This window comes from Devosia sp. LjRoot16, assembly GCF_964252795.1.
Classification (GTDB): Bacteria; Pseudomonadota; Alphaproteobacteria; order Rhizobiales; family Devosiaceae; genus Devosia_A.
Genome location: NZ_CAXUPH020000001.1, coordinates 1,688,974 through 2,141,358 on the forward strand (window position 1 = coordinate 1,688,974; position 452,385 = coordinate 2,141,358).

Annotated in this window: 427 protein-coding genes, 4 tRNA genes, 3 pseudogenes and 3 riboswitches (2 of these 437 cut by a window edge); of the genes and pseudogenes, 248 read left to right on the plus strand and 186 right to left on the minus strand. The window is 65.9% G+C overall.

Features of this window, described 5'->3' with window-relative positions:
* The 5 genes from ACSQ23_RS08000 to ACSQ23_RS08020 all read left to right on the plus strand — a co-directional run.
* Positions 1-167, plus strand: the 3' end of a protein-coding gene (locus ACSQ23_RS08000; protein ID WP_055875020.1) for a pyrroloquinoline quinone-dependent dehydrogenase. Its footprint begins 1,582 nt before the window's first position; only the last 167 of its 1,749 coding nucleotides appear in the window; the start codon falls outside the window, past its left edge; it ends in the stop codon at positions 165-167.
* 86 nt (positions 168-253) lie between these two features.
* Positions 254-862: a c-type cytochrome gene (locus ACSQ23_RS08005; protein WP_055993980.1), complete on the plus strand. Its 609-nt coding sequence runs from the start codon at positions 254-256 to the stop codon at positions 860-862.
* Positions 863-865: 3 nt separating this feature from the next.
* Entirely contained in the window at positions 866-1,618 is a 753-nt protein-coding gene (locus tag ACSQ23_RS08010; RefSeq protein WP_436090277.1) for a hypothetical protein, read from the plus strand.
* 11 nt (positions 1,619-1,629) lie between these two features.
* Positions 1,630-2,385 carry a pentapeptide repeat-containing protein gene (locus tag ACSQ23_RS08015; protein WP_055875030.1) on the plus strand — a complete coding sequence of 252 codons (756 nt, stop codon included), beginning with the start codon at positions 1,630-1,632 and terminating at the stop codon, positions 2,383-2,385.
* The gene (locus tag ACSQ23_RS08020) at positions 2,385-2,885 is read left to right on the plus strand and encodes a thermonuclease family protein (RefSeq protein ID WP_436090278.1); all 501 of its coding nucleotides are present in this window, start codon (positions 2,385-2,387) and stop codon (positions 2,883-2,885) included. Before ACSQ23_RS08015 ends, ACSQ23_RS08020 begins: the two co-directional genes overlap by 1 nt.
* Positions 2,886-2,993: 108 nt before the next feature.
* On the opposite strand, the pseudogene ACSQ23_RS08025 reads toward ACSQ23_RS08020, so the two are convergent.
* The 4 genes and pseudogenes from ACSQ23_RS08025 to ACSQ23_RS08040 form a co-directional block, all read right to left on the minus strand.
* Positions 2,994-3,671 (minus strand): annotated as a pseudogene (locus ACSQ23_RS08025) (ATP-binding cassette domain-containing protein); the annotation flags it as partial.
* A gap of 68 nt (positions 3,672-3,739) precedes the next feature.
* Entirely contained in the window at positions 3,740-4,477 is a 738-nt protein-coding gene (locus tag ACSQ23_RS08030) for an ABC transporter ATP-binding protein (RefSeq protein WP_436090279.1), read from the minus strand.
* Positions 4,474-5,181 carry an ABC transporter permease gene (locus ACSQ23_RS08035; protein ID WP_200940396.1) on the minus strand — a complete coding sequence of 236 codons (708 nt, stop codon included), beginning with the start codon at positions 5,179-5,181 and terminating at the stop codon, positions 4,474-4,476. Before ACSQ23_RS08035 ends, ACSQ23_RS08030 begins: the two co-directional genes overlap by 4 nt.
* Before the next feature lie 104 nt (positions 5,182-5,285).
* Positions 5,286-6,281, minus strand: coding sequence for an ABC transporter substrate-binding protein (locus tag ACSQ23_RS08040; protein ID WP_436090280.1), 996 nt, complete (start codon positions 6,279-6,281; stop codon positions 5,286-5,288).
* 170 nt (positions 6,282-6,451) lie between these two features.
* On the opposite strand from ACSQ23_RS08040, the gene ACSQ23_RS08045 reads away from it, so the two are divergent.
* From ACSQ23_RS08045 to ACSQ23_RS08080, 8 genes are all read left to right on the plus strand, one after another.
* Complete coding sequence (locus tag ACSQ23_RS08045) at positions 6,452-6,865, plus strand: hypothetical protein (RefSeq protein WP_436090281.1); 414 nt, start codon at positions 6,452-6,454, stop codon at positions 6,863-6,865.
* The gene (locus tag ACSQ23_RS08050) at positions 6,862-7,851 is read left to right on the plus strand and encodes a PQQ-dependent catabolism-associated beta-propeller protein (protein ID WP_436090282.1); all 990 of its coding nucleotides are present in this window, start codon (positions 6,862-6,864) and stop codon (positions 7,849-7,851) included. The genes ACSQ23_RS08045 and ACSQ23_RS08050 overlap by 4 nt, the downstream gene beginning before the upstream one ends.
* Before the next feature lie 154 nt (positions 7,852-8,005).
* Positions 8,006-9,178 carry an amino acid ABC transporter substrate-binding protein gene (locus ACSQ23_RS08055; RefSeq protein ID WP_436090283.1) on the plus strand — a complete coding sequence of 391 codons (1,173 nt, stop codon included), beginning with the start codon at positions 8,006-8,008 and terminating at the stop codon, positions 9,176-9,178.
* Positions 9,169-9,981 (plus strand): ABC transporter permease, encoded by an 813-nt coding sequence (locus ACSQ23_RS08060; RefSeq protein ID WP_055993965.1) that lies wholly within the window; start codon positions 9,169-9,171, stop codon positions 9,979-9,981. Before ACSQ23_RS08055 ends, ACSQ23_RS08060 begins: the two co-directional genes overlap by 10 nt.
* Positions 9,982-10,338: 357 nt before the next feature.
* Complete coding sequence (locus tag ACSQ23_RS08065; protein ID WP_055875054.1) at positions 10,339-11,328, plus strand: BMP family protein; 990 nt, start codon at positions 10,339-10,341, stop codon at positions 11,326-11,328.
* Between the two features lie 7 nt (positions 11,329-11,335).
* Positions 11,336-12,859: an ABC transporter ATP-binding protein gene (locus tag ACSQ23_RS08070; protein ID WP_436090284.1), complete on the plus strand. Its 1,524-nt coding sequence runs from the start codon at positions 11,336-11,338 to the stop codon at positions 12,857-12,859.
* On the plus strand, positions 12,856-13,935 hold the full coding sequence (locus ACSQ23_RS08075) for an ABC transporter permease (protein ID WP_436090285.1): 1,080 nt from the start codon (positions 12,856-12,858) through the stop codon (positions 13,933-13,935). Before ACSQ23_RS08070 ends, ACSQ23_RS08075 begins: the two co-directional genes overlap by 4 nt.
* Positions 13,936-13,938: 3 nt before the next feature.
* Entirely contained in the window at positions 13,939-14,877 is a 939-nt protein-coding gene (locus tag ACSQ23_RS08080; RefSeq protein WP_436090286.1) for an ABC transporter permease, read from the plus strand.
* Here ACSQ23_RS08080 and ACSQ23_RS08085 read toward each other — a convergent pair.
* Positions 14,856-15,593 carry a LicD family protein gene (locus tag ACSQ23_RS08085; RefSeq protein ID WP_436090287.1) on the minus strand — a complete coding sequence of 246 codons (738 nt, stop codon included), beginning with the start codon at positions 15,591-15,593 and terminating at the stop codon, positions 14,856-14,858. The two genes, ACSQ23_RS08080 and ACSQ23_RS08085, sit on opposite strands and share 22 nt — an antisense overlap.
* 5 nt (positions 15,594-15,598) lie before the next feature.
* Positions 15,599-16,360, minus strand: a complete 762-nt coding sequence (locus ACSQ23_RS08090) for a sugar phosphate nucleotidyltransferase (RefSeq protein ID WP_436090288.1) — start codon at positions 16,358-16,360, stop codon at positions 15,599-15,601.
* Positions 16,361-16,542: 182 nt separating this feature from the next.
* Here ACSQ23_RS08090 and ACSQ23_RS08095 point away from each other — a divergent pair, with 182 nt between their 5' ends.
* Both ACSQ23_RS08095 and ACSQ23_RS08100 read left to right on the plus strand, forming a co-directional pair.
* Complete coding sequence (locus ACSQ23_RS08095) at positions 16,543-17,529, plus strand: SDR family oxidoreductase (protein ID WP_436090289.1); 987 nt, start codon at positions 16,543-16,545, stop codon at positions 17,527-17,529.
* A 171-nt stretch (positions 17,530-17,700) separates the two neighbouring features.
* Positions 17,701-17,874: a hypothetical protein gene (locus ACSQ23_RS08100; RefSeq protein ID WP_156384448.1), complete on the plus strand. Its 174-nt coding sequence runs from the start codon at positions 17,701-17,703 to the stop codon at positions 17,872-17,874.
* A 77-nt stretch (positions 17,875-17,951) separates the two neighbouring features.
* Here ACSQ23_RS08100 and ACSQ23_RS08105 read toward each other — a convergent pair whose 3' ends face one another.
* Positions 17,952-19,655, minus strand: coding sequence for an AfsR/SARP family transcriptional regulator (locus ACSQ23_RS08105; protein WP_436090290.1), 1,704 nt, complete (start codon positions 19,653-19,655; stop codon positions 17,952-17,954).
* A gap of 135 nt (positions 19,656-19,790) precedes the next feature.
* Here ACSQ23_RS08105 and ACSQ23_RS08110 point away from each other — a divergent pair, with 135 nt between their 5' ends.
* The 3 genes from ACSQ23_RS08110 (at position 19,791) to ACSQ23_RS08120 (ending at position 22,548) form a co-directional block, all read left to right on the plus strand.
* Positions 19,791-20,456 carry a peroxiredoxin gene (locus tag ACSQ23_RS08110; RefSeq protein ID WP_436090291.1) on the plus strand — a complete coding sequence of 222 codons (666 nt, stop codon included), beginning with the start codon at positions 19,791-19,793 and terminating at the stop codon, positions 20,454-20,456.
* A 66-nt stretch (positions 20,457-20,522) separates the two neighbouring features.
* Complete coding sequence (locus ACSQ23_RS08115; protein WP_055993945.1) at positions 20,523-21,659, plus strand: NAD(P)/FAD-dependent oxidoreductase; 1,137 nt, start codon at positions 20,523-20,525, stop codon at positions 21,657-21,659.
* A 61-nt stretch (positions 21,660-21,720) separates the two neighbouring features.
* The gene (locus tag ACSQ23_RS08120; protein WP_244488369.1) at positions 21,721-22,548 is read left to right on the plus strand and encodes a C40 family peptidase; all 828 of its coding nucleotides are present in this window, start codon (positions 21,721-21,723) and stop codon (positions 22,546-22,548) included.
* Between the two features lie 173 nt (positions 22,549-22,721).
* On the opposite strand, the gene ACSQ23_RS08125 is transcribed toward ACSQ23_RS08120, so the two are convergent.
* The 7 genes from ACSQ23_RS08125 to ACSQ23_RS08155 form a co-directional block, all read right to left on the minus strand.
* Positions 22,722-23,633 (minus strand): ABC transporter ATP-binding protein, encoded by a 912-nt coding sequence (locus ACSQ23_RS08125; RefSeq protein WP_436090292.1) that lies wholly within the window; start codon positions 23,631-23,633, stop codon positions 22,722-22,724.
* On the minus strand, positions 23,630-24,445 hold the full coding sequence (locus tag ACSQ23_RS08130; RefSeq protein WP_436090293.1) for an ABC transporter ATP-binding protein: 816 nt from the start codon (positions 24,443-24,445) through the stop codon (positions 23,630-23,632). The genes ACSQ23_RS08125 and ACSQ23_RS08130 overlap by 4 nt, the downstream gene beginning before the upstream one ends.
* On the minus strand, positions 24,442-25,329 hold the full coding sequence (locus tag ACSQ23_RS08135; protein WP_055875098.1) for an ABC transporter permease: 888 nt from the start codon (positions 25,327-25,329) through the stop codon (positions 24,442-24,444). Before ACSQ23_RS08135 ends, ACSQ23_RS08130 begins: the two co-directional genes overlap by 4 nt.
* 3 nt (positions 25,330-25,332) lie before the next feature.
* On the minus strand, positions 25,333-26,310 hold the full coding sequence (locus ACSQ23_RS08140) for an ABC transporter permease (protein ID WP_055875101.1): 978 nt from the start codon (positions 26,308-26,310) through the stop codon (positions 25,333-25,335).
* Between the two features lie 59 nt (positions 26,311-26,369).
* Positions 26,370-27,980, minus strand: coding sequence for an ABC transporter substrate-binding protein (locus tag ACSQ23_RS08145; protein WP_156387257.1), 1,611 nt, complete (start codon positions 27,978-27,980; stop codon positions 26,370-26,372).
* Between the two features lie 75 nt (positions 27,981-28,055).
* Positions 28,056-29,084 (minus strand): beta-N-acetylhexosaminidase, encoded by a 1,029-nt coding sequence (nagZ, locus tag ACSQ23_RS08150; RefSeq protein WP_436090294.1) that lies wholly within the window; start codon positions 29,082-29,084, stop codon positions 28,056-28,058.
* Positions 29,081-29,941, minus strand: coding sequence for a MurR/RpiR family transcriptional regulator (locus tag ACSQ23_RS08155; RefSeq protein WP_055994873.1), 861 nt, complete (start codon positions 29,939-29,941; stop codon positions 29,081-29,083). Before ACSQ23_RS08155 ends, nagZ begins: the two co-directional genes overlap by 4 nt.
* A 159-nt stretch (positions 29,942-30,100) precedes the next feature.
* Here ACSQ23_RS08155 and murQ point away from each other — a divergent pair, with 159 nt between their 5' ends.
* From murQ to ACSQ23_RS08190, 7 genes are all read left to right on the plus strand, one after another.
* A complete protein-coding gene (murQ, locus tag ACSQ23_RS08160) occupies positions 30,101-31,036 on the plus strand; it encodes an N-acetylmuramic acid 6-phosphate etherase (RefSeq protein ID WP_436090295.1) in 936 nt (311 codons plus the stop codon).
* Between the two features lie 79 nt (positions 31,037-31,115).
* A complete protein-coding gene (locus tag ACSQ23_RS08165) occupies positions 31,116-32,636 on the plus strand; it encodes an ABC transporter substrate-binding protein (protein ID WP_436090296.1) in 1,521 nt (506 codons plus the stop codon).
* Positions 32,637-32,749: 113 nt separating this feature from the next.
* Positions 32,750-33,709, plus strand: a complete 960-nt coding sequence (locus tag ACSQ23_RS08170) for an ABC transporter permease (RefSeq protein WP_055875114.1) — start codon at positions 32,750-32,752, stop codon at positions 33,707-33,709.
* Entirely contained in the window at positions 33,709-34,548 is an 840-nt protein-coding gene (locus ACSQ23_RS08175; RefSeq protein WP_055875117.1) for an ABC transporter permease, read from the plus strand. Before ACSQ23_RS08170 ends, ACSQ23_RS08175 begins: the two co-directional genes overlap by 1 nt.
* A complete protein-coding gene (locus tag ACSQ23_RS08180; protein ID WP_055993932.1) occupies positions 34,545-36,272 on the plus strand; it encodes an ABC transporter ATP-binding protein in 1,728 nt (575 codons plus the stop codon). Before ACSQ23_RS08175 ends, ACSQ23_RS08180 begins: the two co-directional genes overlap by 4 nt.
* Positions 36,269-37,273 (plus strand): serine hydrolase domain-containing protein, encoded by a 1,005-nt coding sequence (locus ACSQ23_RS08185; protein ID WP_055875123.1) that lies wholly within the window; start codon positions 36,269-36,271, stop codon positions 37,271-37,273. The genes ACSQ23_RS08180 and ACSQ23_RS08185 overlap by 4 nt, the downstream gene beginning before the upstream one ends.
* A gap of 11 nt (positions 37,274-37,284) precedes the next feature.
* Positions 37,285-38,403, plus strand: a complete 1,119-nt coding sequence (locus tag ACSQ23_RS08190; protein ID WP_055993930.1) for an anhydro-N-acetylmuramic acid kinase — start codon at positions 37,285-37,287, stop codon at positions 38,401-38,403.
* 160 nt (positions 38,404-38,563) lie between these two features.
* On the opposite strand, the gene ACSQ23_RS08195 is transcribed toward ACSQ23_RS08190, so the two are convergent.
* The 5 genes from ACSQ23_RS08195 to ACSQ23_RS08215 all read right to left on the minus strand — a co-directional run bounded on the left by ACSQ23_RS08195 (position 38,564) and on the right by ACSQ23_RS08215 (position 42,254).
* Entirely contained in the window at positions 38,564-38,986 is a 423-nt protein-coding gene (locus ACSQ23_RS08195) for a GNAT family N-acetyltransferase (RefSeq protein WP_055993928.1), read from the minus strand.
* Positions 38,983-39,591, minus strand: coding sequence for a DUF6969 family protein (locus ACSQ23_RS08200; protein ID WP_436090297.1), 609 nt, complete (start codon positions 39,589-39,591; stop codon positions 38,983-38,985). The genes ACSQ23_RS08195 and ACSQ23_RS08200 overlap by 4 nt, the downstream gene beginning before the upstream one ends.
* Positions 39,591-39,857: a hypothetical protein gene (locus ACSQ23_RS08205; protein ID WP_436090298.1), complete on the minus strand. Its 267-nt coding sequence runs from the start codon at positions 39,855-39,857 to the stop codon at positions 39,591-39,593. Before ACSQ23_RS08205 ends, ACSQ23_RS08200 begins: the two co-directional genes overlap by 1 nt.
* Positions 39,854-41,065 (minus strand): YeeE/YedE family protein, encoded by a 1,212-nt coding sequence (locus tag ACSQ23_RS08210; protein WP_436090299.1) that lies wholly within the window; start codon positions 41,063-41,065, stop codon positions 39,854-39,856. Before ACSQ23_RS08210 ends, ACSQ23_RS08205 begins: the two co-directional genes overlap by 4 nt.
* A 265-nt stretch (positions 41,066-41,330) precedes the next feature.
* Positions 41,331-42,254 carry a sulfurtransferase gene (locus ACSQ23_RS08215; RefSeq protein WP_436090300.1) on the minus strand — a complete coding sequence of 308 codons (924 nt, stop codon included), beginning with the start codon at positions 42,252-42,254 and terminating at the stop codon, positions 41,331-41,333.
* A 222-nt stretch (positions 42,255-42,476) separates the two neighbouring features.
* Here ACSQ23_RS08215 and ACSQ23_RS08220 point away from each other — a divergent pair, with 222 nt between their 5' ends.
* Both ACSQ23_RS08220 and ACSQ23_RS08225 read left to right on the plus strand, forming a co-directional pair.
* Positions 42,477-42,893 carry a TlpA family protein disulfide reductase gene (locus ACSQ23_RS08220; protein WP_436090301.1) on the plus strand — a complete coding sequence of 139 codons (417 nt, stop codon included), beginning with the start codon at positions 42,477-42,479 and terminating at the stop codon, positions 42,891-42,893.
* A gap of 6 nt (positions 42,894-42,899) precedes the next feature.
* A complete protein-coding gene (locus tag ACSQ23_RS08225; RefSeq protein WP_436090302.1) occupies positions 42,900-43,622 on the plus strand; it encodes a cytochrome c biogenesis CcdA family protein in 723 nt (240 codons plus the stop codon).
* Positions 43,623-43,791: 169 nt separating this feature from the next.
* On the opposite strand, the gene ACSQ23_RS08230 is transcribed toward ACSQ23_RS08225, so the two are convergent.
* Positions 43,792-44,823: a LacI family DNA-binding transcriptional regulator gene (locus tag ACSQ23_RS08230; RefSeq protein WP_436090303.1), complete on the minus strand. Its 1,032-nt coding sequence runs from the start codon at positions 44,821-44,823 to the stop codon at positions 43,792-43,794.
* 203 nt (positions 44,824-45,026) lie between these two features.
* On the opposite strand from ACSQ23_RS08230, the gene ACSQ23_RS08235 reads away from it, so the two are divergent.
* From ACSQ23_RS08235 to ACSQ23_RS08255, 5 genes are all read left to right on the plus strand, one after another.
* The gene (locus tag ACSQ23_RS08235) at positions 45,027-46,568 is read left to right on the plus strand and encodes a sugar ABC transporter ATP-binding protein (RefSeq protein ID WP_436090304.1); all 1,542 of its coding nucleotides are present in this window, start codon (positions 45,027-45,029) and stop codon (positions 46,566-46,568) included.
* Positions 46,549-47,553 (plus strand): ABC transporter permease, encoded by a 1,005-nt coding sequence (locus ACSQ23_RS08240; protein ID WP_197421079.1) that lies wholly within the window; start codon positions 46,549-46,551, stop codon positions 47,551-47,553. The genes ACSQ23_RS08235 and ACSQ23_RS08240 overlap by 20 nt, the downstream gene beginning before the upstream one ends.
* A 53-nt stretch (positions 47,554-47,606) precedes the next feature.
* Entirely contained in the window at positions 47,607-48,557 is a 951-nt protein-coding gene (locus tag ACSQ23_RS08245; protein WP_436090305.1) for a substrate-binding domain-containing protein, read from the plus strand.
* A 208-nt stretch (positions 48,558-48,765) separates the two neighbouring features.
* Positions 48,766-49,011 carry a hypothetical protein gene (locus ACSQ23_RS08250; protein ID WP_436090306.1) on the plus strand — a complete coding sequence of 82 codons (246 nt, stop codon included), beginning with the start codon at positions 48,766-48,768 and terminating at the stop codon, positions 49,009-49,011.
* The gene (locus ACSQ23_RS08255; RefSeq protein WP_436090307.1) at positions 49,008-49,190 is read left to right on the plus strand and encodes a hypothetical protein; all 183 of its coding nucleotides are present in this window, start codon (positions 49,008-49,010) and stop codon (positions 49,188-49,190) included. The genes ACSQ23_RS08250 and ACSQ23_RS08255 overlap by 4 nt, the downstream gene beginning before the upstream one ends.
* Positions 49,191-49,210: 20 nt before the next feature.
* Here the strand turns inward: ACSQ23_RS08255 and ACSQ23_RS08260 are convergent, their stop codons facing one another.
* The 6 genes from ACSQ23_RS08260 to ACSQ23_RS08285 form a co-directional block, all read right to left on the minus strand.
* Positions 49,211-49,978, minus strand: coding sequence for a response regulator transcription factor (locus tag ACSQ23_RS08260; protein ID WP_436090308.1), 768 nt, complete (start codon positions 49,976-49,978; stop codon positions 49,211-49,213).
* A 188-nt stretch (positions 49,979-50,166) separates the two neighbouring features.
* Positions 50,167-51,342: a histidine decarboxylase gene (locus tag ACSQ23_RS08265; RefSeq protein ID WP_436090309.1), complete on the minus strand. Its 1,176-nt coding sequence runs from the start codon at positions 51,340-51,342 to the stop codon at positions 50,167-50,169.
* Positions 51,343-51,548: 206 nt separating this feature from the next.
* Positions 51,549-51,869, minus strand: coding sequence for a hypothetical protein (locus ACSQ23_RS08270; protein WP_436090310.1), 321 nt, complete (start codon positions 51,867-51,869; stop codon positions 51,549-51,551).
* A gap of 59 nt (positions 51,870-51,928) precedes the next feature.
* Positions 51,929-52,237, minus strand: a complete 309-nt coding sequence (locus ACSQ23_RS08275; RefSeq protein ID WP_436090311.1) for a hypothetical protein — start codon at positions 52,235-52,237, stop codon at positions 51,929-51,931.
* A gap of 173 nt (positions 52,238-52,410) precedes the next feature.
* A complete protein-coding gene (locus ACSQ23_RS08280; protein WP_436090312.1) occupies positions 52,411-55,089 on the minus strand; it encodes an ATP-binding protein in 2,679 nt (892 codons plus the stop codon).
* A 189-nt stretch (positions 55,090-55,278) separates the two neighbouring features.
* Positions 55,279-55,353: transfer RNA gene (locus tag ACSQ23_RS08285), tRNA-Gly, on the minus strand.
* A 212-nt stretch (positions 55,354-55,565) separates the two neighbouring features.
* Here ACSQ23_RS08285 and ACSQ23_RS08290 point away from each other — a divergent pair.
* The 8 genes from ACSQ23_RS08290 to ACSQ23_RS08325 all read left to right on the plus strand — a co-directional run bounded on the left by ACSQ23_RS08290 (position 55,566) and on the right by ACSQ23_RS08325 (position 62,007).
* A complete protein-coding gene (locus tag ACSQ23_RS08290) occupies positions 55,566-56,513 on the plus strand; it encodes a tetratricopeptide repeat protein (protein WP_436090313.1) in 948 nt (315 codons plus the stop codon).
* A gap of 143 nt (positions 56,514-56,656) precedes the next feature.
* The gene (locus ACSQ23_RS08295; protein WP_069910998.1) at positions 56,657-57,322 is read left to right on the plus strand and encodes an LON peptidase substrate-binding domain-containing protein; all 666 of its coding nucleotides are present in this window, start codon (positions 56,657-56,659) and stop codon (positions 57,320-57,322) included.
* A 41-nt stretch (positions 57,323-57,363) separates the two neighbouring features.
* Positions 57,364-57,567 (plus strand): Trm112 family protein, encoded by a 204-nt coding sequence (locus ACSQ23_RS08300; RefSeq protein ID WP_055993896.1) that lies wholly within the window; start codon positions 57,364-57,366, stop codon positions 57,565-57,567.
* 370 nt (positions 57,568-57,937) lie between these two features.
* Positions 57,938-58,543 (plus strand): 3-isopropylmalate dehydratase small subunit, encoded by a 606-nt coding sequence (gene leuD / locus ACSQ23_RS08305; RefSeq protein WP_055993893.1) that lies wholly within the window; start codon positions 57,938-57,940, stop codon positions 58,541-58,543.
* Between the two features lie 10 nt (positions 58,544-58,553).
* Entirely contained in the window at positions 58,554-58,943 is a 390-nt protein-coding gene (locus tag ACSQ23_RS08310; protein ID WP_055875184.1) for a RidA family protein, read from the plus strand.
* 4 nt (positions 58,944-58,947) lie between these two features.
* Entirely contained in the window at positions 58,948-59,379 is a 432-nt protein-coding gene (locus ACSQ23_RS08315; RefSeq protein WP_436090314.1) for a GNAT family N-acetyltransferase, read from the plus strand.
* A gap of 18 nt (positions 59,380-59,397) precedes the next feature.
* The gene (gene leuB, locus ACSQ23_RS08320) at positions 59,398-60,495 is read left to right on the plus strand and encodes a 3-isopropylmalate dehydrogenase (protein ID WP_055875189.1); all 1,098 of its coding nucleotides are present in this window, start codon (positions 59,398-59,400) and stop codon (positions 60,493-60,495) included.
* 108 nt (positions 60,496-60,603) lie between these two features.
* Positions 60,604-62,007 (plus strand): pyridoxal phosphate-dependent decarboxylase family protein, encoded by a 1,404-nt coding sequence (locus tag ACSQ23_RS08325; RefSeq protein ID WP_436090315.1) that lies wholly within the window; start codon positions 60,604-60,606, stop codon positions 62,005-62,007.
* Here ACSQ23_RS08325 and ACSQ23_RS08330 read toward each other — a convergent pair.
* A complete protein-coding gene (locus ACSQ23_RS08330; protein ID WP_436090316.1) occupies positions 62,004-62,252 on the minus strand; it encodes a DUF1127 domain-containing protein in 249 nt (82 codons plus the stop codon). The genes ACSQ23_RS08325 and ACSQ23_RS08330 overlap by 4 nt on opposite strands.
* A 211-nt stretch (positions 62,253-62,463) precedes the next feature.
* Here ACSQ23_RS08330 and ACSQ23_RS08335 point away from each other — a divergent pair, with 211 nt between their 5' ends.
* Positions 62,464-63,111: a TetR/AcrR family transcriptional regulator gene (locus ACSQ23_RS08335; protein ID WP_436090317.1), complete on the plus strand. Its 648-nt coding sequence runs from the start codon at positions 62,464-62,466 to the stop codon at positions 63,109-63,111.
* A gap of 130 nt (positions 63,112-63,241) precedes the next feature.
* Here ACSQ23_RS08335 and ACSQ23_RS08340 read toward each other — a convergent pair whose 3' ends face one another.
* Entirely contained in the window at positions 63,242-64,240 is a 999-nt protein-coding gene (locus ACSQ23_RS08340; protein ID WP_436090318.1) for an LLM class flavin-dependent oxidoreductase, read from the minus strand.
* Positions 64,241-64,506: 266 nt separating this feature from the next.
* Between ACSQ23_RS08340 and ACSQ23_RS08345 the strand changes: the two genes are divergently transcribed.
* Complete coding sequence (locus ACSQ23_RS08345; protein ID WP_055993878.1) at positions 64,507-65,022, plus strand: methyltransferase family protein; 516 nt, start codon at positions 64,507-64,509, stop codon at positions 65,020-65,022.
* Positions 65,023-65,055: 33 nt separating this feature from the next.
* Here the strand turns inward: ACSQ23_RS08345 and ACSQ23_RS08350 are convergent, their stop codons facing one another.
* The 4 genes from ACSQ23_RS08350 to ACSQ23_RS08365 all read right to left on the minus strand — a co-directional run bounded on the left by ACSQ23_RS08350 (position 65,056) and on the right by ACSQ23_RS08365 (position 70,858).
* A complete protein-coding gene (locus tag ACSQ23_RS08350) occupies positions 65,056-66,867 on the minus strand; it encodes an ABC transporter ATP-binding protein (RefSeq protein WP_436090319.1) in 1,812 nt (603 codons plus the stop codon).
* 552 nt (positions 66,868-67,419) lie between these two features.
* Entirely contained in the window at positions 67,420-68,619 is a 1,200-nt protein-coding gene (locus ACSQ23_RS08355; RefSeq protein WP_436090320.1) for an ammonium transporter, read from the minus strand.
* Positions 68,620-69,137: 518 nt separating this feature from the next.
* Positions 69,138-70,493, minus strand: a complete 1,356-nt coding sequence (locus ACSQ23_RS08360) for an ammonium transporter (protein ID WP_055875212.1) — start codon at positions 70,491-70,493, stop codon at positions 69,138-69,140.
* Positions 70,494-70,519: 26 nt separating this feature from the next.
* On the minus strand, positions 70,520-70,858 hold the full coding sequence (locus tag ACSQ23_RS08365; protein ID WP_055046886.1) for a P-II family nitrogen regulator: 339 nt from the start codon (positions 70,856-70,858) through the stop codon (positions 70,520-70,522).
* A gap of 286 nt (positions 70,859-71,144) precedes the next feature.
* Here ACSQ23_RS08365 and ACSQ23_RS08370 point away from each other — a divergent pair, with 286 nt between their 5' ends.
* Positions 71,145-72,359: an FAD-dependent oxidoreductase gene (locus ACSQ23_RS08370; protein WP_436090321.1), complete on the plus strand. Its 1,215-nt coding sequence runs from the start codon at positions 71,145-71,147 to the stop codon at positions 72,357-72,359.
* 168 nt (positions 72,360-72,527) lie between these two features.
* Here the strand turns inward: ACSQ23_RS08370 and argC are convergent, their stop codons facing one another.
* On the minus strand, positions 72,528-73,478 hold the full coding sequence (argC, locus tag ACSQ23_RS08375; protein WP_436090322.1) for an N-acetyl-gamma-glutamyl-phosphate reductase: 951 nt from the start codon (positions 73,476-73,478) through the stop codon (positions 72,528-72,530).
* A gap of 105 nt (positions 73,479-73,583) precedes the next feature.
* Here argC and deoD point away from each other — a divergent pair, with 105 nt between their 5' ends.
* The 3 genes from deoD (at position 73,584) to ACSQ23_RS08390 (ending at position 75,418) form a co-directional block, all read left to right on the plus strand.
* The gene (deoD, locus tag ACSQ23_RS08380) at positions 73,584-74,297 is read left to right on the plus strand and encodes a purine-nucleoside phosphorylase (RefSeq protein ID WP_055875224.1); all 714 of its coding nucleotides are present in this window, start codon (positions 73,584-73,586) and stop codon (positions 74,295-74,297) included.
* On the plus strand, positions 74,294-74,917 hold the full coding sequence (locus ACSQ23_RS08385; RefSeq protein WP_055993862.1) for a hypothetical protein: 624 nt from the start codon (positions 74,294-74,296) through the stop codon (positions 74,915-74,917). The genes deoD and ACSQ23_RS08385 overlap by 4 nt, the downstream gene beginning before the upstream one ends.
* A 213-nt stretch (positions 74,918-75,130) precedes the next feature.
* Positions 75,131-75,418 carry a hypothetical protein gene (locus ACSQ23_RS08390; protein WP_055875231.1) on the plus strand — a complete coding sequence of 96 codons (288 nt, stop codon included), beginning with the start codon at positions 75,131-75,133 and terminating at the stop codon, positions 75,416-75,418.
* A 7-nt stretch (positions 75,419-75,425) separates the two neighbouring features.
* On the opposite strand, the gene ACSQ23_RS08395 is transcribed toward ACSQ23_RS08390, so the two are convergent.
* Positions 75,426-76,634 (minus strand): GGDEF domain-containing protein, encoded by a 1,209-nt coding sequence (locus tag ACSQ23_RS08395; protein ID WP_055993859.1) that lies wholly within the window; start codon positions 76,632-76,634, stop codon positions 75,426-75,428.
* A gap of 244 nt (positions 76,635-76,878) precedes the next feature.
* On the opposite strand from ACSQ23_RS08395, the gene ACSQ23_RS08400 reads away from it, so the two are divergent.
* Entirely contained in the window at positions 76,879-77,193 is a 315-nt protein-coding gene (locus tag ACSQ23_RS08400) for a hypothetical protein (RefSeq protein ID WP_055875237.1), read from the plus strand.
* Positions 77,194-77,343: 150 nt separating this feature from the next.
* Here the strand turns inward: ACSQ23_RS08400 and ACSQ23_RS08405 are convergent, their stop codons facing one another.
* From ACSQ23_RS08405 to ACSQ23_RS08415, 3 genes are all read right to left on the minus strand, one after another.
* The gene (locus tag ACSQ23_RS08405) at positions 77,344-77,778 is read right to left on the minus strand and encodes a metallopeptidase family protein (RefSeq protein ID WP_436090323.1); all 435 of its coding nucleotides are present in this window, start codon (positions 77,776-77,778) and stop codon (positions 77,344-77,346) included.
* On the minus strand, positions 77,769-79,172 hold the full coding sequence (gene leuC / locus ACSQ23_RS08410; protein ID WP_055875242.1) for a 3-isopropylmalate dehydratase large subunit: 1,404 nt from the start codon (positions 79,170-79,172) through the stop codon (positions 77,769-77,771). Before leuC ends, ACSQ23_RS08405 begins: the two co-directional genes overlap by 10 nt.
* 94 nt (positions 79,173-79,266) lie before the next feature.
* Positions 79,267-80,622, minus strand: a complete 1,356-nt coding sequence (locus ACSQ23_RS08415; RefSeq protein WP_436090324.1) for a lipopolysaccharide biosynthesis protein — start codon at positions 80,620-80,622, stop codon at positions 79,267-79,269.
* Positions 80,623-80,765: 143 nt separating this feature from the next.
* Here ACSQ23_RS08415 and ACSQ23_RS08420 point away from each other — a divergent pair, with 143 nt between their 5' ends.
* Entirely contained in the window at positions 80,766-85,541 is a 4,776-nt protein-coding gene (locus ACSQ23_RS08420; protein WP_436090325.1) for an NAD-glutamate dehydrogenase, read from the plus strand.
* A 2-nt stretch (positions 85,542-85,543) separates the two neighbouring features.
* On the opposite strand, the gene ACSQ23_RS08425 is transcribed toward ACSQ23_RS08420, so the two are convergent.
* Positions 85,544-86,437, minus strand: a complete 894-nt coding sequence (locus ACSQ23_RS08425; protein WP_436090326.1) for an NmrA/HSCARG family protein — start codon at positions 86,435-86,437, stop codon at positions 85,544-85,546.
* A gap of 94 nt (positions 86,438-86,531) precedes the next feature.
* Between ACSQ23_RS08425 and ACSQ23_RS08430 the strand changes: the two genes are divergently transcribed.
* The 3 genes from ACSQ23_RS08430 (at position 86,532) to vapC (ending at position 88,203) form a co-directional block, all read left to right on the plus strand.
* On the plus strand, positions 86,532-87,470 hold the full coding sequence (locus ACSQ23_RS08430; protein ID WP_436090327.1) for a LysR family transcriptional regulator: 939 nt from the start codon (positions 86,532-86,534) through the stop codon (positions 87,468-87,470).
* A 125-nt stretch (positions 87,471-87,595) separates the two neighbouring features.
* Positions 87,596-87,808 (plus strand): type II toxin-antitoxin system VapB family antitoxin, encoded by a 213-nt coding sequence (locus ACSQ23_RS08435; RefSeq protein WP_436090328.1) that lies wholly within the window; start codon positions 87,596-87,598, stop codon positions 87,806-87,808.
* Entirely contained in the window at positions 87,805-88,203 is a 399-nt protein-coding gene (vapC, locus tag ACSQ23_RS08440; protein ID WP_436090329.1) for a type II toxin-antitoxin system VapC family toxin, read from the plus strand. The genes ACSQ23_RS08435 and vapC overlap by 4 nt, the downstream gene beginning before the upstream one ends.
* On the opposite strand, the gene purH is transcribed toward vapC, so the two are convergent.
* The 4 genes from purH to htpX all read right to left on the minus strand — a co-directional run bounded on the left by purH (position 88,200) and on the right by htpX (position 94,046).
* Positions 88,200-89,786, minus strand: a complete 1,587-nt coding sequence (gene purH, locus ACSQ23_RS08445) for a bifunctional phosphoribosylaminoimidazolecarboxamide formyltransferase/IMP cyclohydrolase (RefSeq protein WP_436090330.1) — start codon at positions 89,784-89,786, stop codon at positions 88,200-88,202. The genes vapC and purH overlap by 4 nt on opposite strands.
* Positions 89,787-89,805: 19 nt before the next feature.
* Positions 89,806-89,887: riboswitch (ZMP/ZTP riboswitch) on the minus strand.
* Positions 89,888-89,927: 40 nt separating this feature from the next.
* Positions 89,928-91,562 carry a heparinase II/III family protein gene (locus ACSQ23_RS08450; protein ID WP_436090331.1) on the minus strand — a complete coding sequence of 545 codons (1,635 nt, stop codon included), beginning with the start codon at positions 91,560-91,562 and terminating at the stop codon, positions 89,928-89,930.
* Positions 91,563-91,756: 194 nt separating this feature from the next.
* Positions 91,757-93,055, minus strand: a complete 1,299-nt coding sequence (locus ACSQ23_RS08455; protein ID WP_436090332.1) for an RsmB/NOP family class I SAM-dependent RNA methyltransferase — start codon at positions 93,053-93,055, stop codon at positions 91,757-91,759.
* 4 nt (positions 93,056-93,059) lie between these two features.
* Entirely contained in the window at positions 93,060-94,046 is a 987-nt protein-coding gene (gene htpX / locus ACSQ23_RS08460) for a zinc metalloprotease HtpX (RefSeq protein WP_055875269.1), read from the minus strand.
* A 94-nt stretch (positions 94,047-94,140) separates the two neighbouring features.
* Between htpX and ACSQ23_RS08465 the strand changes: the two genes are divergently transcribed.
* From ACSQ23_RS08465 to ACSQ23_RS08475, 3 genes are read left to right on the plus strand one after another with little or no spacing between them, the layout of a single operon-like run.
* Positions 94,141-94,332 carry a DUF1674 domain-containing protein gene (locus ACSQ23_RS08465; protein ID WP_436090333.1) on the plus strand — a complete coding sequence of 64 codons (192 nt, stop codon included), beginning with the start codon at positions 94,141-94,143 and terminating at the stop codon, positions 94,330-94,332.
* A 54-nt stretch (positions 94,333-94,386) separates the two neighbouring features.
* Positions 94,387-94,620 carry an AbrB/MazE/SpoVT family DNA-binding domain-containing protein gene (locus tag ACSQ23_RS08470; RefSeq protein WP_055876010.1) on the plus strand — a complete coding sequence of 78 codons (234 nt, stop codon included), beginning with the start codon at positions 94,387-94,389 and terminating at the stop codon, positions 94,618-94,620.
* The gene (locus tag ACSQ23_RS08475) at positions 94,610-95,008 is read left to right on the plus strand and encodes a PIN domain-containing protein (RefSeq protein ID WP_055875275.1); all 399 of its coding nucleotides are present in this window, start codon (positions 94,610-94,612) and stop codon (positions 95,006-95,008) included. The genes ACSQ23_RS08470 and ACSQ23_RS08475 overlap by 11 nt, the downstream gene beginning before the upstream one ends.
* Here the strand turns inward: ACSQ23_RS08475 and ACSQ23_RS08480 are convergent.
* The 5 genes from ACSQ23_RS08480 to tsaD all read right to left on the minus strand — a co-directional run bounded on the left by ACSQ23_RS08480 (position 95,005) and on the right by tsaD (position 98,264).
* Positions 95,005-95,430: a DUF1761 domain-containing protein gene (locus tag ACSQ23_RS08480; protein WP_436090334.1), complete on the minus strand. Its 426-nt coding sequence runs from the start codon at positions 95,428-95,430 to the stop codon at positions 95,005-95,007. The two genes, ACSQ23_RS08475 and ACSQ23_RS08480, sit on opposite strands and share 4 nt — an antisense overlap.
* Before the next feature lie 97 nt (positions 95,431-95,527).
* Complete coding sequence (locus ACSQ23_RS08485; RefSeq protein WP_055875281.1) at positions 95,528-95,953, minus strand: EVE domain-containing protein; 426 nt, start codon at positions 95,951-95,953, stop codon at positions 95,528-95,530.
* A gap of 7 nt (positions 95,954-95,960) precedes the next feature.
* A complete protein-coding gene (locus ACSQ23_RS08490; protein ID WP_436090335.1) occupies positions 95,961-96,254 on the minus strand; it encodes a YciI family protein in 294 nt (97 codons plus the stop codon).
* On the minus strand, positions 96,251-97,216 hold the full coding sequence (locus ACSQ23_RS08495; RefSeq protein ID WP_436090336.1) for an NAD(P)H-dependent glycerol-3-phosphate dehydrogenase: 966 nt from the start codon (positions 97,214-97,216) through the stop codon (positions 96,251-96,253). The genes ACSQ23_RS08490 and ACSQ23_RS08495 overlap by 4 nt, the downstream gene beginning before the upstream one ends.
* Entirely contained in the window at positions 97,206-98,264 is a 1,059-nt protein-coding gene (gene tsaD / locus ACSQ23_RS08500; RefSeq protein ID WP_436090337.1) for a tRNA (adenosine(37)-N6)-threonylcarbamoyltransferase complex transferase subunit TsaD, read from the minus strand. The genes ACSQ23_RS08495 and tsaD overlap by 11 nt, the downstream gene beginning before the upstream one ends.
* A 70-nt stretch (positions 98,265-98,334) precedes the next feature.
* Here tsaD and hemC point away from each other — a divergent pair, with 70 nt between their 5' ends.
* From hemC to ACSQ23_RS08530, 6 genes are all read left to right on the plus strand, one after another.
* On the plus strand, positions 98,335-99,270 hold the full coding sequence (hemC, locus tag ACSQ23_RS08505; RefSeq protein WP_436090338.1) for a hydroxymethylbilane synthase: 936 nt from the start codon (positions 98,335-98,337) through the stop codon (positions 99,268-99,270).
* Positions 99,271-99,283: 13 nt separating this feature from the next.
* Positions 99,284-100,006, plus strand: coding sequence for a uroporphyrinogen-III synthase (locus tag ACSQ23_RS08510; RefSeq protein WP_055875294.1), 723 nt, complete (start codon positions 99,284-99,286; stop codon positions 100,004-100,006).
* A gap of 27 nt (positions 100,007-100,033) precedes the next feature.
* Entirely contained in the window at positions 100,034-101,317 is a 1,284-nt protein-coding gene (locus ACSQ23_RS08515; protein ID WP_436090339.1) for a COG4223 family protein, read from the plus strand.
* Complete coding sequence (locus tag ACSQ23_RS08520; protein ID WP_055875300.1) at positions 101,314-102,708, plus strand: heme biosynthesis protein HemY; 1,395 nt, start codon at positions 101,314-101,316, stop codon at positions 102,706-102,708. The genes ACSQ23_RS08515 and ACSQ23_RS08520 overlap by 4 nt, the downstream gene beginning before the upstream one ends.
* Positions 102,709-102,796: 88 nt before the next feature.
* Positions 102,797-102,872: transfer RNA gene (locus tag ACSQ23_RS08525), tRNA-Thr, on the plus strand.
* Between the two features lie 343 nt (positions 102,873-103,215).
* Entirely contained in the window at positions 103,216-103,398 is a 183-nt protein-coding gene (locus ACSQ23_RS08530; protein ID WP_055875303.1) for a hypothetical protein, read from the plus strand.
* Between the two features lie 50 nt (positions 103,399-103,448).
* Here the strand turns inward: ACSQ23_RS08530 and ACSQ23_RS08535 are convergent, their stop codons facing one another.
* Positions 103,449-103,691 (minus strand): DUF2188 domain-containing protein, encoded by a 243-nt coding sequence (locus ACSQ23_RS08535; RefSeq protein WP_055875306.1) that lies wholly within the window; start codon positions 103,689-103,691, stop codon positions 103,449-103,451.
* 195 nt (positions 103,692-103,886) lie between these two features.
* Here ACSQ23_RS08535 and ACSQ23_RS08540 point away from each other — a divergent pair, with 195 nt between their 5' ends.
* Entirely contained in the window at positions 103,887-105,542 is a 1,656-nt protein-coding gene (locus tag ACSQ23_RS08540; RefSeq protein WP_436090340.1) for a Na/Pi cotransporter family protein, read from the plus strand.
* 22 nt (positions 105,543-105,564) lie between these two features.
* Here the strand turns inward: ACSQ23_RS08540 and ACSQ23_RS08545 are convergent, their stop codons facing one another.
* A complete protein-coding gene (locus ACSQ23_RS08545) occupies positions 105,565-106,311 on the minus strand; it encodes a GntR family transcriptional regulator (RefSeq protein ID WP_055875310.1) in 747 nt (248 codons plus the stop codon).
* 167 nt (positions 106,312-106,478) lie between these two features.
* Here ACSQ23_RS08545 and ACSQ23_RS08550 point away from each other — a divergent pair, with 167 nt between their 5' ends.
* From ACSQ23_RS08550 to ACSQ23_RS08585, 8 genes are all read left to right on the plus strand, one after another.
* Positions 106,479-107,045, plus strand: a complete 567-nt coding sequence (locus tag ACSQ23_RS08550) for a hypothetical protein (RefSeq protein ID WP_436090341.1) — start codon at positions 106,479-106,481, stop codon at positions 107,043-107,045.
* A 366-nt stretch (positions 107,046-107,411) separates the two neighbouring features.
* Positions 107,412-107,573, plus strand: coding sequence for a hypothetical protein (locus ACSQ23_RS08555; protein WP_436090342.1), 162 nt, complete (start codon positions 107,412-107,414; stop codon positions 107,571-107,573).
* A gap of 57 nt (positions 107,574-107,630) precedes the next feature.
* The gene (locus ACSQ23_RS08560) at positions 107,631-108,518 is read left to right on the plus strand and encodes a phosphotransferase family protein (protein WP_436090343.1); all 888 of its coding nucleotides are present in this window, start codon (positions 107,631-107,633) and stop codon (positions 108,516-108,518) included.
* Between the two features lie 381 nt (positions 108,519-108,899).
* A complete protein-coding gene (locus ACSQ23_RS08565; RefSeq protein WP_436090344.1) occupies positions 108,900-110,156 on the plus strand; it encodes an ABC transporter substrate-binding protein in 1,257 nt (418 codons plus the stop codon).
* 78 nt (positions 110,157-110,234) lie between these two features.
* Complete coding sequence (locus tag ACSQ23_RS08570; protein ID WP_055875325.1) at positions 110,235-111,119, plus strand: carbohydrate ABC transporter permease; 885 nt, start codon at positions 110,235-110,237, stop codon at positions 111,117-111,119.
* Complete coding sequence (locus ACSQ23_RS08575; RefSeq protein WP_436090345.1) at positions 111,119-112,018, plus strand: carbohydrate ABC transporter permease; 900 nt, start codon at positions 111,119-111,121, stop codon at positions 112,016-112,018. The genes ACSQ23_RS08570 and ACSQ23_RS08575 overlap by 1 nt, the downstream gene beginning before the upstream one ends.
* Before the next feature lie 28 nt (positions 112,019-112,046).
* A complete protein-coding gene (locus ACSQ23_RS08580; RefSeq protein ID WP_436090346.1) occupies positions 112,047-113,090 on the plus strand; it encodes a LacI family DNA-binding transcriptional regulator in 1,044 nt (347 codons plus the stop codon).
* Between the two features lie 49 nt (positions 113,091-113,139).
* Positions 113,140-115,044 carry a glycoside hydrolase family 127 protein gene (locus ACSQ23_RS08585; protein ID WP_436090347.1) on the plus strand — a complete coding sequence of 635 codons (1,905 nt, stop codon included), beginning with the start codon at positions 113,140-113,142 and terminating at the stop codon, positions 115,042-115,044.
* Between the two features lie 184 nt (positions 115,045-115,228).
* On the opposite strand, the gene ACSQ23_RS08590 is transcribed toward ACSQ23_RS08585, so the two are convergent.
* From ACSQ23_RS08590 to ACSQ23_RS08605, 4 genes are all read right to left on the minus strand, one after another.
* Positions 115,229-116,020 (minus strand): N-acyl amino acid synthase FeeM domain-containing protein, encoded by a 792-nt coding sequence (locus ACSQ23_RS08590; protein WP_156384442.1) that lies wholly within the window; start codon positions 116,018-116,020, stop codon positions 115,229-115,231.
* A 152-nt stretch (positions 116,021-116,172) separates the two neighbouring features.
* Complete coding sequence (locus ACSQ23_RS08595; protein ID WP_055875336.1) at positions 116,173-118,503, minus strand: putative bifunctional diguanylate cyclase/phosphodiesterase; 2,331 nt, start codon at positions 118,501-118,503, stop codon at positions 116,173-116,175.
* A 124-nt stretch (positions 118,504-118,627) separates the two neighbouring features.
* Positions 118,628-119,200, minus strand: a complete 573-nt coding sequence (locus tag ACSQ23_RS08600; protein WP_436090348.1) for a hypothetical protein — start codon at positions 119,198-119,200, stop codon at positions 118,628-118,630.
* A 34-nt stretch (positions 119,201-119,234) separates the two neighbouring features.
* Positions 119,235-119,678, minus strand: a complete 444-nt coding sequence (locus ACSQ23_RS08605; protein WP_436090349.1) for a MarR family winged helix-turn-helix transcriptional regulator — start codon at positions 119,676-119,678, stop codon at positions 119,235-119,237.
* Between the two features lie 86 nt (positions 119,679-119,764).
* Here ACSQ23_RS08605 and ACSQ23_RS08610 point away from each other — a divergent pair, with 86 nt between their 5' ends.
* The 9 genes and pseudogenes from ACSQ23_RS08610 (at position 119,765) to ACSQ23_RS08650 (ending at position 129,001) form a co-directional block, all read left to right on the plus strand.
* Positions 119,765-120,085 carry a hypothetical protein gene (locus tag ACSQ23_RS08610; RefSeq protein WP_436090350.1) on the plus strand — a complete coding sequence of 107 codons (321 nt, stop codon included), beginning with the start codon at positions 119,765-119,767 and terminating at the stop codon, positions 120,083-120,085.
* Positions 120,086-120,200: 115 nt separating this feature from the next.
* Entirely contained in the window at positions 120,201-120,491 is a 291-nt protein-coding gene (locus ACSQ23_RS08615; RefSeq protein ID WP_055875348.1) for a 4a-hydroxytetrahydrobiopterin dehydratase, read from the plus strand.
* A 178-nt stretch (positions 120,492-120,669) separates the two neighbouring features.
* On the plus strand, positions 120,670-121,683 hold the full coding sequence (locus ACSQ23_RS08620) for a zinc-dependent alcohol dehydrogenase family protein (protein WP_436090351.1): 1,014 nt from the start codon (positions 120,670-120,672) through the stop codon (positions 121,681-121,683).
* A 181-nt stretch (positions 121,684-121,864) separates the two neighbouring features.
* Positions 121,865-123,616 (plus strand): annotated as a pseudogene (locus tag ACSQ23_RS08625) (cation:proton antiporter domain-containing protein); the annotation flags it as partial.
* Between the two features lie 520 nt (positions 123,617-124,136).
* Positions 124,137-124,565: an RrF2 family transcriptional regulator gene (locus ACSQ23_RS08630; RefSeq protein ID WP_055875353.1), complete on the plus strand. Its 429-nt coding sequence runs from the start codon at positions 124,137-124,139 to the stop codon at positions 124,563-124,565.
* Between the two features lie 481 nt (positions 124,566-125,046).
* Positions 125,047-126,078 carry a sulfate ABC transporter substrate-binding protein gene (locus tag ACSQ23_RS08635; protein ID WP_436090352.1) on the plus strand — a complete coding sequence of 344 codons (1,032 nt, stop codon included), beginning with the start codon at positions 125,047-125,049 and terminating at the stop codon, positions 126,076-126,078.
* A gap of 4 nt (positions 126,079-126,082) precedes the next feature.
* The gene (locus tag ACSQ23_RS08640; protein ID WP_055875356.1) at positions 126,083-127,036 is read left to right on the plus strand and encodes a sulfate ABC transporter permease subunit CysT; all 954 of its coding nucleotides are present in this window, start codon (positions 126,083-126,085) and stop codon (positions 127,034-127,036) included.
* Positions 127,029-127,922 (plus strand): sulfate ABC transporter permease subunit CysW, encoded by an 894-nt coding sequence (cysW, locus tag ACSQ23_RS08645; RefSeq protein ID WP_436090353.1) that lies wholly within the window; start codon positions 127,029-127,031, stop codon positions 127,920-127,922. Before ACSQ23_RS08640 ends, cysW begins: the two co-directional genes overlap by 8 nt.
* A 32-nt stretch (positions 127,923-127,954) precedes the next feature.
* The gene (locus tag ACSQ23_RS08650; protein WP_055875358.1) at positions 127,955-129,001 is read left to right on the plus strand and encodes a sulfate/molybdate ABC transporter ATP-binding protein; all 1,047 of its coding nucleotides are present in this window, start codon (positions 127,955-127,957) and stop codon (positions 128,999-129,001) included.
* A gap of 131 nt (positions 129,002-129,132) precedes the next feature.
* On the opposite strand, the gene ACSQ23_RS08655 is transcribed toward ACSQ23_RS08650, so the two are convergent.
* Both ACSQ23_RS08655 and ACSQ23_RS08660 read right to left on the minus strand, forming a co-directional pair.
* Positions 129,133-130,071, minus strand: coding sequence for a DMT family transporter (locus tag ACSQ23_RS08655; protein WP_436090354.1), 939 nt, complete (start codon positions 130,069-130,071; stop codon positions 129,133-129,135).
* Between the two features lie 272 nt (positions 130,072-130,343).
* Entirely contained in the window at positions 130,344-130,703 is a 360-nt protein-coding gene (locus ACSQ23_RS08660; protein WP_436090575.1) for a winged helix-turn-helix transcriptional regulator, read from the minus strand.
* A 145-nt stretch (positions 130,704-130,848) separates the two neighbouring features.
* Here ACSQ23_RS08660 and ACSQ23_RS08665 point away from each other — a divergent pair, with 145 nt between their 5' ends.
* The gene (locus ACSQ23_RS08665) at positions 130,849-131,730 is read left to right on the plus strand and encodes an NmrA family NAD(P)-binding protein (protein WP_055875367.1); all 882 of its coding nucleotides are present in this window, start codon (positions 130,849-130,851) and stop codon (positions 131,728-131,730) included.
* Between the two features lie 204 nt (positions 131,731-131,934).
* Here ACSQ23_RS08665 and purU read toward each other — a convergent pair whose 3' ends face one another.
* The 6 genes from purU to ACSQ23_RS08695 all read right to left on the minus strand — a co-directional run bounded on the left by purU (position 131,935) and on the right by ACSQ23_RS08695 (position 139,108).
* A complete protein-coding gene (gene purU / locus ACSQ23_RS08670) occupies positions 131,935-132,786 on the minus strand; it encodes a formyltetrahydrofolate deformylase (protein ID WP_055875369.1) in 852 nt (283 codons plus the stop codon).
* Positions 132,787-133,016: 230 nt separating this feature from the next.
* A complete protein-coding gene (gene iolB, locus ACSQ23_RS08675) occupies positions 133,017-133,811 on the minus strand; it encodes a 5-deoxy-glucuronate isomerase (RefSeq protein WP_055875372.1) in 795 nt (264 codons plus the stop codon).
* Positions 133,792-134,043, minus strand: coding sequence for a hypothetical protein (locus tag ACSQ23_RS08680; RefSeq protein WP_055875375.1), 252 nt, complete (start codon positions 134,041-134,043; stop codon positions 133,792-133,794). The genes iolB and ACSQ23_RS08680 overlap by 20 nt, the downstream gene beginning before the upstream one ends.
* Positions 134,044-134,103: 60 nt before the next feature.
* Positions 134,104-135,021 carry a myo-inosose-2 dehydratase gene (gene iolE, locus ACSQ23_RS08685; RefSeq protein WP_055876031.1) on the minus strand — a complete coding sequence of 306 codons (918 nt, stop codon included), beginning with the start codon at positions 135,019-135,021 and terminating at the stop codon, positions 134,104-134,106.
* 192 nt (positions 135,022-135,213) lie between these two features.
* Positions 135,214-137,058: a 3D-(3,5/4)-trihydroxycyclohexane-1,2-dione acylhydrolase (decyclizing) gene (iolD, locus tag ACSQ23_RS08690; protein ID WP_436090355.1), complete on the minus strand. Its 1,845-nt coding sequence runs from the start codon at positions 137,056-137,058 to the stop codon at positions 135,214-135,216.
* 169 nt (positions 137,059-137,227) lie between these two features.
* Positions 137,228-139,108 carry a bifunctional 5-dehydro-2-deoxygluconokinase/5-dehydro-2-deoxyphosphogluconate aldolase gene (locus tag ACSQ23_RS08695; RefSeq protein ID WP_436090356.1) on the minus strand — a complete coding sequence of 627 codons (1,881 nt, stop codon included), beginning with the start codon at positions 139,106-139,108 and terminating at the stop codon, positions 137,228-137,230.
* 159 nt (positions 139,109-139,267) lie between these two features.
* On the opposite strand from ACSQ23_RS08695, the gene iolG reads away from it, so the two are divergent.
* The 3 genes from iolG (at position 139,268) to ACSQ23_RS08710 (ending at position 141,698) form a co-directional block, all read left to right on the plus strand.
* Complete coding sequence (iolG, locus tag ACSQ23_RS08700; protein ID WP_436090357.1) at positions 139,268-140,254, plus strand: inositol 2-dehydrogenase; 987 nt, start codon at positions 139,268-139,270, stop codon at positions 140,252-140,254.
* Positions 140,255-140,423: 169 nt separating this feature from the next.
* A complete protein-coding gene (locus ACSQ23_RS08705) occupies positions 140,424-140,780 on the plus strand; it encodes a hypothetical protein (RefSeq protein ID WP_156387233.1) in 357 nt (118 codons plus the stop codon).
* A gap of 87 nt (positions 140,781-140,867) precedes the next feature.
* Positions 140,868-141,698: an SDR family oxidoreductase gene (locus tag ACSQ23_RS08710; protein ID WP_055875389.1), complete on the plus strand. Its 831-nt coding sequence runs from the start codon at positions 140,868-140,870 to the stop codon at positions 141,696-141,698.
* Positions 141,699-141,917: 219 nt separating this feature from the next.
* On the opposite strand, the gene ACSQ23_RS08715 is transcribed toward ACSQ23_RS08710, so the two are convergent.
* The gene (locus ACSQ23_RS08715; protein ID WP_156387234.1) at positions 141,918-142,763 is read right to left on the minus strand and encodes a MurR/RpiR family transcriptional regulator; all 846 of its coding nucleotides are present in this window, start codon (positions 142,761-142,763) and stop codon (positions 141,918-141,920) included.
* A 242-nt stretch (positions 142,764-143,005) separates the two neighbouring features.
* Here ACSQ23_RS08715 and ACSQ23_RS08720 point away from each other — a divergent pair, with 242 nt between their 5' ends.
* The 4 genes from ACSQ23_RS08720 (at position 143,006) to ACSQ23_RS08735 (ending at position 147,285) form a co-directional block, all read left to right on the plus strand.
* Entirely contained in the window at positions 143,006-143,782 is a 777-nt protein-coding gene (locus tag ACSQ23_RS08720) for an ATP-binding cassette domain-containing protein (RefSeq protein ID WP_436090358.1), read from the plus strand.
* 154 nt (positions 143,783-143,936) lie between these two features.
* Positions 143,937-144,950: an ABC transporter permease gene (locus tag ACSQ23_RS08725; protein WP_436090359.1), complete on the plus strand. Its 1,014-nt coding sequence runs from the start codon at positions 143,937-143,939 to the stop codon at positions 144,948-144,950.
* 81 nt (positions 144,951-145,031) lie between these two features.
* Positions 145,032-145,940, plus strand: a complete 909-nt coding sequence (locus ACSQ23_RS08730; RefSeq protein ID WP_055875398.1) for a sugar ABC transporter substrate-binding protein — start codon at positions 145,032-145,034, stop codon at positions 145,938-145,940.
* Between the two features lie 226 nt (positions 145,941-146,166).
* Positions 146,167-147,285, plus strand: coding sequence for a Gfo/Idh/MocA family protein (locus ACSQ23_RS08735; RefSeq protein WP_436090360.1), 1,119 nt, complete (start codon positions 146,167-146,169; stop codon positions 147,283-147,285).
* A gap of 65 nt (positions 147,286-147,350) precedes the next feature.
* On the opposite strand, the gene ACSQ23_RS08740 is transcribed toward ACSQ23_RS08735, so the two are convergent.
* The 5 genes from ACSQ23_RS08740 to ACSQ23_RS08760 form a co-directional block, all read right to left on the minus strand.
* Positions 147,351-148,334: a DMT family transporter gene (locus tag ACSQ23_RS08740; protein ID WP_436090361.1), complete on the minus strand. Its 984-nt coding sequence runs from the start codon at positions 148,332-148,334 to the stop codon at positions 147,351-147,353.
* Positions 148,335-148,446: 112 nt separating this feature from the next.
* Positions 148,447-148,598: riboswitch (FMN riboswitch) on the minus strand.
* 327 nt (positions 148,599-148,925) lie between these two features.
* On the minus strand, positions 148,926-149,735 hold the full coding sequence (locus tag ACSQ23_RS08745) for an ABC transporter permease subunit (protein WP_436090362.1): 810 nt from the start codon (positions 149,733-149,735) through the stop codon (positions 148,926-148,928).
* Positions 149,736-150,692 carry an ABC transporter permease subunit gene (locus tag ACSQ23_RS08750; RefSeq protein ID WP_436090363.1) on the minus strand — a complete coding sequence of 319 codons (957 nt, stop codon included), beginning with the start codon at positions 150,690-150,692 and terminating at the stop codon, positions 149,736-149,738. It abuts the gene before it with no gap.
* Positions 150,689-151,837, minus strand: a complete 1,149-nt coding sequence (locus ACSQ23_RS08755) for an ABC transporter ATP-binding protein (RefSeq protein ID WP_436090364.1) — start codon at positions 151,835-151,837, stop codon at positions 150,689-150,691. The genes ACSQ23_RS08750 and ACSQ23_RS08755 overlap by 4 nt, the downstream gene beginning before the upstream one ends.
* Before the next feature lie 51 nt (positions 151,838-151,888).
* Positions 151,889-152,992 (minus strand): polyamine ABC transporter substrate-binding protein, encoded by a 1,104-nt coding sequence (locus ACSQ23_RS08760; protein WP_055875417.1) that lies wholly within the window; start codon positions 152,990-152,992, stop codon positions 151,889-151,891.
* A 663-nt stretch (positions 152,993-153,655) separates the two neighbouring features.
* Here ACSQ23_RS08760 and ACSQ23_RS08765 point away from each other — a divergent pair.
* Both ACSQ23_RS08765 and ACSQ23_RS08770 read left to right on the plus strand, forming a co-directional pair.
* The gene (locus ACSQ23_RS08765; RefSeq protein WP_436090365.1) at positions 153,656-154,579 is read left to right on the plus strand and encodes a pseudouridine-5'-phosphate glycosidase; all 924 of its coding nucleotides are present in this window, start codon (positions 153,656-153,658) and stop codon (positions 154,577-154,579) included.
* Entirely contained in the window at positions 154,576-155,469 is an 894-nt protein-coding gene (locus tag ACSQ23_RS08770; protein ID WP_436090366.1) for a carbohydrate kinase family protein, read from the plus strand. Before ACSQ23_RS08765 ends, ACSQ23_RS08770 begins: the two co-directional genes overlap by 4 nt.
* Before the next feature lie 250 nt (positions 155,470-155,719).
* On the opposite strand, the gene ACSQ23_RS08775 is transcribed toward ACSQ23_RS08770, so the two are convergent.
* The 3 genes from ACSQ23_RS08775 to ACSQ23_RS08785 all read right to left on the minus strand — a co-directional run bounded on the left by ACSQ23_RS08775 (position 155,720) and on the right by ACSQ23_RS08785 (position 159,674).
* Positions 155,720-156,328, minus strand: a complete 609-nt coding sequence (locus ACSQ23_RS08775; RefSeq protein WP_436090367.1) for a hypothetical protein — start codon at positions 156,326-156,328, stop codon at positions 155,720-155,722.
* 98 nt (positions 156,329-156,426) lie between these two features.
* Entirely contained in the window at positions 156,427-158,982 is a 2,556-nt protein-coding gene (locus ACSQ23_RS08780) for an ABC transporter permease (RefSeq protein ID WP_436090368.1), read from the minus strand.
* Positions 158,979-159,674 carry an ABC transporter ATP-binding protein gene (locus tag ACSQ23_RS08785; RefSeq protein WP_055875434.1) on the minus strand — a complete coding sequence of 232 codons (696 nt, stop codon included), beginning with the start codon at positions 159,672-159,674 and terminating at the stop codon, positions 158,979-158,981. The genes ACSQ23_RS08780 and ACSQ23_RS08785 overlap by 4 nt, the downstream gene beginning before the upstream one ends.
* Positions 159,675-159,894: 220 nt before the next feature.
* Here ACSQ23_RS08785 and ACSQ23_RS08790 point away from each other — a divergent pair, with 220 nt between their 5' ends.
* A complete protein-coding gene (locus ACSQ23_RS08790; protein ID WP_055875437.1) occupies positions 159,895-160,950 on the plus strand; it encodes an acyltransferase family protein in 1,056 nt (351 codons plus the stop codon).
* 23 nt (positions 160,951-160,973) lie between these two features.
* Here ACSQ23_RS08790 and ACSQ23_RS08795 read toward each other — a convergent pair whose 3' ends face one another.
* The 7 genes from ACSQ23_RS08795 to ACSQ23_RS08825 form a co-directional block, all read right to left on the minus strand.
* Complete coding sequence (locus ACSQ23_RS08795; protein WP_436090369.1) at positions 160,974-162,701, minus strand: glycoside hydrolase family 9 protein; 1,728 nt, start codon at positions 162,699-162,701, stop codon at positions 160,974-160,976.
* Between the two features lie 19 nt (positions 162,702-162,720).
* The gene (locus ACSQ23_RS08800) at positions 162,721-163,707 is read right to left on the minus strand and encodes an ABC transporter ATP-binding protein (protein WP_055875440.1); all 987 of its coding nucleotides are present in this window, start codon (positions 163,705-163,707) and stop codon (positions 162,721-162,723) included.
* Positions 163,689-164,657: an ABC transporter ATP-binding protein gene (locus tag ACSQ23_RS08805; RefSeq protein WP_055875443.1), complete on the minus strand. Its 969-nt coding sequence runs from the start codon at positions 164,655-164,657 to the stop codon at positions 163,689-163,691. Before ACSQ23_RS08805 ends, ACSQ23_RS08800 begins: the two co-directional genes overlap by 19 nt.
* Complete coding sequence (locus ACSQ23_RS08810; RefSeq protein ID WP_082527890.1) at positions 164,650-165,669, minus strand: ABC transporter permease; 1,020 nt, start codon at positions 165,667-165,669, stop codon at positions 164,650-164,652. Before ACSQ23_RS08810 ends, ACSQ23_RS08805 begins: the two co-directional genes overlap by 8 nt.
* A 58-nt stretch (positions 165,670-165,727) precedes the next feature.
* Positions 165,728-166,711 carry an ABC transporter permease gene (locus ACSQ23_RS08815; RefSeq protein ID WP_055875447.1) on the minus strand — a complete coding sequence of 328 codons (984 nt, stop codon included), beginning with the start codon at positions 166,709-166,711 and terminating at the stop codon, positions 165,728-165,730.
* 206 nt (positions 166,712-166,917) lie between these two features.
* Positions 166,918-168,594 carry an ABC transporter substrate-binding protein gene (locus tag ACSQ23_RS08820; protein WP_436090370.1) on the minus strand — a complete coding sequence of 559 codons (1,677 nt, stop codon included), beginning with the start codon at positions 168,592-168,594 and terminating at the stop codon, positions 166,918-166,920.
* Between the two features lie 109 nt (positions 168,595-168,703).
* Positions 168,704-169,756 carry a LacI family DNA-binding transcriptional regulator gene (locus ACSQ23_RS08825; RefSeq protein WP_055993723.1) on the minus strand — a complete coding sequence of 351 codons (1,053 nt, stop codon included), beginning with the start codon at positions 169,754-169,756 and terminating at the stop codon, positions 168,704-168,706.
* 166 nt (positions 169,757-169,922) lie between these two features.
* Here ACSQ23_RS08825 and ACSQ23_RS08830 point away from each other — a divergent pair, with 166 nt between their 5' ends.
* The 5 genes from ACSQ23_RS08830 (at position 169,923) to ACSQ23_RS08850 (ending at position 172,863) form a co-directional block, all read left to right on the plus strand.
* Positions 169,923-170,060 (plus strand): hypothetical protein, encoded by a 138-nt coding sequence (locus ACSQ23_RS08830; RefSeq protein ID WP_156387235.1) that lies wholly within the window; start codon positions 169,923-169,925, stop codon positions 170,058-170,060.
* 31 nt (positions 170,061-170,091) lie between these two features.
* Positions 170,092-170,250, plus strand: a complete 159-nt coding sequence (locus ACSQ23_RS08835) for a hypothetical protein (protein ID WP_156387236.1) — start codon at positions 170,092-170,094, stop codon at positions 170,248-170,250.
* 193 nt (positions 170,251-170,443) lie between these two features.
* On the plus strand, positions 170,444-171,046 hold the full coding sequence (locus ACSQ23_RS08840) for a hypothetical protein (protein ID WP_055875458.1): 603 nt from the start codon (positions 170,444-170,446) through the stop codon (positions 171,044-171,046).
* Positions 171,047-171,688: 642 nt separating this feature from the next.
* Positions 171,689-172,435: a hypothetical protein gene (locus ACSQ23_RS08845; protein ID WP_156387237.1), complete on the plus strand. Its 747-nt coding sequence runs from the start codon at positions 171,689-171,691 to the stop codon at positions 172,433-172,435.
* 140 nt (positions 172,436-172,575) lie between these two features.
* Positions 172,576-172,863, plus strand: a complete 288-nt coding sequence (locus ACSQ23_RS08850) for a GlsB/YeaQ/YmgE family stress response membrane protein (protein WP_055875464.1) — start codon at positions 172,576-172,578, stop codon at positions 172,861-172,863.
* Between the two features lie 124 nt (positions 172,864-172,987).
* On the opposite strand, the gene ACSQ23_RS08855 is transcribed toward ACSQ23_RS08850, so the two are convergent.
* A tRNA-Ala gene (locus tag ACSQ23_RS08855) sits at positions 172,988-173,063 on the minus strand.
* Positions 173,064-173,116: 53 nt separating this feature from the next.
* The gene (locus ACSQ23_RS08860; protein WP_055875467.1) at positions 173,117-174,148 is read right to left on the minus strand and encodes an NAD-dependent epimerase/dehydratase family protein; all 1,032 of its coding nucleotides are present in this window, start codon (positions 174,146-174,148) and stop codon (positions 173,117-173,119) included.
* Between the two features lie 81 nt (positions 174,149-174,229).
* On the opposite strand from ACSQ23_RS08860, the gene ACSQ23_RS08865 reads away from it, so the two are divergent.
* Positions 174,230-174,778 carry a TetR/AcrR family transcriptional regulator gene (locus ACSQ23_RS08865; protein WP_055875470.1) on the plus strand — a complete coding sequence of 183 codons (549 nt, stop codon included), beginning with the start codon at positions 174,230-174,232 and terminating at the stop codon, positions 174,776-174,778.
* A gap of 221 nt (positions 174,779-174,999) precedes the next feature.
* Here the strand turns inward: ACSQ23_RS08865 and ACSQ23_RS08870 are convergent, their stop codons facing one another.
* On the minus strand, positions 175,000-176,013 hold the full coding sequence (locus ACSQ23_RS08870; protein ID WP_055875473.1) for a Gfo/Idh/MocA family protein: 1,014 nt from the start codon (positions 176,011-176,013) through the stop codon (positions 175,000-175,002).
* Positions 176,014-176,111: 98 nt separating this feature from the next.
* On the opposite strand from ACSQ23_RS08870, the gene ACSQ23_RS08875 reads away from it, so the two are divergent.
* The 3 genes from ACSQ23_RS08875 (at position 176,112) to ACSQ23_RS08885 (ending at position 177,388) form a co-directional block, all read left to right on the plus strand.
* Positions 176,112-176,486 (plus strand): glyoxalase superfamily protein, encoded by a 375-nt coding sequence (locus tag ACSQ23_RS08875; protein WP_055875476.1) that lies wholly within the window; start codon positions 176,112-176,114, stop codon positions 176,484-176,486.
* A 74-nt stretch (positions 176,487-176,560) separates the two neighbouring features.
* Positions 176,561-176,941, plus strand: coding sequence for a DUF6152 family protein (locus tag ACSQ23_RS08880; protein WP_055875479.1), 381 nt, complete (start codon positions 176,561-176,563; stop codon positions 176,939-176,941).
* Complete coding sequence (locus tag ACSQ23_RS08885) at positions 176,942-177,388, plus strand: hypothetical protein (protein WP_055875482.1); 447 nt, start codon at positions 176,942-176,944, stop codon at positions 177,386-177,388.
* 3 nt (positions 177,389-177,391) lie between these two features.
* Here the strand turns inward: ACSQ23_RS08885 and ACSQ23_RS08890 are convergent, their stop codons facing one another.
* Complete coding sequence (locus ACSQ23_RS08890; protein WP_055875486.1) at positions 177,392-178,000, minus strand: LysE/ArgO family amino acid transporter; 609 nt, start codon at positions 177,998-178,000, stop codon at positions 177,392-177,394.
* 73 nt (positions 178,001-178,073) lie between these two features.
* Between ACSQ23_RS08890 and ACSQ23_RS08895 the strand changes: the two genes are divergently transcribed.
* On the plus strand, positions 178,074-178,967 hold the full coding sequence (locus tag ACSQ23_RS08895; protein ID WP_055875488.1) for a LysR family transcriptional regulator ArgP: 894 nt from the start codon (positions 178,074-178,076) through the stop codon (positions 178,965-178,967).
* A gap of 21 nt (positions 178,968-178,988) precedes the next feature.
* Here the strand turns inward: ACSQ23_RS08895 and ACSQ23_RS08900 are convergent, their stop codons facing one another.
* On the minus strand, positions 178,989-180,182 hold the full coding sequence (locus ACSQ23_RS08900; RefSeq protein WP_055875491.1) for an NAD(P)/FAD-dependent oxidoreductase: 1,194 nt from the start codon (positions 180,180-180,182) through the stop codon (positions 178,989-178,991).
* Positions 180,183-180,660: 478 nt separating this feature from the next.
* On the opposite strand from ACSQ23_RS08900, the gene ACSQ23_RS08905 reads away from it, so the two are divergent.
* The 3 genes from ACSQ23_RS08905 (at position 180,661) to ACSQ23_RS08915 (ending at position 183,281) form a co-directional block, all read left to right on the plus strand.
* A complete protein-coding gene (locus ACSQ23_RS08905; RefSeq protein WP_055875494.1) occupies positions 180,661-181,701 on the plus strand; it encodes an aspartate-semialdehyde dehydrogenase in 1,041 nt (346 codons plus the stop codon).
* A 255-nt stretch (positions 181,702-181,956) separates the two neighbouring features.
* Positions 181,957-182,832, plus strand: a complete 876-nt coding sequence (locus ACSQ23_RS08910) for an EamA family transporter (RefSeq protein ID WP_055875497.1) — start codon at positions 181,957-181,959, stop codon at positions 182,830-182,832.
* On the plus strand, positions 182,829-183,281 hold the full coding sequence (locus ACSQ23_RS08915; protein WP_055875500.1) for a GNAT family N-acetyltransferase: 453 nt from the start codon (positions 182,829-182,831) through the stop codon (positions 183,279-183,281). The genes ACSQ23_RS08910 and ACSQ23_RS08915 overlap by 4 nt, the downstream gene beginning before the upstream one ends.
* A gap of 41 nt (positions 183,282-183,322) precedes the next feature.
* Here the strand turns inward: ACSQ23_RS08915 and ACSQ23_RS08920 are convergent, their stop codons facing one another.
* Positions 183,323-183,961: a carbonic anhydrase gene (locus ACSQ23_RS08920; RefSeq protein ID WP_055875503.1), complete on the minus strand. Its 639-nt coding sequence runs from the start codon at positions 183,959-183,961 to the stop codon at positions 183,323-183,325.
* Positions 183,962-184,036: 75 nt separating this feature from the next.
* On the opposite strand from ACSQ23_RS08920, the gene ACSQ23_RS08925 reads away from it, so the two are divergent.
* Entirely contained in the window at positions 184,037-184,246 is a 210-nt protein-coding gene (locus ACSQ23_RS08925) for a DUF1737 domain-containing protein (RefSeq protein WP_055875506.1), read from the plus strand.
* Positions 184,247-184,307: 61 nt separating this feature from the next.
* Here the strand turns inward: ACSQ23_RS08925 and ACSQ23_RS08930 are convergent.
* Positions 184,308-184,730, minus strand: a pseudogene (locus ACSQ23_RS08930) (winged helix-turn-helix transcriptional regulator); the annotation flags it as partial.
* A gap of 67 nt (positions 184,731-184,797) precedes the next feature.
* On the opposite strand from ACSQ23_RS08930, the gene ACSQ23_RS08935 reads away from it, so the two are divergent.
* The 3 genes from ACSQ23_RS08935 (at position 184,798) to ACSQ23_RS08945 (ending at position 186,260) form a co-directional block, all read left to right on the plus strand.
* On the plus strand, positions 184,798-185,472 hold the full coding sequence (locus ACSQ23_RS08935; RefSeq protein ID WP_055875514.1) for an alpha/beta fold hydrolase: 675 nt from the start codon (positions 184,798-184,800) through the stop codon (positions 185,470-185,472).
* Positions 185,469-185,909, plus strand: coding sequence for an SET domain-containing protein-lysine N-methyltransferase (locus tag ACSQ23_RS08940; RefSeq protein WP_055875515.1), 441 nt, complete (start codon positions 185,469-185,471; stop codon positions 185,907-185,909). The genes ACSQ23_RS08935 and ACSQ23_RS08940 overlap by 4 nt, the downstream gene beginning before the upstream one ends.
* A gap of 114 nt (positions 185,910-186,023) precedes the next feature.
* Positions 186,024-186,260: a hypothetical protein gene (locus ACSQ23_RS08945; protein ID WP_055875516.1), complete on the plus strand. Its 237-nt coding sequence runs from the start codon at positions 186,024-186,026 to the stop codon at positions 186,258-186,260.
* Between the two features lie 150 nt (positions 186,261-186,410).
* On the opposite strand, the gene ACSQ23_RS08950 is transcribed toward ACSQ23_RS08945, so the two are convergent.
* Positions 186,411-187,040 carry an NUDIX domain-containing protein gene (locus tag ACSQ23_RS08950; RefSeq protein ID WP_055875520.1) on the minus strand — a complete coding sequence of 210 codons (630 nt, stop codon included), beginning with the start codon at positions 187,038-187,040 and terminating at the stop codon, positions 186,411-186,413.
* A 151-nt stretch (positions 187,041-187,191) separates the two neighbouring features.
* Here ACSQ23_RS08950 and ACSQ23_RS08955 point away from each other — a divergent pair, with 151 nt between their 5' ends.
* The 19 genes from ACSQ23_RS08955 (at position 187,192) to odhB (ending at position 203,956) form a co-directional block, all read left to right on the plus strand.
* Positions 187,192-187,422 carry a hypothetical protein gene (locus ACSQ23_RS08955; protein WP_055875523.1) on the plus strand — a complete coding sequence of 77 codons (231 nt, stop codon included), beginning with the start codon at positions 187,192-187,194 and terminating at the stop codon, positions 187,420-187,422.
* A gap of 145 nt (positions 187,423-187,567) precedes the next feature.
* Positions 187,568-187,954 (plus strand): succinate dehydrogenase, cytochrome b556 subunit, encoded by a 387-nt coding sequence (gene sdhC, locus ACSQ23_RS08960; protein ID WP_055875526.1) that lies wholly within the window; start codon positions 187,568-187,570, stop codon positions 187,952-187,954.
* Positions 187,951-188,346 (plus strand): succinate dehydrogenase, hydrophobic membrane anchor protein, encoded by a 396-nt coding sequence (sdhD, locus tag ACSQ23_RS08965; RefSeq protein ID WP_055875528.1) that lies wholly within the window; start codon positions 187,951-187,953, stop codon positions 188,344-188,346. Before sdhC ends, sdhD begins: the two co-directional genes overlap by 4 nt.
* A gap of 5 nt (positions 188,347-188,351) precedes the next feature.
* The gene (sdhA, locus tag ACSQ23_RS08970; protein ID WP_436090371.1) at positions 188,352-190,160 is read left to right on the plus strand and encodes a succinate dehydrogenase flavoprotein subunit; all 1,809 of its coding nucleotides are present in this window, start codon (positions 188,352-188,354) and stop codon (positions 190,158-190,160) included.
* A 16-nt stretch (positions 190,161-190,176) separates the two neighbouring features.
* On the plus strand, positions 190,177-190,539 hold the full coding sequence (locus tag ACSQ23_RS08975; protein ID WP_436090372.1) for a hypothetical protein: 363 nt from the start codon (positions 190,177-190,179) through the stop codon (positions 190,537-190,539).
* Complete coding sequence (locus ACSQ23_RS08980; protein ID WP_436090373.1) at positions 190,536-191,042, plus strand: hypothetical protein; 507 nt, start codon at positions 190,536-190,538, stop codon at positions 191,040-191,042. The genes ACSQ23_RS08975 and ACSQ23_RS08980 overlap by 4 nt, the downstream gene beginning before the upstream one ends.
* Positions 191,039-191,467, plus strand: coding sequence for a DUF3052 domain-containing protein (locus ACSQ23_RS08985; protein ID WP_436090374.1), 429 nt, complete (start codon positions 191,039-191,041; stop codon positions 191,465-191,467). The genes ACSQ23_RS08980 and ACSQ23_RS08985 overlap by 4 nt, the downstream gene beginning before the upstream one ends.
* 17 nt (positions 191,468-191,484) lie before the next feature.
* Positions 191,485-191,772, plus strand: a complete 288-nt coding sequence (locus tag ACSQ23_RS08990) for a hypothetical protein (RefSeq protein ID WP_436090375.1) — start codon at positions 191,485-191,487, stop codon at positions 191,770-191,772.
* A gap of 20 nt (positions 191,773-191,792) precedes the next feature.
* Positions 191,793-192,125 carry a hypothetical protein gene (locus tag ACSQ23_RS08995; RefSeq protein WP_436090376.1) on the plus strand — a complete coding sequence of 111 codons (333 nt, stop codon included), beginning with the start codon at positions 191,793-191,795 and terminating at the stop codon, positions 192,123-192,125.
* Between the two features lie 4 nt (positions 192,126-192,129).
* Positions 192,130-192,912: a succinate dehydrogenase iron-sulfur subunit gene (locus ACSQ23_RS09000; protein WP_436090377.1), complete on the plus strand. Its 783-nt coding sequence runs from the start codon at positions 192,130-192,132 to the stop codon at positions 192,910-192,912.
* A 73-nt stretch (positions 192,913-192,985) separates the two neighbouring features.
* Positions 192,986-193,165 (plus strand): hypothetical protein, encoded by a 180-nt coding sequence (locus ACSQ23_RS09005; protein ID WP_055046786.1) that lies wholly within the window; start codon positions 192,986-192,988, stop codon positions 193,163-193,165.
* A 435-nt stretch (positions 193,166-193,600) separates the two neighbouring features.
* Entirely contained in the window at positions 193,601-194,206 is a 606-nt protein-coding gene (locus ACSQ23_RS09010) for an AprI/Inh family metalloprotease inhibitor (protein WP_436090378.1), read from the plus strand.
* A 54-nt stretch (positions 194,207-194,260) separates the two neighbouring features.
* Positions 194,261-195,415, plus strand: a complete 1,155-nt coding sequence (gene zapE / locus ACSQ23_RS09015; RefSeq protein WP_436090379.1) for a cell division protein ZapE — start codon at positions 194,261-194,263, stop codon at positions 195,413-195,415.
* Between the two features lie 126 nt (positions 195,416-195,541).
* Positions 195,542-196,504 carry a malate dehydrogenase gene (mdh, locus tag ACSQ23_RS09020; RefSeq protein ID WP_055993593.1) on the plus strand — a complete coding sequence of 321 codons (963 nt, stop codon included), beginning with the start codon at positions 195,542-195,544 and terminating at the stop codon, positions 196,502-196,504.
* Positions 196,505-196,655: 151 nt separating this feature from the next.
* Positions 196,656-197,852, plus strand: a complete 1,197-nt coding sequence (gene sucC / locus ACSQ23_RS09025; RefSeq protein ID WP_436090380.1) for an ADP-forming succinate--CoA ligase subunit beta — start codon at positions 196,656-196,658, stop codon at positions 197,850-197,852.
* Between the two features lie 32 nt (positions 197,853-197,884).
* A complete protein-coding gene (locus ACSQ23_RS09030; RefSeq protein ID WP_436090381.1) occupies positions 197,885-198,472 on the plus strand; it encodes a hypothetical protein in 588 nt (195 codons plus the stop codon).
* Positions 198,473-198,496: 24 nt separating this feature from the next.
* Positions 198,497-199,405 carry a succinate--CoA ligase subunit alpha gene (sucD, locus tag ACSQ23_RS09035; protein WP_055875565.1) on the plus strand — a complete coding sequence of 303 codons (909 nt, stop codon included), beginning with the start codon at positions 198,497-198,499 and terminating at the stop codon, positions 199,403-199,405.
* A gap of 160 nt (positions 199,406-199,565) precedes the next feature.
* Entirely contained in the window at positions 199,566-202,559 is a 2,994-nt protein-coding gene (locus ACSQ23_RS09040) for a 2-oxoglutarate dehydrogenase E1 component (RefSeq protein WP_436090382.1), read from the plus strand.
* Between the two features lie 44 nt (positions 202,560-202,603).
* Positions 202,604-203,956 carry a 2-oxoglutarate dehydrogenase complex dihydrolipoyllysine-residue succinyltransferase gene (odhB, locus tag ACSQ23_RS09045; RefSeq protein ID WP_436090383.1) on the plus strand — a complete coding sequence of 451 codons (1,353 nt, stop codon included), beginning with the start codon at positions 202,604-202,606 and terminating at the stop codon, positions 203,954-203,956.
* Between the two features lie 22 nt (positions 203,957-203,978).
* Here the strand turns inward: odhB and ACSQ23_RS09050 are convergent, their stop codons facing one another.
* The 6 genes from ACSQ23_RS09050 to ACSQ23_RS09075 all read right to left on the minus strand — a co-directional run bounded on the left by ACSQ23_RS09050 (position 203,979) and on the right by ACSQ23_RS09075 (position 212,057).
* Complete coding sequence (locus tag ACSQ23_RS09050; RefSeq protein WP_436090384.1) at positions 203,979-204,440, minus strand: hypothetical protein; 462 nt, start codon at positions 204,438-204,440, stop codon at positions 203,979-203,981.
* 106 nt (positions 204,441-204,546) lie between these two features.
* The gene (locus ACSQ23_RS09055) at positions 204,547-206,604 is read right to left on the minus strand and encodes an autotransporter domain-containing protein (protein ID WP_436090385.1); all 2,058 of its coding nucleotides are present in this window, start codon (positions 206,602-206,604) and stop codon (positions 204,547-204,549) included.
* A gap of 102 nt (positions 206,605-206,706) precedes the next feature.
* A complete protein-coding gene (locus ACSQ23_RS09060) occupies positions 206,707-207,696 on the minus strand; it encodes a DMT family transporter (protein WP_436090386.1) in 990 nt (329 codons plus the stop codon).
* Positions 207,697-208,056: 360 nt separating this feature from the next.
* Positions 208,057-209,820, minus strand: a complete 1,764-nt coding sequence (locus tag ACSQ23_RS09065) for an autotransporter outer membrane beta-barrel domain-containing protein (RefSeq protein ID WP_436090387.1) — start codon at positions 209,818-209,820, stop codon at positions 208,057-208,059.
* Between the two features lie 464 nt (positions 209,821-210,284).
* Positions 210,285-211,022 carry a FadR/GntR family transcriptional regulator gene (locus ACSQ23_RS09070; protein ID WP_436090388.1) on the minus strand — a complete coding sequence of 246 codons (738 nt, stop codon included), beginning with the start codon at positions 211,020-211,022 and terminating at the stop codon, positions 210,285-210,287.
* A 108-nt stretch (positions 211,023-211,130) separates the two neighbouring features.
* Positions 211,131-212,057, minus strand: a complete 927-nt coding sequence (locus ACSQ23_RS09075) for a tyrosine recombinase XerC (RefSeq protein ID WP_436090389.1) — start codon at positions 212,055-212,057, stop codon at positions 211,131-211,133.
* A 149-nt stretch (positions 212,058-212,206) separates the two neighbouring features.
* Here ACSQ23_RS09075 and ACSQ23_RS09080 point away from each other — a divergent pair, with 149 nt between their 5' ends.
* Positions 212,207-212,527: a hypothetical protein gene (locus tag ACSQ23_RS09080; RefSeq protein WP_156387243.1), complete on the plus strand. Its 321-nt coding sequence runs from the start codon at positions 212,207-212,209 to the stop codon at positions 212,525-212,527.
* Positions 212,528-212,593: 66 nt separating this feature from the next.
* Positions 212,594-213,259 carry a L,D-transpeptidase gene (locus tag ACSQ23_RS09085; protein WP_055875588.1) on the plus strand — a complete coding sequence of 222 codons (666 nt, stop codon included), beginning with the start codon at positions 212,594-212,596 and terminating at the stop codon, positions 213,257-213,259.
* A gap of 301 nt (positions 213,260-213,560) precedes the next feature.
* Here ACSQ23_RS09085 and ACSQ23_RS09090 read toward each other — a convergent pair whose 3' ends face one another.
* Positions 213,561-214,043: a VOC family protein gene (locus ACSQ23_RS09090; protein ID WP_055875591.1), complete on the minus strand. Its 483-nt coding sequence runs from the start codon at positions 214,041-214,043 to the stop codon at positions 213,561-213,563.
* Positions 214,044-214,170: 127 nt separating this feature from the next.
* Between ACSQ23_RS09090 and ACSQ23_RS09095 the strand changes: the two genes are divergently transcribed.
* Positions 214,171-216,339 (plus strand): primosomal protein N', encoded by a 2,169-nt coding sequence (locus ACSQ23_RS09095; RefSeq protein WP_055875596.1) that lies wholly within the window; start codon positions 214,171-214,173, stop codon positions 216,337-216,339.
* Between the two features lie 134 nt (positions 216,340-216,473).
* Here ACSQ23_RS09095 and ACSQ23_RS09100 read toward each other — a convergent pair whose 3' ends face one another.
* Entirely contained in the window at positions 216,474-217,061 is a 588-nt protein-coding gene (locus ACSQ23_RS09100; protein ID WP_436090390.1) for a hypothetical protein, read from the minus strand.
* Positions 217,062-217,389: 328 nt separating this feature from the next.
* Between ACSQ23_RS09100 and ACSQ23_RS09105 the strand changes: the two genes are divergently transcribed.
* The 9 genes from ACSQ23_RS09105 to ACSQ23_RS09145 all read left to right on the plus strand — a co-directional run bounded on the left by ACSQ23_RS09105 (position 217,390) and on the right by ACSQ23_RS09145 (position 231,622).
* Positions 217,390-217,950, plus strand: a complete 561-nt coding sequence (locus ACSQ23_RS09105; RefSeq protein WP_055875602.1) for a F0F1 ATP synthase subunit delta — start codon at positions 217,390-217,392, stop codon at positions 217,948-217,950.
* Positions 217,950-219,482 (plus strand): F0F1 ATP synthase subunit alpha, encoded by a 1,533-nt coding sequence (atpA, locus tag ACSQ23_RS09110; RefSeq protein ID WP_055875605.1) that lies wholly within the window; start codon positions 217,950-217,952, stop codon positions 219,480-219,482. The genes ACSQ23_RS09105 and atpA overlap by 1 nt, the downstream gene beginning before the upstream one ends.
* Positions 219,483-219,541: 59 nt before the next feature.
* Positions 219,542-220,420, plus strand: coding sequence for a F0F1 ATP synthase subunit gamma (locus ACSQ23_RS09115; protein ID WP_055875607.1), 879 nt, complete (start codon positions 219,542-219,544; stop codon positions 220,418-220,420).
* 17 nt (positions 220,421-220,437) lie between these two features.
* Positions 220,438-221,979: a F0F1 ATP synthase subunit beta gene (gene atpD / locus ACSQ23_RS09120; RefSeq protein WP_436090391.1), complete on the plus strand. Its 1,542-nt coding sequence runs from the start codon at positions 220,438-220,440 to the stop codon at positions 221,977-221,979.
* Positions 221,980-222,040: 61 nt separating this feature from the next.
* Entirely contained in the window at positions 222,041-222,463 is a 423-nt protein-coding gene (locus tag ACSQ23_RS09125) for a F0F1 ATP synthase subunit epsilon (RefSeq protein WP_436090392.1), read from the plus strand.
* Between the two features lie 424 nt (positions 222,464-222,887).
* On the plus strand, positions 222,888-224,906 hold the full coding sequence (locus tag ACSQ23_RS09130) for a methyl-accepting chemotaxis protein (protein WP_436090393.1): 2,019 nt from the start codon (positions 222,888-222,890) through the stop codon (positions 224,904-224,906).
* 129 nt (positions 224,907-225,035) lie between these two features.
* Positions 225,036-227,084: a methyl-accepting chemotaxis protein gene (locus ACSQ23_RS09135; RefSeq protein ID WP_436090394.1), complete on the plus strand. Its 2,049-nt coding sequence runs from the start codon at positions 225,036-225,038 to the stop codon at positions 227,082-227,084.
* Positions 227,085-227,341: 257 nt separating this feature from the next.
* Entirely contained in the window at positions 227,342-229,150 is a 1,809-nt protein-coding gene (locus tag ACSQ23_RS09140; RefSeq protein ID WP_436090395.1) for a methyl-accepting chemotaxis protein, read from the plus strand.
* A gap of 171 nt (positions 229,151-229,321) precedes the next feature.
* Entirely contained in the window at positions 229,322-231,622 is a 2,301-nt protein-coding gene (locus ACSQ23_RS09145; protein ID WP_436090396.1) for a methyl-accepting chemotaxis protein, read from the plus strand.
* 167 nt (positions 231,623-231,789) lie between these two features.
* Here ACSQ23_RS09145 and ACSQ23_RS09150 read toward each other — a convergent pair whose 3' ends face one another.
* From ACSQ23_RS09150 to ACSQ23_RS09240, 19 genes are all read right to left on the minus strand, one after another.
* Entirely contained in the window at positions 231,790-232,476 is a 687-nt protein-coding gene (locus tag ACSQ23_RS09150; protein WP_436090397.1) for an aspartate/glutamate racemase family protein, read from the minus strand.
* Between the two features lie 236 nt (positions 232,477-232,712).
* The gene (locus ACSQ23_RS09155; protein ID WP_436090398.1) at positions 232,713-233,249 is read right to left on the minus strand and encodes an RNA pyrophosphohydrolase; all 537 of its coding nucleotides are present in this window, start codon (positions 233,247-233,249) and stop codon (positions 232,713-232,715) included.
* A complete protein-coding gene (locus ACSQ23_RS09160) occupies positions 233,249-234,400 on the minus strand; it encodes a divergent polysaccharide deacetylase family protein (protein ID WP_436090399.1) in 1,152 nt (383 codons plus the stop codon). Before ACSQ23_RS09160 ends, ACSQ23_RS09155 begins: the two co-directional genes overlap by 1 nt.
* A 159-nt stretch (positions 234,401-234,559) precedes the next feature.
* Entirely contained in the window at positions 234,560-235,915 is a 1,356-nt protein-coding gene (locus ACSQ23_RS09165; protein WP_244488566.1) for a S41 family peptidase, read from the minus strand.
* Between the two features lie 6 nt (positions 235,916-235,921).
* Positions 235,922-237,433: a murein hydrolase activator EnvC family protein gene (locus ACSQ23_RS09170; protein WP_156387245.1), complete on the minus strand. Its 1,512-nt coding sequence runs from the start codon at positions 237,431-237,433 to the stop codon at positions 235,922-235,924.
* 95 nt (positions 237,434-237,528) lie between these two features.
* Entirely contained in the window at positions 237,529-238,326 is a 798-nt protein-coding gene (locus tag ACSQ23_RS09175; protein ID WP_055875644.1) for a glutathione S-transferase family protein, read from the minus strand.
* 59 nt (positions 238,327-238,385) lie between these two features.
* Positions 238,386-238,865: a 23S rRNA (pseudouridine(1915)-N(3))-methyltransferase RlmH gene (rlmH, locus tag ACSQ23_RS09180; RefSeq protein WP_436090400.1), complete on the minus strand. Its 480-nt coding sequence runs from the start codon at positions 238,863-238,865 to the stop codon at positions 238,386-238,388.
* Positions 238,866-238,883: 18 nt separating this feature from the next.
* Positions 238,884-239,270, minus strand: coding sequence for a ribosome silencing factor (gene rsfS / locus ACSQ23_RS09185; protein WP_082527896.1), 387 nt, complete (start codon positions 239,268-239,270; stop codon positions 238,884-238,886).
* Positions 239,271-239,451: 181 nt separating this feature from the next.
* On the minus strand, positions 239,452-240,066 hold the full coding sequence (locus ACSQ23_RS09190; RefSeq protein ID WP_055875649.1) for a nicotinate-nucleotide adenylyltransferase: 615 nt from the start codon (positions 240,064-240,066) through the stop codon (positions 239,452-239,454).
* Between the two features lie 151 nt (positions 240,067-240,217).
* A complete protein-coding gene (locus tag ACSQ23_RS09195) occupies positions 240,218-241,501 on the minus strand; it encodes a glutamate-5-semialdehyde dehydrogenase (protein WP_056003862.1) in 1,284 nt (427 codons plus the stop codon).
* The gene (proB, locus tag ACSQ23_RS09200) at positions 241,501-242,637 is read right to left on the minus strand and encodes a glutamate 5-kinase (RefSeq protein WP_436090401.1); all 1,137 of its coding nucleotides are present in this window, start codon (positions 242,635-242,637) and stop codon (positions 241,501-241,503) included. Before proB ends, ACSQ23_RS09195 begins: the two co-directional genes overlap by 1 nt.
* Complete coding sequence (gene obgE / locus ACSQ23_RS09205) at positions 242,637-243,680, minus strand: GTPase ObgE (protein ID WP_056003857.1); 1,044 nt, start codon at positions 243,678-243,680, stop codon at positions 242,637-242,639. The genes proB and obgE overlap by 1 nt, the downstream gene beginning before the upstream one ends.
* The gene (locus ACSQ23_RS09210; protein ID WP_055875661.1) at positions 243,677-244,234 is read right to left on the minus strand and encodes a GNAT family N-acetyltransferase; all 558 of its coding nucleotides are present in this window, start codon (positions 244,232-244,234) and stop codon (positions 243,677-243,679) included. The genes obgE and ACSQ23_RS09210 overlap by 4 nt, the downstream gene beginning before the upstream one ends.
* A 6-nt stretch (positions 244,235-244,240) precedes the next feature.
* A complete protein-coding gene (locus ACSQ23_RS09215; RefSeq protein ID WP_436090402.1) occupies positions 244,241-244,885 on the minus strand; it encodes a GNAT family N-acetyltransferase in 645 nt (214 codons plus the stop codon).
* Positions 244,885-245,553 (minus strand): Type 1 glutamine amidotransferase-like domain-containing protein, encoded by a 669-nt coding sequence (locus ACSQ23_RS09220; RefSeq protein ID WP_055875666.1) that lies wholly within the window; start codon positions 245,551-245,553, stop codon positions 244,885-244,887. Before ACSQ23_RS09220 ends, ACSQ23_RS09215 begins: the two co-directional genes overlap by 1 nt.
* A 136-nt stretch (positions 245,554-245,689) precedes the next feature.
* Positions 245,690-245,959 (minus strand): 50S ribosomal protein L27, encoded by a 270-nt coding sequence (gene rpmA, locus ACSQ23_RS09225; RefSeq protein WP_055875668.1) that lies wholly within the window; start codon positions 245,957-245,959, stop codon positions 245,690-245,692.
* 12 nt (positions 245,960-245,971) lie between these two features.
* Complete coding sequence (rplU, locus tag ACSQ23_RS09230; RefSeq protein ID WP_056003847.1) at positions 245,972-246,595, minus strand: 50S ribosomal protein L21; 624 nt, start codon at positions 246,593-246,595, stop codon at positions 245,972-245,974.
* Between the two features lie 232 nt (positions 246,596-246,827).
* Positions 246,828-247,568 (minus strand): MBL fold metallo-hydrolase, encoded by a 741-nt coding sequence (locus ACSQ23_RS09235; RefSeq protein WP_436090403.1) that lies wholly within the window; start codon positions 247,566-247,568, stop codon positions 246,828-246,830.
* A 23-nt stretch (positions 247,569-247,591) separates the two neighbouring features.
* Positions 247,592-248,041, minus strand: a complete 450-nt coding sequence (locus ACSQ23_RS09240) for a gamma-glutamylcyclotransferase family protein (protein WP_055875678.1) — start codon at positions 248,039-248,041, stop codon at positions 247,592-247,594.
* A 95-nt stretch (positions 248,042-248,136) separates the two neighbouring features.
* Here ACSQ23_RS09240 and ACSQ23_RS09245 point away from each other — a divergent pair.
* A tRNA-Ser gene (locus tag ACSQ23_RS09245) sits at positions 248,137-248,226 on the plus strand.
* Between the two features lie 137 nt (positions 248,227-248,363).
* Here the strand turns inward: ACSQ23_RS09245 and ACSQ23_RS09250 are convergent.
* From ACSQ23_RS09250 to ACSQ23_RS09280, 7 genes are all read right to left on the minus strand, one after another.
* Complete coding sequence (locus ACSQ23_RS09250; RefSeq protein ID WP_436090576.1) at positions 248,364-249,314, minus strand: ABC transporter ATP-binding protein; 951 nt, start codon at positions 249,312-249,314, stop codon at positions 248,364-248,366.
* Positions 249,315-249,330: 16 nt separating this feature from the next.
* Positions 249,331-250,335 carry an ABC transporter ATP-binding protein gene (locus ACSQ23_RS09255; protein WP_436090404.1) on the minus strand — a complete coding sequence of 335 codons (1,005 nt, stop codon included), beginning with the start codon at positions 250,333-250,335 and terminating at the stop codon, positions 249,331-249,333.
* A gap of 5 nt (positions 250,336-250,340) precedes the next feature.
* A complete protein-coding gene (locus ACSQ23_RS09260) occupies positions 250,341-251,255 on the minus strand; it encodes a dihydrodipicolinate synthase family protein (protein ID WP_436090405.1) in 915 nt (304 codons plus the stop codon).
* Between the two features lie 22 nt (positions 251,256-251,277).
* Positions 251,278-252,153 carry an ABC transporter permease gene (locus ACSQ23_RS09265; RefSeq protein WP_436090406.1) on the minus strand — a complete coding sequence of 292 codons (876 nt, stop codon included), beginning with the start codon at positions 252,151-252,153 and terminating at the stop codon, positions 251,278-251,280.
* Position 252,154: 1 nt separating this feature from the next.
* Complete coding sequence (locus tag ACSQ23_RS09270; protein ID WP_436090407.1) at positions 252,155-253,114, minus strand: ABC transporter permease; 960 nt, start codon at positions 253,112-253,114, stop codon at positions 252,155-252,157.
* Positions 253,115-253,184: 70 nt separating this feature from the next.
* Positions 253,185-254,774 carry an ABC transporter substrate-binding protein gene (locus tag ACSQ23_RS09275; protein WP_436090408.1) on the minus strand — a complete coding sequence of 530 codons (1,590 nt, stop codon included), beginning with the start codon at positions 254,772-254,774 and terminating at the stop codon, positions 253,185-253,187.
* A gap of 25 nt (positions 254,775-254,799) precedes the next feature.
* On the minus strand, positions 254,800-255,519 hold the full coding sequence (locus ACSQ23_RS09280) for a FadR/GntR family transcriptional regulator (protein ID WP_436090409.1): 720 nt from the start codon (positions 255,517-255,519) through the stop codon (positions 254,800-254,802).
* 91 nt (positions 255,520-255,610) lie between these two features.
* Here ACSQ23_RS09280 and ACSQ23_RS09285 point away from each other — a divergent pair, with 91 nt between their 5' ends.
* Positions 255,611-256,570: a dihydrodipicolinate synthase family protein gene (locus ACSQ23_RS09285; protein ID WP_436090410.1), complete on the plus strand. Its 960-nt coding sequence runs from the start codon at positions 255,611-255,613 to the stop codon at positions 256,568-256,570.
* 127 nt (positions 256,571-256,697) lie between these two features.
* Here the strand turns inward: ACSQ23_RS09285 and ACSQ23_RS09290 are convergent, their stop codons facing one another.
* The 9 genes from ACSQ23_RS09290 to ACSQ23_RS09330 form a co-directional block, all read right to left on the minus strand.
* The gene (locus tag ACSQ23_RS09290) at positions 256,698-257,474 is read right to left on the minus strand and encodes a sugar phosphate isomerase/epimerase family protein (RefSeq protein ID WP_436090411.1); all 777 of its coding nucleotides are present in this window, start codon (positions 257,472-257,474) and stop codon (positions 256,698-256,700) included.
* Positions 257,471-258,535: a LacI family DNA-binding transcriptional regulator gene (locus ACSQ23_RS09295; protein ID WP_436090412.1), complete on the minus strand. Its 1,065-nt coding sequence runs from the start codon at positions 258,533-258,535 to the stop codon at positions 257,471-257,473. The genes ACSQ23_RS09290 and ACSQ23_RS09295 overlap by 4 nt, the downstream gene beginning before the upstream one ends.
* Before the next feature lie 11 nt (positions 258,536-258,546).
* Complete coding sequence (locus ACSQ23_RS09300; protein WP_436090413.1) at positions 258,547-259,545, minus strand: hydroxyacid dehydrogenase; 999 nt, start codon at positions 259,543-259,545, stop codon at positions 258,547-258,549.
* Complete coding sequence (locus ACSQ23_RS09305) at positions 259,535-261,337, minus strand: DUF2264 domain-containing protein (protein ID WP_436090414.1); 1,803 nt, start codon at positions 261,335-261,337, stop codon at positions 259,535-259,537. Before ACSQ23_RS09305 ends, ACSQ23_RS09300 begins: the two co-directional genes overlap by 11 nt.
* Before the next feature lie 2 nt (positions 261,338-261,339).
* Positions 261,340-263,418 (minus strand): dipeptide ABC transporter ATP-binding protein, encoded by a 2,079-nt coding sequence (locus tag ACSQ23_RS09310; protein ID WP_436090415.1) that lies wholly within the window; start codon positions 263,416-263,418, stop codon positions 261,340-261,342.
* A complete protein-coding gene (locus ACSQ23_RS09315; protein ID WP_436090416.1) occupies positions 263,396-264,544 on the minus strand; it encodes an ABC transporter permease in 1,149 nt (382 codons plus the stop codon). Before ACSQ23_RS09315 ends, ACSQ23_RS09310 begins: the two co-directional genes overlap by 23 nt.
* A gap of 8 nt (positions 264,545-264,552) precedes the next feature.
* A complete protein-coding gene (locus tag ACSQ23_RS09320; protein WP_436090417.1) occupies positions 264,553-265,530 on the minus strand; it encodes an ABC transporter permease in 978 nt (325 codons plus the stop codon).
* 25 nt (positions 265,531-265,555) lie between these two features.
* Positions 265,556-267,475, minus strand: a complete 1,920-nt coding sequence (locus tag ACSQ23_RS09325) for an ABC transporter substrate-binding protein (protein WP_436090418.1) — start codon at positions 267,473-267,475, stop codon at positions 265,556-265,558.
* Between the two features lie 151 nt (positions 267,476-267,626).
* Positions 267,627-268,295, minus strand: coding sequence for a GntR family transcriptional regulator (locus ACSQ23_RS09330; RefSeq protein WP_436090419.1), 669 nt, complete (start codon positions 268,293-268,295; stop codon positions 267,627-267,629).
* 119 nt (positions 268,296-268,414) lie between these two features.
* Here ACSQ23_RS09330 and ACSQ23_RS09335 point away from each other — a divergent pair, with 119 nt between their 5' ends.
* The 8 genes from ACSQ23_RS09335 (at position 268,415) to ACSQ23_RS09370 (ending at position 276,922) form a co-directional block, all read left to right on the plus strand.
* Positions 268,415-269,758 (plus strand): FAD-dependent oxidoreductase, encoded by a 1,344-nt coding sequence (locus ACSQ23_RS09335; RefSeq protein WP_436090420.1) that lies wholly within the window; start codon positions 268,415-268,417, stop codon positions 269,756-269,758.
* A complete protein-coding gene (locus ACSQ23_RS09340) occupies positions 269,755-270,507 on the plus strand; it encodes an enoyl-CoA hydratase/isomerase family protein (protein ID WP_436090421.1) in 753 nt (250 codons plus the stop codon). Before ACSQ23_RS09335 ends, ACSQ23_RS09340 begins: the two co-directional genes overlap by 4 nt.
* Positions 270,507-272,096, plus strand: a complete 1,590-nt coding sequence (locus ACSQ23_RS09345; RefSeq protein WP_436090422.1) for an acyl CoA:acetate/3-ketoacid CoA transferase — start codon at positions 270,507-270,509, stop codon at positions 272,094-272,096. The genes ACSQ23_RS09340 and ACSQ23_RS09345 overlap by 1 nt, the downstream gene beginning before the upstream one ends.
* Positions 272,097-272,108: 12 nt before the next feature.
* Complete coding sequence (locus tag ACSQ23_RS09350; protein ID WP_436090423.1) at positions 272,109-273,206, plus strand: dihydrodipicolinate synthase family protein; 1,098 nt, start codon at positions 272,109-272,111, stop codon at positions 273,204-273,206.
* A gap of 21 nt (positions 273,207-273,227) precedes the next feature.
* Positions 273,228-274,289 (plus strand): NAD-dependent epimerase/dehydratase family protein, encoded by a 1,062-nt coding sequence (locus ACSQ23_RS09355; protein ID WP_436090424.1) that lies wholly within the window; start codon positions 273,228-273,230, stop codon positions 274,287-274,289.
* Positions 274,290-274,365: 76 nt separating this feature from the next.
* Positions 274,366-275,124 (plus strand): ABC transporter permease, encoded by a 759-nt coding sequence (locus ACSQ23_RS09360; protein ID WP_436090425.1) that lies wholly within the window; start codon positions 274,366-274,368, stop codon positions 275,122-275,124.
* Positions 275,121-275,900, plus strand: a complete 780-nt coding sequence (locus ACSQ23_RS09365) for an ABC transporter ATP-binding protein (protein ID WP_436090426.1) — start codon at positions 275,121-275,123, stop codon at positions 275,898-275,900. The genes ACSQ23_RS09360 and ACSQ23_RS09365 overlap by 4 nt, the downstream gene beginning before the upstream one ends.
* 38 nt (positions 275,901-275,938) lie before the next feature.
* Positions 275,939-276,922 carry an ABC transporter substrate-binding protein gene (locus tag ACSQ23_RS09370; RefSeq protein WP_436090427.1) on the plus strand — a complete coding sequence of 328 codons (984 nt, stop codon included), beginning with the start codon at positions 275,939-275,941 and terminating at the stop codon, positions 276,920-276,922.
* 107 nt (positions 276,923-277,029) lie between these two features.
* Here ACSQ23_RS09370 and ACSQ23_RS09375 read toward each other — a convergent pair whose 3' ends face one another.
* Positions 277,030-277,809: a LytR/AlgR family response regulator transcription factor gene (locus ACSQ23_RS09375; protein ID WP_436090428.1), complete on the minus strand. Its 780-nt coding sequence runs from the start codon at positions 277,807-277,809 to the stop codon at positions 277,030-277,032.
* 11 nt (positions 277,810-277,820) lie between these two features.
* Positions 277,821-278,927, minus strand: coding sequence for a sensor histidine kinase (locus tag ACSQ23_RS09380; protein ID WP_436090429.1), 1,107 nt, complete (start codon positions 278,925-278,927; stop codon positions 277,821-277,823).
* Between the two features lie 157 nt (positions 278,928-279,084).
* On the opposite strand from ACSQ23_RS09380, the gene ACSQ23_RS09385 reads away from it, so the two are divergent.
* Genes ACSQ23_RS09385 through ACSQ23_RS09395 form a run of 3 tightly spaced genes read left to right on the plus strand, consistent with a single transcriptional unit; the run spans position 279,085 to position 280,931 of the window.
* Positions 279,085-280,017 carry a DUF4189 domain-containing protein gene (locus ACSQ23_RS09385; protein ID WP_436090430.1) on the plus strand — a complete coding sequence of 311 codons (933 nt, stop codon included), beginning with the start codon at positions 279,085-279,087 and terminating at the stop codon, positions 280,015-280,017.
* Positions 280,018-280,027: 10 nt separating this feature from the next.
* Complete coding sequence (locus ACSQ23_RS09390; RefSeq protein WP_436090431.1) at positions 280,028-280,501, plus strand: hypothetical protein; 474 nt, start codon at positions 280,028-280,030, stop codon at positions 280,499-280,501.
* Between the two features lie 22 nt (positions 280,502-280,523).
* A complete protein-coding gene (locus ACSQ23_RS09395) occupies positions 280,524-280,931 on the plus strand; it encodes a hypothetical protein (protein WP_436090432.1) in 408 nt (135 codons plus the stop codon).
* A 65-nt stretch (positions 280,932-280,996) separates the two neighbouring features.
* On the opposite strand, the gene ACSQ23_RS09400 is transcribed toward ACSQ23_RS09395, so the two are convergent.
* Positions 280,997-281,500 (minus strand): hypothetical protein, encoded by a 504-nt coding sequence (locus ACSQ23_RS09400; protein WP_436090433.1) that lies wholly within the window; start codon positions 281,498-281,500, stop codon positions 280,997-280,999.
* A gap of 69 nt (positions 281,501-281,569) precedes the next feature.
* Here ACSQ23_RS09400 and ACSQ23_RS09405 point away from each other — a divergent pair, with 69 nt between their 5' ends.
* A complete protein-coding gene (locus ACSQ23_RS09405) occupies positions 281,570-282,106 on the plus strand; it encodes a hypothetical protein (protein ID WP_436090434.1) in 537 nt (178 codons plus the stop codon).
* A gap of 122 nt (positions 282,107-282,228) precedes the next feature.
* Positions 282,229-282,579, plus strand: coding sequence for a GH32 C-terminal domain-containing protein (locus ACSQ23_RS09410; RefSeq protein ID WP_436090577.1), 351 nt, complete (start codon positions 282,229-282,231; stop codon positions 282,577-282,579).
* A 30-nt stretch (positions 282,580-282,609) separates the two neighbouring features.
* On the opposite strand, the gene ACSQ23_RS09415 is transcribed toward ACSQ23_RS09410, so the two are convergent.
* A complete protein-coding gene (locus ACSQ23_RS09415; RefSeq protein ID WP_436090435.1) occupies positions 282,610-283,956 on the minus strand; it encodes a sigma-54-dependent transcriptional regulator in 1,347 nt (448 codons plus the stop codon).
* Complete coding sequence (locus tag ACSQ23_RS09420; protein ID WP_436090436.1) at positions 283,953-285,782, minus strand: sensor histidine kinase; 1,830 nt, start codon at positions 285,780-285,782, stop codon at positions 283,953-283,955. The genes ACSQ23_RS09415 and ACSQ23_RS09420 overlap by 4 nt, the downstream gene beginning before the upstream one ends.
* Positions 285,783-285,983: 201 nt before the next feature.
* Here ACSQ23_RS09420 and ACSQ23_RS09425 point away from each other — a divergent pair, with 201 nt between their 5' ends.
* From ACSQ23_RS09425 to ACSQ23_RS09440, 4 genes are all read left to right on the plus strand, one after another.
* On the plus strand, positions 285,984-286,967 hold the full coding sequence (locus tag ACSQ23_RS09425) for a tripartite tricarboxylate transporter substrate-binding protein (RefSeq protein ID WP_436090437.1): 984 nt from the start codon (positions 285,984-285,986) through the stop codon (positions 286,965-286,967).
* A 127-nt stretch (positions 286,968-287,094) separates the two neighbouring features.
* On the plus strand, positions 287,095-287,556 hold the full coding sequence (locus ACSQ23_RS09430) for a tripartite tricarboxylate transporter TctB family protein (RefSeq protein WP_436090438.1): 462 nt from the start codon (positions 287,095-287,097) through the stop codon (positions 287,554-287,556).
* Positions 287,557-287,565: 9 nt separating this feature from the next.
* Positions 287,566-289,071: a tripartite tricarboxylate transporter permease gene (locus ACSQ23_RS09435; protein WP_436090439.1), complete on the plus strand. Its 1,506-nt coding sequence runs from the start codon at positions 287,566-287,568 to the stop codon at positions 289,069-289,071.
* Positions 289,072-289,154: 83 nt separating this feature from the next.
* Entirely contained in the window at positions 289,155-289,706 is a 552-nt protein-coding gene (locus tag ACSQ23_RS09440; protein WP_436090440.1) for a hypothetical protein, read from the plus strand.
* A gap of 161 nt (positions 289,707-289,867) precedes the next feature.
* Here ACSQ23_RS09440 and ACSQ23_RS09445 read toward each other — a convergent pair whose 3' ends face one another.
* The 5 genes from ACSQ23_RS09445 to ACSQ23_RS09465 all read right to left on the minus strand — a co-directional run bounded on the left by ACSQ23_RS09445 (position 289,868) and on the right by ACSQ23_RS09465 (position 295,594).
* Positions 289,868-290,869 (minus strand): ABC transporter substrate-binding protein, encoded by a 1,002-nt coding sequence (locus ACSQ23_RS09445; protein WP_436090441.1) that lies wholly within the window; start codon positions 290,867-290,869, stop codon positions 289,868-289,870.
* 3 nt (positions 290,870-290,872) lie between these two features.
* Positions 290,873-291,625, minus strand: a complete 753-nt coding sequence (locus ACSQ23_RS09450; protein WP_436090442.1) for an ABC transporter ATP-binding protein — start codon at positions 291,623-291,625, stop codon at positions 290,873-290,875.
* Positions 291,622-292,428: an ABC transporter permease gene (locus ACSQ23_RS09455; RefSeq protein WP_436090443.1), complete on the minus strand. Its 807-nt coding sequence runs from the start codon at positions 292,426-292,428 to the stop codon at positions 291,622-291,624. The genes ACSQ23_RS09450 and ACSQ23_RS09455 overlap by 4 nt, the downstream gene beginning before the upstream one ends.
* A gap of 27 nt (positions 292,429-292,455) precedes the next feature.
* On the minus strand, positions 292,456-293,064 hold the full coding sequence (locus tag ACSQ23_RS09460) for a YkoF family thiamine/hydroxymethylpyrimidine-binding protein (RefSeq protein WP_436090444.1): 609 nt from the start codon (positions 293,062-293,064) through the stop codon (positions 292,456-292,458).
* Positions 293,055-293,168, minus strand: a riboswitch (TPP riboswitch). It overlaps the preceding gene by 10 nt.
* Positions 293,169-293,305: 137 nt before the next feature.
* Positions 293,306-295,594: an acetamidase/formamidase family protein gene (locus ACSQ23_RS09465; RefSeq protein WP_436090445.1), complete on the minus strand. Its 2,289-nt coding sequence runs from the start codon at positions 295,592-295,594 to the stop codon at positions 293,306-293,308.
* 334 nt (positions 295,595-295,928) lie between these two features.
* Here ACSQ23_RS09465 and ACSQ23_RS09470 point away from each other — a divergent pair, with 334 nt between their 5' ends.
* A complete protein-coding gene (locus ACSQ23_RS09470) occupies positions 295,929-297,380 on the plus strand; it encodes an acetamidase/formamidase family protein (RefSeq protein WP_436090446.1) in 1,452 nt (483 codons plus the stop codon).
* A gap of 32 nt (positions 297,381-297,412) precedes the next feature.
* Here ACSQ23_RS09470 and ACSQ23_RS09475 read toward each other — a convergent pair whose 3' ends face one another.
* From ACSQ23_RS09475 to ACSQ23_RS09530, 12 genes are all read right to left on the minus strand, one after another.
* On the minus strand, positions 297,413-297,877 hold the full coding sequence (locus ACSQ23_RS09475; protein WP_436090447.1) for a hypothetical protein: 465 nt from the start codon (positions 297,875-297,877) through the stop codon (positions 297,413-297,415).
* Positions 297,874-298,728, minus strand: coding sequence for an IclR family transcriptional regulator (locus tag ACSQ23_RS09480; RefSeq protein ID WP_436090448.1), 855 nt, complete (start codon positions 298,726-298,728; stop codon positions 297,874-297,876). The genes ACSQ23_RS09475 and ACSQ23_RS09480 overlap by 4 nt, the downstream gene beginning before the upstream one ends.
* Before the next feature lie 97 nt (positions 298,729-298,825).
* Entirely contained in the window at positions 298,826-299,869 is a 1,044-nt protein-coding gene (locus tag ACSQ23_RS09485) for a lactonase family protein (protein ID WP_436090449.1), read from the minus strand.
* A gap of 20 nt (positions 299,870-299,889) precedes the next feature.
* Complete coding sequence (locus ACSQ23_RS09490) at positions 299,890-301,053, minus strand: alanine racemase (protein ID WP_436090450.1); 1,164 nt, start codon at positions 301,051-301,053, stop codon at positions 299,890-299,892.
* A 2-nt stretch (positions 301,054-301,055) separates the two neighbouring features.
* Positions 301,056-302,654, minus strand: coding sequence for an N-acyl-D-amino-acid deacylase family protein (locus tag ACSQ23_RS09495; RefSeq protein WP_436090451.1), 1,599 nt, complete (start codon positions 302,652-302,654; stop codon positions 301,056-301,058).
* The gene (locus ACSQ23_RS09500; RefSeq protein ID WP_436090452.1) at positions 302,651-303,700 is read right to left on the minus strand and encodes a Gfo/Idh/MocA family protein; all 1,050 of its coding nucleotides are present in this window, start codon (positions 303,698-303,700) and stop codon (positions 302,651-302,653) included. Before ACSQ23_RS09500 ends, ACSQ23_RS09495 begins: the two co-directional genes overlap by 4 nt.
* Positions 303,697-304,581, minus strand: a complete 885-nt coding sequence (locus ACSQ23_RS09505; protein WP_436090453.1) for a carbohydrate ABC transporter permease — start codon at positions 304,579-304,581, stop codon at positions 303,697-303,699. The genes ACSQ23_RS09500 and ACSQ23_RS09505 overlap by 4 nt, the downstream gene beginning before the upstream one ends.
* On the minus strand, positions 304,581-305,483 hold the full coding sequence (locus tag ACSQ23_RS09510) for a carbohydrate ABC transporter permease (RefSeq protein WP_436090454.1): 903 nt from the start codon (positions 305,481-305,483) through the stop codon (positions 304,581-304,583). Before ACSQ23_RS09510 ends, ACSQ23_RS09505 begins: the two co-directional genes overlap by 1 nt.
* A gap of 108 nt (positions 305,484-305,591) precedes the next feature.
* Positions 305,592-306,917: an ABC transporter substrate-binding protein gene (locus tag ACSQ23_RS09515; RefSeq protein ID WP_436090455.1), complete on the minus strand. Its 1,326-nt coding sequence runs from the start codon at positions 306,915-306,917 to the stop codon at positions 305,592-305,594.
* 250 nt (positions 306,918-307,167) lie between these two features.
* Entirely contained in the window at positions 307,168-308,457 is a 1,290-nt protein-coding gene (locus ACSQ23_RS09520) for an aspartate aminotransferase family protein (RefSeq protein WP_055875770.1), read from the minus strand.
* A gap of 13 nt (positions 308,458-308,470) precedes the next feature.
* On the minus strand, positions 308,471-309,358 hold the full coding sequence (locus ACSQ23_RS09525) for an amidohydrolase family protein (protein ID WP_291309883.1): 888 nt from the start codon (positions 309,356-309,358) through the stop codon (positions 308,471-308,473).
* An 87-nt stretch (positions 309,359-309,445) separates the two neighbouring features.
* Entirely contained in the window at positions 309,446-310,246 is an 801-nt protein-coding gene (locus ACSQ23_RS09530) for an IclR family transcriptional regulator (RefSeq protein ID WP_436090456.1), read from the minus strand.
* Between the two features lie 194 nt (positions 310,247-310,440).
* On the opposite strand from ACSQ23_RS09530, the gene ACSQ23_RS09535 reads away from it, so the two are divergent.
* Together ACSQ23_RS09535 and ACSQ23_RS09540 are read left to right on the plus strand one after the other, a co-directional pair.
* Positions 310,441-310,926: a hypothetical protein gene (locus tag ACSQ23_RS09535; protein WP_436090457.1), complete on the plus strand. Its 486-nt coding sequence runs from the start codon at positions 310,441-310,443 to the stop codon at positions 310,924-310,926.
* 292 nt (positions 310,927-311,218) lie between these two features.
* The gene (locus ACSQ23_RS09540) at positions 311,219-311,791 is read left to right on the plus strand and encodes a hypothetical protein (protein WP_436090458.1); all 573 of its coding nucleotides are present in this window, start codon (positions 311,219-311,221) and stop codon (positions 311,789-311,791) included.
* Between the two features lie 122 nt (positions 311,792-311,913).
* Here ACSQ23_RS09540 and ACSQ23_RS09545 read toward each other — a convergent pair whose 3' ends face one another.
* Positions 311,914-312,834 carry a sugar phosphate isomerase/epimerase family protein gene (locus tag ACSQ23_RS09545; RefSeq protein WP_436090459.1) on the minus strand — a complete coding sequence of 307 codons (921 nt, stop codon included), beginning with the start codon at positions 312,832-312,834 and terminating at the stop codon, positions 311,914-311,916.
* 10 nt (positions 312,835-312,844) lie between these two features.
* Positions 312,845-314,029, minus strand: coding sequence for a M24 family metallopeptidase (locus tag ACSQ23_RS09550; RefSeq protein ID WP_436090460.1), 1,185 nt, complete (start codon positions 314,027-314,029; stop codon positions 312,845-312,847).
* Between the two features lie 100 nt (positions 314,030-314,129).
* Here ACSQ23_RS09550 and ACSQ23_RS09555 point away from each other — a divergent pair, with 100 nt between their 5' ends.
* The 17 genes from ACSQ23_RS09555 to ACSQ23_RS09635 all read left to right on the plus strand — a co-directional run bounded on the left by ACSQ23_RS09555 (position 314,130) and on the right by ACSQ23_RS09635 (position 334,948).
* Positions 314,130-315,326 carry an ROK family protein gene (locus ACSQ23_RS09555; protein WP_436090461.1) on the plus strand — a complete coding sequence of 399 codons (1,197 nt, stop codon included), beginning with the start codon at positions 314,130-314,132 and terminating at the stop codon, positions 315,324-315,326.
* A gap of 98 nt (positions 315,327-315,424) precedes the next feature.
* Positions 315,425-317,089 (plus strand): ABC transporter substrate-binding protein, encoded by a 1,665-nt coding sequence (locus ACSQ23_RS09560; RefSeq protein ID WP_436090462.1) that lies wholly within the window; start codon positions 315,425-315,427, stop codon positions 317,087-317,089.
* 243 nt (positions 317,090-317,332) lie between these two features.
* A complete protein-coding gene (locus tag ACSQ23_RS09565) occupies positions 317,333-318,319 on the plus strand; it encodes an ABC transporter permease (RefSeq protein WP_436090463.1) in 987 nt (328 codons plus the stop codon).
* Positions 318,320-319,246 carry an ABC transporter permease gene (locus ACSQ23_RS09570; RefSeq protein WP_436090464.1) on the plus strand — a complete coding sequence of 309 codons (927 nt, stop codon included), beginning with the start codon at positions 318,320-318,322 and terminating at the stop codon, positions 319,244-319,246.
* Positions 319,239-320,870, plus strand: a complete 1,632-nt coding sequence (locus ACSQ23_RS09575; RefSeq protein WP_055875797.1) for a dipeptide ABC transporter ATP-binding protein — start codon at positions 319,239-319,241, stop codon at positions 320,868-320,870. Before ACSQ23_RS09570 ends, ACSQ23_RS09575 begins: the two co-directional genes overlap by 8 nt.
* The gene (locus tag ACSQ23_RS09580) at positions 320,867-321,946 is read left to right on the plus strand and encodes a sugar phosphate isomerase/epimerase family protein (protein WP_436090465.1); all 1,080 of its coding nucleotides are present in this window, start codon (positions 320,867-320,869) and stop codon (positions 321,944-321,946) included. Before ACSQ23_RS09575 ends, ACSQ23_RS09580 begins: the two co-directional genes overlap by 4 nt.
* Positions 321,947-321,954: 8 nt before the next feature.
* The gene (locus ACSQ23_RS09585) at positions 321,955-322,740 is read left to right on the plus strand and encodes a PIG-L deacetylase family protein (RefSeq protein WP_055875803.1); all 786 of its coding nucleotides are present in this window, start codon (positions 321,955-321,957) and stop codon (positions 322,738-322,740) included.
* A 323-nt stretch (positions 322,741-323,063) separates the two neighbouring features.
* The gene (locus ACSQ23_RS09590) at positions 323,064-324,698 is read left to right on the plus strand and encodes an ABC transporter substrate-binding protein (RefSeq protein ID WP_436090466.1); all 1,635 of its coding nucleotides are present in this window, start codon (positions 323,064-323,066) and stop codon (positions 324,696-324,698) included.
* Between the two features lie 65 nt (positions 324,699-324,763).
* A complete protein-coding gene (locus tag ACSQ23_RS09595) occupies positions 324,764-325,795 on the plus strand; it encodes an ABC transporter permease (RefSeq protein ID WP_436090467.1) in 1,032 nt (343 codons plus the stop codon).
* Positions 325,779-326,678 (plus strand): ABC transporter permease, encoded by a 900-nt coding sequence (locus tag ACSQ23_RS09600; RefSeq protein WP_248310490.1) that lies wholly within the window; start codon positions 325,779-325,781, stop codon positions 326,676-326,678. Before ACSQ23_RS09595 ends, ACSQ23_RS09600 begins: the two co-directional genes overlap by 17 nt.
* Positions 326,678-327,643 carry an ABC transporter ATP-binding protein gene (locus tag ACSQ23_RS09605; protein ID WP_055875809.1) on the plus strand — a complete coding sequence of 322 codons (966 nt, stop codon included), beginning with the start codon at positions 326,678-326,680 and terminating at the stop codon, positions 327,641-327,643. The genes ACSQ23_RS09600 and ACSQ23_RS09605 overlap by 1 nt, the downstream gene beginning before the upstream one ends.
* A complete protein-coding gene (locus ACSQ23_RS09610; RefSeq protein WP_436090468.1) occupies positions 327,640-328,650 on the plus strand; it encodes an oligopeptide/dipeptide ABC transporter ATP-binding protein in 1,011 nt (336 codons plus the stop codon). The genes ACSQ23_RS09605 and ACSQ23_RS09610 overlap by 4 nt, the downstream gene beginning before the upstream one ends.
* On the plus strand, positions 328,647-329,654 hold the full coding sequence (locus ACSQ23_RS09615) for a DUF6282 family protein (RefSeq protein ID WP_055875815.1): 1,008 nt from the start codon (positions 328,647-328,649) through the stop codon (positions 329,652-329,654). The genes ACSQ23_RS09610 and ACSQ23_RS09615 overlap by 4 nt, the downstream gene beginning before the upstream one ends.
* Positions 329,655-329,663: 9 nt before the next feature.
* The gene (locus tag ACSQ23_RS09620; protein ID WP_055875817.1) at positions 329,664-330,656 is read left to right on the plus strand and encodes a DUF6282 family protein; all 993 of its coding nucleotides are present in this window, start codon (positions 329,664-329,666) and stop codon (positions 330,654-330,656) included.
* The gene (allB, locus tag ACSQ23_RS09625) at positions 330,656-332,056 is read left to right on the plus strand and encodes an allantoinase AllB (RefSeq protein ID WP_436090469.1); all 1,401 of its coding nucleotides are present in this window, start codon (positions 330,656-330,658) and stop codon (positions 332,054-332,056) included. Before ACSQ23_RS09620 ends, allB begins: the two co-directional genes overlap by 1 nt.
* A gap of 5 nt (positions 332,057-332,061) precedes the next feature.
* Complete coding sequence (locus tag ACSQ23_RS09630) at positions 332,062-334,320, plus strand: GAF domain-containing protein (RefSeq protein ID WP_436090470.1); 2,259 nt, start codon at positions 332,062-332,064, stop codon at positions 334,318-334,320.
* Entirely contained in the window at positions 334,304-334,948 is a 645-nt protein-coding gene (locus tag ACSQ23_RS09635; RefSeq protein ID WP_436090471.1) for a response regulator, read from the plus strand. Before ACSQ23_RS09630 ends, ACSQ23_RS09635 begins: the two co-directional genes overlap by 17 nt.
* Here the strand turns inward: ACSQ23_RS09635 and ACSQ23_RS09640 are convergent.
* The 4 genes from ACSQ23_RS09640 to ACSQ23_RS09655 all read right to left on the minus strand — a co-directional run bounded on the left by ACSQ23_RS09640 (position 334,945) and on the right by ACSQ23_RS09655 (position 339,604).
* The gene (locus tag ACSQ23_RS09640; protein ID WP_436090472.1) at positions 334,945-336,528 is read right to left on the minus strand and encodes a glycoside hydrolase family 66 protein; all 1,584 of its coding nucleotides are present in this window, start codon (positions 336,526-336,528) and stop codon (positions 334,945-334,947) included. The genes ACSQ23_RS09635 and ACSQ23_RS09640 overlap by 4 nt on opposite strands.
* A 6-nt stretch (positions 336,529-336,534) precedes the next feature.
* On the minus strand, positions 336,535-337,377 hold the full coding sequence (locus ACSQ23_RS09645) for a carbohydrate ABC transporter permease (protein WP_436090473.1): 843 nt from the start codon (positions 337,375-337,377) through the stop codon (positions 336,535-336,537).
* Positions 337,374-338,255, minus strand: coding sequence for a carbohydrate ABC transporter permease (locus tag ACSQ23_RS09650; protein ID WP_436090474.1), 882 nt, complete (start codon positions 338,253-338,255; stop codon positions 337,374-337,376). The genes ACSQ23_RS09645 and ACSQ23_RS09650 overlap by 4 nt, the downstream gene beginning before the upstream one ends.
* An 80-nt stretch (positions 338,256-338,335) precedes the next feature.
* The gene (locus tag ACSQ23_RS09655; RefSeq protein WP_436090475.1) at positions 338,336-339,604 is read right to left on the minus strand and encodes an extracellular solute-binding protein; all 1,269 of its coding nucleotides are present in this window, start codon (positions 339,602-339,604) and stop codon (positions 338,336-338,338) included.
* 162 nt (positions 339,605-339,766) lie between these two features.
* Between ACSQ23_RS09655 and ACSQ23_RS09660 the strand changes: the two genes are divergently transcribed.
* A complete protein-coding gene (locus ACSQ23_RS09660; RefSeq protein WP_436090476.1) occupies positions 339,767-340,924 on the plus strand; it encodes an ROK family transcriptional regulator in 1,158 nt (385 codons plus the stop codon).
* Between the two features lie 197 nt (positions 340,925-341,121).
* On the opposite strand, the gene ACSQ23_RS09665 is transcribed toward ACSQ23_RS09660, so the two are convergent.
* Both ACSQ23_RS09665 and ACSQ23_RS09670 read right to left on the minus strand, forming a co-directional pair.
* Positions 341,122-341,994, minus strand: coding sequence for a MurR/RpiR family transcriptional regulator (locus ACSQ23_RS09665; RefSeq protein ID WP_436090477.1), 873 nt, complete (start codon positions 341,992-341,994; stop codon positions 341,122-341,124).
* The gene (locus ACSQ23_RS09670; RefSeq protein ID WP_436090478.1) at positions 341,991-342,722 is read right to left on the minus strand and encodes an HAD-IIA family hydrolase; all 732 of its coding nucleotides are present in this window, start codon (positions 342,720-342,722) and stop codon (positions 341,991-341,993) included. The genes ACSQ23_RS09665 and ACSQ23_RS09670 overlap by 4 nt, the downstream gene beginning before the upstream one ends.
* A gap of 135 nt (positions 342,723-342,857) precedes the next feature.
* Here ACSQ23_RS09670 and ACSQ23_RS09675 point away from each other — a divergent pair, with 135 nt between their 5' ends.
* From ACSQ23_RS09675 to ACSQ23_RS09700, 6 genes are all read left to right on the plus strand, one after another.
* Entirely contained in the window at positions 342,858-343,727 is an 870-nt protein-coding gene (locus ACSQ23_RS09675) for a metallophosphoesterase family protein (protein ID WP_436090479.1), read from the plus strand.
* The gene (locus tag ACSQ23_RS09680) at positions 343,720-344,640 is read left to right on the plus strand and encodes an ABC transporter permease (RefSeq protein ID WP_436090480.1); all 921 of its coding nucleotides are present in this window, start codon (positions 343,720-343,722) and stop codon (positions 344,638-344,640) included. The genes ACSQ23_RS09675 and ACSQ23_RS09680 overlap by 8 nt, the downstream gene beginning before the upstream one ends.
* Positions 344,637-345,554: an ABC transporter permease gene (locus ACSQ23_RS09685; RefSeq protein ID WP_436090481.1), complete on the plus strand. Its 918-nt coding sequence runs from the start codon at positions 344,637-344,639 to the stop codon at positions 345,552-345,554. The genes ACSQ23_RS09680 and ACSQ23_RS09685 overlap by 4 nt, the downstream gene beginning before the upstream one ends.
* 134 nt (positions 345,555-345,688) lie before the next feature.
* Positions 345,689-347,242: an ABC transporter substrate-binding protein gene (locus ACSQ23_RS09690; protein WP_436090482.1), complete on the plus strand. Its 1,554-nt coding sequence runs from the start codon at positions 345,689-345,691 to the stop codon at positions 347,240-347,242.
* Between the two features lie 58 nt (positions 347,243-347,300).
* Positions 347,301-349,091, plus strand: coding sequence for an ABC transporter ATP-binding protein (locus ACSQ23_RS09695; RefSeq protein ID WP_436090483.1), 1,791 nt, complete (start codon positions 347,301-347,303; stop codon positions 349,089-349,091).
* A 17-nt stretch (positions 349,092-349,108) separates the two neighbouring features.
* Positions 349,109-349,999: a CehA/McbA family metallohydrolase gene (locus tag ACSQ23_RS09700; protein ID WP_436090484.1), complete on the plus strand. Its 891-nt coding sequence runs from the start codon at positions 349,109-349,111 to the stop codon at positions 349,997-349,999.
* A gap of 227 nt (positions 350,000-350,226) precedes the next feature.
* Here ACSQ23_RS09700 and ACSQ23_RS09705 read toward each other — a convergent pair whose 3' ends face one another.
* From ACSQ23_RS09705 to ACSQ23_RS09720, 4 genes are all read right to left on the minus strand, one after another.
* The gene (locus ACSQ23_RS09705; protein ID WP_436090485.1) at positions 350,227-351,411 is read right to left on the minus strand and encodes an L-talarate/galactarate dehydratase; all 1,185 of its coding nucleotides are present in this window, start codon (positions 351,409-351,411) and stop codon (positions 350,227-350,229) included.
* Between the two features lie 101 nt (positions 351,412-351,512).
* Positions 351,513-352,241 carry a FadR/GntR family transcriptional regulator gene (locus ACSQ23_RS09710; RefSeq protein WP_436090486.1) on the minus strand — a complete coding sequence of 243 codons (729 nt, stop codon included), beginning with the start codon at positions 352,239-352,241 and terminating at the stop codon, positions 351,513-351,515.
* Positions 352,242-352,359: 118 nt separating this feature from the next.
* Entirely contained in the window at positions 352,360-353,565 is a 1,206-nt protein-coding gene (locus ACSQ23_RS09715; protein ID WP_436090487.1) for an MFS transporter, read from the minus strand.
* Between the two features lie 152 nt (positions 353,566-353,717).
* Positions 353,718-354,626 carry an alpha/beta hydrolase gene (locus ACSQ23_RS09720; protein WP_055887120.1) on the minus strand — a complete coding sequence of 303 codons (909 nt, stop codon included), beginning with the start codon at positions 354,624-354,626 and terminating at the stop codon, positions 353,718-353,720.
* Positions 354,627-354,862: 236 nt separating this feature from the next.
* Between ACSQ23_RS09720 and ACSQ23_RS09725 the strand changes: the two genes are divergently transcribed.
* The 10 genes from ACSQ23_RS09725 (at position 354,863) to ACSQ23_RS09770 (ending at position 364,199) form a co-directional block, all read left to right on the plus strand.
* Positions 354,863-355,096: a hypothetical protein gene (locus ACSQ23_RS09725; RefSeq protein WP_055887117.1), complete on the plus strand. Its 234-nt coding sequence runs from the start codon at positions 354,863-354,865 to the stop codon at positions 355,094-355,096.
* The gene (locus ACSQ23_RS09730) at positions 355,096-355,341 is read left to right on the plus strand and encodes a hypothetical protein (RefSeq protein ID WP_055887190.1); all 246 of its coding nucleotides are present in this window, start codon (positions 355,096-355,098) and stop codon (positions 355,339-355,341) included. The genes ACSQ23_RS09725 and ACSQ23_RS09730 overlap by 1 nt, the downstream gene beginning before the upstream one ends.
* A gap of 65 nt (positions 355,342-355,406) precedes the next feature.
* A complete protein-coding gene (locus ACSQ23_RS09735) occupies positions 355,407-355,733 on the plus strand; it encodes a hypothetical protein (RefSeq protein WP_156387464.1) in 327 nt (108 codons plus the stop codon).
* Between the two features lie 12 nt (positions 355,734-355,745).
* Positions 355,746-355,835 carry a K(+)-transporting ATPase subunit F gene (gene kdpF, locus ACSQ23_RS09740; protein WP_055887114.1) on the plus strand — a complete coding sequence of 30 codons (90 nt, stop codon included), beginning with the start codon at positions 355,746-355,748 and terminating at the stop codon, positions 355,833-355,835.
* A gap of 25 nt (positions 355,836-355,860) precedes the next feature.
* The gene (gene kdpA / locus ACSQ23_RS09745) at positions 355,861-357,564 is read left to right on the plus strand and encodes a potassium-transporting ATPase subunit KdpA (protein ID WP_055887111.1); all 1,704 of its coding nucleotides are present in this window, start codon (positions 355,861-355,863) and stop codon (positions 357,562-357,564) included.
* 73 nt (positions 357,565-357,637) lie between these two features.
* Positions 357,638-359,692 (plus strand): potassium-transporting ATPase subunit KdpB, encoded by a 2,055-nt coding sequence (gene kdpB, locus ACSQ23_RS09750; RefSeq protein ID WP_055887108.1) that lies wholly within the window; start codon positions 357,638-357,640, stop codon positions 359,690-359,692.
* Positions 359,693-359,703: 11 nt separating this feature from the next.
* Positions 359,704-360,273, plus strand: a complete 570-nt coding sequence (kdpC, locus tag ACSQ23_RS09755; protein WP_055887105.1) for a potassium-transporting ATPase subunit KdpC — start codon at positions 359,704-359,706, stop codon at positions 360,271-360,273.
* 66 nt (positions 360,274-360,339) lie between these two features.
* Positions 360,340-363,027, plus strand: coding sequence for a sensor histidine kinase (locus tag ACSQ23_RS09760; RefSeq protein WP_055887102.1), 2,688 nt, complete (start codon positions 360,340-360,342; stop codon positions 363,025-363,027).
* Positions 363,024-363,746 (plus strand): response regulator transcription factor, encoded by a 723-nt coding sequence (locus ACSQ23_RS09765; protein WP_055887099.1) that lies wholly within the window; start codon positions 363,024-363,026, stop codon positions 363,744-363,746. Before ACSQ23_RS09760 ends, ACSQ23_RS09765 begins: the two co-directional genes overlap by 4 nt.
* A 9-nt stretch (positions 363,747-363,755) precedes the next feature.
* Entirely contained in the window at positions 363,756-364,199 is a 444-nt protein-coding gene (locus ACSQ23_RS09770) for a PTS sugar transporter subunit IIA (RefSeq protein WP_055887096.1), read from the plus strand.
* 92 nt (positions 364,200-364,291) lie between these two features.
* On the opposite strand, the gene ACSQ23_RS09775 is transcribed toward ACSQ23_RS09770, so the two are convergent.
* Positions 364,292-364,429 carry a hypothetical protein gene (locus ACSQ23_RS09775; RefSeq protein WP_436090488.1) on the minus strand — a complete coding sequence of 46 codons (138 nt, stop codon included), beginning with the start codon at positions 364,427-364,429 and terminating at the stop codon, positions 364,292-364,294.
* A 115-nt stretch (positions 364,430-364,544) separates the two neighbouring features.
* On the opposite strand from ACSQ23_RS09775, the gene ACSQ23_RS09780 reads away from it, so the two are divergent.
* Positions 364,545-365,216, plus strand: coding sequence for a phosphatase PAP2 family protein (locus tag ACSQ23_RS09780; RefSeq protein ID WP_436090489.1), 672 nt, complete (start codon positions 364,545-364,547; stop codon positions 365,214-365,216).
* A gap of 12 nt (positions 365,217-365,228) precedes the next feature.
* Here the strand turns inward: ACSQ23_RS09780 and ACSQ23_RS09785 are convergent, their stop codons facing one another.
* A complete protein-coding gene (locus tag ACSQ23_RS09785) occupies positions 365,229-366,695 on the minus strand; it encodes a M81 family metallopeptidase (protein WP_436090490.1) in 1,467 nt (488 codons plus the stop codon).
* Between the two features lie 225 nt (positions 366,696-366,920).
* On the opposite strand from ACSQ23_RS09785, the gene ACSQ23_RS09790 reads away from it, so the two are divergent.
* On the plus strand, positions 366,921-368,045 hold the full coding sequence (locus tag ACSQ23_RS09790) for a PLP-dependent cysteine synthase family protein (protein ID WP_055887087.1): 1,125 nt from the start codon (positions 366,921-366,923) through the stop codon (positions 368,043-368,045).
* 215 nt (positions 368,046-368,260) lie between these two features.
* On the opposite strand, the gene ACSQ23_RS09795 is transcribed toward ACSQ23_RS09790, so the two are convergent.
* From ACSQ23_RS09795 to ACSQ23_RS09810, 4 genes are all read right to left on the minus strand, one after another.
* Positions 368,261-369,811: an alkaline phosphatase family protein gene (locus ACSQ23_RS09795; RefSeq protein ID WP_436090491.1), complete on the minus strand. Its 1,551-nt coding sequence runs from the start codon at positions 369,809-369,811 to the stop codon at positions 368,261-368,263.
* A gap of 32 nt (positions 369,812-369,843) precedes the next feature.
* Positions 369,844-370,185 (minus strand): hypothetical protein, encoded by a 342-nt coding sequence (locus tag ACSQ23_RS09800; RefSeq protein WP_436090492.1) that lies wholly within the window; start codon positions 370,183-370,185, stop codon positions 369,844-369,846.
* Positions 370,185-371,576 (minus strand): L-serine ammonia-lyase, encoded by a 1,392-nt coding sequence (locus tag ACSQ23_RS09805; RefSeq protein WP_436090493.1) that lies wholly within the window; start codon positions 371,574-371,576, stop codon positions 370,185-370,187. The genes ACSQ23_RS09800 and ACSQ23_RS09805 overlap by 1 nt, the downstream gene beginning before the upstream one ends.
* A 98-nt stretch (positions 371,577-371,674) precedes the next feature.
* Positions 371,675-372,616, minus strand: a complete 942-nt coding sequence (locus ACSQ23_RS09810; protein WP_436090494.1) for a MurR/RpiR family transcriptional regulator — start codon at positions 372,614-372,616, stop codon at positions 371,675-371,677.
* A gap of 231 nt (positions 372,617-372,847) precedes the next feature.
* On the opposite strand from ACSQ23_RS09810, the gene ACSQ23_RS09815 reads away from it, so the two are divergent.
* The 3 genes from ACSQ23_RS09815 to ACSQ23_RS09825 all read left to right on the plus strand — a co-directional run bounded on the left by ACSQ23_RS09815 (position 372,848) and on the right by ACSQ23_RS09825 (position 375,183).
* Positions 372,848-373,195, plus strand: a complete 348-nt coding sequence (locus tag ACSQ23_RS09815; RefSeq protein ID WP_055887076.1) for a hypothetical protein — start codon at positions 372,848-372,850, stop codon at positions 373,193-373,195.
* A 169-nt stretch (positions 373,196-373,364) separates the two neighbouring features.
* Positions 373,365-374,144, plus strand: a complete 780-nt coding sequence (locus ACSQ23_RS09820; RefSeq protein WP_436090495.1) for an SDR family oxidoreductase — start codon at positions 373,365-373,367, stop codon at positions 374,142-374,144.
* A gap of 37 nt (positions 374,145-374,181) precedes the next feature.
* A complete protein-coding gene (locus tag ACSQ23_RS09825) occupies positions 374,182-375,183 on the plus strand; it encodes a Gfo/Idh/MocA family protein (RefSeq protein ID WP_436090496.1) in 1,002 nt (333 codons plus the stop codon).
* A gap of 150 nt (positions 375,184-375,333) precedes the next feature.
* Here the strand turns inward: ACSQ23_RS09825 and ACSQ23_RS09830 are convergent, their stop codons facing one another.
* The 5 genes from ACSQ23_RS09830 to ACSQ23_RS09850 form a co-directional block, all read right to left on the minus strand.
* On the minus strand, positions 375,334-376,545 hold the full coding sequence (locus ACSQ23_RS09830; protein ID WP_436090497.1) for an amidohydrolase/deacetylase family metallohydrolase: 1,212 nt from the start codon (positions 376,543-376,545) through the stop codon (positions 375,334-375,336).
* A 139-nt stretch (positions 376,546-376,684) separates the two neighbouring features.
* The gene (locus ACSQ23_RS09835) at positions 376,685-377,764 is read right to left on the minus strand and encodes a Gfo/Idh/MocA family protein (RefSeq protein WP_055887064.1); all 1,080 of its coding nucleotides are present in this window, start codon (positions 377,762-377,764) and stop codon (positions 376,685-376,687) included.
* A 226-nt stretch (positions 377,765-377,990) separates the two neighbouring features.
* A complete protein-coding gene (locus ACSQ23_RS09840; RefSeq protein ID WP_436090498.1) occupies positions 377,991-379,160 on the minus strand; it encodes an ABC transporter substrate-binding protein in 1,170 nt (389 codons plus the stop codon).
* Between the two features lie 248 nt (positions 379,161-379,408).
* Positions 379,409-380,254: an ABC transporter permease gene (locus ACSQ23_RS09845; protein ID WP_436090499.1), complete on the minus strand. Its 846-nt coding sequence runs from the start codon at positions 380,252-380,254 to the stop codon at positions 379,409-379,411.
* A 7-nt stretch (positions 380,255-380,261) separates the two neighbouring features.
* Positions 380,262-381,086: an ABC transporter ATP-binding protein gene (locus tag ACSQ23_RS09850; protein WP_436090500.1), complete on the minus strand. Its 825-nt coding sequence runs from the start codon at positions 381,084-381,086 to the stop codon at positions 380,262-380,264.
* A gap of 311 nt (positions 381,087-381,397) precedes the next feature.
* Here ACSQ23_RS09850 and ACSQ23_RS09855 point away from each other — a divergent pair, with 311 nt between their 5' ends.
* From ACSQ23_RS09855 to ACSQ23_RS09895, 9 genes are all read left to right on the plus strand, one after another.
* Entirely contained in the window at positions 381,398-382,321 is a 924-nt protein-coding gene (locus tag ACSQ23_RS09855) for a MurR/RpiR family transcriptional regulator (RefSeq protein WP_055887054.1), read from the plus strand.
* A gap of 59 nt (positions 382,322-382,380) precedes the next feature.
* A complete protein-coding gene (locus tag ACSQ23_RS09860; RefSeq protein WP_436090501.1) occupies positions 382,381-384,162 on the plus strand; it encodes an NAD(P)-binding domain-containing protein in 1,782 nt (593 codons plus the stop codon).
* A 96-nt stretch (positions 384,163-384,258) separates the two neighbouring features.
* Positions 384,259-384,648: a hypothetical protein gene (locus tag ACSQ23_RS09865; RefSeq protein WP_436090502.1), complete on the plus strand. Its 390-nt coding sequence runs from the start codon at positions 384,259-384,261 to the stop codon at positions 384,646-384,648.
* A 432-nt stretch (positions 384,649-385,080) separates the two neighbouring features.
* On the plus strand, positions 385,081-386,418 hold the full coding sequence (locus ACSQ23_RS09870) for an extracellular solute-binding protein (protein ID WP_436090503.1): 1,338 nt from the start codon (positions 385,081-385,083) through the stop codon (positions 386,416-386,418).
* 68 nt (positions 386,419-386,486) lie between these two features.
* Complete coding sequence (locus ACSQ23_RS09875) at positions 386,487-387,371, plus strand: ABC transporter permease subunit (protein WP_069908074.1); 885 nt, start codon at positions 386,487-386,489, stop codon at positions 387,369-387,371.
* A 9-nt stretch (positions 387,372-387,380) separates the two neighbouring features.
* Positions 387,381-388,298, plus strand: a complete 918-nt coding sequence (locus ACSQ23_RS09880; protein WP_069908073.1) for an ABC transporter permease subunit — start codon at positions 387,381-387,383, stop codon at positions 388,296-388,298.
* Between the two features lie 12 nt (positions 388,299-388,310).
* The gene (locus ACSQ23_RS09885; RefSeq protein WP_056003626.1) at positions 388,311-389,387 is read left to right on the plus strand and encodes an ABC transporter ATP-binding protein; all 1,077 of its coding nucleotides are present in this window, start codon (positions 388,311-388,313) and stop codon (positions 389,385-389,387) included.
* Positions 389,388-389,425: 38 nt separating this feature from the next.
* Entirely contained in the window at positions 389,426-390,337 is a 912-nt protein-coding gene (locus tag ACSQ23_RS09890) for a TIM barrel protein (protein ID WP_056003623.1), read from the plus strand.
* A gap of 92 nt (positions 390,338-390,429) precedes the next feature.
* On the plus strand, positions 390,430-391,338 hold the full coding sequence (locus ACSQ23_RS09895) for a dihydrodipicolinate synthase family protein (protein ID WP_436090504.1): 909 nt from the start codon (positions 390,430-390,432) through the stop codon (positions 391,336-391,338).
* Here ACSQ23_RS09895 and ACSQ23_RS09900 read toward each other — a convergent pair.
* Positions 391,335-392,219, minus strand: a complete 885-nt coding sequence (locus ACSQ23_RS09900) for a DMT family transporter (protein ID WP_436090505.1) — start codon at positions 392,217-392,219, stop codon at positions 391,335-391,337. The genes ACSQ23_RS09895 and ACSQ23_RS09900 overlap by 4 nt on opposite strands.
* A 314-nt stretch (positions 392,220-392,533) precedes the next feature.
* Between ACSQ23_RS09900 and ACSQ23_RS09905 the strand changes: the two genes are divergently transcribed.
* A complete protein-coding gene (locus ACSQ23_RS09905; RefSeq protein ID WP_436090506.1) occupies positions 392,534-393,652 on the plus strand; it encodes an NAD(P)-binding domain-containing protein in 1,119 nt (372 codons plus the stop codon).
* 223 nt (positions 393,653-393,875) lie between these two features.
* On the opposite strand, the gene ACSQ23_RS09910 is transcribed toward ACSQ23_RS09905, so the two are convergent.
* On the minus strand, positions 393,876-394,865 hold the full coding sequence (locus ACSQ23_RS09910; RefSeq protein ID WP_055887023.1) for a substrate-binding domain-containing protein: 990 nt from the start codon (positions 394,863-394,865) through the stop codon (positions 393,876-393,878).
* A 435-nt stretch (positions 394,866-395,300) separates the two neighbouring features.
* Between ACSQ23_RS09910 and ACSQ23_RS09915 the strand changes: the two genes are divergently transcribed.
* The 5 genes from ACSQ23_RS09915 to ACSQ23_RS09935 all read left to right on the plus strand — a co-directional run bounded on the left by ACSQ23_RS09915 (position 395,301) and on the right by ACSQ23_RS09935 (position 401,041).
* Positions 395,301-396,098 carry an ATP-binding cassette domain-containing protein gene (locus tag ACSQ23_RS09915; RefSeq protein ID WP_055887019.1) on the plus strand — a complete coding sequence of 266 codons (798 nt, stop codon included), beginning with the start codon at positions 395,301-395,303 and terminating at the stop codon, positions 396,096-396,098.
* Between the two features lie 13 nt (positions 396,099-396,111).
* A complete protein-coding gene (locus tag ACSQ23_RS09920) occupies positions 396,112-397,128 on the plus strand; it encodes an ABC transporter permease (protein WP_436090507.1) in 1,017 nt (338 codons plus the stop codon).
* A 240-nt stretch (positions 397,129-397,368) separates the two neighbouring features.
* Complete coding sequence (locus ACSQ23_RS09925) at positions 397,369-398,322, plus strand: sugar-binding protein (protein WP_055887013.1); 954 nt, start codon at positions 397,369-397,371, stop codon at positions 398,320-398,322.
* A 168-nt stretch (positions 398,323-398,490) separates the two neighbouring features.
* Entirely contained in the window at positions 398,491-400,032 is a 1,542-nt protein-coding gene (locus tag ACSQ23_RS09930; RefSeq protein WP_436090508.1) for a sugar ABC transporter ATP-binding protein, read from the plus strand.
* Positions 400,033-400,042: 10 nt separating this feature from the next.
* Complete coding sequence (locus tag ACSQ23_RS09935) at positions 400,043-401,041, plus strand: ABC transporter permease (RefSeq protein ID WP_055887007.1); 999 nt, start codon at positions 400,043-400,045, stop codon at positions 401,039-401,041.
* 6 nt (positions 401,042-401,047) lie between these two features.
* Here the strand turns inward: ACSQ23_RS09935 and ACSQ23_RS09940 are convergent, their stop codons facing one another.
* The 6 genes from ACSQ23_RS09940 to ACSQ23_RS09965 are packed head-to-tail and all read right to left on the minus strand — an operon-like array spanning position 401,048 to position 405,995.
* Entirely contained in the window at positions 401,048-401,797 is a 750-nt protein-coding gene (locus ACSQ23_RS09940) for an SDR family NAD(P)-dependent oxidoreductase (protein ID WP_055887003.1), read from the minus strand.
* The gene (locus tag ACSQ23_RS09945; protein WP_055886998.1) at positions 401,794-402,606 is read right to left on the minus strand and encodes an SDR family NAD(P)-dependent oxidoreductase; all 813 of its coding nucleotides are present in this window, start codon (positions 402,604-402,606) and stop codon (positions 401,794-401,796) included. The genes ACSQ23_RS09940 and ACSQ23_RS09945 overlap by 4 nt, the downstream gene beginning before the upstream one ends.
* Positions 402,603-403,421: a sugar phosphate isomerase/epimerase family protein gene (locus ACSQ23_RS09950; protein WP_056003613.1), complete on the minus strand. Its 819-nt coding sequence runs from the start codon at positions 403,419-403,421 to the stop codon at positions 402,603-402,605. The genes ACSQ23_RS09945 and ACSQ23_RS09950 overlap by 4 nt, the downstream gene beginning before the upstream one ends.
* Complete coding sequence (locus ACSQ23_RS09955; RefSeq protein ID WP_244488561.1) at positions 403,418-404,467, minus strand: Gfo/Idh/MocA family protein; 1,050 nt, start codon at positions 404,465-404,467, stop codon at positions 403,418-403,420. Before ACSQ23_RS09955 ends, ACSQ23_RS09950 begins: the two co-directional genes overlap by 4 nt.
* Before the next feature lie 23 nt (positions 404,468-404,490).
* Positions 404,491-405,273, minus strand: a complete 783-nt coding sequence (locus ACSQ23_RS09960) for an acetoacetate decarboxylase (RefSeq protein ID WP_055886994.1) — start codon at positions 405,271-405,273, stop codon at positions 404,491-404,493.
* Entirely contained in the window at positions 405,270-405,995 is a 726-nt protein-coding gene (locus ACSQ23_RS09965; RefSeq protein WP_055886991.1) for a FadR/GntR family transcriptional regulator, read from the minus strand. Before ACSQ23_RS09965 ends, ACSQ23_RS09960 begins: the two co-directional genes overlap by 4 nt.
* 144 nt (positions 405,996-406,139) lie before the next feature.
* On the opposite strand from ACSQ23_RS09965, the gene ACSQ23_RS09970 reads away from it, so the two are divergent.
* The gene (locus tag ACSQ23_RS09970; RefSeq protein WP_436090509.1) at positions 406,140-407,267 is read left to right on the plus strand and encodes a mandelate racemase/muconate lactonizing enzyme family protein; all 1,128 of its coding nucleotides are present in this window, start codon (positions 406,140-406,142) and stop codon (positions 407,265-407,267) included.
* Positions 407,268-407,496: 229 nt separating this feature from the next.
* Here the strand turns inward: ACSQ23_RS09970 and ACSQ23_RS09975 are convergent, their stop codons facing one another.
* Complete coding sequence (locus tag ACSQ23_RS09975; protein ID WP_055886984.1) at positions 407,497-408,162, minus strand: SGNH/GDSL hydrolase family protein; 666 nt, start codon at positions 408,160-408,162, stop codon at positions 407,497-407,499.
* A gap of 162 nt (positions 408,163-408,324) precedes the next feature.
* Here ACSQ23_RS09975 and ACSQ23_RS09980 point away from each other — a divergent pair, with 162 nt between their 5' ends.
* The 9 genes from ACSQ23_RS09980 (at position 408,325) to ACSQ23_RS10020 (ending at position 417,370) form a co-directional block, all read left to right on the plus strand.
* Positions 408,325-409,512, plus strand: a complete 1,188-nt coding sequence (locus ACSQ23_RS09980; protein ID WP_055886981.1) for a sugar ABC transporter substrate-binding protein — start codon at positions 408,325-408,327, stop codon at positions 409,510-409,512.
* 59 nt (positions 409,513-409,571) lie between these two features.
* A complete protein-coding gene (locus ACSQ23_RS09985; RefSeq protein ID WP_055886978.1) occupies positions 409,572-411,086 on the plus strand; it encodes a sugar ABC transporter ATP-binding protein in 1,515 nt (504 codons plus the stop codon).
* A gap of 9 nt (positions 411,087-411,095) precedes the next feature.
* Entirely contained in the window at positions 411,096-412,094 is a 999-nt protein-coding gene (locus ACSQ23_RS09990; protein ID WP_055886975.1) for an ABC transporter permease, read from the plus strand.
* The gene (locus tag ACSQ23_RS09995; protein ID WP_055886972.1) at positions 412,094-412,819 is read left to right on the plus strand and encodes a FadR/GntR family transcriptional regulator; all 726 of its coding nucleotides are present in this window, start codon (positions 412,094-412,096) and stop codon (positions 412,817-412,819) included. Before ACSQ23_RS09990 ends, ACSQ23_RS09995 begins: the two co-directional genes overlap by 1 nt.
* 2 nt (positions 412,820-412,821) lie before the next feature.
* The gene (locus ACSQ23_RS10000; RefSeq protein WP_055886969.1) at positions 412,822-413,604 is read left to right on the plus strand and encodes a glucose 1-dehydrogenase; all 783 of its coding nucleotides are present in this window, start codon (positions 412,822-412,824) and stop codon (positions 413,602-413,604) included.
* A 9-nt stretch (positions 413,605-413,613) separates the two neighbouring features.
* A complete protein-coding gene (rhaM, locus tag ACSQ23_RS10005; RefSeq protein ID WP_055886967.1) occupies positions 413,614-413,931 on the plus strand; it encodes an L-rhamnose mutarotase in 318 nt (105 codons plus the stop codon).
* Between the two features lie 38 nt (positions 413,932-413,969).
* Positions 413,970-415,148: an L-rhamnonate dehydratase gene (gene rhmD / locus ACSQ23_RS10010; RefSeq protein WP_436090510.1), complete on the plus strand. Its 1,179-nt coding sequence runs from the start codon at positions 413,970-413,972 to the stop codon at positions 415,146-415,148.
* 17 nt (positions 415,149-415,165) lie between these two features.
* The gene (locus ACSQ23_RS10015; protein WP_069912519.1) at positions 415,166-415,912 is read left to right on the plus strand and encodes an SDR family NAD(P)-dependent oxidoreductase; all 747 of its coding nucleotides are present in this window, start codon (positions 415,166-415,168) and stop codon (positions 415,910-415,912) included.
* A 165-nt stretch (positions 415,913-416,077) separates the two neighbouring features.
* Entirely contained in the window at positions 416,078-417,370 is a 1,293-nt protein-coding gene (locus ACSQ23_RS10020; RefSeq protein WP_436090511.1) for a Gfo/Idh/MocA family protein, read from the plus strand.
* A gap of 157 nt (positions 417,371-417,527) precedes the next feature.
* Here the strand turns inward: ACSQ23_RS10020 and phnF are convergent, their stop codons facing one another.
* Positions 417,528-418,265, minus strand: a complete 738-nt coding sequence (phnF, locus tag ACSQ23_RS10025; RefSeq protein WP_436090512.1) for a phosphonate metabolism transcriptional regulator PhnF — start codon at positions 418,263-418,265, stop codon at positions 417,528-417,530.
* Between the two features lie 81 nt (positions 418,266-418,346).
* Between phnF and phnG the strand changes: the two genes are divergently transcribed.
* The 11 genes from phnG to phnE (ACSQ23_RS10080) all read left to right on the plus strand — a co-directional run bounded on the left by phnG (position 418,347) and on the right by phnE (ACSQ23_RS10080) (position 428,270).
* The gene (phnG, locus tag ACSQ23_RS10030; protein WP_436090513.1) at positions 418,347-418,796 is read left to right on the plus strand and encodes a phosphonate C-P lyase system protein PhnG; all 450 of its coding nucleotides are present in this window, start codon (positions 418,347-418,349) and stop codon (positions 418,794-418,796) included.
* Positions 418,796-419,386 (plus strand): phosphonate C-P lyase system protein PhnH, encoded by a 591-nt coding sequence (gene phnH, locus ACSQ23_RS10035; protein WP_436090514.1) that lies wholly within the window; start codon positions 418,796-418,798, stop codon positions 419,384-419,386. The genes phnG and phnH overlap by 1 nt, the downstream gene beginning before the upstream one ends.
* A gap of 3 nt (positions 419,387-419,389) precedes the next feature.
* Positions 419,390-420,607 (plus strand): carbon-phosphorus lyase complex subunit PhnI, encoded by a 1,218-nt coding sequence (locus ACSQ23_RS10040; RefSeq protein WP_436090515.1) that lies wholly within the window; start codon positions 419,390-419,392, stop codon positions 420,605-420,607.
* Positions 420,604-421,482 (plus strand): alpha-D-ribose 1-methylphosphonate 5-phosphate C-P-lyase PhnJ, encoded by an 879-nt coding sequence (locus ACSQ23_RS10045; protein ID WP_056003581.1) that lies wholly within the window; start codon positions 420,604-420,606, stop codon positions 421,480-421,482. Before ACSQ23_RS10040 ends, ACSQ23_RS10045 begins: the two co-directional genes overlap by 4 nt.
* Positions 421,479-422,270 (plus strand): phosphonate C-P lyase system protein PhnK, encoded by a 792-nt coding sequence (gene phnK, locus ACSQ23_RS10050; RefSeq protein WP_436090516.1) that lies wholly within the window; start codon positions 421,479-421,481, stop codon positions 422,268-422,270. Before ACSQ23_RS10045 ends, phnK begins: the two co-directional genes overlap by 4 nt.
* 166 nt (positions 422,271-422,436) lie before the next feature.
* The gene (gene phnL, locus ACSQ23_RS10055; RefSeq protein WP_436090517.1) at positions 422,437-423,141 is read left to right on the plus strand and encodes a phosphonate C-P lyase system protein PhnL; all 705 of its coding nucleotides are present in this window, start codon (positions 422,437-422,439) and stop codon (positions 423,139-423,141) included.
* Positions 423,138-423,746, plus strand: a complete 609-nt coding sequence (locus tag ACSQ23_RS10060) for an acetyltransferase (protein WP_436090518.1) — start codon at positions 423,138-423,140, stop codon at positions 423,744-423,746. Before phnL ends, ACSQ23_RS10060 begins: the two co-directional genes overlap by 4 nt.
* Before the next feature lie 255 nt (positions 423,747-424,001).
* The gene (gene phnC / locus ACSQ23_RS10065; RefSeq protein ID WP_055886908.1) at positions 424,002-424,874 is read left to right on the plus strand and encodes a phosphonate ABC transporter ATP-binding protein; all 873 of its coding nucleotides are present in this window, start codon (positions 424,002-424,004) and stop codon (positions 424,872-424,874) included.
* A gap of 92 nt (positions 424,875-424,966) precedes the next feature.
* Positions 424,967-425,875: a phosphonate ABC transporter substrate-binding protein gene (gene phnD, locus ACSQ23_RS10070; protein WP_436090519.1), complete on the plus strand. Its 909-nt coding sequence runs from the start codon at positions 424,967-424,969 to the stop codon at positions 425,873-425,875.
* A 68-nt stretch (positions 425,876-425,943) separates the two neighbouring features.
* The gene (gene phnE / locus ACSQ23_RS10075) at positions 425,944-426,921 is read left to right on the plus strand and encodes a phosphonate ABC transporter, permease protein PhnE (protein WP_436090520.1); all 978 of its coding nucleotides are present in this window, start codon (positions 425,944-425,946) and stop codon (positions 426,919-426,921) included.
* A complete protein-coding gene (gene phnE, locus ACSQ23_RS10080; RefSeq protein WP_436090521.1) occupies positions 426,921-428,270 on the plus strand; it encodes a phosphonate ABC transporter, permease protein PhnE in 1,350 nt (449 codons plus the stop codon). The genes phnE (ACSQ23_RS10075) and phnE (ACSQ23_RS10080) overlap by 1 nt, the downstream gene beginning before the upstream one ends.
* 262 nt (positions 428,271-428,532) lie before the next feature.
* Here phnE (ACSQ23_RS10080) and ACSQ23_RS10085 read toward each other — a convergent pair whose 3' ends face one another.
* Entirely contained in the window at positions 428,533-429,573 is a 1,041-nt protein-coding gene (locus ACSQ23_RS10085; protein WP_055886894.1) for an ABC transporter ATP-binding protein, read from the minus strand.
* 350 nt (positions 429,574-429,923) lie between these two features.
* Positions 429,924-430,871: an alpha/beta hydrolase gene (locus ACSQ23_RS10090; RefSeq protein ID WP_436090522.1), complete on the minus strand. Its 948-nt coding sequence runs from the start codon at positions 430,869-430,871 to the stop codon at positions 429,924-429,926.
* Between the two features lie 163 nt (positions 430,872-431,034).
* Here ACSQ23_RS10090 and ACSQ23_RS10095 point away from each other — a divergent pair, with 163 nt between their 5' ends.
* The 5 genes from ACSQ23_RS10095 (at position 431,035) to kynU (ending at position 437,262) form a co-directional block, all read left to right on the plus strand.
* The gene (locus tag ACSQ23_RS10095) at positions 431,035-432,069 is read left to right on the plus strand and encodes a sugar ABC transporter substrate-binding protein (protein ID WP_436090523.1); all 1,035 of its coding nucleotides are present in this window, start codon (positions 431,035-431,037) and stop codon (positions 432,067-432,069) included.
* A 188-nt stretch (positions 432,070-432,257) separates the two neighbouring features.
* Positions 432,258-433,322: an ABC transporter permease gene (locus ACSQ23_RS10100; RefSeq protein WP_248310608.1), complete on the plus strand. Its 1,065-nt coding sequence runs from the start codon at positions 432,258-432,260 to the stop codon at positions 433,320-433,322.
* Complete coding sequence (locus ACSQ23_RS10105; protein ID WP_436090524.1) at positions 433,319-434,263, plus strand: ABC transporter permease; 945 nt, start codon at positions 433,319-433,321, stop codon at positions 434,261-434,263. The genes ACSQ23_RS10100 and ACSQ23_RS10105 overlap by 4 nt, the downstream gene beginning before the upstream one ends.
* The gene (locus tag ACSQ23_RS10110) at positions 434,263-435,783 is read left to right on the plus strand and encodes a sugar ABC transporter ATP-binding protein (RefSeq protein WP_436090525.1); all 1,521 of its coding nucleotides are present in this window, start codon (positions 434,263-434,265) and stop codon (positions 435,781-435,783) included. The genes ACSQ23_RS10105 and ACSQ23_RS10110 overlap by 1 nt, the downstream gene beginning before the upstream one ends.
* 258 nt (positions 435,784-436,041) lie before the next feature.
* Positions 436,042-437,262: a kynureninase gene (gene kynU / locus ACSQ23_RS10115; protein WP_436090526.1), complete on the plus strand. Its 1,221-nt coding sequence runs from the start codon at positions 436,042-436,044 to the stop codon at positions 437,260-437,262.
* A 189-nt stretch (positions 437,263-437,451) separates the two neighbouring features.
* Here the strand turns inward: kynU and ACSQ23_RS10120 are convergent, their stop codons facing one another.
* Entirely contained in the window at positions 437,452-437,805 is a 354-nt protein-coding gene (locus ACSQ23_RS10120; protein WP_436090527.1) for a hypothetical protein, read from the minus strand.
* A 208-nt stretch (positions 437,806-438,013) separates the two neighbouring features.
* Between ACSQ23_RS10120 and ACSQ23_RS10125 the strand changes: the two genes are divergently transcribed.
* The 9 genes from ACSQ23_RS10125 to ACSQ23_RS10165 form a co-directional block, all read left to right on the plus strand.
* The gene (locus ACSQ23_RS10125; protein WP_436090528.1) at positions 438,014-438,565 is read left to right on the plus strand and encodes a hypothetical protein; all 552 of its coding nucleotides are present in this window, start codon (positions 438,014-438,016) and stop codon (positions 438,563-438,565) included.
* A 159-nt stretch (positions 438,566-438,724) separates the two neighbouring features.
* The gene (locus ACSQ23_RS10130) at positions 438,725-440,224 is read left to right on the plus strand and encodes a methyl-accepting chemotaxis protein (protein ID WP_436090529.1); all 1,500 of its coding nucleotides are present in this window, start codon (positions 438,725-438,727) and stop codon (positions 440,222-440,224) included.
* 21 nt (positions 440,225-440,245) lie between these two features.
* A complete protein-coding gene (locus tag ACSQ23_RS10135; RefSeq protein ID WP_055886862.1) occupies positions 440,246-441,109 on the plus strand; it encodes a CheR family methyltransferase in 864 nt (287 codons plus the stop codon).
* Positions 441,106-442,152, plus strand: a complete 1,047-nt coding sequence (locus tag ACSQ23_RS10140) for a protein-glutamate methylesterase/protein-glutamine glutaminase (protein ID WP_056003535.1) — start codon at positions 441,106-441,108, stop codon at positions 442,150-442,152. The genes ACSQ23_RS10135 and ACSQ23_RS10140 overlap by 4 nt, the downstream gene beginning before the upstream one ends.
* A gap of 98 nt (positions 442,153-442,250) precedes the next feature.
* Positions 442,251-442,640: a response regulator gene (locus ACSQ23_RS10145; RefSeq protein WP_055886854.1), complete on the plus strand. Its 390-nt coding sequence runs from the start codon at positions 442,251-442,253 to the stop codon at positions 442,638-442,640.
* A 288-nt stretch (positions 442,641-442,928) separates the two neighbouring features.
* Positions 442,929-445,451 (plus strand): methyl-accepting chemotaxis protein, encoded by a 2,523-nt coding sequence (locus ACSQ23_RS10150; RefSeq protein WP_436090530.1) that lies wholly within the window; start codon positions 442,929-442,931, stop codon positions 445,449-445,451.
* A gap of 403 nt (positions 445,452-445,854) precedes the next feature.
* Positions 445,855-448,368, plus strand: coding sequence for a methyl-accepting chemotaxis protein (locus tag ACSQ23_RS10155; RefSeq protein ID WP_436090531.1), 2,514 nt, complete (start codon positions 445,855-445,857; stop codon positions 448,366-448,368).
* Positions 448,369-448,413: 45 nt separating this feature from the next.
* The gene (locus ACSQ23_RS10160) at positions 448,414-451,338 is read left to right on the plus strand and encodes a methyl-accepting chemotaxis protein (protein ID WP_436090532.1); all 2,925 of its coding nucleotides are present in this window, start codon (positions 448,414-448,416) and stop codon (positions 451,336-451,338) included.
* 166 nt (positions 451,339-451,504) lie between these two features.
* On the plus strand, positions 451,505-452,385 hold the start of the coding sequence (locus ACSQ23_RS10165; RefSeq protein ID WP_436090533.1) for a methyl-accepting chemotaxis protein. It continues 1,540 nt past the right edge of the window; only the first 881 of its 2,421 coding nucleotides appear in the window; its start codon is at positions 451,505-451,507; its stop codon lies beyond the right edge, outside the window.

Sequence of the window (452,385 nt, forward strand, 5' to 3'; positions counted from 1 at the left end):
GGTCGATCAACATGGGCGGCACGTTCAGCGCTCCGCCGATCGCCTTCAAGGTCGGCGACAAGGAGTATATCGCGATCGCGGCCGGCGGCAGCGCCGTGACCACCTTCGGTTACCCCGAGCTCGCCAACCGTCCCGCGGCCAACGTGCTCTACGTGTTCGCGCTCTGACAGCGGCCCGCGACCATCCCCAAGCTAACGATGCCGGGCGGTTTCCTACCGCCCGGCACAGCTCATTGAAGAAAGAAGAGTCTTAGATGTCGCTCCTCAACCGCAAATCCCTGGCGCTGCTCGTCGCGGCCGGCCTCATCGCGGTCACCCCGTTGGCGCTCCATGCCGCGCAGCCGCCGGCCAACGCCCCGGCAGCAGAGACTGCCGCTCCCGCCGAGGCGCCGGCGGCCGATGCCGCGGCGGTCGAACTCGATCCGCTGCTGGCCGGCGCCGACATCAACCGCGGCGTCGTAGTTTATGGCAGCAAGGGCGGCAACTGCGTCTCCTGCCATGGCTGGGACGGTAATGGCCTGGGCAAGAACCCGCGCTCGGAAGGCGCCGCGGCGCTGCTGCGCGACTCCGGCCTCGATGCGCAGGGCTTCATCGAGATCATCAGCTGCGGTATCCCGGGCACGCCGATGCCCTATCACGATGCCTCGGCCTATAAGGACGATCGCTGCTACGGCATGACCAAGGCCGACTTCGAGGAAGGCCAGATGCCGCACAAGGGCAAGTCGCTGAAGAAGGAAGATATCATCAGCCTCGTCGCCTACATCCAGACCCACATCCAGGGAAAGCCCAAGGCGACCTACGAGGATTGCGCCTTCTATTTCGGCGCCTCGGCCGAGAAGGCCTGCGCCTTTTTGAAGAAGTAAGCGATGCGGCTCGGTCTGCTGCGACTTTGCCTTGGTGTGCTCGGTGCGCTGGCGGTGACCCCGCCGGCGCTGGCGCAGTTCGACGCCAACCTCGTGCCGAAATACACTATCTGGGACATCAAGTTCGGGTTGCCCGTCAGCCAGATTCCGCCGGCTGAAGTCGCCGAGATCGCCTGCGGCACCAATGGCGGGCCGCCCTCGACATCGCTCAAGGATTTCTCCGAGTTCGAGAAGTGCCCGGCGGAACAGAGCGGGCTGCACGAGGTGTATTTCACCAATGACGACGAGGCCGACTACATCGCCAAGGCGCTGGAGACCGAGTATCGCGTCATGCAGGGCGGCAACTCGATCTATGCCCATCCGGTGGTGTTCTCGGTGCTGATCGACGCCGAGGGGATGGCGCGCGGCATCCGCGTCGTCACCGACGAGCGGGCGGCGGACCGCGAGCGGCGGGTGGCGATGACGCTGTCGCGCAACCTCAAGTCGCGTTATGGGCGCTGGGCGCAGAGCTGCGAGGACCTGCCCCCGACCGACGGGCAACTGCCGGTGGGCAAGATCTTCGTGCATGAGATCTGCACCGCGGACAGCCCGGAGGGCGACGCACGGATGCGGCTCGAGGCCACCTATTTCCGCAAGAAGGGGCAGACCTCGATCAACCTCGAGACCCAGCAGATCAACAAGAACTACTTCCAGTCAGCAACGCGGCTCGAGGTGGTGCAGAAGCCGTATGAGCCGGACACGCGACCAGTACGATGAGGAGAGACCCGATGCGCATGGGGCTGTTGGCGTTGCTGGTGCTGGTGCCGGGCGCAGCCCTGGCCAGCCCGGCGGACGAGCTGCGGAGCGGCGCGCGCACCGAGTGCCGCGGCTGCGACCTCAGCAATGAGAGCTTCAAGAAGCTCGACCTCAGCGGCGTTGATCTAAGCGGGGCCAACCTCACCAATGCCAGCTTTCACCGCACCACCCTCAAGGGCGCCAAGCTCAGCGGCGTCATGGCGGAGGGAGCCAATTTCAACCTCGCCGATCTGAGCCGTGCCGACCTGAGCGGCGGGCATTTCAAGGATGCGATGTTCTATGAGGCGCAACTGTCCGGCGCCAAGCTTGGCAAGGCGGATCTCACCGCCACGCGCATGCAGCATGCGCGGCTGACCGGCGCTGACCTCCGCGGCGCCGATCTCGACTGGGCGGTGATGAAGGAGGTGCGGCTCAATAATGCCGACCTCACCGGCGCCTCGCTGGAGCGCACCAATTTCGAGAAAGCGAGTCTCGGGCGGACGAAATTCGACGGCGCCACCATTACCAGCGCCGGGTTCTTGCAGGCGACGGCGGCGGGAGCCAGTTTCGCGGACGCCAAGGTGTCGCTGACCGACTTTTACGGCGCGGCGCTCGACAATGCCGATTTTGCCGGCGCGGTGCTGAGCGACAACCGCTTCACCCGGGCCAGGCTGAAGCTCGAGCAGTTTGCCGACGCGACGTACACACGCAACATCCTGCCGGACGGGCGGGTGCAGGGGGCGGAATGATGCATGGGAAACTGAGCCTTGCCGCGCTGGCACTGATCTCGGCGGTGTCGGGCGCTACGGCGCAGGAAGTAGTGAGCGGGGCGGCCAAGGTGGTCGATGCCGATATCGTCATGGTGGAAAAGCAGCGGGTGATCCTCTGGGCGGTGGATGCCCCGGAGCGGCCGCAGAAATGCTTTGTCGGCGACCTCCTGTGGGATTGCTATGGCGCGGCGCGCCAGGCGCTGGGCGAGCTGATCGCTTCGGGTGAAGCCAGCTGCACGCTGACGCCGGGCGAACCGGACAAGTTCAACCGGCGCTATGGGGTATGCACATCAGGGGGCAAGGATATCGGCGCCGAGCTGGTGCGGCTCGGCATGGCGCGGGCCTTCGTCGAGCAGGGCGACGACTACGTGGCTGAGGAGGAGGAAGCCAAGGCGGCGGCGATCGGGGTGTTCCAGCCGGGCGCCAAGATCGATGCGCCGTGGGAGTTCCGGAAGACCGATCCACGGAATTATCGCTGAGTGCTGGCCGACGACAGATAGGCCGGCGCGGGCTGACCCCCACCCCTGTCCCCTCCCCCTTGCGGGGAGGGATTAAGGGTGGGGGTCCACAGCCACCAGCGGTAGCAGCTACTCCACCACAGCCACCGGCTTCACCCCGGTCAGCGCGATATAGGCATCCGCCAGCGTCTCAGCCCCTGCTGCGGCGATGATCTCCGCCGGTGTGCCCACCCGGATGATCTTGCCGGCAACGATCAGGGCGATGCGGTCGGCGTGTTCGACTTCCTCGACCAGGTGGGTGGCCCACAGGATCGAGGTCTGGTGTGTATCGCGGAGGCCGCGGATGTGCTGGCCGAGAAGTTTGCGGGTGCTGGGGTCGAGGCCCACCGACGGCTCATCCATCAGCAGCAGCGAGGGCTTGTTGAGGGTAGCGCGGACGATCTCGATGCGGCGCTGGTTGCCGCCCGAGAGGGTGCGGACCGGCTTGTCGATCAGTTCGGTGACGGCGAAGAAGGCCGCGGAGGTGTCGATGCGTTCGTTGAGCAGCTTGCCGGAGAGGCCGAACAGGTTGCCGTGGAATTTGAGGTTGGCACGCACGCTCATGTCGAGATCGAGCGAGCGCGACTGGAACACCACACCGAGGCGCTTGAGGATTTCGGACGCCTGGTCGCGGTAGCTCATGGCGAACAGTCTGACCGCGCCGCCATCGGGCGAGAACAGGCCCGAGCAGATCTGGAACAGGGTGGATTTGCCGGCGCCGTTGGGGCCGAGCAGGCCGACGATCTCGCCCGGGGCGATGTCGAGTGAGACGCCCTTCAGGGCTTCGTGGCTGCCATAGGACTTTCTCACACCGGTCAGGGTGAGGATGGGATCGGTCATGGCAGCTGATGCTCCCCGGTGCCGACCGAGGCGGCGATCTGGTTGGCGATGGCGTCGCGCTGCTCGCGGCTGCGTTGGCCACGCGGGATATCGAAGCGGTAGTCGGCGGTGATGCGGGCGGGGCGACCGCTCAGTACGATGGCGCGGTCGGCGAGCATCGCTGCATCTTCGGGCAGGTGGGTGACCAGCAGCACGGTGGGGTGGCTCGCCGCGATCAGCGCGAACAGCACCTCTTCCATCTCGCGCACCAGGGTGCGGTCGAGCGAGACGAAGGGCTCGTCGAGCAGCAGGAGACGCGGATTGACCGAGAAGGCGCGAGCCAGCGCGACACGCCGCTGCATGCCGCCCGACAGCTCGTGCGGGAAGTAGTGCTCGAAACCGCTGAGGCCGACCCGGCCGAGCATCTCGATGGCCTCGGCCTCGGTGGTTTGGGGGCGGACGGCGCGGATGTTGTCGATGGCCGTGAGCCAGGGGAGGAGACGGGCATCCTGGAATACGAACCCTGCGGGAGGGGCAGCGGCAGCTGGCATCCCGTCGACACTGATGGTACCCGAGAACAGCCTGTCGATGCCGCCGACCATGCGCAACAGAGTGGATTTGCCGACGCCGGAGGGGCCGACCAGCGCCACCACCGAGGAGGGCTCGATCATGAGCTCGAAGCGCTCGAGCAGCGGCTCGGGCAGGAAATCGAAGCGCTTGCCGGCGATGGCGATATCGAGACGGGGACCACTCATCGCGGCTGCCGCCATTTCAGCACCCGGCGCTCGAGCGGCCGGAGGATCAGGTACTCGAAGACGAAGACCACCAGGATGAAGGCCGTGGTGTAGGCGAAGATGCCCTTGATGTCGAAGAACTGGAAGAACACCGAGATGCGGAAGCCGACGCCGCCATCGGAGCCCAGCACCTCGAAGACGAGGACGATCTTCCAGATCAGGCTCAGCCCGGTACGGGCGGCAGCGAGGACGAACGGCATCAGCTGCGGCACGGCGATCAACCGCAACTGGCGCAGGAACGGCATGCGGAAGGCGCGGCCGAGATCGTCATAGGCCGGATCGAAGCTGCGCACCCCCTCGCGAATGGTGGCGATGACCAAAGGCAGCTTGTTGAGCACCACGGCGAGGATCAGCGCGAATTCGGTGAGGCCGAGCCAGATATAGAGCACGATGGCGATGACGATGGCCGGGACGTTGAGGCCGACCACCACCCAGGCGGAGAACAGCCGGTCGGCGACGCGCGAGCGGCCGAGCCCGATGCCGATGGCGGTGCCGAGCGCCATGGCGATGACGAAGGCGATGACGGCGCGGGTCAGGGTCTTGCCGAGATCGGGCAGGAGTTTTCCCGTCGTCGCCAGCGTCCAGACGTGGGCGCCGACATCGATCGGGGTGGGGAACAGGCGCGACGGGAACAGCATGGCGAGGATCTGCCAGGCAGCCAGCAACAGCAGCAGGCTGACGAGCTCGAGGGGGATGCCTCGTCTCGCCGCGCGCTGCTGCTGCTTGTCAGGGATTCCGGCTGCGGTCCTGCCGTGGCGCAGTTCAACGGCTATTTGCGATAGCCTTTCCAGAAGGTGCCGTCGGCCAGTTCGGTCGAGTCACCGACGACGTCGGGGCCGCCGAACTTGGCCATGACCGCGAAGGACTCTTCAGCCGGCTGCATGCTGGAGGCGGCGTATTTGGTGACGATGCCGGCGCGGTAGTCATCGCGCAGCTGGGCGAACAGCTTGTCGTCATCGCCGACATTCATCACGTCGCGGATCTTGTCCCACAGCGCGTCGTCGGTGAGCAGCGCGTTCTTGGTCTCGAAGCTGGCATCGAGGAAGCCCTTGATGGCGGCCTTCTTGTCGCGACCGGTCTCGTCGAAGAAGGCCCAGCCGAGCAGCGGCGGGGTTTCGGAGACGCCGAGATCGGCGAGCATCGTGGCGACCGAGATCAGCTCGGTCTTCCCCGCCAGCTTGGCGCGCGAGTTCCAGTTCCAGAGGTTGAGCGCCGCCTGGGCCTGGCCACCGGTGATCAGCTCGTTGACCAGGGGGGGCGCGCCGAACTTGGCATCGGCATCCTCGGTGAGGTTGCCGCCGGTCAGCTTGTTGTAATAGGCGGCGAGGATGACATAGCTCTTGTCGACCGGGCTGCCGGAGACGGCGAGGGTCTTGCCCTTGAGATCGGCGACGCTGGCGATGCCGGCGGCCGGATCGACCATCAGTCCGCCGACGGTCAGCGAGTGCGGCACCATGGTGACCATGTTACCCTGGTGGCGCTGGATCGAGACCCAGACGAAATCGGAGAGGATGACGTCAACCTGTTTGGCCTGCAGGGCGATCTGGCCGGCCTTGCTGTCTGCGACGTCGCGGATGTCGAGCTTCAGGTGATGCTTCTTGTCGAGCTCGAGCGCCTGCATGGCGGCCAGCTCCCATTTCACCGTGCCGGTGGCCTGCACGCCGAGCGACAGTTTTTCCGGCTCGCCATGCTGGGCGAAGGCACCGGAGGTGAAGCCGATCGCGAGGGTCATCCCCAGCAGAGCGGCCTGTAGAATTTTGCGCATGGTTCCTCCTGGGAACGCGAGAATAGCAGTGGTAGGTGCAGCGCTAGCACCCGGGATCATTGGGCTTGGCTATATCATGTATTGCGGCTGGCGGGTTGCTGGTGCGTGTCGGGACAGCAGATTGTAAATTGCGATAACGCTGATCGAAACTGCCTATGGGGGGCCACCAAATGCACAAACTTCTCGTCGCCGCGACTGCTGCTCTGCTGTTCACCGGTGGGGCGCAGGCGGAGGGTAATCTTGCCGCCAATGGCACCGACCTGACGCTCGAAATCAACACGGCGGATCTGAAGTTTTCGCAGGAGGTGTGGGAGCTCGAGACCGGCAAATACTACCAGCTCGATATCACCTCGGACGGCAATGAGGAGATCGCCGTGGTGGCGCCCGAGCTGTTCCGCAACTCGTGGATCAACCAGATCGTCGTCAACGACCTCGAGACCAAGGTGTGGGGCCTCTACTCGATCGAGTTCGACGATGCCGGTACCTTCAACATCTCGTTCGTGCCGATCCGGCCGGGCGAGTATGAAATCTACGTGCCGGGCTACGAGAACCGCGGCCTCAAGGGGAAGTTCATCGTCAAATGAGGTTCACCCGACGCACATTCGTCGCGACGGCGACGGCACTGCTTGCTGCAAGCGCGGTGCCGCGTGCCGTCGCCAAGGGTACGGGGATGATTTTCGTCTCCACTGAGAAGGGCAACGAAGTGGTGGTGCTCGACCAGTCGCTGGCGGTGGTGAAACGCATCGCCACCTCGCGGCGGCCGCGCGACATGCACTTCAATGCGGCCAAGGAGCTGCTCTACGTCGCCTGTGGTGACGATGACGCAATCGACGTGATCGACGTGGCGAGCCTCGAGGTGGTGGACTCGATCCCCACCGGGCCGTCGCCGGAAGTGTTCGCCTTCTCGCCGGACGAGAAGGTGATCTACGTCTCGAATGAAGAGGACTCGCGGCTCGAGGCGATCGACATGGAGACACGGGTCTCCATCCAGGACATCCCGACCGGGGCCGAGCCGGAGGGCGTGCTGGTGATGCCGGATGGCAAGACCGCCTACGTGACCTCGGAAGTTGCCGACATGGTGCATGTGGTCGACACCACCACCGGTGCGGTGACCAAGAACATCCTGGTCGGCACCCGGCCGCGCCGCTTCATCCTGACACCGGATGGAACGGAACTGTGGGTCAGCTGCGAGCTGTCATCGGAGATCTACATCATCGATACGGCCAGCAACGAGATCAAGGGCGACAGCCTGATCTTCGTGCCGCCCGGCTTCCGCGAGGAAGACGTGACACCGGTGGGGATGGCGGTGACCAAGGATGGCAGCAAGATCCTGCTCAGCCTGGGGCGCGCCAACCATATCGTCATCATCGACGGCAAGACGCACGACGTGCTGCAATATGTGCTGGTGGGCAAGCGCGCCTGGTCGGTGGATCTCTCGAGCGACGAGTCCCGGGCCTATGTGGCGAACGGGCTGTCGGACGACATCACAGTGATCGACATGGCTTCGATGAAGCCGATCAAGTCGGTGCCGGTGGGACGCGTCCCGCATTCGGTGGTGATCGATGATTAGTGCGAACACCCCTCACCCGTCCCGGCTTCGCCGGTCCACCCTCTCCCCGACGGGGAGAGGAATGGTGCCTCGATCTGGCCGCCGCGCTTCTTCTCCCCGTCGGGGAGACCGGACGAGGGCGGAGCCCTCGCCGGGAGGTGGCGCGCAGCGCCGGATGAGGGGTCTTTTTCTCCGCCTCCTCCCCCTGGCGGCGTCGCTGCTCCTGAGCGGCGCCGCATTTTCTGCAGAGGTGAAGATCGGCTATCTGGGGCTGAAGGACGATCCGCGCTATCACCCCGACCTCGTCTATACGCGCATCGAGATCGCGCCCGGCGGCAACCCGATCGACGGGGCGACGATGGGTGTCGAGGAGATGAAGGTGGTGTCGGACGCGGTGGACCAGCAGGTGATGCTGGACCATCAGGAGGCGACCGACGTGGCATCGCTGGTGGCCAAGCTCGATGCGATGGTGAAGGCGGGGGAGCAGTTCGTCATTCTCGACCTGCCGGCCGAGCTGGTGGACCAAGTGGCCGGGCAAACCCGCGAGTGGCCGGTGACGCTGCTCAATGCCACGGCGCCGGAGGATTACCTGCGCCAGCGCTGCTATCCGAACCTGCTCCACACTGCCGCCTCGGACCGCATGCTGTCCGACGCCATGGTGCAACTGCTCCGTACCCGCAACTGGACCAAGGTGCTGATGCTGGTGGGGGCCGAGCCGCGCGACAAGGCGATGGCGGCGGCGTTCCGCGCTTCGGCCGAGCGGCAGCGCTTCAACATCGTCGACGAGCGCGAGTTCACCCTCGCCACCGACCCGGCCAATCGCGAGCGGAACAACTCGCTGCTGATCACCGGCAATGCCGACTACGACGTGGTGTTCGTCGCCGACCACCAGGGCGAGTTCTCGCGCTACCTGCCCTACGACACACAGCTGCCGCGGCTGGTGGTCGGCTCCACCGGGCTGGTGGCGTCGGAGTGGCAGTGGAGCTGGGACCGCGATGGCTCGACCCAGGTGACTTCGCGCTTCGAGACCCTGACCAAGGGGCGACGGATGACCGGGCAGGACTGGTCGAGCTGGATCGCCGCCAAGGCCATCGTCACCGCCTATGCCAAGGCGCGGACCGGCGAATACCAGAAGACCGCCGACTATATCCGCGGCAACCGGTTGAAGATCGATGGGGCCAAGGGCGTGCAGCTCAACTTCCGGCCGTGGGACGGGCAGATGCGGTTCCCGATCGTGCTCGCAACGCATAACGCCGTCATCGCCGAGGCGCCGCTCGAAGGTTTTCTGCACCAGACCAACGTGCTCGATACACTGGGCACCGATGAGCCGGAGCACAAGTGTCAGTAAGCGTGCAGCACCTGTGGCTTGGGGTCTACGCCATCACCTGGCGGGAGATCGCTAAGTTCCTGCGCCAGACCGAGCGGCTGCTGTCGGCCCTGGTGCGCCCGGCCTTGTGGCTCATCGTCTTCGCCACCGGCCTGCACGACCTGCTCGGCGTTTCGATCGTGCCGCCGTACCAGACCTATACGCCCTACCAGGAATATATCCTGCCGGGGCTGGTGGGCATCGTCATCCTGTTCCAGTGCATGCAGTCGGCGCTGTCGATGGTCTATGACCGCGAGGCCGGGGTGATGCGGGTGATGCTGGTAACGCCGCTGCCGCGCGGCTTCCTCCTCTTCGCCAAGATCACCGGCGCCACGATCCTGGCGCTGCTGCAGGCCTATGCGTTCCTCATCGTCGCGAAACTGGTCGGCTATGGGGTGCCGGATTTGGGCTACCTGACCGCCATTCCGGCGATCATCCTTGCCGGGCTGATGCTGGGCTCGATCGGGTTGCTGGTGTCGGTCTACACGCCGCAGATCGAGAACTTTGCCGGGATGATGAACTTCGTAGTGTTCCCGATGTTCTTCCTGAGCTCGGCGCTTTACCCGCTGTGGAAACTCAGGGAGTCCGGCGCTGAGATCGTCTACTGGCTGAGCGTGGTGAACCCGTTCACCCATGCGGTGGAGCTGATCCGCTTCGCCATGTACGGCCAGCTCAATCTCACCTCGTTCGGCGTGGTGGCGGGGTGTGCGGCGGTGGCGTTTTTGCTCGCGGCCCGCGGCTACGATCCGCAGGCCGGGGCGATCCGCAAGGTGAAGCGGGATTAGGCTAGCTGCCTGCGACACGCGGCGGACAGGCCGGTGCGCACAGAGCACCCCCTCCCCTGTCCCCTCCCCGCAAGGGGGAGGGAAACGCTCCCACCAGCGTCAGTGTTTTGGTCTCCTCCCCCCTTGCGGGGGAGGGACAGGGTGGGGAGTGCTCTTTCGGCACCGAACTAGCGATCGCGGGACGAAGGCGCCATGCGCCCAACGCACAGCCCGCCTGTCATCCACACGTCTTTGTGACAATTGACGACAACGTTAGCAGCATTACCATCCGGGTCCCGCACTGCGACCCCGAATGCGGGACGAAGGGCTGGCGGGCCCCATCGTTCCCGCGCAGTGCGCGATACAGGAGAAGAACAGATGACATCCTTCATGACACTCTCACGCCGGCGCTTTGCGCAGGCGGCGCTGCTGCTCGTCGCGACCACCGCGCTGAGCACCCCGGTGCTGGCCGCCGACCTCAAGATCGCGATGATCCTGCCCGGTCCGATCACCGACAATGACTGGAACTCGGTGGGCTATAACGGCCTCGAAGCCGCCGGCAAGGCGCTGGGGGCGGAAGTCGCCTATGTCGAGAACGTCACCGACGCCGATGCCGAACGGCTGCTGCGTGATTTCGCCGAGCGCGGCTACAAGCTGATCTTCGCGCACAGCTTCTCGTTCGGCGATGCGGCGCTCAATGCCGCCGAGGATTTCCCCGACACCACCTTCATGGCCGGCACGGCAGCGGAACTGGCGCCGAACCTCGGCACCTATTCCAACCCCGACTACCAGGGCGCCTACCTCGCCGGGATGCTGGCGGCCGGGACTTCGAAGACCGGCTCGGTCGGCTGGGTCGGCGGCATGCCGGCGCCCAATATGCTGGCCAACCTCCACGCCTATGAGGCGGGCGCCAAGGAGGTGAAACCCGAGATCAAGGTACTCCATACCTTCATCGGCTCGTGGTTCGATCCGCCCAAGGCCAAGGAAGCCGCCATCGCCCAGGTCGAGCAGGGCGCCGACGTGCTGTCCGCACAAGGCGTCGGGGTGATCGATGCGGCGATCACCAAGAAGGTGTTCGCGCTCGGCGCCATGACCGACCAGAACCATCTCGGCCCCGAGGCGGTGCTGACCAGCGTCACCTGGGACCTCGGGCCGCTGGTGACGGCAGTCGGCCAGGCGGTGCTCGACGGCACCTGGAAGAGCGAGAACTGGTCGTATGGCGTTGCCGCCAACTCGGTCGGGCTCGCCGATTTCCACGGGCTCGACAAGAACGTCGATCCGGCGGTGCTGAAGGCGGTCGAGGACAAGATCGCGGCGATCAAGGCCGGCACGTTCGAGGTGCCGCTCGATACCAGCGAAGTGCAGTAAGCGGGCAGTGTCACAACTGATCGCAGCCGCGGCGGTGGCGATGCGGAACATCCGCGTCGCCTTCGGCCCGGTGGTGGCCAATGACGATGTGAGCTTCGCCGTAGAGCCGGGAGAGATCCACGCGCTGCTCGGCGAGAACGGCGCCGGCAAGACCACGCTGATGCGGGCGCTGGCCGGGCTGATCCAGCCGCAGGCCGGGTCGATCGAGATCGGCGGGCAGCCGGTCACGATCGACGGCCCGCTGGAGGCGCGGCGGCTCGGTATCGGCATGGTGCACCAGCACTTCATGCTGGTGCCGACGCTGACGGTCGCCGAGAACATCGCCCTGGGGCTCAAGGAGGTGCGGACCTGGTTTCCGCGCCTCGACCAACTGGCCGACGAGATCGACGCGCTGGGCGCTCGCTACGGCCTAGCGGTCGATGCGCGGGCGTTGGCCGGCGAGCTGTCGGTGGCGAGCCAGCAGCGTGTGGAGATCGTCAAGGCGCTCTATCGCGGCGCAAAAATCCTGGTGCTGGACGAGCCGACCGCGGTGCTGACGCCGCAGGAGGCGGCGGCGTTGTTTCCCGTGCTGCGCGCACTGGCAGCCGCCGGGACGGCGATCGTTTTCATCTCGCACAAGCTCAATGAAGTGATGGCGGTCACCGGCCGGATCACCGTGCTCAGGCGCGGCAAGGTGGCGGGATCGCTGCGGACGGCCGAAACCGAACCGCGCGAGATCGCCCGCATGATGGTGGGCGGCGAGGTGACGCTGCCGCAGCTCGAGGGCATACCCGTTGCCGGACGGCCGCTGCTGGAGGTCGATCGGCTGGGGCTGACCGACGCGCGCGGGGTGCGGCGGCTCGAGGGGGTGAGCCTCTCGGTCGGCGCCGGCGAGATCGTCGCGGTGGCGGGGGTCGACGGCAATGGCCAGCAGCAGCTGGCGGAAGCGATCGTCGGGCTGCAGCGGCCCGATACCGGGCGGGTGCTGATCGACGGGGTCGAGATGACCCACCGGCCGGTAGCCGAGCGGATCGCGGCGGGGCTGGCGCATATCCCGGAGGATCGGCACCGCACGGCGATCTTCGAAAAGCTGTCAGTCACCGACAATGCCGTGGCTGAAGAAGCCGGGCGGCCGCGCTTTGCCTGCTGGGGCCTGCGGCGGCAGGGCGAGACGCGGGCTTTTGCGGCGCAACTGGTGGCCGATTACGATGTGCGGCTGGGCAGCGTTGAACAGGCCATCGGTTCGCTCTCGGGCGGCAACCAGCAGAAGGTGGTGCTGGGGCGGGCGCTGAGCCGTGACCCGCGGCTGGTGGTTGCGGTGCAGCCGACGCGCGGACTGGATATCGGGGCGACGGCGTTCCTGCAGAGCCAGTTGCTCAAGCGGCGCGCCGCCGGGGCGGCGGTGCTGCTGATTTCGACCGAGCTCGACGAGGTGCTGGCGCTGGCCGACCGGATCGTCGTGCTGTTCAAGGGACAGGTGACGGGCGTGGTGGCGCGAGCCGATTTCAGCGTCGAGAAACTGGGGCTGCTGATGGCCGGGAGGACGGCATGAGCGAGAGTGCATCGGCGGCCGCTATCGGCTTCGCCCGACGCTGGCTGCTGCCACGCTCGGTGCTGTCGGGCATGCTCTGCGTGCTTGCCGCCTTCGCTATCGGGGCACTGCTGATCGCGGCGATCGGGCGCGACCCGGTGCTCGCCTATCTCAGCCTGTTCGAGGCCTCGCTGGGCAGTACCAACGGGCTCGCCGAAACGGCGATCCGCACCGTGCCGCTGGCGTTCTGCGGCATCGGCATCGCACTGGCCTTCCGCGCCGGGGTGTTCAATGTCGGGGCCGAGGGGCAGCTGTTCATCGGCGGCGTCGCGGCGGCCTGGATGGGGCTGCAGCTTGGCGGCCAGCCGCAATGGCTGGTGCTGCCGGCCATGGCTCTCGCGGCGGCGGTCGCCGGGGCGGGCTGGTCGGCGATCGCCGGGGTACTGAAGCTGAAGTTCCGGGCGGACGAGCTGATCACCACCATCATGCTCAACTACATCGCCATCTACTTCGTCGGCTACCTGCTGCATGGGCCGCTGCAGGATCCGGGCTCGCCCTTGGCGCGCACGGCGCGGCTCGCGGCCGAGGCGCGGCTGCCAATGCTGCTCGAGGGCACGCGGCTCCATGCCGGATTGCTGCTGGTCGTCGTCGTGGCGATCGTCGCGCAGGTGTTCCTGTGGCGTTCGGTGGCGGGGTTCCGCCTGCGGGCCGTCGGGCACAATGCACGCGCCGCCGAGAATACCGGAATGAACGTCAAGGCGGCGCTGTGGACCGGCTTCCTGATCTGCGGGGCGCTGTCGGGGCTCGCCGGCTTCTCCGAGGTCGCCGGGGTGCAGCGGCGGATGATCGAGAACCTGTCGCCGGGCTTTGGCTATACGGCAATCATCGTGGCGCTGCTCGGCCAGACCAATCCGCTCGGGGTGCTGGCGGCAGCGGTGCTGTTCGCGGCGCTGCAGATCGGCTCGACCACCATGGAATCGGCGGCCGGAGTGCCGAGCGCGCTGACCACGGTGATCCAGGCCCTGGTGGTGCTGCTGCTGATCGGCCAGAACGCCCTGCCGCGGCTGTTCCGCCGCCGCGCCGTGGTGGGGAGCTGAACCATGGAGTGGCTTGCCGATCCGGTCCTCGCCGGGTTCATCGCCGCGAGCGTCCGGCTGTCGATCCCGATCCTCCTCGCGGCTTTGGGCGGGATGTTCGCGGAAAAGTCCGGAGTGCTGAATATCGGGCTCGAGGGCATGATGCTGATCGGCTGCTTTACCGGCTTCATCACCGTGCACTTCAGCGGCAACCTGTGGCTCGGCGCCGGCGTCGCCGTACTGATCGGCGCCATCGCGGGGCTCGGACTGGCGTTCTATGCAGTGACGCTTCGATCCAACCAGGTGGTGGTGGGGATCGCCTTCAACCTGCTGATGCTCGGCGTTTCGGCGTATTTCTTCCGTCTGGCCTTCGGCTCGGGCACCGCGTCGCCGCGGATCACGCCATTCGCGCCGATCGATTTCGGGCCGCTGGGGGAGATCCCGATCCTCGGGCCGCTGCTGTTCCAGCATGACCCGCCGACCTACCTGTCACTGGTGCTGGTGCTGGGCGGCTGGCTGGTGATGCAGCGCTCGACCATCGGGCTGTCGATCAAGGCGGTAGGCGAGCATCCGGAAGCGGCGGAGACGCTGGGGCTCGATCCGATCGCCATCCGTTATGCGGCGGTGGCGGTGAGCGGGGCGCTGGCGGGGCTCGGCGGTGCGTTCCTGTCGATCAGCGCGACCGGGGTGTTCCTCGACAACATGACGGCGGGTCGCGGCTATATCGCGCTAGCCATCCTGATCCTCGGGCGCCGGCATCCGTTCGGGGTGCTGGTCGCGGCGCTGCTGTTCGGCGCGGCCGAAGCGCTGCAACTGAGGGCGCAACTGCTGCCGAGCGGCGTGCCGCTGCAGTTCCTGATCATGCTGCCTTATGTGCTGACCATCGTGGTGCTGGCGGTGTCGGCGACCCGCAGCGGCGCTCCGGCGGCTTTGGGCCAGCCCTATGAGAAGGGCGGTGTCTGACCTGGGGGCCCCTCCGGCAGCGGCGGAATGGGCTCGCCCTTGGCGATGCGGAGTGGGTTGGCGAGGTCGGTGGTGCCGACATAGCCGGGGTTGGGGGTTCGCCAGTCCGCTCCGTAGATGGTTTCGAGCAGGCGCTCCGGCGGATCCGGGATCAGCACCTTGAGGCCGTCGAGGATTTCGATTTCGCGCAGGCGATCGAAGCTCTGGAGTGGAAAACGGGCGCCCTGGTAAACGCCATCGAGGGGGTTCAGGCAGATCATCTCGCCGCCGGCCGGATAGAAGACGTCGAAATCGGCGTGCAGCACGTAATCGCGGCGCAGCAGGCGGAACTTGTAGCGCTCGTCGAGGACGAAGAAGTAGCCGCGCTCGACCATGCCGGAAACGAAGGCGACCTTATGGGCATAGTCGGCGGCGCTGAGGCCGAGGTCGATATCGGTATCGTGCGGGATCGGACGGCCATCGCGCACCGCCCCCAGCAGGGTGCCCCACATCAGATAGGGCCGAATGCCGACCTCGCGCGCCACCGCGTAGATGTCGGCGAGGAAGTCGCGGCCATGGATGGCGAGGCTGAAGCGGCGCAGGTTCTGGGTGTTGCGAAGGTTCATGCCGCTGCGCACCAGCTGCCAGGCCAGCTTGGGATTGCGGGCGAAACCCCGGGTCAGCGTCGCGATGGGCCGCGACCAGGTGCGCCGATAGCGCGGCTTGAGCGGCTTCATCGCCCTCACCCTCGGCGGCCTGGCATTGCCGTCGGCCGATGTGTCGCGAGCCACTGGCGGGAGAGGGCGAGGTCAGCCGGGGTGCCCATTTCGATCCACTGGCGGCGATCGATGCGTTGGCCGAGAACGGTGCCGCCATCGGCGATCAGGCGGTCGCAGACGTTTGAAACGAACGCCTCCCGGTCAGCCGGGGTGGAGGCAATGGCGGCCTCGGCCGCGCCGACGAACGCCTCGCCACGGCGAAAATAGAACAGCCCGGCCACGGCGTCGCCGCTGATCACCTCTTTCTCGACGATCTGCGAGATGCGCCCCTGCGGATCGACAAGGGCATAGGCATCGCTCGGCTGGGTCGAGGGGAAGATCAGCACGCCGCCATCGGCCGATGCACCGCGCAGGCGGCCGAGAAAGGCCGAGATATCGATGGTGAAAAAGCAATCGCAATAGGCGACGAGCAACTCGTCATCCGGCCCGAGCAGCGGCGCCGCAAGAAGCGCTGTCGCTGCGGGGCCGCGGGTCACCGCGTCGGAGAGCACCAGTTCATGGCCGGGGGCTAGGGTGGCGAACAGGTCGGCCAGCCGGTGCCGGCGGGCGTGCTCGGCCTGGCAGACGAAGATGAAGCGGTGCGGTTCGGCGAGGCGCAGGTAATCGACCACGTACTCGATCATCCGGCGGCCGGGCTGCACCTCGATCAGCGGCTTGGGCACGCGTTCGGCGGTGCCCTCGAAACGCGAGCCGCGGCCGGCCATCGGGATGACGATGTTGATCAAGCTACCGTCCCGAGGTGATCAGGTGACTTGCCGTGCCCAGATCCGGCGCGTCGACGAGAAGTGGTAGGCGGTTGTTGGCGTGCGCACAATCGCTGAATGGCGTGGCGCCTCGGGCTGCGTCGAAGGTTGCAGTCGCGGCGGACCGGTGATGAGGTACGCTCCTCATACTCGAGGAGGATTTCATGAGTCTCAGCGTACTTTTCATCGGTGGTACCGGGCAGATTTCGCTGCCATGCGTCGAATATGCGGTCAGCCAAGGGCACAAGGTCAGCGTGTTCAACCGCGGGCAGCGCGATGTGGCGCTGCCGGCCGGAGTGACCTCGATCGTCGGCGACATGAAGGACCAGGCGGCCTACCGCGCGCTGGGCGCCCACAAGTTCGACGTGGTGGCGCAGTTCATGGTGTTCACCCCCGAGCAGATGGCCGAGGACATCGCCGCTTTCGCCGGCAACACCAAGCAATACATCTTCATCTCGTCGGCCTCGGTCTACGAGAAGCCGGCGCGGCACTACATCATCACCGAACAGACCCCGGCGGTGAACCCCTACTGGGGCTACAGCCAGGCCAAGATCGCCTGCGAAAAGCTGCTGGCCGAGGCGAAGAACCTGCCATGGACCATCGTCCGGCCGAGCCACACGGTGCGCACCGGGCTGCCGACGATGATGGGCGAGGGCGATATCGTCATCCGCCGCATGCAGCAGGGCAAACCCGTGATCGTTGCCGGCGACGGCACTTCGCCCTGGACACTGACGCGCTCGAAGGATTTCGCCGTGCCGTTCGTCAACCTGTTCGGCAAGGACGGGGCGCTGAGCGAGATTTTCCACATCACCTCGGACCGCGGCTATAGCTGGGACGACATCTATCATGCCATCGGCCGCGGCGTCGGGCTGACGCCTGATATCGTGCATGTGCCGTCCGACACGCTGGTCGCCTACAACAAGGCCTGGGAAGGGCCGCTGATCGGCGACAAGACCTGGTCGGCGCTGTTCGACAACTCCAAGGTGAAGCGTGTCGCGGGCGACTTTAACTGCTCGGAGAACCTCGACGAAGTGCTGGAGGAGTCGATCGGTTTCCTGAAGCAGCGCCTCACCGCAAACGCACCGGTCAACATGGAACTCGACCCGCTGATGGACCGGATCACCTCGGAGCAGGCAGCGCTGGGGCGGTAAAGCACCTGCAGCGATCCTCCAGTCCTCGCTTCCCTCTCCCCGCGGGGGAGGGGGTGGTGCGGTGATCGCCGATGGACCCCCACCCCCACCCCTCCCCTCAAGGGGGAGGGGTGCAGAGAGGGCACCAAAGCTCGGCTGGCGCGTTCTCCTTCACAGCAACAGGAGGACGCCATGAGCGACAAGCACAAGGCTCACAAGAAAGACGCTGCCGGCCACGGCAGGCATGAAGAGGCGCAGAAGGCCAAGGACAAGCCGGTGAAGCCGGCGGCCAAGGACGAAGCGCCCGACATGCCAGGCGCCGCGGGGTTCATCAGCGCCAGGGCGGATGAGGATACCTACGACTAGACGCCCGCGATCGAGCGGCCGCCCACCGGGGCATTCCCGCGAAAGCCGGAATGTGGGTCGCTCGTTGCTGAAGTGATTTAGGCGGCGTCTTTCATGCGGGCGAGGCAGCGCGCCGCGTCGCGGGGGCGGCCGAGTTCGGCGTAGCGCGAGGCGGCTTCGTCGAAGGCAGCGAGCGCCCGAACCTCGTGCCCCTGGGCGCGGCGCTGCACGCCCCGGGCTTCCCATAAAGCCGCGGCCCACGGGCCGCCATGCCACATACCGGCGATGCGTTCGGCATCGGCGAGGCGGCGATCGACCTCGTGCAGCTGTCCGGCCTCGACCAGTGCGATGACTGAGGCAGTGCGGAGCGCCATCGAGCAGGGCTGGCAGGCGCCATTGGTCAGCAGCCGGTCGCCGGCAAGGATGGCTTCCGCAGCCTTCTCGCGGGTCGGCGCGGCGCGCACCGCCAGCGCCTGCATGCGCATGTTGAGGTGCGGCGACAGCCAGGTGGCTTCGGCCTCGCCGAGCCCGCGCTGGATCAGCCGATTGGCACGCCATTTCTGGCCGCGTTCAAGGGCGATCTCGGCCAGCCGTTCCAGCGCCAGCACGCGGCCGGCGACGGCGCCGGCTTCCAGCAACTGGTCTTCGGCATCCTCGAGCAGTGCTTCGGCCGCATCGAGCTCACCCGAGAACAGCGCCACCTCGCCCAGCAGCAGGTTGGCGAGGCCGCGACCGGCGACGGAATCGGCCTCGGTGGCGACGGCCAGCAGCTCGCGCGACTGCGCGGCGATCCCGGCATGGCCGTGCGCGCTGCAGAGGCAGAATTCCGAGAGGCAAAGGTGGCCGTCGAACACATGCCGGACGAAGGTGGGGCGGGCCCGCACCCATTCGATGAACTCGGAGCGGAACAGCTCGGGCCAGCGCTGCTGCATATTGGCCGAGAGGCCGAGCAGCGCGCTGGCCTGGCCCACTTCTCGGGCGAGGTTGGCGGCGAGCGCCTGGTTGCGGGTGTCGCGGGCGATCTCGCTGGCGCGGTCGAATTCGCCGCTCTGCAGGTGCACCAGGCCCCAGGCGAGCGAGGCGCGGATGCGGTCCGACGGGTCCGGCTGCTCGGCGCTGGACAGCGCCAGGGCCTGCTCGTAGAGCGCGATCGCCGCGGCGCTGGGGCCGACGCCGAGCTCGGCGTGGAGGTTGTCGCGCAGCTGGTTGAACTGGCGGATCGCCTCGACCCGGTTACCGGCATCGAGGGCCCGCTGCATCAGGGCGCATTGCGCCTGTTCGTCGGTGGGGTCGTGGGCAATAAGTCGTTGCCACAGCCCGCCGGCGCGCAGCAGCTCGGTGTAGCGCTGCTGCAGCTGGGTGCGCGGGGCGTCGAGCCAATCGACATAGATGTCGTCGGGCAGCAGCTGGCCAGGATAGAGGTCGGCGGCCCGCTCGAACTCGGCGGCATCGCGGGATCTCAGCGCCGCCCTGGTCGCCGCCTCGAAATGTTCGGTGTCGACGCTGAGCTCGGCTTCCGGCGCCAGCGCGACGACGTCGTTGCCAAGGGTGATGAGTTCGTGCGCGCCAAGGGTGCGGCGGGCGAAGTGGATGGCCTTGCGCAGGTTGGCGCCGGCGGCCTCGGTATCGAGCTCGGGCCAGAACGCTTCCATCAGCTGTTCGCGATGCAGGCGATGGGCGGGGGTGATGGCGAGAAACTTCACCAGTGCGGCGGCCCGGTCGCGCCGCCAGTCAGCGGTCGGGATCGGACGGCCATCGACGCTGACGCCGAAGCGGCCGAGCAAAGTGATCGAAACACGCAAGACAGCACCGCCCCGAGCTGTTGCCGCGCCCAGTTGACGGGCCGTCACCAAGCGTTCCCCGTCGGGGAACGCTGGCGGAACATAGATTTCCTAAGGTGTCCCGGCAATCGAATTCCAGAGGCAAAGGACACCGAAATGACTCTCAATATCAATGTGATGGCTCCCGACTTCAGCGCCGATACGACGATGGGGCCGATCTCGTTCCACCAGTGGCTGGGCAATGACTGGGGGATCATGTTCTCTCACCCCAAGGATTTCACGCCGGTCTGCACCACCGAGCTCGGCTACATGGCGCGGCTGAAGCCGGAATTCGACAAGCGCGGCGTCAAGGTGATCGGGCTGTCGGTCGATCCGGTGGACAAGCACGCCGGCTGGGCCATGGATATCGCGGAGACGCAGGGCACGGCGCCGAACTTCCCGATGATCGGCGACCCGACGCTGGCCATCAGCCAGCTCTACGACATGCTGCCGGCTTCGGCGGGCTCGAGTTCGGATGGCCGTACCGCGGCGGATAACCAGACGGTGCGCAACGTCTACATCATCGGGCCGGACAAGAAGATCAAACTGGTGATCTCCTATCCGATGACCACTGGCCGGAACTTCGACGAGGTGCTGCGGGTGATCGACTCGCTGCAGCTCACCGCCAAGCATCGCCTGGCGACGCCGGTGAACTGGAAGCCGGGCGACGACGTGATCATCGCCGGCTCGGTGTCGAACGACGAGGCCAAGACGCTCTATCCGCAGGGTTGGAAGGAGCCCAAGCCTTACATCCGGATCGTGCCGCAGCCGGTACTCACCTGAGCCAACAATGCGGAGGCGCTTCCGGCGCCTCCGTCACCCCGATCAATACCAACCGGCGAGACTGATATGAGCAGCAAACCCCGCATCCTGGTGCTTGGCGCCGGCTTTGGCGGCCTCGAACTGACGACATTATTGTCCGAGCAACTGGGCGACAGCATCGACGTGACGCTGATCGACAAATCGGATTCCTTCATGTTCGGCTTTTCCAAGCTCGACGTGATGTTCGGCCATGCCGAAGCCGAGGCGGTGCGGATGCCATACAGCGCCTATGCCAAGCCGGGGGTGAAGCTGCTCAAGCGCACCATCACGGCGATCGACCCGGTGGCGCGGCGGGTCAGCACCGATAACGGCGTGTTCGAAGCGGACCATCTCGTGGTGGCGCTGGGAGCGGAGTACGATTTCGAGGCGACGCCGGGGCTCGCCGGGACCACGGAATTCTATTCGATCCCGGGGGCGGAGCGGCTGCGCGAGCTGCTGCCGAACTTCAGCAGCGGCAACGCCATCATCGGGGTATGCGGCGCGCCCTACAAATGCCCACCGGCGCCGAGCGAATGCGCGCTGATGCTGCATGACTACCTGGTCGAGCGCGGCGTGCGGCAGAACTGCAGGATCTCGCTGGTGCTGCCGCTCGGTAGCCCGGTGCCGCCGTCGCCAGAAACGTCGCGGGCGCTGCTCGCCGCCTTCGCCGAACGCGACATCGAGTTCATCCCGAGCCGGCGCGTCGCTTCGGTCGACAATGCGCGCAATGTCGCCGTGCTGGACGACGGGCGGGAAATGCCGTTCGAGCTGTTCCTCGGCGTCCCCAAGCACCGGGTGCCGCCGGTGGTGCTCGAGAGCGGCATGTCCGAGAATGGCTGGATCCCGGTCAATCCGCGGACCCTGGAGACGAAATACGACAATGTCTACGCCGTGGGCGATGGGGCGGCGACCGGCACGCCGAAGGCTGGGGTGTTCGCTGAAGGCGCGGCGAAAGCCGTAGCGAGCGCGCTGGTGGCGAAGCTCAGGCAGACCGGAGAGGCGGTGCCGTACAACGGGTTCGGCACCTGCTATATCGAGTTCGGCGGCGGCCGTATCGGCAAGGTCGAGGTGGATTTCTTCTCCGGCCCGCAGCCCACCGGCAACTACTACGAGCCCTCGGTGAGCCTCCGCACCGACAAGCAGCATTTCGGCGCATCGCGGCGGGCTCGCTGGTTCGGGTTGTGAGGGGTGAAATGGCGGGCTAGCTTCGGGCTCTGCGCCGCCACTTTCCATGGGACACCCCACCTTGCTCGATCCACGCCTGACCCTCGCCCGTGATGGAATTGCTGCGCGGTCGCTCGAGGGGATCGTCCCCGCAGGCCGTTATGTCGAGACCAGCGTACGGCAGGCACGAATTCCCTCGGCGGCGCTGCGCCGTACGCCCTCGGCAGAGGCCGAGCAGCTCGATCAGCTGCTGTTCGGCGAGCTGTTCGAGGTGCTGGACGAGACCGATGGCTGGGCCTTCGGGCAGGCGCGGCGGGACGGCTATGTCGGCTATGTCGCAGCGGCGGCGTTGGGGGCGCCCGGCGCCGCGCCGACCCATACAATACGGGCACTACGGACCTATGGGTTCAGTGCGCCCAGCATCAAGGCCCCGCCGGTCGGACTCTATTCGCTGAACGCGCTGGTGGCCGAGGAGGGACGCGAGGGACGGTTTGTGAAAACCTCCGGCGGCTGGTTCGTCGCGGAGCATCTGGCGCCGGTTGGCGACCGTGCGCCGGACTATGTGGCGGTTGCCGAGCGGTTTGTCGGGACGCCCTATCAGTGGGGCGGGCGCGAAAGCCTGGGGCTCGACTGCTCGGGGCTGGTGCAGCAGGCGCTGTATGCCGCCGGGCGTGACTGTGCGCGCGACAGCGACCAGCAGGCCGCGATGGGCGAGCCGGTCGCGACCACGGCACTGCGGCGCGGCGACCTGATGTTCTGGCGTGGGCACGTGGCGATGCTGACCAGCCCGAGCGAGATCATCCACGCCAACTCCTTCCACATGGCGGTAGCGATCGAGCCGCTGGCCGAGGTGGTGGAACGGACCAGCCGCCTGGGAGGCGGCGAGCCGACGGGGTATCGGCGGATCTGAGCGGCTTCCGTCCCGCCTTGTCGTAGCCACCCACTCGATGTCATCCCCGCAAAAGCCGGGATCCAACTATCCGCCAGCGCGGGCTGTGAGATGGGTCCCAGCTTTCGCTGGGATGACACCCGGTGGGCGGGGCGAGGTAGGGGGTAAACCCGCGACCGGCAAAATGACGACAGCTACACCGGCATCGGCCGGATGAAGTGGTTGGGACCGATCTCCCGCACTTCCGGCTGCTCCAGTGCCGATTGGCGGCGGATCAGGTCGATGCGGTCGAGCTCGTCACTGAAGCGGGTGTCGCCGAAGCGGCGGTCGGGGTCGGGGACGGCAGAGAGGAGCAGGCGGGTATAGGGGTGCTGCGGGTTGCCGAGCACGCTTTCGGTCTCGCCCCATTCGACGATCTGGCCGGCATACATCACCATGATGTCCTCGGCGACATAGCGGGCGGTGGCGATGTCGTGGGTGATGTAGAGCACGGCGAGCTTCAGCTGTCGCTTCATGTCGTTGAGCAGGTTCAGGATGCCGAGCCGCACCGAGACGTCGAGCATCGAGGTCGGTTCGTCCGCGATGATCACCTCGGGGTTCACCGCCAGCGCCCGGGCGATGCTGATGCGCTGGCGCTGGCCACCACTCAGTTCGTGCGGGTATTTCGGCAGGATCAGCGCCGGGTCAAGCCTTACCCGGGTCAGCACCTCGGCGATGGCGGCGTCGCGCGCCGCACCCTTCAGGCTCGGCTGGTGCAGCCGCATCGGCCGCTCCAGGTGGTAGCGGATGGTGTGGACCGGGTTGAGCGAGGAGAACGGATCCTGGAACACCATCTGCACGGCGCTGCGATAGGCCTTCATATCGCGCACCGCACTGCCTTCGATCGGCTCGCCGCGGAACAGGAGGCGACCCTGGTCGGGGCGATACTCGCGCATGATCAGGCGGGCGGCGGTGGTTTTGCCCGAGCCGGATTCGCCGACCAGCGCCAGGGTGCGGCCGGGATGGAGCGCGAATGACACGGCGCGCGCCGCATGCACGGTGCTGCCGCCGCGGTGGAACACCTTCGAGACATTGTCGAGGGCGAGGATGGGGGCCGTGTCGGTCATGGCGTGGCCTCGGCGATCGGCTTGCCGGTGAGGCGCGGGATCGAGGCCCAGAGCTTCTTGGTATAGTCGTGCTGCGGCGTGCGGTAGATCGCCTGGGCGTCGTTGACCTCGACCAGCTCGCCTTCCAGCATGATGCCGATGCGATCGGAGACCTGCACCATCAGCGCCAGGTCGTGGGTGATGAACAGCACCGAGAAGCCGAGCTCCTGGCGCAGCTTGTGGATGCGCTCGAGGATCTCGCGCTGCACCACCACATCGAGCGCGGTGGTCGGCTCGTCCATGATCAGGAGTTTTGGGTTGAGCGCGAGGCAGATGGCGATGACGACGCGCTGCCGCATGCCGCCCGACAGCTGGTGCGGATAGGCCGAGAGCCGGTCGGCCGGGATATCGACGAGCTTGAGGAGTTCGGCGGCGCGGGCCCGGGCGGCAGCGCGCGACATGCCGGTATGGGTTTTGAGCACATCGTAGAACTGGCGCTCGATTGATAGCACCGGGTTCAGCGAGTTCATGGCGCTCTGGAACACCATGGCGACCTCGCGCCAGCGCAGCTGCTTCAAAGCCTGGTCGTCGAGGGTGAGCACGTCGCGCCCATCGAGCAGGATCTGGCTGCCGGTGCGGATCAGCGCCGGCGGGCGATGCAGGCGGCTGATGGCGAAGGCGATGGTGCTCTTGCCGCATCCGGACTCGCCGGCAAGGCCGAAGAACTCGCCCTTGCCGATGTCGAAGCTGACATTTTTCACCGCATGGAAATCGGTGGTGGCGCCGATGTAGTCGATCGAGAGGTTGCGGATCGAGAGGACGGGGTCGTTCACAGCGTGCCCTCCCCACGGCGGATCAGCCCGGTCCAGCGCGCCAGCATGCCGCCGGTCCTGAGCCGCGGGTTGGCGATCTCGTCGATGGCGAAGTTGATCAGCGCGAGGCCGAGGCCGAGCACCGCCAGGGCGAAGCAGGGGGTGAGAATGTCCCACCAGGCGCCGACCGAGAGGGCCGAGGCGTTCTGGGCGTTGTAGAGCATGATGCCCCAGGAGACGGTGTTGGGGTCGCCCAGCCCGAGGAACTCGAGCGTTGCCTCAGTGATCACGGCGAACAGCACACTGCCGATGAAGTTAATGCCGACGATCGAGATCAGGTTGGGGAAGATTTCGAACGCCATGATGCGCCAGCTGGGTTCGCCCAGCATCTCGGCGGATTTGACGAAATCGCGCTGGCGGATCGACAGGGTTTCGGAGCGGGTGACGCGGACGCCCCAGGCCCAGGAGGTGAAGCCGAGGATGACGGCGATGACCAGCGGGCTCGCCTGGCCGATGAAGGCGGCGAGCACCAAGAGCAGCGGCAGGTTGGGGATGACCAGCACCATGTTGGTCAGGAAGGTGATGACCTCATCGACCACGCCGCCCTTGTAGCCGGCAATGATGCCGAGCACGGTGCCGATCACCGTGATCAGCAGCCCGGCGCCGAAGCCGACGGCGAGCGAGATGCGGGCGCCGTAAAGCAGCCGGGTGAAGACGTCGTGGCCGAGCCGCGTGGTGCCGAGCAGATGCTCGGCCGACGGCGCCTGATGCGGCCGGCCGACGCGCTGGGTCGGGCTGTATTCGGTGAGCAGCGGCGCGAAGATGGCGACGAGGATGACGATCGCAAGGATGGTCACCCCAACCAGGGCCTTCTTGTTGCGCAGCAGCTGGGTGAGGAGGGTCATGGGTCAGGCCCGCTTCAGGCGTGGGTCGAGCAGCACGTAGCTCAGATCGACAACGAAATTGGCGGTCAGCATTGCCGCGGTCATGATCAGCAGGGCGCCCTGGATCACCGGGTAATCGCGGGCGAGGATGGCCTGGTAGAGCGTGTTGCCCATGCCGGGATAGTTGAACACCACCTCGGTCACCAGCGAGCCGCCAAGCACGGCGCCGAGCGAGATGGCGAGGGCGGAGACAGTGGGGAGCAGCGCGTTGCGCGCCGCGTACCAGAGCATGACGCCGCGGTCGGACAGTCCCTTGGCGCGGCCCATGACGATGTAATCCTCGCCGAGCAGGTTGATCATGTTGTTGCGCATGGTCACGGCGAAGCCGCCGGTCAACACGATCACCATGGTCAGCATCGGCAGGGTGCCGTGGTAGAGGACGCTCCCGACATAGTCCCAGCCCCAGGATGGATCGAGCATCGGGTCGGCGGCATAGCCGTTGGGGAACCAGCCGAGCGTATAGCCGAAGGCGAACAGGGTGATCAGCGAGACGACCACTGCCGGCACCGAACTCGAAAAGATCGAGAGCAGCGAGATGATGGTGTCGAAGCGGGTGCCGCGGCGCCAGGCGGCCATGACGCCGAGCAGCGTGCCGATGGTGAAGCCGATAATGGTGGCGGTGCCGACAAGGCCGACGGTCCAAATCAGGGCGCGGCCGAGCAGCTCGGTGACCGGCAGCGGAAAGAAGCGGATGGAGCGGCCGAGATCGCCGGTGAAAACGCTCTTCAAATAAGCGAGATACTGCTCGCCGATCGGCGCGTCGATGAAGCCGAAGGTGAGCTTCAGCGCGTTGAGGTTTTCCAGCGACAGGTCGGATCCGGCGCCGGCGAACATCTTCTGGATCGGATCGCCCGGCATCAGGCGCGGCAGGAAGAAGTTGATGGTTGCCGCAGCGATGAAGGCCGCTAGGTAGAACACCAGCCGGCGGAGCAGAAAGGCCATTGGATCTCTTCGCTAGGTGGGGGAGCGAGGGCGCCTGAAGCGCCCTCGCTGGTAGCGGATTATTGCGCGACCGGACGCAGCGCCAAGAGCTGGATCAGGCGGCCCGGGTTGGCGTTGGAGACCACCGGCGAGGTGATCTGGTTCTCCGCGTTGGCCCAGCCGGTAAAGCGCTTGGTGCTGTACTGGTAGAAGGACGGGCTGTTGTAGACCGGGATCACCGGCATGGCCGCGGCCACCTTGAGCTGGATGGCATCCATGATCGACTTCTGTTCGGCCGGGTCCTTCACCTGGGTGTACTTGTTCAGCATCTCGACCACTTCCGGGTCGGTCCAGCGCTGCGCCGAGGTACGGCTCTTGCCGAAATCGGCCGGGTTGAACGAGCGGATATAGGGGAAGTAGGGGTTGGCCGCCGAAGCGATGGCGTTGAGCGACATCGAGTACTTGGCGTCGATCAGATCCGAAGCCCAGACCGATTCCTCGGGGGTCGACATCTTCACGTTGAGCCCGCCCTGCTTCAGCGTCTCGATGGCGATCTGCACGGCATCGATCCAGTCGGTCCAGCCGTTGGGGATCTCGATGTCGATGGCGATCGGCGTGCCGTCCGGGTTGTCGCGGAAGCCGTCGCCGTCCTTGTCGACATAGCCCGATTGCTCGAGCAAAGCCTTCCCGGCCTCGAGGTCGAACTTGCCGTACTGGCCGAACTGGGTGACCACCTCGGGGTTGCCAAAGGCCTTGTAGAACGAGCCGAGCATGGCCGGGTCTTCGTTGATCACCGGATAGCCGTAGCCGGCGATGTCGATGATCGACTGGCGATCGATCAGCATCGAAACGGCGCGGCGGAAGTTGACGTCGTTGAACGCCTTCTTGTTGTTGGCGTCGGGGCTTTCGAGGTTCAGCGTGAAGGCGACGAGGCTCGAGGGCAGGAACCAGTAGTGGTTATGCTCGGGGTCCTTGGCGACGAAGGTGTTGTCGATATCGGGGATGAAGCTCGTCGCCCAGTCGAGCGTGCCATCGGCCAAAGCCGCCAGTACCTGCGGGTTGTCGGCGAGCTGCGGCATGCGGATGCAATCGACGTGCAGGCTCGCGGCATCCCAGTAATTGGGGTTGCGGCACTGCTCATAGACCTGCGGGGTGAAGCGGGTGATCTCGGTGAGCGGGCCGGAGCCGACCGGGTTCTCGTTGGTGAAGGTCACCGGATCGGCGACGTCCTTCCAGATGTGCTGGGGAACGATCGGCATGGCGACGATAGTGGTGGCGACCAGCGAGTTGGGCTGGGCGAGGTTGAAGCGCACGGTGCGCGCGTCGAGCTTTTCGACCGACGCCATCAGCTTGGAGACGGAGTTGAAGTCGAGCGCCGGGAACTTCGTCAGGTTGGCGTAGGTGAACACCACGTCATCGGCGGTGAGCGGTTGGCCATCCGACCATTTCAGCCCGTCGCGCAGCACGAAGGTGATCGACTTGAGGTCGTCGGCCAGCTCGAAACTCTCGGCCAGCCGGTATTCCCACTTGGCGCCGGCGAGGCGATTGAAGATCGCCAGCGGCTCGTAGATGAAATCCTTGGTGGTGGCGCGCGCCGACGTCTGGTTGAACGGGTTGAAGTTGCGCACATAGGTCGTGGTCTGCTCGGAGCTGACGGTCAGGACGACCTGCGCACTCACAGGTGCAGTCATCGCGAGCGCCAGGGCGGTGGCCGCAATCAGCTTGCTCTTTAACACTTCCAGTCTCCTCTTTATCGTGGCGCCGCCTCAGGCGAGGCCGTTCTCCCGAAAAATCCCTTCGACTTCAGCGTGAAGCGCTGTGGCATCGACGCGAAGGTTACCGCGTTTGCGCGTTGCGCGCGTGATTCGTTCGATCGTTTGCCCAGCTAGCGGGCGTGCGCCTTCGGCGGCCGAAATGCTGGCCTCGAGACCCCCCTGGGTCAGCAGCGCAATGTCGCATCCGGCAGCGAGGGCGGCGGCGACGCGCTCTCGCGGCGTGCCCTTCAGCGCCTCCATGCTGAGGCAATCGGTGATCAGCACGCCGTCATAGCCGATGTCGTTGCGGATCAGGTCGTAGAGTGCGGGCGAAACCGAGGCCGCGCGCTCCGGGTCGATCCGGGTGAAGATCAAGTGGGCGACCATGGCCCAGGGGGTGTCGCGGAGCTTGATGAAGGGCTGGAAGTCGGTGGCGCGCAGGTCGTCGAGCGCGGCATCGACCACCGGGCAATCGAAGTGCGGATCGACCGTCACCCGGCCATAGCCCGGAATGTGCTTCATGATCGGCAGCGCGCCGACCTCGAGCATGCCGTCGATCACTTCGCGGGCGAGGGTCACCACCAGCTCCGGATCGTCACCGAGGGCGCGCTGCCCGATCACGTCGTGGGTGCCGGGGCGGGCGAGATCGATCACCGGCGTGGTGCCGCTGTCGATGGTGAGGTCGGTCATGATGGCGCCCATGGCCTGGGTCGAGAGGCGCAAAGCGCGTTTGGCCAGCGCGAGATCTTTTTTGGCGAGCGCGCCGAAGGCGCCGAGGCTGCGGAAGCTCGGCCAGTTGCCGTTGTCGAGCCGCTGCACGCGGCCGCCTTCCTGGTCGATGAAGATGGGCGCGTCGGGGCGGCCGACGACCTCGCGGAACTGAGCGCACAAGCGCCTGGCCTGCTCCCGATGGTCGAGGTTGCGGCGGAACAGGAACAGCCCGTAGGGGTTCGCTTCTCGGAGAAACGCGGTCTCGTCGGCGGTGAGCTCGTAGCCGGAGACACCGACGAACAGGGCCAAAGGTTCGGAGTTGGTGGTCATACGGCCTGCTCGGGATGGGTGATGTCGCGGGTGCGCTTCAGCGCGTCGATGGTCTGCTCGTAGCGCAGCCGGGCCACCCCCATGAACAGGCAATCGACCAGCGCCAGCTGGGCGATGCGGCTGACCATGGCGCCGGCGCGCAGCGTGCTTTCACGAGCGTGGGTGAAGAGGCGTTCCTCGGCGGCGCGCGCCAGCGGCGATTCCGGCGAGCCGGTGATGGCGACGGTGAGGGCGCCGTTGTCCTTGGCGAGCTTCAGGAACTGCACCGTGTCGGCAGTGGTGCCGGAATGCGAAAAGCCGATGGCGACGGTGCGGGCCGGCGACAGCAACGCCGCGGTCCAGGCCTCGTGCGCATCGGCCATCAGGAAGACGTTGCGGCCGACGCGGAACAGCTTGTGGTGCAGGTCCTGGGCGACGAAGTGGCTGGCGCCGATGCCGAACAGCAGGATGCGCTCGGCCTGGTCGAGCGCCGTGACCACCCGCTCGAGCGTCCTGAAATCGAGGCTCGATACGGTCTCCTCGATGGCCAGCATTTCGAGCGAGGCGACCTTGGCGGCCATCTCCTCGAGCGTATCGGTGCGGGCAATTTCGGCGCCCAGCGTCAGGCCGGAGCCAAACTGCGCCGCCTCCTTGCCGAGCTCGGTGGCGAGCGACATGCGCAGCTCGGCATAGCCGCTGACCCCGACGGCGCGGCAGAAGCGCACCACCGAGGCGACCGAGGTGCCGCAGGCCTCGGCGATCTGCGAGATGGTCTTTTCGAGGACGATCGCCGGGTTGTCGCGAATGGCCTTGGCGAGCCGCCGCATGGTCGGCGTGAAGCTCGCGGCGGACGCCTCGATGTTCGACTGAATCCCCATCGCGCCATTCATTACCCACGCGAAACAAAAGTGCAATCCGTGCGTCCGCAATGAAAACAATTGACAGCGAAAGCGCGGAGTTTCTACCTTCCACCGACGCTCAGGAGTCCCGATGTCACGCACCGAATCCCCAAGCGATATTCGCCCGGATAGCCGCCCATGACCGCCGTCGTCAGCGATCGCCGGGCCTTGCTGAGCGAGCTCGAACAGCTCGTCTCGGAGGAGCGCAATCCGCGCACCATGGGCATCGACCTGATGGCAACGCCGGAGATCGTCAAGACCATCAATGCCGAGGACCGGCTGGTGCCCGAGGCGGTTGGCAAGACCCTGCCGCAGGTGGCGCTAGCGGTCGACAAGATTGTCGAGGCGTTCGGCAAGGGTGGGCGGCTGATCTATATCGGCGCCGGCACCAGCGGACGGCTGGGGGTGCTCGATGCCTCGGAATGTCCACCGACCTTCGGCGTGCCACCGACGATGGTCGTGGGGGTGATTGCCGGCGGCCTCGGGGCGCTGGTCAGCGCCGTCGAGGGCGCCGAGGACAGCACCACAGGCGGCGCGGCGGACCTCAGGGCCATCGACCTCACCAATCGCGACGTGGTGGTGGGGATCGCGGTCAGCGGCCGCACTCCGTATGTGATCGGCGCACTGAACTACGCCAAGTCGCTCGGCGCAGTGACGGTGGGGCTCACCTGCAACCCCGATTCCGCCATTGCCGGCCTCGCCGACATCTCGATCGCGCCGCTGGTCGGCGCCGAGGTGGTCACCGGCTCGACCCGGCTCAAATCGGGCACGGCGCAGAAGCTGGTGCTCAACATGCTCTCCACCGCGAGCATGATCCGCATCGGCAAGACCTACCAGAACCTGATGGTCGATGTGCGGACCAGCAACGAGAAGCTCTTGGCGCGCGCGGTGCGCATCGCCATGCAGGCGACCGACTGCCCCGAGCAGGTCGCCGAAGAGGCGCTGGAGCGCACCGGCAACGACGTGAAGCTGGCGATCCTGACCATCCTCACCGGCCTCGATGTGGCCGAGGCGCGCACCGCCATGGCGGGCGCCGGCGGGTTCCTGAGACGCGCGCTCGAAGCCGGTGCGTGAGCAGTAGACGACGATCTAGCGACTGGCCGAAGCGGCGCTGCCGTTATCGGCCGAGACTGAAAACAGAGAGGGAAACACCATGCATTTGACCACGACCAAACGATTGCTCGCCGGCCTTGCCGTCGCGGCAACGCTGACCACCGCCTTCGCCCTGCCGGTTCAGGCCGCAAGCCTCCGCATGGCGTGGTCGCAGGATGCGACCGGGCTCGACCCGCACAAGCAGACGGCGTTCTCGTCGCTGCGCCTGCTCGAATTGATCTACGAGCCGCTGGTGCGGCTCGACGCGAACTACAATGTGTCGCCCGCCATCGCCACGAGCTGGGAATTCTCGGCCGACGGGCTGACCCTCACCTTCAAGCTCGACCCGAACGCCAAGTTCTCGACCGGCGACGCGGTCACCTCGGCCGACGTCAAGGCCTCGTTCGAGCGCCTGCTCGACGAAGCGACCGCCGCCGCGGCGCGGGCCAACTTCACCTCGATCGCCTCGATCGATACGCCCGACCCGCAGACCGTGGTGTTCCACCTGAGCCAGCCCGACGCGCCGATCCTAGTCGCCATGTCGGGCACCAATGCCTCGATCGTTCCGGCGAGCGCGGTGACCGATGGCAGCATCGGCATCACCGCCATCGGCTCGGGCCCGTTCAAGCTCGACCAGTGGGATCCGAACGTCAAGGAAGTGCTCAGCCCCAACCCGAACTGGGCCGGCGGCAAGGTCGGCGTCGACGGCATCACCATCTCGGTGCTGCCGAGCGAGAGCGCCATCATCGACTCGATGCGCGCCAACCAGATCGATTTCGCGCTGTTCAACGACCCGACCATCGCGACGCTCATTCCGGGCGAGCAGGGCATGACCCTCAACCGCATCCCGGGCCTCGCCTATAACGTGCTGCAGATGAACCCGTCGCGGCCGCCGATGGACAACCTCAAGGTGCGGCAGGCGATCTCGTGCGCCGTCAACCGGCAGGAGATCATCGATACCGCGCTGATCGGCGAGGGCAAGGTCACCGGTCCCCTGACCATGGCTGCCTACGCCTCGGATCCCTCGACGCTGTTCTGCTATACGCAGGACGTCGACAAGGCCAAGGCGCTGATGAAGGAAGCGGGCCAGGAAGCCGGCTTCTCGGTCGATGTGATCGCCGCGACCGGCGAGCCGCCCTATGCCGCCAACGAGGCGCAGGTGCTGCAGAGCCAGCTCGCCGCGATCGGCGTCAAGCTCAACATCAAGACCATGGATCTGAAGGTCTATGTCGACACCTGGCTGAAGGGCGATTTCGACATGGCGGTGGCGCAGAACGGTGGCCGTCCGGATCCGTACCCGATGTACAACCGCTACTTCACCAAGGACGGCAACCTGGTGAAGGTGTCGAACTTCTCCGATCCCGAGCTCGACAAGCTGCTGCAGGAAGGCCGGGTCGAAACCGACGTGGCCAAGCGCAAGCCGATCTTCCAGCAGTTCGAGGCGCGGTTGGCTGAGCAGGCCCCGTGGGTGTGGATCTCCAGCACGGTGACCTACACGGCCAACCTCGACAGCGTGAAGGGCTACGAGATCAACCCGAGCAACCTGCTGTTTGCGCTGAGCAAGGTGACCGTGGGTCAGTAAGCGCATAGATTTCTGTCGCGCTTTCGAACCGGAAAACTCTGCAACTTTTCCTGAAAGCGCTCCTAGGAGGCGGGCCCCACGGCCCGCCTCACCAACAGGCGGGTGCGGCCGACATGAACTATCTCACGCAACGGCTGCTGACGTTCCCGCTGGTGTTGCTGGGCGTATCGCTGCTGGTGTTCTTTGCCATCCGGCTGGTGCCCGGCGACGCGATCATCGCCATGCTGGGGACCGAAGCGGGGTTGCTGACCGAGGCGCAGCGCGCCTCGCTGGCGGCCTATTTCGGCCTCGATCAGCCGATCGTCGTGCAATATGGCCGCTGGCTCGCCGGGCTGTTCGAAGGCAATCTCGGCATCTCGGTGACCTATGGCAAGCCGGTGCTCGAGGTGATCCTCGCCCGCTTCCCGCTCACCCTCGAATTGTCGCTTCTCTCCATGCTGATCTCGCTGGCTGTCGGCATTCCGGCGGGGGTGTTCGCCGCGACCCGCGTCGATCGGCCCTCCGACCTGGTGGTGCGGCTCTTCGCCATGCTCGGGCAATCGACGCCGAGCTTCGTCGTCGGGCTGGTGCTGATCTACTTCCTCTCGGTGACCTTCCGCATGCTGCCGGCAATGGGCTCGTTCACCCCGTTATTCGTCGACCCGATCGGCAATCTCAGCCAGATGATCCTGCCGTCGATCACGCTGGGCCTCAGCTTCGCAGCCGCGGTGACCCGCATTTCGCGCTCGGCCATGCTCGATGTGCTGAGCGACGATTATGTGCGCACAGCGCGCAGCAAGGGTGCCTCGCAGCGTGACGTGGTCTGGAAGCATGCGCTGCCCAATGCGCTGATCCCGGTGGTGACGCTGTCGGGCGTCGAGTTCGGCTACCTCCTCGGTGGCGCAGTGATCGTCGAGCAGATCTTCGCCCTGCCGGGGCTCGGCCGGCTGACGCTCGACGCAATCAGCCAGCGTGACTATCCGCTGGTGCAGGGCGCCGTGCTGTTCATCGCGCTCAACTTCCTCGTCGTGAACCTCCTGGTCGATCTCGCCTATGCGGCGCTCGATCCGCGCATCCGGCTCGGGGGCAAGTGATGGGCTTGCTCAAGGCGGTGTGGCGACACCCAAGCGGCCGCATCGGTGCGGCGATCATTTTCATCTTCCTCGTGCTCGCCGGGCTCGGCGTGGTGGGCCTGACGCCGCACGATCCGCTGAAGCAGTTCGTCGTCGATCGGCTGAAGCCGCCGAGCGCTACCTACTGGTTCGGCACGGACCTGCTTGGTCGCGACAATTTCAGCCGGCTGATGCTGGGGATCAGCGAGTCGTTCATCGTCGCCTTCGCCTCGGTCGCCGTCGCGGCGAGTGCCGGGGCGGTGATCGGGCTATTCGCCGCCTGGTGGGGACACCTGTGGGATGGGGTGCTGATGCGGACCATGGATGTGCTGCTGGCCTTTCCGGCGATCCTCCTCGCGCTGCTGATCGTGGCGATCGAGGGGGCGGGCATGGTGACCAGCATTGTCGCCATCGGTATCGTCTATACGCCGATCTTTGCCCGCGTGGTGCGGGCGCCGGCGCTGGCGCTGAAGGCACGCGAGTTCGTCGAAGCGGCGCGCACCTTCGGCAGTTCGCAGGGCTATATCCTGACCCGGCACCTGCTGCTCAACCTCGTCGCGCCGCTGACGGTGCAGATCACCCTGGCGCTGGCCTGGGCGCTGCTGACCGAATCCGGCCTCAGCTTCCTCGGCCTCGGCACGCAGCCGCCGGCCCCATCGCTGGGGGTGATGCTGGCCGAGAGCAAGTCGATGATGACGCGTGCCCCCTGGCTGATGATTTTCCCCGGCCTCACCATCATGCTCGCCATCCTCGGCTTTAACCTGCTCGGTGATGCGCTGCGCGACATCCTCGATCCGCGCACGCAGGGGAGGGCCGCATGAGCACATTGCTCGAGGTCCGGGACCTCCATGTCGGGTTCGGCCGTGAACCCCGGGACAACGAGGTGGTGAAGGGCGTGAGCTTCGGGCTCGAGGCCGGCAAGACGCTCGCCATTGTCGGCGAGAGCGGCTCGGGCAAATCGGTGACGGCGCTGTCGGTCAACCGGCTGGTGGATTTCGGCGGCGGGCGCATCACCAAGGGCAAGATCACGCTGCAGCGCGCCGACGGCGCGGCGATCGACATCACCGCGGCGGACGAGCCGGCGCTGCAGCGCATCCGCGGCCGCGAGATCGGCATGATCTTTCAGGAGCCGATGACCTCGCTCAACCCGGTGCACACCGTCGGGGCGCAGATCGAGGAAGCCTTCCGGCTCAATCGTGGCCTGGTCGGGGCCGCAGCAACCCGGGCGGCCCGCGAGGCGCTGGAGCGGGTGCGCATCCCTGATGCGGCGCAGCGGCTCAGATACTACCCGCACCAGCTGTCGGGCGGCATGCGGCAGCGGGTGATGATCGCCATGGTGCTGGCCAGCAACCCGCGACTGCTGATCGCCGACGAGCCGACCACGGCGCTCGACGTGACGGTGCAGGCGCAGATCATGGCGCTGCTGGCCGAGCTCCGGGAAGAGCTTGGCATGGCGATGATCTTTATTACCCACGATATCGGGCTCGTCGCCGGCATCGCTGACGACATCATGGTGATGCAGCACGGCGTGGCGGTGGAGCAGGGGAAGCTCGACAGCGTGCTCGATAACCCGCAGCACGACTACACCCGGCACTTGCTGAAAGCGGTGCCGCACTTCACCTCCGGCAGTGCGGTGCGCAGCGATGGCGGCTCGCACGCGGCGCCGATCGTCACGGTCGATAACCTCGCCGTGCGCTTTCCGGTGCTGAAGGGGCTGTTCCGGCGCAAGACCGGCGCGGTGCATGCGGTCGACGGCGTCGATTTCGAGCTCAGGCCGGGTGAGACGCTGGCCATTGTCGGCGAAAGCGGCTCGGGCAAATCCACCACGGCGCGGGCCATTCTTGGCCTCGTCAAAGCGACGCGCGGCCGGATCGAAGCCAAGGCCGGCCGCAGCGGCCGGCCGGTGCAGATGGTGTTCCAGGACCCCTACGCCTCGCTCAATCCGCGCCTCAATGTCGAGGGCCTGCTGGCCGAACCGGCGATCGCCGCGGGCCAGCGCGTCGACGCCAAGCTGCGCCAGCGCATGGTGTTCCTGCTCGAGCGGGTCGGGCTGACCAAGGACGCGCTCAGCCGCTACCCGCACCAGTTCTCGGGCGGACAGCGGCAGCGGCTCTGCATCGCCCGGGCGCTGATGCTCAACCCCGATGTGGTGGTGCTGGACGAAGCGGTGTCGGCGCTCGATGTCAGCGTGCAGGCGCGGGTGCTCGAACTGCTGATCGACCTGCAGCGCGAGTTCGGCCTCGCTTACCTCTTCATCTCGCACGATATGGCGGTGGTGGAGCGCATCGCGCACCGGGTGGCGGTGATGTATGCCGGCCAGATCGTCGAGATCGGCAAGGCGGCGGCAGTGCTCGGCGCACCGCAGCACAGCTATACCAAGCGATTGATCGCGGCAGTGCCGGCGATCGAACGGCGGCGCCAGCATTTTGCCGTCGACGTGACCCAGGTGCCCTCGCTGGTGCGTCCAGCAGGGTTCGAACCGCCGGCAGCAAAGTGGCGCGAGGCGGGCGACGATCATCGCGTGCGCGTGGAGGAAACTGCATGAGTCTTACCGCTGTTCTCGATCGCGCTTTCGCGCCGCTGCAGGCGGCGGTAGCAGCGAAGCGGATCCCCGGCGGGGTGCTGGGTGTCGTCGACCGCGACGGCAACCGTGCCGTCCGCTCGATCGGCTCGGCGCAGCTGGTGCCGGCGGAGCGGGGGATGACTGATAACACCTGGTTCGATCTCGCCTCGCTCACCAAGGTGATCTTCACCACGCCGCGCATCCTGGCGCTGGCCGAGGCGGGCACGATCGATCTCGATGCGCCGCTGACTTCGGTGATCCCCGACTTCCGGCAGTACAACCCGGACAACAGCTGGGAGCGGAAGCTCAGCTTCCGGCAGTGCCTCGGCCACCAGACGCCGTTCCCCGGGGTGGTGCCGATCTACACCTATGGGAACGACCCGAACCTGCTGCGCGCCTGGGTGCTGCAGAACGAATGGCAGGCGGGGCCGCCGGTCTATTCCGACATCAACTTTATCCTCCTCGGCATTGCGCTCGAGCGGCTGAGCGGCAAGCTGATCCGGCAGCAGGACCCGGGTCCTGGCTTCGGCTGGTCAGCCGACCCGCAACTGAGCGCCGCCACCGAGCGGGACGCCTGGCGCGGCCGGGTCATCGTCGGCGAAGTACATGACGAGAACTGCTACGCGCTGCAGGGCTCCGGGCATGCCGGGCTGTTCGGCACGGCCAGCTCGGTGCTCGACTACGCGCAGGGCCTCCTCTCCGGCACCGGCGCCGCGCCCGGCAGCATTGCGCTGATGCGCACTGCGCTGTCGCCGCGCCGCACCCATGGCTGGGAGCGGCCCTATGAAGGCTGGTCGGGTGGCGATCACTGTTCGGCTGAGACCATCGGCCATACCGGTTTCACCGGCACGGGCCTGTGGATCGATTTCGCCACGGGACGGGCCTGGACGCTGCTCACCAACCGCGTGCACCCGACCCGACATTTTGACAGCGGCATCATCGCGCTGCGCCGCGCCGTGGGCGACCTGGTCAACGAGAACTGAGGGGAAGAACCATGCCAGCACCGATCTGGGCCGTGGGACTGATGACCGGCACCGTGCTCGACGGCAATATCGACGTGGCGCTCCTCAAAACCGACGGCGAGAGCATCGAGCGCTTCGGCGCCTATACCCTGGCACCTTATCCGCAGGCTATCCGCGATACGCTCGAAGCGACGCTGGCCGAGGCGCGCAAATGGAATTTCGACGGTCCGGATCCCGCCATCTTCGCCAAGGCGGAAGAGATGCTGACCCGGGCGCAGTCGGCGGCGGTCAAGAACCTGGTGGAGAGCGCCGGGCTCGGCATGGCCGATATCGGCGTCGTCGGCTTTCACGGCCAATCAGTGCTGCACCGGGCGCCGCAGCCGGGGCGGATCGGGGCCACCCGGCAGCTCGGCGATGGCGAACTGATGCACCAGCTGCTCGGGGTGAAGGTCGCCTATGATTTCCGCTCGGCCGACGTGCGGGCCGGCGGGCAGGGCGCGCCGCTCGCTGCGATCTACCACCAGGCGCTACTGCGCGGGCTCGGGACGCATGGCGAGACGGCCGTGCTCAACCTCGGCGGCGTCGCCAACGTCACCTATTGGGATGGCGCCGACCGGCTGGTCGCCTTCGATACCGGCCCGGCCAACGCGCCGCTCAACGATTTCATGAAGGCGCATGGGCTGGGCGAGATGGATCGCGACGGGGCGCTGGCGCGGAGCGGTACGGTCGATGAGGTGCGGCTCGCAAAGCTCTTGCAGCATCCCTATCTCAGCGCGCCGCCGCCCAAATCGCTCGACCGCTTCGATTTCACTTCGGCGATGGCTGACGGGCTCGACCCGGCCACCGGCGCGGCGACACTCACCGCCTTCACGGCCGCCGCCGTCGGCAAGGGGCTCGACCTCCTGCCGACCCGGCCGAGCAAGCTCATCGTTTCGGGTGGCGGGCGGCATAACCCGCTGATGATGGAGATGCTGAAGGCGCGGGCCGGCGTTGAGGCCGCCCCGGCGGAAACCGTCGGCTGGCGCGGCGATGCGATCGAAGCGGAGTGCTTTGCGTTTCTTGCCGTGCGGGTGCTGCGCGGCCTGCCGATCAGCTTTCCGACGACGACGGGGGCGCCGCATCCGCTGCTGGGGGGACGGCTGGCGGCTTGAGCGGCTCGCCGCTGCCGCCGGTGGCTGTGGACCCCCACCCCTGTCCCCTCCCCGCAAGCAAGGGGGAGGGAGACCCAGACACTGACATCGAAGCTCCATCGTCTCCCTCCCCCTTGCGGGGAGGGATCAAGGGTGGGGGTCAGCCCGCACCGGCGCTAGTCTAGAGCCGCTTCTGCAGAAACGTCCGTGTCCGCCCCTCGGGAAAATCCTCGAGCGCGCCGAACGGCAGATACCCCGCCCGTTGATAGGTCTTCAGCGCCACCGGGCTGAAGGTGTCGATATAGGCGCTGTGGCAGCCGCGGGCTTTGGCGTCGGCCTCCGCCGCCGCCAGCATGCGGCCGGCGAGGCCGGCGCCGCGCTGATCCTCGGCGACCCACAGCCACTGCACGTAGAGCCAGCCCCAGGCGGTGTAGCCGGAAATGCCGGCGACGATGCTGCCGGCGTCATCGCGAACGACCACGGCCAGCGGACGGCGGTCGGCCGGGCCGACATCGGCTTCGTTGAAGGCGGTGAGCTGGCCGCTGATGAGTGCGAGGTCCTCGGCTGCCGGCGTTTCGGTGACGCTGATCGCAAGGTAGCTCATTGGATCAGGGCCCGAACCGTGGACGCGAGGTCGACGCGCAGTTCCGAGGTGACCTCCAGCGTGCGATCGTCGCGGATCGGTGCGCCACCCGGCGCCTGGCGCGCCGCGAGGGTCGCGTCGCGCTGCCGGATCAGCGTGGCGATCTCGTCGGCGTAGAGCCGGAGGATGGCGCTCAGCCAGCGGTTGGTGAGGTAGGAGGGCTGCGGCATCTCAATGTCGAAGCGATCGAGCAGGGCGATGCTCGGTTCGGCATCGAGCCAGCTGTCGCCGACCACCCACTGGTTGACGGTGAATAGCCGCTGCAGCCGGCCATGCGCATCGACGCCGACGGCAATCAGGTGATGCACCGGACCATCCTTGCCGTCGGGGCGGACGAAGCAATGGAAGTGGCCGTGCTCGGCTTCGGCTGCCGGGATGTGGCAGTGATAGTACCACTGGCCGCCCGAGGCCGGGTCGTAGACGTCGCCGGGCGGGTAGTGGCTCCAGGCGATCACCGGCGCATCACGCAAGGTGGCGTGCAGCACGTTATCACCGCCTTTGCGCAGTACCTCCTCGCAGAACAGCGCTTCCTGCGCCGCGCGAAGCCGGTCCGCGGCGTCGGTCATCAGAGGCTGCCTGCCGCACAGGGCGCGGCCGCGGCGCAAGGAGCTGCCGCAGCGCAGGGAGCAGCTGCGGCACAAGGAGCGGCTGCAGCGCAGGGAGCCGCTGCGGCACATGGGGCGGCTGCAGCGCAGGGGGCCGCATCGGCGCCCGCGGTGACTGCCGTGGGGGCCGCGGCGCCGCTGCCGCGGCTGATGTGGTCGGCGGCGACGGCCGCAGTGGCGGCGAGCAGCGCGGCGCCGAACAGCAGGGTGTTACGCGAACCGCTCATTTCTTGAACCCGTCGAGACCGAACACCGGACGCAGCGCGATGCCGACAAAGCTGCCGGCGAAGGCGGCGGCGAACCAGACCCAGCCATGCAGGCTCCCCGAGGCGATGCCGCTGAACAGCGCGCCGATATTGCAGCCGAACGACAGCCGGGCGCCATAGCCCATCAGCAGGCCGCCAATCACCGCAGCGAGCGCCGATTTGAGCGGCAGGTCGGCCTTGGGGGCGAACTTGCCGGCGAGCCCAGCGGCGAGGGCCGCGCCGAGCAGGATGCCGAAATCCATCACCGAGGTGATGTCGAACAGCACGCTGCGGCTGAGCGCCTGGGCCTGAGCCGGGGCGGTCCAGAACGCCCAGGTTTCGACCGGCACGCCGACCGACTGGGCGAGTTTGGCGCCCCAGAGGCCAAAGCCATAGGTGATCGACCAGGGATGCCCGGCGATCAGCAGCGTGGCGATATTGAGCAGCGCCAGGAGCACCGCGGCGCCGACCAATGGCCACGGCCCCTGCAGCAGGCGCGACAGCCCGCGGGTCTTCGGCTTCGATGCCTGTTCGAGCCCGCCATGCGCGCGGCGTTCGATCAGCACGGTGATGCCGGCGACGGCAGCGAGGCCGGCAAGCGTCACGATGATGGCCAGCGGCGCGCCAAGGCTGGTGCCGAGACTGATGCTGGGCAGCGATGGCTGCGCCAGCCACCACGGGAGGTGGGCGGTGCCGAGCAGTGCGCCGAAGATGAAAGCGGCAAGCGTCACCAGCATGCGGGCGCTGCCGCCGCCGACGGTGAACAGCGTGCCCGAGCCGCAGCCGCCGCCCAACTGCATGCCGAGCCCGAAAATGGCAGCACCAATCACGACCGAGACGCCGACCGGAGCCACAGCGCCGACCAGCGGGCGGCCGAAGGCAGAACCACCGGCGAGCAGCGGAATGAAGACGATGGTGGCGATGGCGACCATCAGCATCTGGGCGCGCACGGCGGCGCCGCGCCTTTCGACCACCAGCCGCCGCCAGCCGCCGGTGAAGCCGAACGAGGCGTGATAGAGCGTCGCGCCGAGCAGGCCGCCGATCAGGAACAGCACGGTCTGGCGCAGGTCGACCACCTGGCCGATCACCACGCTGCCGATGACGAACATGGCGAGGGCCACGATCACCGGGCCGCGGTCGAGCTTGGGCCAGCTGAAGGAAGGGGCCGGAGACGCGCTGATGTCTGTCACGAGAGTCAAAATCCTATACGGGCCGTCTTCGACTTGTCGTAAACGGCAGCGCCCGAGACCGCAATCTCGGGCGCCATAAGCGATTGGTCGAAGGTACTCACGCTTGCTGGGGCGTCCGCCGGCTTGCTCCCCTCCCCCTTGAGGGGAGGGGCGGGGGGTGGGGGTGGTGAGGCGGGCACAGTGCTGACTGCACCACCCCCTCCCTCAATCCCTCCCCTCAAGGGGGAGGGAGGCGATCGCCTCAGGCATCGCGTGACAGGATGGGTTAGTTCTGGACGACGACCGGGCGGGCCGGGTCGAGGGTCCACTGCGACATCGAGCCGTCATAGAGGCGCACGCCCTTGAGGCCGGCGACCTCGGAGAGGCCGAACCAGGCGATCGAGGCGAGGTGCCCGGTGTTGCAGAAGGTGATCAGCCCGTCGGTGTCGGTGACGCCGGCCTGCTGCACCAGCGCATCGATCGAGGCCTTGGACGCGAACTTGCCGGCATCCTTGTCCCAGAACTTGTCGAAGTTGAGGTTTACCGCGGTCGGGATGGAGCCGAGCGACTGCACGGTGTTGGTCTTTTCCTTGCCGATGAACTGCGCCACCGAGCGGGCGTCGATCAGGTTGGTGTCGCTGGCGATCGCCTCTTCCACTTCAGCCACTTCGGCGCGCAGCTCCGGCCGCGGCTTGGCGGTGAAGCTGCCGGCCACCGGGGTGACCACGTCGGTCGAGACCGCCTGGCCTGCGTCGGCCCAGGCCTTGTAGCCGCCGTCGAGCACGGTGACATTGTCGTGGCCGAGCACCTTGAAGGTCCAGTAGACGCGGGTGGCGCTGCCGAACTCGCTGACGTCGCTGCCGGCCGGCACGATCACCACCTGGGTGTCGTCGCTGACGCCGAGCGCCGCGATCCTGGCCGAAATATCCTCGAGCTTGGGGAGTAGACCCGGGGCACCGTCGATCTTGGCGCGCCAGCCATAGGCGGCGTACTGCGCTTCCACGGCGCCCGGCACGTGGCCGGCGGCATAGGGGGCAGTGCCATCCTTGGGGGTGTCGCGGATGTCGATGATCACCAGGTCGGGCTTGCCGAGCTGGCTGTTGAGCCAGGCGGCATCGACCAGCGGCTGATCGGTCAGCCGTTCGGCCTGCGCGCTGCCGGCGGCAGCAAGGCCGAGGACGAGCGCCGTAGCGAGGACGTTGAAACGCATTGAAGTATTCTCACTCTCGAGCATGAACTTGTTGGCATCATAATCGCATCGCCCCGTGCGATGCTGCCGACAGGTTTCCAAATTGCAGGGCAAGGCAGGAATTTCCGTCGCCATGCGATGGTCTCGCGGCAATCAATTTCCTTGTGAACCCATAGGCATACGCGCAGGTGCAGGCGATAATGCCGATCAAATCGACGGCTCGTCGTGCCGGAAAACCATTTCATGCGCCCATTGCTCCGCCTGCTTCTCACCTCCCTGTTTCTCCTGCTGCCTGCCGTAATCGCTCCGGTGTTCGCTGAAGACGCGGTCGCCGCCGCGCCTGCCTCGCAGGTGCTCTCCTACGAGGGGGATGCGCAGCTCGCCGAGCTCGCCAGTAAAGGGACGACAGTGGTGTTCTTCTACGCCGCGTGGTGTCCGAACTGCCGAGCCACGGTGACGGAGCTCAACGCCCGCTGGGACGAGGTGAACCCGGGCCTGACCCTGGTGATCGCCGACTATGACAAGGAGCAGGCGCTGAAGGCCCGCTTCGGCGTCACCTACCAGGATACGTTCGTGCTGCTCGACCAGGACGGCAAGGGCGTGGAGCTGTGGAACAGCGGCGGGGTCAACGGCCTCAACGCCCATACCAGCGCGCTCTGACCGCTGATGCTGGCAACCATCGCGCTCGCCTTCGTCGCGGGCGTCATCACCATTCTCTCGCCCTGCGTGCTGCCGCTGTTGCCGATGATCCTCGCGACGGCGACGCAGGAGGGCAAGGCGCGTCCAATCGGGGTGATCGTCGGTTTCGTCCTGGCGTTTACCGCGGCGACGCTGGCGCTGAGCGCGCTGGTGCGGCTCTTGGGTGTGCCGCCCGACATCAACCGCACGCTGAGTGCCGTGGTCCTCGCCATTCTCGGCCTGGTGCTGGTCATCCCCGGGCTGCAGCTGGAGTTCGAGCGGCTGGCGAGCGGGCTTGCCGGACGGGCGCCCGCCAGCCAGAGCACCGGCTTCGGCGGCGGCGTGGTGGTGGGCCTCGGGCTCGGCCTCGCCTGGAGCCCCTGTGTCGGGCCGATCATGGCGTCGGTGATCACGCTGGCGCTCAACCAGTCGGTGGGTTTTGGAGCTGTTGCGGTGACGCTCGCCTTCTCGCTCGGCACGGCGCTGCCGATGGCGGCGGTGCTGTTGGGCGGCCGGCAACTGGTGCGCCGGCTCGGCTGGTTCCAGAGCCATGCCGCGACCATCCAGCGCGTGTTTGGGATCGTGCTGTTGCTGACGGCGCTCGCCATCTGGCTCGGTTGGGACCGCAACGTGCAGATTCTGCTGCTCGAATGGTTCCCGGGGTGGGAAGGGTTGCTCACCAGTTGGGAACCGCAGGTTCCGCTGAGCTGAAGCCGCTTCGCTGTTGGATGGTACAGGTCGTCCCAACACCTCGGTGTCATCCCAGCGAAAGCTGGGACCCATCTATCCGCTGGTGCTGAGGCGCGTTGGGTCCCAGCTTTCGCTGGGATCACACCCGGTGGGGGAGGCGAGGCGTGGCCTAACTCGAGCACGGAATGCCCTAAGGCAGCGACGACCTCGGTGGCGCCACCGAATTCCGGACGATGAGTTCGCTCCGCAGCAGCACACTGTTGCGGTCGGGGCGATTGCCTTCGAGCAGGCTGAGCAGCATGTCCATGGCGGCTTCGCCGATCCGCAAACGCGGCTGCTTCATGGTGGTGAGCGAGGGGGTGACGAAGCTGGCGAACGAGATGTCGTCGAACCCCATCACCGAGAACTGGCGCGGCAGGTCGTAGCGGCGGGCATTGAGGGCGATGATTACCCCGAGCGCCGTAGCGTCGTTGATGCACAGAAACGCCGTCGGCAGCACGTCGCGGACGAACATGTGTTCGGTGGCCTGGCGGCCGCTCTCGGTGGTGCCGTCGCCATCGAGGATCAGCAGCGGGTCGATGGCGATGCCGGCGGCTTCGAGCGCGGCACGATAGCCGCGCTCGCGCAGCTGGTTCACCGCCCGGCTGCTGGAGCGGCCGATGAAGGCGATGCGGCGATGGCCCTGCGAAATCAGGTGTTCGGCAGCGAGCCGCGAACCCTCGAAATTGTCGACGCCGACGAACGGGATGTCGCTGTCGGGCACCGGCTCGTTGACCGCGACCATCGGCGGCAGCCGGGTTTCCTGGCCAGGCTGGGCATGGCCGTAGGGCAGGTGGCCGGTGAGCAGGATCATCCCGTCGGCCTGGTTGGAACTGATGAAGCGCAGGTAGTCGGCCTCGCGCTCGGCATCGTTCTGGGTATTTCCGATCAACACGCCATAGCCGCGCTTGCTGGCTTCGGTCTCGAGCCCGACAAGGATGTTGGAGAAGTTCGGGTCGCCGACATCGGGCGCCAGAATCAGGATCATGTTGGAGCGCCGCATGCGCAGCGAACGGGCCATGGCGTTGGTGGTGTAGCCGGTGCGCGCGATGGCCTCGTTGACGCGGCGGCGCGTCTCGTCGGCGACCTTGGTGGGCTCGTTGATGGCGCGGCTGACGGTAGCGATGGAAACGCCGGCAATTGCCGCAACGTCTTCAATCGTGGCCAGTTTCTGTTGCTGCACGCGCTGCTCCGTCCACCGCCGGCAGGCGAGGTGGTCCCAAGAATCCCTTATCAGAAGGCGCGGGTTCCGCCAGTCGTCACGTCGCGAGGCTACACCAATGATGCGTCATGTAAACCTTTACATAGGTTATGAAAACCTTTACATCACCGATCACGGAAGCAGAGCCAGGAGGAACCGGCCGCTTCCCGGGGGAGAGCTCATCGATGTCGCACGCCGCTGACGCGTCAGCGCCGCCAATCCTTGCGGCGAGCCGGATTTCGAAGTCGTTCAACGACGTCCCGGTGCTGTTCAGCGTCGATTTCGAGGTCAGGCGCGGCGAAGTGCATGCGCTGATCGGCGAGAATGGCGCGGGCAAATCGACCCTCATCAAGATCCTTTCCGGCATCGAGCAGCCGAGCTCCGGCACGGTGATGTTCGACGGCAGGCCCATGGTGCTGCCGCCCAACGGCCAAGCCGAGGCGATGGGCATCGTCCTGATCCACCAGGAGCTCAACCTCGCCGAGCACCTGACCGTCGCCGAGTCGATCTTTCTCGGCCGCGAGATCCGCCGCTTCGGCTTCCTCGATGTGGCAGAGATGCGCGCGAAGGCGCGCTCGATCCTCGAAACGCTGCATGTCCACGTCGATCCCGATACCCGCATCAGCACGCTGTCGGTGGCCGACAAGCAGATGGTCGAGATCGCCAAGGCGATCAGCCGCGATGCCCGGGTGCTGATCATGGACGAGCCGACCGCGGTGCTGTCGGTGGGCGAGACGCAGACGCTGTTCGAGCAGATCCGCCGGCTCACCGCACGCGGCGTCGCCATCATCTTCATCTCGCACAAGCTCGACGAGGTGATGGCGCTGGCCAGGCGCGTCACCGTGCTGCGCGATGGGCAGTTGATCGCCACGGTCGGCACCGAAGTGATGACGCCGGATTCGGCGGCGCAGATGATGGTCGGCCGCGAACTCACCAACCTCTATCCGCCCAAGCACGAGCCGGATGTCGATGCCCCCGTCGTGCTGTCGGTGCGCAAGCTCGAGGCGCCGGGGGTGCGCAACATCTCGTTCGACATGCGGCGGGGCGAAATCCTCGGTTTTGCCGGGCTGATCGGCTCGGGCCGCACCGCGGTGGCCGAGGCGATCGTCGGGCTGGTGCACCGCACCGCCGGCGAAGTGCAGGTCAACGGCAAACCGGTCAATTTCACCCGGGTGGCGCAATCGGTCAGCGCCGGCCTCGCCTACATGACCAAGGACCGGAAGGGCAAAGGCCTGCTGCTCAATATGGGCCTCAGGCCCAACCTGACGCTGCTGACGCTCGGCAAGCACCTCAAGGCCGGCTTTCTCGATTTTTCCAGCGAGCAGAAGGCGCTCGATCGCGCCGTGCGCCGCTTCGATATCCGGGCGCGCGACCCCTCGGTGGCGGTCGGGCGGCTGTCGGGCGGCAACCAGCAGAAGCTGATGCTGGGCAAGACGATGGAGTCGGAGCCCGACATCATCATCATGGATGAGCCGACGCGCGGCATCGATGTGGGCACCAAGCAGCAGATCTACCACATCATCGCGGCGCTGGCCGCCGAGGGTAAGTCGATCATCGTGATCTCGTCGGAAATGCAGGAAGTGATCGGGCTGAGCCACCGCGTGGTGGTGATGCGCGAGGGCCGCATGGCTGGCCTCCTGGAAGGCGCCGAGATCACCGAGGCGGAAATCATGCGGTACGCCGCAGGCATCAAGCAGAGTGGGAATGATGAGCGCATCAGCGCCTGACGCAACGGTGAAGCCGGCAAGCGGTTTTCGCCTCGATTTGAAGACGGTGGGGCCGCTGCTGGCGCTGGCGCTGCTGGTGCTGCTCGGCATCTCGCTCAACGAGAATTTCCTCAGCTACTCCAACCTCACCAACGTCCTGGCGCGTTCGTCGTTCATCGGCATCATCGCCATCGGCGCGACCTTCGTCATCACCTCGGGCGGGCTCGACCTGTCGGTCGGCTCGATGGCGGCGGTGATCGCCGGCATCATGATCATCGTGATGAACTCTTTGATCCCCTCGATGGGCGTCACCTGGGGCGTCGTCCTTTTCGGCATGGCGGCGGGCCTGGTGGTCGGCGGCGGGGCCGGTATCGGCAACGGGTTGATGATCACCCGCGGTCGCATCGAGGCGTTCATCGTGACGCTCGGCACCATGGGCATCTTCCGCTCACTGGTCACCTTCCTTGCCGATGGCGGGACGCTGTCGCTCAACTTCCAGGTCGCCGACCTCTATCGGCCGGTCTATTACGACGGGCTGTTCGGCGTGCCGTGGCCGATCATCGTCTTCGCGCTGGTGGCGATCGGCGGCGAGATCGTCATGCGCCGCACCGCTTTCGGGCGCTACTGCGCGGCGATCGGCTCGAACGAGCAGGTGGCGCGCTATTCCTCGATCAATGTCGATAACGTGCGGCTCTTGACCTACATCCTGCAGGGCGTGCTGGTCGGCGTCGCGGTGCTGCTTTACGTGCCGCGGCTCGGCTCGGCCTCGAGCACCACCGGTGTGCTCTGGGAGCTCGAGGCGATCGCCGCGGTGATCATCGGCGGCACGACGCTCAAGGGCGGCTATGGCCGGATCTGGGGCACCGTGGTCGGCGTGGTGATCCTGGGGCTCATCGGCAACATCCTGAACCTCCAGAGCTTCATCAGCCCCTACCTCAACGGGGCGTTCCAGGGCGTCATCATCATTCTTGCCGTGCTGCTGCAGCGGGGTCGCCGCGCCAGCTAGGCCCAACAGGTTTCACAATGCCCGCAAGGAGCGGGCAGCAACGGGAGGACTACATGAAATTGCTGAAATCCCTCATGGGAGCGGCGGTGATCGCCGGCGCTCTCGGCGGCAGCGCTTTGGCCCAGGACAAGGTCACCATCGGCGTCTCGGTGCCGGCGGCCGACCATGGCTGGACCGGCGGCGTCAACTACTTCGCGCAGCAGGCGATCGAGCGGCTGAAGACCACCTATCCGAATGTCGATTTCGTCTTCGCTTCGGCGCCCGACGCGCCCAAGCAGATCGCCGACATCGAGGATATGGTCTCGACCCGCAACATCGACGCGCTGGTCATCCTGCCGGGTGATCCGGACGCGATGACCTCGGCGATCAAGCAGGTCAAGGACGCCGGCAAGTTCGTCACTGTCGTCGACCGGCAGCTGTCGATCAACGGCGTCGAAAACCTCTATGTCGCCGGCGACAATCCGGGGCTCGGCGCCAACTCGGCGGCATACTTCAAAGAGGCGCTGCCGGAAGGCGGCAACATCGTGATCCTCCGCGGCCTGCCGATCCCGATCGACCAGCAGCGCTTCGATGCGTTCGTTGCCGGCATCGAAGGCACCAACATCAAGGTGCTGGACGACGAGTTCGCCAACTGGAACCGCGATGACGGCTTCAAGGTGATGCAGGACTTCCTGACCCGCTTCCCCGACATCAAGGCGGTGTGGGCGCAGGATGACGACATCGCATTGGGCGCCATCGAGGCGATCAAACAGGCTGGCCGCGAGAACGACATGTTCATCGTCGGCGGCGCCGGCATGCAGCAGATGCTGCAGCGCGTGGCGGCGGGCGACAAGCTGGTCCCCGTCGATGTCAGCTACAGCCCGGCGATGATCGCCACGGCGATCGAGCTGACCACCTCGCACTTCACCGGCGGCATCCAGGTCGCCGGCCGCTACATCCTCGATTCGACCCTGATCACCAAGGACAACGCCGCCGAGTACCTCGACGCCGAAAGCCCGTTCTGATCGAACGATCGAGCTGAATTGGAAAGGGGCGCTTCGGCGCCCCTTTTTTGTTTGTGCCGGCAGCACCGCTCCGACGACCACCAGGCCAACTTCGGGCCGAATTCAAATATTGGCCCAACAATGTTGTGCAACGCTCCGAAAGCTCCGCCACCGCTCGGTGGACGACTATCGCACATCACCCCCGCCGAGGTTCCCGTCTGGTCAGTAGATGAGGTTCGCAGTATCGCCGATCGCCGCCATTCGACTGATCTTCTTCCTCGATGGACTGATCATCGCCAAGTGGCTGCCGCATCTGCCGGATATTCAGGCGCGCCTGGGACTGGATGTCGGCGAGCTGGGGCTGGCGCTGGCAGCGCTGCCGCTGGGCATCATGGCATCGCTGCCGCTGGTGGGCACCTTCGTCACCTCACGGCTGTCCGAACGCGCCGCAATCCGCCTCGTTCCCCGGCCATGAATATCGCCGCGTTGTCGTTGATCTGCTTTTCCGGTTACGTCATCGGCCCACCGGTCGTCGGCTTCATCGCCGGGATGGTGGGCCTGCGCGCGGCCCTCGCCTGCCTTATTCCGTTCGCGATCGGCGTGCTGCTGCTGGCTCCGCGGGTCCAGCCGAAGGTGTCAGTCCAGGTGACCTGAACAGCGGGGGCGGGGCGTGGTCAGGCCGTAGGACGGTTAAACCACAGGCTCATCAAGCCGGCGCGGCTATGTACGCCGAACTTCCTAAAAATGGCGACGACGTGCTGGTGCGTGGTGGATTCGGCGAGGCCGAGTTGATGGGCGACGCGCTTCTCGGTGGCTTCGGTGAGCAGCAGCTGCAGCACCTTGTGCTCGGTGGGGGTCAGCGGCGCGGAGGCGAGCAGCAGGCCATGGCTCATCAGCAACTGGCGATGGAACCACTTGATGCCCCGCATGGCGTAAGCGAGCAGTTCGATGCTTTCGTCGGCGATGGGCTGGGTGGCGTAAAAGCCGAAATGCGACTCGCAGTCCTCGTTGAGCGGGAAGCCGACGAATACGGCGTCATAGATGCCGGCGCCGCCATATTGCCGGCGGTAGAAGGATGACTCGAACCATGCGGCCGGCAGTTCGCGGCGCAGCGAATAGGTCCGGAACGCCCCGACATTGCGCATCGGCAGCAGGAAGCACGGATCGATGTCGCGCTCATCCCAGGCCGGCAGCACGTTGAAATGGGCCTGATCCGGGTCGAGGTCGGGATCGGTGGTCTTCACTGGCGCCACCCGCCAGCCGAACAGCGGGTCGTCCGGTCCGCCAACGCGAACAGCGCCGGCCCAGGCGGCGTTCTCTACCCCCGCCAGCCCGACGAGGCTCTGCATCAGGTGAGCGGCGGCAGCCTCTGATTGGCTGACGTCGAAATCCGACAGCTCATCCCAGAGCGCGTGGATCCGTTCGGCATTGGTGCTGTTCACGAAGCGCGCTTCCTCCCTCGCTGGGCTGCAGACAAAAGCACAGATGAGGCGGTCAGTAACCCGCGCCGCGGGCATCAGCGCAGAAAAAACCAAGGCCGAACTGTTGGGCCCGGCCTTGTCGTTGTCTCCCTTGGCGGCCTACACCGGACACGGATGGGTCCCTGCCGCGACGGCGGGGCTGCAGCGCGCTACCTTCCGTCCCACCACGCCAGGTAGTCGGAGGTGAACCTTGATGCCAGTTGGTCGGTGACATTGGGCATGATGATTGCATGTGCGTCGTCGCCGGTGCAGGCCAGTTGGTAGCGCCTGATGACATCCTCGCTCGGTTGCGGAAAGAGCACCGTCAGCGCGTGTGGGTTGAGCAATATCGGGACGCCGGCGTCGCGAAGATCCTCGGCCAGCCTGGTCGCACGGGCCGCGCAGCGCTCGGCGTCGCGTTGGAAGCCAAGGCGGCCGTGGCCGAAGAGCCGGGCCCAGAGCGCCAGTACCGCGTGCCCGTTGCGCGACCCCATGAGGGTGGTGTCATTCGACCTCAGATAAGCCACAGCGGACGCAACGCGCTCGATGTGGCGTCGCTGCGTGACCAGAACGCCGCACGGCATAGTGGTGCCGATCATCTTGTGGCCCGACGTCGATAGCGAGTTGATCCCGTGCCGGAAGCTCGGCTGCAGGCGGTCCGGCACGCCTTCGAGGAATGGCAGCACCATGGCGTTGAGCGCCCCATCGACATGAACGAAACGCCGTTGCGCCGGAAAGCCGCAATCCTCAAGGACCTCTATCGCACCTCCGATGTCGTCATGTGCGCCCTTCACCGTCGTGCCACAGGTCAGCGCCACGATGACGAAGGCGCTGCGCAGGCGGGAGAGTACGCGCCGCAGATCTGGCAATGAAACTTCGCCGGATGGTTCGCACTCGACCGTCTGCGTGGTCATCCTGAGGATGCGGGCCGACTTGGGTATCGAGTAATGGGCTTCCCGCGGATAGACCAGGATGGCATCCGGGAAGGCTTCGCGCGCCAGATAGAGGGCCCAGAAGTTGCCTTCCGTGCCGCTGGCGCCGACAGAGCCCCAGTAGTTGTCGCGATTGTCGCACTGCCACAGCTCCATCAGCCAGTCGACCACCTCGCGTTCGAGGTCGCAGACCTCTGAGCCGTAGTGCGACCCCGCATAGGGATCGCCGAGATTGTTGACCAGGTAGCCGGCGAAGCGGGATGCCGCGGGCACATCGCCGGCGAGGTTGTAAGGGTAGCCGAGATGGTTGGCATGGGCTGTCTTCAGCCGGCTCTCGATGCGCGCCAGCGTCAGGTGATCCGCGATCGGGCGAGGCAGCACGACGGCGTCCGGGGTAATGGCGTCAACGATCATTGTTTCCTCCTTTGTCTGGGCAAAATCCCGGGGCGTGCTGCGGACAGGACGCTGCCGCACCGTGTTCCCGCATTGGCTTTGGCGAGGCTTTGCCTGCCTCGAAAGAGTGCGGCACAACCTCGGAGATGAAGCTGCCGCGCTCCCGGGAATAGACGAGCCGCGTCAGGCGGCCGGCGAACTCGGTGAAGCCGCGCATCGCCGCCGCCTCAGCTCGCTGCGACGGCACGCTTGCCGCCGCCGAGCAGCAGCAGGTCGGCCTTGACCCACAGCACGTGGCAGACGATCAGTATCGCCGGCTGGATCAGGGCGATGACCGGGGCACCGCTGCCGATCTGGTAGGTCAGATCGAGCCCGGCGGCGCCGATGGCAGGGGCACGGCCGACCAGCACGGCGAGGCGGAACGGGTCGGGCCAGCTTTCCGGCCAGAGCGGCGGGCCGACGGCGTCATCCCCGAACACGGCGCTGCCGAGTTTGCCCAGGACCACGAAGGCGCCCGTGGCGAGCGCCAGCAGCGGCTGGCCCAGCACTAGCAGGCTGACCGAGAGCGCTGCCCCGCCGGCCGCCGACAGCAGATCGCCGAGCCGGTTCAGTCGCTTGTTCGGCCCGGTCCCATCGCCCGGTAGTAGACCTCCCCGCCGACGAGGAAGATCAGCGTGGCGATGGTGAAGGCGAGGGCCTGCGGGCTGCCGACGAAGTAGCTGAACAACAGGTCAGCACCGGTCTTCGTCGATCCGGCGGCGTTGGCGAACTGGAGCCCGAGCGCCGTAGCGAGGCCGAGTACGTTGCCGACATTGTAGTAGCCGCCCGGGCCCCGCAAACGCGCCGCAAGAGCGTTGACGAGGTCCGCTTGCCGCATCAGGCGGCCGGGGGTGGAAATATCCTGGGTAACAGTCACGATCTTCTCCCTGCTCGTTGATCGAGCAAGGGAGAGGCTAAGTCGGCGCGCCGGCATGCAAATCGGTGACGCCGCCTAGGAAGATGATCGTCGAGTGCCCAGTATTGCCCTTCGCACCGCCCTAATTTTGCAAGTGTGACATAGGTGGTTCCCCCTAACTGCCGCCGCGCTACCTAAAGAGCGGTTGCCTCGACCGGGGTCTGCAACAGCCAGGGCTCGGTGCGAAGCCGCAGCATCACTTCGATCCGGTTGGCGGCGCTGAACTTGCCCAGCACCGCAGAAACCTGGTGCTCGATGGTCCGTGGCGAGCGCGACAGGTGTCGGGCGATATCCTTGTTGGACTTGCCGTCGGCAATCAGCTGCAGCACCTGATGCTCACTCTGCGTGAGGCCCAGCGGATGCTGCCGCGAACTGGCATAGGGCCCGCGACGCGATTTTGGCATCTCCTCGGCCAGACCAAGCCGCTGCGCCAGCCGTCGCGCCAGCGCCGTCGCCTGACGCGCCTCGATGGTCTCGAACATGGCGATCGCCTGGCCAAGCGCCGCCCCCGCCTCCGCCCCCGCGACCTGCATTGAGGCGATACCGGCTTCGTAGGGCAGTCCCAGTGTGGTCCACTTGGTGGCAGCCCGAGCGGGTTGTCCGGCAAGCTCCAGCGCCCATGGCGCCGGCAGCTCGCCTAACCGTGCCGGAACGTCGCCTGGCATTGATGAGCGGCGCCACCAGGCCGCCAGTTCCCCCAGGTCCCATGCCCGCAGCCCACTGAGGTCGATGGCAGTGAGCTCAGTGAGCTGCTGGCGCGCCGCATCCAGGTCTTCCCTGAGCCAGGCGGCTTCGGCCAGCGCGATCCGTACTGGAAAGATGCGCTGCGGCTCACCCGTCGGCAGCCCCTCGTCGAGGGCCCGCAGCAAGGCCCGCTCGCCATCCGGCAGGTTCATCCGCATGCGCACCCGTCCCAGCACGGTGAGCGCCGGCAGGTGCATGACGACCGGCAGCCGCTCCATGCCGATAACGCCCTGTGCGATGGTTTCGGCCTCGCGCAATCGGCCCTGTTCCATGCGCAACTGCGCCTGCCGACCAAGCAGGTACTGCGTCGATGAATCGAGGTCGTGCCGTGCGGCGAAGGCAATACCCTCGGCCAGCAGGCGCTCGGCCAGTTCGAAATCCTTGGACACCACCGCGTGCTCGGCGAAGTTGGTGTAGGCGCGCGCCGCATGGTCATGGAAGCCATGCTGCAGCGCCAGCGCCAGACCTTCCTCCATCACCTCGCGTCCGCCGGGACGGGCATCAAAGAGCATTGCGGTGCCGACATTGTTGAGCGCGTGCACCCGCGTCTCGACGACGCCAAGTTCGTCGGCGAGGCCAATGGCCCGCCGCCCCCAGTCGATCGCCTCGGCAAACCGATAGTGCAGCATATTGAGCTGCGAGCGCGTGCTGTAGGCCATCGCCAACTCTGGCCCGGGTCCGGTGCCCTCGACTTCTTCCACCGCGAGGTCGGCGAAGTTGCGCGCCTCAGCCCCCTCACCCCGGCGCCAGTGCAGGCGCGACAACAGGCGATAGTTGAGGCTGATCTTGGCGCCGTTGCCGAGTTCGCGCCAGATGGCGATGGCGCGGTGGTGGCTCGCAATGATCGCATCATAGTCGAACAGCCCGAGGCTCGCCTCGTAAGCCCAGCTTTCGTGCAACTGGGCGGCAACCGCCGGCTCGGCGATGTCGGCATACTCGAGCGCCGTCGCAAGGAAGGAAGCCGCTTGCTGGTGCGCACCAAGCCGCGACGCCTGCGCCGCCGCGCGCGGCGCCAGGTCCAGCACCCCGGCCCCGTCCTCGGCACCAGCTGCATGGTGCACTCGGCGCGCCAGATGCAGCATGCTATCCTGCCCGGGGAGCGCAGCCAGCGCGACTTCCACCTTGGTATGCAGCGAACGCTGCAGGCTCGACGACAGGCGATCCAGGGTCGCCCGCCGCGCCAGCTCGTGTCGAAACGAGATGTCGCCTTGGGGGTCGCGCCGCAGGAGGCCGCGACCCACAGCCATGTCGACCAGGTCTTCGGCATCGGGGCCGAGCAGAGCCTTGATCAGGCCCAGTTCCATGTTCCCGGGGACGATGCTCATCATCTCGAGCACGTCGCGTTCGCCGGGAGTGAGGCGCGCCAGCCGCGACCACACCGCATCGCGGATGGAATCGGGGACGCTGCCTGGCTCGCCCCCTCCGGTCGCCAGTAGTTCGGTGACGAAGAACGGATTGCCGGCCGTTACCCGGTAGAGGTCATCGCCCGATCGCCCGGCATCGACAGCGAGTTCCTGCACTGCTGCAGGTGACAGGGGACCGAGCTTGATCCGCGTCACCGCCGCGGCCGGCAGGTCGCCAAGCACGTAGGACAGCGGATGGGTCGGCCCGATCTCGTCGCTGCGCGCCGTGAGCACCACCATGGCGCGCAGCAGGCCGATGCGCCGGCCCAGGTATTTTACGAGGTCGAGGGTGGCGTTGTCGGCCCAGTGCACGTCCTCGAAGATCAGGATCAGCGGGTCGCCGTCGTCCTGAAGTTTGTTGAGAAGGGCGGGAAACAAACGATCGGGCGGAGCCGATTGCTCCAGCAGGGCGGCGATAACGGCGCCCATCGACCGGCCCATGTCGTGAAGCGGCCCCAGCGGCCGCGGCGTGAACAGCGCTTCGCACCATCCCCACGCTACTTTGAACTCTCCCGCATGCTGTTCCGCGAACTCTTGCAGCAGCGTCGTCTTGCCGATTCCAGCCTCGCCCTCGATCAACACAGTGCCGCCATGCCCGGCCGCAGTACGTTCTCTTACCGTTCGCAAGACATCAAGTGGGGCCGACCGTTCCAGTAACTTGCTCATTGCTTGCCGCACCACCGCCCCATGTAGGCAAAGTGCGACCTATAACTTTGTTGGCAATGCGGCACCGTTACCGAGGTGCGTCGAATTTCTGTTAAGTCAGTGGGCGCCGCGAGCTCAGTCGCAGAAAAAACGAAGGCCGGGCTGTTGGCCCGGCCTTATCGTCACATCCCTGAGGTACAGGGAGGATATTGGAGCGGGCGAAGGGATTCGAACCCTCGACCCTAACCTTGGCAAGGTTATGCTCTACCCCTGAGCTACACCCGCACTCCATCGGCTCTTTACGATGCTTCGTTCCCGTGGGAAACTTGGCAGCGCCGAACCGCGCGCCTATATGCCCAATCGAAAGCGGGTTTGCAACCCATAATTCTGGTCTCATCACGCCCGGGAAAAAGCTTGCGTCCGATACCCATCGGGGCGCAAGAAAACCAAGGAAAGACAGGCCTCTCAGTGGCCCGTCGCGGCAGGAAAAGCACAGCATGTCCTTCAACGACCTCAACCCGGCCCCACAAAATTCGGCGGCTCCCGCGGGCGCCCTGATCAAGGATTCGACCGATCGCGCCTTCAAGGCCGATGTGATCGATGCCTCGCTGGAGGCCCCGGTGCTGGTGGATTTCTGGGCGCCGTGGTGCGGCCCGTGCCGTCAGCTGACGCCGAACCTCGAGAAGGTGATCAACGAAAAGGCCGGCAAGATCCGGCTGGTGAAGATCAACATCGACGAGAACCCCGGTGTCGCCGGCCAGCTCGGCATCCAGTCGATTCCGGCCGTGTTTGCCTTTGCCGGCGGCCGGCCGGTCGACGCGTTCCTTGGGGCGATCCCCGAAAGCGAAGTGCGGCGCTTTGCCGACAAGGTGATCGCGGGGGCGCCCGCAGGCCAGCCGCAGGCCGGCTCGATCGAGGAAGAGATCGCCAATGCGCTGACCGCCGCCGGCGAGGCGCTGCAGGTCGGCGACCTCAACCAGGCGGCGCAGGTTTATGGCATGGTGCTGCAGCACCAGCCGGAAAATGCTCCGGCAATCGTCGGCATGGCCAAGGTGTTCCTCGCCGCCGGCGAGCCGGACCAGGCGCAGGCGGTGCTCGACACCATGCCGGAAGAGGGCCGCAAGGGCGACGACTACACCTCGACGCTGGCCGCGCTGAAGCTGCTCGGCGAGGCGGCGGAGCTCAGCGAAACCGATGAGCTCGCGGCACAGCTCGAAACCAACCCCGACGATCACCAGGCGCGGTTCGACCTCGCGGTGAAATACAATGCCGAGGGCAAGCGGCTGGAAGCCGCCGAAGCGCTGGTGGCGCTGATGCGCCGCGACCGCACCTGGAACGAGGACGGGGCGCGCAAGAAGCTGCTCGAACTGTTCGAAGCCTGGGGCCCCAAGGACCCCGCCACGCTGAAGGGCCGCCGGCTGCTGTCGGCGCTGCTGTTCAGCTGAGCTAGTTGACCCAAGCCGGAGCCGTGACGGCTCCGGCTTTTCTGGACTGCGCGAGGAGCCGGACCGGCTCCAGTTTTTGATTGTCGCGCGGTCGAACCGGAAAAGTCTTACAACTTTTCCTGACTGCGCTCCCGGAGGCGCCCGTGTTGAAGCGACCGAATTCTCCCGCCGATTTGCCCGCCAGCGTTCCGTTGTTCCCGCTGACCGGCGCCCTGCTGCTGCCCTATGCCCGGCGGCCGCTCAATATCTTCGAGCCGCGCTATGTCGAAATGATCGACCATGCGCTGAGGGGCGACCGGCTGATCGGCCTGATCCAGCCGCGCGACACGTCCGAGGAAAGCCCGAAGGGCCGGGCGCCGCTGCAGCGCATCGGCACGGTGGGGCGGATCAGCCATTTCGAGGAGGTCGAGGAAGCCCGCTACTTCGTCATCCTCGAAGGGCTGTGCCGGTTCGAGCTTTTGAAGGAAATGCCGACCATGACGCCGTTCCGGCGCGGCATGATCGCGACCGACGCCTTCGCCTCGGATTTCGACCGCGAGTTCGGCGAGGAGGCAGTGGATCGGCCGCGCTTCCTCAAGATGATGCGCGACTATGCCGAGTTCGGCAATTTCGACCTCAACTGGGACGAGATCGAAAAGACCGGCACCGCCGACCTGGTGAATTTCTGCGCCATGGTCTCGCCCTATGGGGCGGCCGAAAAGCAGGCGCTGCTCGAAGCCGATACGCTCGAGACCCGCGCCGAGACGCTGATCGCCATGGCCGAGTTCGAGATGGCCAAGGGCGACGACCGGGCCTCGCCGCTCAATTGAGCGAGGGAACTCCAGCAGAGGCCGCGACCAATCTCCGCCATGTGGTGGATGTGAAGACGCTCGAAATGCTGGTCTGTCCGCTGACCAAGACCCGGCTGACGCTCTCGGCCGACGGCACCGAGCTGATCTCGGTGGCGGCGCACCTGGCCTTCCCGATCCGCGATGGCGTGCCGATGCTCAGCCTCGATGAGGCGCGGGAGATCGAGCAGGGCGACATGGGCCGCAACCTGCCGCGGCTGGGCTAGCGCAGTTCACTGGCGAACGGGATCAGCCGCGGTGTCATGCCCTGCAAAAACTCGGTCTTGCCCACCCACCGGCTGTCATCCCAGCGAAAGCTGGGACCCATCTATCCACCTGCGCTGCGTCGAGTTGGGTCCCAGCTTTCGCTGGGATGACACCGAGTTTGGGGCGCTGGCTGGTGGCAAATTCGCCGATGGGGCCCGCATCTGAGCAGTACGAGTCCATAACTTTGCGCATATGTGCTTTCGCAGGGATGACATCCAGCTTGGGGCTCGGCCAGGTGTGTCAACCAAGCCGTGAAATGCTCCAGTCGCGAACGACTTGATTCCCGGCCCTCCTTGCTTCATTACAGCCGGCACCGAAAGGGGTATTGCCATGGAAAAGTTCACGAGCCTGACGGGCGTCGCCGCGCCGCTGCCGATCATCAACATCGACACGGACATGATCATTCCCAAGCAGTACCTCAAGACCATCAAGCGCACCGGGCTCGGCACGGCCCTGTTCTCCGAGATGCGCTATAATGAAGATGGCACCGAGAATGAGAGCTTCGTGCTCAACAAGCCGGCCTATCGGCACGCGAAGATCATCGTCGCCGGCGACAATTTCGGCTGCGGCTCGTCGCGTGAGCACGCGCCGTGGGCACTCCTGGATTTCGGCGTGCGCTGTGTGATCTCCACCAGCTTTGCCGACATCTTCTACAATAACTGCTTCAAGAACGGCATCCTGCCGATCGTGGTGACGCCCGAGCAGCTGGCGCTGCTGATGGACGATGCCGAGCGCGGCTCCAACGCCACGATCAGCGTCGACCTCGAGAGCCAGACGATCAAGGGGCCGGATGGCGGTTCGCTCCACTTCGATATCGATCCGTCGCGCAAGCAGACGCTGCTCGAAGGGCTCGACGACATCGCGACGACGCTGAGGGCCGATCCGGCGATCTCCGGGTTCGAGAAAAAGATGGGTCAGGACCGGCCCTGGCTCTGAGGCGCGGGCGATGGTCCTCCATATCTCTTCCGGCTCGCCGTTCGAAGCCAGGATCGGCTATTCGCGCGCCGTAGTCGACGGCAACATGGCCTATGTCTCGGGCACCACCGGCTATGACTACAAGACCATGGTGATGCCCGAGGATGCCGGCCAGCAGGCGCGCAACGCCTTTGCCACCATCCAGCAGGCGCTCGAGGAAGCCGGGGGCACCATCAAGGATACGGTGCGCGTCCGCTACTACATCACCGACATGGCGCATTACGACGCGCTGGTCGCGGTGGCCGGTGAAGTCTTCGCCGAGATCCGGCCGGCCGCCACTATGGTGGTGTGCGGGCTGACCCGGCCCGAGATGAAACTCGAGATCGAAGTCACCGCCCGCTTCGGTGCCCACGGGCGCTGAGGCGATGGAGATCAGGCTCAAGCTCAACCCCCTGGGTCGCGACGTGGCGGTGGTGCGCAACGGCTTGCGCGCCTACAACAAGCAGCAGACCGGTGGCATCCGGCATCAGAATGTCGCGCTGCTGCTCTACGATGCGGACGACAAGGCGGTAGGCGGGTTGACCGCGACCGCCGTGCTGGACTGGCTGTTCGTCGAGTGGCTGCACGTGCCGGCCGAGCTGCGTGGCAAGGGCCACGGGCGGGCGCTGATGGCTGAGGCCGAGGTCTTTGCGCGTCAGCGAGGCCTGCTTGGCATGTGGCTCGACACCTTCAGTTTCCAGGCTCGGCCGTTCTACGAAAAGCTCGGCTTCGCCGTGTTCGGCACGCTGGACGATCATCCGGTCGGCGGCGCCCGCTACTTCATGCAAAAGCGCTTCGACAGCGCATCCATCCGATAACGCGAGACGTAAAGCAAAATGGCCCAGAAACTCTTCCTTCTCCCCGGCGACGGCATCGGCACCGAGATCATGAAGGAGGTCGAGAAGGTGATCGCCTGGCTGAACAGCCAGGGCGAGACGGATTTCACCTTCGACTCGGGCCTTGTCGGTGGGTGCGCCTATGACGCGCATGGCGAGGCGATCTCAGAAGAGGATATGCAGAAGGCGCTCGCCGCCGATGCAGTGATCTTCGGCGCGGTCGGCGGGCCGAAATGGGACAAGGTGCCCTATGAGAAGCGTCCGGAAGCGGGCCTGCTGCGCCTGCGCAAGGACCTGAAACTGTTCGCCAACCTCCGTCCGGCGATCTGCTATCCGGCGCTGGCCGATGCCTCGTCGCTGAAGCGCGAGCTGATCGAGGGCCTCGACATCCTGATCGTGCGCGAGCTGACCGGCGGCGTCTATTTCGGCGAGCCCAAGACCATCACCGACCTCGGCAATGGGCAGAAGCGCGCCATCGATACCCAGGTCTACGAGACCTACGAGATCGACCGGATCGTCCGCGTCGCCATGGACCTCGCCCGCACCCGCAAGAACAAGGTGCACTCGGCCGACAAGAAGAACGTCATGAAGTCGGGCGTGTTGTGGGATGAAGTCGCGCAGGCGGTGGCCAAGGACTATCCGGATGTGGAATTCCACCACATCCTCGCCGACAACGCCGCGATGCAGCTGGTGCGCAACCCCAAGCAGTTCGACGTGATGGTCACCGACAACCTGTTCGGCGATATCCTGTCGGACGCCGCGGCGATGCTCACCGGCTCGCTCGGCATGCTGCCGTCGGCTTCGCTCGGGGCGCCCGATGCAGTGACCGGCAAGCGCAAGGCGCTCTACGAGCCGGTGCACGGCTCGGCCCCCGACATTGCCGGCAAGGGCGTCGCCAACCCGATTGCCATGCTGGCCTCGTTCGCCATGGCGCTGCGCTATTCGTTCAACCTGGTGGCACTGGCCGACCGGCTGGAAGCCGCCATCTCGAGCGTGCTGGCGGATGGCCTGCGCACCGGCGATATCGCGCAGGACAATCGCAAGACCGTCGGCACCGAAGAAATGGGCGCCGCGATCCTCAAGAAGCTCGCCGCCTGACAACCGACGCATAGTTGATGAGGCCCGGTGCCCTGGCGGTGCCGGGCCTTCGTTCATCTTCGCTTCAGGTGCGCTATGATTTCTCCGGCATATCGGGGAGGTCATATTATGACTTACGATCTACGCACGCTGCTGAACCGCGCCGTCGACCATGCTGTCGATTATCGCGCCTCGCTCAACGAACATGCCGGCCGCCCGGATCATAGCTACGCCGAGATGCGCGACCGGCTGGTCGAGCCGGTGCCCGAACAGGGCGCCGCGCCGCTCGATGTGCTCGAGGAGCTGGTCCGGCGCAGTGAAGGCGGGCTGATGCCGATCACCGGGCCGCGGTTCTTCGGCTGGGTGATGGGCGCTTCGCATCCGGCGGGCGTGGCGGCCGACTGGCTGGTCAGCGCCTGGGGGCAGAATGCCGGCTATCACACCCCGACCCCGGCGGCGGCCGCGATGGAAGAGGTGGCCGAGCGCTGGCTGCTCGAGATCCTCGACCTGCCGCGTCAAAGTTCGATCGGCTTTACCACCGGCGCCACTGTCGCGGGCGCCGTGGGGCTTGCCGCGGCGCGCACCCGGGTGCTGCTCGATGCCGGTTGGGACCCCGATGCCGACGGGTTGTTCGGCGCGCCGCCGGTGCACGTGCTGATCGGCGACGATGCGCATTCCTCGATGTTTTCGGCGCTGCAGCTGATCGGCTTCGGCTATCGCCGGCTGATCCGCGTCGCCACCGACGGGCAGGGCCGGATGAGCGTGGCGGCGCTCGACGCGGCGCTGAGGGGCCTGAGCGGCCCGAAGATCGTCATCGCGCAGGCCGGGCAGATCAATACCGGGGCCTATGATCGGTTCGACGACATCATCCCGATCGCCCATGCCGCTGGCGCCTGGGTGCATGTCGATGGGGCGTTCGGGCTCTGGGCCCGCGCCACGCCATCCCTCAGGCACCTGACCGATGGCATCGAGGCGGCGGATTCCTGGGTCACCGACGGCCATAAGTGGCTGCAGGTGCCGTACGATTCCGGCTTCGCCATCGTGCGCGACCGCGAGGCGCATCAGCGCGCCATGACGCAGTGGGCAAGCTACCTGCCGACCATCAGCCCGACCGACCGGGTGCCCTCGGCCTTCGTGCCCGAATTGTCGCGCCGGGCCCGTGGCACGCCAGTCTGGGCGATGCTGAAGACACTGGGGCGGCAGGGCGTGGCAGAGCTGGTGGAGCGCCATTGCGCGCTGACCAAGCGGATGGCGGAACGGCTCGGCGCCGAGCCGGGCATCAACCTCAGGAACGAGGTCACCATCAACCAGCTGATCGTCGATTTCGGCGCGGGCGACGCGGCGACGCGCAAGGCGCTGACCGAGGCGGTGATCGCTGGGGTGCAGGCCGGCGGCGTGTGCTTTGCCGGCGGCGCCGCGTGGCATGGCGATTGGGTGATGCGGATCTCGGTCACCTCGGGCGCCACCACCGAAGCGGACATCGAGCTCTCGGCCGATGCCATCATCGCCGCCTGGCGGGCCGTGAGGGGTTAGCGATGGTTGGGCTTCCGCATCGGGTTGAACAGCACGGAACTGCGCTTGCCATCGAGCGCGTCGAAGATGTCGCCGGGTTCGATCCCCACGTCGCGCAGCAGATGCGGCTGCATGCGGCTGAGGCCAAGCAGCGTGGCGCGTTCCCGGTGCCTCTGCACCAAGCGGCGCAGCAGGCGCCGGATGAAGCCGGCATCGGTATTGTGGCGGATGGCCAGCGGGCTCTCGTCCAGGTCGATGGTCGTCATCGTCATATTCCTCAGCGCGCCCCGCTTTGCGCAAAACATATGATGACTTCGGTCGGGAAGATAGCGAGTGCGTGGTGCGGTTCGCGCTGGGATCGAATTGGCAAGTCACAACAACTCCGTAGCCCGGCGCATGGCCGTCGGGGCGAGATGCCGGGATGGGGCGATGGGCCCGAAAACTGCACCGGCGGTACGGTTTTCTGGAGGGACCAGCATGCGTAAAGGCAATGAGACGCGCGAACGCATCCTCGACATCGCCGAAGCAGGGGTGCTCGCCAAGGGGTTTGGCGCGACCTCGATCGATGAGATCATTGCCGAGGCGGGGATCACCAAATCCGGCTTCTTCTATCATTTCCACGACAAGAACGAGTTGGCGCGCGGCCTGCTCGCCCGCCACCGTGGCCGCCTCGGGCAACTGGTCGACGAGATCTTCGGCCGGGCGGCCGAGCTCAGCGACGATCCGCTGCAGCAGCTGCTGATCGGGCTGACGCTGTTCGCCGAGCATATGGCGGCGATGCCCGGCGGGCATCCCGGTTGCCTCGTCGCGACGATGAGCTACCAGGAGCAGCTGTTCAATCGCGAGGTGCGGGCCATGGTCAGCTCGATCGTCGAGGACTGGAACGCCTTCTTCCGATCGATGATCGAGAGGATCGTCGCGGCCTATCCGCTGCGCGAACCGGTGGACCCTGGCCGCATCGCGCGCAACATCACCTGCGCCATCGATGGCGGGATCATCATGAGCAAGTCGCTCGGCGACCCCTCCGTGCTGCCCGAGCAGATGCTGATGGCGCGCAACTATGTGAAGATGCTGTTCCAGCCGGCGGCGCTGCACGCCGTGCCGCGCGAGGCGCTGGCGGCGTGAAGCCCCATTGGGGACACCGTGCCTCCGCACACCCCCTCCGAGCTGCGCTAGGTCGCTGACGCTCCCAAGCTTCGCTTGCCTCCCCCGTCAAGGGGGAGGTGGGCATCGAGTTTGTGGCGTGGGCAGACGATCAACCCAGCCCGAATGCCTCCGCCAGCAGGCGGAACGAGCGGAGCCTGAGCTCGTAGTCGTACATGGTGGTGGTGACCATCACCTCGTCGGCGCCCGACTCCTCGACCTTGCGCTCGATCGCGGCCTTGACCGTCGAGGGCGAGCCGACGATCCAGAGCGGGCGCTGGCCCTCGATGATGCGGGTCTCGTGCGGGGTGTATTGATGCGCCGCCGCCTCCTCGGGCGAGACGAGCTTCCGTATCTGGCCGGAGTGGAACAGCGCCCACATCAGCTCCTGGGAACGGGCGAGGAACTGCGCCTCCTCGTCGGTGGGCGCCACCAGCGCCGAGACGGCGATGATGGCGTGCGGCTTGGGGAAGGCATCGGTCGGAGTAAAGGCGGCCCGATAGGCGGCGAAGGCCGGGCCGGCCGGAGTGGCGCTGAAATGGGCGGCGAAGGAATAGCCGACACCGAGTTGTCCGGCCGCCTGGGCGCTGGCACCGCTCGAGCCGAGTAGGTAGACCGGCGGCAGCTCGACGCGCTCGGGCACCACCATTACCTGGTGGAACGGGTGGTCGGGGGCGAAATTGGCTTCCTCGAAGGCCAGCATCTCGGCCAGTTCCTGGGCGAAATACTCGCCGCCGACCGAACGCAGCGCCTGCAAGGTGCGGCCATCGCTGCCGCCGGCGCGGCCGATACCCAGGTCGATGCGGCCCGGGTTGAGCCCATTGAGGGTGCGGTAGGTCTCGACGACGCGCAGCGGCACGTGGTTGGGCAGCATGACGCCGCCCGAGCCGACACGTATGCGCGAGGTGTTGGCCGCGGCAGTGGCGATCAGCACCTCCGGCGAGGACGAGGCGATCGAGGGCATGCCGTGATGCTCGGCGTACCAGAGCCGGGTGAAGCCGAGTTCGTCGCCGAGCTTGGCGAGGGCGATGATGTGCCTGAGCGCATCCGGGGTCGAGGTGCCTTCAGAGACTGGGGCGAGGTCGAGGATCGAGAGGGGGAGGGAAGCCATGGGGGCTTATATCGTCATTTGGCGATGGATTGGAAGGGCCGTGCGTGCTGCTCCACCCCACCCAGCTTCGCTAGGCCGCGAGCGGCCAAGCTGCGCTACCCCTCCCCATCAAGGGGAGGGAGACGATGGAACCGAGACTATCAGTCAGTTCTCCCTCCCCCTTGTGGGGAGGGATCAAGGGTGGGGGTGGCCACACGCTCCGAGTGCCGATCATTTGACAGCCAACACCGACGCGCTAGCCTCCCTCGCCGAATGGAGAGCAGCTCATGCCGGGAAACAGCCGCATCGCGCCGATCACCGGTTCGGTGATCTTCCTGTTCGTGGCGCCGGGCGTCGTGGCCGGGCTGATTCCGTACTGGATTTCCGGCTGGCAGGTGGGACCGGCGCTTGCTGGCATCGAGCCGCTGCGCTGGCTCGGCGGGTCGCTGTTGCTGCTGGGAGCGGTGTTGCTGGTCGAAACCTTCGCCCGTTTCGCACTGCAAGGCCGGGGGACGCCGGCGCCGGTCTATCCGACCGAGACGCTGGTGGTCACCGGCTCCTACCGGTTCGTGCGCAACCCGATGTATGTGGCAGTGGTGTCGCTGATCCTCGGGCAGGGCCTGCTGTTCGGCAATCTTGCCGTCCTCGCCTATGGCGCGGCGATCTGGCTGATCGTCCACCTGTTCGTCATCAGCTACGAAGAGCCGACGCTGGCCCGCAGTTTTGGCGCGCGGTACGAGCGCTACAAAGCCAATGTCCGGCGCTGGATCCCGCGGCTGACGCCGTGGACTCCGAAGGAGTGACCCGGCCCGGAGAACCGGACCGGGTCGGGATTGCTATTCGGCCGCTTCGAGGCCCTTGATCAGTTCGAGCGCCTGGCGTTCGAACAACCGGCGGTAGATGCCGCCGTCGCGTTTCACCAGCTGTTCGTGCGTGCCTTCCTCAACCACCTTGCCGCCGTCGAACACCAGGAGGCGATCGAGCGCCCGCACGGTCGAGAGCCGGTGCGCGATGACGATGGTGGTGCGGCCGACCATCAGCCGCTCCATCGCCTGCTGGATCAGCAGCTCGCTTTCGCTGTCGAGGCTGGAGGTCGCTTCGTCGAGAATCAGGACGTGCGCATCGGACAGGAAGGCGCGGGCAATGGCGACGCGCTGGCGCTCACCGCCCGAGAGCTTGATGCCGCGTTCGCCCACCAGCGTCTCGTAGCCCTTGGGCAGTTTGGCGATGAAGTCGTGGGCGTTAGCGAGTTTTGCCGCCTCCTCGATCTGGGCCCGGGTGGCGCCGGGCCGGCCATAGGCGATGTTCTCGGCCAGCGAGCGGTGGAACAGCACCGGCTCCTGCTGCACGATGGCGATCTGCTGGCGCAGCGAGGCCTGCTGCACGTCGCGGATGTCGATGCCGTCGATGACGATACGGCCGCCCGAGACGTCGTGCAGGCGCTGGATCAGCTTGACGAAGGTGGTCTTGCCTGAGCCGGAATGGCCGACGAGGCCGACCTTCTCTCCCGGCGCGATATGCACGTCGAGCTGGCGATAGAGCGGCTTCAGATGCACGCCGTAATGGAAGTCGACATGCTCGAAGTCGATGGCGCCGGCCTTGACCAGCATCGGCCTGGCGCCGGGCTTATCCTCGATGCCGAGCTTCTGGTCGTCGAGCGCCACCAGCTCTTCCATGTCGTTGACGGCACGCTGCAGGTTTCGGACGTGCTGGCCGATATCGCGCAGGTACCCCTGCAGCACCAGGAAGGTGGTGATGACGAAGGTCACGTCACCGGCTGTCGCCGCGCCGCTCTGCCAGAGCAGCAGGCCCGAGCCGATGATGGCGCAGCGCAGCACCCAGAGCATGGTGTTCTGGATGGTGCCATTGAGTGTGCCGCGGTTCCAGGTGCGCGAGGTACGTCGGCGCCACTTGTCGACGACGTGGCCGAGGCGAGCCTCCTCGCGGTCCTCGGCGCCAAAGCCCTTGACCACGATATTGCAGCTCACCGCATCGGCGAGCGCGCCGCCCATGCGGGTATCCCAGGCATTGGCAAGGCTGGCGGCCGGCGCGACCCAGAGGGTCGAGAGGCTGACGGTGACGGTGATGTAGATCAGCGAGCCGACACCGATGACGAGACCCATCACCGGCCAGAACAGGCTCAGCATCACTGTGGTGCCGACCAGCATCACCAGCGAAGGCAAGAGCGCCATCATGATCACGTCGTTGAGGCTGTCGAGCGCCCACATGCCGCGAGTGATCTTGCGCACGGTGGAGCCGGCAAAGGAGTTGGCGTGCCAATCCGACGAGAAGCGCTGCACCCGGTGAAAGGCGTTCTGGGCGATATCGCTCATCATGCGCAGGGTGAGCGCGATGATGGTCTGGAACGCCAGCTGGCGGACCAGCACCGAGGCGGCGCCGAGCGCCACGATAACCAGGAAGGCGGTCATCGCGCCGTTCCAGGCGATCTCGTTGGTCGCGGCGCCGCTCGCCACTGCCTCGACCAGCCGACCGGCAAAGAACGGAGTCAGGATGTCGGCGACGGTCTCGATGAAGAACAGGCCCATGATGAGGGCAACGCGCCTGGGCTGCCGGCGCCAGTGGGCGGCGGCGAAGCCGAGCACTTTGCCATAGGCCTGGCCGCGCTGAGTTTTCTTGGAAGAAGCCATGTCGTTCGTCCGGACGCCGCACGAGGCAGCCATCCGGTCCCGGAAAAGAGCAAAACTGGAAAAGAGCCGGAGAGTCCGGCGGCTAGCAAGCGAAGCGTTCTACAGGAGGACCGCGGGCGACCTAACGGTGAAAACCGGAGGTAAGCCCTGCGAGGCGAGGTCGGAATGCTGTCATGTCGCGCCTCCCTGTGGCTGGCCGAAGGAGACGACTCATAGAGAGGTTTTTCAGTTGCGGCAAGCAGGACGGGAAACTGGTGCCGCTAGGGACTGTGTCGCGTCCGGCACCGGTCATCCCCGCGGAAGCGGGGATCTCGGTTTGGCCGCACGCTCCGCAAACGGAGGTTCCCGCTTTCGCGGGAATGACTCCGTGGTGCTGCCCCTTCAAGCTGGCCCACTCTAGACGACGAGCGCGATGGCGACTGGCACGAGGATGATCGCGATGATCAAGGCGATCGCCGGAAAATCGATGAACTTTGCCTTGCTCATGAAAGACATGGGACTCTCCTTCCGCTCTCTCAACGAGCGCGGAAGGAGAACCGTTCCCGGGTCGGCTCAGAACTCGGGTTCGGCGCCGATCGAGTGGATCGACAGGTCGGCGCCGCGGCGCTGCTGCTCGTCGCTGAGGCGGACCGGCGCGACGCGGTTGGACAGCCAGTACAGCACATAGCCGGCGGCGAAAGCATAGACGGAGACGGCGAGTGAGCCGACCAGCTGGGTGAGAAACGATACCCCGCCCATGCCGCCCAGCGCTTCGAGCCCGAAAATACCGGCGGCGATGCCGCCCCACAGGCCGCAAAGGCCGTGCAGCGGCCAGACGCCGAGCACGTCGTCGACCTTCAGCTTTTCCTGGGTCCAGGTGAAGCCCTTGACGAAGATGACGCCGGCCACCGCACCGACGGCGAGTGCCGCCAGCGGGTGGTAGAGGTCGGAGCCGGCGCAGACGGCGACGAGGCCGGCCAGCGCGCCGTTATGGGTGAAGCCCGGATCGTTGCGGCCGATCACCACGGCGGCAATGATGCCGCCGACCATGGCCATCAGCGAGTTGATGGCGACGAGCCCGGAGACGCCGGCGACCGACTGCGCCGACATGACGTTGAAGCCGAACCAGCCGATGCAGAGCAGCCAGGTGCCGAGCGCCAGCCACGGGATCGAGGATGGCGCAAACGGCCGGCCGTTCGGGCCGTAGCGGCCGATGCGGGCGCCCATGCGCAACACCGCGGCGAGCGCCAGCCAGCCACCCAGCGCATGTACCTGGATCGAGCCGGCGAAATCGTGGAAGCGAGCGCCAAAGCTCGATTCAAGCCAGGCCTGGATGCCGTAATTGGCATTCCAGACGATGCCTTCGGAGAACGGATAGATCAGCCCGACGATGACAGCGGCGGCGATCACCTGCGGCCAGAACTTGGCGCGCTCGGCGATGCCGCCGGAGATGATGGCGGGCACCGCCGCCGCGAAGGTAGCAAGGAAGAAGAACTTGACCAGGCTGAAGCCCTGCGGCGCGAAACCGGCCCCGCCGCCCGAAAGCGTTGCGGCATTGTGGAAGAAGGTGACGCCATAGGCGATGCTGTACCCGATGACGAAATAGGCCAGGGTCGAGAAGGCGAAATCGACCAGGATTTTGACCAGCGCGTTGACCTGGTTCTTGCCGCGCACCGTCCCCAGCTCGAGGAAGGCGAAGCCGCCATGCATGGCGAACACCAGGATCGCGCCGACCAGCACAAAGAATACGTCGAGCCCTGCGGACTCAGCCATTGAAGCCTCCCAAGCAACACCCGGCTCGCATCCGGGTTAATTCGGGGGCATGGCAATCAAGCCGCGTGCCAGTTGAACGGGCGGAAAGAGTGCAGCGGTTTCAGCTGGTTAGGTTGCCTGGCAATAAGCAGCGGCTTCGCAGGCAGCGAAGTGCTCAAGATTTGGGCGGTCAACGACCCGGTATTGCCCAGAAACTAGGCGACGCGGCATCGCCTGGCGGGGCGGATGCCGGTCCCTGTTCCGGGCCCGGACGCCGTTGACCGGGGTGTGCAGCCCACGCGGTTTGCGAGTGGGAAGCCTCTGTGGCGGGCCAAGAGGTACGTGAGCTGCACGCCGCGATCAGCGGGGTTCGGAAAACCGGGCAACAGCCCGGTTTCCGAGGGAGAGCCGAGCCGCAACCCGGCTCTCCGGAGTTGGACGCGGGCGAAGGGGAGGAGGTCCCCGCCCGCGTCGAGTGCTCTAGGTGGTCGCGCCGTCGAACCGGAAAAGTCTGCAACTTTTCCTGACGACGCTCCTGCCTAGTTATAGGCGCGCTCGCCGTGGCTCGAGAGGTCGAGGCCATCGCTCTCGGCCGACTCGGTGACGCGGGCGCCGCCGAACACTGCCTTGACGATGAACATGGCGATCAGCGCCACCACGGCCGACCAGACGATGGCGATGCCGACGCCTGTCAGCTGCTTGACGAACTGGCTCCACATCTCGTAGCCGGCCAGCGGGTAACCCCCGAAGGTCGGGCTGGCGACGAACGCGGTGCCCAGGGCGCCGACGATGCCGCCGACGCCATGGATGCCGAACACGTCGAGCGAGTCGTCGTACTTGAACATCGGCTTCAGCGTCACGACGGCCCACAGGCAGACCACACCGGCGATGGCGCCGAGGACGATCGCACCGATGGTGCCGGCAAAGCCGGCGGCCGGGGTGATGGCGACGAGGCCGGCGACGGCGCCCGAGGCGAAGCCGAGCAGCGAGGCATGACCGCGGGTGAACTTCTCAGCCAGGCCCCACGCCAGGGCCGCAGCGGCCGGGGCAGTGATGGTGTTGAGGAAGGCCTGGGCGGTGAGGCCGTTGGCTTCGAGGTTCGAGCCGGCGTTGAAGCCGAACCAGCCGAACCAGAGGAGGCCCGCGCCGATGAAGACGAAGGTCAGGTTGTGCGGCGGGATCGGTTCCTTGAGGAAGCCGGTGCGCGGCCCGAGGACGATGGCGGCGACGAGCGCGGCCACACCGGAGTTGATGTGCACCACGGTGCCACCGGCGAAGTCATAGGCGCCGAGACCGAACAGGTAGCCGGTGCCGGCCCAGACCATGTGGGCGATCGGCAGGTAGGAGAAGGTGAACCAGAGCGCCAGGAACAGCATCACGGCACCGAACTTCATGCGTTCGGCGATGCCGCCGACGATGAGGGTCGAGGTGATGCAGGCGAAGGTGAGCTGGAACACCACGAACACCAGTTCGGGCAGCTGGAAGCCGGCCGAGAAGGTAGCGGCGGTCGATTCGATCGTCACGCCCGAGAGGAACAGCTTGGAGAAATCGCCGATGATGGGCGACAGGCCGCCTTCGCTGCCGCCAAAGGCCAGCGTGTAGCCGTAGGCCACCCAGAGCAGGGCGATCAGAGCGACGCCGCCGAGTACCTGGCTGAGGATCGACAGCACGTTCTTGGCGCGGACCAGGCCGCCATAGAACAGGGCGAGGCCCGGCACGATCATCACGAAGACGACCATGGTCGAGACCAGCATCCAGGCGGTGTCGCCCTTGTCGATGATCGGAACGACTTCAGCGGCCGGCGCCGCGGCGTCCTGCGCGAAGGCAGGCAGGGCGAGAGCCAGCGAGGCCAGTGCCGCAGCTCCCAGGACTTTTGACAACTTCAAGTCTGTCATTGGGGTTTCTCCAGAGGGTAGCGGCATCAGAGCGCGGCCGCGCCGGTTTCGCCGGTGCGGATGCGGGTGACGGCCAACAGGTCGAGCACGAAGATCTTGCCGTCACCGATGCGGCCCGTCTGGGCGCTCTCGCGGATGGCCGAGACGATGGCGTCGGACTGGGCGTCGTCGACAGCGATCTCGATCTTGAGCTTGGGCAGGAAGTGCACGGCATACTCGGTGCCGCGGTAGATTTCGGAATGGCCCTTCTGCCGGCCATAGCCTTTGACTTCGGTCACGGTCATGCCGTGGACGTCGAGCGAGTTGAGGGCCTGGCGGACCTCCTCCAGGCGCGACGGTTTGATGATTGCGATCACCAGCTTCATGGATGCCCCTTTCGATACGTGTTGGACGGTCTCCAATCGGCTCAAACAGACTCAAGTCGCGTGCCAAACTGCGGCCGCAATCGCCAAGCTTATGATTCTATTAAGGAAAGACGGATGCTCGGTGCCTAGCGACGGTGCAGCGGCCTGATCTGCACAAGGCTCATGCACAGAAGTTGGGCAGATTCGATCAAGGTGCTGACACTTTGTGCAGCAGTACGACGCGGCAAAGCATCGCCTTGCGTCGCGCGATGGGAAGTCCGACATAGCGGCGAAGCGGAGTTCTCCTATGGCCGACAGCTTTGACATCGTGATCGTGGGCGGCGGGCCGGTGGGCCTCACCATGGCGCTGGCGCTGAGCCGCTCGATGAAGGGTCTTCGCGTCGCGCTGCTTGATCGACGGCCGTTCTCGGTGCCCAAGGACCAGCGCGCCTCGGCCATCGCCGCGGGAGTGCGCCGCATCTTCGTCGAGCTGGGGGTGTGGACGGCGATGGCGATCGGCGCCGAGCCGGTCAGACAGATGAAGATCACCGATTCCGGCACCGGCGATATTTCGCGGCCGCTGTTCCTGAGCTTTCTGGGCGATGTGGCGCCGGGCGAGCCGTTCGCCCATCTGGTGCCCAACCAACTGGTGGCCGAGACCCTGCTTGGCGCGCTGGGCGAGGGCGTCGAGACCATCGCGCCGGTGGAAATCACCGGCTTTGCCGCCGACCCCGGCATGGCGCGGCTGAGCCTTGCCGACGGCCGCACCATCATGGCGCCGCTGGTGATCGCCTCGGACGGGGCGCAATCGGCGCTGCGGCGCATGGCCGGGATCGAGGTGATCTCGCACGATTACCGGCAATCCGGGCTGGTCACCACCATCACGCACGAACTCGACCACGAGGGCACGGCCTACGAGCATTTCCGGCCGGCCGGGCCGTTCGCCAGCCTGCCGCTGCCGGGCCGGCGCTCATCGCTGGTGTGGACCGAAAGCAGCGAGCGGGCGGCGGAGCTGAAGGGCTGGCCGGCGGAGGCGATCGCCGCCGAGATCGAGGCGGTGATGGGCTCGAGCCTCGGGCGCGTGACGCTCGAGGAAGGGCTGCAGGCCTTCCCGCTGCGCTTGCAGATCGCCAAGAGCTTCGTCGCGCCGCGGCTGGCGCTGATCGGTGATGCGGCGCATGTGGTGCATCCGGTGGCCGGGCAGGGGCTGAACCTGGGGCTGAAAGACGTGGCGGCGCTGGCCGAAGTGGTGATCGATGCGATCCGGCTTGGACAGGACCATGGCGCCGCCGACGTGCTCGAGCGCTACCAGCATTGGCGGCGCTTCGACACCGCGCTGATGGCGATGGTGACCGACGGGATGGTGCGGCTGTTCTCGAACGACGTCGCGCCGGTGCGGGCGCTGCGCGATTTCGGCATGGGCGTGGTCGACCGGCTGCCGCCGGTCAAGGACCTGTTGATCGCCCGCGCCGCCGGGCTTGATCGCAACGGGCCGAAACTGCTGCGCGGGTTACAGATTTAGGGGCTGCGTTACTGAACTGCCGGCGCGGGCTGACCCCCACCCCTGTCCCCTCCCCGCAAGGGGGAGGGAGACCCTCACACTAACATCGCAGTCTGCGTCTCCCTCCCCCTTGCGGGGAGGGATCAAGGGTGAGGGTCCGCAGCCACCGGCGGGAGCTGGAAGTGTCGGCTACGCCGCGAGGCTGGTGTCCGCGGCGACGCCGAGCATCAGGTTGAGGTTCTGCACCGCGGCGCCGGACGCACCCTTGCCGAGATTGTCGTAGACCGCGACCAGCAACGCCTGGGCCTTCGCATCATTGGCGAAGACGTGCAGCCGCATGCGGTTGGTGTCGTTGTAGAGCTCGGGGTTGAGCTCGGGGCTGCGCTCGAGATCGGACAGCGGCGCGACATCGACGAAGCTTTGCGGGATCGCCGCAAAGTGGTCGGCGATGGCGGCATGGAGTTCGGCGCCGGTCGGCACCTTGGCAAGGGTCCAGAGCTGCAGCGGCACCGCGGTGATCATCCCCTGCCGGAAATTGCCGACAGCGGGCTGGAACAGCGGGGTATGCGCCAGCTTGGCGTATTTCTGCAGCTCGGGCAGGTGCTTGTGCTTGAAGGTGAGGCCGTAGAGCGCGAACTCATTGGCGTTCTCGCCCTGTGCCTCATAGTCCTCGATCATGGTGCGGCCGCCGCCGGAATAGCCGGAGATGCCGTTGACGGTGACCGGGAAATCGGCCGGCACGAGGCCCGCTTCTACCAGCGGCCGCAGCGTCGCGATGGCGCCCTGCGGCCAGCAGCCGGGGTTGCCGACCCGCGTGGCATTGGCGATGGCCGCGGACTGCGCCTTGTCCATCTCGGCAAAGCCATAGGCCCAGCCCTCGGCGATGCGGTGCGCGGTCGAGGCATCGATCACCTTGGTGGTGTCGTTCTCGATCAGCGACACGCTTTCCTTGGCCGCATCGTCAGGCAGGCAGAGGATCGCGACATCGGCGAGGTTCAGGAGGCGCTTCCGCTCCTCGAGATCCTTGCGCTTGTCGTGGGCAATGGAGATCACCTCGAGGTCGCGACGACCGGCAAGGCGCTCGCGGATCTGTAGACCCGTGGTACCGGCTTCGCCGTCGATGAAGATTTTCGCGACCATGTGAGACTCCCAATAAAGGGGTTGAATGCGCGGGGACATATAGGGGTTGCCTCTGTCATCTGCAAAGGGTTTGGTGGCGCAAACACCATCATATGAGAGGCCGAAATGACCCCGCACAATCACGCCAAGCCCGGTGACTATGCCGAGGCGGTGCTGCTGCCCGGCGACCCCTTGCGTGCCAAGTGGATCGCCGAGAACTTCTTCGAAGACGCCAGGTTGGTGAACTCGGTGCGCAATTGCCTCGGCTATACCGGCAGCTGGAAGGGGAAGCCCGTTTCGGTGCAGGCGACCGGCATGGGGCAGGCATCGCTGTCGATCTATGTGCACGAGCTGATCAACGTTTATGGGCTGCAGAAGCTGATCCGGGTCGGCACCTGCGGCGGGCTCAATGCCAAGGTGAAGGTGCGCGACCTGATCATCGCCCAAGGCGCGACGACGGACTCAGCGATCGTCCGCGACGCCTTCACGCCGTTCAACTTCGCGCCGATCGCCGATTTCGGGCTGTTACGCGACAGTGTCGAGCGGGCCGAGAAGGCCGGGATGCGCTACCACGTCGGCAACATGCTCTCGTCCGACATCTTCTACCACATCGAGCCCGGCCTCACCGGCTATGGCCGGCTGCCGGCGCATGGCATTCTCGGGGTGGAGATGGAGGCGGCGGCGCTCTACACGCTGGCGGCGCGGTTCGACCGCAAGGCGCTGGCCATCTGCACGATGACCGATTGCCTGATCACCCATGCCGAACTCAGCGCCGAGGACCGGCAGTCGTCGCTCAGGGAGATGATCACCCTGGCGCTCGACACCGCGATCGGCGCATGAGCGTCCTCGGCAAACTCGCTTCGGCGCTGGGGCGCAATGACGAGCAGCCCAATGTCGAGCTGGCGGAGGCGCTGGCGGCAAAACCGGACGCCGCCGCCATCGCCGAGCTGGCCGGGGCGCTCGCGACGGGGACGACTGCCGTTTCCAACGACGCCATCAAGGTGCTGTACGAGCTCGGGGCGTTGAAGCCGGAGCTGGTGGCACCACACGCCCCGGCGTTCCTCAAGCTGCTGAGCGGCAAGAACAATCGCAACGTCTGGGGCGCGTTGCAGGCGATCGAGACGATCACATCGCTGCAACCTGCTGCGGTGCTGGCGCAACTGCCGGCGATCCTCGTTGCGGCGGATAAGGGTTCGGTGATCGCCAAGGACAAGGCGGTGGCGATCCTCGTCAAGCTCGCCGCGGCCGGGCATGGCAGCAAGGTGCTGCCGGTGCTGCTCGAGCGGCTCGACGGCGCGGCGCCGAACCAGTTCCCGATGTATGCCGAACAGGCACAGCCAGTGATCGACGCGGCGCACCGAGAGGCATTCGTGCGCCTGCTCGAGACGCGACTCACCTCGATCGAGGCCAGCGCCAAGCGGACGCGTGTGGAAAAAGTGCTGCGGCGGGCCCGCGCCTGAAGCCTCCGAAAATTGAGGAACGTGCGTCTTCAAAGCGCGATCAAGCGCTTGGCCAAGTCAAGACGCCGCGGCCCGCAGCGGGGTCTGAAGATCGGCTGCCGGAGCCGATCTCGACCTGTCATAAATGTCGCATGGGAGGGAGCCAAACTGGGCGGAACTGAACCGCCGAATTGGCGTTGGGAAGTTAGTTAGGGCATCTGAGGGGAGGCCAGAATGAATACCCACACACTCATCGAACACCGCGATATCCAGAACTGGGTGACGGCGCGTCATGGCAAGCCGGCTTTGCGCCGCGTTCCCGATCCGAACGGGCAGGTGCGGGCGCGGCTGGCGCTGAACTTCGCGCGGCCGGCGGCGCCGACCGAGACCCCGAGCCAGGACGACGGCATGAGCCCCTGCTCATGGACGGCATGGCTGGCCGAGCTCGACCGGCAGCACCTGGCGCTGCGGGTGAGCGACAAGACGGCGTTCGAGTTCGTCGAGCGGCGTGACCTGAACTAGAGCGTTTTCAGGCGGATTTGGCGAGCGAGGTGCCGGCCAGCGGATGGGCCGGCATCGCGTCGGCATGCGGATCGCCAGCCACAGCAACGCGGTCGCGGCCATCGCGCTTGGCGGTGTAGAGCGCCGCATCGGCGCGGCGGCGGAGACCGGAAAGGCTCTCACCGTCCATGCGCTCCGCGACGCCGAAGCTTGCGGTGCAGCGCACGAAGGGCGGTAGACCGGCCACCGGCTGTGCGGCAAAACCGGTCCGCAGCGTTTCCGCCAGGAGGCGGGCGACGGCGAGGTTGGCGCCGGGCAGGAACACTCCGAACTCTTCACCACCCAGCCGGCCGACCACCGCTTTTGGCGGCGCGGTGTCGCGCAGCAGCGCCGCGAAGGCAATGATCACCTGGTCGCCGGTGTCGTGGCCGTAATTGTCGTTGATGGCCTTGAAGGCATCGAGGTCGGCCAGCACCAGCGCCGCCGGCACGCTTGCCTGCTGGAGGCCGGGGGCGGCGCGCTCCTCGAAGCCGCGGCGGTTGTAGACCGAGGACAGCGGGTCGGTCTCCGAGCGCGCAGTGATCTCGACCAGCATGTCGCGCACCAGCAGCATCAACATCAGCAGCCCTGTTGCCACCTGCAGGATCGCGCCGAGCGATTGCGAATAGAGGGCATAGGTGGTGGCGAGGTAGGTGTAGGAGCTGTCGCCCGAACCGCCGAGCAGCACGGCGGCAAAGGGCTTTGACAGGAACTGCATGGCGCTCAGGGCGAACAGCGCCACGAGGCCGATATCGATCGGCTGGCGGCGGCGCGAGGCGAGGATGATCCAGGCGGCGCAGGCCTGCATGACGGCATAAGGCGTCTGGTAGATCAGGTTCCGTTCCACCGTATCGTGCGGCAGGGTGTAGCCGAACCAGTTGGCGGCCACCGACACGATGACGATGACGCTGACGCCGGCCCAGGGCAGCGGGCGAGCATAGCGCCGCGCCACGCCCAGGGTCACCGCGGTGACGGCGCCGAGGAAGGCGGCAAAGCCGGCGGTGTAGGCGAACTGCGGATAATCCTGCTGCGGCAGGATAAATTCCGAGGCGATGTAGACAATGCCGAAGACGTAAGCGAGGGAGAAGAACGGCGCGACCTTGTCCGCCCGGTTGGACACGCCGACCAGGAAGAAGGCCAGCGCAAACAGCGCGGCAATGAATAGGTTGATGGCGAGTATGAAGCCCGCTCCGGCCATGCCCTGCAATCGCGTCCCTAATGATGGAATGACAGTAAGGGTGGCCCCGAAAGAACTGGTTAACAGCATGCCCACAGCACCGTGGCGCGCTGTCGCAGTTTGAGCCACCGGCGCCGTAAAGCCAAGTCCGAACAGGGGGCTCGATGGAGATCGGCACTTGGAACCGGACGGCGCCGCGACCACTTAAGCTATAGCAGTTTTCCCGCTAAGCTCGGGTTCTGAACAAGACCAGAAAGGCATCGAAATGACTCAGGTCCTCACCAAGCACGAGGATATCCGGCTCTGGGCAGCGGCGCGCTCCGGCAATCCGGCCATGGAGGACCGGTCAACCGGCATCGGCGGCCCGCCGGTGTTGCGGATCCTGTTCGACCAGCAGGCGCTGAATGCCGGCGAGAACCAGTATGGCGACCGGCTCGGCGGGCTCGACCTGGTGGCCTGGGACGAATGGTTCGAACATTTCGATGGCCAGAAATACGGGCTGCTGGTCGAGGACGAGCGCCCGGGCGTGCTGGATGACTACTACGAGTTCGTGCCGCGGGACGGCAACCAGCGGGACTGAGCGGCTAATCGACTGAGAGAGACGGCCCCCTCCCATCCTCCCCCATGAAGGGGGAGGTGCTCCGCCGCTTCACCAGGCACAATCGAAGACAGAGCCTCGACTCTTCACCTCCCCCTTCATGGGGGAGGCCGGGAGGGGGCCGTCTGCGGCCTATTGGCCCCGTTCCGCCGCCGCCTCGATGGCTTCCATGTCTTCGTCGGAAAAGCCGAAATGGTGGCCGATCTCGTGCACCAGCACGTGGGTGATGATTTCACCCAGCGTTTCCTCTGTTTCGCTTTCGGCCCAGTAGTCGAGGATGGGGCGGCGGTAGAGCCAGACCTGGTTGGGCAGTTGCCCGGTCTGCGGCGAGGCGCCGCCCTGCGGCAGGCCGATGCCGCGAAACAGCCCGAGAATGTCGAACTCGGTTTCGAGCTCCATCTCGGTCATCGTCTCTTCATCAGGGAATTCGGCCACCATGCAGGGGACGTTCCCGGCCAGCGCCTTGAACTCTCTTGGCAGCGCCTCGAAAGCCGCTGCCGCGATCTCTTCGAAATCGTCGAGGGACGGAGCTGCGCGCGCCGTCCACGGATTGGGGCTTACTGCCACTCGCGAATGTCGACGAAGTGGCCGGTGACCGCCGCGGCTGCCGCCATGGCCGGCGAGACCAGGTGGGTGCGGCCCTTGAAGCCCTGGCGGCCCTCGAAGTTGCGGTTCGAGGTCGAGGCGCAGCGCTCGTGCGGCTTCAGCTTGTCGGGGTTCATGGCAAGGCACATCGAGCAGCCCGGCTCGCGCCACTCGAAACCGGCATCCTTGAAGATCACGTCGAGACCTTCGGCTTCCGCCTGTTCCTTCACGAGGCCCGAACCCGGCACCACCATGGCGTTGACGCCGGCGGCAACCTTGCGGCCGGCCACCACCTTGGCAGCGGCGCGGAGATCCTCGATGCGGCCATTGGTGCAGGAGCCGAGGAAGACGCGCTCGACGGTGATGTCGGTGATTTTGGTGCCCGGCTCGAGGCCCATATACTCGAGCGCCCGCCACTTACTGGCGCGCTTGTTGGCGTCCTGGATGTCGTCGGGATTGGGAACCACGCCATTGACCGAGATCACGTCCTCGGGGCTCGAGCCCCAGGAAACGATCGGCGGGAGCTTCGCCGCGTCGAGGATCACCACCTTGTCGTAATGCGCGTCGGCGTCGGAATAGAGGGTCTTCCAGTACTCGACGGCATGGTCGTAGGCGGCGCCCTTCGGCGCGCGCGGCCGGCCCTTCACGTATTCGAAGGTCTTCTCGTCGGGCGCAATCAGGCCGGCGCGGGCGCCGCCCTCGATGGTCATGTTGCAGACCGTCATGCGGCCTTCCATCGACAGCGCACGGATGGCTTCGCCGGCGAACTCGATGACGTGGCCGGTGCCGCCGGCCGTGCCGATCTCGCCGATGATGGCGAGGATGATGTCCTTGGCGGTGACGCCCTCGGGCAGCTGGCCATCGACACGCACCAGCATGTTCTTGGCCTTCTGCTGGATCAGCGTCTGGGTGGCGAGCACGTGCTCGACTTCCGAAGTGCCGATGCCGTGCGCCAGTGCGCCGAACGCGCCATGCGTCGAGGTGTGGCTGTCGCCGCAGACGATGGTCATGCCGGGCAGGGTGAAGCCCTGCTCGGGGCCGACGATGTGCACGATGCCCTGACGCTTATCGAAGGGATCGTAGTACTCGATGCCGAAATCCTTGGTGTTCTCGGCCAGCGCGGCGATCTGGATGGCGCTTTCCGGGTCAGGATTGGGCAGCGAACGGTCGGTGGTGGGGACGTTGTGGTCGACCACGGCGAGGGTGCGCTCAGGCGCCCGGACCTTGCGGCCGTTCATGCGCAGACCCTCGAAGGCCTGCGGGCTCGTCACCTCGTGGACCAGGTGGCGATCAATGTAAATAAGGCTGGTCCCATCCTCGTTGTTGGAAACAAGGTGATCGTCCCAGATCTTATCGTACAGAGTTCTGCCGGCCATTTTTGCTGGAGGTTCCACTCGGGGGTTAAGGGAGTAACGGGGGGTTCTAAGCCCCGCTCGCGTGTCAGGTCAAGATTGGCAGAGGGGCCAGAGGTTACAAGGGTGCCATGCGAGCGGGTGCATCGGGGAGGCCACGGACGCGGAAGGCGCCCAGCAGCGTGGTGTCGATGCCGATGTGGCGGCGGTTCCAGCGGGCGATGGCGAGCTGCGCCACGGCGCGCGACAGGGCGTTGACCGCGGCGGCGCCGATCAGCCCAAAAACCGGAATCACTGCCAGCTCCACAAGCAGGCCGACCAGCATGATGGCGCCCCAGATCCGCACGTAATCGCGCTCATGGCCGGTCATCATCATGACGATGCGCGACGGGCCGGTGGCGGCGTCGAACAGCAGGCCAATGCTGAGCAGGATCAGCACCCAGTAGCCGGCAATGGAGTGATCGCCGAACAGCGCAAGGATCTGGTTGCCGAAGACCAGGTAGCCGAGGAACACCGCCAGCGAAAAGGCGAAACCGGCCCAGGCACACAATGCAGTGATCGCCTGCGCCTGCTTCATTTCGCCGGCATGGTAGTGGCGCGACACCATCGGCGCGACCACGAGGGTTATGGCGAACATGAACAGGGTCAGCAGCCCGGCGGTGCGGAAGGCGTTGAAGTAAATGCCGGCTGCCTCGGCGGTGACCAGGAGGCCAATGAAGATGGTGTCCATGTTGAGCGCGGCGGAATCGATCACCGTGCCGATGAGGAACCAGCGGCTCGCCGTGCCATGTTCGCGCCAATAGGGCCGGAGCGTCGCAAAGCCCGGGGCGATCTCGTAGCGCCGGATACGCGCGAGGGCGTATTGCAGCGCCAGCGACACGGTCAGCAACACGGCGGTCAGCAGCAGCGCCTGCCAGCCGGTGAGCGGGGCGTTCAAGGCGAACAGCGCCACGATGGCGAGCGGGGTGAGGACGCGCCACAGGATGTCGCGCGGCGCCAGTGCCGTCCATACCGAGCCCTGCGCCCGGAGCGCCGAGGACCAGTATTCGGCGAAGGCCATGGGCAGGATCAGGGCGGCGGCGGCATAGAGGTGCCAGGTCGGCCCGGTGAACAGGCCGGCCGTCGCCGCACCGGCGATGATCAGCGCGGTAAGAACGAGACCGGCGATGAGCGTCAGCGCGCCGCCCGAGCGCAGCGCCGACAAGGCCCTGTCGTGCCTCCCGGCGACATCCTCTTCCGGCCAGTAGCGCAGGATCGCCGTCTGCTGGCCCATCGAGGCGCCGATGGCGAGGATGGTGGCAAGGCTCAGGCCGAAGGCGAAATAGCCGTACTCGGCGGCACCCATGGTGCGCGAGAGCACCACATACATCAGGTAGGTCAGCCCGGCCGTCGCGACCTTGATCAGCAGCGATGCCAGCGACCGGCTGAGGCCGGTGCGCAGCAGGGCGCGAAGGTCGGAGGGAGCTTTGGACATGGCGGGCCGTCGACGAGAGGGTTCGCGGACTATGGCAGGGGGATGCTCACAAGGTCTTACCGTCATCGTCTTGTGTTGTGGCCACTCGACAACAGCGGCGGCCGGACGCAGAGTCCCGCCACTGGGGGACGGGGAGTCAGGCGATGAATGAGGCGGCAGCTGTCGATACGCGTGCGGCGCTGATCGCGCGGGCAGAGGGCTACCAGTCGTCGGAGCCAAGCTTTGCACGGTTCCTCAGGGCAGTGGCCGAGGCGACCGATCCCGAAGACCTCGCCATGCATCCGGTCGATGTGCTGGAGGCGACGTTCCGCAAATCATACGGCCGGTTGGGCAAGCGCGAGCTGGCCAGCCACAATGTCTATGTGGTGCCGCCGGAACAGCCGGGCGAGCTCGAGATCGTCGAGGTGTTTTCGGCCGATATGCCGTTCATCGTCGACAGCGTGCTGGCGGCGATCCGGGCGCGCGGCGGGGTGATCCGCTTCATCACCCATCCGGTGCTGCAGTTCGACCCGGCGACCTACCGGGTGCTCGACGTGCCGACGCCGGGCAGCCGGCTGGAGAGCTTCCTTCATATCGAGATCGAGCCGCTCGCCGATATCGTGCTGCGCGAGGCGCTGAAGGGCGAAATCGACGATACGCTTACCGATGTCGGCCGGGCGGTCGCCGGCTGGCGGCCGATGCTGGCGCGGGTGAAGAAGGCGATGGCCGACTGGCACGCTCACGCCCCCAAGGCGCCCCCGGCCCAGGTGGCCGAGGCGATGCACTTCCTCGGCTGGCTGGCCGAGCACAATTTCACCTTCCTCGGCATGCGGGAATATAAGCTCGAGCCGGCCACGGAGGTCGATGGCGTCGCGACACCGGCCAGGCTCGTGCCGGTGCATGACAGCGAGCTCGGCATCCTCGAGGACCCGAGCGTGTTGTTCCTGCGCTCGGGACCCAACTATGTCGAGATGACGGAGCAGCACTTCGCCTTCCTCGCCGAGCCGGCGCCGATCATGGTCAGCAAGGCCAATATCCGCTCGCGGGTGCACCGGCGCGCCTACATGGATTATGTCGGGGTGAAGCTCTACGACCGCGAGGGCGCCATTTCGGGCGAGCTGCGGATCCTGGGGCTGTTCACCTCGATGTCGCTGGCGGCGCCCAATACCGACGTGCCACTGATCCGGAAGAAAATCACCGAGGTGCTGCGCGAGGCCGGGCAGGATCCGCAGAGTCATGCCGGCAAGGCTTTGATGAATGCGCTCGATACGTTTCCGCGTGACGAGCTGTTCCAGATCTCCGAGCCGCAGCTCTACGAATTCGCGACCATCATCGCCAGCCTCGTCGACCGGCCGCGGGTGCGGGTGCTGAGCCGCATCGACCGCTTCGACAACTTCGTCTCGGTGCTCGTGTTCGTGCCGCGCGACCGCTACGATTCCGACGTCCGGGCGGTCATCGGCAGCTATCTGGCGCAAATCTATGAGGGGCGGGTTTCGGCGTTCTATCCGAGCTTCCCCGAAGGCGAGCTGGTCCGGGTGCATTTCATCATCGGGCGCAACGGTGGGGTGACACCGACGCCGAGCCGCGACGAGCTGGAGGCGGGAGTGGCGGAGCGCATCCGCACCTTCGGCGACCGGCTGGTGGCGGCGGCGCAGGATACTGCCGCCATCGCCGACTATCTCGAGGCCTTCCCGCCCGACTATCAGGCGGTGCACTCCGCCGAGGCGGCGCTTGGCGATATCGCGGTGATCCGGCTGCTGCCCGACGAGCGGGCGATTGCGCTGCGGCTCGGGGCCCGCGAGGGCCGCAGCGCCATGGGGCTGAAGGTCTACCACCGCGGCAGCCCGATCGCGCTCAGCGACCGCGTGCCGATGCTGGAGAATTTCGGCTTCCGGGTGATCGACGAGGACACTTTCACCGTCAAGCCGCTGCATGACGCCGAGACCTATGTGCACGACATGCTGCTCGAGGCCGAGGACGGGCTCGACCTCGATGACCGGGCGCTGGGCGAAAAGATCGAAACTGCCATCCTCGCGGTGTGGCGGCGGGAAGCCGAAAGCGATGGGCTCAACCAGCTGACGCTGAAGGCCGGGCTCGGCTGGGACGATGTCGAGGTGCTGCGGGCGCTGACCCGCTACCTCAAGCAGGTCGGCATCCCCTATTCGCGCGACTACCTCAATTCGGTGATGGCGCGACATGTCGATGTCTCGACGGCGCTGGTGACGCTGTTCCACGCCGAGAACGACCCGCACTTCGCCGGCGACCGCAAGCGCGCCACGGCCGAGGCGCGCGAGATCATCGCCGCGGCAGTGGAAGCCACCACCTCGCTCGACGAGGACCGCATCCTTCGCCGCTACCTCAATCTCACCGAAGCCGTGGTGCGCACCAATGCCTACCAACGCGACCAGTCGGGCGCGCGGCGGCCGGCGCTGGCGCTGAAGTTCGATTGTTCGAAGGTCGAGGCGCTGCCGGAGCCAAAACCCTATCGCGAGATCTTCGTCTATTCGCCGCGCGTCGAGGGCCTGCACCTGCGCTTCGGGCCGATCGCCCGCGGTGGCTTGCGCTGGTCGGACCGGCCGGAGGATTTCCGCACCGAAGTGCTCGGCTTGGTGAAGGCGCAGCAGGTGAAGAACGCCATTATCGTGCCGGTCGGGGCGAAGGGCGCGTTCGTTCCCAAGCAGACGCCTGTCGGAGCCGATCGCGAGACGGTGCTGCGCGAGGGGACGGTCTGCTACAAGATTTTCGTCTCGACCCTGCTCGACGTCACCGACAATCTCGAGGTCGATACGGTGGTGCCGCCACCCGACGTGATCCGGCGCGACGGCGACGATCCGTACCTGGTGGTGGCCGCCGACAAGGGCACGGCGAGCTTTTCCGATACCGCCAACGCCATTGCGGTTGATCGCGATTTCTGGCTCGGCGACGCCTTCGCCTCGGGCGGTTCGGCCGGCTACGACCACAAGAAGATGGGGATCACGGCGCGTGGCGGCTGGGAGGCGGTGAAGCGGCATTTCCGCGAGCTCGACCGCGATATCCAGTCGACGCCGTTCAGCGTGGTCGGTGTCGGCGACATGAGTGGCGACGTGTTCGGCAACGCCATGCTGCTGTCGCCGCAAACGCGGCTGATCGCGGCGTTCGACCATCGCGACATCTTCATCGACCCGGACCCGGATCCGGCAGTGAGCTTCGCCGAACGGCAGCGGCTGTTCGAGCTGCCGCGCTCGAGCTGGCAGGACTACAACCCGGAGCTGCTGTCGAAGGGTGGCGGGGTCTATTCGCGCAGCGTCAAGACGGTGCCGCTGTTCGCCGAGGCGCGGAAAGCGCTGGGGCTCAATTCCGACGCGGTGACGCCCAATGACGTGATCCGCGCCATCCTCAAGGCGCAGGTCGACCTGTTATGGTTCGGCGGCATCGGCACCTATGTGCGGGCCAGCAGCGAGACCGAGGCGCAGGCCGGTGACAAGGCCAATGATGCCGTGCGCATCGCCGGCGCCGAGATCCGTGCGCTGGCGGTGGGCGAGGGCGCTAACCTCGGGGTGACGCAGCTCGGCCGGGTCGAATATGCGCTGAAGGGCGGACGGATCAACACCGATGCCATCGACAACTCGGCCGGGGTGAACTCGTCCGATCTCGAGGTGAACATCAAGATCGCGCTCGGCGCGCTCACCCGCACCGGACAGCTGACCACGCAGGTGCGCAACGAGTTCCTTGCTTCGATGACCGACGAGGTGGCGGCGCTGTGCCTGAAGAACAACTACCTGCAGACGCTGGCGCTGAGTGTCGAGGAAGCGCGCGGGCTCGCGGCTTTCCCCGAGCATGTGGCGCTGATCGAGGGGCTGGAAGCCTCGGGCGAGCTGCACCGGGCGGTGGAGTTTTTGCCCGACAACGCGGCGCTGCGGCATCGGGCGCAGGGCGGCAAGGGGCTGACCCGGCCGGAACTGGCGGTGCTGCTCGCCTATGCCAAGAACGTCGCCAATGCGGACCTGTTGAAGACCGGGGTGCCGGACGATCCGTATCTGGGGCGCGAGCTCTATCGCTATTTCCCTGATCGGCTGATCGAGACTTTTGAGGATACGGTCACCAACCATCGGCTGCGCCGCGAGGTGATCGCCACGGTGCTGTCGAATGCCATGATCAACCGCGGCGGGCCGGGCTTCGTCAACGAGATGATGGCGGCTTCGAGCGCCGATGCCGGGCAGGTGGCGGCGGCCTATGCCGCGGCGCGCGACGTCTATGGCACGCCGGATCTCAACCGCGATATCGACGGGCTCGACGGTACCGTGCCGGGCAAGACCCAGCTGACGCTCTATGCCGAAGTGCAGGCGCTGCTGAAGCGCGAGACGCTGTGGTTTTTGAGGAACGGGCGGTTCGAGCATGGGCTGAGGCCGCTGGTCGATCGCTACCAGGATGGCATCGCCCAGGTCCGGGCGATGATCGGCGGGCTGCTCGGCAGCTATCTGGAAAACACCATCGGCGAGCGCACGGCGCGGCTCGAAGCTGCCGGGGTGACGCGCGAGATGGCGCGGCGCTTCGCCGAATTGCCGGTGCTGTCGCTCGGCACCGATATCGTCCTGGTGGCCGAGCGGACGCGGACGCCGGTGGCCGATACCGCCATCGCCTTTTTCGGCGTGCTCGATACGTTCAAGCTTGGCCGGGTGATCGAAGAGGGCAATGCCATTGTGCTGGGCGACAAGTTCGACCGCATGGCGCTCGACCGGGCGCTCGCCAACCTGCTCAGGGCGCAGCGCGATCTCACGGCGGATGCGCTGGCGACCAGTAATGGCGCGGTCGATACCCGGCTCAAGGCCTGGCGCGACGGCCATCCCGAAGCGATCGCCCGGGTGGCCGACGCGGTGCAGGGACTGACCGAGGGCGAGATGACGGTGTCGCGCCTCTCGGTCGCTGCCGGCCTGCTCGGGGACCTGGCAAGGAGCGCCTGAGCTCAGCCGTTGGCGGCTTGCGACGGTGCAGCGAGGGCTGACCAGTCGAAATCGCGCGCCCAGGCGTCGAAGGCGTGCCAGCGGACCTCGGGAAAGGCTTGGTGCAGCGCCGGGATATCGACGTCGTAGCCGACGCGGTCGAACCATTCGAACATGATGGCGCTCTCGGGGTCCTGCTGCCGCGCCGCGGCGAGAGGGATCTCCTGGTAGTGCACCGGCCGGCCGGTGGCGCGCGCGAGGATCGCGGCCTGCTCCGTCCCGGAGAGCTGGTCGCCGGCGATGTCGAAGCGCTTGCCGAACAGCGAGGCGCCGCGTTCGATCACCGCGGCAACGAAGGCGCCGATATCGGCGACGGCGATCAGCTGGTTGCTGCGCTGGGCCGGCAGCCCGAAGGCATAGATGCCGTTGCGCAGCGCTTCGATACCCCATGGCGCCACCACGTTTTCCATGAAGGCGACGGGCGCAACGATGGTGTGGGGGATGCCGAGCGCAGTGATCGCCTGCTCGATACGATACTTGCTTTCGAAATGCGGGATGCCGGTGGCCTTGTTGGCATCGGCGACCGAGGAAAACACCAGATGGCCGACACCGGCCGCCTTGGCGGCCTGGACCGCGGCGATGCCCTGTTCTGTTTCCACCTCAGGGCCGTTGCCCCAGAAGCTGGTGACGACGAACATCGCGTCGGCGCCACGAGCGGCGCGCTCGACCGAAGCGGGGTCGCTGAAATCGCCGGCAACGATCTCGGCTCCGGCTGCCGCGAGGCGGCGCGCGGCCTCGGTCCCGGGGTTACGGGTCAGAGCGCGCACCGCGTGACCCTTGCCGAGCAGGGCGCGGGCGACAGAGCCGCCCTGCTGGCCGGTGGCGCCGGTGACGAGGATGGTCTTGTTGGTGGTCATTTCGATCTCCGAGTTTGGTCCCGGAGATTTCGGTACTGACGGATTGAGCGACAACGAGCTATAGTCAGGAAACATCGTACCGCTGGGAGCTACAATGGTCGACCTGAACGACGTCGCGATCTTTGCCCGGGTGGTCGAGGCCGGCAGCTTCACCAGCGCCGCCCGGCTGCTCGGGCTGCCCAAGACCAGTGTCAGCCGCCGGGTCGCCGAACTCGAGCGGCAGGTTGGGGTGCGGTTGCTGCATCGGACCACCCGCAGCCTGAGGCCGACCGATGTCGGGCGGGTCTATTACGAACAGAGCAGTGCGGCGCTGCGCAGCATCGAGGCGGCGAACGAGCAACTGGCCGAGGCGCGGGCAGAACCCTCGGGCATCATTCGCGTCTCGGCGCCGGTCGGCTTTGCCGGGTTCTTCCTCATGCAGACGGTGTTCGAGTTCCTCGCAGCTTACCCCAAGGCCAGTGTCGAGTTGCTGCTCACCGACGACCGGCTCAACCTCGTCGAAGCGGGCATCGATATCGCTTTCCGCACCGGGGCACTCAGCGATTCGACGCTGGTGGCGCGCAAGCTCGGAGCATCGCACAAGGTGCTGTGCGCCAGTCCGGAATACCTCGCGACGCGGGGAGAGCCGAAACTGCCCGCGGACCTCAGAGCGCACGATTGCATCATTGCCGGGTCGGCCATCGCCGGAGCGCAGTGGGTGCTGGAAGGACCCGACGGGACAGAGACGGTTGCGGTCAGCGGCCGCATCGCCGCAAACACCATGGAGATCGCCACGGCAGCGGTGCTCAGGGGTTTTGGGATCGCGCAGTTGCCGGCCTCGGCGGCGGCGCCGTCCATTGCCGACGGTCGGCTGCAACGCGTGCTGCCCGACTATGCGTCGGCGGTGGGCGGCGTTTACGCGCTCTACCCCTCGAGCCGGCACCTGTCGCCGGCGGTCAAGGCTTTCGTCGAACTCGCCGCCGAGCGGCTGGGCCGGGCCGCGGCGCGCGAGGGCTGCGCGCCGGAAGTTTTGGCTCTGCCAGCGGCCAGCTAGACGTGCGCTCCACGATGCCAGCCGCCGCAACGGCCGGCGGTCGACTGGGGTTGGCAAGGCGTGGACGTTGAAGCGCGAGCCCGCGATGTGTATATTATGGTTCAATCATACACATCGGGGGTGTAATGCGCACCAACATCGACATTGATGACGAGTTGATTGCCGAGGTGATGAAGCTCACTGGCAAGACGACCAAGAAAGCGGCTGTGGAGGAGGCTCTCCTGCGAGTCGCCAAGACCTACCGGCTGCGCAAAGTGATCAACGAGATGCACGGACGCGGCTGGGATGGCGACCTCGACGAGATGCGCGGCGGCCCCTCGATCATCCATACCAAATGATTGTCGCCGACTCGTCGGTCTGGATTGCCAACCTGCGCGGCGAGGACACGCCGCCGACACGCTTTCTGCGCGCCGTGCAAGTCGAGAACGATTTGCTGATCGGCGACCTGATTGTCCTCGAGATTCTCCAGGGCGTTCGTAACGAACGGCAGGCAGCGGGGTACGAGGCCAGCTTCCTCGATCACGGTATGGTGCCGATGCTCGACGAGGCGGTGGCGCTGGCCTCGGCCCGCAACTTCCGCGAGCTGAGGCGCAAGGGGATCAGCGTGCGCAAGACCACCGACCTGATCATCGCGACTTTCTGCATGGTGCACGGGCATCACCTGCTGCACCAGGACCGCGACTTCGATCACTTCGAGACGCTACTGGGTCTGAAGGTCTTCCGCCCCCACTAGTGCCGGAAGTGCCTCATCCCGGTCATGATCATGGCGATGCCGGCGGCGTCCGCCGCATCGATTACCGCCTGGTCGTTCATCGAGCCGCCGGGCTGGATCACTGCGGTGGCGCCGGCTTCGACCGCCGCCAGCATGCCGTCGGGGAACGGGAAGAAGGCGTCGGAGGCGACGACCGAGTTGGCGGTGAGCGCGCCTTCGATGCCGGCGGCTTCGGCGGCGTCGATGGCCTTGCGGTGAGCGACGCGGCTTGAATCGAGGCGGCTCATCTGGCCGGCGCCGATGCCGACGGTGGCGCCGTCCCTGACATAGATGATCGCATTCGACTTGACGTGCTTGGCGACCTTCATGGCGATCTTCAGGTCGCGCAGCTCGGCGTCGGTCGGCTGCTTTTTGGTCACCACCTTGAACTCGGTGTCATCGACATTGCGATCGTCGCGACCCTGCACCAGGAGGCCCCCAGCCAGCGATTTCACCGTCAGGCCGCCGGCCTTGGGGTCGGCAAGCGCGCCGGTAAGCAGCAGGCGGAGGTTTTTCTTCGCGGCAATGATGCGGATCGCCTCCTCGGTGGCGTCGGGCGCGACGATCACCTCGGTGAACACCTTGACGATCTCGGTGGCGGTCGGCCCGTCAATGGTCTGGTTCAGCGCCACGATGCCGCCGAAGGCCGAAACCGGGTCGGTGCGGTGGGCCAGCTGGTAGGCTTCGATCAGCGATTTGCCGATGGCGAAGCCGCAGGGGTTGGCGTGCTTGATGATGGCGACGGCCGGCACCGCGGGGTCGAACTCCGACACCAGCTCGAAAGCGGCGTCGGTGTCGTTGAGGTTGTTGTAGCTCAGCGCCTTGCCCTGCACCTGGCGGGCGGTAGCAACGCCGGGGCGCTGCTCGCCGGTGGTGTAGAAGGCGGCCCACTGGTGCGGGTTCTCGCCGTAGCGCATCACTTCCTTCAGCCGGCCGGCGAACGAGCGATACGGCATCTCGGCATAGTCGAGGGTTCTGGCGAACCAGCTCGAAATCACCGAGTCATAGGCGGCGGTGCGGGCATAGGCCTTGGCGGCAAGACGCTGGCGCAGCTCGTAGGGCACGCCGCCCGAGGCGCGGATGTGCTCGAGCACCGCGTCATAGTCGGCGGGGTCGACGATGACAGTGACATAGGCGTGGTTCTTGGCCGCCGAGCGGATCATCGCCGGGCCGCCGATATCGATGTTCTCGATGGTCTCGTCGTAGGAGGCGCCCTTGGCGATGGTTTCCTCGAACGGGTAGAGGTTGACCACCACGAGGTCGATGGCGCCGATCTGGTGCTCGTCCATCGAGGCCTGGTGGGTGGGGTTGTCGCGCACCGAGAGCAGCCCGCCATGCACTTTGGGGTGCAGCGTCTTCACCCGGCCATCCATCATCTCGGGAAAGCCGGTGAGATCGGAGATGTCCCGCACGGCTGCGCCCGTCGAGGCGATGAGCTTGGAGGTGCCGCCGGTCGAGACCAGATCGACGCCCAGCCCGGCCAGCGCCTTGGCGAAATCGGCCATCCCGGTCTTGTCGAAGACACTGAGGAGGGCGCGCTTGATGGGAACGATGGCGTTGGACATGGGGGCTCCGTCACGGTTGAAGGGGGGCCCAGGCGAGCGGCAGCTGTCGTTCGCGTTCCCCGATGGTGGCCCATCTCTTCTCGCCAGTCGCGCGAACGCGGGCCTTATTGCAGAAACGGCTGACCTTGGAAAGATACCCGGTCAGTTCTCCTCGAGGGTAAAAATCCAGCTCACTTCGCTGGCGTCGGAGACGAGCGTATCGAGCACCAGTTGCTTGGTGCGGTGGAAGCCGAAATAGGCGGATTGCCGGACGCTGTCCTCGATCCGCATCTCGGCGCCCTCCCAGAGGAAAGTCCAGACCGCGCCGGAGTTGAGGCGCAGGCGGATCAGGTCGTCGGTCAGTTGCACCTCGGTCTGGTGGGCGAGGTGGAAGCGGATGGCGGCAGCACCGGAGACCCGGCTGCGATGGCGCACGAAGCGATCCTGCCCGACGAGGGTCTTGCCCTCAGCGAGCAGCGTCAGGTGGCGCTCGAGGGTGACGCCGAAGCGCTCGGCATAGCCATGCGAGGTGATGATCAGCGTGTCATCGGCACTGCGCGCCTCGATCTCGCTGGGGCGGCCGAGCTGGATCAGGCGCCCGGCCAATGGACCGGACGGCGCGATTGCCGCGGCCGACTGGGCGTTGATGGTAGGCGCCGAATGGGCGATGCCCTGGCGGAACAGCAGCGCGTCGTCATAGTCGGATGGCGCCGGGCCACAATTGCAGACGACGAGGTCGCGGCCGTGGCTGAACTCGAAGGCCATGGCGCTGGCATGGGCGTGAGCGGTGAACTCGGGATCGGCGACGAGGCCTGAATCCGCAACGACGATGGAGCGGCCGGCGATCAGCCGGCCATAGCCGCCGGCGGTGCCGGTCTGGCGGGCGCGGGCGGCGCTCTGCGCCTGGATGGCGACGATCAGGTCATGCGGCATCTGGCCGGTGCCGTTGAAATAGGCGGGCTCCCCGGTGCCGAGCGAGATGGCGTCGAGCGCCCGATGCATGCTCTCGGTCAGCTCTTCGAGGTCGCGCGAGGCCTGCTCGTGGTCGCGGCGCAGCGCCAGCTTGATGGTGATGAGCTCGATCAGCAGCTGGATCTGGATCTTGGCGGAGCGGGTACGGTGCAGCCCGTCCTCGTCGATCTGGGTGTCGACGAGGTTCAGCACGTGCCGCACCCGCGCCTCGACTTCGGAATTGGGCCGGTCGGAGCAGAGCGCCACGCCGACCAGCGCGATGGCGACGAGCAGCGCATCCACCGGATCGGTGGCGAGCAGCGCCCGGATCTTCAGCGATGAGATCTGGGTAGAGAGCGAGCGGGCGATCTGCTGGGTCTGCTCGAGCGAGGCGCCCTCGACGAGCAGGTTGTAGTGCCGCAGCCAGTTCAGCACGCGGCGGGCGGTGAGCGCCGGACTCCAGCTGTCGCGGTCGAAATGGCCCTCGCGCCCGATCCAGTCGAGCGTCATGGTGCGGGCGAAGCGACGCTCCTCGTCGGTGCGGGCATCACGGAAATGGCGCAACCAGGCGAAGGCCTGCAGGTCGTCCTGCCAGTCGTCGTGGTCGACCTCGAGCGAAAACGGCGAGACACCGTGCGTGTCGACGAGCTTGGATGCCAGCAGGTAGCGGCCCTGCATCATCTCGAGGATGGTTTCGCGATCGGTGGGACGGAACTCGGCCAGCGCGCCGATCAGGTCGTCATTGCTCGGGCCGGTCCAGGTCCAGCGGATCAGCGGATTGGTGACGATGTGATCGGCCGCGGACAGCAAGGTGCGGCGTGCGAGGAAACGCAGCGAATGTGCCAAGTCTACGTCCTCACATACGTTTGGCCGGCGGGCTCTGATAGGCCCGCGCGGACGACTTGCCAAGGGCCAGCCAAGTTACCTGGAAGAGGATTGCGTTTCGCTGAATCGCACTCCGCTCCATTCCCTGTTTGCCGCGAGATCGATCCCCGGATCGGGTCCGAGGAGGAAAGTCTGCAACTTTTCCTGATCTCGCTCTAGCCACGCCGGAAGCGTGCAACGAAGAACCCATCGAGGGTGCCGCCCTTATCCCCAGGAACCAGCATGCCGGGGTGGGTACGGATGAACCCCTCTGGGGTGATGGCCTCGGGGAGGCCGGGCAGTTCGTCGGCGCCGATGGGAGCGGGCACGACGTCGTCGCGGGCAGCGAGCCAGCGGGCCTGCTCCTCGCCTTCGCCGGGTTCGAGCGAGCAGACGCAGTAGACCAGCACGCCACCGGGAGTAAGCCACCCTAGCGCGCGTTCGATGAACCGGCGCTGAAGGGCGACGCGCCCGGCGATATCGGCGGCATTGCGGTGCCAGATCACCTCCGGGTGGCGACGGAAGGTGCCCGTTGCGGAGCAGGGCGCGTCGAGCAGGATGCCGTCGAACTTCTGGGCGGGCTCCCAGCTCAGCGCATCGGCGGTGACCACTTCCGGCGTCATCGCAAGGCGTGCAAAATTCTGCGCCATACGGGCGACGCGGTCGGGCTCGTTGTCGATGGCGGTGACGGCGTAGCCGGCATTGACCAGCTGCGCGGTCTTGCCGCCGGGAGCGGCGCAGAGATCGAGCACGCGGGCGCCGGGCGCGAGGGTCAGCAGCCGCGCCGGAATGGCGGCGGCGGCATCCTGCACCCACCAGCGGCCCGCTTCGAAGCCGGGCAGGGCCTCGACCGGGCGGTCGCGCTCGTCGATACGAACGGTGTCGGCGAGCACCGGGGCGGCGCCGAGCGCCTCGATCAGCTCGGGCTCGGCAGATTTGAGTGTCAGGTCGAGCGGCGCGCCGTCGAGCAGGGCGTCGGCAAAGTCCTCGAGCGCCTCCTCGCCATAGCTGTCGCGCCACAGCGGGCCGAGGGTTTCGGGGAACAGCGCCTGGTAGGGCAGGTGGCGCAGCGCATGCGCCTCGCCCTGGGCGCGGCGCAGCACGGCGTTCATCAGCTTCGACAGATGCTGGCTGCGGGTATCGCGCTTACTGGCCTCGACGGCGAGGAAGATGGCGCTGTGGTCACCCAGTTCGGGCAGGAACACCAGGTGCGCCAGGCTCAACCGCAGGATGGCCTCGAACGGCCCGGATTTCTTGGGGATGCCGCGGTCAAGGAAGCGCGCGATCATCAGGTTGAGCTGGCCGTGGCGGCGCAGCGCCACCGTCACCAGCTTGTTGGCCAGCGCGCGGTCGCGGCCATCCTCGATCTCGGCGTGCGAAAAGGGGGCGAAGTTCGCCCCCTTGAGTACCTGATCGAGCCGGTCGGCCGCGAGCAGCCTCAGCTTCAGTCCAGGCGGGTGTTTCTGTTTCTTCAACGGCTCAGCCCCAGGGTCCGCGCGAGCTATTGCCATTCTCGCTCGAGCCTGTCGAGGGGACGCGCCAACCGCCGCCGGTATTGCGGGGGACGGTATCGTCGGCCGCGGGTTGCGGCACGGGCCGCCGGCCGGTGCGATCGACCTGCATTTCGCCGGCGAGGCGCTGCAGCTGGGCGATACGGTTCTCGACGTTGGGGTGGGTCGAGAACAGGTTGTCCATGCGCTGCCCGTTGAGCGGGTTGAAGATGTACATGTGGGCCTGCGCCGGGTTGCGCTCGGCCGGGACGTTGACGGTCTGCCGCGCCAGCTGGCTGATCTTGTTGAGCGCCGAAGCGAGCCCCAGCGGGTCGCCGGAGATCTCGGCGCCGTCCTTGTCGGCCTCGTACTCGCGGGTGCGGCTCACCGCCATCTGCACCAGAGCCGCGGCGATCGGCGCGACGATCACCGCGATCAGCACGCCGATGGGCCCGAGCGGGTTATCGCGCGAATTGCCGCCGCCGAAGAACAGGCCGAACTGCGCCAGCATCGAGATGGCGCCGGCAATGGTGGCGGTCATCGTCATGGTCAGCGTGTCGCGGCTGCGGATATGCGCCAGCTCGTGCGCCACCACCGCCGCGACTTCACGCGGCTCGAGATAGCGCAGCAGCCCGGCCGAGACGGCAACCGCGGCGTTCTGCGGGTTGCGGCCAGTGGCGAAGGCGTTAGGCTGCTCGGTGTTGATGACGTAGAGTTTTGGCATCGGGATGCCGGCGCGCTGCGACAGCGCCTCGACCGTGTTGTAAAGGTCGGGCTGGGAGCGCGGATCGACTTCGACGGCGTTCTGCATGCGCAGTACCATCTTGTCGGAGTTCCAGTAGGCGAAGAGGTTGGTGAGCGCGGCAATGATGAAGGCGATCCACATGCCGCCGGTGCCGCCGACAAAGTAGCCGACCGCCATGAAGATGGCGGTGAGGACAGCGAGCAGGACCGAAGTGCGGAGGAAGTTGAGCATTGCCGTTAAGTCTTGTACCTCGTGAGCGTCTGAACTGAAATTACATGGGATGGCGTGGGGTTCCCCACAAGGACCATGTCGAAACGGTAACCTGATGGACGAAACCCCACAAGCGAAGCCTCCCCTCAGCCCCGCAGCGCAGCGGGCGCTCGACGAGGCCGCGGCCCGCCGCGCCGAAATCGACGCCAAGTCAGCCGTCGGCAAGCGCGAGAAAGGCGGCCGCGGCGGGCTCGATCCGGCCCGCTACGGCGACTGGGAAATCAAAGGCCTGACCGCGGACTTTTGATCTCGTCGTTCCAGCATGATATACGTGAGGTCGATGTATATCATGGAGTTCCGGATGAAGGTCTCGAAATGGGGAAACAGCTTGGCGGTTCGCATCCCCACGGACGTGGTAGACAGCCTGAATCTCAAGGAGGGCGATGAGATCGAGCTGAGGCCAGTGGAGGGACTGCAGTTCGATGTGATCCGACAGGCAAGTCCCGAGGAAAGGCTTCGGCGGTTGCGTGAACTGATGCGCGGCACACTGCCAGCCGATTTCAAGTTCAATCGCGACGAAGCCAATGAGCGCTGACTTCGTCGATACAAACATTCTCGTCTACTTTGCGGAGGATCAGGAGGCGCGATCGCCGATCGCCGCTCGCATCCTGGCAGCGGGTTGTGTCGCCAGCGTTCAGGTTCTCAACGAGTTCGCCAATGTCGCGACGCGTCGGCTTGGCTATGACTGGGCTCGAACGAGGGAGACGCTGCAGCTGATCCGCAGCTTCCTTGACGTCCGCTCGGTCGACCTTGCAACGCACGAGGCCGCCATCCAGTTGGCCGAACGTCATGCTTTCCACGTCTATGACGCAACGATCATCGCGTCGGCCCTCGAGGCCGGCTGCACCACGCTCTACTCCGAAGATATGCAGCACGGCCAGCTGATCGCCGGCCGCCTGCGTATCGTCAATCCGTTCCGCTAGGCCGCCGCAGGCACCGCGGCGCCGCCGAACAGGCCGATGACGATACCCTGGATCACCAGCACGGCGAGGCCATAGCCGCCATCGATGGCGGTCAGCCGCCAGGGCAGGCCCTGGTAGCGGTGGTTGAGGATCAGGAAGGTGAGCACGAAGCCGGCCCACATGTGCACGCCGGCGAGAATGCCGTTCCACACATCGGTCGAGCCAAACAGCGCCGGGGTGATCAGCGCGATGAAGTAGGCCATCACCAGCTGCACCGCGAAGCCCCAGGCGAAGGGCGTCCAGTCGGCGGGGTTGAGTTGTTCGCGAGTCTTGCCGATGGCGCTCAGCCATTGCTTGCCGAGCACGTTGTACCAGATGGCGCCAAACCCCATGCTGGCGACGGCGGCAACGACGACGGCCAGCCAATTGACGGCGAAATGCATGATCGATCCCCCTCCGCTTAGTGCGGAACCCGAACTTACGGCGATTTGGGGGATTTGGGGAGATGGCCAGCGCACTGGCCACCCCTACACCCGGTGCTTACAGCCCACCCATCTTGCAGATCAGCTTCCACTCGGCCTCGGTGACGGGGCCGACGGAAAGGCGGGAGAGCTTCACCAGCGCCATGTTGGCGAGCTCCGGGGTCTTCTTGATGGTCTCGAGTGTCACCGGCTTGGGCAGTTTCTTCACCGGCAGCACGTCGACGCACTCCCAGACGATGTTGCCCTTCTCGTTCGGCTCGGCGGTGGAATCGGGATGGGCCAGCGCCACCACCTTGATGATGCCGACGATCTCCTTGCCGATGTTGGAGTGGTAGAAGAACGCCTCGTCGCCGAGCTTCATCGCCTTCATGTTGTTGCGCGCGGTGTAGTTGCGCACGCTGTGCCACTCCTCGGGAACGCCGCGCGCCACCACGTCATCGTAGGAATTGACGTCGGGTTCCGATTTCATCAGCCAGTAGGCCATCGCCGCCTCACTTGTTGGTGTTGTTGATCCCGAGGTGCCAGCGCTTGATGGTGATCTGATCGAACACGCCCTTCACCACGAACGGGTCGTGGTTGAAGGTCGCCTGCGCAGCTTCGAGGTTCTCGGCTTCGATCACCACGATCGAGCCGGTCATATCGCCATTGTCGTCGAGGAATGGGCCGGCCAGCACCAGGCGGCTGCCGAGGCTATCGAGATGCTTCAAATGTTCGGGGCGCACTTCCTGGCGGCGGGCGAGGCCGTTGGGCCGGTCATGCGCGATCAAGGCATAAAGCAAAGTCATTCCTCCCGTTTGAGCGGCCGCGACATGAGGCCCGCTACGATATCTGCAATGGTGGTGGTGCCGCCGAGCAGCAGGTTTACCGCATCGATGAGCGGGGCGTCGATCAGCAGTTGGTCGGCCAGTTGCTTAGCCACCGGGGCGGTGAGCGCCCCCTCGGCAAGCTCGGCGCCAGGGCTCTCGCCGCGGCCGAGGCTCACGCCATAGCGGTAGTTGCGCGATTGGGTCGAGGTGCAGCTCAACGTCAGGTCGCCGAGGCCTGCGAGGCCGGTGAGGGTCGAGGCGCTGCCGCCCATGCGGACGACGAGGCGGGTCAGTTCGGCAAAGGCGCGGGCGAGCAGCGCCGAGCGGGCCGAGGCGCCGAGCCCAGCGCCGTCGACGGCGCCACAGCCGAGCGCGTAGACGTTCTTCAGCGCGCCGGCCAGCTCGACGCCAAGCCGGTCGTCGGCGGCGTAGAGCCGGAAGGTTGGGCCGGCGAGCGCAGCGGCGACCTCCGAGGTCCCCCTGGGGTCGTCGCCGGCGAGAGTGACGGCGGTGGGCCGTCCGGCCGCGACATCGGCGGCAAAGCTCGGGCCGCTCAGCACATAGGGAATGGCGGTGGGGGAGACGTCGGCGAGCACTTCGCTCTGCCGCTTCAGCGAGCCGTGCTCAAGCCCCTTGGCGGTCAGTACCACCGGCAGGTGCGCCAAGGCCGCGGCGATCGGCTTGAGCGCGGCGCGGCTCGCCTGCGCCGGTACGGCGAGGATGACGAGGTCGACGTCCGGCAGCGCCAGCGCGCCGGTGATGCGGTCCGACAGCAGCTGGTTGCCCAGGTGCGCGCTGTTGCGGCGGTTGCGGTTGATGTCGTCGATCGCCGTGGGGTCGCGGCCGACCAGCGTCACGCTGCGCCCGGCGATAGCGGCGGCTTGCGCCAGCGCGGTGCCCCAGGCGCCAGCGCCGACGATGGCGACGCGCTCAAGCGCCATGGTTGAGCCCCATATCGGCGCTGTCGAGCGGCCAGCGCGCCTTGGCGGCGACATCGAGCGGATCGGCGGCGCCGAGCGCCAGCCGTTCGGCCCCGGCCCAGGCGACCATGGCGCCATTATCGGTGCAGAGTGGGATCGGCGGGATGATCAGCACGGCGCCGGTCTTGTCGGCCGCCTCGCGCAGGGCCGCGCCGATCGCCTGGTTGGCGGCGACCCCGCCGGCAACGACCAGCCGAAGCGGCTGGCCGGGGAGCTCGGCGGCGTATTTTTCGAGCGCCGAGCGGGCGCGAACGGCGACGATTTCGGCGACAGTGCGCTGGAAGCTGGCGCAGATATCGGCCACGTCCTGGTCGGTCAGCGGCGCCTGCTGCTCGGCGGCGAGGCGCACGGCGGTCTTCAAACCGGAGAAGGAGAAGTCGAGCCGATCTTCCTTGAGCAGCGGTTTGGGAAAATTGAAGCGGCGCGGGTCGCCGTGCACCGCCAGCTTCTCTACTTCCGGCCCGCCCGGATTGCCGAGCCCGAGGAGCTTGGCCACCTTGTCGAAGGCTTCGCCCAGCGCGTCGTCGATGGTGGTGCCCCAGCGCTCATAGTCGCCGACCCCGCGCACCAGCACGAACTGGCTGTGCCCGCCCGAAACCAGCAGCATCAGGTAAGGGAAGGCGATGCCGTCGGTTAGCCGGGCGGTGAGCGCATGCGCCTCGAGGTGGTTCACCGCGATCAGTGGCTTGCCGAGCGCCGCGGCGATCGCCTTGGCGGTGGTGAGGCCAACCAGCACGCCGCCGATCAAGCCGGGGCCGGCGGTGGCGGCGACGGCGTCGACCTCGCTGAGCTTGATCCCGGCGCTTGCCGCGGCGCGCGCGATGATGTGATCGAGGTGGCTGACATGGGCGCGCGCCGCCAGTTCGGGCACCACGCCGCCATAGGGCGCGTGCTCCTCGAGCTGGCTGCGCACGATGTTCGATAGAATGGTCGCATGCCCGCTGGCATCGCGCTCGACGATCGAGGCGGCGGTTTCGTCGCAGCTGGTTTCGATGCCGAGCACTCTCATCAAACTTGTCCGTTACCTGTCTAAGGGGTAAGCCCAGCCCGGCTTTGGCCTACAATAGGTATGAACTGAAATGCAATCGGCGCCGTTCCTCCGCATCGGGACCCGGGGCTCCATGCTGGCGCTGGCCCAGGCGCAGCTAACGCAGCGGCTGCTGGCCGAAGCGCATGGCGTGGCGCTCGAGCGCATCGAGATCCGCGTCATCACCACCAGCGGTGACAGGCTCACCGACCGGCCGCTCAGTGAAGCGGGCGGCAAGGGGCTGTTCTCCCGTGAGATCGAGGCGGCGCTGGCCGCCGGCGAGGTCGATCTCGGGGTGCATTCGAGCAAGGATCTGGCGTCGTGGTTGCCCGATGGCATGGTGCTGGCGGCGTTTCTCGAACGGGAAGACGTGCGCGATGCGTTCGTCTCGCTGAAATACCCAGGCGTCTCCGAGCTGCCGCAGGGAGCAAAGCTCGGTTCGTCCTCGATCCGCCGCGCCGCGCAGATGCTGCGGGTGCGGCCTGACCTCGAGGTGGTGCAGTTCCGCGGCAATGTCGATACGCGGCTAGCGAAGCTCGAAGCCGGGGTGGCGGATGCGACGCTGCTGGCGGTGGCGGGTCTTAACCGGCTGGGTAAGCAGGACAAGATCACCGCCTATCTCGACCCCAGGGAGTTCCTGCCGGCGCCGGCGCAGGGGGCCATCGGCATCGAGATTCGCGAAGCCGATGCGCGGACCGCCGAACTGGTCGGCGTGCTGAACCACTTGCCGACCGCCACCACCATCGCGGCCGAGCGGGCGCTGCTCGCTACGCTCGATGGTTCGTGTCGAACGCCGATCGGGGCGTTTACCGAATTGAATGGGGTTTGGTGCAGGTTGACCGCCGAAATCCTCAGCCCGGACGGCCATGAATTCTATCGCGGCGCGGTTGAAGGTGCGGCAGCGGATGCCGCCAAACTCGGAACGCAACTGGGTGCGACGTTGCTGGAGCAGGCAGGGCCGGAGTTCCAGCGGCAGTTCAAAGGATAGGCTCGACTTGAAAATGCTCGTGACCCGGCCAGACCCCGACGCGAGCGATACCGCCGCAAGGCTCGGTGCGCTCGGGATCGAGGGCGTGCCGTGTCCATTGCTGGTGCACCAGACACTCGAGGTGAGCCTGCCCGAGCCGAAGGGCTTTGCGGGCCTGGTGCTGACCAGCGCCAATGCGCTGCGCGCGCTGGACGAGCGTGGCGTGCTCGCTCGGTACCATCAACTTCCGGTCTACGCAGTGGGCAACCGCACGGCCGCGCTGGCGCGCGACATGGGGTTCGCGACAGTGACCAGCGCCGACGGCGCCTTCGCCGACCTGGTGGAGCTGCTGGCGCATGCGCCGCTGACGGGGCCGCTGTTCTACCCGGCGGCGCGCGACATGTCGGCGGATCTGGGCAAATCGCTGGCCTCGTTCGGGCGCATGGTGATCACCGCCGAAATCTACGCCATGAACCCGGTAACGGCACTGCCCGATGGCGTCGCGGAGCGGCTCAGCACCGGCGAGATCGAGGCGGCTCTGTTCTATTCCAAGCGCACCGCGCAGACCTTCGTGCGGCTCACGGAGCGCGGGCTGGAAAAGTCGGCGCGGGCGCGCTTCGGCGTGCTTTGCCTGTCCGAGGCGGTTGCCGCGCCGCTGCTCGATGCCCATTTCGTGCGGGTCGGGCTCTGTGACCATCCCAGCGAGGAGGCAATGATGGGACTTGCCTTGTCGTTCGCCCGCGACCAAAACCCATGATGACCGGAACAAGCAAGGAATTGCCGCATGGCTGAACGCAAGTCGGGGCCCGTCAAGCCGCCGGTCATCGAGCTCACGGCGCGGGAGGCCGAGAAGCCGGCCGCCGCGACGACGGCGAGCGGCAAGGCGGCCGAGGTGGCGGAAGAAGCCGCGGCCGAGGCACCCCCTGTTGCGGAAGAGCCGGTCCGTCCGATGCCCCCGCCGCCACGTCCGCAGGCGCGCCTTGCCATGCCGTGGAGCGCCATCTCCATTGCTGCAGTCGCCGGTGCGCTGCTCGGCGCGGGGATCGTCTACGGGCTCGGCAACTGGCTGCCGCTGCCAAACCAGCGCCCGGTGATTGCCGATCCCGCGGCGCGGCTCGATGCGACCGACAGCAGCCTCAACGAGATCGAGACCCGGCTCGCCGCCATCGAAGAGCACGCGAAGAGCCGAGAGGTCAGCCTCGACGCCAGCATCGCGCAGCTCGATGGCGGACTGACCGAGATGCGGCAGGCGATCGCCGCCGTGCCGGCGGCCGAACCGGTCGACCTGGCGCCGCTCGAAACCCAGCTCAAGGGCCTCGAGGACCGGGTGACGGCGATCGGCGCCGGCGCCTCTTCGGCCGACGCGACGGCGCTGGCAGAAACGATCAGCAGCATCGAGGCGGGGATCGCCGAGCTTCGCACCCAGTTGACGGCGCTCGACCAGCGGGTGATTGCCACCGACAGCGCGATCAGTGGCCTCAAGGGCGATGTCTCGGCCACGCAGACGGCGATCTCGACGCAGAACCAGACGCTTGGCGGCGCCGATATAGGCCCGGCAGTGCGCCTGCCGCTGATGGTCTCGGGGCTTGAAACCGCCATCGCCAATGGCCGGCCGTTCGCCGCCGAGCTCACCGGCCTCAAGGCGCTGCTGCCCGACCTCGCCGTACCGGGGCCGGTCGAAGCCGCGGCGGCAGAAGGTCTGCCCCGGCCCGATGTGGTGGTGGCGCAGTTCACTGCCGCGGTGCCCAACGTGCTGGCCGGCCGCGCCGCCGTCAGCACCGGCGACATGGGCGAAGATGCGCTCGAATGGATGAAGGGGCTGCTGGCCCTGAGGCCGGTTGGCGAAGTGGCGGGTGATGCGCCCGAAGCGATCGTCTCGCGGCTCGAAGCGGCGGTTGGCCGGCATGATTTCAAGGTGGCGGCGGAGCTGTTGGCGCAATTGCCGCCGGCGATGCAGGCCGGCGCCGGCCCATCGGGGGGCGATATCACCAAGCTTGCCGCGGCCGAGGGTTTCGTTGCTGAATTGCGCAACCGGGCGCTGGCGCCGACGGCGGAGGCCAATCCGTGATCCGGCTCGCCTACTGGCTCATCGTCAGCCTCCTGGTCACCGCCGGCATCGCCTGGCTGATCAGCCTGCCGGGGACGCTCACCATCGAGTTCCTGGATTTCCGCATGCAGCCGCGGCTCGGCGTCGCCGCCTTCCTCGCGGTGGCGGGCGTGGTGCTGATCATCCTCGTCTGGGGCATCGTCAAGCGCGTCATCGCGGCGCCCTATTATCTCGCCCGGCAATCGCGCGAACGGCGCAAGGATGCCGGTTACATGGCGCTGTCGGACGGTTTCATCGCGCTGCAGGCCGGCGACGCCAATCGGGCCCGGCAACTGGCGCGCGAAGCGCGCGGCAACCTGCCGCGCAATGCCGCGGCGCAATTGCTCGAGGCGCGCGCCGACCTGGCGCTGGGCGACATGCATTCGGCCCGCGAGCACTACCGGGCGCTGATCACCAATCGCAAGACCGCTCTCGCCGCGCTCTCCGGCCTCTACGACCAGGCGCGCCAGCAGGGCCGGCCCGATGCGGCGCTGACCTTCGCGCAGAAAGCCATCGACATCTCGCCGCAGGCGCCATGGGCCCGCGAGGCGGTGTTCGACGATTTGACCCGCAACGGTCGTTGGGACGATGCCTACCGGATGATCGCCGATGAGCAGGCGGTGACGCGCGAGGAAAAGACCCGCAAGCGCCGCCGCCAGGCGGTGGTCGAGGCGGCGCGGGCGCAACTCGCCGAAGGCACCGACCCGCATGCGGCGCTCGAACATGCGCTCGCCGCGCTGAAGCTGGTGCCGGATTTCGTGCCGGCAGCGCTGATCGCAGCCCGCATCTACTCCAACCGCAACGAAGCCCGCCGGGCGATGAGCCTGCTGCGCCGAGTGTGGCGGGCCACCTCGCATCCCGATATCGCGACGCTGTTCGCCAATTCGGTGCCGGGCGTTTCCGCCGTCGAGCGGCTGAAACGCATCGGGGAACTGATCGATACCCCGCCCCCCAACAAGGCGAGCGCGCTGGTCCTGGCGCGCGCCTCGATCGATGCCTTCGACTGGGTCGGGGCGCGGCAGGCGCTGGCCGGCTACTCCAACGCCAACCCCTCACAGGCGGTGTGCCTCCTAATGGCGGAGATCGAGGAGGGGCAGTCGGGCGACAAGGGCAAGGCGCGCGACTGGCTGAACCGCGCCGTGCGGGCGCCGCGCGATCCGGTATGGACCGCCGACGGCATCACCGCCGAGGAGTGGGAGCCACTGTCGCCGGTGACCGGCAAGCTCGATGCGTTCGAGTGGCGGGTGCCGACCAGCGCAGTGGCGACGCGCACCGGCACCACCACCCCTATGCTGCCCGAGGGCGCTTCGGCGCCGGCGGCAGCCGAACCGGAAAAGCCGCAGGGCGGGCCGCTGGCGCTGCCCGAGGCCTGATGCTTCGAAACGCTGCGTCAGCGCACTTGCGCGTGACAGGCGTCGCTTGTATTAGACCCCGCACTGGCGCATCGCTCGCGCCGGTCAGGCCGCATTAGCTCAGTCGGTAGAGCATCTCATTCGTAATGAGGGGGTCGCTGGTTCGAATCCGGCATGCGGCACCACCCTTTCACCATCACAGTGCTCTCCAGCCAGCGGTTCGCGCCGGGAGGCCGGGTTATGCGGTTATGCCGGACTGGCCCTGAGCGAGGTCACCTGCCCGAGCTGCAGGAGACCAGTACGCCAAACCGCTTCGTTTGGGCTGCAATGTCGACCAGGGTGAGCGGGGCAGCGCTGCTCGACGTCTGATACGCGATGGAATGCGCATCGAGGAAGCTCATGACGACACTGCCCTTGATAGCGAAGATGCCAAGCGCGTGCCAAACGCCGGCTTACAGCCGGATCGAGCATTGCAGCTTGCTTAGTGGCCGCCCGGCAGGCGACAAGGCCCGGTCATGGAGAGCCCCGATGCTAGCGACGAGCGAGATTGCCAAACTGAAGCGCGAGATCGCCACGCTGCGCGACATTGTCGGGCAGAGCCGGCCAGGGACCAAGAACCCGATGAGTTCGGCGGAACGGCTGTCACTCAAGTCGGAGATCGACCGCTGCATCCTCGAGCTCGATGAGCTCAGGGGCAAGCTCTCGCAGTAGCGATCCAGCGGGGCTTGCCGCAAAGGTGAAGCCGTTCCAGTTCGGAAGCGCTAGTCGTCCTTGACCTCGGTGTCGGGACGGTCGGTGCCTTCCGCGACTTCCTGATGCCAGACGCCGCGGGCGTCTTCATACTCGATGCCATCGGTCGCGCCGGCAACGCGCTGGCGCCGTGCAGCGGCTTCCGCCGCCTCATGCGCCGCGGCATGGCTGCGGAAGGTTTCCGACAGCACGTCGCCCACCTTGTAGGCCCAGCCTCCGTCATGCTGGACGACTTCATACTTCACTGTGCTCATGGCGGCGCTCCTTCAGGTGAACTGTCAATGTAGGGTGCGCCGTCGCTTGTTGCGAGCGGCGGCCGGTCGTTCCGGCTTGTCGCCTCAAATCTCTCGTATTCGCGCGGGATTCATGACGAACGCGCCGAAGCAGCCTATCGTTGCAGACCATCGCGTGCGCCGTGCCTCACTCACCTGAGATGAAAGGGCCTGCCAGTGACCGCCTATCTCTTCCTGTTGCATGTCGCGGGGGCCGTGACGCTGATGCTGTGGGCGGTGCATATGGTGCATACCGGCGCCGAACGCGGCTGGCGCCCGGAGATTACCGGATTGCTCAGGGCGACGGATGGGCCGGTGCGCAGCGCTGCGGTCGGCGCCGGGCTGGGGCTGGCGCTGCAGAGCTCGACTGCCGCGGGGATGCTCGCTGCTGCCTTTGCCTCGCGCGGCATGTTCGCACTGGCAACCGGCCTCGCCATCGTGCTCGGCGCCAATTTCGGTTCGGCGCTGGTGGTGCTGATCCTCAGCCTCGATCTTAGCCTGCTGCCGCCGGTGCTGCTGGTCATGGGTGGGCTGCTGTTCTTCAAGGGCAAGTCACGGCGCGTGAAGCAGAGCGGCCGCGCGCTGGTCGGGCTCGGGCTGATCTTCGTGTCGCTGCAGCTGCTCAGCGAGGCCACGGCGCCACTCAGCGACAGCGCGATCCTGCCGGCGGTGGTCCAGTATCTCGGCAAGGAGCCGCTGACGGCGCTGCTGGCCGGGGCAGCGATCGCCTGGCTGTTCCATTCCTCGGTGGCGACGATCCTCTTGCTGGTGGTGCTGTCGCAGCACGGGGTGCTGCCGTTCGAGGCGGCAGCGCCATTGCTGCTCGGCGCCAATATCGGCACGGCAATCGGACCGTTCGTCCTGACGCGCAACAGCAGTATCGAAGCCAAACGCCTGATGGCGGGGAACCTGATGACCCGCGTCGCAGGCGCCGTGCTGGCGCTGGCGGTGCTGCTGTTGGGCGGCTCGGTGCTGGCGGCCGGCTTCAGCCCGGTGCAGCAGCTGGTCGGGCTGCACCTCATCTTCAACGTGGCGCTGCTGCTCGTCGGCCTGCCGCTCACCGGCGTGATGGCCCGGCTGATGGAGCGGCTGATCCGCGCGCCGGCAACGACCGATCCGGCGGCGGCCATCGGGGTGCCGCCCAGCTGTCTCGACGAAGCAGCGGTGGGCGATCCCGGCATGGCGCTGGCCTCGACCACCCGTGAGCTGCTGCGTATGGCCGAGATTGTCGGCCGGATGTTCGAGCCGGTGATGGAGATCTACAAGGCCGGCGATGAGGAAAAGATTCGCCAGGCCCGGCTGATGGAGGCGGCGATCGACCAGGCGCAGAGCGATATCAAGCTCTATCTGGCGCGGGTGCAGTTCAACGAGGACAGCAACAGCGCGCGGCGGGGGCAGGATCTCGCGGCCATCGCGGTCAATCTCGAGTATGTCGGTGACGCCATCACCAAGACGCTGCTGCGGCTCGCCGAAGTGCGGCGCGAACAGCGGCTCGCTTTCTCGCCCACCGGCTGGCGCGAGCTGGCGGAGCTGCACAGCCAGGTGGTGGAGAACATGCAGCTGGCACGCAACGTGCTCGTGACCCGCGACCTCAACCAGGCGCGCAAGCTGGTGGTCGAAAAGACCCGGATGCGCGAGGCGGTGGCGGCCAGCCAGCGCCAGCATATGCAGCGGTTGAAGGACGGTACCGAGGCGAGCCTTGCCACCTCCAACCTCCACCTCGAGACGCTGCGCGCCATGAAGACCATCAACTCGCTGATGGCCTCGATCGGCTATCTGGTGCTCGAGGAAGCCGGCGAAGTGCTGGATCACCGGTTGAAGCCAGCGGGCTAGAGCGCGCTTTCAGCTTCAGCAGTCAGCCGGTGGGCTGAGGCCCCGGCCCACGACGATAGACGCGCAGCTCGATCACTTCGGGCACATGCCACTCGAGTGACAGCATTACCGGGCGGCCACCCGTATCGTGGTCGACCTGGCGCAGGTGCTGCAGCGGCGCGCCAACCTCAACCTTCAGAAGTTCGGCCAGTTCGGCGTCAGCGTTGACCGGAGCCAGCACGGCCCGGGCGTGATCGACGGTGTGGCCGCGGTCGGCGAGGAGCTTGTAGAGCGAGCCGCCGAAGGCGGCGAGATCGGTGCGTTCATCGGCGATGTCGGTGGCGAGGCTGTCGATCGAGAACACCGCCGGCCGGCCGTCGGCGCTGCGGACGCGACGGATCACCACCACATCCGAACCGGGGGCAAGGTTCAGCGCCGCCACCACGGCGTCATCGGCCCGGACACGCGTAGCGCCGAGCACCTGTTTGGTGACGCTGAGGCCGGTGCTTTCGAGGTATTCGGTGTAGCTGAAATTGGTGTCGAGCGAGTTGCGCAGCCGCGGCCCCTCGGTGACGTAGGTGCCCGAGCCCTGGCGGCGGACGACATAACCATCCTCGATCAGGCCGCGCACTGCCTCGCGCAGGGTGATGCGGCTCACCGAGAACCGGGCGCACAGCGCATCTTCGTTGGGCAGTTTCGAACCAGGCGGAAACTCGCCTTCGATGATCGCGCGCCTCAGCTCGGAGCGGACGACATCGGGCAGCAGCGGGCGCGTTCTGGCTTGCAGCATGGGGATCTCGTAACAGGCGGGCTGGCGACGCAATTGATTAGTCGTCTCATGTTCGGATTGGCCGAGCAACCCGGTTACTGGGGGCGGGCTGAACTGTCGCGGTTGCGATGAAGCGGGCAAATCCGGCATGCTGGCGGCCGGAGCGAACAGCCGGGGTGTGAGCCACGATGAGTTACGATGCGCTGGTGTGGCTGCTGGTGGGGCTGGGGATCGGGGTCACGGCCAGCCTGTTGCTGCTGATCGGCTACTCGACGCTGGAATATGGGCGGCTGAGCCGCCGCTTCCGCAGGGCGCGCACCGCTGCAGCGGCGGCTGCGCCGGTGGAAAAGCCCGTCCCGGTCGCGCCGAAGATGTCGCTGCTGGCGCGGCCGGCAGCCCGGACCGAGGCCGCGGCCAAGCCGGTGGCCCAAGGCAAAGCCATGACCGAGGTGAAGCCGGCGGCAGATCCAAAATCGGTGGCGGACGACAAGCCGGCCCGACCGACGCTGGCGGTCGTTCCGGCGCCGGAAGCCAAGCTGGTTGCGGTCGCCGAACCGATGCCCGTTACGCCGATGCTGGAGGCCAAGCCGGTCGTTGCGCCTTCCTCAGAGCCCGTTGCCGCGGCGCCCAAGCGGCTGCAGAGCGTCGAGGCCATGTTCGCCGAGGCGTTCGCCAATGACCGGTTGACGATATCGCCGGAGCCTGACGAGGCAGCGGGCGCTGCTAAGCCCGGGGCCGAAAAACCGCCAGGGTGAGCGCGCCGGCGCCCAACAACAAGCCGCCGAGCAGGCGGCTGTCCCCGGTCGAAATGGGGATGTGCGGCACCCACTGCCGATAGAATGGAAACAGAAGTAACAGGATGGCGACCAGGAGTGCCGCCAGGCCTACGGACCGCATGTTGCCCCTCCGCGATGTGGCGGAAACACAGTGATACAGCCGGTGACGCTTAAATTCCGGTTCGGATAGTATCCGCCTAAACCGTTAACGGAACTCTCTTTATCAAGGGCCGGTAACCGATCACCGGAATCTGAAGTACCGGTGAGGCAACTCCTCCAGGGGGAGCGGCGTTTCTTCAGGCAAATGGCGTGGGGCCAACCCCGCGCGGCCAAGGAGACGTCATCATGCACAAGGCAGAACTCGACCGCCTGCTGGAAAAGACCGTCGCCGATGCGCTCGGCGTGCGTATGCCCACCCACCGGCGCGCGCCGCCGGATAAGGCGAAGCATCATGCCAAGGCGCCACGCCGGCACAGGCAAATAGTGCGGGAACTGCATCCGGCCTGATTGGACTTTCTTCCGGCCTCGTCTAGATTCGCGCCCGCTTGATGGGGAGTCGTGACGATGGAGGGGGTGCCGGCAGCGGAGATCGCGCGATTGCGCGCGCTGGTGATCGGCACCCTGCCGCAGTTCGCGGGCGGCAATTTCGTCCCCCTCACCGAAGGCTGGGACAGTGTCGCGCTCGAGTGTGACGGCTGGATTTTCAAGTTTGCCCGTCATCCCGATGCCGAAGCGCGGCTCAGGCGGGAAGTGGCGCTCCTGGCATTCCTCAAGCCGCGGGTCACCATGCCGTTGCCGCAGATGGTGCTGCATGAAGGGCCAGTGCCGTTCTCACAGCACCTGAAACTCCCCGGCTCATCGCTGGAAAAGCCGCAATACCTTGAGCTCGACGAGGGTCGGCGCAATGCGCTGGCGACCCGCATGGCGCAGCTCTATGCAGAGCTCCACGCGCTGCCGCTCAACCGCATGCAGGCGGTTGGCGCCACCGGCGTCGATCCGTGGATGAGCCCGGACGAGATCCTGGTGCGGACCGAGGCCAAGCTGCCGCGGGGCTACAAGGGTTTCGTGAAGCGCACCATGGCGGCGTACCGCAAGCTCACCATTGAGGGCGACGAACTGGTCTACGGCTATTTCGATGGCCATGGCTGGAACATGGCGTTCGACCATGAGACCGGCATGCTCAACGGCGTGTTCGACTTCGCCGATTCCGGCTTCGGCTCGCGCCACCGCGACCTCAGCTACACGAACTGGATCTCGGCCGACCTGACGCTGAGGATCATCGAGCGCTACGAGGAACTGGCGCGGATCAAGGTCAACCGCGACCTGGTGATGCTCTATTCATCGGCCCTGCGCCTCGCCGAGCTGGCCGAAGAGTTTCTGTCCGACGAGCACGCCGTGACGAACGTCGTCGACTGGGTGGCGGAACTGAAGCAGCTGGGGTTCAGTACCTGACGCTGTGACCGCAAAGTGGACGATGGCTTTGCCGGTCGCCGCGAGCCTGCCTTGCTTGGGGTGATGGATCTTCGAGCTGGTAGCTTCTCTCCCGCCCACCAGATGACACCGAGTTTGGGGTGATTGCAGTGAATCGACCCCCAGCACGTAAAGTCGGAGCACCTCTCCTGGGTGCACCGAGAAAAGCTTTTCCTTCACCCTTGTGCGTGACGGGAAAACATGCGACGAAGCAGTCAAGAAAAGCTTTTCCCACATTCGTGAGCCGGCCATCACGTGCCTGCCGCGAAACGACCCGGAAAAGCTTTTCCTCGCCATTCCCCGGGAGGAACCCTGCGTGTCGCGGGGCCGGAGGGCGGCACGGCAAATCGAGGGAGGAAGCCGATGAACCTGAAGAAACTAACGATGGGCGCGGTGGCCATGGCCACGCTGCTCGCGGCGATGCCGATGTCGGCATGGGCCGAAGACCTGCAGATGTGGGAACGTTCGGGCGGCAATGCCGGCATGGTGGACGCGCTGGTCGCTGCCTGGAACGAGAAGAACCCCGATCGCAAGATCGTCCTGACCTATATTCCGCACACCGAAATGGTGCCCAAGCTGGCGCAGTCGATCGCCTCGGGCGAGGTGCCGGACCTGATGGGTCTCGACCTGATCTACGGGCCGCAGTTCGAAGCGGCCGGCCAGCTCGAGGACATCACCAGCTATTTCGCCGACGATGCTTCGATCAAGACCGCGAGCCCTGGTCACATGAAGGTCTCGACCTATGACGGCAAGCTCTATGGCGTGCCGCTCTATGCGGACGTCTCGGCGCTGTTCTGGAACAAGGACCTGTTCAAGAAGGCCGGGCTCGACCCGGAAGTGCCACCCAAGAGCCTCGCCGAGATCCATGACTTCGCCAAGAAGATCACCGGCATCGAAGAGGGAGCTTATGGCTATTACCTGGCGGGCAACTGCGCCGGATGCAACATCTTTACCTTCGGCCCGCTGATCTGGGCCTCGGGCGGCACGATCGAGCCGGCCGACGCTGCGGCCGAGCCGCTGACTGGCGACGCGGTGCCCAAGGTGCTCGAATGGGCCCGCATGATGCACAAGGAAGGGTTGATCAACCCGGCCAATCAGGCCGAGAACGGCGAGACTTTCCACCTGCAGTTCGGCTCGGGCAAGGTCGGGATGATGGGTACGGGCAATTTCAACATCACGCTCGCCCGTGAGCAGAACCCCAACATGAACTTCGGCATCACCCTGCTGCCCGGCCTCGAGGCCGGCCAGACGGCATCTTTTGCCGGCGGCGATATCGTCACCGTGCCGAAGGGCTCCAAGCGCGTCGCCGACGCGGTCGACTTCATGAAGTTCATCCTGTCGGACGAGGTTCAGGTCGAGGTCTATGCCAAGATGCTGAACATGACGACCCGCGGCGACATGGTGGACAACAAATACTATGCCGAGGAGCCGCTGATCAAAGACGTGGCCAAGGCCATCGATATCGGCGTCACGCCCTATACGCTGAAATTCTTCGAGCTGATCAACTCGCCGCAGGGCCCGTGGCTGCAGATGCTGCAGCGCGTCTACTACACCGATGATCCGATCGATACGATCATCGCCGACGCCAAGCAGCAGATGAAGGATATCGCGGCCGAGTAAGCACGGCCCACATCCTGGCGGTGCTTCGTCCCGGTGAAGCACCGCTCACTTCCCTCTCGCCGAGGACACCAAGCGCCCATGAGCATCTACTCGACCAGATCCAATCGGCTCACGGGCCTTCTCTACCTCGCGCCGGCGCTGGCGTTCGTCGCTGCCTTCACCGCCTGGCCGCTGGGCCAGATGCTTTGGGTGTCGCTCAACTCGTGGTCGCTGATCACGCCGCCGAAGTTCATCGGGCTCAACAATTTCACCAAGGCATTCAACGACAAGCAGTTCTGGGTGTCGCTGGGTTTCACCCTCAAATATACGCTGCTGATCACCCCGATCCTGATGATCGGTGGCTATGCCATTGCACTGCTGACGGTGAAGAATACACCGCTCCGCCGCTTCACCCGCGCCGTGGTGTTCGTGCCGGTGGTGATCGGGCTCGGGGCCTCGAGCCTGCTCTGGTACTGGCTGTTCTCCACCGACTACGGCTTCGTCAACCGGCTGCTGCTCGATTTCGGCCTGATCGACAAGGCGGTGATCTGGCTCGGCGTCGATGCCGACCGCTCGAACTGGGCGATCATCGTCTCGGTGGTGTGGAAGGTGCTCGGTTTCGGCATGATCCTGTTCGTTGCCGCCATCCAGGCGATCCCGCCCGAGGTGTCGGAAGCAGCGATGGTCGATGGCGCGAGCCCGTGGCAGCGGCTGACCCAGGTGACGCTGCCGCTGACGCTGCGGACCGTGCTGTTGGTGACGCTGATCTCGGTGATCGGCTCGCTGCTGGCCTTCGACCAGTTCTACATCATGACCGCCGGGCAGCCGCAGAACCTCACCGCCACCTCGGTGTTCTACGTCTATCTCAACTCGTTCCCCTACCTGAAGCTCGGCTATGGCGCGGCATTGTCGCTGATCCTTGCCGTCATCATTCTCGTCTTCACCATCATCCAGATGCTGCTGACCCGCCGGAGCCATGCCTGATGAGTGCCGATCTCGCCCAGAGCATAGACGAGACGGCCGCCGGCTATGGCATGCTGGGGCGCTTGTGGCGCGGCCGCACCAAATACCTGGTCGGCGCGGCGTGCCTCGTCATCTGCGTCGTCATGCTGGCGCCGCTCCTCGCCTCGGTGCTGGCCTCGGTGAAATCGACCGCCGAAGCCGCTGCGGTGCCGCCAACTTATGTGCCGCAGAGCTGGAGCCTCGACAGCTACCTGAAGCTCTGGGTCTACCAGGCCGGGCTGCCGGTCTACCTGCTCAACTCATTCGGCACCGCCTTCATGGCGATCGCCTTCTCGCTGCTGCTCACCGTGCCGGCCGGCTACGCGCTGGCGCGCTTCCCGATCCCGGGCAAGGAGCTGCTGTTCGTCTTCCTGCTCCTGGCGCTGATCATCCCCTACCAGGCGCTGCTGACGCCGATCTTTCTGATGTTCGCGCAGCTGAAGCTCACCAACTCGCTGATCGGCCTCGCCATCATCCACACCGCGATCCAGCTGCCATTCTCGCTCTACATCATGCGCAACGCCTTCGAAGCGGTGCCGATCGAACTGGAGGAAGCGGCGGTGATCGATGGCTGCAACTCGTTCCAGGTGCTGGTCCGCATCTGCCTGCCCTCGGTGGTGCCGGCAATGATCACGGTGGCGCTGTTCGCCTTCATCACCTCGTGGAACGAGTTCCTCGGCGCGCTGGTGATGATGAACCGGCAGGACAGCTTCACCCTGCCGCTGATCCTCGCAGCGGCACGCACCGAAACCAGCCTTGGCGGCACCGACTGGGGCATGCTGCAGGCCGGGGTGACGATCTCGGTTATCCCCTGCGTCGGCATCTACCTGATGTTGCAGAAGTACTATGTTTCGGGCCTCCTCGCGGGAGCCGTGAAGTAGGACCCCGATGACCGACGAGCCAGATCCCTTGTCCAGCCCCCCAGCAAATGAACGCACCGGCCGCCATGGCCCGACCATTCGCGACGTGGCGCGGATTGCCGGCGTGTCGATCGGCACGGCGTCCAAGGCACTGAACTCGAACGGGCGGCTCAGGCAGGAGACGCGCGACAAGGTCACGACGGTGGCGCGCGAGATCGGCTATCGCCCCAACGACATGGCGCAGAGCCTGCACCGCACCCGCTCGATGACCGTAGGGGTGCTTTCCACCGACTCGTTCGGCCGCTTCACGTTGCCGATCTTCCAGGCGCTCGAAGAGGTGTTCGCCGACCGGGGCATCGCCATTTTCATGTGCAATGCCACCGACGACCCGGAACGCGAGCGGCAGCATCTCGATCAATTGCTCGGCAAACGTATCGACGGGCTGGTGGTCACTGCCCGCCGCGCCGACAAGCGGCCGCCGGTCGGCCCGCTGCCTGCCGGGCTGCCGGTGATCTATGTGTTTTCGCAAGCCGACGATCGCGATGCGCTGTGCCTGTTGCCCGACGACGAGGGCGGGGCGCGGCTGGCGGTCAGGCACCTGGGCGAAGTGGGCAAGCGGCGGATTGCACATATCACCGGGCCCGAGCATTTCGAGGCGGTGCAGCTCAGGCGTCGCGGCTACCTCTCGGCGCTGGCCGAGCTCGGGCTCACCGCGCATCCTGAGTTCTATCTCTCGGGCAAATGGACCGAGGCCTGGGGACGCGACGCTGTCGCGGCGCTGTTCGACGGCAAGACCGATCGGCCCGATGCGATCTTTTGTGGCAACGACCTGATTGCCCGCGGTGTCGTCGATGCCTTGCGGGAACGCGGCATCGCGGTGCCGGGCGAAGTGGCGGTGGCCGGCTTCGACAACTGGGATGTGATGACCGCGGCGGCGCGGCCGCCGCTCACCAGCGTCGACATGAACCTTTCGGCGCTCGGCCACGAGGCCGGGCGGCTGCTGATCGAGATGATCGGCGGCGAGACGGTGCGGGGGATCCGCCGGCTGCCGTGCACGCTGGTGGTGCGCGAGTCCACCGGCACGACCAGTTGAATTCAGACACCCGGCCGCTCGCTCGGCGGCTGGGCCAAGAGGAGTTGCAATGAGCCAGTATCATCCGGTGCGTTTCGTCGATGTCCGCCTCGAAGGCGAATTCTGGAAAGAACGGCTCGACACCGTGCTCGCCCGCACCATTCCCAGCCAGCACAAGAAGCTCGTCGAATATGGCTATCTCAACTCGCTGAAGCTGCCCAACCCGCCGCCGCCGCTGCGCTTTCCGCGCCATGCCAACGGCTTTACCGTGCAGGTGTTCTGGGATTCTGACATCGGCAAGTGGATCGAGGCCGCCGCCTATGCGCTGAGCCACAAGCGTGATGCCGATATCGAGGCAAAGATCGAGGCGATCGTCGACGATTTCGAGAAGGCGCAGGCGCCGGACGGCTACCTCAACTGCTGGTATCTGGGGCGCGAGCCGGAGAAGCGCTGGTCGAACATGCGCGACAACCACGAGCTCTACAATGCCGGCCACATGCTGGAAGGCGCCATCGCCTATTACGAGACCACCGGCCGGCGCCGCTGGCTCGAGGTGATGGAGCGCTATGTCGAGCATATCCGGACCAATTTCGGCACCGGGCCGGGGCAGAAGCGCGGCTACTGCGGACATCAGGAGATCGAGCTGGCGCTGATCAAGCTCTATCACCTGACCAAGGAAAAGAAGCACCTCGACCTGGCTGCCTACTTCATCAACGAGCGCGGCAATCCCAACCCGCATTACTTCGACGTCGAGCGCGAAGAGCGCGAGAAGAAGGGCTGGGAGTGGCAGCGCTACGTGCAGGGCACGTACGAGTACAGCCAGTCGCACAAGCCGGTCCGCAGCCAGGACAAGGTGGTCGGGCACGCGGTGCGTGCCATGTACATGTACACGGCGATGGCAGATCTGGCGGTCGAGTTGAACGACACGGGCCTCAAGGCGGCGTGCGAGACGCTGTGGAAGGACGTGATGGAGACCAAGATGTATGTGACGGCGGGCCTCGGGCCGTCGGCGCATAACGAGGGCTTCACCTTCGATTTCGATCTGCCCAACCAGACCGCCTATGCCGAGACCTGCGCCTCGGTGGCGCTGATCTTCTGGGCGCAGCGCATGCTGCACCTCGATCTCGACGGCAAATATGCCGATGTGCTGGAGACGGCGCTGTTCAACGGCGCGCTGTCGGGCCTCAGCCGCGACGGCGAGCACTACTTCTACATGAACCCGCTGGAGAGCAACGGCACACCCACCCGCTGGGACTGGCACACCTGCCCGTGCTGCACGATGAATGTCAGCCGGCTGGTCGCCTCGGTCGGCGGCTACTTCGTTTCGACTGCGCCCGACGGCATCGCCTTCCACCTCTATGGCGGCATTTCGACCAAGCTCGATGTCGGCGGTACGGAAGTGGCGGTGCGCGAGGTCTCGAACTATCCGTGGTCGGGCGACATCGCCATCGAGATCGATCCGGCGACGGAGAAGGCGTTCGAGGTGAAGCTTCGCATCCCGGGCTGGTGCAAGGGCGCCACGGCCAGGGTCAATGGCGAGGCGGTGCAGCTCAGCCCGGTCAACGGCTATGCCACCATCAGCCGCAGCTGGACAAAGGGCGACAAGATCAGCCTCGAGCTGCCGATGCCGGTCGAGCGCGTCTATGCCAACCCGCACGTGGTGATGGATGTCGGCCGTGTGGCGCTGACCCGCGGCCCCCTGGTCTACTGCCTCGAGGAAGCCGACAACCCGGGCGGCACGGTGCAGCGCTTCAAGCTGCCACGACAGAGCGAGATCGCGATCAAGCAGTCGAGCCTGTTCGACGGCATCATCCAGCTGACGGCCGGCGGCAAGGCGGTGGACGAAGCCGAGTTCAAGCCGCTCTACCGCACCAGCCCGCCCAGGGAAGCCCCGGCAACGCTTACCGCGCTACCCTATTACCTGTGGGCCAACCGTGGGCAGGGCTCGATGGTGGTGTGGATCCCGGAGGCTTGAGCGGCACCTAAGCCAGAGCGTGGGGCCCACCCCCACCCTTGATCCCTCCCCCACAAGGGGGAGGGAGACGCGTACTGCGCGTTCGGTTCTTGCGCCGTCCCTCCCCCTTGTGGGGAGGGTAGCGCAGCTAGGCGAAGCCTTAGCGAAGCTAGGGTGGGGGTGCCCCACGCTCAGATACTGCGGCCTACTCCGCCGCCTGCCCGCCGAATTGTGACTCCAGCAGGGCCCGCTCGTAGGCGAGGCGCGAGCTGGCGCGTTGCGGGGCTTCGAAGTGTTCGTCCATGGCGCGGGCGAAGAGTTTTTCGCGCTCTTCCTCGGTCGACATGAAGAACGGGTAGCGGCGCAGCGTCGCCGGCAGCTTGGTGTTCACATAGGCGCCGTAGAGCGCCACCGGGAAGGCGAGGCCGGGATAGACCCGCACGTCCGACATTTCCTCGGAGCCGAAGACCCGGCGGTAGAATGCCGTGTGTTCGGGCCGCACCAGCGCCAGGCAGGCATCGGCCTTGAAGAACAGCGACGCCATCACCGCGATCCTGAGCGTCAGGAACGGCAGCGCCGGGTAGGCGAGCGAGGCCTCGTAGTCGGCGGTGAAGCGCGAGGGGTCGATGAAGGTTTCGCCGCGCGCCAGCAGCGGCTCGAGCACGTCCGGGCAACTCTTCATCGACGGGCCGAAAGGATGTTTGGCGCTGACGTGATGCAGCCGGATAGAACTGACCAGCTCGCCGTCGATATGAACACCAAAACTCATGCCGTTAGGCGCAGTATCGAGGTCGTCTACCACAATACCGGCATCGTTGAACGGCACGGATTCTTCGCGACGATAGGCTTCGTAGCGCAAGCGATAGATTGGATTGTCGGTGACATCCATACGGACGCGCGAATACTCAACGCGGTCCAGTATCTCCATGAGCGTGCCGGCGAAGCGAGACACCGGAGCAGCCGACGTCGCTGCCGAACCTTCCACGTCCGAACGCATAGGGAACTCCGCAACTTTCAAACAGAGTTTAACCTTTCGTTAGGCATAATAAAATTGCCAAATGCGCACGGCCGCCGCGCCGCCTACGCATAAGCACGGACAGCGCCAGGGCCAGCGCCGAATCCCTCAGATTTCAGAAGAGTTTAGGCGTCTTAACCACGTTTGCGGTTTGTCGTACCAACGGTCAGCACGCGCTCGAGCGTAGCGCGGGCCGCCATGCGGTCGATGAGCTCGGCGACTTCGCGCCGTGGCAGTGGCACGCCGAACAGGTAGCCCTGGATCTGGTCGACCTTGGAATGGGTGGCGATCAGGTTGAGCTGCTCTTCGGTCTCGACGCCTTCGGCGGTGACGGTGAGGTTGATGTCCTTGCCGAGCTGGGCGACGTTGGACAGCAGCTTCAGCGAGCGCGGGTTCTCGGCAATGTCCATGACGAAGCTGCGATCGATCTTCAGCTTGGTGAAGGGCAGGGCCTGCAGGTAGCTCAGCGACGAGTAACCGGTGCCGAAATCGTCGAGCGCGATGCCGATGCCTTGCTTCGCCAGCTTGGCGAGGATCTTGGTGGCGGCGGCGCGTTCTTCGATCACTGCGGTCTCGGTGACCTCGATCTCGAGCCGGTGCGGCGCGAGGCCGGAGCTGGTGAGGGCGGTCTTCACCATCCCGGCGACGTCCGCATTGCGGAAGTCGCGGGCCGAGATGTTGACCGACACCGAGACTTCCTCGGGCCAGTTGCGGCATTCGGCCGTAGCGGTCGCCAGCACCCAGCGGCTGATCTCGGAGATGAGGCCGGTTTCCTCGGCGATCGGGATGAACAGCGAGGGCGGGATTGAGCCCAGCTCCGGGTGGTGCCAGCGCGCCAGCGCCTCGCAGCTCACCACGCGCCGGGTCTGCAGATCGACGATGGGCTGGAACACCAGCGACAGCGCGCCGTCGGCCACCGTCTGCTTCAGTTCGGCCTTCAGCCGCTGGCGGTAGCGGTAGTCGGTGTCCATCTCGTCGTGGAACACCTGGCTGCGGCCCTTGCCCAGCGCCTTGGCCTTGTAGAGCGCGAGGTCCGCCTTGGTCATCAGGGCGTCGAGATCGTCGCTGCCGTCGGTGAGGGTCACCACACCGACCGAGACGTTGACCGAGAACACCTCGCCCTCGACCTCGAACGGGCCGCGGAAGCCGCCGAGGATCGCTTCGGGGTCGGTAACGGTATCGGAAAGCTGCACGCCGCCCGAGCGATAGACCACGTACTCGTCGCCGCCCAGCCGCGCCACGAGGCTGTCGCGGCCCAAGACGCGGCTCAGCCGCTCGGAGGTCTCGATCAGCACGCGGTCGCCGATCAGGTGGCCCAGGGTATCGTTGACGTGCTTGAAGTCGTCGATGTCGACGATCATCAGCATGGCCATGTCGTTGGGGCGCTTGTCGCCGTGGTGGCGCCGGCGCTCGAGGTCGGCCTCGACCTGCTCGGTGAAATAGGCGCGGTTCGGCAGCCCGGTCAGGGTGTCGTAATGCGCCATGTAGTTGATGCGCTCTTCGGCCTTGACGCGCTCGGTGATGTCTTCGAACAGCAGCACGGTCTTGTCGAGGCGCGACGACACAGTGACTTCGCAGAACTGCCCGTCGGAGAGGCGCAGCACCACCTTGCCGCCATCGCCGGCGTCGACCGTATCCATCAGCTGGCTGGCGGAACGCTGCGGGATGGTGCCGCGCGCGGCGGCGGCCGAGATCATCGCAGCGAACGGCCGGCCGGCCCAGTTGCCCGGCATGAAGCTGCCGAACACCAACTCGGCGCGATCGTTGGCGACGGCGATCAGGCCGTTCTCGTCGAGCATGCAGAGGCCGTGCTGCATGGTTTCGAGCGCCGTGTCGAGTTCGGAGGCAAGGCGGGTCGCCTCGATGCGACCATGCACAGCGCGCAGCAGGATGGCGCGGATATTGGCCGAAACCTTGCGCAGCGAGACGACGAAGGCGATCAGCACCACGCTCAGCATGGCGGTATGCAGCGTGCCGTCGAACAGCATGCCGATGGCCATGCCGGCGCCGATCAGGATGACCTGGCTGGTGACCAGCCGGTCGATGGCGAAGTTGCGGCCGGCAACGCCCACCAGCACCGCCACGGTGACCGAGAGCGAGCTCATCTCGGCGAACGGGGTGTTCACCACGAGGAAGCTGTAGCTCATCCAGAAGGCGTAAAGCCCGGCGATGGCGGCGGCGCCGATGGTGGCGCGCAGCTCCCAGTGGGTGGCGGTCGTAACGTCGTCGTCGGCGAGGTCGGCGCGTTCGAAGGCGCGCATATCGATGTCGCGGGCGATGCCGACAATGGCAAAGCCGATGGCGACGGCGAGCAGCACCCAGGAGTTGCCTTCAATGCCGGCGACCGCGGCGACCAGCGCCGACGACAGGGCGCCAAGCATCATGACGCGCCGGTCCGCGTAGAGCGACCGGATCATCGACACGTAATCGACAGGCGGCAGTGACTTATGCGCTGGCTCGAACATAGACCTCACCAAGGTGTAATGATTGTGCCCGGCGAGGCGTTAATGCCTGCTTTCGCGGCAGCGAGCGGCCGCCCTTTTGCGTCGTCGCAAAACCCTGTTCCAGCGCAGCAATTGCTCGAATGGTTTATGCTTTGTTGGGTGGATCGATCGCAATCGTCGGATCGTCGCTGGGCTGCTGCGCCGGCGGGTCGCGCAGCGAGGCTCGACCGACGAAGAACATGAACTCGAGCGCTGCCAGTGCCAGCAGCATCAACAGCCCCGTCACGTAGATGGCCTGGCCGCGTGGCACGATGACATCGAACACCGACAGCCACAGCGCCACGCCGATCAGCACGGCGAGGGCGGAGAGGCCGTAGAGCATCGGGGTCACGAACGGAATGACGTCGAGCTGGCCGTGCTTTTTGTCGCGCAGCTCGCCGCGCAGCGCCACGACGTTGGCGACGATGAACCAGACCCCGAGCAGGGCGCTGCACACCGTCCAGATCGTGGGTTCGGACCAGCCAGCGAGCAGCATCGGCGCCGGCAGCAGCGCGAACAGCACGACAAGGAAGCTGTCGCCGATCAGGAACCATAGATAGCGCCGCTCGGCCGAAGACCAGTTTCGCAGCCCCTGCTGGCGGAAGAAGATGACGAGACCGGAAAGGCCCGCCAGCGTCATGGCGATGCCGGCGATGGTGTGGAGGATGTCTTCGTTCATGCGCCGTCCATCCCTGGTTCGAACCCCGTGTTGGTCAGTCGGCGAGCTTGGCCAGCGCCGCCTCGAGCGCCGTGAACGCCTCCGGCCCCAGCTTCTCGCGATATTGCTTTTCGATCAGCCGCTTCACCTTGTTGCGCTCGGCAAAGTCGGCGAGGCCCAGCTCGGTCAGCACGATCCGCTTGGCCCGGCCATCACTGGGGTCGGGTGCACGGCCGACCACCCCTTGCGCCTCGAGCTGATCGACCAGCTGCTGCACCGCCTGTTTGCTCAACCCCATGCGCTCGGTCAGCAGCGCCTGCGAAATGCCGGAGGGGCCCAGATGCGCCAGCACTTCGCCGGCGGCGCTCTGGTGCCAGGGATAGCCGCGGGCCGCCAGTTCGGCGCGCATGTGGTTGCGCCAGCCCTGTGCTGCCCGCCACAGGGCGAGGCCGATATGATCGATGCTGGTGAGATCATTATCGTCAAGGTGCTTGACCAAATTCCGTCCCGCAGGTAAATCGTCAAGTCGCTTGACTAGCACGGCGCCATGCCGGTCGCCAGCGGGCCCGCGAAAAGGATGCACAGATGATCGTCAAGGATAGAAACACCCTCACCGCGCTGCTGGTGGGCAGCACGCACTATGTCGAGATGGCGCCGGGCAAGGAGGCGGCGATCTATTACCGCACCGCCGACGAGGCGTTCATGGCGCTGCCTGACGGCACCCGGCGCACCGGCCAATGGCGGCTGACCGACACCGGCTACCATGTCGACTGGATCGATGGCCCGAGCGCCGGCTGGCAGATCGATGTCGAGCCGGGCCGCATCGGCTATGTCGATGCCGGCGGGGTCGAGCGCGGCCGCGTCTCGCGCATCGTGCCGGGCGATGCGGCGTCGCTGAGTGTTTGAGCGTTCAAAAGCCTGAACCGATCCGGCGTCCCTGATGGGGGCGTCGGAACCCTTTGCCACGGATCGGGCGTTATGCGGCCCCAATCTCCCGACTCGTTGCAAAGAGGAAATGATAATGGTCGAAAAGCTCGAGCCTGCCGCGCGTGAAGCCGCCCTCTTGAAGCTCAACGGCTGGATCTATGATCCACAGGCCGACGCGATCAGCCATGATTTCAAGTTCAAGAGCTTTTCCGAAGCCTTCTCGTTCATGACCCGGGTGGCGCTCGCCGCTGAGAAGATGGACCACCATCCCGAATGGTCGAACGTTTACAACAAGGTGCGGATCACGCTCACCACTCACTCGGCCGGCGGGCTCACCGAAAAGGACACCAAACTCGCCGAAAAGATCGACCGGCTGATGATCTAGCGTCGGATCAATGGTTGTCGACACCCGCACCGGGTCATTCCCGCGAAAGCGGGAACCTCCGTTTGCGATGCTGGCAAAGAAAACAGAGGTCCCCGCTTTCGCGGGGATGGCGCCGGAGCAGGGGGCTTGGCCGGCGCCACCGGCTTGTTCCATGATGGCATGATCGGGAGGCATCGAGATGCGGGCAGTGCGGCTACATGCGCCGGAACGGTTGATCGTCGAGGAGGTGCCGCGGCCGACGCCCGGGCCGCATGACCTCTTGGTCCGCGTCGAAGCCTGCGGCATCTGCGGCTCGGACCGCCACATGTTCCGAGGCGAGTTTCCGACGACCAAGCCGGTGACGCTCGGGCATGAATTCTCCGGCCTTGTCGAGGAAGCCGGGGCGGCGGTCGAGGGGTTCCGCATCGGCACAAGGGTCACCGGCGACCCCAACATTTCCTGCGGAGCCTGCGCCGATTGCCTCGCCGGCCGGCCCAACCTCTGCGCCGGGCTCAGTGCCATTGGCGTCCATCGTGACGGCGGTTTCGCCGAGTATGTGCTGGTCCCTGCCGGGCAGGCCGTGGCGCTGCCGCCGGGGCTCGATCCGCTGCATGGGGCATTCTGCGAGCCGGTCTCGTGTTGCCTGCATGCCATCGATGTGGCGCGCATTGCGCCCGGCGCCTCGGTGGTGATCCTCGGCGGCGGGGTGATCGGTCTGCTGATGGTCGAACTGGCGCTGCTGGCGGGTGCCGGCGCGGTGGTGCTGTCGACCCGGCAGGCGCCGCGCCGTGCCCTGGCGCTGCAGCTCGGCGCACATCATGCGGTCGACGCGGGGGCCGATCCGGTGGTGACGATCGCGGCGCTCCTGCCTGGTGGCGCCGATGTGGTGTTTGAGTGCGCCGGGGTGGGGGAGACGGTTCGCCAGTCGATTGCGGTGGCGCGGCGTGGCGGCACCGTGGTGCTGTTCGGCGTGGTGCCCGAAGGCGAACAGGTGGCGCTGGCGCCGTTCGAGCTCCTCACCAAGGAGTTGAGGCTCGAAAGCGCCTGGCTCAACCCACTGACCCATCCGCGCGCCGCCGAGCTGATCGCCGTCGGCGCCCTGTCGCTCGACCGGCTGATCACCCGCACCATCCGCCTCGACGAGGTGCCGGCGGCGATTGCCGGCACGCCCGGTTTCGGTGAGATCAAGCTGGTGATGGCGGGCCAGGCGTAGCAGCGACCGGCGGAGAAACCGCGCTTTCGACGAAAGTCGGAGCGATTGTCCCGCACCCACATGATTTTGCCGCAGTTTTCCCGGTCTCATTGGGTTGCAGCGGGGCGGCCGATGCCTCATCTTCAAGGCTCTCAGCCGCTTTCAACCAGTTTTGGGGTAACCCCCGCCGGAGATCTTGCCGATGCCGCATAGCACACCCCTGATCTCGACGATCGTTGCGGGTCTGGTGCTGGCATTCATCCTCGGCGCGATCGCCAACCGCCTCCGCATGCCGCCGCTGGTCGGGTACCTCGTGGCAGGCGTGCTGGTCGGGCCGTTCACCCCGGGCTTCGTCGCCGATGCGGAGCTCGCCACCGAGCTCAGCGAGATCGGCGTGATCCTCCTGATGTTCGGCGTGGGCCTGCATTTCTCGCTCAAGGACCTGTTGAGCGTGCGCGCCGTCGCCATACCGGGCGCCATCGTCCAGATCGGCGGCGCTACCATCATGGGGCTGGGTCTTGCGACCCTGCTCGGCTGGGGGCTCGGCGCCGGCCTGCTCTTCGGCCTGGCGCTGTCGGTCGCCTCGACGGTCGTGCTGCTCAAGGCGCTGCAGGACCGGCACATGGTCGACAGCGAAAAGGGCCGCATCGCCGTCGGCTGGCTCATCGTCGAGGATCTCGCGATGGTGCTGGCGCTGGTGCTGATCCCGGCGATTGCCTCGATCAACGGGGTCGAAGGGGCGGCGCTGCACGACCCGTTCGTCGATTTCGTCGAGAACATCTTCTCCATCCATCTCGACATCTTCGGCATCCTGGCGGTGACGGTGGTGAAGCTCGCCGCCTTTGTCGGCTTCATGCTGGTGGTGGGGCGCCGGGTGATCCCGTTCATTCTCCACTACACGGCCCATACCGGCAGCCGCGAGCTGTTCCGCCTTGCGGTGCTGGCCATCGCACTGGGCGTAGCGGCGGGCGCGGCATACCTGTTCGGCGTGTCGCTGGCGCTCGGCGCGTTCTTTGCTGGCATGATCCTTTCCGAAAGCGAACTCAGCCATCGCGCCGCACAGGAAAGCCTGCCGCTGCGCGACGCCTTCGCGGTGCTGTTCTTCGTCGCGGTCGGTATGCTGTTCGATCCGATGATCCTCGTCACCGATCCGTTGCCGGTGCTGGGGACGGTGTTCATCATCATCTTCGGCAAGTCGGTGCTGGCGTTCCTGATCGTGGTGGCGTTCAAGCGCCCCGTCGGCACGGCGCTGACCATTTCGGCGAGCCTGGCGCAGATCGGCGAGTTCTCGTTCATCCTCGCAGCGCTCGGCGTCGGGCTGGGCATCCTGCCGGTGGAGGGGCGCGACCTGATCCTTGCCGGTTCGATCATCTCGATCATCCTCAACCCGCTGATCTTCTTCGTGCTCGATATGCTTCGTCCGGCGCTCGAGAGCCGGTTTGGCCGGCCGGAGGTGGTTGCCGCCGCGGCGGAACGCACCGAGCCCGACCTGGTGGCGAGCGCGCCGCGCGCCGCCGCCCCGGAAGTGCCGCAGGAGGCCGAGGCGACGCAGGTGCCCACCGGGCAGTCCGGGCACGTCATCATCGTCGGTTTCGGCCGGGTCGGTTCGGTGGTGGGTGAAGCGCTGCTCGAGGCGAAGACGCCGTTCCTCGTGGTCGAAGACGCCGAGGGACGCGTCAACGCGGCGCGGGCGCTGGGCATCGAGGTGGTGGTGGGCAACGCTGCCGCCTCCAAGGTGCTGACCCTCGCCAATGTTGCCGAGGCGATCACGGTGGTGATCGCCATCCCCAATGCCTTCGAGGCCGGGCAGGCGGTCGAGCAGGCGCGCAAGCAAAACCCCAAGGTGCTGATCGTGGCGCGTGCCCATTCCGACGAGGAAGAGACGCACCTGAAGACGCTCGGCGCCGATGTGGTGATCCTGGGCGAGCGCGAGATCGGTCTCGGCATGGTCGATGTGATCAACCGCGACAGCAAGGCGGTGGCCGAGATCACCGCGTCAGACGCTGTCGAGTCGGTGCTGGCGCCGCTGGTCGCCGCAGCCGTTGCGACGACGCCAAAGCTGCCGTCCGACCCGAACCTGCTGGCCGAAGCGATCGAGGCGGCGCAGGCTGAAGTGCAGCACGTCGACAGCGGCCCGGCCGAGCCGCCGGCGCTGGTCTCCGCCTACGGCGAAGAGCCGGACGAGACTGACCCCGAGGCCGTCGACGCCGAGGAAATCGCCGAGCTCGAGGCGCTGGACGCGCCGGTCGAAGACGTCGCGCCCGAAGCGCCGCCCGTATCCGAGCCGGCAGCGCCGCGTCCCGACAGGCCGGCCACCACCCCAGGCTCGCCGTTCAACCCGGAAGTCCCCCCGCCGGTGGCTGAAGAAGAGAAGGCATAGCCCCACGTAGCAGGACGCAATGGTTTGTTCACGCCGGGAGCGCTATAGCCAAGAGTAACGGCCGAGTTGGCGGCCGTTCCGGATTCCGCCCGCGATGATTTCGCAGAAGGCAAAATACGCGCTGAGGGCGCTGGTGGCCCTGACCAAGATCCCGGCCGGCGAGTCGCTGATGATCTCGGAGATTTCGCGTGGCCAGGCGATCCCCAAGAAGTTCCTCGAACAGATCCTCCTGGAGTTGAAGCGCGCCGGCATCGTGATGAGCCGCCGCGGCCGGCTCGGCGGCTATGTGCTGCTGCGGGCGCCCGAGCAGGTAACGTTCGGCGAAGTGCTGCGGCTGATCGACGGGCCGATCGCCCCGCTGCCGTGCCTTTCGAAGATCGCCTATCGCCGCTGCGTCGATTGCGCCGAGGAATCGAGCTGCGAGATCCGCCACGTCTTCGCCCGCGTCACCATCGCCACCCGCGAAGTGCTCGACCGCACCACGCTGGCCGATGCCGTGGTGGCCAACGACGTGCTGGCTTAGGCGCTCCCGTAGCTGACACGCCGGTGGCTGTGGACCCCCACCCCTGTCCCAGCCATTCGAGCATAGCTCTCAAGGCCTTCTCCCCTAAAATCGCTCCACTGGAGCGATTTTGCCTTCGGCCGGCTCGAAGCCCCGCAGGGGGGAGGGAGACCCTCACACCGACATCGCGGTCTGCGTCTCCCTCCCCCTTGCGGGGAGGGATCAAGGGTGGGGGTCCGCAGCCACCAGCCCATCAGTCCCTGCAACCCGCCTGCGCCCCAGCGCGTTTATTGCTGATCCCGCGACTGAACGCGGTTTCACTTCGCGCAAAGCCATGCTCATCCACAGGGGTGGAATCGAGGTTTGCGCAATGGCGGTGCTGCTGGTAGCCTTCGCAGAGAAAGGTTTTCCGCTTCGTCGCGCCGCCGCAACCTGCGGCTTCCTTGAGAATGCCGACTGACCAGGTAGAGTTACGGTAGTTAATCTTCACCAGGAGGACATGATGAAGAGAACGGCCAGAATTCTCGCGCTTGGCGGCCTCGCCGTGGCGCTCGCCTTCACCGGCGCAATCACTGCCCGCGCCCAGGATCAGACCCTGCTCAACGTCTCGTACGACCCGACGCGCGAACTCTACGCGCAGTTCAACGAGGCGTTTGCCAAGCACTGGAAAGACACCACCGGCGGCAGCGTCACCATCGAGCAGAGCCATGGCGGCTCGGGCAAGCAGGCCCAGGCCGTGATCGACGGGCTTTCTGCCGATGTCGTCACCCTGGCGCTGGAAGGCGACATCAACGCCATAGCCGAGAAGTCGGGGCTGATCGACGCCAACTGGCGCTCCGAGTTCGCCAACAACTCGACGCCCTACACCTCGACCATCGTGTTCCTCGTCCGCAAGGGCAACCCGAAGGCGATCAACGACTGGGGCGACCTGGTCAAGGACGGCGTCGAAGTCATCACCCCGAACCCGAAAACCTCGGGTGGGGCGCGCTGGAACTACCTCGCGGCCTGGGCTTACGCCAACAAGGCCTTCGGCGGCGACGAAGCCAAGAACGCCGATTTCATCAAGCAGCTCTATAGCCACGTGCCGGTGCTCGATACCGGCGCCCGCGGCTCGACCGTGACCTTCGCACAGAAGGAACTGGGCGACGTGCTGCTGGCCTGGGAAAACGAAGCGTTCCTGGTGCTCGACGAATTCGGCGCTGACAATTTCGACGTGGTCTATCCGCCGTCGTCGATCCTCGCCGAGCCGCCGGTCGCCATCGTCGACAAGAACGTCGAGGCGCACGGCACCGCCGATCTCGCCAAGGCCTATATCGAATATCTCTACTCACCCGAGGGCCAGACGCTGGCGGCCAAGAACCATTATCGCCCGTCCGACCCGTCCGTCGTCACCGACCAGGCGCTGGTCGAAGCCTTCCCAAAGATCGATCTGATCTCTATTGATGATCCGCTTTTCGGCGGCTGGAAGACGGCGCAGCCCAAGCATTTCGGGGACGGGGGCATCTTTGACCAGGTCTACACCCCTGCGCAGTAATGCAGTGGCAGGGGCGCCTCGCGGCGCCTCCGGAAAGTCATCCCACCCCGCGCGAGCGGGGTGGAGCTTTGTAAAGCCCAGCGTCATCCCGGGGTTCGGGCTGACCTTCGGCTACACCATCCTCTATCTCAGCCTGATCGTCTTGATCCCGATCGCCGGGCTGTTCCTCAAGGCGGCAACGACGCCGCTCGAGCAGATCATCAGGATCGCCACCTCGCCGCGCACCCTCAAGGCGCTGGAGGTGAGCTTCGGCTCGTCGCTGATCGCGGCGCTGGTCAACGTGGTGTTCGGCATCATCGTCGCCTGGGTGCTGGTGCGCTACAAGTTCCCGGGCCGGCGGCTGCTCGACGCCATTGTCGATCTGCCGTTCGCGCTGCCGACGGCGGTGGCGGGCATCGCGCTTTCGACGCTTTATGCCCCCAAGGGCTGGGTCGGCTCGCTGTTCTCCGACAAGGGAGCGCTGTGGCAGTGGTGGCATGGCCAGACCTGGCTGCCGTTCGGGCTCAGTGAGTTGTCGCTCAACTGGAAAATCGCCTACACCCCGACCGGTATCGTCATCGCGCTGATCTTCATCGGCCTGCCGTTCGTGGTGCGTACGGTGCAGCCGGTGCTCGAGGAGTTCGAGCAGGAACTCGAGGAAGCCGCCGCGACGCTCGGCGCCAATCGCTGGCAGACCATCACCAGCGTGATCCTGCCGCGGCTCACCCCGGCGCTGCTCACCGGCTTTGCGCTGGCCTTCGCCCGTGCGGTCGGCGAATACGGCTCGGTAATCTTCATCGCCGGCAATCTGCCCAACATCTCGGAGATCGCCCCGGTGCTGATCGTCATCAAGCTCGAGGAGTTCGACCAGGCGGGTGCGGCGGTCATTGCCGGCATCATGCTGATCATCGCCTTCGTCATGCTGCTGGTGATCAACCTGATCCAGGCCTGGGCCCGCCGGAGGTTCGGCAATGTTTGAGCCTGATGTCATCTACGACAGCCGCCGGCTCATTCCCCCCGAGGAGCACACAAGGCCGACCACCGAGCGGGTGTGGATCCGGCGGCTGCTGATCGGTATCGCCGTGGTGTTCATGGCGGCGGTGCTGGTGCTGCCGCTGGTGCTGGTGTTTACCGAAGCCTTCCGCAAAGGCGCCGATACCTATTTCGCGGCGTTCGCCGATCGCCAGTCGCAGCAGGCGATCGTGCTGACGCTGCTGGTGGCGGCGATCGCGGTGCCGCTCAACCTGGTGTTCGGCATTGCCGCCGCCTGGTGCGTCGCCAAATACGAGTTCTGGGGCAAGAGCTTCCTCACCACGCTGATCGACCTGCCGTTCTCGGTGTCGCCGGTGGTCTCGGGCATGGTCTATGTGCTGCTGTTCGGGGCGCAGAGTGCGCTGCATCCGCTGCTCAAGGCCTATAATATCGAGATCATCTTCGCGGTGCCGGGCATCGTGCTCGCGACGATCTTCGTCACCTTCCCGTTCATTGCGCGCGAACTGATCCCCCTGATGCAGGACCAGGGCAATACCGACGAGGAAGCGGCGTTGTCGCTGGGCGCCACCGGCTGGCAGACCTTTATCCGGGTGACGCTCCCCAACATCAAATGGGGGCTGCTCTACGGCGTGCTGCTCTGCAATGCCCGCGCCATGGGCGAGTTCGGGGCGGTGTCGGTGGTTTCGGGCCATATCCGCGGCAAGACCACGACCATGCCGCTCGACATCGAAATCCTCTACAACGAGTACAACTTCACCGCCGCCTTCGCCATCGCCTCGCTGCTCGCCATGCTGGCGCTGGTGACGCTGGTGTTCAAAACCATCCTCGAGTACCGCTTCGGCGACGAACTCGCAGGCACTCGCCGACATTAGCGCGACTGAGCAGAAGAAAAGGGCCTCCCAGTTTGGATATCCGCGTCGACACCGTCCGCAAGGAATTCTCGCACTACCCGGCGCTCAACGACGTGTCGCTCGAGGTCAAATCGAGCGAACTGATTGCGCTGCTGGGGCCGTCAGGCTCGGGCAAGACCACGCTGCTGCGGTTGATCGCCGGGCTCGAAATGCCGACCGCCGGCCGCATCTTCTTCGGCGACGAGGATGCGTCATCAAAGACGGTGCAGGAGCGCAATGTCGGCTTCGTGTTCCAGGCCTACGCGCTGTTCCGCAACATGACGGTGCTCGACAATATCTCGTTCGGGCTGAAGGTGCGGCCGCGCGCCACCCGTCCGCCCAAAGCCGAGATCCGCCGTCGCGCCATGGAGCTGCTCGACCTGGTGCAGCTGAGCGGGCTCGAGAAGCGCTTCCCGCAGCAGCTTTCGGGCGGCCAGCGGCAGCGCGTGGCGCTGGCGCGGGCGCTGGCCATCGAGCCGCGCGTGCTGCTGCTCGACGAGCCGTTCGGTGCGCTCGACGCCCAGGTGCGCAAGGAACTGCGCAAATGGCTGCGCGAGATCCATGATCGTACCGGCCACACCACGGTGTTCGTGACGCACGACCAGGAAGAGGCGCTGGAGCTGGCCGACCGGCTGGTGGTGATGAGCCAGGGCAAGATCGAGCAGGTCGGCACCCCCGACGACGTCTACGACCGCCCGAACTCGCCATTCGTCTTCTCGTTCATCGGCGAGTCGAGTTCGCTGCCGGTGACGGTGGAGAACCATGAGCTGTGGGTCGGCGGCCGCGCCATCGGGTTGCCGGCGCCCAATGATGCCGTCGGCGAAGCCAGCCTGTTCTTCCGGCCGCATGATGTCGAGCTGGTCGAGGACGGAGTGGGCGCCGCGCTCGCCGGGGTGGTCGTCGCCTCGCGCCGGGTCGGCGGCACCCGGCGCGTCGAACTCGAGATCGGCGGATTGCCGGAGCGTGTGGAAATCGATCTGCCATTCGACCACCCGGCCGGCGAAAAGACCCGGATCGCGTTCAGGCCGAAGCGCTGGCGGGTGTTTCCGGCGGCGGCGTGACAGTTACTGTGTCCGGCGCGGGCTGACCCCCACCCCTGTCCCCTCCCCCTCAAACAGGGGGAGGGAGACGCCAGCCGAGATGCTAGTGCTTTGGTATCCCTCCCCCTTGCGGGAGGGATCAAGGGTGGGGGTCAACCCGTACCGGCGGTTCGGTCTACCCGCGCCGCCGTCACCATCCAGATCCCGACGCTGACCAGCAGCAGCGCGGCAAGGTTCTTCCATTCGAAAATGCTCTCGCCGAGGAACAGGCCGGCAAGCAGCACGCCGAAGATCGGGATGGCGCAGTTGAAGATGGCGATCGAGCCGACGGGATTGTGCTTCAAGAGCACGCTCCACAACGCGAAGGCCGCCGCCGACAACGCCGCGAGATAGGCGAGCAGCAGCGCCGCCTCCAGCCCGAAAGCGCCGAGCTTGCCGCCGAGCGCGAAGCCGGCGATCCCGAGCATGGCGCCGCCGAGCAGCAGTTGCCAGCCGGTCATCACGCCAGCGTCCATGTCGGCGCTCAGCCCCTTGCCGTAGACGCCAGCCACCGAGAAGAGCAGCGCCGCGATGACGATGAAGCCTTCCCCGAGGAGGCTCACATGCAGGTCGATGCCGGTTGCCGCGAGGTTCACCGCCACCACACCGGCAAAGCCGAGCAGGCAGCCGAGGATGCGGCGCGGCGTCAGCTTGTCGTTGGCATAGAGGAAATGCGCGATCAGCACCGAAAAGAACGTGCTGGTCGAGGTGGTGATCGACACCTTGACGCCAGTCGAGTGGGCCAGGCCGATGTAGTAGAACAGGTATTGCCCGGCGGTGCTGATGAGCCCGAGCAGCCCCAGCTGCCCGAGCCGGCGCGCCGGCTGCAGGATCGGCTTGCGGGTCAAGGCCGAGTAGGCCAGCAGCATCAGCCCGGCGAGGAAGAACCTCACCCCGGCAAACAGCATCAGCGACGGCGTATCGGAGGCGGAGATGGCAAACAGCCCGTAGCCGATCTTCACCGCCGGCACGGCGCTCCCCCACAACAAGCAGCAGAACAGCGCGATGGCGACGACGATGCGGCGGTCGGAGAAGGGGGAGGGCTGGGTCACCGCCGGGTTGTGAGGGATTTGCCGGGGCAGGGCAAGGGTGACTAACTGATAGAGACGGCCCCCTCCTTAGCCATTCGAGCATAGCTCTCATGGCCTTCTCCCCTCAAATCGCTCCACTGGAGCGATTTGCCCTGTGGGATGGCTCGAAGTCCCCCATGAAGGGGGAGGTGCCGCATCGAGTGGTGGGCACGATCGAAGACAGAGCCTCGAGTCTTCACCTCCCCCTTCATGGGGGAGGCCGGGAGGGGGGCCGTCTGTTTCAGTCAGCGTCCTCACGCCGCCTTGGCAAATTCCTGGCGTGCTTCGCGGATCGCCGGAAAGTGCTCGAAGGCCCAGTCGACCATGGCCGAGAGCGGCACGAGGAAGCTGTGGCCCATGGGGCTGAGCTTGTACTCGACGCTCGGTGGGGTGGTCGGGAACACGGTGCGCTCGATCAGCCCGTCGGCCTGCAGGTCGCGCAGCGTCTGGGTCAGCATGCGCTGGCTGATATCGCTGATCTCGCGCTTCAGCTCGCCGAAGCGGTAGGGGCGGTGGGCCAGCGCGCTGATGATCAACACGCTCCACTTGTCGCCGAGCTGGTCCAGCACGTTGCGCACCGGGCACTGCGAGGGGTCGGAGTACTCGGCCATCATCTGGCTCAGCGGGGCAATCGGGCTAACTGGCATTGGGGTGGTTCCTTCGAGGTAACCAGGGGCGTTGAAACTGCCGTCTTGCGGCAGCTGAGGTAGTTCCTATTGTATACGTAGTCTCAAAAAGAGACAACCTAGGAGACTCCCCATGACTACCTTACCCACCCTGTTCGTCGCCGGCGCTGGCGGCAAGCTGGGCCGTCGCGTCGTCGAGCTGCTGCTGGAGCGCGGCTATGCGGGCAAGATCATCGCCGGTTCGCGCCACCCGGAGAAACTGAACTTCTCAGGCGTCGAGACCCGCAAGGCCGACTATGGCGACGTGCCCGGCTTCATCAAGGCGCTGGATGGCGTCGATCGGCTGCTGCTGATCTCGATCGATGTCCTCGGCCCGAGCCGCACGGCGCTGCAGACCAGCGCGGTCGCCGCGGCCAAGGCCGCCGGGGTCAAGCACATCGTCTACACCTCGATGCCGGCACCCGAACCGGCGTCGCCAATCCCGTTCGCGTCCGAGCATTTTGGCACCGAAGAGGCGATCAAGGCCTCCGGCGTCGGCTACACCATCCTGCGGATGAACTGGTACGCCGAGAACCTGTTGAGCTCGCTGCCCTCGGCGCTGCAGTCCGGCAAGTGGTACACCTCGGCCGGTGGCGGCACGCTGGCGCATGTATCACGCGAGGACACCGCACGGGCCGCCGCCGGGGCGTTGCTTACCGGCGATGCCAGCCGCACGCTGACCGTCACTGGGCCGGCCGCGCTGACCTCGCGCGAGATCGCCGCGGTCGCCTCGGAAGTTACCGGCAAGCCAATCGAAGTGGTCGACGTCACCGACGAGCAACTCGCCGCCGGCGCCGTCGCGGCGGGCGTGCCCGAGCCGGTGGTGCATGGCTTTATCGTGCCGTTCGACGCCAACACGCGGCTCGGCCGGGTGGCGCTCACCACCAATGCGGTCGAGACGCTGTGGGGTGAGAAGCCGCAGGGGCTGAAGGCGTTCCTCGAGGCGAACAAGGCGGCGCTGACGCAGACGGCCTGAGCGGAGTGCTCAGCGCGTCCTGCTCCACCCCCACCCAGTTCCGCCAGGCAGCGCGCTGCCTAGCTTCACTACCCTCCCCATCAAGGGGAGGGAGAGCCGACTGCGGCGCTTCGGTTCCGCCCATCCCTCCCCCTTGTGGGGAGGGTAGCGGAGCCAGGCGAAGCCATAACGAAGCTGGGGTGGGGGAAGGCCCGCGCACCAGCCTCAGCCGAACACCACCGTCTTCTTGCCGTTCAGCATCACCCGGTTCTCGAGGTGGAGCTTCACCGCGCGCGCCAGCACCCGGCTTTCGACATCGCGCCCGGCGGCCACCAGGTCGTCGGGGCTCAGCGCGTGGGTCACCCGCGCAGTTTCCTGCTCGATGATCGGGCCCTCGTCGAGCTCCGGCGTCACGTAGTGGGCGGTGGCGCCGATGATCTTGACGCCGCGCTCATGTGCCTGGTGATAGGGCTTGGCACCCTTGAAGCTGGGCAGGAACGAGTGGTGGATGTTGATGATCTGCCCGTAGAGGCGGGTGGCGAACCGGTCGCTCAGGATCTGCATGTAGCGCGCCAGCACCACAAGATCGGCACCGGTTTCCTTGAACAGCGCGATCACCTGGTCTTCCTGCGCTGCCTTGTTGTCCTTGCCGACCGGCAGCAGGTGGAACGGAATGCCCTCATAGTCGGCAGTCTTCCGGCTATCCTCGTGGTTGGAGACGATCGCCACCACCTCGGCATCGAGCCAGCCGACGCGGATCTGGTAGAGCAGGTGCAGGAGGGTGTGGTCGAACTTGGAGACCATCACCAGGATCTTCTTCTTTTTCGCCTCGTCGACCAGCGTGGTGCGCATGCCGAAGCGCTCGATCGCCGGCTTCAGGCCGCGCTCCAGCGCATCGCGATCGACGCCATCGGGGGTGGTAAAGGCCAGCCGCATGAAGAACTGGCCGGTCTCCTTGTCCCAGAACTGGTTCGATTCCGCGATGTTGCAACCGAGGCCCGCCAGTTCCGTGGTCACCGCGGCAACGATCCCCGGCCGATCGGCACAGGAGAGGGTGAGAACGAAATTGGACGACATCTAAAAGCGCTCCGGGAAACAAAGTCGCGGAGCGATGCACGCGGCGGCGCGCGGGGTCAAGGGGTTAGGGCCGGGGAGGGTTACGAGAGGTTGGCGCGCTTGGCGCCCCCTCACCCCAGCCCTCTCCCCAGAGGGGCGAGGGGGCGATGTGGCACTGCCGGTGCAAAGTGCGTCCCCTCTCCCCTCTGGGGAGAGGGTCAGGGTGAGGGGTAGCCAAGCGCGCCGGCGCTTCAGCCCAGCATCCACTCATGCTCCGGCGCATTGTAGAACTTCCAGGTGCGCTTCGGGCCGGCCATGACGTTGAGGTAGTAGATGTCGTAGCCCGCCACCGCCGCCACCGGGTGATAGCCCTTCGGCACCATCACCACGTCGCCGTCTTCGATCAGCATGGTTTCGTCGAGCGAGCGATCGTCGGTGTAGACGCGCTGGAAGCCAAAGCCCTGGGGCTTTGAGAAGCGGTGATAGTAGGTTTCCTCGAGGAAGCTCTGGCGCGGCAGGTCGTCTTCGTCATGCCGGTGCGGCGGGTAGCTCGAGGTATGGCCACCGGGGGTGATCACCTCGACCACCAGCAGCGAATCCGCCGCTGCGGTCTCGGGCAGGATATTGGTGGGGTAGCGGGTATTGGTGCCCTTGCCGCGGGTCAGCTTTTCGACATCGTCAGGGCCGATCACCCGCGGCGGCCGCGCGCCGCGCACCCCGGGGGCGGAGCAGACCGCGACCTCGAGCTGCGTCAGCGCCTCGATGCGCCAGTTGGCGCCCGCCGGAGCGTAGACCGAGTAACCGGGTCCCTCGAACGGGCTCATGCGGCCGCCGACGAGGAAATCCTGGCCATCGACGGTCACATTGGCTCGGCCCGAGATCAGCACGATGCAGACCTCGCGGTCATCACCGCCGCCGCGCGCCACATCGCCGACATTGGGCAGCTTGTGCAGGTCGAACCCGACATAGGTCCAGCCGGCAGTCTCAGGGGTAATGTGGTGGACGTGGCCCTGTTCGGCCGCCGGCCTAGCTTTTAGGTTTGCCATTGGTCTTGTTGAGCTCGTTCTCGAAGTTGATGAAGAAGGTCCAGATGCCATAGGCGAGCGCCGCCAGCGTCAGGATGCCCCAGAACTGGTGGTCCGGGTTCTGGTTGATGAACCACTCAAAGCTGGACCAGGCGGCGATAACCACCACCACGATGACCCGCCGGTACAACGGCTTGAACCACCCCATGGTGAACAGGCCTGGCTTCTTGTTCTCTTGGTTGTCGTCGCTCACGCCGATCCCTCCGGAAAGCCCCGAACCTAGTCTATCGGGCGGCTGTCGCAACTGCTGCGTTCAGCGGTTGGGAAAACCCTGCGTCTCCACCGTGTAGCCGGCCAGCGTCATCACCCGCATCAGCTCCTGATGGCCCACCTGGGCCATACGGAGCGGCGGGTTGGCCTTGGGATCCTGCTCGGCCTCGACCACGAACCAGCCTTCATAGCCATAGTCGGCGAGCTTCTGCACGATGGCAGCGAAATCCAGCGACCCATCGCCCGGCACGGTGAAGGCGCCGAGCGCCACCGCATCGAGGAAACTCTGTTTCGTCCGATCGAGGCCATCGACCACGGCGCGGCGGATATCCTTGACGTGCACATGGCTGATGCGGGCGTGGTGGTTATCGATGGCGCGCAGCACATCGCCACCGGCAAAGGCCAGATGCCCGGCATCGAGCAGCAGCGGGATGCCGGGGCCGGAATAGCGCATGAAGGCGTCGAGCTCCGGCTCGGTCTCGACCACGGCGGCCATATGGTGATGGTAGCTGAGCGGCATACCCTCCGCCGCGCACCACTCGCCGAACTGGGTGAGCTTGTTCGCATAGGCCTTCATCTCGTCGTCGCTCAGCTTCGGCTTGGTCGCCAGCGGCTTCGTCCGGTCGCCCTGGATCGAGCGGCCGACTTCGCCATAGACGATGCAGGGGGCGTCCACTGCCTTGAACAGCTCGATCATCGGCGCGATGCGCCGCTGGTTGGCCATGAGATCCTCATTGACCAGCGTGCCGGAGAACCAGCCGCCGCACAGCGTCACATCCGCCGCCTTGAGGATCGGCAGCATGATGTCGGGATCGTCAGGGAAGCGGCGGCCCTTTTCCATGCCGGTGAAGCCGGCCGAGCGCGATTGCCTGAGGCACTCCTCCAGCGACACATCATCGCTCAGCTCCGGCAGATCGTCGTTCCACCACGCAATGGGGGACATGCCCAGTTTGGCTTTCAGCATTCCAATCCTCTGTCTCAGTCGTCACCCTCCCCCTTGCGGGGAGGGTAGCGTAGCTTGGCGAAGCCTTAGCGAAGCTTGGGTGGGGGGTGCCAAGCGCTCCGAGCGTGGTTCGCCCCCCACCCCACTTGCGCTATGGCTCGGCTTGGCCTCGCCAAGCTTCAGTACCCTCCCCGCAAAGGGGGAGGGAGACTAAAGCCGCTGACCCTTCAGCGCTTCCTCATAATCCTTGCGTGCCGCGTTCACCTGCGGACGTACCGAAACTTCCGGCACCGCCACGTCCCACCAGTGGCCGCCGGCCTCGGTGGAGATCAGCGGGTCGGTGTCGATCACCAGCACGGTGGTGCGCTCCACCTTGTCGGCCTCGGCGAGGGCACTTTCGAGCTCGGCAATCGAGGCGGCTTTGCGCACCCAGGCGCCCATCGACGCGGCGTGCGCGGCGAAGTCGATATCGGGCAGCGTCTCGTGGAAAGTGTCCTTCAACAGGTTGTTGAAGTTGGCGCCGCCGGTCGCCATCTGCAGCCGGTTGATGCAGCCGAAGCCGCGGTTGTCGAGCACCACGATGGTCAGCTTTTTGCCCAGCATCACCGAGGTGGCGATCTCGGAGTTCATCATCATGTAGCTGCCATCGCCGAGCATAACGATGACATCGTCATGCGGCTTGGCGAGCTTCACGCCCAGCCCGCCGGCGATCTCGTAACCCATGGTCGAGTAGCCATATTCCATGTGGTAGCTGCCCGGGGCGCCGGCCGGCCAGAGCTTATGCAGCTCGCCCGGCAGTCCGCCCGAAGCGCAGACCAGCGTCGCGCCCGAACCGCGGGCCCGGTGCACCGCGCCGATCACCTGGGCGTCCGAGGGCAGCGCATTGGTCGGGTCGGTCACCGCCTTGGCCGAAACCAGCCATTTGGCCTTGGCCGCTTTGGCGGTTGCCTGCCACGCGTCGCTCGCGTGCCAGGGCCCGAGTTTACCATCGAGCAGGTCGAGCCCGACTTTGGCGTCGGCGATGAGCGGCATGGCGCGATGCTTATAGGCGTCGAACACCTGGGTGTTCAGCCCGATGATCCTGACATTGTCGGCCTTGAACAGCGCCCACGATCCGGTGGTGAAATCCTGCAGGCGCGAGCCCACCGCCAGCACCAGGTCGGCCTGCTCGGCCAGAAGGTTCGAGGCCGACGACCCCGTTACTCCGACCGATCCCATGTTCAGCGGATGGTCGTGCGGCAGGCTGGATTTGCCGGCATTGGTCTCCATGACCGGCACGCCGTGACGCTCGGCAAAGGCGCGCAGCACTTCCGCTGCCTCGGAGTACAGCACGCCGCCGCCGGCGATGATCACCGGCTTTTCCGCTGTCCTGATCGCAGCCACCGCCGCTTCCAGCTCGTTGACGTCCGGCATCGGCCGGCGCGGCGTCCACACCCGTTCGGCGAAGAACGCTTCGGGATAGTCATAGGCCTCGGCCTGCACGTCCTGGCAGAGGCTGAGGGTCACCGGGCCGCATTCGGCCGGGTCGGTCAGCACCTGCATGGCGCGGTTCAGTGCCGGGATAATCTGCTCAGGCCGGGTGATGCGGTCGAAATAGCGGCTGACCGGGCGGAACACATCATTGGCGCTCACCGTGCCGTCGCCAAAACTTTCCACCTGCTGCAGCACCGGATCGGGGGCGCGGTTGGCGAACACTTCACCGGGCAGCAGCAGCACCGGCAGCCGGTTGACATGCGCCAGCGCGGCGGCGGTCACCATATTGGTGGCGCCCGGCCCGATCGAGGAAGTGGCGGCCATGAAGCGGCGGCGGAAGCTCGCCTTGGCGAAGGCAATTGCCGCATGCGCCATGCCCTGCTCGTTATGGGCGCGATAGGTTGGTAGTTCCTCGCGTACCTGGTACAGCGCTTCGCCGAAGCCCGCGACATTGCCATGCCCGAAGATCGCGAACACGCCGCCGAAGATCGGCACCTTGTTGCCGTCGATAATGGTCATCTGCCGCGTCATGAACCGCGCCAGCGCCTGCGCCATGGTGAGGCGGATGGTCTTGTTGGTCATTTGCTTTCCTCCTCACGCGCGGTAGCGCGAACCCCTCATCCGGCGCTGACGCGCCACCTTCTCCCCGACGGGGAGAAGAACAGAGCGCCGACTGTGCAGTCTGCGTTCCTCTCCCCGTCGGGGAGAGGGTGGACCGGCGAAGCCGGGACGGGTGAGGGGTTTGGCCCCATCACTCCCCCCAGATCCCCACCAGCGCCGAAAACCGCGCCGCCATGTCGGCGATCGCCTGTTCATCGGTCATGGCACCAGCAAACCACGCCTTGGCGGCTTCGCCAAATATCGTGCGGCCGACGGCGAAGCCGCGCACCGTGCGGGCGGATCGCGCAATGGCAAAGCCGCGCGCCAACTCGTCCTGCGGGGCATCGAGGCCGAGCAGCACGACGCCGCGGCAGAGCGGGTCGTTGGCCTCGATCGCCGTATCGACCGCTTCCCAGGCTGCGGCGCTCGGCTGCGATTCGAGCTTCCACCAGTCGGGCTTCAGCCCGGCGGCATAGAGCTGGCCGAGGGCTCGGGCGGTGGTGGTGTCGTCCACCGGACCGACCTTGGAAGGAATGATCTCGATCAGGATGTCGCGGCCGACCTTACGGCAGGCATCATGCGCGGCGCGCAGCTTTTCGAGCTGGCCGGCATTGATCCCCGAGGGGTCATCGGGGTGCCAGAAGCACAGCACCTTGAGCGCATGATCCACCGGCCAATCGACCAGCCGGCTGCCGATATCCTGCGAAAACTCGAACTCGAGCGGGATCGAGCCGGGCAGCTCCACCGGCCGGGCGATCCAGAAGCTTTTGGGCACTTCGAACAGCGCGTCGCGGCCCCATTTGTCATCGAGCAGCATGCCGAAACCGGGCCGGCCATTGGCCACCTGGGCCGCGGCTTTCACTGCCAGCACCTTGAAGGCGGGGATGCGGTCGGACCTGGCGCCGGCAATATCCTCGATCTGCTTCCGATGATCGATGGCGAAGGCGGTGAGGCGCGGCCAGTGCTGCCGACGCGTCGTCGCCCAGTGCAGGTGGTTGAGGGTCTCGTCCCTGCGCAGCGCTTTGAACTTGCTGCCGTGCTTCAAAAAGTAATCGAGCTCGGTCCAGCTCGGATATTCAGGCGCACAGAGCAGTCGGGAGACGGCGAAGGCGCCGCAGGCATTGGCCCAGGTGGCGGAGGTCTGGTGGCTTTCGCCTTTCAGCCAGCCGCGCAGGAACCCGCTCATGAAGGCGTCGCCGGCGCCCAGCACATTGTAGATCTCGATCGGGAAACCCTGGCCGACGATGCCCTGTTCGAGGTCGTCGCCGATCGGGCCGTCATAGACGATGCAGCCCTTGGCGCCGCGCTTTAGCACCACGGTGGCATCGCTCACGGCGCGGATCGCCTTCAGCGCCTCGAGCAGGTCGCTCTCGCCGGCCGCCACCAGCACCTCTTCCTCGGTGCCGACGATCAGGTCGCAATCGGCCAGCACCGGGCGCATCTTGGCCGAGACATAGTCGGATTTCACATAGCGCTCGAAGCCGGCGGCATGGCCGGCGAGGCCCCAGAGGTTGGGCCGATAGTCGATATCGAACACCACCTTGCGGCCGGCGGCCTTGGCGATGCGGATGGCCTTGAGCTGCGCAGCCTCGGCATTGGGGGTGGAGAAATGTGTGCCGGTGACGACGATGGCGCTGGCGGAGCGGATGAAATCTGCGTCGATATCGGCTTCGTCGAGCGCCATGTCGGCGCAGTCGGTCCGAACGAAGATCATCGGCGAGACGCCTTCCGCCTCGACGGCGAGCAGTACCAGGGCGGTCAATCGCTTGTCGTCGGTGGCGATACCTGAGGTGTCGACGCCTTCGCGACCGAGCTGTTCCTTGATGAAGCCGCCCATCTGCTCGGCGCCGACGCGGGTGATCAGTGCCGATTTCAGGCCGAGCCGGGCGGTGCCGACAGCGATATTGGCGGGGCAGCCGCCGACCGATTTGGCGAACGAGCCGATATCCTCGAGCCGGCTGCCGATCTGCTGGCCGTAGAGGTCCACCGACGAGCGCCCGATGGTGATGACATCGAGCTTGGCCTCCGGCATGATCTCCCCCGCATGGTCTGACTGGACAGCTTTCAGCGGCCGTTGTATCCCTCGCGCGAATGAAACGTCAATTCCGAAGTTGCTCTTTTCGGAATGAACGTTCCATGTTTGATCCATTTGAACCGGCGCTCCAGGAGCGTGCAGCAAGGAGGCAATCCCGTGGTCAGGTTTGGCATTCTGGGGGCGGGGCGCATCGGCAAGGTGCACGCGGGGACCATCGCCAACTCCAGCCGGGCTGCTGTCGCCTATGTGGCGGACGCGATTCCCGATGCTGCTGCAGCGCTGGCCGCGAGCGTCGGGGCGCAGGTTGCCTCGATCGACCAGATCCTCGCATCCGACGTCGAAGCCATCCTCATTGCCACGCCCACCGACACGCATGCCGACCTGATCGAGCAGGCGGCGCGGGCCGGCAAGGCGATCCTCTGCGAGAAACCGGTGTCGCTGTCGGTGGAGCGCATCGAAGCCTGCCTGCCGGTGGTGAAAGCGGCCGGCGTGCCGCTGATGATCGGCTTCAACCGCCGGTTCGATCCGAACTTTGCCGCCGTGCAGCAGCGGATCAAGGGCGGCGAGATCGGCGACGTCGAGATCGTCACCATCATCTCGCGCGATCCGGCGCCGCCGCCGGTCAGTTACATCGAGCGCTCCGGCGGGCTCTACCGCGACATGATGATCCACGATTTCGACATGGCGCGGTTCCTCGTCGGCGAGGATTTCGTCTCGGTGCATGCGCTGGGCAGCGCCCTGGTCGACAAGGCGATCGGCGTTGCCGGCGACGTCGATACCGCGGCGGTGCAGATGCAGACTGCGTCGGGCAAGATCGCGGTGATCACCAATTCGCGCCGCGCCGCTTACGGCTACGACCAGCGCGTCGAGGTGCATGGGTCGAAGGGCATGCTGCGGGCCGGCAACGTCCACATGACGACGCTCGAGCGGGCCGATGGCGCCGGCTTCACCCAGGACGTGATCCAGAACTTCTTCATCGACCGCTATGTCGCCGCCTACGCCGCCGAGGTGAACAGCTTCATCGACGCGATGGCCAGGGGCACGACGCCGACGCCGTCGGGGCATGATGGGCTCATGGCACAAAAACTTGCGGAAGCCGCGACGAAGAGTTCTCAGACGGGCCAAGCGGTTAGGGTCGGCTAGCGTTCGGGCCTGGCTGTTTGTGGCCAGAAGATGAGCCGAAAGGCCGAAGAATCGGCACATTCGCGAACGATAGGGGGTCTGTGGGCGCTTCCAGACAGCCAGACGAGCATACCCGATGGGGGAACATCGGGTATACCGTTCGCGGGCTGCGCAAGGGGAGCATAGAATTATGCTGAGTATTCGCGCACGTCTCAGTGCGCCAAGTGCCATGGCCGCGTGCCTGGTGACGCTCATGCTCGCTTCGGGCTGCAGTGCCGGGGGCGTCGTTACGGTGCGCGAAATGATCGGCGACGCCAGCTATTGGCCGCCCGCCTGCAACGCCGATCCATGTGTTCTCACCGGCAATGGCGGTATCACCGATGTGTGGGACCGGCATGTCGACACGAACCTGGCGCGTGGCCGTCGGTTCGTGGTCAAAGGGCTCTGCGCCAGTGCCTGCGAGATCGCGGCGCGACGCGCACACGCCAAGCTGCTTCCCGGCGCCAAGCTCATCGTCCACCAGCCGCGGCCGGCGGTGATCCTGTAGCGCTCGGCGCCGGCATGATGGGGCTTGGCTTACGCCCCCCAAATCCCTAGTGTCCGGGCGCTTTCCTTACAGAATTTGAGTCCCGACATGACCGAGAATGCCTCCGCCCCATTTTCCGGCAAGATTGCCGTTGTCACCGGGGCCGCGCAAGGGATCGGCGAGGCGACGGCGCGGCTGCTGGCCCAGCGTGGCGCGGCCGGCGTGGTACTCGTCGACCGGCAGGCCGACAAGGGCGAGGCGGTTGCGAGGTCGCTGAACGATGCCGGCACCAAGGCGATCTTCGTTGCGGCGGATCTGGCCGATCCGGCAGCGGTGGCTGAGGTCATTCCCGCCGCCGACAAGGCGTTCGGGCGGGTGGATATTCTCGCCAATATCGCCGGCCTCACCGATCGCGGCACCATCCTCGATACCGATATCGCGCTCTACGACCGGATGTTCGCCATCAATGTACGGGCGCCGTTCTTCCTGATGCAGGACGCCATCAAGGTGATGCAGCGCGAAAAGATCGAGGGAACGATCGTCAACATCCTCTCGGTCAACGCCTATATCGGCTCGCCCAACCTCGCCGCTTACAGTGCCTCTAAAGGCGCGCTGATGACGTTGACCAAGAACACCGCCAATGCGGTGAACCTGATGCGCATCCGGGTCAACGGCATCATCCTCGGCTGGGCCGATACGCCGGGCGAGCACGTGACGCTCAAGACCTTCCACGATGCGGCCGACGACTGGCTGGTGAAGGCAGAGGCGTCGCGGCCGTTTGGCAAGCTGATCAAGCCGGAAGACGTGGCCCGCCTCATCGCCTTCCTCGGCGGCGCGGAATCGGCGCCGATGACCGGCTCGTGCGTCGAGTTCGAACAGACCGTGGTCGGCGCCGGCGGCGGCGGGCTCGCGACGGGGTATCCGGTGAAGAAGAACTGAGGCCGGCCGCAGGCTCGGTCGCCAGACGGCCATGTGAGGCACGGAGCTCCCGCAGCCACCAGATGTCATCCCAGCGAAAGCTGGGACCCATCTATCCTCTGGCACGGGCTGCGAGTTGGGTCCCAGCTTTCGCTGGGATGACAGCCGGTGAGGAGGAGAGGTGGTGCCCTCCCAGACCTCCTGCTTCCAGCAAGGGGGGAGATGGCCGAGAGGCCGGCGTTACTTCTCACCCCGCCGGCTGGCCACCGCGACGGTCAAGGTCATCGCCAGCGCCATGGTCGCCGCCATCGAGCGGAAGCCCTCGAAATCCGCTTCGACGATCTCCAGCCAGGCGTCGGCGATCGGGGCGATCGGCGAGAAGATCGAGTCGGTGATCGACACCACCTTGGCGTGACGCGCCTTCGCCGCATGGGCGAGGTTCACCGTCTCGCTGGCATAGGGGGTGAAGCTGATGGCGAGCACCGCATCGCGCGGCGAAATGAAGCCGATCTGTTCGGCGCCCAGTCCAGCAATGCCATCGACCAGCAGGTTGCGGATCCCGAGCTTGCCCATGGCATAGGCCATGTAGCTGGTGATCGGGAACGAGCGGCGGAGACCGACGAGGTAGATCGTCTCGGCCTTGGCGAGGATCTCGACCGCCGCATCGAGGGTTTCGGGGTCGAGCTTGAGGCGGAGGTCGGCAACCGAGCGCTCGGCCGCGTCGGCGAAGCCCTGCAGCAACAGGCCGCTCTTCGATGAGCCGCCATGCTCGCGCAGCTGCTTCAGCCGCTCCTCGTAACTCGGCACGCGATCGCGCAGGCGGGCCCGGAACACTTCCTGCAGGTCGGAAAAGCCTTGATAGCCAAGGGCCTGGCTGAAGCGCACCAGGGTCGAGGGCTGCACGCCGGAGCGCTGCGCCACGCTGGCCGCGGTGCCGAAGGCGATGTCGTCGGGGTTGTCGAGAGCGAAGCTCGCCACCTGGGTCAGCCGGCGGGGCAGGGTAGGCGCGCGGGCAGCGATCAGCGCGCGCAGCGCGGGAAAATCCCGCGGCACGGCATCGTCCAGCTTGATATCCCCGTCGTCCATTCCGGCCTCATAGCGGGTGCCGTCGCAAAGTCCAACAAAAGCACGGCCAAAGTCCATGAACTTCTGCCGGCGCCAGCGGGGTTTTCCAACGTTCCTGGTTTGAACACTGCCGAATTTGGAACACGCCGTGCTTGACGATCCACCGTAGAATGGAATAAACATTCTATCAACAGGGAATGCAGCACTAGACGTTCCATTCAACGAGAACGGGCTGCAGCTAAGGTCGGGGAGGACCGAAGCACATGGCGGCCATGCTGCTCGAAGCCAAGGGCATATCGAAGTATTTCGGCGCCATCACGGCGCTGCGCGACGTGAACTTTCACGTGGCGCCGGGCGAGGTGCTGGGCGTAGTCGGCGACAATGGCGCCGGCAAATCCACGCTGATGAAGATCCTCTCGGGCCTGTTCACCCCATCGGAGGGCGAGCTGATCTTCAACGGCGCGCCGGTCAAGTTTTCGAGCCCCAAGGACGCGCAAAAGCTTGGCATCGAGATGGTCTACCAAGACTTCGCGCTCGCCGGGAACATGCCGATCTACGAGAACATTTATCTCGGCCGCGAGCCCGGCACCAAGTTCGGGCCGCTGACCATCGTCGACCATAAGCGGTCGCGGCAGATGGCGACCGATCACCTCGATCGTCTGCACATTCACGTCAAATCGGTGGAGCAGAACACCGAGGATCTCTCGGGCGGGCAGCGGCAGGCCGTCGCCATTGCCCGCGCTACGGCGTTCGACGCCAAGCTGGTGATCATGGACGAGCCGACCGCCGCCCTCGCTATCAAGGAAGTGGGCAAGGTGCTCGACCTGGTGCGCTCGCTCAAGGAGCACGGGGTGGCGGTGATCATCATCTCGCACCGCATGGACGATATCTTTTACTGCTGCGACCGGGTGATGGCGCTCTACCAGGGCACCAATTTCGCCGAGGCGGAGCTGACGCAGACCTCGCGCAACGAGGTCATCGGCTGGATCATGGGCACCAAGGGTCACACCGCGACCCTCGCCCATGACAACATGCACTGAGGGGGATCATGCTTCACACGTCCCCCACCCACGGTGTCATTCCCGCGAAAGCGGGAACCTCCGTTTGCGATCTTGCCACGGGCACCAAAACAGAGGTCCCCGCTTTCGCGGGGATGACCCAGCGGACAGCTGGTCGTTCAGTGGGAGCGGCGTCATGAGCGACACTCCCGCCACCAAATCCGGGTTCTCGCTGCGCGGCCCCGGCATGTCGAGATTCCTCGAGGTCTACGGCATCATCCTTGTCGTCGTGGTGATGATGCTGGTGCTCGCCGTCATCAAGCCAGAGGTGTTCCTCTCGGCGCAGAACCTCACCAATATCCTGAAACAGAATGCCTCTTTGGCGCTGCTGGCGCTCGGCATGTATGTGGTGATCGTCACCGCCGGCATCGATCTGAGCGTCGGCTCGATCATGGGTCTGTCGATGGTCTGCCTGGCGGTTGCCTCGAAGGCCGGGGTGCCGTGGCCGATCGTCCTGTTGATCGGGCCCGCCATCGGGCTGCTCGTCGGCTGGGTGAACGGCGTCGGCCTCACCGTGCTGAAGCTGCCGCACCCGTTCATCATGACGCTGGGCACGCTCAACGTGGCGCGCGGCCTCACTTACCTGATCTCCAATGGCGCGCCGATTTCGGGCCTGCAGCCGGAGGTGCGCTATATCGGGCAGGCCTATTTCGGGCTCGGCCTGCCGCCGCCGGCCGGCATCCCGGCGAGCCTGATCCTCGTGGCGGTCTGCGCCATTGGGCTGTGGTTCTTCCTCGAGAAGACCAATATGGGCCGGCACATCTTCGCCATCGGCGGCAATCCGCATGCGGCGCGGGTCTCGGGCATCAATGTCGATCAGACCCTCGTGGTGGTCTACATGATCTCGGGCTTCATGGCCGGGCTCTCGGGCCTGCTGCTCGCCGGGCGTACCGATAGCGGCTTCCCCAATGCCGGCATCGGTATCGAGCTCGATGCGATCGCCGCAGTGATCATCGGCGGCGCCTCGTTCTTCGGCGGGCGCGGCACGGTGCTCGGGGTGCTGGCGGGCGTCTTGATCATGGGCATCCTGCGCAATGGGCTCAACATCAACAATGTCTCGGCGTTCTGGCAGCAGATCCTGATCGGTCTGGTGATCATCATCGCCGTCTATATCGACGTGCTACGGCGGCGTGCAGCCGTCCGTCGCTAGGAGGAACTTGGCGCCGGCCGTGTCTCCCGGCCGGCGCCCAAAGGGAACGGAGACATCAATGGTTCAGGGAGGACCAAACCCATGAAAAAACTGCTGCTTACGGGCGTTGCGCTGAGTGCGCTGCTCGCCATGGCCGGTTCGGCCAATGCCGCCTACGTCTTGGGCATGAAGGGCCCGGGCGCCGGCAATCCGTTCTGGGCGGCGGTGGAAGCCGGCGCCAAGGCCAAAGCCGCCGAGCTGGGTGTCGAAGTGATCGTCGTGGCGCCGCCGGCCGAGTCGGATGTGCAGGCGCAGATCACCCAGATCGAAGACCTGATCGCCCAGAAGGTGGACGGCATCGCATTGGCGCCGACCGATCCGAACGCGCTCGCTCCGGTGGTGGATGCGGCCAAGGCCGCCGGCATCCCGGTGGTGTTCGTCGATACCCGCGGCACCAATGAGGGCGTCACCTTCATCGGCACCAACAACGAAGTGGGCGCCGCGCTGGCGGCCGATTTCATGTGCAAGAACCTGCCTGCCGGCTCGGACGTGGCGATCCTCCAGGGCCTCGTCAGCCAGTCGACCGGCCAGGCGCGCGCCGAGGGCTCGAAGAAGGGCCTCGAGGCTTGCGGCCTCAAAGTGGTGGCTGAGCAGACCGCGGAGTGGGACCGCGCCAAGGGCCTGTCGGTGACCGAGAACATCCTCGCCGGCAACCCCAACATCAAGGGCATCTTCGGCTCGAACGACAACATGGCGCTGGGCGCCGTGGAAGCACTGAAGGCGGCGGCCAAGCTCGCCGATGTGATGGTGGTCGGCTTCGACGCCAACCCGGACGCTGCGGCCTCGATCCTTGCCGGCGAGATGACCGCCTCGGTGGCCCAGGCCCCCGGCAATATGGGCGGCTTCGGCATCCAGGCGCTGGTCGACCTCAAGGCCGGCAAGACACTCGAGCCGTGGATCGACACCGGCACGGTGCTGGTCACCAAGGACAATGCCGCGGACTACAAGTAAGCTCTCCTCCAGAGCGCCTGGCGCCCGGGGTCCGCAAGGGCTTCGGGCGTTTTTCTTGGGGGTGGGCAGGGTGTCTGTGGCCCACCCCCACCCTAGCTTCGCCTAGCTGCGCTACCCTCCCCACAAGGGGGAGGGAGGGCGCGAGAACCGAGAGTGCAGTAGACGTCTCCCTCCCCCTTGTGGGGAGGGATCAAGGGTGGGGGTGGCCCCACGCACGGAGTGAAGAATGACCAGCATCGGCGTCGGCCTAATCGGTACGGGCTATATGGGCAAGTGCCATGCGCTGGCCTGGAACGGGGTGAAACCGGTGTTCGGCGATGGGCCGAAGCCGCGGCTGGTGCATCTGGCGGAGGTGTCGCCGGAGCTGGCGGCGCGGCGGGCCGAGGAGTTCGGGTTCGAGAAATCCACCTCGGACTGGCGGGCGCTGATCGCCGACCCCGAGGTCGAAGTGGTGTCGGTGACGACGCCCAACGCCTTCCACGCCGAGATGGCGATCGCGGCGCTCGAGACGGGCAAGCACGTCTGGTGCGAGAAGCCGATGGCAGTAGGGTTTGCCGAGGCGGAGCGGATGGTCGCGGCGGCGCGGGCGTCGGGTAAGGTCACGGCGCTCGGCTACAACTACATCCAGAACCCGGTGATACGGCACATCAGAAAGCTGCTCGAGACGGGCGCCATCGGCACGGTGAACCATGTCCGCTTCGAGATGGACGAGGATTTCATGGCCGACCCCGAGGCGCTGTTCTACTGGAAGAGCGAGGCCTCCTCCGGCTATGGCGCGCTCGACGATTTCGGCGTCCACCCCTTGAGCCTGATGCAGTTCCTGTTCGGCGGCGTTGCGCGGGTGATGGCGCAGCTATCCATGCCCTATGCCGACCGACCGAGCCGGGATGGCGGGCGGCGGAAGGTCGAGACCTGGGATATTGCTTCGGTGCTGCTGGAGCTCAGGAACGGCGCGTCCGGGGTGATGGCGCTCGATCGTTCGGCCTGGGGGCGGAAGGGCCGGATCGCGGTGCAGATCTTTGGTTCGAACGGCACCATCGCCTACGACCAGGAGCGGATGAACGAGTTCCAGCTGTTTCAAGCCAGTGATCCTGCAGCGGAGCAGGGTTTTCGCACCATCCTCACCGCGCCGGTGCATGCGCCCTATGACCGGTTCATTCCGGCACCGGGGCATGGACTGGGATTCAACGAGCTGAAGATCATCGAGTGCCACGAGCTGCTGAAGGCCATCGGCGGCGACACCGGGGCGCAGATCGTCGGGTTCGACAAAGGGCTCGAAATCGAGCGGGCGGTGCATGCGATGGCGCAGTCGCACCGCGAGGGGCGGTGGGTGGCGGTCGACTGACAGAGACGTAAGTCCCGAGGCCGCAGTCACGGCGGCCCCGGGGAGCCTGAGGGCGTGCAGCGGCCTCAGGCGGTGGCGAGGGTCGGGGTGCGGTTGCGGCTTTCGACCCAGTAGATGAACACCGAGGCGGCGACGATCAGCGCCGCGCCGGGCCAGAACCAGACCGACGGCACCTGGCCGAGGGCGATCCAGCCGACCAGGGCGCTGAGCGGCACCTTGAGGTCGGCGAAGGGCTGCAGATACGTCGCGTCGGCCGCCCGGTAGGCGAAGGCCATCAGGTATTGCGCCACGCCGGTGAGCACGCCGAGCAGCAACAGCAGCCAGAGGCCATCGCCGCTGGGGAGAGCGAATGGAAAGCCGGTGGCGAGGCCGGCCGGCAGCACCGTCGGCGCCAGCCAGCCGAGTGCGTTGACGGCGAGCAGGATCAGCAGGTGGTTCGGGGTGATCAGCACCAGCAGCGAGATGGTCAGCGTTTCCGGGCTCTCGCCCTTCAGCGTCAGGTACTTGGTCAAGACGTCCGTGGTGGCCCAGAGCGCCGCGGCGACGATCGGGATCAGGGTGTGCCAGCCGAGGCTTTCGCTGCCGATACCGGAGACGATGATGGCGCCGGTGAAGCCGACCAGCGCCGCGACGAGACGGGCGGCTGAGGCACGCTCGCCAAGAAAGACGGTCGAACCGAGGATGATGAACAGCGGGCCGGCGGCGAGGAGGGTCACCATCTGCCAGATCGGCACGCCCGAGGCGAAGCCATAGACGAAAACATGCGCACCGAGCGCCGAGACGAAGGCGCGGATCTCGTGCGTCAGCGGGTGGCTGGTGCGGAGCTTGTCGATGCCGATGCGGAAGATCAGCGGCAGGCTGAGCACGCCGGCGATCAGGTATTGCCAGAACACCATGCCGGTCGAGGCCATGCCGAAGCCGCCATATTCGACCGGGGTGGGCAAGACGGATTGCAGCACGTTGGAGCCGGCGAACGCGAAGGCGGCAACCAGCATGAAGGTGGCGCCGCTTGCAGCGGCGGACTTGGTAGTCGAGGAAACCTGGCTCATCGATCGATCCTTTCCGTAGCCTGTTTCCTCAGGGTTACGGGGAATCGCGATGGGGAATGGCGACGCGGAAACCCTCCGAAATGAGGGGCCGCGCCGGCAGAGCCAGCGTAAATCCCGTTCTCTTTCATCCGGACTATACCGTCGGCTCCGGAGTTACACCGGATCTGCTGACCCCTGTGGGGTGAACCACAAGGCGCTCGCGGGCTTTGGGCTTTCGACCCATCTACCGCCGGTGGGGAATTGCACCCCGCCCTGAGAACTTGCCGGCCGATTGCTCGGCTGACAGAGGCTCACATAGACCTCACGGGGCGTCGGCGCAAGCAGGCACAAAGACGAAACTGGGGGCGCACGCGCTCGGCGCCGAGTGGAGGTGCCCCCTCTCCCTCGGGGGCGCTCTCGCGCCCCCTTGGAGGGGAGAGGGTAGTGGAGCTCGGACCGAAGGTCCGTAGCGAAACTTGGGTGAGGGGTTCAGTTTCTCAGCGAGCGCGCGTTGCGACGCTTCACCCCTCAACCGGCCTTCGGCCACCTTCTCCCTCGGGAGGCGCTATTGCGCCCCCTTGGAGGGGAGAAGGGAGGGTCGCCTTTACGTCGTCAGGCTCGCTTCACCTTGCTGCTGCTGCGCAGGCCGATGATCGTCGCGGCGACGACGCCGAGCGCCACGACGCCGATGATGATGGTAGCCAGCGCGTTGACGTCGGGGGAGACGCCGAGCTTGATCTTGGAAAAGATCACCATGGGCAGGGTCGACGAGCCGGGGCCGGAGACGAAGCTCGCGATCACCAGGTCGTCGAGCGACAGGGTGAAGCCGAGCAGCCAGCCGGAGACCAGAGCCGGGGCGATGATCGGCAGGGTGATGTCGAAGAACACCCGGAACGGCGTCGCGCCGAGATCCATCGCCGCTTCCTCCAAACTCAAGTCGAGGTCGGAGAGGCGGGACTGCACCACCACGGTGATGTAGGCCATGCAGAAGGTGGTGTGGGCGATGATGATGGTGACGATGCCGCGGCCGGCCGGCCAGCCGAGCGTCGATTCCATGCCGACGAACAAGAGCAGCAGCGCGAGGCCGGTGATCACGTCGGGCATCACCAGCGGGGCCGAGACGGTGCCGGCGAGCACGGTGCGGCCACGGAAGCGCTTGAAGCGCACCAGCGCCACGGCGCAGAGGGTGCCAAGCACCAGGGCGAAGCTGGCGGAGAAGAACGCGATGCGAAGGCTCAGCCAGGCGGCGCCCAGCATCTGCTCGTCGGCGAACAGTTCGCCATACCATTTGGTCGAAAAGCCCGACCAGACGGTGACCAGCTTGCTCTCGTTGAACGAGAACACCACCAGCGAGATGATCGGCAGATAGAGGAAGGCAAAACCGAGGGTTGCCGCGATGGGAAGGAACCAGCCGCGCCGCATCTACTTGCCCTTCTCGACCACGGCATCCTGCGCCTTCTGCAGCAGCAGGATGGGAATGACGACGACCACCAGCATGGCGACGGCGACTGCCGCGGCGCGCGGCCAGTTGGTGGCGCCGAAGAACTCGTCCCACAGGACGCGGCCGATCATCAGCGTTTCCGGACCGCCGAGCAGCGAGGGAATGACGAACTCGCCGATCGCCGGGATGAACACCAGCATCGAGCCGGCGATGATGCCGGGCAGCGACAGCGGCAGGGTGACCGACAGGAAGGTCTGCCACGGGCGCGAGCCGAGATCGGCCGAGGCCTCGAGCAGCGACGTGTCGAGCTTCACCAGCGTCGTATAGAGCGGCAGGATCATGAACGGCAGGTAGGTGTAGACGATGCCGACATAGACGGCGAAATCGGTCTGCATCATCACCAGCGGCTCGATGCCGAATACCGCGAGGATCTGGTTGATCACCCCGTTGCCGCGCATGAAGCCACTGAGCGCATAGACGCGCAGCAGGAACGAGGTCCAGAACGGCAGGATCACCAGCATCAACAGGATGTTGCGCCATTTGTCCGGGGCGCGGGCGATGGCATAGGCCATCGGATAGCCGATGAAGAGGGTGATCACCGTGGCGATCAGCGCGATGCGGATCGAGCTCAGGTAAGCCGCGACATAGAGCGGATCGGTGAAGAGCTTCAGGTAATTGGAAAGGTGCAGCGTCAGCTGCACGGTGCCGCCTTCGGTGGTGAGCAGCGGCGAATAGGGCGGGCGGCCGAACTGCTTGGTGGCGAGCGAGATGCCGAACACCACGAACAGCGGCACGAGGAAGAACACGGTCAGCCAGATCGCCGGCGCGGCGATTACCAGCGTGCGGCCGGAAATGCCGACATCGCGCAGCCGGCGCTCCAGCCCGCTCCAGGGCCGGAGGCGACGCGGCGGCGGCAACTGGTTGCCGGTGAGGGTCATACCGTCAGTACCGAGCCGGAGCTGTCGCCCCAGGTGACGTAAACCTGTTCTTCCCAGGTGATGGCGTCAGGGTTGCCGCGCGCGGTGTTGGTCTGGCTGACGCGGATGCGTTTGCCGCTGTCGAGCAGCAACTGGTAGACGCTCATATCGCCCAGGTAGCCGATGTCCTCGACCACGCCCTTGGTGACGTTGGCGCCGTTCAGCGCCTTGGGCTTCTCGCGGCTCAGCTCCATCTTCTCGGGGCGGATGGCCCACCACAGGATCTGGTCGGGAGCGCAATCGACGCCGTGGCCGACATAGATGTCGCAGCCGAGCTCGGGCGAGCGGATGCGGACATGGTCCGGCTCGTCCTCGGTGACGATGCCCTCGACCATGTTGGCCGAGCCGATGAAGCTGGCGACAAAGCGCGAGTTGGGGAACTCGTAGATGTCGTGCGGTTCGCCGATCATGGCGATCTCGCCCTGGTTCATCACCCCGATGCGGGTGGCCAGCGTCATCGCCTCTTCCTGGTCGTGGGTGACGACGATGAAGGTGACGCCGAGCGATTCCTGGATCTTGACCAGTTCGAACTGGGTTTCCTCGCGCAGCTTCTTGTCGAGCGCGCCGAGCGGCTCGTCGAGCAGCAGCAGCTTGGGGCGTTTGGCCAGCGAGCGGGCGAGGGCGACGCGCTGGCGCTGGCCGCCCGACAGCTGGTTCGGCTTGCGCTTGCCGTAATCCTGGAGTTTCACGAGGCTCAGGAGCTCGGCGACGCGATCGGCGATCTCGCCACGCGGCATGTTATCGCGCTTCAGGCCATAGGCGATGTTCTGCTCGACATTCATATGCGGGAACAGCGCGTAGGACTGGAACATCATGTTGACCGGCCGCTGGTAGGGCGGCACGGCGGTCATGTCCTGGCCGTCGATTTCGATGGTGCCGGAGGTCGGCTGCTCGAAGCCGGCCAGCATGCGCAGCAGCGTCGATTTGCCCGAGCCCGAGCCGCCGAGCAGGCAGAACAGCTCGGATTTGTAGATATCGAGCGACACTTCATGCACCGCCGAGACGTCGCCGAACTTCTTCGAGACGTTGCGAATGCGCACAAACGGCTTGGCCGACGGATCGCGCCAGGGGCGCGTGTCGATGGCGAGCTGCGGCTTCTTGGCCATGCGGCACCTGATGAGGAAGGGGGCGGTTGTGGGACCGCCCCCTGAAGGAGATTACAGACCGGTTTTGATGCGGGTCCAGGTCCGGGTCAAGACCTCTTCGAACTCAGGCGAGTGCGCCTTCATCACGAAGGCCTTGGCGATAGTCTCGGCCGGCGGATAGATGCCCGGATTCGACTTCACTTCCTCGTTTACGAACTCCAGCGCGGGCAGGTTCGGGTTGGCGTAGAACACGTAGTTGGTGATCGCCGCCACGACCTTGGGCTCAAGGATGTAGTTGATGAACTTCAGGGCGTTATCCGGGTGCGGTGCGTCGACCGGGATGGCGAGGAAGTCGAACAGCGTCGCGGCGCCTTCCTTGGGGATCAGGTACTTGACCTCGTTGCCCTGAGCGGCCTGTGCGGCAGCGTCGGACGCAATGAAGATGTCGCCCGAATAGCCGAGTGCCAGGCAGATTTCGCCGTTGCCGAGATCGTCGATGTACTGGCTCGAGTGGAAGTAGCGGATCGACGGCTTGATGCTGGTCAGCAGCGCCTCGGCCTTGGCCAGGTCTTCCTCGCTCTCGGAGTTCGGGTCGAGGCCGAGATAGTGCAGCGCAATGCCGGTGACTTCCGACGGGCTGTCGAGCACGGCGACGCCGCAATCCTTGAGCTTGGCGACCACCTCGGGCTTGAACAGCAGGTCCCAGCTGTCGATCGGCGCTCCGTCACCGAGCGCCGCCTGCACCTTGGCGACGTTGTAGCCGAGCCCGATGGTGTTGATCATGTAGGGCACGCCATGGGCGTTGTCCGGATCCTGCGAGGCGGCGGTTGCCATCACGGCGGGGTCGAGGTTGCCGAGGTTGGTCAGCTTCGACTTGTCGAGCGGCAGGATCAGGCCGGCCTTGATCTGGCGCTCGAGGAAATTGCCCGAGGGAACGACGATGTCGTAGCCGGAATTGCCGGCGAGCAGCTTGGCGTCGACGATCTCGTTATTGTCGTAGACGTCGTAGTTCACCTTGATGCCGGTTTCGGCTTCGAAATTGGCGATGGTGTCTTCGGCGATGTAGTCCGACCAGTTGTAGATGTTGACGACATTGTCCTGTGCCAGGGCCGGCGCTGCGATCAGCAGCGCTCCCAAGGCCACGGTAATTTTGGCGATGAGCATCGGTTTGTGCATGGTGGTCTCTCCTTGATCAGTACCGCGGATGGCCAGCGGTCATTGCCTCATAGTCCGGACGCGTGCGGCGCCGGTTGACGGATCGTGGGCGCAAGGCCCGGCGAATAGCGATGTATTGGGTGCGGATGTCGTGTTCTGTCGCGCGATCGAACTGAAAAGTCTCAGAACTTTTCCTGATCTCACTCTGAGGTGACGACTATGTCGGGGAGCGGGTGCGCGGGAGGGTAGGCCAAGCAGCGCGGGTGTCGCGCCGGGAGAATTCGGGTTCGCAATGTGCCCGGAGCCGGGCGCCCATCGATCCGGCGGAGGCTCCGGATCAACAATGACGGTAAGCAGTGACGTGACCCCTCGCGACAGGCCTTCCAGCCGGGCTGAAACCTAGTGGCAAATCCGACGTGGAGCAAGGGTCTTAGGGGGATTTGGCGGGGGTGTTAGCGGGTGGAACAGCGGGCCGCCGGTGGCTGTGGACCCCCACCCCTGTCCCCTCCCCCTCAACAGGGGGAGGGAGACCAAAACACCGGCACCAGTGTGAGGGTCTCCCTCCCCATTCTTAGGGGGAGGGGACAGGGGTGGGGGTCCACAGCCACCGGCCTCTCGGGAGTTGAACTCGCGACGATTTCAGTTCAAGTCAGGCAAAACCTCGTACCTGAAAGAGCAAGCCTCGTGAGCCTCAAGAAGCACCTGTCCATCTCGCCCGCGGTCAAGAAGGCGCTCGACGCCGGCCAGCCGGTGGTGGCGCTCGAATCCACCATCATCACGCATGGCATGCCCTACCCGCAGAATCTCGAGATGGCGCAGAATGTCGAGGCGGTGATCGAAAAGCACGGCGCGGTGCCGGCAACGATCGCCATCATGGACGGCAAGTTCAAGGTCGGCGTCACGGCCAAGGATCTCGAGCGACTGGCGCAGACCGGCGGCAAGGCGGCCAAGGCGTCGCGCCGCGACGTCGCGGCATTGCTGGCATCGGGCGAAGTGGCAGGCACGACGGTGGCAACGACGATGATGGCGGCGGAAGCCGCCGGCATCCAGGTGTTCGCCACCGGCGGCATTGGCGGCGTGCATCGCGGCGCCGAGACCACCTTCGATATCTCGGCCGATCTCGAGGAGCTCGGCCGCACCCAGGTGGCGGTGGTGTGCGCCGGGGCCAAGTCGATCCTCGATATTCCCAAGACTTTGGAAGTGCTGGAGAGCAAGGGCGTGCCGGTGCTGGGTTTCCAGACCGCGGATTTCCCGGCGTTCTGGGCCCGCCAGTCGGGCGGCAAGGTCGACCATCGGGTGGAAAGCGGCAAGGACGCGGCCAAGGTGATCGCGCTGCAGTTCGCGCTCGGGCTGGGCGGCGTGCTGGTGGCCAACCCGATCCCCGAGAGCGCGGCGCTCGACAAGGATGAGATCGAGGGCCGGATCAACGAGGCGATCAAGGGCGCCGAAAAGGAAGGGGTGAGCCGCAAGGAGCTGACGCCGTTCCTGCTGAAGCGCATCTTCGAATTGACCGACGGCAAGAGTCTGGTCGCCAACATCGCGCTGGTCGAGAACAATGCGCGCGTCGCCTCCGAGATCGCGGTGGCGCTGGCCAAGCTCAACAAATGAACGACAGCACCGGTCGGGTCATCGTCATCGGCGACGTGATGACCGATGTCATCGTGATCCCGGAGGGGCCGCTGGTGCGCGGCTCGGACCGGCGCGCACAGATCACGCAGCGCCCGGGCGGCTCGGGCGCCAACCAGGCGGTGTGGCTGGGGTCGATGGGTACGCCGGTCAGCTTCGTCGCCCGCGTCGGGGCGCGCGACAAGCCGCATCTCGAGGCGTATCTGCGCGGTTTCCATGTCGATCCGGTGCTGATCGCCGATCCGGTCAAGCCGTCGGGCATCCTGGTGGTCATCGTCGATGCGGGCGGGGAGCGGAGTTTCCTCACCGATCGCGGGGCGAACCTCGATCTGTCGCATTCCGATATGCCGGTGTGGCTGCTCGAAGAGACGCGCCACGTGCTGGTTTCCGGCTATTCGCTGTTCGCGGAAAAACCGCGACATGCAGCGCGCTGGATGGCCGGCGAGGCGCAATCGCGCGGCATCCCGGTGGCGGTGGACGCGGCCTCGGTGGGGTTTGTCGAGGAGGTTGGGGCCCAGAAATTCCTCGAGTGGACCAAGGGGTTCTCGACACTGTTCGCCAATGCCGATGAGGCGGTGGCGCTGGCCGGCAGCGACGATCTCGAGACGCAGATGCGGGTACTCGGGCCGAACTACGGGCGGGTGGTGGTCAAGCTCGGCGCCGGCGGAGCGGCTGTGGGTGATGCGTCGGGTGTCAAGCTGAAGCTGCCGGCGCCGGCAGTGAAGGTGGTCGATACGACCGGTGCGGGCGATGCGTTCGCCGCGGCGTTCGTTTCGGCGGAATTGCGCGGGGTTGATCTCGAGACCTGTCTGAGGCGGGGGATCGAGGCGGGGTCGGCGGCGGTGACCAAGGTGGGTGGGCAGCCGGATTAGGGGGTTGAGAGCTGAGCCCTGGGTTAGCCGGATAAACTGGCCGTCATCCTGGCGCAGGCCTATGTGCCCTACGTTATGGTCGTGCCCACCCACCGGCTGTCATCCCAGCGAAAGCTGGGACCCATCTATCCGCTTGCGCTGCGGCGAGTTGGGTCCCTGCTTTCGCAGGGATGACACCGAGTGTGGGGCGCCGTCTGGTGGATCCGCTTCGCAGGGATGACAGCCCGTGGGTGGGCGATCGAGAGCCCCGCTACTCCACTTCCATCCCGCACCAGTCCAGCGGCTCCTGCACATATTTGCCGCGCGTGCCTTCGATGTCGCCGAGTTCGGCGATCAGATGCGAGCGGACGTCATCCACCGTGGCGTGCGGGGCGGTGAGGCCGCAGCCGCGGGCGAGCTGGTATTGCGCGTTGTCGATCGCGGCGACTTCCTTGCCGGCTTCGGTGATGCGTTTCAATAGCCGCAGCAGGTGGCCGTCGGGGGCGAAATAGAGCCGGCCTTCCCGAGTGAGGGCGGGGCCGGTGGCGCCCTCGGCCACGTTGGGGGAGAGCATCGCTGAATAGATGAAGGCGAGGCTGCCGTCGGGGCGGTAGCACGAGGTGTCGGTCTGGGTGGCGATGGCATCGATCAGCCAGGTCTGCACCAGCACCGAGGGGGCAGCGTCACCGCCATCGTGGAACTCAAAATGGTCGGCATAGCCGCCGTCGAAATTGCGGCGCCAGCCGGTCCAGTCGTTGGGAGCGCTTTCGAGCAGCTTCGAGCAGGCGTCCCAGGCGGCGCGCACTTCGTCGATCGCAGGTTCGGCGGCATGCGCCATTGGCGTGAGCAGCAGGCTGAGGGCGAAGAGCAGTCGGCGCATGGAAATCTCCGAATTTTCTTCGCAACCTAGACTTTGGCCGCCCCCTCCACCAGCTTCGCTGGTCCCCCTCCCCCGCCACGCGGGGGAGGATCAAGAGATCACTCCTCGCGCAGGAAGCTCGCGGGGCGGGTGGAAAGCGCCGACCAGGTGGTGAGCATGCCGACGGCGATGGCGAGCGCGATGGTGCCCGCTGTGACCCAGATGAGCAGCGACGGATCGGCCCAGAAGTCGATCTCCAGCACGAACTCGACAAAGGCCCAGGTCCCCGCAAGGCCGAGCAACGCCGCGAGCACCGCGGCGAGGAGGCCGAGCAGGCCATATTCGACGAGGTAGGCGCGGACCACGTCGCCGCGGGTGGCGCCGAGCACCTTCATCACCACGGCATCGGATTCGCGCTGCTTGCGACCAGCCGCCATGGCGCCGGCCAGCACCAGCACGCCGCTGACCACGGCGAGGCCGCCGATCACCTCGACCGCGGTGGTGACGTTGGCGAGGATGGCGGCGAAGGTTTCGAGCGCCTCGCCGACCGGCAGGAACAACAGTTCGGGGAAGCCGGCGACGAGGCGCTGCTGCACCGCCGTTTCCTCGCCCGGGACGGCCTTGAGCAGCCCGAGATAGCTCAGCGGGAAATCGGCGAAGGCGTTGGGCGACAGCACGAAGCCGAAGTTCACACTGCCCGAGCGCCAGGCGTAATCGCGGAAGCTGCCGATCTTGGCCTTCACCTCTTCGCCGAAGACGCGGAAGGTGAGGACGTCGCCGAGCTTCAGGCCGAGCGGTTCCTTGAGGCGCTGGAACACCGAGACTTCCGGCGTGCCGATGAAGCTGGGCGGCCACCAGCTGCCCTCGGTGATGGTCGATTGGTCGGGCAGGGTGTCGGAAGCGGAGAGCGGGATTTCACCCTCGAGCACGAAGGCGAATTCGGCCGGCGGCTTGCGGTTGAGCTCGGCGATCGGCGTGTCGTTGATCGCTTCGATGGCGCCGGTGACCATGGGCAGCGAGGCGAAGCTCTCGACCGATTTGTCGCCCACCGAAAACTCTTTCAGTGCGTCCACCTCGTCCTCGAACAGGTCCATGAAGACAAAGCTCGGGGCGTTGGGGATCGACTCGCGGGCGAGCTGGTGGCGGAGGTTCCCGTCGATCAGCGCGATGAGCAGCAGCAAGGCGAGGCCGAGCCCGAGCGACAGGATGACCACCGGGGCCGGGGCGCCGGGGCGCCAGATCGATTTGATGGCGTTGCGGAGCGCGGCGTTCCCGAGCGGCGGGATCAGCCTCAGGCCGCGTTGCAGCAGCCAGGCGGCGCCGCGCAGCACGAGGAAGGCGCCGAGGACGCCAATGGCGTACCACAGCACCAGCAGCGGACGGCCGGTGGTGAGGGCGGCCAGCGCATAGATGCCGGCGGCGGCGAGGCCGAGCGGTAGCCACAGGCCGGGCTTCAGCACATCGCGCCAATCGAGCCCGCCTTCGACGGCCGAACCAGCGGAACGGAACAACAGTGCCGGTTTCAGCTTCTCGGCGCGGCGCAGCGGCAGGTAGCCGAAAGCGAAGCCGGTGAGGGCGCCGAAGCCGGCGGCGGTCCACAGCGTAACAATGTCGACCACCGGCGGCAGCCCGAGGCCGAGCAGGCCACCGAGAATGGGCAGCAGCACCATGGTGAGGAGCGTGCCGAGCAAGAGGCCCAGAACGATGCCGGCGAGGGTGAGCAGCATCACCTGGGTCAGGAAGTGGACGAGGATGCGCGGACCGGTGGCGCCGAGCGCCTTCATGGTGGCGATGGAACGCTGGCGTTCGGTGACATAGGCCGAAATCGCGTTGGAGACGCCGAGCCCGCCGACCAGCAGCGAGGACAGCCCGACGATGGTGAGGAAGCGGGCGAACATGTCGAAGAAGCGCGCGAGATCGGCCGTGGCGTCCTTGGGTCCGGCGAGCTTCCAGCCGGCTTTGGGGAAGCTGGTCTCGATCGATTGCATCGCGGCATCGGGATCGGTGCCATTGAGCAGGATCTTGTAGCGGTAGCTGGCGAGGACGCCGGGCGCCAGGATGCCGGTGGCGTTGAGCGCATCGACCGACATCAGCACGGGGAGGCCGAACTGCAGGCCGGCGGTGATGCGGTCGGGCTCGGTGCCGATAATGCCGGTGAGGGTAAACGTGGCATCGCTGATGGTGAGCTGGTCGCCAAGCTTCAGGCCCAGGCGATCGAGCAGCAACTGATCGGCGACGAGACCGAAGCTGCCGTCGGCGCGAGGGGCGAGGAGCGAGGGCAGCGGGGCGTCGGTATCCTTGACGGTGACGCTGCCGATCAGCGGATAGTTGGCATCGACGGCGCGGATGGCGAGGAAGCTGTTCTGCTCGCCCGCATCGGCGCGGCCCATCACCTCGACGACTTCGCCGAGCTTGCCGAGCCCTGCGAAAGCCTGCCGCTCCTCCGGGTTGGCGGCGCGATAGGAGAGCTGGGCCTCGATATCGCCCCCCAGCAGGGTGCGGGCATCGCGCAGCAGCGCCGATTGCAGCGCCGCGCCGACCGAGCCGACAAGGGTGATGGTGCCGACGCCGAGCGCCAGGCAGGCAAGCAGGATGGTGAAACGGCGGAGGTCGCCGCGCAGGTCTTTCAGCGCCACCCGCAGCCAGCCGCGCAGGGTCGCGGCCGCAGTGTTCACGCCGGCACCCGCTCGCTGAGATGGCCCTCGTTCATGCGCAACTGGCGGTCGGCCTTCCTGGCCAGCGAGGGATCGTGGGTGATCAACAGGATGGCGGTGCCGCGCTCGCGGGCGATGCCGAACATCAGCTCGATGACATGGGCGCCGGTTTCCTGATCGAGGTTGCCGGTGGGCTCGTCCGCCAGCAGCAGTTTGGGGTTGCCGACGATGGCGCGGGCGAGGCCGACCCGCTGCTGCTCGCCGCCTGAAAGGGCGCTCGGCAGATGGGTCAGGCGGCCGGCGAGGCCGACATCGCCGAGCGCGGCAGCGGCGCGGCTCTGGATTTCGGCCCAGGGCAGCGACGGCTCGGCGATCTCGAGGGTAAGGGCAACATTCTCGAGCGCGGTCAGCGACGGGATGAGGTGGAAGTTCTGGAACAGGATGCCCAGCGCATTGCGCCGGAAGATGGCGAGCTGGTCTTCATTGAGCCTGGCGATATCGGTGCCGGCGACGGTGATGGCGCCCGAACTCGCCTGTTCGAGGCCGGACAGCACCATCAGCAGCGAGGTCTTGCCGCTACCCGACGGGCCGACGATCGCTGTCACTTCGCCGGCGGCGAGGCTGAGGTCGACATCCCTAAGGATGTGCAGCGAAGTGGCGCCGCTCTTCAGATGCAGGTTGATGCCTTTGGCATCGACGACGGGAGCGGGCATGGGACGGCCGGTTTGCTGGTATTCACAAGCACATAGTGTGTCGCCGCTGCCGTTCAATGGAAAGGCCTGGCGAGGGACTAATCCATGGCGCGGCCTTCGGGTTCCGGCGGTGCCGCAGCTGTGACGAGGTTTGCGCCGCCATCTTAACCGTAGCGCGCGACGAGGGCTTGGGCGGGGCGGCGGGAATGCTATGGCAGAGGGTAAACGAAAGGTTACCCGGATGGCTGGCAAGCTCTACTCGGTCCAGTACCTGCGCGGCCTCGCGGCATTGCTGGTGGTGATCGCGCATGCCTCGGCCCATCCGCTGGCAGACCCGACCTACCTGCAACTGCGGCTGGGCCAGTTCGGGGTCTATCTGTTCTTCGTGATCAGCGGCTTCATCATGGTGGCGATCTCGGGTTCGGGGCCGTTCTCGGCGCTGGAATTCCTGAAGCGCCGGGCGATCCGCATCGTGCCGCTGTACTGGATCTTCACCACGCTCGCGGCGCTGCTGGCGCTGCTGGTGCCGACGCTGTTCAAGAGCACGGTGTTCACGTTGCCGCACTATGTGCAGTCGATGCTGTTCATCCCGCACGAGGCGCCGGGGCGTGGCGGCACCAGCCCATTGCTGAGCCTGGGTTGGACGCTGAACTACGAGGTGTTCTTCTACCTGGCATTCGCGCTGCTGGCCGCGCTGGCGGCAACCGGACGGGTGCTGACGCTGACGATCGCATTCGTGGTGCTCTACGTGACCGGCGCGACGCTCAAGCCGACCGATCCGCTGCTCAGCTTCTACATGACCCATGCGGTGCTGGCCTTCGTTGCCGGCGCCTGGGTGGGCCTCGGACAGATCAAGGGCGTGTTCGCGCGGTTGCCGAGCCCGGCGATGCTGGGGCTGGTGGGGTTGGCCGTCGTTGCGACGGTCATGGCGTTCGGGCTCGACCAGACACCCCATGAGACGGCGCCGGTCTTCGTGGCGCTGGTCATCCTGGCGGTGGCGCTGCTGGTGCTGGGGCTGGTGCGCGAGGCGGTACTACCGCGCAGCGCCTGGCTGGAGAGGCTCGGAGATGCCTCTTACGCCACCTACCTGGTGCACATGTTCGTGGTCGGGGCGGTCGTCGGGGTCGGAACGCGCCTGCTGCCGGATGGTCCGCTCAGCTATTTCGGCATGGTCGCCGCAGCGATCGGCCTGGCGCTGCTCGCCGGAGTGATCGTCCACGAACGCATCGAAAAGCCGCTGCTGCGGATGCTGCACAAGCGGCCGGCGGCAGTGCGCGCGGCGGTGCCGGCGCAGTAGCGCCGGCCGCCAGCTCGGGTGGCTCAGTACTCGGTCATCGCGAGAAGGAACCAGGCGGCGTGCGGGAGCCATTGCTCGCTCCAGCGCCAGGATTGGAACGGGTCCTCGGTCTCGCAGAAGCCGATATCGGTTTCGTCTGAAAGCGAGGAGGTGATGCCGTTGCAGATGCCGCCATCGGCATTGGGGAACTTGGCGGGTCCGTAAATCGCCCAGTTGCGGCCAAAACCCTGCAGCATCGAGGCGTGGTAGGGGTTGAGGCCGAGGATCCAGTCCAGCGTCCGCTGCGACTGCACGCGCGCAAGCTCGGCGGCTTCGGCATCGACATGCGGCATGGCGCGGCGCAGCGCGTAGGCGAGGCTGCCGAGGCGGGCGTTCTCGCCCTGCCACCAATAGCCGCTGTCATTTCCGTGCGGGTAGAAGAACTGGGTGCCGATCTCGCCATCGCTGCGCTTCACCAGCTGGCGCGGGTAGGCGAAGGGGTTTGCCACCTCGGCAGTGATCTTGGCGAGCTGGCGGACCACCTTGCCGAGCGCGGCGGAGACGCGCGGCCGATCGGCCTCGGGGGCGATGGCGAGGTAATCCACCAAGGCGGCAATCGGCAGGCCTTCGTCGGAGGCGTGGAAGAACGGCCGGGTGTCGTTGTCGGCGCGCCACCAGCCATCATAGCCATGGCCGCCGGTCAGGCGGTCGAGCAGGCTCGTGGCGCGTTCGCCGGCCTTCACCAGGTATTCGGGCTTGTGGGTGGAGCGGCTGAGTTCGGTGGCGGCGAGCAGCGCGCAGTAATCGTCGATGATGTTTTCCTCGCCATTGTCGAGGTATGCGAGGTTGTGCACCTCGAGGTGGGCGAAGGCGCGCTCGGCGGTCGCCAGATACTCAGCGGCGGTGAATTCGCCGTCCTGTCTGAGCCGCGCGGCACGGGCGAGGGCGGCGATGGCCATGCCGCCGCCCTGCCGGTAGCCGGCTTCCCAGCTGTCGTGCTTATGGCCCTTCTGGGTGGAGTAGGAGCAGATCTCGCGCTGCGCCGTATCGCCCGACCAGCGGTCGAACACCGTCATGTAGAACATGCCCGCGGGGTCGCACATGCGCACCAGGAAATCGGCGCCCCAAAGCGCTTCGGTACGGAAGGCGGCGTGGAGGTTGGTATCGAAATGCGGGCAGATCGCCGCCTTCGACAGCGCCCAGACCACCAGCGGGGTCTGCTGCGGGTTCATGAAGTTGGCGTAGCTCAGATGGCTCAGATATTTCGACACGTCGCCCGAGGCGTCGTACCAGCCGCCATGCACGTCGACACGGGCGTTGCGCTTGTTGCCGATGAAGGCGATGGCGCGGTCGGCGCCGAGGTAAGGCTCCGCCGTGCGCTGGCTCCGGAAATAGCCGAGCAGCGCACTAGAGAAGCGCTCGGCGTAGAGCTGTTCGGCGATTTCGAACGGCTCCGAGACGAGGCGGGCGCCGGCGGCATCGAGGGCTTCGAGCAGGAAACGGCCGGTGCCGGTGAAGGCGGTGAACTCGGCGCTTTGCCAGCGCTGGGTCTTCCAGCGGTCGACGCCGGCGGCCGCGTCGGGCGTCGTCTCGAAGACGAGCTCGCCGGTCGCTGCGTCACGCAGGCGGAGCGCAGTGAAGCCGGGGCCGTCGCCGAGCGCCAGGACGGCGAATTTCGGGCCGGCGGCTTCGTAGCCGACCTGGTTGGTGGCGATGGCGCGGCTCGAAAACAGCTGAGGGTATTGGGCGTTGATCGCCAGGAGCTGGTTCATCCTTGGGGGTCCGGTCAGGTCAGAGGTGGTGGCAGCGGGCCATGTGGCTGTCGCCGACGGGTGTGGGGTCGGGCATGATTTCGCGGCAGATGTCGGTGGCGCGCGGGCAGCGCGGCGCAAACGGGCAGCCACGGCTTTCGGCGGTCCAGAGCGGGATATCGGCCGCACGACGGACCGCGGCGCCGGTGATCTTGTGCTTGGGGTTGGGCACCGCCGCGATCAGCAGCTGGGTATAGGGGTGGCGGGGGTGATCGGTGATCGCCTCGCTCGGCCCCTGTTCGACCAGGTGCCCGGCATACATCACGGCGGTTTCCTCGGCGAAGTAGCGGGCGGTGGCGATGTCGTGGGTGATGTAGAGCGCGGCGAGGTTTTTCTCGCGCTTCAAGTCTTCGAGCAGGTTGAGGATCCCCAGGCGAACCGAGACGTCGAGCATCGAGGTGGGCTCGTCGGCCAGCAGCACGGTGGGGTTGACCGACAGGGCACGGGCGATGGCGACGCGCTGGCGCTGGCCGCCGGAGAGTTCGTGCGGGCGGCGCTTCAGATACTCCGGAGCGGGGACGAGACCGACCTGAGTGAGGAGGGCTTCGCTCTCGGCCCGCACCTCTTTGCTGCTGAGCTCGGGGCGGTGGAGGCGGAGCGGCCGCTCGAGGATATAGCCGATGGTCTGGGTGGGGTTCAGCGAGCCGAATGGATCCTGGAAGATCATCTGCACTTCGGCGCGATAGTCGGTCAGCGCCTTGCCGCTGAGTTTTCCCACATCGGTGCCGCGGAAGCTGATCTCGCCGGCGGCTGGCTCGTAGACCCGGGCCAGCATGCGGGCGCAGGTGGATTTGCCGGAGCCGGATTCGCCGACCAGCGCCAAGGCGCGGCCGGGGGTGAGCTGGAGCGAAATGCCGCTCAGCGCCCGCAGCGTCGTGCGTTTGCCGACGAGACCGCCAAGCACGAAGCGCATGTCGACATCGCGCATCTCGAGGATGGGCGCTTGGCTCATGACAGCAGATGGCATGCTGCTTCTCCTCCGGTGGCGGGCGTGGGGCGGAGTTCGGGGGCAAGGCGCACGCAGACCGGGATGGCTTCGCCACAACGGGGCGAGAAGCGGCACCCCTCGGGCAGGGCGCTGAGGCTGGGCGGCGAGCCGGCAATGCCCTCGAGGCGGACGCGCGGCCCGCTGAGCGGCGGGAAGGAGCGGCCGAGCGCCCTGGTATAGGGGTGCTGCGGGGCGGTGAGGATAGCGCTAGCCGGCGCCACTTCCACCAGCTCGCCGGCATACATCACGCCGATGCGGTCGCAGAACTCGATCATCAACCCGAGGTCGTGGGTGATGAACAGCACCGAAAAGCCGAAGCGGGCCTTGAGCTCGCAGATCTGCTCGATGATGTCGCGCTGCACCACCACGTCGAGCGCGGTGGTGGGCTCATCCATGATGATCAGCTTGGGCTCGAGCGCCAGCGCCATGGCGATGCAGATGCGCTGGCGCATGCCGCCCGAGAACTGGTGCGGATAATCGTCGAGACGGCGCGGGCTGATGCCGACCAGCTCGAACAGTTCGGCGGCGCGGGCCAGGGTTTCGGCGCGGCTGGCTTTCGGCCGGTGCGCGAGGATGGCGTCCTCGATCTGCTCGGAGACCTTGATCACCGGGTTGAGCGCATTCATCGCCGACTGGAAGACGAAGCTGACTTCGCTCCAGCGATAACGGCGCAACCGCTCGGCCGAAAAGCTCAGCACGTCTTCGCCCATGAAACGCACGGCGCCGCCCGAGACGAGGCCGGGCAGCCGGGTAAGCCGGGCCAATGCGAAGGCGACGGTGGATTTGCCGCAGCCGCTTTCCCCGGCGAGCCCGAAAGCTTCACCGGGGCGGATGTCGAAGTCGATGCCGTTGACGGCGCGCGACACGGTGTTGGCGCCGACATAGTCGACGGTGAGGTTGCGGACCTCGATGAGGGGTGCGTCAGACAAAGTCGGCACTCCGGTTGCGGCGCCGGAGGAAGCGGCGGATGGGGCCGATACGGCGGGTGGCGGCGAGCTGCGGGTTGGTGATCTCGTCGACGGCGAAGTTGACCATGACGAGCGCCGCGCCGGTCAGCATGATGGCGATGGCAGGCGGCCAGATCTCGTACCAGGCGCCGGTCTGCAGCGCCTGCGCCCGCATGGCCCAGTAGAGCATGGTGCCCCAGGTCACCGAGTTGGGACTGCCCAGCCCGATGAACTCCAGCGCCGCCTCAGCGAGGATGCCGTAAATGGTGGCGAGCACGAACCCACCGACCACGAACGAGCTCATGTTGGGCAGAATCTCGCGCACGATGATCCGCCATTTCTTTTCGCCCATCAGCTCGGCGGCGAGCACGAATTCCCGGTTCTTCAGCGCCAGGGTCTGGGTGCGGATGGTGCGCGCACTCCAGCCCCACCCGGTCAAGGCAAGGACGAGGCCGATTACGGTCGGCGACGCCTCCTCGATGAAACTGGCGAGGACGATGATCAGCGGCAGCGCCGGCAGCACCAGCGAGACGTTGACGAAGAAGGTCAGCACCTCGTCGGTCTTGCCGCCGAAATAGCCGGCGGAAATGCCGACCGCGAGGCCGATCAGGGTGGCCGAGAAGCCGGCGATGAAGCCGACGGTGAGGCTGGCGCGGCTGCCTTCGAGCAACTGGCTGAAATTGTCCTTGCCCTGGCGCGAGGTGCCGAGGAAGTGCTCGACCCCCGGCTGCACGTGCGGCTTACCGGCGCGGCGATAGGGGTCATAGGGGGTGATCAGCGGCGCCAGCAGCGCCAGGATCATGAAGATGGCGAGAATGGCGAGCCCGAACAGGCCCTTCTTGTTGGTGACGAACAGCTGGGCCCAGCCGGGGAGTCTGGCGAGGAGGCGCGAGCGCGGCTTGAGGCCGAGCTCGGCCATCAGCTCGCGCTGGGTGGGGGCGGTGAGCTCGGCGCGCGGTGGCGTGGTGGTAATGGCGGGGAGGATGTCGGTCATGGGGAGACCTCCAACAGCCAGGCCGGTGCGAGGGGGGGCAGCTTGCACAGAGCCATCATCATGCCCTCCCTGCCGAACGGAGACGGGGGTCGAGGATGACGTTAAGGACGTCGGAGGCGAGGTTGGCGACGAGCACGCTCATGGTCAGCAGGATCAGTTGCGCCTGGATGAAGGAGTAATCACGGGTCTGGATGGCGTTGAGGGTGAACTTGCCGAGCCCGGGATAGTTGAACACCACCTCGGTGATGAAGGCGCCGCCCAGCACAAAGCCGATCGACAGCGCCAGCGAGGTGATCTGCGGCAGGATGGCGTTGCGCGCTACATAGCGGTTGCGGATGCGCCGGTCGGATAGGCCCTTGGCCTTGGCGAGCAGCACAAAATCCTCGTTGAGCAGGTTGATCATGGTGTTGCGCATGCCCAGGTGCCAGGCGCCGAAGCTGACGATGACGATCGAGGCGACTGGCAGCACGGCATGCCAGGCGACGCTCAGCAGCGTTTCGAGGTTGAAGCCGGGGGTGAGGTTCATTTCGTGGGCCCGGCCGAGCGGGAAGATCGGCCACTGCATGGTGAAAGCGTACCAGAGCAGCAGCGCCACGACCGCCGGGGTGAAGGCGTTGAGCATCACGTTGATCGGAGTGAAGAAGGTGTCGAAGAAGCCGCCACGGCGCCAGGCCGACCAGATGCCCATGGTGATACCGATGCCGAAGGAGAGGGTGGTAGCGGCGCCGACGAGGACCAGGGTCCAGCCAGCGGCGTAGAATAGGAGGCTCGCCGTCGGCTCGGGGAAATTGACCGTCGAGATGCCGAAATCTAAATGCGCGAGGCGCCAGAGATATTGCAGGTACTGGTCCCACAGCGAGCCCGAGAAGCCATAGGTCTTGCGGATGGCGTCGATCTGGTCGGGCCGGAGCTTGCCGCGCAGCGACAACAGGATGCGGGTGGCCGGGTCGCCCGGCATCAGCCGCGGGATCAGGAAATTGAGGGTGATCGCGACGAAGAACGCCCCGAAATAGAAGCCTAGCCGTCTCAGCAAGAACGCCATTGCCTATCCTTTGGCCTCGGTCACCTCTCCCCTCAGGGGAGAGGTCGGCGCGCAGCGCCGGGTGAGGGGTTCAGATCGTCAGCCTGCTCTCTGCTGCAGCATCGCACGGTGGCGTGCTGCCGCGGAACGCGAGTGTAGAGGCTGCACCCCTCACCCTGACCCTCTCCCCTGAGGGGAGAGGGGACGCGAGGGCAGCGACTCCGAGACTACTTCACCACTGGCGACAGGCTCAGCAGCACCTTGACGCGTTCGTGGATGCCGGCGGGGTTGTTGGGGCGGGCCCAGGCGTTGGACTCGTCCGGCCAGCCGGTGAAGTTGCGGGTCGAATACTCGTACCAGGCGGGGTTCGAGAACAGCGTGATCACCGGCAGGTTCTCAGCCACCTGCTTCATCACCGAGGTGATCTTTTCCTTCTGCACCGCGACGTCGGCGGTGGCGCTGATGGCGGCAAGATCAGCCTCGATGCCCGGGATCTTCATCTGGTGCATGGCCTGCTCGTTGAGCGTGCCGGGCACCATCGAGCGCGGGTTGAACATCGAGTAATAGGTGAACCAGGGGGTGGAGCTCAGGTTGGTCCACATGATGTAGACGTCGAAATTGCCGGTCGGGATGTTGTCGAACCAGGCGCCTTCCTCGGGCGTCTCCATCTCGCCGTTGATGCCGATATCCTGGAGGTTTTCCGAGACGGTCTGCAGCGTGTTCACCCAGTCGTCCCAGCCGGCCGGCACGGCCATCTTGAAGGCGATCGGGGTGCCGTCGGGGTTATCGCGCCAGCCATCGCCGTCCTTGTCGACGAAGCCCGCGTCATCGAGCACTTTCTTGGCCGCCTCAGGATCATAGGTCATCAGGTACTGGTAGGGCGCCAGCGCCGCCGTATCGATCCAGTCCTTGTAGAACATGCCTTCGCCGATCGGGTACTCGGCCGGCGTGGTGAGCCCGAAAGTGGCGATGTCGACCAGCGTGCCGCGGTCGATGGCCATCGACATGGCCTTGCGGAACTCGAGGTTGTTGAACGGCGCCTTGGTGGTGTTGAGCTGGAGGTTCGTGCCGGCGTCGGGCGGCAGCCAATAGTGGTTGTCCGGGCTCTTACTGGCATAAGTGATCTCGGGATCGGTGATGCCATCGGTGGCCCAGTCGAGATCGCCATTGGTGATGGCGGCGATCACCTGCAGGTTGTCGGAAAGCTGCGGGTATTCGATGCAGTCGACCTTCACCTCGGCGGCTTCGCGATAGAGCGGGTTCTTGCAGAGCTTGAAGGCGTTGCGCGAGAAATCGCGCACCTCGGTGAAGGGGCCGGTCGCCACCACTTTGGGGTTGGCGTAGTTCACCGGGTCGGCGATGTCCTTCCAGATATGCTCGGGCAGCGGGAAGACCGGGCCGATATTGAGGCGCGCCAGCGAGTCGGCGGTCTTCAGCTCGAAGCGGACGGTGTGGTCATCGACCGCCACCACGTCGACGATCGAGCCGGTGTCCTTTTCAGCATTGTAGATGTCGTAGCCGATGGGGAAATCGAGATGCGCCTTGGCGTAGTTGAAGGTGAAGACCACGTCGGCGGCGCTGAACGGCTCGCCGTCGGACCACTTGACGCCCTCACGCAGGTGGTAGGTGACGCTCTTCAGGTCGGCGCCGACTTCGTAGGAGGTGGCGAGGGCCGGGAAATCGTTGTCAGGGTGCCAGACATTGTCGATCCATAGCGGCTCATAGGCGAAATCCTGCACATAAGCGTGCGGACCGGTGAGATTGTAGGGGTTGTAGTTCTCGACATGCGCGTCGGTGTGGACCGGGGCGATGCGGATGATCACCTCGGCGTCGGCCGTGGTGGCAAGGGTAGCGCTCGTAAGCGCGGTGGTGGCGAGAAGGGTCAGTAAACGCAGTCGGTGCATGGCTTTGTCTCTCCCTGTGAGATCGATCCCATATCGATCAGCCGTTTGCAGTCGAAGAAGCTCCTGAGGCGTAGTCCTTGGTTGTCGCGAGATCCTGATCTCGCTCTGGTCAACTCGCAGTCAGCGCCGGCGCAACCGTGCGGGGCGTCGGCGAAAGGCTCCGGGCCGGGCCGACGCTCTGGCGCATGATCAGCTCGGTGGGGATGGTGATGACAGGTGCAGCCGGCGGCTCGCCATCGAGGATGGAGAGCAAGAGGCGAGTGGCGACGCGGCCGGCCTCGTCGACCGGCTGGCGCACCGTGGTGAGGCCGGGGGTCAGATGCCGGGCGTGGAAATTGTCGTCGAAACCGAGCAGCGAGATCTCCTCGGGGACCCGCTTGCCGGCGGCCTTCAGCGCCAGCAGCGCGCCGGCCGCGACGTCGTCGTCGCCGGCGAAAATGGCTGTGGTCTCGGGGCGCTCGACCAGCAGCCGGGCGGACGCCTGTTGGCCGAAGGTTTCGGAGAAGCTGCCGTGCTCGACATAGATGTCGTCGCGGGCAAGCCCGAAGCCGGCCAGTGCCGCGTCGATGCCGCTGAGACGCTCGTGCGTGTCGCGATAGATGGTGCCGCCGGAGAGATAGGCGATGTGACGGTGGCCCTGGTCGAGCAACAGCCGCATGCCGGCTTCAGCACCTGTGGCGTTGTCGATGGTGACGCGAGCGCGGGCTGGTGGGCACTCGTTGCCGCCGACGGTGACCACCGGGGTCTTCGAGCGGGCGATGATCTCCAGCACGTCGTCGCGCAGGGCGTTTTCGAGATAGAGGATCAGCCCGTCGCAGGCGCGATCGAGCAACTCGATGATGGCGTGCGCCTCCTCATCGCGATCGGCGTAACCGGAGGCGACGATGATGCTCTTGCCGGCGCTGCGCGCGGTTTCCTGCATGCCGCCGATCATCTGCGCATAGAACGGGCTCGAGACGTTGACGACGACGCCGCCGATAATGTCGGATCGGTTGGAGCGCAGGCCCCTCGCCATGGTATTGGGGCGATAGCCGAGTTCCTGGATGGCCGCTTCGACGGCCTTGCGGGCTTCGTCCGAGACATAACCGTTGCCGGCGATCAGCCGTGAAACGGTGGATCGCGAAACGCCGGCTTTCTTCGAGACGTCGGTAATCGTCGCCATGGGAACTCGACATGAGATCGATCCCACATATCAGCGTGATGCGGCAGGTGTTGTCAACGGGGTGCGGTGAGCTGACCGGAATCCGGTAGACATGTTCAGTTGCCATTCAGTCGGCGCAACTCAGGATAACCTTGTTCAATCAATAGTTTAGTCCGGGAGAATTGCTGTGCGCCGTGCCATTATCCTCGCGCTTTCCGTTATTGCGATCTCGAGCCTCACCGGCCATGCCATGGCCTTCCAGACCGGCACCATCTACGTGACCAAGGACGGCGAATGGATGTGCATCGACCGCTGGGGCAAATGAGATTCCTCCCAGTTCCAGCGGTGGCTGGACGGTGGTCACGCCGCCGCGCAAAGTCGGGGGCGATTGCAACAACCACTACGTGGTGCAGACCGGCACGACGCTCGGCGCCTCCGTCGACCTGGCCTCGCCGCTGCTGCAGGACCCGACCGTGCGGGCCGACAAGGGCATCAGCGAAAAAGGCATCAAGTAACCTCGCCGGGGCAACCGAGAGGAGATCCGTCCTCCTGGTTGCTTCACGACGCGGTCTGCGGCCTGATGGCGGCCTCGAGCAGTTACCGTTCGTTGAATCGGTGAATGCTCTGAGTCTTTGATTAGTCGCGCTTTCGAACCGGAAGAGTCTGCAACTTTTCCTGAAAGCACTCCAGGGTCCCAGCGAGGGAGCGATGGCCGACTTAACGACGAGATCGCTCGATTCCGCCACCTGGCCAGCTTTCGCCGCGCTGGTGGAGCGGCACAATGGCGTCTGGGGCGGTTGCTGGTGCATGGCGTTTCACCCGGAGGGCACCGGCAATCACAAGCCGCCGGGGCAGAACCGGACCGAGAAGGAAGCGCGGGTGCATCGCGGCGAGGCGCATGCAGCGCTGGTGTTCGACAGCGAGATCTGCGTGGGCTGGTGCCAGTTCGGCTCGCCCGCCGAATTGCCGCGCATCAAGGCGCGGCGCGCCTACGAAGCGGAACCGGCGCCGGCGGCGGACTGGCGGATCACCTGCCTGTTCGTCGACAAATCCTACCGGCGCCAGGGTGTGGCGGCTGCCGCGCTGGCCGGCGCCCTCGGCGAGATCAGCCGGCTGGGCGGCGGCCTGGTCGAGAGCTTTCCCGAAGACGCCGAGGGACGCTCGGTCTCTTCGTCCTTTCTCCACAACGGCACGCTGGCCATGTTCGAGCAGGCAGGCTTCGTGCGGCAGCGTCGGCTGGGGAAGGACCGCTGGCTGGTGACGGCGGTACAGCCAGCCGGTTGGGCGCTAACACAAGCACGAATGGGTTGAAATCGAAGTGGTGGAGCTGAGCGGTCTGCAGAAACCAAACTGCATCAAGGGCCTCGGCTGGCTAACCGTCCTGAGACCACTCATTGAATGATAACGGACTTTTCTGCCTGTTGGCTAACGCAAAAGTCCCGGTGCGATACAGATTGGCGGCGGGATTGCTTGCCTCGCGTAGCCGGCGGCCGCTTCGCGCGATGTGTGGACCTACTGCTCGTCGTGCGTGAGACCAGAGTCCTGACGGTTCAGCAGGCTTTCTCGATATCGGGCAACGCCCAGCTCTTGTCGTAGAGCGGCTGGGCCACAGAACCGAAGGTCGGAAACCGGCTCGGCCCCTCGACCCGTCGCGATCGAGTTCTTCTCTCGGCCGATCGGCATCGTCGGGCCAAAGCCTTCGCGCATCGGCCCTCACAAGTGCAGCGGTATCGTGATGGCATCCCAGCGCAAAACGCTCTGTCCCCGGCGAAAATATGCAACTATCTGGCTAATTTCCAAGCAATATCAAGCGCCACAGACGGAATTACTTATATATAGATACATTTGTAGATAGTTCGAAATATTGGCGTCCCGAACTGTTCATATGCAGCTTTGCCATTACTTTCTCGTTTACATGTATCGGCCGGTTCTGCCGGTTAGGAGGAGAGTAATATGCGAAGCAACATGTCAGCATTTTTGACGGCAGCGGTTCTCGTTGTCGGGATTGGTATTGCTCCTGCTAGTGCCGCCGGCGTTCTGGGAGGCGTTCTGGGTGGCGGCGGCAGCGACGGGGGGTTGGTGACGATCGAGGAGGGCGAGGCGGGCAACGACTCGTTGGTCAACGTCGGCATCGGCGGTGAAAACAACAACGTGCTCGACGTCAACCTGGGTGCCAACGACCCGCTGGCCAATGCGAACGTTTCTGCTGGGCTGACGGATAGCGGGCTCGTCGCCAGCACATCAGTCACCCTCGACCTGGGTGGCCTTGGACTCGATCTTGATATCGACATCGGCATTCCGGGCCCTGGTGGGCTGGGCGGGCCAGGAGGCGCTGGTGGACCTGGCGGCGGTGGCTACGTCCTGGTCGGCAGTCTCGGCGGCGGTTCATTCGTCATCAAGTGCTCAGTGAACGACGCGCGTAACCTTCTGCAGGTTGCCGCGAACGGCAAGATCAGCAACGCCGAGATCAAGGCTTGGGCCCGGGCGACCGGTGTGCAGATCGTGCCTATCAAGCTTTGCCCGACTGCCAAGCGCCAGGTTGCCCAGATCTTCGCCCGTAGCAGCAAGGTCAATACCCTGCAGGGCGCGGTCGTGAACGACGCACTGATTATGGCCACGCTTAGCCGTAGCGGATACGACGCCAGCGATGTGGTCGCTGTCCAGCGTCGCAATACGCAACTGATTGTGTACGTGTTCTGACAACGACGGAGCTGGAACGAAAGCCTGAGTTCCCGCGTTCTCAACGTGACCTTTCTGGTCCACAGACCCCACGCCCTCGGGGACCTGTAGCCGCTCCGCCACCCGCGGGGCGGCTTTCTTCCTTGTGGGGGTCTGGGAACATGCAAATGAGCACCGAAAGTTTGTTGATCATACTCCTCGTCGGCCTGGTCGCTGGGTGGCTGGCCGGCCTGATCGTGAAGGGTTCTGGACTTGGCTTAATCGGCGACATGGCCGTCGGTATTGTCGGAGCATTGATCGGTAGCTGGCTGCTCCCGCAACTTGGCATCGCCTTGGGATCCGGCGTGGTCGCAGCCATAGTGAGTGCGACTATCGGCGCAGTCATCCTTCTCGTCATCATCGGCCTCGTGCGGCGCGGCAGTGGCGGTGGACTGTTTCGACGACGCTAGCCTTTGTGGGTTCGCAACGTCCGCTTCAGAGAACGCCTGCTGAACAGTACATTGGCTAACCGAGAGAGAGGTTAGCCAAAAGCGGCCGCTAACTGTTTGATATCAATAACCGTGAAGATCGAAGTGGTGGAGCTGAGCGGAATCGAACCGCTGGCCTCATCATTGCGAACGATGCGCTCTCCCAACTGAGCTACAGCCCCGCTTCGATGGCGCGCTTATTAGCCAATCCGCGCGCCGAGGACCAGTCCTTTTTTCAGGCGACGAGACGCTGGGCGACGAGGCTCCGGGCGGTGGCGACGGCGGCGTCGGGCCCGGGGATGGTGGGGCGGGCGAGCAGAAGGCGGCCGCTATTGCCGTCGACGCGCCTGACGTGGCCGAGTTCGGCGGTGTTGGAGCCGATCTGCGGATCGAACAGGCCGATCAGCCGAACCACCCAGTTGGGCAGCTCGAAGCGCGGGGCGCGGCCGGCGACCTGGGGCAGCGCGGCGCGGAGCGCGGTGGCCAGCTCGAACAGGCTCATCTCGCGGTCGGCGAGGATGTGACGTTTGCCACCCGCGGTTGGCGCGGTCATGGCCGCCACCTGGGCGGCGGCGACGTCGCGGACGTCGATGATGGAAAAGCTCATCTTCGGCGCGGCCGGGATGGAGCCGTTGAGCAGCCGCTGCACCAACAGGCCCGAGGTGCCGACATCCTCGTCGAGCAGCGGGCCGAGGATGGCGCCGGGATTGATGGTGGCGAGCCGGTCGCGCGCGCCGAAGCGATCGGCGACAGCCCAGGCCTCGCGTTCGGCGCGCAGCTTCGATTCGGCGTAGGCGCTGACCTTGGGACTATCGGGATTGGTCCAGTCGGCAGTGGTGAAGGTGCGGCTGTAGTCGTCATGGCCATAGGCGATGGCGGCGATCGAAGAGGTGACGACGACGCGCTCGACGCCGGCGGTGAAGGCGGCAGTGACGGCGCGCCGGGTGCCTTCGACGGCAGGACGGATCAGGTCGTTCTTGTCCCTGGGCATTTCGAGCACGAAGGGCGAGGCGACGTGCTGCAGGTAGCGCACGCCGGACATCGCTTCTGCCCAACCCTTGTCGGCGAGGAGGTCGAGGGCGACAAACTCCAGCCGCGCAGTGTCGGCGCCATGGGCAGCGAGGGTTTTCCTCACCTTTTCGGCCCGCTCGAGGCTGCGCAGCGAGCCGCGGACGGTGTAGCCTTGGGCGAGGAGCTGCAGGGCGACATGGCCGCCGAGAAAACCGGAAATGCCGGTGACGAGGACGCGGTCAGGCTGGTCGGACATTTGGGGTATCCCTCCGTTGAACTGAACGATATGTACGAATATCGTTCAGTTCGTTCAAGATATCGACGAAGGAAAATCGGCGTGGCGGAGATCGACAAGCGGGAGCAGATCCTTTCGGCGGCGCGGCGGCTGATCCTCAGGCAAGGATTGCGCGCCACCTCGATGGAGGCGATTGCGGCCGAGGCACGAGTGGCCAAGCCCACGCTCTACAAATATTTCGGCGACAAGAACGCGGTGTTCGAGGCGATCGTCGCCGAGCTGATGGTGGAGTTGCACGAGCGGTTCGTGGCGGCGCTCACCGGCGAGGGCACAGTGGTGGCCCGGCTGGCAGCGGCGCTGTCGGCCAAATACGAGGCGATCGATCGGCTGCTGGGGCAATCGCCGTACGCCGACGAACTCTACGACGAGCACGAAAAGGTACGGCCCGAGGTGCGGGCGACCGAGGACGTGATCGACGCGATGGTGGCTGAGGAACTGCGGAAAGCGGGGGCTGGACAGCCCGAACTACTGACCCGGCTGCTGCTCGATGCAGCCTGGGGGATCAAGCGGAAGGCGCGGGGCCCAGGGGAAGCGGGGCCGGGGATTCGGCTGCTGGTGGAGCGGCTGGTGGGGCCGGAGGTGCGAGGGTAGGGGCGTTTGGCGTGCGACGGGGGCATTGGCACCGTTCCCCCGGCGAGCGTACCAAGTTATTGAAGTTCTCAATGAATCTCGGTGTCATCCCAGCGCAAGCTGGGATCCAACTCGCCACAGCGCAAGCGGTGGAATGGGTCCCAGCTTTCGCTGGGATGACAACCGGTGGGGAGGGGAGTCGGTACGTCGACCCCCCTGCAATTTCTCGGCCCGGCTATGGATCAGACGGTGGCCCAGGCGCCGGTTTTTTCGCTTTTGAACACCGCGTCGATGACCTTCATCGATTTGATGGAGTCCTCGACGCCCCATTCGAGCGATTTGTTGTCGAGGATGGCGCGGCAGAAGGCGTTGGCCTGCTCGGTGTACTGGTCGCAGGGCGGGATGATTTCGCGGCGGCTGAGGTGGCCATCGGGCGAATAGCCGTTGTCGATGATGATGGCGGTGGCGGTGTCGGCCGGGGCGTTGAACGGGATCACCAGTTCGACGCGGCCCTTGGTGCCGATCAGCTCGAGCGACTGGTGATTGACCGACTGGGTGGAGCAGACGAAGCTTGCCTGCTTGCCGCCGCCGAAATCGAGGATCACCGAGGCGAGGCGGTCGGTCTTCATCACCGGGTCGCGGTCGACCAGCGACACGGCGCGCTGTGGCTCGGCCTCGAACAGGAAGCGCGAACCGGTGATCGGATAGCAGCCGACATCGTAGATGCCGCCGCCGCCGATATCGGCCTGGTTGCGCACATTGCTGGGGTCGGTGAGGAAATACTCGAAGATGCCGCGCACGGTGCGGAGTTCGCCGAGCTCGCCAGAACGGGCGATGTCGCGGGCGCGGAGCCACTGCGGGTGATGGCGGACCATGAAGGCTTCATGAAAGACAATGTTCTTGGGCAGTTGCCGGAGTTGCTCGGCCTCTTTGGCGTTGAGCGCGATCGGCTTTTCGCACAGCACGTGCTTGCCGGCTTTCGCCGCGGCCAGGGTCATCGGCACGTGCAGGTGGTTGGGCAGCGGATTGTAGATGGCGTCGACGTTGGGGTCGGCGAACAAAGCTTCGTAGCTGCCATGCGCCTTGGCCTTGCCGGTCAAACCGAGTTCGGCGATGTACGCTTCGGCCTTCGCCACGTCGCGCGAGGCGACGGCGACCACTTCGCTCAGCGGCGACTTCATGATCGCCGGGGTGACCTTCTTCAGCCCGATATTGGCGGTGCTGAGGATGCCCCAGCGAATCTTCTTTTCAGCCATGATGTGTCTCCCTCAAGTTGCCCTATTGGTAGCGGATGGACAGCGTCGCTGCCATAAGACTTCCGCGAGTTTTGGCGCTGCAAACAAGGAGGAACCCGATGACGCTGACCTATCTGCAGACCGTACCGATCCTCCGCTCGTTCGATGAGATCAAGGCGCGGGAGTTCTATGTCGACTGGCTGGGCTTCACGGTGGATTGGGAGCATCGGTTCGAGCCGGGAATGCCGCTCTATATGCAGGTGAGCCGGGATGGCATCGTGCTGCACCTCTCCGAGCACCATGGTGACGGCTCGCCCGGCGTGCATGTACGGGTGAACTGCACCGGGGTCGCCGAGCTGCAGGCGGAGCTGATCGCCAAGCGCTACAAGAACAACCGGCCTGGGCTGGAGCGGCCTGAATGGGGCGGGCTCGAATGCACGGTGATCGATCCGGTCGGTAACCGAATCACGTTCGCCGAGGCGGATGGCGCCTGATCGAGCCGTTGTCGCGAGGCGGCGACAGGCATAGGCTGTTTGCCAGTTTGGCAGGGGGCCCAAGGGAGGTTCCGATGAGGAGACGTGGCATTCTGCTGCTGGTTGCGGCGTTCGGCATAGCGATGCCGGTGCTGCCGGCGCTGGCGCACCATGGCTGGGCGTGGACCGAGGAGGGGTTCTTCGAACTCACCGGGACGGTCAAATCGGTGTTCGTCGGCAACCCGCACGCGACGCTCGACCTCGAGGTCGAGGGCGTGGTGTGGCGGGTGGAACTGGCGCCGCCGGGACCGACCATGGCCTCAGGGTTCACCGAGGATACGGTGAAGCCGGGCGATGAGGTGGTGGCGCTGGGCAATCGGTCGCTCGATCCGAACGAGAAGCGGATGAAGGCGGTGCGCATCACCGTGGGCGGCAAGGCCTACGATATCTATCCCACCCGTGTGCCGGCCAACTAGGTGGAGACGCTGCTCGGCAGTATCGAGCAGCTGGCGCTGATCAAGGCGCTGAAGACCTCGTTTTTTGCCTATCCGGTGGTCAACGCGCTGCACATCCTGGCGGTGGGCGGGCTGGTGACCAGCGTGATCCTGATGGATCTCAGGGTGATCGGGGTGATCCGGAGCATCGACGAGCAGCCGTTCGTGCGGCTGCTGCGGCGGGTGGCGCTGGGTGGCTTCGGGCTGGCGGTGCTGACCGGGGCGCTGATGTTCGCGGTGCGAGCGACGGACTATGCCGGGATGCCGCTGTTCTGGATCAAGCTCGGGCTGATCTTTGTCGCGGGCCTGAACTTCGTGGCGTTCAGCCTGCTGAGGGTCGAGGGGGCCAGGCGGGTCCTGGCGGGGGTGTCGATCGTCTTATGGCCGACGGTGCTGCTGGTGGGGCGGTTCCTGGGGTTTGTGCTCTGAGGCTCAGCCGAGCAGCAGTTTTAGGGCGATGGCCCACATCACCAGCGCGATGACGGCTTCGAGCAGGCGCCAGGCCTCGGGCCTGGCGAAAAGCGGGCGCAGCCAGATGGCGCCATAGCCCAAGGCGAAGAAGAACAGGAACGAGCCGAGGATGGCGCCCAAGGCGAACCAGACCTCGGCGCCGGCGAACTGGGTCGACACCGTGCCGAGCAGCACCACGGTATCGAGGTAGACGTGCGGGTTGAGCCAGGTGATGGCGAGGCAGGCCAGCAGCGTCGCCGCGAGACCGCGTGGACCGGCCGAGGCGCCGACGCTCAGCGCATTGCCGGCCCGGAGCGCCGAGAGCAGGCTCCTTGCCCCGTACCAGACGAGGAAGGCGGCGCCACCGTAGCGCATCACCGGATCGAGCCAGGGCAGCCAGCTCGCGACCTTGCCGAAGCTGGTGACACCAAGGGTGATGAGCACCGCATCGGACAAGGCGCAGGCAAGGCTGACGGCGAAGACGTGCTCATTGCGCAGGCCCTGTCGCAGCACGAAGGCGTTCTGCGCGCCGATGGCGACAATCAGGCTGAGGCCCATGCTCAAGCCGGCGAAGAAGATTGGGAGATTCATGGAGGTGCCGTAGGTGGCGCGGCTGGCTCAATCCAGTTAACTTTCATCACCTGGAATTAGCGGAACTAAGCCGATGATCGATTATCCCGCGGCGCAGGCGGTGGCTCTGGTGGTGGAGACAGGCAGCTTCGAGCGGGCGGCGCGGGCGTTGAGCGTAACGCCGTCGGCGGTGTCGCAACGGGTGAAGCAGCTCGAGGAGCGGCTGGGGGTGGTGCTGATCGAGCGCGGCAACCCGTGCACGGCGACCGAGAAGGGCGCCTGGCTCTGCCGGCATATCGAGCATGTCGGGATACTCGAGAGCGAATTGATGCAGCAGATGCCAGGGCTCCGGGGTGAGGCCGAGCGGCGGGTGACGATCAGCATCGCGGCGAACGCGGACAGCGTCGGGACTTGGTTCCTCGGGGCGATCGCGCCGTTTACGCGCGGCAGTGAGCACCTCGTCAACATCGCCATCGACGATGAGGGGCACACGGCAGAGTGGTTGGAGCGCGGCCGGGTGCTGGCGGCGGTGACCTCGTTCGGCGACCCGGTGCGAGGCTGTCGGGTTACCCCACTGGGCGCGCTGCGGTACCAGGCCACGGCGAGCCCGGAGTTTTGCGCGCGCTACTTCGCCGATGGGGTGACGGCGGCGTCGCTGGCGAAGGCGCCGGCGCTGACCTTCAACCACAAGGACCGGTTGCAGCAGGATTGGGTGCGGCTGGCGACGGGCGAGGTGGTGGCGTTTCCGACGCATTGGCTGCCCTCGACGCAGGGCTTTGTCGACGCCTGTGTCCTGGGGATCGGCTGGGCCCTCAACCCGGTGTCGCTAGTGGCGGACCATTTGAGCGCCGGCCGGCTGGTGGAAATCGCACCGCGGGCGACGCTGGATGTGCCGCTCTACTGGCAGGTGAGCCGGTTCGCGGCGGATCGGCTGCCGGAGCTGACACGAAGCGTCGTGGCGGCTGGGCGGCAGGAGTTGGTGCAGTGAGCGTGGTCCGCCGGCTTCGGCTTATGCGACCTGTCCCGCGGCCCAGCCGGAGGCCCAGGCCCACTGGAAATTGTAGCCGCCGAGCCAGCCGGTGACATCGACGGCTTCGCCGATGAAATAGAGCCCGGGGACGTTGCGCGCCTGCATGGTGGTCGAGTCGAGGCCGTCGGTGTCGATGCCGCCCAGCGTCACTTCGGCGGTGCGGTAGCCTTCCGAGCCGGTGGGCTTGATGGTCCAGCGCCGAAGCGAGTCCTCGATCTTCTGAAAACTCTTGTCGCTCATGTCGCCCATCATGGTGGTGACGCCGATCTCTTCGGCCAGCATCTGGGCGAGGCGCTTGGCGAGGTGCTGCGACAAGACGGTCTGTAGCTGCAGTTTTGGCGAGGTGCTGCGCGCCTCGCGGAGGATCTCGCCGAGGTTGCCATTGGGGAACAGGTCGATGACGATGGCGTCGCCCTCACGCCAGTAGCTCGAGATCTGGAGGATCGCCGGACCCGAGAGGCCGCGATGGGTGAAGAGCATGGCTTCGTCAAAGCTCTTCTTCCCCACCGAAATGCGGGTGGGGTCGACGGCGATGCCGCTCAGCGGCGCGAGGCGCTCGAGGATGCGCGGCTCGAAGGTCAGCGGCACCAGGGCAGGGCGGGTCTCGGTGACCTGCAGGCCGAACTGGGTGGCGAGCTGATAGGCAAGACCAGTGGCGCCCATCTTGGGGATGGATTTGCCGCCGGTGGCGACGACCATCGCTTTGGCGATCAGCGTTTCGTTCGCGGTCATCACGGTGAAGCTGCCGTCGGCGTGGCTGACGCCGTCGATCTCGGTGTCGAGCAGCAGGTTACCCCTGGCCTTTTTCAGCTCGCTGAGCAGCAGGTTGACGATCTGCTGGCTCGAGCCATCGCAGAACAGCTGGCCCAGGGTCTTTTCGTGGAACGGGATGGCGTACTGGTCGACCAGCGCGATGAAGTGTTCCGGCGTGTAGCGCGACAGGGCGGAGAAGGCGTAGCGCGGGTTGCTGGAAAGGAAGCGGTCGCGGCCGGCTTTCACCGTAGCGTTGATATTGGTGAAGTTGCAGCGCCCGCCGCCGGAGATGCGGATCTTCTCGCCGGCATTCTTGGCGTGGTCGATCACCAGCACCGAGCGGCCGCGCTTGCCGGCTTCGATGCCGGCCATGAGGCCAGCCGCGCCGGCGCCGAGGATGATCACGTCGTAAGTTTGCATGGGGTGGGGATGGCGGTTTTCCGCGGGCGATGCAAGGGGGACCCAGTCGTGGCAATCAAACTCGATGTCATCCCAGCGAAAGCTGGGACCCAACTCGCAGCCGGAACCAGCGGATAGGTGGACGATGTCCGTGGGTCTGGCCGCCCCCTCCACCATGCTGCGCATGGTCCCCCTCCCCCGCCACGCGGGGGAGGATGAGCGTAGGCGATGTCCTATAGGTGATTGACTATTTGCGATTTCGGCGTAGAAACGCGGCGCCGGACAAGAGGATCGGGTTGCGGGATGCGCAAGACCCACATCACAATGACCAAAGCGGAGACCAAGGGTCTTCGTGGTGTCGTTGTTTCGGCGACCAAAACCACCAAAACCCCCTGAGCCGATCCCCGGGCAACTCCCGCCGGGGAGCGGCCGGATGCCATGTGCCGCGGACCGAGCCGGTCCAGCGCGGGGGAAATGAAGGCAAAGAGGACTTTCCAAAATGGGTTATCGCGTCGCCGTCGTCGGGGCCACAGGCAATGTGGGCCGGGAAATGCTCAACATCCTCGCCGAGCGGAAGTTTCCCGCCTCGGAAGTGATCGCCTTGGCCTCCGCCCGCTCGCAGGGCCAGGAGATCAGTTTTGGCGACAAGCGGCTCAAGGTACAGAACCTCGAGCATTTCGATTTCAAGGGCGTCGATTTCGCGCTGATGAGCGCCGGCTCGGCCATCGCCAAGGAGTATGGCGAAAGGATCGGGGCGACCGGCTGCATCGTCGTCGATAATTCGAGCTTCTGGCGCTACCACGGCGACGTGCCGCTGGTGGTGCCGGAGGTCAATGCGCATGTGCTCGACGCCTATATGGCGCGCAACGACCGCAAGAACATCATCGCCAACCCGAACTGCTCGACGGCGCAACTGGTGGTGGCGCTGAAGCCGCTGCATGACCTTGCGACGATCAAGCGGGTGGTAGTCGCGACTTACCAGTCCGTTTCGGGCGCCGGCAAGGAGGGCGTCGACGAGCTGTGGGACCAGACCAAGGGCGTGTTCGTCAACGACAAGCCCGAGCCCAGAAAGTTCACCAAGCAGATCGCCTTCAACGTCATTCCACACATCGATGTGTTCATGGAGGATGGCTATACGAAGGAAGAGTGGAAAATGGTGGCCGAGACCAAGAAGATCCTCGACCCCAAGATCAAGCTCACCGCGACCTGCGTGCGCGTGCCGGTGTTCGTCGGCCACTCCGAGGCAGTGAACCTCGAATTCGCCAACCCGATTTCGGCTGACGAGGCGCGCGAAGCACTGCGCGAGGCGCCGGGGATTTCGGTGATCGACAAGCGCGAGGCCGGCGGCTACGCCACGCCAGTGGAGGCGGCAGGCGAGTACGACACCTATGTCAGCCGCATCCGCGAAGATGTGACGGTCGAGAACGGCCTGAGCCTCTGGGTGGTGAGCGACAACCTCAGGAAGGGCGCGGCGCTCAACACCGTGCAGATCCTCGAGACGCTGGTCGAGCGCAAGCTCGTGGAGAAGAAGGCGGCTTAGGCTGCTAGCCGGGGCTGTCGCTCCTTGCTTCGCGTCGGATCGGCGATGCTGCCGCATCGCATACCCCTCATCCGGCGCTGCGCGCCACCTTCTCCCTCAAGGGGAGAAGGCACCCGACTGAGAGTCCTCGTTTCCATCGCCTTCTCCCCTTGAGGGAGAAGGTGCCCGAAGGGCGGATGAGGGGTATCACATCGCATGGCGATGTGCGGTCCGAGCAGTAGCGAGGAACGCCATAACCGCCGCAGGAACCGTCCGATGCCCATCCGTCATATCGTTCTCGCCCTTTCGGTCGCCGTCGTCTGGGGGCTGAGTTTTGTCGCCATCCGGTGGGGCGTTGACGAGGTGGCGCCGCTGCTGCTGACGGCGGTGCGCTACATCTTTGCGGCGCTGCCGGCGGTGTTTTTCGTCAAGCGTCCGGCGGTGGGGTGGCCGCTGCTGATCGGCTATGGCCTCGCCATCGGCGTCGGGCAGTTCGGGCTGCTGTTCCTTGCCATCAAGCTCGGCATGCCGGCGGGTCTGAGCTCGCTGGTGATACAGCTGCAGGTGTTCTTCACGATCTTTCTCGCCTTCGCCTTCTTCGGCGAGCGGCCTGGCCTCGCGCAACTGGGCGGGGCGGCGGTGGCGCTGGTGGGCATCGGGGTGATCGCGGTCGACCGGCTCGAGGGGGCGGCTTTGCTGCCGCTGCTCCTGACTATCGCCGCGGCCGGCTGCTGGGGCCTCGGCAACATGGTGGGGAAGGCGGCGGGACGGATCGACATGCTGGGGTTCGTGGTGTGGTCGGCGCTGATCCCGCCGATCCCGCTGCTGCTGGCCTCGCTGCTGCTCGACGGGCCAGGGGCAGTCCCGCTGGCGCTGTCGCACCTGACCATCAAGGGGATCGGCTCGATCGCCTTCATGGCCTATATCGCGACGCTGTTCGGCTTCGGCGCCTGGGCCTGGCTCCTGAGCCGCTACAATACCGGGCAGGTGGCGCCGTTTGCGCTGTTCGTGCCGGTGGCGGGGATCGCCAGCGCGGCGCTGTTCCTCGGCGAGGCGATCACCGGGGTGGAGATCATCGGCAGCGTGCTGGTGTTTGCCGGGCTGCTGATCAACGTGTTCGGGCCGCGGTTGTTCAAGCGGGCGCCGGCATGATCACGCTGCGGCAGGCGAGGGAGGCGGATGCGGCTGATATTGCGGCGCTGTTCGCGACGTCGCGGCGGCTGCTGACCTTCCTGCCGGACCTCCACACCGTCGAGGAGGACCGGGTCTATGTCCGCGACAAGGTGCTGCGCGACTTCCGAGTGACGGTGGCGGAGCGAGATGGGGCGATCGTCGGCTTCATGGCCGAGCTCGAAGGCTGGATCGAGCATCTCTATGTGGATGCGGCACAGCTGCGCTCCGGCGTCGGGTCGGTGCTGATCGCCGATGCGCAATCGCGCAACGAGGACCTGCAGCTATGGTGCTTCGCCAATAACCTGCGCGGCCGGGCGTTCTATGAGCGGATGGGGTTCGAGGCGGTGAAATTTACCGATGGCGCGCGCAATGAGGCGCGGGCGCCGGATATTCTGTATCGGTGGGAGCGGGAGTTTGGCAGCGGGTGAGGGGTGCTGCGCGTGGCCCCCCTCCACCACCCTTCAAGCGATCACACGTCCGGCCGGTAGAAGTCGCCGTCGTCGTTCATGACCCAGAGTTCGCCGGTCGAAATGTCGAACCAGGCGCCGTGGATAGCGAGTTTGCCTTCGTCCTCGAGGCGCTTCACATAGGGAAAGGTGCGAAGGTTGTTGATCGAGTTGCGGATCGAGAAGCGCTCCAGCATGGTCTGGCGCTCCTTGTTGGTCAGCAGGGTGTATTTCGCGACCTCGTCGGAGACCGGGGCCAGCATGGCCATCCACTTGCCGATGAAATCGCCCTGCGCCAGCGGGCCGGTATCGGGGGCGAGGGCCGCCTTGATGCCACCGCAGCGGCCATGACCCATCACCACGATGTTGGAGATTTCGAGCGCGGCGACGGCGAACTCGATCGCTGCCGAGGTGCCGTGCTGCCCGCCATCAGGCTGGAATGTCGGCACCAGATTGGCGACGTTACGCAAGACGAACATCTCGCCCGGTCCGGCCGAAAAGATCGTCTCAGGTGCTGCGCGACTGTCGCAGCAGGCGATGATCATGGTGGTCGGGGATTGCCCCTGATCAGCCAATTCCCGGTAACGGCCCTGTTCGGGGTCGTAACGGTCGGACATGAACGACTTGTAGCCGTCGAGCAAAAATGCTGGAAACCGATCCATACCGCAGCGGATTAGCGGTAAGTGGACGCAATTTCAATCGCCCGGGGCAAAGAGGGCGAGCAAAAGGAGTAGTGCATGTTGATCTATCGGTTCCTCTCGGGGGAGGACGATTCCGCCTTCTGCCATAAGGTTACCAAGGCTTTGAGCGATGGCTGGGTGCTGCACGGTTCTGCCAGCTATGCGTATGACGCAATGAACAAGAAGATGGTCTGCGGCCAGGCGGTGACCAAAGTGGTCAGCGACCAACCCTATGACCCGGACAAGAAACTGGTCGACTACGTCTAGTCGTTTTTGATTATCGCGTTTCCGACGTGGGAATGTCGGAAGTGCTCTAGATCTCGCCGTTCAGGTGGATGCGCCGCAGGGCCTCCATCTGGGCGGCAACGGCTCCCGGTCCGCCGCGATCGCGGGCCTCGCCGGTCGCCGCCATTTGCGGATCAACCGGCTGGTACTTGCGGCTCCAGCGGCTGATCTCGGCCACGATCGGCAACAGCTCGATTCCCATCTCGGTCAGCGAATAGATCGCCTTCAGCTTGTGGGCGGGATCGCCGGCGCGCGTCAGCACGCCCGCATCGACGAGCTTCACCAGCCGGTCGGCAAGGATGTTGGTGGAGATACCCTCATCGGAGGCGAGGAACTCGCGGAAGTGCCGCTTTCCCGCAAACATCATGTCGCGGACGATCAAGAGACTCCATTTGTCGCCGAACACCTCGAGACCGAGGTTGATCGGGCAGCCGGAACGGTGGGGAGACGCCTCGGGGTTTTCCATGCTTGCAAAATACAATCATTGGTTGTAAAACGCAATCGCTTGCAAAATGCAATCGTTGGAGGAAGAGATGGCGACGTTCGTGATCGTGCATGGGGCCTGGACGGGAAGCTGGTCATGGGTGCGTGTGATCGACCGGCTGCGGGCGCGGGGTCACAAGGTGCATGCGCCGACGCTGAGCGGGCTCGCCGAACGTTCGCATCTTAACCAGCTGCCGATCACCCTGAGCACCCATATCGACGACATCGTCAACGAGGCGCTGTGGAATGATCTCGATGGCATCGTGCTGGTGGCGCACTCCTATGGCGGGATCGTTGCGACCGGAGCAGTGGAGCGGCTCGGCAAGAAAGTGCGCTCGATTGTCTATCTCGATGCCTTCGTGCCCGAGGACGGACAGGGGTTCACCGATTTCGCACCGGGCTGGGAACTGAGCGGTCAACTCACCGAGTCGCCGCCCTCTTCGCCGGGCGACTACCTCGACGAGGCGGATCGCGCCTGGGTGGAGAGCAAGGCTTCGCCGCAGCCGACCGCGACGCTGACCGAGCGGCTGAAGGTCACAGGCGCCTACAAGGCGGTGCCCAGGAAGACCTATATCGTCGCCACCGGCTGGAACGGTTTCCAGGGCATCGCGGATGGGTTCCGCAATCAGCCCGAATGGACGGTTCGCGAGGTCAAATGCGGCCACGATGTGCCCGTCGACAAGCCGGAGGAACTCAGCGGACTGCTCGAGGAGGCGGCAAGATGAATGTACATATCGACAGCTTTACCGAGGCGTTCCTCGGCGACGGGGCGTTCGTGCCGACTGTCGCCGACGCGGTGGTGGGGCCAAGCCGGATCGCCGGACGCGGGCTGTTCAGCAGCCGGGCGCGCAAGGCCGGGGAGCTGCTGGCCGAACTCGATGGACAACTGGTCGAGTGGGAGCGGTTCCCTGAGGTGCTCGAGACGCTGGAATGGAACGCGGTGACGCCGGAGCTGCTGCTGGTCCGGCCGTTGAGGACCAGCTACGGGCTGATCAACCATTCGTCCGACCCCAATGTGGTGATCGACCCGGACGGGCGGCACATGCGCTGCGGCCGGGCGGTGGAACTGGGCGAGGAATTCACCATGGATTATTTCGCGCAGCCGGTGCCGGAGGCCTATCTGGCGCTGCCGGAGGCGAGGGTGCTGCGGGGAGAGCTGTAGCGGGTGTGTGGCCTAAACCGAACATGAACGATGGGTTCAAGGCGGGTTCGGGCAGGCGGGGCTAGAAGGGGACAACAAACGCGCTGGGATGCGCCAGGTTTTTGAGGTCCCGAAATGCAGATCAAGCTGATTGTCGCCGCCGCCGCACTTGCCGCCCTGGCGCTGCCGCTCGCGGTGTTCGCCAGCCAGCCGCAGGACGGGACTGTCAAGCCGGCGCCGTCGCTGGCCAAGGCGCAGATTCTGTCGATGCTGATGCTCGATCCGCGCGAAACCGGCGCCGAGTTCACGGTGAAGCTGCCCGAGGGCTATGCAACGCTGGACGTGGATGCGGACCCGTTCGTAACGAACTGAGCTTTTCGCTGCTCCAACCCCATACTCGGTGTCACCCCCGCGAAAGTGGGGGCTTCTGTTTTCTGAGCGTGCCGAGAACTCCGCAAACGGAGGTTCCCGCTTTCGCGGGAATGACCCGGTGGGTGGGACGGATCCCGGGGACATCCCCCCTCAGAGAATCCCCTTCAACCTCACATGCTGCAGCAGCATGATGGTTTTGGCGTCGGCGATTTCGCCTGATGCGATCATCTCGAGCGCGGCGTCGATGCCGAGTTCCAGCACTTCGATATCTTCGCCTTCATGCTCGAGGCCGCCGCCGGCCGAGACTTTTGAGTCCGCGTCGTATTCGGCGAGGAACAGCGAGAGCTTCTCGGTGACCGAGCCGGGGCTCATGTAAGCGCTCATCACCAGCTCGACGTCGTGGACGCGGTAGCCGGATTCTTCCTCGGCCTCCTTCTTCGCGGTGGTCACCGGGTGGTCGCCGTCGAGCTTGCCGGCCACGACCTCGATGAGCCAGCCCAGGTCGCCACGCGTACCCAGGTCGCCACGCGTACCCGGGTCGCCACGCGTAGCGTGTTCGCCATGGGCGAAGACCGGGAAGCGGAATTGCCGGGTGAGGATGACGGTGCGCTGGGCGCGGTTGTAGAGCAGCACCCCGGCGCCATCGCCGCGATCGTAGGTTTCGCGCTCCTGGCGCTGCCATTCGCCATTGCGGCGCTTGAGCTCGATGGTGGTTTTCTTCACCAGGCCCCAGTTTTTCGACAGCACCTGTTCGCCGAGCACCCGTACTTTTTCGTTCACGTCATCTCTCCTCCGGGAACCGGCACAAAGATCATGCGTTGCTGAACCGATTGTGAATAGCGGCTTCAGCGCCGGGCCAAGTGAAGGCAGCTAGAAGTCTCGTCAAGCAGCGGAAACCGGATACCGGTCGCCCGCAACAGGGACGAAAGAGATGGGCAGACTCGCAGCAGGAACCGTCATTGCACTCGCGATCCTCGCGATGCAGGGCAACCTGGTGCCGGATGTCCTGGCCGAAGACAGCCAAAGGCTGATCGCTTCGACCACGCTTTCGTCCGCCACCCCGGTGGCGTCCGGACCCAGCAGCGAGCGAGTGCTGAGCCTGTTGCTCACGCTCGAGGCGCTGCGGGCCGCGCCCGAGGTGCTCGGCTCCCCACGCCGCTAGAGATGCGCTCAGCGCATAACAGAACCAAAGTGCAATGCTCGGCATAAGCAGAGCCTTTGACCTCCGGGCAAAGCGCCGCTAGAAGTCTCGAACCATTCCAAACTGGAGCGCCCGGCCTTCTCGGCGGGCGAGGCGCGAGACTAGCATGGCTCCCTCTTCACGGCCGCTTTCGCCGCATCTTTCGATCTACCGCTTCACGCTCACCATGACGATGTCGATCGTGCACCGCGCGACCGGCATTGCGCTCTATGGCGGCACCCTGCTGTTGGTGCTGTGGCTGGTGGGGGCGGCGGTCGGCGGCGGCTTCTTCGATTTCGTCACCTGGCTGTTCGGCATGTGGCTCGGGCAGCTGGTACTGTTCGGCTACACCTGGGTGCTGTTCCACCACATGTTTGGCGGCATCCGGCACTTCGTCTGGGATACCGCCAAGGCGATGGACGCAAACGGCCGTGAGCTGGCGGTGCGGATCCAGCTCGGGGCCTCGATCCTCGTGACACTGATCGTCTGGGCAATCTTCGTGTGGTTCAAATGAGCGTTCTCGGCAAACCCACGCGGGCGCAGATCCAGAACCCGGCGACGCGCTACGGCAAGGCCAAGGCCTCGACCCGGCATTTCATCACCCAGCGCATCACCGGCGCGATCAACATCGTGTTCTCGATCTTCATCATCTGGTTCGTGGTCAGCCTCGCCAGCCGGGCGCCGGCCGAGATGATCGAACTGGCGCGCAACCCGTTCGTCGCCATCGGGCTGGCGCTGCTGGTGGTCAACGTCTCGATCCATATGCGCAACGGCATGCGCGATACGATCGAGGATTATTTCGACAAGGGCGAACATGGCTGGGCGATGCTCGCCAATAACCTGTTCGTCGGTTTCTTCTTCGTGGTGGCGCTGGGCGCCATCGCCAAGCTCGTCTTCTGGGGTTAGTCCGCATGGCCGCTTACGAGATCATCGACCACGAATTCGACGTGGTCATTGTCGGTGCTGGCGGCGCCGGGCTGCGCGCGACGCTCGGCATGGCCGAGCAGGGGCTCAACACCGCCTGCATCACCAAGGTGTTCCCGACCCGCTCGCACACCGTGGCGGCGCAGGGCGGCATCGCCGCGTCGCTGGGCAATATGGGTCCCGACAGCTGGCAGTGGCACATGTACGACACCGTCAAAGGGTCGGACTGGCTGGGCGACAACGACGCCATGGAATATCTGGCGCGCGAGGCGCCGGCAGCGATCTACGAGCTTGAGCACTATGGCGTGCCGTTCTCGCGCACCGACAAAGGCACGATCTACCAGCGGCCGTTCGGCGGCCACATGACCGAATTCGGCGATGGCCCGCCGGTGCAGCGCACCTGTGCCGCGGCCGACCGCACCGGGCATGCTATCCTCCACACGCTCTATGGCCAGTCGCTTCGCAACAACGCGCAGTTCTTCATCGAGTATTTTGCGCTCGACCTGATTATGGGCGCCGATGGTTCGTGCCAGGGCGTGATGGCCTGGAAGCTCGATGACGGCACTCTGCATCGGTTCCGCGCCAAGCTGGTCGTGTTGGCGACCGGTGGTTATGGCCGGGCGTATTTCTCGGCGACCTCGGCCCATACCTGCACCGGCGACGGCAACGGCATGGTGGCGCGGGCCGGGCTGCCGCTGCAGGACATGGAGTTCGTGCAGTTCCACCCCACCGGGGTCTATGGCGCGGGTGTGCTGATCACTGAAGGGGCGCGCGGCGAGGGCGGCTATCTCACCAATTCCGAGGGTGAGCGGTTCATGGAGCGCTATGCGCCCAACGCCAAGGACCTGGCGAGCCGCGACGTCGTGAGCCGCTGCATGACCATCGAAATCCGCGAAGGGCGCGGCGTCGGGCCGAAGAAGGACCACATCTTCCTCCATCTTGACCATCTCGACCCGAAAGTCCTGCACGAGCGGCTCCCGGGGATCACGGAATCGGCCAAGATCTTCGCCGGCGTCGACCTGACGCGCGAGCCGATCCCGGTGCTGCCGACGGTGCACTACAATATGGGCGGCATCCCCGCGAACTATCACGGCGAGGTGCTGAACCCGACCGACGGCGATCCGGACCGCGTGGTGCCGGGGCTGATGGCGGCGGGCGAAGCAGCCTGCGCCTCGGTGCACGGCGCTAACCGGCTGGGTTCGAACTCCCTGACCGACCTCGTGGTGTTCGGCCGGGCCGCGGCGCTCCGGGCGGCCAAGGTGGTCGACAAGGGTTCTATGGTACCGGCGATCGTCGCATCGGAAGACGAGCGCATCCTCGCGCGCTTCGACCGGCTGCGGCATGCAAACGGGGCATCGCCGACGGCCGAAGTGCGCGACAGGATGCAGCGCATCATGCAGGAAGATGCCGCGGTCTTCCGCACCTCGGAGTCGCTGAAGTCTGGCGTCGAACGCATCACCGCGCTGTACGGCGAACTCAGCGACCTCAAGGTTTCAGACCGCTCGATGATCTGGAACTCGGACCTGGTGGAAACGCTGGAACTCGAGAACCTGATGGCCTGCGCCGCGACCACGGTGGTTTCCGCCGAAGCCCGGCACGAAAGCCGCGGCGCCCACGCGCATGAGGATTACCCCAACCGCGACGACGTGAACTGGCGCAAGCACACGCTGAGCTGGATCAATGATGCGGGCAAGGTGGATCTCGGCTACCGGCCGGTGCATGTCGACCCGCTGACGCCGGAAAGCGAGGGCGGGATCAGTTTGAAGAAGATCGCGCCGAAGGCGAGAGTTTACTGAGGTGAGGGGCGCTCGGATGCGGTCGGCGATTGGGATTGTCGCGGCGACCGTGTTCGCTTCGCTGATCGGCGCTTCCGAGGTCACGGCGGCCACGAAGCTCTCGGAAGCGGTGCTGGACAAGATCGTCAGGGGTTGCATCAGCAACACGGCGTTGGTCTGGGCGAACCCGGCGGCGAAGGATCAGCTCTGCCCCTGCTATGTCCGCAATGTCGTCAAGGCGCCGGACCTGATGGATGCGCAGCGCCTCTACGTCCTGGCATTCGTTGGGGGCCGGGCCGCTTCGTCGGTTGCGACGGGGCCGCTGTCGGCAGAGCGGCAGGAAGAGGCGTTCCAGTATTATCTCAGCGGTCGCATGAACAAGGGGTGCGTCGCCAAGTGAGCGCTCCAGTCGGCTACTCAAGCACACCGCTGCCGCAGAAGCTCGGGCTCAAGAACGCGCAGCGCGTGCTGCTTGTTGGGTTAAGCCTGCTGGCGGGGTCGGCTGTGGCAGCAGCAGAGGTGCGACCGGCCTCCGAGGAGGAGATTGCGGTGGCGCTGGTCGGCTGCTGGGATCGCGAGGCGACGAGAGAGACAATCAGGCTTGAGAAAAGCGGCTTCATCAATGAGTACGACATCTGCTTCGGACAGGACGGCAGGGTGTCGGCGACCTCTACTACCGGGGACAAGGTGTGGGGGCTCGAAGGCTTAGGCAGCGACGGAACTTTTGAAGTTGCTGACGGACGGCTGCTGCTCAATGGGGGCGGCGAAGGCTGGTTTCTCGGCGCCTGGGAGTTGTCGTGCGATGTCGTGATGCTGCCAGGGGTCGCAATGCAGTTTCGAAACTGCGTCGGCAGCAGCGGCGAACTGCTTGCAAACACTAGCTACTCGAGAGACGGCGAGTGACCGCTCCCCCCGGCTATTCAGGCACGCCGCTGCCGCAGAAGCTCGGCCTGAAGGACGGGCAGCGGGTGCTGTTTCTGTCGCTTCCGGATGAGCTCGATGAACTGAAGACCTCGCGAGACTTTGCCGAGGTGCGCGAGGCCGAGTGGGATGCGTGGCGCGGCAGTACCGGCTGGGACTTCGTGCATGGCTTCACCGCCTCGCGCGGCGTGCTCGAGGATAATGCGCGGCCGCTGCTGGAGGCAATCACCCGGGACGGGGTGATCTGGATTTCGTGGCCGAAGAAGGCCTCAAAAGTGCCGACCGATATCACCGAAGATGTCATCCGTGAGGTGGTGTTGCCGATCGGGTTGGTCGACATCAAGGTGGCGGCGGTCAGCGAAATCTGGTCGGGTTTGAAACTGATGATCCGCAAAGAATTGCGGTGAGAGAGACGGGGCGAATGATGAAGCGGGTTTTGGTGGCGTTCTTGGCGCTGGGGATGCTGTCGGGCGTGGCGCAGGCTGCGCCGACCGAGGCGCAGAAGGCAGATTTCTACAAGACCTGCATGGGCATCGCTTCGGACGATGCGCTCTGCGCGTGCAAGGCGGATGCGGCAATGACGCTGATCGACGAGGAGTTCATGGCCCTGGTCATCGCCTCGATGAAGGGCAAGTCGCCGCCGGAAGGCCAATATGCGGCGTATAACACCTACGTCGCCAAATCGAACCAGATCTGCAAGCCGAACTACTGACCAAAAACGAGGTATCGCCCGTGTCGCTCATCTCCACCAAAGCCCTAGGACTTGTCGCCGGCGCGTTCGCGACGCTCTGGCTCGCCGGCTGCGGCGGGCTTTCGGCGGATGCGCAGGCGGTGGCCGATGCCTGCTCGAAGGTGCCGGGCGCCACGGCGGAAAGCTGCCAGTGCTATGCCAAGGAATTGTCTAGCAAGCTGAAGCCCGAGCTGATGAAGCTCGCGACCTATGCCCAGACCGATCCGGGCAAACTGTTCGATCCCGCAGTGATCGGCAATGTGAGCGCCAATGACGTGATGGCGGTGACCAACACGTCAGCCGCCGCGCTCAAGACGTGCAAAGTTGTAGGATAGACCGATGGCCGAATTCGTCCTTCCCAAGAACTCCAGGATCAAGCCGGGCAAGGCCTGGCCGAAACCCCAGGGGGCGGCGCGGCTCAAGGAATACCGGGTCTACCGGTATGATCCGGACAGCGGCGAGAACCCGCGGCTCGACACCTATTTCGTCGATCTCGACGATTGCGGGCCGATGGTGCTCGATGGACTGTTGTGGATCAAGAACAAGGTCGACCCGACGCTGACGCTGCGCCGTTCCTGCCGCGAGGGCATCTGCGGCTCGTGCTCGATGAATATCGGCGGCGCCAATACGCTCGCCTGCACCAAGGGCATGGACGATTTCGCCGGCCATATCAGCGTCTATCCGCTGCCGCATATGCCCGTCATCAAGGACCTAGTGCCGGACCTCACCACCTTCTACGACCAGCACCGTTCGATCGAACCGTGGCTGAAGACCACGACGCCGACGCCGGAAAAGGAGTGGCTGCAGAGCCGCGACGACCGCGCCAAGCTCGACGGGCTGTACGAATGTATCCTCTGCGCCTGCTGCTCGACCTCGTGCCCGTCCTACTGGTGGAACGGCGAGAAGTATCTCGGTCCTGCCGTGCTGCTGCAGGCCTATCGCTGGCTGATCGACAGCCGCGACGAGGCAACCGAGGAGCGGCTCGACAATCTCGAGGATCCGTTCAAGCTCTATCGCTGCCACACCATCATGAACTGCGCCAAGGTCTGCCCGAAGGGCCTGAACCCGGCCAAGGCGATCGCCGAGATCAAGCAGATGATGGTGACGCGGGAGTTCGCGTAAGGCGGAACAGGCCTGGGAGTCGCATAAGCTGTACGAAACCGTCGCCGAGATCGAAGATCCGTCCGTTGCCCGCGTGCTGATCGCGGCGCTGAAGGCGCATGGCTTTCATCCCAAGGAAGGTGGCGAGCACGGCTTGCCGGGGCTGGCGGGAGTGTATGGGCCCAAGGGGATTCCGATCGAATTGCCGGAGGACGAGGCGGCGGATGGCAAGATCCTCGCCGAGGCGCTCGTTGCGGAGATGGTGAAGCGGTAGGGGATCGCCGCTGCGCGCATATAGGAACCGATGGATGAGGGATGGCCCGGGTGGCTCCCCGCGACCCCCTCTCTTCCCGAAAACTAAGGACTTAGCTGCGCTAAGCCCAAGTTTTCGCTTTCTCCCCCGCCAAGGGGGAGAGTCCCGACTGATGCTCCGATGCATATGGAGGCCACCGATCATCTCCCCCTTGGCGGGGGAGAAAGCAAAATCTTAGGTTTAGCCGTTTGGCTAAGCCTTAGATTTTGCAAGAGAGGGGGTCTTGGAGGGCACAATGGCTCGGCCGGGGCGGTCACAGCCACCGGCGTCCGTTCCCTAACTCCGCCACATTAATCGCTGCATAGGGGAAGCGGGGCTTTGGCGGTTGACGGCTTTGCCGTTCAGGCTGTATCGCCGGTCACCAATTCTTAACCATCTGGCGGAGCTGAGCCGATGATGAGTTCGAGACGCGCAGGCGTTTCCATTGCCGTACTGGGTGCATTGTCGCTCGTGTTGAGCGGCTGCGCCTCGAGCGGCGTGACCACGACCAGCATCGCGTCGACCGAAACCATCACGCCGATCCAGAACTCGTCGGTGGCAAGTTCGGACCTCAACGCCTTGCCGGGCAGCACGGTGCAGCAGGCCTCGCTCGGCCAGCCCGCGCCGCTGACCCCGGGCCAGCCGACGCCGGGTCAACTTGGGCAGCCGGCCAATGCCGATGGTTCGCTCGCGACGCTTGGCTCGGTGCCGCAGGCATCGGGGCGCGATCTTTCCACCGGGCTGACGGTCGAAAAGCTGCTGGGTGGCTGGACCGTGGTGTCAGGCGCCGAGCAGTGCAAGCTCAACCTGACCCAGACGGCGAAATCCGGCACCTCGCGCTATCGCGCTTCGACCCCGGGCTGCGGGCTCAACGGCCTGAAGGTCGTGGCGAGCTGGCAGCTGGTGGGCAACCAGGTGCAGCTGTTCGACGAAAATGGCGACATCATCGCCTCGCTGATCCTCAGCGGCAGCCAGTTCATCGGCACCCTGGCAGGCGGCCAGGGCATCACGATGGTTGGCTGACTTTGGCCAGAAGTCTGTGTGGTCGCGCGCTCGAACCGCCAAAGCGTAGTCGCTTTGGCTGAGCGCGCTCGTCGGCGGGGGCCCGCGAGCGCACCAGTCACCGACAAACTGAACGCGCTGACTAAGGCCGGCGCGCTCACTCCCGATCCATTGCAGTTCAAGGCAGCGGCAGCGCTCGATCGCGTGGCGACCGAGCTCGCGGCGCAGCACGCTTCGCGCGGCTTTCTGAGCGGGCTGTTCGGCGGACCGGTGCCGGTGCGCGGCGCCTATCTCGTCGGGCAGGTCGGACGCGGCAAGACCATGCTGATGGACCTGTTCTTCGCGCTGGCGCCGACCGAAAAGAAGCGGCGGGTGCATTTCCATGAGTTCATGGACGAGATGCACGAAGCGATCGCGGCATTCCGCAAATCCAGCAGGGGCAAGTCCGAGAGCGCCGACCCGGTGGCGGCGGTGGTAAGGCCGCTGCTCGAGGAGGTGCGGCTGCTCTGTCTCGACGAGTTCCAGGTGCAGGACATCACCAATGCGATGCTGCTGGGACGGCTGTTCGACAAGCTGTTCGCCGGCGGGGTGACGATCGTCGCGACCTCCAACACCCGGCCGGACGATCTCTACGAGAACGGTCTCAACCGGCAGCTGGTGCTGCCGTTCATCGCCGAATTGAAGCAGCATGCCGAGATCGTCGAGCTCGACGGGCCGACCGACTACCGGCGGCTGAAGTTCGAGGGCGAGGCGGTGTACCAGTTTGGCGTCGGGGCCGAGGTGGACGCCGCGATGGACCGGCTATGGCTGAAGCTCACCGGTGGGGCGCCGGGCGAGCCGGCGGAGCTCCATTCGCTGGGCCGGACCATTCCGGTGCCGCGGGCGGCGATGGGGGCGGCGCGGTTTGAATTCACGGAGTTGTGCGACAAGCCGTTGGGCGCACGGGACTATCTCAAGCTCAGCCATGCGTACGAAGCGGTGATGATCGATCACGTGCCGCAGTTCGACCGGCTGCGCTCGAACGCGGCCAAGCGGTTCATCCTCCTGGTCGATACCCTCTACGATCGTGGCGCCAAGCTCGCGGCGAGCTTTGCCGCACCGCTCGACGAGCTGGGCCAGGACGACAAGACCCGTGCCGAGTTCGCGCGCTGCGTGTCGCGGCTGATCGAGATGCAATCGGCGGACTACCTCGGCGCGCCGCATCGGGGTGAAGCGGTTCAATCTGCCTAGCAAATAGGCAAGCCATGCAATCGCTGCAGATCGGCCCGCTAGGACCTACGGCTGACTTGCCCCCGTCACCCTCTAGGGTTAATAGGAGCGCGCAATTTCCAGCATAAGCAAAACGGGGTTCGGTGGATGGCGCGCAAGAAGATCGCTCTGATCGGTGCGGGACAGATTGGCGGCACTTTGGCGCTGCTCGCAGCAACCAAAGAACTGGGCGATGTAATCCTGTTCGACGTGGTCGACGGCGTACCGCAGGGCAAGGCCCTGGACCTCAGCCAGTCCGGCCCGGTGGAAGGCTTCAATTCGACGCTCAAGGGCACTTCCGAATACAAGGACATCGTCGGCGCCGACGTGGTGATCGTCACCGCCGGCGTGCCGCGCAAGCCCGGCATGAGCCGCGACGACCTGCTCGAGATCAACCTCAAGGTGATGGAGCAGGTGGGCGCCGGCATCGCCAAATACGCGCCGGAAGCGTTCGTCATCTGCATCACCAACCCGCTCGATGCCATGGTGTGGGCGCTGCAGAAGTTCTCTGGCCTGCCGGCGAACCGCGTGGTCGGCATGGCCGGCGTGCTCGACTCGGCGCGCTTCCGTCACTTCATCGCCGACGAGCTCAAGGTTTCGGTGCAGGACGTCACGGCGTTCGTGCTGGGCGGCCATGGCGACACCATGGTGCCGCTGCCGCGCTACTCGACCGTCGCCGGCATCCCGCTCCCCGACATCGTCAAGATGGGCTGGATGAGCAAGGAAAAGCTCGAGCAGATCATCCAGCGCACCCGTGACGGCGGCGCTGAGATCGTTGGCCTCTTGAAGACCGGTTCGGCGTTCTACGCTCCGGCAGCGTCGGCGATCGAGATGGCCGAGAGTTACCTCAAGGACAAGAAGCGCATCCTGCCCTGCGCCGCCTTCCTCAAGGGCGAATATGGCGTCAAGGGCACCTATGTCGGCGTGCCGGTGCTGATCGGCGCCGGCGGGGCGGAGAAGATCGTCGAGATCTCCCTTACCGGCTCCGAGCAGAAGGCGTTCGACAAGTCGGTCGCCGCAGTGAACGGCCTCGTCGAGGCGTGCAAGAAGATCGCGCCGAAGCTGGCGTAGTATGTGCGGGGCCGGCTCAGTCGGCCCCCCACCCGGTGCTCCCTGCAACGGCGCGGGGACTTCAAACCCACTCCACCATTCCTGAGCATCCCGCGAGGCGGGGCACGACCCGGCGGGTGGGAAAGCTTCCGACACAAGGCGGTAGGTAGACATGAACATCCACGAACACCAGGCCAAGGCGCTGCTGAAGACCTACGGGTTGCCGGTGGCCGACGGGGTGGCGATCTTTACGCCGCACGAGGCGGAAGCCGCGGCGCTGGAACTGCCCGGGCCGCTCTATGTGGTGAAGTCGCAGATCCACGCCGGCGGGCGTGGCAAGGGCAAGTTCAAGGAACTGCCGGCCGATGCCAAGGGTGGCGTGCGGCTGGCGAAGTCGGCGGCGGAAGTCGCGGCGAACGCCAAGGAAATGCTCGGCAATACGCTGGTGACCAAGCAGACCGGCCCGGCCGGCAAGCAGGTCAACCGGCTCTATATCGAGGACGGCGCCGATATCGCGCGCGAGCTCTACTGCTCGCTGCTGGTCGATCGGTCCACCGGCCGGGTGTCGTTCGTCGTCTCCACTGAAGGCGGCATGGACATCGAAGCGGTGGCGCATGATACGCCCGAAAAGATCATCGCGGTCGACATCGATCCGACCGCCGGCGTCACCGCCAAGGATGTGGCCGAGATCGTCGCGGCGCTGCAGCTCGACGGATCGGCAGCGGACGACGCCAAGTCGGTGTTCCCGGCGCTCTACAAGGCGTTCGTCGAGACCGACATGTCGCTGCTCGAAGTGAACCCGCTGATCGTCATGGCCAACGGGCACCTGCGCGTGCTCGACGCCAAGGTGAGCTTCGACAACAACGCCTCGTTCAGGCATGCCGAGTTGGCGCCGCTGCGCGACCTCACCGAAGAGGACGCCAAGGAGATCGAGGCGTCGAAGTTCGACCTCGCCTATGTGGCGCTCGACGGCAATATCGGCTGCATGGTCAACGGCGCCGGCCTCGCCATGGCGACGATGGACATCATCAAGCTCTATGGCGCCGAGCCCGCCAACTTCCTCGACGTGGGCGGCGGTGCGTCCAAGGAGAAGGTGACGGCGGCGTTCAAGATCATCACCGCCGACCCGGCTGTCAAAGGCATCCTGGTCAACATCTTCGGCGGCATCATGCGCTGCGATATCATCGCCGAAGGCGTGATCGCCGCGGTGAAGGAAGTCGGCCTCAAGGTGCCGCTGGTGGTGCGCCTCGAAGGCACCAACGTCAAGGAAGGCAAAGCCATCCTCAACTCATCCGGCCTCGACGTGATCTCGGCCGACGACCTCGACGACGCAGCACAGAAGATCGTCGCTGCCGTGAAGACCCGCTGAGCAGGCAGTCGAGCCGAGGAACTGAGAGTCTGATGTACGAGAACATCGACACATCGAGCACCGTGGAGATCGAGCATGACCCCGTCATCATGACGGGAACCGTGCTGGGTCTTGTGGCGCTCACAGGTGTTGGGGTTTGGCCGTTCCTCCGTGAATCATCGATCTTCCTGCTGATCGGCGGGGCGTTGTGGACTCTTTGCTGTGCGTTCCTGACCCTGCGCTGGGTGGCTCGTCTGCTGGTTGTCCGGGGGCCGGTGCTGACGGTCTCGCCCAACGGCGTCCACGACACGCGCTTCAGCAGTGACGTGTTGCCCTGGGGCGATGTGTGCGACGTAACGGTCAGGACCAGCACAACGAGTGGTGTGCCGGCAAAGACGGTGGAACTCGTTGTCGATCGCGCTGCCCTGTCTGCTCTCAAGCCGGTACCGTTCTATTTGCGCACCGGCTTCCCGTCCGGCAGCTTCACCAACACCGGCTGGGCGGCAACCTTGCCGATCTCGGCGTTTGGCTTGAAGGCGTCGTTCTATGATATCCGCAACCTGCTGTTTGCCTTCGCCGAAGCGCACGCCAAGCTTGACCCTACCAATATCTCCAGCCGCCGCCTCGCGCGGCAGTTCTAGAACAACCGGAGCAGTCGTCCCCCGATGTCCATTCTCGTCAACAAAGACACTCGCGTTCTGGTGCAGGGGCTGACCGGCAAGACCGGCACGTTCCATACCGAGCAGGCGCTGGCCTATTACGGCACCAAGATGGTGGGCGGCGTGAACCCCAAGAAGGCCGGTGAAGTGTGGACCTCGGGGCTCGATGCCTCGGCGACGCTGCCGGTGTTCGCTTCGGTCGCCGAAGGAAAGGAGCGCACCGGCGCTACTGCCTCGGTGGTCTACGTGCCGCCGCCGGGCGCCGCCGACGCCATCATCGAGGCGATCGATGCCGAGATCCCGCTGATCGTCTGCATCACCGAGGGCATCCCGGTGCTCGACATGGTGCGGGTGAAGGCGCGGCTCGACAAATCCAAGTCCCGGCTGCTCGGCCCCAACTGCCCGGGCGTCTTGACGCCGGAAGAGTGCAAGATCGGCATCATGCCGGGCTCGATCTTTTCCAAGGGCTCGGTGGGCATTGTTTCCCGCTCCGGTACGCTTACCTATGAAGCGGTGTTCCAGACCACCAATGCCGGGCTCGGCCAGACCACTGCGGTCGGCATCGGCGGCGATCCGGTCAAGGGCACCGAGTTCATCGATATGCTCGAGATGTTCCTCGCCGACGAAGCCACCAAATCCATCATCATGATCGGCGAAATCGGCGGTTCCGCCGAGGAAGATGCCGCGCAGTTCCTGATCGACGAGGCCAAGAAGGGCCGCAAGAAGCCGATGGCCGGCTTTATCGCCGGGCGCACCGCTCCGGCCGGCCGGACCATGGGCCATGCCGGCGCCGTGATTTCGGGCGGCAAGGGGGGCGCCGAAGACAAGATTTCGGCAATGGAACGCGCGGGCATAAAGGTGTCGCAGTCGCCTGCGAGGATTGGCCAAACCCTAGCCGACGTACTAAAAGGCTGAGGCGAGGGTGGACTGAAGACGGGGCGCGGGTGGTTTCCCGCGCCTTAACGTCAAACAAAGAAGTTGCGGGCAGGTTGGCCCGCGACGCAAAAAGGGCCCGGTCGAGCATTTCCCGGGCGTTTGAGAAGGATGGCGGGGTTCACGCCTCGCGACGCTGGACATGACCCGACAAGAAAAGAACGAACAGTTCTTGCTCTCTTCTTTCCTCTATGGCGGCAACGCCGATTACATCGAAGGGCTGTACGCCCGCTACAAGGCCGATCCGGCCTCGATCGATCCGACCTGGGCGTCGTATTTCGATCGGCTTGAGGATGCTCCCGCCGACATCGACAAGAATGCCGAGGGACCAAGCTGGCAGCGCCAGGATTGGCCGCAGTCGGCCAATGGCGAGCTGGTTTCGGCGCTCGACGGCAACTGGGGCGAGATCCAGGTCAAGGTGCAGAAGGCGGTGGTCGAGAAGGCCAAGGTCGCCGGCGCACCGGCGCCGACCGCCATCGACGTGCTGCAGGCGACACGCGACTCGATCCACGCGATCATGATGATCCGCGCCTACCGGATGCGCGGGCACCTGCATGCCGACCTCGACCCGTTGAAGATGAAGGCCGACGAGCCGGCGCCCGAGCTGGAGCCCGCCGCCTACGGCTTCACCGAGGCCGATTACGGCCGCAAGATCTTCATCGACAACTATCTGGGCCTCGAATACGCGACGGTTCCCCAGATGCTGGAGATCCTGAAGCGGACCTATTGCTCGACCGTCGGCGTCGAGTTCATGCACATCTCCGATCCGGAAGCCAAGCAGTGGATCCAGGAGCGCATGGAAGGGCCGGACAAGGAGATCAAGTTCACGCCCGAGGGCAAGAAGGCGATCCTCAACAAGCTCGTCGAAGCCGAGGGGTTCGAGAAGTTCCTCGACGTCAAGTTCACCGGCACCAAGCGCTTCGGCCTCGATGGGTCGGAAGCGCTGATCCCGGCGCTCGAGCAGATCATCAAGCGCGGCGGTTCGCTGGGCGTGAAGGATATCGTGCTCGGCATGGCGCATCGCGGCCGGCTGAACGTCCTGACCCAGGTGCTGGCGAAGCCGCATCGGGCGCTGTTCCACGAGTTCAAGGGCGGGGCCTTCTACCCCGAGGAAGTCGAAGGCTCGGGCGACGTGAAGTACCATCTGGGTGCTTCGGCGGACCGCGAGTTCGACGGCAATAACGTGCATCTCAGCCTCACCGCCAACCCGTCGCATCTCGAGATCGTCGATCCGGTGGTGCTGGGCAAGGCGCGCGCCAAGCAGGACCAGCGTTCGGCGGTCGATGGGCGGTTCATCGCCGATACGCGCCAGACCGATCGCTCGGTGGTGCTGCCGCTGCTGCTGCATGGTGATGCGGCGTTTGCCGGCCAGGGCGTGATTGCCGAATGCCTCGGCCTCAGCGGGCTGAAGGGTCACCGCACCGGCGGCTCGATCCACGTGGTGATCAATAACCAGATCGGCTTCACCACGTCGCCGATGTATTCGCGCTCCTCGCCGTACCCGACCGACGTCGCCAAGATGATCGAGGCGCCGGTGTTCCACGTGAACGGCGATGACCCGGAAGCGGTGGTCTATGTGGCCAAGGTCGCCACCGAGTTCCGGCAGCGCTTCGCGCGGCCGGTGGTGATCGACATCTTCTGCTATCGCCGCTTCGGCCATAACGAAGGCGACGAGCCGAGCTTCACCCAGCCGCTGATGTATTCCAAGATCCGCAGCCACGAGACGACGCTCGATATCTATTCGAAGCGCCTCGCCGCGGAGGGCGTGCTGTCGGCCGATGACGTCGACAAGATGAAGGCCGACTGGCGGGCGCATCTCGAGCGCGAGTTCGAGGCCGGGCAGGATTTCCGCCCGAACAAGACCGACTGGCTCGATGGCGTGTGGAAGGACCTGAAGCGCGCCGACGTCGAGGGCCCGCGCCGCGGCGACACCGGGGTGGATATCCCCGATCTGGTCAATCTGGGCCAGAAGCTGTCGACGGTTCCGGCCGGCTTCAACGCCCACAAGACAGTGAAGCGGTTCATGGACAACCGGCTCGCCTCGATCGAGTCGGGCGAAGGCATCGACTGGGCGACCGGCGAAGCGCTGGCCTATGCGACGCTGCTCGAGGAGGGCCACCCGGTCCGGCTCTCGGGGCAGGACGTGGAGCGCGGTACGTTCAGCCAGCGCCACTCGGTGCTGTACGATCAGGACAAGGACGAGACCTACACACCGCTCAACAACATCGCCGAGCTGCAGGCCCGTTACGAGGTCGTCAACTCGATGCTGTCGGAAGAGGCGGTGCTCGGCTTCGAGTATGGCTATTCGCTGGCCGAACCGAAGACGCTGACGCTGTGGGAAGCCCAGTTCGGCGACTTTGCCAACGGTGCGCAGGTGGTGGTCGACCAGTTCATCTCGTCGGGCGAGCGCAAGTGGTTCCGCATGAGCGGCCTCGTGATGCTGTTGCCGCATGGCTATGAAGGCCAGGGGCCGGAGCACTCGTCGGCCCGCCTCGAGCGCTACCTGCAGAGCTGCGCCGAAGACAATATGCAGGTCGCCAACTGCACGACGCCAGCCAACTACTTCCACATCCTGCGCCGGCAGATGAAGCGCGATTTCCGCAAGCCCTTGGTGTTGATGACGCCCAAGAGCCTGTTGCGCCACAAGAAGGCGGTGTCGGGGCTGGTCGAGTTCGGGCCGGAATCGACGTTCCATCGCCTGTTGTGGGACGATGCGGAAGCCCCGGGCGTGCCCAAGACGACGATCAAGCTGGCGCCGGACGAGGAGATCCGCAAGGTGATCCTGTGCACCGGCAAGGTCTACTATGACCTGCTCGAGGATCGCGAGAAGCGCGGCATCAACGACGTGTACCTGCTCCGTCTCGAGCAGCTCTACCCGTTCCCGGCCAAGGCACTGCTCGACGAGCTCAACCGGTTCAAGAACGCCGAGATCGTCTGGTGCCAGGAAGAGCCCAAGAATATGGGCGCCTGGGCGTTCGTGCAGCCCTATATCGACTGGGTGATGGACCAGATGGGTCGCCCGGGCGACCGGCCGCACTATGTCGGTCGCGCTGCCTCAGCGGCGACGGCCACCGGCCTGATGCGCACGCACCTGCAGCAGCTGCAGGCCTTCCTCGAAGAAGCGTTCGCCAAGTAGAATCGCCCGCCTAGACGCGGCAAGAAAACTGAAGGACCAAACTGATGGCGACTGACATCCGGGTGCCCACGCTGGGCGAGAGCGTCACCGAGGCGACGATCGGCCAGTGGTTCAAGAAGGTGGGCGACACCGTCGCCGCCGATGAACCGGTGGTGGAGCTCGAGACCGACAAGGTGACCATCGAGGTCCCGGCCCCGGCGGCCGGCGTGCTCGAAACCATCACCGCCAATCCGGGCGATACGGTCAATGTCGGGGCGCTGATCGGGGCGATCGCTGCCGCCGGAACTGCCGTGGCCGCCGCGGCTCCAGTCGCCGCAGCCAAGCCGGCTGAAGCGCCGCAGCCGGCAACCGTTGCCGCCGAGCCGGCGCCCAAGCCCGCCAATGGCAACGGCTCCGCCGTGCCGCCGGCGCCGAGCGCCCAGAAGCTGATGGCGGAAGCCGGGGTCACCGACGCCGATGTCAGTGGTTCGGGCCGCCGTGGCCAGATCCTCAAGGAAGACGTACTGGCGGCGGCGGCCAAGCCCGCTTCTGCACCTGCCGCATCAGTGGCTGCGGCGCCCGTCGCCGCCACGCCGAAGCCGGCTCCTGCGCCGGTTGCAGCACCCGCACCTGCGCCGGCGCCGGCTCCCAAGGCCGCTGAGCCGGCGCCTGCTCCGGTTCCGGCGCAGCCGCGTGGTCCGGTGAACGCCAATGACGATGTGCGCGAAGAGCGGGTGAAGATGACCCGGCTGCGCCAGACCATCGCGCGGCGCCTGAAGGAAGCGCAGAACAATGCCGCCATGCTCACCACCTTCAACGAGGTGGACATGAAGCCGGTGATGGACTTGCGCAACTCCTACAAGGAGCTGTTCGAGAAAAAGCACGGCGTGAAGCTCGGCTTCATGGGCTTTTTCACCAAAGCGGTGACCCACGCGCTGAAGGAAATCCCGGCGGTCAATGCCGAGATCGACGGCGACGATCTGGTCTACAAGAACTACGCCCATATCGGCGTCGCCGTGGGGACCGACAAAGGCCTCGTGGTGCCGGTGGTGCGCGATGCCGACCAGCTGTCGATCGCCGGTATCGAAAAGGACATCGCCCGATTGGGCAAGCTGGCGCGTGATGGTCAGCTCTCGATGGCCGACATGCAGGGCGGCACCTTCACCATCTCGAATGGCGGCGTCTACGGCTCGTTGATGTCGACGCCGATCCTCAACGCACCGCAGTCGGGCATCCTCGGCATGCACAAGATCCAGGAGCGGCCGGTGGTGATCGGCGGCGAGATCGTCATCCGCCCGATGATGTACCTGGCGCTGAGCTACGACCACCGCATCGTCGACGGCAAGGAAGCGGTGACCTTCCTCGTCCGCGTCAAGGAAAGCCTCGAGGCGCCGGAACGGCTGGTGCTGGATCTCTGATCCCGGCAGTCAGCGCAAATGTTCAAGGGCTCGCTTCGGCGGGCCCTTTTGTTTTTGGAACGAAGCCGCGCAGGAGCGCGGTGCGGCGGAGGGCGAGAACGGCGACGATGTGGGCGGGGATGAGGCAGGTGACGATCAGCCCGCTCATCAGCACGGCGTAGAACATCGGCATGCTGTCCGGATACGGCGATGGCCCCTGCCACAGGATCGTGACGATTTGTACGAAGGTGAAGCCGACCACGAGGACATTCAGCGACAACACCCCGTCCGACAGCGGATGCGTTCGGCCCCGCCAGGCGAGAACGACCAGCACGATCGAATTGGCCAAGGCAAACGCTCCAAGCGGCCCGATGATGTTGAGAAGTGAGTCGAGGTCATAAGAAGGGGCGCCGTAGCCCATGGCGTAGCTGAAGCCGACAAGCATGGCGCAGGTGAGGGCAATGACCACGACAAACAGCACCAGCCCCGAAAGAATGCGCGCCATGACTGCCCCCCAGCACTGAACGGAGGCTGCACCGGTAGGTGGCGTGCCGCAAGTGGCGTTGTGCGGATGCGGGTGGGGAGTGGTGGCGAGCACGCCGCCCGAACTTCTAGAAGCTGACGGCCAGGGTTGCCTTGGCGCCGTGGTTCTCGGTTTCGCTCGAGATTTGGCCGAGATAGGACAGGGCCACGGCGGCCGTGTCGTTGAGGGCGAGATCGAGGCCGGCTTCGATCACGACGCTGTCGCTGGCGATCGGTGCGCCGGCGATGGTGAAGGCGTCACCCGCGGCGAAAGCCTGGGTTACTGTGGGGGTGAGATCGCCGAAGGCGTGGCGCCAGCCGAGCATGCCGAGCAGGGTTGCGTCGATGCTTCCCAGTTGGATGTCCAGCTCCGCCCGCGCCCCGAGCGTAGCGAAGGTGATGCCGGTGGAGCTGCTCGCAACCGTCAACGCGGCGGGGCCGCCCTCTTCGGTGTAGCCGTCGGTGGTGAGGTTCACATGCGCCAGGTTGACGAAGGGCTCGAGCCGGGCGCCGTCAGTCTCGATCGCGTAGGCGAGCTCGCCGAAGGCCTGGAGGGTCTGGGCGCCGTAGGCGGCGCTGAGGCTGTCATCGAGCCAGGGGATGGCGACAAGACGCTGGGTGGAGAGGTCCGCCAGGGTATAGGCGAGCCCGGTGCGCAGCGAGAGAGCGCCCCAGGCGGTGCCGCCGTAGAGGCCGAGGTGATAGCTGTCGCTCGAGCCGGAGGACGAGCGATCGTCTGCTTCGAAGCCGGAGCGGCTGTAGCCGGCGAGGAGGCCGACCCGCCAGTCGCCGAGCAGGCCGTCGGTGCCGACCAGCAGGCCGCCGATATCATGATCGAGTGCGGCGGCGTTGCCATCTCCGCCGGCCGTACCGGAGGAGGAGAAGCCATAGGCCCAGACCGTCGGGCCGGCCGGCTCCGGAGAGGGCAGCATGGGCTCGGTGCTGGGCGCGTAGCCCATCAACGGCACGTAGTCGTCAGATGGGCCAGTCGGGCTGGTGCGAAGGCGCTGGCCCATGGCGTCACGGATGAAGCGGCTGTCTTCGATCAGCGCGCCCTTGGCGGAGGCGGCGATTTCGCCGGAGAGCGCGTCGAAGCTCGCCTGGATCAGGGCGTCATCGTCGGGCAGCAGAGCGATGGCGTCATAGAGCGGGTTGGCGGCAAAGATGCCGATGCTGTCGATGGCCTGGGCGGTGGCGGTCTGGTTGCGCGTCGCTGCCGACGAGACGAAGTCGATATCGTTGCGGGCCAGTTCGAGTGCGACCACGCCGAGGTCGTAGTCATAGATGAGGCGGGGCGTCAGGAAGGCATAGGTCGAAGTGGCGTCGGCAAACGCTCCGGTGAGCGTGCCTTCAGTGGTCAGGATGATGCGGGTGGTGCGGAGGAAGTCGCCGGCCCCGGCGATGTGGGCGACGGTTCCGCCATTGATGTCGACGTTGCCGGTAACGGCTATGAGGCTGTTGGCGCTGCTCAGCGGATCGACCACTACGTTGAAGGTCGAGCCGGCCGTGAATTTCAGGTTTCCGTTCACATGGACCTGGTCGGCGGTGATGACGCCGGTGGCGCCCACGGTCACGCCGTTGGCGACGGTGAGCGACACGTCGTCCGCGGTGAGCGAGTTGATGGTCAAGGCCAGGCTGTTGGTCAGGGAGAAATCACCAATGATGGTCGCATTGTCCAGCAACTGGATGGCGTTGCTGGCGCTGTTCAGGATGACGTTGCCGGTGCCGTTGAGGTTGAGTGTCCCCGCCTCAATGAGGCCGATCTGGCTGATCATCCCGCCGGCGCTGAGCGATACGACGCCTGAGTCGGCGTTCAGCACGCCCACGAGCAGGGCGTTCGCGTCGGTGAGCGCGATACCCGAACCCGCGGCGACGACCTGGCCGCCGAAGTCGTTGCCGCTCTGCGTCAAGTTGATGGTGCCGGTGCCCGCGACGATGGTCGTTTGTCCGATTACCGAGACTGCTCCGCTCTGCGTGACGGACTGATCACCGCTGGTAACGGTCAGCGTCGGGTATGCGCCCGGATCCACAACGTACTGCGCAAGCACGGGCGAGGCGGAGCAGAGGCTGGCAATGGTGCCGAAAAGCACGAGCAGGGCGGCACGTGCTGCCGCACTGTCGTCGGTGGTCCTAGTCCATAAACCCACGCCCGCCCCCGGAACCCTCGTCAGTCGCCCGGCAATTCTCGCAGGCGACTGTTGTAGAACTATTTGAGCCAGGAGCAGGCTTGTCGAGAATCCTCAACGGAATCAAGCGGTACTTTCCTCCAGCACCTTCAGCTTCGGCTTTTCCTTGCGGGTGAAGAGGAACACCCCGCCCAGCACCAGGGCCGTACCGATCGCGTGGTAGGGCGTGAAGGCTTCGCCGAGGACGGAGATGGCGAGGCCGACAGTGACCACCGGCGAGACGTTGCCGATGATGGCGGTGCGCTCGGGGCCGATCAGTGCGATGGCGCCCGAGATGCAGTAGGCCGGCAGCACGGTCGACACCGTGCCGATGGCGAGCATCAGCAGGAAGCCGTTGCCGCTCACCGCCAGATCGCCCACCGGATGGGTAAAGAGGAAATGCGCGATCACCGCCGGGCCGGCGCCGCTCATGGCGATGGAGGTGAAGAGCTGCGGGCCAAGCTTGTCGATCAAAGGCTTCGCCATGATCTGGTAGGCGGCGTAGGCGATGGCCGAGCCGAACACCAGAGCCGCGCCGAGCAGCACGTTATCGCCCTCGATCCTGAGGTCATGCCAGAAGATGACGCCGATGCCGAGGTAGGAGACGAGCAGCGCCACCACCATCGGGAGGGTGATCCTGCGCTTGAAGAAGATCGCGCCGAACAGCACGACGAAGAACGGATAGGTCAGGAGGATCAGCCGGTCGAACTGCGCCGTGATGTATTCGAGCGCCGAGAAATCGAGGTAGCTCGCCACGTAATAGCCGATGACGCCGACGCCGAGGGTCTGCGCCAGCACGGGCCCGGTGAGCACCGGCGGGGCGCCTGGGGGTTGCTGCGCCAGCTTCTTGCGGTAGCCGAGGATGCCGACAGTCAAAAAGATCGGCACGGCGACGATCATCCGCCAGGTGAGTGTCGTCACCGAGTCGATGCCCTCGAGCAAAGCCAGCTTGATGACGATGCCCTTGGTGGCGAAGAACGCCGCGCCGGCGAGCGCCAGCACGATGCCGGCCCAGGCGAACTGCCGGAAGCCACGACGGGCGGTGGACGAAGTAGACGCAGTCTCGGAAGACATTTGGCGGGTCCAGTTCTGGCCCCTGCCATCAGATCACCGGGTTACCGCGCCTGATGGCGGGGCCGGTGAGCAAACGAGGGTCAAACGGCCGTCGCGTCCCGGTCCCCGGAGGGGATGAGGCAGGTTTTGCCAATAATTAGGATGCAAGCGGTCATGGGCGGATAGGTACGCTCGGGCATGGCGGCTGTAAAGTGGCCGGTTGGGTGAACGGTGCGTTCGGTGGGGTGACCCCAGGCTGCTGCATGTTGCCCCAAGCACCGGTTGTAGAGTGAAGGCCTTCTCCTACAAGGGGAGAAGGCACTCGCTCCGCGGCCGGCGCCCGACAGGGAGAGTGCCGGCCACCGCTATCGGGGCAAGGGCTCAGAACTTCAGGCCGAAGCCGAGCTTGATGCTGTGGTTCTGCGCTCCTTCGGCGAGCTGTCCGGCATAGCTGGCGGTGAAGCTGGCCTGTTCGCTCAGGGCGAAGTCGAGACCAGCCTCGAGGCTCAGGGCGTCCCGGGCGATCGGCACGCCGACGCTGTCGAACGACGCAGCCGTAGGGATGGCCAGTTGCATCGCGCTCTCCGTGTCGCCGAGCGCATGCTGCCAGCCGATCTGGCCGGAGAGCTTGCCGCTCGCCTCGCCGAAACCGAGCGGCGCGGTGACGCGCAGGCCGATGGTGGTGAAGGCGTTCTGATCTGAGCTCCGCTCAGCCGACAGCGCTGCGGTGCTGCCGCCGGTTTCAGCGAACGCGTCGGTCGAGCGGGAGACCAGCGCGAGGCCGGCAAAAGGCGACAGCACCGCGGCGCCCAGGTCGATGCGGTAGTCGAGTTCGCCATAGGCCTGGATGGTCCGGGCGCCATACCGAGCCGAGAGCTGCTCGCTGAAGGCGGGGAAGACGACGCTGCGCTCGGTCGAGATGTCGTGCGCGCCAAAAGCGGCGCCGAGGTGCAGGCCGAGATCGCCGAACTGGGTGCCGCCATAGATGCCGAGCTGGTAGCTGTCGGTCGAGGCGGTGGAGGCGCGATCAGCGACGCTGAAGTTCGAGCGACCGTAGCTGGCCGTCAGGCCGACCAGCCAGTCGCCGACCGAACCTTCGACGCCGCCGATGAAGCCGGCCGAACTGCGCTCGAAACCGGCGGCATCTCCGACAGCATCGGTGCTGCTGGTCGCGGCCAGGGCCTCGCCCCAGAACGCCGCCCCGTCGGTCGGGGCTTCGTCGTTGCGCATCCGGCGCAAGCTCGCGTCGCGCAGGAAGCGACTATCCGCCAAGAGGGCGCCGGCGATATCGGCATGGATCTCGCCCGACAGCGCGTTGCCGGTGGGGCGGAGGTATTTGTAGAAGCCGACACCTTCCTTGCCGCTGCCCGGGGTGCTTTCTTCGCGGTTGAGGACGTTCATCGACCAGCCATCCTTGGTCCAGCGGATCGACAGGCCTTCGACCTCCTGTTCGCCGTCGATCTTCAGGTTGCCGATCGTCTCGACCTCGCCGGTTGCAAGGTTGGCGCGCATCAGCAGTTTTTCGTCATTGTCGGTGGCGAAGTACATGTAGCCGTTGAGCAGCTTGCCGCCCTGCGCCTGGTCCACGACCTGCGACAGCGGGATGTACTCCTTGAAGCTGAAATCGGCGAGGTTGTAGACCGTCAGTTCGGTGGCGTTGTCATAGGCAATGCCATAGGCGAGGCCGGCCTTGGCATCGACCGCTACCCAGCTGGCGATATCCTTGATGCCGTGTGGCGGGTTCAGCCGATAGGCCTGGCCGGTATAGGCCAGCGTCTTGGCGTCATAGACGGCGAAGACCGGATTGACGTATTTCTGGTTGCCATTGCCGGGGTCGCGATTGGACGAGTCGAGCGAGATGTAGAGGTAGCCGTCGGCGTAGTCGATGTCGCCGATATGGTTGAGCCCGATAGCGGAGAATTCCGAGGGGATCAGCAGTTGGTTGGCGATCGCATTGGGGTCGATCTTGATGGTGTTGAAGCCATCGTCGGCGATCTCCAGCGAATGGGTGCCCGAGAAATACCAGTTGGTCCCGTCCGTGGTGACACCCTGGCCACGTGCCGGGTCGGCGCCGAGGAAGAAATCCCGCTGCACCATGATCCACGGCTCTTCGGCCATGGCGGGAGTGCCGAGGCCAGTCAGCATGCTAGAGCCGAGCAGGACTGCAGTCACGGCATGGGAGAGAAGACGGGTGGTGTGGCGGGCTGCGCCGGAAAATCGAGAACGCATTGCTGAGCTCATAACTATCGGGTTGGGATGGCGTGACGGGGCTCTCATCGCCGGCAGCGACTGTCGGCGTCAGCGCATCTAATGGGATGGCGTGACACTCCCATGACGAATAATAATATTAATCATACTATGCCGTTCGGGCAGCCGGGTACGCCACCGCGCCCGTCGTCGTGGCAAGGTGAGGCAGCGAGGCACTGGGGGTGGCGGGCTGCGGCGCCTCCAAAAATCCGTACGGTCCGTTCGCCGTCGTGACGCCGCTGGCCCAGTCAGCCGGGCCCCGGCATCCGTTTCCGGAGACCGCCGGCCCGACGCTATCGCGAGGGCACGCGATAGCTCCCGGCCATGTCAGGCGCGTGTCAGATCATCGGCCCAGGCGGCCTTCAGCCGGCAGCCGGGTCCGGCTGCGCGCCGATGGCGCGCGCCACATCGAGCTCGGCATCGTCGAGCAGCCTGAGCAGGGCGTCCTGCGCGCCATCGGCGTCGCCGGTCTTGATGCAGTCGATCACCCGACGGTGCAGCGGCAGCGACGGACGTTGCCCCAGCGGGTTGGCATCCGACAGGCGAAAGCTCATGGCCAGCGCCGCTGCCATCAGGGCGGCCAGCGAACCGATCAGCTCGTTGCCGGTCATGCGCAGGATGAGCTGGTGGAAGGCGAGGTCCGGTTCGGCGAAGCGCGGCCCATCATCGGCATGCTGTTCCATCAGGGCGAAATAGCCCTCCAGCTCAGCGATCTGCTCGGGGCTGGCGCGCTGCGCGGCGAGCGCCCCGGCCGCCGGCTCGATGGCGCGCCGGAGTTCGAACAGGGCGCGCGTATCGCTGCGGTCGGTGGTCGCGCCATAGCGCCAGGCGAGAATATCGGGGTCGAGAAAGTTCCAGTCGCCGCGCGGGCGAACCCGGGTACCGGTGCGGGGGCGGGATTCGAGCATGCCCTTGTCGCCGAGGACACGGATCACTTCCCGCATCACGGTCCGGCTCACCCCGTGCGCGGCGCTCAGCTCTTCGACATTGTCCAGTTGCGTCCCCGGTGGCAGATCACCCCTGAGGATGCGGATGCCCAGTTGCTGCAGCAAGGAGGCATAGAGGCTCACGCCGGGCTGGTGGGTGACTTTGGTTGGCACGGCCGGGCGATCCAGTCTGAATCATACGATGATTGGCGCCCTAGGTAGTATTGCCTCTGCCGCAGCGCTGGAAGCCCCGAAATCGGTGGCTGATGCGTTGCGCCGGGCTCAGGTCCGCGGATGGGCGGCGCGATAACTCTCGAGCAGGCGCTCGGTGTCGACCGCGGTGTAGATCTGGGTGGTCGAGAGCGAGGCATGGCCCAGGAGCTCCTGGATGGCACGTAGGTCGCCGCCTTTGCCGAGAAGGTGAGTGGCAAAGCTGTGGCGGAGCGCGTGCGGCGTCGCCGATGGGGGCAGGCCGAGGGCGCCGCGCAGCTGCTGCATGCGCAGCTGGATCAGCCGCGGCGACAGCGGCCCGCCCTTCTTGCCGCGGAAGATCGGCTCGTCCGGACCGGGGTGGAACGGCGTGAGCCCGAGATAGGTGTCGATGGCCTGGCGCACCGCGGCGATCAACGGCACCAGCCGGGTCTTGCCACCCTTGCCGGTGACGCGCAGCGCGCTCGCCTCAAGATCGGCGCGGGAGACGGCGAGGGCTTCCGAGATACGGAGGCCCGCGCCATAGCAGAGCGAGATCACCGCCATGTCGCGGGCCGCGACCCAGGGGGTGTCCTCGAGCTCATCGGTGGTGCGGATGGTAGCCTTGGCCTCCAGCACGGTCAGCGCCTTGGGCAGCGAGCGCGGCTGCTTTGGGGTGCGGATGGTGTTCAGCGCTTCGCTCGCCAGAATGCCTTCACGCTCGAGGAAACCGAAGAAGCTCTTGATGGCGCTGAGCGCCCGGGCCAGCGAGCGCGAGCCGAGGCTCTCGCTGCGGCGGGCGGCGAGGAAGGCGCGGATATCGGCGGCGCGGAGCTCTTTCAGCGTCTGCAGCGTGACCTCGCCGCCGGTATGGGCGCTCAGGAAGCTGACGAACTGGCCGAGGTCGCGCAGATAAGCCTCAAGCGTCAACGGCGCGAGACGCCTGATGGCGCCGAGATCGCGCTGCCAATTGGCGATATGGGCGGCAAGGCCGGCGTCGGCGAACATGGCGTAGGACATGCTGCAAGGGTAAGCGCGGGCGGTTAGGATTCGGCAAACGCAGTTGGGTGTTGCAGATCTGCATCATCCACCCTCCGAACCCCCGGGTACCCAACACGCGGGCGTGAGGTGCCCTTTGCCTGCCTTATTTCGCGGGCTATCGGGGCGGCATGCATCGGTTGACTGCCATATTGGCGCTCTGCGTCGCGCTGCTCGCGCTGTTGAGCCCCAGCTTCGCGGCTGGGGTCTGCATTGCCAATAGCGGGCTGCCGACCGTGAGCGCCAGCCACGATGGCGGGCCGGCGCATCTGCCGAACCCCTGCGAGATGCAGGGCGGCAAACGGGTGATGCCGCCGCAGCCGGAACTGAGCCGGCGGGTTGTCGAAGTGCCTCGGGCGACCGTGGCGCAATGGGCCTTCGGGCTGGCCGACCAGCCGATGCGGCAAGGTCGCTCGCCCGTGGCAGAACTGCCGCCGCCTCGGCTGGGTTGAATCCCCCCACATCGCCATCCTCCTGACAACGCGGCCGCCTCCCGGCCGCTAAACGAGACATTTCAAATGACTGACCTGATCATCGGCCGCCGGGCGCTGCTCGCCGGGGCGGCGAGCTTTGCAGCCCTCGCCCTCGCCGGCTGCGCCACCTCCGGCGCGCCCCGGCTGGAAACCGAAACCGTCCGCATTCCGGACGACGTGCTCGCCATGTATGCGGCGCAGCCGAACGAGCGCTTCCCGATCCCGGCCGCCCGCATGGACCTGATCGAACCGCAGTTCTGGCGGCAGGTGGTGGACGATCCGACGGGCGAGCGGCCCGGCACCGTGGTGGTCGATACGGCGCACCGCTTCCTCTACCTGGTGCAGGAAAACGGCAAGGCGATGCGCTACGGGGTCGGCATCGGCCGTGACGGCTTCACCTGGTCGGGACGCGGCGTGATCCAGTATAAGCGCGAATGGCCGACCTGGACGCCGCCGAGCGAGATGATCGACCGGCAGCCCGAGCTCGAGCCCTATCGGCGCGGCATGGCGCCAAGCCTCGAAAACCCGCTCGGGGCGCGTGCGCTCTACATCTTCAAGGATGGGCGCGACACCATTTACCGGCTGCACGGCGCGACCGACGAGCGGACCATCGGCAAGGCGATCTCGTCGGGCTGCGTGCGGCTGCTCAACCAGGACGTGATCGATCTGTATCAGCGGGTGCCGAGTGGGTCGCCGATTCTGGTGATGTGACCTCCCCAGCGGTGTCATTCCCGCGCAGGCGGGACTTGCCACCAGACAGCGCCGCAAACTCGGTGTCATCCCGGCGAAAGCCGGGACCCACTGCTCTGAGGGTAGGCAGGCACAAGCCTTGCCGGTCCATCACCGAAAGGTCGGATGGTTCTATGCGGGTGGATAGGGCTGTGCACTGGGTCCCGGCGTTCGCCGGGATGACGGCCGGTGGGTGGGCACGATCATAGCTTAGCGCATGTGCGCCTGCGGGGATGACGGCAGTGATTGGGCGACCAGGCGCGGGGCTGGAGGCCCGGCGCCCCTAGTGCTTCAGCGCTTCGGCCAGTGAGTTCTGTACATAGGCCATGGGTTCCGACCATCTCGGGTCGCCCCAGCGCTGCTGCATCTCGGATTCAGAGACCTCCTCGACGCGCTGCTGCAGCCACCAGATATTGCCGAGCGGGTCGCGGACACGGGCGACGCGGTCGCCGAAGGCGAGCAGCGTCGGCTTGGTGACTTCGGTGGCGCCGGCTTCGAGCGCCTTGGCGAAGCCCTTGCGCGCATCGGGAACGTAGAGCCGGATGAAGGCCGGCATGGCCGCGAGGCCGGCCGGGGCGTCGAAGGCCATCACGACGGCGTCACCGATGCGGATCTCAGCGTGGCCGATGCTGCCATCCTCGTTGGCCATACGGCTGAGTTCGACCCCGTCGAAGGCGGCGACGAGGAAATCGATCAGCTGCGGGGTGTCGCTGGAAATGATCCACGGCGTGACGGTGGTGTAGCCTTCGGGAATCGTGCTGGGCATGGGACGCTCCTCGTGTGGTTGGGCACGGGTAATTGAACCGAGACTGCTGACAGAACGCGGCAGCAGCGTAAGAGTTTGGCGAAGGCACTTGCAATTCCCATCTCAGCCGTGAACAAAGCGAGCACAGATGGAAAAGTCCCCCGACATCGTGGCGGTGATGGTGAGCGTGTCGGTCGATGGACCGTACAGCTACCGCGTGCCCTATGGGATGGAGGTGCAGCGCGGCTCGATCGTCGCGGTGCCGCTGGTCGGGCGGCTGACGCTGGGCGTGGTCTGGGGGCTGCCCAAGGACAATTACGCGCATAACCGGCTGAAGGACATCGCCCAGGTCTTCGACACGCCGCCGCTCAGTGAAGAGCTGCTGAAGACGGTCGACTGGGTGTCGAAATACACCCTGGCGGCGCCGGGGCTGGTGCTCAGGAGCGTCTTGCGTTCGACCGAGGCGCTGGAGCCGGAGCGGCCGATCACCGCCTTCCGGCTGACTGGCGTCGAACCCGACAAGCGCACCAAATCGCGCGACAAGGTGCTCGACCTGCTGCTCGATGGGCAGGCCTGGGCCAAATCGGCGATCATCGGCGAGGCCGGGGTTTCGGCCTCGGTGGTCGAGGGGCTGGAGAAGGCCGGGGCGCTCGAGCGGGTCGAGATGGCGCCGCCACCGATCGCACTGCCGCCCGACCCGGACGCGGCGCCGCCGACGTTGAACGAGGAGCAGGCGGCAGCAATGGCGCAGATCCGCGAGATCGATGTCGGCGGTTTCGGGGTGGCGCTGCTCGACGGGGTGACCGGCGGCGGCAAGACCGAAGTGTTCTTCGAGGCGGTGGCCGATACGCTCAGGGCCGGCCGGCAGGCGCTGGTGCTGCTGCCGGAAATCGCGCTGACCTCGACTTTTGTCGAGCGGTTCTCCAAACGCTTCGGCACCAAGCCGGCCGAGTGGCATTCGGATATGACGCCGGCACAGCGGGCGCGGACCTGGCGCTCGGTACTGAACGGCGACGTGCGGGTGGTGCTGGGAGCACGTTCGGCGCTGTTCCTGCCGTTCCGCGAGCTCGGCCTGGTGGTGCTCGACGAGGAACATGACGGGGCGTTCAAGCAGTATGATGGGGTGAATTACCACGCCCGCGACATGGCGGTGGTGCGGGCGCGGTTTGCCGAGGCGCGGGTGATCCTGAGCTCAGCGACGCCGTCGGTGGAGAGCCGGAACAATGCCAACCAGGGGCGCTACAAGCATGTGCTGCTGACCTCGCGCTTCGCCGAGGCGGGGATGCCGGACATCGCGCCGATCGACATGCGCGAGGAGCCGCCGGAGAAAGGGCAGTGGATCGCCCCGAAGCTGGCGCGCGAGGTGTTCGCGACGCTCGACCGGGGCGAGCAGGCGCTGTTGTTCCTCAATCGACGCGGCTATGCGCCGCTGACGCTGTGCAAGGCGTGCGGGCATCAGTACCAGTGCCCGGATTGCTCGGCCTGGCTGGTCGAGCATCGCTTCCGCGGCGTCCTGATGTGCCACCATTGCGGGCATGAGCAGCGGGTGCCCAAGGCGTGCACCGAGTGCGGGGCGGTCGACTCGCTGACACCGATCGGGCCGGGGATCGAGCGGGTGGCCGAAGAGGCGGCGGAGCGCTTCCCGGGCGCGCGCATGGTGATCCTCAGCTCCGACATGGGCTCGAACCAGCAGCTCAAGGAGCGCTTTGCCGAGATCGAGCGCGGCGAATACGACCTGGTGGTGGGCACGCAGCTGGTGGCCAAGGGGCACCATTTCGAAAAGCTGACTTTGGTCGGGGTGCTCGATGCCGATCTCGGGCTCGACCGCGGCGACCCGCGCGCGGCGGAGCGGACCTTCCAGATCCTGACGCAGGTAACGGGGCGCGCCGGCCGCGCCAACCGGGCCGGCAAGGCGTTCCTCCAGACCTATCATCCGGATCACCCGGTGATGAAGGCGATGGTCAAAGGCGATCGCGAGGCGTTCTACAAGCATGAACTCTTGGCGCGCGAGGCGGGTGGGCTGCCGCCGTTCGGCCGGCTGGCGGCGCTGATCGTTTCGGCCAACGAGCACGACCCGGCCTTCGCCTATGCCAAGCAGCTGCTGAGCGTCGCGCCACTGGCGGAAGGGCTGAAGCTGTTCGGCCCAGCCGACGCGCCGATCTCGATGATCCGCGGCAGGCACCGGGTGCGGCTCTTGGCGCAATCCGGCAAGGATTTTGATCTTAGCGGTTACGTGCGGTTCTGGCTGGAGCAGGCGCCCAAGACCACGGGGAACCTCAGGGTGCAGGTGGATATCGATCCGCAGTCGTTCCTCTAGCGCCGGCAGAAAGGCCCCCTCACCCGCCGCTCCGCGGCGACCTCTCCCTCAGGGGAGAGGTCCGTCAGGATCTTTTGCGATCGTGCGAACGGCCTGCAGGTCGTCTCACGGGCAGCCGCGATCCTGGGCGCCGGCTAGTCGATATCTGGCGGCTCGGGGCCGCTGTCCATCGATGATGACGAAGAGGACGGCTCCTCCGGGGGCGGCTTTGGCGGCGGCGCGCCCAGCCGGAACTCGACTACCGTTGTTTTGGGTTGCTCGCCGGACTGGGCGGGGGCGGTGCCCATGATCCTGACGAACTTCGCGCCGTTCTCGGCCTCCTTGCTCTTTTTTCGGAGTTCGTCCTCGCGGCGCCTCACCTCATCGATCATTTCGCCGACGCGAACGCTGACGCGCCATCGCCCCTTGGCCGAGCGCTTGAGCAGCGCGCCGGCCAACCGTCGCGAGCCATCGGAGATGGTGCCGATTTCCTCATCCTGCTCGGCCGTCAGCGTGAAATGCGCACGCAGGAATCCACGGATGTCGTGCGCCGCTTCCCCGAGCACTTCGGCGTAGTCCGGTTCCTCGGGCGACGGAATCATGGCGTTCAGCGAGGCCTCGCTCAGCAGCGGCAGCCCGCTCGCTGCGGCGCGGCGCAAGGTCTCGGCCAGTGCGCCCCGGCTTATTCCCGCAAAACACGCCGCCGATCCGGCGGCGATCACCCAACGACGATTGAGTGGCATGATCCACACCTCACAACGGACGTCAGCAGCTGAAAAAATACGCCTCGCCCAACGGTGACACAAGGGACACCTTCCCTGCCGGCACCGGCCATTGTCGACGATCGACCGGCGCCAGTGAACGGGGGACGATCAGCAAGGCCCTCCCCTGCGACAAAACTCCCCGAAAGACTCGTGTTCCGGTGCCTTGCGGGTGCCGATCTCGCATGTTAGAGGGGGCGCGAAATCCGGGGGGCTATCGGCTTTTCCCGGCGAACAATCATAAGCGAAAGCAGCCTCCGGCGCCTCTATCGGCCGGATTCGGGTTGCGCAGCACGAGGGTGACGGGGCATTGGCAGCGCAGAATTCAGTGCTTACCCAGATCGCGCGGCCATATGCGTCGGCGCTCTACGATCTCGCCGCAGCCGACGGTTCCGTCGCAGCGGTCGAGCAGGGGCTGGTGAACCTCCTCGCCCTGGCTGAACAAAGCCCGGATTTTGCCCGGTTCCTTCGCTCCCCGGTGATCAACACCGAAGAGAAGGCGCAGGCCATCCACGCCGTGCTGGAGCGCGCCAAGGCGCACACCACGGTCGGCAATTTCGTCAGGGTGGTGGCCCGCAACGGCCGGCTGTTCGCGCTGCCCGAGATTATCAAGGCGTTCCGCGAGCGTGCCGCTGGCGCCCGTGGCGAAGTCAATGCCGACGTGACCTCGGCGACGCCGCTCACCGCGGCCCAGGTCAAGACGCTGGCCGATACGCTCAAGGCGAAGATCGGCAAGTCCGTCACGCTCAACCAACATGTCGATCCCAGCCTGATCGGTGGCCTCGTGGTCAAGGTCGGTAGCCAGATGATCGACAGCTCACTCAAAACCAAGCTCACGGCGATGAAGATCGCGATGAAAGAGGTCGGATAATGGATATCAAAGCCGCGGAAATCTCTGCGATCCTCAAGGAGCAGATTCAGAACTTCGGCCAGGAAGCGGAAGTTTCCGAAGTCGGTCAGGTTCTGTCGGTTGGCGACGGTATCGCCCGCGTCTACGGCCTCGACAACGTGCAGGCCGGTGAGCTCGTCGAGTTCCCGGGCGGCATCAAGGGCATGGCGCTGAACCTCGAAACCGACAATGTCGGCGTCGTGCTGTTCGGCAATGACCGCGGCATCAAGGAAGGCGACGTCGCCAAGCGTACCGGCGCCATCGTTGATACCCCGGTGGGCAAGGAGCTGCTCGGCCGCGTGGTCGACGCGCTCGGCAACCCGATCGACGGCAAGGGCCCGCTCAAGGCCAAGGAACGCCGCCGCGTCGACGTGAAGGCCCCGGGCATCCTGCCACGCAAGTCCGTGCACGAGCCGATGTCGACCGGCCTCAAGGCCATCGACGCGCTGATCCCGATCGGCCGCGGCCAGCGCGAGCTGATCATTGGCGATCGCCAGACCGGCAAGACCGCCGTCATTCTCGACACCTTCCTGAACCAGAAGCCGGCGCATGCCGCCAACGCTTCGGAGACGGACAAGCTCTATTGCATCTACGTCGCCGTCGGGCAGAAGCGCTCGACCGTGGCGCAGTTCGTCAAGGTGCTCGAAGACGCCGGCGCCATGGAATACTCGATCGTCATCGCGGCGACCGCGTCCGATCCGGCGCCGATGCAGTTCCTCGCGCCGATGACCGGCGCCGCCATCGGCGAGTATTTCCGCGACAACGGCATGCATGCCGTGATCGCGTTCGACGATCTGACCAAGCAGGCCGTGGCCTACCGCCAGATGTCGCTGCTGCTGCGCCGTCCGCCGGGCCGCGAAGCTTACCCGGGCGACGTGTTCTACCTGCACTCGCGTCTGCTCGAGCGCGCCGCCAAGCTCAACGAAGAGCATGGTTCGGGCTCGCTCACCGCGCTGCCGGTGATTGAGACCCAGGCGAACGACGTGTCGGCCTACATCCCGACCAACGTGATTTCGATCACCGACGGCCAGATCTTCCTCGAGACGAACCTGTTCTTCCAGGGCATCCGTCCGGCGGTGAACGTCGGTATCTCGGTGAGCCGCGTGGGTGGTAACGCCCAGATCAAGGCGATGAAGCAGGTTGCCGGTTCGCTGAAGGGCGAGCTCTCGCAGTATCGCGAGATGGCCGCGTTCGCGCAGTTCGGTTCCGACCTCGATGCCGCCACGCAGCGCCTGCTCAACCGCGGCGCCCGCCTGACGGAGCTGCTGAAGCAGCCGCAGTTCGCGCCGCTGAAGCCGGAAGAAGAAGTCGCGGTGATCTTTGCCGGCGGCCAGGGCTACCTGGACGACCTGCCGGTGTCGAAGGTCGGCGAGTTCGAGGCGGGCCTCTTGAGCTACCTCCGCTCCAAGGGTGCGGATGTGCTGGCGGCGATCGCCAAGGAGAAGGCGCTGTCGGATGATCTGCGCGCCAAGCTCAAGGCCGCCATCGACGCGTTCAAGAAGACGTTCTCGTAAGCCCTTTCAGAATAACGCGGGGTCCGGTTCGGGCCTCGCTATGGGAGTAGAGCGGCCCGATGCCCTCGCTAAAGGACCTTAAGAACCGGATCGCCTCGGTCAAATCGACCCAGAAGATCACCAAGGCCATGCAGATGGTGGCAGCGGCGAAGCTTCGCCGCGCACAGGAAGCAGCCGAGGCGGCGCGTCCCTATGCCGAGCGCATGGGCAACGTGCTCGCGGCGCTGGGCGCAGCCTATGCCGGCCGTGCGGACGCTCCGGCACTGCTCGCCGGCAACGGCCGTGACCAGGTGCACCTGCTGGTCGTTGCGACCGGTGAGCGTGGCCTTGCCGGCGGCTTCAACTCGTCGATCGCCCGTCTCGCCCGTGAAACAGCGCAGAAGCTGATCGGCGAAGGCAAGACGGTGAAGATCCTCACCGTCGGCCGCAAGGGCAACGACATCCTGAAGCGGACGCTGGGCGACAAGATCGTCGAGACGATCTCGTTCCGCGAAGTGCGGACGCTGGGCTATGTCAACGCCGCGACCGTCGGCGAGAAGCTCTTGGCGATGTACGCGGCGGGTGAGTTCGACGTAGCGACGCTGTTCTACGCACGCTTCCGTTCGGTGATCGCGCAGATCCCGACGGCGCACCAGCTGATCCCGGCAAAGTTCGACGCGCCGGCCGCCGATGCGGCGGACACGCTGAACTACGAGTACGAGCCGGACGAGGAAGCGATCCTCGAGGACCTGCTGCCGCGCAACATCTCGGTACAGATCTTCCGGGCATTGCTCGAGAACAACGCATCGTTCTTCGGGGCGCAGATGAGCGCCATGGACAATGCGACGCGCAACGCCGGCGAAATGATCAAGAAGCTGACGCTGGTCTACAACCGGCAGCGCCAGGCCCAGATCACCAAAGAACTCATCGAAATCATTTCGGGCGCGGAAGCGCTCTAGCAGGAACGAGGTAAATCATGGCCCGCGCAGCAACTGCAGCAAAAGCCCCGGCGACCGACAAGGCTCCCGCCGCCAAGAAAGCCCCGGCCGTCCGCAAGGCCGCTTCGACCCCGGTGGTCGCGACTTCCGGCAAGCCGGTCGGCCGCGTTTCGCAGGTGATCGGCGCCGTGGTGGACGTGACCTTCGATGGTCACCTGCCGGCGATCCTGAACGCGCTCGAGACCGACAATAATGGCAGCCGCCTGGTGCTCGAAGTGGCGCAGCACCTCGGCGAGAACGCCGTGCGCACCATCGCCATGGACACTACTGAAGGCTTGGTCCGCGGCGCGCCCGTCGTCGATACCGGCGAGCCGATCTCGGTGCCGGTTGGCGACGAGACGCTGGGCCGCATCATGAACGTGATCGGCGAGCCGGTGGACGAAGCCGGCCCGGTGCAGACCAAGGCCCGCCGCGCCATCCACCAGGAAGCGCCGTCGTTCACCGAGCAGGCCTCGGAAGCGCAGATCCTCGTCACCGGCATCAAGGTCGTGGACCTGATCGCTCCATACGCACGCGGCGGCAAGATCGGCCTGTTCGGCGGCGCCGGCGTGGGCAAGACCGTGCTGATCCAGGAACTCATCAACAACGTCGCCAAGGCGCACGGTGGTTACTCGGTGTTCGCTGGCGTGGGTGAGCGCACCCGCGAGGGCAACGACCTCTACCACGAAATGATCGAATCGGGCGTGAACAAGGACCCGCATGAGAACAACGGCTCGACCGCCGGTTCGAAGTGCGCCCTGGTGTTCGGCCAGATGAACGAGCCGCCGGGCGCCCGTGCCCGCGTGGCGCTCTCGGGCCTCACCGTCGCCGAGCACTTCCGCGACCAGGGCCAGGACGTGCTGTTCTTCATCGACAACATCTTCCGCTTCACCCAGGCGGGCGCCGAAATGTCGGCACTGCTCGGCCGTATTCCTTCGGCGGTGGGTTACCAGCCGACGCTCGCCACTGACATGGGCGCACTGCAGGAACGCATCACCACCACCAACAAGGGCTCGATCACTTCGGTGCAGGCGATTTACGTGCCGGCCGACGACTTGACCGACCCGGCGCCGGCGACCTCGTTCGCCCACCTCGACTCGACGACGACGCTGAACCGCGCCATCTCCGAGAAGGGCATCTACCCGGCCGTGGATCCGCTGGACTCCACCTCGCGCATGCTGTCGGCCAACATCGTTGGCGAAGATCACTACAACACCGCCCGCGAAGTGCAGCAGATTCTGCAGCGTTACAAGGCGCTCCAGGACATCATCGCGATCCTGGGCATGGACGAGCTTTCCGAAGAGGACAAGCTGACCGTGGCGCGCGCCCGCAAGATCGAGCGCTTCATGAGCCAGCCGTTCTTCGTGGCCGAGGCCTTCACCGGTACTCCGGGCATTTTCGTGGCGCTCGAAGACACCATCAAGGGCTTCAAGGGCCTCGTCGAAGGCAAGTACGACCACCTCCCGGAGGCTGCCTTCTACATGGTCGGCACCATCGAGGATGCGGTCAAGAAGGCCCAGAAGCTGGCCGCTGCGGCTTAAGCTTATCTGACGAACTCGGGTTCGCCTCAGGGCGGACCCAGCTCAACCCAAAGGCAGGACCATGGCCGAAGGCACCAAACTCGAAATCGTCTCGCCCGAGCGGCTGCTGCTGTCGGAGACCGTGAAGTCGGTGACCGTGCCGGGCGCCGATGGCTATTTCACCGTGCTGGGCGACCACGCGCCGCTGATGACCACGCTGAAGCCGGGCTTCGTGACCGTGGTGCGCAATGACGGGATCAGCCACGTCTACTACGTGCGCGGCGGCTTTGCCGACGTCTCGCCCGAAGGGCTGACCATCCTCGCCGAAGAGGCGCAGGATATCGCCGAATTCGACCGCGCCAAGATCGAAGGGTTGATCGCCGCCGGGCTCACCGCCCAGCAGGCGGCGAACACCGCCGACGAAGAAATGCGCCTGCAGGCGGAAATCGACGGCTGGCGCAACCTGCTGCTCGACGCTGCGGTCGGGACCAGCACCGCACACTGAGCGGACGGCAGATACGGAATTCGAAACGGGCGCCCCGCGGGGCGCCCGTTTTGCTTTTGGGGGCACGATCTTCCGACTGCATGTTCTCAGTTCGCCGATGGCGCAGTCGGCGCACCCTCTCCCGTTTACGGGGGAGGGTTCCTGACTGCACGATGCGGTGGAGGTCCAACGGCAGAGATCGCCTAAATACGCAACCGGAAGCAATTCACCATCCCTTAAGGCAAACTGCGTAATTGTCGATATCGGGAATGCAGCAAGACTAACCGCGCCGGGGCCAGGACAGCCGCGGCCAGTTGTGGAGCCGCGCCCAATTGATCCCCAGCAAAACGAGGCCGTTCACCGGAAGCAATTCCGGACGCGCTCAGTCATTGCCGCAAGTCGTCCACGACGTCGTCCACTCCAGAAGCAGAGCGAGCGCAGACCAATGAAGATCCGGACCCGCCTTTTCCTTATCGTTGCCGTGATGGGCCTGGTGGTCTCGGCGATCGGCGGCCTCGCCATGTATGTGACGGCGTCGTTCACCGAGCGCACCGAGCAGCTCGAAGCGGCATCGCAGCGGGCCTTCAACGGCGAGCACCTCAACCGCCTGGTGACGGCGGTGGTGATGGATGCGCGCGGCATCTATGCCTCGCCCAATGTCGAGAAGGCGGCGCCGTTTGCCGAGGGGCTGCTGAAGTCGCTCGACAAGATCGATGCGCACCTTGCCGAGTGGCAGCCGCTGGTGCCGGCAGCCGATCGGGCGGCGTTCGACCAGGTGGTGGTGCGGACGGCGGAGTTCCGGCAGTTCCGCGCCGAGACGGCACGACTGGCGACGATCGATCCGGCCCAGGCCAATGCGCAGGGCAATAACGACGCCAACCGCGCCAACCGCAAGGCCTACCAGGCCGAGATCGATGCCGTGGTGGAGAACGACCAGGCGCAGTTCGAGGCGATCAAGGCCGAGATCGGCGGTTTCGAGGCGCTGATCCTGCCGGTGGTGGCAGGTGCGACGCTGCTCGGGCTGCTCGCCGGCGTCGGCGCGGCGCTCTATGTCGGCACGCGCTATGTGTCGAACCCATTGACCCGGGTGACCGAGACGATGGCGCGGATCGCCGAGGGCGACTTTGCGACCGAGGTGCCCTATGCGGGCGAAAAGAACGAGATCGGCCAGATGGCGGCCGCGGTGCAGGTGTTCAAGGAGAACGGCATCCGCGTCGCCGAGATGAACGAAGACGAACGCACCCGGCACGAGAAGGCGGCGGAGCGCGCCCAGATGATGCTGGCCTTCCAGAACGCCTTCGACGGGGTGGTGGCGGCGACGCTGAAGGGCGACCTGTCGCGACGCATCGACGCGCATTTCGCCGATGCCGATATCGAGCGCATCGCCAACAACTTCAACGGGCTGATGGATACGGTGGCGAGCGGGTTGAACGAAGCCGGCGACGTGCTCGAGGCGCTGGCCGAGGCCGACCTGACGCGGCGGATGAACGGCGCCTATGAGGGCGAGTTCGCGCGACTGAAGCACAACACCAACACGGTGGCCGAAAAGCTCACCGATATCGTGACGCAGCTGAAGAAGACCTCGTTCGACCTGAAGACGGCGACCGGCGAGATCCTCTCGGGCGCCAACGATCTGAGCGAGCGCACCACCAAGCAGGCGGCGACGATCGAGGAGACGTCCGCTGCGATGGAGCAGCTGGCAACCACGGTGCTGGCCAATGCGCAGCGCGCCGCCGGTGCCTCGGAAAATGCCGCAGAGGTGACGACGACGGCGGAAGCCGGCGGGGCGGTGATGCTCAACGCCAATGCGGCGATGGGGCGGATCACCGAGAGCTCGGCGAAGATCTCCAACATTATCGGGCTGATCGACGACATCGCCTTCCAGACCAACCTGCTGGCGCTCAACGCCTCAGTGGAAGCGGCGCGCGCCGGCGACGCCGGCAAGGGCTTTGCGGTGGTGGCTGTGGAAGTGCGGCGACTGGCACAGTCTGCGGCCAGCGCTTCGGCGGAAGTGAAGGCGCTGATCGAGCAGTCGGCGAACCAGGTGCAGGGTGGCTCCAAGCTGGTGGCGGAAGCAGCGGCCAAGCTCGAGCAGATGCTGGTGGCGGTGCGCGGCAACCGCGAGCTCTTGGAAGGTATCGCGCGGGACAGCCGCGAGCAGGCCGCGGCGATCGAGGAGGTCAATACCGCGGTCCGGCAGATGGACGAGATGACCCAGCACAACGCGGCACTGGTCGAACAAACCAATGCCGCGATCGAGCAGACCGAAGCGCAGGCCAGCGAGCTCGACCGGATCGTTGCGGTGTTCACCGTCGACGGCCAGGCCGAGGCGGCCTCGCCCGTGGTGGAGCTGCAGCCCCAGCGCGGGATCAAGGCACTGGAACAGCGGGTGAAGGCAGCGGCGAAGACTTACCTCAGCCGTGGCAACACTGCGATCAAGGCCGACGACTGGGCAGAATTTTAGCTTCAGGTCGGGTTTTCAACTACGCATTAACCATCAGAGAGCACCCTTTGTTCACATCGGGACGCACGCCGGCCGCGTGTGTCCTCTGGGCCGCCAGAAGGCGGTGGCGTCGGCCGACGGAACTTCAGAATGAAGCACAAGGGTACTGCCGGCGCGTCGACGACGCCGGAAACCCGCGCCCAGGCGGCGTCGGGAAGTGGCGTGCGGCTCAGGACCCTGGTGTTCGGGTTGGTCGCGGCGCTGGTGCTGATCGGCGGTGTGGTCGCGGGGGCGAGCCTTTACGTCTCCACCGGCTTCAAGGCATCGGGCCATAGCAGTGAGACGCTGATGAGCTCGATGCGGGCTCACATGACCGCCGACATGCTGCACGACAGCATGCGCGGGCTGGTATACCGCAGCCTCTACGCGGTGATTTCCGGCGATATCACCATGGTCCAGGACACTTATGTCGACGTAAAGACCTATGGCGACTCGTTCCGGGCGGCGATCGCGTCACAGGCCGGCCTTGACGTGCCGACCGACGTTCGCAAGGCGCTCGACAACCTCGCAGGCCCCCTCGACGCCTACATCAACGCGGCGACGGCGCTGGTGGAAAAGGCCACTGAGTTCGACGTTGCCGGCGCAACGACCGATCTTGCCGCGTTCGACCAGAGCTTCGAGGTGCTCGAAGGCGAGATGTCCCAGGTGTCCGATGCGATCGAGGCAGCCAATGTGGCGCAGCTCGGGGCGGCCCAGCAGAATGGCCAGCTTTCCGACATCGCGACCTGGGGCGGGCTGGCCCTGATCGTCGGGCTGGCGGTCGCCACGATGCTGCTGGCGCAGCGGTTCGTGGCCAAGCCCCTGGCGCGGATGACCGAAGGGTTCCGCCGGCTGTCGGAGGGCGACCTCGAGGTTGCTGTCGATGACAATAACAGGATTGCCGAGGTCAACGGCCTCGGCCGGGTGCTCGGCATCTTCCGCGAGGCGCTGCGCAGCCGCGATGTGCTGGCCGGCGAGGCGGCGGCGACTGCCCGGGTGACGGTGGCGCGCGCCGATGCGGCGGCGGCGCTCAACCAGGAGATCGGCGACGTGGTGGGGGCTGCACTGGAGGGCGATTTCAGCCGTAGGGTCGGCACCGACTTCACCGACCAGGATCTGAGGACATTGGCTGAGGGCGTCAACCAGCTGGTCGAGACGGTCGATGCCTCGATCGGCGAGACCGCACAGGTGCTCGGGGCGCTGGCGCAGGCCGACCTGACGCGGCGCATGGAGGGCAATTATGCGGGATCGCTGAAGAAGCTGATGGACGACACCAACGCGGTCGGCGACCGGCTGACCGAGGTGGTGACCAACCTCCGCTCGACCTCGCGTTCGCTCAAGGTGGCGACGGGCGAGATCCTGTCGGGCGCCAATGATCTGAGCGAGCGCACCACCAAGCAGGCAGCGACGATCGAAGAGACCTCGGCGGCGATGGAGCAACTGGCGGTAACGGTGCTCGAAAATGCCAAGCGGGCGGAATCGGCGAGCAGCAATGCGGCGGACGTGTCGCGGACGGCCGAGCAGGGCGGCGCAGTGATGCGCGAGGCCGAGGCGGCGATGGAGCGGATCACCCAGTCGTCGGCCAAGATCTCCAACATCATCGGGCTGATCGACGACATCGCCTTCCAGACCAACCTGCTGGCGCTCAACGCTTCGGTGGAAGCGGCGCGGGCCGGCGACGCGGGCAAGGGCTTTGCGGTGGTGGCGGTGGAAGTGCGGCGGCTGGCGCAGTCGGCGGCGAGCGCCTCATCGGAGGTGAAGGCGCTGATCGAGCAATCGGGCACGGAAGTCGCCGGCGGCTCGAAGCTGGTGGCGGAAGCGGCAGCAAAGCTCGGGGTGATGCTCGAGGGGGCACGCACCAACTATGAACTGCTGCAGGGGATCGCCGGCGAGAGCCGGGCGCAGGCCTCATCGATCGAGGAGGTGAACGTTGCGGTGCGGACACTCGACGAGATGACGCAGCACAATGCGGCGCTGGTTGAGCAGACCAATGCCGCGATCGAGCAGACCGAGTCGCAGGCGGGCGAGCTGGACCGGATCGTCGATATCTTCACCGTCGCCGAGGCTGGCGAGGCGCCGGCCGTGCCGCGGAAAGCGGCGCGGCAGGTCTATCTGAGCCAGGGCAACGCTGCGATCAGCAGCGACTGGAACGAGTTCTAAGCCAACGGCCAATGGCCGCAATCGTCAGCGAAAGGGCGCCGCATGGCGCCCTTTTTCGTTCCTGCGGCGGGTAGAAACCGCGAATATCCGCCAGATACCAGAATGCGTATTTGAGCAATAACTGCTCACGGAAGCGCGAAGGCGCGCCCTCATGGTGTACCGCGCGTTAATACGCATGCCCGGCTTGGAGGTTCCTCAAGCGGATATACGCTGAAATCACGCCGGATCCGCAGAAGCGGTTTTTGGGGGCAGAAGTCATGGGTCAGTCTATTTTCGCCGGGTTCACCGGCAACTCTCATTCGGATGATCGCAGCAAGGTCGCGGCGATCCTGCGCAGCCAGGCGGTGATCGAGTTCAAGCTCGACGGCACCATCATCACGGCGAACGCCAATTTTCTCGGTGCCACCGGGTATGCGCTGGAGGAGATCCAGGGCGAGCACCACCGGATGTTCGTCGATCCGGTGCAGGCGCAGGGGCCGGACTATGCCGAATTCTGGCGCTCGCTGGGGGCGGGGCAGTTCCAGTCTGGCGAGTATCGCCGCTTCGGCAAGGGTGGCCGGGAGATCTGGCTGCAGGCGAGCTACAACCCGATCCTCGACAAGGCGGGCAAGCCGATCAAGGTGATCAAGTTCGCCTCCGACATTACCGAGCAGAAGAACCGCGCAGCCGACATGGCGGGGCAGGTGGCGGCGATCAGCCGGTCGCAGGCGGTGATCGAGTTCAAGCTCGATGGCACCATCATCAGCGCCAACGAGAACTTCCTTGCGACGCTGGGTTACCGGCTCGAGGAAATCCAGGGGCGGCACCACCGGATGTTCGTCGAGCCCAGCTACGGCGCCAGCGCCGAGTATGAGCAGTTCTGGGCCCGGCTGCGTAGCGGCGAGTTCATCGCGTCGGAGTTCAAGCGCTTCGGCAAGGGCGGCAAGGAGGTGTGGATCATGGCCTCCTACAACCCGGTATTCGATGCCGCCGGCAAGCCGATGAAGGTAGTGAAGTTTGCGTCCGACATCACCGAGCGCAAGAAATCCGAGGCGATCATCGAGCTGCTCAAAACCTCGCTGGCGCGGATGGCCGATGGCGACCTGGGTGGGCGGGTGGATACCCAGTTTACCGGCCAGTACGAGGGGCTGCGGCAGGCATTCAACGCTTCGCTGGAGCGGATCACCGAGATCGTCACCTCGCTGCAGACCACATCGCGGGCGCTGAAAACGGCGACCGGCGAAATCCTGTCGGGCGCCAACGATCTCTCGGAACGCACCACCAAGCAGGCGGCAACGATCGAGGAGACCTCGGCTTCGATGGAGCAACTGGCCTCGACCGTCACCGAGAATGCTAAGCGGGCGGCCGACGCCTCGATCAAGGCGCAGGACGTCAGCAAGACGGCGACCGAAGGCGGCGCGGTGATGGAGAAGGCGACCGCGGCGATGGAGCGGATCACCACCTCGTCGGGCAAGATCTCCAATATTATCGGGATGATCGACGACATCGCCTTCCAGACCAACCTCCTGGCGCTCAACGCTTCGGTCGAGGCGGCCCGCGCCGGCGATGCCGGCAAGGGTTTTGCGGTGGTGGCGGTGGAAGTGCGGCGGCTGGCGCAATCGGCGGCGAGCGCCTCATCGGAGGTGAAGGCGCTGATCGAGCAGTCGGGCACGGAGGTCGCGGGCGGCTCGAAGCTGGTGGCCGAGGCGGCGCAGAAGCTGGTCGCCATGCTGGAGACGGCGCGCGAAAGCTCGAACCTGATTGAGGGTATCGCCACGGCGAGCCGCGAACAGGCGGGCGCCATCGAGGAGGTGAGCTCGGCGGTGCGGGTGCTCGACGAGATGACACAGCAGAATGCCGCGCTGGTGGAACAGACCAATGCGGCGATCGAGCAGACCGAGGGGCAGGCGACCGAACTCGACAAGATCGTCGACGTGTTCTCGATCGAGGACGGCGGGGCGATGTCGATGCCAGCCGAGCCGCGCCCCGGCAGCGTCAAGGCTCTGCAGCAGAAGGTGAAGGCGGCGGCCCGCAGCTATCTCAGCGAGGGCAATGCGGCAGTGGCGAAGGACTGGGCGGAGTTCTGACGCGCCCCAGCGGCGCTGATCGTGGACCCCGGCCACTGGCCGGGGTCTCGTTTTTTGAGCCGAGGGTGTTGCCTAATATATTGGCATCGGGGCCATTGTGGTTGACCGTTCTTTAACGGCGGACTGCGCTGAATACACGAGAAAGCACTATTCGGCAGGAGCCGTCCCCGCATGCGTATTCGTTCCCTCTCTCTCAAGGTTGCGCTGCTCGGTGGCGCGGCCCTTACGGCCGTGTTCGCCATCGGCATGACGCTCCTGGTGCAGCAGGTCGGCGGCACCATGGAGGCGCAGACACGCCAGCTGCAGTCGGAAACCACCCAGGGGATCGCGGCGCAGGTCTCTACCGACCTGCTGCGCGGCGAGCGGGCGGCCGAAGGGATCGTCACGGCACTGCAGGGGCTGCACAGCGCAGGGATCAAGGATCGCGCAGTATACGACGCGACCATCCGGCAGTTCCTCGAGCGCAATCCAGGGCTGCTCGGCGCCTGGTCGGGCTGGGAGCCCAATGCACTCGACGGCAACGATGCCGCCGCGGTGAACAAGCCCGGGCACGACGCGACCGGCCGCTACATCCCGTACTGGAACCGCGGTTCGGGTTCGGTGGTGCTGGAGGCGCTGACCGGCTACGACCAGCCCGGCGCCGGCGACTATTACCTGCAGCCCAAGGCGCTGGGGCGCGCCGTCGCCATCGAGCCCTACAACTACACGGTGGCCGGCAAGGACATGCTGATCATGTCGTTCGGCGCGCCGATCATGGATGGTGCAACCTATCTCGGTACTGGCGGCGTCGACCTGTCGCTGAGCGACATCAACACCCGGATGGCCGAGCTGAAGCCGTTCGGTACCGGCAATGTCGCGGTGATTTCGGCCAAGGGCATCGTTGTCGCGCACCCCGACCCCCAGATGATCGGCAAGACGCTCGACGCGGCAGATCCGATGGGCAGTATCGTCACCGCGGCGCTGGCCGACAATATGGCCAAGGAAGCCGACAATGCCGATGTCAGGCAGACAGCGGCGCCGTTCAGCGTCGGCGGCACCGAGGACCGCTGGGTGGTGGTGACGAGCGTGCCGCTGGCGACGCTGCAGGCGGCGGTGAACGAAGGCCGCACCACGATTATCCTGCTTTCAGCAATCTGCGTGCTGGCCGCCTGTGCGATCCTCTTCGGGCTGATCCGCCAGCTGGTGGGCGTGCCGCTCGGGGCGATGGGCCGCACCGTCAAGGTGATGGCGGAAGGCGATTACTCGGTCACTGTCCAGGGGACCGATCGTGTCGACGAGGTGGGCACGCTGGCGCGGGCGGTGGAAGTGTTCCGCGAGAACGGCAAGAAGGTCGCCGAAATGACCGAAGCCGAAGCGGTGCGCATCATCCGCGACCAGGAAGCGCGGGTGAAGATGATGGCCGAGCTGCAGCAGGCGTTCGGCGGCGTGGTGGACGCGGCGATCGATGGTGACTTTTCGAAGCGCGTCGCGGCGGAGTTCCCCGATGCAGAACTGAACACGCTCGCCGGCAGCGTCAACTCGCTGGTCGAGACGGTGGACCGCGGGCTGAGCGAGACCGGCGAAGTGCTGTCGGCGCTGGCACAGACCGACCTGACGCAGCGCGTGCACGGCCAGTATGGCGGCGCCTTCGCGCGGCTGAAGGACGATACCAACGCGGTGGCCGAGCGGCTGACCGAGATCGTCGGGCAGTTGAAGGGCACCTCGCGTTCGCTGAAGACGGCGACCGGCGAAATTCTTTCGGGCGCCAATGATCTCAGTGAGCGCACCACCAAGCAGGCGGCGACAATCGAGGAGACCTCGGCGGCAATGGAGCAGCTGGCCTCGACCGTTACGGCCAACGCGCAGAATGCGCAGCAGGCGAGCCAGGCTTCCGGGCGGGTGACGCTGGCGGCCGAGCAGGGCGGCGGCGTGATGCAAGAAGCCAATGCGGCAATGGAGCGGATCACCAGCTCATCGGGCAAGATCTCGAACATCATCGGGATGATCGACGATATCGCCTTCCAGACCAACCTCCTGGCGCTGAATGCTTCGGTGGAAGCAGCGCGGGCCGGCGACGCCGGCAAGGGCTTTGCCGTGGTGGCCGTCGAAGTGCGGCGGCTGGCGCAATCGGCGGCTGGGGCTTCGAGCGAAGTGAAGGCGCTGATCGAGCAGTCGGGCGGCGAAGTGAAGGCCGGCTCGCGGCTGGTGGCGGAAGCGGCCGAAAAGCTCGAGGCGATCCTCGTCGCGGCGCGCTCGTCGAACCAGTTGATGGAAAAGATTGCCCGCGACAGCCACGAACAGGCTTCGGCGATCGAAGAGGTCAACACCGCCGTGCGGCAGATGGACGAGATGACCCAGCACAACGCGGCGCTGGTCGAAGAAACCAACGCGGCGATCGAGCAGACCGAGGCGCAGGCGACGGAGCTCGACCGCATCGTCGAGGTGTTCCAGGTGGCGGAGCAGACGCATGGCGGGATGCGGCGGGCGGCTTAGGGGCGCACAGCCCCACCCCACCCAGCTCCGCTAGGCCGCTGCCGCGGCCAGCTGCGCTACCCTCCCCGTCAAGGGGAGGGAGATGCTAGAGCCGAGAACTCACAGTCAGATCTCCCTCCCCCTTGTGGGGAGGGATCAAGGGTGGGGGTGGCCCCACGCACCGAGTCTTAAGCCAACGCCGCCGCCACCAGGGCCCGCGCGTGCAGATCCGTCGTGTCATAGGTCGGCAGCGGGCTGACGCTGTCGTCGATCAGCATGCAGATTTCGGTGCAGCCGAGGATCACTGCTTCGGCGCCGCGGGCCTGCAAGCGGGTGATGGCGTCGACATAGGTGCGGCGGGACTCCTCGCGGACGATGCCGAGGCAGAGTTCCTCGTAGATGATGCCGTTGAGGTTGGTGATGCCGATATCGGGTACCAGCACCTCGAGGCCGCGCTGTTCGAGGCCTTCGATGTAGAAGCGCTTCTCCATGGTGAAGCGGGTGCCGAGCAGGCCGACCTTGCCGATGCCGTCGGCAAGGAGGGCGTCGGCAGTGGGCGCCGCGATATGGACGAAGGGTACGCTGAGCGCCGCGACGATCTGCGGGGCGCAGATATGCATGGTGTTGGTGGCAAGCCCGATGACCCCGGCCCCCTGGGCTTCGAGCGAGCGGGCAATGCCAGCGAGGATTTCACCGGCGCCATCCCAGTTGCCGGCACGCTGCATCGCCTCGATCGGGGCGAAGTCGACCGAGTGGACGATGACCGGCGCCGAGTGCAGGCCGCCCAGCCGGGCCGCCGTCTCGCGGTTGAGGATGGCGTAGTAGTGAGCGGTGGATTCCCAGCTCATGCCGCCGATGAGGCCGATGGTTTTCATGGGCAACAGATGGCGTGGTTTGTGGAGCCTTGCAAGCCGGTCCCGAATAGCGCCTCTACTGGCTCCGCACACCCCTCCCCAACCCTCCCCGTCAAGGGGAGGGTGCCGGCCGGTGGTTGCGGCACTTACGTGGTCCCGAACTCGATGGGCACCTCCCCCTTGACGGGGGAGGTTGGGAGGGGGTGTGCAGCGCGCGGAGGCGGCGACGTATTCCCGGAGCTTTCAGGCCACCTTGCCTAACCCCGCACGCCCGCGGGCACATGCTTGAATGCCTCGACGATCTTCAAATACGCCTCGCGCTTGAATGGCACGATGAGGTCCGGCAGGGCTTCGAGCTTTTCCCAGCGCCACTTGTCGAACTCGGCGGGGTGGCCGTTGTCGGGGCTGGTAACGTCGATGTCGCTGTCTTTGCCGGTGAAGCGGAAGGCGAACCAGCGCTGCCGCTGCCCGCGATACTTACCCTTGAGCGCGATGCCGAGCGCTTCGTCGGGCAGGTCGTAGTAGATCCATTCCGGCGCCTCGGCGATCAGCTCGGCGGTCTTGATCGAGGTTTCCTCGAACAGCTCGCGCCAGGCCGCTTCGATCGGGGTCTCGCCCTTGTCGATGCCACCCTGCGGCATCTGCCAGGGCGCGTTGACCTCGGTGCGATCGGCGGAGCCATCGGCCATGCGGCGACCGATGAACACCAGTCCCTCGGCGTTGAACACGGCGGTACCGACGCAATCGCGGTAGGGCATCTCTTCACGCTTTGGCCTGTCAGAGGGCTTGGGCATCAGCTCTGTTCTCCCGCCATCAGGGCACTGGCCGGCACGATCTCGATCCCGCGCTCGCCGAGGCCTCTGGCCCACTCGGTAACCGCTTCGACCGAGACCGGCAAGGCGGAGATGATGCCGATGGCGTAACCCTTGTCGCGGGCCTGCTGTTCGAGGTCGGAGAGGGCAGCGAGGATCGGGGCTCGCGCCGGATTGGCATCGATCATGGTGTTGACCCGGCCGAAGGGGACGCGGTTGGCGCGGGCCAGCTGCGGGGCGAGCGAGCGGTTGGATGAGCCATCATCGAGATAACCCAGGCCACGCGCTCCGAGCTCCTCCATCATCGGGCCGAAATCGGCACCCGAGGCAGTGAAGCGAGCACCCATATTGTTGATCAGCCCGACATAGCCGGGGAAGCTGCTCATCACCTTGAACAGCTTCGAAAGATTGTCGCGCGGCGCCTGGCCGGTGAGCAGGGTATCCGGCCCCGGGTCGTTTTCGGGGTAGTCGAACGGCTCGAGCGGCACCTCGAGGAACAGCTCATGGCCCTCGGCGCGGGCGGCGCCGACGGTGCGCTCGAGGGTCTTGCCATAGGGGGCGAAGGCGAGGGTCACTTCTTCGGGCAGCTTGCTGATGGCGTCGAGCGTGCCTTCGGTGTTGAGGCCGAGGCCGGAGACGACGATGGCGATCAAAGGCTTGCCGCCCGAGGTGGCGGGCGTGTCGGACGGGCGCGAATAGACATCGAACGGGCGGATGCCGGTGCCCGAAATGCGCGGGATGGCGCCGAACTCGGTTTCCTCGAGCATTTCGGGGTCAAGCGCCGCGGGATCGATCAGCGCGGTATCGGCCGGTTCCGGCACCGCGTCGGGCGCCACCGGGTACATCTCGGGGTCGGCGGTGATGGTGACTTCGCCCAGCGGCATGGAGACGGCGCCGGCGACGCTGTTGGCGGGGTTGCTGCCGGCGATATCGACGGTGGCGCTGGGGCGTCCGCCCTCAGGGTCATCGACCAGCATGATGCGGGCAGTGACGCCGACGGCGATCAGCGCGACGAGGCCAAAGGCGATGCGGGTAACCGGGATGTGGCGGCGCGGCAGAGCGCTGCCGGCGGACGCGTCGGCCTTGGCTTGCCTCGCCTTGCGGCGAACGAGGGGCGCGCTGAGGTCGGTCATCGGGTCTGGCCTTCGTCCCATGGTGCGGACGGTTGCGTAGCCGAACCTGGCCACGCCCCGGCGGGAATCGAACGGGGCGGCGAATCGCCACCCCGCATCAGGCTCATTGTGTGACCGGCAAAGGGTAAGGAAGCGTTAACCCTGCCGCTTGAGGTCTCGTTAACCAGCCGCCTTGGGCGGGAAGGCCTCGTTGGTCTCGAGACCGTCGATCAGCTTGATGGCGTATTGCAGCTGATTGTCCTTTTCCTTCTCGGCGGGGACGTAGACCGAAGAGCCGACCGTGGCCTTCTCCTCGGTGCCGCCACCGATTTCGCCCGGCAGCGCGGCCTCGCCGATGATCTCGTCGCGACCCTTGAACTCCTCGGGGACATCCTGGGTGATGAGGATGTCGGGCTGGATGCCGGAGGCCTGGATCGAGCGGTTGTTCGGGGTGTAGTAGCGCGCCGTGGTCAGCCGCATGGCGCCATCGGCGCCGAGCGGAATGATCGACTGCACCGAGCCCTTGCCGAACGAGCGGGTGCCGACGACGGTGGCGCGCTTGTGGTCCTGCAGTGCGCCGGCGACGATCTCGGCAGCGGAGGCGGAGCCGCCATTGATCAGCACCACCATCGGCACGTCGGCGAGCTTCTGGTCGAGCGCGTCGGGCTTGGCGTCGTAGCGGGCGCTTTCCTGCTCGATGCGGCCGCGGGTCAGCACCACGGCGCCCTGCTTGAGGAAGGCGTCGGAGACGAACACCGCCTGGTCGACGAGGCCACCCGGGTTGTTGCGCAGATCAAGGATGATGCCCTTGGGCGCCTTGCCGTCGGCGGCCTTGTAGATGTCGTCGATGGCCTTCTGCACACCGACAAAGGCCTGCTCGGAGAAGCGGGCGAGACGGATGACGCCGACATCGCCTTCCATGGTCATGCGGGCGGCGCGAGTGGCGATGACGTCGCGGGTCAGTTCGAACTTCAGCGGCTCGGTGACGCCTTCGCGCACCACGGTGACGGTGATCTTGGTGCCGACCTGGCCGCGCATCTTCTCGACCGCCTGGTCGAGGGTCAGGCCCTGCACCTGGGTGCCGTCGAGCTCGACGATGAAATCGTTGGCGAGGATGCCGGCCTTGGCGGCCGGGGTATCGTCGATGGGCGAGACGACCTTGATCACCCCGTCTTCCATCTGCACTTCGATGCCGAGGCCGCCGAACTGGCCGGAGGTATCCTCCTGCACGTCGGAATACTCGACCGGCTCCATATAGCCCGAATGCGGATCGAGCGAGGTCAGCATGCCCTGCAGCGCCGCGTGAATGAGTTTGCGCTCATCGGGAGCTTCGACATACTCGGCGCGGATGCGGTCGAACACTTCGCCGAACAGGTCGAGATCGGAATAGACCTCGTCGGTGGTGCGCGGCGTACTGGCGGGAGCCGCGGCGTCGACGGCCGGCGTCTGGTCCTGCGCAATCAGCGGTGCACAGGCGAGGCCGAGCGTGAACACGGCAGCCATCGAAGCGACTATGCGGAGGGGCGTCAAGCGCATCAAATTCTATCCACTCTGGGTTGGAACAGAAGCCACCGACCACCATCCCGTGGGGTCAACGGGCTCGTTGTTCTTTCGCATTTCAATATAGAGGGTCGGACGGGAGACACCAGCACTGGTCGCGACGGTACGGCCAATTGTCTGTGATCCCATGGTGCCGACGGGTTCTCCCATCATCACGAACTGGCCGATCTGCACATCGACCTTGGCGAGGCCCGCCAGCAGGATGGTGTAATCCTGACCGGCATTGAGGATGACGATTTGGCCATAATTGAGGTAGTCGCCCTGGAACATCACCCAGCCATCGGCCGGTGAGACCACCTGGGCGTCGGCGCGGGTGACGACCGAGAGGCCGCGCGAGATGCCGCCGAAGCCGTCACCGGCGCCATAATCGATCACCGTGACGCCGCTTGAGGGCATGGTGAGGAAGCCCTTGGCCTGGGCGAACGGCACTGCCGGCTCGCTGCGATCGGTGTTGGCGAGGGCGAGGCGGACGGTGTCCTTGTCGAGCGTCGGGGTGCTGCCGCCGGCGTTCGCAGTGGCGGTCGCCTGGGCAGCAGTGGCGACGGCAGCGGCGCGCTTCTGCAGGTCGTCGATCAGTTGCTTCAGCGAGGTGGCCTTGTCGGCCAGCGCCTGCGCCTCTGCCTCTTCGGCGGCGAGCGCCGTGGTGGCGCGGTTCTCGTTCTCCTTGCGCGCGGCGATCAGCGTGCCGATGCGCAGCTGCTCTTCCTCGAGGATCTGCAGGTTCGCCTCGAGCTTGCCCTGCTGCTCGAGTGCATCGGCCTTGATCTTGCCGAGCTCGCTGAGGTCGGCCATCACGGTGTCGGCCTTCTTCTGCAGCTCTGGCATGATGGCGGAGAGCAGGATGGCGGAGCGGGCGGAGCCGAGTGCATCGGACGGATTGACGATCAGCGCCGGGGGCGGGTTGCGCGAAATCCGCTCGAGCGCGGCGAGGACGTTGGAGATATTCTCGTCGGCGCCGTCGAGGCGACCGCGGACTTCGAGTTCCTCAACGATCAGTTCGCCGAGCTTGTCCTCGAGCGCGACGATATCGGTTTCGGCGCGCTTCACCCGCTCGGCCGCGGCGATCAGCGCGGCGTTCTGCTTGGTGCGATCGCCCTGCATGTCGGCGATCTCTTTTTTCAGAGCGTCGGCGCGCTCCTTGGTGACGGAGATCGAGGCCTCGATGTCGTCGAGGGCCTGCTGCTGAGCGGCCATCTCGGGATCGGCGGGCGCGCCTGATGTCGCCATGGTGGGCGCCGCGGCATCGACGGCGGGGCGGAGGTTGAGGTCGGGGGCAGCGGTCCCGCCGGGGGGCGGCGCGTCGGCAGGCGTTGTATCGGCAGGAGCGGTGGCCGGCGCAGTCGCTTCGGCAGGGGCGGCAGCGGGGGCCGTGGCATCCGGCGCGGCGACGGGAGCTTCCGGCGTCGCCTGTTGGGCGAGCGCGGCGGTGGCAAGCGCCAGCGCCAAAGCGGCGCCCGCAGCAATTGCACGTCTCGACCAGCCCGTTGCCGGCATCAAACTTCCTGGTTCACCCGAATCATGATCACGCGACCATAGCGCAGAGCCCGATAGTCCGGGGGTTTGTCTTTTGGATGGCGGGGGCGGAAAGTTCAGCCCGCGGCGAGCAGGCCCAGCTCCGCATCGGTCGCGCCGGGGCCGTACTTGTCTTTGGGAGGCCAGGGGCGTCCGCCCCAATGCGGCTCGAAAACGAAGCTGGAACGCGTCCGCCCTGCCGGCAGCGCACCGTTGCCGGCGCCGCGGGCATAGTCGTAGTAGGCCTTGACCACTTCCTCACTGCTTACTTGCTGAGCTGCCGGATGCGCCAGGCAGGCGGCGCGCCAGCGGCTGACGCGCTCGAAGCCTTCGGCAGGCAGCTCGAAACCCTCGAAATAGGCGAGGAAGGAGAACCGCACGAACATCGGGGTGAAGACTGCCTCGGCGAGCCCGAAGCGCTCGAACAGGAAGGTTCCGCCGGGATTGTGGCTCGCAAGGAGCGCTTCGAGGCGACGATACTGGGTGAGGACGGCGTCGTGCAGCGCCCCGCGCCGATCTTTGTCCTGGTTCATCACCAGGCGGTAGCCGCTCGAGGTAAAATCGCCTTCCAGGGCGATCAGCATGTTTTCTACCGCCCGCTCATAGGGCGTGGCGCGGGCGATCGGCGTCTCGGCGAACGTCTCGTCGAGATAGCGGAGGATGACGAGACTTTCCTTCAGCACGCCGTCAGCGGTTTCGAGGATCGGCAACGCCGTGCTGCCGCCGCTCAATTGCAGCAGTTCGGGTGGACGCGGACGGGTGATGTCGACGACCGAGAAGGTAACGGCGTCACGCTGGCCTTTGAGGGCCAGCAGGATTTCCAGCCGCTGCGAGAACGGGCAGACCGGGATGTGATGGACGATCGGTTTCTGCATGCTTGCCCCGAGCTTCGACGTCTCCAGATGGCACGCCCCTCGAGCGACGGCAACCGGGGTCACTCGCGGTGGTATGGATGTCCCGAGAGGATGGTGGTGGTGCGATAGAGCTGCTCGGCCAGCATGATGCGAACCAGCTGGTGCGGCCAGGTCAGGGGAGAGAAGCTGAGCGTCAGATCGGCCCCGCGCACGAAGGCCGGATCGAGCCCGTCGGCGCCGCCGATGATGAAGCTGACGGCCGGGCGGCCGTCGTCGCGCCAGCGGGCAAGCTGATTGGCGAAGGCAGCCGACTGCATGGTCTTGCCGTGCTCGTCGAGTGCGATGCGAATGCCTTCGGGGAGGGCGGAGCGGAGGGTCGTCGCTTCGTCGGCCTTTCGGCCCTCAGTGGTGGCGGCGCGGGACTCGGCGAATTCGAGCACGTCGAACCCGGTCAGCGCGAGCGGCTTGCCCGCGGCTTTGGCGCGATCGAGATAGCGCGCGACCAGCTCACGCTCGGGGCCCTGCTTCATCCGGCCGATGGCGGCGATGGCGATGCGCAAGGCTGAGGTGCCGACGGACTAGCGGCCGTCGGCAGCGAAATCGGCCGCCCACATCTTCTCGATGTTGTAGAACTCGCGCACTTCGGGCCGGAAGATGTGAACGATGACGTCACCGGCATCGACCAGCACCCAGTCGGCGTGCGGCAGTCCTTCGATCCGCGGTTTGCCGAAGCCATGCTCGCGCAGCACCTTGACCAGTTGGTCGGCGACGGCGCTGACGTGACGGTTCGACCGGCCGGAGGTCACCACCATATGGTCGGTGAGCGACGACTTGCCGGTGATGTCGATGGCAACGGTCTGCTCTGCCTTGGCGTCGTCAAGGCTCTGCAGCACCAGATCGATCATGTGGGGTTCCGGGGCCTCGGCCACCGGTGCGGTTTCGGTCTTCTTTTTGGGCGATGCCATCAAATGGCCTCAGCCCATGCAACACGAGCACGGTTCATGCGTGTTTCAGCTGTCCTTGGTTGTTGGGTCGAAAGGCTAGCGCAAGCGTAGCTATCAATCCTGTCCCATCCTGAGTGGCGAATAACCACTACTCCTTCAATATGACGCTTCGTTTGGCGTTCTGCAAGGCGGCCGGGTTCAATCATTTGACTGAAGCTTTGCTGCGCGCCCGGATGGCGCTCGAAGACTGCGGCGAAGTGATGCCGTGCAGATACACCCAGGCGGGCGGTTCGCTGGTGGCAAGCGCCTCGGCAGCCGCTTCGGGCAGGCGGTGCTTTTTGAGCGCGATCGCCGCCTTGCTCACCGTAGCGCGGAAGGTCGAGCCGGGTCGGGCGTAGACAGCGATCGGCAAGAGCGCGGCGATATCCTGCCAGCGCTCCCAGCGATCGAACTGGCTGAGGTTGTCGGCGCCCATGATCCAGACGAAGCGGGTATCGGGGCAGGCGGCGACCAGCCACTCGAGCGTATCGACGGTAAAATGGAAGCGGTGCGCAGCCTCGACGCCGGTGGCGTAGATGCGCGGGTTGGCGGTGAGCGCGCGTGCCGCACGAACCCGGGCCTCGAGCGGCGCGAGCTCGGAATGGTCCTTCAGCGGGTTGCCGGGGGAGACCAGCAGCCAAACCGCATCGAGACCGAGCCGCTTCAGGCACTGCTCGGCGACGAGCCGGTGGCCCTCGTGGATCGGGTTGAAGCTGCCGCCGAACAGCCCGATGCGCAGGCCCGAGCCGAAGGGCGGGAGGGCGGTGATGTCGCTCATGGCCCGGGGAGGGGGGCTCCCCCCCTCCCAACCTCCCCCGCAAGGGGGGAGGTGCCGTTCCGTGCCTGGGGCACGATCCAGCCAAGACCACACATGGGCACCCTCCCCCTTGCGGGGAGGGTTGGGGAGGGGGGTGCAAAGTGCGCGAGGTTCAAGGCCGGGTCTGCCCCGTGCCTTCGACCAGATACTTGAAGCTCGTCAGCTGTTCGACGCCGACCGGCCCGCGGGCGTGGAACTTGCCGGTGGCGATGCCGATCTCGCCGCCGAAGCCGAACTCGCCGCCATCGGCAAACTGGGTCGAGGCATTGTGGAGCAGGATCGCGCTGTCGATCTCGTTGAACCAGCGGGCGACCGAGGCAGGGTCTTCGGTGATGATCGCCTCGGTGTGGTGCGAGGAGTATTTGCCGATATGGGCGATGGCCTCGCCGACATCGGCGACCACCTTCACCGAAATGATGGCGTCCTCGTATTCGGTGTGCCAGTCCTGTTCGGTGGCGACGATGGCCTCGGGGACCAGCGCCATGACGGTCGCGTCGCCGCGGATCTCGCAGCCCTTGGCGATGAGCGCCGCGATCACCGGCTTCAGGTGCGTCGCCACCACATCGCGATGCAGCAGCAGCGTTTCGGTGGCGCCGCAAACGCCGGTGCGGCGCATCTTGGCATTGAGGGTGACATCGACCGCCATCGGCAGTTCGGCGGATTTGTCGATATAGGTGTGGCAGATGCCCTCGAGGTGGGCAAACACCGGGACGCGCGCTTCCGACTGGACGCGAGCGACCAGCGTCTTGCCGCCGCGCGGCACGATCACGTCGATGGCGCCGCCGAGCCCGGCCAGCATTTCGCCAACCGCGGCGCGATCGGTGGTGGGGACGATCTGGATCGCGTCGGCCGGCAGGCCCGCGGCCTTGAGCCCGGCGACGAGGCAGGCATGGATGGCGCGCGACGAGTTCACGCTGTCCGAGCCACCGCGGAGGATCACCGCATTGCCGGCCTTCAGCGTCAGCGCGCCGGCATCGGCGGTGACGTTGGGGCGGCTCTCGAAGATAACGCCGATGACGCCGAGCGGGGTGGCGACGCGGCGGATGGTCATGCCGTTGGGGCGGGTCCATTCGGCCAGCACGCGGCCGACCGGATCGGGCAGCTCGGCAATGGTGCGAAGGCCCTCGATCATCGCGTCGATGCGCTTGTCGTTGAGCTGCAGCCGGTCGAGGAAGGCCTTGGAGATGCCCTTGCCCTCGGCAGCGCGCATATCGAGCGCATTGGCCGAGAGGATGTCGTCGCGGCGATCGTCGATGGCGTCGGCGGCGGCGTGCAGCGCCTTCACCTTGCTCTCGGGACTGGCGAAGGCCAGCACGGCGGCGGCAGCGCGGGCGCGCCGGCCGAGCTCAAGCATGACGGTGGAGAGGTCGTTGGCGACAGCTTCTACGGCGCTCATCAGACTTTGGCCTCCAGGCCCATCAGCACCACCATGTTGTCACGGTGGATGAGTTCCGACCGCGTGCCGATGCCGAGCAGCTCGGCGACGACACGGGAGTTCTTGCCCTTCACCAGGTCGGCTTCCTCGCGACCCATGCCGGCAAGGCCGCGGGCGATCTCGCGTCCATCGGGGCCGAGGATGGCGACGGCGTCGCCGCGGCCGAACTCACCGGTGACCCGGGTGACGCCGATCGGCAACAGGCTCTTGCCATCGAGTAGCGCGCGGGCGGCGCCGGCATCGACATGGATGGCGCCGAGCAGCTCGAGATGGCCCATGATCCAGCGCTTGCGCGCCTGGGCCCGACTTTCGGCGGGGGCGAACAGGGTGTGGCGCGCGCCTTCGGTCAGGGCGCGGAGCGGGTGATCCGCGGTGCCTTTGGCGATGATCATGGCGGTGCCGGCCTGGGTGGCGATCTTGCCGGCCTCGACCTTGGTGGTCATGCCGCCGCGGCTCAAATGGCTGGCGGCGCCACCGGCCATGGCGTCGATCTCCGGCGTGATCGCGGCGACGAAGCCGAGATGCTCGGCGTTCGGGTCCTTGCTCGGCGGCGCGGTATAGAGCCCATCGACATCGGAGAGCAGGATCAGGCAGTCGGCCTCGATCATGGTAGCGACGCGGGCCGAGAGGCGATCATTGTCGCCATAGCGGATCTCGGCGGTGGCGACGGAATCGTTCTCGTTGATGATCGGAATGGCGCCCAGCCCGAGCAATGTCGAGATGGTGGTGCGGGCGTTGAGGAAGTAACGCCGTTCCTCGGTGATGTTGGGGGTGAGGAGGATCTGGCCGGTGACGATCTGGTGCTCGGCGAGCGCCGCGGCCCAGGCCTGGCTGAGGGCGATCTGCCCGGCGCTGGCGGCGGCCTGGCTCTGCTCGAGCGGCAGGTTGCGGGCATCGAGGTTGAGCAGCCGCCGGCCGAGCGCGATGGCGCCCGAGGAGACGATCACCAGCGACACGCCCTGCGCTTTCAGCGCGGCGAGGTCGGCGGCAAGCGACGCCAGCCAGGCGGCACGGAGCTTGCCGGTCGCACCGTCGACCAGGAGCGCCGAGCCGATCTTGATGGTGATGCGCCGATAGGGCGCCAGCGCGTTCTGCATCACGGCACCCAGGTGGGCTCGGCTTTGCGGCGTTCGAGTTCGTCGCGCTCGGCCTTGTCGGCATCCATCTGCGCGATGATGCGGTAGAGCACCTTGTCGACGCCCTCGCCGGTGACGCCGGAGCAGGTGAAGACCTCGGCCTTGCTGGCGCGCTTCAGCACCTTGACCTTTTCCTTCACTTCGTCGGGGTCGATCGCGTCGATCTTGTTGAGGACCACGATCTCCGGCTTTTCAGCCAGTTCCTCTGCATAAGCGGCGAGCTCGCCGCGGATGGTCTTGTAGGCGGTCTTTACATCCTCCTGCGTGCCGTCGATCAGGTGGACGAGGATGGCGCAGCGTTCGACATGGCCGAGGAAGCGGTCGCCTAGCCCCTGGCCTTCATGCGCGCCCTCGATCAGGCCCGGAATATCGGCCAGCACCAGGTCGCGCTCGCCGATGCTGACGACGCCCAGGTTGGGATGGAGCGTGGTGAAGGGATAGTCGGCGATCTTCGGCTTGGCCGCCGAAACCGCGGCGAGGAAGGTCGACTTGCCGGCATTGGGCAGGCCGACGAGCCCGGCATCGGCGATCAGCTTCAGCCGCAGCCAGATCCACTTCTCGGTACCGACGAGGCCGGGATTGGCGCGGCGCGGCGCCTGGTTGGCGCTGGTCTTGAAGTGGGCGTTGCCGAAGCCGCCATTGCCGCCTTCGAGCAGGACCAGCTCCTGGCCGACCTCGGTGAAATCGGCGATCAGCGTCTCGCCGTCTTCTTCGAACACCTGGGTGCCGACCGGCACCTTGAGGATCGCATCGCCGCCCTTGGCGCCATGCCGGTCCTTACCCATGCCATGGGTGCCGGTCTCGGCCTTGAAATGCTGCTGGAAGCGATAGTCGATCAGCGTGTTGAGGCCATCGACGCAGCGGATGATGACGTCACCGCCACGTCCGCCATTGCCGCCGTTCGGGCCGCCGAACTCGACGAATTTCTCGCGCAGGAACGATACCGCGCCGGCACCGCCATTGCCGGAGCGCACGAAGACCTTTGCTTGGTCGAGGAATTTCATCTGGTACTTTCTCGGGCGGCCTGCCGGTGGGCCATCCAGGCGGTGCGTGTCAGTTCGGTGTCGATATGGCGCACCTCCTCTCCGCGCGCAAGGCAAAGGCGCGATGAGGTGCCGATCTCGACGAATCCGACCTTCTTCTGGATGGCCAGCGAGGCCTTGTTGAAGTGGAACACCCCTGAGGCCAGCGTGGGCGCCGTGGTGGTTTCGAAATACCAGTCGAGACTGGCCCGCACCGCTTCGCTCATCAGCCCGCGGTTCCAGAATGGCTGCGCCAGCCAGTAACCGATCACCGTGCCTTCGATGTCGCGGTGAAAGCCGACATTGCCGATCACCCCCTCGCCGTCGAGGTCGATCATGAAGCCGGTCTCACCAGCCGGGGTGTCGGGCCGCCAGGTCCTGAGCCACGCCTTGGCGTCAGCGAGCCGATAGGGGTAGGGCACGCGGCTCAAATTGCCGGCGACCGCGAAGTTGTCGAGAAAGCGGGCGATGCGCGAGGCATCGTCCAGCACCGGCTGTCGGAGGGTGAGGCGCGGCGTCCGGAGCGTTACGTCCATATCAGGTCAGCTCCACTTGGGCTGTTCGAGTTCGAAGAACACGATCGGCTGGTCCTTCAGCGTGCCGGCGGGGTCGGTGCCTTCGCCGGTGCGGATGAAGCCGGCTTTCGTCAGAACATTGAGCGAGCCGTCGTTGCTGGCAAGCGCCCGCGCCCTGAGGCGTGGGAACAGGCGCGTGCCGAAGGCGGCCTCGACCAGACCCTTCACCGCCTCGCTCATGATGCCGCGGCCCCAGTAGGGCTCGCCCAGCCAATAGCCGAGCTCGGGCAGCTGGCCCTCGTGGAAGGTGAAGCCGACCACGCCGATGAACTGGTCATTGAGCGTAATGGCATAAGGCCGTTCGTCGGGCCGCTGGGCGATGATCTCGATGAAGCCGATGCCGTCGGCCCTTGTATAGGGGTGCGGCAGGCGCGACAGCCTGTCGGCGATCGCCTTGTTGTCGGCGAGCTTGACGAGATCGGGCACATCGCCGCGGATCGGGGCGCGCAGCACCAGGCGCGGGGTTTCGATGCGATGCGGGAGCGCATCGCGCTGGCGGCGGGCTGCCAGTTTCGCGGTGGCCTCGGCCAATGCCCTGGCCTGGGCGGCGGGGCCCATCAGCTGGGTCCGCCGCCGGGGCACATAGTCGTCGTCATCCTCGAGCGTTGTCATCACGCGATCCTCCGCGTCAGATCCACCGACGCCATCCGGTTCTCGGTCCAAACAATCACCTCCCCGTCGCGCAGCGCCCGATAGCGCAGGCCTCGACTGCAAAGGTGCCGGACGGCCCGTTCGGCCGCAGCGGTTTCGGGATGCGGCGAGCGGTAATGCGGCACGATGGCGTGGTCGATCAGCCCGAGGCCGTCCCAGATGGTTTCACGGTCGTAGCCCTTGGGCGCCTCGTCGGGGTCATCGATCAGGTGAATGCCTTCGAGGCTCGGCGCCGCCACCACGGCGCCGGCCGAGAAACCGCCATAGACGATCTCGTCATTGTCGAGCATGTCGACAATCACGTCATCGAATCCCGACTGCTTCATGGCGCGGCGCAGCACAAATGCATTGCCGCCGGTGACCCAGACCAGATCGAACTGGCTGAGCCGGGCGCGCAGTCCTTCGGGATCGCCGAAATACTGGCGCAGGTCGAGCGGCGTGGCGACGATGCCGAGCGAGCCCAGCTCCGAGACCGGGTCATAGGCCTCGTTGCGATAGAGCTCGCGCGCCGCAGGGGAGATGTTGTCGAGCGCGTTCTCGATGATGGCGGCGTGCCGGCCATTGCCGAGGAGCGCGAGGAGCGAACCGGCGCGGTCGCCGATCCGATAGGAGCTCAGATACAGTCTCATTTTCAGCCGCCCTCACGACGAAAAAGACAAAAAGGGAACCGGATTCCGGCTCCCCTTGGATCTTGTCGCGCGGTCGACTGCCTAGTCGCCTTGCCGGGGAGCTGGTCTCCGGCAGGGGTTGCTAGGCCTCACCGGGTTATTCTGCTGCTTCTGCTGCCGGGAGTACCGACACGTAGACTTTGGCGTTGGCGCGGGTTTTGAACGCCACGGTGCCGGGAATAAGGGCGTAAATGGTATGGTCGATGCCCATACCGACGCCGGTGCCCGGGTGCCACTTGGTGCCGCGTTGACGGATGATGATGTTGCCGCCGATCACAGCTTCGCCGCCGAACTTCTTGACGCCAAGACGTCGGCCAGCCGTATCGCGACCATTGCGGGAGGAACCGCCTGCCTTCTTATGTGCCATCGGTTAGACTCCTTATTCCTTGTCAGCCTTGGGAGCGGCCTTCTTGGCCGCCGGCTTCTTGTCTGCAGCGGGCTTTTCGGCCTTGGGCGCAGCTTCCTTTTTGGGAGCAGCAGCCTTCTTGGCCGGAGCCTTGGTCTCGGTCGCCTCAGCAGCCGGAGCTGCCTTGGTCGTCGCTTTCTTGGCCGGGGCCTTCTTTGCGGCGGCCGGCTTGGCGGCGGCCTTGGGGGCCTCGGTCACGCTGGCCGAAGCCGCCGCGGCGGCAGCGCGCTTTTCGGCGCGGGCCTTGGCAATCTCGTCGACCTTGGTGGTCGGCTTTGCGCCGCCGGTCAGGATCTCGGTGATGCGCACGGTCGACAGACGCTGACGATGGCCGTTGCGGCGATCGTAGTGCTGGCGGCGCTCCTTCTTCAGGATGATGATGGTGCGCTCTTTTTCGGTGGCGATGAACTGGCCTGCAACCAGGGCGCCTTCCACGAGCGGCGCGCCAACGGTGACCGCGTCGCCGTCGCCAACCATCAGGACCTGGTCAAAGGTGACCACGTCGCCAGGCTGAGCGTCGATCTTCTCGATCTTCACCACGTCATTGGCGGCAACCTTGTACTGCTTGCCGCCGGTCTTGATCACTGCAAACGTCATTGTCGTCCCGGGGAACTCCCGGACCTCTTCGTTATCGCGCCCTGTGGCGCCGCAGGCGATGCCTGATCCTGCGGGCTTCGAGATAGGCTGCCGATAGCGATATCGGCGGCGGCCTCGGACAGCGGTTGAACAAATCAAAAATGCGCGCAGCAAACGCCGCACGCAATTCGAGCGGCCTTATCGTCAAGAATCCAACCGGAGTCAAGGCCGCGCAGGCTGGGTCCTTTAGGGCTCAGTACCAGGCGGCAAGCCGAACTTCTGCGGCATCGCCGACCAGTTCGGCGAGCTTGGCCGGATCACCACCCTGGTAGTGATAGGGATAGACGATGCCGGGCCGGAAGGCGGCGACCGCCGCGGCGACCTGCTCGAGGCTCATGGTATAGGGCAGGTTCATCGGCAGGAAGGCGACGTCGATACCGGTCAAGGCCCGCATTGCCGGGGTGTCCTCGGTATCGCCGGCGACATAGACGCGCTTGTCGCCGAAGCCGATGACATAGCCGTTGCCGACCCCCTCGGGGTGGTAGCGCTTGCGGTTCTCGGTGGTGTTGTAAGCGGCGACGACCTCGACCGGCAGGCCGGCGATTTCGCCGGTGGCGCCGTTCGGCAGGGCAGCGGCGCGCGGCTTCAGCGGGCCGGGCAGGCGGGCCAGCACCTCTTCGGAGGTAAGGATCGGGGCGCTGTCGCCGGCAATGGCGTTGAGCGTCGCGATATCGAAATGGTCGCCATGGCCATGGGTGATGAGGATGCCGGTCGGCGGCGGCAGCCCCTCATAGAGCGCCGGACCGTTGGCCGGATCGATGTAGAGCGTCTCGGCGCCGAAGCTCAGCACGAGGCTCGCATGGCGGATCGGGTAGATGGCCACGTCGCCCGCCGAGGTCACGAGGCTATCGGGGGTTGCGGCGAGTACCGGGCGAATGGCGGCGGCGAGCGGCAGGGCGGCAAGCCCCAGTATGGCGGCACGGCGGTTCGGCATGGTCACTCCGGGGGCGTTGATCTCTAGTGCGGGCGGATGGCGATCAGGCGTTGGCGCAGTTCATCGGCGGTGGCGGCTTCGGTCGCGAGGACGCGCGGCTTGTGCTCGGCTTGCCAGCGCTGCAGCGTCCAGTCGGGTGCGTCGGCGGCGATGGCGATCGCCGGCAGGTAGGCATCGGCCTCGTGCAGCTCCTCCTCGAGCATGGCGGCGATCGGGGCGCGACGGTACTCATCGCCCTCGAAGGCGTCGAGCAGGTCGCGCTCGAATGGCGTCAGCCCCAACAGCAGCAGCCCCTCCGCCGCCCCACCCGGCGTGCGCAGCAGCGCCGGATAGACACGGCCGGGATAGTGCACGGCGCGAAAGCCCGGGGCGCGGGCCGCATGCACCGCTTCGGGCGGCAGCATGCGGCCGAGCACCGCCGAGCGCAGTTCGGGGTCACACAGCGTGCCATAGACGAAGAGCGGAAGAGTCATGCAGCGAGCGAGCCAAAGAGTGTTGCAGCCTCGATCATGCTATGCCATAAGCCCGCCCGTCTCGACCAGCCGCGGTAACGCGTGTTCGACCTCGCGGAGAGGTGGCAGAGTGGTCGATTGCACCGCACTCGAAATGCGGCATGGGGGCAACTCCATCGGGGGTTCAAATCCCTCCCTCTCCGCCATTCCTCTCGTTCCGTGCGGCGATCGCACAGCGCGGGACGAGCGATCGGGCGAGCTGCTCTCCACCGCGATGCCCCCGAAACTGGCCCAGCTTGGTACGTGCCTAACCGGGCCACCACGAGAGCTTCTGCAGGCAGGCCTAGAGATCGTCGCGAATACAGGCCTTCAGATGGCCCGGTCCGACCGTCTCGAGTGGCGGCACCGCCGCTGCGCATGCGTCGATGGCATATGGACAGCGCGTTCGGAACACGCAGCCGGAAGGCGGGTTGGCGGGGCTGGGGATGTCGCCGGTGAGCAGTTGGCGCTGCCGCCTGTCGCCCGGCACCGGCGACGGGATCGCCGAGAGCAGAGCCCGCGTATAGGGGTGGCGCGGATGGGCATAAAGCTCGGCGCTCGGGGCGATCTCCATGATCCGGCCGAGATAGAGCACGATGACCGTGTCGCAGATGTACTCGACCACCGCCAGATCATGCGAGATGAACAGCATGGTGAGGCCAAGCCGCTGCTGCAGATCGCGCAGCAGGTTGACGATTTGCGCCTGGATCGAGACGTCGAGCGCCGAGACCGGCTCGTCGGCCACGATCAGTTGCGGCTCGAGCGCCAGGGCCCGGGCGATGCCGATGCGCTGGCGCTGGCCGCCGGAGAATTCATGGGCATAGCGATTGAAGGCGTCGGCAGGGAGCTCGACCGCAGCCAGCGCCTTATGGGCGCGCGCGCTTCGTTCCTCGCGGCTAAGCCCGCCCTGGATTTCCAGCCCCTCGGTGAGGATCTGCCCGATGGTCATGCGGGGCGACAGGCTCGCGAACGGGTCCTGGAAGATATACTGCATGAAGCGGCGCTGCTTTCGCAGCTCGGCGGCCGAGAGTTTTGTCAGATCGGTACCGTTGAAGCGGACCTCGCCGGAGGTCGGCTCGACCAGCTGCAGGATCGAGCGGCCGATCGTCGTCTTGCCACTGCCCGACTCGCCGACCAGACCCACCACGCTGCCGCGCGGCACGTCGAACGACACGTCCTCGAGCGCCCGCACGACCGGGCCGCGGGAGAAGGCAGAGGGCTTGAAGTGTTTGGTCAGGCCGCGAACCGAGAGCAGGGGGCATCCATGGTGCTCAGAGCTCCTGCCAGCGAATGCAGCGGCTTGCCTGGTCGTTGCCGGTATCGAGAAGGGACGGCACTGCGGCGCGGCACGCCTCGATCGCGTAGCTGCAACGCGGGGCAAACGAGCAGCCCTGCGGCAGTCGGGCGAGGCTCGGCACGGTGCCGGGAATGGTGGGAAGCGGGGTGCCGGCCTGCTTGAGCCGGGTGGCCTCGCCGAGCCTGGGGACCGAGCGCATCAGCCCGATGGTGTAGGGATGCCGGGGGTGGGCGAACACATCGGCGACGCGGCCGGTTTCCACGACGCGCCCCGCGTACATCACCGCGACGCGGTCGGCGATCTCGGCGACAACGCCCAGATTATGGGTGACGAAGAGGATGCCCATGCCGCGCTGCGCCTGCAGTTGCTGCAGCAGGTCGAGCATCTGCGCCTGGATGGTGACATCGAGTGCCGTCGTCGGCTCGTCGGCGATCAGCAGCGCCGGATCGCAGGCGAGCGCCATGGCAATGGTGGCGCGCTGCCGCATACCGCCCGAAAGTTCGTGCGGATATTGCTTGGCCCGGCGCGCCGGATCGGGGATGCCGACATCGGCGAGGAGTTGCACCGCCGCCGCTGCCGCGTCCCTATGCGATTTGCCCAGGTGAATGCGGATGGGTTCGGCGATCTGCTCGCCTACCGTGTAGACCGGATTGAGGCTGGTCATCGGCTCCTGAAAGATCATGCCGACATCGTTGCCGCGCACCTGGCGCAGCGCGTCAGCGTCGAGCTGCGCGAGGTCGCGGACCACTCCGGATTTGCCGCGGAAGCCGATGCTGCCCTTCGCCACCCGCCCGATGCGGGGCAGGAGGCGGAGAACGGAGAGGCTGGTGACCGACTTGCCCGAGCCGGATTCCCCGACCAGCGCCACCGTCTCGCCCGCGGCGATGGCCAGGTCGAGATCCTGCACCACCGCGACGTCCTTACCGGAAATGCGGTAGACCGTGGTGAGGCCCGAAATGTCGAGGATCGGCTCGAGCATCGCGGTCAGAGCAGGCCGGTCGACTTGAGGATCGCATCGATCCTCATCGTCTCTTCGGAATTGAGCATGCGCTGCGGCCGCGCCATGACGTTGGTCGAGATGATGCCGAGCTGCCGCATGGCGGTCTTGAAGGCGCCGACCCCGGCCGACCCAGCGCTGGTCCGCGGCTGCGCGATCCAGACGATCTCGAACAGCCGGCAAAGCCGCTCCTGCTCCCGGCGCACGGCCTCGTGGTCGCCCGCCTGGAACAGGTTCCAGAGCTTGACGTAGCCGTGCGGATCGACATTGGCGAGGCCGGGGACGACGCCATGCGCGCCCATGCCCAGGACATTGTCGACGACGATCTCGGAGCCGGTCATGGCGAAGAAATCCGGCCGGTCCGCCATGTCGAGCATGACATAGCGAAGGTTGCCGTCATCGGCGCTCGAGTCCTTGACCCCGGCAATGGTGCCCTCGCGACCCAGCGTCACCGTGGTGTTGCGCTCGAGCTTCAGATGCACGCAGACCGGGATGTCGTAGGCGACCAGCGGCACGTCGACGGCGTCGCGGATGTAGCGGAAATGGTCGATGGTCTCGCCCTGGTTGGTGCGGGCGTAGAACGGCGCCGTCACCACCAGCGCGTCGGCGCCGGCCGACCTGGCGATCCGCGCATGCTCGATCACCCGGTCGGTGGTCGGGTCGATGACGCCGACGAAGATCGGCAGGCGGCCGTTGTTCACCTTGACCGCATGTTCGATGATTTTCGTGCGCTCGGCAGCAGCGTGGAACACCACTTCGCTGGTCGATCCCAGAACGAAGAGACCGTGCACACCCCCATCGATGAGGTTCTCGATCACCCGGGTGAAGGAGGGATAGTCGACCTCGAAAGTCTCGGTCAGCGGAGTGACGACGGGAGGGACGACGCCAGTGAACTTGGGCATTTGTGGGCTTTCTCGAAGAGTATCAGTTGAGGTCGGAGCGGGGGTCGAACGCGTCGCGTAATCCATCGCCGATGAAGTTGATGGCCAGTACCGCAAGCACCAGGGCGGCGCCGGGGAACATCCACTGCCAGACGTACTGCTCAAGCACGACCGTCGAGCGGGCGGCGTTGAGCATGTTGCCCCAGCTGGCTTCGGGCGGCGGGATGCCGAGGCCGAGGAAGGAGAGGCCAGCCTCGAGCAGGATGGCATTGGCAATCTGCAGCGTGGCGTAGACGACGAGGATGTCGATGCAATTGGGCAGGCCATGCCTGAACAGCAGGTGCCAGAGGTTGGCGCCCATGCCGCGCGCGGCGACAACGAAATCACGTTCGCGCAGCTCCAGCAGCCGCGCCCGCACCATGCGCGAGAGCACCGGCCAGGACAGCAGCGAGATGACGAAGATGGTGGGCACGATGCCGGTACCGGCGATCGAAGCGAGCACCAGGAGCAGGATCACCGGCGGCAGCGTCATGGCCAGATCGACCAGCCGCATGGTCGAGCCATCGGTGATGCGGCCGCCAAACGCGGCGAGCGCGCCCACGAGGAAGCCGATGACCAGCGAAATAGCCACCGAGACGCCGGCGACCAGCAAGGAAATCCGCCCGCCCTGCAGCAGCCTTGCCAGCACATCGCGGCCGACGCCGTCGGTGCCGAACCAATGCACCGCGCTCGGCCCCTTGTTGAGGGCCCGCAGGTCGATGTCGTTGGGGGCGTGAGGCCACCAGAGATCATAAGTCAGCACAGCGATGAGCACGGGCAACAGGATCATCAGCCCGGCGACTGCCGCGCCGTTGCCGACGAAACGCGACAGCGATCGGGCCAGCGGGCCATTGCTGCGGGGGAGAGCGATGGCAACCATCTCACGCCACCTGGATGCGCGGATCGACCGCGGCGTAGGTGATGTCGGTCAGCAGGTTGACCAGGATGACACAGGCGCCGATCACCAGTGTTGCGCCCATGATCACCGGATAGTCGCGAGTCTCGACGGCATTAACCATAAGCAGGCCCATGCCGGGCCAGTTGAAGACGCTTTCGATGAAGATGGCGCCGCCAATGGCCATGCCGATGGTCGAGCCGATCAGCGTGATCACCGGCAGCAGGGCATTGCGCAGCGCGTGTTTCACGATGACGAAGAACTCGCGGACGCCCTTGGCGCGCGCCGTGCGCACGTAATCCTGGTTCAGCACTTCGAGCATCGAAGCGCGCATGTAGCGCATGATCAGCGCCGCCTGGCCGATCGACAGCAGCACGGCCGGCAAGATCAGGTGGGCGAGGAGATCGCCGAGGGAGAACGCTACGCCGGGGGTGAGCATGCCGCCCGACGGCGCGACGCGGAACTGCACCGAGAAGACATAGAGCCCGAGCAACGCAGTGAGAAATGCCGGGCTGGAGATGCCGACGAAGGCGGCAACCGAGAGCCCGATATCGGTCGTCGAATTGCGGCGCACCGCACCGATGATGCCGGTAGCGATGCCGAAAACAATCGAGAGGACCAGACCGGTGGCCATCAGCAGCAGGGTCGGGCCGATGCGCTCGAACACCAGTTCGAGCACGCGGACGCCGCTGCGCTGGATCGAGTAGCCGAGATCGCCGGTGGCTGCTGCTCCCAGCCAAGCCAGGTACTGGACCGGCAGCGGCTGGTCGAGGCCGAGGCGGGCCCGGATCGCCGCCATTTCGGCCTGCGACACCGAGACGTTGGGATCGATATAGGCATCGATCGGATCGCCGGGCGCCAGGCGCAGCAGCACGAACACCAGGACGCTCAGCGCGATGAGCATCATGAGGCCGAGCGCAAGGCGGCGCAGGATGAAGGTGAGCATGGGCAATTTCAAGCGGATTGCGGGGGGAGGGCAGGCGGAGCCGCCCTCCTGTCACGTCGGGAGCGCGCGGCTATTGAGCGTTGGCCAGATCCCACTTCTCGGGATCGGCATCGAACGGACCGCCGCCCGGGGCCGGGGTCCAGACGAAGTGCTCGAGGCTGGTCGAGGCGACGCCATAGCGGTTGGCGACCCACATGGTGGCCCAGGGCAGGTTGGCGTTCATCGCCTGGCAGACTGCCTGGTAGCGGGCGTCGCGCTTGGTGGCATCGGTCTCGCCGAGCGCCGCGTCGAAGGCCGCACTGACCTCGGGCATGCGGATGCGCAGCGCATTGGTGCCGGCCGGCGGGATCATGGTCTCGTTCAGGCCGACATTGATGTTGGACGGCTCCGGCCCATCCTGCAGGCCGGCGTAGATCAGCGGGAAGTCTGCAAAGTTTGGTTCGGCGGCGAGCACCGTGGCGTTGTAGGTCGGCGAGTCCACGGCGCGCGGCACGATGTTGATCCCGACCTGCGCCAGCATGGCCTGGATCGCCGCGAGGACGTTCGTCGACAGCGGATTGTTGTAATAGGTCAGGATGGTGATCGGCTTGTCGCCATTGATCTCGGCCCAGCCCGCTTCGGCCAGCAGTGCCTTGGCTTTCTCCGGGTCGTAGGCATAGGGCTCGATGCCATCAGGCACGAACTGGTCGGCGACATAGCCGCAATTCGCTTCGGTTGCCGCGCCGTTGTAGAGGCTCTCGATGATCGCCTTGCGGTCGATCGCGTGCATCACCGCCTGGCGAACCTTGAGATCCTTCCAGAACGGCACTTCCTGGTTGAAGCCGACATAGTTGACGACGAAGCTCGGGCCCTCGATCACTTTGAACTGGTCATTGCCGCTGAAGGTCGCGACGTCATCTGCCTCGACGTAAGTGAACTGGATTTCCCCGGCGCGCAGCGCCGCGACGGCGGCCGCCGAGTTCTCGAAATAGCGGTTGATCAGCTTGTCCACGGCCGGCCTGCCGCCACGGTAATCCTCGTCGGCGACGACCTCGACATACTGGTCGGTCACGTACTTTTCGAACTTGAAGGCGCCGGTGCCGACCGGTGTCGTCGACCACCAGGTGCTCTTGGCGAGATCCGCCGGCGGGACTTTGCCCAGCGCGTGCTCGGGCAGCATCATGATCTTGGTCAGCGTATCGAGCAGCCCGGCATTGGGGGCGCTCAGCGTCAGCACCACCGTGCGGTCATCAGGTGTCGCGATGCTTTCGATGGCGCCGAGGCGCGCCGCGAACACACTGCCGGTGTCACCGCTCTTGGCCGCTTCCAGCGTGAACTTCACATCCGCCGCCGTGAAGGCCTCGCCGTCGTGCCAGCTCTCGCTGGTCAGCTTGAAGCTGTAGGTCTTCTGATCGGCGCTGATCTCGAAGCTCTCCGCCAGGTCGCCGACGATCGCCGTCAGGTCGGCGTTGTAGATGACCAGCGGCTCATAATAGACGCTGAGCCAGGTGAGGCCGGCGGTCGCGGCGAGTGGATTGAAATTGCCCGGAAAACCACCCGGGCCGACGTCGAAGCCGCCGCTGATGGTCTTGCCGGTCTGTGCCAGGGCCGGCAGCGCCAGCATAGGGGCGAACAGTGTCGTCGTCAGCACGAGTGCTGACCTCAAAGTCCTCAGTCTCATGGTCGTCCTCCCAGTTGTCCCTATTCTAACGGGCGGTCTCGCCGTTCTTGGCGATGACCCCCAGAATGCCGTGATAGTGGTGATCGAGCCGCGCCCGCGCCGCCTCGACGTCCCGGGCTGCCACCGCCTCGACGATGTCGTGGTGGTCCTTCCAGGTGGCGAGCGGGTTGGGATTGTCGAGGTTGACGAAGTCCGAGGCCTTGTAGAAGGCCAGCCAGAACACATCGATCAGCTTGCTCAGCATCTGGTTGCCCTGGCAGCGGAACAACAGCAGATGGAAGGCCTTGTCTTCGTCGGCGAAGCTTTCGTAGTGCTCGGCCCGAACCCGCATCCGATCGGTCACCGCCCGCAGCTCGGCGAGGTCGTCCTCGCCGATCATCTCGACCGTCTTCTCGATCAGCGCCACTTCGAGCACGCGTCGGATCTCGACGAGTTCGCCGACTTCGCGCAGCGAGCCTCGTAAGCCATAGGCGAGGTGCTCGAGCAGCGGGTCGAACGAGAAGGCCCTGACAAACACCCCGATACCGCGCCGCGTCTCGAGGATGCCGACCGACTCCAGCGCCTTGATCGCCTCGCGCACCGAGTTGCGGCTGACCGCCAGCTGCTGGGCGAGGAAGCTCTCGGGGGGGAGCGGGTCGCCACCGCGCAGCCGGTTCTCGTCGACATAGGCCTTGAGGCTCTCCTGCACCGAGGCGTGCAGCGTTTGTGGCTTGGTCAGCGGCTGCAGCGACTTCGTTTCGATCATGGTGGCTGGTCAATCCCGGCTTCGTTGATTGCTTGATATCAACTTGTAGGATATCCATCAAGACATATTGGATGTCCTACGAGTGGCGACGATGAACAAGCTGGAACGGCGTGACGCGCCTTGGGGCAAAATTCGCGGCAACTGGGCGACCTTGCTGCTGCCGATCGACAGCGACGACAGCATCGATTTCGTGCGGCTGGGCACAGAGATCGACGTCTTGATCGCCGCCGAGGTCGACGGGATCTACTCCAACGGCACGGCGGGCGAGTTCCACAACCAGACGGAAGCGGAGTTCGATGCCATCCAGCAGCTGCTGGCGCAAAGCTGCAGGGCCGCCGGCATGCCCTTCGTCATCGGCGCATGCCAGCCCGATCCGCGCCTGGCGCTTGATCGCGTGCGGCGGGCTGCGGCGCTGGCGCCGGATGGCATCCAGGTGATCCTGCCCGACTGGTGGCCGCTGTCGAACGCCGAGGCGATAGACTTCCTCGCCATGGCTGCCGAGGCGGCCGGCGCCATCCCGCTCATCCTCTACAACCCGCCACATGCCAAGCGCGTGCTGGGGCCAGCGGAACTGGCCGCCATCCTCGAGCAGGTCCCGCAAGTGGTCGGCGTCAAGCTTGGTGACGGCGACGCAGACTGGTACGCCGAGGCTCGGCAGCACCTCGCCGACTGGGCCCTTTACGTGCCCGGCCACCACCTCGCGACCGGCGTGCGCGAGGGTGTCGCCGCCGGCGCCTTCTCCAACGTCGCCTGCCTAAGCCCCTCGGGCGCGCAGTGCTGGACGGAGCTGATGCTCACCGACCCGGAGGCGGCCCGCGATATCGAACGCCGCCTCTGCAGCTTCATGGACGACCACATCGTCCCGTTCCGCCGCGACCATGGCTACTCCAACGCCGCGCTCGACAAGCTGCTGGCTGCCGTCGGCAACTGGGCCCCGGTCGGCACCCGGCTCCGCCGCCCCTATCGCTGGATCGACGAGGGCTGGACCGAGCAACTGCGCCAGGCGGCCCGTTCGCTGGTGCCCGAAATCATGGGGGCCCGGCAATGCTAGCCATCCGCGACGCTGGCTCCATGACGCATACGGCAGAGCGGCTGGGGCCTGTCGTCCGGGCGGATCTCGTCGTCAACTGACACGGCGCAGCTCATCGCGCGACGCTGCCCCAGTGCAACAAACCGGATCAGCGGGGCAATAGCTGCCCCAGCGCGCGCAGGTCAGCCACTACGGCGTCGGGCTGATCATCGGGGGAGAATTCGATCATGGCATAGCGCGGCCAAGCCAGAGCCGGCGCAGTTCGTGCCAGCTCGAGCAGGCTGGACCAGTAGTCGAGATTGTCGCGCAGCGGCATGCGCACGTGCTCTTTGGTCCAGCAGAAGACGTGCAGGTAGCTGAGGGCTGGGAGCATCTGCTGCAGCGAGGCTTCGGCCTCATGCAATGGCTGGCCGTAGTCCGGCTGCCAGTGGGTGCGAAGGTTGTGGCGGCCGACGCGCCGCAGCAAGTCGTGTGTCTGCTCTGGCGTTTCGGTGAAAGTGCCGGGGTGGAACTCAAGCGAGACGTGGCGACCGGCGATTGCGGCAAGGTCGCAGAAGGCCGTGAGGTCGGCGACGACGCGATCGAACAGAAGCGCGCGTGCCGTAGGTTCGATATCCGTCGAGCGTTCGGTCCATACACGCAGCAGCGGCGTAGCAAGAGCGGCGGCACTGGCAAGACAGGCGGCGAACTCGTCGCGGGCGCCGTCAGCGCCAGCGCGCGCATAGGTGCCGTAGCTCGGAATGTCGAGGCCGGCCGCGAGGCAGAGGCGCGCGGCTTTCGTGGCGGCATCGAGGTCGCCCGGAGCGACGTGCCGGCGGGCCTCCCATTCGATGCCGGCCGCGCCGCCGGCCAGCGCGCACTCGACCACCTGATCAGGGTCGAGGTGGCGCAGCGCAACCGAACACAGCCCCGGCGAAAGGCTCATCGACCGGCTCGGGGCGCAGCGACGGAGCCGCGCTGGATCAGCTTGGGGCGGAAGATCACCGTCTTTTCATGGAGGTCCGGGTCGTCCATCCGGTCAAGCACCTGGCGGGCGGCGGCGCGGCCCATCTCGTCGCAGGGCACATGCAGGGTGGTGAGGCCGGGGCCGATGATGGAGGCATGCGGGAAGTCATCGAAGCCGATGATCGAGGCGTCGCGCGGCACCTGGTAGCCGGCCTGGATCAGCGCCGAGTAGACGCCAAGGGCGATAAGATCGTTGAGGCAGAAGAGCCCGGTCGGCAGCTCGGAATGCTGGGCCACATAGTCCCGCAGCTTGGCCTCGGCCACGCTCGGGTCGTTGGCGCCGAGCTCGATGCTATCGCACTGGGCTTCCGAGATGCCCAGCTCCTTCAGCCGATCAAAAAAGCCGGCACGGCGCGCCAGCAGAGTACGCGACCGGCTGGGGAAGTAGAAATAGCAGAAACTGCGATGGCCGAGCTCGTACAGGCAATCTGCCGCAGCGCGGCCGCCGGCAAAGTTGTCGGGGACGAAGCGATCGGCGCCCCGATCCGGTCCGCCCTCGACATTGAGCAGCACGGTGTGGCGATCGGACTTGCTCAGCCGGTCGAGCAGCGCTGCCGCCGGTTCACCCAGCAGGATGCAGCTCGAGTCCTGGTTCTGTTCGAGGACTGGCGCCACAATGCGGTCGCGCACCGCATCATCGTCTTCGGGGAAGATGCACAGTTCGATAGCCTGGCCGGTGCTGTCGAGCTCGGTGCGTATCCCGCGCAGGAAGCCCTGATAGTAGTAGCTGGAGACACCCTGGAGATAGTGGCTGGGGCAGAACACCAGCACCGGCGCGCGTGACGGGGCCTGGGCATCGGGCAGATAGCCGGCTGCCCTAGCGATGCTGAGCACGCGCGAACGCGTCGAGGCGCCGACGCCGGGCGAGGCAGAGAGCACGCGCGACACGGTGGAGACCGAGACGCCTGCCTTGCGAGCGATGTCGATCTGATTGACCTTGGCGCCGTCGGCGTCCTTGTCCAGCGATAGGGTCGTGGTCATGTCGGCTGGCCTCACGCTATGCGGTCGAGCTGGTCGAGGAAGACCCGGCCGGGGATGGGTGTCCCGGCAAGGAAGGCGTCGATGGCGGCGGTGATCGCAGCGCCATGCCGGTGCAGTTCGGTCGAGCCCGAGCCGGCGATATGCGGCGTCAGCAACACGTTGGGCAAAGTCCACAGCGGGCTGTCTGCCGCCGGGATTTCGGGCCACGTGGTGTCGATGACCGCCTGGATGTGCCCACGCTTCAGCGCTGCCACCAGAGCGGCTTCGTCCACCAGGGCGCCGCGCGCCGTATTGATCAAGGTCGCTCCGGGCTTCATCGCGTTGATCCGTCGTGAATCGACCATGTGACGGGTGTCGGGCAGAAGTGGAGCATGCAACGAAACACAGTCGGCGCGCTCGAACAATTGGTCGAGTGAGATCTTGGCTACGCCCATTTCGGCCGCATCCGCCTCGGAGAGATAAGGGTCGGCGACGATCAGCTCGAGATCGAAGGGTTTGAGCAGCTTTGCGACCAGCCGGCCAATGGTGGACGCACCGACAAGGCCCACCGTACGACGGTAGTTGCCGAGGGTATCGAAGCGCCCCAGCACCACGTCGCGCCCCCCGCGGCTTTCGCCATAGCTGCGCGCCAGCTCGAGAACGCGCTTATTGGCAAACAGGATGGCGGCAACGGTGAATTCGGCGACCGGAATGGCGTTCTGCGCGGCGCAGGAGCTGATGGCGATGTTGCCGGCCAACCCGCTGGTCGGGAGCAGCGACTTGATGCTGCCGCCGGCATGGGCGACGAGCCCGAGGTGCGGCATGGCCGCGATTGCCGCCTCCGTCAGCCGTTGCGTCGGCCAGCCGGTGACGACGATGCGCGCGTCGGCAGGCAGGCCGGCGCCGGTCTTGAGGTCGATGGCGACCGGTGTCACCAGGCGGGCGAGCGCCGCTTCCTCTTCCTCCCCGAAAATCTGCCGGCGATAGGCGTCGTCAAAAGCGAGGAGGGCGACAGGACGCTCAGAGGTCATAGGCGAGGGCCTCCCGCGCACGCACCATCACCGGCTCGATATCAGGCCGCTCGGCAGCGTGGGCCCTGGCGTCGTTACCACGCGCGGCAAACACCAGCGCGAAGACGTCGGTCTGCCCCGGTTCGATCTTGCCGAGCAGTTGCGGCAGGGCGCCGCGCCGGTGGATCACGTTGGTGTTGGGCATGGCGTAGAAAATCTGCGGCTGCCGTGTGCCGGTCGGGTCCTCGATGCGGCTGAGGCCATCGGCGGTTTCGATCTCGCCGATGCCCTGTTGCGGGGCGATGGCGTTGCCGCCCAGATCATCGGCAATGGCGACGGCGAAGCCACCCTCGCGGCTCCACAGCGGACGGTCGGACACGATGCGGTGCGCACGCAGGTGCCAGCGGCCAAGTGGCGCGAGCCAGGTGGTGATCTTGACGCCGGTATAGGGTTGCCAGGTACAGAGCAGGCCATCGTCGAACGTCCGTTGCGCCAGCACACGTTCGCGGACGCGGAAGTGCTGGCCGTCATCGGAGAGCGCCAGCATGGAATCCACCGACGCCTGATCCAGCACCTCGGTGTTTTCCACCGAGAAGCCGAAGGCCGAGGAATAGGCGAACTTGGCGTATTTCTCGACGCATTTGGGAAAGCCCAGATTGGTCTGGCCGCTCGACAGCGCCCAGGCGTGGCTCTCGTCGCGCGTCACGATCATCATCGGATGGATTTGCACCGATCGCCGCGGCCGCGGATCGGCGGGGATCTCCTCGGCCTGCCAGAACGGATGGCTTTCAGGCAATGCCAGCGGCAGGAAGCTCTTGGCCGCCCAGTACGGCGAGGCAGCGGAATTGTAGCTCTCGCCCATGATCAGGTTGGGATAGCCGTAGCCGACCGAGAGCACGCCATCGCGATCGAAGATCGGGCGCTTCTGCCACCAGCGCAGATGCGACAGCCACAGGTGCTTGATCCGACCCCAGGGCAACGCTTCGACGTTGGCATAGGCGAGCGCCGCCCAGAACGCGCCCTGCGCGAAGCGATAGGTCATCGACCGGCCGAACGGGATAGCGCCGCCGTCGGGGGCAAACCACAGTTCGAAATCGGCGGCGAAGCGCCGGGCGCGCTCTTTCCAGACCGCGGCCACCGGTGCCAGCGCACCCGTGGCATGACGCGACAGCAGCAGCCCGTAATAGTGCAGCGCAAAAGACACATAGTAGTCGAGTTGCGGGCGCCGCCCGTCGGAGTACCAGCCATCGCCGCGCCAGAAACTGTCGACGGCGGCGAGAGCGGCCTCGTCGGCGTCGCGCCGCACTGGATAGCCGTGCTGCTCGAGCGCCCGGTTGACGATGATACGGAAGAAATTCCAGTTGTTGGCCGGTATCGCCTTGTCGTTGATATTGGCGAGCCAGGTGAGCAGCCGTTCCATCTCGGTGCTGTCGAGCGCCGCAAAGCCCGGCGGTCGCGCGATCAGCCCGAAGGCAATCGCCGCCATTTCGACGAAGCGCTGGTCATGGTCATCGAAGCGCCCGCCCCAGTATTCGGGATGATTGGGCGTGGTACCCGATATCAGCCCCTGGTTGATGCGGCTCCAATCCATGGCCGCGCCGCCCATGCCGAGCGGTACCAGTCCCCAGAGCCGGCGGGAGAAGCCCTCGAGCTCGGCGCCGGCCGTGCTGTAGAGCACGCCGTGCCCGCCCAGTCGCACACGAGCGCCGCCGGGGCTGACATAGCGATCGAGCGGCGCCACCAGGTCGCGCAGCAGCGCGATGGCGTCGTCGCGGCCCAGCAGCGGATTGTCGGCAAATGCGGCGAGGCTCACGCTCAAACTCCCTTCAGCGTCAATGTGTCGGCGTGGTGGCAGGCGACCCGGCGGTCGCCGACCACCACGAGCGGGGGCGCCTTCTGGCTGCAGATCTCGGTGGCGTAGGGGCAGCGTGGATGGAAGTGGCAGCCCGTCGGCGCATTCATCGCGTCGGGCACTTCGCCGCGGTTGCGCGGGCCGTCGCCTGCAAGGCGCAGGCCCGGGTCGGGCTGCGGTACGGCCGACAGCAGGGCTTCGGTGTAGGGGTGCAGCGGCCGTGCATAGAGCTGGTCGGCCGGTGCTTCCTCGACCAGCCGCCCGAGATACATCACGCCCACCCGATCGGAGACGTGGCGGATGACGCTCAGGTCATGGCTGATGAACAGCAGGGTGAGCTTGCGGCTCGCCTTGAGGTCGGAGAGCAGGTTCAGCACCTGCGCCCGCACCGAGACGTCGAGCGCCGACACCGCCTCGTCGGCGACGATGAGGTCGGGGTTGAGGATCATGGCGCGGGCAATGACGATGCGCTGGCGCTGGCCGCCCGAGAAGGCATGCGGGTAGCGTTCGCCGGCCGATGGCTGCAGGCCGACATCGCGCAGCGCCTGGTCGACGCGCCGGCGGATCTCGTCCTGATCGCGGATGCCGGACTGGATCAGCGGATCGGCCAGGATGCGGAACACCGAAAAGCGCGGATTGAGCGCACCGAACGGATCCTGGAAGATGAAGCGAACGCGCTGCCAGAAGCGCCGGTTGGTGACGCGGTCGCCCTTCCAGGGTGCGATCTCGGCGCCATCGAAGCGTAGCCGCCCGTTGGTCGGCTGGGTCAGGCCGAGCACGGTGCGCCCGAGGGTCGACTTGCCGCAGCCGCTTTCGCCGACGATGCCATAGGTCTCGCCACGGCGGACGGTGAGGTTGACGTTGTCGAGGGCGCGCAATGGGATCGGCTTGCCGGCCAGCCGCCCCGAGCGAACCATGTAGGTCTTGGAGATGTTTTCCAGCGCCAGCAGCGTGTCGCCGGTCTCACGCTCATCGGTCGCGGACGCCACTACGTCGCGCGGCGCGAAGAAGGCGGGTTGTCCGGCATTGTGGCAGCGCACGGCGCCATCCTCATCGGGCAGCAAGGCCGGCCCTTTGGTGTCGCACAGCCCCTCGATCGCGATCGGGCATCGGGGATGCAGCGCACAGCCGGCGGGCCGGTGGTCCGCCGCCGGCACGACGCCGGGGATCGAGGGCAGATGCTTCTTGCCAGGCATCGGGCGCACACTGGGAACCGCCATCAGCAGACCCTGCGTGTAGGGATGGCGCGGCGTGGCGAAGATGCGCTCCACCGGCCCGGTTTCTACCGTCTCGCCAGCATAGACCACGCTGACTTCGTCGGCGATCTGCGCCACCACGCCGAGATCGTGGGTGACAAAAACCAGCGCCATGTCACGCTCCTGCCGCAGCCGTGACAGCAGATCGAGCACCTGCGCCTGCATGGTGACGTCGAGGGCGGTGGTCGGCTCGTCGGCGATCAGCAGGCTCGGTTCGCTCGCCAGCGCCACTGCGATCATGGCGCGTTGCAACTGTCCGCCTGACAGCTCGAACGGATAGCTTTTCATGCGCCGCGACGGGTTCGGGATGCCGACCTCGTCCAGCCCGGCGATGGCGCGCTGCTCGGCCTCCTGGCGCGAGCATCGCCGGGTATTGCGGATCATCTCGACGAGGTGTTCGCCGATGGTGTGGACCGGGCTGAAGGCCGCCATCGGCTCCTGGAAGATCATCGAGATCTCGGCACCGCGCAGTTGCCGGAACGTCGGGCTCGCCTGGTCGAGCCCGACCAGTTGCTGCGGCCCTTCCTGCCGTCCTGAATCGTAGAGGATCGAGCCGCTCAGGCGCGCCGTGCCCGGCAGCAGACCGAGCAAGGCGCGGGCCATGATCGATTTGCCGCTGCCGCTTTCCCCTACCACGCAATGGGTGGTGCCGCGGCGGACGCGCAGCGACATGTCGTGCAGTGCCTGCACCGGCCCGCGATCGGTCTCGAAGGTCAGCTGCAGATTGTCGACCTGCAGCGCCAGGCCGTCGGCCAGCCTGGCCTTATTTGTAAGGATCTGCAGCATCGCGTAGGCCGTCCCCGAGGAAGTTCATTGCCAGGATGGCGATCACCGTCACTACGCCCGAGGCGAAGAGCCAGGGTGCGGTGGCGATGGATCGAATGTTCTGCGCCTCCTGCATCAGCACGCCCCATGAAACGAAGGGCGGGCGCAGGCCGAGGCCGAGAAAGCTGAGTGCCGTTTCGGCAAGGATCATGCCGGGCACTGCCAGTGTGGCCGCCGCGATGATGTGGCTGGCAAAGGATGGCGCCATGTGACGCAGGATGATGCCGATATCGGTGCCGCCATCGAGCTTGGCCGACAGTACGAAATCCTCGCTGCGCATCGCCATGAAGCGGCCGCGGACAACGCGCGCCAGCTCAGTCCAGCCGACTATGGCGAGGATGAGGGTGAGGATGAAGTAGACCAGCAACGGCGACCAGGTTGCCGGCACGGCCGCGGCCAGCCCGAGGAACAGCGGAATGGTCGGGATCGAGCGGATGAACTCGATGCTGCGTTGGATCGCCGTGTCCCACCAGCCGCCCAGATAGCCCGACAGGCCCCCCAGCAGGATGCCGAGAAACAGGCTGATGCTGACGCCGATGAGGCCGATGCTGAGGGAGATGCGGGTGCCGTAGATCAGTCGCGAGAGCACGTCGCGACCGAGCCGGTCCGAGCCCAGGAGGAACATCGGCTGCCTGTCGTCCACCGGTCCGATGAGGTGGTGGCGCATCGGGATCAGGCCGGCCAGCAGGTAAGGCTTGGCTTCGGCGAAGAACGTCACCGGCACGATGGAGTCGTCGCCGCTACCCGGCACGAAGCTGCGCTTCATGGTGTCGAGGTCGAGTTCGGTGTCGTAGCTGCGGACGTGCAGCCCCCATTGCCGGTTGCCGGCATCGTCGACCCAGCTGATGCCCAGTGCCTGCGGCGGAGCGTAGCCGAAATTGCGGAAAAGCCGCGCGTCGTCGTAGGGGGCGACGAATTCGGCCAACAGGGCGACGAGGTAGAGCAGGACCACGACGATGCCACCGACGACGGCGAGCCGGTTGCGGCGGAAGCGGCGCCAGATCAGCACCCATGGGCCGTCGTCGCGCCGGCGGGAGGGGGCAACGGCAGTAACCGGGGTCGACGTGTCGAGTCTCGATTGGGTCATGGCGTGCCTCAGGCCAGGCGGATGCGCGGATCGACCGCGGCAAGGATGATGTCGGAAATGAAGGTGCCGATGATGGTGAGCGTCGCCATCAGCAACACCAGCGCGCCGGCCAGGTACATGTCCTGCGCCATCAGGGCGCGCAGCAGCATCGGCCCGGGTGTCGGCAGGTTGAACACTACCGAGACGATGATCGAGGACGAGATCAGGCTGGGCAGCACATAGCCGATCGAGGAGATCAGCGGGTTGAGCGCGATGCGCACCGGGTATTTGAGGATCAGCCGCCATTCGGACAGGCCGCGCAGGCGGGCGAAATCAACATAGGGCTTCTTCAGTTCGTCGATGAGATTGGCCCGCATGACGCGGATCAGGTAGGCCATGCCGCCGGTGGCGATCACCAGGATCGGCGCCCAGGCATGGGCGATGAAATCCATCAGCTTGGCCAACGACCACGGTGCGTCGGCCAGCTGGGGCGAGAACAGGCCGCCGAGCAGTTGGCCGGTGGTCACGAAGGTGAAGTACATGATCAGCAGGCCGAGCAGGAAGTTCGGGATGGCGAGCCCGAGAAAGCCGAGGATGGTGAAGGTGTAGTCGCCGATCGAGTAGAGGCGTACCGCCGAGTAGATGCCGATCGGCACGGCAAAACCCCACATGACGATGACGGCGATGCCTTCGACGAGCAGCGAGGTGCCCAGGCGCGAGCCGATCAGTTCGGCGACCGGGCGCTTGAGTTCGAAACTGTAGCCGAGATCGCCCTGCACGATGCCGCCGATCCAGCCCAGGTACTGCACGATGAACGGCTGATCGAGGCGATAGAGCTGGCGCAGCCGGTCCGCGAATTCGGCGCTGCCGCCCGAGCCCTGGTTCTCGGCCAGCATGGTCGAGAGGTAGTCGCCAGCCGGAAGCTGGATGATGGCGAACAGAACGATCGAGGTCACGAAGAGGACGACGATCATGCCTGTCACGCGTCCGACAATGAAACGCAGCATCTTGTTGGTTCCGGCTGGCGAGTGGTCAGTTCTGCTCGATGTAGAACTGTTCGACGGCGGCCGGCCCCGGGGTCGGGTAGGGCCAGGCGTTGGGCATATTGGCGGGCACGTTGCGGAAGTTGGTCTGCTTGACGAAGTAGGTGTCTGGCGCCGTGGTCACGCCGATGACCGGGAACAGGTCGCGGTTGATGGCGAGGATCTGCTTATAGAGGTCGGCCTGGGTGGCCGGATCGCTGGTCTGGAGCAGCGTGCGATAGAGCTCGAACTGCTGCTTGATCTCGGCCGGCGGCTCGATGGCGCCTTCGCCATTGGGGTCGGCAAACCAGCGGGCATAGGGCATGCCGAAGGATGAGGCCTGGGTCGATACCGGCACGTAGAATTCGGGGCGGAACAGTGAGCCGATGCCGCCATCGCCGCTCCAGACGAAGGCGTCGTACTCGGATGCCACCCAGCGGCTGACGAACAGGGTGCGTTCGATGACGTTGATGCGCGCATCGACACCGATCGCCTTCCAGTCCTCGATGACGAGGCCCAGCGTGTCGATCCAGTCGGGGAACATGCCATCGACCACGTTGACCTGGAAGGTCAGCGGCGTGCCGTCCGAGAGCAGGCGGATATTGTTGGCGTCGCGTTGGCCGAGGCCGATCTCGTCGAGCAGCGCATTGGCGGCATCGACGTCGAACTCGGTGAACTGCGTCGCCATGGTCTCGTCGTAGAAGGGATCGGCGGCGCGGGGGGCGATCTGGTGCGGCTGCGCCTGGCCGAAGAACACCACATCGTTGATGCGGTCGCGATCGATGCCGATCGACAGTGCCTCGCGGAACTTCTTGTTGGCGAACACAGCCTTGAGCGCTGGGTTGCTGCTCTCGGTGTTGAGCGACAGCATGGTCGAGGCGCTCAGCGTTTCGAGGGCCGGCAGCAGTTCGTACCGACCGCTCTCGCGGCTTTCGGCAAAGGTGCTGCGATTGGCGAGCGAGGCGATGTGGCGGTTCTGCAGGTCGATTTCGCCGGCCACGGCCTTGAGCACGATTTCGTCCGGGGTCTCGTTCACCGACATGGACAGCCGGTCGATATAGGGCAACTGGTTACCCGCGGTGTCGACCTTGAAGTAGTAGGGGTTGCGGACCATCGTCACTTCGGCTTCGCCGCCGACATAGGCTTTCTCGAAGACCCAGGCGAAAGTGGACGGCTTTTCGGCATTGGCCCAGCGCTCGGTGCCGTACATCTGGCCGCACTTGGCGAGCATCGCCTCGCCCCAGGACGCCATGTTCAGCTCTTTGAGCGTCGCATCGATGTCGGCGTTGTGGGCCGGGTGGAACTTGCCGCAATAGGCGAGCGGAAAGGTGACGAGGAAATTGCCTTCGACGCCGGCCAGCTGCTGCAGGAACATGCCGTGCGGCTTTTCGAACGTCACCGTGAAGGTGAGGTCGTCGACCACGGCCGCCTGCGCCTTGTTGGCGGGGGGAAAGATGGTGTCGGGCTTGGAGCCGACAAAGCCGGCGTCATAGACTAGGTCGTTGATCACCCAGGTGACGTCCGCGGCGGTGAACGGCGTGCCGTCGGACCATTTCATGCCGGCGCGCAGTTTGAACGTGTAGGTCTTGCCCTCGGCATCCGCGGTGGCGGACGCCGCGACATTGGGGATCGCCTGGTCCCAGGCCAGGTTCCAGCGCAGCAGGCCATCATAAGCCACGGTGCGCATGAAGTAGGCGGCGTCGCCGGATTTCAGGAGGCCTGAGCGCCAGGTGCCGCCATAGCTGCCGACGGTTTCGACCGGCGTAATCACCAGTGGGTCAGCGGGCAGGCGATCGGCGACGGCGGGCAGCGTGCCCGAACTGACAGCATCGTCCAGCATCGGGGCCTGCTGGTAGTCGGCAGCCAACGCCGACGAAGCGACGGCCAGCACCGCCAGCGCCATGTTGGCGCGCAGCATGAACTTGAACACGGGTTTCCCTCCTCCTCAAAATCGAGGAGAGGTTTGCGTAATCTCCGCAATTTGCGCAAACCGCAAATTGCGAAAACCTGCCCAACTTTAGTCTGGACTCCTCACCGCTTCTGGCTCACGCGCCATGCGGGCAGGCGATCTCTGGACTCCGTCAGTCGAGCACGCGCTCGATGGTCTCGCGAGTCACGCGCTCCAGATAGTCCATCAGTTTACCGGCGTTGTCGGCCGCCGCGTCGGCATCGCTGTCGGCGATCGAGCGCAGCACGTTGCAGTGGAATTCCGCCGCCTCGGCAAAACTATCCGAGGCGGTGATGAACGAGTACCAGAACCGGCGCGACAGCGTGTGGACCTGGCCGATGGTCTTGATCAGCATCGTGTTCCTGGTCGCCTCGGCCTCGATCTCGTGCGTGGCGCGGTTGATGCCCAGATAGCTGTCGCGGTCATCGCGCCGAACGGCGGCTTCGAGCTCGGTCGCCAGCTGTCGCATCCGCTGGCGCTGCTCGGCGGTAGCGCGCCGCGCCGCCAGCCGCACCATCGTCTCTTCCAGCGGCCGGCGAACCTCGAGCAACTCGAGTTGCTGCCGGATGTCGATGGTCGTCACCAGGGCGCCGCGCCGCGGGTGGATCTCGACGAACCCCTCGAGCTTGAGGCGCTGCAATGCCTCGCGGATGGGGGTGCGACCACAGTTCAATTGCTCGCGAAGCTCGTTCTCCGAAATCATCGAACCGCCCTTGAGCCGCCCGGTGACGATCAAGTTCTGGATCGCCGCATAGGCGACATCGGAGATGAGTTCGGGCTCTTGCCGGTCGCTGTCGGTCATGCGGATCCCTGGACTGATTTGCGGCGAACATACCGTTTGACACCCTTCGCATCAATTGGTAGGCAACAGATCAACATCTGATATGTCAGATGCATACCAGTGCTTGGGAGGAAGAGCGCTTGTCTGTTGCAGCGATCGATCGTCGCGCCGTTAGCCGTATCGACACCGACATTCTCGTCGTCGGTGGCGGCGCGGCAGGCGTGGCAGCTGCGATCACCGCAGTGCGGGCAGGGCTCGATGTGACGCTGATCGAGCGCTACGGCTTCTGTGGCGGCGGCGCCGTTGCAGGGCTGTCGGGGACGGTCTGCGGCCTCTATGCCGCGAGCGAATTCGACCGTGGCCCGCAGCAGATGGTGTTCGGCTTTGCCGAGGAATTCGTCGAGGCGCTGTCGGCGCGCGGCGGCCTCGCCGGACCGGTGCGCTACGGCAAGACCTTCACCCGCGTGCATGATCCCCTGATGTGGCGGGAAACGGCAGATGACATGCTGGCCACAGCCGGCGTGCGGGTGATCTATCATTGCGTCGCCGTCGAGGTCCTGCTCGATGGCAACGAGGCGGTCGCCGGCGTCATGGCCTGGTCCAAGCAGGGGCCGCTCGAGATCCGCGCCCGACAGACTATCGACGCATCGGGCGATGCCGATATCGTCGCCATGGCCGGGCTGCCGAACTTCGTCGGCGACAATGGCCGGGTGCAGAACCCGACAATGATCTTCCGCCTCGGCAATGTCGACGTGGAGGCCTTTGTCGCCGCCTATGGCACTGACACGATCATGCCGCCGTCGGTCAGCGCCATGATCAGCGAGGCAAGCGCGAGCGGCGGCTACCGGCTCCCGCGGACCAAGATCTGGCTGTTCACCACTACCCGGCCAAACGAGCTGCTGTGCAACTGCACGCGCATCACCGGTGCCGATGGGCGCGAGCTGAACACGCTGCTCCACGCGGATTTCAGCGAGGCGGAGTTTGAAGGGCGGCGACAGGTCCGCGACTATGCGCGTTTCTTCCGCGACCGACTCGTCGGCTGCGAGAACGCCTTCGTCAACGATACCGGCGTCCAGGTCGGGGTGCGCCAGACCCGTCAGGTCGAGGGCACGAGCAAGCTCGGCAACGGCGACATTCTTGCCGGTCGCAAATTCGCTGACGGCGTCGCGCGATCGCCCTGGCCGATCGAGTTGCATTCGGGCAGCAAACCGCGCGTCGAGTGGCTGCTGGATGATGTCTATGAGGTGCCCTATGGGTGTTTCGTCCCGCAGCGGGGCGAGAACCTGCTGGTCGCCGGCCGCTGCCTGTCGGCCGAGCACGAGGCGGTGGCGTCTGCCCGGGTGACGGCGCAGTGCTTCAGCTATGGCCACGCCATCGGGCATGCCGCGGTGATCGCGGTGCGCGATCGGCTGGCGCCGCGCCAGATCGAAGGTCGCGACCTGCGCATGCTGCTCAACCGCGATGGCGCGAGGCTGGACGCATGAGCGAGGCCGCCTCCATCCTGATCGCCGACGACGAAGCCTGCCGCGTCGTCACGCTCAACCGGCCGCAGCGCCGCAATGCGCTCGGCAGCGAGGCGATGGCGCGGCTTGGCGAAGCTCTCGCCGACGCGGCGGCCGACCCCGCCGTCGGCGCCGTGGTGCTCACCGGTGCGCCGCCCGCCTTCTGTGCCGGCAGCGATCTCAAGGAACTGGGTGCTCTCGATATTGCCGGCATGGCCGAGCATGAGGCCGAGACCGCGGCAATTTCCCGCTCGATCGGCGCGCTGGATATTCCTGTCATCGCGGCTGTCGAGGGCTACGCGCTTGGCGGCGGCTGCATCCTGGCGCTGAGTTGCGACCTGGTGGTGACGGCGCGCGACGTGCGCTGGTCGATGCCCGAGGTCGCCAATGGCTGGCTGCCGCCCTGGGGCCTCGAAGCGCTGATCGCCCGCGTCGGGCTGGTGCGGGCTCGTTCCATCGTCTGGGGCGCGCTCGATTGCACCGGCGCTGAGGCGCACCGGCTGGGCCTGGCCGACGCGCTGTGCGAGCCCGGCGAGGCCCTCGCTACCGCCATTGCGATGGGCAAGCGGCTGGCCGGGCGCCCCGCCTCGGCGGTGATTTCCACCAAGCGCTATTTTGCGCAGCTCCGGCTCGACGCAGCCCATCTCGACGCCGTCGCGTCGGAGCATTTCCAGCAGGACGCCAGGTCGCCCGCCGCGCAGGCTGTCCTGGCAAAGTTTTCGGGTAGATGATGAGCAAGATCGTTTCCGCCAGCGCCGCAGTAGCCGGCATTCCGGATGGCGCCACCGTCGCCAGCGCCGGCGTCATCGGCTGGGTCACTCCCGACGCCGTGCTGCGTGCCCTGGGCCAGCGTTTCGCCGACACCGCGGGTCCGCGTGATCTCACTTTCTATTTCCCCTGCGGCACCGGCGACGCCATGGGCATCAAGGGCATGGACCATGTGGCCCGCGAAGGGCTGATGAAGCGGATCGTCTCTGGCTCCTTCATCAACCCGGTCGATCCCACCACCGGCAAGCGCCCCGAACTGATGCGGCTCATCCGCGAGAACCGCATCGAGGCCTATTCCTGGCCCATCGGCGCCAGCATGCACTGGCTGCGCGAAGTGGCGCGCAAGAGCCCCGGCTATATCACCCGCGTCGGGCTCGGGACCTATGCCGATCCGCGTAATGGCGGCGGCAAGTTCACCGACAAGGCGCAGGACGACCTCATCCGCCGTATCGAAATCGATGGCGAAGAATTCCTCTACTACCCGACCTGGCCGATCGACGTGGCGATCATCCGCGCCGCCAGCGCTGACCGCCATGGCAACCTGTCATGGGAAGACGAACCGCTGACCACCGCCAACCTGGCGCTGGCGATTGCGGCGAAGGCGAGCGGTGGCCGCGTCATCGCGCAGGTGCGGCGCATCGTCGACCAGCGTCCGGCCAGCCAGGTGCGCCTGCCCGGTATCCTCGTTGACGCCATCGTGGTCGACGAAGCCATGATGATGACCACCGGCACGCCCTATGAGGAGGCCTATTTCTCGGGTCGGCGGATGGCGGCGGCACAGTTGCCGGTCACGCAGATGTCGCTCGACAAGATCATTGCGCGCCGGGTGGCGAAGGAAGTCCGTCGCGGCGAGCTGGCCATCTACGGGTTTGGCGCGGCGACCGACGTGCCGCTGGTGATGGCGGAGCAGGGCCTGTTCGACGGTGATGCCATCTATGACTACCCGGCCACCACCGAGCATGGCGCCTATGGCGGCATCGTCATGCCGGGCTGGCAGTTCTCGGCCAATATCAACCCGGACGCGATCATGGATGGCGTGACGCAGTTCGACGTCATTGATGGCGGGCTGTGCAGCTTCGCCGCCCTGTCCTTCGCCCAGTTCGATGCCCGCGGCGTCGTCAATGTGTCGAAGTTCGGCGCCGCCAATCCCGGCGCCGGCGGCTTCATCGACATTGCACAGAACGCCAGGCGGCTGGTCTTCGCCGGCACCTTCACCACGGCCGGCCTCGACGCCAGCTTCGGATCGCATGGCCTGACGGTGAACAAAGAAGGCAAGGTACGCAAGTTTGTGCCGACCGCCGACTCCATCACCTATGACGTCTTTGCCGGTGTACGGGATCGCGGGCAGACGGCGCGGATCGTCACCGAGCGCGCCGTGTTCGATGCGACCTCGGATGGCCTCCATCTCACCGAGGTCGCGCCGGGCATCGATGTTCGGCGCGACGTGCTCGAACAGATGGATTTTGCGCCGGCCCGCATCGCCGAGCCGCTCAAGCTCATGGACGCCGCGCTGTTTGCCGAAGACGTCCAGCACACTCGAATGGCCGTGTAAGGAGGGTCCCAGTTGCACCGCACCGTCTCAGACATTCCCGCTAACGCGCTCGCGGCCCTGCGCCGGGGCACCGTGCTGCCGGCGCATCCGCTGGTGCTCGATGCAGCGCGCCAGCTGGACCGGACGCGCCAGCGCGCCATCACCCGCTACTATGCCGATGCCGGCGCCGGTGGTGTCGCGGTGGGTGTACACACCACCCAGTTCGCCATCCGTGAGAAGGGCCTCTACGCGCCCGTCCTTCAGCTTGCCGCCGAGACGATGCGCGACTGGGGTGGCCCCGATCGACTGTTGATCGCCGGCGTCACCGGACGGACCGAGCAGGCGCTGGCCGAGATCGATACGGCGCGCGGCCTCGGCTACCACGCCGCGCTGCTCAACCTGGCGCGCTTCAAGGGGGCGAGCGAGGACGAAATCCTCGAGCACTGCCGCCGCGTCGCCCGCGAGATGCCGATCGTCGGCTTCGCGCTGCTGCCGGCTGTCGGTGGCTTCCACCTGTCCTATGAGTTCTGGCGCCGCTTTGCCGGCATCGACAATGTCGTCGCTATCAAGCTGGCGCCGTTCGACCGCTATCGCACGCTCGACATCATCCGGGCCGTCTACGATGCCGGCGCAGCCGAGCGGGTGACGCTCTATACCGGCAACGACGACCACATTGGCCTCGATTTGATGGTGCCCTTCGTGGTCCGTTCCGATGATGGCCGCTCCGAGCAGCGGGCGCGCATTCGTGGTGGCCTGCTGGGGCACTGGAGTATCTGGGTCCGCTCGGCGGTGGAGATGCTGGAACGCATCCACGCCGTGCCCGACGATGCGCCGGTGCCGCAGGATGTGCTGGCGCTCGATTCCATCGTCACCGATTGCAACGCCGCCATCTATGACGCCAACAACAACCTTCGTGGCTGCATTCCGGGCTGCCTCGAAGTGCTGCGTCGGCAAGGCCTCGTCAAAGGCACCTGGTGCCTCGATCCGGCCGAGACGCTGAGCCCCGGGCAGCTCGGGGAGATCGACCGCGTCTACCGGCAGTACCCCGAAATGAACGACGATCGTTTCGTCGCCAACAATCTCGAGCGCTGGCTGTCCGACCGCGGACAGGACCTGCCGCTCGTCGCCTGATGCATGACCAAGGAAGCGTCCATGTCCCGCCCTGCCGTTCCGAACATTCTCACTGCCGACGCCCTGCCGGAGTACTTCCATGATGTCGAGCATCTGGAGGATTTCATGTCGGTGCCGACCCAGGGGGTGATCGAAGATCTCAACGCCCTCGACGGCGACATCATGATCCTGGGCGTTGGCGGCAAGATCGGCGTCACCATGGCGCGCATGGCCAAGAAGGCCGCGCCAGGCAAGCGGGTCATCGGCGTGTCGCGGTTCTCCGAAGCGGGCCTCGAGGAGCGGTTGAACTCCTGGGGCATCGAGACCATCCGCTGCGACCTGCTTGATCGCGATGCGGTCAACGCGCTGCCCAAGGTCGCCAACGTTATCTACATGGCCGGCCTCAAGTTCGACTATCGCGGCCGCGAGGATTTCCTGTGGGCCATGAATACCGTGGCGCCGCAAATCACCGCGGAAGCCTTCCGCGACTCCCGGATCGTCTCGTTCTCCACCATCCATGTCTACCCATGGTCCAACCCGCTGCATGGCGGTGTCACCGAGCGCGACCTGCCGATGGCGCGGCCGGGCGAGTATGCCAACTCGGTCGTCGGGCGCGAGCGCACCTTCCAGTACTACTCCAGGAAGTACGATACGCCCGGCCGGATCATGCGCTTCGTCTATGCCATCGATCCGCGCTACGGCGTGATGCAGGAGGTGGCGAGCTGGGTGCTGTCGGGCAAGCCGATCTCGGTCGCCACCAGCCATGCCAACGTGATGTGGCAGGGCGATGCCAACGCGCAGTTCCTGCGCATGCTTGCGCAGTGCGAAACGCCGGCCAGTCCGATCAATGTCGGCGGCCCGGAAGCGCTCAGTATCCGCTACCTCGCGCACCGTTTCGGTGAGTTGTTCGGCGTCGAGCCCAAGTTCGCCAACGAGGAGGGCGACACCTGCCTCCTGGTCAACTGCGACAAGGCCAACGGCATCTTCGGCAACCCGGTCGTCTCCATCGACCCGATGGTCCGCTGGGTCGGCGAGTGGGTGAAGTCGGGCAAGCCGACGCTCGGCAAGCCATCCAAGTTCGAAGTCCGCTCGGGCGAATTCTAAGCCATTGATTTTGTCGCGCTTTCTGACCGGGGTAGTTTGCAACTTTTCCTGAAAGCGCTCTAGGAGTTCCGCCGCGATGCCCAAATTCCTGCTGGGGTATCTCTACGCCATCCTTGCCCATGTCGGATTCGTCGTGCTGTGGCACGTGGTGGTGACGGTCGGCCAGGTGCCGGCCTACATCATGCCCGGCCCGATCGAGACCGCCATGGCGCTGGCCGAACCGTCCTACAACTGGTTCCGGCACATCTGGGTGACGGCGGCGGAGATTTTCGGCGGATATGCCATTGCCACCGTGGTTGGGGTGGCGCTGGCCGTCATCTTCGTGTGGGTGCCGCCGCTCAATGCGGCGCTGATGCCGCTGCTGGTCACGCTCAACATGGTGCCCAAGGTGGCCATGGCGCCGTTGTTCATCATCTGGTTCAGTTACGGCATCGTGCCTAACATGCTGATCGCCTTCACGATCTGCTTTTTCCCCATCGTCCTCACCACCTATCGCGGGCTGATGGAAGTCGAGCCCGACCTGATCAACCTGGTGCGTTCGCTCAAGGGCAACCGCTGGCAGATCTTCAGCAAGATCCAGCTGCCCGGCGCGCTGCCCTTCGTGTTCTCGGGCATGAAGGTTGCCGCCGTGCTGGCGGTGGCCGGCGCCGTGGTGGGCGAGTTCATCGCCTCCGACAGTGGCCTTGGCTACTTCCTCTTGATCCAGCAGAACGCGCTCAATACCTCGGCGATGATGATGGCGCTGATCCTGATCACCGGGCTCGGGGTGCTGCTCTACGGCATGGTCGCGCTGCTCGAATACGTCTTTGTCACGCGCAAGGGGATTTCGGCATGAGCAATATGCCCGATCGCCCGGCCTTCATGCGCCTCGACGGCGTCCGCAAGGTCTACAAGTTCGGCGGCAAGGAGTTCCTCGCCGTTTCCGACGTCACTCTCGATATCGACGAGGGGGAGCTGGTGTCGATCGTTGGTCCGTCGGGCTGCGGCAAGTCCACGCTGCTCAAGATCCTCGCAGGCCTCCATGGCCACGATGGCGGCACCATCGAGATCGGCAACTCGCAGTCGCCGTTCACCCCAGGTCGCGACATCGGCATGGTGTTTCAACAGGCGCTGCTGCTCAAATGGCGCACCATCGTCGATAACGTCATGCTGCCCGCCGAAATTCTCGGGCTGCCGCGTGCGGCCAGCCGTGAGCGGGCGCTCGACCTGCTCGCCATGGTGGGGCTGGAAAAGTTCGCCGATGCGTTCCCGCAGCAGCTTTCGGGCGGCATGCAGCAGCGGGCCTCGATCGCCCGCTCGCTGGTGCATGACCCCAAGCTGATCCTGATGGACGAGCCGTTCGGCGCGCTCGACGCACTGACCCGCGAGCGCATGAACCTCGAGCTGATGCGGATCTGGAAAGAGAGCGGCAAGACCATTCTCTTCGTCACGCACGGCATCCAGGAAGCGGTGTTCCTCGGCTCGCAGGTCGCGGTGCTGACCGCCGGCCCGGCCCGCATGGCCGCCCATTTCGACATCGATCTCCCCGAACCCCGTACCCTGGCGGTCAAGACCAGCGAGAAGTTCGGTGACTACACCAAGAAGATATACGCCCTGCTCGGCATGGAGTGAGGCCGACGGGCCATCAGACCCTTTTGGGAGGAAAACCGATGATCAGACAGATTGCGACGACCAGCGCTGCCCTTATGGCCGTGCTGATGAGCGGCAGCGCCTTCGCGGCCGAGCCGCTCAAGCTCATGCTCAACTGGAAGGCCGGCGGCGACCATGCGCCGCTCTACTACGCGCAGCAGGAAGGCTGGTTCAGCGACGCCGGCGTTAACCTCGAAATCATCCAGGGCAACGGCTCGGGCGCTGCCGCGACGGCGCTCGGGGTCGGCCAGGTCGACATGGCTATTATCGACATGCCGACGGCCCTGCAGTTCAAGGGGCAGGGCAGCGACATCGTCGGGGTCTTCGTCGCCTATAATGACAGCGCCAACGGCATCTACTGGAAGAAGAGTTCGGGCATCAACACGGTGGCCGATCTCGCCGGCCACAAGCTCGGCGCGCCTGCTTCCGACGCGGCTCGCCAGTTCTGGGGGCCGATCTCCAAGGCCATGGGTATCGCGGCGGATTCGGTGGAATGGGTCAACATCCAGCCCACCGCCAAGGTGGCAGCGCTGCAATCCGGCTCGATCGACGCCACCACGCACATGTACAGCGTGCACTTCGTCTACGAGGACGTGTTCGGCGATGACCTGGGCTTTGCCCTGCTGCGTGACCACGGCCTCAACCCCTACGGCCTGACTTACTTCGCCAATGGCAAGGCGGCGGCCGACAAGGCCGAGCTGGTCAAGGCCGTAGTGCAGACCTTGCAGCGCGCCTTTGCCTACTGCCTCGCCACCCCCGAGCCCTGCAGCCAGGCCCTGTCGAGCGCCGTCAGCATGAAGGCCGAGGACGCAGCACGTGAACTCGAATTTGCCTCCAAGGTGATGCCGGGTACGGGCAACACGCTGCCGATCGGCGCCTTCGATCCGGCTCGTGTCACCGCCGACTATGGCCTCGTCTCGGAAGCCTTCGAGATCACCGCCTACGATCCGGCGACCGCCTTCACCAACGACTTTATCGACCAGACCATCCAGTACCCGAAGTAACCGGCATCGAATGAGTGAGGCGGGAGGCCAGTGGCCTCCTGCCGGCTCACACAACGCCTGTAAGCTCGTGCGTTACATCCGCTGAATCCCGGCGAAAGCCGGCCGCCTCAGCGCACATCCGGGATCACGCCTCGCGCCAGTTCGGCACGCATTTTGGCCGCGTAGGTTCGCCCGACACGGATTTCGCTGCCGCCGACCAGTTCTACGATCAAGGTCGAAAACTGCGCGGTCCGCAAGCGAACGATGGCATCCCTGCGGATGATCGCACCGCGATGCACGCGTACGAAGATTCTCGGCGGCAGCCGCCGTTCCAGCGATGTCAGGCTCTCCTGATGCAGGTGGCTTTCCCCGTCGCTGAAGATGCGGACATAGTCGCGCTCGGCAACGATGTGCGTGACGTTGTGCAAGGCAAGGCGCCGATAGTCGCCGCGCGAGCGCACCCAGAAATCCGGCCCGGCACCTTCGGTCTGCTGCAGTGCGTGCCGCAGTGCCCTGATCACTTCCTGAAGCTCGCCAACCCGTTCCTCGTTTGAGCTGGCCCGCAGCCGGGCGCAGGCCCGCGCGACTGCCAGCTGCAAACGCGCCGGTTCGAGCGGCTTGGTTACATAATCGATGGCATGGGCGTCGAAGGCACGCTGGGCCTGATGGTCGAAGGCGGTCACGAATATCGTTGCCGGCGCCGCCGGACCAAGCCGCTCCAGCAGGTCGAAGCCGGTACCGCCCGGCAGCTGAATATCGAGCGTGATGACATCGGGGCGCAATCGCTCGATCAGCATCCCGGCCTCGGCGAGATTGGCCGCTTCGCCCGCGACATAGACGTCCGCCATTGCCGCCAGGGCGCGCCGGATCCGGCCGCGTGCGAGCGGCTCGTCGTCGATAATCAGCACCGAAAATCCACTCATTCGTAACGTAGCGGCAGCTCGACGACCGCCTCCCATTTCCCCTGACCGTCATAGCCTGCAGTGCATCGCCCTCGGGCGCCGAACCGGGCAGCAAGCCGTTCGTTGACATTGGCCAGCCCGATCCCGGTCGAGGGAGGTTCCGTCGTTGCGCGATCGGGAGCGACATCGTTGGTGACCACCAACCTGAGGTCTTCATTCACCGCCGCGGCTTCGATGCGAATCAACATCGGCGCGCTCGCCTGCCCCACGCCGTGCTTGATGGCGTTCTCGACCAGAGGCTGGAGGATCAGGCTGGGTACGAGCGCGCCGTTCAATTCGATGGGCACATCCACTGCGAAATTCAGCCGATCGGAAAAGCGTTCGCGTTCGATCGCCAGATAGTCCTGCTGCAGCGCCAGTTCCCGATCCAGGCGAACATCGCTCAACGGATCGAGGGTCAGCGTCGTCCGCAGAAATTCCGACAGGACGACGACCATCCGCTTGGCCTCGTTTGGCATGCCTTCTTCGATCAACGCCGCAATGGAGTTGAAGGTGTTGAACAGGAAATGCGGATTGATCTGATAGCGCAGCGCCCGCATCTGGGCTTTGAGCGCCTCTTCCCGGATTGCCGCAAGCCGCTGCTCCTGCTGGCGCACTTCGTGACTGTAGAGCATCGCCACATAGAGGCACGCCCAGCCAAACAGGAACGAGCTGTTTTCGATCAGGCTGTAGACAAAATCGCGTGGCGCGAAAGCCGGCTTCTGCGGCCACAAGTACCAGGATGCAATGAGGAAATCGATGCTGGCGGAAAACGGTGAGCAGAGCAGCGTGAGGACGAAGCACAGGATCGCCTTGTGCAGGAAGGACAAATTGCGCCAGCGCAGCAGCAGCGCCGAAATGGCGAAGGTGATGACGATGCTGGCGGTGATCCAGACCAGCTTTCCCGGCGCCGATACCCATGCGTCGACACCGACGAAGTGCCAGAGCAGGCTGGCGATCAGGAAGACCGAGGCCCAGTAGACCACCCCGAGCTGTCGGGTCATCCGGCGCAGCTCGATCCGCGCATCTGCGTCTTCGGTCAACGCGCTTTGGCCATCGGCACTCATCGCATGAGTTATTTGCATATTGCCTCGTCAAGTCGAGTGCCGCTCGTGGCGATTAGAAGCCGTTCGCAGATTTCTCGCGCCACTGAGGGCCGGATCGCAGCCGGTCGCCGAAATCTTCTTTCGGGACGGGAGATCCGATGATCGCCTGTTATCTCAACACCACAGGATGAACATGATGAAGCGTTTCGGCGATATGCGCTGGGTTGGGCAAATGCTGTTGATCGCCCTTGTCTGGTGCCTGTCGCCGGCGTTGGCGCAGGCGCAGCATTATCCCTGCAACGGCCCCGGGCCGGGGGAGCGGCTGGTGGGGATGGCCCCCAATGGCCCCGGCGTCGCCCCGACACCTCTATGTGCTCGCGATGACAGCGGCGCAGCGCCGGAGCAACCCTCGGCGCCCAGCGATGGCAGCTTTGCGGCGATCGCCTGGCATGTCGACGCCGCCGATGTCTGGGTCGACGGCAATTACAGCGGCGCGAACAATATCGGCGAGCAAGGTGCGCTCGACGCGTGCAACAGGGTGATGGGTGGCGGCTGTACGTCGGGCGGCACCTGGTCGAACTCATCGATCGCGATCATCCGCGACAAAGAGGGATACTTCTACAGGGGCTGGCTCGGTGAGGGCGGCGCCGATCGCAATCAGGTGATGGCTGAATGTTCGGCCAAGCAGCTGCTGCCATGCGAGGTTTTCGCAACGATCCGCGCCAGTACCAACCAGCGTTTCCCTGGCGCCAAGGCGCGCAAGTATTTCGCCGCGTCCGCATGGGTCGTCGGTGGTGCCGACGACGGCTACAACGCCAAACTCTACGTCGCGAGCGGCTACCGTAGTGCCGATGCCGCGAGCGCCGCGGCGATCGAGGCGTGCAGCGCCGACACGTCGCTGCCGTGCGAAACCAACGCGCTGACCGGCAACGGCTTCATCCAGGCGTATCGCCTGGGCGGCAACAACGACAGCGCGACCACCGAGACGTCGGCCCGGCGCGCCAAGCAAGCGGCGCAGACGAACTGCAAGAAGCAGCAGAGCGCGAGCTGCGATCTGCAGGCGCTGTTCGACAGCCGCAAGGCGGGGCTGTTCGTGCACGATTTCGATACAGGCAAGACGACGCGCTAGGCGCGGGTCAATGAGCCGGTCTCTCGCATTCTTGCTCGCGGTGACGTTGGCCGGCACGGCCGGTTCACAAGAGGCGTCCCGAGACTCCTCGTCTGCAGTTACGCCTGAGCGGATCTCCTATGTCGGCACCGGCAATGGTTGGAGCGGCGGTCGGACCGAATGGTCGATCGATCGTTCGGGGCGGGGGTCTTACCGCACGACTGTCCGGATCGAGGCGGAAGGCCAGTTCAACGCCGGACCAGAAGGCTTTGCGCGCATCCGCGCGATACTGCAGCCGCTCGAGGGGCTGCGTGAATTGCCCTGCGACGGAGCGGTCACCGACCAGGGGACGGGAGCGCTGAGCTGGCAACGCGGCGATCGGACAAGCTCGCTGCGTTTCGATTTCGGCTGCAACTTTCGTCAGCCCGACGCTGCCCGGACGTGGCTGGGCCGGGCGAGCGACCTGGTGCGGGAATGGGCATTGGCCAAGGGGCCACGCGGCTGACGCCGCCAAGGAGAAGCATGCAATGAAGCGTTTTCGTCCGTTCCAATACGTCGTCCTGTTCGGGCTTGCCGTAACAAGCGCGGTCGCCGCCCATGCGGTCGAAACGGGACAGCTCGACGGCATCGTCGACGAGCAGATGAACTACCTGCAGTTCCGCACCGCCATACTCGGCGCGACGTGGACACCACTCGTCGACCCGCAATGCGATGCCAATGTCTACGGCCGTCCTGGCGGCCCGAAAGACGACACCAATATCTGTCGGCAGCTGCCCGAGCTCGAATCCTGTTCGGGCGACGGCTATTGCAGCATGTACTTCGTCCACGAGCCGTCCGGCAGGAAGGTGCAGGTCGTCACCTATGGCGATTACGCGCACTGGGAGCTGCCCGGCGGCCAATCGGATCTGGCCGTTATCGAGTGGAGCTATCAATGAGCCGCTGCGGTGCGTCGCATGCGTCGGACACAGACGCCGGGCTGCGGCGACGACGCCTATGGCGGTCAGCCCGGGATGGGGCCGATCGGCCAGTCACCGAGGGTTTCCTCGATCTCTCCGGCTTCGGACGGGCACATGAGAAAGAGGGTGAAGGCCTTCTCGCCTTCGGCATACCAGTCGGCGCCACGCACATCCGGCTCGACACCCTCCGAATAGCAGAGCGCAGCCTTGCTGCCATCGAGGGCGATCAGGATGCCCCAGTTGACGTCGCCACCACTAGCCGGGTCGTAACTGCGGACATAAAGCCGCTGCCCCACCTTGATGACAGGCGTGGTGACCGCATCAGTGACATACATCTGGTCGCGCACCGGGCCCTGAGGCGCAGCAGCTTCGATCGCGGCGCGCACCAGGGGATGCTCGAGAAAGCTCACGCCCTCGACGTTGTCGAAGACGTACTTGCCCACATAGGCGCCGAGATCGGGCGCCGCCTCGTTCGGGGCGGCGGAGGCGGGGACGGTCGTCAGCAACGTCAGCGAGAGGAGAACGGAAAGAATGCTGATGGTACGCATGGTACTCCGGGAGAAGCTGGAGAGTTGGGCTGAACTGCAAGATGCTGCAGGCAAACGCAGGGGTTGCCCGTGAACGTGTCGTCCGTCAACAAGATTGCCGAAAAGGTCATTATGCGCAAATACTTCGTGCTGGTCTGCGGTTTGTTTTTGCTTGCATCGCAGGTCGGTGCAGCGGCGCAAAGCCCGGTGCCGAAGCCGACGGACGGCTATGACTGGGCGATCCGGATCGACGAGGAGGATCGGACGCGTCCGGCCATTCTGGCCTATGAGGTAGCGGATACCGACGATCAGCCGCTGAACTTCTCCTGCGAGGAGGGCGGCGGGCGCATCTTCGCGGGGATCGCCGGCGTCCCCGGCGATCTGACCGAGATCACGCTGGTTTCGGGCAATCAGACGCTGCAACTCGCCGGCAAGACCGATCAAGATGAAATGCCGTCCTTCACATCGAACGACATCGCCGGCAATTCCTTGTTCATCAAGGCCTTTGCCGCCAATGGTTGGCTTCGCATGACCGCCGGCGGTCACGAAACCGACATGGCGGGCAGCCTTCGAGGCGCGAAAGCGATCTCGGCTTTTGTGGCCCATTGTAACCGGCCGCATTCGTAGCGAGGCGTCGGCACCCCCTGCGCGGCAGACCTGTCGAGTTGCGGGATGGAAGCTCTGTGCTTCCTGCCGGCAGTCGAGCGCTGGAGCTCGAGCTGGAGGGAGATCTGGATGGGCTGGTTGTCGTGGCTCGCACGATGAGCGGACAGAGCTTCACGCTTGAGCATGCCGACGGCCGCCTGCGGATCAGCGTGCCGGAAGACGCAAGCACGGGGATTGCGTATCGCTCGCAGCCGATCCGCCTCACGCGGCTGCAGCTGTTCTTCGACGCCGGCGTCATCGAGGTCTTTGTCAATGACGGAGCGGTGTGCGGCACGCGGCGAACCTACGCCCTCACCGAGCTGCACAGCGTCGAGGTGCGAGCTGCAACTGGGTGCAAAATGGCCGCCCACGAGCTGCTGTCATCATGGCGATCCGACACTGGAACGGCAAAACGATCGGGGAGCATCGAGACGGCGGATCTCGTCGCTCACTGACAAGGCAGCCGCCTTACCTGCGCGGCCGCCTCACCGCTTCACGCCCAGCCGGGCCATCTTTTCGCTCAGGGTACGGCGTGGCACCTGCAGCGCATCGGCGACGGCCGAGACCGAGTCCTGGTGGCGTTCGAGTTCGGCCTCGATCAGGTGGCGTTCGTAGGCGGCGACGCGATCGGCGAGGCTGGCGCCCGAGATGACGGGTACGCGCGTGCCAAGGATGTCGGCCAGCGACCGGCCCGTCGCGTCGAGGCCCAGCGCGAAGCGGTCGGCGGCGGCCTTCAGTTCGCGGACATTGCCGGGCCAGGCATGGGTCATGAGGGCGCTCACGTCGGCTGGATGGAGGCTGGGGGTGGGCCGGTTGAAGCGGCGGACGGCGGCGCCGAGGAAGTAGTGGAACAGCAGCACGCAGTCGTCGCCGCGCTCGCGCAGCGGCGGCAGCGTGAGCGTGGCGGTATTGAGCCGGTAGTAGAGGTCGGCGCGGAAGCGGCCGGCGGCGCTCTCGGCGGCGAGGTCGGCCTTGGTTGCGGCAATGAGCCTCAAATCGAGCGGGACCTGGCGGTTGGAGCCGAGGCGCTCAACGACCCGCTCCTGGATTACCCGCAGCACCTTGGCCTGGGCCAATAGCGGCATCGACTCGATCTCGTCGAGCAGCAGCGTACCGCCATTGGCGTATTCGAACTTGCCGATCCGCTGGCCGCCGGCCCCGGTGAAGGCGCCGGCTTCGTGGCCGAACAGCTCGCTTTCGATCAGCTCGGCCGGGATGGCGGCGCAGTTGACGGCAACGAACGGGCCCTTGGCGCGCGGCGAGAAATCGTGGAGGCAGCGCGCCACCACCTCCTTGCCGGTGCCGGTCTCGCCCAGGATGATGACATCGGCCGGGATGCCGGCCAGTTCGAGCACGGAGCGGCGCAATGCCTCGATGCCGCCCGAGGCGCCGATGAGGCGGGTTGCGAGCTCGGTCTCGCCACCATCGAGCTTGCGGCGGAGTTCGGCGATTTCGCGCTTCAGCCGCGCCTGCTCGGCGGCGCGGGTGATGGTGCGGATCAGCTGGTCGGGTACATAGGGCTTTTGCAGGAAGTCGAAGGCGCCGGCGCGCATGGCTTCCACCGCCATCGGCACATCGCCGTGGCCAGTGATGAGGATGACCTCGATGGGCAGGCTTCGCTGCCCGAGCGCCGCCAAGAGGTCGAGGCCGGACAGGCCGGGCATGCGCACGTCGGTCAGGACGACATGCGGGTGCCGGTCGTCAATCAGCGCCAAGGCCTCGGTGGCGTTTGCGGCGGTGGTGGTCGCGAACCCCGAGAGGCGGAGCCACTGTTCGAGCGCCGTGCGCACCATGTCTTCGTCGTCGACGATGAGGACGGCGGGCTCGGTCATGCGGGTACTCTTCTGGTGAAGGCGGGGAGGAGCGGCAGGGTAACGGTGAAGCTGCTGCCCCGACCGGCGTGGCTGGTCACGGCAATGTCGCCGCCACTGTTGCGCACCAGGCCATAGGAGATGGACAGCCCGAGACCAAGGCCCTTGCCGGCCGCCTTGGTGGTGTAGAACGGATCGAACAGGTTGGCGAGCTCGCCGGGCGCGATGCCGGCGCCGGTGTCGGCGACGGTGATCCACGCCATGCCGTCGTCGGTCGCGACGCCGATGGAAAGGACGCGGATGGTCGTCGCTTCCATGGCATCGGCGGCGTTGGCGATCAGGTTGATCAGCACCTGCTCGAGGTGCACCGGGTTGATGGCGACGGTGACCGGAGCATCGGGCCGGCGATACTCGACGTCGATGCCCAACTGACGCAGCTTGTGGTCGGTCAGGTCCAGCGCGTTGGCGATGGCGAGACGGGCATCGGCGCTCGCCGCCACCAGCGTTTCCTTGCGGGCGAAGGTCTTGAGATGACCGGTCAGGGTGGCGAGACGCTCGACCACCTTGTCCATGGCCGAGAGCACCGGCGCAATGTCCTGGTCACCGCGGCGATCGGCCAGCAGGTGGGCGCTGGCGAGGTGGGTGGTGAGCGCAGCGATCGGCTGGCTGACCTCGTGCGCCACGCCGGCCAAAGCCTGGCCAAGGCTCGCCATTTTGGCGGCCTGCACCAGCCCGTGCTGGGCCTCGCGTTCGGCCTTCTCGGCCCGCACCCGATCGGCGATTTCGGCGCGCAGCTGCTCGTTGATGGTGTGGAGGTCTTCGGTCCGCTCGGCGACGCGCTGCTCGAGACGATCATGCTCGGCGAGGCGCTGCGCCACGTGCCGTTGGCGCTGGATTAGCAGGATGGCGATCAGCACGAGTGCCGCGCAACCGAGCGCCGCTGCCGCCGCGGCAACCAGCCCCCAGCGGGTCAGTGGCGCCACGGGGGTGAAGGAGACGATCCGCCACTGGTGTCGCGGCAGGCGCAGCTCATCGACGACGAAATAGCCCGAGGCCTCGGCATCGCTGCCGCCGATATGGGCGAAGCGGGCGCCGCGGCTTGGCCAGATGTCGGTGGTGATCGGCTCAGTGCCGACGCCATTGTCGCCATAGCGCAGTGCTGCATCGGCGGGGGCCGCGACGCCGGGCGCCAGCAGGCGATAGCGCCAATCGGGGCGGGTCGACAGGATGACCACGCCGTTATTGTCGACGATGCCGATCAGCTCGCCGGAGCGCCACCAGTTGGCTTCGATCTCACCCAGGTTGATCTTGGCCACGGCCACGCCCAGTGGTCCGTCCGGACCATCGATCCGCTCGGAGAGGAAATAGCCCGCCACGCCCGTGGCGACGCCGACCGCATAAAAGCGCCCGTCGCCATCGTTCAGTGCGTCTTCGAAATAGGGGCGGTGGCCGAAGTTCTGGCCGACGAGGCTGTCGTAGGCCCACCAATTGGAGGCAGCGACGACGCTGCCGGCGGTGGACATGACGAAGGTCTCGCTGGCGCCGGCCGTGTTGTTGAGGTTCGACAGGAAGCCGTTGGCGGCGTTGCGGGCGGCCTCGTCGCCCGGTTGCCGCAGGATGGCATGCGCTTCGGCGGCCTGACCGATAGTGGCGGGGAGGTAATGGAAGCGCTCGATGATGGCTTCGAGGGTACGGTCGAACAGCGCCAGGCGGCGCTCGGTCTCGTCCTGCGCATTGCTGATGGCCGAGGCGAAGGCGAGTTCGAACCCGGCCCAGCCGGCGAGCCCCATGAGCAGCAGCGCCGCGCCACCCCAGGCGAGGTGACGGACGTGCAGGGCTTCACGCAACCGGCCCTGAGCCAGGGGACCCTCCTTGGCAATTTCTTGCCGATGGCGCCCACAAGGGTGAGCAATTTTCCGCCCAAGCCGCTAGCATAACCTGCGGCGATTGCATATCAGCCCTGCATTTTCTGCGATTGGCACGGCGGTTGCAAAGGTCGGGACAGGGCGCCGAGACCCGGCGGCCGTCCAATGGGAGGACCAGACAACATGCACACGCTTCTGCGCACGCTCGCCGCCGGCGCCTTGACCGCCGGCCTCGCACTGACCGGCGCCGCCTTGGCGCAGGATTACCCGACCAAGCCCGTTACCGTGGTCGTGCCATTCTCGGCCGGCGGCCCGACCGATACGGTGGCCCGGCTTATCGCCGAAGTGATGAGCCAGGATCTCGGCCAGCAGGTCGTGGTGCAGAATGTCGGCGGCGCCGGCGGCACGCTGGGGGCCGGGCAGGTGGCGACGGCGCCCAATGATGGCTACACGCTGCTGGTGCACCATATCGGCATGGCCACCGCGCCGACGCTCTACCGCAGCCTGCCCTACAAACCCGAGACCGATTTCGCGCCGATCGGGCTGATCACCGCAGTGCCGATGACGCTGGTTGCGCGCAAGGATTTCGAGCCCAACACGCTTGCCGAGCTCGCCGCCTATATCAAGGCGAATGGCGAGAACGTCACCTATGCCCATGCCGGCATCGGCTCCGCCAGCCAGCTCTGCGGCATGCTGCTGATGGACGCGCTCGATGCCCCGATGACCACCGTGCCCTACCAGGGCGCCGGCCCGGCCATGACCGACATCATCGGCGGCCAGGTGGATATGATCTGCGACCAGTCGACCAACACCACCAGCCAGATCAGGGCCGGCGAGGTGAAGGCCTATGCGGTGACCTCGCCTGAGCGGCTGGCCACGCTGCCGGACCTGCCGACCACTGCCGAGAGCGGGCTCGAGCAGGTGCAGGTGACGGTCTGGCACGGGCTCTATGCCCCGGCGGGCACCGATGCGGCGATCGTCACACGCCTCGAGACGGCGCTGCAGAAGGCGATGGCCGACGCGACGGTGATCAGCCGTTTCGCCGAACTGGGGACGACCCCGGTCACCGCCGCGGAAGCGACGCCCGATGCGCTCGCCAAGCAACTGGCCAGCCAGATCGCGCTGTGGCGCGGGGTGATCGAAGCCGCCGGCGTCTACGCCGACTAAGCGTCAACTCCCGCTTTTCCAGCAACAGTCCCCCGCGGACCCATGAGGTCCGCGGGCCATCTCCCCCGCACGCGGCGTGAGATGGCTCGGGCTGCGCAATGGGCAGGCGGCACCGAGGAGAGCCGAGATGGCTACGACATTTTCGACCAGGGAGCTGGTGGCAGGCGGCATCTTCGTCGCTGCGGGCGCCTATTTCGCGCTCGAGTCGCTGAACTATAAGCTCGGCACCGCCTTCCGCATGGGACCGGGCTACATTCCGCTGCTGCTCGGCAGCGTGCTGGCGCTGCTGGGCGTCGGCATTGCGGCCAGTGGCTGGCAGAAGCCGGCGGGCGACAAGCTCCTGCCGGTGCCGTGGCGCGGCCTCGTGCTGGTGCTGGCGACCATCGGCTTTTTCGGCGCCACCGTCCGCGGCCTCGGGTTCGTGCCGGTGGCGTTCATTTCGGCCTTCGCCACGGCGCTCGCCAGCCGGCTCAATTCGCCGCTGTTCGCCGCGCTCCTCGCGGTGGCGCTGACGGTGCTCTGCACGCTGATCTTCAAGATCGGCCTGGGGCTGGGGGTGCCGATGTTCGGCCCCTGGCTCGGGCAATAGGAGGTAACGATGGATATCATCGCTTCGCTCGGGCTCGGCTTTTCGGTCGCCCTCGACCCCATCAACATCCTCTACTGCTTCATCGGCGTGCTGCTGGGGACGCTGGTCGGCGTCCTGCCCGGCATCGGGCCCACGGCGACGATCGCGATGTTGCTGCCGATCACCTTTTCGCTGTCGCCGGCGGCGTCACTGATCATGCTCGCCGGCATCTATTACGGCGCCCAGTATGGCGGTTCGACCACGGCGATCCTGATCAACCTGCCGGGTGAAAGCTCGTCGGCGGTGACGGCGATCGATGGCTACCAGATGGCGCGCAAGGGGCGGGCCGGGCAGGCCCTCGCCACTGCGGCGCTCGGTTCGTTCTTTGCCGGCACGGTGGCCACGCTGCTCCTGGCTTTCGCCGCACCGCCGCTGGCGCGGGCCGCGCTCAGCTTCGGAGCGCCGGAATATTTCTCGCTGCTGGTGCTTGGCCTCCTCGTCTCGATCGCCTTGGCGCATGGTTCGATCCTCAAGGCGCTGGCGATGATCGTGCTCGGCCTGCTGCTGGGCATGGTGGGCCAGGATATCTACGAGGGCACGCCGCGTTTCACCTTCGGCATCCGCGAGCTCTATTCCGGGCTCAACTTCGTTTCGGTCGCGGTGGGGGTGTTCGGGGTCGCCGAGATTCTCCGCAACCTCGAGAACGAGAAGGGGCGCGACGTGATGGTCAAGTCGGTCACCAACCTCTGGCTCGGTAAGGCCGACTTCAAGCGCATCATTGCGCCGGTGCTGCGCGGCACCGGCCTCGGCTCGCTGCTCGGCGTCTTGCCGGGCGGTGGGCACATCCTCTCCTCGTTTGCTTCCTACTCGGTCGAAAAGCGGCTCTCGAAGCATCCCGAGGAGTTCGGGCACGGCGCCATCGAGGGCGTTGCCGGGCCGGAATCGGCCAACAATGCCGCGGCCCAGACCTCGTTCATCCCGCTGCTGACGCTGGGCATCCCGGCTCATCCGGTGATGGCGCTGATGGTTGGGGCGTTCATCCTGCAGGGCATCACGCCGGGCCCGAATGTCATCAACGACCAGCCGGCGCTGTTCTGGGGCATCATCGCCTCGATGTGGATCGGCAACGTGCTGCTGGTGCTGCTCAACCTGCCGCTGATCGGGCTGTGGGTGAAGATGCTCTCGATCCCCTATCGCGCGCTGTTCCCGGCGATCGTGCTGTTTGCCTGCATCGGCTGCTACTCGATCAACCAGAATGTCTACGACATCTACGCCATCGGCTTTTTCGGCGTGCTCGGCTACGTGCTGATCCGGGTCGGGTGCGAACCGGCGCCGCTGCTGCTCGGCTTCGTGCTTGGCCCGCCGCTGGAAGAGAACCTGCGCCGCGCCATGATCATCTCGAAGGGCGACCCGCTGGTGTTCGTCGAGCGACCGATCTCGGCGGTGCTGCTGGCCATGGCGCTGGCCGCGGTGATCGTCGCGCTGCTGCCGGCGATCCGGCGGAAGCGCAAGGAAGTGTTCGTCGAGGAGGATTAGGCGCAGCGCTAAGCCTCCCGCCGGGGCCTTACATTTTCCGCACCGGCAGCTGACACTTGCCGGATCAGCAGAGGAGAGTCGCCATGCGCACAGCATTCGTCAGCGTCCTGATAGCCGTCGTCGCCCTCGCTGCTGGACCGGCGTCGGCACAGAGCAGCTACACGCCGCTCGACCTCGACGCATGCGAGGTGCTGAAGGTCTACGAGGAAGCGGGTGGCGCGGACCTCCGCTGCCCGGGACATGGCGGGTTCGACGTCTTCGTCTCGGAAGGCGATGCGCGGATGGACGTCGATTTCGGCGTGCGCAACGAGGCGTTCGAGACCTTCTCGGCCTTCAACAGCGTCGGCAAGACGGTGGAATGGCTGGAGGACGAAGACGGTGTCCAGGCAGCGGTGCTTCGCTTCCTGATCGACGTCGATGGCCGCAGCGCCGAAGCGCTGGTGGTCAGTAAGGTGGGGCTGCGGGATGCGCCGGGCTGCGTTGTCGCCATAGTGGATGCCGCCGCCGAACAGGCCAACGGGACGGCGCGGGGGCTCGGGGCGATGGCGAAGTTCTTCGATTGCGACAGCGACGGGGTGATGATCGTGCCGGGCGCCCGCGGTCTCGTTGCCGATTTCAGCGGCGCCAACCAATGAAAATCGGCGCGAAGGTGGTCTGGCGAGGGATGTGTGCCGATTTCGGTCGGCAGAGCCCGCCGAGAGAGGCGGCAACACGCGTCCACAGCTCCGAACCTGGATGATGGGAAGAGTAAGCCGGTGCAGCGCTCAACCCGGAGATTGAGCGCCGCAGTTATGAGCTATTCGGCCGGCAGGTACTGGTTGCTGAAGTAAGGAGAGAAGTCAGGCTTGTCTGCCAGCACCACGCCATTGCCGTCGCGCAGGATGCCGGCGGTGAAGAGGTACTGGCCGATGGCTTCCATCTTGGCGGGCGCGATGGCGCCAATCACGCCATCGGCGCTCTGCAGATAGTGCCCGTCGATCAAGGCCTGCAGCGAGGCGCGGATCAGCGTCCGATCGGTCAGGACGTCGCTATTGGCGGCAATGAGGATATCGGCGGCTTCGTCCGGATGCTCGACCGCGTAAGCGTAGCCGCGCTCGGTCGCGCTGATGAACGCAGTGGCGGTTTCCGGGTTGGCGCCGAGATACGCCTCGCTGGAGCCGATCAGGGTGGTGTGCTGGTCGGGGACGCCGAAATCGGCATAGCGGAAGGCGCGCTGGGCCTTGCCATCGAGTTCGGCCTTGACCCCCTCCCAGGTGTAGACTTCGAGGGTGAAATCCACTGCGCCATTGGCCAGCGCCTCGTAAGCAGAGGTCCCCAGCGTCACGGTTTCGAACGTGCCCTCGCCGCCATCCGCACGGATCATCGAGGTGATCAGGGCATTCTCCCAGGCGCTGCCGAAGCCGCCATAGGTCAGGCCATCGAGATCCTGCGGGCGCTGGATATCGGCGCGGTCGGCATTGAACACCAGCCGACCTGTTTCGGTCTGGGTAACGGCGTAGACGCCCTTGAGGTCGGCGCCGGCGGCGCGCTGGGTCATGAAGCCGATGGAACCGACAATGCCGAAATCGGCGACATGGTTGGCCACCAGCGCGCCGGCGGAGGTGTCGGTGTAAGGCAGGATTTCGACGTCGAGCCCGGCTTCGGCATAGTAACCAAGCTCACGCGCCACATAGAGCCCGATGTGGTTGGTATTGGGGGTCCAATCGAGGGCCATGGTGACGTGCTGCTGCGCGGCGACCGGGCTGGCGGCGAGGCCAATGAGGCAGGCGGCGGCGAGCGCCAGGTGGCGGAGATTCATCGTTCAAGTCCTTTGGGTTGGGGCGGAGAGGAGCAGATCGAGGATGCCGGCCTCGATGGCGGCGACCGCCGCGCCGGTACGACGGGGGCGCGGCAGGGGCACGGCAACTTCAGCGATGACGCGGCCAGGGCGGGCCGACAGCACATAGATGCGGTCAGACAGCAGCACCGCTTCGCGCACGTCATGGGTGACGAGCAGGGTGGTCCAGCCGTGGCGGCTCCACATGGTTTCGAGCCAGCGTTGCATATCGGCGCGGGTGAGAGCATCGAGCGCGCCGAACGGCTCGTCGAGCAGCAGCATGTCCTTGTCCTGCACCACGGTACGGAGCAGCGCCGCGCGCTGGCGCATGCCGCCGGAGAGCTGGGCAGGATAGTGCTGCTCGAAGCCGGAAAGGCCGAACTCGGCGAACAGTGGCGCCACGCGCCGGCGCGCCGCCCTGCGCACGATGCCCTGCACCTCGAGGCCCAATGTCGTGTTGTCGATGATCCGCCGCCAATCCATCAGGGCGTCGCGCTGCGGCATGAAGGCGAAAGGGCGGTGGTCGGGCTGAAGCGGGGCGCCATCGAACAGCATGGCGCCGGTGTCGGGGCGCAGGGCCCCGGTCAGCAGCTTGAAGATGGTGGATTTACCCGAACCGGATGGGCCGAGAATGGAAACGAATTCGCCTTTGCCAACGGCGATGGACAGCTCGCCCAACACCTGGAGATCGCCGAAAGTCTTGGCGATGCCGCGCAGTTCGAGGCGCGCGGCGCTCATGGGCTTTCGCTCCTGGAGAGGCGCAGCCAGGGCATCGACAGGCGCTGGATCAATACGGTCGCTCCGAACAGGAGCAGCGTCAGGGTGGCGCTGACCGTGACGGCGGCCAGCACGAGGTCGGGGCGGAAGTTGTTCTTGGCGTTGAGGATATAGATGCCAAGCCCTTTGGCCGCGCCGGCATACTCGGAGAAGATCGCGCCGACCACGGCATAGGTGATGGAGATCCTGAGGCCGGCGAAGAAGAAGGGCAGGGCCGAGGGCAGGCGGGCGATGAGGAAGATGCGCCAGCGTGGCGCACCCATCGAGGCCACCAGTTGCTCGATCTCGTCGGCGGTGGCGGCATAGCCCTGCACCAGCGCGATCAGCATTGGAAAGAAGGTGACCAGCGCCACCAGCATGATCTTGGGCGCGAGGCCGAAGCCGAACCACAGCACCACCAGCGGCGCGATGGCGATCATCGGCAGGGTCTGGCTGATGACAAAGACCGGCAGCAGGGCGCGGCGCAGCGGACGGAAGAAGTCGATCAGTACCGAAAGGGCGAAGGCGGCCGAGACCGAGCAGGCGAAGCCGAGGAGGGTGGCGGTAACGGTGGGGAGCGTGTTGTCCCACAGCGCCCGATACTGCAGCGCGCCCTGCATCAGCACCCGGGAGGGCGAGGGCAGTGTGGTCGGTGGGATCCCCGAAAACTGGGCATAGGCCTCCCAGAGGAGGATCAGGCCGCCGACCGAGAGCAGGGCAGGCCACAGGCGGCTGAAGGCTGTTGCGGCGCGTGCCGCGACCGGGCGGATGAAGGGCATCGACATGGACCTTGAAGGAAAAGCAGACGTGCCTTAGCGGGCGGTCGGGCTGTTCGCGGAAACGGTCAGGTCGATGGTGACGTGTCCTTCGGGCGGCCCGAACCGGCAGAAGGCTTCGGCCAGCGTCGCAAACACCGGACCGGCATCGCCGCGCAGCACCGAGCAGAAGTGCTTGGAGCGATCGAACACACCTGAGCTCTTCAGGAAGTCGATGCAGCCATAGATCTCGTCCATGTGCTGGCCGGTGCCCATCACGTAAAGCGAGAACTGGGCGGCGATGGATTGGCCGGTCTCTGCTGCCGAGGCGACCGCCGAACGGGCGGCCGCTTGGCGGGCGGCCAGCGGTTCGAGCGGATCGGCGAGGGCGTTGGTGTTGCAGATCGCCTCATCGGGCTCGCCAGGACAGCCGCGTGAAATGGCGGCCGAGAAGGTGACATGCTTGCCGGCCTGCGTCGCCGCGACGAAGAGGTCGCGCATGGCCGGAAACAACACCTCCGGCGGCCCGACCAGGAGGGTCGAGATATCGTCGGTCTCGATGCGCAGCCGGTCCCGATAGGGATCGAGCGCACCGAGTGCCGAGAGGATGACGCCGACGAAATCGTCGGTCATGGGATAAAGGGAAATCTGTGCGCCAGAAAACATCGCCCGCCTCGCTCCGCTGGTATTACCCAGATCAGCTTTAGGGTCCGCGCACTTGGCGTGCCGCATCTCAGCCCCGGCAATACGGAGCACCCCTGTGGATGGCGTTGCTTAGACCACGGTTGGGTCGGCTTTGGAAGAGGCGGCTTCGAATTTGGGTTGATTGGCCCGGGCGTGCCCATCATTGGCCGGACGCAGTATGCGCCGGGTTGACGCGGGCCGGCTTCGTACTCGCTCGGTCCGGCTAGCGCATGCTGCGACCGCGGAAGATCGCCTTGTCGATAACGGCATGGACGCCGAAGTTGCCGTCCGCGACCTGGGTCACGCCGAAATCGACGGCGAGCGACATGATGGTCAGCGCCTCGTCTTCGTTCAGTCCGTAGACGTCCATCAGGAACCGGCGCGTCTGCCGGAAGGCGTTGCGCAGCGCCAGGTCCACGGTCGACTTCTGATAGACCTCAGCCTGGGCATTGCGACCGAGATCGCGCAGGTAGTTGAGGTGGCTGAAACTCTGGATCACCCAACTGTCGGGGGTCTCGATCAACGGCGCCTTGAGCCCGGTGACGCAGGCCGCTGCGTCGGCGGCTCCCGCCTTGTGGAGGCGGATGCGGATGTCACCGGTCAGCGAGCATTCAAGCCCAGTGCCGTTGATCTCGCCGTCGGACAGGGCGAAGTGCCCGTCGCCCATCGAGAGCAGGCCGCCCTCCACCGATACCGGCAGGTAGATCCGGGACCCCTTGCCGGCGCGCCAATTGTCGATATTGCCGCCGAAATAGCTCGGCGGGATAGAATCGACGAGTTCGGACTCCCGCGGCGCCAGCGCCACGAAGCCGAAATGCAGGCGCGCCGGAATGGCGATACCTTCGAGCACGGTGCGATGCTCGACCAGAGTGTGATCGACCGGCACGCCGGGGTAATCCATGGTCTTGTGCATGACGCCGAACGGATCGACCTGCGGCTGCCACACGTAGCTGTAGAGCGGACGAGCCTCCTGGGGTCGCTCGAGATCGATCTCGAAGATGGTGACGGTCTCGCGCTTCGCCCGGTCGAGCAGATCACCATACTGGTAGCCCCACCAGGCCGAGGCGTTCGAGGCGAAGGCCTTGCCGGTGTGCAGCGGATTGCCGCTGGGCCGGGGCCGGATGTCGATGATTTCAACCTCGATCACGTCGCCGGGCTCCGCCCCGCGCACGTAGATGGGGCCGGTGCAGATATGCACCCCGAACCCTTCGCCCGCGCCGCGCCCGAACACCGAGGCGTTCATCGGTCCGGCTCCGCGCCGGTCGATGTTCTTGCCTTCACTCGTCCAGCCGAAGACGCTTTCGGCGCCAGCATCCCCCGCCACCATCCGATCCCAGTCGTCGCCGGAATGCTGGGTGAGCGTCTCGATCGTGACAGTGGCTCCCGGCTCGACCCGCAGCACCGGCGGCAGCGTGCGACTGACATAGCCCCAGTGTACCGTGTCGGCGGTCGCCGGCAGGTGATGCCGATCGCCGGGCCACGGCTCAGGCTCGGGCCTCGTTGCCTCCTGCGGCCCGGCCGGCGGAGTTTTCGCGGGCGGTACAGGCTGGTGCGTCGTTGGCCTGCCACGCTGGGAGTAGCCGTCATCGACCGGCACGGCGGCGCGGCGCATCTCCGTGGGGGTCATGCGGAAAGCCGTGCTGAAGGCGCGGCTGAAATGCGCCTGATCCCGAAAACCCCAGCGCTGGCCGATGGCGGCAACGCTTTCGCGTGCGTGGTTCGGATCGAGCAGGTCCACCTTGCAGCGCTGCAGCCGCAACTGCCGTACATGGTCGGAGAAATTCTCGCCCCGCCCTTCGAACAGCCGCTGCAGGTAGCGTGCCGACATCCCCTCCTGGCGGGCGATATCGGTGAGCCCCAGATCGGCGTTGGTGAGCTGGCTGTCGATCGCGGCCGAGACTCTTCGGAAATGCGCCGCCTGCACCTGGGTCAGCCCGCCGTCCGGGGCGTTTGCCTCACCGAGCAAAGCGCTTGCCACCAGTTCGGTGAGCGCGATCTCGCCGGCGGCCAGATCGGCCTGGCCGAGATTCTCAATATCAGCGGCCAGCGTCCGCAACAGCGGCCGAGCCGCGGCGGCCGCCACTGTGCGGCCCAGCACGACCGGCAGCCGCACCGGCACGCGGCCCAGCCGCGCCGCCAGGGGCCCGCGTTGCAGTCGCAGCAAGACGGCACGGAAATCGGTACGCCAGTGCATCTGCCAGGCTGTGCTCATCTCGAGCGCGACGAGGTCTCCGTCGGCCAGCTCGAGCGCGGTTCGCCCGGCGGTGAGCCGCGCCCTGCCTCTGCCGACGAGCAGCAGGAGCATCGGCGCCCCAGGCCCGTGCGCAACACTCTCGAGCGCCTGCGCTTCACCGGCGAGATCGGCGAGCAGAGCACCGGAGCTGGAGGGCGAAACCGCGATAGTGCCGCTGGCTCCGCTGGCCTGCAGCCCCAGTTGCGCGAGCCGCTCCAGCCATGCGGCGCGGCGGCGGTCGAGGGGCACGGTTTCGACGCTGAACCGGACGGCGCTCATGGTGTCCCTTCACGCGCCGCAGACTGCGGCGCTGCTTCGGCACCCACCTCGATCAGAGCTTCCCAACCCTGAGCTTAGCATAGCCCGGCCGCCCCGCCAGTCTTTGCCGTGAGACGAACAATCTCTTGCCTTTTGGCCGTCAGGCAGGCGCCCGGCAAGGTTCGGCTCGGAGTACTGCTTCAGACGTACCTTGTTGATAATGCTGAAAAAAAGAGAGCGACGAAGTGCCAGAAGCCGATCGAGCCGGGGTCCGGACAGCCTCTTCGCCCGATTGCCTGAGCCGGGCCTGACCGGGATAGTTGCGCGTAGATGCAACCCCGGCGAAGGACACCCCATGTGCAAAGGCGATGACGTTAACTGCCCTCAGTTCGAGGCCCACTATCGAAGCTTCAAGGAGGATCTCAACGTCGAGCGCCGCAGCTTCCTCAAGAGTGGCTTCCTGGCGGCGGGTGGCCTTGCCGCCCTCGGCGCCGGCGGGGGCATATCGCTGGTCACCCCGGCGCTGGCCCAGGCCTCTGCCGCCCGCCAGCCGCAGCAGCGCGCTTACCACTATCTCCCGGCTACCGCCGACACAGTGCATTGGGGCTTTTTCAGCAAGACGCTGAAGCCGCAGGTCGAGATCGACTCGGGCGACATCGTGACCATCGAGACCCTGACGCACCACGCGGGCGACGATCTCGAGCGCATGGTCGAGGGCGATGAAGGCGCCGAAAGCGTCTACCTCTGGACCAAGGACAAGAAGGGCGTCGACCGTCGCGGCGCCGGCCCGACCGACCCGGCCGTCTACAAGAAGGGCTCGGGCGAAGGCATGGGCGTCCACATCCTCACCGGCCCGGTGTTCGTGCGCGACGCCGAACCGGGCGACATCCTCGAGGTCCGCATCCTCGACTGCACCCCGCGGCCTTCTGCCAACCCGAAATTCGCGGGCAAGTCCTATGGCTCGAACGCCGCAGCGAACTGGGGCTTCCACTACAACGACATGCTCGAGGGCAAGAAGCGTGAGGTGATCACCATCTATGAAGTGGACGTCACCGGCAGCAAGAGCTGGGCAGAAGCGGTCTATAATTTCCCCTGGGTGCCGCAGACCGATCCGTTCGGTGTTACCCACACCACCATCGACTATCCCGGCGTGCCGGTCGACCACGCGCTGACGACGCGCAACTACGACGTGCTGAAGGGCATTCGGCTGCCTGTTCGCCCGCATTTCGGCACGCTTGGCCTGGCTCCCGCCGAAGCCGATTTCGTCGACACCGTGCCGCCCAGCTATACCGGCGGCAACATCGACAACTGGCGCATCGGCAAGGGCGCGACGATGTACTACCCGGTCGCCGTCGAAGGCGCGATGATGTCGGTCGGCGACCCCCATGCCAGCCAGGGCGACAGCGAACTCTGCGGCACGGCGATCGAATGCTCCCTCACCGGCACCTTTCAGTTTATCCTGCACAAGAAGGCCGACCTGGCCGGCACCCCGCTGGAAGAGCTCAACTATCCCATGCTGGAGACCCAGACCGACTGGCTCGTACACGGCTTCTCGTTTGCCAACTACCTCGAGGAGTTGGGCCCCTCGGCGCAGAGCGACATCTACTCGAAGTCGTCGGTAGACCTCGCGCTGCGCGACGCGTTCCGCAAGATGCGGCACTTCCTGATGACGACCAAGGGGCTGACCGAGGACGAAGCGGTGTCGCTTATGTCGATCGGCGTCGATTTCGGCGTCACCCAGGTCGTTGACGGCAACTGGGGCGTCCATGCGATCGTCAAGAAGGACATCTTCGCCGGTCGCGGCTGACCCCGGGATATGTGCACCGGGGGCTGGTACCGCTACAGCGGCAGGTAGCCGGTAAAGCCGGCGATCTTCCAGGCCTCATGCTCGCGGCGTAGGTGAAATACCGAGCGCCAGGCGAGGACCATGGCGTCCCCGGATTGGCGCCGGATCTGGCCATCGATGCGCTTATGCGCGAGCGCCGCGTCGCCGTTGATGTCGATGCGGTCGATCGATTGGCTGCGGAACCAGGCGGCGCGCAGGGGCTCGGCGAACTCGGCCGGGTTCCAGCGGGCGGCGATGGCGGCATCGCGATAGGCGGTAACCGACGCATAGGCCGGGCGCCAGTCGGCCGGATCGAGCGACAGCGCGGCATCGATGCCGAGAAAGCCGGACTCGACATAATCGGTGGCAACCAGCGACCAGTCGCTGCTGAGGAAGAAATCGCTGTCGCGCTTGACCAGCATTTCCCAGATGGCGAAGCGATCGGCATCAGCGGCGGCGAAGGGATTGGTTTCGCTCATTGCACGTCCGGGGGTAGCGGGAAATGCGGTTCGGGCAGGTCGCCGCCCATCGACTGCGAGATCCTGCGCGCGGCGCGGTAGAGCATGATCGCCGCATCGTCGAAGGGGACGATGATCTGCTGGCTGGTGAGGAACGGCATGGTCAGCGCCGCGATCGAGATGCCGGCTGTGTTGATGATCGGAAAGCTCAGGTCGGTCACCCCCTGCACCATCTCGCCTTCGATCCGCTCATAGCCGCGCGTGGCAATGGTCGCGACCCGGCTGCGGTAGCGTTTGGCCTGGTCGGGCGGCAACAAGGCCTCCGATTGGCCGATGATCCAGGCCTGCACCGGTGCGGGCTGGAAGGCGATGATGGTGCGCCCCGAGGTGCCGCGGATGGCCGGACTGGCCGCGCCGACGCGCAGCCGGATGGCAATGGGGGCGGGGCTATCGACCTGGGCGATGATGCGCTGGTTGAGCCCGTCGAGCACCGCCATGTGGATGGCCTGCGAGGTCTCGAGCGCCAGGGCGTTCATGATCGGCTGGGCGGCATCGACGACCCGGCGGAACGGCGGGAACAGCGTCGCAAGGCCATAGAGCTGGGTGGAGAGCACCAAAGCTTCTTCACCGGGCGGCCGGATCAGGTAGCCGCGGCGCTCGAGCGCCATCACCATGCGATAGACTTCCGACAGCGAACGGCCGAGGCGCTGGGCGATCTGGCTGGGGGTGACCGGCACGGTGAGCGTCGCCAGCAGCTCGAGCACATCGAGGCCCTTTTCCAGCGCCGGGGCGGTGTATTCTGCCTTAGGAACGGGCTTCCGGCGCTTGCGCGATCCCTTGGCGGCGGGCGCACCGTCTTCAGCTGCTGCCATGCTCCCCCCGCTCGCTCGTTTCGGCGCCGATGTCCACTAACACCGCGCCATTCGGCCCGCCACCATGAGGGAGGGCCGGGGCACAGGAATCGCCAGCTCAATCCCAGAGCAGCAGCCAGCCGGCGCCGGGACAATCGAACAGATGCTCAACGCCGGTCGGAACCCCGTTGGCGAGCGGCAGCGCCTTGACCGCGCCGGAGTCCCAACCGGCGACCAGCACGTGGCTTTCGGTGACCAGCAAATGCTGCGGCCATTGGGTCTGGCTGTCGCGTTCGGCGACCAGCACCGGGGTGGCGCCGGAGACGTCGAAGGTCGAGATGGTGTCGAGGCTGCGGTTGGCGAAGTAGACGTGGCGGCCATCCAGCGCGCGCTGGATATCGCCGGGATAGTTGCGGCTCCAGCGCGTCTTGCCCGGGCCGGGTTGCTGCGTGGCCCTGACATTGGCCCAGCTGGTGGCGGGATCGCCGAGGCGGCCGACCACGAGGTTGGAGCCGAGCTCGCCGCTGACCGCCAGCCGCCCGTCGGGCAGCACGACAGCGTGCCGCGGTCCGGTGTTGGCGGGGACTGCCGTCGCCCGCATTTGGCTCAGGGCGTCGGCGCCGGGCTTCGACAGGTCGAGGCTGAACTCACGGATGAGGTCGGCGCCGAGGTCGATCACCACCAGCGTCGCGCCGATGAAGAAGGCCTGGTGCGGGTGGGCGTCGTCCTGCCGCTCGAGCTCGGGACCGCCGCCGCTGAGTTTCAGCTGCGCGATCGGTCCCTCGAAACTGCCATCGGTAGCGAGGCGCTGCAGGCCCAGCGTGCTGGTGGTGTAGTTGGTGACGATCAGCAGCCGGCCGCTCGGGTCAACGACGAGGTGGCAGGGCTCGGCGCCCTCGCTCGATTTCTCGCCGAGGGTAATCGCCGTGTCGCCCTCGATGCGCCAGGCATGAATATCGCCCTCCATGCCGACCCGCGAGGTGCCGTAGACCACCGGCAGGGTGGGATGACGCGTCAGGCTCGAGAGCTGGTTGACGCGGGCCAGGGTCTTGCCCTGCCACTTGCCATCCTGCTGCACCCAGCGGGTCAGCCCATGCAGTTCGAATATGCCGCGCGAGGCGACCAGCAGCGACTGCCCCTCGGCCAGTTTGAACTCCGACATCGTTCCCCCCAAAACAAGACCTACTCGGATGCGCCGGGACCGAAGCCGTCCCAATGCGCCACGACCTGGCCGTTCTCGACCACACTGGCGCGGCGCAGCATGGCGAAGGCCATGCAGACATGGTTCGGCACGATCTCCAACCGTGTCCCTACTGGTAGCGGCATCGGCGCGCCCTGGCCATGCCAGCGCAGCCAGCCATGTTCTTCCGACATCCGCTCGATCACCCAGCCGGGGGCGTTGACGATCAGCCCCATGCCGGGAAAGGCGTCGCGATGCGCCGAGGCCGGCACGAGGTCGGTGCTCAGCGATTTCGAACCGGCGTCGATACAGGCGCGCTCGGGGTCGGGATGGCTGACCACGGTGGCGATGACACGGATGGCGGTGGTCTCGAGGCTGGCATTGCCGAGCGCGATCTGGCCGACATCGTTGAAGGCATAAATGCCGGGGCGGATCTGGGTGACGCCGGGTACATGCGCCACTTCGCGCGCCGAAGCGGAGGCGCCGAGCGAGACGATCGGCAGCGGCACGCCGCGACCCCGGATCGTCTCGGCGACGCCGACCATGAACGCCCCGGCGGCCTTGGCGCGGCTCGCGAGATCCGGGTGGTCCTTGGCGCCATAGGTGGTGCCTTCGTGGGTATAGATGCCGACGAGCTCGACGCCCGGCAGGGCGTGGACGGCGGCCGCCACAGCGGCGGCCTGGTCGGCAGCGACGCCTTCGCGGCCGAGCCCGGAGTCGATCGCCAGCATCATCCGCGCCGTGGCGCCGGCGGCGGCGAACACCGCGCCGATGCTGGCGGCGGCGGCTTCGCTGTCGGTGGCGAGTGTCAGGTCGACGTGGCGCGACAAAGCGAGGGCGCGTTCGGCCTTGTCGGCCCCGACGATCGGGTTGGCGACGAACAGCCGCTTCACCCCGGCGGCGGCGAAGGCTTCCGCTTCGCCGAGCTTGGCGACGCAGAGGCCATCGGCGCCGTGCGCCACCTGGCGGAGGCCGATCTCGGCCATGCGATGGGTCTTGGCATGCGGGAAGAGTTCGACCTTGGCCGAGCGGGCGATGGCCGCCATCTCGTCGAGATTGCCATCGAGCACGGCGAGATCGAGCACCAGGCCGGGGGTCGAGACTGGCAGGTCGGCCCAGCTCGGGCCTTCGGCGTCGTGGGCGATGGAGATTGCGGTTGCGGCCATGCTCAGGCTCCCAGCGTCAGCGTGCGGCCGGCGCGATGGCCGGTGACGCGATTGTTCTCGACGGCGAACTGGCCGTTGACCACGACATGCACGATGCCGGTCGCCGCCTGGCGCGGATGCTCGTAGGTGGCGTTGGCTTTGACCGTATCCTTGTCGAAGACGACGAGATCGGCCTTGGCGCCGGCGGCGATGCGGCCGCGATCCATCAGCCGCAGCCGGTTGGCCGCCGAGCTGGTCATGTGGCGCACGCACTCCTCCAGCGTCAGCACCTTCTCGTCACGCACATAGGTTTCGAGCATGCGCGGGAAGGTGCCCCAGGAGCGGGGGTGAGGGCGGTCGCCAACCAGGATACCGTCGCTGCCGACGGTGTGTTCCTCGCGCTGCATCAGGGTGCGGACATGCTCCTCGATGCCGATGAAGAACACACAAGGGGCGGCGCGCTCGGTGGCGATCAGCACGTCGAGGGCCAGCTCGGCCGGCGAGGTGTTGAGCTTGCGCGCCGCGTCGGCGAGGTTGCCCTCCATCATCCATTCCATCTCGGGCGCACCGGGCAGGCCGGCGAGGTAAACGCTCGACCAGTTGACAGTGAGGCCCTGGTGGCCATCCGAGCCGATGACGTCGAGCGCCTCGATGATGCGCTTGCGGGTCTCCGGATCCCTGAGCCGCGCCATCTGCTCGTCGCCGCTGCCCGACAGCGCCCAGCTGGGCAGCTGCGACAGCAGCGTGGTCATGCCGGCGAGGTAGGGATAGGCGTCGAAACTCAGATCGACGCCGTCGGCGATGGCGTCGTCGAACATCTTGAGCAGCTGCGGCAGCTTGCCCTTGTTGGCCTCGAAGCTCAGGTGGGTATGGGCGAGGTGCAGCGCCACGCCGGAGCGCCGGGCGATCTCGAAGCACTCGCCATAGCCGCCCAGCGCGTCGGTGCCGTAATTGCGGTGGTGCGGGCAGTAGAAGCCGCCATATTCGGCCACCACCTCACACAGCGCCACCAGTTCGTCGGTATCGGAATACATTGCCGGCACATAGGTGAGGCCAGTCGAGAGGCCGACGCCGCCTTCCTCGAGCGCGGTGCGCAGCAGCGCCTTCATCTGCTCCAGCTCGTCAGGGGTGGCGAGCCGCGCTGCGTTGCCCATCACCAGCATTCGGAGGTTCCCATGCGGCACGAGGTAGGCGCAGTTGACCGCGACATTGCCGTCGAGGCGCTTCAGGTATTCGGCAACGCTGCGCCAGTTCCAGTCGAAGCCCGGCGGGTCGTCGTTCCAGCCCTTGATCTGGCTGCGCATCTCGATGAGCGTCGCATCGTCGATCGGGGCATAGCTGAGGCCATCCTGGCCGAGCACTTCGGTGGTGACGCCCTGGCTGAGCTTCGACGTGTGATCGGGGTTCACCAGCACCTGCAGGTCGGAATGGGTATGCATGTCGATGAAGCCGGGTGCGATGCAGAGGCCGTCGATTTCGACGATCCGATCGGCCTCCGGACGACGGGCGCCCTTGAAGATGCCGGCGATGCGATCGCCGATCACCAGCACATCTGCGCGCACCGGCGCATTGCCGAGGCCGTCGACGACGAGGCCGCCGGTAAACAGGGTGGAGGTGCTCATAGGGTCTCGATCTGCAGTTTCTGGTTGGTCTTGGCGCTGAGATAGATGGCGTCGGTTACCGCGACCACGTGGGCCGCGAGCCGCGCCGTGAGGCCCGCCGGGGCCGGGGCGCCGAAGGCGCAGGCGATCAGGGCCTTGGTCGGGGCGCCGGGATCGTAGAGGCCGGAAGCTTCGGGGGCCTGATACTCGACCACCTCGCCGCTGGCCCGCACGAGGCGAAGCGTGTCGGCCACCGAGTCGGCCCAGAGCTGGCCGTTCCGGCCATAGAGCGCGAAATGCCATTGCGGCCGCGCCAGGTAGGGGTGAGTGGAAGCCGAGCTCAGTGCGGCCGAACCGCCGCCGGCGAACTCGGCATTGACGCTCGTATGCAGGTCGATATCGCTCTTTGGCGGAAAGGTGCTGGCGTTGAGCGCGACGATCGGTTCGCCCACCAGCCATTCGACCATGCCGAGCTGGTGCGACATGGTCACTGCGGCCGAGCCGCCGGCGGAGATCGCCTTGTCGGTATAGGTCGCGGTGTTCGAACTCGCCTTGCCACCCCAGCCGCCATCGGTGCTGCCCGAGAGCAGGGCCCGGGTGTTGACCGCGAGATGCATGGTCAGGTGTTCGACCTGGCCGATCTCGCCGGCCTCGATCAGCTTGCGGCTCAGCGCAAAGATCGGCGCTGCGGGCCAGCCGAAGCCGACGAGCAGCGCCTTGTTCAGCCGCTCGGCCGTATCGCGCATCCGGCGGGCCGGCGCGGCGCTCAGCGCGAAAGGCTTTTCGACCAGCACGTGGGCGCCCGCTTCGAGCGCCGCGATCACCTGTTCCTCGTGGGCGACGGGTGGGCTCGAGACGACGACGATGTCGGGGCCGAGCGCCAGAGCTTCGCGCCAGTCGGCAAAGTGCGGGGCACCGAATTGCGCCCCGAGGCTTGCCGCCATTTCGGCATTGGGGCTCGAGAGCGCCACCAGCTCGACGCGCGGGTCGGCGGTGAGCGCCGGCAGGTGGCTCGACTGCGACCAGGCGCCGGCGCTGAGCACGGCGGCCTTGATGGTTGAACTCATTTGCCCACCCCGGCGGTGAGAGCGCCGACGACGTGACGCTGGAAGATCAGCACCAGTACGGTCGGCGGCAGCATCGACATGACGGTGGCCGCGGCCAGCGCGTTCCAGTTGAACTGCTGCACCGACTGGAAGCCGGCGAGCAGCGGCGGCACGGTCAGCTGGTTGGTGAGCACGAGAGCGTAGAAGAACTCGCTCCAGGCTTCGAGGAAGATCAGCACGCCCGCCGCGACGAGGCCCGGCCGGGCGATCGGCACGATGATGATCCACAGCGTCTGGAGCCGGGTGGCGCCATCGATCTTGGCCGCCTCCTCGATCTCGCGCGGCAACTGATCGAAGTAGTTTTTGAGGATCATGATGGCGAGAGGCAGGGTGAAGACGTTGTAGCTGATGACCAGCGCCCACGGGGTGTTGAGCACGCCGATGACGCGGAAGGCCACGAAGAATGGGCCGATGATGGCGATGGCCGGCACGATGCGCGTGGCGATCACCGACAGTTCGAACACCCGGGCGCCGCGGAACGGATAGCGCGACAGCCCATAGGCGGCGGCGCCGGCGATGCAGAGGTTCAACACCACGAGGATCGAGCTGACGAGGAGGCTCTGGCCGATCGTCGGCACCAGCCGGGTGCCCATATCGGTGCTGCCGATACCCTTGCCGCCGGTATTGCCGAACAGCACCGCCATATAGTTGTCGAGCGTGACGCTGGAGGGCACCAGCGGGAAGGGTTTGACACCCAGCTGCGACGGGGTGATCAGGCTCGAGACCACCAGGTACCAGACCGGCAGCAGGATCCAGATGGCGAAGACCAGCACGCCCAGGTAGATGGCGACGCTGGTGGCGAGGCTGCGGCGCCGGCCGCGCTCGAAGGCGGAGGACGCCATCAGTGCATCTCCCTGCGATAGAACAGCCGGACGATGGTCAGGCCGCCGATCAGCGCGACGACGCCGAGGATGACGGCGAGCGCCGAACCGAGCCCGATATTGGTGTTCACGAACAGCTGCCGGTAAATCAGGATGCTGAGCACCTGCGTGGTGTCGCCGGGCCCGCCCTGCGTCATGGCAAAGACCACATCGAACTGCAGGAAGGCATAGATCACATTGAACACGGTGACGGTGATCAGCACCGGCCGCAGCCAGGGCAGGGTGATGTTGCTGAAGCGCTGCCACCAGTTGGCGCCGTCGAGCTGGGCCGCTTCGTTCAGCTCCTCGGGCAGGGTCTGGAGGCCGGCGAGCAGCAGGATGCCGGCAAAGCTCGCCTGCCGCCACACCGCGGCGAGCACGGTGATCGGCAGCGCGGTGTTCGGGTCGGACAGGAACGGGTGATAGTCGCTGGTCAACCCCAGCATCATCAGCACGGCGTTGAGCCCGCCGACGCTGCCATCGGCAAACCATTTCCACAGGATGCCGATGACCAGCCAGGGCGTCGCCCACGGAATGATCAGCAGCGCGCGCGCCAGCCCGCGGCCGATGAAGCGCTGGTTGAGCAGCATCGCCATGGCGAGGCCGATCACTGTCGAGAGGATGACGAAGCCGACCGAGAAGGTCAGCGTCACCTGCGCCGAACGCCAGAACACCGGGCTCAAGAAGATGATGGTGAAGTTCTCGAGTCCGACGAACGGCCCGAAGCTCGAGCCGCTCGCGGGCACATCGTGGAGGCTGTAGACCAGGGTAAGCAGAGTCGGCAGGGCCAGCAGCACGATCAGGATGATCATCGCCGGCGCCACGAGCTTCAGCCCGAATGCGCGATCGGCCTTCGGTCCGAGTAGGTCAGCTGCTCCTGCCATGGGCTCCTGCGTCCTGTTGCTTGGTCATGACTATTCAACCCGCCACGGTCTCGCGGTGGATCGGTGCGCCACCGCCCCGGAGGGGGCGATGGCAGGGTTCGAACTGGATCAGAGGGTCCGGCCGCCCTGGGCGCCCTTGGCGGCGGCGGTCAGGTCCTCGACGGTTTTCGCCGGGGTGGCCTGGCCGAGCAGCAGGGCATGGACGATGTCGCCGACCTTGGCCTGGAAATCCGGGTACCAGGGCAGCGTGCGGGCCGGCACGACGTTCGACTTGGTGGCGAAGGTGTCGGACAGCAAAGCGAGATCGTAATAGTCGGGGAACGAAGCGACCACTTCGGGGTCGGTGAAGAACCCGGCATAGGGGGCGGCAAGGCCGGCGGCCTTGGCCCACTGGTTGAACACCTTGAACTTACCGTCGGTGTCCTTCCAGCCGTAGTACTTCATCAGGTCCCAGGTCGCGAGACGCTCGTCATCGCTGTCAGACTGGCCCATCTGCAGCACTTCGCCGATCTGCAGCGTCGACGGGCCTGATGGAGCCGTCTTGACGTTGGCCGATTGCGGGCCTTCGAGCGAGCGGATCGAGGTCAGGAAATAGTGGTGCAGCACGTAGAAGGCGGCGTTGCCCTGCGCCATCTCGTTGCTCAGCTTGCCCGGATCGTCGGTCAGCAGCGACTTGGGGGCGAGCCCTTCCTGGTACATGGTCTGCCACCACTCGAACACCCCGACGGTCTTGGGGTCATCGGCGAACACCGGCTGGCCGGCATCGTCGAAGGCGGTGATCTCTTCGTTGAGCAGGTAGGTGTGGAGGTATTCCTCGCAGAATTCCTTCACCCAGTAGGCGACGTAGGGCGAGGCGACGGTCGACTGCAGCGATTTCGAGGCGTCGTAGATTTCCTTCAGCGTCGTCGGCACGGCAAGGCCGGCATCGGCGAGGAACTTCTCGTTGTAGTGCAGCATGTGCACGGCCGAGAAATACGGGGCGCTGATGATGTCGCCAGCGGCATTGACGTGGCGGCCGCGGGCGCTCTCGAACATGTCGGCGATCATATCGTCGACGCCGGGCAGGCCGTTCAGCGTCTTGGCCCAGCCCTCGTTGACGAACTTCTGCGAGTTGTAGGCGAAGTTGTAATAGAGGTCGATCTTGTCGCCGCCGCGCAGACGGGTCTGCAGCGCCGGGGTGTAACCGAGGTTCGGGATCACCGCGACATTGACCGCGGGGTTGCCCGCCGCGGTCCATTCGCCGACCAGCGATTTGATGGTGTCGGGCTGGAAATCCCAGGCCAGCATATCGAGCGTGCCCGAGTAAGCGGCTTTGGCGGTGCCGGTCAGCAGACCCGGCAGGAGGCTGGCGGCCAGCGCCGATGCGCCGCCGGCCTTGAGGAAGGAGCGGCGGTTCAGCGAACCGAAGCCCCGGGTGGCGTTATTGGTCGTCATAGCTTTCCCTCCTTGACGAACTGAACCGACAACACGTCGCGGACGACGCTTGTTCTCCCGCAGCCAAGGCTGCAGGCCTCCGGGTCCGGCCCAACGGACCCGCTCTCGACATTCTCGGCCGAGCCATGTGGCCCAACCGATCGGCAGGCGAGGCGCTTCCCTGTTGCCTCGCTGCCTGTCGTCAGATCGCAACGTTATGACGGCTGCAATCATATATCAATACGACTTTTCGCATATGAAAAGTTTGAGCTCAGCGCAGAGTTTTCATAACGATTTCAGCGGTTTCGAGCGTCCGGTCGATATCGGCATCGGTATGCGCGGCGCTGATGTGGTTGCGCTTGATCGGCATGGGCAGCATGAAGATGCCGCGCTCACACATGCCCTGGCGGAAGCCGACATCGCGGGCCGTGTCGTTGGCGAGGAGATCCTCGTAGCGCTCGACCTTGCCGCTCATGAAATAAGGGGTGAACACCGAGCCGAAGCCCGCCGACACCATCTCGATGCCGAGCCGTGCGGCGATTTCGGCGAGGCCGGCGCGCATCCGATCACCGAGCCGGAAGGTGCGCTCGTAGATGGTGCCGTCCTCGAGCGCCGCGATGGTGGCCAGCGCCGCGGCCGAGCCGACCGGATGGCCGTTGTAGGTGCCGCCGACGAATACCTTGCCGCCCGGCGCGGTCGAGAACTGCAGCATCAGTTCACGCTTGCCGGCGATGATGGCGCAGGGATAGCCATTGGCGATGGCCTTGGCGAAGGTGCTGATATCGGGTTTCACCCCGAGCACCGACTGGTAGCCGCCGAGCCCATGGCGGAAGCCGGTGATCACCTCGTCGAACACCAAGACGATGCCATGCTGATCGCAGAGCCGGCGCAACCCCTCGACGAAATCCTGCCGTGGCAGCACGCAGCCGATATTGTGCGGGATCGCTTCCATGAAGATGGCGGCGATCTGGCCTGGGTGGTCGAGGATCGCCTGTTCGGTGGCGGCGAGGTCGTTGAACGGCACGATGATGGTGTTGTCGATGGCGTCGGCGAGCTGGCCGGCGCTGCCCGGATCTTTCTTCCCGATCTTGTCGGCAGGGCTCGCGATATTCATCAGCAGGTAGTCGTGCCAGCCGTGGAAGGTGCCCTGGAACTTGATCAGCTTCTCACGGCCGGTGACGCCGCGCGCCAGCCGCACCGCCATGTAGGTGGCTTCCGAGCCCGAGGAGAAGGCGAGCGCCATCTCGGCGGAGGGCACGTGCTGCACCACCTTTTCGGCGAGCATGATTTCCTGCTCGGTGATGCCGACCCCGACCATGTCTGGACCGGTCAGCGCCTTGGCGACGGCGGCGTTCACCGTGGGGTCGTTGTGGCCGAGGACGATCGGGCCGAAGGCCGCGTGATAGTCGAGATAGGTGTTGCCGTCGACGTCGCGGATATAGGCGCCCTCGGCCCATTCCCAGGCATAGGGCTGGCTCAGCCGACGGGTCGCGGAGTTGACGCCGCCGGGAATGACCTTGGTGGCGCGTTCGGTGATGCTCTTGGATTTCTCGATATGCATAGGAGTACCGGTCTTAGGAAAGGCCGAGCAGCGTGAGGCTGTCGCGGTGGATGATCTGTTCGATCTTGTCGGCGGGAACGCGCGGCAGCGCCGTGCCTTCGACGATGGCGTTGACCGTGCGCAACGCATGCAGCGTCTCGGCCGGGGTGGTGATCGGGTAGTCCGAAGCGAACAGGAGCTTATCGAGCACATTCCACTCGGTGGCTTTGATCATTCCCTCGTAGAAGGTGTAGGGCCGGTACAAGAGGCCCGAGACGTCGGCATAGACATTGGGGTGCTTGCGGATCACCACCGCGGTATCGACCGTCCAGGGGTGGCCCATATGGGCCATGATGATCTTGAGGTTCGGGTAGCGCATGGCGATTTCGTCGACCACCAGCGGGTGGGCGTACTTGATCGGGGCGGTCCTGACCGGCGAGGTGCCGATGTGGAAGAGAATCGGCAGCCCGTGCCGTTCGGCCTCGCGATAGATGGCCAGCGCCCGGCTCTCCAGCGGCTCGAACACCTGGTAGTTGGCGCCCATCTTGATGCCCTTGAGGCCGAGGTCGGTGCGCGAGCGCTCGATCTCCTCGAGTGCCTTGGGGTCGTGCGGATGCACCGACATGAAGCCGATGAGGCGATCGGGATGCGCCAGCGCAAAGGCCGAGGTGGCGTCATTGACGCCCACGGCCACGTCGCCTGGCTCGTTGAAGCCGTTGACCCCGCCGGTGATCTCGCCCGGCGCCCAGGCGACGCCGAAGACGATCGACTTGTCGGCCGGCTGCTGCGCTTCGAGGAAATCGTTCCAGCTATAGACGGAATCGACCGAGCGATCGGGCCGCCAGGTGTGGTGCAGGCGGCGGTTTTCCGGCGGCACGGCGTGGCGGAACTGCGGGGTGTGCGAGTGGACGTCGATGATCATGGAGACGTGACCTTTTGGGGAGCGCTTTCAGGAAAAGTTGCAGACTTTTCCGGTTCGAAAGCGTGACAAATCAAGGGTCTGGGCATTTCACCGTTCCCTTGGAACGGCGAAATGCTCGGGGGCGCCGAGTTCTTCGGAGATGGCGAGCGCACAAGCCTCGACAGCCCTGGCGAGGTCGCCGAGGCCATCCTGGGTGACGCGGGTGGTGGGGCCGGAAATGCTGACGGCGGCGACGACGGCGCCGGAATGGTCGCGGATCGGCGCCGCGACGCAGCGCAGCCCCTGCTCGATTTCCTCGTCGTCGATGGCATAGCCACGCGCCCGGATCTCGACGATCTGTTCGGCGAGCCGTTTGGGGTCGGTGATGGTGTGCGGGGTGTGCGGCTCGAAGCGCATGCGCGCCATCAGCTGCTGGCGCACCGGTTCGTCCTGGAAGGCGAGCAGCGCCTTGCCGACGCCGCTGCAATGCAGCGGATCGAGGAAGCCGATGAAGCTCGCCATGCGCATCGAGCGCGAGGCATCGAGCTTGTCGACGCAGAGCGCATTGTCCTCGCTGAGGATCGAGAGATGCACGGTCTCCCCCGTGCTGGCCACAAGGCTCTCGAGATGCGGCCGGGCCGAGCGGCGAAGATCGAGCTCGCCCATGGCGCGCGCGCCGATCACCAGCGACAGCATGCCGAGCCGATAGGTCTGGCTCTGCTCATCGCGATCCAAGAGCCGCCGCGCCGTCAGCGTCGCGAGGATGCGGAACACCGTGCTCTTGGGCAGACCGGTCTCGGTAACGATGCCGTCGACGGTCAGCAGGCCGTTCTTCCCGGCCACCGCGGCGAGAATGTCGATGGCCCGGTCCACGGATCGAATGGCGTAGCGATCGTCTAAGGAATTCACCAGATGAACTCACAGTTTGGATAGTGAACTGAGTACAGCTGGAATCCGCGGCGACGTCAACTACGCCCTTCGGAGAGCGCAGAATGAGAGGCTGCCGTGTCTGAGCGCTGGAGTGGACGCTTCGGCGAAGCCAATCGTGGAGTGCGGTCGATGGCGCCTTGCCGGCGGCAGGCACGGCACGCACAGATAAAGCTATGGACGAGGTGAAAATGGATGCAGTTGCTGGGCACTACACAGTGCTGCTTTTCTCCGTAACAGACCGGCAAGTGTTCCCGGTCAGCACGTGGGCGTTTGAACAGGCACAAGGCCCACGTGCATCGGTGCTGAAGCGAAATGTTGGATCGCTCGTCATGGAGCGTGACGGCGTAGTCCGACGAATCGACGGCATCGATAGAATCGGCCCGGTGAACAAGAAATTTCCGCGGATTATTCTGGACCTTATGTTCGGGCTAGTGCGGATCTCGGTCCGATTTTCACACCCGATTCCGTACAGCACCGATGATTTGCGAAAGCTAATCATCGGCTACCTGGAGTCGGACCATAGCCAGCAGAATATGGACCTTGAGGACCCGAAAGTCATGGCGACTACCGTCGCCAGGCTCCATTCAGCCGCTACGAACAAAGAGCTTTTCGAGGCGTTCGTCCTTCCGCCCCCGGATGACGCGCTCGATCTCTTGTGAGATGGCGGCTAACCCCGCAGTGTCGCCTTCGAAGCTCAGGGTGGCGTCGTCTATGTGCACTTGGGTGACGTGAGGGGGCGAGGCGGCGGGCGGCGGCGATGGGGCTCCGAGACGACCAAGCATGTTGGCCGTGTCGCAGGAGACGCCGAGGGCGTCGGCGCGTTCGACCTGCTCCCCAGGCACTCGTAGGAGGTAATTTCCTCGTGTGTCTTGCCCGCACTACCAACACAGGGTGACATTGACGTCGATGAATGGCAGCCGCTCAAACGTCCAAAATAGTGAGGAAATCGGCTTGGACAGAACCGAAGTTAGGAATTTGTTGCGACATGTCGCCAAGTTTCGAGAGAAAGTCGTTTCGGTTTTTGGCGTGGATGCTCCAGAGAGCGCCTTCCTTTTGATCGACATGCTGGCTCAAACCGAGGATCCCATATTGCGGTCCACGCTCTACGGTGGGGCCGTTACAGAGTGTCTGCTGCAGGGCTGCCTGAGTGCGGCGGAGCGCATAGCTGTCGCCCGCCATGAGGAGTTTCAGGATATTCTCTCTCTCATGTCGCTTTCTGGGACGCTGTCCGATGTCGGAAAACCCTTGGAGGGGCTCGCCTGTGCCACCGCAGCACTTGCCCAGGCAGTGAGTGAGAGAGTCTATGTGAACTTTGCTGCTGGCAACTTGATGCGCCAAGCTATCAAGACAAGGTCAGTAGACGCGGTGAATGAAGCCCTCGATGCTCTCATCGATTCAACCCAGGTTCCGCGCACATCGGATTGTGCCTTGGAAACGGATTGGATCGATGCGGCGAATGCGCTTGGGGCGGACAGAGAGCTCACAGATTGGGTCCGGGCAGTGGCGAGCCGAAGAAGGGAATGACCGACTAGCTCGATGTCCCCAAGCGCTCTTGCCCGCGGAGGGCGGAGCGGACGACTTCGTCGCATCCAATTCAATGGTTATTGCGCGGAGCCCCCGTCTCGCTCGAGGTCTCAATCAGCATCTCACAACCTCACCATCTCTAGCGCCGCCGGCAGCCGCAGGGTGATGTCGTTCTGGTCGATCGGCAGCTGCTCGCGCGTGAAGCGGGCCGACTGCACCAGCGCGGCGTATTCGGGGAGTAGGATGTAGGGTTGGTCGGCTAGCCATTCCTGGTCGAAGGCTGGGATGGCGAATTGGCCGCGATGCAGTTCGATCAGCGGCTTGGCGGCCGGGAGCAGGGCGAGGAGGCTTGGCCAGTCGATGATGCCCTCGCCGACCGGGGCGAGGTGGCGGCGGAGATCAGTGTCGCCCTCGAAGCTCAGGGTGGCGTCGTCGATGTGCACCTGGGTGATGTGCGGGGCGAGGCGGCGGGCGGCGGCGAGGGGGTGTTCGAGGCGGACCAGCATGTTGGCGGGGTCACAGGAGATGCCGAGGGTGTCGGGGCCGACGCGTTCGACTAGGTCCAGGCACTCGTAGGAGGTGATTTCCTCGTGAGTTTTCACCAATGCGCGCATGCCGAGATCGGCCAGTACCGGCTTGAGATCGGCGAGCAGCGTCGCGACGGCGTCGAGCTGGGCGCGCCAGTTGTTGGCACGGTCTTCAAGCGTGCCAATGGTGAAGAACATCTCGCGCATGCCGAGCGAGGCGCCAACCTCTAGCAGCCGCTGGACGCCGGGGGCGAGATCGCCGTCGCCCAGCTGCAGCTCGCGGCCGTGGCGGTCGAGCCGCAGTGGGTTGAGCCAGTCGAGGCTCGCGGCGATAGCGATGCCGAGGCTGCCGGCTTCGGCCTTGAGTTCACGCAGCACCGCGGGGTCGAGCGTCGGGCTCAGTTCGAACAGGCTGTAGAAGGTGATTTCGCCGGCACCGAGCGCCGCGGCTTTGCTGATGGCGTCGAGTGGGTCGTTGCCGGCGTCGGGGATACTGCCGCGCATGAGTGAGAACATCGCAAAACTCCTAATCGATCGGGAAGATGCCGCGGGGGAAGCGGGTCAGCCATTCGGCGCCGGTGTCGGTGACCAGCGCGACATCGCCGGCGCAGACATGGCCTAGGCCGGGCAGGGTGAAGTTGGGGTGGATCTCGAACACCATGCCCGCTCGCAGCAGCGGGCCGTCAGCATCGCGGCTCTTGTCGCGGCGCGGCGACAGCGCTTCGGCGAGGCCGGGTTCGCTGTAATCGAGGCCGAGGCCGTGGCAGGACTGGAAGCGGAACGGGTCGCTGTCGCGCGTATAGGGGCAGATCGCGTCGATGCGGGCTTCGATCAGGTCGACCAGTTCGTGCACCGGACGGCCGGGAACGAGGGCGGCGAGCGCAGCATCCTGGATGTCGAGCAGGCGCGCGGCGGCGTCGCTGAGCTCGGGTGCCGGCTTGCCGCGGCTGCCGATGCGCAGCCCCTGCGCGAAATAGCCCTCGAAAGACACCATGGTGCCGAGCTGCACGCGATCGCCCGGCGCGATGCTGAGCGGCAGCTCGAACATCTCGAAATAAGTCACCGGCGGTTCGGGGCCGGTCGAAAGCCAGAGGCGCGAAACGTCGGCGCCAAGGGCGCGACCGGCATGCTCGACCTCGGCCATCAGGCGGGCCGGAGTGGCCTGCGGCTCGGCAGCATAGGCGAAGGCGCGGGCCAGCATGGCATCGGAAATCTCCGCGGCGCGACGGTGCAACGCGGTTTCGGCCGGGTCGCGGTCGAGGCGCATCGCCTGAAGGATCGGGTCGATCCGCACCATCCGCGGGAAGGACGAAGCGAAGGTGGCGGCGAGCTTCGCGGTCATCTCGTCGGCGCCGGCGACGCCGACGCGCCAGCGATTGGCATGGGCGATGGCCGAGGCGCGGGCGACGAGGCCGGCCGGGCCAGCGATCTCGACTTGGTAGAGGTCGCCGACACGGGTGGTGAACAGCCGGGTCTCGTTCTTGCCGGGGGCGATGATCACTGCGTCGGTCGCGGTGATCACCAGCATCGAGGGCGCCCACATCGGGGTGAAGTTGGTGAACCAGCCGATATTGCCGCTCGATTGGGTGGCGGCGGCGAGGCCGCGCGGTGCCGAGAAAGCGACGATGGCGTCGAGGCCATGCCGCTCTAGCAGCTCGCGGCCGGCGCTTAGCCGTTGTTGCAGCAGCGCAATCGGGAGAGCAGTGGTCATCGGACATCCACAGGAGCAGTGAGGCGGCAGCGAGCCGCTTGACAATACGTTCGGGATGGTTCGATATCAGACTGTAAGGAAAGTTACCAGACAGTCTCAGATGGACATGCAGATCCTCTCCGGCAGCCCCCGGCTGCTCCGCAACCTCAACGAGAAAGCCGTGTTGCAGCGGCTGCTCTCGGAGGGCTCGCTGACGCGCATGGAGCTCGAGGCTTTCACCGGGCTGTCGAAGCCGGCGATGTCGGATCTGCTGCGCCGGCTGGAATCCGCAAACCTTATCCGTCGCGACGGAGAGAAGGCCGGCACCTATGGCCCCAAGGCAGGCCTCTGGAGTCTCGAACCACGCTCCGGGTTCGTTGCAGGTATCGATGTCGGCTCCCACGGCATCGATGCCGCCATTTCCGATATCACCGGCAACACCATTGCCAGCTTCCGGCACGCCGCCGAGCCGGGCGATCGCTATGACGCGCATGAGCGGTTGACCTCGGTGCTCAACAGCGTCACCCGGGAAGCCGGGATCACGGTGCGCGATATCGACCAGCTGGCGGTGGGTCTCCCCGGCATCGTCGATATCCGGGCCGGGAACCTCCGCAAGGGCCAGCAGCTCCCCAACTGGGAGGGCTACCACATCCCCGAGGCGCTCGAGAGCGTGCTCGGGCATCGCCATGTGCTGATCGAGAACGACGTGAACCTCGTTGCCATCGAGGAGATGGCGTGCGGCGCCGCCAACGGCGTGCAGTCGTTCATCCTGTTCTGGGTCGGCGATGGCGTCGGCGCCGGCGTGGTGATCGGCGGGCGGCTGATGCATGGCTCGACCGGCACGGCGGGCGAACTGGGCGGCGCCATGGTGCCGGACCGGATGGCCAAGCCCGGCGAGCCGGTGAAGATGGCGCTGGTCGAAGCGCTGCTCGACGTGCCGGCGATCGACGCCCTGGTCGCGGCGCACCAGTTGCGCGGGCCGGACAGTGCCGAGGCGATCCGCCAGGCGGGGCTCAGCGACAAGCATCCGAAATTCTTCGCCGAGCTCGGCTACCGTGTCGCCGCGGCGCTGACCGGCGCGATCGGCATTCTCGACCCGGAAATGGTGGTGTTGGGCGGGGCCATCGGCCGCGCCGGAGGACGGGCGCTGGCCGACAGCGTCGCCGATATCCTCAAGACCCTGCCGATCGCCATTCCACAGATTGTCCCGACCGCGGTGAGCAGCAATGCCGTGCGGGCGGGGGCCGTAGAACTCGCGCTCGAGCATGCTCGAGAACGTGTGTTCACGGGAGGCAGCGCGGCACGCGGCCTCCCGTGAGGAGATTGGACCACTTGATGAGAAGCACCCATTCCCCGGAGACGATTATGCATACCAATTCAGCGCCTAAACAGCCCTCCCCGGGCTTGATCGGACGTTTGCGCACAAGCCTTCGCGCCCTGGCGCTGGGCGCACTGGCCAGCGTATCCGCCTTTGCCGTCACCGCTCCGGCGCTCGCCGAAGTCCCGCTCGACCAATTGGTCCGGATCGTGGCCGAGGGCGGCAACAGCTTTACCCGCACCTTCAACCCGTTCTCGCCGACGGCGCGCTGGGTCAGCACGCGCACCATGTACGAGCCGCTGATGATCCAGAACTATGCCACCGGCAAGCTCGATCCGTGGCTGGCGACGGCCTATGAATGGTCGGCCGACGCGCTGAGCCTGACGCTCACCTTGCGCGACGACGTGAAGTGGTCGGACGGCCAGCCGTTCAGCGCCGACGACGTCAAGTTCACCTTCGAGCTGATGAAGGCGAACCCCGGCCTGATCGGGCCGGCATCCGGCGCCTTCGGGCAGTATCTCGCCTCGGTCGAGGCGGTTGACGCGAAGACGGTGAAGTTCACCTTCTCGTCGACCTACACGCCCGGCCTCTACTCGCTGGTCGACCAGTTCATCGTGCCGCAGCATGTCTGGAAGGACGTTGCCGACCCGGTGACCTTCGAGAACCCCGATCCGGTCGGCACGGGCCCGTTCACCACCATCGATGCCTTCGGCACCGATCGCTACCAGGTGACCAAGAACCCGAACTACTGGCAGCCGCTCAACATCGAGGGCGTATTCGTCCAGGGCTTTAACGGCAACGACCAGGTCAGCGCCGCGACGCTCTCAGGCAATCTCGACTGGGGTGGGCTGGTGCCCGACCCGGACGTGACGTTCGTGCCGCTCGATCCCGAGCATTTCGGCTACTGGTGGCCGCGTACCTCGGTGGTGCTGCTGCTCGCCAATACCACCGACGGGGCGCTCGGCGATCCAGTGGTGCGCAAGGCCATGAGCATGGCGCTCGACCGCCAGCGCATGATCAATACCGGCGTCTGGGGCAAGTCGGTTGCTGCCAATGCCACCGGCCTGCCGGAAGCGCCGTTCAAGGATTGGCTCGACCCCAAGGTGATCGCCGACGGCGCCGCCTGGGTCAGCATCGACCCCGATGCGGCCAACAAGATGCTCGACGACGCCGGCTACACCAAGGGCGCCGACGGGATCCGCGTCGGCAAGGACGGCAAGCCCCTGAAGTACGACATCATCGTGCCCTCGGGCTGGAATGATTGGGTGTCGGCCTGCCAGATCGTCGCCGAGAATTTGAAGGATATCGGCATCGACGTGACGCTCCGCACCACGACGGCGGACAGCTGGACCAACTCGACCTTTACCGGCCAGTTCCAGCTCTCGCTCGGCACGGCGCAGCGGACGGCGACGCCGTTCGAGTTCTATCGCAACAACATGGCGACTACTTCGGTGAAGCCGGTTGGCGAAGCCTCGCCGAACAACCAGCAGCGCTATGGCGACCCCAAGGTCGATGAGCTCTTGGCCAAGTTCGCCGCTTCGACCGATGCGGCCGAGCAGAAGGCGATCATCGCCGAGCTCGAAGGCATGTTCTCGGCCGCCGCGCCCGCCATCCCGCTCTACGAGCAGCCGGACTGGGGTCTCTACAACACCCGTCGCTTCACCGGCTTCCCCAACGAGCAGGACCCGTACGCGCCGCTCAGCCTGCAGATGACCAATGGTCCGCTGCTGGTCTGGCCGCACCTGGCCCGCCGCGCCGAATAAGTCGCTGCTCACTCAGGAGCGTTCTACTGTCTGATTGAGGCCACTGGCTCTCGCCACTCTCACCGGCTGTCATCCCAGCGAAAGCTGGGACCCAACTCGCAGCTGGCGCAGGTGGATGAATGGGTCCCTGCTTTCGCAGGGATGACAGCCGGTGGTTAGTCCGTCCGACCATGAGCACTCCAAGCAATAACCGGAGCTCCCGCCTTTGGCGGGTGGGAGCTTCCTTTTCCCCGGAGCCTGCCGATGTATTACATTGCGAAGCGATTGGCGTTCTATGTGCTGGCAGCGTTCGTCGCCATCACCGTCAACTTCTTCCTGCCGCGGCTGACCCCGGGCGATCCGGCGTCGACCATCGTCGCCACCTATTCGACCTCGCTGAATGCCGAGTCGCTGGCGGCGCTGAAGGCGGCCTACGGGCTCACCGACGAGCCGCTGCTGCAGCAATACCTGACCTATCTGGGCAATGTGCTGCGCGGTGATTTCGGCCGCTCGCTCTCCAATTTCCCAGCGCCGGTGATGGCGGTGATCGGCGCCGGGTTCGGCTGGTCGATCCTGCTCGGTCTCACCTCGGTGCTGCTCAGTTTCGTGCTCGGCTCGGTGCTCGGCGCCATCGCGGCGTGGCGGCGCGGCGGCTGGTTCGACAAGCTGACCCCGCCGGTGCTGCTGTTCCTCGGCTCGTTCCCCTATTTCTTCCTGGCGCTGCTGCTGTTCTACGTCTTCTGCTTCAAGCTCGGCTGGTTCCCGATGGGCAACGCCTATTCGAGCGTCAACCCACCGGCGCTGAACCTCCAGGGCATCGGCGATATCCTGATGCACCTGATCGCGCCGGCCTTCACCATCGTCCTGGTGTCGCTGGGGCCATGGACGCTCAACATGCGCAACGCCATGATCGGCGTGTTGAGCGAGGACTATTTGACCCTCGCTGAGGCCAAGGGGCTGCAGCCGCGCCAGGTGCTGCTGTCGCATGCGGTGCGCACGGCGCTGCTCCCCAACATCACGGCGCTGGGCGCGGCGGTGGGGGCGGTGTTCTCGGGGCAGCTCCTGACCGAGATCGTCTTCACCTATCCCGGCCTTGGCTACTCGCTGATGCGCGCCGTCAGCGCCGTCGATTACCCGCTGATGCAGGCGCTGTTCCTCATCATCACCCTGTCGGTACTGGCGGCGAATTTCTTCGTCGACACGCTCTACGTGCTGCTCGATCCGCGGGTGCGGACGGGCGGGGAGGCCTAGATGTCGCTCAGCGAAACCTTTGGCGCCAAGGCGCGCCGGCAACTCCTCGGCTCGATCCCGGTGACGGTCGGTCTGGTCATTCTCGGCGCCCTGGTCGCGGCCAGCGCCCTGGCGCAGCTCGTCGCGCCCTATAACCCGAAGCGCGCCACCGGCGGCATCAACGAGCCGCCCTCGCTTACTCACCTGTTCGGCACCACCGGGCAGGGGCAGGATGTGCTCAGCCAGTTCCTTTATGGCGGGCAGAACACCCTGTGGGTTGCTTTCTCCATCGCGGTGCTGACCACGCTGCTGGCACTGATCGTCGCGCTCACCGCGGCCTATTTCCGCGGCTGGGTCGATGACCTGCTGACGCTCGTCACCAATGTCTTCCTCGTCATTCCCGGCCTGCCGCTGGTGGTGGTGCTGGCGGCCTTCCTGCCGCCCGGGCCGCTGACCATGATCATGGTGCTGACCATCACCGGCTGGGCCTTCGGAGCCCGCTTGTTCCGCTCGCAGGCGCTCAGCCTCAGGGAACGCGAGTTCATCGCTGCTGCCGAAGACTTGGGCGAAAGCCGCTGGCGCATCGTCGCTATCGAGCTCTTGCCGAACATGGGCTCGGTGGTTGCCGCCTATTTCGTCAACCAGGTGATCTTCGCCATCACCGCTCAGGCGTCGCTGGAGTTCCTCGGGCTGGGCGATGGCGGGCAGATCACCTGGGGCTCGATGCTGTTCTGGGCCCAGAACAGTTCCGCCCTGATCCGCGGCGCCTGGTGGACCTTCGTCGTCCCCGGTATGGCCATCGCGCTCACAGCCTTCTCGCTGGCGCTGATCAACAATGCGGTCGACGAGATCGGCAACCCGCGGCTGCGCGCCGATCGCTTGATGCGCCGGGCCGGCGTCAGGAAACCGAGCGCCACGCTCATGACCCCGGTGAAGCGCGATGCTTGACGTTCCCGCCCTCGATATCGTCGATCTCAGCGTCGGCTATGCCGGAGAGGACAGCATCATCCCGGCAGTCGACCGGGTGTCGTTCAGCATCGCGCCGGGCGAGTTCATGGGGCTCGCCGGGGAATCCGGCTGCGGCAAGTCGACGATCGCCCAGTCGATCCTGCGGCTGCTGCGGGCGCCCGGCATCATCACCGGCGGCGAGATCCGCATTGCCGGCAACGACATGCTGTCGGAGGACGATAATGCGGTGCGGGCGCTGCGCTGGCGCACCGCCTCGATCGTCCTCCAGAACTCGCTGACCTCGCTCAATCCGGTGAAGCGGATCGAGTGGCAGTTGCAGGAGGCGCTCAATCGCGGCACCTCCTCGGTGCGGCGGACGCCGGCCGAGCTGCTGCAGATGGTCGATATCGACCCCAAACGCCTGCGGGCGTACCCGCATGAACTGTCGGGCGGGCAGCGGCAGCGCGTGGTGATTGCCATGGCGCTGGCGCTCGAACCCAAACTGATCATCCTCGACGAGCCGACCACGGCGCTCGACGTGATCGTGCAGCAGGAAATCTTCGTCACGGTGAAGGCGCTGCAGCGGCAGATGGGCTTTGCCGTGCTGCTGATCACCCACGACCTGCCGCTCTTGTTCAAGGTGGCCGACCGCATCGCGGTGATGAAGGACGGCAAAATCGTCGAGACGGCGCCGGTGGCGGAGTTTCGGCAGCACCAGGAGCATCCCTATTCGCGGGCGCTGCTGACCGCGTCGCCGAAGGTGGATTTCACCACCCCGCCGGTGGCGCGGCCGAAATCGGTGGCGCATCCGGTGCTGGAAACCGCGCATCTTACCAAGGCCTATGGCACCAACCCGCTCACCGGGCGCTCTGCCCTGGTGGCGGTCAACGATGTGTCGTTCCGGCTGGCGCCGGGCGAGATCGTGGCGCTGGTCGGGGCGTCGGGCAGCGGCAAGTCGACTTTCGGACGGATCGTCACCGGCCTCACCCGCCCGAGCTCCGGTGATGTGCTGGTCGATGGCCGGACGCCGGTGCCGGTATCGCGCCGCCGGCCGCACCAGCCGCGCGCCGCGCAAATGGTGTTCCAGGATGTCTATGGTTCGCTCAACCCGCTGCACACTATCGGCCATCACCTGCGCCGGGCGGTGATCTCGGCGCCGGGTGGCGACAAGACCGATGTCGAGGGCCGGGTGGCGGCACTGCTCACCGAAGTCGGGCTGACCCCGACCGCCAGCTATCTCGACCGCCGTCCGCATGAGCTTTCGGGCGGGCAGCGCCAGCGCGTCGGCCTCGCCCGGGCGCTTGCGGCTTCGCCGAAACTGCTGGTGGCGGACGAGCCGGTATCGATGCTCGACGTGTCGATCCGGCGCGACATCCTTAACCTGATCGCGCGCCTGCGCGACGAGCAGGGCGTCGCCGTCCTCTACATCACCCATGACGTGGTCAGCGCCGGCTACATCGCCGACCGCATCGCCGTGATGCATCGGGGAGAGATCGTCGAGGAAGGGCTGGCCAAGGCCGTCCTCGCCAACCCGCAGCACGCCTATACGCGCCAGCTCATCGCCGCCGTTCCCGGCGGCCTCGGGCTCGAAACCTCCAGCGCTAACCCGGTTCCCGCATCATGACAGTGACAGACATCCCCGAAATCCGCGTCGGCATCGACGGACGGAAGTTTCCCCGCGCCGCCGAACTCGGCCCGCTCAAACTCCTCGAGCGCTGCGCCGAACTCGGCCATGCCGGGGTGTTCTTCCGCACCGTGCTCGACGTCTCGCCGACGCTCGATGCGGGGTTCCTCGCCGCAGTGAAGCAGCGGGCCGACGAGCTCGGGCTCTACCTCGAAATGGGGCTGGGGAAGATCAACCCCTACAACACGCCCGAGGCGCCGGAAGTGCGTGATGTCGGCAAGGGGGATTACCTCCTCGGCATGACGCGGATGATCGAGGCGACCACGGCGATCGGCTGCACGGCTTTGTGGGGCGATACCGCCAACTACCAGCGGCACGAGTGGGGGCTGCACGCCATCGACCGCTACCGCACCGATGTCGACTGGGGCGACCAGCTCGAGGCGACGCGGAAATTCCTTTTGAAGCTGAAGCCGGTGCTGCGGGATCGCGGCGCGGTCATCGCGGTCGAGACACATGAGGAGATCACCACGGCGGAGATCGTGCGGCTGGTCGAACAGGTCGGCGCCGACACGCTGGGGGTGACGCTCGATCTCGCCAATGTGGTGGTGCGCGGCGAGGATCCGGTGGCGGCCACCCGCCGAGTCGCGCCCTATGTGAAAAAGACCCATATGCGCGACATCGTGCTGTTCGCCCGCCCGCTCGGGCTGGAGCGGCAGACGCGGGCCTGCGGCGACGGGGTGATCGACTGGCAGGCGGTGCTCGGCGCGCTGTTCGCTGCCGGCAGTTTCCCCAACTTCACCATCGAGAATGTCTGGGGCTCGGACAAGAACCAGATCCCGCTGTTCGATCCGGACTGGCAGGCCCGCCAGCCCGATGCCGAGATGGGCGAAATCCTCGAGCTGGTCCGCCTGTCGCGACTGTTCGAGGACGGCGTTGCCGCGGGCACGATGATCGCCCCCGACGACTATTTCTCAAAACACCCCGACCTCGACGAACTCGAAGGGTTCGTCACGCGCAGTGGCGCGACCCTCAAGGCGGCAGCCGATGCGCTGCGCGCGAATGTTTCAAAGGAGTAATGCCGCAAATGAATTATCCGCTCAAAGTGCTCGTCGTCGAAGCCCATCCCGACGAAGCGGAAATGTACTCCGGCGGCACCATGCGGCTCCTCGCCGACAAGGGCGCGGCCATCAAGTTCATGTCGCTGACCAATGGCGATGCCGGCCATTACCAGATGGACCGCGAGCCGCTGCAGCGCCGCCGGGCTCGCGAGGCCTATACGGCCGCCCGCCATCTCGGCGTACTCGATTACGAGATCCTCGATATCCACGATGGTGAGCTGGTGCCGGACCTGGCGGTGCGCACCGCGGTGATCTCGGCGATCCGCCGCTGGCAGGCCGATATCGTCATTACCTTCCATGACGATTGCCCCGGCCATCTCGACAACCGTGCGGCGGGCCGTGCCGTGCGCGAGGCCTCGGGCTTCTGCACCAATGGCAACATCGTGCCGGAGGTGCCGCCCCTGGCCGATGCGCCGATCTGCCTGAAGATGACCGATTACGGCGCCATCGACGTGCACAAGCACGACGTGGTGGTGGATGTCGGCGCGTCGATCGATGCCAAGCTCAGAGCCTGCGCCGCGCACGCCACGCAGTTCTACGAGTTCGCGCCGTTCGAACGTGGCTTCCTCAACGAAGCACCTGTCATCGGCGATTGGGCGGCGGAACGCGCCTTCATCCTCAAGTACTGGCCGGAGTTCATGTACACGCAGCCGGGCATGTCCGGCGCCGGCGAGTTTGCCGAGAGCTTCCAGCTTGCCGATTACGGCCGCAAGGTCACGGCGAAGCAGGTCTCGGCGCTGCTGGGGGTCTAGTGCGCGGGCGCAGAGACCAATGGCTGCTGCCCCTCACCCCGACCCTCTCCCCAGCGGGGAGAGGGGGCGTTGTGGCACTGCCGGCGCAAAGTGCGTCCCCTCTCCCCGCTGGGGAGAGGGTCAGGGTGAGGGGCAGTCCATTCGCTCCCGCATCGATCCCGAGCCGCTAACGATACGTTGGTATCCGCGTTTGCGCCGAAGGTGAACTTGTCCGGGACGGTACCGGAAAACATGCTGATCCTCGTCGCCAATCGGGCCTGGAAGCGACCTCCTCCCCGCTTCCAGGCACGAACTGGCCTCCAATTTTGGAAGAGAGGATCAGTATGTCCAAACGCAGAGTCCTGCCGCTTGCCGCGGCGCTGCTGACTGCCGTTGCCTCGAGCGTCGCATTGCCCGCTATCGCTCAGACGGAGTTCGCTCCCACGCCGCTCAGCCCCGATCAGGTCGGCTCGGGCCCGCGGCTGATTTACCTGCATCACGAATATCCGGCGACGCTCGACCCGCAGAACACCTCGGCGTTCGTCGGCCAGCTGGCGATGGAGTTCTTCGATACGCTGGTGACCTACGAGATCGATCCGGCGACCGGCATTGCCGACCAGACCAGGATCGTGCCGCGGCTCGCCAGTTCCTGGGACATCTCCGCCGACAACAAGGTGCTGACCTTCCACCTCAACCCGGCAGCCAAGTTCTGGGACGGCTCGCCCGTCACCGCCGACGACGTCTATTGGTCGATCGAGCGGGCGCTGGTCGGCCGCATGGGCTGGGGTACCACGCAGATCGAAACCGGCGGCATCTTCAAGGTCGACCAGATGAAGGTGGTCGACCCAGAGACGCTTGAGATCACCTATCCCGATGGGCTCGGCCGCTATGCGCTGCGCAACTTCGCTTCGATGTCGCTGACGGTGATGTCGAAGGCTGCCTGCGAGGCCGGCCGCACCGCCGAGGACACCTGGTGCGTCGAATGGATCAAGAAGAATGCCATGGGCTCCGGCCCCTACATGCTGGGCGAGCAGCGGAACGGCGAGTACCTGACCGCCGTCGCCAACAAGGCCTACTGGGGCGACGCCAAGCCGTTCTATTCGGAAGTGATGTTCCGCGTGGTGCCGGACGCGCAGACCCGCATGCTGCTGATGGAAAGCGGCGAGGCGGACATCGCCTTCATGACCCCCAACGAATATGCGGTGCTGTCGAAATCGCCGAACACCAAGGTGTTCTCGGTGCCCTCGCAGCAGGACGTGGCGGTGCTGCGCTGGAAGCCGGATGTGCCGCCGTTCGATGATCCGAAGATCCGCGAAGCGGTGATCAAGGCGATCCCCTATGAGCGGCTGGTGACCGAAGTGTGCAAGGGCTTCTGTACCCCGGTGCAGAACCTCGTCGGCGTCAACACGCCCGGCTATGTCGCCGATCCCGAATTCACCACCGATGTCGAGGCGGCCAAGAAACTGGTGGCCGAGAGCAAGTATGCCGGGAACGTGCCGGCCTTCGAAGTGCCGGTGGTGCAGGGCTCGGGCAACATGACGGCCGGCGTCATCATCCAGGATGCGCTGCGCGGCATCGGGCTCGACATGCAGATCAAGCCGCTGACCCAGAACGCCTTCGACGATATCGCCTGGGGCAAGCGCGACCTAAAGGTCTCCATCCACTCGATGGGGCCGTGGTGGAACGACTTCATGTACTGGGCCTACTGGATGTACCGCACCGACAGCGCCACCAACCACATCCAGTTCTCCAACGCGACGCTCGACAAGGATGTGCTGGCGGCCCTGCTGGTGCCGCAGGACGACACCGAAACCTACGGCAAGCTGCAGACCGAAGTGCTCGACATCCTCAATGGCGAACACCTGGCGGCGCCGCTCTACCAGGTGAACTGGAACGCAGCGGTCTCCAGCCGGATCTGCAACGTCAACAAGTTCCCCTGGGGCACCATCACCTTCTCCTGGCTGCGCCCGTGCGCCTGACCCACCCGTGACCTGCCGTCCCGGCCCCAGCCGGGACGGCCTCTTCCGACCATCCGGTGACCACCATGCGCCTCCCACCGATCCTCCTCTATGTGTTCAGACGCCTCCTGATCGGCTTCGTCGTGCTGTTCGGTATCAGCGCCGTGGCCTTCTCGATGGCGTACCTGTTGCCGTCCGATCCGGTGACCAGTCGCTACCCCGACATCACCAACGAGCAGCGGGCCGAGATGCGGCGCCAGATGGGGCTCGATCAGCCGCTGGTGGTGCAATATGCGCGCTATATGGAGTCGGTGTTCCGCGGCGAGTTCGGCCGTTCCTTCGGCACCGGCAACAGCGTCGGGCAGGATCTGGCGCAGCGCATCCCGGCAACGCTCGAGCTGGCGAGTTTCGGCATCGCCTTCGGCGTGCTGGTCGGCATCCCGCTCGGGTTGCTCGCTGCCGTCCGACGCGGCAACCCCACCGACCACCTGGTGCGGGTGGTCAATATCGCCATCCAGTCGGTGCCGGCGTTCTGGCTCGGCGTGGTGCTGATCTTCCTCTTATATTTCCAGTGGAGGCTGGTGCCGTCGCCGATCGGCCGGCTGTCGCCGATGTTCGTCTCGCCGCCGCCGGTTACCGGGTTCCTCACCATCGATGCGCTGCTGGCCGGCAAGCCCGATATCGCGTGGGCCGCGCTGCGCCAGCTGATGCTGCCGGCGCTGGTGCTGGGTCTGGGCGTGATCTCGCCGCTGGCGCGCATTACCCGCTCGGCCATGGGCGAGTCGCTGGGCGAAGATTACGTCACCTTCGGCCGGGCGCTGGGGCTGAGGTCACGCCAGGTGGTGCTGGGCGATGCGTTCCGCGGTGCGCTGGTGCCGATCGTCACCACGCTCGGTTTCGTCGTCGCCAACGTGCTGGCCGGCGCTGCTATCGTCGAGACGGTGTTCGCCTGGCCGGGGATCGGCCGTTACGCCGTCACCGCCATCACCACCTCCGACATGGCGCCGGTTTCGACCTGCATCCTGCTGATCGCTTCCAGCGTCGCCATCACCAACCTGCTGGTCGACCTCTCCTATGCCCTCATCGACCCCCGGATCCGGCATGAATATGCAAGGTGATCGCATCGTGCCGCTGACGGCATCCCGCCCCCGACCGAGCCTCAGCTGGCGGAAGCTCTATTTCGGCGCCTTTGGTGGCGACCCGCTCGGCGTCGTCGGGGTGGTGCTGCTCGCCATCCTGCTGCTGACGGCGCTGTTCGGGCCGTTCCTCGTCACCCACGACCCGATCCTCACCACACCCGACGTGCTGCTGCCGCCCTCGCCGACGCATTGGCTGGGCACCGATCATTTCGGCCGCGACGTATTCTCGCGCACCATCACTTCGCTCCGGATCGATTTCATCGTCGCCGGGGTCGGGGTGAGCGGCGCCATCGTCATCGGCTCGCTGATCGGGCTGATCTGCGGCTATGTCGGCGGCTGGTTCGATGACCTGGTGATGCGCGCCGTCGATATCATCCAGTCGTTCCCGCTGATCCTCGTCGCCATGATCCTGGTGCTGGTGCTCGGGCCCGGCGTCGAGAGCATCGTCATCGTCACGGTGCTGATCAATATCCCGCTCTATGCCCGGGTGATCCGCGGGCAGACGCTGAGCAAGAAAAGCCTCGAGTATATCGATGCGGCGCGCTGCTCGGGGGCGAGCGAAACCTCGATCCTGTTCCGGCATCTCCTGCCCAACACGGTCAACCCGATCGTCATCCATGGCAGCCTCAACCTCGCGGCAGCGGTGGGCAATGTCGCGGTGCTGTCATTCCTCGGTATCGGTATCCGCCCGCCGACGCCCGATCTCGGCGTCATGGTGGCCGAAGGCACCAACTACCTGGTGCAGGGCGCCTGGTGGATGAGCATCTGCCCCGGCCTCGTCCTCGCCACCACGATCTTCAGCCTCAACCTGATGGGCGATGCGCTCGAGGCGCGCCTCGATCCGCGCCGGGGGAGCGAGTGATGGGCGAGAAACTGTTCGAAGTCCAGAACCTCTCGATCGATACCAGGCGCGGTGGGGTCACCCGGCGCATCGTCGAGGACATGAACCTCGCGGTCGAGCGCGGGCAGATTTACGGCCTCGTCGGCGAGAGCGGCTCGGGCAAGTCGATCTCGATGATGGCGAGCGTCGGCCTTGCCGCGCCGGGATTGCTGGTCAGGAGCGGCGAGGTCAGCTTCGGCGGCAAGCGGCTTGCCGCGACCGACCAGAAAGGGTTGCGCGGTAACCTCTCGCATGGCGTGTCACTGCTGTTCCAGAATGCCAAGGGCGCGCTGAGCCCGTTCCTCACCGCCGGCCGGCAGGTCGAGCGGGTGCTGGCGCAGCGGCAAGTGCCGAAACAGGCGCGGCCGAAGGAGATCGCCGAGCTGTTCCGGCTGGTCGGGCTGAATTTCGGCGACCTCGGCGAAAAATACCCGCACCAGATCAGCGGTGGGCAGGCGCAGCGCGTCGCCATGGCCTGCGCCATGGCCACCAACCCGGCGCTACTGATCGCGGACGAGCCGACCACTGCGCTCGACGTCACCACCGAACGCGAGCTGCTGCGCTTTCTCGCCCGCATCTGCCGGGAGCGCGACATGGCGATCGTCTTGATCGCGCACAACCTGTCGCTGGTGTCGGAATATTGCTCGGGCCTCACCATCATGCATGCCGGGCAGGTGGTGGAGGAGGGCGCGCTGCGCTCGATCTTCGCCACGCCGCTCCATCCCTATACGCAAGGGCTGATCGCGGCGGTGCCGGATGTCGACGAGCCGCACGAACTGGTGCCGCTCAAGGGCAGCGTCTGGGGCGGACGCAGCGATATCGTGCGCTGCCGGTTTTCGCATCGCTGCCCGCATGTGCGGCCGCAATGCGAGGCTGGGCTGCCGCCGGCCATCGCGCGCGGCGAACACCAGGTGCATTGCGTGCTCTATGAGGGAGAAGCAGCATGAGCGCTCCGGTACTCAGCGTAAGGGAGCTGACCAAGCTGTTTCACAATCCGGCGGCCCCCGAGGCCATGCCGGTCGGGGTGCGCGGCGTGTCGTTCGACATCGAGGCCGGCGAGGTGGTCGGGCTGATCGGCGAGAGCGGCTGCGGCAAGACCACGCTGGGCCGCTGCGTCGTCGGGCTGCAATCGGCCGACGCTGGAGAGATCGTCGTCAACGCCACCAATTTCTCGGCGCTGCGCGGTGACGCCAAGCGTCGCTTCCGGAAGAACGTGCAGATCGTCTTCCAGCGCCCCGAGACCTGCCTCAACCCGCGAATGACGGTCGCGACTTTCGTCACCCAGGCGCTGCGCAACTTCCACACCGTGTCGCGCCAGGGCGAGCGGGCCCGGCTGATCGAGCTCGCAACGCTCGTCGGCCTCCGCGAAGAAGCGCTCGAGCGCTACCCACACCAACTGTCGGGTGGCGAGCGGCAGCGCGTCGCCATCATGCGGGCGCTGGCCTGCGAGCCGCAAGTGATCGTGCTGGACGAGCCGACCTCGGCGCTCGACGTCTCGGTGCAGGCGCAGGTGCTGCGTACGCTGAAGGACCTGCAGGTGGCGGTCGGTACGTCGATGCTGTTCATCAGCCACGACGTGGCGGTGGTGCGCTACATCTGCAGCCGGGTCATGGTGATGTATCTGGGCGTCATCGTCGAGGAAGGGCCGGCCGATGCGGTGTTCTCGGCGCCCTCGCACCCCTATACGCGCGCGCTGCTCGGCGCGGCGCCGCGGATCAAACCCAAACCGGACGACGGGATCGCCATGCGCGGCGAACTGGTGCTCGGCGAGGTGAAGCCGGGCGAATGCCCGGTGCGCGCCCGCTGTCCCCTGGCGCATGAGCGTTGCCACACCGCCCCTCCCGTAACCGAACTGGGCGGCGGCCATCGTGCCGCCTGCTGGCTCAGCGGCGAAACTCCTATCCACCTGTCAAACCAGACTGCCAACCAAGTCGATCAGAAAGCGGCATCATGACTATCAGTGAGTCCTTCTACGAACGGTCGATGGAACTGCCCTCCGAGCTCCTCGTCGGCGCCATCGATAGCCACGTCCATGCCGGACCAGTGCTGCGCTCCAATCCGGGGCACCAGGATCCATTCGAAGTGGCCATCGAAGCGCGCGAGGCCGGCATGCGCGCCATCGTCTACTATGACGTGTTCGGCTGGGCCTCGGGAACGGCCTGGATGGTCAACCGGCATGTGCCGGGGATCAAGACCTTCGGCGGCTACCTGATGAACTCGGCGCATGGCGGGCTCAACCCGCGCTCGGTGCGCACGGCGCTCTATATGGAGGAAGGGTGCCGGTTCATCAGCTTCGGCTCGCACTGCACCTATTTCTCGGCCAGCCGGGAGTCGACGATCATCGACGGGCAACTGGTGCCGTTCAAGGATGCCTATCCGGAGTTCGTCAAGGAGGAGCTCAGCCGCGCCATCCGCATCCCGGAGGAGGGGCCGATCTCCGATGATCTGGCCGAGATCCTGCAGATGGTCGCCGACCATCCGGATGTCTATCTCAACACCGGCCATGTGTCGGGGCCGGAGGTGCTGCGCATCCTCGACCTTGCCGAGGAGTTCGGTATCCACAAGGTGCTGATCGCCCATCCGGCGCGCCAGCAGCTCAGTATCGAGCAGCAGAAGGATGCGGCGCGCCGCGGCTTCTTCCTCGAAGGGTGCCTCGTCGACTGGCTCTACCCGCACGCGCCGCGTACCCATTACTACGTCGAAAAGAAGTACATGGACCGCTCGGGCGACCTGCCGCGGCTCAGGCGCACCGCGACGCAGTGGATGAGCGATATCCGCGAGGTGGGTCCGGAGCATTTCGTCTTGGGCACCGATTACGGCATCCGCGCCGCCTCGAGCCCGGTGCAGGGCATGCGCACGATGATCACGACGCTGCTCGACTACGAGTTCACCCCCGAAGAAATCCGCACCATGACGGCGCACAATCCGGCGCGCCTCATCGGCCTCGACCCGATCTGAGGACAGCTCATGGCGACCTACGAACCCTTCTACAACCGAACCATGGAACTGCCCGAGGAGCTCTTGGTCGGCGCCATCGACAGCCATGTGCATGCCGGTCCGGTGCTGCGCTCCAACCCCGGGCATTTCGACCCGATCCAGGTGGCGGAGATGGCGCGCGCCGCCGGCATGCGCACCATCCTCTACTACGACGTGTTCGGCTGGGCCTCCGGCACGGCCTGGATGGTCAACCGCTACATGAAGGATTTCCGCACCTTCGGCGGCTACCTGATGAACTCGTCGCATGGCGGGCTCAACCCGCGCGCCGTGCGCACCGCACTGAACCTCGGCGATGGCTGCCGGATGATCAGCTTCGGCTCGCACTGCACCTATCATTCGGCCTCAACCGAATCGACGCTGGTCGATGGCAAGCTGGTGCCGTTCAAGGACGCGATCCCTGGTTTTGCCGAAAAGGAACTGAGCCGCGCCGTCCGCATCCCGACGGAAGGGCCGATCCAGGACGAGCTCAAAGAGATCCTCGACATGGTGGCCGAGCGGCCCGAGGTCTACCTCAACACCGGCCACGTTTCGGGACCGGAGGTGCTGCGGATCATCGAACTGGCTGAGCAACACGGGATCAAAAAAGTGCTGGTGGCGCATCCGGCGCGTCAGCTGCTCAGCGTCGAGCAGCAGAAGGAGATTGCCCGCAAGGGCTTCTTCCTCGAAGCTTGCGCCGTGGATTTCGGCGGGCCGTGGATGCCGCAGACGCACTATTATGTAGAGCGTGAACTGATGGACATGGGCTCCCTGGTGCACGGCCGGGCGATGAGCTGGCTGCAGGGCATCCGCGATGTCGGGCCGGAGCAGTTCGTGCTCGCCACCGATTACGGCGTGCGCGTGCTACCCTCACCGATCGAAGGCATGCGGATGATGATTTCGATGCTGCTGTATTTCGGTTTTTCGGTGGAGGAAGTGCAGACCATGACGGCGATCAACCCGGCCCGGATGATCGGTCTCGACTGATGCCGGTTCCCGATCTCTATATCCGCAATGCGACGCTCGCCACCGACGAACAGACGTTCGTCGGTGGCATCGTCATTGCGGGCGAACGCATCGCCGAAGTCGTCACCGGCAACCCGGAACGACCGGCCAGCCAAAGCATCGATGCGACCGGGCTGCTGCTTCTGCCCGGCCTCGTCGATGCGCATGTGCATTTCTCCGAGCCCGGACGCGGACATTGGGAAGGGTTCGAGACCGGTAGCCAGGCGGCAGCGGCCGGCGGCATCACCAGCTTCGTCGAAATGCCGCTCAACGCCCATCCGCCGACCACCGACACGGCCTCGCTGGCGCTGAAACAGGCGGCGGCGGCGGTCAGCCATGTCGACTATGCGTTATGGGGCGGGCTGGTCGACGACAACCTCATGCACCTCGCCGAGCTGCAGCGCGGCGGGGTGGTGGGCTACAAGGCCTTCATGGTGACGGCGACCGATTTCGCCCGCTCCGACCGCCGCATCCTCAAAGCCGGCATGGAACAAATCGCCCGGTTCGGCTCGTTCCTCGCGGTGCATGCCGAGGACGAGGCGATGACGCTCGAGCTCACGGCGGCCCTCCGCGCCAGCGGACGGCGCGATCGCCTCGCCTGGGGCGAGGGGCGACCGATCGAAGCGGAACTCGCGGCGATCGACGAGGCGATCGCGTTGGCCGAGGCAACGGGGGCGCGGCTGCATATCGTCCATGTTTCGTGCGCTGCCGGCATCGACCGGATCAGCGCCGCCAAGGCGCGCGGCGTAAAGGTGACGGCGGAGACCTGTCCGCATTACCTGTTCTTCGATGTCGACGACCTGGTGCGGCTCGGGCCGGTGGCCAAATGCGCGCCACCGCTGCGCTCGCCCGATGAGCGCGACATGCTGTGGGACCGGGTGCTGGCAGGAGAGATCGACGTCATCGCGTCCGACCATTCGCCGTGCCTCTGGGAAGAAAAAGCTGCCGGCGACGACGATATCTATGCCGCCTGGGGCGGCATCTCCGGGCTGCAGTCGACGCTGCCGGTGCTGCTCACCGAGGGGGTGCGGCGGCGTGGCCTGAAGCTCAGCGAACTGGTGCGGATGACGGCAACCGGTCCGGCCCGGCTGTTCGGCTTTGACGATCGGAAGGGGCGGCTCCTGGCAGGCGCCGATGCCGACCTGGTGCTGGTCGATCCGGAAGCCGAGTTCACCCTCGAGGCCAGGGATCTGTTCTATCGCAACCCGCACAGCGCCTATGTCGGTGCTCACTTCGTAGGCAGTGTCCAAAGAACGATCAGCCGCGGGTTGACTGTCTATCAGGAGGGGCGAATGATCGGTCCCTCCGGACATGGCAGGCGGCTCGACGGAGCAGGTCTCCGCGATGCTGCCAGCTCGGAAAAACGCTTGTTCAGGGTTTGAGGGCGATGGGTTTTTCGGCGGGCGACTCGACCATTGACAGCGGCGCGCCGCTCGCCCGCCCGCTCTATCGCGACGACGATGACGGCATGCAGTCGCTGCGTCTGAAGCACCTGCTCACCACCGATATCGACCCGGCCGAGAAGGGCCGGCTGATCGAGCGGCTCGATCGTTCGCTGGTTGTGACCGGGGCCCGCTGGGCGGCGTTGCTGGTCACCGGCGAGCGTGGACTGCAGGTACTGGTGGCAGGCGAGATCCCGCCGTCGATCCACCGGCAGCTGGGCGAGCTCAGGGTGCGCCGTGGCGAGGCGCTGAGTTTTCCGGTGCATGTCACCAATCGCGCCGCCAGCCAGGGTTATGCGGTCGAGGGGGCAGTGGTCGCCGGGCGGGATGCGCCGCAAGGGCACGTGGTTCTGGGTTTCCCACTGGCCGAGCGCGGTTCGGCGCGCCGCATCGACCTGGTCAAGCTGGTGGCCGACGATCTCAGCGGCCTGCTCGAAGGCAATGCGCTGGCCGCGCAGATGGAACATATCCGCAGTCACCTGTCGCTGGTGCACCGGCTGGGGCAGCAGGTGACCTCGATCCACGACCGGGGCGAGCTGTTCGAAGAGATCACCCGGCTGATCCACCGCTCGCTTGGCTACGAGCATATCCAGCTGCTGCTGACCAACGAGGCATCCGGGCGGATCGAGCTGATCCATGCCAGCGGCCCGTTCGCGCCGCAGTTGATGACGGCGGGGTTCAGCGAGGCGATCGGCCGCGGCATTATCGGCCGGGTGGCTGAGACCGGGCGGACGCGGATGTCGGCCGACGTGACGCTCGACAACCATTTCGTCTCGCATGCCATGCTGCCCAACACCGCATCGGAACTGGCGCTGCCGCTGCGGCTGGGAGCACGGGTGGTCGGCGTACTTGATATCCAGAGCGACCGCCGCGATGCGTTCCGGCGCGACGACGTGATCCTGTTGCAGACCATCGCCGACCAGATCGCCCCGGCGATCGAGCAGAACCGGCTGTTTGCCGCAGAGCGGCAGGAACGTGAACTGGCCGATACGCTGGCCGATGTGTCGCGGATCATTTCCTCGAGCCTCGATTCCTCCCATGTGCTGGAAGCGGTGCTGCAGGAGTTGCGCCGGGTGGTGCCGCATCGCGGCTGCCGGGTGACGCTGCGCGGCGACGACGGGATGATGCGGGTGGTCGCCGCCAGAGGCTATCCGGATGACGAACTGGTGCGCCGCGTAGCGTTCCGGCAGGAGGACGCGCCGCTCAGCGAACCGGTAATGCGCGACCATCGCACGCTGATCATCGGCGACGTGACGCGCGAGGCCGATTGGGTGTGGCAGCCCGGCACCGAACAGGTGCGTTCGTGGTGCAGCGCCCCGCTGGTCTTGGGCGACGAATGCCTTGGGTGGCTCTGCATTGATTGGCCGGAGCCCGATTTCTACAACACCGAGCATGGCCGGATCGTCCGTACCTTTGCCGACCAGGCGGTGGTAGCGATCGGCAATGCCAGGCTGTTCGCCCGGGTGAAAGAGCTGAGCGAAGTGCTCGAGCAGAAGGTCGCCGACCGCACCGCGCAGCTGCGCGACGCGCGTGACGAGATCGAGCGCAAGGCGCGCGAACTGCAGGCGCTGCTGCGCCGGCTGGTCGGGGTGCAGGAAGAGGAGCGCCGGCGCATCGCCTATGACCTGCATGACAGCGTGGCGCAGTCGATCCTCGCCTCGACCTACGAACTGCAGGCGTTGCGCCGCCGGGTCGGCGACAGCCCCGATCTCGACCAGCGCCTGACGCAGTGCCAGCGGCTGCTCGATTCCACTTTGCGCGAGATGAAGCAGATCATTTACGCGCTGCGCCCCACCGTGCTCGACGAGCTCGGGCTGATCCCGGCGCTCGAGAACTATCTCGCCTCGCTGCCGGCCAGCGTGCCGATCGCCACCGATATCCGCATCGACGGCACCCCGTTCACGCTCGGGCCAGAAGCTGACCTGGCGGTCTACCGGATCGTCCAGGAAGCCTGCCAGAACGCCGTCCGGCATGCCGGGGCGCGCTCGTTCGGGCTGGTGCTCAGCTTCAGCGCGACCTGGCTCGAAGTGTCGATCCGCGACGATGGTTGCGGCTTCACCATCGACGCGGCGGAGAATGGGCTGGGGCTGGTGGGGATCCGCGAGCGGGCCAGCGCGGTCGGCGGCGAAGTCACGATCGACAGCAGTCCCGGCCTCGGAACCAACATCGTCATTGGAGTGCCAAGTGGTGCAACCGCGCATTAAGGTGATGATCGTCGACGATCACGAGATCTTCCGCCGCGGCGTCAAGAGCCTCCTCGAAGGCGAGGACGACATGCATGTCGTCGCCGAGGCGGGCAATGCCAGCGATGCGCTCACCGAACTCGGCAAGCGCAAGCCCGATGTGGTCACCATCGATATCCGGCTCGGCACCATGGATGGCATCCAGCTGGTGCGGCTGATCAAGGCGCGGCCCGATGCGCCGCGCTGTATCATCCTCTCGACCTATGACGACCGGCAGTATTTGGTAGGGGCGCTGGAAGCGGGGGCGGACGCGTACCTGTTAAAGACCAACTCCTACGAGACGCTGGCGCAGGCGATCCGCTCGATCCATGCCGGCGAGCGCATGCTGTCGCCCGAGCTGATCCCCACCATGATGGAAGAGTACCGCCGGGTGGCGGCGCAGCAGATCCAGCGCGACAGCGGGCTGACGCCGCAGGAAGTGCGCATGTTGCGGCTGCTCGCTGATGGCGGCCGCTCGCAGGACATCGCCAGCGAACTGGCGCTCACCGAGATCACGGTGAAGCGCAAAGTGCAGGAGATCACCACCAAGCTCAACGCCTCCAACCGCGTGCAGGCGGTGGCCGAGGCGATCCGGCGCGGGGTGATCTAGGTCTCGATCACCAGCAACTGCCACACCGTGAGCCGGGGCAGCTCGGCCGCAGCAAAGTCTCCTTCGACCTGCACCGGCACCTCGACAAGGCGCCCCAGGCCATCCGGGTCGGCGACGCGCACGCGTGGCGGCCGCGTGCCCGACAGCCTGAAGCGCAGCGTGGCCCGGCCGGGATCGGCAGGCTTGGCGCGGGCGGCGTCCCACAGCGTGTCGGTCTGGCTGACGAGATTAATCAGGTGGACGATCAGCCGGTTGTTATCGGCGACGATGCGGCGCCAGACCTTGCCGGCGACCGCCGTCTCGCTGAGTTCGGCGCTCGGATAGCTCACGTCGATGTCGTTGTTGTAGGCGCCGGCATGCGAGTTGGTGACGTCGGTCAACTCCGATGGCATCAGCAGCTCGTCATGGGCGACGAGGAAATCGTACCAGCGCTTCAACAGCGCGGCGGTGGTCGGGCCCATCTTGTGGTTGCGCACATAATAGGGGTCGCAGAGCAGCCGGTCGGCTTCGCCGGCCAGCAGTTGCGTGGCGCAGTGCGAATGGAGGGTGGCCATGGTCAGCGCCGTGGCGCGGTCGGCGGCGTCAACCGGGGCGCTGTCGTAGATGTGCTGATAGGCGGCCATCACCACCGGCTTGCCGTCCCCGAAGGCGCGGGCCCGGGTGACGGTGTCGGCGAGGTGCTGCAACGTCAGCTGCGGCGCCCAGGGTTCGATATAGACGGCGTCCTGCCGGATCGCCGCCGTGCGGCGGGTGGGGAAGTCGTTGACGTTGTTGAACACCAGGTGCGCCTCGGGGAGGGCGGCGCGCACCGCTTCGATGAGCGTGACAAACGAAGCCCCGACGTCCACCGCCACACCGTCGGCACGGCGCGCTCGCTTGGGATAGCCGTACTGGTCGAGGTGGTAGCCATCGAAGCCGAGCGCGGCGGTGGAGGCCGAGAGGCCGGCGGTGAAATGCGCCAGCCAATCCGGCGCCGCGGGGTCGAGGATGAAGAGGAAATCGCCGAGGCCATAGGGCGTACCCGTCGCGGTCACCAGGGCCTGGTGCTGCCAGCGGTCCCACTCCTTGGGGCCGACAGCGTAGACGGCGGCGTAGCCGAGGGCACGGGAGCCGGCCTGCTGCACTGCGCCGACCAGCGCGCGGACCGTGGTCAGCGCAATCGGCTGGTCGAGCGCATCGCGATAGCTCTCGCCGCCGCCCAGCAGGTCGGCATGACGGTAGGCCCAATCGTAGAACTGCACGCCGCTCAGATGCAGCCGCCGCACCGTGTCGGTGACGTCGGCGATGTCCTTGTCCGGCGCGTAGCTGGCGACGAAGCCGTAGCGCAGGCGTTGGCGCGGGTCGGCCGCGATCTCGATTGCGGTGGTGAGATCGCCGAGTTCGACGCCATAGCCGCCTTCGGCCAGCATCGGCAGCAGCAGGTCGCCGCCGTGCCAGTCGATCTCGGCGACGATGTCGCCCAGATGGAACACCCGCGCTATTCCTGGTGCGACCTCGCTGCGCACCTCGATGGCGATCGGCTCTTGAGGGCGGAACGAAGCGCGGCGCGGCAGCAGCTCGCGCGCTGGAGTGATCGACATAACGGGTTATCCCTTGACGGAGCCGGCGGTGAGGCCCTGGACGAAGTGGCGCTGGAAAGTGAGGAACACCGCGATGACCGGCAGGATGGCGAGGATCGAAGCGGCGAACACCAGCCCCCATTGCGTGCCCTTGGGCCCCAGCAGCAGGGCGATGGCGATGGGCAAAGTCTGGTGTTCCGGCGTGGTGATGATGGTCAGCGCCCAGGCGAATTCGTCCCAGTTGGCGAGGAAGGTGAAGATGGTGGCGGTGGCCAAAGCCGGGCGGGCCAGCGGCAGCGCCAGGTTCCAGAACCGCCGCCAGTGGCCGGCGCCGTCGATCTGCATCGCCTGGTCGAGTTCGCCCGGCAGCGCCTCGAAGAAACCGCGGAGCAGGAAGGTGTTGAGCGCCAGGTTGCCCGCCACATAGAAGATGATCAGCCCGGGCAGGCTGTCGAGCACGCCGAAGAATTTCGCCAGGACGAACTGCGGCACGATCAGCATCATCGCCGGGATCATCAGCCCGATGAGCAGCAGGCGGAACATCAGTTCGCGACCGGGAAAGCGGTAGCGGGCGAAGCCATAGGCCATCATGGCGCTGAGCAGCACGGCGAGGCTGGTCGAGATCACCGCGACGAGCAGCGAATTGGCGAAGTAGTGGCCGAAATCGCCGCGCAGCAGGATGCGCTCGTAGTTGGAAAGCGTCGCCGGATCGGGGATGAACTGAGGCGGCAGCTTCAGCACATATTGCTGGCCCTTGAAGCTGGTCGACAGCATGTAAAGGAACGGCGTCACCATCAGCAGCGCGCCGAAGGCAAGCGTCACCAGCCGCAGGCTTCTCAAGGGCGTCATCGCGCTGCCCGGCGCGCTCATGGCGTCGCCTCCGGGTTGCGGAACAGCCGCAACTGGAGCGCCGAGAGGGCGAAGACGATCAGGGTCAGCAGCACCGCCAGGGCTGAGCCATAGCCGAAATCGAGGAACTCGAAGGCCTGCCGGTACATGTAGGTGAGCAGCACTTCGGTGGCGCCGCCGGGGCCACCATTGGTCATCACCAGCACCGAGGCGAAGACGTTGAAGCCGCCGATCACCAGCATGATGGTGACGAAGATGGTTGCCGGCCAGATTGCCGGCAGGGTGACGGCACGAAAGCGCTGCCAGCGGTTGGCGCCGTCGATGACGGCCGCCTCCTCGAGTTCCTTCGGCACGCCCTGCAGCGCGGCGAGAAAGATCATCATCGACCAGCCGATGCCTTTCCAGACGCCGAGCGCGCAGATGGCGATCAGCGCGGTCCAGCGGTCGGCGAGCCAGGAGATCTTGTCGGTAGCGCCGAGCAGGTCATCGAGGGCGAAGTTGATCAGGCCGCGGTCGGCGAACAGGTATTTGAACAGCAGCGACACCACCACCCAACTGGTCACCACCGGCAGGTAATAGAGCACCCGGAACAGTGGCTGGGCCGGACTCTTGTCCTTCAGCAGCAGCGCCACGCCGAGCCCGAGCGCGATCTGCGGCGGCACGGTGAAGGCCATGTAGATGCCGCTATTGCTGAGCGCCAGCCAGAAGCGCGGGTCGTTGAAGGCGCGGACATAGTTGTCGAGCCCGAGGAAGCTGCTGGTGGCGCCGGCGACGAGCTTCCAGTCAAAGAAGCTCATCTGAACCGCCTGCAGCATCGGGTAGACGATGCAGACGAGGAACAAGAGGAACCCCGGCGCGATGAACAGCGCCGGAGGCAGATAGGTCCGCCAGAGTTTCATCGCCCCTCCCGTTCTGCGCGACGCGCCTTGGGAGCGCCGCGCGAGTTTGGGCCCGGAGGCGTCGCGGACCACGTCCGTCATCAGAGCGCGCCAGTGAGCAGTGGATCGATCTGTGCGGCGGCCTTGGTGAGGGCCTCCTCGACGCTGATCTTGCCCTCGAAGGCCGGCACCAGTTCGGCGTTGAGGATGCCGTCCACCTTGGACGAGCCGGGGATGGCGAGGCGGGACTTGGCGGTCTTCAGCTGCTCGGCGAAGGGCGCGAGGAACGGCAGAATCTCGGCCTGCTGGTCGGCAAAGGCGGGGATCACCGTCATCTGGCCGGTCCTGGCCATCTCGATCTGGAACTGTTCGGACTGGGTGAAGCGGATGAACTCCAGCGCCGCCTCCTGGTTTTTGCTCGCTGTGGTGAGGACGATATCCTCGCCACCGACGACGCTGATCGAACCGCCCGGGCCTGCCGGCACCGGCGCATAGACCGGGGCGAAATCCGGATACTGCTCAGTCCAGATGCCGGCCATCCACGGACCATCGAGGATGGTGGCGTAGTTTTCAGACGGCAGCCCGTCCGAGGTGCCGACGGCGCCCTGGTTGCCGATGATCAGGTTGGGGATCTGTCCGGCAGTGTAGAGGTCGACCAGCATCTGCACGGCGGCGACGCTCTCGGGGCTGTCGAGATAGCCCGAGGCCTTGGTCAGCTCGGGATCGGTGATGTTGCCGCCACCCGACCAGATCCAGGGAAAGAGGTTCCAGCCACCCAGCCCGCCATCGGCGAACACCTGGATATCGGTCCCCTTGAGCTTGTCGGCCAGCGCCTTCAGCTCGTCGAAGGTAGCGGGCGGCGCGCTGACGCCGGCCTTGTCGAGCGCCGCCTGGTTGACCACCAGCACGCGGGTATTGGTGTCGAGCGGCAGGCCGTAATACTTGCCCTTGTAGAGGTTGGTGGCGAGCGTCCCCGGGTAGGTCGCGTCGGCGAGGGTCTTGAAATCCGGCATCGCATCGGAGAGCGCCACCAGCACGCCGAGATCGGCGAATTGCGGCACCCAGCCGAGGTCGGCGCGCACCAGATCGGGCAGCTCGCCGCCTGCTGCGCTGGTGGTCAGTTTCTGCAGCAGCGAGTCATAGGGCACGTCGACATACTTGATCTTGATGCCGGGATGCGCCGCCTCGAAAGCCGGGATCAGCGTGGCATTCAGCGCGTCCTGCTGGGTCGAGTTGCCGCCATTGCCATAGGCGCCCCAGAAGGTGACGGTGACGTCCTCGGCAAGGGCCGGCAGCGCCGCGAACAGGGCCGCGCCGGCGACCAGCGACAGCAACGCCAACGCGCCCGGGCGAGTCGGGGTAAAGCTCATGATGATGTCCTCCTCAGCGACGGACCTTGGCCGGCCCGTTCAAATTGTTTTATGGCGGAAATAATTATGCTGTCAACGGCGATGATAGACGCCTCGTGATGCCGTATATGTTCCTTGGCAAAATAAATTGGATGAGTTAATCGGGCTGTCCAGGAGAGCTTTATGCGGATCACGACACCCAGATGGATGCCCGGCAATGGCGCGATGCGTGCCGTGGCGCTCGAGGTGCTGATCCACGGCCCGCTGTCACGCAGTGAGGTGGCGCGACGGCTCGACCTGTCGCCTGGCTCGCTCACCCGGCTGTCGACGCCGCTGCTCGAATCCGGGCTGCTGGTCGAGGCGGGCGAGCAGGTCGATGGCAGGGTCGGCCGGCCATCGCAGCTGCTCGACGTGGTGCCGTCGTCACGCCGCTTCATCGGCATGAAGTTGATGGCCGACGAGGTGGTGGGGGTGACCACCGACCTTCGCGCCAACGTGCTCTCCACTGAGGCGCGAAGCTTGCCGGATCGGGCACCCGATGCGGTGGCCGACGTGATCGCCGACCTCACCCGCTCGCTCGCCAGGGGGGCGCCCGAAGTGATGGCGCTCGGCATCGGCATCGGCGGCTTTCTGGGCGAGCACGGGCTTGTGCTGAGCGCCCCGTTTCTCGGCTGGGATGACGTGCAGCTCGGGGCGATGATCGAGGCGCGCACCGGCATCCCGACCCTGGTCGAGAACGACCTCGTCGCCTTCACCGAATACGAGCATTGGTTCGGCGCCGGCCGCGGGCTCGACCGCTTCGCCGTGGTGACGCTGGGCGCCGGCGTCGGCTATGGCCTCGTCATCCACGACGAGATTGTCCGCAACGACGAGTTCGGCATTGGGCTGGTCGGCCACTGGCCGCTCGATCCTTTCGGGCCGGTCTGCTCTGAAGGGCATCGTGGCTGCGCCAAGGCGGTGCTCACCGATACGGCGATTGTCCATGCGGTGTCGCAGGCGCTGGGTCGGAGCGTCAGCTATCCCGAAGCGCTCGACCTCGCCGCTGCCGGCGAGCCGGCGGCGCGCCGGGTGATCGACGATGCCGGGCGAGGGCTTGGGCGGCTGCTCGCCGCCGTCGCCAACCTGACGATGCCGCAAACGGTGATCCTCGGCGGCGAAGGGGTACGCCTCGCCGAGGTGGCGCGCGAGGCGATCAGCCTGGGGATCGCCGGCGATCGCGACCCGCGCACCAGGCCGATCCCGCTGACCATCCGCTCGGGCGAAAACATCGAGTGGTGCCGCGGCGCTGCGTGTGTGGCCGTCCAGGCGTTTGTACTGGGGCGGCGGAGTTCGGAGGGGTAGGGGCTAGTTCCGGCCACAAACGCCGAACGGCACCTCCCCCCTTGCGGGGGAGGTTGGGAGGGGGGTGGCCACCAACACCGAGCTTGAGAAGCGTTCCAAGGTGAGCGCACACCAGCCATCGTGCCTTTGGCCCCACCCCCTCCCAGCCTCCCCCATCAAGGGGAGGTGTCCCGCCGGTGGATTTGGCTGGATCTGGCTTAAACCCGCTTGGTCGACAGCACGTCAAAAGTCCGTTCGATCGTCGCCACGGCGCGGTCGTAATCGGCCAGCGCCAGGGCGGCGATCAGGGCGTCGATGATGGCGAGCTGGGCGATGCGGCTGGTCATCGCTTCGGTGCGGAACTGGGTTTCGCGGGCCAGCGTGTTGAGCACTATATCGGCGTGGCTGAGGATCGGCGACTTGCCGAAATTGGTGACGGCGATGGTGGTGGCGCCGGCCTCCTTGGCGAGGCGGGTGGCGGTCAGCGTCTCGATGGTCGAGCCCGAATGCGAGATGGTGAGCACCGTGACATCAGGGGTGCAGAGCGCCGCGGTGATCGCCTGCACGTGGCTGTCGACGGTGGCGCGCGAGTTGATGCCGATGCGCAAGAGCCGGTAGTTGGCGTCCTCGGCGATGGTGGCGGCGCTGCCGATGCCGAACACTTCGACGCGGCTCGCCTTGCGGATGGCGGCGACGGCGCGGGCCAACTGACCGAGGTCGAGCGCCTTCTGGGTGTCGTGCAGCGCCTGGAGGTCGGAGCGGAAGATCTTTTCGACCACGGTGGCGAGATCGTCATCCGGCTCGAGATCCTCGTGGATGAACTGCACCGGCTGCACCAGATCGCGGGCGATGGCGATCTTGACCTGCTGGAAGCCACGGGCGCCGAGCTGCTGGCAGAGGCTGATGACGCTGCCTTCGCTGGAGCCGGAGCGCTCCGCCACCTCGGTCACCGACATGTGGACGACATCGGAGGCATTGGCGGTGATGAAATCGGCGATGCGACCGGCGGTGGGCGGCAGGTTCGGCCGCAGCGCCGCGATGCGGTCGAGGATGCCGGAGAGCTGGCCCGGCTCCGTGCGCTCGGTGCTCATGCGGGCATGAGCTCACGCAGGGCTTCGTTCAACCCACCCGGCACGGCCTGCCAGAACGTCATGCCCAGCGCCCGGGCGCCGGCGCCGTCGGTCAGGGGATTGTCGCCGATCATCACACCCTCTTCCGGCTCGATACCGAGCCGCTCGCAGCCGAGCCGGAACAGTGCCGGTTCGGGCTTGCCGATCACCGTATGCGGCACCGGCCCGGCGCAGGCAAGGACGGCCGCGGCGAGCGCGCCGGCCTCGGGCACCGGCTGGCCGCCGGGGCCGGGATGGGTGGTATCGGGGCAGGCGACGACCAGTTCGGCGCCGCGCGCCATCGCCTCGGCGGCGGCGGCGAGCTTGGCGTAGTTGAAGCGCCGGTCGCGCGCCACCAGCACGACGTCGGTTTCGGGCTGGTCGACGTCGAGGCCCAGCCGCCGCGCATAGGCGCGGAGCGGGGTCGAGCCGAGCACCATCACCCGGGCGCGCGGCTGGCGCCGGGCGATGGTTTCGAGGGCGCAGGTGCCGGCGAGGATGATCCGATCGGCCGGGATGGCGATGCCGAGGTCGGCGAAGCGGCTCATCAGCTGCAGCGGGGTGTGCTCGGAATCGTTGGAGACAATGGCGAAGCGGCCCTCGAGCCGGCTCAGCAGCTCGCGGGCTCCCGGCAACAGGTGCCGGCCGCTCATCAATGTGCCGTCGAGATCGATGAGGTAGCCGCGTGCGGAACGCACATTGGGCAGCAAGGCGAAACTCCGTGATTTACCAGACGAATCTGGACTGAGCTTGTCTCAGTGTCAAGCTCTTGAAACACTGAGGAAGTTTCATAAGACTGTCACACAGCGGCGCTATCGATTGGGCAGCAACGAGAGGGCCGAGCCATGAAGATCGCTGTTATTACCGACATCCATCACGGCCCGCAGTCGCACACCAAGGAGCCGGGCTGGGATGCATTGCAGGTGATGCGCGACTGCATCTGGCATGCCGGCGAGCAGGGCGCCGACCTGTTGCTCGACCTCGGCGACCGCATCTCCGACACCACCCGCGAGGGCGACCGGCAGGTCGCGTCGGAAGTCGCTGCCACCTTCGCGACCTTCAACGGGCCGCGCTATCACGTGCTCGGCAACCACGACGTCGCCAATATGAGCGTCGCGGACAACGAGGAGATCCTCGGCCAGTCGATGCAAAGCTCGGTGGTCGACCTAGGCGAAGCGCGGCTAATCCTCTGGCAGCCGGGCGTCAAGATCGAGTGGCCGACGGGGTTCCCGCACGCCGCGGCGAACCTCGACTGGCTGGTCGAGACGCTGAACGCGGACACGAAACCCGCGATCATTGCCACGCACGTGCCGCTCTCGGGCCACCTGCAGGTCGGCAACTACTATTTCGAGCGCAACCCGCAGTTCGCCACCTACCCGGACAACGTGGTGGTACGCGAGGCGGTGGAGGCCACCGGCAATGCGGCGCTCTGGCTCTCGGGCCATGTGCATTGGAACACCGTCACCACTATGCGTGGCCTGCCGCATATCACGGTGCAGTCGGTGAGCGAGCGCTTCACCACCTTCCCGCACGGCGCCGCTGCGTTCGCCATGCTCGAGATCGCCGACGGCAGGTTCTCGCTCGAGGTGCATGGCCGCGATCCGTTCGCCGTTTCGATGCCGTTCCGCCGCTCCGGCGAGCGGCCGTGGATGCCGGCGCTGGCGCCGTTCACGGCGCGCGACGTGCCGGCCGAGCGGGAGGCGGAACGTGCTTGATTTCCTCACCCGGCGCACGCTCGGCTCGCTGGCGACGCTGATCGTCGTGGTGGTGGCGGTGTTCTTTGCCACCCGCCTCTCCGGCAACGCCATGGATTACATGCTGCCGCCGGGGATCGACACCGAGACCAAGGCGGCGATGGTGAGGCATTTCGGCCTCGACCAGCCGCTGTGGCTGCAGTTCTGGCGCTATGTCACGGGGCTCTTCAGTGGCGATGTCGGGATCAGCCTGTTCGAGCGCCGCTCGGTGGTCGCGATCTATGCGGAGCGGCTGCCCAACACGGTGATGCTGTTCAGTTATGCGCTGGTGTTGTCGGTCGTCCTCGGCGTGCCGCTGGGGATCGCCGCGGCGCTCAATCGCCGCAATCCGCTGGGCTCGGCGATCATGGCGGTAGCGTTTGTCGGCTACGCGACGCCGAACTTCGTCCTCGCCATCGTGATGATCCTGATCTTCTCGTTCAACCTGCACTGGTTGCCGAGCTCGGGCGACGCGACGCCGCTGCATTTCCTGATGCCGTCGATCGTCCTCGCGGCGCCGATGCTGGCCGAGATCGTCCGCTTCACCCGTAACGCGCTGCTCGACGTGCTGAGCCAGGATTACCTCCGCACCGCCCGCGCCAAGGGGCTGCCGGAATGGCTGGTGATCGTCAAGCATGCGCTGCGCAATGCCGCGATCCCGGTGGTCACCATCATCGGGCTGCAGGTGGCCGGCATGGTGGCGCGCTGCGTGCTGGTCGAAGCGGTGTTCGCCACCAAGGGCATTGGCGACCTCGTGGTGTTCGCCACCATGCAGCGCGATTACCCGGTGCTGCAGTTCGGGGTGATCCTCATCGCCGCCCTGGTGGTGGTCGTCTCCCTGGTCGTCGACCTGCTCTACGCCGCCATCGATCCTCGCGTGAAGGTGACCGCATGACCGACCTTGCCGCTCCCCTGCCGGGCCTCGCCCCGGCCCCAAACATCCGCAACGGCCGGCGCGGCCAGGGCATGCTCGCCATGCTGTGGCGCAAGGCCAACTGGCTGATCCGCCTCTATATCGGGCTGTTCGTCCTGATCCTCCTCGTGGCGTTGTTCGCGCCGCTGCTGGCGCCGTACGATCCGAACGCCCAGACGCTCTTGGCGCGGCTGCGTCCGCCGGTCGGCTTCGATCGCGCCATGGCGGCGCATCCGCTCGGCACCGACCAGCTCGGCCGCGACATGCTCTCGCGCACCCTCTACGGGCTGCAGCTGACCATGCTCATCGCCCTGGTCGGCAGCCTGATCTCGATGTTGCTCGGCACGGCGCTCGGCGTCATCGCCGGCTATGTCCGCGGGCCGTTCGGGACGCTGATCATGGCGCTGGTCGATATCCAGATCGCGGTGCCGTTCACGCTGATCGCGCTCCTCGTCATCGCCATTTTCGGCAACTCGCTGCCGGTGCTGATCACGGTGATCGGCATTGCCGGCTGGGAAGCCTATGCCCGGGTGGTGCGCGCCCAGGTGCTGACGGTGTCGCGCATGCCATTCGTCGAGGCGACCATCGCCGCCGGCGCCACGCACTCGCGCATCCTTCTGAAGCACATCCTGCCCAATATCGTCTCGCCCATCATCGTGATGTGGACGATGACTTTCTCGGCGCTGATCCTCCTCGAAAGCTCGATGTCATTCCTCGGGCTCGGGGTGCAGCCGCCCACCGCTACGCTCGGCTCCATGGTCGGTCTCGGCCGCGATTACCTCGCGTCCAACCCATGGATCGCCGTAGTGCCATCGCTTGCCATCATGTTCGTCTCGCTGCTGGTCCTCCTGATCGGCGACTGGCTGCGCGACGCGCTCGACGTCAAGCTCAAGTAACCGGGCCAACCCGGCAACCCGGCTGTCGCGGTCTCCCAATCCCCGCGCCCGCCTGTCACCACCCGCGCGTCAGTCCTCTGTCCGATCCCCGATCGGCCGGCCGGGAGGGCGCATGTCAAAAACAGGATGCTGTCATGCACAAGACCCTGCTCATCGCCCTCGCCACGACCACCATGCTGGTGGCCCCTAGCCACGCGCTCGACCTCAAGGTCGCGGTGCAGAACCTGCCGGCGACGCTCGACCCCGGCAAGGACCACTCCAACACCGGCTCGCAGATCTACTACAACGCCTTCGATCCGCTGATCGAGAAGGACTATGCCGCCGCTGAAGTCAGCTTCAAGCCGGGCATTGCCACCGAGTGGAAGCAGATCGAGCCGACCATCTTCGAGGTGAAGCTGCGCGACGGCGTGAAGTTCCACAACGGCGCCACCGTGACCGCCGAGGACGTGGTGTTCTCGTTCGAGCGCATCATCAACGAAGCGACGCCCGAGTTCGGCTCGGTGAAGAAGCAGTTCTTCAACAATTTCGAGAAGGTCGAGGCGGTCGACGCGACCACGGTGCGCTTCACCACCTTCAAGCCCGAGCCGCTGTTCGAAACGCTGCTCAACACCTCGGAAGGCTCGATCGTCCCCAAGGCCTATATCGCCGGCCTCTCGGGTGACCCTGCGGTGGTCGAGCCCTCGGATTTCGACGCCTTCGGCCTCGCGCCCGTCGGCACCGGTCCCTATTCGATCCAGAATTTCCAGCCCGGTGAGGGCCTGACCTACGTGAAGTTCGCCGATTACTGGGGCGACAAGGCGCCGCTCGACAGCGCCGAGCTCCGCCGCATCCCTGAGATGGCGACCCGCATCACGGCGCTCGCCAATGGCGAAGTCGACCTCATCACCAATGTGCCGCCCGATCAGCTGGCGACCATCGAAGCCAATCCGAACCTCAAGGTCGAGGGGGCGGTGACGCCGCTGTTCCACGTGGTGTTCTTCAACACCGAGAACCCGAAGATGGCCGACAAGCGGGTCCGCCAGGCGCTCAGCATGGCGATCGACCGGAACCTGCTCAATGAAGCGCTGTGGCTGGGTAAGGCCGTGGTGCCATCGACCCACACCTACCCGCAATATGGCGAGCTCTACATGCCGGAGCTCACGACCTTCGAGTACAACCCGGAAAAGGCCAAGGAACTGCTGAAGGAAGCCGGCTTCGAGGGCCAGACGGTCCGCTACGATACCGACCCGGTCTACTACACCAACGGGCTGCTCGCCGCGCAGGCGATCAAGGAGATGTGGGCGGCGGTCGGCGTCACCATGGACCTGAAGGTCGATCCGAAATGGACCGGCGACGACAAGGACATGGAATCGCGCAACTGGTCGAACCCGATGTACTTCGCCGACCCGGCGGGTTCGTTCGGCACGATGTGGAGCCCGACGGGCGCCCGCATCACCGGCGGTTCGTGGAAGCCGAATGAAGCCTATAGCGAGATGTGGGAGCGCTTCCGCTACTCGACCGATATCGCGACCCGCAAGGCCGCCTATGCCGAGATCATGGCCTATGTGAAGGACGAGGCGCCGGTCCTGGTGCTGTACCAGCCGTATGAATCCTACGGCATGACCAAGAGCCTCGAGTGGAAGCCGCTGCCGGGTCACATCCCGTACGTGCTCGACTTCCGCGCCGGCGCCGTCGCCCTCAACGACTGATAATCCCGCCGGCGGGGAGCGATCCCCGCCGGCCCTATCTCTTTGTACGGAGCCCACGATGAGCAACACCGCCATCCTCGATGTCGACAGCCTGAAGGTTGTGTTCGAAACCGATAACTATCCGGTCGTCGCCGTCGACGGGCTGAGCTTCGAGATCCGTTCGGGCGAGTGCGTCGCGGTGGTGGGCGAGTCCGGGTCGGGCAAGTCGGTGACGGCGATGTCGATCCTCGGGCTCGGCAAGTTCTCCGGTGGCCGGATCGCCGAAGGCGCCATCCGCTTCCGTCGCAAGGACGCGAGAGTGGTCGACCTGGCTGTCGCGGAGGAGGGCGTGCTGCGCGCCATTCGCGGCAACGAGATCGCCATGGTGTTTCAGGAGCCGATGACCTCGCTGAACCCGGTGTTCACCGTGGGCGAGCAGATCGCCGAAGTGATCCGGCTGCACCAGAAGGCCGATGCCGCCGAGGCGGCGCGCCAGGCGGTGGAACTCCTGAAGCGCGTGCGCATCCCTGAGCCGGAACGGCGCTTCACCCAATATCCGCATGAGCTGTCGGGCGGCATGCGGCAGCGCGTGGTGATCGCCATTGCGCTCGCCTGTTCGCCGCGCCTGCTGATCGCCGACGAACCGACCACGGCGCTCGACGTGACCATCCAGGCGCAGATCCTCGAACTAGTGCGCAGCCTTGCCGCCGAGGGCGATATGGCGGTGCTGTTCATCACCCACGACATGGGCGTCGTCGCTGAAATGGCCGACCGCGTGGTGGTGATGCGACACGGCAGGAAGGTCGAGGAGGCGGCAACGCGCGAACTCTTCGCGCACCCGCGCGAAGCCTATACCAAGCAGTTGCTCGCCGCGGTGCCGCGGCTCGGCTCGATGCAGGGGGCCAGCCGGCCGGCAAAGTTCGGCGAGGCGCTGACGCACGACGTGCCCCCGACGCATCTGCCCTTGCTCGAGGTGAAGCACCTCATCACCCGCTTCCCGGTCAAGAAGGGCGTGTTGCAGCGCCATGTCGCCAATGTGCACGCGGTGGACGACGTGTCGTTCAGTATCGGCAGCGGCGAGACGCTGGCGCTGGTCGGCGAATCCGGTTGCGGCAAGTCGACCACCGGCCGCTCGGTGCTGCGGCTGGTCGAGCCGAAATCGGGCAGCGTCACGCTCGAGGGCGACGAACTCACCCGCCTTTCCGGCGACGCGTTGCGCAAGAAACGCCGCGACATGCAGATCATCTTCCAGGACCCCTATGCGGCGCTCGATCCGCGGCTCACTGCCTTTGAGCAGGTGGCCGAGCCGCTGGTGATCCATGGCGTCGAAGCGGGCTCGGCGCTGCGCGACCGGGTGGTCGGGCTGATCCGGCGCGTCGGGCTTTCAGACGAACAGCTCGAACGCTATCCGCACGAGTTCTCCGGTGGCCAACGCCAGCGGCTCTGCATTGCCCGGGCGCTCACCCTGTCGCCCAAGCTGATCGTCGCCGATGAGCCGGTCTCGGCGCTCGATGTCTCGATCCAGGCGCAGGTGGTCAACCTGATGATCGAGCTGCAGCAGGAACTGGGGCTGAGCTACCTGTTCATCTCGCATGACATGGCGGTGGTGGAGCGGGTCAGCCATCGCGTCGCCGTGATGCATATGGGCCGGATCGTCGAGATGGGGCCGCGCAATGCGGTGTTCGGCGATCCGCGCCATCCCTATACGCGCACCTTGCTCGCCGCCGTGCCCAACCCCGATCCGACCGCGCCACGCCGTGCGGTGCCGGCGGCCGGCCTGCTGCCTTCGCCGATCTATTCGGTCGGCCATGACCCCGTGCCACCGCGCTATGACGAGGTCGGGGCCAACCATTTCGTTCTCGCCGCTTGATGCTCTCGGAGACCACTATGCTTTCGGCCTTTTCCGCCCCCGGCCGCTTCTGGAAGGGGAACCTCCATACCCACTCGAACCGCTCGGACGGTGCGCTCGAGCCGGCCGAGGTCTGCCGCCGCTATCGCGAGGCGGGCTATGATTTCCTCTGCCTCTCCGATCATTTCCTCAAGCAGTACAGCTTCCCGCTGACCGACACCCGCGACTATCGCACCGAGGGTTTCACCACGCTGATCGGCGCGGAACTGCACGCGCCGGCGACGCATCTGGGCGATCTCTGGCATATCCTCGCCGTCGGTCTGCCGCAGGACTTCGCCGCGACACCGGAAGGCGAGGACGGGCCGGCCCTGGCGCGCCGCGCCGCGGCGGCCGGCGCCTTTGTCGGCATTGCCCACCCGCAATGGTATGGGCTCGATTTCACCGATGGGTTATCGCTCGATGCGGCGCATGCAGTCGAGATCTACAACCACACCTGCGAGATGCTGTCGGCCCGGCCGGATGGCGTGGCGCTGTTCGACGACCTGATGACCCGCGGCCGTAAGCTCACCGGCTTTGCTTCCGACGACGCGCACTTCCATTCCAACGACAGCTTTGGTGGCTGGGTGCAGGTGAAATCCGAAACGCTCGAGCCCGACGCGCTGCTCGCAGCGCTGAAGGCCGGGAATTACTACGCCAGTACCGGCCCGGAGATTGTCGCGATCGACCGCGATGGCGACCGGCTGAGCGTTGCTGCCTCGCCAGTCCGCAGCATCGTCCTGGCCGGCCCCGGCGCCAAATCGGCGGTGGTGCATGGCGAGGCCATCACCACGGCCGAGCTCGATCTCAGCCGCTTCGCCGGCGGCTGGTGCCGGGTGGTCGTCACCGACATCAATGGCAAGCGGGCGTGGGCGCAGCCGTTCGAGGTTTAGATCGCTTCAGGGATGGGTGGGGTGGCCGGTTGCGGGAGGTGAGCTGGCCTTATCCGGCGGACGAGATGGTCCACGGGCCCGCCTCCCCACCGGCTGTAATCCCAGCGAAAGCTGGGATCCAACCATCAGCTGGCGCGGGGGGTGAAATGGGTCCCAGCTTTCGCTGGGATGACATCGAGTTGGTGGGGCAAACTGTGCCCCATTGACGAGATGTCCCTACGGGAAAATCACCGCCGCTTGCCGACTTCGGCGCTGTCCACCGTCCACGCTACGGCCTGCTCACTCAGCGTAAACCCGAGGCCGGGGCGGTCGGAGACGAGCATGCGCCCGTCCTTGATTTCGAGATGCTCGTTGAACAGCGGGTCGAGCCAGTCGAAATGCTCGACCCAGGTGTCATGGGCATAGGCGGCGGCGAGATGCAGGTGGATCTCCATGGCGAAGTGCGGCGCCATTTTGAGATATTTCTGCTCGGCGATGGTGGCGATCTTCAGGAACTGGGTGATGCCGCCGACCCGTGGCGCGTCGGGCTGGATAAAATCCACGGCGTCGTGCTGGATCAGATTGAGATGCTCGGCAACGCTGGTCAGCATTTCGCCTGAGGCGATCGGGGTCACCAGTTGCGCCGCCAGCCGGGCATGGCCCTCGACGTCGTAAGCATCGAGCGGCTCTTCGATCCAGACCAGGTTGAACTCTTCCAGCGCGCGGCCGACGCGCTCGGCGGTCGGGCGGTCCCATTGCTGGTTGGCATCGACCATCAGCGGCACGCGGTCGCCGACGACCTTGCGCACCGCATCGAGCCGGGCGAGGTCGGCCATCGGGTCGGGCTGGCCGACTTTGACCTTCAGCCCACCGATGCCGGCGGCGATCGAGGCTTCGCAGTTTTCCACCAGTTGCTCGACCGGGGTGGAGAGGAACCCGCCCGAGGTATTGTAGCAGCGCAACGAGTCGCGGCGCGCTCCGAGGAGCTTGGCCAGTGGCAGGCCGGCGCGTTTGGCCTTCATGTCCCACAGCGCCACGTCGAAGGCGGCGATGGCCTGCGTTGCGAGCCCGCTGCGGCCGACCGAGGCGCCGGCCCAGACCAGCTTGTCCCACAGCCGGGCGATATCATTGGGATCTTCGCCGATCAGGTTGGGCGCAATCTCTCGGGCATGGGCGTAGAGGCCATAGCCGCCGGCGCGCTTCGAATAGGAAAAGCCGATGCCGTGGTGGCCGCGCTCGCTCTCGATCTCGGCGAACAGCATCGCCACTTCGGTCAGCGGCTTCTGCCGACCGGTCAGCACCTTGGCGTCGCTGATCGGCGCCTTCAGCGGCAACAGGATCAGTGACAGTTTTATCCAGGCGATGCGATCGGTGGTCGCCACTCCGGGGGCCAGTCCGGCGAGGGGGCCGGCGGCAGGGATGTTTGTCGTCATCGGGAGACTCCGGGGTCAGGCATGGTCATCAGGGCTGGAGGGGCGACGTCCTGTCCCGTGTCGCGCTGTGCGGTGAAAGGGCTGCAGAGTCATATGACAAGCTATGGCGTATTGGCCTGGATCAGCGCGCGATAGCGCTGCTGGCTGCCCTTGAGGTGCTTGCGCATCGCCTCGCGCGCCGCGGCTTCATCGGCATTGGCGACAGCCTGGGCGATCTGGCGATGCTCGTCGAGGATGCGGTCGAGATAGGAGGCGCGCACCGCCTCGGCGCCATTGGTCTGGATGGCAAAGCGGGGGATGGCGGCCTGGCCCAGGAGGTCGAGGAACTCGGCGAAGCGCGGGTTATTGGTGGCAGCAGCGATGGCGTGGTGGAAGGCGAAATCCGCCTCGTTGGAGCGCTCGCCGCGAGCGATCTGCGCCGCCACCACATTGTGGGTGCGGAAGATCTCTTCTTCCTGCTGCGGCGAGCGGCGGAGCGCGGCGAGCCCGGCGGCCTCGATCTCGACTGCGGCGCGCAGCTCAAGGGTTTCGAGGATCGAGGAGATCCGCGCCGGATCGATGCTCTGGAAGGCGAAGGCGGCGGGCGCGGTGCGGGCGGTGACGAAAACGCCGGCCCCCTGGTGCGACTCGACGATGCCATCGGCCTGCAAGCTGGCCACCGCTTCGCGCACCACGGTACGGCTGACGGCGAAGCGCTCGGTGAGGTGCGATTGCGACGGCAGCTTGTCGCCGACACTGAAACGGCCGGAGGCGATTTCGGCGCGCAACTCCTCGCTGACCTGTTTGACCAGGCTGCCGCGGGCGCGGCCAACCGGCAGCAGATCTGTCATGAGTTGGCCCCCCTCTGCCCCGCCGACAAACGGGTACGGAGCAGCATATATCGCCGCTTGGCGGATGCAAACCGGCTGGTACGACAAGTGTGGCTGGCCGCGCTTTTCGAACCGAGGTTCAGCCGCTGAGGGTGTCGACCTTGCGCAAGGCCGGGAACAGGCGGGACCAGAGCAGCACCACTGCGAGGGTGCCGATGCCGCCGAAGGCGACGGCGGCGACCGGGCCCATGAAGCCGGCGAAGACGCCGGCGCGGAACTCGCCGAGTTGGTTCGAGGTGCCGATGAACAATGAGTTCACGGCGTTGACCCGGCCACGCATGTGGTCGGGGGTGAGGAGCTGGACCAGCGAACTGCGCACCACGACGCTCACCGTATCGGAGGCGCCGAGGATGACCAGCATCACCACCGAGAGCACGATATTGGTCGAATAGGCGAAGACAATGGTGGCGATCCCGAAGATAGCGACGGCCCACAGCATCTTGATGCCGACCCGGTGCTGCAGCGGGAAGCGGGCGAGCAGCAGCGACATCACCACGGCGCCGATCGCCGGAGCCATGCGGAGAAAGCCGAGGGCCCAGGGGCCGGCATGGAGGATGTCGCGGGCATAGACCGGCAGCATGGCGGTGGCGCCGCCGAGCAGCACGGCGAACAGATCGAGCGAGATCGAGCCCAGCATCACCGGTTTGCTCTTGATGAACACCACCCCGGCGAACACCGACTCGAAGGTCATCGGGGCACGGGCGGGGAGGGTGGCGGGCTTGTCGATCTTCAAGACGTTGTAGCTGGCGACGAGGAACAAGACGCCTGATGCGAGGAACGGCACCACATCGCCGAAACCATAGAGAATACCGCCGAGCGCCGGGCCGATGATCAGCGCGGTCTGCATCACCGAGGTCGAGGTGGCGACGGCGCTCTGCAATTGCGCGGTGGGGACGATCCCCGGCAGCAGCGCCGCCATACTGGGCCGCTCGAAGGCCTGCGCGGCGCCGAGCACGGTCACCGCGGCAAAGACGCCCCAGGTCGGCAGCCAGCCCTGCCAGATACCGAGCGCGATGAAGCCCATGGTGACGGCCTCGATCACCTGGCAGACGAGACCGATCTGGCGGCGGTCGAACTGGTCGGCGACGTGCCCGGCCAGGAAGGTCAGCACCAGCATGGGCAGGAACTGGAACAGCCCGACCAGCCCGAGGTCGAACGGGTTGCGGGTGCGATCGTAGATCAGCCAGCCGATCGCCACCGCCGAACCCTGGAACGCCACCGAAGACAGCGCCCGTGACGAGAGGAAATGGCGGAACGAGGGGATGTGGATGACGTGGGAGGGCATTGGGTGGCCAGTGAGCATATCGAGCGGGTTGGCTCAAGCGGGACGATAGTTGGGTTGGGGTGAGGCGTGGGCAGGGAGCTGCGCTAAGTCGCTAGCGCTCCTAAGCTGCGCTTGCCCTCTCCCCTGAGGGGGGGGACGCCGACTGCCAGGCCTCAACCGGAGTGCAGCAGCCCCCGTACCCCCAACCAGCTCTGCAGCATCTCGGCCCAGGGGTCCGACAACAGCCCCGATTTGCCAAACCCAAAACCGTGGGCGCCGTTGCCGAAGACGTGCAGTTCGGCGGGGATGCCAGCGCTGTGCCAGGCCTCGTAGAGGCGGACGGCGGAGAGCGGGGCGACGGATTTGTCGTCGTCGGAAATGGCGAGGAACAGCGGCGGCGCATCCGCCGGTAGCGGCAGGCCGGCGCGCCAGGCGGGGTAGATGCCGACGGCGAAATCCGGGCGGCTATCGGCATCATGCTCGAACACCGGGCCCATGGTGACGGCGCCGCCGGCCGAGAAGCCGCCGATGCCGATGCGGGTGGGGTCGAGGCCCCAGTCGGCGGCGTGCTGACGGACGAAGCGGATGGCCTGCCTGCCGTCCTCCTCGCCCCAGAGGCGCGCCTCGGCGATGGCGGGGTTCGACGGGGGCGCGGCGCCCATCGGGCCGGGCTGGTGCAGGCGGCGCTGCAGCTCGTTGCGGAAATCGAGCAGCTCGGCGTCGGCTTCGGGCGTCTCTGCCAGGCGGTATTTCAGCACGAAGGCAGTGATGCCGAGCCCGGCGAGCCAGCGGGCCATGTCGTAGCCCTCGTGGTCGATCATCAGGAAATGGAAGGCGCCGCCGGGAGCGACGATCATCGCTGTGCCGTTGGCCTTGCCGGGCTCGGGCAGGAAGGCGGTGAGCGTGGGGACGACGACGTTGCGGGTCAGCCGTCGGCTCGCCGTGGTCCACGGGATCTGCATGGTCGATTCCCGATGTGTCCAGTGCTCCGACCCGGGGGCGCGACCCTCGCCGGGCCAGATGCGGTAGATGCCGGCGGCGTCGGGTGCCTCGGGCGGCCGCTGCTGGTCGATGGCGTTCATGTCGTCTTCCTCTTGTATGGTAGTCTTGCATTGTGGTCAGCGCGGCGCCGAGGGCAAGTGATTTGCAGCATTGGCGGATCAGTGGCGGGGCATAGGTGCGACGGCTATTTCTTCGGTTCGGCCGCCCAATCGAATTCCTACGCGCGCCTCGCCTAGCCTTGGGATCGCGGTGCTGCCGGTCGATCCGGCCGCCGCTGATCGGGCCGGCAGACCGGCCGCAACCAGGACTTTGAGAGATGTACACCCCTCGCTACGGCATGCATTACGTCGCGCAGCGGACCAGCCAAACACGGCTCGCCGCCCTCCGCCAGCAGCAGGAAACCACCATGGGGCGATCGCGCGGCGTGGCGCCGCCATCGCTCCATGACGAAGAGGCGGGGGCGCTATGGCGCATGCTGACCACGGTCGGCGTGGTGTTCGTGGTGCTGCTCGGTGGCGTCGTCGCCATGTGGGCCGCGGGGCTCGCATGATGCGCGGCGCAGCAGTGACTGCCCCCGCGCACCAGGGCCGCTTCATGGTCGGGCGCGACATCAGCGGCAACTGGATCGTCAGCGACAGCCTGGGGCTCACCGGTGGGGTGTTCACCGACCGGCAGGCGGCGGTGCATTTCGCCATGGCGGAGAGCGACTACGCGCCGGGCGAGGTTTGCGCAGCGCCGCCCGGGCTGGTGCTGAGTTTGGACGCGGTGTTTGCGTCGGCGCGCAAGACCGGGTGACAACGCTGCACCCGGCGCGAGCTGACCCCCACCCTTAATCCCTCCCCGCAAGGGGGAGGGAGACGATGGCCTCGACGCTGGTGTTTTGGTCTCCCTCCCCTTGCGGGGAGGGGGACAGGGGTGGGGGGCGGCTCGCACCGGCTTCCAAGTCGCCAAAACCCCTATGGGATTCCTATTTCTTTCCGATCGGTCCGTTCTCGAAACCCTATGCGGGGCGGGCGCATATCTCACCCAGCATTTTCGACCACCCGGCCGCTGCCGCCCTCCGGCGGCGGCGGTCGTGCACGCTTCTCGATAGGAGAAACCACACCATGGACATCGCTGTCCTCGCGATCGGCGCAGTCTTTTTCGCCCTCGCCTTTGCCTACGTTGCCGTCTGCGACAAGCTCTGAGAGGCCATCGCCATGCTGCTCGATTTCATCCTCGGAGGCGCGGTGACGCTGTTCCTCCTCGTCTACCTGGTTTTCGCCCTCGTTCGTCCCGAGCGCTTCTAGCGCCAGGACTGAGAAAGCTCCTCCCATGACCTTACTCGGCTGGTTTCAGATCCTGGTTTTCTGCGGGATCATCGTTCTGCTCGTCAAACCGCTCGGCGGCTACATGACGCGCGTTTTCAACGGCGAGGGCACCTGGCTACAGCCGGTGCTCCGTCCCATCGAGCGCGGACTCTACCGCGTCGCCGGCACCCGGGAGGACGAGGAACAGAACTGGGTCACCTACGCGGTGGCCCTGCTGCTGTTCAACCTCGCCGGCTTTGTCGTGCTCTACCTGCTGCAGCGGTTCCAGGCGGCATTGCCGCTGAACCCGGCCGGCATGGTGGCCGTGGGGCCCGAACTCGCTTTCAACACCGCCGCCAGCTTCGTCGCCAACACCAACTGGCAGAGCTATGGCGGCGAGACCACCATGAGCTACCTGACGCAGATGCTCGGGCTTGCGGTGCAGAACTTCGTTTCAGCCGCCACCGGTATCGCCGTCGCCATGGCGGTGATCCGCGCCTTCTCGCGCAAGTCGATGTCGACACTCGGCAATTTCTGGGTCGATATCGTGCGCGCCACCTTCTACGTGCTGCTGCCGATCTGCGTCGTCGGTACCCTCGTCCTCGTCTGGCAGGGTGTGCCGCAGAACCTCGACGCCTATACGACCGCCGTGACGCTGGAAGGCGCGCAGCAGTCCATCGCGCAGGGCCCGGTGGCCTCGCAGATGATGATCAAGTACCTGGGCACCAATGGCGGCGGCTTCTTCAACGTCAATGCCGCGCACCCGTTTGAGAACCCGACGGCGCTGACCAACCTGATCTCGATGGTCTCGATCTTCGCCATCGGCGCCGCGCTCACCAATGTGTTCGGCCGCATGGTCGGCAATCAGAAGCAGGGTTGGGCGATCTTCATCACCATGGGCATCCTGTTCGTCGTGGGCGTCGTCGTCTGTTACTGGGCGGAAGCCGCGGGCAACCCGCTGGTGCATGCGCTCGGCATCGATGGCGGCAACATGGAGGGCAAGGAAGTGCGCTTCGGCGTGCCGCTGAGCGCCCTGTTCGCGGTGATCACCACGGCCGCCTCCTGCGGCGCGGTCAACGCCATGCATGACAGCTTCATGGCGCTCGGCGGCATGATCCCGCTGATCAACATGATGCTGGGCGAAATCATCATCGGCGGTGTCGGCGCCGGCTTTTACGGCATCGTGCTGTTCGTCGTGGTGGCGATCTTCGTTGCCGGGCTGATGGTCGGCCGCACGCCCGAATATCTGGGCAAGAAGATCGAGGCCAAGGAAGTGAAGATGGCGATGCTCGCCATCCTCTGCCTGCCGCTCGCCATGCTGGGCTTCACCGCCATCAGCGTGGTGCTGCCATTCGGGGTGTCGTCGATCTGGAACCCCGGTCCGCACGGTTTCTCGGAGGTGCTCTACGCCTATACCTCGGCGGCGGCGAACAACGGTTCGGCCTTCGCCGGCCTCTCGGCCAACACCCCCTGGTACAACATCACGCTCGGCATCGGCATGCTGATGGGGCGGTTCCTGGTGATCATTCCGGCGCTGGCGCTGGCCGGCTCGCTGGTTGCGAAGAAAACCGTGCCGGCCTCGGCCGGGACGCTCCCCACCCATGGTGCGCTGTTCATCGGGCTGCTGCTCGGCGTCATCCTGGTCGTCGGCGGGCTGACCTTCATCCCGGCGCTGGCGCTCGGGCCGATCGCCGAGCACCTGGCGATGCTCGCGGGCCAGACCTTCTGATGCGCACCCACACAGATCCAGCGCGGCGCTCGCCTGAGCCCGCCGCGCCTCTCTCAACCTCTTGGAGGCTCTGATGAGCCAGTTGAAATCGGCGAGCCTGTTCGACACTCGCATTCTCGTTCCCGCCATTGGCGGGGCGTTCAGGAAACTGAACCCGAAAAGCCTGATCAAGAACCCGGTGATGTTCGTCGTCGCCGTCGTCTCCGCCTTCACCACGGTGCTGTTCGTCAAGGACCTGCTGACCGGTTCGGGTAATCTGGGTTTCGCCTTCCAGATCAACCTCTGGCTGTGGTTCACCGTGCTGTTCGCCAACTTCGCCGAAGCGGTGGCAGAAGGGCGCGGCAAGGCGCAGGCGGACTCGCTGCGCCGCGCCCGCACTGAGACGCAGGCCAAGCTGCTGCCGCCCGAGGGGCGCGGCAGCTTCCGGATGGTGCCGGGCACCAGCCTCAAGGTCGGCGACATCGTCATGGTCGAAGCGGGTGACATCATCCCGTCCGACGGCGAAGTGATCGAAGGCATCGCCTCGGTCAACGAAGCGGCGATAACCGGTGAATCGGCTCCGGTGATCCGCGAGTCCGGTGGCGACCGCTCGGCGGTAACCGGCGGCACCCAGGTGCTGAGCGACTGGATCCGGGTGCGCATCACCGCCGCCCCGGGCTCGACCTTTCTCGATCGCATGATCTCGCTGGTCGAAGGCGCCGAGCGGCAGAAGACGCCGAACGAGATCGCGCTGAATATCCTCCTCGCCGGCATGACGCTGATCTTCGTGCTCGCCGTCGCCACCATCCCGGGCTTTGTCGCCTATGCCGGCGGCAACGTGCCGATGGTGGTGCTGGTGGCGCTGTTCGTGACGCTGATCCCCACCACCATCGGGGCGCTGCTCTCGGCCATCGGCATTGCCGGCATGGACCGGCTGGTGCGCTTCAATGTCCTCGCCATGTCGGGCCGCGCCGTCGAAGCAGCTGGTGACGTCGATACCCTGCTGCTCGACAAGACCGGCACGATCACGCTCGGCAACCGGCAGGCGACGGCATTCCGTCCGGTCGCCGGCGTCACCGAGGCCGATCTCGCCGACGCGGCGCAGCTGGCTTCGCTCGCCGACGAGACGCCTGAGGGCCGCTCGATCGTCGTCCTCGCCAAGGACAAATACGGCATCCGTGGCCGCGACATGCAAAGCCTCAATGCCAGCTTCGTGCCGTTCACGGCGCAGAGCCGGATGAGCGGCGTCGATGTCGGCGGCTCGTCGATCCGCAAGGGCGCGGTCGATGCGGTGCTGAAATATGTCGGGGAAGGCGCGGCCAACAGCGCCGACACCATCCGAGAGATCCGCACGATTTCCGACGAGATCGCCAAATCCGGCGCCACGCCTCTGGCGGTGGCCCGCGATGGCAAGCTGCTCGGCATCGTGCAGCTCAAGGATATCGTCAAGGGCGGCATCCGCGAGCGCTTTGCGGAACTGCGCCGCATGGGCATCCGCACGGTGATGATCACCGGCGACAACCCGATGACCGCGGCGGCGATCGCGGCGGAAGCGGGTGTCGACGATTTCCTCGCCCAGGCGACACCGGAGAACAAACTGAACCTGATCCGCGAAGAACAGGCCAAGGGCAAGCTGGTCGCCATGTGCGGCGACGGCACCAACGACGCGCCGGCGCTGGCGCAGGCGGATGTCGGCGTCGCCATGAACACCGGTACGGTGGCGGCGCGCGAGGCCGGCAACATGGTCGACCTCGACAGCGATCCAACCAAGCTGATCGAGATCGTCGAGATCGGCAAACAGTTGCTGATGACCCGCGGGGCGCTGACGACCTTCTCGATCGCCAACGACATCGCCAAGTATTTCGCCATCATCCCGGCGATGTTCCTGGCGTTCTACCCGCAGCTCAGCGCGCTCAACGTCATGGGGCTGGCGACGCCGGAAAGCGCCATCCTCTCGGCCATCATTTTCAACGCCCTGATCATCGTGGCGCTGATCCCGCTTAGCCTGCGCGGCGTGAAGTATCGCGCCGTCGGGGCAGGGGCGCTGCTGAGCCGTAACCTCCTCGTCTACGGGCTGGGCGGCATCATCGTGCCGTTCGCCGGCATCAAGGCCATCGACATGGCGATCACCGCCATCGGCCTCGCGTAAGGACATTCGAAATGCTGAAGCAACTGAGACCAGCATTGATCATGATCGTCGCCCTGACGATCATTACCGGGCTGCTCTATCCGGTCGCCATGACCGGGCTGGCGCAGGCGCTGTTCCCGCATGAGGCGCATGGCAGCCTGATCGAGAAGGATAGCCAGGTGATCGGCTCGGAACTGATCGGGCAGCTCTTCACCGCGCCGCGCTACTTCCATGGCCGGCCCTCGGCCGCCGGCGATGGCTACAATGCCGCCGCCTCGTCGGGTTCCAACCTGGGGCCGACCAACCCGGCGCTGCTCGAGCGGATCAAGACCGAGGCCGCGGTGCTAAAGGCCGAGAATCCCAACGCGCCGGTGCCGATGGATCTCGTCACCACTTCGGGCAGCGGGCTCGACCCGCACATCACGCCGGAAGCGGCGTATTTCCAGGTGCCGCGCGTCGCCAAGGAGCGCGGCATGGATGAGGCCGCGCTTACCGAGCTGGTGCGCCGGCATGTCGAGGCGCCGCAGCTCGGCTTCATGGGCGAGCCGGTGGTGAATGTCTTGAAACTCAACCTGGCGCTCGATGGCGCCAGCGCATCCTGACACGATATAGGTGGGACGCGGCATCGGCCGCGCCCTGCTGTTCCCCGCGGCAGGCGGAGAGACGCAATGAATAACGGCCGACCGTCCCCCGATGCGCTGCTTGCCGAAGCCGAACGCGAAAACCGCGGTCGGCTGAAGATCTTTCTCGGCGCGGCGCCGGGGGTGGGCAAGACCTATGAGATGCTGATGTCGGGGCGCGCCAAGCTCGCCGAGGGCATCGACGTGGTGATCGGCGTGGTCGAGACGCATGGCCGCAAGGAGACCGAGGCGCTGGTCACCGGCTTCGAGGTCATCCCGCGGGTCGAGATCGATTACAAGGGGCGGGCGCTCGAGGAGATGGACCTCGACGCCATCCTCAATCGCCGCCCGCAGCTGGTGCTGGTCGATGAGCTGGCGCACACCAACGCGGCCGGCAGCCGCCATCCCAAGCGCTACCTCGACGTCGAGGAGCTGTTGTCGCGCGGCATCGATGTCTACACCACGGTCAATGTGCAGCATGTCGAGAGCCTTAACGACGTGGTGGCGCAGATTACCCGGATCCGGGTGCGCGAGACGGTGCCGGATTCGATCATCGATCGGGCCGACGACATCGAGATCATCGACATCACGCCCGACGACCTGTTGAAGCGGCTGCACGACGGCAAGGTCTATGTGCCGACCACGGCGCGGCGCGCCGTCGAGAACTATTTCTCACCCGGCAACCTCACGGCGCTGCGCGAGCTGGCGTTGCGACGCACGGCGCAGCGGGTCGACGACCAGCTGCTCAGCCACATGCAGAGCCACGCCATCAATGGCCCATGGGCGGCGGGCGAGCGGGTGCTGGTCTGTGTCGACGAACAGGCGCGCGGGCCGTCGCTGGTGCGCTACGCGCGGCGACTGGCCGACCGGCTGCGCGGGCCATTCGTCGCCCTCAATATCGAGACGGTGCGGACGGCGGCGGTATCGGATGCCGGCAAGGACCAGCTGGCCGCGAGCCTTCGCCTCGCCGAACAGCTGGGCGGCGAGGCCGTGGTGCTGCCCGGCCAGCATATCGCCACCGAGATCGTGCGTTACGCCGCCGCCAACAACGTCACCCACATTGTCATCGGCAAGCCGCAGAAGCCGCAATGGCGCGAGTGGCTGCAGGGCTCGGTATCGCACGACCTGATCCGCCATGCCGGCGATATCAGCGTGCATGTCATCGCCGGCACCGTGGAAAAGGCAGTGAAGCCGGCGGCAGGGCTGGCGCCGGTGACGCCGTCGCGCTTCGAGCTGCTGCCCTACCTGTTGAGCACCTTCTATGTCGCAGTGGCGCTCGGCGCCGGCCTGTTGCTCGACCGGGTGCTCGACGTCACCAATATCGCGCTGGTGTTCCTGATGGCGGTGCTGGCGGCGGCGCTGAGTTTCGGGTTCGGTGCAGCCTTGTTTGCCTCGCTGCTCAGTGCCCTGCTGCTCAACTTCTTTTTCCTCAAGCCGCTCTACACGCTCAACATCAGCGACCCCGAAAGCGTCATCGCGCTGGGGTTCTTCCTCGGCGTGGCGTTCATTGCCTCCAACCTGACCGCGCGGGTGCAGCGCCAGGCGGCGGCGGCGCGGCAGCGGGCCCGCACCACCGAGGACCTCTATCTGTTTTCGAAGAAGCTCGCCGGCACGAGTACGCTCGACGACGTGCTGTGGGCCACCGCCTACCAGATCGCTTCGATGCTGAAGCTGCGCGTCGTGCTGCTGCTGCCGGAGAATGGCGGCATTGCGGTGAAGGCCGGCTACCCGCCCGAGGATACACTCGATGAGGCCGATGTCGCGGCCGCCCGCTGGGCCTGGGAGAACGACCGCGCCGCCGGCCGCGGCGCCGATACGCTGCCCGGCGCCAAGCGGCTCTATCTGCCGCTGAAGACCGGGCGGACGCCGGTGGGGGTGGTGGGGCTCGACAATGACAAGCCGGGGCCGCTGCTCACCCCGGACCAGCGCCGGCTGCTCGATGCGCTGACCGACCAGGCGGCGGTGGCGATCGAACGCATCCAGCTGGTCGATGATGTCGAACGGGCGAAGCTCGCCGCGGAAGCCGACCGGCTGCGCTCGGCGCTGCTGACTTCGATCTCGCATGACCTGAAGACCCCGTTGGCGGCGATCCTCGGCGCCGCCGGGATGCTGCGCGAGCCACCTGAGGGGCTCGGCAAGGATGACGAAGCCGAACTGCTCGGCACGGTGGTTGACGAATCCGAGCGGCTCAACCGCTTCATCGCCAACCTCCTCGACATGACGCGGATCGAATCCGGCGCGACGGCGCCCAATGCCGGGCTGCACTTTGTCGGCGATGTCGTCGGTACGGCGCTGCAGCGGACGCAGAAGATCACCGCCGGGCACGCCGTCGCCGTCGATATCCCGGCCGAGCTGCCGATGGTCAATGTCGATCCGGTGCTGTTCGAGCAGGTGCTGTTCAACCTGATCGACAATGCCGCGAAATATGCACCCGCGGGCACGACAATCGGGCTCAAGGGTTGGGCCGACGGGACCTCCGTGGTGCTGCAGGTGATCGATGAGGGCCCGGGCATTCCGCCCGAGGATCTCGAGCGGGTGTTCGACAGCTTCTATCGGGTGCGGAAAGGCGACCAGGTGCGGGCCGGAACCGGGCTTGGCCTTGCCATCTGCCGAGGCTTCGTCGAGGCGATGGGTGGGACGATTTCCGCCGCGAACCGGCAGGAGCGGACCGGCGCCGTCTTCACCATCAGGATGCCGATCCCCAAGCAAACTCCAGACCTGGGTGAGCTGAAATGACCAATTCAGGCGTGAAGATCCTCGTCGTCGACGACGAACCGCCGATCCGCAAGCTGTTGCGCATGGGGCTCGGGGCGCAGGGCTATGCGATCACCGAAGCCGGCAACGGCAAGTTCGCGCTCGAAGCGCTCGCGGCGGAGCGGCCAGACCTGATCCTCCTTGATCTCGGCCTGCCCGATATTTCGGGGCACGATCTCCTCGCCCGCTGGCGCGACGAAGGCCTCGACCTGCCGGTGGTGGTGTTGTCGAGCCGTACCGACGAGGCGGGGATCGTGAGGGCACTGGAGCTCGGCGCCGATGACTATGTGACCAAGCCCTTCGGCATGAACGAGCTCGCCGCCCGCATCCGGGTGGCGCTCCGGCATCGGCTGCAGCAGCAGGGCGAGCGCCCGGTGTTCGTCACCGGCGGGCTGTCGGTCGATCTGGTCAAGCGGATCGTCAAGGTCGACGGCAAGGAGGTGAAGCTCTCGCCCAAGGAATACGACATCCTGCGCCTCCTGGTGCAGCATGCCGGCAAGGTGCTGACCCACCATTTTCTGCTCGAGCAGGTGTGGGACAGCACCACCGATGTGCAGTACCTGCGCGTTTATGTCCGGCAGTTGCGCCAGAAAATCGAACAGACGCCCGACCAGCCGCGTTACATCACCACCGAAACCGGCGTGGGCTACCGCCTGCACGAGGCCGATCCGATCGAGCCGACGCCGGCCGACCCTAACTAGAGTTATGCCATGAACATCGCCGAACTGCTCCGACCGGAAAACGTGCTGGTCGACCTCGACGCGTCCTCCAAGCCGCAATTGCTGCAGCAACTGTCGGAACGTGCCGCGCGAGCTACCGGCCTCGACCAGGCGGCGGTGTTCAACGGACTCAGCCATCGCGAGACGCTCGGCTCGACCGGGATCGGGCAGGGCATCGCCATTCCGCACAGCGCGCCCGCCGGGCTCGCCACGCCATTTGCGCTGCTGGCGCGAACGGCGAAGCCAGTGGAGTTCGACGCGGTCGATGATCGGCCGGTCGACCTGGTGTTCCTGCTGCTGTCGCCGGCCGACCGGACCTCGCACCTCAAGGCGCTGTCGGTGGTGTCGCGGCAACTGCGGTCGGCCGGGGTGACGGAACGGCTGCGGCGGGCGCGGACGGCGGCGGAGATGTATGCGGCGATGACGGGGGAGTAAGAGGGCCGGTTGCGCCAGACTTGCAGTCGGCGCGCCCTCCCCCGTAAACGGGAGAGGGCCGCCGACTGCTGGCCTCAGCGGGCAAGCAGAACTCAACCCACCAGTACGGATACAACCGCCGCCACGACCACCGGCAGGCCGACGATGCCGGCGATCAGCAGCAGGCCGTTGCGCCAGTCGCGGTCGCGCGCGGAGAGTTGGGGCTTGTTGCCGGTCGGCAGGGTGGGCATATCGGCCTCATCGAATTGGACCCGAGATGCTACTGCCGTCCCGCATAGGGATTCGATTGGCGCCGGAACGGTTTGATATAGGAATCCCATAACCCGGACCGAGAGGACCATCGTCATGCCTACACCCCGCCGCGTCTATCTGGGGGCGCTTGCCGCCGCGGCGCTGCTTGGCGGCTTCGGGCTGATCGCCGATGCGGTGACCGATGGCGATACGCTCGGCCTCGACACCGCGGTGCTGATGGCGCTCCGTACCCCCGGCGACCCGGCCGACCCGATCGGGCCGAGCTGGTTCGAGGAGGCGGTGCGCGACATCACGGCGCTTGGCAGCTTCTCGGTGCTCGGCATCATCGTGATCTTGGTGTTCGTTTACCTGCTGTTGGTTGGGAAACACCGGACGGGCTGGTTCATGGCCTTCGCCGTGCTGGGCGGCACCATTCTCAGCACCGTGCTGAAGATGCTGTTCGACCGGCCGCGACCCGACCTCACCGGCGTCGCCGAAGTGTTCACTGCCAGCTTTCCGAGCGGGCACGCGACGGTCTCGGCCGTGGTGTTCCTCACCATCGGCGCCATGCTGGCCGAGTCTTCACCGGAGCGGCAGCTGAAGCGCTTCTTCGTCGGGGTGGCGATTGCGCTCACTCTGCTGGTCGGGGTGAGCCGGATCTACTTGGGCGTCCACTACCCCACCGACGTGCTGGCCGGCTGGTCGCTCGGCGCGGCCTGGGCACTGCTGTGCACGACGGCAGCGCATTTTGTGCGGGAACGGGCGGCGGCGCCGCCTCGCCTCTGATGGAAAAGGGCCTCAATCCAGCCCCAGCGGATCAGCGTCCAGCGGCCAGATGGGACGGGTCAGGCGCTTGAACGGTAGCTCCGACCAGTTGGGGTTGCTGGTGCCCGGCGTGGCGACGAACAACTGGGCCCGGGTGTTGGTGATGAACAGGTCCTTGTGCTTGTAGAGGTTCTTGATCGAGACGACCTGCTTGTCGTCGAAGCTGATGCCGTGCAGCGAGAACAGGCTCAGGGTGTAGAGGTTGGTGCGCAGCGTGGTCAGCAGTACCTCGATGCCTTCGACCCGCACCACCGCGACATCGCCGATCTCGATGCGCTCGCCGGGCAGGTGATCCTGGTGGGCGTTGCGCTTCAAAAACAGCACCTCGGCCTCGGCATCGAGCGGCGGGCCGGAATGCGGCTCGAACTTGCCGCCGATGCGAAGTTTCAGTTTGGCGCCGACCCCGACCTGGAAACAGATCTTCACCGCCGAGGGGTCCCAGAGCGGCGCCACCACGGCGTTGCGGATGCCGGCGTCGATGAAGGCCTTCAGCACATAGGTGGTGTCGCCCGGCGCGCCGCTGCCGATCTGGTCGGAGGTGTCGGCAATCAATAGCGGCTTGTCGCCCTTGAGCTTCGCCTCTGCGATCGCCTCTTTGAACGGGGTGAAAGGCAGCGTGGCCGCGGCGCGGATGCGGTAGAAGGCCTCGCCATAGTGCTTGGCGGCACGGTCGGCGATGGCCTGGTCGCGGTCGGCGACGGCCAGCATCTTGGCGCCGGCCAGCGGCACGTCGGCCCAGGGGAAACCGTGGTTCAGCGACAGCGACAGCACGCCGTCCTTGCCTTCCCCGTCATAGAGCGACTGAGTGAAGGCGATCATCGGGCCTTCCATGGTGGTCGGGAACAGACCCATGGTCTTGCAGTCGAACAGCGCCATTTTCGGCTCGATCTCGCCCTTCAGCGTGCGCTCCATCAGGACGAACAGATCCTCGGCGCGTTCGGCGTGGTCGATATGCGGGTAGGTCTTGTAGATGACGATCAGGTCGGCATTGTCGACGATGGTGTTGTCGACATGGCCATGCAGGTCGAGCTCGATGCCGACCCGGGTCTTGTTCCCCACCAACGCGCGGGTGCGCTTGACCAGGTCGCCTTCGCAATCGTCATAGCCGTCGGCGATCATCGCGCCATGCAGGTAATAGAGCACCGCGTCGACCGGGCCGGCGGCGCGGAGGTCGTCCAGGATGCGGTCGCGCATCGCCTCGTAGTCGGCCTTGATGGTCGGGCCGGCCGGATTGGCGAAGGCGAAGAGGCTCTGGATCACCTCCCAGCCGCGCTCGAGGCCGCGCTCGCGCCAGATCTGTGGCGGCGCCGACCAGGGCGAGGGAGCGAAGGTCTCGACATTGCGATCGGCCCAGAAGCACTCCTTGAAATCGTCGATGCCGGTCGGGAACGAGGCAAAAGTGTTGGTCTCGGTGCCCAAGGTGGCGATGAACAGGCGCATGGAACTGACGGCTCCGGATGAAAGGGCTGGCCGCAACCTTGGAAGGGCGGTCGGAGAGGGTCAATCGCCGCCGGTTCCGCAGCACGGAACATCGGCGGCGCCGCCGATCACGTGAGATGGGTCGGATTGCTCCGCACGCTGCATATGGTAGAACCAATTGGCCATAGATTGCATAGTTCGAGCATATCATGCTATCAGAGTGATGAATAATAGCATGAGGCCGCCATGTCAAACTGCAGTCCGGATCGGGTCTGGCGCAGCCGGGCCATCGCCCTGCTCGAGGCCGAGGGGCGGCGCTCGGCCGATACGCATCTGATCGCGCTGAACCTGCCGTCCCTCGCTGGCATCGACATCTACCTCAAGGACGAATCCTCGCATCCGACCGGCAGCCTGAAGCACCGGCTGGCGCGCTCGCTGTTCCTCTACGGCATCTGCAGTGGCCGAATCCGCGAGGGCATGACGCTGGTCGAAGCCTCCTCCGGTTCGACGGCGGTGAGCGAAGCCTATTACGCCCGGCTGCTCGGGCTCGATTTCTGCGCCGTGCTGCCGCGCACCACCAGTGCCAGCAAGGTCGAGGCGATCGAGCAGCAGGGCGGGCGCTGCCATTTCGTCGAGCAGCCGGCGGCGATCTATGCGCGGGCAGCCGAGCTCGCGGCGGAGTGCGGCGGGCACTATCTCGACCAGTTCACCTTTGCCGAACGCGCCACCGACTGGCGTGGCAACAACAATATCGCCGAGTCGATCTTTCGGCAGATGGAGCAGGAGAGGCACCCGGTGCCGGAGTGGATCGTCATGGGCGCCGGTACCGGCGGCACCTCGGCCACCATCGGCCGCTATATCCGCTATCGCTGCCTCGATACCCGGCTGTGCGTGCCCGATGTCGAGTTCTCCGCTTTCTATGATGGCTGGCTGCGCACCGATCGCACCGCCACCGCGGCACGCGGCTCGCGCATCGAGGGGATCGGGCGGCCGCGGGTGGAGGCTTCGTTCATCGGCGAGGTGATAGACGAGATGATCCGGGTGCCGGACGCCGTCTCGCTGGCCGGCATGCAGGTGCTGTCGCGGTTGCTCGGCCGCCGCGTCGGCGCCTCGACCGGCAGCAACTTTGTCGGGGTCTGCTGGGCCGGAAGCCGGATGCGCAGCGAGGGGCGGAGCGGCTCGATCGTGTCGCTGATCTGCGACAGCGGCGAGCGCTATGCCGAGAGTTATTACAACCAGGCCTGGCTCAAGGCGCAGGGGTTGGACCCGGCGCCGCATGTGGCAAGGCTCGAGAGTTTTGTCGCGGGGGGTGGGTTTGCGGGGGAGTTATTGCTAGGCCCGGAGCCGATGGCGGGTAGTTGCGCTGCCTGAGCTGAAGGCACCGTTCGCTCCACCCACTCGATGTCATCCCAGCGAAAGCTGGGACCCATCCATCGGCTGGCGCGGGCTGCGAGTTGGGTCCCAGCTTTCGCTGGGATGACAGCCGGTGGGGAAGGCGAGGCCGCGGCAAACGCGCAGGGCGGTCAACAGAGCATCCCGTTGGTCCGCTTCCTTGCACGGGGTAGACCGTCAGCCGTGACGCCCTCCTACTTCCGCACAAACAGCCCGCCCGCCCCCACCGACATATTGGTCAGCTCGCGCTCGCCCGAGCTCAGTCGCCAGTCCAGCATCTTGCGGGCATATTCGAGCGCCACCTCGGTGTAGGCGGGGTCGCCGGCGAGGTTCAGCTGTTCGTGCGGGTCGTTGGCGATGTCGAACAGCAGCGGCGGCAGGGCGGCGAAGTGGACGTACTTGAACCGGTCGTCGCGGATCGCCGCATAGGCACACTGGTCGGAGGCGATGCCGAGCGCGATTTCCGGCTTCTGGGTGCGGACGTCGCGGAAGTCGTGCTCGAAATACACCGCGTTGCGCCAATCAGGTGGGGTCTCGCCGCGCAGGAACGGCAGTAGCGACGCGCCGTCGCAGCTGCGCGGGATGTCGAGCCCGAGCCATTCGAGCACGGTGGGCATCACGTCGATCGCCTGGGTGAATTCGGTGACGCGCCGGCCGCGCGCCGCGTCGGCCTCGGGCCGCGGGTCGCGGATCACCAGCGGCAGGTGGAAGGCCGCATCGAAGTAGATCTCCTTGCCCCAGACATAGTGCTCGCCCAGCACCTCACCGTGGTCGGAGGTGACGATGATCAGCGTGCGGTCGTACTGGCCGGTGTCCTTCAGATGCTGGACGATGCGGCCCAGCTGCAGGTCGACTTCAGCGATCAGCCCGTAATAGGTCGCCCGCATCTGGCGGATTTCGAGTTCGTCGGCGGCGACCAGATCCTGCGGGTTGTGCTCGTCATAGGTGCTGGGCTGGCGGAGCGTCTCGATGGCGCAATCGAGCAGCGGGTGCTGCTTGCCTTCCTCGGCCGGCGAGGCGGCGCGGACCGGGAACTCCACATCGGCGGGATGCACCATGCCGTTGTACGGCTCAGGCGCGATCAGCGGCGGATGCGGGCGGTAGAAGACGAAGTGTGCGAACCACGGCTTGTCGCGTCGCACCAGCAGCCACTTGAGAAACTCGTCGGTGAGGAAGGCGGTCTCGCTTTCCTCGGCCTTGAAGACGGTCGGGATGTAGCGGAAACCGCGGTCGGCCGGCTTTTCGAACCCCGGACGAGGGCGGAACACATCGGCGCGGCCTCCGGGGAGATCATAGCCCTTGGAGATGAGGTCCGAGACCCATTGGTCCATATCTTCGGGCAGGTGCAGCGGGGTCGAAAATCCCGGCATCACCCCCTCGTCATAGGCGGTGAGCGCCGGGTCGTTGGGGTGCAGGCCACGTGGGTCGGGCGTGGTGTCAGTGTAGCCGAACAAAGCCGGGTCGTAGCCGGCCTTGCGCGCCTCGAGCGCGATATTGGTGTGGCGCCGGTCGAGTGGCGTGCCGTTCCGCCCCGAGCGATGGTTCATCAGATACTGCCCGGTGAGGAGGCTGGTGCGCGACGGGCCGCAGGGCGTGCACTGGCCGAAATGCCGGGTGAAGGTCACCGCATCGGCCATCAGCGCATCGAGGTGGGGCGTCCTGGCGTTCTTGTGCCCGAGCGCCGAGACACAATCGCCGCGCCACTGGTCGGCGCAGATCAACAGGATGTTGGGGCGGTCGGTCATCGTGCTCTCCGAAAGGCGGGAGCATTGATGCCCTAAAGTCGATGCTTCGGGGAGTAGGGGCTGTCGGGATTGACGTCGAAATCGACGCTCTCGACGCAGGACTGCGAGGCCGAATGGCTGCCGCCGGCGCGCCAGGGGCCGTCGCGCAGCTCGACGTCGCTGACCTTGCTGAGGGTGAGGCAGCGCCACTCGCCGCCTGCCGGCAGCACGCTGCTGGTGTCGCCACCGAACTGGTAGGTCAGCGCCTTCTCCTCGCCGCGCGTGTGTCCGAGCATCACCGCGCAGACTTCGCGACGAAGGCCGTTATAGGTGCAGACGATCTGCTGCCTCGCCGCCATGGCCTCGCGGAACAGCTCGTAAGTCGGGCTGGGCATCAGCAGGCCGGGACGTTGACGGCGAGGCCGCCCTGGCTGGTTTCCTTGTAGCGCTCGGACATGTCTTCACCGGTCTGCCGCATGGTCTCGACGCAGACATCGAGCGACACCTTGTGGGTGCCGTCGCCCTTCATCGCCAGCGAGGCGGCAGTCACGGCTTTGACCGCGCCGAAGGCGTTGCGTTCGATGCAGGGGATCTGCACCAGCCCGGCGACCGGGTCGCAGGTCATTCCCAGGTGATGTTCGAGCGCGATCTCGGCGGCATTCTCCACCTGCGCCGGGGTGCCGCCCATGGCGGCGCAAAGTGCTGCCGCGGCCATGGCCGAGGCCGAGCCGACCTCGCCCTGGCAGCCGACCTCGGCGCCGGAGATCGAGGCATTATGCTTGATGATGCCGCCGATGGCGGCGGCGGTCAGCAGCATGTCATGGATGCTGGCGCGTGAGGCGCCGGCCTCGAACTGCTGGTGGTATTTCAGCACCGAGGGGATGACGCCGGCGGCGCCATTGGTCGGTGCGGTCACCACCCGGCTGCCGGCGGCATTCTCTTCGTTCACCGCCATGGCGAAGACGCTGAGCCAGTCATTGCCGGCAAGTGGGCCGAGTTCGTTGCGCTGCCAGGCCGTCTGCAGTTGTTGGTGGATCGCCTTGGCGCGGCGGCTGACGTTGAGCCCGCCGGGCATGATGCCGTCGGTCCTGAGGCCCCGCTCGATGCAGCCATCCATCGCAGCCCAGAGCCGGTCGAGTCCCTGTTCGAGCCCCCGGCGCCCGATCCGCGCTTCCTCGTTGGCGCGCTTCATCTGGGCAATGGAGAGGCCGGAATCGCGGGCCATGGCCAGCATCTGAGCGGCATCGCCAAAGGGGTAGGGGACGTCCGCGGTATCGGTCTTCAGCTCGCCGCGCGCCAGCTCCGCTTCGCTGACGACGAAGCCGCCGCCAATCGAGTAGTAGACCCGCCGCAGCAGCAGCGCGCCGTCGGCATCATAGGCATAGAACTGCAGCCCGTTGGTATGGCCGGGCAGCCGCTCCTTTTTGTCGTAGATCAGGTCGAGCGCCGGCCGGAACCGGTAGGCCGGGTGTCCCTCGGGATGCACCATGCCCTCGGCCTCGACCCCGGCGACGATCGCATCGATCCGGTCGGGGTCGACGCTGTCGGGGGCGTAGCCGCAAAGCCCCAGCACCACGGCGCGGCCGGTGCCGTGGCCGACCCCGGTGAAGGCCAAGGAGCCGTGGAGGCTCGCCTTCAGCGACGTCACCACGGCGTGGCGCGGCCGCGGCCAATCGCCGGTACGGAGCTCGTCGAGGAACCGGCTGGCGGCCGTCATCGGCCCCATGGTATGCGAACTCGATGGCCCGATACCGATCTTGAAGACGTCGAAAACCGAGAGGAACATCAGGCCTCACATATGGTGCGGGCGCACCATAGCGACAACGCCGCCGAGCCGCTACTCGTGCGGCTTCAGCGTCTGCTAGCGGCAACGCCGCCGAGCCGCTACTCGTGCGGCTTCAGCGTCTGCATCAGCTTGGTTGGATCGGTCGACGGGGTCGGGATGGCGACGCCAATGGCGGTGAGGGTGTAGCGCACCCGGCGCAAAGCTTCGCGGCCACGCGCGCCGAGCTTTTGCGCCACGCCCGAGGCGATGGTGTCGATCACCGCCATATGGGCATAGCGCGACGGCGTCGGCACCAGCACATTGTCATCCTCGAGGATGACGATGGGAATGACGATGCCGGCGGCCTTGGCCAGCGGGGAGCCCGGGCGGGTCAAGGCGATGGTGGTGGCGCCGAACGAGGCGGCGATCTGGATCGCCTCGACCACGGCTTTCGATTGTCCACTGTTGGAGATGGCGAAGGCCACATCCCCCGGCTGCAGGGTCGAGGCCGACATACGCTGCTGGTGTCCGTCGGTATAGGCGGCGACCGGAATGCCGAGCCGGAACAGCCGCAGCTTGGCGTCCTCGGCCATCACCGCCGAGCCGCCGCCCTGGCCGTAAATGTCGAGCCGGCGCCCCTCGGCGATGGCGTCGATGGCGCGGCCGACAGCGGCGGTATCGAGCTGCTCGAGGCAGGCCTGCACGGCATTGGCGGCGCGCAGCATCACCGATTGGGCGAGCTGGCCGATATCGTCGGAGAATACCCGGTCGGAGCGGAGATAGACCGCCGCCACGGTCATGGTGCTGGCGAGGCTGATCTTGAAATCGTTGAACGAGGCGCAGCCGACCGAGCGGCAGAAGCGGGTCACCGTCGGCTGGCTGACCCCGGCTTTGGTCGCGAGATCGGCGATGGTCAGCCGCGTCGCCGCCTCGAAATCGAGCTGCACCGCCGCTGCCACCTGTCGCTCGGCCGGCGACAGTTCGGGTTCGGCCCGCTGGATGCGCGAGACGATGTCGATGGCCGGTTCTTCGGTTACGTCCGTTGCGGCGCGCCTCTGCATGTCGATCGCTCCAATGCTGAAATTCAATTACATTATTGCGCTGGAGGTGACCAGATCGATCGTCGGTCGATCCACAGTGTGGAATGCCTGAACGTGGTGTGCGAGACCCCTTCGATCGCGGGGAGCCTGTTTTGCTTCAGACTTTTGGCGAGAGCCACAGAATCCGGTTGCGAGCGTTTGGGTTCTGTAACATGATTTCAGAGTTGGGGAGTTAGGCAGGGGAGCAGCGTCATGGCAACGTTCGAGTTCGACCATGTGGGGATCACGACGACGGTGCCCCAGCCCAGCGAGGACTGGGTCGAGGCGAGCCGCATCTGGGTCACCAACCCGCGCCATCACCCCGAGCATATCGAGTTCCTGCGCTACGAGCCGGACAGTACAGTGCCGGCCGAAGTGCGCGACAACCCGCATGTCGCCTATCGGGTCGATGACCTCGCGCCACATCTCGCCGCGCCTGGCGTCGAGATCCTGATCCCGCCATTCATCGTCGGCGATTTCCTCGAAGTGGTGTTCGTCAAGAAGCACGGCATGGTGTTCGAGTACATGCGCTATCTCAAGGACGGGTGGTTCGGAAGTTGAGGGTGTCGGTTGGCATCAAACTGCACCACAAACTCGGCGTCATCCCAGCGAAAGCTGGGACCCAACTATCCGCAGCGCAAGTGGTGGCTTGGGTCCCAGCTTTCGCTGGGATGACATCCGGTGGGTGGGGGATCGCCTGTTACACCGATGGATCGTTGAAGGAGCAAACATGACCGGCGCATTCACCGGCAAGACCATCGCCATCACCGGCGCGGCAGGCGGCATCGGCCAGTGGCTTTGCCGCTTCTTCGGCGAAGAGGGCGCGACCATCGCGGCGCTCGATCGCAACGACAAGGTGCACGCACTCGCCGAAACGCTCGGCAAGGACGGCATCACGGTGAAGCCGGCGGTGGCCGACATCGCCGACGCGGCCTCGGTGGCTGCGGCGTTCAAGCGGTTCGGCGAGGTGCACATCCTCGTCAACAATGCCGGCATCACGCGTCACGCCACCTTCGAAAAGACCGACCCGGCCGGCTGGGACGAGGACATGGCCGCCAATGTCGGCGGCGCCTACGCCTGCGCCCATGCGGTGCTGCCGCAGATGGTCGAGCGGCGCTCCGGAAACATCGTCAATGTCGGCTCAGTCAATGGCCTCGCGGCCCTGGGCGACCCGGCCTACAGCGCCGCGAAGGCGGCGATGATCTCGCTCACCCGCTCGCTGGCGCAGGAATATGGCCGCTACGGCATCCGCGCCAATATCGTGTTGCCCGGCACGGTGCGCACTCCGGTCTGGGACGAGCGCAAGGCCAAGGATCCGAACGTCTTGAAGACACTGGAGCGCTGGTACCCGCTCGGTCGTATCGTCGAGCCCTACGAGGTGGCACGGGTGATCGCCTTTCTCGCCTCGGATGCGGCAAGCGCTGTCACCGGCGCGGCGATCCCGGTCGATTGCGGGCTGACCTCGGGCAACATCGTGATGGCGCGCGAGCTGACGCTCGAGGATTTCTGAGCAAGGCATTTAGCCTTCGTCATTTGAGGGGGTCGTTTTGGACAAGCTGCGTATCGGCATTATCGGGCTCGGCTGGTTTGGGGAAATCCACGCCGAAACCATCATGGGCGTGCCTAACCTTGACCTTGCGGCGCTCTGCACCCGCACCGAGGATCGGCTCACGGCTCTGGGCGAGAAGTTCGGGGTCAAGAAGCTCTATCGCGACTATCACGACATGCTCGCCGACCCGGAGATCGACGCGGTGTCGATCTGCACCATGTGGGACCAGCACACCGAGCCGGCGGTCGCGGCGCTCAAGGCCGGTAAGCACGTGTTCCTCGAAAAGCCGATCGCTTCGACCGTCGAGGATGCCAACAAGATCATCGCCGCCTCGAAGGGCGCCAAGGGTATCCTGTTCATCGGCCACATCGTGCGCTTCAACCCACGCTACCGGATGGCCAAGCAGGCGATCGCCGAGGGCCGCATCGGCAAGGTGGTGGCGCTGTCGTCGCGCCGGAACATTCCGGCCGCCTGGACCCCGACCATCCTCAACAAGATCGGCCCGATCGTCGGCGACGCCATCCACGACACCGACATCATGCTGTGGCTGACCGGCGACAAGATCGTCTCGGCCTATGCGCAGACCGTCGACGTGCGCGGGCTGAAGCACCCCGATATCGGCCAGACCATGTTCCGCTTCGCCGGCGGCGCCACCGCGACGCTCGAAACGGTGTGGTGCATGCCGACGCAGACGCCGTTCGATATCGACGAGCGCATGTCGATCATCGGCACCGAAGGCATCATCCACGTCCAGGACACCTTCCCGCCGCTCGGTATCGTCGACGCCAACAAGCTGCACTCACCCGACATCACCTATTGGCCGATGTTCGACGGGGTCCGCGGCGGCGCGCTGCGCGAGGAGTTCAACTATTTCACCGGCTGCGCGCTGAGCGGCACGACGCCGAAGATCGGCGTGCCGGAGGATGCGGCGGCGGCCTTGCAGGCGACGCTGGCGGCCGAGGAGTCGGCGCGGACGGGGAATGTCGTCAGGATCGGGTGAGGCGGCAGGTCCGGTGGGCTTGGCGCCCCTCACCCCCCGCTCTCCCCAGAAGGGGCGAGGGGGCGTTGTGGCACCGACGGTTCAAAGTGCGTCCCCTCGCCCCTCTGGGGCGAGGGTTAGGGTGAGGGGCGCCAAGCCCACCGCGGCCGACTAATGCTCATGCCCATGATGGCCGCCGATGAGGAAGCTCTCCTCGAATGGCCGGCGGCTGACTTCCATCGGCTTGCCGCCCAGGTATACCGACACCGGCTGCAGCAGGCTCGACCCCTGGCGGCGTTTGCCGACCACGTCCTGGAACACGTAGTTGCTGTCGTATTGCTTCAGCACAGTGATATCGGCGACGGCGCCGACGCCGAGGTGGCCGAGTTCGGGCTTCTGGATGGCGAGGGACGGGCGGTTGGCCGACATGCCGATCACTTCGGGCAAAGACAGGCCGCAATTGAGCAGCTTGCTCATGGTGTGGAGCAGGTCGTAGCCCGGCCCCTCGACGGCGATGACGTGCACGTCCGACGAGATCAGGTCCGGCTTGAAGCCGTCGTTGAGCGCCGCTTCGGCGCTGTCATAGCCGAAGGCGCCCATGCCGTGGGCGATGTCGAACAGCACGCCGCGCTCACGGGCCTTGAGCACCGCATCGATCACCTTGCCGTCGGGGCCGATGGCCGAGTTGGGGTCGGGGCGGTAGCAATGGGTGAGAATGTCGCCGGGCCGCAGCATATCGACCACGTCTGCATAGCTCGGCGGCGCGGTGCCGATATGGGTCATCAACGGCAGGTTCAGCGCGTTGGCGGCCTCGAGCGCCATTTCCAGCGCGCCGAGCCCCAACTCGCCGGTGACCGGGCCGCCGATGCGGACCTTCACGCCGATGATGCGGTCGCGGTTGGCCTCGACCTTCTGGACGCATTTATCCACCGGCAGCATCGAGCGCAGCGTCGCCTCGCCGATCGACACGCCCTTGTCGAAACCGAAAATGCCGGGGAACGAGATGTTGAGGAAGGCGAAGATCCGATAGGGCGAGTGGATCATCACGTAGTCGCGGAAACCGTCATAATTGCCGGCGCCGGCGCTGCCGGCATCGACCAGCGTGGTGCAGGCGGAACGACGGGCGATGAAGCCGGGGTCGACGCTGAGCGAGGTCGCCTTGTGGTAGACGTGGGTGTGGATGTCGATCAGCCCCGGCGCGACGATGGCGCCGCTGACATCCTCGACCCTGGCTCCAGCTGTTGCGAGGTCCTTGCCGACCGCGGCGACCCTGCCGGCCTTGATCGCAACATCGAGCACCCCGTCGACGCCGTTGCGCTCATCGAGGACGCGGCCGCCCTTCAGCACGATATCGAAGCCCTGTCCGGCTGCCGGTGAAGTCATCGATGGTCTCCGCTTGGGGGTGTGGGGCGACAGCGGCGGGCAGCAGCCCGCCGGCTTAGTTGTGCCCGGTTCTTCCTTGGTCGCGCTTTCGAACCGGAAAAGTCTGCAACTTTTCCTGAAAACGCTCCGCTGGGATGGTTCAGGCCAGCTCGACGACGCGCTTTTCGTTGATCGACTGCTCGGCGGCAAGCACGATCCTCAGGCTGTTCACCGCCGCATCCATCGACTCGGTGAGGTCGAGATCCTCCTGGATGGCCTTCAAAAAGAACGCCTGCTCGCGGTCGCAGAGCTCCTGGTGGTTGGGCTCGTCGGTCATGGTGAAGATCTCGTCTTTGCGGACGAAGCTCTTGTCGCCGGGGTTCACCTCGGCGTGGTGATACTGGATGGCGTCGGTCTTGGTGTGCTGGTCGATATCGGAGGAATCCGACACGCCGTCCTTATGCGCCTTGGGGTTGGGGACGATCGAGACGGCACCTTTGGGGCCGACCACGTCCTTCACGAAATAGGCGACCTCGCTCATCATCGGGCCCCAGCCGGCCTCGTACCAGCCGACCGAACCGTCATCGAACTCGACATGCAGGTGCCCATAATTCTGCTTGTCGGCTTCGGCCCAGAGTTTGGCGCCGATGCCGTGCACGCGCACCGGCTTGGCCTTGGTCATCTGGCACATCACGTCGACATAGTGGACGCCGCAGTCGACGATCGGGATCAGCGAGTCGATCAGGTTCTTGTGCCAGTCATAGGTCGGGCCGCCCGACTGCTGGTTGAGGTTGAGCCGCATGACCAGCGGCTTGCCCAGCGTCTGCGCCAGCTCGGTGAATTTCATCCAGCTGGGGTGGACGCGCAGGATATAGCCCAGCACCAGCTTCTTGTTCTTCTCACGCGCCAGCTTCACCACCGCTTCGGCGTCGGCGATGTTGGTGGCGAGCGGCTTCTCCATGAACACATGGGCGCCGGCATTGATCGCCTTGATGGCGTACTCGGCATGGCTGTTGGGCCATGAGTTGATCGACACCGCATCGGGCTTGGCCACCCGCAGCGCCTCGTCATAATCCTCGAACAGCGGATAACCCTTGAGCTCGTCCGGGATGGGCTTCGATCTGATCGAGCGGCTCATCAGCCCGACGATCTCGAAGCCGGGATTGCGGTGATAGGCGCTCGCATGCGAGGCGCCCATATTGCCGAGCCCGACGACCAGAACTTTTACCACATTGGCCATCCGGCCCTCCCCATCCGCTTATGCTTGTTCGGCCGTATGGCCATGAAATCGTGTTGCCGTTCGCAGGCTTGCCCAACCCACCGATGTCATCCCGGCGAAAGCCGGGACCCATTTCACCCCCCGTGCGAGCGGCGAGATGGATCCCCGCCTTCGCGGGGATGACGCCGGTGGTGGGGCGCTTTGAAGGGTGTGGGCGGCACCGCCTGGATGCCGCCCGCACGTTGGCTCAGCGATCGGCCGGAATGGCCTGGTCGTAGAGGTGAGCCTTGACGTCCTCGATGTTGATCGCCTTGAAGGCGTCCGACAGCACGTAGGCGGCGGCATCGGCCTTGACCTTGTCGTGGTCGAAGTCGTTGGCAGGCCCGATGACGTCGTTGGTCACCACGTCCTCGGCCTTCACCGGCTTGGTGATCTGCTTCAGCTCGTAGATCTTGTCGAAGAAGGTCTGCCAGGCCGCGATGTCGTGGTCGCCCCAACCCTTGCGCTTCGACATGTCGCCGCGGAAGACGGCGATCTGCTGCAGGATCGAGGTGGCACCCAGTTCGGGGCCGATATTGGTGGCGAGCGTCGGGAACTGCTCGAACACCGCTTCGACTGCCGCAAGCGGATTGTGATAGGCGAACTCGAGCCCCATGGCCCAGCCGCGCAGGTATTTGTCGAGGAAGGCCTTCTTGTCGGGATCATCGAGGTCGGCGGCGCGGACCACGAAGGTGTTGGCGAAGAGCGGCGAGTGCTGCACGCCCAGCCAGTATTCGAAGTCGAGCTTGGAACCGATCCACTCGGCGCGCAGGCCTTCCCAGCTGAGGGCCGCATCGCCCTGGCCGCTGGCGAGGGCGGTGCCCCAGGTCGGCCAGCCGGCTTCGACATACTTCACCTTGGAGATATCGACGCCGTGCACGGCGAGCATTGGATCGACGATCGGCTGCCAGGCGGCCGAGCCGAGCAGGATGGTCTTGCCTTCGAGCTTTTTCAGGTCATTGGAGCCCTCGCCCTTGCGGAAGGCGAGGCTGAAGGTATCGAGCGCGCCCATATGGAAGGCGGACTTCAGCTTCATGCCGTTTTCGAGCGCGAACGAGAACACGCCCGGCGAGGGGAAGCCCATGTCGGCCTGGCCGACATCGACGAACTTCACCGTGGCGGTGCCGTCGGACGGGCCCGGCTGCATATCGGTCGCCACCTCGAGGCCATCGAAATAGCCCATCTTCTTGCCGATCCAGTACGGATAATCGTCGAGCACTTCGAGGGTGCCGCGCGGCGAGATCCAGGTGAACTTCGGATAGGGCGCGGCGCTGGCGCGGCCGATGCCGCCGAGCGCCGATGCGGTCACCACGCCGGCTGCGGAAACCTGCAGGAAGGTGCGGCGGCTCATGCCGCCTGAAAGCGAGAACTTGGTCATTCAATCGTACCCCTGTTGATGGATCGTCCCTTAGTCCCTTGGAGCGGGGCGGCTGTTCTGTTCACCGTCCTCACTCCCAAACTCGATGTGGCGGTCCGGGCCTCCCTCGGCCCTGATCGTCCCATCCGCTCGATGTCATCCCAGCGAAAGCGGGGATCCATTCCTCCTTCTGCGCCAGCGGCCCGTTGGGTCCCAGCTTTCGCTGGGATGACACCGAGTATGTGGAGGCCGCTGCGCCTTCCCCCAGGCTAGGCCTCCCAGCTCGCGTACTTCTTCCCGAGGAGGAAAAAGAGCACGTAGATCAGGATGCCCAGGATCGAGAGGATCAAGACCACCGCGAAGAACTGCGGCATCTGGATCATGGATGAGTAGGAGGTGAGCCGGTTGCCCAGCCCGAAGCCGCCGCCGACCATTTCGGCGCCGACCGCGGTCAGGAGCCCGAAGATCGAGCCGACCATCAGGCCGACGAAGATCATCGGCAGCGCCATCGGGGCGCGCACCTTCCAGAAGATCTGCAGGGTCGAGGCGCCATAGGAGCGGGCCAGCGCGATCTTGCCGCGATCGACGCGGCGGAAGCCGGTGGCGGCGTTGATCATCACCATCGGCCCGGCGGCGAGCGCCACGGCAATGATGCGCGGCTCGTAGCCGAAACCGAAGCGCAGGATCAGCAACGGCACCAACGCCAGCATCGGTGTCGTCACCAGCAGCAGGATGTAGGGCGTGATGATCTTTTCGGCGAAGGGGAACTGGGTGATCACCGCCGCGAGGATCAACCCGACCACCGCGCCGATGCCGAAGCCGACAAACAGCTCGACCAGGGTATGGCCGAGATGCGGCGCGATGAACGGGAAATCGGCGAACAAAGCCACCGCGATCTCGCTCGGCTTGGGCAGCACATATTGCGGCACGGCGAACAGGTTCAGCAGCAGCTCGGTGCCGCCGATGATCACCACGGCGACGAGGACGATCGCCAGCACCTCGCCCATCGACTTGATGCCGGGGCCGGAGGTGAGGGCGGACATATTGGTGATGCCGACCTCGCTGGCGCCCCCGGCGGATTTCTTGAATTCGGGAATGGCGTCGGTTTCGCTCATCTGATCCTCACTGTGCCGCGACAGGCGCCGAAGCGGCGGTTGCCTGAGGGAAGCGACTCTGCTGCGTGCCGACGATTTCCAGCTTGATGGCGTTGGTGAGGTCGAAAACCTCCTTGGTCGACATGATCTCGAGCGAGCGGGGCCGCGCGAACGGCACCTCGTGGATATTGGCGACCCGGCCGGGGCGCGGGCTCATCACCACCACGCGGTCGGACAGGAAGATGGCTTCATCGATCGAGTGGGTGATGAGGACAATGGTGGTTCTGGTATCGAGCCAGATTTCCTCGACCAGCCGGTTCATCTCCTCGCGGGTGAAGGCGTCGAGCGCGCCGAACGGCTCGTCCATCAGCAGTACCGAGGGCTTGTAGCTTAGGGCGCGAACCAAGGCGGCGCGCTGCTGCATGCCGCCCGACAGTTCACGCGGGAAGCGCCCGCCAAAGCCTTCAAGGCCGACGCGGTTCAACAGCTCGTCGATCCAGACGCGATCGGGCTTGGTGCCCTTGATCTCGAAGGGGAAGTTGATGTTGGCGTCGAGATTGCGCCAGGGCAGGAGGTTGGCCTCCTGGAACACCATGCCGATCTCGGGATTGGGGCCGGTGACCGGCTTGCCGTCGAGCAGCACTTCGCCGGAGGTGAGGCCGTGCAGCCCCGACATCGACCATAACAGCGTGGTCTTGCCGCAACCGGAGGGGCCGACGATCGCGACGATCTCGCCCTCCATCACGTCGAGCGAACAGCGATCGATCGCCAAAAGGTCGCCCGAGCGGGTGTTGTAGACCTTGGTGGCCGCTTTCACCCGTAGTTTCGGTTGCTTCAACTCCTGAGCTGTCATCGCCCCTCGCGCTGCCCCGTACCAGACTATGGAACGGCTTCCGGGCGCTCCCTGTCGCGCCCTCATCCCCGTCCGAAGCCAGTCTGTAACTATCCTACTTTCCGAGTCAAGCGGCTGTCAGATTAGTTTCATATCTCGCAGGTAACTGCCGCATTTCCGGGCTTCTTGAGGCTTGCATCGTGTGTAAGTTTCCTACATTGTGCCGAAGAAATGGGCGGCGGGACACCGCAGGCGAGGCGTTTCCGGGATAGGGCATTGGCTGGTCAGAAATGATAGAAGTCGCGTCAGACCCAACAGCCGGAAGGCCGGATATGCGCAAGCCCAGGCGCGACGACAGCGAAGCCTACGCCAAGCCGATCCCCGACATCCTGTCGCAGATCAAGGATTCCTACAGCGAGCTCAGGCCGGCCGAGCGCCGGGTGGCCGACGTGGTGCTGGCCGACGTCACCTTCTCGGTCGACGCATCGAACGCCGAGATCGCCAGGCGCGCCGAAGTCAGCGAGCCGACAGTCACCCGGTTCTGTCGCGCCATCGGCTGCGATGGGGTGCGCGATTTCAAGCTGAAGCTGGCGCAGAGCGTGGTGGTGGGGCGGCTCTATCTGGCTCCGGCGCCGCCGGCGGGCGAGGTCAGTTCCAATGCCTCGCCGCTCTGGACCGAAGTGTTCGGTGAGGCGCGCAACGCGCTCAACCTCGTCGAACGGCAGATCGATCCGCTCGATGTCATCGCCGCCGCCGAACTGGTGGCGAGCGCCCACCAGGTGCTGGTGTTCGGGCTGGGGGGCAGTTCGACCTCGCTGGCGCTCGAAACGCAGAACCGGCTGTTCCGCTATGGCGTGGTGGTCAGCGCGCATTCCGACCCCTACGTGATGAAGATGACGGCCTCGACGCTGAAGCCGAATGATCTGGTAATCGCCATTTCCGGCACCGGCCGCACGCGCGAAGTGGTGGAAGCGGTGCAACTGGCCAAGCACTATCGGGCCAAGGCGCTCTGCATCACCGCGCCCGACACCGACCTTGCCGCCACCGCCGACGTGGCGCTCACCGTCGACATCCCGGAATTCCCCGACCCGCTGAAGCCCACCGCTTCGCGCTACGCTTTCCTCGCCATTATCGACCTCCTCTCGAGCGCGGTCGGCACCCGGCTCGATCCCGATGCGCGCGAGACGCTGCGCCGGATCAAGTACACCGTGCTGAACCACCGCAAGGGCCGCGTGCTGGAGCCACTGGGCGACTGAGTCTTCTGTTGCGTTTCTTGCGGCGGTTCTCCCGCCGCCCATAGTTGGGGTCATACTGAATGCACGATACTGCACCCGCGGCAGCGGCGGCCGCCTGGCTTGCCATGTTCGGCGACACGCTGACCAAGGGCGACAGCGCCGCGACGCTCGAGCTGTTCGCCGAGGATTGCTACTGGCGCGACATCGTGGCGTTCACCTGGAACATCAAAACCATGGAGGGCAAACCCGCCATCGCCGCGATGCTGCAAGCGACGCTGGGATCGACCAAGCCGTCGAACTGGCAGGTCACCAGCGCCACGGGTGGTCCATCCGAAGCGCTGCAGGCCTGGTTCAGTTTCAAGACGAAGGTGGGGCAAGGGCAGGGCATCTTTACCCTCGAAGACGGCAAGTGCCGCACCATCCTCACCACACTGCAAGCGCTCGACGGGCATGAGGAGGCGATCGGCTTCAGCCGCGCCATGGGCGTCCGGCACGGCGCCGACCGCAATCGTGAAACCTGGTCGGAAGCGCGAGCGCGCGAGGACGCCGCGTTCGGCGCCGGCGCCGACCCCTATTGCCTGATCATCGGCGGCGGGCAGGGCGGCATCATGCTCGGGGCCCGGCTGAAGCAGCTGGGCGTTCCTACCGTTATCGTCGAGAAGAACCTCAAGGCCGGCGACTCCTGGCGCAACCGCTATCGCTCGCTCGTCCTGCACGACCCGGTCTGGTACGACCACCTGCCCTATATTCCGTTCCCGGCGCACTGGCCCGTCTTTACCCCCAAGGACAAGATGGGCGACTGGCTCGAGATGTACGTCAAGGTGATGGAGCTCAACTACTGGGGCGGCACCGAGTGCATCTCGGCAAAGTTCGACGATCAAGAAAAACGCTGGACGGTCGAACTCAAGCGCAACGGCAAGCCGATCACCCTCAGGCCGACGCAACTGGTGTTCGCTACCGGCGCCTATGGGCCGCCGAAGTTCATCCCGCTGCCGGGGGCGACCGGCTTCAAGGGCGAGATCATTCACTCCAGCCAGTACTCTGACGGGGCGAAGTACCGGGGTAAGAAAGCCGTGGTGATCGGCGCCGCCAGTTCCGGGCACGACGTTTCGGTCGACCTCTGGGAAGCTGGCGCCGCGGTCACCATGGTGCAGCGCTCGCCGACCACGGTGGTGCGCTCAGAAACGCTGATGGAGCTCGCCTTCGACACCTATTCCGAGGCGGCGGTGGCGGCCGGGATCGATGTCGATACAGCCGACCTCCTCGGCGCCGCGACGCCGTTTGCGCTGCAGCCGGCAAAGCAGCGGGCGCTCTACGACAAGATCCGGGTCCGTGACGCCGCGTTCTACGACCAGCTTCGCGCCACCGGGTTCCTGCTGGATTTCGGCCCCGATGAAACCGGGCTGATGATGAAGGCCTATCGCACGGGCTCGGGTTACTACGTCGATGTCGGCGCCTCACAGCTGATCATCGACGGCGAGATCGGCATCAAGGCCGGGGTGGAGATCGAAACCCTCACCCCCACCGGCATTCGCTTTGCCGATGGCAGCGAGATCGCCGCCGACCTCATCATCCAGTCGACCGGCTTTCAGTCGATGCACGAGGTGGTGGCGAAAATCGTGTCGCGCGAGGTGGCGGACGAGATCGGCACTTGCTGGGGGCTGGGCTCCGGCACACGCAACGATCCGGGCCCGTGGCACGGCGAATTGCGGAACATGTACAAGCCGGTGGCCCAGCAGAACCTGTGGTTCCAGGGTGGCAACCTGGCGCTCAGCCGCTTCTTTTCGAAATTCGTCGCCCTGCAGATCAAAGCCCGGATGGAAGGGCTTGATACCAAAGAGTACAGAACGCCATTGTATTGAGCTATTGCAGACTCGTGCCAGTCGCGAGATTGTTAACTGGCGCCCGGTACTTAAACGGCCGCATCGACGTTGTTGTCGGACGACATGGAGGTTGGAATGAAACGCCTGCTCCCCGTAGTTGCCGCGACTGTGACTATGCTCCTCGCCGGTCCGGCGCTGGCCCAGCCGCTCGAGATCATCGTGCGCGGTGGCACGCCGACCTATCTGCCGACGCTGTTGCCTGATGGCGACGACTATATCTACGGCAACCCCGGCAATCCGAACTTCCCGAACTTCGATCCGGCGGCGGCGGCGATCAACGCCGAGCTGGCGATCCATCCGCGCTCGCGGCTCCGCCCCAACAACCTGTGGCTGGTGAGTTCGCTGGGGTATCGCTCGGGCTCCTGGACCGAGCATATGGAAGCCTGCCAGGCGGCGTTCTCGAGCTACGATCCGGTCAGCGACACCATCATCGCAGGTGGCCTGCCACGCCGCTGCCCGCTCTGAGCTGAACCACGGGCTTTGATGCTCGGACAAACTTGGGCACAACATCGCCACACCACCGGGTGTCATCCCAGCGAAAGCTGGGACCCAATCACCGCTGGTTCGGGCTGCGACGGACGAGGGCAAAGCCCTCGCCGTGGGGTCCCAGCTTTCGCTTGGATGACACCGAGTGGGTGGAGTTCGTGGTGCCCGCAATTTCGTTGGGGCCCCACATCCAGTGGTTATGCACAGCTCTCCGCCGTACGGCCGCCAGCTTTATCCGCCGCTTCGGCCGTAGCAGCTCCTGCGCCCTCAATGACTTAGCTCCAGTGACATCCAGGTGTCATCGAGGTGTCACGGCTCGTTCATCGGGCTGAAATCCAACCGTCAAGGTCTCCGACTAGGAGTGCGCCGCTCGAGAAATCGACCGACATTCCTGTTCCTTGGAGACTCAACATGAAATCCAATTGGCTGCTCAGCGCAGCTCTGGCGGCGACCGCCCTGACTTTTGTGGCCTCGCCTGCCGCTGCCGCGACCAAGTTCGAGTTCTGGTACGGCCTCAGCGGCGACCTTTCCGAGCGCATCCAGGACATGTGCAAGACCTTCAACGAGTCGCAGAGCGACTATGAGATCGTCTGTGTCAGCCAGGACAATTACGACAACAACCTGCAGAACACGATCGCGGCGTTCCGCGCCAACAAGCAGCCGACCGTCACCCAGATCTTCGACGCCGGCACCCTCGACCTGATGCTGTCGGACGCCTACGTGCCGGTGCGCCAGCTGATGGAAGAGAACGGCTACCAGATCGACTGGGCCAACTATTTCAAAGGCGTCGGCTCATACTACTCGACCTCGACGGGCGAGCTGCTGTCGATGCCGTTCAACTCCTCGACCGCGCAGATCTATTTCAACACCGATGCGCTGGCCAAGGTCGGCTTCGAAGGCATCCCGGAGACCTGGAGCCAGGTCGAAGACGTGGCCCGCAAGATGAAGGCCGCCGGCTATGACTGCCCGGTGGCGTTCGACCCGGCCGGCGCCTGGCAGTGGTTCGAGCAGTTCGAAGCCATCCACAACCAGCCGATCGCCACCAAGGGCAACGGCTTTGACGGCCTCGACGCCGAGATGGTGGTGTCGAAGGGCAAGTTCGTCGACCAGCTGACCTGGATCAAGAAGATGTATGACGAAGGTCTCTTCGTTCATAAGTCCAAGGATGCCGGCGAGACCGCCAACGACGCCTTCGTCAACGGCAAGTGCCAGATCACCTCGTCGTCGGTCGCCGATCACGGCACCTTCGGCAAGCAGGCCAAGGAAGGCGTGCACTGGACCAATGCCATGCTGCCGATGCTCGACGGCTTCGAGCGCCACAACTCGTTCGTGGGCGGCGCTTCGCTGTGGACGCTGAAGGGCAAGTCGGCTGAGGAATACAAGGGCGCCGCGGCGTTCTACAACTTCCTCGCTACGCCCGAGCAGACCCAGTGGTGGTCGACGGTCACCGGCTACATCCCGGTCACCAATTCCGGCTTCGAGGCCATGAAGGCCGCCGGTTTCTATGACGCCGCCCCGTACAAGGGCCGCGAGCTGGCCATCAAGTCGCTGACCATGCCGGCCGGCGAGAATACCCGTGGCATCCGCCTGGGCAACTACGCCTCGATCCGCGCCGAGATGGTCAAGACCATCCAGTCGGTGCTGTTCAACAACGTGCCGGTGCAGCAGGCGCTCGAAGAGTTCGATGCCAAGGGCAACGAAATCCTGCGTCGTTTCGAGGCGACCTACGCCGGCAAGAACCTGCTCTGATCTCTGCCTGACTTCCGCACGGACGGCTCACCAGCCGTCCGTGCACGCTATTTTGGTGGAAGGTCCCCATGGAACGCCGCGCCTATTATCGCAACGGGTGGATGCCCTGGCTGCTGCTTGCGCCACAGCTGATCCTCGTCCTCGTTTTCTTCTACTGGCCGACCACACAGGCGCTTTACTGGGCGTTCTCGCTCGAGCAGCCCTGGGGCGGCGGCAACACCTGGGTCGGGTTCGACAACTTCCTCGCCATCTTCCGTGACCGGGAGTACTGGGGCACCGTGCTGCGCAGCGCGTTCTACGCCATTGTCTCCACCGGGCTGTCGATGGCGGTGGCGCTGACGCTCGCGGCGTTCGTCGATCGCTCGCTGAAGGGCACCCGCATTTTCCAGTCGATCTATGTCTGGCCCTACGCCATCGCGGCGCCGGCGGCAGGCGTCGCCTTCCGCTTCATCTTTGCGCCGGAATCGGGGCTGATCGGCTCGGTCAACCAGATCTGGCCGGGCATCTGGGACCCGGCGACCAATGGCATTCACGCGCTGGCGATGGTCATCGTCTGCCATGCCTGGCTCGGCATCGGCTACAACTTCATCTTCTTTCTCGCCGCGCTGCAGATGATCCCGCGCTCGATCTCGGAAGCCGGCGCCATGGATGGCGCCCGTCCGTTCCAGCGGCTCATCGACCTGCAGCTGCCGCTGATCGCCCCGACGGCGTTCTTCCTCCTGATCATGAACCTGATCTCCAGCTTCACCGACAGCTTCGGGCTGATCGATGTGATGACCGAGGGCGGCCCGATCGGGCAGACCGAAGTCATGGTCTACAAGATCTATTTCGACGGGTTCAAAGGCCTCGACTACTCGGGCGCCGCGGCCCAGTCGATCGTCCTCATGCTGCTCGTCATCGGCCTCACGTTCGTCCAGTTCAAATGGGTCGAACGGCGCGTCCACTACAACTGAGGTGAAGCCGTGATCGAGCGTTCCCCCTTCTTCGACTTCATCACCTACCTCGCCATGGCGTTCGGCGCCCTCGTCGTGGTGATCCCGTTCTGGATTACCCTGGTCGCCGGCTCGCAGTCGCTGCAGGAGGTCAGCCAGGTGCCGATCAGCCTCTTGCCGTCCTCGCACCTGTTCGAGAACCTTGCGGCGGCGTGGACGCGCGGCGACCTCGGGCCCAAGCTGATCAACAGCTTCATCGTCGCCATCGGGGTGACGGTCGGCAAGATCACGCTGGCTTCGCTGTCGGCCTTCGCCATCGTGTTCTTCAGCTTCAAGGCGCGGATGATCTGCTTCTGGCTGATCTTCATCACCCTGATGCTGCCGCTCGAAGTGCGCATCGTGCCGACCTACTCGATTGCCGCCAACGCGCTGCTGCCGTTCCAGGTCATCCTCGATACGCTGGGGATTACCGGGCTGGTGCAGGCGGTGAGCGGGGTGCAGATCGCGCTCAACTGGAACCTGCTCAACTCCTATACCGGCCTGATTCTGCCGCTGGTCGCCACGGCGACCGGCACGTTCCTCTACCGGCAGTTCTTCATGACCATCCCGGACGAGCTGGTGGAAGCCAGCAAGATGGATGGGGCCCACCCGCTCGAGTTCTTCTTCGATGTGCTGCTGCCTTTGAGCCGCACCAACATGCTGGCGCTCGCCACCATCATGTTCGTCTCCAGCTGGAACCAGTACCTGTGGCCGCTGCTGATCACCACCGACCGGGCCAATTTCGGCACCGTGGTGATGCAGCTCAAAGCCCTGATCCCGGCGCAGAACGGCACCCCCGACTGGAACGTCACCATGGCGGGCGCCCTCATCATCATGCTGCCGCCGCTGCTGGTCGTTGCCTTCATGCAGCGCTGGTTCGTGCGTGGCCTGATTTCCCGCGACAAATGATTGGATAGACCCATGGCTCAGATCACCATCAAGGGCGTGAAGAAGAACTACGCCAAGACCCCCGTGATCCATGGGGTGGACGTCAATATCGAAGCGGGCGAGTTCGTCGTCATTCTCGGGCCTTCGGGCTGTGGCAAGTCCACGCTGCTCAGGATGATCGCCGGGCTGGAAGAGATCTCCGAGGGAGAGATCGCCATCGGCGGCACCGTGGTCAACAAGCTCGAACCGCGCGAGCGCGGCTGCGCCATGGTGTTCCAGAACTATGCGCTCTACCCGCATATGACGGTGCGCCGGAACATCGGCTATGCGCTGAAGGTGGCCAAGGTCCCCAAGGCCGAGCGTGACGAGCGGGTGATGAAGGTGGCGCAGTCGGTGTCGCTGGAGCCGTTCCTCGATCGCCGGCCGGGCGAACTGTCCGGCGGCCAGCGGCAGCGCGTCGCCATGGCCCGCGCCATGGTGCGCGAACCCAAGGTGTTTCTGTTCGACGAGCCGTTCTCCAACCTCGATGCCAAGCTCCGCGTCGCCATGCGCTCGGAAGTGCGGCGCCTGCACCGCGATCTCGGCGTCACCTCGGTGTTCGTCACGCACGACCAGATCGAGGCGATGACGCTGGCCGACAAGCTGATCATCATGAATGCCGGCCGGGTCGAGCAGATCGGCAGGCCGACCGAAGTCTACAACAATCCGGCCAGCCGGTTCGTCGCCGACTTCATCGGTTCGCCGGCGATGAACCTGTTCGAAGGCGAGTTCGACGCCGAGGGGCACTTCGTCCATGGCGCCGGCGGCCGGATGAATGTCAGCCAGCTCAACGGCGTGCGTCAGCCCGGCCGCAAGGTGGTGCTGGGCGTCCGTCCCGAAGGCGTACGCCGCACCGGCGCCGATGCGCATGGCGCGATCCCGGCGGTGGTCGACTATGTCGAGGAACTGGGCGCTTCGCGGCTGATCCATGCCGACGCCAATGGCAGCCGCATCGTGGCGCTCGACAATGACAGTGCCGAGCTCAAATCCGGCACGCCGGTGCATCTCAGCCTCGCCGACAGTGCGCTGCACCTGTTCTCGCTCGAAGACGGGCGCCGCATCTCGCATTGAGGCCGACCGCTTTGCCTTTCCACCCAGGAGACATTTTCATGAGCAACATCATTGCGACCGGCTTCAATGTCGGCTCGGACAATGGCGAGTTCGCCACCCTCGAAGCCGATATGCGCGCGCTCAGCGAGATGGGCGTCGATACCGTCGAGATCGGTATCACCAGCCTCGACCTCGTTGCCGGCGGCCGGATCATCAAGGAGCGTCACGAGGCGCTGCTGGCGCTGACCCGCCAGTTCGATTTCCGCTACACCGTGCACGGCCTGGTCTCGTCCAACTTCATGGACCCGGTAACGCAGCGCTACCAGATCGACGCCGCCAAGGCGCTGGTCGAGGTGTCGAACTCGATCGGTGCCGGTATCCTGGTCCACCACAGCGGGAACCTGCGCGCCGAGGCGATTGCCGACTGGGCGGGCGCTGACCTGCGGGAGCGCGAAGCCCTCACCGAGCTTGCCGATTTCGCCCGTCCGCATGGCGTGCGCATCGCGCTCGAGAACATCTTCACCACCGAGCTCGGCCAGTATCGCCAGACCCCGACCGAAGTCGCCGAGACGGTCAAGGCGGTGAACCATTCCAACGTCGTGGCGCTGATCGACTTCAGCCACGCCTATATCGAATCGACCTTCAAGGGCCTCGACTTCCGCGCCGAAATCCGCGCCATGGCGCCGGTGGCGGGGCACCTGCACCTGCATGACTCGTTCGGCCGGCCGCAGGGCTTCTACAAGCCGTTCCATCCGGCGGAAAACACCGCGATGGGCATCGGCGACCTGCATATGCCGCTCGGCTGGGGCGATATCGCCTGGGACGAGATCTTCGCCGAACTCAGCTTCCTGCCCGACACCGTCGCAATGATGGAAATCGGCCGCCGCTACCGTCGCGAACAGCCCGAAAGCCTGGCACGGGCCAAGGCGCTGAGCGGGCTCGGCGAGGCTGAGGCGATCGCGGCCGAGTAATCTCAAGCTGCCGGCGTCCACCTGGGGCGCCGGCAACTTGCTTCGCTCCCGCTCGTTCGTGCACCATGGCCGGAACGAGAGGGAGCTGCGCGATGGGTTTCGGGATTTCGGGCGTCTACTGCGCCACGGTGACGCCGCTCAATGCCGATCTCAGCCCCGACCTGCAGCGGCTCGGCGCGCACTGCCACAACCTCATTGCCGATGGCTGCCACGGCATCGCGCTGCTCGGCACCACAGGCGAAGCCAACTCGTTCTCGGTCGCTGAGCGGAAGACCATCCTCGAGGGCGCATTGGCCGCCGGGATCACGCCGGAGCAGTTGGCGCCGGGCGTCGGCGTCGCTGCCATCCCCGATACGGTGGAGCTCACCCGCCACGCCCTGAGCCTCGGCATCAGCCGCGTGGTGATGCTGCCGCCGTTCTACTACAAGGGGGTGAGCGACGATGGGATCTTTGCTGCCTATGCTGGGATTATCGAGGCGGTGGCCGATCCGCGGCTCAAGCTCATCCTCTACCACATCCCGCAGACCTCGGCGGTGCCGCTCAGCCGGCCGCTGGTGACGCGGCTCATCGCGGCGTTCCCCGGGATCGTCGTCGGGCTCAAGGACTCCTCGGGCGATTACGGCAACATGCAGGGCCTGGTGGAGGACAATCCCGGCTTTGCGGTGATGGTCGGGGCCGATCCGCTGCTGTTGCCGTTCCTCAAGATCGGCGGCGCCGGCTGTATCACGGCGACGTCGAACCTCGCGGCCCGAGCGTTGCGCACCATCTATGACCATCATGCCGACCCGGCTCGCGCGAGTGAGGTCGATGCGGCGCAGGGGCGGATCGAGGCGGCGCGGGCCATGCTCAACAGCTATGGGCAGATCCCGACCATCAAAGCCGTGCTGGCGGAGCGTGATGGCGACGACGGCTGGAGCCGGGTGCGACCGCCGCTCATGCCATTCGCGGCAGACAAGCTCGGCGAACTGAGTGAGCGGGTCGCGGCGCTGCCGGCGCTTTAAGTCATCTCGCGCGGTTGCTCGGCGTCGCGCGGGGCCTGCTGGCGCAGCACCAGCACGAGGCCGACCAGCGCAATGATGCCGCCCACGGCCATGCGGAGGTCAAAGCCTTCGCCGAGCAGCAGGATGCCCATCAGCACCGTCATCAGCGGCATCATCAGGCCAAGCGGCGCGACGACCGAGGCTGGGTAGCGCTGCAGGATGCCGAGATAGAGGGTGGTCGCCAGCAGGGTAACCGCGACGACCGAGAAGGCGAGAGCGGCGAAGAACGGCCAGCCGGCGCCAAGGCTTGATGTCACCGGGGTGGTTTCGGCGAGCAGTGAATAGGCCAGCATCGGTGGGGCAGAGACGAAGGCGATCCAGGCCTGCATGGTCAGGGGCTTTATGGCGCCATAGCGCTTCAGCAGCACCTGGCCCAGCGAGATGGCGATGGCCGAGACGAAGGCGAATGCCAGCCCAAGGCTGATACTGGCGCCCTCGCCATCCCACATCACGAGGATCACCCCGCCCAGCGCCAACGCAATGCCGGCGCCGCGGGCGAGGCCGACCTGCTCGCCGAGCAGCAGCACCGAGAGCAGGGCAGTGATCGGGATCGCCGTCTGCAAGACGATCGAGACGCTCGACGAGGTGGCGTGCGAGAGGCCGAGGAACATCAGGCCGAAATGGCAGGCGCCCATCAGGAAGCCGATGCCGAGGATCGGCAGCAGCGGCCGCGGCAGTGGCCTGAGCAGCGGCGAGAGGATCGCCGCGACGATCAGAAAGCGCGCCGCCGCGTAAAAGATCGGAGCGACGCCGAATTCGGAGAACAGCACCCGGCTGACGATCAGGTTCAAGGCCCAGATCAGGCAGACGGCAGCATAAAGCAGGAGGTCGAGGGGGCGCATGAAAGCTCGGAGGGGCTGACGCGGACGCGCCGGTAGCGGGCATCGCATACGAGCGCCCATCTGCCAATGGTCCTTTCGTTGCCGGTCGGTCAGTGTGCTTGGCGCCCCTCACCCTAACCCTCTCCCCCAAAGGGGCGAGGGGACGCACTTTGCACCGGCCGTGCCACCACGCCCCCTCGCCCCCTCGCCCCTCTGGGGAGAGGGCTGGGGTGAGGGGTAGCCAAGCGCACAAATCGTTCCTGTGAGAGCGTTCGCCTGCCGTTGCGTACCCGCTACGCTCGCCCTACCTCTGGGGCGACAACAGGATATTCCCGATGGATGCCGAAACCCTCGCCCCGCAAAGCGCGCCGCCGCTGGGCGTCGCGATCAAGACCGAGATCGTGGTCATCGGCGCCGGGCAGGCGGGGCTGTCCTCGGCCTATCACCTCAGGCAGCGCGGGCTCGCGGCGGGGCGCGGCTTCGTCGTGCTCGACCAATCGCCGAGGGCAGGCGGCGCCTGGCAGTTCCGCTGGCCGTCGCTGACGCTCAGCACGGTCAACCGGGTGCACGACCTGCCGGGCATGGCGTTCTCCGAGGCGGTCGATACCAGCAACGACGCGGTCGAGGCGGCGGTCGCCGTGCCACGCTACTTCGCAGCCTATGAGGAGCGCTTCGGGCTCAATGTCTATCGGCCGGTCAAGGTGAAGGTGGTGTGCCAGCGCGGCGAGCGCTTCCGGGTCGAGACCGACCGCGAGACGTTTTCGGCCCGCGGCATCATCAACGCCACCGGCACCTGGGAAACGCCCTATATTCCCGAGTATCCGGGGCGGGACCTGTTCCGGGGGCGGCAGCTCCACACGCGCGATTACCGCACGGCCGCGGAGTTCGCCGGCCAGCATGTGGTGATCGTCGGCGGCGGCATTTCGGCCATCCAGCTGCTCAATGAGATTTCGCAGGTGACCAGCACCACCTGGGTGACGCGGCGGCCGCTGCAGTTCCGCGACGGGCCGTTCGACCAGGAAGCGGGGCGGGCCGCGGTAAAGCTGGTGGAAGATCGCGTCCGCCAGGGCCTGCCGCCCAACTCGGTGGTTTCCGTCACCGGCCTGCCGCGCTCGCCGCTGATCGAGGCGATGGAGGCGCGCGGCGTGCTGAAGCGGCTGGAGATGTTCTCGGAGATCACCGAGACCGGGGTGCGCTGGGAGGACGGTAGCGAGCAGCGGGCCGACGTGATCCTCTGGTGCACCGGCTTCCGCTCGTCGCTCGACCATCTGGCGCCGCTGCTGCTACGCGAAGCCTCGGGCGGCATCCTGATGGGCGGCCGGCTGGCGACAGAGGTGGTCAAGGATCCGCGCATCCACCTCGTCGGCTACGGCCCCTCGGCCTCGACCATCGGCGCCAATCGGGCGGGTGCGGTGGCGGCTAGCGAGTTGATGGGGACGCTGGGGGTGAGTTGAAGCTGCGGTGCCAGCTGACCCCCACCCCTGTCCCCTCCCCCTGAAGGAGGGGGAGGGAGACGCCTCCTCTGGCATTGGTGTTTTGGTCTCCCTCCCCATTTTTAGGGGAGGGGACAGGGGTGGGGTCAGCCCTCACCGGATGTCCGGGAATCCCACTTCAGAAAACGAAAAGGGGCGCGCCGAAGCGCGCCCCGATTGGTCCGCCGACTGATCGGCTCCGGCCTTACTTGGCGCAGATACCCGGGTCCTCGAGGGTGCAGAGGTCGAGGCCGGTGAACTTCGGATCCTCGACGGTTTCGCCCTTGATCAGGCTGATCAGGATATCGGGCGCCTCGTTGCCCATCTGGTACGGCCGCTGGCCGATCTGGAAGTGGCTGCGGCCCTCACGGAACGCCTGGGTCTGCGGCGGCAGCGTGTCGCCGGCGATGATCACCAGATCCTTGGACTTCAGCCGCTCCATGACCTGGTCGGTGTTCTGGGCATAGGCCTGCGGGCCGAACTGGGCCCAGCCGCCGACGAGAACGAAGGCATCGAGATCGGGCTGCGCGGTGAAGACGTCGGCCATCTGCTGGTTGGCAGTGGGGATGTCGTCATTGGTATAGGTCGGGCAGCCATCGGCCTCAGTCCAGCCGTTGGTGTTGTTGAGCTTTTCGGTGCCCTTGGCGCCGGCAATAGTGTCGCGGAAGCCCGCGGCGCGCTCGTTGATGTTGGCCGCTGCGACGTTGCCGAGCTGCAGGCAGACGGTGCCGCCTTCCGGCTTGAGCTTCTTCAGCTCGGTCGCCATGCCGACACCCATGTCGTAGTTGTTGGTGCCGAAATAGGTCTTGCGCAGCGCCTTGTCCTCAGGGAGGAGGTCGGCGTCCACCGTGATGATCGGCATGGTCGGCGCGGCGGCCTTCAGCATGTTGGCCATGGCCGGGGCATTGGACGGCGAGATGGCGATGCCGGCGACGCCCTTGCTGATCAGATCCTGCACGATCTGCACTTCGCCGGCTTCATCCGAGCTCAGCGCCGGGCCGGTGTAAAGGCAGGTATATTCGCTGTCGGCGTGCGCCGTGTTCCAGTCGGCACAGCCCTGGCCCATCACCGTGAAGAACGGATTGTCGAGGCCTTTGACGACGACGGCCAGGATTTTCTTGTCCTGCGCCATGGCGCTGCCTGCGAGCGCGACGGCAATGGCCGCGCCGGCAAGCACAAATGTAGTCTTACGCATGAGTCTTCCTCCCTCGGGTTCAGTCTTGGCCTGCTTGGCGCAGGCCCTCGGTCGAGCCCGACTAACGTACCTCAACGGCGAGAGGTCCCTGGCCGCCCGCTGATACGTCTGCCGTCTCGATGAGCTCCTCAATGCTTGCGCGAGCCTTCTCACGGGCCGTTGCTGGCCGCGGTGCTTCGCATGTCGAAGCGGATACTGAGGCGGCTTGTGACAATAGTCAATCGGGCTGATGCACGTGCACATTCAAGCGCATCAAGTTGTCAGATACGTGGATAAAGACGTTGGAAAGACTGGTTAAACAGCAACCTCACTGACGTTTTTTGCGGGTGCGGAGTGGATGCTCAAAGTCGATTGACGCTTGGCGCGGCATCCCGCATAGATTTGCCCGCGACATCTAGCGGAGGGCGGAGCCTTCCAGCCTTGGGAGGGGCAACGATGGCGGTTCTCGAGCTGGCGAACATCGCCAAGCACTATGGTGCTATCACCGCGCTGACCGATATTTCACTGACGCTGAACGCCGGCGAAGTGGTCGGGCTGGTGGGCGACAACGGCGCCGGCAAGACGACGCTGGTCAAGATCATCGCCGGCAATTTCCACCCATCCGAAGGCAGCATCAGTCTCGACGGGCAGGTGGTGCAACTGCACGGTCCGAAGGACGCGCGCTCCAAGGGGATCGAGATCGTCTACCAGGACCTGGCGCTGGCCGATAACCTCACGGCGGCGGCCAATATCTTTCTCGGGCGCGAGCTCACCACCATCGCCCGCACGCCGCAGGAAGCCGAGCTGCCGTTCAGCAAGCGGCGGCGCGGTTGGCGGCTGTTCGTGCCGGAAATCCTCGACTACGGCGCGATGTACAAGAAGGCGGGCGAGCTGTTCGCCGAGCTCAAGTCCGAGACGCGGCCGCGCGACCTGGTGCGGCGCATGTCGGGCGGGCAGCGCCAGGCCGTCGCCATCGCGCGGACCCGGCTGTCCAACCCCAAGATCGTCCTAATGGACGAGCCGACCGCGGCGATCAGCGTGCGGCAGGTGGCTGAGGTGCTGAACCTGATCCGCCGGCTCAAGGAGCAGGGCATCGCGGTGGTGCTGATCAGCCACCGTATCCCCGACGTCTTCGCCGTATGCGACCGGCTGGTGGTGCTGCGGCGCGGCCGCAAGGTTGCCGACAAGCGGGTCGCCGATTCCTCACCCGAGGAAGTGACCGGATTGATCACCGGCGCGCTGCAGAGCGCTTGAGGAGCTTGCCGAAATGACCACCGACACCTCACTCAAGGATGCCATCGACCAGCAGACGCATCGCGGCTTCCTGGCGTGGCTGATCAGCCGGCAGATCTTCTGGATTCTGCTGGCCGTGATCATCGCCATCATCGCGATGATGCTCTTGACCAAGACCTTCGCGACGCCGCAGAACCTGTTCAACGTCACCCGCAACTTTGCCTTTGTCGGCATTGTCGGGCTGGGGATGACGGCAGTGATCATCACCGGTGGCATCGACCTGTCGGTCGGCGCCACGGTGCTGATCTCGGCGATGACCACCACTATCATCATGCATGCGGGCCTGCCGATCACGCTGGCCATACCGGCCTCGATCGCCGCGTCGCTGCTGGTCGGCCTGATCAATGGGGTGCTGATCGCCATCGTCGGCATGCCGGCCTTCGTCGTGACGCTCGGCATGATGTCGATCGCCCGCTCGATCGGCATGGTGATGTCGAACAATGCGCTGATCTACGAGTTCGGGCCGGACCAGGCGATCCTGTTCAGCATCGGCGGCGGCTCGGTGGTGGTCGGGGGGCTGCCGATCCCCAACCCGCTGATCGTCATGGTGGTGCTGGCGCTGATCACCGGCTTCGCGCTGCGCTGGACCCGCTGGGGCCGGCATCTCTACGCCATTGGCGGCAATGAGAAGGCGGCAGTCCTCACCGGTGTTCCGGTCAAGGCAGTGAAGATCTCGGTCTATATGTTCGTGGCGTTCTGCGCCGGCCTGACCGGGTTCCTGCAGACCGGCTGGCTCGGCTCGGTCACCACCGGGTTTGGTACCGGGCTCGAACTCACGGTGATCGCCGCGACCGTCATCGGCGGGGCCAGCCTCGCCGGCGGCACCGGTACGGCGCTGGGCGCCGTGGTCGGCGCGGCGCTCATCGAGATCATCCGCAACAGCCTGACGCTGCTCGGCATCAGCACGTTCTGGCAGGGCACGTTCGTCGGCTCGTTCATTATTCTGGCCGTGGCGTCGAACCTGCTGCGCAACAAGGACACCGGGGAGTAACCCGACGACGAATTCCCGCCGGCGGACGCGCCGGCGGGATGGCACCGTTCTCTCTTGGTGCCGGGTTGAGATACGTACCTCAGCTTCGACGGAAGCAGACGCGACCCTGGAGCGCTTTCAGGAAAAGCTGTGAGACTTTTCCGGTTCGAAAGCGCGACGAAGTCAAAAGACTCTGGGGACGGGAGGACGAGGTGCGGGACGAAACCAACAGCGCCGCCGGATGGCGGCCAGGGAGGAATGATGAAGAGCCTAGTCAGTATCGCGGTTCTCGTGACCGCTGGTGTCCTGCTCGTCGGCGGCGCCGTCGCGCAGGAGAAAAAGCAGCTTGCCTTCGTGGTGAACGCCTCGTCCGACTTCTGGAAGCTGGCGGAAGCCGGGGTGAAGAAGGCGCAGGCCGAGCTGCCCAACTATGAATTGCAGTTCCGCTATCCGGCGCAGGGTACCGCCGCGCTGCAGAATGCGCTGATGGACGACCTCGTCGCCGCCGGCACCGATGCGATCATGATCTCGTCGGCCGACCCGAAGAACTCGATCGACGCGTTCAACCGCATCGCGGCGCAAGTGCCGCTGTTCACCACCGACTCCGACGCTCCGGCGTCGAACCGTCTCGCCTATCTCGGCTCGTCCAACACGCTGGCTGGCGTGCAGGCGGGCGAGGAGATGGTCAAGGCGCTGCCCAATGGCGGCAAGTGCATGGGCTTTGTCGGCTTCCTCGGCGCCGATAACGCGGTCGAACGCATCGCCGGCTTCCGCCAGGCCATCGAAGGCAAGGGCATCGAGCTGGTCGACGTGCGCGGCGACGATGTGGACTTCACCAAGGCGCGCACCAATGTCGACGATGTACTGGTGGCCAACCCCGAGATCACCTGCATGGTCGGGTTCTATTCGTACAACCCGCCCAAGATCTATGAGGCGCTGCAGGCGGCCGGCAAGCTCGGCCAGATCACCGTCGTCGCCTTCGACGAAGATCCGGTGACGCTGGGTGCAGTGAAGGAAGGCTCGTTCGCCGCCACCATCGTGCAGCAGCCGTTCGAGTGGGGTTATCAGGGCATGAAGCTGATGGCCGCCTATCTCGAAGGCGACAAGTCGGGCATCCCCGAGGACAAGCTGATCATCGTGCCGACGGCCGTGATCAACAAGGACAATGTCGACGCCTTCTCGGCTGACCTCAAGGCCAAGATCAGCGGCGGCTGACATCAAGGGGCGGAGACGGCCAATGGCCGTCTCCGCTGGCGCGGGCGACAGGGGGCTGTCGTCCGCGTCTTCTGATAACTTTGTCTTGCGCGCTTCCGAACCAGAAAAGTCTGCAACTTTTCCTGGAAGCGCTTTAGCGTTCAGGCGGGAACGCGCGGGGGAGGTGGAATGCTCGACAGCCGCGATCAAGAAGCGCCCGCGCGGCCCTTCCTGAAGCTCTCAGCCGTTCGCAAAACCTATCCGGGCGTGGTGGCGCTCGCCGGCTTCGACATGCTGGTCGCGCCAGGCGAGGTGATCGGCCTCGTCGGTGAGAACGGCGCCGGCAAATCGACGCTGATGAAGATCCTGGGTGGGGTCACGGTGCCCGACAGCGGCACCATCGAGATCGACGGCGCGCCCTATGCGGGGCTCAGCGTCGGTGGTTCGATGAAGGCGGGCATCGCCTTCGTCCACCAGGAGCTCAACCTGTTCGACAATCTGGACGTCGCGGCCAATGTCTATATCGGGCGCGAGCCACGGCGCGGCGGGGTACTGAACCTCGTCGACGAAAAGCAGATGCGCGCCGATGTGCTGCCCTACCTGAAGCGGCTCGGCGCCAATTTCGCGCCCAACACGCCGGTGGCGAAACTGTCGCTGGCGCAGCAGCAGATGGTGGAAATCGCCAAGGCGCTGTCGGTGAATGCGCGCCTTGTCATCCTCGATGAGCCGACCTCGTCGCTGCCTTTGGCCGAGACCGACAAGCTGCTCGAGGTGATCGCAGGCCTCAAGGCCGAGGGCATTGCGGTGATCTTCATTTCGCACCGGCTGCACGAAATCGAGCGGGCCTCAGACCGCGTGCTGGTACTGCGCGACGGGGTGCTGGTGGGCGAACTGAAGAAGGCCGAGATCGACCACGATCGCATGGTCAAGCTGATGATCGGCCGCGATCTCAAGGTGGCCTATGCGGCGCCCAAGCTCGACAAAGGCGAGGTGGTGCTGGCGGCGCGCGGCATCCGCACCGCGGCTTACCCGACCCGTGACGTCGGGCTCGAACTGCATGCGGGCGAAATCCTGGGGCTGGCGGGGCTGGTCGGCTCCGGCCGCACCGAGCTGGCGCGGGTGCTGTTCGGGGTCGACCCGCTCTATGCGGGCACAGTGACGCTCAATGGCGAGCCGGTGACGCTGCGTAACGCCTCGGACGCCGTGGCGCGCGGCATTTTCCTCGTGCCGGAGGATAGGAAGGGCGAGGGCATCCTGCTCGACCTGCCGATCTCGGAGAATATCAGCCTGCCCGATCTCGACGCCTATGCCCGCAGCGGGCTGGTGTCGCCGGCTTTGGAGCGGGTGCAGGCGGAGCGCAGCCGCTCCGAGCTCGGCATCAAGGCGCCGACGGTCATGACCCGGACCGGGAGCCTGTCGGGCGGCAACCAGCAGAAGGTGGTGCTGGCCAAGTGGCTGGCCATGCGGCCCAAGGTGCTGATCTTCGACGAGCCGACGCGCGGCATCGATGTCGGGGCCAAGGCGGAAATCTATCGGCTGATGCGCGGGCTCGCCGATGCGGGTGTCGCCGTGCTGATGATCTCGTCGGACATGGAAGAAGTGATCGGCGTGTCGGACCGCATCGCGGTGATGCACGAGGGCCGGATTTCAGGGCTGCTCGGGCGCGCCGAGTTCAGCGAAGAAAACGTGCTGCGGCTGGCGGTGGGCAAGCCGTTGGCGAAGGCCGGGTGAGGGGAAACGGATGAACAAGAAGGATCTGGGCCTGCTCGCCCTCATCGTCGTCGTCGGCTTCGTGGTGTATCTGCGCAACCCCGCCTTTCTCGGCCCGCAGAACCTTGCCAATACCGCCAACCTGATCGGCCTGTTCGGGCTGTTCGCCATCGGCCAGGGGTTTGTCATCATCACCGGCGGCATCGAGCTGTCGGCCGGCTCGATGATCGCGCTGCTCGGCGTGCTGTTCGTCGACCTGGTCGGCGCCAAGGGCGTGCCGTGGCCGATTGCCTTCGCCATCGTCATGGTGCTCGGGCTCGCCCTGGGGCTGGCGCATGGCCTCTTGATCACCAAGCTGAAGATGCAGCCCTTCGTGGTGACACTCTGCGGCCTGTTGATCTATCGCGGCGTGGCGCGCGGCTACACCGCCGACGCCACGGCCGGCTTCCCGTTTGGCAGCGAATATCCGGGCCTCGATTTCTTCGTCGCCCGCATCGGCGGTATCCCGGTCTCGGTCTATGTGCTGGCGGTGGTGGCGGTGATCGCCTGGTTCACGCTGCACCGTTCGGTGTTCGGCCGCTATCTCTTCGCCATCGGCAAGAACGAGGAGGCGGCGCGCTTCTCGGGTATCCGCACCGATGTGGTGGTCACCTCGGCCTATGTGATCTGCGCCGGGCTGACGGCTTTGGCGGCGATCTTTTTCGCCATGTACACCCGCTCCGTGCAGCCCTCGTCGCAGGGTAATTTCTATGAGCTCTACGCCATCGCCGCCGCGGTACTCGGCGGCTTCTCGCTGCGCGGCGGCGAGGGGTCGATCGTCGGGGTGATCCTCGGCACCATCCTCTTGCAGGAGTTGCAGAACCTCGTGAACCTCCTCGGCATTCCCTCCTCGCTCAACTTCGCGGTGATGGGCGGGGTGATCCTCATCGGCGTCCTGGTCGACCAGCAATGGGGCGTGTTCCGGGCGCGGCGGCGCATCGCCGAGGCGGCGCGCAGCAGCGAGGAATTTTCGCCAAAGCCGGGGGAGTGACTGCACCTATCGAACCCGCTCCATCAACCCTTCTTGCCGAATATCGACATACTGCCCGGCGAGGTCGTCGGCGGCGCCGCTGGCCAGCCAGGCGATGACCCGGGCGGGGCGCTCGGGCGGTTGCAGGTTTTCGCGCGGCACATCGGAGATCTGGTTGATCTTGGCGGCACGGATGGCCGCCTGCATGTCGGTATCGACGAGGCCGGGCGCGAAGGCGAAGCCGCGGAGGCCGATCTCGGCGCCTTCGAGTTCGATCGAACGGGTCAGCATCATGAGTGCGGCCTTGCCGGCGCAATAGGCTGACCAGCCCGACATGGCGTGGTTGGCGGCGCCGCTCACCACATTGACGACACGGCCGCCCTCGAGCGCCGGCCAGAGTGCCGCGACCAGCGCGGCGGGGCCGCTGACATTGACGGTCAGCGACCGGTCGAAGGCCAGCGGGTCGAGCGCGCTGAGCCTGGCCATCGGCTCGATGGTCGCGGCATTGTTGACGAGGATGTCGACGCGGCCATGGAGCGCCAGCGCCGCGGCGGCGCGCTCCGGAATCCCGGCGAGGTCGCCGACATCGAGGACGAACTCGCTGGCCTTGCCGCCCTTGGCGGTAACCGCGGCAACGACCTCGGCGCAGTCGCCGGGTTTGCGGCCGGAGGCGATGACTGTGGCGCCGAGCTCGGCCAGTGCCAGCACAATGGCGGCGCCGAGGCCGGCCCGTGCGCCGGTGACCAGCGCGACTTTGCCTTGCAGTGATCCGCTCATTTCGTCGGGCCTCGCTGAGCTGCGGCGCGAACGGAGTCCGCACTGGGCGTCGAGGCATAGGCCTGGAAGCCGCCGGTGATGTTGATCAGTTCGCCGGTGACGAAGCTGGTGTCGGGGCCCATCAGCCAACTGACACCGCCGGCCACATCCTCTGGGGTGCACCAGCGGTGCAGTGGGATGGTCGCCACCACATCGGCTTCGAAATCGTCCCAGCTCTTGCCGAGCTTTTCGGCCTTGGCGCGGAAGGCCTTCTCCATGCCGGTGCCGGGGCCGACATGGCCCGGGGCGATGGCGTTCACCCGCACGCCGCTCGATGCCATCTCGATCGCAAGGCACTGGGTCAGGCCCCAGATGGCGTTCTTGGAGGCGAGGTAGGCCGACGAGAACGGGTTGCCGAAGCCGAGCTTGGTGATGATGTTGACGATCTGGCCGCTCTGCTGCGCCGCCATGATGCGCGCCGCTTCGCGCGACATCAGGAAGGTGCCACGGGTGTTCACCGAAAAGATCCGGTCCCAATCCTCGACGGCGGTTTCGACCACCAGCGCCTGCATGTGGATGCCGGCATTGTTGACGACGCCGAACAGCCCGCCATGGCGCGCCGCGACGGCTTTGACGCCTGAGATCACCGAGGCTTCGTCGCCGATGTCGATCAGCTCGAACTCGCAGCCGATGGCGGCGGCGGCGCTCTCGGCGACGGCGCGGTCACGATCGGCGATCACCACCTGGTGGCCGTCGGCATGGAGGCGCCCGGCAATGGCGCGGCCGATGCCGCCGCCTCCGCCGGTGACGATGATAGCTGCAGAACTCACGGGGCACTCCAGGCGCGGAACAGGTCGCGCAGTTTCACGGTCTCGGTCAGCACGTCGTCGTGCAGCGTATCGAAATAGCCCTGGTGGACGACTTCGGCAGCTAGCCATCCGTCGTAGCCGGCATCGCGCAGCGTGGCGAAGAGCGCTGGGAAGTTGAGCGTCCCCTGGTCGAGCTTGGTTTGCAGGGCGCCGGGTCGCGCCTGCCGCAGATGCACATGGCCGGCCCAGCGGGCCAGAACGTCGATCTCATCCTGGCGGTAGCCGGAAACGGCGAAATGCGCGTAGTCCAGCGCCAGCTTCACCCCGGGGGCGCGCTCGCAGAGCTCGGCGGTGATGGCGGGGCTCTCGAGGTAGGAATGGACGTGCGGTTCGACGCAGACGGTGACGCCGGTATTCGCCGCGAGATCGAGCAGCGGCTTCAGCGACTCGACGGTTTCGGTGAGCGCCTGGGCGCGGCTCTGCGCGCCGTTGATCACGCCGGGGAGGATGAACACTGTTGGCGAACCGATGCCGACGCAGAACTTCAGCACGGCGGTGAAATCGGCGGTGTTCTTGGCGCGGTTGGCGGGGTCGGCGAGGTTGCGGTCGACGACGGAGTTGCCGAACAGGTGGTAGAGGTTGGCGACGGGTAGCGGCAGGCGTTTCCGCACCTCGTCGGCATAGGCCTCCGGCGCTGCCAGCAGCCGCGCGCGATCGAGGGCGGAGCGGTAGAAATAGCCGACATCCAGCCCTTCGATGCCGAGCAGGTTGGCCAGTCCGCCGACCTCGTCGAGCGTCAGTTCGGGGAAGGACCAGCTGGTGACGCTGAGCTTCACAGCACGTCCTCCAAGCGCCCCGATCTCGCCGAGCGGTACATGGCATCGAGCAGCACGCTCGAGCGCATGCCGACCACGCCATCGGCAGGGTTCGGCAGCTTTTCGCCGCGCGCCAGGTCGACCAGGAGGGTAATCGGCGCCACCTGCTCATAGGCGCCGGCATCGGGGCCGAGATCGGCGATGTGGGTCTTGCCGTCGTGACGGATCACCTCGACCCGGGCGCGTTCGATATCGAACAGCATCATGCCCTCGGTGCCGAAGATGCGGATGTCGATCTGGTAGCCACGCGACTTGGGCACGGTGGCCGAGCCCGACAGCGCCATGGTGGCGCCATTGGCGAATTCGACCACGGCGGCGTCGTAGAAATCGACGCCGGCAGGGGAGAGGCCGGTCTTCGCGAACACCTTGGCCGGGTCGAGATCGATGATGCGGAACAGCGCGCCGAGCCCGTGAGTCAGCTGGCCCCAGCCATAACCACCGGATTTCTTCGGGTCGGCCCAGGTGGAGACCGGCGGGCGGAACAGGTGGTCCTTGGTCTCGACCATCGGCTCGCCGCCGAACAGGTCGGCCAGCGCCGAGGCCATCTGCGCCACCACGTGGCGGACTTCGCCGACCCAGCCATCCTTCACCAGTTGATGGGCGGTCTCGACGATGGGCCGGAAGTTCCAGCCATAGGGCAGGATGATCTGGGTGTGGTTGGCGTTGGCGGTGGCCAGCAGGGCGCGGGCATCGGTAGCGCTGGTCGCCATCGGCTTTTCGATCAGCGTCGGCAGGCCGCGCGACAGCGCCAGCTGCGCATGCTCGGCGTGGAGGATGTGCGGCGAGGCGACGACCACGCCGTGCAAGGTTTCCGTGGCCAGCATTTCCGCCGCATCGAAATACGGCTTCACCCCGGGAAAGCTCGCGACGACCTTTTCCATGCCATCGGCATCGGGGCGGTTCACCGCGACGATTTCGACATTGGGGTTGGCGCGCAAAGCGGGGATGTGGCTGAGGGTCGCCCACCAGCCGGCGCCGATGACGCCGATATTGACCTTGTCGCTCAAACTGTCCTCCCAGGGATCGGCGCTTATGCGCTCTTGCCCAGATAGTCGTGGATGATCTCGCCGGTGACGAGAGTGAAATCGGCGCGCCAGTAGAAGGCCTCGAGCGGTTCGACCACCGGCAGGCGGAACACCGGCGCCTGGGCGTTGGGCCGCAGCTCCACCGTCGCGGGCCCACGCCAGCATTCGTGTACCTTCACGTCGGTGAGTTTGCGCGAGGTGATCTGGCGGATCGCCGGAGTGCCGTCGATGTGGTTGATGGCCTTCAGATTGAGGTTGGTGCCGTAATCGAAATGCGCCTTCATCAGCGCCGGGTCGACCGGCTGCTGCTTGTAGGGGGTGGTGACGGTGATGACGTCGATGCCGTTGCGCTCGACCCCGCCGACCATCAGGTCGCCACGGAACTCGAGGAACGGGTTGGCGAGTTTCTTGGGTTGGCCATGCACCTCGCGGCCATGCGCCACGCCGCCATCCGAGGCAAGGAACAGGTAGGGCGAGTAAGCGCCGGAGCGGCCGTTGGGAAGCTTGGCGCCGAACATCACGTTGGCCTCGTGATAGGGCCCGATCCAGCTGGTGTCGTTCATCTTGTAGATGTGGACGCAGACCACGTCGCCGGTAGCTTCGACCGGCGGCGGGGCGAGGAACTGCATCGCCTTGGGGTCGGTGCGCCAGAACACCGTCAGCACTTCGGCATTACGGAAGGTGAAGGGGAAGGGCGGGATGAACGGCGCGTCCCACGGGGTGGAAAAGCCACCGGCGAGGATGTCGGCTTCGGTGACCTTGTCGAGGCCCCAGCGTCTTTCGGTCATTCGTCTTTCGCCTTCATCGTAGCCTCGGTGGATTGCAGCACATGGTCCATGTGGGTGACCATCGCCTGTCGTGCCGCCGCAGCATCGCGCCGCCGGATCGCTTCGACAATGATGCGATGGTCGGCAATCGAGGTCGAAATGACGTTGGGCGTTTCCGACGCCGTCTTCCTGAATTCCTGGCCGAGCACGTTGAGGCTCTGGGCGGCGCGCGACAGGAACTCGTTGCCGGCGAGTTCGCCGAGCCGGCGATGGAAGGCGGTATCGACGTCGCGATAGCGCGCCGGCTCGAGCTTGGCTTCTTCCTGCGCGGCGATCAGCGCGTCGAGTTCGTCGAAGGCTGCCGCGTCGCCGCGGCTGGCGGCGAGCGCCGCGATCTCGCCCTCGATCAGTTTTCGCGCTTCGTACAGCTTTTCGACCTCGGCAGCGCGCAGCGTCAGGAAGAAGGTCAGCGGCGCGAGGAGGTCCGAGGCTTCGAGCTGCGAGACGAAGACGCCGCCGCCATGCCGCACCTCGATGACCCCGAGCACGGCAAGGGCGCGCAAAGCTTCGCGCAGGGTGGGGCGGGAAACGTCGAAGGTTTCGGCGAGCTTGCGCTCGGGTGGCAACTGGTCGCCGGGCTTCAGGTTGCCTGCCGTGACGAGGCCGAGCAGGCGCGCCACCAGCATCTCGGTCAGGCCGGAACGGCGCAACGGCACTTCGCCGCTGAGATCACTGATCGGCACTGTCTAGGCTCCCCGATGCGGCTTGGCTCGCCGTCTCTCGTGTAAGTGGCCAAGTGGTCTGACCACTTCTTGACCTAGCAGCGCCCTCGGTGCTAGTCAACGCCAAGCAGGGCCGGGCAACAGGCCGTCGAGGGAGATGCCGCAATGCGCGTGGGCCAGATTACCAGCCACGTGATCCGCTATGCCGACACCAACGACCACGGCAACCTGCGCCACACGGTGCTGGTCAAGGTCGAGACGGTGGATGGCGTGGTCGGCTGGGGCGAGGGCATCGCCATGTGGCCGGAGGCCTGCTGGGCGACCAAGACCTTGATCGATACCGGCTTCGGGCCGCTGCTCGCTGCTGCCGGCGAGATCAGCATCACGACAGCCTGGGAGAAGATGCGGGCGCATGCCTGGTGGTACGGCGAAGGCGGCATTGCCTGCTTCGCCTATTCGGCGCTCGACATGGCGCTGTGGGATATCGAGGGCAAGCGTGAGGGCAAGCCGCTCTATGAGCTGCTGGGCGGCAAAGCGCATGAGAGCCTGCCGGCCTATTCCTCCAGCCACGTCAACAAGGCGACACGGGCGCTGTGCGTCGAGGAGATCGTCGGCTACCAGGCCGAGGGTTATCGCGGCGCCAAGCTCGGCTTCGGCAAGCGCGGCCTCTCCAATATCGGGCAGGACCCGGACAACGACGTCGCCTTCGTGCGCGAATTGCGGGAGGCGCTCGGGCCCGACTTCGAGATCATCGTCGATGTCGGCAACGGGGTGAAATGGGACCGCGATACCGGCATCGCGACGACGCGGCGGATGGCCGAGTACGATATCGGCTGGATCGAGGAGCCGTTCTATCCGACCCGCATCGACGACTACCGGGCGTTGAAGGCGGCGCTGCCCAACATGCCGATTGGTACCGGCGAGCGCGAGTTCACCGTCACCGGCTACCAGCGGCTGATCGAGACCGGCACAGTCGATGTGCTCGGGGTCGACCCGTCGCGCGCCGAGGGGGTCACCGGGTTCTCGAAGATCGACGCGCTGTGTGGTGCGGCGGGGATCACCATCAATGCTCATGCCTGGAGCACGGCGATCCTCAGTGCGGCGAGCCTCCACCTGTCGCTCTGCTCGCCCAATGCGCGGCTGTTCGAGTTCAAGCCGATCCCGGTCGTGGTGCAGACGGACCTGGTCGACGAACCGATCCGCCAGCAGGGTGGATTTGCCTACGCACCGACGCGTCCGGGGCTTGGGATCGAGGTGGATGAGGCGGTGGTGAAGGCGTTGAGCCTTGGGTAGGGCGGGCGGCTACTCGGCAGTTCCAGATAGTTCGGCGCGGGAAGAGTACCCCCACCCCTGTCCCCTCCCCGCAAGGGGGACGACAAGAGGTCGCCCCGAGGGGAGGGAGACGCTCTCACCAGTGCCAGTGTTTTGGTCTCCTCCCCCCTTGCGGGGGAGGGACAGGGTGGGGGGAATCTTCCCGCGCCGGCCCGTCAGCCGCACTGATCTGACTTCTCCTGAGCTAGAGCTAAAGCTCCAAAATCCGCCGCACCTCTCCCGCCAGCGCCAGGCCGAGCGTCTCGTGTGCGCCGGCGTCGAGATGGATGCCGTCGTCGTCGCTCGAGCTGATGACGCTGCCGGCGTCGAAAAAGTGCACGCCATAGGCCTTGGCGACGCGGGCGTATTCGGCGGCGAATTTCTGCGATTTGGCGCTGCCGGCTTCGAACATTTCGGTGAGCCAGGTGAGCCTCGCCAGCGGGGCGGGCGACACCAGCAGCACTTCGGGGGCGAGGCCCTCGGGACCGGCAGTGGAGCGGCGCACCAGGTCGGCGAGCTTGCCGGCGCCATCGGCGATATCGCCCGCAGTCATCGACAGCCGCGCCTTCAGGTCGTTGGTGCCCAGCATGATGATCACCAGGTCGAGCGGCATGTGGGTGATCAGCGACACCGGCAGGTAGCGCTCACCGTTGCGGATCTCGCCCTCGATCGGATCGTCGACGCAGGTGGTGCGGCCGTTGAGCCCCTCCTCGAAGACGTTGACGCCGGCGCCGAGCGCCGCCTGCATGATGCGCGGCCAGCGCTGAGTGACGCCGAAGCGGCCGCCGGCGCCGCGATAAGGCTGGGGCACGGCGCCCCAGGTATTGGAATCGCCATAAGCCAGCACCGACAACGGTGCGGACGCCTGATCTGCCATTCGGACCTCCCGTTTTCGCTAGCCGTACGGTCAAGCGCGAGGAGAGGTCAACGCATAACTGGTCTGACCAAATAGCCAGAACTGGCTTGCGCCCGGAAAATGGACGCGATATGAGCTTGGATAATTGGACTGACCAATTGTCCAATACAAGGGAGAGAGAACATGCGACTGAAGAGTCTGCGCCTGGCTGCGATCGCCGGGCTGACGGCGGCCCTTATGTCGGGCGCCGCCTTCGCCGAGGATTTCCACGGCTTCGATCCGACCAGTTTTGACGGCAACATGGTGAGCGCCGAGCAGCTCGCTGCGATGGTGGTCGACGCGATCGCCGCCAATGCGCCGCGCAACGGTCAGAAGCTGACCATCGGCTTTGCCAACCTGCAGCGCGATATCTCGTTCTGCCTCAAGGTGGAGCAGGGCATCGTCGCCAATGCCGAGGCCGCGGGCATCGACCTGCAGATCGTCGATAACCGGCTCGACGGCGCCACGGCGCTGGCCAATGCCGAGAGCTTCCTGCAGCGCAATGTCGACTTCGTCATCGAATTCCAGACCGATGCGAATTTCGGCGCCACCATCATGCAGAAGATGAACGAGGCCAACACCAAGGTCATCGCCATCGACATCCCGATGCCGGGCGCCACCTTCTTCGGCGCCAACAACCCGAAGTCGGGCTTCATGGGCGGCGCCTATCTCGGCCAGGCGGCGATCCAGAAGTTCGGCGCCGACAAGGTGAAGACCGGCTACCTGGTGGTCGGCGAGCTGCCGCAGTCGGGCGCCGTGCCGGCGATGCGCACCAACGGCCAGGTGGCCGGCTTCAAGGGTGCCGTCGGCGAGTTCGCCGATGCGCAGGTCATCAAGATCGACACCAAGAATACGCTGGAAGAGAGCTTCACCCAGATGAACAACGTCATCGGGCGGATTCCCGAGGGCGTGCCGATCATGGTGACGGCGATCAACGACCAAGCGGCGACCGGCATGCTGCGCGCCGTCAAGCAGGCGGGCCGCGAGGCTGACCTGATCGTCGTCGGCATGGGCGCCGACGAAATCCAGACGCTGATCGACGAGCCGGCCTTCGTCGCTTCGGTGGGCTATTTCCCCGAGCGCTACGGCAACTTCCTCGTGCCGCTGGCCCTGATGGAGCTGGCCGGCAAGGAGGTTCCGGACACCGTGCTGATGACCCACTACATGGTCACCGACGGCAATGTCTGCGAGTTCTACAAGGACTTCGCCTGCTCGGCGACGCCGGATGCGATCACCTTCGAGCTGCCCGAGGACGCCTACAAGGCCCACCTCGAGGAGATCCGCAAGCTCCCCGAGCTGCAGGACTCGCTCAACCTGATCCCGACCAACTGACCCTGACTTGGGACGGTGGCATCAGCCACCGTCCCAATCTTTTTCCGACAGGTTATCGTATGTCCAGCACAGCACGGCTTTCGATGCGCGGCATCGACAAGTCCTTTGGCGGCGTCCCGGTGCTCAGCAATGTCGAGCTGACGCTCGAAGCCGGAGAGGTCGTGGCGCTGCTCGGCTCGAACGGCGCCGGCAAGTCGACACTGGTGAAGATTCTCACCGGGCTCTACAGCCGCGATGCCGGGACCGTCGAAGTCGACGGGCAGGCGGTGGTGTTCGGCAAGCCCGCTGACGCGATCGCGGCCGGGGTAAAGCTGCTGCCGCAGGAAATCTCGGTCATGCCCGACCTCAGCGTCGGCGAGAATATCCTCCTCGGCGATCTGCCGATGAAGCCGGGCTTCGGCTTCAAACAGGTCGACTACAAGACCATCCATATCCGCGCCACCGAGCTCCTCGCCCAACTGGGCTTCGAGGCGCTCGATACGCACCAGGACGTCAAGCGCCTGTCGGTGGCCGAGCAGCGCATCGTCGAGATTGCCCGCGCCATTGCCGGGCAGGCGCGGATCCTGATCATGGACGAGCCGACCGCCGCGCTTACCGAGCAGGAAGCCGAACTGCTGTTCGCCATCATCCGTCGGCTGAAACAGCAGCGGGTCTCGGTGGTCTATATCTCGCACTACATGAGCGAGGTGTTCGAGATTTCCGATCGCATCGTGGTGCTGCGCGACGGCCGCAATGCCGGCGACTTCGTCACCGCCACTACCAACAAAGCCGAAGTGCTGGCCGCCATGCTCGGCGCCACCGCCGGCGATCTCTATCCGACCGAACCTCCCCCGCCACCCGGCACCGACGTGCTGAAGGTCGAGGGTTTTGGGGTGCGCGGCAAGATTGCCGATGTGAGTTTCGCGGTGCGTTCGGGCGAGATTCTCGGGATCTTCGGGCTGGTCGGCTCCGGCGTCGAAGTGCTGGGCCGGGCGCTTTATGGCGCCGTGCACAGCGAGCGCAGCGGCCAGGTGACGCTCGATGGGCGACCCTACCGGCCGTCGACGCCGCAGCACGGCAAAGAGGCGGGTATCGGCTTCGTCGCCGCCGAGCGGAAGAAGGAAGGCATCATCGCCGACCTGACGGTGCGCGAGAACATCGCGCTGCCGTTCCAGAACCGCTTCACCCGCGGGCTGTTCGTTTCCACCGAAGCCGAGACCGGCCACGCGCAGAACTGGATCCGCGACCTCGGCATCCGCACCCGCGGGCCGGAGCAAAAGCTCAGGACCTTGTCGGGCGGCAACCAGCAGAAGGTGTGCCTCGCCCGCTGGCTGGTCGAGGGGGTGAAGCTGCTGATCCTCGAGGAGCCGACGCGCGGCGTCGATATCGGGGCGCGGCGCGAGATCTACGGCAAGCTGCGCGAGCTGACCGCCAAGGGCTATGCGGTGATCATCCTCTCGTCCGATGTCGAGGAAGTCGCCGGCATTTCCGACCGCTCGCTGGTGCTCGACCGTGGGCGCGTCGTCGAAGAATTCCCGCGCGGGGTGACCCCCGCCGCGCTGATGGCCGCCACGGCCGAAACCCAAACTGCCTGAAGGATCGCCATGGCCACCACCACTGAGACCGCTGCCGCCGCCCCGTCGCTGAAGCGCCGGTTCATGGAATTGCTCGCCAAGCCCTGGTCGGGCGTGGCCATGCTCCTGGTGTTCTACCTGATCCTGATCGCGGTGTTCTCGATCCTGTCGCCGTTCTTCTTCAACACCCGCAACATGCTGCAGATCGGGCTCAACGTCGCCTATATCGGGCTGATGGCGGCGGCGGGGACGCCGCTGATCATTGCCGGCGGGCTCGACCTGTCGGTGGCGGCGATCGCCGGGCTGACCGGGGTGATGATCTCGCTGCTGGTCGGGCTCGGGGTGCCGGTCTGGGTGGCGGTCGGGCTGGCGCTGGCGCTCGCCGCGGCGATCGGCGTCGCCAACGGGCTGTTCACCACGCGGCTGAAGCTCAACCCGCTGATCACGACGCTCGGGATGATGAGCATCGTTTCGGGCATTGCGCTGGTACTGACCGGCGGCCTCACCAGGCCGCTGATGATCCCCGGCTTCAACTGGATCGGCAATGAGCGGCTGTTCTCGATCCCGATTCCGCTGATCATCATGGTGGTCACTTTCTTCGCGCTCTGGCTGGTGATGACCAAGACCAAGTTCGGCCGCTTCATCTATGCGGCGGGCGGCAATGCCGAGGCATCGCGGCTGATCGGCATTCCGGTCGAGCGCACGGTGATCGTGCTCTACGTCATCTCGGCGCTGGCCGGCGCCGTAGCCGGCACCATCCTCGGCGCCATGCTGGGGGCGGCCGGGCCGAACGCTGCCGGCTCGCAGCTGCTCACCGTCATCGCCGCCATCATCCTGGGTGGCACCAGCCTCAATGGCGGGCGCGGCTCGGTGTGGGGGACGCTCCTGGCGGTGCTGATCCTGGGCACGCTCAACAATGGCTTGACCCTGCTCAACGTATCGAGCTTCTGGCAGGATGTGACGCGCGGCGTCGTCCTGATGCTCGCGGTGAGTCTGGATCAGTTGCGCAATCGCGCCCTGGGTGAGTGATGATCGCGGTTGAGTCCTATGCGCCTATCGAACGCAGCAGCTCCGTCGCCGAGCAGGTGGCCAAGCGCCTGCTGGAGATGGTGCGGACCAAGGCGCTGAAACCGGGCGACCAGCTGCCGCCGGAACGGGAACTCGCCACCTACATGCAGGTCAGCCGGCCGAGCCTGCGCGAAGCGCTACGCGGGCTGCAGATCCTCGGCGTCCTGAAAATGCGGCAGGGCGGCGGCATTTATGTCACCGGGCTCGAGGCCTCGGACCTCTTGGGCCCGCTGCAGTTCCTCATCACGCTCGACAGCAAGAATCTCGGCTCGCTCTATGAGAGCCGGCGGATGATCGACGGCTCGATCGCCCGGATGGCCACCGGGCTGATCACCGACGCGCAACTGGCCAAGCTCCACAAGCTGGTCGAGGCGCAGGTGCACCTCACCAACGATTCCCTCGGCTTCCGGCTCGCCGACACCGAGTTCCACGAGACCATCGCCGCGGCGACCGGCAACACCTTCCTCGTCACCATCTCGCACTCGCTCTATGTGCTCGGCATGGAGTACCGGCGGATCGCGGCGGAAACCCCCAATGTGCTGGAGCGCTCGCTGGCCGAGCATCGGGTGATCGTCGCGGCGCTCGAGGCACGCGATGCGGCAGCGGCGGAAGCGGCGATGCAGGCGCACCTGCTGAGCGTCCACCGCTCGACGCTCGAAGTGATGCAGGCCAAGGGTGAGGTTTAGCCATGTTGCTTGAAGGCAAGCGCGCCATCGTCACCGGCGGATCGCGCGGCATCGGCCGCGGCATTTCGGTGGAGCTCGCCCGGCAGGGCGCCGATGTGCTGATCAACTATTTCGCTGGCGCCGACCAGGGCTTTGCCCGCGACACCGCGCATGACGAGACGGTCGCCGAGATCGAGGCGCTGGGGCGCCGGGCCATCGCGGTGGAAGGCGATATCGCCGATCCGCAGGTCAGCACCGACCTGGTGCAGGCAGCGGTCGAAGCGTTCGGCGGCGTCGACATTCTTGCGTCCAACGCCGGGATCTGCCCGTTCCACGCCTTCCTCGACATGCCGCCGGCGCTGCTGCAGCAGGTGGTGGGGGTGAACCTCAACGGCGCCTTCTACGCGGTGCAGGCGGCGGCGAACCGGATGAAGGACCAGGGCACGGGCGGCGCGATCGTCGCCACCTCGTCGATCTCGGCGCTGGTCGGCGGCGCCATGCAGACGCATTACACCCCGACCAAGGCGGGGGTGCATTCGCTGATGCAGTCGGTGGCCATCGCGCTCGGACCTTATGGCATTCGCTGCAACTCGGTGATGCCGGGCGCCATCGCCACCGACATCAACAAGGACGACTGGTCCGACCCCATGAAGCGCGAATACCTCAACAACCGCATCCCGCTGGGCCGCTTCGGCGAGCCCGAGGATGTGGCCAAGGTGGTCGCATTCCTCGCTTCCGACATGGCCTCCTATGTCACCGGCGCGGCGCTGCTGGTAGATGGCGGGCTCTACGTCAACCTGCAATAGGAGAACCCGATGTCCGAGCGCATCGCCTTCCGCATGAAGGTGCACCCCGGCAAGATCGCCGAGTACAAGAAACGCCACGATGAAATCTGGCCCGAGCTCAGCCAGGCGCTGCGCGATGCCGGCGTTTCCGACTATTCGATCTGGCACGATCCGGAGACCGACGAGCTGTTCGCGACACTGGTGCGCACTGCCGACCACACCATGGCCGATCTCCCCAAGACCGAGATCAACAAGCGCTGGTGGAAGTTCATGGACGACATCATGGACTATAATGACGACGGCACGCCTGAAGTCGTTGAGCTCCGACAGGTCTTCCACCTCGCCTGATTTCGCTTCCTGATCTCTTGCCGAAACGGCCGCTTTCCATGTCCGACTTCACCATCAAGGCCGTACGCGTTTCGCTCGTTGAGAGCGAAGGAGATGGCGGCGACTATTTCCAGCAGGGGCGTGGCCACTGGCTGATCGATACGCTGATCGCCAACCCGATGTCGGGTTACGCTGAGTACAAGGCGTCGCGCCAATCCTGGGGCATCGGGGTGATGGGCTCGATCGTCGTCGAGATCGAGAGCGAGGCCGGCGTCACCGGTGTCGCCACCGGCTTCGGCGGCCCGCCGGCGGCGTGGCTGGTGGCCAACCACTTCAGCCGCTTCCTTGTCGGCGAGGACGCACGCAACACCTCGAAAATCTGGGACCAGATGTTCCGCGCCTCGATGCCCTATGGTCGGAAGGGCATGCCGATCGCCACGATCTCGGTGGTCGACCTGGCGCTGTGGGACCTGGTCGGTAAGCTCCGCGGCGAGCCGGTCTACAACCTGATCGGCGGCAAGTGCCATGACGAGATCAACTTTTACTGCACCGGCCCGGCGCCGGACGCCGTGAAGGGACTGGGCTTCTGGGGCGCCAAGGTGCCGCTGCCCCACAGCCATTTCGATGGCGAAGACGGGCTATTGAAGAACATCGAATTCCTCACCGCGCAGCGCGAGCTGGTGGGGCCGGATTTCCCGCTGATGGTCGATTGCTATATGGCGCTGACCGTGCCCTATGCGATCCGCCTCGCCGAAAAGACCAAACACCTCGACATCTACTGGTGGGAAGAGGTGCTGCACCCCGACGATATCGAGGGGTTCCGGCTGCTGAAGCAGGCGCACCCGACCCTCAAGTGGACCACCGGCGAGCACGAATATACCCGCTACGGCTTCCGCCGGCTGATCGAGGAGCGCACCATCGACGTGCTGCAGCCCGACGTGATGTGGGTGGGCGGGCTGACGGCGCTGCTGCAGATCGCGGCGCAGGCGGCGGCTTACGATATCCCGGTCATTCCGCACGGCTCGGGGCCGTACTCGTACCAGTTCATCGCCAGCCAGCCGGCGCAGTCGCTGTGCGAGTATGTGGCAGCCAGTCCTGACGGGCGCTCGATCCGCCCGATCTTCGGCAAACTGTTCAGCGGCGAAGACCTGCCGCAGAACGGTCGACTAAAGGTCAGTAGCGCGCCGGGCTTCGGTATGGAAATAGCTGATCGCGGCCTGCTGAAGCCATTTGTCTGACCGAATAAGAGAGTTTCATGAACCAGATTGATCTCAACGGCCAGGTGGCCGTCATCACCGGCGGTGCGCAGGGCATCGGCTTCGCCATTGCCAAGCGGCTGGTTGCCTCCGGCGCCAAGGTCAGCCTGTGGGACATGAATGCCGACCTGCTGGCGAGCGCCAAGGCCGAGCTCGGCGCCGCCGCCTCGACCGTTGCGGTCAACATCACCAATTACGACGCCGTCGCCGCTGCGGTAGCGGAAGTCGAAGGCAAGCTCGGCAAGCTCGATATCCTCGTCCACTCGGCCGGCATTGCCGGCAAGAACGCCCCGCTCGACGAATACGAACTCGATGAATGGCGCCGGGTGATCGACATCGACTTGAACGGTGCGTTCTACGTCAACCGCGCCGTGCTGCCGGGCATGAAAGCCCGCAATTTCGGCCGCATCGTCAACATCGCTTCGATCGCCGGCAAGGAAGGCAACCCGAACGCCTCGGCCTATGCCGCGGCCAAGGCCGGCGTCATCGGCATGACCAAGGCGGTGGGCAAGGAAGTGGCGAAGTACGACATCGCCATCAACGTCATCACCCCAGCGACGGCCAAGACCCGCATTCTCGACGAGCTGAAGCCCGAATTCATCGACTACATGCTGAGCCGCATCCCGCGCGGCCGCTTCCTCGAAGTCGAGGAAGCCGCGAACATGGTGGCCTGGCTGGTGTCGAAGGAAAACAGTTTTACCACCGCTTCGGTGTTCGACCTGAGCGGTGGCCGCGCCACCTACTGATCGCCGCTTCAACCTGTTCCATCGGGGGGCCGGATCGCCACAGCGATCCGGCTCTTTCGCTTATGCGGCCAAGGTCGGGTTGACTAAGTAACCAGACGGTGAATTATTTCAGGGCGACCCGCTGGAGGACCCCGGGTTGCATAACACCCGACGAGGACACCCCCAGTGAAGTACGCGATAGTCGGCGTCGGCGGGCGCCATGCCATGTTCCGCAGGGCGATCACAGAGACGCATGCGGAAGGCAACGACCTGGTCGCCCTGTGCGACGTGAACGAGACCCGGCTGGCGCTTTCGGCCGGCAAGATCCCCAAAAAGGGCAACGGCATCGCCACTTACGAGGCGGCTGATTTCGAGCGGATGATCGCTGAGCAGCAGCCCGATACGGTGATCGTCACCACGCCGGATTACCTGCATCACGAATATATCGTCGCGGCGCTGAAGGCCGGGCGTAACGTGATGACCGAAAAGCCGATGACGGTGGATTTGCAGAAGCTGCGCGCGGTGCTCGAGGCGCAGCAGCAGAGCGGCAAGCGGCTTACCGTCACCTTCAACTATCGTTACACGCCGGCCCGCACGCAGCTCAAAGACCTGTTGCTGAGTGGCGTCATCGGCGAGATCACCGCGGTGGATTTCCGCTGGTATCTCGACCGGGTGCACGGCGCCGATTATTTCCGCCGCTGGCACCGCTACAAGGAGAAATCCGGAGGCCTGCTGGTGCACAAATCCACCCACCATTTCGACCTGATGAACTGGTGGGTCGCCTCGACTCCCAAGACCGTCAGCGCCAATGGCAAGCGGGTGTTCTATACGCCGGAGATGGCCGAGGAACTGGGGCTGGGCGCGCATGGCGAGCGTTGCCACGATTGCCCGGTGTTCGACCGGTGCGAGTACCGGCTCGACCTTGCCGGCGATCCGGCGCTGCGCGAGCTCTACCTCGATGCCGAGGATGATGACGGGTACCTGCGCGACAAATGCGTGTTCGCCGACGACATCACCATCGAAGACACCATGCAGGTGCAGGTGAAATACGCCAACGACGTGTTCCTCAACTACACGCTGTGCGCCTACAGCCCGTGGGAAGGGCTGGAGATCAAGTTCCACGGCACCAAGGGTGAACTGACGCACCGGCATGTCGAGGTGCACGGGGTGTTCGGCGGGGTCCGCGACAAGGCGCAGGAAGATGCGATGACGACGACGCTGCATCTTGCCGGCGGGTTGCCCGAGGCCGTGGACGTGTGGGCCGGCCACGGCGACCATGGCGGCGCCGACCCGGTGATGCTGGGCTATCTGTTCGAGCCCGAGAGCATGGAACCGGATCGCTATGCCCGGGCCTCGACGCACAAGGAGGGGGCGTGGTCGATCCTCACCGGCATCGCGGCCAACGCTTCGATCGCGTCGGGGCAGACGGTGGACGTGGATCGGATGCTGGCCGAGGCGGGGATCAGTTTGGCGCGATAGTCCCGACTGATGGAGACGGCCCCCTCCCGGCCTCCCCCATGAAGGGGGAGGTGAAGAGTCGAGGCTCTGTCTTCGATCGTGCCCCGTGAACCGGCGGGGCACCTCCCCCTTCATGGGGGAGGATGGGAGGGGGCCGTCTCTATCAGTCAGCCCGTCCCTAAACCACCAGCTCCATCCGGTCCGCCGGAAAGCGCGTCAGCATGGCGTGGATCGGGACGCCCTCGGCGTCGAGGTCTACGGCGTCCGACACCAGCACCACCGCACCCGGGGCGAGCTTCAGCGCTTGTGCTTCCTCCGTGGTGGCGTGCCGCGCCGAGATGCGGGTCGAACCGCGCGAATAGTCCTCGATGCCATAGCGCCTCAGCGCGGCGGTGACCGAGCCGGTTTCGACATAGGCGGTATCGAACCCGGCGAAGCGGGTCTCGGGGAACCAGCCGCTGGCGCGGGCCAGCGGGCGGCCGTCGGCGAAGGAGACCGTTTCCTGCCGGATCAATCGCGTTCCGACTTGCACCGCCAATGCCTCGGCGAGGCGTGCCGTGGCCCGCTCGATCTTCGATGACAGCAACTGGCTGCTGCGTTGGCGCACCTGCCCGGCAAGGCCTTCGGAGAAGCGGGTGCGGCGGCCGATCGGGTAGCTGAGGCGGCGGGCCTCGGCGACGAAGGTGCCGCGGCCGTGCTCGGCGCGCAGCACGCCTTCCTCTTCCAGCACGGCGAGGGCACGGCGGACGGTGTGGCGGTTGACGCCGAAACGCTCGGCCAGACTCAGCTCGCCGGCCAGCTTGTCGCCGCTTTCGAGTTTGCCGCCGATAATGTCGAGGCGGATGGCGTCGGCGATCTGGCGCCACAGGGCGACGCCTCCGGCCGGGGCGATTTCGGTACGGCTCAAGATTGTCATTGCATCTTCACACGGTCGGCCTATAGCGGGGCGAAACGACATCACTTGTCTATTTTACTATACAAGTTGGAGCAAGAGCCAATGCAACAGGCGCCTGCAAATAACCCCCGGCAGGAGGCGATGGCGGTGTTGAGCCACGCCACGCCGAAGCGGCTCGGCGAACTCTGGGCCGCCTGGTCCGACAAGCCTGATTACCACAAGGTGCGCGGCCCGGAGACCGGGCTGGTGATGGTGCGCGGCCGCGCCGGCGGTGGCGGCAACGCCTTTAACCTCGGCGAAGCGACGGTCACCCGCGCCACGGTGCGGCTCGAAACCGGCGAGGTCGGGCACGCCTATTGCCTCGGTCGCGACGGCGACAAGGCGGTGCAGTCGGCGCTGTTCGATGCGCTGCTGCAGCGCGACGCCGAAGCGGTGGAGACGCTGGTGCTGCGGCCGCTGCGCGAAGAGCAGGCGGCCGCGGATGCAAAACTCCGCGACGAGACGGCGGCCACCAAGGTCGACTTCTTCACCATGGTCCGGGGAGACGATTGATGGATACGACAATCGAAGGCGGCTTCGCCGACCTGGTGCTGGGGGCGCAGAGCGTGTTCCGCGCCGTGATGGAGGCGCTGGCCCGTCCGGGCTCGGTGCAGTCGATCGCGTCCGATGCGCTGCCGCCGGCGCCGTTGACGCCGGAGCTTGGCGCCGTGGCGCTGACGCTGTGCGACCACGATACGCTGGTGTGGCTCGACCCGGTACTCGCCGCCAATGAGGCAGTGGTGGCCTGGCTGGCCTTCCACTGCGGCGCGCCGCTGACCTCAGATATCGGCGCGGCGGCGTTCGCGCTGGTGAGCGACGTGGCACTGCTGCCGGCGCTCGATCGCTTTGGGCAGGGGACTGACGAGTACCCGGATCGCTCGACCACGGTCGTCCTCGCTGTCGGCGCCGGGACCCGAGCCGTGACCCTCAAAGGGCCGGGGATCAAGGACCAGTTCAGCACCGAGCTGCCGCTGCCCGGCGGCGATTTCATCGAGCAGTGGGCGGAGAACCGCACCCGCTTCCCCCGCGGCGTCGATTTGCTGCTGGTTCGTTCTGGCACGGTGGTCGGCCTGCCGCGCACCACCCGTATTTCGGAGGCTTGAGCCATGTATGTTGCCGTCAAAGGCGGTGAGGCCGCCATTGCCAATGCTCACCGGCTGCTCGCCGATCGCCGTCGCGGCGATCGCTCGGTGCCGGCGCTGCGCCTCGACCAGATCATCGAACAGCTCGGCCTCGCGGTCGATCGCGCCATGGGCGAGGGTTCGCTCTATGACCGCGAGCTGGCGGCGCTGGCCATCATTCAGTCGCGCGGCGACCTGATCGAGGCGATCTTCCTGGTGCGCGCCTATCGCACCACGCTGCCGCGTTTCGGCTATTCGAAGCCGATCGACACTGCGGCGATGAAGATCGAGCGCCGCGTTTCGGCGACGTTCAAGGATCTGCCGGGTGGCCAACTACTCGGACCGACCTTCGACTATACGCACCGCCTGCTCGACCCCAGCATTGCCGAGGGCGCTGCGGTCGATGAAGCCATGGCGCGCGCCAGCGCAGACGAGCCGGCGCCGCGGGTCACTGACCTGCTCGATCACCAGGGGCTGATCGAGCCCGACGTGTCCGAAGTGCAGGAGGAGATCGGCGATCTCACCCGCGAACCGCTGGAGTTCCCGCTGAACCGTGATCGGCGCCTGCAGGCGCTGGCCCGCGGTGACGAAGGGTTCCTCTTGGCGCTCGGCTACTCGACGCAGCGCGGCTATGGCCGCTCGCATCCGTTCGTCGGCGAGATCCGCATCGGCGAGGTCGAGGTGGAGCTCGATATTCCGGAGCTCGGCTTCGCGGTGAACCTCGGGCGTATCCGGGTCACCGAGTGCCAGATGGTCAACAAGTTCAAGGGCAATGCCAAGGTGCCGCCGCAGTTCACCCGCGGTTACGGGCTGGTGTTCGGTCAGGCCGAACGCAAAGCCATGGCGATGTCGCTGGTCGATCGCTCGCTGCGCGCCGCCGAGCTCGGCGAGGACGTGAACCATCCGGCACAGGACGAGGAATTCGTCATCTCGCACTCCGACAACGTGCAATCGACCGGTTTCGTCGAGCACCTGAAGCTGCCGCACTATGTCGATTTTCAGGGCGAGCTCGGGCTGCTGCGCGAGATGCGCGCCGAGCACGATGTTCACGCACCGGCCGGCACCCTCCCCCTCGCGGCGAGGGTTGGGGAGGGGGGAGCCCCAGGCTCCGAGCGTGTGGCTCCCCCCCTCCCAGCCTCCCCCGCAAGGGGGGAGGTGCCCGGAAGCATCGAAGACACGTCACCCGCGGAGGCGGCAGAATGAATATCGCCAAATACAACTTCGCCTATCTCGACGAGCAGACCAAGCGGATGATCCGCCGGGCTATTCTCAAAGCCATCGCGGTGCCGGGTTACCAGGTGCCGTTCGCCAGCCGCGAGATGCCGATGCCGTATGGCTGGGGCACTGGCGGGGTGCAGGTTACCGCCTCGATCATTGGGCCCAATGACGTGCTGAAGGTCATCGACCAGGGTGCCGACGACACCACCAATGCGGTGTCGATCCGTGCCTTCTTCGCCAAGGTCGCTCAGGTGGAGGTGACCACCCATACCGAAGAGGCGACGATCATCCAGACCCGCCACCGTATCCCGGAAGCCAAGCTCACCGAGGGGCAGGTGCTGGTCTACCAGGTGCCGATCCCCGAGCCATTGCGCTTCCTCGAGCCGCGCGAGACCGAAACGCGGAAGATGCATGCGCTCGAGGAATACGGGCTGATGCATGTGAAGCTCTATGAGGATATCGCCAAGCATGGCCGCATCGCCACGACCTACGCCTATCCGGTGAAGGTCGAGGGCCGCTACGTGATGGACCCTTCGCCGACGCCGAAGTTCGACAACCCCAAAATGCACATGTCGGAAGCGCTGCAGCTGTTCGGCGCCGGGCGCGAGAAGCGCATCTACGCAGTACCGCCCTATACCGAAGTGGTGAGCCTCGATTTCGAGGATCATCCGTTCGAGATCCAGCATTTCGAGGAGCCGTGCGCGCTGTGCGGCGCCACCGGGGTCTATCTCGACGAGGTCATCCTCGATGACAAGGGCGGGCACATGTTCGTCTGCTCCGACACCGACAATTGCGAGGATCGCCGCGAGCACGGCCACCGCGGCAAGCTCGCCGGCCACGCCCTGGAGGCAGCAGAATGAACACCAGAGTCTCAGCCAGCGAGCCGCTGCTTCGGGTCGACCGGCTCAGCAAGTTCTACGGCAGCCGGATGGGCTGCGCCGATGTGTCGTTCGAGCTGTGGCCGGGCGAAGTGCTGGCCATTGTCGGGGAATCCGGCTCGGGCAAGACGACGCTGCTCAACTGTCTCTCGACCCGGCTGGAGCCGACCTCCGGCCTTGCCGAGTACCGGATGCGTGACGAGGTGTGGCGCAATCTCTACGACCTCAGCGAGGCCGAGCGGCGCTTCCTGATGCGCACCGACTGGGGTTTCGTGCACCAGAACCCGGCGGATGGGCTGCGGATGACCGTGTCGGCTGGCGCCAATGTCGGCGAGCGGATGATGGCGGTTGGGGACCGGCACTATGGCCGGATCCGCTCGACGGCCATCGAATGGCTCGGTCGCGTCGAGATCGCCGAGGACCGGGTCGATGACGAACCGCGCGCCTTTTCCGGCGGCATGCGGCAGCGGCTGCAGATCGCCCGCAACCTCGTTACCCATCCGCGTCTGGTCTTCATGGACGAGCCGACCGGCGGGCTCGACGTCTCGGTGCAGGCGCGCCTGCTCGACCTGATCCGCGGCCTCGTCGCCGATCTGGGGCTCTCGGCCATCATCGTCACGCATGACCTGGCGGTGGCGCGGCTGTTGTCGCACCGCATGATGGTGATGAAGGACGGCCACGTGATCGAGCAGGGCCTCACCGACCGGGTGCTGGACGACCCGCGCGAGCCGTATACGCAGCTGCTCGTGTCGTCGATTTTGCAGGTGTGACCGTGACGCCGGAGCGCGCGGCCACCCCCACCCTCATTCCCTCCCCACAAGGGGGAGGGAGGCGCAGGGGCCGCTTCATCGGGGGCGTTGATAGTGCAGTCGTCTCCCTCCCCCTTGTGGGGAGGGATCAAGGGTGGGGGTGGCCCCACGCACCGGAGTCTAACAAATGACCGCCCTGCTTTCAGTCTCAGACGTCGCAAAGTCCTTCACCATGCACCTGCGCGACGGCATCGTGCTGCCGGTGGTCTCCGGTGTCGGGTTCACCGTCAATGCCGGCGAGTGCGTGGTGCTTGGCGGGCCCTCGGGGGCGGGTAAATCGAGCCTGCTCAAGATGGTCTATGGCAATTACGGCGTCGATGCCGGGTCGATCGCGCTGCTCCATCACGGCCAGCCTGTCGATCTCGCCACGGCGAGCCCGCGTACCGTGCTCGACCTGCGCCGCGACACCATCGGCTATGTCAGCCAGTTCCTCCGCACCGTGCCGCGGGTGACCACGGTCGATGTGGTGGCGGAACCACTGGTGAGCCGTGGCGTCTCCCGGGATGAGGCCACGGCGAGGGCGCGCGAACTGCTGGCGCGGCTCAACCTGCCCGAGCGGCTGTGGTCGTTGCCGCCGGCGACCTTCTCGGGTGGCGAACAGCAGCGGGTGAACATCGCCCGTGGCTTCATCACCCCGCATCCCGTGCTGCTGCTGGACGAGCCGACGGCCTCGCTCGATGCCACCAACCGCGCCGTGGTGGTGGAGATGATTGCCGAAAAGAAGCGAGCCGGTGTGGCGCTGCTCGGCATTTTCCATGACGAAGAGGTCCGTGCTCAGGTTGCCGACCGCATCGTCGACGTCACCCTGTTCGCCGCAAGGAAAGCCGCATGAAGCTCTCGGAGGCGCCTGTCATCGATCCGACCGCCCGGGTCAAGGAGTCCGTCCTCGGCAAGTACACCGAGGTCGGCGCACACTGCCACGTCAACCGCTCGAGCCTGGGGGACTACTCCTACTGCGTCGAGGGCACGCAGATCGCCTATGCCGAGATCGGCAAGTTCGCCAACATCGCGGCCAATGTGCGCATCTATGCCAGCAAGCACCCGATGCAGCGCGCCTCGCTGCATCACTTCACCTACCGCTCGAGCTGGTACTTTGAGGGCGAAGCCGATGACGCGGCGTTCTTCGAGTGGCGGGCCGAGAACGGCATCGAGATCGGCCATGACACCTGGATCGGCCACGGCGCGGTGATCATGCCGGGCGTCAAGGTCGGGCATGGGGCAATCATTGGCTCGAACGCGGTGGTGACCAAGGACGTCGCCAACTTCGCCATTGCCGTCGGCGTGCCGGCCAAGCCGATCCGCCAGCGCTTCCCCGGCCCGATCGCCGATCGCCTTCTGGCACTGGGCTGGTGGGACTGGAGCCACGACAAGCTGCATCAGGCGCTGCCGGATTTCCGTGCGCTGGAGATCGAAGCCTTCCTCGAAAAGTACGAGTAAACTGCTCGTACCCCACACACCGGTCATTGCCGCGAAAGCGGGAATCTCTGTTCTGGTGCGCGACAGGACGCTCCACAAACCGAGGTTCCCGCTTTCGCGGCAATGACCCGGTGATGGAAAGGCGTGATCAGAGAGGGGGTTAGCCCCCTGCGACAGGCGCTTTTCCACTGTCATCAAGACGTCACCCAACCTTCACGCACGCTTCGTGTAGCCGCCTTACGAGTTGGCCCCGTCGATTGGACGGGGTTTGTGCGCATGCTGAAGATTTCCAAGGTTACACGTCGCTTCGGCGCCAAGGTGGCGGTCGACAACGTCAACCTCGAAATCCCCGCCGGTCAGATGGTCGGCGTCATCGGTCGTTCCGGCGCCGGCAAATCCACCCTGCTCAGGATGATCAACCGGCTGATCGATGTCAGCGAAGGCAGCGTCGAGTTCGGCGGCCTCGAAGTTTCGTCGCTGCGCGGGCAGTCGTTGCGTGACTGGCAGCGCGACTGCGCCATGATTTTCCAGCAGTTCAACCTGGTGCCGCGCCTCGACGTCATCACCAACGTGATGCTCGGCCGGCTCAACCGCCGCAACACCATCATGAGCCTCCTCCAGATCTTCTCCGAGGAAGAGCAACTGCTGGCGCTCAGGGCGCTGGAGCGGCTCGATATCGCCCAGACCGCCAGCCAGTGGGCGCAGACGTTGTCGGGTGGCCAGCAGCAGCGCGTCGCCATTGCCCGCGCCCTGATGCAGGAGCCCAAGGTGATCCTCGCCGACGAGCCGATCGCCTCGCTCGATCCGCGCAACGCCAAGATCGTCATGGACTCGCTGCAGGCGATCAATGAAGAGCAGGGGATCACGGTGATCACCAACCTCCACACCCTCGATACCGCCCGCGCCTATTGCGAGCGGATCATCGGCATGTCGGCCGGCCGCGTGGTGTTCGATGGCACGCCCGAGCAACTGACCACCGAGGTGGCGCGTGAGCTCTATGGCGCCGATGGCCTCGAAGAAGCCTTCTCGGAGGAAATGACCTCGACCAGCCTCGAGGCCATCGTCCCCAAGAGGAAAAAGAAGAAGCACGCCGAGTTGCCGGCGGGCGCCCTCGAGGCCCCGCTCGCTTCGGCCGGCCTGCCTAACTGAGATTTCAGAGTTTCCGCTCCTGCCGGTCAGCCGCCTGCTTGCGCGGCGCGACAGGTGGCGGAAAGCCAATCGCGTCACCAAAGGAGACTTCCATGTCCGCGATCCGTAACGTCCTGATGGCGAGCATCGCCCTCACCATGACCAGCACTGCGTTCGCGCAGGATGTCTCGGTCCTCCGCATCGGTCTCGATGGTTCCGAGAACGAAGCCGACCAGATCCGCAAGACCGAATGCGTCGCCGAGGGCCTGAAGGTCGCGACCGGCGTGCCGGAAGTGCAGATCTTCCCGTCGCCCGACTATAACGGGGTGATCCAGGGCCTGCTCGGCGGCACCATCGACATCGCCTCGATGGGCGCTTCGTCCTATGCCGCCATCGTGCTGCAGGACCCGGCCGCAGTCGATCCGATCCTGACCACTGCCGGCGCCGACGGCTCGACCGGCTACTACTCACTGCTGGTTGCCCGCAAGGACAAGGGCTACACCAAGCTCGCCGACCTCAAGGGCAAGAAGCTCGGCTTCGCCGACCCGGATTCGACCTCGGGCTACCTCGTGCCGAACGTCTCGCTGCCGGCCGATATCGGCGGTCCGGTGGCCGAGTTCTTCGGCGAGACCGGCTTCGGCGGCGGCCATGAGAACCTGGTTCTCGGCGTGCTCGACGGCACCTGGGATGCCGGCACCACCTTCGGTTCGGGCGTCGGCGAATGGGCCGAGGGCTACACCACCGGTAACCTCCACACCATGGTCGAGAAGGGCATCCTCGACACCGACGATATCGTCGAGCTGTGGCGTTCGCCGCAGATCCCGAACGGCCCGCTGATGGTCTCCAACAAGCTGCCGGAAGATCTCAAGGCCAAGATCCAGGCGTTCTTCCTCGAGCTGCCGGCCAAGGACCTCGCCTGCTTCCAGGGCTTCACCGGCGGCGAAAACACCGCCTATGTCGAAGTCGAGCCGGCCTTCTACGACACCATCGTAGCCGCCCGTAAGTCCGTGATCGGCGACTGATCCAACACCCAATGAATGGAAACGGCGGTACCCCAGAGGTGCCGCCGTTTCGACATCAGGAGCAGGGCATGGCGCATATCGCGCACGATCCAGCCGGCGGCATCAGCGACGCGACCCGGACAGTCTACGGTCACTATCGCCAGCAGATCCGCACCCGGCGCGTCTATTCCATCATCGCACTGGTGGTGTTTGCCATCGTGCTGGCCCTGTCGCTCAACTTCGCCAACGCGGCGAACTCGGGCAAGTTCTTCGAGCGGCTGCCCTACCTGTTAGATTTTCTCCGCAGCTTCGTACCGAACGATCCGCTGGAAATTTTCCGGGCGATGTTCGACCAGCCTTCGCCCTATGCCGACGGCTCGATGAAGTATGATTTCACCTCGCAGCGGATGTATTTCACCGACACGCTGTATGTGCCGCATTTCATCTACGAGCTGATGGTCACGGTGAACATCGCGATCGTCTCGACCATCATCGGCGGTGGCCTGGCGTTTTGCCTCTGCTTTTTTGCCGCCACCAACCTCGTCGGCGCCGGCGCTGTGCGCTTCGTGGTGCGGCGGATCATGGAAATTCTCCGCGCCTTCCCCGAGATCGTCATTGCGGGCCTGCTCACCGCCATCCTCTCGATCGGGCCGATCGCGGCGATCTTCGCGGTGTCGCTCCATACCATAGGGGCGCTCGGAAAGCTGTTCTTCGAAGTGGTCGAGAATGCCGACATGAAGCCCGATGAGGGGCTGCGGGCGGTCGGCGCCACCTGGCTCGAGCGGGTGCGTTTCGGCATGCTGCCGCAGGTGCTGCCGAATTTCGTCTCCTATACATTGCTGCGCACCGAGATCAACGTGCGCGCCTCGACCATTATCGGCGCGGTGGGCGGCGGCGGCATCGGCGAGGCGTTCCGCCTGTCGATCGGCAACAACCATGCCGCCAAGACCTACGCCATCATCATCCTGCTGCTGGTCACCATCATCGCCGTTGATCAGTTCTCGGGCTGGCTGCGGCGCCGGCTGGTCGGCAACCAGGCCTTCGAATTCGGACGGGGAGCAGCGTGATGTCGAACGGGCTCACAATGGACGCGGGCGACCGCGCCCGGCTGAAAGCTACCCATGCCGCCGTGCTGCACAAGCCGTGGTGGCAGCGCTGGGCGCTGCTGATCGGGCTCGTCGTCACGGTGCTCTATCTCGGCTTCTGCTACGCCTTCTTCAATGTCGGTCCGGCCTTCGAGAACGGCAAATGGGACCGCGCAGCGCTCTACCTGCAGGACTGGTATTCGTGGCGGGCGCAGCCGCGGCTGAAGGTTGCCGACGGCAAGGTCACCGCCACCTGGTCGAGCCGCGGGCAGTATCCTAGGGATGCCCGAATAGACTGGCTGACGCCGCACGAGGATGGCTCGATGACGGTGATCTTCGGCGGCGCGGGCGACCGGCTGGAGGTGACGCCGAACCTGGTGGTCGCCTATGTCGGCAGCGTACCGCATGAGATTGCCATCGGCACCGACAGCGTCACGGCCCCGGCCGATGCGCCGCGCGCGGTGCAGCAGGACGGCAGCAAGGTGATCGTCGACTACGGCTTTGCCGGGCAGGCGGAGGTGCGCACCAACCAGGTCTATGTGCAGCGCCGCTTCCTCGGCTGGGCCAATTTCTGGTTCGATACGCACTCGGCCTATTGGGGGCGTAACCCGCTCGAGGTGATTCAGCTGATGTTCAGCACCGAGCGGATCGATCCGGCGCGCTCGAACTTCGATACGGCGGTGAAGGATTTCCTCGGCAATGGCGTCTGGCAGCACGGCGACATTCTGTCGAAGCTCCTGCAGACACTGGTGATGGCGTTTGTCGGTACGCTCCTCGCAACGCTGTTCGCTTTTCCGCTGGCCTTCATCGCGGCGCGCAACATCACGCGGTCGCGGCCGGTGAACTGGGTGATGAAGCGGGGTTTCGACTTCCTGCGCTCGATCGACATGCTGATCTGGGCGCTGTTCTTCACCCGCGGCTTCGGCCCCGGGCCGATCCCGGGGATCGCAGCGATCTTCTTCACCGACGCCGGGGCGCTGGGCAAGGTCTATGCCGAGGCGCTGGAGAATGTCGACGATCGGCAGCGCGAGGGCGTCAAGTCGGTGGGGGCATCGCCGACCGTGGTCAACCGCTTCGGCGTGGTGCCGCAGGTGCTGCCGGTGTTCATCTCGCAGTCGCTGTATTTCTGGGAGAGCAACACCCGCTCGGCCACGGTGATCGGCGCCGTGGGTGCGGGCGGTATCGGGCTGAAACTGCTCGAGGCGATGGGCACCAATTCCGACTGGGACAAAGTGGCTTATATGGTGCTGCTGATCCTGATGGTGGTGTTTGTGTTCGACAACCTGTCGAACGCATTGCGCTCGCGGCTGATCGGGCAGCGGGGGCACTAGGTCGGCTTGCTGCGTGGGGCCCACCCCCACCCAGCTTCGCTACGGCTTCGCCTAGCTGCGCTACCCTCCCCACAAGGGGGAGGGAGACGATAGAGCCGAAGCTTTCAGTCGGGTCTCCCTCCCCTTGATGGGGAGGGTAGCGCAGCTGGCCGCGTCAGCGGCCTAGCGTAGCTGGGTGGGGTGGGGCCTCACCCTCTGGACAAACAAAAAGGCCGCCGTGGTTTCCCACGGCGGCCTTCGTCATTTTATTCAGCGGCAGCGCTTAGTTGACGCGCTTGCCGTCCTTGTCGAACAGGTGGACGACGCTCAGGTCCGGCGCCACCTTGATCTTGGAACCCGGCTGCGCGGTGATGCGCTCGCGGAAGATGCCGTTGATCGACTGGGTGCCGAGGCGGCCGATGACCTGGGTCTCGGAACCGGTCGGCTCCAGCACCACGACTTCGATCTCGATACCGTTCGGATCGATGTGCAGGTGCTCAGGACGGATGCCGTAGACGGCGGCGCTGGCCGGAACATTGACGGCCGGCAGCAGGATGCCGTCGGTGGTCTTGAAGCCGCCATCGGCAGCCGCGCCGTTGATGAAGTTCATCGAGGGCGAGCCGATAAAGCCGGCAACGAAGGTGTTGAGCGGACGATCGTAGAGATCGAGCGGGGTGCCCATCTGCTCGATGATGCCATCGCGCATCACCACGATCTTGTCGGCCATGGTCATGGCTTCGACCTGGTCGTGGGTCACGTAGATGGTGGTGGTCTTCAGGCGCTGGTGCAGCTCCTTGATTTCGGAACGCATCTGCACGCGGAGCTTGGCGTCGAGGTTGGACAGCGGCTCGTCGAACAGGAAGACCTGCGGATCGCGCACGATGGCGCGGCCCATGGCGACGCGCTGGCGCTGACCGCCGGAGAGCTGGCGCGGCTGGCGGTCGAGCAGTTTCTCGAGGCCGAGAATCTGCGCGGCGCGATCGACCTTGGCCTTGATCTCGGTCTTCGGCACGCCCTTGAGCTTCAGCGAGAAGCCCATGTTCTGCGCCACCGTCATGTGCGGGTAGAGCGCATAGTTCTGGAACACCATGGCGATGTCGCGTTCCTTGGGCGGCAGGTCGTTGACCACGCGGTTGCCGATGCCGATCTCACCCGAGGTGATTTCCTCGAGGCCGGCGATCATGCGCAGCAGCGTGGACTTGCCGCAGCCCGACGGGCCGACGAGCACGACGAACTCGCCATCGGAAATGTCGACCGACACGCCCTTCAGCGCTTCGAAGCCGCCATAGTGCTTGCCGGCCTTGTTGATGGTTACTGGTGCCATGAAGGTTCCTCGTCCCTGTCGCGGGGAAACCCCGCTTGTCGGCGGCACCTTCGGCGGGGGTGCCGCCAGCGTCAAGGCAGGATTGGCGTTTATTAGACCAAAGTCTAAGAAAAGTATAATACTAAAGTCGTATGCGGCGGCGAGCATTGCGATTGGCCCCTAATCCACCGGCCGTCATCCCGGCGAACGCCGGGACCCAGTGCTCCGGCCTGTCCGCGCGCGCAATCTGGCCAACCTTGCCGTGATGGACCGGTCGGTTTCGTGCCGATCCAACTGTTCGAGCAGTAGGTCCCGACTTTCGTCGGGATGACGGCCGGTGGGTGGGGCGAGGGCAGAGAGCACTGGATAGGTCACCCCCACACCTGCCTCGCCCAAGCCCCCATCACACCGATCAGCTCCCGCGCGGCTGGGGTGATGCCGGCCATGATCATGAAGCCGTGGGTGGTGCCGGGCCATTCCTGGAACGTCACGGCGTTGCCGGCTGCGGTGAGGCGGGCGGCGTAGGCGCGGCCTTCGTCGCGCAGCGGGTCGTGGTCGGCGGCGACGAGCAGGGTGGGGCAGAGGCCGCTGAGGTCGGGGGCGAGCAGCGGGGACGCTTCCGGATGGGTGGGGTCGGCGCCCGAGAGGTAGTTGGCGATGTACCAGCGCAGCGTGGCGCGGGAGAGAAAGAAGCCATGCGCAAATTCGGCGACGCTGGCGCTCTCATGGGCCAGATCGGTCGCCGGATAGATCAGCATCTGGCCGCCCAGCGTGATGCCTCGGTCGCGGGCGCGTAGTGCCAAAGCGGCAGCGATATTGGCGCCAGCGCTGTCGCCGGCGAGGATGATGCGTTCGCTGCTGAGGCCGAGCCCGGCACCCTCGGCGATCACCCAGCGGAGCGCCGTCTCGGCATCGTCGAGTCCGGCCGGAAACGGCTGCTCCGGCGCCTTGCGGTATTCGACCGAGAGGAGGCTGCAGCCAGCGGCCCTGGCGAGGGCGCGGGCGGCGCCGTCATGGGTGTCGAGGCTGCCGACGACCCAGCCCCCGCCATGCAGAAAGAGCATGGTTCCGGGGGCATCGCCACCGCGATAGAGCCGGCAGCGGATGGCGGGATCGCCGAGGGTGAAGCTGAGCGGCGGGGCGAGATCGTCCTTCAAATCCCAGTGGCCGGCGAGGCTGAGCTCGGAGGCGGCGCGGGCCCTCACAACGCCGAGTTGGTCGTTGCTGAGCGTGCCGGCGTGCTCGGCTGCTTCGAGCATCTCGCGCAGCTCGGGTCGCAGGCGCGACCGGTTGGGGCGCCCGCCGTCAGAATGGTCCACGCACCCCCTCCCTCACGTCGAAGACGGGCGCCATAACAGCAGAGGTGCGACGAAAGTCAATAAAAAGAATATTGCATGCGATATGCGTTAGTGTTACGCCTTGGCCAGCGTGTATGCTGCCCGGGGAGGATCGGGAGGCATCCACCGACAAAGGGAGAAGATCATGCAGGTTACCCGTATGCGCGGCGCGCTCGCCGTGGGTCTGGCCTTGGGCGTGGCGCTGTCGCCGCTCGCCGCCATGGCGTCGGACAACAAGATTGCCCTGGTGCCGGGTGGTCCGCACCCGTATTTCGCGCCCTGGGAGCAGGCGGCGGCAGATGCGCAGAAGGATTTCGGCATCGCCTCGGTCGAATACAAAGTGCCGGCCGAATGGAAGCTGGAGCTGCAGACCGAGCTGTTCGAGAGCCTCGCGGCGCAGGGCTATGCCGGCTTCGGCTATTTCCCCGGCGATGCGGTGGGCGTCAACTCGACCGTCGCGGAACTCAAGGCCAATGACATTCCGGCGGTGGCGCTGGGCGGCTGCGCGCAGGACCCGACCGATACGGCGTTCTGCATGGCAACCGACGTCTATCAATCGGCCTATCTCGGCACCAAGGCGCTGATCGAGGCGATGGGTGGCACGGGCGCGGTGGTGCATCTCGCCGGGCTGCTGGTCGACCCCAACACCACGCTGCGCGTCCAGGCGGTTGAGAAGGCCGTGGCCGAGACCAATGGTGCGGTGACGCTGCTGCAGACGCTGGGCGATACCGACAACCAGGAGCAGGGCGACCAGAAGATCAACGCGCTGCTCGCCGCGCAAAAGGACCAGATCGGCGGCATGATTGCCACCGGCTACATTTCCTCGGTCGTGGCCGCCACGGCGCTCAAAAACCTCGGCGACAAGAAGATCAAGCTGATCGGCATCGACGACGACAAGATCGTGCTCGATGGCATCAAGGACGGCTTCGTTGCCGGCACCATGGCGCAGAACCCCTATGGCCAGGGCTATATCGGCGCCTATGCAGTGGACCTGTTGGCCGAAAGCTGCACGGTGAAGGCGGACGCGCCGTTCATCACCACGCCGCAGACGGCGAAGTTCATCGACTCCGGCACGCTGCTGATCAGCTCGGCCAATATCGAGAGCTACAAGGACGACCTGAAGAAGCTGACCGGCGAGCTGCAGGCAAGCTTCAAGGACAAGTTCCTCAGCTGCCCGTGATCTGACGGCGGAGGCGGTGCCTGCCGCATCGCCTCCCCATCCATCGGATGTCATCCCAGCGAAAGCTGGGACCCAACTCGCAGCTGGCGCGGGTGGTGAAATGGGTCCCTGCTTTCGCAGGGATGACACCGAGCAGGAGGAGCGGCTGGTGCTCCTAACTGACCCTCTCGCTTCCCCGAGTACCCGCAATGACCTCTGCGCTTGACGCCGAGCCTCGTCCGAGTTCAGCCTCGGCCATGGACCCGGCACCCCGCCGAACGATCAGTTCGTTCCTGCTCCGCGGCTCGACGCAGGTCGGGTTGTTCCTGATCCTCGTGGTGCTGTGGGCGGTGTTCGCTAACCTGGCGCCGGGGTTCCTGTCGAAGTTCAACCTCAACTCGCTGCTGCGTTCGGTCGCCGTCGATATCGTCGTCGGTTTCGCCCAGATGGTGGTGCTGGCGACCGGCGGGATGAACCTCTCGGTCGGGGCGATCGGGGTCTGCGCGGTGATGTTCTCGGGCTACCTGATGCAGGTGCTGGGGCTGCCGATCCCGGTGGCGATTGCCGGTACGCTGGCGCTCGGCGCCTTCCTCGGCTGGCTCAACGGCTTTGCCATCGTCAAGACCGGGGTGAACAGTTTCGTCGTGACGCTGGCGAGCGCCAGCCTGTTTTCCGGCGGCATGCTGATCCTTACCAAGGCAGTGCCGCTCAACGGCCTGCCGCCGGAGTTCGGCGCCTTCGGCAAGAGCGCCGTCGGGCCGGCGATCGGTAGCATTCCGGCGATCCCCAGCCTCGCCGTGGTGGCGCTGGCGATCGGGCTCGGGCTCTACCTGCTGTTCAAGCATTCGACCTTGGGCCGGCAGATCCTCGCGGTGGGCGCCAATGCGCGGGCCGCCGAGATGAGCGGCATTCCGGTCGATCGGACCATCGTCTTCGTTCATGCGCTGTCCGGAGCACTGGCCGCAGCGGCGGCGCTGATGCTGACCGCGCGGCTGGCGGCGGCGATGCCGGCCGTGGCGGGGGATGACTGGCTGCTGCCGAGCTTCCTCGCACCGGTGATCGGCGGCACGGCGCTGTCGGGCGGCATCGTCTCGGTGGTGGGCACCATTCTCGGAGCGCTGCTGGTCTCGACCATCCGCTCGGGGCTCCTGGTGCTGGAGATCGGCAATTTCTGGCTGCCGCTGTTCCTCGGGGCGTTCCTCCTCGCGGCGATCCTGATCGAGCGCGGCCGCGCCGCCTATGTAGCGCGCGAACAGGCGAGGCGAGCGCTATGAGATCGTTCTTCCGCCTGCAATGGTCGGGTATCCTCGTTGGCATCATTGCCGGCGGGATCGCGCTGGCGCTGAGCGCGCCGGCCTTCCTCAGTGAGTTCAACCTGTTCGTGCTGCTGCGCTCGATCTGCGTGTCGCTGCTCGTTGCCTATTCGCAGATGGTGATGCTGGGCGTCGGGCAGATGAACCTGTCGGTCGGCGCGCTGGGCGGGCTGGTGGCGGTGGTCACCGGCGGGCTGATGGATGCACTGGGCGTGCCGACACTGCCGGCGATCATGATCGGGGTGGCGGCGGGCGGTACAGCCGGGTTCGTCAATGGCTGGCTGACGGTGAAGACCGGCATCAACGGCTTCATCGTGACGCTGGCGACAGCTTCGGCCTTCGCCGGTATCAACCTCGGGATCACCAAGGCGGTGCCGTTCTACAACCTGCCCGCCGATTTCGTGGCGTTCGGTAATGGGCGGCTCGGGCTGTTCCCGCTGCTGCTGATCGTGCCGCTGCTGGTTACGGTTGTCCTGGCGCTGTTCTTTTCGCGGGCGGTGCCCGGGCGGCACATGCTGGCGGTGGGTGGCAACGCGCCCGCGGCGCAGTTGAGCGGCGTGTCGGTGCCCAGGGCGATCATTTCGGCGCATGTGCTGTCGGGGCTGCTGGCGGCAGTGGCGGGCATCCTCGCAGTAGCGCAGCTCGGCTCGGCGCAGCCCACCATTGGGTCGGACTGGCTGGTGATCTCGTTCGCCGCGCCGATCATTGGCGGAGCGAGCCTGGCCGGTGGGGCGATTTCGATCGTCGGGACGCTCTTGGCAGTGGTGCTGATCGGGCTGATCCAGAATGCCATGGTGCTGGTGAAGGTCGACCCGTACTGGGTGCAGTTCCTGCTCGGGGCGCTGATCCTCGCCGCGGTGTGGTTCAACCGCTATCGCGCCGTCAGGGTGGGAGAGAGCTGATGGCGCTGACGGTCGACAAGGCCAGCAAGTCGTTCCCCGGCGTGCGGGCGCTGAAGGATGCGTCGCTGGAGCTCAGAGCCGGCGAAGTGCATGCGCTGATGGGCGAGAACGGCGCCGGAAAATCGACGCTGATCAAGATCATCACCGGGGTGCACCGGCCGGATGGCGGACGGCTGTTGCTCGACGGAACCGAGATTTCGCTCAATAGCCCGCGCGACGCGATCCGGCTCGGGATTTCGGCCGTGCACCAGGAGCGCAACCTGATCCCGCGCTTCTCGGTGGCCGAGAATATCCTGCTCGAGAACCTGCCGCGGCGCGCCGGGCTGGTGGACTACGCCAGGGCCAATGCCGAGGCGAAGAAGTATCTCGAAATGATCGGGCTCGTGGTCGATACGCGGACCGAGGTGCGGCACCTGAGCGTCGCGCAGATGCAGATGGTGGAGATCGCCAAGGCGCTGAGCCATGAGGCGAAGGTCTTGTTGCTCGACGAGCCGACCGCCTCGCTGACCGGCGAAGAGGCCGAGGCGCTGTTCGCGCTGATCAAGCGGCTGAAGGCGGAGGGCGCGGCGATCCTGTTCGTCTCGCACAAGCTCGAGGAAGTGCTGGCGATTTCGGATCGGGTGACGGTGCTGCGCGATGGCGAGACGACGCTGATCGGCGAGCCGATCGCCAACATGAGCCGTGGCCGGCTGATCGAGGCGATGATCGGGCGGGCCGAACGCATCGCCGTGGTGCGGCCGCCCAAGCCGGCAACCGGGGCGATCAAGCTCGAGGCCAAGGGCGTCGCGACGGCGGCCGGGCACCGCGATATCTCGTTCACGGTGCGGCGCGGCGAAATCCTCGGGCTCTATGGGCTGGTCGGGGCGGGGCGAACCGAGCTGGCGCGGGCGCTGGTCGGGAAAGACAAGGTGACCGGGGGCAGCCTGTCGATCGACGGCAAGCCGGCGGTGATCCGCTCGGTCGAGGAGGCGCTGAAACGGCACCGCATCGGCTATCTCAGCGAAGACCGGAAATACGAGGGCGTGGTGCTGCTGCACCCGATCCGCTTCAACGTGGCGATGACCATCTGGGACCGGCTGGCGAAGTTCGTGGGCTTCCAGACGGCGGCCGGCGAGCGCAAGGCAGCCGAGCCGTTCGCGCGGCAGCTGGAGATCCGCACGCCCAGCCTCGAGCAGGCAGTGGGGAACCTCTCGGGTGGCAACCAGCAGAAGGTGTCGCTGGCCAAGTGGCTGGCGGCGAAGGTGGACCTCCTGGTCATCGACGAGCCGACGGTCGGCATCGACATCAAGACCAAGGCCTATATCCACGAGCTGATCGGCAAGCTGGCGGATGATGGGCTGGCGATCCTGCTGATCTCGTCGGAACTGCCGGAAATGGTGGCTTTGGCCGACCGCATCCTTGTCATGCACGAGTTTCGCCTGGTCGATGGCTTCGACAACGATCGCAGTTACGAGGCGATGAGCCGCAAGGTGATGGGCGCCATCCACCGGCATGCGGACGAGACGGTGGCGGCGGAGTAGGTCCTTCACCTCTCCCTTGGGGGAGAGGTCGACAGCACCTGCCGTGGGGCTAGCGCGGTGCGGGAAGAATACCCCCACCCTGTCCCTCCCCCGCAAGGGGGGAGGAGACCAAAACACTGGCGCTGGAGTTGGCGTCTCCCTCCCCCTTGCGGGGAGGGGACAGGGGTGGGGGTATTCTTCCCGCACCGAACTATCGGGCCGGCGCGCCGCTCTCGCGGGCGCTGGTTCTCATCCGCCGGCTTCGCTATTGATCACGCCATGACCGACATCACCGCCCTCGACGCCGCTGACCCGTTTGCCCGTACGCGCGCCCTGTTCGACCTGCCTGATGGCATTATTTACCTCGACGGCAACTCGCTCGGGGCGCTGCCGCGCGCCGTGAAGGGGCGGATGGCCGAGGTGGTGGCGACGCAGTGGGGCGAGGGGCTGATCCGCAGCTGGAACACGCATGACTGGATCGACCTGCCGGGGCGGGTGGGCGAGCGGATCGCGCGGCTGATCGGCGCGGCGCCGCAGACGGTGATGGTGGCCGACTCCACCTCGGTGAACCTGTTCAAGGTGCTGGTGACGGCGCTGCGGCTGCGGCCGGGGCGCCAGGTGATCGTTTCGGAGCGCGGCAACTTCCCGACCGATGCCTATATCGCGGCGGGTGTCGCCGAGCTCTTGGGCCAGGGGCATGAATTGCGGCTGGTGGAGGCCGGCGAGATCGAGGCGGCGCTCGGCGCGGATGTCGCGGTGCTGCTGCTGACCGAGGTGAACTACCGGACCGGAGCGCGGCTCGACATGGCCGGGCTGACGGTGGCGGCGCAGCGGGCCGGCGCGCTGACCGTCTGGGACCTCTGCCATTCGGCCGGGGCGTTTCCGGTCGATCTCAGCGGAGCGGACGCCGATTTCGCGGTGGGGTGTGGCTACAAGTACCTCAATGGCGGGCCGGGCGCGCCGGCTTTCGTCTACGCGGCGCCGCGGCATCTCAAGGGCCTGCGGCAGCCGCTGACCGGCTGGCTGGGGCATGCGGCGCCGTTCAGCTTTGCCGAGGCCTATCGGCCGGCGACAGGCATCGGGGCGATGCGGGTGGGGACGCCGCCGGTGCTGTCGATGTCGGCGCTCGATGCGGCGCTCGAGGTGTTCGATGGGGTCGATCTGAGCGCGCTACGGGCCAAGGCGGATCGGCTGTTCGAGCTGTTCACCGGCGAGGTGAGGTGGTTGGCGCCGGAGCTGGAACTGGCGACGCCTACCGATGCGGCACGTCGCGGCACCCAGGTATCGCTCAGGCACCCCGAGGCCTATGCCGTGATGCAGGCGCTGATCGAGCGCGGGGTGATCGGGGATTTCCGTGAGCCCGACATTCTGCGCTTCGGGCTGACGCCGCTCTATCTGAGCTTCGCCGAGGTGCAGCGCGCCGCCGAAATCCTGGGCGAGGTGATGCGAACCGGAGCGTGGGACCAGCCGCGCTACAAGGTGCGCGCCAAGGTGGTTTGAGACTTTTCTATTGCTCAGGTGAAAGCAACTACCCCGGTGTCATCCCAGCGAAAGCTGGGATCCAACTATCCGCTGGCACGGGCTGTGAGCCGGACGAGGGCAGAGCCCTCGCCGTGGGGTCCCAGCTTTCGCTGGGATGACAGCCGGTGGATGGGGTCAGGTCGAGCCCAACTCAAGCGCGGAAGCGCTTCAGAACAGCTCGGCTTCGCCGTGCACGCCAAAGCTGGCGCTGCCGGAGAGGGCGGGGATGCGCAGCTCGTCGAGCACCAGGCTTGACCAGATCTCGTCATAGACCGATTGCGGGGCATCGGGGGGCAGGAGGGCGAACTGGCGGACGGCGAGCGCCATGTTCTGGCAGCGCTGCTCGATGCGGTCCTGGCCCTGCAGGGCGTTGATGATGATCCGGGCGGCCTCGCGGCGCGCTTCGTCGGCCGAGACCGACTTGTCGGCGAGCAGTTCGAGGGCCTGAGTGACGCCTTCCACCATGCCGGCGGTCTGACGCGCGGTTTCATCGAGCTCGCGGGCGAGCCTTTGCAGAGACATGTAGAGAAAACCCCCGTAGTGCCAGCGGACCCTAGCGTGGATTTCTGAATGGCTCCTTGCGAATGGAGCGGCATCAGGGTGGACGCGAGGCTTTTGGTTAGCGCTTCACTAACGAATTGACGGTAACGATGACATGCCGCTCTATCCTGGATCTCACGTCACTATGGTCATGTCGAGTTCACTGCCTCCCGAGTTCGATCGTGGTGTGGTGACGACCGTTCATCAGGGCGATTGCCTGGTGTCGAACGAGGTGGATCTGACCTTCTCGACAGTGCTCGGCAGTTGCGTGTCGGCCTGCGTCCGCGACCGGATCGCCAATGTCGGCGGCATGAACCATTTCCTCCTCGCCGAGCAATCGGCCTCGGCGGCGGATCGCTACGGCGCCTCGGCGCGCTATGGCGCGTTCGCCATGGAACAGCTGATCAACAAGGTGCTGACGCGCGGCACCGGCCGCAAGGCCAACCTTGAGATCAAGGTGTTCGGCGGCGGCAAGATCAATGGCGCGCTCGACGATATCGGGCTCAAGAACATCGAGTTCGTACGCGAGTTCCTCGCCAACGAAGGCTACGAGATGGCCAAGGAAGATCTCGGCGGCAGCTATGCGCGCCGGGTGATGTTCAAGCCCTATTCCGGCCGCGCCTTCATCAAGCGGCTCGACAACACCGCCAACGCTTCGATCGCCAGGGAAGAACTGGCCGTGGCGGCCAGCCGTCGCAGCGTCATCACCAAGCCGGTGGTCGACGACATCGAACTGTTCTGAGGCGGCTCGGCTGCTTTCCCGGCGTCGCCACACGCATCATTACCAAGTTCTTACGCCTCCCCCGGCAAGTATAGGTTTGATTAACCATTCCGGTTTTAGGGTCGCAGCGAGGGCCTGGGGAGGCCCGCCGGGGCTCGGTGATTCGTGCGGCGCTTGCGCATGGCGCTCATCGCTAATCTATGCTGGCTTGCCGCTCTGCTGATCGCGGTCGGCGGCGTGCTGCTGTTCGGCGTCGGGCTGGTGAGCGCGGTGCTGGCGGGTGTTGCGGCCGCGGCGGCGGCGACGGGCGCGGTGATCGTCGGGCTGCGCGCCGATCGGGCGTTCTCCGAGCGGCTCACCGCCATCGGCCAGGCGGTCGGGGTGCGAGCGGGCGAGGCCACCAGCCTCGAAGCGGTCGTGCAGAGCCTCTGCACGCGGCTGGATCGAGCCTACAACTTCAAGGCGGCGTTCGGCAGCATGCGGCAGCCGGCGGCACTGGTCGATGCCGATGGCGAGATCCTCGGGGTCAGCAACGGCCTGGTGCTGGTTGAACCGAAAGCCGAGGAAGGCGGGCTGATCTCCGACGTGCTGGGCGGCCGCGTGCTGCTCGAGGACATGGCGGAGGAGAGCATCGTCACCGTCGGCGACCGCCGCTTCGTGGCCGAGCGGCGCGAACTGGGCGGCGGGCGCTCGATCCTCGAGTTTACCCCGGCCGGCTACCATATCGCCGACGACGATTTCGATGCCTTCGTCACCGCGCTCTCCAACGGCCGCACCGGGTTCCGTTTCGACGACTGGGGCATGCAGCATTCGCCGGCGCTGAAGGCGCTGGGCGGGGCGCTCGAGCAGTTCGACAAATCGGTCAAGGCCATCGGCCAGCTGCTGCGCGGCGAGGAGATCGATGCGCTCTTACTGATGGGCGCCGGAGCAATGGCGCCGGAGCTCAGGCAGTTCGAGCAGGACCTCAACGCCATCCTTGTCGAGCGCGAGGAAGCGCTGATGGCGCGGGCCCATCTCGAGGCCAAGATGGAAGCGATCCTCAGGGCCATCGACCGCTACCGGGCCAGCGTCACCAGCCTCGCCGAGCTCGCCGACCAGAGCCGGGCGGGGCTCACCGTGGCGTCGCGCGCCATCGAGAAGGGGCGTGCCAAGGCGCAGGCGGTGCGGGTGCTGGAGCGGCAGGCGGTGGCGCTGGCGGCCGATGCGGCGCTCGCCGTGCAGCGCACCAGCGCCTCGGTCGGCGGGGTGGAGCACACCACGGCCGAGATCGACCGGATGGTGTCGAGCATCGAGGACGTGAGCTTCCGCACTAACCTGTTGGCGCTCAACGCCGCGGTGGAAGCGGCGCGGGCCGGCGAGAAGGGCGCCGGTTTTGCGGTGGTGGCGGCCGAGGTGCGCACCCTGGCGCAGGCGACGCAGAAGGCGGCGCGCGAGATCAAATCGCTGGTCGGCACCTCGCGGCGCGAGGCCAGCGCCTCGGTCGAGGAAGCGGCGTCGCTCAAAAAGATTCTCTCCGGCCTCGGCGGACATTTAGAGAATCTAAGCAATGAGACGGACATGATCGCCGGTGCACTGGATGAGGGCAGCGGCGCCATCGCCCGGCTGGACGGCAGCGTCGCTGCGGTCGGCTCGGAAGCGGCGAAAGCCCTGCAACTCCCGGCGCGCAGACGCTCGGCCTAGAATAGGCCTACAGGGGGCAGTATGGATCAGGGCGAATTTGCCCTCAGTGACCGCGAGTTCAATCGGGTCAAGGCACGCGTCTATCAGGAAGCCGGAATCTCGCTGTCGGAGGCCAAGCGCACCCTCGTGGTGTCGCGGCTGGGCAAGCTCGTTCGTGCGCTCAGGCTCAACTCGTTCGATGCCTATCTCGATTATCTCGAGCGGCAGGGCACGCCCGCCGACGCGCAGGAATTCATCAACGCGCTGACCACCAACCTGACGCGGTTCTGGCGCGAGGACCATCACTTCGAGCATCTCGAGACCTATGTGCGGCAGGTGATGGCGCAGCGGCCGCGGATGGGCGCCAACGGGCGGCCGAAGCTGCGGATCTGGTCTGCCGGCTGCTCGACCGGGCAGGAGCCCTACACCATCGCGCTGAGCCTGCTTGCCGCCTTCCCCGAGCTGAAGCGCTGGGATTTCCGCATCCTTGCCACCGATATCGACACCAATGTCGTCGCCAAGGCCGCGGGCGGGGTTTACCCGGAAGCCGAGCTCAACGGGTTGTCGCGCGAGCGCGCCTCGCTGTTCGAGCGCGCCGGCGCCGGCCAGGTGCAGATCCCGATGGCGGTGCGCGAGCTGATCGCCTTCAAGCCGCTCAACCTGATGCACAACCCCTGGCCGATGAAGGGGCCGTTCGACGCGGTGTTCTGCCGGAACGTCGCCATCTATTTCGACAAGAAGACGCAGGGCGAACTGTTCGCGCGGCTGGGAGCGATCCTGGTGCCGGACGGCTTTCTCTATATCGGACACTCCGAGAACCTGGGCGCTGGCGGCGCCAATTTCCGGCTGGTCGGCAAGACCATCTATCAGGCACGCGCACAGCAGAAGGCGAGGGACGCAGCATGAGCATAAAGGTGCTGGTCGTCGATGATTCCGCACTCATTCGCGAGGTGCTGAGCCGCACGCTGGGCAAGGATGGCGATATCGTCGTCGTCGGCACGGCCGAGGATCCGATCGATGCGCGTTCCAAGGTCAAGGACCTCAACCCGGACGTGGTGACGCTCGATATCGAGATGCCCAACATGAACGGGCTGCAGTTTCTCGATAAACTGATGCGGCTCCATCCGCTGCCGGTGGTGATGGTCTCGACGCTGACCACCAAGGGGGCGAGCGAGACGCTGCTGGCGCTGGAACTGGGGGCGGTGGATTTCGTCGCCAAGCCCAACGCGTCGCTGTCGGGCGGGCTCGATGCGTTCGGTGAGAACCTGCGCCAGAAGGTGCGGGCGGCCGCCCATTCCGACGTTAAGGGCCGCGCCTTGAAGGCGCCGACGGCCAAGGTGCCGGTGCGCACCGCGGCGGCGCCGACCGGTGCGCTGATCGCCATCGGGGCATCGACCGGCGGGGTCGAGGCGATCCGCGTGGTGCTGAGCCAGATGCCGCCCGATTGCCCGCCGATCGTCATCGCGCAGCATATGCCGGCCGGGTTCACCAGCCGCTTTGCCGGGCGGCTCGACGAGCTGACCGAGCTGAAGGTGGTGGAAGCCGAGGACCGCATGCCGCTGCTGGCCGGCCACGCCTATGTGGCGCGCGGCGATTTTCATTTGCGGGTCGAGCGCAGCTCGGGCCAGCTCAAGTGCCGAGTAACGCAGGACGAACTGATGTCCGGGCACCGGCCGAGCGTCGACGTGCTGTTCGAGTCGGTGGCCAAGACCGTCGGGCCGATGGCGGTGGGCGCCATCCTCACCGGCATGGGCCGCGACGGGGCGCGGGGGCTCAAGCTGATGCGCGAGGCAGGAGCCTACACCGTGGGGCAGAGCCAGGCTTCGGCGCTGGTCTATGGCATGCCGCGGGTGGCCTTCGAAGAAGGGGCGGTGATCGAGCAGGCGCCGGTCGAAGGCATCGCGGCGCGGCTCGCGGCAGCGCTCACTCGGCTCAAATCCGCAGCATAACGCGGGTTCTGATTGAAGGTTTGGTAACGGAATGTGCCTAGGGTTTTATGATACGCGACCCGGGCGTATTTCGGGCAGCTAGAAGGCGCAGCGTAACGATGCCGAAGGCAAGTGCAGTCAGTGTGATGATCGTCGATGACCAGCAGTCCATGCGGGGCATCTGTAAATACATCCTCACCCAGCTGGGGTTCACCAACATCGTCGAAGCCAAGTCGGGACGCGATGCGCTCGGCAAGCTCGAAAAGAGCAGCGTCGACCTGATCATCTCCGACTGGAACATGGACGATATCGACGGGCTGACGCTGCTGCGCGTCATCCGCAAGCACCCCAAGACGCAGGGCATGCCGTTCATCATGGCCACCGGCCGCTCCGACAAGGAGCAGGTGAAGGAAGCGATTTCGTCGGGCGTCAACAACTACATCATCAAGCCGTTCGACGCTTCGACCATGAAGAAGCGCATCGAGGCGGTGATCGGCGTGCTGTCGTAAGCACAGCCTCCTGCTGAAGCTAGCAAGGCCGCCTCCGGGCGGCCTTTGCTTTTGGTGCAACTGGCTGTGCCGACAGGCATTTTCGGGCGGCCAATGTAATCGACTACATGCCCGGAAATGCTGGGCTCGCTACGCATCGTTCCGTAACACGAAATTAATCCGCCGCTGCCAGTCTTTGCCCAGTCGTGCACGGGCCTTGGGGGAGGGTCGACGTGATGCGGGCGCCGTAGCTGCGCTCCGCCCTCGGCATTTCCTCCCCAGACGGCCGCATCCAGGAGGAGCAGGCGCATGGGTTGGTTGCCAAAATTCAAGATCGCGCAGAAGCTGCCGCTCGCACTGGTCGGTTCGGCGCTGCTGGTCAGCGCCGGCGTCGGTATCGCCAGCTACCTGATCGGCTCGAGCACCGTCGACCAGATGAGCATCCGGCAGATGCAGATGGCGGCCGGCGACCGGGTGAAGTCGTTCGAGACCTATCTCGAAACCATCGAGGCGGACCTGGTGAACCAGGCGGCGGCGGAAAGCGTGCAGACGACGCTGCGCGATTTCGCCATCGGCTGGGGCCAGTTCGCCACCTCCAAGCCCGCCGCTGACCCCATCGCCACGTTGCGTGGCAATTACATCGACAACAACCCCAACGCGGCCGGCGCACGGCAGGCGCTCGATACGCCGCAGCAGGCGCCGGGCGCGAAGAAGTGGAACTACGATTTCCTCCATTCCAAGGTGCATCCGAACTTCCGCCGCCAGCTCGAGGCGCGTGGCTATTCGGACCTGTTCCTGTTCGATCCCAAGGGCAACCTCGTCTACTCGGTGATGAAGAACGACGATTTCGCGCGGAACTTCGCCGAGGGCGGCGAGCTCGCCGATAGCGGGCTGGGCCGGGCCTTCCGCAGTGCCGCGGCGTTCACCGAGCCGGGCAAGGTGGCATTCGAGGACCTAAGCCTTTATGCGGTGGCCGGCATGCCGGCGAGCTTTCTCGCGACGCCGGTATTCGACGCGCGCAACAAGCTGATCGGGGTGATGGCGATCGAAATGCCGATCGGGCCGATCAACCTGATGCTGCAGGACAATGCCAATCTGGGGCAGACCGGCGAGAGCATCCTGGTCGGCGCTGACAAGCTGATGCGGTCGGACTCGGTGTTCTCCACGGACAATGACACGCTGAGCGCCAGCTACGACTATCCGGTGGTCGACGCGGCCCTGGCGGGCAATCGGGCGGATGGCGTCACCACGGATTATCGCGGCATGCGGATGATCGCCACGGCGCTGCCGGTGGAGTTCAACGGCGCCAAGTGGGCGATGGTCACCACGATGAGCGAAGACGAAGCCTTCGCGCCGGTGGCCGAGATGCGCAACATGATGCTGCTGGTCGGCGCGGGCCTGCTGGCAGTGGCAGCGGTGGTGGGCCTGCTTTTCTCGCGCAGCATCTCGAAGCCGATCAGCCGGCTGACCGAGACCATGGGGGCGCTGGCCGAGGGTAAGCTCGATACCGAAGTGAAGGGCGCCGGCCGCAGCGACGAAATCGGCGACATGGCCAAGGCCGTGCAGGTGTTCAAGGAGAATGCGCTGAAGGTCACCGAGATGACCGAAGGCGAGCGCGCCGCTTCGATCCAGCGCCGGGCCGACCGGACTGAGATGATGCAGACGCTGCAGCAGGCGTTCGGCGAGGTGGTGGATGCGGCGATATCAGGCGATTTCACCAAGCGGGTCGAGGCGGAGTTCCCCGACCAGGAGCTCAATGCGCTGGCGCATGGGGTCAATGAGCTAGTGGCGACGGTCGATCGTGGCATGAGCGAGACGGCCGAGGTGCTGGCGGCGCTGGCCCATACCGACCTCACCCACCGAGTGCGCGGCGACTACCAGGGCGCGTTCCTCAGGCTCAAGACCGACACCAATGCGGTGGCCGAAAAGCTCGGCGAAATCGTCATGGGGCTGAAGCAGACCTCGCGCTCGTTGAAGACGGCGACGGGCGAGATCCTGTCGGGCGCCAATGATCTCTCGGAACGCACCACCAAGCAGGCGGCGACGATCGAGGAGACCTCGGCAGCGATGGAGCAGCTGTCGGGCACGGTGCTCGCCAATGCCGAGCGGGCCAAGGACGCGTCGAATGTCGCGGCAACGGTGACGCGGACCGCCGAAGACGGCGGGCAGGTGATGCATCGGGCGACCGAGGCGATGGAGCGGATTACCCACTCGTCGGGCAAGATTTCGAACATTATCGGGATGATCGACGACATTGCCTTCCAGACGAACCTGTTGGCGCTCAACGCCTCGGTGGAAGCGGCGCGGGCCGGCGATGCCGGCAAGGGCTTTGCCGTGGTGGCCGTGGAAGTACGGCGGCTGGCGCAGTCGGCGGCCAGCGCCTCGAGCGAGGTGAAGGTGCTGATCGAGCAGTCGGGCAGCGAGGTGAAGGGTGGCTCGAAGCTGGTGGCGGAAGCCGCGGCCAAGCTCGAAGCGATGCTGGTGGCGGCGCGGTCGTCGAACGAATTGATGGATTCGATCGCCCGGGCCAGCCAGGAACAGGCCTCGGCAATCGAGGAAGTGAATGCGGCTGTCCGCACCATGGACGAGATGACCCAGCACAATGCGGCGCTGGTTGAAGAAACCAACGCGGCGATTGAGCAGACCGAGGCGCAGGCGACGGAGCTTGACCGGATCGTCGAGGTGTTCCGTATCGGCGACGCCGCGCCGGTGCGGGCGATGGAGCCGCCAGCCAAGGGCATCCGCGCCTTGCAGGACAAGGTGCGCGTAGCGGCCAAGTCGTATCTCAGCCGCGGCAACGCGGCGGTCGACAAGGATTGGGCCGAGTTCTAGGCGGCGCCCTCCAGGGGGTAACCGAGCGTCCCGCTACACCGGTGTCATCCCAGCGAAAGCTGGGACCCAACCCACCGCCTGCACCAGCGGATAGATGGGTCCCAGCTTTCGCTGGGATGACATCGAGTTTGGTGAAGCTGTGGTGGTTGATTGTCGGCAAAGAAGAAGGGCGTTTACTAGCCGCCTCTTCTTTGCGCAGACCGCCGGCTATTCGCCCGCAAGTGCAGAGCGCACTACGTGTCGTTCCGTAATCAGAAATTAAGGCGCGATGCCTAGTCTCCGCCAGGTTGTGCACGGGCCTTGGGGGATGAGGCGGCGTGAACAGCGGAAGCAGGATGCTTCCGTTTCGCTGCGGCAGGATTGCCGCTCCCCCGGACGGCCAATACTGGGGGGATATTTTAGCATGGGTTGGCTTCCGAAATTCAAGATTGCCCAGAAGCTGCCATTGGCAATGGTGGGCTCGGCGCTGCTGGTCAGTGTCGGCGTGGGGCTCGGAAGCTACGTGATCGGCTCGGGCATTGTCGCCGACATGAGCGCGCGGCAGATGCAGACGGTGGCCTCGAGCCACGCCGACAAGTTCTCCACCTATCTGAAGACCATCGAAGCGGACCTGGTGAACAGCGCCGCGACCGACAGCGCGGTGAACGCGGTGCGCGACTTCGCCATCGCGTGGAAGAGCTTCGCCAAGGCAACGCCGCCGGGTGACCCGATCGTGGTGCTGCGCGAGGCGTTCATCACCAACAACCCGCACCCGGCCGGGCAGCGGCAGCTGCTCGATATCAACGACAAGGGCCGGACTAATTACGACACCACGCACGACAAGGTGCAGGCGACATTCCGTCGGCAGCTGGAGCTGCGCGGCTACCGCGATTTCTACATGTTCGATACGGCGGGCAACCTCGTTTACTCGGTGATGAAGAACGACGACTTCACGTCGAACTTCGCCGAGGGCGGCGACATGGCCGATAGCGGCCTGGGGCGGGTCTACCGCAAGGCGCTGGCGCTGACCGAGCGCGGGCAGGTGGCCTACGAAGACGCCTCGATCTATGCGATCGCCGGCTCGCCGGCGAGCTTCATCGCGACGCCGGTGATCGACGTGCGCGGCAAGCTGATGGGGGTGATGGCGATCCAGATGCCGGTCGCCCCGATCAACCAGATGCTGCAGGAAAACACCCAGCTCGGCCAGACCGGCGAGAGCTTCTATGTCGGCGCCGACAAGCTGATGCGCTCGGACTCGGTATTCTCCGAAGGCGATGACACGCTGAGCGCCGTCTATGACAACCCAGTGGTCGAGGCGGCTTTGGCGGGGAACGCCGCCAGCGGCGTCACCACCGACTATCGCGGCATGCGGATGTTGGCCAACGCCACGCCGGTTACGTTCAACGGCACCACCTGGGCGATGGTCACCACCATTGCCGAAGACGAGGCGTTTGCGCCGGTGGCGCAGTTGAGGAACACCATGCTGGCGATCGGCGCGGGGCTGCTGGCGCTGGCCGCCGTGGTGGGCGTGCTGTTCTCGCGCAGCATTTCGAAGCCGATCAGCCGGCTGACCGAGACGATGGAGGCGCTGGCCGACGGCAAGCTCGACACCGAGGTGAAGGGCGCCGGCCGCAGCGACGAGATCGGCGACATGGCCAAGGCCGTGCAGGTGTTCAAGGAGAACGCGCTGAAGGTCACCGAAATGACCGAGGGCGAGCGGACGGCCTCGGTGCAGCGACGCGTCGAGCGCACGGCGATGATGCAGGAGTTGCAGAAGGCGTTCGGCGAAGTGGTCGAGGCGGCGATCTCGGGCGATTTCAGTAAGCGCGTCGAGGCGGAGTTTCCGGATCAGGAACTGAACGCACTGGCGCATGGCGTCAACGAACTGGTCGCGACCGTCGATCGCGGGCTGATCGAAACCGGTGACGTGCTGTCGGCGCTGGCGCAGACCGATCTGACGCAGCGGGTGAACGGCCAGTATGGCGGCGCCTTTGCGCGGCTGAAAGACGACACCAATGCGGTGGCCGAACGGCTGACCGAGATCGTCGGCCAGCTCAAGGGCACCTCGCGGTCGCTGAAGACGGCGACGGGCGAGATCCTCTCAGGCGCCAACGATCTGAGCGAGCGGACCACCAAGCAGGCGGCGACGATCGAGGAGACCTCGGCGGCGATGGAGCAGCTCTCCGGCACGGTGCTCGCCAATGCCGAACGGGCCAAGGATGCCTCCAATGTTGCGGCGACGGTGACGCGGACTGCCGAAGACGGTGGCCAGGTGATGCATCAGGCGACCGAAGCGATGGAGCGGATCACCGCGTCCTCGGGCAAGATCTCGAACATCATCGGGATGATTGACGACATCGCCTTCCAGACCAACCTGTTGGCGCTCAACGCGTCGGTGGAAGCGGCGCGGGCTGGCGATGCCGGCAAGGGCTTTGCCGTGGTGGCGGTAGAAGTGCGGCGGCTGGCGCAGTCGGCTGCCGGGGCGTCCAGCGAAGTGAAGGCGCTGATCGAGCAGTCGGGGACGGAAGTCCGGGGCGGCTCGAAGCTGGTGGCGGAAGCCGCGGCCAAGCTCGAAGCGATGCTGGTGGCGGCGCGTTCCTCGAACGAACTGATGGATTCGATCGCGCGGGCCAGCCAGGAACAAGCGTCGGCGATCGAAGAGGTCAACGCCGCCGTCCGCACCATGGACGAGATGACCCAGCACAACGCGGCGCTGGTCGAAGAAACCAACGCCGCGATCGAGCAGACCGAGGCACAAGCCACGGAACTCGACCGGATCGTCGAAGTGTTCCGCATCGAAGCGCAGCAGGCGCCGGCGCGCGCCGCGGAAGCGCCGGCCAAGGGTATCCGGGCTTTGCAGGATAAGGTGCGCACCGCCGCCAAGTCATACCTGAGCCATGGCAATGCCGCGGTCGACAAGGACTGGGCGGAGTTCTAACCGCAAAACCTGACGGTCCTCGCGAAACGTCCAGAAGGGACAACAATGCGCAAACTCACCCGGACCATAGCCGCTCTCGTCATCGGGGCCCTGCCGCTTGCCGGCGGGCTCTATCTGGGGTGGCAGACGACGGCCCAGATCGAGGCAGCGCAACGCGAGGCCGATGGGGTGCGGTATGCTGGGCTGGTGCTGCCGGAACTGGTCGGGCTCGCCCGGGACGGCGCGCTGCCGGCGGCCGATCCGGCGCTCGCCGAGGCGGCGCGGAGCGGCGATGCGCAATTTGGCACGGCCTCGCTGTCGCGGGCCTACGACGCCTTGAAGGCGGAACTGGCCGCCGGGGCGCATCCGGCCGCGGCGCGCAATGCCGCGGCGATGCTGGTGCAGCGTATCCATGACAGCTCCGGGCTCCGTGCCGATCCAGGTGCAGAGCAACTGATCGAGGTGCCGCAGGCGGCCAATGCGGCGCCACTGTCGCCGGCGCTGATAGAGGCCACCCGCTACGCGGTCGCGGTGCAGCCGGCCGAGCTGGCGCGGCTTGAAGAGGTCTTGGCCGAGTTCCGCGCAGCGACCGCCGGCGGCCGGACTACGGCAGAGGGCAAGGCTTACACCGCGGCGGCGACGGCGCTGGCAGAGCGGGTGGCGGCAGGCATCACGGCGATCCCCGATGCCAGGGCGCGATCGGCTTTTGACTGGGCCGGGCTCGATGCGGCGCATGATGCGTTCCAGGATGCGGCGCTGGCGTTGGGCCGCGCCTCCGGCGCCGATATGCGGCAGTTGCTGGAGCAGCGGATCGCCGAGGCGGGCGGACGGCTCACCCGGATCGGCGGGATCAGCGCGATCCTGGCGCTGCTCATGGGATTTGCTGCCTGGTTCGGGTTGGGGCGGTTGGGTCAACCGGCGATTAAGGAAGCTTCCCTATCGTCGGCGATGGGGATGAGCGGGGATGCCGGGCACGAAAGCCACGGCGACATGGGGGCTAGAATGGCCACGACCTCTTCGCAGAGCACAATCAATTCGAAGACTCTGGGTGGGCTGACGCTCACCACGACGATCTCGGCAATGGTGTTCCTCACGGTCACCGTCGCCATCGCGACCGTGCTGTTCGCGGTGTGGACGATGCTTGCCGCCAATACGCGCGACACCGCCAACCAGCGGCTTGCGGCAGACCTCAGGATTGCCGCGGCGATCCTCGAGGTGAACCTGCCGAACTCCGACATCTTCTGGAACGAGGCGGGCGAGCTCGAAAAGATCGAAGCCAAGGCGATGCCGAAATTCCGCAACCACGACCTGATCGACACGATCGGGCGGGTGACCGGCGATACAGCGACGCTGTTTGTGTTCGACGCGGAAACCCAGGATTTCACCCGCAAGTCGACCACCATCCTCGATGACAAGGGCGAGCGGATCCTCGACACGCCGCTGGCGCGCGACGGCGCGGCCTATCCGGTGGTGGTTGCCGGCGGCACCTACCAGGGCGAGGCCAACGTATTGGGTGTTCCCTATTATGCCATCTACCGGCCGATCCAGAACCTCAACAACGAGGTGATCGGGCTCATCTATGTCGGCATTCCGAAAGCGGAGATCGATGCGACGGCGAGTGAGGGGCTGCAGCTGCTGGCGCTGGTCGGCGCTGTGGCGGTGCTGGTAATCGGCGCGCTCTCGGTGTTCGCGGCGTCGCGGCTGATGCGGCCGGTACCGATGCTGTCGAAAAGCATGCGGCTGGTGGCCGGCGGCGCGCTCGAAACGGCGATCCCCTATACCGGTCTCCGCAACGAGATCGGCGAGATGGCGCGCAATGTCGAGGTGTTCCGCGCCAATGCACTGAAGGTGCAGGAGCTGACCGAGGACGAGCGCCTGGCGCTGGAGCAGCGCCGGGCCGAGCGGGCCGAGATGATGCAGTCGCTGCAGCAGAGCTTTGGCGACGTGGTGGATGCCGCGACCTCAGGCGATTTCTCGCGGCGGGTGGCCACCCGCTTTGCCGACGAGGAACTGAACCGGCTGGCCGGAAGCGTCAACACGCTGGTCGGGACGGTGGAGCGGATCATCGGCGATTCCGGCGCGGCGCTGGCGGCGCTGGCCGATACCGACCTGACGCACCGCATCGAGGGCAGCTATGAGGGCGCCCTTGGGCAGTTGCGCGACGATACCAATGAGGTGGCGGAAAAGCTCAGCCACATCGTCTTGACGCTGAAGCAGACTTCGCGCTCGCTGAAGACGGCGACGGGCGAGATCCTCTCGGGCGCCAACGATCTGTCGGAGCGGACGACGCGGCAGGCAGCGACCATCGAAGAGACCAGCGCGGCGATGACGCTGCTGGCTGACACGGTGCGGGCCAATGCCGAGAAGGCCGAGGACGCACGGCATGTCGCCGAGGACGTCAGCCGCACTGCGGAAGCGGGCGGCGCTGTGATGCAGCAGGCCAATGTGGCGATGGAGCGGATCACCCAGTCATCGGCGAAGATCTCCAACATCATCGGCATGATCGACGACATCGCCTTCCAGACTAACCTGCTGGCGCTCAACGCTTCGGTCGAAGCAGCGCGGGCGGGCGAGGCCGGCAAGGGCTTTGCGGTGGTGGCAGTCGAGGTGCGGCGGCTGGCGCAATCGGCGGCACAGGCCTCGAGCGAAGTGAAGGTGCTGATTGAGCAATCGGGCACCGAAGTGCGCGGCGGCACCAAGCTGGTTGCCGAGGCGGCCGACAAGCTCGAAGCCATGTTGGCGGCGGCGCGCCGCTCCAATGCACTGATGGCGGCGATCGCCGACGACAGCCGGCAGCAGGCAGGCTCGATCGACGAGGTCAACGCCGCGGTGCGGCAGCTCGACGAGATGACGCAGCACAATGCGGCGCTGGTCGAAGAGATCAATGCCGCGATCGAGCAGACCGAGGCACAGGCCGGCGAAGTCGACGGCATCGCCGACATCTTCACCGTCGACGCCCGTGGCATCGGGCGTAGCTCCCGCGCAGCGTGAAGGGGGCGGGCCGCCGATCCGACCGCCGGCCGCCACATTTCAACCAAAAGTCCTACCCGGAAGCATCGCCGTTTGACGCGATGTTAACGCTGCCATGCTGTGATCCCTGGTGAGACGCAGGACGCATTTCAGCTCGTCGACACTCCAGAAGGACTACGACCCCTCCATGCCCGCCAAGACCAAATTCAAGCTGCCGTCGCTGAAGCTTCGGGGCTCAATCATTCTTGCCGCCGCCGCCATTTTCACGGTCGCGATCGGCGCATCGCTCTATTACGTGGTCTCCAGCAACCGCGCCCAGGACCTGGCGCAGGCCGACGAAGTGGTCGGCGGGCTGGCCGAGACGCAAGCCGAGTCGATCAAGACGTTCCTGACCGGCTTTGCGGTGGCGGCCGATTCGACGGCGCGCACCGCCGAGGCGCTGCTCGCCAACCACGATACGTCGCCGACCACCTATGGCACGATCGTCACCAAGCAGCTGGCAAGCCTGCCGGGGGCGCTGGGCGTCTACATGATGTTCTCGCCCGACTCGGCGCTCTATGCGCGCCCGACCTTTGCCGGGTCGCACTTCCTGATCAGCGGCAACCATGTCGGCATTCTCGCCGAGAACAAGGCGGACGGCACGGTGGGCTATGGTTCGCTCGACAGTCCGGCGGGCTTTGACAGCTGGTTCACCGGACCGCTGAAGGCGGGTGTCGCGGCGATCTCGGGCCCCGACAATATCGAGGGCAAGCTCTACACCAGCTTCACCAACATCATCAAAGATCCCTCGGGCAAGGCCGTCGGCATGAGCGGCGTCGCCTTCGACTCGGCGGTGCTGGCCGCCAAGCTCGGCAGCGAGCCGCCGATGGGCAATGGCTTCATGGGGATCATCAACCAGCGCAATGTCTGGGTGCTGAACCCCGATCCCAAGCTGATCGGCACGGAAGTGAGCGAGCCGTGGGCGCTCGAGGCGCTGAAAGCCATGGCCTCGTCCGAGACATTCTCGTCGACCGGCGAAGCCGCCGGCCAGACCTGGAAGATGAATGCCCGCAAGGTCGACCTGCCCGG

Bases quoted from the DNA above. Each gene is read 5' to 3' on its own strand.
- ACSQ23_RS08005 (WP_055993980.1), top strand. From the start codon at position 254: ATGTCGCTCCTCAACCGCAAATCCCTGGCGCTGCTCGTCGCGGCCGGC.
- ACSQ23_RS08010 (WP_436090277.1), top strand. From the start codon at position 866: ATGCGGCTCGGTCTGCTGCGACTTTGCCTTGGTGTGCTCGGTGCGCTG.
- ACSQ23_RS08015 (WP_055875030.1), top strand. From the start codon at position 1,630: ATGCGCATGGGGCTGTTGGCGTTGCTGGTGCTGGTGCCGGGCGCAGCC.
- ACSQ23_RS08020 (WP_436090278.1), top strand. From the start codon at position 2,385: ATGCATGGGAAACTGAGCCTTGCCGCGCTGGCACTGATCTCGGCGGTG.
- ACSQ23_RS08030 (WP_436090279.1), bottom strand. From the start codon at position 4,477: ATGAGTGGTCCCCGTCTCGATATCGCCATCGCCGGCAAGCGCTTCGAT.
- ACSQ23_RS08040 (WP_436090280.1), bottom strand. From the start codon at position 6,281: ATGCGCAAAATTCTACAGGCCGCTCTGCTGGGGATGACCCTCGCGATC.
- ACSQ23_RS08045 (WP_436090281.1), top strand. From the start codon at position 6,452: ATGCACAAACTTCTCGTCGCCGCGACTGCTGCTCTGCTGTTCACCGGT.
- ACSQ23_RS08050 (WP_436090282.1), top strand. From the start codon at position 6,862: ATGAGGTTCACCCGACGCACATTCGTCGCGACGGCGACGGCACTGCTT.
- ACSQ23_RS08055 (WP_436090283.1), top strand. From the start codon at position 8,006: ATGAGGGGTCTTTTTCTCCGCCTCCTCCCCCTGGCGGCGTCGCTGCTC.
- ACSQ23_RS08065 (WP_055875054.1), top strand. From the start codon at position 10,339: ATGACATCCTTCATGACACTCTCACGCCGGCGCTTTGCGCAGGCGGCG.
- ACSQ23_RS08075 (WP_436090285.1), top strand. From the start codon at position 12,856: ATGAGCGAGAGTGCATCGGCGGCCGCTATCGGCTTCGCCCGACGCTGG.
- ACSQ23_RS08080 (WP_436090286.1), top strand. From the start codon at position 13,939: ATGGAGTGGCTTGCCGATCCGGTCCTCGCCGGGTTCATCGCCGCGAGC.
- ACSQ23_RS08085 (WP_436090287.1), bottom strand. From the start codon at position 15,593: ATGAAGCCGCTCAAGCCGCGCTATCGGCGCACCTGGTCGCGGCCCATC.
- ACSQ23_RS08095 (WP_436090289.1), top strand. From the start codon at position 16,543: ATGAGTCTCAGCGTACTTTTCATCGGTGGTACCGGGCAGATTTCGCTG.
- ACSQ23_RS08100 (WP_156384448.1), top strand. From the start codon at position 17,701: ATGAGCGACAAGCACAAGGCTCACAAGAAAGACGCTGCCGGCCACGGC.
- ACSQ23_RS08110 (WP_436090291.1), top strand. From the start codon at position 19,791: ATGACTCTCAATATCAATGTGATGGCTCCCGACTTCAGCGCCGATACG.
- ACSQ23_RS08115 (WP_055993945.1), top strand. From the start codon at position 20,523: ATGAGCAGCAAACCCCGCATCCTGGTGCTTGGCGCCGGCTTTGGCGGC.
- ACSQ23_RS08125 (WP_436090292.1), bottom strand. From the start codon at position 23,633: ATGACCGACACGGCCCCCATCCTCGCCCTCGACAATGTCTCGAAGGTG.
- ACSQ23_RS08135 (WP_055875098.1), bottom strand. From the start codon at position 25,329: ATGACCCTCCTCACCCAGCTGCTGCGCAACAAGAAGGCCCTGGTTGGG.
- ACSQ23_RS08140 (WP_055875101.1), bottom strand. From the start codon at position 26,310: ATGGCCTTTCTGCTCCGCCGGCTGGTGTTCTACCTAGCGGCCTTCATC.
- ACSQ23_RS08145 (WP_156387257.1), bottom strand. From the start codon at position 27,980: ATGACTGCACCTGTGAGTGCGCAGGTCGTCCTGACCGTCAGCTCCGAG.
- nagZ (WP_436090294.1), bottom strand. From the start codon at position 29,084: ATGACCACCAACTCCGAACCTTTGGCCCTGTTCGTCGGTGTCTCCGGC.
- ACSQ23_RS08155 (WP_055994873.1), bottom strand. From the start codon at position 29,941: ATGGGGATTCAGTCGAACATCGAGGCGTCCGCCGCGAGCTTCACGCCG.
- murQ (WP_436090295.1), top strand. From the start codon at position 30,101: ATGACCGCCGTCGTCAGCGATCGCCGGGCCTTGCTGAGCGAGCTCGAA.
- ACSQ23_RS08165 (WP_436090296.1), top strand. From the start codon at position 31,116: ATGCATTTGACCACGACCAAACGATTGCTCGCCGGCCTTGCCGTCGCG.
- ACSQ23_RS08170 (WP_055875114.1), top strand. From the start codon at position 32,750: ATGAACTATCTCACGCAACGGCTGCTGACGTTCCCGCTGGTGTTGCTG.
- ACSQ23_RS08175 (WP_055875117.1), top strand. From the start codon at position 33,709: ATGGGCTTGCTCAAGGCGGTGTGGCGACACCCAAGCGGCCGCATCGGT.
- ACSQ23_RS08180 (WP_055993932.1), top strand. From the start codon at position 34,545: ATGAGCACATTGCTCGAGGTCCGGGACCTCCATGTCGGGTTCGGCCGT.
- ACSQ23_RS08185 (WP_055875123.1), top strand. From the start codon at position 36,269: ATGAGTCTTACCGCTGTTCTCGATCGCGCTTTCGCGCCGCTGCAGGCG.
- ACSQ23_RS08190 (WP_055993930.1), top strand. From the start codon at position 37,285: ATGCCAGCACCGATCTGGGCCGTGGGACTGATGACCGGCACCGTGCTC.
- ACSQ23_RS08195 (WP_055993928.1), bottom strand. From the start codon at position 38,986: ATGAGCTACCTTGCGATCAGCGTCACCGAAACGCCGGCAGCCGAGGAC.
- ACSQ23_RS08200 (WP_436090297.1), bottom strand. From the start codon at position 39,591: ATGACCGACGCCGCGGACCGGCTTCGCGCGGCGCAGGAAGCGCTGTTC.
- ACSQ23_RS08205 (WP_436090298.1), bottom strand. From the start codon at position 39,857: ATGAGCGGTTCGCGTAACACCCTGCTGTTCGGCGCCGCGCTGCTCGCC.
- ACSQ23_RS08215 (WP_436090300.1), bottom strand. From the start codon at position 42,254: ATGCGTTTCAACGTCCTCGCTACGGCGCTCGTCCTCGGCCTTGCTGCC.
- ACSQ23_RS08220 (WP_436090301.1), top strand. From the start codon at position 42,477: ATGCGCCCATTGCTCCGCCTGCTTCTCACCTCCCTGTTTCTCCTGCTG.
- ACSQ23_RS08225 (WP_436090302.1), top strand. From the start codon at position 42,900: ATGCTGGCAACCATCGCGCTCGCCTTCGTCGCGGGCGTCATCACCATT.
- ACSQ23_RS08235 (WP_436090304.1), top strand. From the start codon at position 45,027: ATGTCGCACGCCGCTGACGCGTCAGCGCCGCCAATCCTTGCGGCGAGC.
- ACSQ23_RS08240 (WP_197421079.1), top strand. From the start codon at position 46,549: ATGAGCGCATCAGCGCCTGACGCAACGGTGAAGCCGGCAAGCGGTTTT.
- ACSQ23_RS08245 (WP_436090305.1), top strand. From the start codon at position 47,607: ATGAAATTGCTGAAATCCCTCATGGGAGCGGCGGTGATCGCCGGCGCT.
- ACSQ23_RS08250 (WP_436090306.1), top strand. From the start codon at position 48,766: ATGAGGTTCGCAGTATCGCCGATCGCCGCCATTCGACTGATCTTCTTC.
- ACSQ23_RS08255 (WP_436090307.1), top strand. From the start codon at position 49,008: ATGAATATCGCCGCGTTGTCGTTGATCTGCTTTTCCGGTTACGTCATC.
- ACSQ23_RS08265 (WP_436090309.1), bottom strand. From the start codon at position 51,342: ATGATCGTTGACGCCATTACCCCGGACGCCGTCGTGCTGCCTCGCCCG.
- ACSQ23_RS08280 (WP_436090312.1), bottom strand. From the start codon at position 55,089: ATGAGCAAGTTACTGGAACGGTCGGCCCCACTTGATGTCTTGCGAACG.
- ACSQ23_RS08290 (WP_436090313.1), top strand. From the start codon at position 55,566: ATGTCCTTCAACGACCTCAACCCGGCCCCACAAAATTCGGCGGCTCCC.
- leuD (WP_055993893.1), top strand. From the start codon at position 57,938: ATGGAAAAGTTCACGAGCCTGACGGGCGTCGCCGCGCCGCTGCCGATC.
- ACSQ23_RS08310 (WP_055875184.1), top strand. From the start codon at position 58,554: ATGGTCCTCCATATCTCTTCCGGCTCGCCGTTCGAAGCCAGGATCGGC.
- ACSQ23_RS08315 (WP_436090314.1), top strand. From the start codon at position 58,948: ATGGAGATCAGGCTCAAGCTCAACCCCCTGGGTCGCGACGTGGCGGTG.
- leuB (WP_055875189.1), top strand. From the start codon at position 59,398: ATGGCCCAGAAACTCTTCCTTCTCCCCGGCGACGGCATCGGCACCGAG.
- ACSQ23_RS08325 (WP_436090315.1), top strand. From the start codon at position 60,604: ATGACTTACGATCTACGCACGCTGCTGAACCGCGCCGTCGACCATGCT.
- ACSQ23_RS08330 (WP_436090316.1), bottom strand. From the start codon at position 62,252: ATGACGACCATCGACCTGGACGAGAGCCCGCTGGCCATCCGCCACAAT.
- ACSQ23_RS08335 (WP_436090317.1), top strand. From the start codon at position 62,464: ATGCGTAAAGGCAATGAGACGCGCGAACGCATCCTCGACATCGCCGAA.
- ACSQ23_RS08340 (WP_436090318.1), bottom strand. From the start codon at position 64,240: ATGGCTTCCCTCCCCCTCTCGATCCTCGACCTCGCCCCAGTCTCTGAA.
- ACSQ23_RS08345 (WP_055993878.1), top strand. From the start codon at position 64,507: ATGCCGGGAAACAGCCGCATCGCGCCGATCACCGGTTCGGTGATCTTC.
- ACSQ23_RS08350 (WP_436090319.1), bottom strand. From the start codon at position 66,867: ATGGCTTCTTCCAAGAAAACTCAGCGCGGCCAGGCCTATGGCAAAGTG.
- ACSQ23_RS08355 (WP_436090320.1), bottom strand. From the start codon at position 68,619: ATGGCTGAGTCCGCAGGGCTCGACGTATTCTTTGTGCTGGTCGGCGCG.
- ACSQ23_RS08360 (WP_055875212.1), bottom strand. From the start codon at position 70,493: ATGACAGACTTGAAGTTGTCAAAAGTCCTGGGAGCTGCGGCACTGGCC.
- ACSQ23_RS08365 (WP_055046886.1), bottom strand. From the start codon at position 70,858: ATGAAGCTGGTGATCGCAATCATCAAACCGTCGCGCCTGGAGGAGGTC.
- ACSQ23_RS08370 (WP_436090321.1), top strand. From the start codon at position 71,145: ATGGCCGACAGCTTTGACATCGTGATCGTGGGCGGCGGGCCGGTGGGC.
- argC (WP_436090322.1), bottom strand. From the start codon at position 73,478: ATGGTCGCGAAAATCTTCATCGACGGCGAAGCCGGTACCACGGGTCTA.
- deoD (WP_055875224.1), top strand. From the start codon at position 73,584: ATGACCCCGCACAATCACGCCAAGCCCGGTGACTATGCCGAGGCGGTG.
- ACSQ23_RS08385 (WP_055993862.1), top strand. From the start codon at position 74,294: ATGAGCGTCCTCGGCAAACTCGCTTCGGCGCTGGGGCGCAATGACGAG.
- ACSQ23_RS08390 (WP_055875231.1), top strand. From the start codon at position 75,131: ATGAATACCCACACACTCATCGAACACCGCGATATCCAGAACTGGGTG.
- ACSQ23_RS08395 (WP_055993859.1), bottom strand. From the start codon at position 76,634: ATGGCCGGAGCGGGCTTCATACTCGCCATCAACCTATTCATTGCCGCG.
- ACSQ23_RS08400 (WP_055875237.1), top strand. From the start codon at position 76,879: ATGACTCAGGTCCTCACCAAGCACGAGGATATCCGGCTCTGGGCAGCG.
- leuC (WP_055875242.1), bottom strand. From the start codon at position 79,172: ATGGCCGGCAGAACTCTGTACGATAAGATCTGGGACGATCACCTTGTT.
- ACSQ23_RS08415 (WP_436090324.1), bottom strand. From the start codon at position 80,622: ATGTCCAAAGCTCCCTCCGACCTTCGCGCCCTGCTGCGCACCGGCCTC.
- ACSQ23_RS08420 (WP_436090325.1), top strand. From the start codon at position 80,766: ATGAATGAGGCGGCAGCTGTCGATACGCGTGCGGCGCTGATCGCGCGG.
- ACSQ23_RS08425 (WP_436090326.1), bottom strand. From the start codon at position 86,437: ATGACCACCAACAAGACCATCCTCGTCACCGGCGCCACCGGCCAGCAG.
- ACSQ23_RS08430 (WP_436090327.1), top strand. From the start codon at position 86,532: ATGGTCGACCTGAACGACGTCGCGATCTTTGCCCGGGTGGTCGAGGCC.
- ACSQ23_RS08435 (WP_436090328.1), top strand. From the start codon at position 87,596: ATGCGCACCAACATCGACATTGATGACGAGTTGATTGCCGAGGTGATG.
- vapC (WP_436090329.1), top strand. From the start codon at position 87,805: ATGATTGTCGCCGACTCGTCGGTCTGGATTGCCAACCTGCGCGGCGAG.
- purH (WP_436090330.1), bottom strand. From the start codon at position 89,786: ATGTCCAACGCCATCGTTCCCATCAAGCGCGCCCTCCTCAGTGTCTTC.
- htpX (WP_055875269.1), bottom strand. From the start codon at position 94,046: ATGCTCAACTTCCTCCGCACTTCGGTCCTGCTCGCTGTCCTCACCGCC.
- ACSQ23_RS08465 (WP_436090333.1), top strand. From the start codon at position 94,141: ATGGACGAAACCCCACAAGCGAAGCCTCCCCTCAGCCCCGCAGCGCAG.
- ACSQ23_RS08470 (WP_055876010.1), top strand. From the start codon at position 94,387: ATGAAGGTCTCGAAATGGGGAAACAGCTTGGCGGTTCGCATCCCCACG.
- ACSQ23_RS08475 (WP_055875275.1), top strand. From the start codon at position 94,610: ATGAGCGCTGACTTCGTCGATACAAACATTCTCGTCTACTTTGCGGAG.
- ACSQ23_RS08480 (WP_436090334.1), bottom strand. From the start codon at position 95,430: ATGCATTTCGCCGTCAATTGGCTGGCCGTCGTCGTTGCCGCCGTCGCC.
- ACSQ23_RS08485 (WP_055875281.1), bottom strand. From the start codon at position 95,953: ATGGCCTACTGGCTGATGAAATCGGAACCCGACGTCAATTCCTACGAT.
- ACSQ23_RS08490 (WP_436090335.1), bottom strand. From the start codon at position 96,254: ATGACTTTGCTTTATGCCTTGATCGCGCATGACCGGCCCAACGGCCTC.
- ACSQ23_RS08495 (WP_436090336.1), bottom strand. From the start codon at position 97,216: ATGGCGCTTGAGCGCGTCGCCATCGTCGGCGCTGGCGCCTGGGGCACC.
- tsaD (WP_436090337.1), bottom strand. From the start codon at position 98,264: ATGAGAGTGCTCGGCATCGAAACCAGCTGCGACGAAACCGCCGCCTCG.
- hemC (WP_436090338.1), top strand. From the start codon at position 98,335: ATGCAATCGGCGCCGTTCCTCCGCATCGGGACCCGGGGCTCCATGCTG.
- ACSQ23_RS08510 (WP_055875294.1), top strand. From the start codon at position 99,284: ATGCTCGTGACCCGGCCAGACCCCGACGCGAGCGATACCGCCGCAAGG.
- ACSQ23_RS08515 (WP_436090339.1), top strand. From the start codon at position 100,034: ATGGCTGAACGCAAGTCGGGGCCCGTCAAGCCGCCGGTCATCGAGCTC.
- ACSQ23_RS08530 (WP_055875303.1), top strand. From the start codon at position 103,216: ATGCTAGCGACGAGCGAGATTGCCAAACTGAAGCGCGAGATCGCCACG.
- ACSQ23_RS08535 (WP_055875306.1), bottom strand. From the start codon at position 103,691: ATGAGCACAGTGAAGTATGAAGTCGTCCAGCATGACGGAGGCTGGGCC.
- ACSQ23_RS08545 (WP_055875310.1), bottom strand. From the start codon at position 106,311: ATGCTGCAAGCCAGAACGCGCCCGCTGCTGCCCGATGTCGTCCGCTCC.
- ACSQ23_RS08550 (WP_436090341.1), top strand. From the start codon at position 106,479: ATGAGTTACGATGCGCTGGTGTGGCTGCTGGTGGGGCTGGGGATCGGG.
- ACSQ23_RS08555 (WP_436090342.1), top strand. From the start codon at position 107,412: ATGCACAAGGCAGAACTCGACCGCCTGCTGGAAAAGACCGTCGCCGAT.
- ACSQ23_RS08560 (WP_436090343.1), top strand. From the start codon at position 107,631: ATGGAGGGGGTGCCGGCAGCGGAGATCGCGCGATTGCGCGCGCTGGTG.
- ACSQ23_RS08565 (WP_436090344.1), top strand. From the start codon at position 108,900: ATGAACCTGAAGAAACTAACGATGGGCGCGGTGGCCATGGCCACGCTG.
- ACSQ23_RS08570 (WP_055875325.1), top strand. From the start codon at position 110,235: ATGAGCATCTACTCGACCAGATCCAATCGGCTCACGGGCCTTCTCTAC.
- ACSQ23_RS08575 (WP_436090345.1), top strand. From the start codon at position 111,119: ATGAGTGCCGATCTCGCCCAGAGCATAGACGAGACGGCCGCCGGCTAT.
- ACSQ23_RS08585 (WP_436090347.1), top strand. From the start codon at position 113,140: ATGAGCCAGTATCATCCGGTGCGTTTCGTCGATGTCCGCCTCGAAGGC.
- ACSQ23_RS08590 (WP_156384442.1), bottom strand. From the start codon at position 116,020: ATGCGTTCGGACGTGGAAGGTTCGGCAGCGACGTCGGCTGCTCCGGTG.
- ACSQ23_RS08595 (WP_055875336.1), bottom strand. From the start codon at position 118,503: ATGTTCGAGCCAGCGCATAAGTCACTGCCGCCTGTCGATTACGTGTCG.
- ACSQ23_RS08600 (WP_436090348.1), bottom strand. From the start codon at position 119,200: ATGAACGAAGACATCCTCCACACCATCGCCGGCATCGCCATGACGCTG.
- ACSQ23_RS08610 (WP_436090350.1), top strand. From the start codon at position 119,765: ATGATCGTCAAGGATAGAAACACCCTCACCGCGCTGCTGGTGGGCAGC.
- ACSQ23_RS08615 (WP_055875348.1), top strand. From the start codon at position 120,201: ATGGTCGAAAAGCTCGAGCCTGCCGCGCGTGAAGCCGCCCTCTTGAAG.
- ACSQ23_RS08620 (WP_436090351.1), top strand. From the start codon at position 120,670: ATGCGGGCAGTGCGGCTACATGCGCCGGAACGGTTGATCGTCGAGGAG.
- ACSQ23_RS08630 (WP_055875353.1), top strand. From the start codon at position 124,137: ATGATTTCGCAGAAGGCAAAATACGCGCTGAGGGCGCTGGTGGCCCTG.
- ACSQ23_RS08635 (WP_436090352.1), top strand. From the start codon at position 125,047: ATGAAGAGAACGGCCAGAATTCTCGCGCTTGGCGGCCTCGCCGTGGCG.
- cysW (WP_436090353.1), top strand. From the start codon at position 127,029: ATGTTTGAGCCTGATGTCATCTACGACAGCCGCCGGCTCATTCCCCCC.
- ACSQ23_RS08660 (WP_436090575.1), bottom strand. From the start codon at position 130,703: ATGATGGCCGAGTACTCCGACCCCTCGCAGTGCCCGGTGCGCAACGTG.
- ACSQ23_RS08665 (WP_055875367.1), top strand. From the start codon at position 130,849: ATGACTACCTTACCCACCCTGTTCGTCGCCGGCGCTGGCGGCAAGCTG.
- purU (WP_055875369.1), bottom strand. From the start codon at position 132,786: ATGTCGTCCAATTTCGTTCTCACCCTCTCCTGTGCCGATCGGCCGGGG.
- iolB (WP_055875372.1), bottom strand. From the start codon at position 133,811: ATGGCAAACCTAAAAGCTAGGCCGGCGGCCGAACAGGGCCACGTCCAC.
- iolD (WP_436090355.1), bottom strand. From the start codon at position 137,058: ATGACCAACAAGACCATCCGCCTCACCATGGCGCAGGCGCTGGCGCGG.
- ACSQ23_RS08695 (WP_436090356.1), bottom strand. From the start codon at position 139,108: ATGCCGGAGGCCAAGCTCGATGTCATCACCATCGGGCGCTCGTCGGTG.
- ACSQ23_RS08705 (WP_156387233.1), top strand. From the start codon at position 140,424: ATGCTGAGTATTCGCGCACGTCTCAGTGCGCCAAGTGCCATGGCCGCG.
- ACSQ23_RS08710 (WP_055875389.1), top strand. From the start codon at position 140,868: ATGACCGAGAATGCCTCCGCCCCATTTTCCGGCAAGATTGCCGTTGTC.
- ACSQ23_RS08715 (WP_156387234.1), bottom strand. From the start codon at position 142,763: ATGGACGACGGGGATATCAAGCTGGACGATGCCGTGCCGCGGGATTTT.
- ACSQ23_RS08720 (WP_436090358.1), top strand. From the start codon at position 143,006: ATGGCGGCCATGCTGCTCGAAGCCAAGGGCATATCGAAGTATTTCGGC.
- ACSQ23_RS08725 (WP_436090359.1), top strand. From the start codon at position 143,937: ATGAGCGACACTCCCGCCACCAAATCCGGGTTCTCGCTGCGCGGCCCC.
- ACSQ23_RS08730 (WP_055875398.1), top strand. From the start codon at position 145,032: ATGAAAAAACTGCTGCTTACGGGCGTTGCGCTGAGTGCGCTGCTCGCC.
- ACSQ23_RS08735 (WP_436090360.1), top strand. From the start codon at position 146,167: ATGACCAGCATCGGCGTCGGCCTAATCGGTACGGGCTATATGGGCAAG.
- ACSQ23_RS08740 (WP_436090361.1), bottom strand. From the start codon at position 148,334: ATGAGCCAGGTTTCCTCGACTACCAAGTCCGCCGCTGCAAGCGGCGCC.
- ACSQ23_RS08745 (WP_436090362.1), bottom strand. From the start codon at position 149,735: ATGCGGCGCGGCTGGTTCCTTCCCATCGCGGCAACCCTCGGTTTTGCC.
- ACSQ23_RS08750 (WP_436090363.1), bottom strand. From the start codon at position 150,692: ATGACCCTCACCGGCAACCAGTTGCCGCCGCCGCGTCGCCTCCGGCCC.
- ACSQ23_RS08755 (WP_436090364.1), bottom strand. From the start codon at position 151,837: ATGGCCAAGAAGCCGCAGCTCGCCATCGACACGCGCCCCTGGCGCGAT.
- ACSQ23_RS08760 (WP_055875417.1), bottom strand. From the start codon at position 152,992: ATGCACAAACCGATGCTCATCGCCAAAATTACCGTGGCCTTGGGAGCG.
- ACSQ23_RS08770 (WP_436090366.1), top strand. From the start codon at position 154,576: ATGAACGACAGCACCGGTCGGGTCATCGTCATCGGCGACGTGATGACC.
- ACSQ23_RS08775 (WP_436090367.1), bottom strand. From the start codon at position 156,328: ATGCGCCGACTGCTCTTCGCCCTCAGCCTGCTGCTCACGCCAATGGCG.
- ACSQ23_RS08785 (WP_055875434.1), bottom strand. From the start codon at position 159,674: ATGCCCGCTCCCGTCGTCGATGCCAAAGGCATCAACCTGCATCTGAAG.
- ACSQ23_RS08790 (WP_055875437.1), top strand. From the start codon at position 159,895: ATGGCTGGCAAGCTCTACTCGGTCCAGTACCTGCGCGGCCTCGCGGCA.
- ACSQ23_RS08795 (WP_436090369.1), bottom strand. From the start codon at position 162,701: ATGAACCAGCTCCTGGCGATCAACGCCCAATACCCTCAGCTGTTTTCG.
- ACSQ23_RS08800 (WP_055875440.1), bottom strand. From the start codon at position 163,707: ATGCCATCTGCTGTCATGAGCCAAGCGCCCATCCTCGAGATGCGCGAT.
- ACSQ23_RS08810 (WP_082527890.1), bottom strand. From the start codon at position 165,669: ATGACCGACATCCTCCCCGCCATTACCACCACGCCACCGCGCGCCGAG.
- ACSQ23_RS08815 (WP_055875447.1), bottom strand. From the start codon at position 166,711: ATGGCGTTCTTGCTGAGACGGCTAGGCTTCTATTTCGGGGCGTTCTTC.
- ACSQ23_RS08820 (WP_436090370.1), bottom strand. From the start codon at position 168,594: ATGCACCGACTGCGTTTACTGACCCTTCTCGCCACCACCGCGCTTACG.
- ACSQ23_RS08825 (WP_055993723.1), bottom strand. From the start codon at position 169,756: ATGGCGACGATTACCGACGTCTCGAAGAAAGCCGGCGTTTCGCGATCC.
- ACSQ23_RS08840 (WP_055875458.1), top strand. From the start codon at position 170,444: ATGGCCGACTTAACGACGAGATCGCTCGATTCCGCCACCTGGCCAGCT.
- ACSQ23_RS08845 (WP_156387237.1), top strand. From the start codon at position 171,689: ATGCGAAGCAACATGTCAGCATTTTTGACGGCAGCGGTTCTCGTTGTC.
- ACSQ23_RS08850 (WP_055875464.1), top strand. From the start codon at position 172,576: ATGCAAATGAGCACCGAAAGTTTGTTGATCATACTCCTCGTCGGCCTG.
- ACSQ23_RS08860 (WP_055875467.1), bottom strand. From the start codon at position 174,148: ATGTCCGACCAGCCTGACCGCGTCCTCGTCACCGGCATTTCCGGTTTT.
- ACSQ23_RS08870 (WP_055875473.1), bottom strand. From the start codon at position 176,013: ATGGCTGAAAAGAAGATTCGCTGGGGCATCCTCAGCACCGCCAATATC.
- ACSQ23_RS08875 (WP_055875476.1), top strand. From the start codon at position 176,112: ATGACGCTGACCTATCTGCAGACCGTACCGATCCTCCGCTCGTTCGAT.
- ACSQ23_RS08880 (WP_055875479.1), top strand. From the start codon at position 176,561: ATGAGGAGACGTGGCATTCTGCTGCTGGTTGCGGCGTTCGGCATAGCG.
- ACSQ23_RS08890 (WP_055875486.1), bottom strand. From the start codon at position 178,000: ATGAATCTCCCAATCTTCTTCGCCGGCTTGAGCATGGGCCTCAGCCTG.
- ACSQ23_RS08895 (WP_055875488.1), top strand. From the start codon at position 178,074: ATGATCGATTATCCCGCGGCGCAGGCGGTGGCTCTGGTGGTGGAGACA.
- ACSQ23_RS08900 (WP_055875491.1), bottom strand. From the start codon at position 180,182: ATGCAAACTTACGACGTGATCATCCTCGGCGCCGGCGCGGCTGGCCTC.
- ACSQ23_RS08905 (WP_055875494.1), top strand. From the start codon at position 180,661: ATGGGTTATCGCGTCGCCGTCGTCGGGGCCACAGGCAATGTGGGCCGG.
- ACSQ23_RS08910 (WP_055875497.1), top strand. From the start codon at position 181,957: ATGCCCATCCGTCATATCGTTCTCGCCCTTTCGGTCGCCGTCGTCTGG.
- ACSQ23_RS08915 (WP_055875500.1), top strand. From the start codon at position 182,829: ATGATCACGCTGCGGCAGGCGAGGGAGGCGGATGCGGCTGATATTGCG.
- ACSQ23_RS08920 (WP_055875503.1), bottom strand. From the start codon at position 183,961: ATGGATCGGTTTCCAGCATTTTTGCTCGACGGCTACAAGTCGTTCATG.
- ACSQ23_RS08925 (WP_055875506.1), top strand. From the start codon at position 184,037: ATGTTGATCTATCGGTTCCTCTCGGGGGAGGACGATTCCGCCTTCTGC.
- ACSQ23_RS08935 (WP_055875514.1), top strand. From the start codon at position 184,798: ATGGCGACGTTCGTGATCGTGCATGGGGCCTGGACGGGAAGCTGGTCA.
- ACSQ23_RS08940 (WP_055875515.1), top strand. From the start codon at position 185,469: ATGAATGTACATATCGACAGCTTTACCGAGGCGTTCCTCGGCGACGGG.
- ACSQ23_RS08945 (WP_055875516.1), top strand. From the start codon at position 186,024: ATGCAGATCAAGCTGATTGTCGCCGCCGCCGCACTTGCCGCCCTGGCG.
- ACSQ23_RS08955 (WP_055875523.1), top strand. From the start codon at position 187,192: ATGGGCAGACTCGCAGCAGGAACCGTCATTGCACTCGCGATCCTCGCG.
- sdhC (WP_055875526.1), top strand. From the start codon at position 187,568: ATGGCTCCCTCTTCACGGCCGCTTTCGCCGCATCTTTCGATCTACCGC.
- sdhD (WP_055875528.1), top strand. From the start codon at position 187,951: ATGAGCGTTCTCGGCAAACCCACGCGGGCGCAGATCCAGAACCCGGCG.
- sdhA (WP_436090371.1), top strand. From the start codon at position 188,352: ATGGCCGCTTACGAGATCATCGACCACGAATTCGACGTGGTCATTGTC.
- ACSQ23_RS08975 (WP_436090372.1), top strand. From the start codon at position 190,177: ATGCGGTCGGCGATTGGGATTGTCGCGGCGACCGTGTTCGCTTCGCTG.
- ACSQ23_RS08990 (WP_436090375.1), top strand. From the start codon at position 191,485: ATGAAGCGGGTTTTGGTGGCGTTCTTGGCGCTGGGGATGCTGTCGGGC.
- ACSQ23_RS09000 (WP_436090377.1), top strand. From the start codon at position 192,130: ATGGCCGAATTCGTCCTTCCCAAGAACTCCAGGATCAAGCCGGGCAAG.
- ACSQ23_RS09010 (WP_436090378.1), top strand. From the start codon at position 193,601: ATGAGTTCGAGACGCGCAGGCGTTTCCATTGCCGTACTGGGTGCATTG.
- mdh (WP_055993593.1), top strand. From the start codon at position 195,542: ATGGCGCGCAAGAAGATCGCTCTGATCGGTGCGGGACAGATTGGCGGC.
- sucC (WP_436090380.1), top strand. From the start codon at position 196,656: ATGAACATCCACGAACACCAGGCCAAGGCGCTGCTGAAGACCTACGGG.
- ACSQ23_RS09030 (WP_436090381.1), top strand. From the start codon at position 197,885: ATGTACGAGAACATCGACACATCGAGCACCGTGGAGATCGAGCATGAC.
- sucD (WP_055875565.1), top strand. From the start codon at position 198,497: ATGTCCATTCTCGTCAACAAAGACACTCGCGTTCTGGTGCAGGGGCTG.
- ACSQ23_RS09040 (WP_436090382.1), top strand. From the start codon at position 199,566: ATGACCCGACAAGAAAAGAACGAACAGTTCTTGCTCTCTTCTTTCCTC.
- odhB (WP_436090383.1), top strand. From the start codon at position 202,604: ATGGCGACTGACATCCGGGTGCCCACGCTGGGCGAGAGCGTCACCGAG.
- ACSQ23_RS09050 (WP_436090384.1), bottom strand. From the start codon at position 204,440: ATGGCGCGCATTCTTTCGGGGCTGGTGCTGTTTGTCGTGGTCATTGCC.
- ACSQ23_RS09060 (WP_436090386.1), bottom strand. From the start codon at position 207,696: ATGTCTTCCGAGACTGCGTCTACTTCGTCCACCGCCCGTCGTGGCTTC.
- ACSQ23_RS09065 (WP_436090387.1), bottom strand. From the start codon at position 209,820: ATGCTGACTGGCCTCGGCACTCCCGCCATGGCCGAAGAGCCGTGGATC.
- ACSQ23_RS09075 (WP_436090389.1), bottom strand. From the start codon at position 212,057: ATGTCCTACGCCATGTTCGCCGACGCCGGCCTTGCCGCCCATATCGCC.
- ACSQ23_RS09080 (WP_156387243.1), top strand. From the start codon at position 212,207: ATGCATCGGTTGACTGCCATATTGGCGCTCTGCGTCGCGCTGCTCGCG.
- ACSQ23_RS09085 (WP_055875588.1), top strand. From the start codon at position 212,594: ATGACTGACCTGATCATCGGCCGCCGGGCGCTGCTCGCCGGGGCGGCG.
- ACSQ23_RS09090 (WP_055875591.1), bottom strand. From the start codon at position 214,043: ATGCCCAGCACGATTCCCGAAGGCTACACCACCGTCACGCCGTGGATC.
- ACSQ23_RS09095 (WP_055875596.1), top strand. From the start codon at position 214,171: ATGGAAAAGTCCCCCGACATCGTGGCGGTGATGGTGAGCGTGTCGGTC.
- ACSQ23_RS09100 (WP_436090390.1), bottom strand. From the start codon at position 217,061: ATGCCACTCAATCGTCGTTGGGTGATCGCCGCCGGATCGGCGGCGTGT.
- atpA (WP_055875605.1), top strand. From the start codon at position 217,950: ATGGATATCAAAGCCGCGGAAATCTCTGCGATCCTCAAGGAGCAGATT.
- ACSQ23_RS09115 (WP_055875607.1), top strand. From the start codon at position 219,542: ATGCCCTCGCTAAAGGACCTTAAGAACCGGATCGCCTCGGTCAAATCG.
- atpD (WP_436090391.1), top strand. From the start codon at position 220,438: ATGGCCCGCGCAGCAACTGCAGCAAAAGCCCCGGCGACCGACAAGGCT.
- ACSQ23_RS09125 (WP_436090392.1), top strand. From the start codon at position 222,041: ATGGCCGAAGGCACCAAACTCGAAATCGTCTCGCCCGAGCGGCTGCTG.
- ACSQ23_RS09130 (WP_436090393.1), top strand. From the start codon at position 222,888: ATGAAGATCCGGACCCGCCTTTTCCTTATCGTTGCCGTGATGGGCCTG.
- ACSQ23_RS09135 (WP_436090394.1), top strand. From the start codon at position 225,036: ATGAAGCACAAGGGTACTGCCGGCGCGTCGACGACGCCGGAAACCCGC.
- ACSQ23_RS09140 (WP_436090395.1), top strand. From the start codon at position 227,342: ATGGGTCAGTCTATTTTCGCCGGGTTCACCGGCAACTCTCATTCGGAT.
- ACSQ23_RS09145 (WP_436090396.1), top strand. From the start codon at position 229,322: ATGCGTATTCGTTCCCTCTCTCTCAAGGTTGCGCTGCTCGGTGGCGCG.
- ACSQ23_RS09150 (WP_436090397.1), bottom strand. From the start codon at position 232,476: ATGAAAACCATCGGCCTCATCGGCGGCATGAGCTGGGAATCCACCGCT.
- ACSQ23_RS09155 (WP_436090398.1), bottom strand. From the start codon at position 233,249: ATGCCCAAGCCCTCTGACAGGCCAAAGCGTGAAGAGATGCCCTACCGC.
- ACSQ23_RS09160 (WP_436090399.1), bottom strand. From the start codon at position 234,400: ATGACCGACCTCAGCGCGCCCCTCGTTCGCCGCAAGGCGAGGCAAGCC.
- ACSQ23_RS09165 (WP_244488566.1), bottom strand. From the start codon at position 235,915: ATGCGCTTGACGCCCCTCCGCATAGTCGCTTCGATGGCTGCCGTGTTC.
- ACSQ23_RS09170 (WP_156387245.1), bottom strand. From the start codon at position 237,433: ATGCCGGCAACGGGCTGGTCGAGACGTGCAATTGCTGCGGGCGCCGCT.
- ACSQ23_RS09175 (WP_055875644.1), bottom strand. From the start codon at position 238,326: ATGCAGAAACCGATCGTCCATCACATCCCGGTCTGCCCGTTCTCGCAG.
- rsfS (WP_082527896.1), bottom strand. From the start codon at position 239,270: ATGGCATCGCCCAAAAAGAAGACCGAAACCGCACCGGTGGCCGAGGCC.
- ACSQ23_RS09190 (WP_055875649.1), bottom strand. From the start codon at position 240,066: ATGAGCGACATCACCGCCCTCCCGCCCTTCGGCTCGGGCCTGCGCATC.
- ACSQ23_RS09195 (WP_056003862.1), bottom strand. From the start codon at position 241,501: ATGAGCGCCGTAGAAGCTGTCGCCAACGACCTCTCCACCGTCATGCTT.
- proB (WP_436090401.1), bottom strand. From the start codon at position 242,637: ATGCAGAACGCGCTGGCGCCCTATCGGCGCATCACCATCAAGATCGGC.
- obgE (WP_056003857.1), bottom strand. From the start codon at position 243,680: ATGAAATTCCTCGACCAAGCAAAGGTCTTCGTGCGCTCCGGCAATGGC.
- ACSQ23_RS09210 (WP_055875661.1), bottom strand. From the start codon at position 244,234: ATGGACGTAACGCTCCGGACGCCGCGCCTCACCCTCCGACAGCCGGTG.
- ACSQ23_RS09215 (WP_436090402.1), bottom strand. From the start codon at position 244,885: ATGACAACGCTCGAGGATGACGACGACTATGTGCCCCGGCGGCGGACC.
- ACSQ23_RS09220 (WP_055875666.1), bottom strand. From the start codon at position 245,553: ATGAGACTGTATCTGAGCTCCTATCGGATCGGCGACCGCGCCGGTTCG.
- rpmA (WP_055875668.1), bottom strand. From the start codon at position 245,959: ATGGCACATAAGAAGGCAGGCGGTTCCTCCCGCAATGGTCGCGATACG.
- rplU (WP_056003847.1), bottom strand. From the start codon at position 246,595: ATGACGTTTGCAGTGATCAAGACCGGCGGCAAGCAGTACAAGGTTGCC.
- ACSQ23_RS09235 (WP_436090403.1), bottom strand. From the start codon at position 247,568: ATGCCGAACCGCCGTGCCGCCATACTGGGGCTTGCCGCCCTGCCGCTC.
- ACSQ23_RS09240 (WP_055875678.1), bottom strand. From the start codon at position 248,041: ATGACTCTTCCGCTCTTCGTCTATGGCACGCTGTGTGACCCCGAACTG.
- ACSQ23_RS09255 (WP_436090404.1), bottom strand. From the start codon at position 250,335: ATGCTCGAGCCGATCCTCGACATTTCGGGCCTCACCACGGTCTACCGC.
- ACSQ23_RS09260 (WP_436090405.1), bottom strand. From the start codon at position 251,255: ATGCCCAAGTTCACTGGCGTCGTCCCTCCCGTCGTCACTCCGCTGACC.
- ACSQ23_RS09265 (WP_436090406.1), bottom strand. From the start codon at position 252,153: ATGGTTGCCATCGCTCTCCCCCGCAGCAATGGCCCGCTGGCCCGATCG.
- ACSQ23_RS09270 (WP_436090407.1), bottom strand. From the start codon at position 253,114: ATGCTCACCTTCATCCTGCGCCGCCTTGCGCTCGGCCTCATGATGCTC.
- ACSQ23_RS09275 (WP_436090408.1), bottom strand. From the start codon at position 254,774: ATGAGACTGAGGACTTTGAGGTCAGCACTCGTGCTGACGACGACACTG.
- ACSQ23_RS09280 (WP_436090409.1), bottom strand. From the start codon at position 255,519: ATGATCGAAACGAAGTCGCTGCAGCCGCTGACCAAGCCACAAACGCTG.
- ACSQ23_RS09285 (WP_436090410.1), top strand. From the start codon at position 255,611: ATGAACAAGCTGGAACGGCGTGACGCGCCTTGGGGCAAAATTCGCGGC.
- ACSQ23_RS09290 (WP_436090411.1), bottom strand. From the start codon at position 257,474: ATGAGCCTTTCGCCGGGGCTGTGTTCGGTTGCGCTGCGCCACCTCGAC.
- ACSQ23_RS09295 (WP_436090412.1), bottom strand. From the start codon at position 258,535: ATGACCACGACCCTATCGCTGGACAAGGACGCCGACGGCGCCAAGGTC.
- ACSQ23_RS09300 (WP_436090413.1), bottom strand. From the start codon at position 259,545: ATGACCTCTGAGCGTCCTGTCGCCCTCCTCGCTTTTGACGACGCCTAT.
- ACSQ23_RS09310 (WP_436090415.1), bottom strand. From the start codon at position 263,418: ATGCTGCAGATCCTTACAAATAAGGCCAGGCTGGCCGACGGCCTGGCG.
- ACSQ23_RS09315 (WP_436090416.1), bottom strand. From the start codon at position 264,544: ATGACCCAATCGAGACTCGACACGTCGACCCCGGTTACTGCCGTTGCC.
- ACSQ23_RS09320 (WP_436090417.1), bottom strand. From the start codon at position 265,530: ATGCTGCGTTTCATTGTCGGACGCGTGACAGGCATGATCGTCGTCCTC.
- ACSQ23_RS09330 (WP_436090419.1), bottom strand. From the start codon at position 268,295: ATGACCGACAGCGACCGGCAAGAGCCCGAACTCATCTCCGATGTCGCC.
- ACSQ23_RS09340 (WP_436090421.1), top strand. From the start codon at position 269,755: ATGAGCGAGGCCGCCTCCATCCTGATCGCCGACGACGAAGCCTGCCGC.
- ACSQ23_RS09345 (WP_436090422.1), top strand. From the start codon at position 270,507: ATGAGCAAGATCGTTTCCGCCAGCGCCGCAGTAGCCGGCATTCCGGAT.
- ACSQ23_RS09355 (WP_436090424.1), top strand. From the start codon at position 273,228: ATGTCCCGCCCTGCCGTTCCGAACATTCTCACTGCCGACGCCCTGCCG.
- ACSQ23_RS09360 (WP_436090425.1), top strand. From the start codon at position 274,366: ATGCCCAAATTCCTGCTGGGGTATCTCTACGCCATCCTTGCCCATGTC.
- ACSQ23_RS09365 (WP_436090426.1), top strand. From the start codon at position 275,121: ATGAGCAATATGCCCGATCGCCCGGCCTTCATGCGCCTCGACGGCGTC.
- ACSQ23_RS09370 (WP_436090427.1), top strand. From the start codon at position 275,939: ATGATCAGACAGATTGCGACGACCAGCGCTGCCCTTATGGCCGTGCTG.
- ACSQ23_RS09380 (WP_436090429.1), bottom strand. From the start codon at position 278,927: ATGCAAATAACTCATGCGATGAGTGCCGATGGCCAAAGCGCGTTGACC.
- ACSQ23_RS09385 (WP_436090430.1), top strand. From the start codon at position 279,085: ATGAAGCGTTTCGGCGATATGCGCTGGGTTGGGCAAATGCTGTTGATC.
- ACSQ23_RS09390 (WP_436090431.1), top strand. From the start codon at position 280,028: ATGAGCCGGTCTCTCGCATTCTTGCTCGCGGTGACGTTGGCCGGCACG.
- ACSQ23_RS09395 (WP_436090432.1), top strand. From the start codon at position 280,524: ATGAAGCGTTTTCGTCCGTTCCAATACGTCGTCCTGTTCGGGCTTGCC.
- ACSQ23_RS09400 (WP_436090433.1), bottom strand. From the start codon at position 281,500: ATGCGTACCATCAGCATTCTTTCCGTTCTCCTCTCGCTGACGTTGCTG.
- ACSQ23_RS09415 (WP_436090435.1), bottom strand. From the start codon at position 283,956: ATGACCGAGCCCGCCGTCCTCATCGTCGACGACGAAGACATGGTGCGC.
- ACSQ23_RS09425 (WP_436090437.1), top strand. From the start codon at position 285,984: ATGCACACGCTTCTGCGCACGCTCGCCGCCGGCGCCTTGACCGCCGGC.
- ACSQ23_RS09430 (WP_436090438.1), top strand. From the start codon at position 287,095: ATGGCTACGACATTTTCGACCAGGGAGCTGGTGGCAGGCGGCATCTTC.
- ACSQ23_RS09435 (WP_436090439.1), top strand. From the start codon at position 287,566: ATGGATATCATCGCTTCGCTCGGGCTCGGCTTTTCGGTCGCCCTCGAC.
- ACSQ23_RS09440 (WP_436090440.1), top strand. From the start codon at position 289,155: ATGCGCACAGCATTCGTCAGCGTCCTGATAGCCGTCGTCGCCCTCGCT.
- ACSQ23_RS09445 (WP_436090441.1), bottom strand. From the start codon at position 290,869: ATGAATCTCCGCCACCTGGCGCTCGCCGCCGCCTGCCTCATTGGCCTC.
- ACSQ23_RS09450 (WP_436090442.1), bottom strand. From the start codon at position 291,625: ATGAGCGCCGCGCGCCTCGAACTGCGCGGCATCGCCAAGACTTTCGGC.
- ACSQ23_RS09455 (WP_436090443.1), bottom strand. From the start codon at position 292,428: ATGTCGATGCCCTTCATCCGCCCGGTCGCGGCACGCGCCGCAACAGCC.
- ACSQ23_RS09460 (WP_436090444.1), bottom strand. From the start codon at position 293,064: ATGTTTTCTGGCGCACAGATTTCCCTTTATCCCATGACCGACGATTTC.
- ACSQ23_RS09465 (WP_436090445.1), bottom strand. From the start codon at position 295,594: ATGAGCGCCGTCCGGTTCAGCGTCGAAACCGTGCCCCTCGACCGCCGC.
- ACSQ23_RS09470 (WP_436090446.1), top strand. From the start codon at position 295,929: ATGTGCAAAGGCGATGACGTTAACTGCCCTCAGTTCGAGGCCCACTAT.
- ACSQ23_RS09475 (WP_436090447.1), bottom strand. From the start codon at position 297,877: ATGAGCGAAACCAATCCCTTCGCCGCCGCTGATGCCGATCGCTTCGCC.
- ACSQ23_RS09480 (WP_436090448.1), bottom strand. From the start codon at position 298,728: ATGGCAGCAGCTGAAGACGGTGCGCCCGCCGCCAAGGGATCGCGCAAG.
- ACSQ23_RS09485 (WP_436090449.1), bottom strand. From the start codon at position 299,869: ATGTCGGAGTTCAAACTGGCCGAGGGGCAGTCGCTGCTGGTCGCCTCG.
- ACSQ23_RS09490 (WP_436090450.1), bottom strand. From the start codon at position 301,053: ATGGCCGCAACCGCAATCTCCATCGCCCACGACGCCGAAGGCCCGAGC.
- ACSQ23_RS09495 (WP_436090451.1), bottom strand. From the start codon at position 302,654: ATGAGCACCTCCACCCTGTTTACCGGCGGCCTCGTCGTCGACGGCCTC.
- ACSQ23_RS09500 (WP_436090452.1), bottom strand. From the start codon at position 303,700: ATGAGTTCAACCATCAAGGCCGCCGTGCTCAGCGCCGGCGCCTGGTCG.
- ACSQ23_RS09505 (WP_436090453.1), bottom strand. From the start codon at position 304,581: ATGGCGTCCTCCGCCTTCGAGCGCGGCCGGCGCCGCAGCCTCGCCACC.
- ACSQ23_RS09510 (WP_436090454.1), bottom strand. From the start codon at position 305,483: ATGGCAGGAGCAGCTGACCTACTCGGACCGAAGGCCGATCGCGCATTC.
- ACSQ23_RS09515 (WP_436090455.1), bottom strand. From the start codon at position 306,917: ATGACGACCAATAACGCCACCCGGGGCTTCGGTTCGCTGAACCGCCGC.
- ACSQ23_RS09520 (WP_055875770.1), bottom strand. From the start codon at position 308,457: ATGCATATCGAGAAATCCAAGAGCATCACCGAACGCGCCACCAAGGTC.
- ACSQ23_RS09525 (WP_291309883.1), bottom strand. From the start codon at position 309,358: ATGATCATCGACGTCCACTCGCACACCCCGCAGTTCCGCCACGCCGTG.
- ACSQ23_RS09535 (WP_436090457.1), top strand. From the start codon at position 310,441: ATGGACGAGGTGAAAATGGATGCAGTTGCTGGGCACTACACAGTGCTG.
- ACSQ23_RS09545 (WP_436090459.1), bottom strand. From the start codon at position 312,834: ATGTTCTCACTCATGCGCGGCAGTATCCCCGACGCCGGCAACGACCCA.
- ACSQ23_RS09550 (WP_436090460.1), bottom strand. From the start codon at position 314,029: ATGACCACTGCTCTCCCGATTGCGCTGCTGCAACAACGGCTAAGCGCC.
- ACSQ23_RS09555 (WP_436090461.1), top strand. From the start codon at position 314,130: ATGGACATGCAGATCCTCTCCGGCAGCCCCCGGCTGCTCCGCAACCTC.
- ACSQ23_RS09565 (WP_436090463.1), top strand. From the start codon at position 317,333: ATGTATTACATTGCGAAGCGATTGGCGTTCTATGTGCTGGCAGCGTTC.
- ACSQ23_RS09570 (WP_436090464.1), top strand. From the start codon at position 318,320: ATGTCGCTCAGCGAAACCTTTGGCGCCAAGGCGCGCCGGCAACTCCTC.
- ACSQ23_RS09575 (WP_055875797.1), top strand. From the start codon at position 319,239: ATGCTTGACGTTCCCGCCCTCGATATCGTCGATCTCAGCGTCGGCTAT.
- ACSQ23_RS09580 (WP_436090465.1), top strand. From the start codon at position 320,867: ATGACAGTGACAGACATCCCCGAAATCCGCGTCGGCATCGACGGACGG.
- ACSQ23_RS09585 (WP_055875803.1), top strand. From the start codon at position 321,955: ATGAATTATCCGCTCAAAGTGCTCGTCGTCGAAGCCCATCCCGACGAA.
- ACSQ23_RS09590 (WP_436090466.1), top strand. From the start codon at position 323,064: ATGTCCAAACGCAGAGTCCTGCCGCTTGCCGCGGCGCTGCTGACTGCC.
- ACSQ23_RS09595 (WP_436090467.1), top strand. From the start codon at position 324,764: ATGCGCCTCCCACCGATCCTCCTCTATGTGTTCAGACGCCTCCTGATC.
- ACSQ23_RS09600 (WP_248310490.1), top strand. From the start codon at position 325,779: ATGAATATGCAAGGTGATCGCATCGTGCCGCTGACGGCATCCCGCCCC.
- ACSQ23_RS09605 (WP_055875809.1), top strand. From the start codon at position 326,678: ATGGGCGAGAAACTGTTCGAAGTCCAGAACCTCTCGATCGATACCAGG.
- ACSQ23_RS09610 (WP_436090468.1), top strand. From the start codon at position 327,640: ATGAGCGCTCCGGTACTCAGCGTAAGGGAGCTGACCAAGCTGTTTCAC.
- ACSQ23_RS09615 (WP_055875815.1), top strand. From the start codon at position 328,647: ATGACTATCAGTGAGTCCTTCTACGAACGGTCGATGGAACTGCCCTCC.
- ACSQ23_RS09620 (WP_055875817.1), top strand. From the start codon at position 329,664: ATGGCGACCTACGAACCCTTCTACAACCGAACCATGGAACTGCCCGAG.
- allB (WP_436090469.1), top strand. From the start codon at position 330,656: ATGCCGGTTCCCGATCTCTATATCCGCAATGCGACGCTCGCCACCGAC.
- ACSQ23_RS09630 (WP_436090470.1), top strand. From the start codon at position 332,062: ATGGGTTTTTCGGCGGGCGACTCGACCATTGACAGCGGCGCGCCGCTC.
- ACSQ23_RS09640 (WP_436090472.1), bottom strand. From the start codon at position 336,528: ATGTCGATCACTCCAGCGCGCGAGCTGCTGCCGCGCCGCGCTTCGTTC.
- ACSQ23_RS09645 (WP_436090473.1), bottom strand. From the start codon at position 337,377: ATGAGCGCGCCGGGCAGCGCGATGACGCCCTTGAGAAGCCTGCGGCTG.
- ACSQ23_RS09650 (WP_436090474.1), bottom strand. From the start codon at position 338,255: ATGAAACTCTGGCGGACCTATCTGCCTCCGGCGCTGTTCATCGCGCCG.
- ACSQ23_RS09655 (WP_436090475.1), bottom strand. From the start codon at position 339,604: ATGAGCTTTACCCCGACTCGCCCGGGCGCGTTGGCGTTGCTGTCGCTG.
- ACSQ23_RS09660 (WP_436090476.1), top strand. From the start codon at position 339,767: ATGCGGATCACGACACCCAGATGGATGCCCGGCAATGGCGCGATGCGT.
- ACSQ23_RS09665 (WP_436090477.1), bottom strand. From the start codon at position 341,994: ATGAGCACCGAGCGCACGGAGCCGGGCCAGCTCTCCGGCATCCTCGAC.
- ACSQ23_RS09675 (WP_436090479.1), top strand. From the start codon at position 342,858: ATGAAGATCGCTGTTATTACCGACATCCATCACGGCCCGCAGTCGCAC.
- ACSQ23_RS09685 (WP_436090481.1), top strand. From the start codon at position 344,637: ATGACCGACCTTGCCGCTCCCCTGCCGGGCCTCGCCCCGGCCCCAAAC.
- ACSQ23_RS09690 (WP_436090482.1), top strand. From the start codon at position 345,689: ATGCACAAGACCCTGCTCATCGCCCTCGCCACGACCACCATGCTGGTG.
- ACSQ23_RS09695 (WP_436090483.1), top strand. From the start codon at position 347,301: ATGAGCAACACCGCCATCCTCGATGTCGACAGCCTGAAGGTTGTGTTC.
- ACSQ23_RS09700 (WP_436090484.1), top strand. From the start codon at position 349,109: ATGCTTTCGGCCTTTTCCGCCCCCGGCCGCTTCTGGAAGGGGAACCTC.
- ACSQ23_RS09705 (WP_436090485.1), bottom strand. From the start codon at position 351,411: ATGACGACAAACATCCCTGCCGCCGGCCCCCTCGCCGGACTGGCCCCC.
- ACSQ23_RS09710 (WP_436090486.1), bottom strand. From the start codon at position 352,241: ATGACAGATCTGCTGCCGGTTGGCCGCGCCCGCGGCAGCCTGGTCAAA.
- ACSQ23_RS09715 (WP_436090487.1), bottom strand. From the start codon at position 353,565: ATGCCCTCCCACGTCATCCACATCCCCTCGTTCCGCCATTTCCTCTCG.
- ACSQ23_RS09720 (WP_055887120.1), bottom strand. From the start codon at position 354,626: ATGAACGCCATCGACCAGCAGCGGCCGCCCGAGGCACCCGACGCCGCC.
- ACSQ23_RS09725 (WP_055887117.1), top strand. From the start codon at position 354,863: ATGTACACCCCTCGCTACGGCATGCATTACGTCGCGCAGCGGACCAGC.
- ACSQ23_RS09730 (WP_055887190.1), top strand. From the start codon at position 355,096: ATGCGCGGCGCAGCAGTGACTGCCCCCGCGCACCAGGGCCGCTTCATG.
- ACSQ23_RS09735 (WP_156387464.1), top strand. From the start codon at position 355,407: ATGGCCTCGACGCTGGTGTTTTGGTCTCCCTCCCCTTGCGGGGAGGGG.
- kdpF (WP_055887114.1), top strand. From the start codon at position 355,746: ATGCTGCTCGATTTCATCCTCGGAGGCGCGGTGACGCTGTTCCTCCTC.
- kdpA (WP_055887111.1), top strand. From the start codon at position 355,861: ATGACCTTACTCGGCTGGTTTCAGATCCTGGTTTTCTGCGGGATCATC.
- kdpB (WP_055887108.1), top strand. From the start codon at position 357,638: ATGAGCCAGTTGAAATCGGCGAGCCTGTTCGACACTCGCATTCTCGTT.
- kdpC (WP_055887105.1), top strand. From the start codon at position 359,704: ATGCTGAAGCAACTGAGACCAGCATTGATCATGATCGTCGCCCTGACG.
- ACSQ23_RS09760 (WP_055887102.1), top strand. From the start codon at position 360,340: ATGAATAACGGCCGACCGTCCCCCGATGCGCTGCTTGCCGAAGCCGAA.
- ACSQ23_RS09765 (WP_055887099.1), top strand. From the start codon at position 363,024: ATGACCAATTCAGGCGTGAAGATCCTCGTCGTCGACGACGAACCGCCG.
- ACSQ23_RS09770 (WP_055887096.1), top strand. From the start codon at position 363,756: ATGAACATCGCCGAACTGCTCCGACCGGAAAACGTGCTGGTCGACCTC.
- ACSQ23_RS09775 (WP_436090488.1), bottom strand. From the start codon at position 364,429: ATGCCCACCCTGCCGACCGGCAACAAGCCCCAACTCTCCGCGCGCGAC.
- ACSQ23_RS09780 (WP_436090489.1), top strand. From the start codon at position 364,545: ATGCCTACACCCCGCCGCGTCTATCTGGGGGCGCTTGCCGCCGCGGCG.
- ACSQ23_RS09785 (WP_436090490.1), bottom strand. From the start codon at position 366,695: ATGCGCCTGTTCATCGCCACCTTGGGCACCGAGACCAACACTTTTGCC.
- ACSQ23_RS09790 (WP_055887087.1), top strand. From the start codon at position 366,921: ATGTCAAACTGCAGTCCGGATCGGGTCTGGCGCAGCCGGGCCATCGCC.
- ACSQ23_RS09795 (WP_436090491.1), bottom strand. From the start codon at position 369,811: ATGACCGACCGCCCCAACATCCTGTTGATCTGCGCCGACCAGTGGCGC.
- ACSQ23_RS09800 (WP_436090492.1), bottom strand. From the start codon at position 370,185: ATGCCCAGCCCGACTTACGAGCTGTTCCGCGAGGCCATGGCGGCGAGG.
- ACSQ23_RS09805 (WP_436090493.1), bottom strand. From the start codon at position 371,576: ATGTTCCTCTCGGTTTTCGACGTCTTCAAGATCGGTATCGGGCCATCG.
- ACSQ23_RS09810 (WP_436090494.1), bottom strand. From the start codon at position 372,616: ATGCAGAGGCGCGCCGCAACGGACGTAACCGAAGAACCGGCCATCGAC.
- ACSQ23_RS09815 (WP_055887076.1), top strand. From the start codon at position 372,848: ATGGCAACGTTCGAGTTCGACCATGTGGGGATCACGACGACGGTGCCC.
- ACSQ23_RS09820 (WP_436090495.1), top strand. From the start codon at position 373,365: ATGACCGGCGCATTCACCGGCAAGACCATCGCCATCACCGGCGCGGCA.
- ACSQ23_RS09830 (WP_436090497.1), bottom strand. From the start codon at position 376,545: ATGACTTCACCGGCAGCCGGACAGGGCTTCGATATCGTGCTGAAGGGC.
- ACSQ23_RS09835 (WP_055887064.1), bottom strand. From the start codon at position 377,764: ATGGCCAATGTGGTAAAAGTTCTGGTCGTCGGGCTCGGCAATATGGGC.
- ACSQ23_RS09840 (WP_436090498.1), bottom strand. From the start codon at position 379,160: ATGACCAAGTTCTCGCTTTCAGGCGGCATGAGCCGCCGCACCTTCCTG.
- ACSQ23_RS09845 (WP_436090499.1), bottom strand. From the start codon at position 380,254: ATGAGCGAAACCGACGCCATTCCCGAATTCAAGAAATCCGCCGGGGGC.
- ACSQ23_RS09850 (WP_436090500.1), bottom strand. From the start codon at position 381,086: ATGACAGCTCAGGAGTTGAAGCAACCGAAACTACGGGTGAAAGCGGCC.
- ACSQ23_RS09855 (WP_055887054.1), top strand. From the start codon at position 381,398: ATGCGCAAGCCCAGGCGCGACGACAGCGAAGCCTACGCCAAGCCGATC.
- ACSQ23_RS09860 (WP_436090501.1), top strand. From the start codon at position 382,381: ATGCACGATACTGCACCCGCGGCAGCGGCGGCCGCCTGGCTTGCCATG.
- ACSQ23_RS09865 (WP_436090502.1), top strand. From the start codon at position 384,259: ATGAAACGCCTGCTCCCCGTAGTTGCCGCGACTGTGACTATGCTCCTC.
- ACSQ23_RS09870 (WP_436090503.1), top strand. From the start codon at position 385,081: ATGAAATCCAATTGGCTGCTCAGCGCAGCTCTGGCGGCGACCGCCCTG.
- ACSQ23_RS09875 (WP_069908074.1), top strand. From the start codon at position 386,487: ATGGAACGCCGCGCCTATTATCGCAACGGGTGGATGCCCTGGCTGCTG.
- ACSQ23_RS09885 (WP_056003626.1), top strand. From the start codon at position 388,311: ATGGCTCAGATCACCATCAAGGGCGTGAAGAAGAACTACGCCAAGACC.
- ACSQ23_RS09890 (WP_056003623.1), top strand. From the start codon at position 389,426: ATGAGCAACATCATTGCGACCGGCTTCAATGTCGGCTCGGACAATGGC.
- ACSQ23_RS09895 (WP_436090504.1), top strand. From the start codon at position 390,430: ATGGGTTTCGGGATTTCGGGCGTCTACTGCGCCACGGTGACGCCGCTC.
- ACSQ23_RS09900 (WP_436090505.1), bottom strand. From the start codon at position 392,219: ATGCGCCCCCTCGACCTCCTGCTTTATGCTGCCGTCTGCCTGATCTGG.
- ACSQ23_RS09905 (WP_436090506.1), top strand. From the start codon at position 392,534: ATGGATGCCGAAACCCTCGCCCCGCAAAGCGCGCCGCCGCTGGGCGTC.
- ACSQ23_RS09910 (WP_055887023.1), bottom strand. From the start codon at position 394,865: ATGCGTAAGACTACATTTGTGCTTGCCGGCGCGGCCATTGCCGTCGCG.
- ACSQ23_RS09915 (WP_055887019.1), top strand. From the start codon at position 395,301: ATGGCGGTTCTCGAGCTGGCGAACATCGCCAAGCACTATGGTGCTATC.
- ACSQ23_RS09920 (WP_436090507.1), top strand. From the start codon at position 396,112: ATGACCACCGACACCTCACTCAAGGATGCCATCGACCAGCAGACGCAT.
- ACSQ23_RS09925 (WP_055887013.1), top strand. From the start codon at position 397,369: ATGAAGAGCCTAGTCAGTATCGCGGTTCTCGTGACCGCTGGTGTCCTG.
- ACSQ23_RS09930 (WP_436090508.1), top strand. From the start codon at position 398,491: ATGCTCGACAGCCGCGATCAAGAAGCGCCCGCGCGGCCCTTCCTGAAG.
- ACSQ23_RS09935 (WP_055887007.1), top strand. From the start codon at position 400,043: ATGAACAAGAAGGATCTGGGCCTGCTCGCCCTCATCGTCGTCGTCGGC.
- ACSQ23_RS09940 (WP_055887003.1), bottom strand. From the start codon at position 401,797: ATGAGCGGATCACTGCAAGGCAAAGTCGCGCTGGTCACCGGCGCACGG.
- ACSQ23_RS09960 (WP_055886994.1), bottom strand. From the start codon at position 405,273: ATGACCGAAAGACGCTGGGGCCTCGACAAGGTCACCGAAGCCGACATC.
- ACSQ23_RS09970 (WP_436090509.1), top strand. From the start codon at position 406,140: ATGCGCGTGGGCCAGATTACCAGCCACGTGATCCGCTATGCCGACACC.
- ACSQ23_RS09975 (WP_055886984.1), bottom strand. From the start codon at position 408,162: ATGGCAGATCAGGCGTCCGCACCGTTGTCGGTGCTGGCTTATGGCGAT.
- ACSQ23_RS09980 (WP_055886981.1), top strand. From the start codon at position 408,325: ATGCGACTGAAGAGTCTGCGCCTGGCTGCGATCGCCGGGCTGACGGCG.
- ACSQ23_RS09985 (WP_055886978.1), top strand. From the start codon at position 409,572: ATGTCCAGCACAGCACGGCTTTCGATGCGCGGCATCGACAAGTCCTTT.
- ACSQ23_RS09990 (WP_055886975.1), top strand. From the start codon at position 411,096: ATGGCCACCACCACTGAGACCGCTGCCGCCGCCCCGTCGCTGAAGCGC.
- ACSQ23_RS09995 (WP_055886972.1), top strand. From the start codon at position 412,094: ATGATCGCGGTTGAGTCCTATGCGCCTATCGAACGCAGCAGCTCCGTC.
- ACSQ23_RS10000 (WP_055886969.1), top strand. From the start codon at position 412,822: ATGTTGCTTGAAGGCAAGCGCGCCATCGTCACCGGCGGATCGCGCGGC.
- rhaM (WP_055886967.1), top strand. From the start codon at position 413,614: ATGTCCGAGCGCATCGCCTTCCGCATGAAGGTGCACCCCGGCAAGATC.
- rhmD (WP_436090510.1), top strand. From the start codon at position 413,970: ATGTCCGACTTCACCATCAAGGCCGTACGCGTTTCGCTCGTTGAGAGC.
- ACSQ23_RS10015 (WP_069912519.1), top strand. From the start codon at position 415,166: ATGAACCAGATTGATCTCAACGGCCAGGTGGCCGTCATCACCGGCGGT.
- phnF (WP_436090512.1), bottom strand. From the start codon at position 418,265: ATGACAATCTTGAGCCGTACCGAAATCGCCCCGGCCGGAGGCGTCGCC.
- phnG (WP_436090513.1), top strand. From the start codon at position 418,347: ATGCAACAGGCGCCTGCAAATAACCCCCGGCAGGAGGCGATGGCGGTG.
- phnH (WP_436090514.1), top strand. From the start codon at position 418,796: ATGGATACGACAATCGAAGGCGGCTTCGCCGACCTGGTGCTGGGGGCG.
- ACSQ23_RS10040 (WP_436090515.1), top strand. From the start codon at position 419,390: ATGTATGTTGCCGTCAAAGGCGGTGAGGCCGCCATTGCCAATGCTCAC.
- ACSQ23_RS10045 (WP_056003581.1), top strand. From the start codon at position 420,604: ATGAATATCGCCAAATACAACTTCGCCTATCTCGACGAGCAGACCAAG.
- phnK (WP_436090516.1), top strand. From the start codon at position 421,479: ATGAACACCAGAGTCTCAGCCAGCGAGCCGCTGCTTCGGGTCGACCGG.
- phnL (WP_436090517.1), top strand. From the start codon at position 422,437: ATGACCGCCCTGCTTTCAGTCTCAGACGTCGCAAAGTCCTTCACCATG.
- ACSQ23_RS10060 (WP_436090518.1), top strand. From the start codon at position 423,138: ATGAAGCTCTCGGAGGCGCCTGTCATCGATCCGACCGCCCGGGTCAAG.
- phnC (WP_055886908.1), top strand. From the start codon at position 424,002: ATGCTGAAGATTTCCAAGGTTACACGTCGCTTCGGCGCCAAGGTGGCG.
- phnD (WP_436090519.1), top strand. From the start codon at position 424,967: ATGTCCGCGATCCGTAACGTCCTGATGGCGAGCATCGCCCTCACCATG.
- phnE (WP_436090520.1), top strand. From the start codon at position 425,944: ATGGCGCATATCGCGCACGATCCAGCCGGCGGCATCAGCGACGCGACC.
- phnE (WP_436090521.1), top strand. From the start codon at position 426,921: ATGTCGAACGGGCTCACAATGGACGCGGGCGACCGCGCCCGGCTGAAA.
- ACSQ23_RS10085 (WP_055886894.1), bottom strand. From the start codon at position 429,573: ATGGCACCAGTAACCATCAACAAGGCCGGCAAGCACTATGGCGGCTTC.
- ACSQ23_RS10095 (WP_436090523.1), top strand. From the start codon at position 431,035: ATGCAGGTTACCCGTATGCGCGGCGCGCTCGCCGTGGGTCTGGCCTTG.
- ACSQ23_RS10100 (WP_248310608.1), top strand. From the start codon at position 432,258: ATGACCTCTGCGCTTGACGCCGAGCCTCGTCCGAGTTCAGCCTCGGCC.
- ACSQ23_RS10105 (WP_436090524.1), top strand. From the start codon at position 433,319: ATGAGATCGTTCTTCCGCCTGCAATGGTCGGGTATCCTCGTTGGCATC.
- ACSQ23_RS10110 (WP_436090525.1), top strand. From the start codon at position 434,263: ATGGCGCTGACGGTCGACAAGGCCAGCAAGTCGTTCCCCGGCGTGCGG.
- kynU (WP_436090526.1), top strand. From the start codon at position 436,042: ATGACCGACATCACCGCCCTCGACGCCGCTGACCCGTTTGCCCGTACG.
- ACSQ23_RS10120 (WP_436090527.1), bottom strand. From the start codon at position 437,805: ATGTCTCTGCAAAGGCTCGCCCGCGAGCTCGATGAAACCGCGCGTCAG.
- ACSQ23_RS10130 (WP_436090529.1), top strand. From the start codon at position 438,725: ATGGCGCTCATCGCTAATCTATGCTGGCTTGCCGCTCTGCTGATCGCG.
- ACSQ23_RS10135 (WP_055886862.1), top strand. From the start codon at position 440,246: ATGGATCAGGGCGAATTTGCCCTCAGTGACCGCGAGTTCAATCGGGTC.
- ACSQ23_RS10140 (WP_056003535.1), top strand. From the start codon at position 441,106: ATGAGCATAAAGGTGCTGGTCGTCGATGATTCCGCACTCATTCGCGAG.
- ACSQ23_RS10145 (WP_055886854.1), top strand. From the start codon at position 442,251: ATGCCGAAGGCAAGTGCAGTCAGTGTGATGATCGTCGATGACCAGCAG.
- ACSQ23_RS10150 (WP_436090530.1), top strand. From the start codon at position 442,929: ATGGGTTGGTTGCCAAAATTCAAGATCGCGCAGAAGCTGCCGCTCGCA.
- ACSQ23_RS10155 (WP_436090531.1), top strand. From the start codon at position 445,855: ATGGGTTGGCTTCCGAAATTCAAGATTGCCCAGAAGCTGCCATTGGCA.
- ACSQ23_RS10160 (WP_436090532.1), top strand. From the start codon at position 448,414: ATGCGCAAACTCACCCGGACCATAGCCGCTCTCGTCATCGGGGCCCTG.